This is a genomic window from Saprospiraceae bacterium (assembly GCA_016713025.1).
Classification (GTDB): domain Bacteria; phylum Bacteroidota; class Bacteroidia; order Chitinophagales; family Saprospiraceae; genus OLB9.
Map to the genome: position 1 here is coordinate 1557128 of JADJPZ010000004.1, position 461373 is coordinate 2018500.

General features: G+C 37.0%; 365 protein-coding genes, 7 tRNA genes, 1 other RNA gene, 16 pseudogenes, 1 CRISPR repeat array and 1 riboswitch (2 of these 391 only partly in view). Of the genes and pseudogenes, 172 read left to right on the forward strand and 217 right to left on the reverse strand.

Annotated elements, in window-relative coordinates; translation table 11 throughout:
* From IPK35_12925 to IPK35_13025, 21 genes and pseudogenes are all read right to left on the reverse strand, one after another.
* A protein-coding gene (locus IPK35_12925) for an ABC-F family ATP-binding cassette domain-containing protein (protein MBK8054139.1) crosses the window boundary here: on the reverse strand, positions 1 to 617 show its 5' portion. Its footprint begins 1303 nt before the window's first position; only the first 617 of its 1920 coding nucleotides appear in the window; its start codon is at positions 615 to 617; its stop codon lies beyond the left edge, outside the window.
* 432 nt (positions 618 to 1049) lie between these two features.
* Positions 1050 to 1538 (reverse strand): hypothetical protein, encoded by a 489-nt coding sequence (locus IPK35_12930; protein ID MBK8054140.1) that lies wholly within the window; start codon positions 1536 to 1538, stop codon positions 1050 to 1052.
* Positions 1522 to 2226 (reverse strand): peptide chain release factor H, encoded by a 705-nt coding sequence (locus tag IPK35_12935; protein MBK8054141.1) that lies wholly within the window; start codon positions 2224 to 2226, stop codon positions 1522 to 1524. Before IPK35_12935 ends, IPK35_12930 begins: the two co-directional genes overlap by 17 nt.
* 4 nt (positions 2227 to 2230) lie before the next feature.
* Positions 2231 to 3625: an RtcB family protein gene (locus IPK35_12940; protein MBK8054142.1), complete on the reverse strand. Its 1395-nt coding sequence runs from the start codon at positions 3623 to 3625 to the stop codon at positions 2231 to 2233.
* Between the two features lie 443 nt (positions 3626 to 4068).
* On the reverse strand, positions 4069 to 5496 hold the full coding sequence (locus tag IPK35_12945) for an outer membrane porin, OprD family (protein MBK8054143.1): 1428 nt from the start codon (positions 5494 to 5496) through the stop codon (positions 4069 to 4071).
* A 241-nt stretch (positions 5497 to 5737) separates the two neighbouring features.
* Positions 5738 to 6181, reverse strand: coding sequence for a DsrE family protein (locus tag IPK35_12950; GenBank protein MBK8054144.1), 444 nt, complete (start codon positions 6179 to 6181; stop codon positions 5738 to 5740).
* Positions 6182 to 6244: 63 nt separating this feature from the next.
* The gene (locus IPK35_12955; GenBank protein ID MBK8054145.1) at positions 6245 to 6820 is read right to left on the reverse strand and encodes a Uma2 family endonuclease; all 576 of its coding nucleotides are present in this window, start codon (positions 6818 to 6820) and stop codon (positions 6245 to 6247) included.
* Positions 6821 to 6901: 81 nt separating this feature from the next.
* The gene (locus IPK35_12960) at positions 6902 to 8581 is read right to left on the reverse strand and encodes a 5'-nucleotidase C-terminal domain-containing protein (GenBank protein ID MBK8054146.1); all 1680 of its coding nucleotides are present in this window, start codon (positions 8579 to 8581) and stop codon (positions 6902 to 6904) included.
* A 216-nt stretch (positions 8582 to 8797) separates the two neighbouring features.
* Positions 8798 to 9865 (reverse strand): annotated as a pseudogene (locus IPK35_12965) (c-type cytochrome).
* A gap of 28 nt (positions 9866 to 9893) precedes the next feature.
* Entirely contained in the window at positions 9894 to 10388 is a 495-nt protein-coding gene (locus IPK35_12970; GenBank protein ID MBK8054147.1) for a YeeE/YedE family protein, read from the reverse strand.
* 12 nt (positions 10389 to 10400) lie between these two features.
* A complete protein-coding gene (locus IPK35_12975; GenBank protein ID MBK8054148.1) occupies positions 10401 to 10967 on the reverse strand; it encodes a YeeE/YedE family protein in 567 nt (188 codons plus the stop codon).
* A 143-nt stretch (positions 10968 to 11110) separates the two neighbouring features.
* Positions 11111 to 11425 carry a rhodanese-like domain-containing protein gene (locus tag IPK35_12980; GenBank protein MBK8054149.1) on the reverse strand — a complete coding sequence of 105 codons (315 nt, stop codon included), beginning with the start codon at positions 11423 to 11425 and terminating at the stop codon, positions 11111 to 11113.
* A gap of 58 nt (positions 11426 to 11483) precedes the next feature.
* A complete protein-coding gene (locus tag IPK35_12985) occupies positions 11484 to 11897 on the reverse strand; it encodes a YeeE/YedE family protein (GenBank protein MBK8054150.1) in 414 nt (137 codons plus the stop codon).
* A gap of 11 nt (positions 11898 to 11908) precedes the next feature.
* On the reverse strand, positions 11909 to 12403 hold the full coding sequence (locus IPK35_12990) for a YeeE/YedE family protein (GenBank protein ID MBK8054151.1): 495 nt from the start codon (positions 12401 to 12403) through the stop codon (positions 11909 to 11911).
* Positions 12404 to 12474: 71 nt separating this feature from the next.
* Positions 12475 to 13545 (reverse strand): universal stress protein, encoded by a 1071-nt coding sequence (locus IPK35_12995; protein MBK8054152.1) that lies wholly within the window; start codon positions 13543 to 13545, stop codon positions 12475 to 12477.
* A complete protein-coding gene (locus tag IPK35_13000) occupies positions 13542 to 13691 on the reverse strand; it encodes a hypothetical protein (protein MBK8054153.1) in 150 nt (49 codons plus the stop codon). The genes IPK35_12995 and IPK35_13000 overlap by 4 nt, the downstream gene beginning before the upstream one ends.
* A gap of 18 nt (positions 13692 to 13709) precedes the next feature.
* Positions 13710 to 15101, reverse strand: a complete 1392-nt coding sequence (locus tag IPK35_13005; protein ID MBK8054154.1) for an MBL fold metallo-hydrolase — start codon at positions 15099 to 15101, stop codon at positions 13710 to 13712.
* A 140-nt stretch (positions 15102 to 15241) separates the two neighbouring features.
* Positions 15242 to 15604 carry a hypothetical protein gene (locus tag IPK35_13010; GenBank protein MBK8054155.1) on the reverse strand — a complete coding sequence of 121 codons (363 nt, stop codon included), beginning with the start codon at positions 15602 to 15604 and terminating at the stop codon, positions 15242 to 15244.
* A gap of 91 nt (positions 15605 to 15695) precedes the next feature.
* Positions 15696 to 16460: an alpha/beta hydrolase gene (locus IPK35_13015; GenBank protein MBK8054156.1), complete on the reverse strand. Its 765-nt coding sequence runs from the start codon at positions 16458 to 16460 to the stop codon at positions 15696 to 15698.
* 45 nt (positions 16461 to 16505) lie between these two features.
* On the reverse strand, positions 16506 to 17117 hold the full coding sequence (locus IPK35_13020) for a transposase (GenBank protein ID MBK8054157.1): 612 nt from the start codon (positions 17115 to 17117) through the stop codon (positions 16506 to 16508).
* A gap of 5 nt (positions 17118 to 17122) precedes the next feature.
* Positions 17123 to 18184, reverse strand: a complete 1062-nt coding sequence (locus tag IPK35_13025) for a transposase (GenBank protein MBK8054158.1) — start codon at positions 18182 to 18184, stop codon at positions 17123 to 17125.
* 380 nt (positions 18185 to 18564) lie between these two features.
* On the opposite strand from IPK35_13025, the gene IPK35_13030 reads away from it, so the two are divergent.
* From IPK35_13030 to IPK35_13070, 9 genes and pseudogenes are all read left to right on the forward strand, one after another.
* Positions 18565 to 19023: a hypothetical protein gene (locus IPK35_13030; protein ID MBK8054159.1), complete on the forward strand. Its 459-nt coding sequence runs from the start codon at positions 18565 to 18567 to the stop codon at positions 19021 to 19023.
* 3 nt (positions 19024 to 19026) lie between these two features.
* A complete protein-coding gene (locus IPK35_13035; GenBank protein ID MBK8054160.1) occupies positions 19027 to 19959 on the forward strand; it encodes a DUF1800 family protein in 933 nt (310 codons plus the stop codon).
* Positions 19944 to 20816: pseudogene (locus tag IPK35_13040) on the forward strand (DUF1800 family protein). The gene IPK35_13035 and the pseudogene IPK35_13040 overlap by 16 nt, the downstream one beginning before the upstream one ends.
* A 3-nt stretch (positions 20817 to 20819) precedes the next feature.
* Complete coding sequence (locus IPK35_13045; GenBank protein MBK8054161.1) at positions 20820 to 22277, forward strand: DUF1501 domain-containing protein; 1458 nt, start codon at positions 20820 to 20822, stop codon at positions 22275 to 22277.
* 22 nt (positions 22278 to 22299) lie between these two features.
* A complete protein-coding gene (locus tag IPK35_13050; GenBank protein MBK8054162.1) occupies positions 22300 to 22536 on the forward strand; it encodes a hypothetical protein in 237 nt (78 codons plus the stop codon).
* A gap of 12 nt (positions 22537 to 22548) precedes the next feature.
* Positions 22549 to 24660: a hypothetical protein gene (locus IPK35_13055; protein ID MBK8054163.1), complete on the forward strand. Its 2112-nt coding sequence runs from the start codon at positions 22549 to 22551 to the stop codon at positions 24658 to 24660.
* A gap of 83 nt (positions 24661 to 24743) precedes the next feature.
* A complete protein-coding gene (locus IPK35_13060) occupies positions 24744 to 25250 on the forward strand; it encodes an ABC transporter ATPase (protein MBK8054164.1) in 507 nt (168 codons plus the stop codon).
* Between the two features lie 74 nt (positions 25251 to 25324).
* On the forward strand, positions 25325 to 25792 hold the full coding sequence (locus IPK35_13065) for a sporulation protein (protein ID MBK8054165.1): 468 nt from the start codon (positions 25325 to 25327) through the stop codon (positions 25790 to 25792).
* A complete protein-coding gene (locus IPK35_13070; GenBank protein MBK8054166.1) occupies positions 25789 to 26151 on the forward strand; it encodes an arsenate reductase in 363 nt (120 codons plus the stop codon). The genes IPK35_13065 and IPK35_13070 overlap by 4 nt, the downstream gene beginning before the upstream one ends.
* Before the next feature lie 40 nt (positions 26152 to 26191).
* Here IPK35_13070 and IPK35_13075 read toward each other — a convergent pair whose 3' ends face one another.
* Positions 26192 to 26632 carry a hypothetical protein gene (locus IPK35_13075; protein MBK8054167.1) on the reverse strand — a complete coding sequence of 147 codons (441 nt, stop codon included), beginning with the start codon at positions 26630 to 26632 and terminating at the stop codon, positions 26192 to 26194.
* Positions 26633 to 26803: 171 nt separating this feature from the next.
* Between IPK35_13075 and IPK35_13080 the strand changes: the two genes are divergently transcribed.
* From IPK35_13080 to IPK35_13170, 19 genes are all read left to right on the forward strand, one after another.
* A complete protein-coding gene (locus IPK35_13080) occupies positions 26804 to 27769 on the forward strand; it encodes an acyl transferase (GenBank protein MBK8054168.1) in 966 nt (321 codons plus the stop codon).
* Between the two features lie 32 nt (positions 27770 to 27801).
* Positions 27802 to 28920 carry a P1 family peptidase gene (locus IPK35_13085; GenBank protein MBK8054169.1) on the forward strand — a complete coding sequence of 373 codons (1119 nt, stop codon included), beginning with the start codon at positions 27802 to 27804 and terminating at the stop codon, positions 28918 to 28920.
* Positions 28921 to 29153: 233 nt separating this feature from the next.
* Complete coding sequence (locus tag IPK35_13090; GenBank protein MBK8054170.1) at positions 29154 to 31727, forward strand: T9SS type A sorting domain-containing protein; 2574 nt, start codon at positions 29154 to 29156, stop codon at positions 31725 to 31727.
* A gap of 102 nt (positions 31728 to 31829) precedes the next feature.
* Positions 31830 to 32203: a transfer-messenger RNA gene (gene ssrA, locus IPK35_13095) on the forward strand.
* 161 nt (positions 32204 to 32364) lie between these two features.
* Positions 32365 to 33129 carry a 5'/3'-nucleotidase SurE gene (gene surE, locus IPK35_13100; protein ID MBK8054171.1) on the forward strand — a complete coding sequence of 255 codons (765 nt, stop codon included), beginning with the start codon at positions 32365 to 32367 and terminating at the stop codon, positions 33127 to 33129.
* Between the two features lie 4 nt (positions 33130 to 33133).
* A complete protein-coding gene (locus IPK35_13105; GenBank protein MBK8054172.1) occupies positions 33134 to 33436 on the forward strand; it encodes a hypothetical protein in 303 nt (100 codons plus the stop codon).
* A 2-nt stretch (positions 33437 to 33438) separates the two neighbouring features.
* Complete coding sequence (lpxB, locus tag IPK35_13110) at positions 33439 to 34548, forward strand: lipid-A-disaccharide synthase (protein ID MBK8054173.1); 1110 nt, start codon at positions 33439 to 33441, stop codon at positions 34546 to 34548.
* Positions 34549 to 34971: 423 nt separating this feature from the next.
* Entirely contained in the window at positions 34972 to 36759 is a 1788-nt protein-coding gene (locus IPK35_13115; GenBank protein MBK8054174.1) for a hypothetical protein, read from the forward strand.
* A gap of 10 nt (positions 36760 to 36769) precedes the next feature.
* Positions 36770 to 37297, forward strand: a complete 528-nt coding sequence (locus tag IPK35_13120) for a TrkA family potassium uptake protein (GenBank protein MBK8054175.1) — start codon at positions 36770 to 36772, stop codon at positions 37295 to 37297.
* Positions 37297 to 37464 carry a hypothetical protein gene (locus IPK35_13125; GenBank protein MBK8054176.1) on the forward strand — a complete coding sequence of 56 codons (168 nt, stop codon included), beginning with the start codon at positions 37297 to 37299 and terminating at the stop codon, positions 37462 to 37464. Before IPK35_13120 ends, IPK35_13125 begins: the two co-directional genes overlap by 1 nt.
* A gap of 102 nt (positions 37465 to 37566) precedes the next feature.
* The gene (locus IPK35_13130; GenBank protein MBK8054177.1) at positions 37567 to 37956 is read left to right on the forward strand and encodes a hypothetical protein; all 390 of its coding nucleotides are present in this window, start codon (positions 37567 to 37569) and stop codon (positions 37954 to 37956) included.
* 171 nt (positions 37957 to 38127) lie between these two features.
* The gene (locus tag IPK35_13135; GenBank protein MBK8054178.1) at positions 38128 to 38601 is read left to right on the forward strand and encodes a hypothetical protein; all 474 of its coding nucleotides are present in this window, start codon (positions 38128 to 38130) and stop codon (positions 38599 to 38601) included.
* Between the two features lie 24 nt (positions 38602 to 38625).
* A complete protein-coding gene (locus tag IPK35_13140; GenBank protein ID MBK8054179.1) occupies positions 38626 to 39594 on the forward strand; it encodes a TerC family protein in 969 nt (322 codons plus the stop codon).
* A 129-nt stretch (positions 39595 to 39723) separates the two neighbouring features.
* Positions 39724 to 40080, forward strand: coding sequence for a hypothetical protein (locus IPK35_13145; GenBank protein ID MBK8054180.1), 357 nt, complete (start codon positions 39724 to 39726; stop codon positions 40078 to 40080).
* Positions 40081 to 40299: 219 nt separating this feature from the next.
* Entirely contained in the window at positions 40300 to 41889 is a 1590-nt protein-coding gene (locus IPK35_13150; protein MBK8054181.1) for a SulP family inorganic anion transporter, read from the forward strand.
* Between the two features lie 3 nt (positions 41890 to 41892).
* Entirely contained in the window at positions 41893 to 44388 is a 2496-nt protein-coding gene (locus tag IPK35_13155) for a DUF2309 domain-containing protein (protein ID MBK8054182.1), read from the forward strand.
* Positions 44389 to 44392: 4 nt separating this feature from the next.
* The gene (locus tag IPK35_13160) at positions 44393 to 46261 is read left to right on the forward strand and encodes a hypothetical protein (GenBank protein ID MBK8054183.1); all 1869 of its coding nucleotides are present in this window, start codon (positions 44393 to 44395) and stop codon (positions 46259 to 46261) included.
* 53 nt (positions 46262 to 46314) lie between these two features.
* Positions 46315 to 47118 (forward strand): DUF2490 domain-containing protein, encoded by an 804-nt coding sequence (locus IPK35_13165; GenBank protein ID MBK8054184.1) that lies wholly within the window; start codon positions 46315 to 46317, stop codon positions 47116 to 47118.
* A gap of 160 nt (positions 47119 to 47278) precedes the next feature.
* Positions 47279 to 47932 carry a YigZ family protein gene (locus tag IPK35_13170; protein MBK8054185.1) on the forward strand — a complete coding sequence of 218 codons (654 nt, stop codon included), beginning with the start codon at positions 47279 to 47281 and terminating at the stop codon, positions 47930 to 47932.
* A 215-nt stretch (positions 47933 to 48147) separates the two neighbouring features.
* Here IPK35_13170 and IPK35_13175 read toward each other — a convergent pair whose 3' ends face one another.
* The 3 genes from IPK35_13175 to IPK35_13185 all read right to left on the reverse strand — a co-directional run bounded on the left by IPK35_13175 (position 48148) and on the right by IPK35_13185 (position 52480).
* Positions 48148 to 50787, reverse strand: coding sequence for a TonB-dependent receptor plug domain-containing protein (locus IPK35_13175; GenBank protein MBK8054186.1), 2640 nt, complete (start codon positions 50785 to 50787; stop codon positions 48148 to 48150).
* 62 nt (positions 50788 to 50849) lie between these two features.
* Complete coding sequence (locus tag IPK35_13180) at positions 50850 to 51839, reverse strand: FecR domain-containing protein (protein MBK8054187.1); 990 nt, start codon at positions 51837 to 51839, stop codon at positions 50850 to 50852.
* Between the two features lie 74 nt (positions 51840 to 51913).
* Positions 51914 to 52480 (reverse strand): sigma-70 family RNA polymerase sigma factor, encoded by a 567-nt coding sequence (locus tag IPK35_13185; GenBank protein ID MBK8054188.1) that lies wholly within the window; start codon positions 52478 to 52480, stop codon positions 51914 to 51916.
* A 120-nt stretch (positions 52481 to 52600) separates the two neighbouring features.
* Here IPK35_13185 and yajC point away from each other — a divergent pair, with 120 nt between their 5' ends.
* Positions 52601 to 52912 (forward strand): preprotein translocase subunit YajC, encoded by a 312-nt coding sequence (gene yajC / locus IPK35_13190; GenBank protein MBK8054189.1) that lies wholly within the window; start codon positions 52601 to 52603, stop codon positions 52910 to 52912.
* A gap of 39 nt (positions 52913 to 52951) precedes the next feature.
* Here yajC and IPK35_13195 read toward each other — a convergent pair whose 3' ends face one another.
* A complete protein-coding gene (locus tag IPK35_13195) occupies positions 52952 to 54139 on the reverse strand; it encodes a phosphoribosylformylglycinamidine cyclo-ligase (protein ID MBK8054190.1) in 1188 nt (395 codons plus the stop codon).
* 386 nt (positions 54140 to 54525) lie between these two features.
* Between IPK35_13195 and IPK35_13200 the strand changes: the two genes are divergently transcribed.
* Both IPK35_13200 and IPK35_13205 read left to right on the forward strand, forming a co-directional pair.
* The gene (locus IPK35_13200; protein ID MBK8054191.1) at positions 54526 to 54969 is read left to right on the forward strand and encodes a CBS domain-containing protein; all 444 of its coding nucleotides are present in this window, start codon (positions 54526 to 54528) and stop codon (positions 54967 to 54969) included.
* Positions 54970 to 55244: 275 nt separating this feature from the next.
* Entirely contained in the window at positions 55245 to 55745 is a 501-nt protein-coding gene (locus IPK35_13205; protein MBK8054192.1) for an asparaginase, read from the forward strand.
* A gap of 25 nt (positions 55746 to 55770) precedes the next feature.
* On the opposite strand, the gene IPK35_13210 is transcribed toward IPK35_13205, so the two are convergent.
* From IPK35_13210 to recR, 3 genes are read right to left on the reverse strand one after another with little or no spacing between them, the layout of a single operon-like run.
* The gene (locus IPK35_13210) at positions 55771 to 57528 is read right to left on the reverse strand and encodes a glycosyltransferase (GenBank protein MBK8054193.1); all 1758 of its coding nucleotides are present in this window, start codon (positions 57526 to 57528) and stop codon (positions 55771 to 55773) included.
* A gap of 23 nt (positions 57529 to 57551) precedes the next feature.
* Complete coding sequence (locus tag IPK35_13215; protein ID MBK8054194.1) at positions 57552 to 57773, reverse strand: glycosyltransferase; 222 nt, start codon at positions 57771 to 57773, stop codon at positions 57552 to 57554.
* Complete coding sequence (recR, locus tag IPK35_13220; GenBank protein MBK8054195.1) at positions 57773 to 58384, reverse strand: recombination protein RecR; 612 nt, start codon at positions 58382 to 58384, stop codon at positions 57773 to 57775. The genes IPK35_13215 and recR overlap by 1 nt, the downstream gene beginning before the upstream one ends.
* A gap of 227 nt (positions 58385 to 58611) precedes the next feature.
* Between recR and tatC the strand changes: the two genes are divergently transcribed.
* Together tatC and IPK35_13230 are read left to right on the forward strand one after the other, a co-directional pair.
* The gene (gene tatC / locus IPK35_13225) at positions 58612 to 59466 is read left to right on the forward strand and encodes a twin-arginine translocase subunit TatC (GenBank protein MBK8054196.1); all 855 of its coding nucleotides are present in this window, start codon (positions 58612 to 58614) and stop codon (positions 59464 to 59466) included.
* 190 nt (positions 59467 to 59656) lie between these two features.
* Positions 59657 to 59914 carry a hypothetical protein gene (locus tag IPK35_13230; protein MBK8054197.1) on the forward strand — a complete coding sequence of 86 codons (258 nt, stop codon included), beginning with the start codon at positions 59657 to 59659 and terminating at the stop codon, positions 59912 to 59914.
* An 18-nt stretch (positions 59915 to 59932) separates the two neighbouring features.
* Here IPK35_13230 and hscA read toward each other — a convergent pair whose 3' ends face one another.
* Complete coding sequence (gene hscA, locus IPK35_13235) at positions 59933 to 61792, reverse strand: Fe-S protein assembly chaperone HscA (GenBank protein ID MBK8054198.1); 1860 nt, start codon at positions 61790 to 61792, stop codon at positions 59933 to 59935.
* Positions 61793 to 62084: 292 nt separating this feature from the next.
* On the opposite strand from hscA, the gene IPK35_13240 reads away from it, so the two are divergent.
* Together IPK35_13240 and IPK35_13245 are read left to right on the forward strand one after the other, a co-directional pair.
* Positions 62085 to 63005: an OmpA family protein gene (locus IPK35_13240; GenBank protein ID MBK8054199.1), complete on the forward strand. Its 921-nt coding sequence runs from the start codon at positions 62085 to 62087 to the stop codon at positions 63003 to 63005.
* Between the two features lie 474 nt (positions 63006 to 63479).
* A complete protein-coding gene (locus IPK35_13245) occupies positions 63480 to 64913 on the forward strand; it encodes an AAA family ATPase (protein ID MBK8054200.1) in 1434 nt (477 codons plus the stop codon).
* A 440-nt stretch (positions 64914 to 65353) separates the two neighbouring features.
* On the opposite strand, the gene creD is transcribed toward IPK35_13245, so the two are convergent.
* The 7 genes from creD to IPK35_13280 all read right to left on the reverse strand — a co-directional run bounded on the left by creD (position 65354) and on the right by IPK35_13280 (position 70677).
* Complete coding sequence (gene creD / locus IPK35_13250; GenBank protein MBK8054201.1) at positions 65354 to 66763, reverse strand: cell envelope integrity protein CreD; 1410 nt, start codon at positions 66761 to 66763, stop codon at positions 65354 to 65356.
* A gap of 164 nt (positions 66764 to 66927) precedes the next feature.
* Positions 66928 to 67164 carry a transcriptional regulator gene (locus IPK35_13255; GenBank protein ID MBK8054202.1) on the reverse strand — a complete coding sequence of 79 codons (237 nt, stop codon included), beginning with the start codon at positions 67162 to 67164 and terminating at the stop codon, positions 66928 to 66930.
* Between the two features lie 71 nt (positions 67165 to 67235).
* Positions 67236 to 67847 carry a hypothetical protein gene (locus IPK35_13260; GenBank protein ID MBK8054203.1) on the reverse strand — a complete coding sequence of 204 codons (612 nt, stop codon included), beginning with the start codon at positions 67845 to 67847 and terminating at the stop codon, positions 67236 to 67238.
* Positions 67844 to 68227, reverse strand: coding sequence for a diacylglycerol kinase family protein (locus IPK35_13265; protein ID MBK8054204.1), 384 nt, complete (start codon positions 68225 to 68227; stop codon positions 67844 to 67846). The genes IPK35_13260 and IPK35_13265 overlap by 4 nt, the downstream gene beginning before the upstream one ends.
* 869 nt (positions 68228 to 69096) lie before the next feature.
* Positions 69097 to 69513 carry a cytochrome c gene (locus IPK35_13270; protein MBK8054205.1) on the reverse strand — a complete coding sequence of 139 codons (417 nt, stop codon included), beginning with the start codon at positions 69511 to 69513 and terminating at the stop codon, positions 69097 to 69099.
* 4 nt (positions 69514 to 69517) lie between these two features.
* Positions 69518 to 70186: an SCO family protein gene (locus IPK35_13275; GenBank protein ID MBK8054206.1), complete on the reverse strand. Its 669-nt coding sequence runs from the start codon at positions 70184 to 70186 to the stop codon at positions 69518 to 69520.
* An 89-nt stretch (positions 70187 to 70275) separates the two neighbouring features.
* On the reverse strand, positions 70276 to 70677 hold the full coding sequence (locus IPK35_13280; GenBank protein ID MBK8054207.1) for a hypothetical protein: 402 nt from the start codon (positions 70675 to 70677) through the stop codon (positions 70276 to 70278).
* Positions 70678 to 70848: 171 nt separating this feature from the next.
* On the opposite strand from IPK35_13280, the gene IPK35_13285 reads away from it, so the two are divergent.
* Positions 70849 to 71904: a hypothetical protein gene (locus IPK35_13285; protein MBK8054208.1), complete on the forward strand. Its 1056-nt coding sequence runs from the start codon at positions 70849 to 70851 to the stop codon at positions 71902 to 71904.
* Positions 71905 to 71931: 27 nt separating this feature from the next.
* On the opposite strand, the pseudogene IPK35_13290 reads toward IPK35_13285, so the two are convergent.
* Positions 71932 to 73546 (reverse strand): annotated as a pseudogene (locus IPK35_13290) (ATP-binding cassette domain-containing protein).
* Between the two features lie 325 nt (positions 73547 to 73871).
* Here IPK35_13290 and IPK35_13295 point away from each other — a divergent pair.
* The gene (locus IPK35_13295) at positions 73872 to 75539 is read left to right on the forward strand and encodes a solute carrier family 26 protein (GenBank protein MBK8054209.1); all 1668 of its coding nucleotides are present in this window, start codon (positions 73872 to 73874) and stop codon (positions 75537 to 75539) included.
* A 215-nt stretch (positions 75540 to 75754) separates the two neighbouring features.
* Here the strand turns inward: IPK35_13295 and IPK35_13300 are convergent, their stop codons facing one another.
* From IPK35_13300 to IPK35_13315, 4 genes are all read right to left on the reverse strand, one after another.
* Positions 75755 to 76525, reverse strand: a complete 771-nt coding sequence (locus tag IPK35_13300) for a nitrilase family protein (protein MBK8054210.1) — start codon at positions 76523 to 76525, stop codon at positions 75755 to 75757.
* 59 nt (positions 76526 to 76584) lie between these two features.
* Complete coding sequence (locus IPK35_13305) at positions 76585 to 77763, reverse strand: MFS transporter (protein MBK8054211.1); 1179 nt, start codon at positions 77761 to 77763, stop codon at positions 76585 to 76587.
* A gap of 226 nt (positions 77764 to 77989) precedes the next feature.
* Positions 77990 to 78508 carry an ATP-binding protein gene (locus tag IPK35_13310; GenBank protein ID MBK8054212.1) on the reverse strand — a complete coding sequence of 173 codons (519 nt, stop codon included), beginning with the start codon at positions 78506 to 78508 and terminating at the stop codon, positions 77990 to 77992.
* A gap of 4 nt (positions 78509 to 78512) precedes the next feature.
* A complete protein-coding gene (locus tag IPK35_13315; protein MBK8054213.1) occupies positions 78513 to 78686 on the reverse strand; it encodes a Lacal_2735 family protein in 174 nt (57 codons plus the stop codon).
* Positions 78687 to 78886: 200 nt separating this feature from the next.
* Here IPK35_13315 and IPK35_13320 point away from each other — a divergent pair, with 200 nt between their 5' ends.
* The 11 genes from IPK35_13320 to IPK35_13370 all read left to right on the forward strand — a co-directional run bounded on the left by IPK35_13320 (position 78887) and on the right by IPK35_13370 (position 96397).
* Positions 78887 to 79465 carry a bifunctional nuclease family protein gene (locus IPK35_13320; protein ID MBK8054214.1) on the forward strand — a complete coding sequence of 193 codons (579 nt, stop codon included), beginning with the start codon at positions 78887 to 78889 and terminating at the stop codon, positions 79463 to 79465.
* Positions 79466 to 79513: 48 nt separating this feature from the next.
* On the forward strand, positions 79514 to 80227 hold the full coding sequence (locus IPK35_13325; protein MBK8054215.1) for a pyridoxine 5'-phosphate synthase: 714 nt from the start codon (positions 79514 to 79516) through the stop codon (positions 80225 to 80227).
* 441 nt (positions 80228 to 80668) lie between these two features.
* Positions 80669 to 83113, forward strand: coding sequence for a S9 family peptidase (locus IPK35_13330; protein ID MBK8054216.1), 2445 nt, complete (start codon positions 80669 to 80671; stop codon positions 83111 to 83113).
* Positions 83114 to 83135: 22 nt separating this feature from the next.
* Entirely contained in the window at positions 83136 to 84440 is a 1305-nt protein-coding gene (locus tag IPK35_13335) for an alkaline phosphatase family protein (GenBank protein ID MBK8054217.1), read from the forward strand.
* Between the two features lie 559 nt (positions 84441 to 84999).
* Entirely contained in the window at positions 85000 to 85914 is a 915-nt protein-coding gene (locus IPK35_13340; GenBank protein MBK8054218.1) for a histone deacetylase, read from the forward strand.
* Positions 85915 to 86171: 257 nt separating this feature from the next.
* Complete coding sequence (locus IPK35_13345) at positions 86172 to 86390, forward strand: hypothetical protein (protein MBK8054219.1); 219 nt, start codon at positions 86172 to 86174, stop codon at positions 86388 to 86390.
* Between the two features lie 100 nt (positions 86391 to 86490).
* Positions 86491 to 90657: a hypothetical protein gene (locus IPK35_13350; GenBank protein MBK8054220.1), complete on the forward strand. Its 4167-nt coding sequence runs from the start codon at positions 86491 to 86493 to the stop codon at positions 90655 to 90657.
* A gap of 53 nt (positions 90658 to 90710) precedes the next feature.
* Complete coding sequence (cas1, locus tag IPK35_13355) at positions 90711 to 91616, forward strand: type II CRISPR-associated endonuclease Cas1 (GenBank protein ID MBK8054221.1); 906 nt, start codon at positions 90711 to 90713, stop codon at positions 91614 to 91616.
* A complete protein-coding gene (gene cas2, locus IPK35_13360) occupies positions 91610 to 91945 on the forward strand; it encodes a CRISPR-associated endonuclease Cas2 (GenBank protein ID MBK8054222.1) in 336 nt (111 codons plus the stop codon). The genes cas1 and cas2 overlap by 7 nt, the downstream gene beginning before the upstream one ends.
* Before the next feature lie 428 nt (positions 91946 to 92373).
* Positions 92374 to 93935: a CRISPR direct-repeat array (repeat unit 46 nt; unit sequence GTTGTGGCAAATATCATAAATTCAAAGAACGAAAGCAAATCACAAC).
* Between the two features lie 33 nt (positions 93936 to 93968).
* Complete coding sequence (locus IPK35_13365; GenBank protein MBK8054223.1) at positions 93969 to 94394, forward strand: hypothetical protein; 426 nt, start codon at positions 93969 to 93971, stop codon at positions 94392 to 94394.
* 581 nt (positions 94395 to 94975) lie between these two features.
* Entirely contained in the window at positions 94976 to 96397 is a 1422-nt protein-coding gene (locus IPK35_13370; GenBank protein ID MBK8054224.1) for an SDR family oxidoreductase, read from the forward strand.
* Between the two features lie 124 nt (positions 96398 to 96521).
* On the opposite strand, the gene pdxH is transcribed toward IPK35_13370, so the two are convergent.
* Positions 96522 to 97157, reverse strand: coding sequence for a pyridoxamine 5'-phosphate oxidase (gene pdxH, locus IPK35_13375; GenBank protein MBK8054225.1), 636 nt, complete (start codon positions 97155 to 97157; stop codon positions 96522 to 96524).
* A gap of 541 nt (positions 97158 to 97698) precedes the next feature.
* On the opposite strand from pdxH, the gene IPK35_13380 reads away from it, so the two are divergent.
* Complete coding sequence (locus tag IPK35_13380) at positions 97699 to 99027, forward strand: deoxyribodipyrimidine photo-lyase (protein MBK8054226.1); 1329 nt, start codon at positions 97699 to 97701, stop codon at positions 99025 to 99027.
* A gap of 861 nt (positions 99028 to 99888) precedes the next feature.
* On the opposite strand, the gene IPK35_13385 is transcribed toward IPK35_13380, so the two are convergent.
* A complete protein-coding gene (locus IPK35_13385) occupies positions 99889 to 101946 on the reverse strand; it encodes a T9SS type A sorting domain-containing protein (protein MBK8054227.1) in 2058 nt (685 codons plus the stop codon).
* A gap of 365 nt (positions 101947 to 102311) precedes the next feature.
* Positions 102312 to 102449, reverse strand: a complete 138-nt coding sequence (locus IPK35_13390) for a hypothetical protein (protein MBK8054228.1) — start codon at positions 102447 to 102449, stop codon at positions 102312 to 102314.
* Between the two features lie 447 nt (positions 102450 to 102896).
* Between IPK35_13390 and IPK35_13395 the strand changes: the two genes are divergently transcribed.
* Both IPK35_13395 and IPK35_13400 read left to right on the forward strand, forming a co-directional pair.
* Complete coding sequence (locus IPK35_13395) at positions 102897 to 105158, forward strand: T9SS type A sorting domain-containing protein (protein ID MBK8054229.1); 2262 nt, start codon at positions 102897 to 102899, stop codon at positions 105156 to 105158.
* Positions 105159 to 105401: 243 nt separating this feature from the next.
* Positions 105402 to 106028 carry a hypothetical protein gene (locus tag IPK35_13400; GenBank protein ID MBK8054230.1) on the forward strand — a complete coding sequence of 209 codons (627 nt, stop codon included), beginning with the start codon at positions 105402 to 105404 and terminating at the stop codon, positions 106026 to 106028.
* Between the two features lie 37 nt (positions 106029 to 106065).
* Here the strand turns inward: IPK35_13400 and IPK35_13405 are convergent, their stop codons facing one another.
* Complete coding sequence (locus tag IPK35_13405) at positions 106066 to 106623, reverse strand: DUF1572 family protein (protein MBK8054231.1); 558 nt, start codon at positions 106621 to 106623, stop codon at positions 106066 to 106068.
* Positions 106624 to 106773: 150 nt separating this feature from the next.
* Between IPK35_13405 and IPK35_13410 the strand changes: the two genes are divergently transcribed.
* Together IPK35_13410 and IPK35_13415 are read left to right on the forward strand one after the other, a co-directional pair.
* The gene (locus tag IPK35_13410; protein MBK8054232.1) at positions 106774 to 107520 is read left to right on the forward strand and encodes an ABC transporter permease; all 747 of its coding nucleotides are present in this window, start codon (positions 106774 to 106776) and stop codon (positions 107518 to 107520) included.
* Between the two features lie 4 nt (positions 107521 to 107524).
* Positions 107525 to 108283, forward strand: a complete 759-nt coding sequence (locus tag IPK35_13415; GenBank protein ID MBK8054233.1) for an ATP-binding cassette domain-containing protein — start codon at positions 107525 to 107527, stop codon at positions 108281 to 108283.
* Positions 108284 to 108546: 263 nt separating this feature from the next.
* Here the strand turns inward: IPK35_13415 and IPK35_13420 are convergent, their stop codons facing one another.
* Positions 108547 to 110307, reverse strand: a complete 1761-nt coding sequence (locus IPK35_13420) for an ABC transporter ATP-binding protein (protein ID MBK8054234.1) — start codon at positions 110305 to 110307, stop codon at positions 108547 to 108549.
* Positions 110308 to 110615: 308 nt separating this feature from the next.
* Between IPK35_13420 and IPK35_13425 the strand changes: the two genes are divergently transcribed.
* Both IPK35_13425 and IPK35_13430 read left to right on the forward strand, forming a co-directional pair.
* A complete protein-coding gene (locus tag IPK35_13425; GenBank protein MBK8054235.1) occupies positions 110616 to 112115 on the forward strand; it encodes a carboxypeptidase in 1500 nt (499 codons plus the stop codon).
* 725 nt (positions 112116 to 112840) lie between these two features.
* Positions 112841 to 113095 carry a hypothetical protein gene (locus IPK35_13430; protein MBK8054236.1) on the forward strand — a complete coding sequence of 85 codons (255 nt, stop codon included), beginning with the start codon at positions 112841 to 112843 and terminating at the stop codon, positions 113093 to 113095.
* A 345-nt stretch (positions 113096 to 113440) separates the two neighbouring features.
* On the opposite strand, the gene ettA is transcribed toward IPK35_13430, so the two are convergent.
* Complete coding sequence (gene ettA, locus IPK35_13435) at positions 113441 to 115111, reverse strand: energy-dependent translational throttle protein EttA (GenBank protein ID MBK8054237.1); 1671 nt, start codon at positions 115109 to 115111, stop codon at positions 113441 to 113443.
* Positions 115112 to 115219: 108 nt separating this feature from the next.
* Between ettA and IPK35_13440 the strand changes: the two genes are divergently transcribed.
* The 3 genes from IPK35_13440 (at position 115220) to IPK35_13450 (ending at position 117444) form a co-directional block, all read left to right on the forward strand.
* Positions 115220 to 116212 (forward strand): hypothetical protein, encoded by a 993-nt coding sequence (locus IPK35_13440; protein ID MBK8054238.1) that lies wholly within the window; start codon positions 115220 to 115222, stop codon positions 116210 to 116212.
* Positions 116209 to 116781, forward strand: coding sequence for a hypothetical protein (locus tag IPK35_13445; protein MBK8054239.1), 573 nt, complete (start codon positions 116209 to 116211; stop codon positions 116779 to 116781). Before IPK35_13440 ends, IPK35_13445 begins: the two co-directional genes overlap by 4 nt.
* A gap of 111 nt (positions 116782 to 116892) precedes the next feature.
* Positions 116893 to 117444: a CHAP domain-containing protein gene (locus IPK35_13450; protein MBK8054240.1), complete on the forward strand. Its 552-nt coding sequence runs from the start codon at positions 116893 to 116895 to the stop codon at positions 117442 to 117444.
* A gap of 5 nt (positions 117445 to 117449) precedes the next feature.
* Here the strand turns inward: IPK35_13450 and IPK35_13455 are convergent.
* A pseudogene (locus IPK35_13455) lies at positions 117450 to 118768 on the reverse strand (peptidoglycan synthetase).
* A 321-nt stretch (positions 118769 to 119089) separates the two neighbouring features.
* On the opposite strand from IPK35_13455, the gene ytxJ reads away from it, so the two are divergent.
* The gene (gene ytxJ / locus IPK35_13460; protein ID MBK8054241.1) at positions 119090 to 119440 is read left to right on the forward strand and encodes a bacillithiol system redox-active protein YtxJ; all 351 of its coding nucleotides are present in this window, start codon (positions 119090 to 119092) and stop codon (positions 119438 to 119440) included.
* Positions 119437 to 120093, forward strand: a complete 657-nt coding sequence (gene mnmD / locus IPK35_13465; GenBank protein ID MBK8054242.1) for a tRNA (5-methylaminomethyl-2-thiouridine)(34)-methyltransferase MnmD — start codon at positions 119437 to 119439, stop codon at positions 120091 to 120093. The genes ytxJ and mnmD overlap by 4 nt, the downstream gene beginning before the upstream one ends.
* A gap of 91 nt (positions 120094 to 120184) precedes the next feature.
* On the opposite strand, the gene raiA is transcribed toward mnmD, so the two are convergent.
* The 3 genes from raiA to mqnE form a co-directional block, all read right to left on the reverse strand.
* The gene (gene raiA / locus IPK35_13470) at positions 120185 to 120487 is read right to left on the reverse strand and encodes a ribosome-associated translation inhibitor RaiA (GenBank protein ID MBK8054243.1); all 303 of its coding nucleotides are present in this window, start codon (positions 120485 to 120487) and stop codon (positions 120185 to 120187) included.
* A 277-nt stretch (positions 120488 to 120764) separates the two neighbouring features.
* The gene (locus IPK35_13475) at positions 120765 to 121676 is read right to left on the reverse strand and encodes a tyrosine-type recombinase/integrase (protein MBK8054244.1); all 912 of its coding nucleotides are present in this window, start codon (positions 121674 to 121676) and stop codon (positions 120765 to 120767) included.
* Positions 121677 to 121776: 100 nt separating this feature from the next.
* Positions 121777 to 122982 carry an aminofutalosine synthase MqnE gene (gene mqnE, locus IPK35_13480; GenBank protein ID MBK8054245.1) on the reverse strand — a complete coding sequence of 402 codons (1206 nt, stop codon included), beginning with the start codon at positions 122980 to 122982 and terminating at the stop codon, positions 121777 to 121779.
* A 274-nt stretch (positions 122983 to 123256) separates the two neighbouring features.
* Between mqnE and IPK35_13485 the strand changes: the two genes are divergently transcribed.
* Both IPK35_13485 and IPK35_13490 read left to right on the forward strand, forming a co-directional pair.
* Complete coding sequence (locus IPK35_13485) at positions 123257 to 124171, forward strand: glycosyltransferase family 2 protein (GenBank protein MBK8054246.1); 915 nt, start codon at positions 123257 to 123259, stop codon at positions 124169 to 124171.
* 28 nt (positions 124172 to 124199) lie between these two features.
* Positions 124200 to 125222 carry an SMP-30/gluconolactonase/LRE family protein gene (locus tag IPK35_13490; GenBank protein MBK8054247.1) on the forward strand — a complete coding sequence of 341 codons (1023 nt, stop codon included), beginning with the start codon at positions 124200 to 124202 and terminating at the stop codon, positions 125220 to 125222.
* Positions 125223 to 125653: 431 nt separating this feature from the next.
* Here IPK35_13490 and IPK35_13495 read toward each other — a convergent pair whose 3' ends face one another.
* The 5 genes and pseudogenes from IPK35_13495 to ggt all read right to left on the reverse strand — a co-directional run bounded on the left by IPK35_13495 (position 125654) and on the right by ggt (position 131384).
* Complete coding sequence (locus tag IPK35_13495) at positions 125654 to 127156, reverse strand: NAD(P)H-hydrate dehydratase (GenBank protein MBK8054248.1); 1503 nt, start codon at positions 127154 to 127156, stop codon at positions 125654 to 125656.
* A gap of 210 nt (positions 127157 to 127366) precedes the next feature.
* Complete coding sequence (locus tag IPK35_13500) at positions 127367 to 127783, reverse strand: RNA-binding S4 domain-containing protein (protein MBK8054249.1); 417 nt, start codon at positions 127781 to 127783, stop codon at positions 127367 to 127369.
* Positions 127776 to 128525: a polyphosphate kinase gene (locus IPK35_13505; protein ID MBK8054250.1), complete on the reverse strand. Its 750-nt coding sequence runs from the start codon at positions 128523 to 128525 to the stop codon at positions 127776 to 127778. The genes IPK35_13500 and IPK35_13505 overlap by 8 nt, the downstream gene beginning before the upstream one ends.
* 17 nt (positions 128526 to 128542) lie before the next feature.
* Positions 128543 to 129463, reverse strand: a complete 921-nt coding sequence (locus tag IPK35_13510) for a DUF58 domain-containing protein (GenBank protein ID MBK8054251.1) — start codon at positions 129461 to 129463, stop codon at positions 128543 to 128545.
* A 203-nt stretch (positions 129464 to 129666) separates the two neighbouring features.
* Positions 129667 to 131384 (reverse strand): annotated as a pseudogene (ggt, locus tag IPK35_13515) (gamma-glutamyltransferase).
* Between the two features lie 245 nt (positions 131385 to 131629).
* Between ggt and IPK35_13520 the strand changes: the two are divergent.
* Positions 131630 to 132658, forward strand: coding sequence for a PorV/PorQ family protein (locus IPK35_13520; protein MBK8054252.1), 1029 nt, complete (start codon positions 131630 to 131632; stop codon positions 132656 to 132658).
* Positions 132659 to 132661: 3 nt separating this feature from the next.
* On the opposite strand, the gene IPK35_13525 is transcribed toward IPK35_13520, so the two are convergent.
* Positions 132662 to 133078 (reverse strand): hotdog fold thioesterase, encoded by a 417-nt coding sequence (locus IPK35_13525; protein MBK8054253.1) that lies wholly within the window; start codon positions 133076 to 133078, stop codon positions 132662 to 132664.
* A gap of 54 nt (positions 133079 to 133132) precedes the next feature.
* On the opposite strand from IPK35_13525, the gene IPK35_13530 reads away from it, so the two are divergent.
* From IPK35_13530 to IPK35_13545, 4 genes are all read left to right on the forward strand, one after another.
* On the forward strand, positions 133133 to 134131 hold the full coding sequence (locus IPK35_13530) for a cation transporter (GenBank protein ID MBK8054254.1): 999 nt from the start codon (positions 133133 to 133135) through the stop codon (positions 134129 to 134131).
* A gap of 12 nt (positions 134132 to 134143) precedes the next feature.
* Entirely contained in the window at positions 134144 to 134725 is a 582-nt protein-coding gene (locus tag IPK35_13535; GenBank protein MBK8054255.1) for a hypothetical protein, read from the forward strand.
* A 129-nt stretch (positions 134726 to 134854) separates the two neighbouring features.
* Complete coding sequence (gene era, locus IPK35_13540; GenBank protein ID MBK8054256.1) at positions 134855 to 135754, forward strand: GTPase Era; 900 nt, start codon at positions 134855 to 134857, stop codon at positions 135752 to 135754.
* A gap of 119 nt (positions 135755 to 135873) precedes the next feature.
* Positions 135874 to 136020, forward strand: a complete 147-nt coding sequence (locus IPK35_13545) for a hypothetical protein (GenBank protein ID MBK8054257.1) — start codon at positions 135874 to 135876, stop codon at positions 136018 to 136020.
* Between the two features lie 127 nt (positions 136021 to 136147).
* Here IPK35_13545 and IPK35_13550 read toward each other — a convergent pair whose 3' ends face one another.
* Complete coding sequence (locus IPK35_13550; GenBank protein ID MBK8054258.1) at positions 136148 to 136957, reverse strand: RNA methyltransferase; 810 nt, start codon at positions 136955 to 136957, stop codon at positions 136148 to 136150.
* Between the two features lie 545 nt (positions 136958 to 137502).
* Between IPK35_13550 and IPK35_13555 the strand changes: the two genes are divergently transcribed.
* The 3 genes from IPK35_13555 to IPK35_13565 all read left to right on the forward strand — a co-directional run bounded on the left by IPK35_13555 (position 137503) and on the right by IPK35_13565 (position 142323).
* Entirely contained in the window at positions 137503 to 138672 is a 1170-nt protein-coding gene (locus tag IPK35_13555) for an aminotransferase class I/II-fold pyridoxal phosphate-dependent enzyme (protein MBK8054259.1), read from the forward strand.
* A 558-nt stretch (positions 138673 to 139230) separates the two neighbouring features.
* Positions 139231 to 141366 carry a DNA helicase RecQ gene (recQ, locus tag IPK35_13560; protein MBK8054260.1) on the forward strand — a complete coding sequence of 712 codons (2136 nt, stop codon included), beginning with the start codon at positions 139231 to 139233 and terminating at the stop codon, positions 141364 to 141366.
* Positions 141367 to 141378: 12 nt separating this feature from the next.
* A complete protein-coding gene (locus IPK35_13565; GenBank protein MBK8054261.1) occupies positions 141379 to 142323 on the forward strand; it encodes a glycoside hydrolase family 16 protein in 945 nt (314 codons plus the stop codon).
* A 37-nt stretch (positions 142324 to 142360) separates the two neighbouring features.
* On the opposite strand, the pseudogene IPK35_13570 reads toward IPK35_13565, so the two are convergent.
* The 16 genes and pseudogenes from IPK35_13570 to IPK35_13645 all read right to left on the reverse strand — a co-directional run bounded on the left by IPK35_13570 (position 142361) and on the right by IPK35_13645 (position 157807).
* A pseudogene (locus IPK35_13570) lies at positions 142361 to 143656 on the reverse strand (AAA family ATPase).
* 42 nt (positions 143657 to 143698) lie between these two features.
* Positions 143699 to 144427, reverse strand: a complete 729-nt coding sequence (locus tag IPK35_13575) for a hypothetical protein (protein MBK8054262.1) — start codon at positions 144425 to 144427, stop codon at positions 143699 to 143701.
* Between the two features lie 149 nt (positions 144428 to 144576).
* Positions 144577 to 148836 carry a DNA-directed RNA polymerase subunit beta' gene (rpoC, locus tag IPK35_13580; protein MBK8054263.1) on the reverse strand — a complete coding sequence of 1420 codons (4260 nt, stop codon included), beginning with the start codon at positions 148834 to 148836 and terminating at the stop codon, positions 144577 to 144579.
* A gap of 37 nt (positions 148837 to 148873) precedes the next feature.
* Positions 148874 to 152695, reverse strand: coding sequence for a DNA-directed RNA polymerase subunit beta (gene rpoB / locus IPK35_13585; protein MBK8054264.1), 3822 nt, complete (start codon positions 152693 to 152695; stop codon positions 148874 to 148876).
* 178 nt (positions 152696 to 152873) lie between these two features.
* On the reverse strand, positions 152874 to 153257 hold the full coding sequence (rplL, locus tag IPK35_13590; GenBank protein MBK8054265.1) for a 50S ribosomal protein L7/L12: 384 nt from the start codon (positions 153255 to 153257) through the stop codon (positions 152874 to 152876).
* Positions 153258 to 153360: 103 nt separating this feature from the next.
* Positions 153361 to 153885, reverse strand: a complete 525-nt coding sequence (locus IPK35_13595; GenBank protein MBK8054266.1) for a 50S ribosomal protein L10 — start codon at positions 153883 to 153885, stop codon at positions 153361 to 153363.
* Between the two features lie 20 nt (positions 153886 to 153905).
* Positions 153906 to 154598, reverse strand: coding sequence for a 50S ribosomal protein L1 (locus IPK35_13600; protein ID MBK8054267.1), 693 nt, complete (start codon positions 154596 to 154598; stop codon positions 153906 to 153908).
* A gap of 64 nt (positions 154599 to 154662) precedes the next feature.
* Positions 154663 to 155130 (reverse strand): 50S ribosomal protein L11, encoded by a 468-nt coding sequence (gene rplK / locus IPK35_13605; GenBank protein MBK8054268.1) that lies wholly within the window; start codon positions 155128 to 155130, stop codon positions 154663 to 154665.
* Positions 155131 to 155213: 83 nt separating this feature from the next.
* Positions 155214 to 155762: a transcription termination/antitermination factor NusG gene (gene nusG, locus IPK35_13610; protein MBK8054269.1), complete on the reverse strand. Its 549-nt coding sequence runs from the start codon at positions 155760 to 155762 to the stop codon at positions 155214 to 155216.
* 21 nt (positions 155763 to 155783) lie between these two features.
* Positions 155784 to 155972, reverse strand: coding sequence for a preprotein translocase subunit SecE (gene secE / locus IPK35_13615; protein ID MBK8054270.1), 189 nt, complete (start codon positions 155970 to 155972; stop codon positions 155784 to 155786).
* Positions 155973 to 156011: 39 nt separating this feature from the next.
* Positions 156012 to 156084 (reverse strand) — tRNA-Trp (locus IPK35_13620).
* A gap of 89 nt (positions 156085 to 156173) precedes the next feature.
* Positions 156174 to 157370 (reverse strand): elongation factor Tu, encoded by a 1197-nt coding sequence (tuf, locus tag IPK35_13625; GenBank protein ID MBK8054271.1) that lies wholly within the window; start codon positions 157368 to 157370, stop codon positions 156174 to 156176.
* Between the two features lie 56 nt (positions 157371 to 157426).
* A tRNA-Thr gene (locus tag IPK35_13630) sits at positions 157427 to 157498 on the reverse strand.
* 40 nt (positions 157499 to 157538) lie between these two features.
* Positions 157539 to 157614, reverse strand: a tRNA-Gly gene (locus IPK35_13635).
* Between the two features lie 24 nt (positions 157615 to 157638).
* Positions 157639 to 157721, reverse strand: a tRNA-Tyr gene (locus tag IPK35_13640).
* Positions 157722 to 157733: 12 nt separating this feature from the next.
* Positions 157734 to 157807 (reverse strand) — tRNA-Thr (locus IPK35_13645).
* Between the two features lie 232 nt (positions 157808 to 158039).
* Here IPK35_13645 and iscX point away from each other — a divergent pair.
* The 5 genes from iscX (at position 158040) to IPK35_13670 (ending at position 161270) form a co-directional block, all read left to right on the forward strand.
* Complete coding sequence (gene iscX, locus IPK35_13650; protein ID MBK8054272.1) at positions 158040 to 158285, forward strand: Fe-S cluster assembly protein IscX; 246 nt, start codon at positions 158040 to 158042, stop codon at positions 158283 to 158285.
* A gap of 142 nt (positions 158286 to 158427) precedes the next feature.
* Positions 158428 to 158925 carry a 3-deoxy-D-manno-octulosonate 8-phosphate phosphatase gene (locus IPK35_13655; protein MBK8054273.1) on the forward strand — a complete coding sequence of 166 codons (498 nt, stop codon included), beginning with the start codon at positions 158428 to 158430 and terminating at the stop codon, positions 158923 to 158925.
* The gene (locus tag IPK35_13660; protein MBK8054274.1) at positions 158913 to 159848 is read left to right on the forward strand and encodes a geranylgeranylglycerol-phosphate geranylgeranyltransferase; all 936 of its coding nucleotides are present in this window, start codon (positions 158913 to 158915) and stop codon (positions 159846 to 159848) included. The genes IPK35_13655 and IPK35_13660 overlap by 13 nt, the downstream gene beginning before the upstream one ends.
* A 4-nt stretch (positions 159849 to 159852) precedes the next feature.
* Positions 159853 to 160443 carry a septum formation protein Maf gene (gene maf / locus IPK35_13665; GenBank protein ID MBK8054275.1) on the forward strand — a complete coding sequence of 197 codons (591 nt, stop codon included), beginning with the start codon at positions 159853 to 159855 and terminating at the stop codon, positions 160441 to 160443.
* Complete coding sequence (locus IPK35_13670; protein MBK8054276.1) at positions 160440 to 161270, forward strand: MBL fold metallo-hydrolase; 831 nt, start codon at positions 160440 to 160442, stop codon at positions 161268 to 161270. Before maf ends, IPK35_13670 begins: the two co-directional genes overlap by 4 nt.
* A gap of 243 nt (positions 161271 to 161513) precedes the next feature.
* Here IPK35_13670 and IPK35_13675 read toward each other — a convergent pair whose 3' ends face one another.
* Positions 161514 to 161852 (reverse strand): hypothetical protein, encoded by a 339-nt coding sequence (locus IPK35_13675; protein ID MBK8054277.1) that lies wholly within the window; start codon positions 161850 to 161852, stop codon positions 161514 to 161516.
* Positions 161853 to 162382: 530 nt separating this feature from the next.
* Between IPK35_13675 and IPK35_13680 the strand changes: the two are divergent.
* The 9 genes and pseudogenes from IPK35_13680 to IPK35_13720 all read left to right on the forward strand — a co-directional run bounded on the left by IPK35_13680 (position 162383) and on the right by IPK35_13720 (position 169514).
* Positions 162383 to 162732, forward strand: a pseudogene (locus IPK35_13680) (c-type cytochrome).
* Positions 162733 to 163103: 371 nt separating this feature from the next.
* Complete coding sequence (locus tag IPK35_13685; protein ID MBK8054278.1) at positions 163104 to 163583, forward strand: hypothetical protein; 480 nt, start codon at positions 163104 to 163106, stop codon at positions 163581 to 163583.
* Between the two features lie 469 nt (positions 163584 to 164052).
* Positions 164053 to 164916, forward strand: a pseudogene (locus IPK35_13690) (UDP-2,3-diacylglucosamine diphosphatase).
* Positions 164882 to 165909: pseudogene (locus IPK35_13695) on the forward strand (glycosyl transferase). Before IPK35_13690 ends, IPK35_13695 begins: the two co-directional pseudogenes overlap by 35 nt.
* Positions 165910 to 165971: 62 nt before the next feature.
* Positions 165972 to 166934: an endonuclease/exonuclease/phosphatase family protein gene (locus IPK35_13700; protein MBK8054279.1), complete on the forward strand. Its 963-nt coding sequence runs from the start codon at positions 165972 to 165974 to the stop codon at positions 166932 to 166934.
* 118 nt (positions 166935 to 167052) lie between these two features.
* Positions 167053 to 167574: a hypothetical protein gene (locus IPK35_13705; GenBank protein MBK8054280.1), complete on the forward strand. Its 522-nt coding sequence runs from the start codon at positions 167053 to 167055 to the stop codon at positions 167572 to 167574.
* Between the two features lie 92 nt (positions 167575 to 167666).
* A complete protein-coding gene (locus tag IPK35_13710) occupies positions 167667 to 167852 on the forward strand; it encodes a hypothetical protein (GenBank protein ID MBK8054281.1) in 186 nt (61 codons plus the stop codon).
* 186 nt (positions 167853 to 168038) lie between these two features.
* Positions 168039 to 168671 (forward strand): type IV toxin-antitoxin system AbiEi family antitoxin domain-containing protein, encoded by a 633-nt coding sequence (locus tag IPK35_13715; protein MBK8054282.1) that lies wholly within the window; start codon positions 168039 to 168041, stop codon positions 168669 to 168671.
* A 9-nt stretch (positions 168672 to 168680) separates the two neighbouring features.
* The gene (locus IPK35_13720; protein MBK8054283.1) at positions 168681 to 169514 is read left to right on the forward strand and encodes a nucleotidyl transferase AbiEii/AbiGii toxin family protein; all 834 of its coding nucleotides are present in this window, start codon (positions 168681 to 168683) and stop codon (positions 169512 to 169514) included.
* A gap of 254 nt (positions 169515 to 169768) precedes the next feature.
* On the opposite strand, the gene IPK35_13725 is transcribed toward IPK35_13720, so the two are convergent.
* The 5 genes from IPK35_13725 to IPK35_13745 all read right to left on the reverse strand — a co-directional run bounded on the left by IPK35_13725 (position 169769) and on the right by IPK35_13745 (position 172389).
* The gene (locus tag IPK35_13725) at positions 169769 to 169948 is read right to left on the reverse strand and encodes a hypothetical protein (protein ID MBK8054284.1); all 180 of its coding nucleotides are present in this window, start codon (positions 169946 to 169948) and stop codon (positions 169769 to 169771) included.
* Positions 169949 to 169986: 38 nt separating this feature from the next.
* Complete coding sequence (locus IPK35_13730; protein ID MBK8054285.1) at positions 169987 to 170982, reverse strand: BtrH N-terminal domain-containing protein; 996 nt, start codon at positions 170980 to 170982, stop codon at positions 169987 to 169989.
* Positions 170983 to 170997: 15 nt separating this feature from the next.
* On the reverse strand, positions 170998 to 171369 hold the full coding sequence (locus IPK35_13735) for a glyoxalase (protein MBK8054286.1): 372 nt from the start codon (positions 171367 to 171369) through the stop codon (positions 170998 to 171000).
* A gap of 36 nt (positions 171370 to 171405) precedes the next feature.
* Positions 171406 to 171858 (reverse strand): GNAT family N-acetyltransferase, encoded by a 453-nt coding sequence (locus tag IPK35_13740; GenBank protein MBK8054287.1) that lies wholly within the window; start codon positions 171856 to 171858, stop codon positions 171406 to 171408.
* A 192-nt stretch (positions 171859 to 172050) separates the two neighbouring features.
* Positions 172051 to 172389, reverse strand: a complete 339-nt coding sequence (locus IPK35_13745; GenBank protein ID MBK8054288.1) for a DUF1801 domain-containing protein — start codon at positions 172387 to 172389, stop codon at positions 172051 to 172053.
* Between the two features lie 260 nt (positions 172390 to 172649).
* Between IPK35_13745 and IPK35_13750 the strand changes: the two genes are divergently transcribed.
* Positions 172650 to 173561: a transposase gene (locus IPK35_13750; protein MBK8054289.1), complete on the forward strand. Its 912-nt coding sequence runs from the start codon at positions 172650 to 172652 to the stop codon at positions 173559 to 173561.
* An 11-nt stretch (positions 173562 to 173572) separates the two neighbouring features.
* The gene (locus IPK35_13755; protein MBK8054290.1) at positions 173573 to 174328 is read left to right on the forward strand and encodes a transposase; all 756 of its coding nucleotides are present in this window, start codon (positions 173573 to 173575) and stop codon (positions 174326 to 174328) included.
* 143 nt (positions 174329 to 174471) lie between these two features.
* On the opposite strand, the gene IPK35_13760 is transcribed toward IPK35_13755, so the two are convergent.
* Both IPK35_13760 and IPK35_13765 read right to left on the reverse strand, forming a co-directional pair.
* Positions 174472 to 175881, reverse strand: a complete 1410-nt coding sequence (locus IPK35_13760) for an HlyD family secretion protein (GenBank protein MBK8054291.1) — start codon at positions 175879 to 175881, stop codon at positions 174472 to 174474.
* A gap of 59 nt (positions 175882 to 175940) precedes the next feature.
* Positions 175941 to 177365 (reverse strand): TolC family protein, encoded by a 1425-nt coding sequence (locus IPK35_13765; protein MBK8054292.1) that lies wholly within the window; start codon positions 177363 to 177365, stop codon positions 175941 to 175943.
* 360 nt (positions 177366 to 177725) lie between these two features.
* Here IPK35_13765 and IPK35_13770 point away from each other — a divergent pair, with 360 nt between their 5' ends.
* The 6 genes from IPK35_13770 (at position 177726) to IPK35_13795 (ending at position 188967) form a co-directional block, all read left to right on the forward strand.
* Positions 177726 to 180437 (forward strand): gliding motility-associated C-terminal domain-containing protein, encoded by a 2712-nt coding sequence (locus IPK35_13770; protein MBK8054293.1) that lies wholly within the window; start codon positions 177726 to 177728, stop codon positions 180435 to 180437.
* A 3-nt stretch (positions 180438 to 180440) separates the two neighbouring features.
* Positions 180441 to 181037, forward strand: a complete 597-nt coding sequence (locus IPK35_13775; protein ID MBK8054294.1) for a riboflavin synthase — start codon at positions 180441 to 180443, stop codon at positions 181035 to 181037.
* 40 nt (positions 181038 to 181077) lie between these two features.
* Positions 181078 to 184914, forward strand: a complete 3837-nt coding sequence (locus tag IPK35_13780) for a T9SS type A sorting domain-containing protein (GenBank protein MBK8054295.1) — start codon at positions 181078 to 181080, stop codon at positions 184912 to 184914.
* 151 nt (positions 184915 to 185065) lie between these two features.
* Complete coding sequence (locus IPK35_13785) at positions 185066 to 187378, forward strand: TonB-dependent receptor (GenBank protein ID MBK8054296.1); 2313 nt, start codon at positions 185066 to 185068, stop codon at positions 187376 to 187378.
* Positions 187378 to 188481, forward strand: coding sequence for a lactonase family protein (locus IPK35_13790; protein ID MBK8054297.1), 1104 nt, complete (start codon positions 187378 to 187380; stop codon positions 188479 to 188481). The genes IPK35_13785 and IPK35_13790 overlap by 1 nt, the downstream gene beginning before the upstream one ends.
* Before the next feature lie 57 nt (positions 188482 to 188538).
* Positions 188539 to 188967 carry a hypothetical protein gene (locus tag IPK35_13795; protein ID MBK8054298.1) on the forward strand — a complete coding sequence of 143 codons (429 nt, stop codon included), beginning with the start codon at positions 188539 to 188541 and terminating at the stop codon, positions 188965 to 188967.
* A gap of 813 nt (positions 188968 to 189780) precedes the next feature.
* Here the strand turns inward: IPK35_13795 and IPK35_13800 are convergent.
* Positions 189781 to 192063, reverse strand: coding sequence for a TonB-dependent receptor (locus IPK35_13800; GenBank protein MBK8054299.1), 2283 nt, complete (start codon positions 192061 to 192063; stop codon positions 189781 to 189783).
* Between the two features lie 238 nt (positions 192064 to 192301).
* Between IPK35_13800 and IPK35_13805 the strand changes: the two genes are divergently transcribed.
* A complete protein-coding gene (locus IPK35_13805; GenBank protein MBK8054300.1) occupies positions 192302 to 194692 on the forward strand; it encodes an aldehyde dehydrogenase family protein in 2391 nt (796 codons plus the stop codon).
* Entirely contained in the window at positions 194682 to 195068 is a 387-nt protein-coding gene (locus IPK35_13810) for a DUF423 domain-containing protein (GenBank protein MBK8054301.1), read from the forward strand. Before IPK35_13805 ends, IPK35_13810 begins: the two co-directional genes overlap by 11 nt.
* Before the next feature lie 108 nt (positions 195069 to 195176).
* Here IPK35_13810 and IPK35_13815 read toward each other — a convergent pair whose 3' ends face one another.
* From IPK35_13815 to IPK35_13835, 5 genes are all read right to left on the reverse strand, one after another.
* The gene (locus tag IPK35_13815; GenBank protein ID MBK8054302.1) at positions 195177 to 196460 is read right to left on the reverse strand and encodes a DEAD/DEAH box helicase; all 1284 of its coding nucleotides are present in this window, start codon (positions 196458 to 196460) and stop codon (positions 195177 to 195179) included.
* 863 nt (positions 196461 to 197323) lie between these two features.
* Complete coding sequence (locus tag IPK35_13820; GenBank protein ID MBK8054303.1) at positions 197324 to 197419, reverse strand: hypothetical protein; 96 nt, start codon at positions 197417 to 197419, stop codon at positions 197324 to 197326.
* Positions 197420 to 197424: 5 nt separating this feature from the next.
* Positions 197425 to 198276, reverse strand: coding sequence for an IS4 family transposase (locus IPK35_13825; protein ID MBK8054304.1), 852 nt, complete (start codon positions 198274 to 198276; stop codon positions 197425 to 197427).
* A gap of 476 nt (positions 198277 to 198752) precedes the next feature.
* Positions 198753 to 199790, reverse strand: coding sequence for a T9SS type A sorting domain-containing protein (locus IPK35_13830; protein ID MBK8054305.1), 1038 nt, complete (start codon positions 199788 to 199790; stop codon positions 198753 to 198755).
* Positions 199791 to 199924: 134 nt separating this feature from the next.
* Complete coding sequence (locus tag IPK35_13835; protein ID MBK8054306.1) at positions 199925 to 201406, reverse strand: cysteine--tRNA ligase; 1482 nt, start codon at positions 201404 to 201406, stop codon at positions 199925 to 199927.
* A 206-nt stretch (positions 201407 to 201612) separates the two neighbouring features.
* On the opposite strand from IPK35_13835, the gene IPK35_13840 reads away from it, so the two are divergent.
* Positions 201613 to 202416 (forward strand): SDR family oxidoreductase, encoded by an 804-nt coding sequence (locus tag IPK35_13840; protein ID MBK8054307.1) that lies wholly within the window; start codon positions 201613 to 201615, stop codon positions 202414 to 202416.
* Between the two features lie 5 nt (positions 202417 to 202421).
* On the opposite strand, the gene ung is transcribed toward IPK35_13840, so the two are convergent.
* Genes ung through IPK35_13855 form a run of 3 tightly spaced genes read right to left on the reverse strand, consistent with a single transcriptional unit; the run spans position 202422 to position 205067 of the window.
* Positions 202422 to 203102: a uracil-DNA glycosylase gene (ung, locus tag IPK35_13845; protein MBK8054308.1), complete on the reverse strand. Its 681-nt coding sequence runs from the start codon at positions 203100 to 203102 to the stop codon at positions 202422 to 202424.
* A gap of 1 nt (position 203103) precedes the next feature.
* Positions 203104 to 203763, reverse strand: coding sequence for a hypothetical protein (locus tag IPK35_13850; protein ID MBK8054309.1), 660 nt, complete (start codon positions 203761 to 203763; stop codon positions 203104 to 203106).
* Between the two features lie 2 nt (positions 203764 to 203765).
* Positions 203766 to 205067: an ABC transporter permease gene (locus IPK35_13855; protein MBK8054310.1), complete on the reverse strand. Its 1302-nt coding sequence runs from the start codon at positions 205065 to 205067 to the stop codon at positions 203766 to 203768.
* Between the two features lie 111 nt (positions 205068 to 205178).
* Between IPK35_13855 and IPK35_13860 the strand changes: the two genes are divergently transcribed.
* A complete protein-coding gene (locus IPK35_13860; GenBank protein ID MBK8054311.1) occupies positions 205179 to 206453 on the forward strand; it encodes a tyrosine--tRNA ligase in 1275 nt (424 codons plus the stop codon).
* Positions 206454 to 206487: 34 nt separating this feature from the next.
* The gene (locus IPK35_13865; protein ID MBK8054312.1) at positions 206488 to 207279 is read left to right on the forward strand and encodes a glycerophosphodiester phosphodiesterase; all 792 of its coding nucleotides are present in this window, start codon (positions 206488 to 206490) and stop codon (positions 207277 to 207279) included.
* A 48-nt stretch (positions 207280 to 207327) separates the two neighbouring features.
* Here IPK35_13865 and IPK35_13870 read toward each other — a convergent pair whose 3' ends face one another.
* From IPK35_13870 to IPK35_13905, 8 genes and pseudogenes are all read right to left on the reverse strand, one after another.
* Positions 207328 to 208770, reverse strand: coding sequence for a glycoside hydrolase family 30 protein (locus tag IPK35_13870; protein MBK8054313.1), 1443 nt, complete (start codon positions 208768 to 208770; stop codon positions 207328 to 207330).
* A 109-nt stretch (positions 208771 to 208879) separates the two neighbouring features.
* Positions 208880 to 210323: pseudogene (locus tag IPK35_13875) on the reverse strand (glucosylceramidase).
* Between the two features lie 14 nt (positions 210324 to 210337).
* Entirely contained in the window at positions 210338 to 211537 is a 1200-nt protein-coding gene (locus IPK35_13880; GenBank protein ID MBK8054314.1) for a glycoside hydrolase family 16 protein, read from the reverse strand.
* Positions 211538 to 212204: 667 nt separating this feature from the next.
* Positions 212205 to 213134 carry a hypothetical protein gene (locus IPK35_13885; protein ID MBK8054315.1) on the reverse strand — a complete coding sequence of 310 codons (930 nt, stop codon included), beginning with the start codon at positions 213132 to 213134 and terminating at the stop codon, positions 212205 to 212207.
* A gap of 12 nt (positions 213135 to 213146) precedes the next feature.
* Complete coding sequence (locus IPK35_13890) at positions 213147 to 213938, reverse strand: hypothetical protein (GenBank protein ID MBK8054316.1); 792 nt, start codon at positions 213936 to 213938, stop codon at positions 213147 to 213149.
* Positions 213914 to 214234 carry a hypothetical protein gene (locus IPK35_13895; protein MBK8054317.1) on the reverse strand — a complete coding sequence of 107 codons (321 nt, stop codon included), beginning with the start codon at positions 214232 to 214234 and terminating at the stop codon, positions 213914 to 213916. The genes IPK35_13890 and IPK35_13895 overlap by 25 nt, the downstream gene beginning before the upstream one ends.
* A gap of 36 nt (positions 214235 to 214270) precedes the next feature.
* Complete coding sequence (locus IPK35_13900; protein MBK8054318.1) at positions 214271 to 215782, reverse strand: RagB/SusD family nutrient uptake outer membrane protein; 1512 nt, start codon at positions 215780 to 215782, stop codon at positions 214271 to 214273.
* Between the two features lie 32 nt (positions 215783 to 215814).
* Positions 215815 to 218929: pseudogene (locus IPK35_13905) on the reverse strand (TonB-dependent receptor).
* Between the two features lie 162 nt (positions 218930 to 219091).
* Between IPK35_13905 and IPK35_13910 the strand changes: the two are divergent.
* The 6 genes from IPK35_13910 to IPK35_13935 all read left to right on the forward strand — a co-directional run bounded on the left by IPK35_13910 (position 219092) and on the right by IPK35_13935 (position 226209).
* Positions 219092 to 221983, forward strand: coding sequence for a hypothetical protein (locus tag IPK35_13910; GenBank protein MBK8054319.1), 2892 nt, complete (start codon positions 219092 to 219094; stop codon positions 221981 to 221983).
* Between the two features lie 447 nt (positions 221984 to 222430).
* Positions 222431 to 222778: a hypothetical protein gene (locus IPK35_13915; protein MBK8054320.1), complete on the forward strand. Its 348-nt coding sequence runs from the start codon at positions 222431 to 222433 to the stop codon at positions 222776 to 222778.
* A gap of 250 nt (positions 222779 to 223028) precedes the next feature.
* Positions 223029 to 223952 (forward strand): hypothetical protein, encoded by a 924-nt coding sequence (locus IPK35_13920; protein MBK8054321.1) that lies wholly within the window; start codon positions 223029 to 223031, stop codon positions 223950 to 223952.
* A gap of 42 nt (positions 223953 to 223994) precedes the next feature.
* Entirely contained in the window at positions 223995 to 224756 is a 762-nt protein-coding gene (locus tag IPK35_13925; GenBank protein ID MBK8054322.1) for a hypothetical protein, read from the forward strand.
* A 42-nt stretch (positions 224757 to 224798) separates the two neighbouring features.
* On the forward strand, positions 224799 to 225791 hold the full coding sequence (locus IPK35_13930; GenBank protein ID MBK8054323.1) for a cytochrome-c peroxidase: 993 nt from the start codon (positions 224799 to 224801) through the stop codon (positions 225789 to 225791).
* Between the two features lies 1 nt (position 225792).
* A complete protein-coding gene (locus tag IPK35_13935; GenBank protein MBK8054324.1) occupies positions 225793 to 226209 on the forward strand; it encodes a hypothetical protein in 417 nt (138 codons plus the stop codon).
* A gap of 72 nt (positions 226210 to 226281) precedes the next feature.
* Here the strand turns inward: IPK35_13935 and IPK35_13940 are convergent, their stop codons facing one another.
* The gene (locus tag IPK35_13940) at positions 226282 to 226845 is read right to left on the reverse strand and encodes a TonB-dependent receptor (GenBank protein MBK8054325.1); all 564 of its coding nucleotides are present in this window, start codon (positions 226843 to 226845) and stop codon (positions 226282 to 226284) included.
* Positions 226781 to 228952, reverse strand: coding sequence for a TonB-dependent receptor plug domain-containing protein (locus IPK35_13945; GenBank protein ID MBK8054326.1), 2172 nt, complete (start codon positions 228950 to 228952; stop codon positions 226781 to 226783). Before IPK35_13945 ends, IPK35_13940 begins: the two co-directional genes overlap by 65 nt.
* 311 nt (positions 228953 to 229263) lie before the next feature.
* Here IPK35_13945 and IPK35_13950 point away from each other — a divergent pair, with 311 nt between their 5' ends.
* The 3 genes from IPK35_13950 to IPK35_13960 are packed head-to-tail and all read left to right on the forward strand — an operon-like array spanning position 229264 to position 231569.
* Positions 229264 to 230082, forward strand: a complete 819-nt coding sequence (locus IPK35_13950; GenBank protein MBK8054327.1) for a CPBP family intramembrane metalloprotease — start codon at positions 229264 to 229266, stop codon at positions 230080 to 230082.
* A complete protein-coding gene (locus IPK35_13955; protein ID MBK8054328.1) occupies positions 230069 to 230908 on the forward strand; it encodes a phosphatidate cytidylyltransferase in 840 nt (279 codons plus the stop codon). The genes IPK35_13950 and IPK35_13955 overlap by 14 nt, the downstream gene beginning before the upstream one ends.
* A gap of 10 nt (positions 230909 to 230918) precedes the next feature.
* A complete protein-coding gene (locus IPK35_13960; protein ID MBK8054329.1) occupies positions 230919 to 231569 on the forward strand; it encodes a phosphatidylserine decarboxylase family protein in 651 nt (216 codons plus the stop codon).
* A gap of 192 nt (positions 231570 to 231761) precedes the next feature.
* Here the strand turns inward: IPK35_13960 and IPK35_13965 are convergent, their stop codons facing one another.
* The 6 genes from IPK35_13965 to IPK35_13990 form a co-directional block, all read right to left on the reverse strand.
* Positions 231762 to 233003: a T9SS type A sorting domain-containing protein gene (locus IPK35_13965; GenBank protein MBK8054330.1), complete on the reverse strand. Its 1242-nt coding sequence runs from the start codon at positions 233001 to 233003 to the stop codon at positions 231762 to 231764.
* 616 nt (positions 233004 to 233619) lie between these two features.
* A tRNA-Leu gene (locus IPK35_13970) sits at positions 233620 to 233704 on the reverse strand.
* Positions 233705 to 233722: 18 nt separating this feature from the next.
* Positions 233723 to 233798, reverse strand: a tRNA-Gly gene (locus IPK35_13975).
* Between the two features lie 107 nt (positions 233799 to 233905).
* Positions 233906 to 235360, reverse strand: a complete 1455-nt coding sequence (locus IPK35_13980; protein MBK8054331.1) for a M48 family metalloprotease — start codon at positions 235358 to 235360, stop codon at positions 233906 to 233908.
* Positions 235361 to 235671: 311 nt separating this feature from the next.
* A complete protein-coding gene (locus IPK35_13985; GenBank protein ID MBK8054332.1) occupies positions 235672 to 240990 on the reverse strand; it encodes a T9SS type A sorting domain-containing protein in 5319 nt (1772 codons plus the stop codon).
* A gap of 897 nt (positions 240991 to 241887) precedes the next feature.
* Positions 241888 to 242043 (reverse strand): hypothetical protein, encoded by a 156-nt coding sequence (locus IPK35_13990; protein MBK8054333.1) that lies wholly within the window; start codon positions 242041 to 242043, stop codon positions 241888 to 241890.
* Between the two features lie 181 nt (positions 242044 to 242224).
* Between IPK35_13990 and IPK35_13995 the strand changes: the two genes are divergently transcribed.
* The 7 genes from IPK35_13995 to IPK35_14025 all read left to right on the forward strand — a co-directional run bounded on the left by IPK35_13995 (position 242225) and on the right by IPK35_14025 (position 249797).
* Positions 242225 to 243331 carry a DUF3667 domain-containing protein gene (locus tag IPK35_13995; GenBank protein ID MBK8054334.1) on the forward strand — a complete coding sequence of 369 codons (1107 nt, stop codon included), beginning with the start codon at positions 242225 to 242227 and terminating at the stop codon, positions 243329 to 243331.
* 184 nt (positions 243332 to 243515) lie between these two features.
* Positions 243516 to 243713: a hypothetical protein gene (locus tag IPK35_14000; protein ID MBK8054335.1), complete on the forward strand. Its 198-nt coding sequence runs from the start codon at positions 243516 to 243518 to the stop codon at positions 243711 to 243713.
* A gap of 224 nt (positions 243714 to 243937) precedes the next feature.
* A complete protein-coding gene (ruvC, locus tag IPK35_14005; GenBank protein MBK8054336.1) occupies positions 243938 to 244513 on the forward strand; it encodes a crossover junction endodeoxyribonuclease RuvC in 576 nt (191 codons plus the stop codon).
* A 119-nt stretch (positions 244514 to 244632) separates the two neighbouring features.
* The gene (locus tag IPK35_14010) at positions 244633 to 245871 is read left to right on the forward strand and encodes a pyridoxal phosphate-dependent aminotransferase (GenBank protein ID MBK8054337.1); all 1239 of its coding nucleotides are present in this window, start codon (positions 244633 to 244635) and stop codon (positions 245869 to 245871) included.
* A 21-nt stretch (positions 245872 to 245892) separates the two neighbouring features.
* Positions 245893 to 247293, forward strand: a complete 1401-nt coding sequence (locus IPK35_14015; GenBank protein MBK8054338.1) for a sodium:solute symporter family protein — start codon at positions 245893 to 245895, stop codon at positions 247291 to 247293.
* A 111-nt stretch (positions 247294 to 247404) separates the two neighbouring features.
* Entirely contained in the window at positions 247405 to 249153 is a 1749-nt protein-coding gene (locus IPK35_14020; protein ID MBK8054339.1) for a heavy metal translocating P-type ATPase metal-binding domain-containing protein, read from the forward strand.
* Positions 249102 to 249797: an HAD-IC family P-type ATPase gene (locus IPK35_14025; protein MBK8054340.1), complete on the forward strand. Its 696-nt coding sequence runs from the start codon at positions 249102 to 249104 to the stop codon at positions 249795 to 249797. The genes IPK35_14020 and IPK35_14025 overlap by 52 nt, the downstream gene beginning before the upstream one ends.
* Before the next feature lie 61 nt (positions 249798 to 249858).
* Here the strand turns inward: IPK35_14025 and IPK35_14030 are convergent, their stop codons facing one another.
* The 18 genes and pseudogenes from IPK35_14030 to IPK35_14115 form a co-directional block, all read right to left on the reverse strand.
* Entirely contained in the window at positions 249859 to 250764 is a 906-nt protein-coding gene (locus IPK35_14030) for a hypothetical protein (protein ID MBK8054341.1), read from the reverse strand.
* A 352-nt stretch (positions 250765 to 251116) separates the two neighbouring features.
* The gene (locus tag IPK35_14035) at positions 251117 to 251491 is read right to left on the reverse strand and encodes a DUF1801 domain-containing protein (protein ID MBK8054342.1); all 375 of its coding nucleotides are present in this window, start codon (positions 251489 to 251491) and stop codon (positions 251117 to 251119) included.
* Between the two features lie 25 nt (positions 251492 to 251516).
* Positions 251517 to 251837: a hypothetical protein gene (locus IPK35_14040; GenBank protein ID MBK8054343.1), complete on the reverse strand. Its 321-nt coding sequence runs from the start codon at positions 251835 to 251837 to the stop codon at positions 251517 to 251519.
* Between the two features lie 50 nt (positions 251838 to 251887).
* A complete protein-coding gene (locus IPK35_14045; protein MBK8054344.1) occupies positions 251888 to 252817 on the reverse strand; it encodes an ATP-dependent DNA ligase in 930 nt (309 codons plus the stop codon).
* A 1-nt stretch (position 252818) separates the two neighbouring features.
* Positions 252819 to 253358, reverse strand: a complete 540-nt coding sequence (locus tag IPK35_14050) for a hypothetical protein (GenBank protein ID MBK8054345.1) — start codon at positions 253356 to 253358, stop codon at positions 252819 to 252821.
* A 58-nt stretch (positions 253359 to 253416) separates the two neighbouring features.
* Positions 253417 to 253650, reverse strand: a pseudogene (locus IPK35_14055) (transposase).
* A complete protein-coding gene (locus tag IPK35_14060) occupies positions 253638 to 254081 on the reverse strand; it encodes a transposase (GenBank protein MBK8054346.1) in 444 nt (147 codons plus the stop codon). The pseudogene IPK35_14055 and the gene IPK35_14060 overlap by 13 nt, the downstream one beginning before the upstream one ends.
* The gene (locus tag IPK35_14065) at positions 254051 to 254419 is read right to left on the reverse strand and encodes a hypothetical protein (protein MBK8054347.1); all 369 of its coding nucleotides are present in this window, start codon (positions 254417 to 254419) and stop codon (positions 254051 to 254053) included. Before IPK35_14065 ends, IPK35_14060 begins: the two co-directional genes overlap by 31 nt.
* A 457-nt stretch (positions 254420 to 254876) precedes the next feature.
* The gene (locus IPK35_14070) at positions 254877 to 255023 is read right to left on the reverse strand and encodes a hypothetical protein (GenBank protein ID MBK8054348.1); all 147 of its coding nucleotides are present in this window, start codon (positions 255021 to 255023) and stop codon (positions 254877 to 254879) included.
* An 18-nt stretch (positions 255024 to 255041) separates the two neighbouring features.
* Entirely contained in the window at positions 255042 to 255644 is a 603-nt protein-coding gene (locus tag IPK35_14075; GenBank protein ID MBK8054349.1) for a hypothetical protein, read from the reverse strand.
* A gap of 24 nt (positions 255645 to 255668) precedes the next feature.
* Positions 255669 to 256226 (reverse strand): hypothetical protein, encoded by a 558-nt coding sequence (locus IPK35_14080; GenBank protein MBK8054350.1) that lies wholly within the window; start codon positions 256224 to 256226, stop codon positions 255669 to 255671.
* 96 nt (positions 256227 to 256322) lie between these two features.
* Positions 256323 to 257411: a VWA domain-containing protein gene (locus IPK35_14085; protein ID MBK8054351.1), complete on the reverse strand. Its 1089-nt coding sequence runs from the start codon at positions 257409 to 257411 to the stop codon at positions 256323 to 256325.
* 63 nt (positions 257412 to 257474) lie between these two features.
* Positions 257475 to 257858, reverse strand: a complete 384-nt coding sequence (locus tag IPK35_14090; GenBank protein MBK8054352.1) for a transposase — start codon at positions 257856 to 257858, stop codon at positions 257475 to 257477.
* 3 nt (positions 257859 to 257861) lie between these two features.
* Positions 257862 to 258029 carry a transposase gene (locus tag IPK35_14095; GenBank protein ID MBK8054353.1) on the reverse strand — a complete coding sequence of 56 codons (168 nt, stop codon included), beginning with the start codon at positions 258027 to 258029 and terminating at the stop codon, positions 257862 to 257864.
* A gap of 33 nt (positions 258030 to 258062) precedes the next feature.
* Positions 258063 to 258251, reverse strand: a complete 189-nt coding sequence (locus IPK35_14100; protein MBK8054354.1) for a transposase — start codon at positions 258249 to 258251, stop codon at positions 258063 to 258065.
* Between the two features lie 122 nt (positions 258252 to 258373).
* Positions 258374 to 259177, reverse strand: a complete 804-nt coding sequence (pyrF, locus tag IPK35_14105; GenBank protein ID MBK8054355.1) for an orotidine-5'-phosphate decarboxylase — start codon at positions 259175 to 259177, stop codon at positions 258374 to 258376.
* Positions 259174 to 259437: a NifU family protein gene (locus tag IPK35_14110; protein ID MBK8054356.1), complete on the reverse strand. Its 264-nt coding sequence runs from the start codon at positions 259435 to 259437 to the stop codon at positions 259174 to 259176. The genes pyrF and IPK35_14110 overlap by 4 nt, the downstream gene beginning before the upstream one ends.
* 244 nt (positions 259438 to 259681) lie before the next feature.
* Complete coding sequence (locus IPK35_14115; protein ID MBK8054357.1) at positions 259682 to 260773, reverse strand: Mrp/NBP35 family ATP-binding protein; 1092 nt, start codon at positions 260771 to 260773, stop codon at positions 259682 to 259684.
* 120 nt (positions 260774 to 260893) lie between these two features.
* Between IPK35_14115 and IPK35_14120 the strand changes: the two genes are divergently transcribed.
* The 11 genes from IPK35_14120 to IPK35_14170 all read left to right on the forward strand — a co-directional run bounded on the left by IPK35_14120 (position 260894) and on the right by IPK35_14170 (position 274994).
* The gene (locus IPK35_14120) at positions 260894 to 262882 is read left to right on the forward strand and encodes a bifunctional riboflavin kinase/FAD synthetase (protein ID MBK8054358.1); all 1989 of its coding nucleotides are present in this window, start codon (positions 260894 to 260896) and stop codon (positions 262880 to 262882) included.
* Between the two features lie 6 nt (positions 262883 to 262888).
* Entirely contained in the window at positions 262889 to 263620 is a 732-nt protein-coding gene (locus IPK35_14125) for an RluA family pseudouridine synthase (GenBank protein MBK8054359.1), read from the forward strand.
* A 207-nt stretch (positions 263621 to 263827) separates the two neighbouring features.
* A complete protein-coding gene (locus IPK35_14130; GenBank protein MBK8054360.1) occupies positions 263828 to 264466 on the forward strand; it encodes an SPOR domain-containing protein in 639 nt (212 codons plus the stop codon).
* A 111-nt stretch (positions 264467 to 264577) separates the two neighbouring features.
* The gene (locus IPK35_14135) at positions 264578 to 265897 is read left to right on the forward strand and encodes a Fic family protein (protein MBK8054361.1); all 1320 of its coding nucleotides are present in this window, start codon (positions 264578 to 264580) and stop codon (positions 265895 to 265897) included.
* 128 nt (positions 265898 to 266025) lie between these two features.
* Positions 266026 to 266742, forward strand: coding sequence for an SOS response-associated peptidase (locus IPK35_14140; GenBank protein MBK8054362.1), 717 nt, complete (start codon positions 266026 to 266028; stop codon positions 266740 to 266742).
* Between the two features lie 314 nt (positions 266743 to 267056).
* Positions 267057 to 267791 (forward strand): outer membrane lipoprotein-sorting protein, encoded by a 735-nt coding sequence (locus IPK35_14145; GenBank protein ID MBK8054363.1) that lies wholly within the window; start codon positions 267057 to 267059, stop codon positions 267789 to 267791.
* 92 nt (positions 267792 to 267883) lie between these two features.
* The gene (locus tag IPK35_14150) at positions 267884 to 268561 is read left to right on the forward strand and encodes a hypothetical protein (GenBank protein MBK8054364.1); all 678 of its coding nucleotides are present in this window, start codon (positions 267884 to 267886) and stop codon (positions 268559 to 268561) included.
* The gene (locus IPK35_14155) at positions 268518 to 270974 is read left to right on the forward strand and encodes a hypothetical protein (GenBank protein ID MBK8054365.1); all 2457 of its coding nucleotides are present in this window, start codon (positions 268518 to 268520) and stop codon (positions 270972 to 270974) included. The genes IPK35_14150 and IPK35_14155 overlap by 44 nt, the downstream gene beginning before the upstream one ends.
* A gap of 198 nt (positions 270975 to 271172) precedes the next feature.
* A complete protein-coding gene (locus IPK35_14160; GenBank protein ID MBK8054366.1) occupies positions 271173 to 273512 on the forward strand; it encodes a CotH kinase family protein in 2340 nt (779 codons plus the stop codon).
* Between the two features lie 80 nt (positions 273513 to 273592).
* Complete coding sequence (locus tag IPK35_14165; protein ID MBK8054367.1) at positions 273593 to 274477, forward strand: hypothetical protein; 885 nt, start codon at positions 273593 to 273595, stop codon at positions 274475 to 274477.
* A gap of 46 nt (positions 274478 to 274523) precedes the next feature.
* Positions 274524 to 274994: a hypothetical protein gene (locus tag IPK35_14170; GenBank protein ID MBK8054368.1), complete on the forward strand. Its 471-nt coding sequence runs from the start codon at positions 274524 to 274526 to the stop codon at positions 274992 to 274994.
* 5 nt (positions 274995 to 274999) lie between these two features.
* Here IPK35_14170 and IPK35_14175 read toward each other — a convergent pair whose 3' ends face one another.
* On the reverse strand, positions 275000 to 275293 hold the full coding sequence (locus tag IPK35_14175; GenBank protein MBK8054369.1) for a DUF721 domain-containing protein: 294 nt from the start codon (positions 275291 to 275293) through the stop codon (positions 275000 to 275002).
* An 89-nt stretch (positions 275294 to 275382) separates the two neighbouring features.
* On the opposite strand from IPK35_14175, the gene IPK35_14180 reads away from it, so the two are divergent.
* The 3 genes from IPK35_14180 (at position 275383) to IPK35_14190 (ending at position 278675) form a co-directional block, all read left to right on the forward strand.
* The gene (locus IPK35_14180; GenBank protein ID MBK8054370.1) at positions 275383 to 275976 is read left to right on the forward strand and encodes a glutathione peroxidase; all 594 of its coding nucleotides are present in this window, start codon (positions 275383 to 275385) and stop codon (positions 275974 to 275976) included.
* Positions 275977 to 276159: 183 nt separating this feature from the next.
* Entirely contained in the window at positions 276160 to 277425 is a 1266-nt protein-coding gene (locus tag IPK35_14185; protein MBK8054371.1) for a hypothetical protein, read from the forward strand.
* Positions 277426 to 277613: 188 nt separating this feature from the next.
* On the forward strand, positions 277614 to 278675 hold the full coding sequence (locus tag IPK35_14190; protein ID MBK8054372.1) for an SMP-30/gluconolactonase/LRE family protein: 1062 nt from the start codon (positions 277614 to 277616) through the stop codon (positions 278673 to 278675).
* A gap of 75 nt (positions 278676 to 278750) precedes the next feature.
* Here IPK35_14190 and IPK35_14195 read toward each other — a convergent pair whose 3' ends face one another.
* Together IPK35_14195 and IPK35_14200 are read right to left on the reverse strand one after the other, a co-directional pair.
* Positions 278751 to 279491 carry a methyltransferase gene (locus tag IPK35_14195; GenBank protein ID MBK8054373.1) on the reverse strand — a complete coding sequence of 247 codons (741 nt, stop codon included), beginning with the start codon at positions 279489 to 279491 and terminating at the stop codon, positions 278751 to 278753.
* 8 nt (positions 279492 to 279499) lie between these two features.
* Positions 279500 to 283159, reverse strand: a complete 3660-nt coding sequence (locus IPK35_14200; protein MBK8054374.1) for an SBBP repeat-containing protein — start codon at positions 283157 to 283159, stop codon at positions 279500 to 279502.
* A gap of 772 nt (positions 283160 to 283931) precedes the next feature.
* Here IPK35_14200 and IPK35_14205 point away from each other — a divergent pair.
* Positions 283932 to 284426: a hypothetical protein gene (locus tag IPK35_14205; GenBank protein ID MBK8054375.1), complete on the forward strand. Its 495-nt coding sequence runs from the start codon at positions 283932 to 283934 to the stop codon at positions 284424 to 284426.
* Positions 284427 to 284449: 23 nt separating this feature from the next.
* Here the strand turns inward: IPK35_14205 and IPK35_14210 are convergent, their stop codons facing one another.
* Both IPK35_14210 and rocD read right to left on the reverse strand, forming a co-directional pair.
* Positions 284450 to 284893 (reverse strand): hypothetical protein, encoded by a 444-nt coding sequence (locus IPK35_14210; protein ID MBK8054376.1) that lies wholly within the window; start codon positions 284891 to 284893, stop codon positions 284450 to 284452.
* Positions 284894 to 284983: 90 nt separating this feature from the next.
* Complete coding sequence (gene rocD / locus IPK35_14215) at positions 284984 to 286270, reverse strand: ornithine--oxo-acid transaminase (protein ID MBK8054377.1); 1287 nt, start codon at positions 286268 to 286270, stop codon at positions 284984 to 284986.
* A 137-nt stretch (positions 286271 to 286407) separates the two neighbouring features.
* Between rocD and IPK35_14220 the strand changes: the two genes are divergently transcribed.
* From IPK35_14220 to IPK35_14245, 6 genes are all read left to right on the forward strand, one after another.
* Positions 286408 to 286869: an Lrp/AsnC family transcriptional regulator gene (locus IPK35_14220; GenBank protein MBK8054378.1), complete on the forward strand. Its 462-nt coding sequence runs from the start codon at positions 286408 to 286410 to the stop codon at positions 286867 to 286869.
* 90 nt (positions 286870 to 286959) lie between these two features.
* Positions 286960 to 287571, forward strand: coding sequence for a hypothetical protein (locus tag IPK35_14225; GenBank protein MBK8054379.1), 612 nt, complete (start codon positions 286960 to 286962; stop codon positions 287569 to 287571).
* Positions 287572 to 287579: 8 nt separating this feature from the next.
* Entirely contained in the window at positions 287580 to 288224 is a 645-nt protein-coding gene (locus IPK35_14230) for a hypothetical protein (protein MBK8054380.1), read from the forward strand.
* The gene (locus IPK35_14235; GenBank protein ID MBK8054381.1) at positions 288200 to 289015 is read left to right on the forward strand and encodes a hypothetical protein; all 816 of its coding nucleotides are present in this window, start codon (positions 288200 to 288202) and stop codon (positions 289013 to 289015) included. The genes IPK35_14230 and IPK35_14235 overlap by 25 nt, the downstream gene beginning before the upstream one ends.
* 17 nt (positions 289016 to 289032) lie before the next feature.
* Complete coding sequence (locus tag IPK35_14240; GenBank protein MBK8054382.1) at positions 289033 to 289665, forward strand: response regulator transcription factor; 633 nt, start codon at positions 289033 to 289035, stop codon at positions 289663 to 289665.
* A gap of 106 nt (positions 289666 to 289771) precedes the next feature.
* Positions 289772 to 291997 (forward strand): radical SAM protein, encoded by a 2226-nt coding sequence (locus IPK35_14245; GenBank protein MBK8054383.1) that lies wholly within the window; start codon positions 289772 to 289774, stop codon positions 291995 to 291997.
* Between the two features lie 62 nt (positions 291998 to 292059).
* On the opposite strand, the gene IPK35_14250 is transcribed toward IPK35_14245, so the two are convergent.
* Both IPK35_14250 and IPK35_14255 read right to left on the reverse strand, forming a co-directional pair.
* A complete protein-coding gene (locus IPK35_14250) occupies positions 292060 to 296904 on the reverse strand; it encodes a gliding motility-associated C-terminal domain-containing protein (GenBank protein ID MBK8054384.1) in 4845 nt (1614 codons plus the stop codon).
* A gap of 45 nt (positions 296905 to 296949) precedes the next feature.
* Positions 296950 to 297471 carry a proprotein convertase P-domain-containing protein gene (locus IPK35_14255; GenBank protein MBK8054385.1) on the reverse strand — a complete coding sequence of 174 codons (522 nt, stop codon included), beginning with the start codon at positions 297469 to 297471 and terminating at the stop codon, positions 296950 to 296952.
* A gap of 211 nt (positions 297472 to 297682) precedes the next feature.
* Between IPK35_14255 and IPK35_14260 the strand changes: the two genes are divergently transcribed.
* On the forward strand, positions 297683 to 299125 hold the full coding sequence (locus IPK35_14260) for an acetyl-CoA carboxylase biotin carboxylase subunit (protein ID MBK8054386.1): 1443 nt from the start codon (positions 297683 to 297685) through the stop codon (positions 299123 to 299125).
* 734 nt (positions 299126 to 299859) lie between these two features.
* Here IPK35_14260 and IPK35_14265 read toward each other — a convergent pair.
* The gene (locus tag IPK35_14265; GenBank protein ID MBK8054387.1) at positions 299860 to 300330 is read right to left on the reverse strand and encodes a C40 family peptidase; all 471 of its coding nucleotides are present in this window, start codon (positions 300328 to 300330) and stop codon (positions 299860 to 299862) included.
* 463 nt (positions 300331 to 300793) lie between these two features.
* On the opposite strand from IPK35_14265, the gene IPK35_14270 reads away from it, so the two are divergent.
* From IPK35_14270 to IPK35_14280, 3 genes are all read left to right on the forward strand, one after another.
* Complete coding sequence (locus IPK35_14270) at positions 300794 to 302467, forward strand: alanine:cation symporter family protein (GenBank protein ID MBK8054388.1); 1674 nt, start codon at positions 300794 to 300796, stop codon at positions 302465 to 302467.
* Positions 302468 to 302558: 91 nt separating this feature from the next.
* Complete coding sequence (gene folK / locus IPK35_14275) at positions 302559 to 303044, forward strand: 2-amino-4-hydroxy-6-hydroxymethyldihydropteridine diphosphokinase (GenBank protein ID MBK8054389.1); 486 nt, start codon at positions 302559 to 302561, stop codon at positions 303042 to 303044.
* A gap of 99 nt (positions 303045 to 303143) precedes the next feature.
* On the forward strand, positions 303144 to 303794 hold the full coding sequence (locus tag IPK35_14280) for a deoxynucleoside kinase (protein ID MBK8054390.1): 651 nt from the start codon (positions 303144 to 303146) through the stop codon (positions 303792 to 303794).
* 142 nt (positions 303795 to 303936) lie between these two features.
* Here IPK35_14280 and IPK35_14285 read toward each other — a convergent pair whose 3' ends face one another.
* From IPK35_14285 to trxB, 4 genes are all read right to left on the reverse strand, one after another.
* Positions 303937 to 304653 carry an energy transducer TonB gene (locus tag IPK35_14285; protein ID MBK8054391.1) on the reverse strand — a complete coding sequence of 239 codons (717 nt, stop codon included), beginning with the start codon at positions 304651 to 304653 and terminating at the stop codon, positions 303937 to 303939.
* Between the two features lie 41 nt (positions 304654 to 304694).
* On the reverse strand, positions 304695 to 305657 hold the full coding sequence (locus IPK35_14290; protein ID MBK8054392.1) for a hypothetical protein: 963 nt from the start codon (positions 305655 to 305657) through the stop codon (positions 304695 to 304697).
* 263 nt (positions 305658 to 305920) lie between these two features.
* Positions 305921 to 307000 carry a class II fructose-bisphosphate aldolase gene (gene fbaA, locus IPK35_14295; GenBank protein ID MBK8054393.1) on the reverse strand — a complete coding sequence of 360 codons (1080 nt, stop codon included), beginning with the start codon at positions 306998 to 307000 and terminating at the stop codon, positions 305921 to 305923.
* 203 nt (positions 307001 to 307203) lie between these two features.
* A complete protein-coding gene (trxB, locus tag IPK35_14300; GenBank protein ID MBK8054394.1) occupies positions 307204 to 308151 on the reverse strand; it encodes a thioredoxin-disulfide reductase in 948 nt (315 codons plus the stop codon).
* Between the two features lie 282 nt (positions 308152 to 308433).
* On the opposite strand from trxB, the gene IPK35_14305 reads away from it, so the two are divergent.
* Complete coding sequence (locus tag IPK35_14305) at positions 308434 to 309387, forward strand: cytochrome-c peroxidase (protein ID MBK8054395.1); 954 nt, start codon at positions 308434 to 308436, stop codon at positions 309385 to 309387.
* Between the two features lie 140 nt (positions 309388 to 309527).
* Here the strand turns inward: IPK35_14305 and ybeY are convergent, their stop codons facing one another.
* The 7 genes and pseudogenes from ybeY to IPK35_14340 all read right to left on the reverse strand — a co-directional run bounded on the left by ybeY (position 309528) and on the right by IPK35_14340 (position 319477).
* Positions 309528 to 309959 carry an rRNA maturation RNase YbeY gene (gene ybeY, locus IPK35_14310; protein ID MBK8054396.1) on the reverse strand — a complete coding sequence of 144 codons (432 nt, stop codon included), beginning with the start codon at positions 309957 to 309959 and terminating at the stop codon, positions 309528 to 309530.
* Between the two features lie 10 nt (positions 309960 to 309969).
* A complete protein-coding gene (locus IPK35_14315) occupies positions 309970 to 310371 on the reverse strand; it encodes an ATP-binding protein (protein MBK8054397.1) in 402 nt (133 codons plus the stop codon).
* 198 nt (positions 310372 to 310569) lie between these two features.
* Positions 310570 to 313965: a DUF4175 domain-containing protein gene (locus tag IPK35_14320; GenBank protein MBK8054398.1), complete on the reverse strand. Its 3396-nt coding sequence runs from the start codon at positions 313963 to 313965 to the stop codon at positions 310570 to 310572.
* A gap of 788 nt (positions 313966 to 314753) precedes the next feature.
* Entirely contained in the window at positions 314754 to 316073 is a 1320-nt protein-coding gene (gene rimO / locus IPK35_14325) for a 30S ribosomal protein S12 methylthiotransferase RimO (protein ID MBK8054399.1), read from the reverse strand.
* A 173-nt stretch (positions 316074 to 316246) separates the two neighbouring features.
* Positions 316247 to 316672, reverse strand: coding sequence for a CBS domain-containing protein (locus IPK35_14330; protein ID MBK8054400.1), 426 nt, complete (start codon positions 316670 to 316672; stop codon positions 316247 to 316249).
* A gap of 391 nt (positions 316673 to 317063) precedes the next feature.
* Positions 317064 to 318110 (reverse strand): response regulator, encoded by a 1047-nt coding sequence (locus IPK35_14335; protein ID MBK8054401.1) that lies wholly within the window; start codon positions 318108 to 318110, stop codon positions 317064 to 317066.
* Positions 318111 to 318185: 75 nt separating this feature from the next.
* Positions 318186 to 319477: pseudogene (locus IPK35_14340) on the reverse strand (PAS domain-containing sensor histidine kinase).
* A gap of 222 nt (positions 319478 to 319699) precedes the next feature.
* Between IPK35_14340 and IPK35_14345 the strand changes: the two are divergent.
* The 4 genes from IPK35_14345 (at position 319700) to IPK35_14360 (ending at position 323426) form a co-directional block, all read left to right on the forward strand.
* On the forward strand, positions 319700 to 320137 hold the full coding sequence (locus IPK35_14345) for a CBS domain-containing protein (GenBank protein MBK8054402.1): 438 nt from the start codon (positions 319700 to 319702) through the stop codon (positions 320135 to 320137).
* 49 nt (positions 320138 to 320186) lie between these two features.
* Positions 320187 to 321299, forward strand: a complete 1113-nt coding sequence (locus IPK35_14350; GenBank protein ID MBK8054403.1) for a universal stress protein — start codon at positions 320187 to 320189, stop codon at positions 321297 to 321299.
* 455 nt (positions 321300 to 321754) lie between these two features.
* Complete coding sequence (locus IPK35_14355; GenBank protein MBK8054404.1) at positions 321755 to 322621, forward strand: hypothetical protein; 867 nt, start codon at positions 321755 to 321757, stop codon at positions 322619 to 322621.
* Between the two features lie 88 nt (positions 322622 to 322709).
* Positions 322710 to 323426 (forward strand): TIGR00730 family Rossman fold protein, encoded by a 717-nt coding sequence (locus IPK35_14360; GenBank protein MBK8054405.1) that lies wholly within the window; start codon positions 322710 to 322712, stop codon positions 323424 to 323426.
* Between the two features lie 491 nt (positions 323427 to 323917).
* On the opposite strand, the gene IPK35_14365 is transcribed toward IPK35_14360, so the two are convergent.
* The 10 genes from IPK35_14365 to IPK35_14410 form a co-directional block, all read right to left on the reverse strand.
* The gene (locus tag IPK35_14365; GenBank protein ID MBK8054406.1) at positions 323918 to 325252 is read right to left on the reverse strand and encodes an APC family permease; all 1335 of its coding nucleotides are present in this window, start codon (positions 325250 to 325252) and stop codon (positions 323918 to 323920) included.
* 82 nt (positions 325253 to 325334) lie between these two features.
* On the reverse strand, positions 325335 to 326342 hold the full coding sequence (locus IPK35_14370) for a hypothetical protein (protein MBK8054407.1): 1008 nt from the start codon (positions 326340 to 326342) through the stop codon (positions 325335 to 325337).
* Positions 326343 to 326578: 236 nt separating this feature from the next.
* Complete coding sequence (locus IPK35_14375) at positions 326579 to 327130, reverse strand: hypothetical protein (GenBank protein ID MBK8054408.1); 552 nt, start codon at positions 327128 to 327130, stop codon at positions 326579 to 326581.
* Between the two features lie 207 nt (positions 327131 to 327337).
* Positions 327338 to 327985 carry an RNA methyltransferase gene (locus IPK35_14380; protein ID MBK8054409.1) on the reverse strand — a complete coding sequence of 216 codons (648 nt, stop codon included), beginning with the start codon at positions 327983 to 327985 and terminating at the stop codon, positions 327338 to 327340.
* Positions 327967 to 329391 carry an amino acid ABC transporter substrate-binding protein gene (locus tag IPK35_14385; protein ID MBK8054410.1) on the reverse strand — a complete coding sequence of 475 codons (1425 nt, stop codon included), beginning with the start codon at positions 329389 to 329391 and terminating at the stop codon, positions 327967 to 327969. Before IPK35_14385 ends, IPK35_14380 begins: the two co-directional genes overlap by 19 nt.
* Entirely contained in the window at positions 329348 to 330880 is a 1533-nt protein-coding gene (gene guaA / locus IPK35_14390; protein ID MBK8054411.1) for a glutamine-hydrolyzing GMP synthase, read from the reverse strand. The genes IPK35_14385 and guaA overlap by 44 nt, the downstream gene beginning before the upstream one ends.
* A 225-nt stretch (positions 330881 to 331105) precedes the next feature.
* Positions 331106 to 331666 carry a hypothetical protein gene (locus IPK35_14395; GenBank protein MBK8054412.1) on the reverse strand — a complete coding sequence of 187 codons (561 nt, stop codon included), beginning with the start codon at positions 331664 to 331666 and terminating at the stop codon, positions 331106 to 331108.
* Between the two features lie 30 nt (positions 331667 to 331696).
* Positions 331697 to 332635, reverse strand: a complete 939-nt coding sequence (locus IPK35_14400; protein ID MBK8054413.1) for a transcription antitermination protein NusB — start codon at positions 332633 to 332635, stop codon at positions 331697 to 331699.
* A gap of 180 nt (positions 332636 to 332815) precedes the next feature.
* Positions 332816 to 334891, reverse strand: a complete 2076-nt coding sequence (locus IPK35_14405) for a TonB-dependent receptor (GenBank protein ID MBK8054414.1) — start codon at positions 334889 to 334891, stop codon at positions 332816 to 332818.
* Between the two features lie 87 nt (positions 334892 to 334978).
* Positions 334979 to 335272: a carboxypeptidase-like regulatory domain-containing protein gene (locus IPK35_14410; GenBank protein ID MBK8054415.1), complete on the reverse strand. Its 294-nt coding sequence runs from the start codon at positions 335270 to 335272 to the stop codon at positions 334979 to 334981.
* A 45-nt stretch (positions 335273 to 335317) separates the two neighbouring features.
* Positions 335318 to 335413, reverse strand: a riboswitch (TPP riboswitch).
* A gap of 879 nt (positions 335414 to 336292) precedes the next feature.
* On the opposite strand from IPK35_14410, the gene IPK35_14415 reads away from it, so the two are divergent.
* A complete protein-coding gene (locus IPK35_14415; protein MBK8054416.1) occupies positions 336293 to 337546 on the forward strand; it encodes an ABC transporter permease in 1254 nt (417 codons plus the stop codon).
* A 259-nt stretch (positions 337547 to 337805) separates the two neighbouring features.
* Positions 337806 to 338579, forward strand: coding sequence for a hypothetical protein (locus IPK35_14420; protein ID MBK8054417.1), 774 nt, complete (start codon positions 337806 to 337808; stop codon positions 338577 to 338579).
* 306 nt (positions 338580 to 338885) lie between these two features.
* Here the strand turns inward: IPK35_14420 and IPK35_14425 are convergent, their stop codons facing one another.
* From IPK35_14425 to IPK35_14475, 11 genes are all read right to left on the reverse strand, one after another.
* Positions 338886 to 339611: a hypothetical protein gene (locus IPK35_14425; protein MBK8054418.1), complete on the reverse strand. Its 726-nt coding sequence runs from the start codon at positions 339609 to 339611 to the stop codon at positions 338886 to 338888.
* A 424-nt stretch (positions 339612 to 340035) separates the two neighbouring features.
* The gene (locus IPK35_14430) at positions 340036 to 340809 is read right to left on the reverse strand and encodes an SDR family oxidoreductase (protein MBK8054419.1); all 774 of its coding nucleotides are present in this window, start codon (positions 340807 to 340809) and stop codon (positions 340036 to 340038) included.
* Positions 340810 to 340827: 18 nt separating this feature from the next.
* Positions 340828 to 341157, reverse strand: a complete 330-nt coding sequence (locus IPK35_14435) for a hypothetical protein (GenBank protein ID MBK8054420.1) — start codon at positions 341155 to 341157, stop codon at positions 340828 to 340830.
* A 13-nt stretch (positions 341158 to 341170) separates the two neighbouring features.
* Positions 341171 to 341515 (reverse strand): hypothetical protein, encoded by a 345-nt coding sequence (locus IPK35_14440; protein MBK8054421.1) that lies wholly within the window; start codon positions 341513 to 341515, stop codon positions 341171 to 341173.
* A gap of 12 nt (positions 341516 to 341527) precedes the next feature.
* The gene (gene alaS / locus IPK35_14445; protein ID MBK8054422.1) at positions 341528 to 344140 is read right to left on the reverse strand and encodes an alanine--tRNA ligase; all 2613 of its coding nucleotides are present in this window, start codon (positions 344138 to 344140) and stop codon (positions 341528 to 341530) included.
* Between the two features lie 189 nt (positions 344141 to 344329).
* Positions 344330 to 344875 carry a GNAT family N-acetyltransferase gene (locus IPK35_14450; protein ID MBK8054423.1) on the reverse strand — a complete coding sequence of 182 codons (546 nt, stop codon included), beginning with the start codon at positions 344873 to 344875 and terminating at the stop codon, positions 344330 to 344332.
* Between the two features lie 28 nt (positions 344876 to 344903).
* Positions 344904 to 345533 carry a hypothetical protein gene (locus IPK35_14455; GenBank protein MBK8054424.1) on the reverse strand — a complete coding sequence of 210 codons (630 nt, stop codon included), beginning with the start codon at positions 345531 to 345533 and terminating at the stop codon, positions 344904 to 344906.
* 147 nt (positions 345534 to 345680) lie between these two features.
* Entirely contained in the window at positions 345681 to 346247 is a 567-nt protein-coding gene (locus IPK35_14460; protein ID MBK8054425.1) for a hypothetical protein, read from the reverse strand.
* Positions 346248 to 346256: 9 nt separating this feature from the next.
* Positions 346257 to 351059, reverse strand: coding sequence for a translocation/assembly module TamB domain-containing protein (locus IPK35_14465; GenBank protein ID MBK8054426.1), 4803 nt, complete (start codon positions 351057 to 351059; stop codon positions 346257 to 346259).
* An 892-nt stretch (positions 351060 to 351951) separates the two neighbouring features.
* Positions 351952 to 353022 carry a porin gene (locus IPK35_14470; protein ID MBK8054427.1) on the reverse strand — a complete coding sequence of 357 codons (1071 nt, stop codon included), beginning with the start codon at positions 353020 to 353022 and terminating at the stop codon, positions 351952 to 351954.
* Between the two features lie 83 nt (positions 353023 to 353105).
* Complete coding sequence (locus tag IPK35_14475; protein MBK8054428.1) at positions 353106 to 355379, reverse strand: aconitate hydratase; 2274 nt, start codon at positions 355377 to 355379, stop codon at positions 353106 to 353108.
* A 218-nt stretch (positions 355380 to 355597) separates the two neighbouring features.
* Here IPK35_14475 and IPK35_14480 point away from each other — a divergent pair, with 218 nt between their 5' ends.
* From IPK35_14480 to IPK35_14505, 6 genes are all read left to right on the forward strand, one after another.
* Positions 355598 to 356173 (forward strand): HupE/UreJ family protein, encoded by a 576-nt coding sequence (locus tag IPK35_14480; GenBank protein MBK8054429.1) that lies wholly within the window; start codon positions 355598 to 355600, stop codon positions 356171 to 356173.
* Between the two features lie 6 nt (positions 356174 to 356179).
* The gene (locus tag IPK35_14485; GenBank protein ID MBK8054430.1) at positions 356180 to 358195 is read left to right on the forward strand and encodes an NADPH-dependent 2,4-dienoyl-CoA reductase; all 2016 of its coding nucleotides are present in this window, start codon (positions 356180 to 356182) and stop codon (positions 358193 to 358195) included.
* 34 nt (positions 358196 to 358229) lie between these two features.
* On the forward strand, positions 358230 to 359924 hold the full coding sequence (locus IPK35_14490) for an amidohydrolase (protein MBK8054431.1): 1695 nt from the start codon (positions 358230 to 358232) through the stop codon (positions 359922 to 359924).
* A gap of 36 nt (positions 359925 to 359960) precedes the next feature.
* Entirely contained in the window at positions 359961 to 361355 is a 1395-nt protein-coding gene (locus IPK35_14495; GenBank protein ID MBK8054432.1) for a YfcC family protein, read from the forward strand.
* A gap of 12 nt (positions 361356 to 361367) precedes the next feature.
* On the forward strand, positions 361368 to 362105 hold the full coding sequence (locus tag IPK35_14500) for an EI24 domain-containing protein (GenBank protein MBK8054433.1): 738 nt from the start codon (positions 361368 to 361370) through the stop codon (positions 362103 to 362105).
* Between the two features lie 61 nt (positions 362106 to 362166).
* Positions 362167 to 363453, forward strand: a complete 1287-nt coding sequence (locus IPK35_14505) for a sterol desaturase family protein (GenBank protein ID MBK8054434.1) — start codon at positions 362167 to 362169, stop codon at positions 363451 to 363453.
* A 147-nt stretch (positions 363454 to 363600) separates the two neighbouring features.
* Here IPK35_14505 and xylA read toward each other — a convergent pair whose 3' ends face one another.
* Both xylA and IPK35_14515 read right to left on the reverse strand, forming a co-directional pair.
* Positions 363601 to 364914 carry a xylose isomerase gene (gene xylA, locus IPK35_14510; protein MBK8054435.1) on the reverse strand — a complete coding sequence of 438 codons (1314 nt, stop codon included), beginning with the start codon at positions 364912 to 364914 and terminating at the stop codon, positions 363601 to 363603.
* A gap of 16 nt (positions 364915 to 364930) precedes the next feature.
* A complete protein-coding gene (locus IPK35_14515) occupies positions 364931 to 366415 on the reverse strand; it encodes a carbohydrate kinase (GenBank protein MBK8054436.1) in 1485 nt (494 codons plus the stop codon).
* 338 nt (positions 366416 to 366753) lie between these two features.
* On the opposite strand from IPK35_14515, the gene IPK35_14520 reads away from it, so the two are divergent.
* The gene (locus tag IPK35_14520) at positions 366754 to 367014 is read left to right on the forward strand and encodes an AraC family transcriptional regulator (protein ID MBK8054437.1); all 261 of its coding nucleotides are present in this window, start codon (positions 366754 to 366756) and stop codon (positions 367012 to 367014) included.
* 233 nt (positions 367015 to 367247) lie between these two features.
* Here the strand turns inward: IPK35_14520 and IPK35_14525 are convergent, their stop codons facing one another.
* The 9 genes from IPK35_14525 to IPK35_14565 all read right to left on the reverse strand — a co-directional run bounded on the left by IPK35_14525 (position 367248) and on the right by IPK35_14565 (position 381227).
* Positions 367248 to 370100: a hypothetical protein gene (locus IPK35_14525; protein ID MBK8054438.1), complete on the reverse strand. Its 2853-nt coding sequence runs from the start codon at positions 370098 to 370100 to the stop codon at positions 367248 to 367250.
* 13 nt (positions 370101 to 370113) lie between these two features.
* On the reverse strand, positions 370114 to 371523 hold the full coding sequence (locus tag IPK35_14530; protein ID MBK8054439.1) for a SusD/RagB family nutrient-binding outer membrane lipoprotein: 1410 nt from the start codon (positions 371521 to 371523) through the stop codon (positions 370114 to 370116).
* A gap of 19 nt (positions 371524 to 371542) precedes the next feature.
* The gene (locus IPK35_14535) at positions 371543 to 374752 is read right to left on the reverse strand and encodes a SusC/RagA family TonB-linked outer membrane protein (GenBank protein MBK8054440.1); all 3210 of its coding nucleotides are present in this window, start codon (positions 374750 to 374752) and stop codon (positions 371543 to 371545) included.
* 172 nt (positions 374753 to 374924) lie between these two features.
* The gene (locus tag IPK35_14540; GenBank protein ID MBK8054441.1) at positions 374925 to 375668 is read right to left on the reverse strand and encodes a hypothetical protein; all 744 of its coding nucleotides are present in this window, start codon (positions 375666 to 375668) and stop codon (positions 374925 to 374927) included.
* A gap of 61 nt (positions 375669 to 375729) precedes the next feature.
* Complete coding sequence (locus tag IPK35_14545; GenBank protein ID MBK8054442.1) at positions 375730 to 377721, reverse strand: sulfatase-like hydrolase/transferase; 1992 nt, start codon at positions 377719 to 377721, stop codon at positions 375730 to 375732.
* A 579-nt stretch (positions 377722 to 378300) separates the two neighbouring features.
* On the reverse strand, positions 378301 to 378828 hold the full coding sequence (locus IPK35_14550; GenBank protein ID MBK8054443.1) for a RidA family protein: 528 nt from the start codon (positions 378826 to 378828) through the stop codon (positions 378301 to 378303).
* A gap of 134 nt (positions 378829 to 378962) precedes the next feature.
* Positions 378963 to 379634: a DNA alkylation repair protein gene (locus IPK35_14555; GenBank protein MBK8054444.1), complete on the reverse strand. Its 672-nt coding sequence runs from the start codon at positions 379632 to 379634 to the stop codon at positions 378963 to 378965.
* 3 nt (positions 379635 to 379637) lie between these two features.
* Positions 379638 to 380309, reverse strand: coding sequence for a hypothetical protein (locus tag IPK35_14560; protein ID MBK8054445.1), 672 nt, complete (start codon positions 380307 to 380309; stop codon positions 379638 to 379640).
* 96 nt (positions 380310 to 380405) lie between these two features.
* Positions 380406 to 381227, reverse strand: coding sequence for a hypothetical protein (locus IPK35_14565; protein MBK8054446.1), 822 nt, complete (start codon positions 381225 to 381227; stop codon positions 380406 to 380408).
* A gap of 115 nt (positions 381228 to 381342) precedes the next feature.
* Between IPK35_14565 and IPK35_14570 the strand changes: the two genes are divergently transcribed.
* A complete protein-coding gene (locus IPK35_14570) occupies positions 381343 to 382815 on the forward strand; it encodes an amidohydrolase (protein MBK8054447.1) in 1473 nt (490 codons plus the stop codon).
* 138 nt (positions 382816 to 382953) lie between these two features.
* Here the strand turns inward: IPK35_14570 and IPK35_14575 are convergent, their stop codons facing one another.
* From IPK35_14575 to IPK35_14590, 4 genes are all read right to left on the reverse strand, one after another.
* Positions 382954 to 383415, reverse strand: a complete 462-nt coding sequence (locus IPK35_14575; GenBank protein ID MBK8054448.1) for a hypothetical protein — start codon at positions 383413 to 383415, stop codon at positions 382954 to 382956.
* A gap of 221 nt (positions 383416 to 383636) precedes the next feature.
* The gene (locus tag IPK35_14580) at positions 383637 to 384473 is read right to left on the reverse strand and encodes an Omp28-related outer membrane protein (GenBank protein MBK8054449.1); all 837 of its coding nucleotides are present in this window, start codon (positions 384471 to 384473) and stop codon (positions 383637 to 383639) included.
* An 11-nt stretch (positions 384474 to 384484) separates the two neighbouring features.
* Positions 384485 to 386119, reverse strand: coding sequence for a hypothetical protein (locus IPK35_14585; protein ID MBK8054450.1), 1635 nt, complete (start codon positions 386117 to 386119; stop codon positions 384485 to 384487).
* A 128-nt stretch (positions 386120 to 386247) separates the two neighbouring features.
* Positions 386248 to 387609 (reverse strand): TrpB-like pyridoxal phosphate-dependent enzyme, encoded by a 1362-nt coding sequence (locus tag IPK35_14590; GenBank protein ID MBK8054451.1) that lies wholly within the window; start codon positions 387607 to 387609, stop codon positions 386248 to 386250.
* A 268-nt stretch (positions 387610 to 387877) separates the two neighbouring features.
* Here IPK35_14590 and IPK35_14595 point away from each other — a divergent pair, with 268 nt between their 5' ends.
* Together IPK35_14595 and IPK35_14600 are read left to right on the forward strand one after the other, a co-directional pair.
* Positions 387878 to 388783: an Rpn family recombination-promoting nuclease/putative transposase gene (locus IPK35_14595; GenBank protein ID MBK8054452.1), complete on the forward strand. Its 906-nt coding sequence runs from the start codon at positions 387878 to 387880 to the stop codon at positions 388781 to 388783.
* A 127-nt stretch (positions 388784 to 388910) separates the two neighbouring features.
* On the forward strand, positions 388911 to 389384 hold the full coding sequence (locus IPK35_14600) for a hypothetical protein (protein MBK8054453.1): 474 nt from the start codon (positions 388911 to 388913) through the stop codon (positions 389382 to 389384).
* A 418-nt stretch (positions 389385 to 389802) separates the two neighbouring features.
* Here the strand turns inward: IPK35_14600 and IPK35_14605 are convergent, their stop codons facing one another.
* Genes IPK35_14605 through IPK35_14630 form a run of 6 tightly spaced genes read right to left on the reverse strand, consistent with a single transcriptional unit; the run spans position 389803 to position 392624 of the window.
* A complete protein-coding gene (locus IPK35_14605; GenBank protein MBK8054454.1) occupies positions 389803 to 389979 on the reverse strand; it encodes a hypothetical protein in 177 nt (58 codons plus the stop codon).
* A gap of 39 nt (positions 389980 to 390018) precedes the next feature.
* Positions 390019 to 390324, reverse strand: coding sequence for a DUF4252 domain-containing protein (locus IPK35_14610; protein ID MBK8054455.1), 306 nt, complete (start codon positions 390322 to 390324; stop codon positions 390019 to 390021).
* A gap of 23 nt (positions 390325 to 390347) precedes the next feature.
* Positions 390348 to 390890: a DUF4252 domain-containing protein gene (locus IPK35_14615; protein MBK8054456.1), complete on the reverse strand. Its 543-nt coding sequence runs from the start codon at positions 390888 to 390890 to the stop codon at positions 390348 to 390350.
* A gap of 25 nt (positions 390891 to 390915) precedes the next feature.
* Positions 390916 to 391425, reverse strand: coding sequence for a DUF4252 domain-containing protein (locus IPK35_14620; protein ID MBK8054457.1), 510 nt, complete (start codon positions 391423 to 391425; stop codon positions 390916 to 390918).
* Between the two features lie 37 nt (positions 391426 to 391462).
* On the reverse strand, positions 391463 to 392119 hold the full coding sequence (locus tag IPK35_14625) for a hypothetical protein (GenBank protein MBK8054458.1): 657 nt from the start codon (positions 392117 to 392119) through the stop codon (positions 391463 to 391465).
* Positions 392109 to 392624: an RNA polymerase sigma factor gene (locus IPK35_14630; GenBank protein MBK8054459.1), complete on the reverse strand. Its 516-nt coding sequence runs from the start codon at positions 392622 to 392624 to the stop codon at positions 392109 to 392111. The genes IPK35_14625 and IPK35_14630 overlap by 11 nt, the downstream gene beginning before the upstream one ends.
* 206 nt (positions 392625 to 392830) lie before the next feature.
* On the opposite strand from IPK35_14630, the gene IPK35_14635 reads away from it, so the two are divergent.
* Positions 392831 to 394066 carry an N-acetylmuramoyl-L-alanine amidase gene (locus tag IPK35_14635; protein MBK8054460.1) on the forward strand — a complete coding sequence of 412 codons (1236 nt, stop codon included), beginning with the start codon at positions 392831 to 392833 and terminating at the stop codon, positions 394064 to 394066.
* A gap of 73 nt (positions 394067 to 394139) precedes the next feature.
* On the opposite strand, the gene IPK35_14640 is transcribed toward IPK35_14635, so the two are convergent.
* Positions 394140 to 395228, reverse strand: a complete 1089-nt coding sequence (locus IPK35_14640; GenBank protein ID MBK8054461.1) for an aminotransferase class I/II-fold pyridoxal phosphate-dependent enzyme — start codon at positions 395226 to 395228, stop codon at positions 394140 to 394142.
* Between the two features lie 344 nt (positions 395229 to 395572).
* On the opposite strand from IPK35_14640, the gene IPK35_14645 reads away from it, so the two are divergent.
* Positions 395573 to 396754: a cytochrome-c peroxidase gene (locus IPK35_14645; protein MBK8054462.1), complete on the forward strand. Its 1182-nt coding sequence runs from the start codon at positions 395573 to 395575 to the stop codon at positions 396752 to 396754.
* 72 nt (positions 396755 to 396826) lie between these two features.
* Here IPK35_14645 and IPK35_14650 read toward each other — a convergent pair.
* The 3 genes and pseudogenes from IPK35_14650 to IPK35_14660 all read right to left on the reverse strand — a co-directional run bounded on the left by IPK35_14650 (position 396827) and on the right by IPK35_14660 (position 400643).
* Positions 396827 to 398736, reverse strand: a pseudogene (locus IPK35_14650) (peptidase).
* Between the two features lie 108 nt (positions 398737 to 398844).
* On the reverse strand, positions 398845 to 400149 hold the full coding sequence (locus IPK35_14655; protein MBK8054463.1) for an alpha/beta hydrolase: 1305 nt from the start codon (positions 400147 to 400149) through the stop codon (positions 398845 to 398847).
* Positions 400150 to 400163: 14 nt separating this feature from the next.
* On the reverse strand, positions 400164 to 400643 hold the full coding sequence (locus tag IPK35_14660) for a reverse transcriptase-like protein (GenBank protein MBK8054464.1): 480 nt from the start codon (positions 400641 to 400643) through the stop codon (positions 400164 to 400166).
* Positions 400644 to 400766: 123 nt separating this feature from the next.
* Here IPK35_14660 and IPK35_14665 point away from each other — a divergent pair, with 123 nt between their 5' ends.
* Positions 400767 to 401705, forward strand: coding sequence for a methionyl-tRNA formyltransferase (locus IPK35_14665; GenBank protein MBK8054465.1), 939 nt, complete (start codon positions 400767 to 400769; stop codon positions 401703 to 401705).
* 211 nt (positions 401706 to 401916) lie between these two features.
* Here IPK35_14665 and IPK35_14670 read toward each other — a convergent pair whose 3' ends face one another.
* The gene (locus IPK35_14670) at positions 401917 to 402459 is read right to left on the reverse strand and encodes a DUF3575 domain-containing protein (GenBank protein MBK8054466.1); all 543 of its coding nucleotides are present in this window, start codon (positions 402457 to 402459) and stop codon (positions 401917 to 401919) included.
* Between the two features lie 90 nt (positions 402460 to 402549).
* Between IPK35_14670 and IPK35_14675 the strand changes: the two genes are divergently transcribed.
* The 3 genes and pseudogenes from IPK35_14675 (at position 402550) to IPK35_14685 (ending at position 405781) form a co-directional block, all read left to right on the forward strand.
* On the forward strand, positions 402550 to 403485 hold the full coding sequence (locus IPK35_14675; GenBank protein MBK8054467.1) for an NAD-dependent epimerase/dehydratase family protein: 936 nt from the start codon (positions 402550 to 402552) through the stop codon (positions 403483 to 403485).
* A 71-nt stretch (positions 403486 to 403556) separates the two neighbouring features.
* A pseudogene (kbl, locus tag IPK35_14680) lies at positions 403557 to 404758 on the forward strand (glycine C-acetyltransferase).
* 336 nt (positions 404759 to 405094) lie between these two features.
* The gene (locus tag IPK35_14685) at positions 405095 to 405781 is read left to right on the forward strand and encodes a lipoprotein signal peptidase (GenBank protein MBK8054468.1); all 687 of its coding nucleotides are present in this window, start codon (positions 405095 to 405097) and stop codon (positions 405779 to 405781) included.
* 22 nt (positions 405782 to 405803) lie between these two features.
* On the opposite strand, the gene IPK35_14690 is transcribed toward IPK35_14685, so the two are convergent.
* The 11 genes and pseudogenes from IPK35_14690 to IPK35_14740 form a co-directional block, all read right to left on the reverse strand.
* Positions 405804 to 406067, reverse strand: coding sequence for a hypothetical protein (locus tag IPK35_14690; protein MBK8054469.1), 264 nt, complete (start codon positions 406065 to 406067; stop codon positions 405804 to 405806).
* A 203-nt stretch (positions 406068 to 406270) separates the two neighbouring features.
* Complete coding sequence (locus IPK35_14695; protein MBK8054470.1) at positions 406271 to 407269, reverse strand: multidrug DMT transporter permease; 999 nt, start codon at positions 407267 to 407269, stop codon at positions 406271 to 406273.
* Between the two features lie 10 nt (positions 407270 to 407279).
* Positions 407280 to 408200: a ribokinase gene (gene rbsK / locus IPK35_14700; protein MBK8054471.1), complete on the reverse strand. Its 921-nt coding sequence runs from the start codon at positions 408198 to 408200 to the stop codon at positions 407280 to 407282.
* 10 nt (positions 408201 to 408210) lie between these two features.
* Complete coding sequence (locus tag IPK35_14705; protein ID MBK8054472.1) at positions 408211 to 409830, reverse strand: ADP-ribosylglycohydrolase family protein; 1620 nt, start codon at positions 409828 to 409830, stop codon at positions 408211 to 408213.
* Positions 409831 to 409865: 35 nt separating this feature from the next.
* The gene (locus IPK35_14710; GenBank protein ID MBK8054473.1) at positions 409866 to 411506 is read right to left on the reverse strand and encodes a cellulase family glycosylhydrolase; all 1641 of its coding nucleotides are present in this window, start codon (positions 411504 to 411506) and stop codon (positions 409866 to 409868) included.
* Positions 411507 to 411509: 3 nt separating this feature from the next.
* Positions 411510 to 414125, reverse strand: a complete 2616-nt coding sequence (locus IPK35_14715) for a glycoside hydrolase family 127 protein (GenBank protein MBK8054474.1) — start codon at positions 414123 to 414125, stop codon at positions 411510 to 411512.
* Between the two features lie 116 nt (positions 414126 to 414241).
* Positions 414242 to 415428, reverse strand: a pseudogene (locus IPK35_14720) (glycoside hydrolase family 27 protein).
* The gene (locus IPK35_14725; protein MBK8054475.1) at positions 415425 to 417386 is read right to left on the reverse strand and encodes a hypothetical protein; all 1962 of its coding nucleotides are present in this window, start codon (positions 417384 to 417386) and stop codon (positions 415425 to 415427) included. The pseudogene IPK35_14720 and the gene IPK35_14725 overlap by 4 nt, the downstream one beginning before the upstream one ends.
* 5 nt (positions 417387 to 417391) lie before the next feature.
* The gene (bglX, locus tag IPK35_14730) at positions 417392 to 419626 is read right to left on the reverse strand and encodes a beta-glucosidase BglX (protein MBK8054476.1); all 2235 of its coding nucleotides are present in this window, start codon (positions 419624 to 419626) and stop codon (positions 417392 to 417394) included.
* Between the two features lie 1140 nt (positions 419627 to 420766).
* Complete coding sequence (locus IPK35_14735; protein ID MBK8054477.1) at positions 420767 to 422299, reverse strand: SusD/RagB family nutrient-binding outer membrane lipoprotein; 1533 nt, start codon at positions 422297 to 422299, stop codon at positions 420767 to 420769.
* A gap of 12 nt (positions 422300 to 422311) precedes the next feature.
* Positions 422312 to 425461 carry a SusC/RagA family TonB-linked outer membrane protein gene (locus IPK35_14740; protein MBK8054478.1) on the reverse strand — a complete coding sequence of 1050 codons (3150 nt, stop codon included), beginning with the start codon at positions 425459 to 425461 and terminating at the stop codon, positions 422312 to 422314.
* 464 nt (positions 425462 to 425925) lie between these two features.
* Here IPK35_14740 and IPK35_14745 point away from each other — a divergent pair, with 464 nt between their 5' ends.
* The gene (locus IPK35_14745) at positions 425926 to 426963 is read left to right on the forward strand and encodes a LacI family DNA-binding transcriptional regulator (protein MBK8054479.1); all 1038 of its coding nucleotides are present in this window, start codon (positions 425926 to 425928) and stop codon (positions 426961 to 426963) included.
* 203 nt (positions 426964 to 427166) lie between these two features.
* On the opposite strand, the gene IPK35_14750 is transcribed toward IPK35_14745, so the two are convergent.
* From IPK35_14750 to IPK35_14795, 10 genes are all read right to left on the reverse strand, one after another.
* Complete coding sequence (locus IPK35_14750) at positions 427167 to 429761, reverse strand: family 20 glycosylhydrolase (GenBank protein MBK8054480.1); 2595 nt, start codon at positions 429759 to 429761, stop codon at positions 427167 to 427169.
* A 9-nt stretch (positions 429762 to 429770) separates the two neighbouring features.
* On the reverse strand, positions 429771 to 431186 hold the full coding sequence (locus IPK35_14755) for a sialate O-acetylesterase (GenBank protein MBK8054481.1): 1416 nt from the start codon (positions 431184 to 431186) through the stop codon (positions 429771 to 429773).
* 144 nt (positions 431187 to 431330) lie between these two features.
* Positions 431331 to 432578 (reverse strand): MFS transporter, encoded by a 1248-nt coding sequence (locus IPK35_14760; GenBank protein ID MBK8054482.1) that lies wholly within the window; start codon positions 432576 to 432578, stop codon positions 431331 to 431333.
* A 23-nt stretch (positions 432579 to 432601) separates the two neighbouring features.
* Entirely contained in the window at positions 432602 to 433771 is a 1170-nt protein-coding gene (locus tag IPK35_14765; GenBank protein ID MBK8054483.1) for a hypothetical protein, read from the reverse strand.
* A gap of 18 nt (positions 433772 to 433789) precedes the next feature.
* Complete coding sequence (locus IPK35_14770) at positions 433790 to 434704, reverse strand: dihydrodipicolinate synthase family protein (protein MBK8054484.1); 915 nt, start codon at positions 434702 to 434704, stop codon at positions 433790 to 433792.
* A 35-nt stretch (positions 434705 to 434739) separates the two neighbouring features.
* A complete protein-coding gene (locus tag IPK35_14775; GenBank protein ID MBK8054485.1) occupies positions 434740 to 436368 on the reverse strand; it encodes an exo-alpha-sialidase in 1629 nt (542 codons plus the stop codon).
* Positions 436369 to 436622: 254 nt separating this feature from the next.
* A complete protein-coding gene (locus tag IPK35_14780; protein MBK8054486.1) occupies positions 436623 to 438194 on the reverse strand; it encodes a RagB/SusD family nutrient uptake outer membrane protein in 1572 nt (523 codons plus the stop codon).
* A 35-nt stretch (positions 438195 to 438229) separates the two neighbouring features.
* Positions 438230 to 441613 carry a SusC/RagA family TonB-linked outer membrane protein gene (locus tag IPK35_14785; protein MBK8054487.1) on the reverse strand — a complete coding sequence of 1128 codons (3384 nt, stop codon included), beginning with the start codon at positions 441611 to 441613 and terminating at the stop codon, positions 438230 to 438232.
* A gap of 203 nt (positions 441614 to 441816) precedes the next feature.
* On the reverse strand, positions 441817 to 443859 hold the full coding sequence (locus IPK35_14790; GenBank protein ID MBK8054488.1) for a beta-galactosidase: 2043 nt from the start codon (positions 443857 to 443859) through the stop codon (positions 441817 to 441819).
* A gap of 153 nt (positions 443860 to 444012) precedes the next feature.
* Positions 444013 to 444438: a hypothetical protein gene (locus IPK35_14795; GenBank protein MBK8054489.1), complete on the reverse strand. Its 426-nt coding sequence runs from the start codon at positions 444436 to 444438 to the stop codon at positions 444013 to 444015.
* A 100-nt stretch (positions 444439 to 444538) separates the two neighbouring features.
* Here IPK35_14795 and IPK35_14800 point away from each other — a divergent pair, with 100 nt between their 5' ends.
* The 4 genes from IPK35_14800 to IPK35_14815 all read left to right on the forward strand — a co-directional run bounded on the left by IPK35_14800 (position 444539) and on the right by IPK35_14815 (position 449141).
* Positions 444539 to 445243, forward strand: a complete 705-nt coding sequence (locus IPK35_14800) for a FadR family transcriptional regulator (protein MBK8054490.1) — start codon at positions 444539 to 444541, stop codon at positions 445241 to 445243.
* Between the two features lie 401 nt (positions 445244 to 445644).
* The gene (gene lysS, locus IPK35_14805; protein MBK8054491.1) at positions 445645 to 447156 is read left to right on the forward strand and encodes a lysine--tRNA ligase; all 1512 of its coding nucleotides are present in this window, start codon (positions 445645 to 445647) and stop codon (positions 447154 to 447156) included.
* An 88-nt stretch (positions 447157 to 447244) separates the two neighbouring features.
* Positions 447245 to 448381, forward strand: a complete 1137-nt coding sequence (locus IPK35_14810) for a histidinol-phosphate aminotransferase family protein (protein ID MBK8054492.1) — start codon at positions 447245 to 447247, stop codon at positions 448379 to 448381.
* 10 nt (positions 448382 to 448391) lie between these two features.
* Positions 448392 to 449141: a 1-acyl-sn-glycerol-3-phosphate acyltransferase gene (locus tag IPK35_14815; protein MBK8054493.1), complete on the forward strand. Its 750-nt coding sequence runs from the start codon at positions 448392 to 448394 to the stop codon at positions 449139 to 449141.
* A 363-nt stretch (positions 449142 to 449504) separates the two neighbouring features.
* Here the strand turns inward: IPK35_14815 and IPK35_14820 are convergent, their stop codons facing one another.
* The gene (locus IPK35_14820; GenBank protein ID MBK8054494.1) at positions 449505 to 450212 is read right to left on the reverse strand and encodes a hypothetical protein; all 708 of its coding nucleotides are present in this window, start codon (positions 450210 to 450212) and stop codon (positions 449505 to 449507) included.
* Positions 450213 to 450733: 521 nt separating this feature from the next.
* Between IPK35_14820 and smc the strand changes: the two genes are divergently transcribed.
* Genes smc through porQ form a run of 6 tightly spaced genes read left to right on the forward strand, consistent with a single transcriptional unit; the run spans position 450734 to position 458555 of the window.
* Positions 450734 to 454285: a chromosome segregation protein SMC gene (smc, locus tag IPK35_14825; GenBank protein MBK8054495.1), complete on the forward strand. Its 3552-nt coding sequence runs from the start codon at positions 450734 to 450736 to the stop codon at positions 454283 to 454285.
* 3 nt (positions 454286 to 454288) lie between these two features.
* Positions 454289 to 454873 carry a DUF479 domain-containing protein gene (locus IPK35_14830; GenBank protein ID MBK8054496.1) on the forward strand — a complete coding sequence of 195 codons (585 nt, stop codon included), beginning with the start codon at positions 454289 to 454291 and terminating at the stop codon, positions 454871 to 454873.
* Between the two features lie 7 nt (positions 454874 to 454880).
* Positions 454881 to 455612, forward strand: coding sequence for a shikimate dehydrogenase (locus IPK35_14835; GenBank protein MBK8054497.1), 732 nt, complete (start codon positions 454881 to 454883; stop codon positions 455610 to 455612).
* 12 nt (positions 455613 to 455624) lie between these two features.
* A complete protein-coding gene (locus tag IPK35_14840; GenBank protein MBK8054498.1) occupies positions 455625 to 456818 on the forward strand; it encodes a proline dehydrogenase family protein in 1194 nt (397 codons plus the stop codon).
* Between the two features lie 41 nt (positions 456819 to 456859).
* Positions 456860 to 457504 carry a toxin-antitoxin system YwqK family antitoxin gene (locus IPK35_14845; protein ID MBK8054499.1) on the forward strand — a complete coding sequence of 215 codons (645 nt, stop codon included), beginning with the start codon at positions 456860 to 456862 and terminating at the stop codon, positions 457502 to 457504.
* Positions 457497 to 458555 carry a type IX secretion system protein PorQ gene (gene porQ, locus IPK35_14850; protein MBK8054500.1) on the forward strand — a complete coding sequence of 353 codons (1059 nt, stop codon included), beginning with the start codon at positions 457497 to 457499 and terminating at the stop codon, positions 458553 to 458555. The genes IPK35_14845 and porQ overlap by 8 nt, the downstream gene beginning before the upstream one ends.
* Before the next feature lie 160 nt (positions 458556 to 458715).
* Here porQ and IPK35_14855 read toward each other — a convergent pair whose 3' ends face one another.
* The 3 genes from IPK35_14855 to IPK35_14865 form a co-directional block, all read right to left on the reverse strand.
* Positions 458716 to 459357: an OmpH family outer membrane protein gene (locus IPK35_14855; GenBank protein ID MBK8054501.1), complete on the reverse strand. Its 642-nt coding sequence runs from the start codon at positions 459355 to 459357 to the stop codon at positions 458716 to 458718.
* Between the two features lie 588 nt (positions 459358 to 459945).
* Positions 459946 to 460725, reverse strand: coding sequence for a (Fe-S)-binding protein (locus IPK35_14860; protein ID MBK8054502.1), 780 nt, complete (start codon positions 460723 to 460725; stop codon positions 459946 to 459948).
* Between the two features lie 91 nt (positions 460726 to 460816).
* Positions 460817 to 461373, reverse strand: partial view of a 4Fe-4S dicluster domain-containing protein gene (locus IPK35_14865; GenBank protein ID MBK8054503.1) — the end only. Its footprint extends 808 nt past the window's final position; only the last 557 of its 1365 coding nucleotides appear in the window; the start codon falls outside the window, past its right edge — the gene reads right to left on this strand; the stop codon is at positions 460817 to 460819.

The following is a 461373-nucleotide window of genomic DNA, read 5'->3' on the forward strand; positions in this document are numbered from 1 at the left end:
AGGTAGTTTTCTAGCCAGATGATAGATTCAATATCAAGATGATTGGTAGGTTCGTCGAGCATCAAAACATCAGGAATTCTGAGTAGTAATTTGGCTAGCTCTATCCGCATTTTCCATCCGCCGCTGAATTCTGTTACTTTTCTGGAAAAATCTTCGTCTGTAAATCCAAGCCCTTTCAAAATTTTAGCTGTTTCAATTTCAAGGGTTGTGAGATTAAAATGTTCCAGTCTTCCGGTAAGCGCTGCAAGGTCTTCCAAAAGTCTGTGATACGAATCGCTCTCAAAATCCGTTCTTTCTGCAATCTGATGATTCAGTTCATCTAGTTGTTTTTCTATGTTTTGGGCTTCGTCATGACATGTCATGGCTTCTTCCATAACTGTAATGGTTTCATTTAGCGAAAACTCCTGCTTCAGATACCCGACTGATGTTCCATTGGGGAATTCAAGCACTCCTTCATCTGGTCTGGATAATCCGGCAATGATTTTTAAAAGTGTAGATTTTCCGGCACCGTTCATTCCTATCAAACCAATTCTTTCTTTGGGGCTGATCATAAAACTGATCGCATCAAGTAATACTCTTTCTCCAAATTTGACTGAAATATCTCTGACGTAATACATTAATCTTATACTTTTTTCAAAAAACATCACAAAAATATACTTTTTGAGCGTAGTGGTGTTGTTTCTGAATGAGTAAAACAAAAAATGAAGAAATCACTTACAGAAACAAGACAGATTATCTTGCAATGCTCATGGACAAATGATGGATGCAAGTAGCTTCATTTAATTTCCTATTTCTGCCATAAGTCATATAAATATAGAGTTATGGTAAAAATAGAAATTAACTTATTTGTTCGGCAAAGAAGATTTTGAAGATCAAATTTTAGGCATTTAAACCCAATGTCGTATAGATAAGCAATTTTCCATTGTTTTTACCCTATCTAAATCTTTCCCTTACAAGAAGGGAAAGACTTCATAAAGATGCCTTAATTAAACGACATCGCATTTATACCTTATCCATTATTTCATTAAAATATTTTGAGTTTCTTTGCTTTATTTGCTTTTCATTTTCTTCTTCACCTTAATCCTCGTTTCTGTTTTATCCATAAATACCTGATAATCCTCATTCAATACAATAGATTTTAGTTTGGTGATGACTCGCTTCACTTCTTTGTATTGGCAAAGTTTTTCTTTCAGTATGATCAACTTAGAAAAGATCAATGCTTTATCAATACCTTTGATAGTTAAGGCAAAGTCTATCAACTTTTCTGCTTCCACATCTTCATCAAAATCGATCAACAATTGTATGAAGTACGGGTACACAAAAACAGCCCCTATATCTGCCACCAATGCATCTTGAAAATACATTTTTGCAGTGGCATAGTCCTGCAACTGTTCTGCATACACTCTACCATATAGACAGAGTGTCGCAGCGTTGTTGTTGTCACCTGATAAGGCGTAATCCAAGGATTCTATGGCTTCTTCCAAATAATATGGGTAAGCATCCAAAGCTTTACATAAATATTTATCTATTGAACTCATTATTTAAATCATTTTTTAAATTGTTTTTTAAACTTAACCTTTGGGATTTATATCCCTTTTCTACTTTCATTTTTTTAAAATCGGAGCCACGAAATACCCTCACAGGATTACCACGTTCTATTTGCATTTGGTTTTTCCATTGAGACAACTCATTGGTTTTTAAAGCTTCCAGATGTTTTTCACGGATTTTCACAAGAAGACGCTCATAAGCCAGTTTTTTGTTCTGATGCTGTGAGCGACTATCCATGGCTACTACTTGTATGCCCGTAGGTAGATGTGTGGCTCGCATCGCAGAACTGACCTTATTGACATGTTGTCCACCGGCTCCCGAACTGCGCATCGCCTGATACGAAATATCGCTGTCTTTGATCTCCATGTCAGTGGCATTTCCCACTTCAAAGATACCAATGTACCAGTTTTTGCGTTTGTGGTCTTTGCGTATCTCACTTTCTCCTATCCATTGTATCGTACCAATCCAAGAATCCACAAAACTCAATGCTTGGGCACCTTCAACAGACAATAATGCCGTATCTATAGAGCCATTTTCGTCCCCTGCTACTTTCTGCAATACTTGTACATCTAGTCCAAGACTCCTTGCATCATCCATTAAAATCTGAAGTACCCGAGCGACAACCCGGGTACATTCAGCCGGTCCACGACCTGATGTGATTTGAATTAACTTTTGCATGATGTTATCCTTTATCCATTTTTACAATTTTGGGCGTGAATGTGCCCATGATGTCCACCAACTCTGTTTGCAACGACATGACTTTCGTGATATCTTTGTATGCCATCGGCGACTCATCGATGCTACCACCGATCAAAGTCACACTAGCATCCTTGAGTCGTTTTTTGATCTCATGCTGAGTAAACTGAGACTTACATTGTGCTCTAGAAAACAATCTTCCTGCTCCATGTGAAGCAGATTGTATGCTGTTATCATCGCCTTTGCCCACCACAATATACCCAGGTGCAGTCATAGATCCCGGTATGATGCCCGCGACGCCTTTTGCTGCTGGTGTCGCTCCTTTTCGGTGTACGATACACTCCTTGCCATCTACGATTTCGCGCCAAGCAAGATTATGGCTGTTACTGATATTGACTAAGACTCGTTTGCCTAGTGCTTTGCTGAGCCGTCGGTGTATGTCTTCGTGGCAAGCCGCTGCATAATCACATGCCAAGTTCATAGCCAACCAATATTCCATACCATCATGTGTGTTCAGGTCCAACCACGCCAGATGCTGCACCTGACGTGGCAAAGGACACTGCTTCATAGCGAGGGTCGTATAATGTTTGGCAATATTGGCACCCAATCCGCGTGATCCACTGTGCGACAAGACTGCAAAATAACTTCCAGGCTTAAGTTTCCACTCTGGCAATGTCTGTTCGATATCTACGATACCAAACTCTACAAAATGATTGCCGCCACCAGAAGTGCCGAGTTGTTTGTACGCTTTGTCGATCATACCTTTGAGCAATGGAATTTCTCGGAACTCCTTTCTGTCCAATACGGCATGATCGGCCTTGATTTTGTGTGTCTCCGTCATCCCAAATTTGGTGTGATCGTTAAGGATGTTTTTCAGCTCATCTTCCCGACCAGTCATGTAGGTGCCTGGCAAATCAAAGATAGACAAACTCATCCTACAGCCGATATCTACACCGACACCGTAAGGAATGACCGCATTGTCCGTAGCCAATACACCACCTATCGGAAGTCCATAGCCAGCATGACCATCAGGCATAAGCGCACCCTTGACCGCAATGGGAAGCTTTAGAGATTCATACAATTGATACTTTGCAGCATCTTCAATTTCGTTTTCCCCGTAGATCTGAAAAGGCACGCGTTCTGACTTTAGTTTATGCATTTTGAGTTCTACAGGTTTGACGAGACTCTCTGCGATCTTTCCCCAAGTTGGGTCGCCCATAAAAGTATCAGGTTGTAGCAAAACTTCTTTTGCTTGTGCCAGAACACTTTCTTTTTTCTCGCGCTTTTTGTATCTATTGATATATCCGAGCGCAATGTTTATTGAATTATTTTGAGGAAAGCCCAACTTAATTAAGTCTTTCCCTGAGATTTTACTTCCCATGAATGATTGATTTTGAATTAATAAAATATAAATAAATGTGCAATATGAATTGCAAGACGGTAGGTTTGCCTGAAATATAATTTCAAGCTTCAAAGTGATACCAAACGGGAAATTTTAGTTAACTCATCCTAAATCCTTCTCTTAAAAAAGAAGGACTTGAATAAAAACAAAAAAGCCCGTTGAAATGTACTTCTTCGGGCTTCATATATCTATGGGAAAGTAAATTCTTAAGAGTAATGTAAGCCACGAAGAACGCTGTCAGCAGGTGCTGCGCTATTCTGAAAAGTTGTGAAACAAGACATAATCTTCGTGTTAAAATGGTTTGTAATAAATATCGGTGCAAATGTATGCAATATTGAAATACAAGATTGGTTGCAAGACTAAAAAAACTTATTATTAAGAGATATTAAGACAGAATTAACAGAAGAGTGCCAAAAGACGCTCTAAAACCTGAAATTCAAGACTACATTAACAAGGTTCATGTCCACTTTATGGATGACATATCGGGAATTACCATAGGTTTCGCCCTGATTCCACTTACGAACATAAAGGAGTTGCGCTTCTAAACCCTGAAGCCAGCCACCAAACTTGTGTCGCACATCCATATTCATCTGAGTATAGGAAGGCATACCATATTTATTGAGATAGAAGTCTTTTACATCGGGAAGGTGTACATTGCCCAACATAATAGTGGAAGTCGTGCTTTGAGAAACCTTATACGTCGATTTCAGAACCAAAGCAGTGGCATCACCGTATCCTTCATTCCTTTCTCTTGGCATAAAAGTATAAAAGTAGTCCCTTCCCCACTCTCTCGGCATCAGGTATCTGCCACTATCAGTGATATGATTAAAGTTGACACTGTGATCCCATTTTGAATTTTTCCATCCCACCCGACCTCCGAAAATCCAAACATTATTAGTATTGGTGTTATAGGCAAGATTGGGATTAGAGTTGCCTCCATTTCCCACTTTTACCTGGATTGCCGATTGAGTTCCCAGATAATATTTACCGTTAGCCAAAGGTTTTTCCAATTCCAATTGTATTAAGGATGTATTAAATATATTGTCCAAATAAATATTCCAAAACTGAAGATTGAAAGATTGTTTGTGCTGCCACTGATAATTAAATAATAGAGCACCTTTGGTATTTACATTACCAGCATATAAAGACCTATTGCCGCTGGCATCCACTCCAGCTGGAAAAACACCTATAGATTGATCTGTGTCGTACCATTTAGATGTACTGCGAGGTGCTACTCCCATGATCAAACCTGACTGAATAAGATGCTGTGATTTTGTGCGGAATTCCAACCATAGGCCAGATGCAGCAGTGGGCCTCATACGACCATCCTGAAGATTGATAAAAGGGGTATTGAGCAATTGACGGCCAAACGTAGCTTTGAAGTACCTGTGCTGATACTTTATAAAAAATTCTTCCACCCGGTTGATCTCACCTACTTTAGTTGGATTATCCATGTCAAATAAGCCCAATTCATATCTATTGGACTGTCCGGTAGATTCATCTTTTTTTAGTAAATCTGATGAGCCTGCATTAAAAATATAAAATCCACTGACACCCATGGCAAACCCTTTAAAATTGGCTGTTTCAAATCGAATTCCTCCACCAACTGCATTGGCACAATAATCAGATAAATCTCCTGTATTATCAGTGCCGGAAAAAAAATAACGGAAATGACCATGTACGGTACCTTTGGTAAATGCACCGAGGATTGTCATAGAATCAGAAATAGTTTTGTTAGTTTCCGATTGCCAGATCTTGGGTTTCTCTTGCAACTCCTGATGTTGGCCTCTTGCAGCATACGGCAATATAATAGACAAAATAAAGACAAGTGAAACAATATGTAATTTCAAAATATTAAAAATTTTAAATAATGTATAAATATTTAATAATCTGTGCAGTACAGAATATACTAACAATATGGCAGACCGTAAATGTAGCTGATGATAATTTGAATATCCATGTCTTTTAGATAAGGAATTTTTCTTTGTTTTTACCCTATCTAAATCTTTCCTTTACAAGGGAAAGACCTCATAAAGAGGTCTTAACTAAACGACATTAATTTGAATATTGTATTTAAGCTTTGGTGAAAAATCAATAACCTGCTTTTATATAGCTCCATCCCTTTTCCTGCTTTTGCACTATTTCAAGAATACCGCCTGGTACTGTCCTGCATTCGCCGAGGAGTTGTTCGCGTTTGATATTTTTTTGTTGCATTGTGAACTCACAACCGACAAAATCGACCTTATATTTTTCCGCCAAATCTTTCAGGTCTGTGAGTACCAAAGATTTATCTTTATGAATAAAGCTCATACCAGGGCCATGACAAACCACTTCCAGCTTGGTACCCGGAGCCAATCTTTGCAAATTATTTAACTGCCGTACCATAGCATTATGATCGGCCGTATCTTTTGATACCATCTGGAAAATTATTTTATGCGTTTTTGCTTTTTTGGATTCTGCTTTGCCTTTGGATTGAGCTGATAAACTTCCTGCAGTCATCAAAAATGAAAGAAAAATTAGAATTAAATGTTTCATATATTATTTTTATTTGATCTTAAAATATGGTTTTGGGGTGTTTAAAAGGTATTATTCCTATAGTCATTCATTTTCAAATACATCAGTATAAACATCTGATAGAAGTAACTCTTCAGCAATTGTTTCAATGGTAAATTTGTCTTCGATACTCCTGTAATCTTTTAAAGTCCAACTACCATCTCCATTTTTACAGTAATACTCCACTCTAACAGACATAGAATCTATCAGTATGTACTCTCTCAAGCTTTCAATGTCTCTATAAAGTGTAAATTTTTGACCTTTGTCATAATCGTAAGTACTTTTACTAAGTATCTCTATGATCACAGATGGATTGGTTATTGTGTCATTGGCAGAGTCGGTCATCTCAGGCTTACCACATATGATAGATATATCAGGATACGTATAAAGCGTATTTTTGGGTATATGAATTCTCAAATCACTACCATATGGCTGACATGATTTACCTTTTAATTTATTGTAAAGTGTACCATATGTATTCTTGAATATCTGATTGTGCCGAAAAGATGCTCCGCTCATAGCAAAGATTTCACCCAGATAAAATTCATGTTTATCTAAGGCAAGTCGTTCACTTTCAAGATATTGTTCTTGCGTTATGTATTGCTGCTCTGGAAGTCCCATATCTCTGGATTTATCTGCAAATATATGCAAATTTAGTGATAAATGATTGATCTAAAACTGATTAAATAGCATAAAATAAACTTAGTGAAACTGATAATCTACACCATAAACCTGTGACAACAATGTCTCAGGTGCATCCAATACTACAGCATTATGTTTTGGAAATGGTTTTACAGGAGATGCTTTTTTCAGATATTCTCTCATATTTTCGTGCAATGTATAGGGCAGATTTTTCGGCTCCATAACATTTCTGATTCTGCAAATCATATCTGCCGGATCACCATCTCGCTCACAAGCTGCAATACTATAAACCTTATCCGGTTCTAAAAATTTTCCGGCAATGGTCACAGACTCTCCTCTTTGTCCTTCTTCCTTAAAAGCATAAAATTTGACAATCATGCCATTAAACTTGGTGACCCAACCTCCAAATCGTTTGCCAGCGTCTTTTGCAAAAACATTGTTTAACTCCTTTTCGAGCCATTCTTTAAGTTGTTTGCCTGTGACTTTACCTACACGGATATAACTATCAACAGGAAGCATATCATAAATGAAGCCATTGGTGATCGGAATGTTGCCCGTAGCATCCGGTGTGGATCTTGGCGGACAAAATCTAAATCCATTGGAAAGGACTATGTCAATATCTGGCAATTTCCATCTGAGTGCATCCAGTATCATGGTGTCAATGGTATTTTCGATAACAAAGTAACGATACAATGGTACTGAACTGTAACCTACAATTCGGTTGATGTCTTCCCAATATGGACTCTCCAGATTTTTGATCAATCCATTAATTTCCTTATCTTCTTTGTATTTATCAACCGTAATTTCATCCAGGAAATATGCATCTTTTACAATTTTACCATCTTTTACAGTCAGTTCCAATCTGCCGCAAAATGAACCAAAAGCACCAGGCTCGACGACCTGAGCATATTTTCCATGAATAGGTTTGCGCACCCTTTCGTGTGTATCTCCACCAAATATATAGTCAACTCCTTTGCAAAGCTCAAGATTGGACAAATGAATCTGCTGAGAGAGCCCCATATGTGCTACAATGATTACAAAATCACACTGTTCCTGATAGCGCAGTACATCTATGTATTGTGCCACATTTTCTTCCGGTTTGGTGTACAGGATACCTTTACTGTAATTGGGTGATTGTCTGATTGGTACGAGATGATCTGTATAACCCAAAAAACCTATTTTTATTCCATTCACTGTCCAGGTATAATATGGAGGAAAAATATGATCACCACGCTTTCCTTCCCCCAGATCATGATACATATTGGCACATACTTTGGGCCCATGCAATCCTCCCAACAAACGTTGCATCTCCTTTTTACCATAGATGACTTCCCAATTTCCCGGCAGGTAGAGATCATATTTTAAAGCATTGAGAATAGGAGATATTGCTTTACCTGTTGTTTTTACAGAAAGTTCACTGCCTTGAAACATATCTCCTGTATCCATCAGAAATATATGTTTATTTGCTTTCCTTTGTTTCTTCAGATAAGTAGCAAAATGGGCATATCCACCCGTTTTCCTGAAAACCGCTTTTCCGTTTTCCCAGAACAACTCATCATGAGGATGAATCTGACAATGCACATCAGTAGTCTGCAGGATGGTCAGTTTAAATTCCGTGGACTTGCCATCTATATCTTCAACCATTTCACTTGATTGATGCAATGTCTGTGGGCTGATGAATCCAACACCGGCGCTCACAGCTCCAACAGTTTTTAAAAATGATCTTCGATTGTGGCTCATTGTAACTTGTTGATTTGTTTACTTACTAAATTGTTATATTGCAAAAGTACTGATCCCGACTATTTCTAGACTTCACTTCGATTGTTCAAGAGTTCGGTTGCTCGTTTGTTCGGTTGCTCGTTTGTTCGGTTGCTCGTTTGTTCGGTTGCTCGTTTGTTCGGTTGCTCGTTTGTTCGTTTGCTCTGTTGTTCGATTGCTCGGTTGTTAAGTTGAATGTCATTTTGACACGTTCCTTGCTTCCGCAATTGGTTTAAAAGGTCCGTATTTATGTTGTTTTTCGTCAAAACCATCGCTATAAGGTCCAAAAGGATGATCAATAGGTTTTTTGCTGATATTCGGCCAATCTTCAGGTGTATCTTTATGAGGACGTGGTTGACTATTTATGAATGCTGCAAGATCTCAGGCCTCTTCATCAGAAAGTTGAGGTGATGCATGAGATGCTCCCAGAGGCATATTGTACTTGATATATTTAGCAAAATTGGATAACCTGTAAAGACCTGCTGCATCATTGTAAGAGTGCCTCCCCCATAGCGGAGGATAGGTATAGACAATACCGTCAGTCGCCATAATACCTTGTCCATCAGCCAAGTGGCAGGATGCACATTTTACATCATAAATAGTTTTGCCTTTTACAGGATCAGCTGATCTGTCCAAAAACGGAAGATCTTTCAAACCTGACCCCTTGACTACAACACCTTTCTCTACATCTTGTCCTAAAAACAACATGTACGCTTTGATCGCTTGCATTTCCGAACTCATAGTGTCAAGTGGTTGTCCATTGAGACTCCTTTCAAAACAATCATTGACACGTTTGTAAATATTCTCTTCAGTTCCACTTCTGGCTCTAAACTTCGGAAAAGTTGAAGCCACTGATCCGTAATTGTTACCAAATGCTTTTGTACCAGCATCGAGATGACAATTCTGGCAATTCATACCATTAGAAATCTGTGCCACTGAACCTTTTGGTCCAAGGTATTTTGCGGTATTGGCGATCAAGTCCTTACCATAGAGAATCTGACTTTCCAATGCTGACCCTTTTAATGATTCCAACTCAGGAGCTGTCCAATATTTATTTGAATCCTTGGTATATTTATCATTTTTAGCCATCAGAGATGAGTCTATAACCATCGCAGAAAATTTTGGCAGCGGTAAGATGTCACCTGAATCATTAAAAACCTGAAAAATAAAAAATACCACAGCAATCACCGCAATGATAACAAAGTACACCAAAGACTGAATATGAAGAAATGTACTTTCTGTTGTTTTTAAATTTTCAGGTTTCATTGTAAAGTATCAGATTTTTATTGGTTGATCAATGTGGCAGTTTATCTCTCAACAAACCATAAATCCAAGTACCTGCAATAGCACTCAATACAGTGATTAAAACAACCGATGCTCCTGTACCCACCTGAGCAAACAATGGTCCCGGACATGCGCCGGTAATGGCCCATCCGATGCCAAACATCAATCCACCAATGATGATACCTTTATTGAATGGTTTGGTTACTATGACTATGTCTTCTCCATAGATCGTTTTGATTTTGAATTTTCGAATCAACCAGACTGATAAAGCCCCAACGGCTATTGCACTCCCTATGATGCCATACATGTGGAAAGACTGAAAGCGAAACATCTCTTGTATTCTGAACCAGGAAACAATCTCCGCTTTGACAAAAACAATTCCAAACAGAATGCCTATGATAAGATATTTTATATTGTAATACCATGGGTGGGTCAGTTGGCTCTCATTGACGCACATGGCATCCAGTTCGCGTTTTTGAAGATCTTCTTTTTGTGACGTATTCATGATGGAAGTGTTTTAAAGTGATAGAATTAATGGAAGTAATACATTGGCAGCAAAGAAACCACCGAGCATAAAACAAACGGTTGCCAAAAGCGAAACCCAACTCATCGCTGATATCCCCATGATGGAATGCCCACTGGTACATCCTCCGGCATACCGTGTTCCGAATCCTACAAAAAATCCACCTAACACTATCATCAGCAATCCTTTTATGGCTAATATTCCGTCCCAGTTGACCACATCAGAAGGGATCAATGCATTAGAATAATCTGTAATGCCGTATCCTGCCAATTCTTGCTTCAGATTTTCATGAATAACTATTTGCTCACCACTATCTAAGTATTTAGCAGCTAAAAGCCCACCAATAATTATCCCCAGAACAAAAATAAGATTCCAAATCTCCTTCTTCCAGTCATATTTAAAATAGTCAATTCCAGCCGGGATACAAGCAGCGCAGATATGACGCAATGAAGATGAGATACCAAAATTTTTATTGCCAAGTATGAGCAATGCCGGCACAGTCAGACCTATCAAAGGCCCTGCAATGTACCATGGCCAAGGTTGTGTAATAGATAAAAACATGATATTTTGATTTTTAATGAGAAAAAACGATGTCGGCAGCAAAATTAATAGAAAATAATACTGATTTGCTATTTTATTGAATATGATTCACCAATCACCATTTTATTGCATCCATTATATTTCTTAAAAACATTGTAGTGTTCCTATCCCGTATATCCTGCTACATTTTGCCAAGGACCTGCATCTGTTACATTACTGACACCACTACTTTCGAGAATTGATTTCGCTTGACTGCTTCGGTTTCCGCTACGACAAAAAACAACAATGTCTTTTTTCCCTTTAAATTTTGAAAGATTGGCAGCTACTTTGTCCAGTGGAATGTTGACTGATCCTTTAGGATGTCCTGACGCAAACTCACCCGGTGTGCGAACATCTACTAAAAACGGTTTTCTGGCGATCACTTCTGATAAATCTACTGAAGGACCCGGACTGAATAATGATTTTAAAAAATTGAACATATTTTTATTTATTAAGAATTATTTAATTTTAATTACAAATTACTAAAGTTATTCAGGATCAATGCGGCAGGTAATTTTTAAGTACCCCATATAAGTAAGTGCCCAAAATGGCAAAAAGGAAAACTATGCCCATAGCAAAAAATCCATATCCTATGTTGACTACCATAGGTCCGGGGCATGCACCGCTCAGTGCCCAGCCCATACCAAAGACAGTCCCACCAATCAAATATCGGGTTATAGACTTGTCTTTGGGGTAAAACACTATCGGATTGCCGTGATAATCCCTGATTTTATATTTTTTGATTGCCCACACTCCTATCACTCCTGTGACTACTGCCACGCCTATGATACCATACATATGGAATGCCTGAAATCGGAACATTTCCTGTATCCTATACCATGAAATAGCTTCAGATTTTGCCATCACGATTCCGAAAACAATACCAGCTATTAAGAATTTTATTAATTTCATTTATTTATGGTTTAAAATATGATGGGAAATAATAGATGGGTCATCAAAAGTCCGCCCATAAAAAACCCTATAACTGCAATTAAAGAAGGAAGTTGCAAGTCAGATAATCCGCTGATAGCATGACCTGAAGTGCAGCCACCGGCATACCTGCTACCAAATCCGACCATAAGTCCTCCGAGAGCAAGGATTAAAAATCCCTTTATAGACAAAACTGCATCCATACTGAACAGCTCTGCCGGCTGTATATCTGCAGGAGCACTAAATCCCAATTCCTGCAGATCAGTTTTGGTAGCCTCAGATAGTTGGATCGGAGCATCTTTTTTAAGTAAAGTACCTGAAATAAATCCACCAATAATCGCACCTGTGAGAAACACCAGATTCCACATTTGATTTTTCCAATTAAAATTCAAAAAACTCACCTTTTTACCTGCACCTGCAGCCGCACATATCGTCCTGAGATTGGCCGAAAAGCCAAAAGATTGACCAAAAAATAAAAGTACAAACATGATCCCAGAAATGACCAATCCGGAAAACCACCATGACCAACTCTGCGTTATAAATTCACCCATAATTTATTCTAATTTGTTTTGAGATGGAAAGAAATAATAGGTTTAAAAAGGTGTTTGATGAGTGTTTCAGCAGCACTTTTATGGAAAAAACCTCCTTGTCCGTGTGTGCCTATAAATACAATGTCAGCATCTTGAATTTTCAAAAATTCCTTTACTCCTGATTCTACATCAGCGGACTCTATGATGTGATTTTGATGTTTGCCTATCTGATGAGATGCGGCGTATTTGTCCATGTTGTCAAACAAAACGGACTTATCCAATTTTGAAGCATCATTATGAATATAAAGTTGATGGTAGGTTGCGTTAAAATACTTCGAAAACTTATGCATAAGGGGCATTTTCGTATCATCATTATCCATAAAATCATGAACAAAAAGTACATCTTTAATTACCAGGTCAGAACGATCACACATTAATGAAAGTAACGGAATTTCTGATCTTCTGGCGATCATTTGAGCCTGAGATGATGAAACTTTCTCCTTTATACCCCAAGACCCTTTTGTACCCATCACAATCAGATCAAAATGCTGACCCTCAGCAAACTGCAGAATAGTATCTGTAATTTTTCCCAACCGAAAATGGACTGTGATATGATGACCATACTGATCCTTAAGTTGCTGAAGTTTGGCCTCTGCAATTCTTTTCTGATCTTTAATGTAGTTGACATCTATCTCACCACATGTCTCCACTTGTCCTGTTTCGCTCATGGTGACTGTATCGGGTACATCCATCACATGCAGAAAATGTACATCCACCGACAAATGCTCTTCCAACTTCCTTGCCATGAGGTAAGAATAATCAGCTTGTACTGAAAAGTCGGTAGGAATCAGGATTTTAAGCACATTTTCGTCTTTTAGTCCTGAAATTTGCAACGACATTTCCGGAAGAGATTCTTTAATGATGTTGTCATTATGGACACCCGATGCCTTCATCAATTCCTGAGCCTGAGCTAAGGAACCTCCATCAATGACATTATTAATGCCATAATCTGACAGGATTTTTTTTGCGTGGGCGCTTCTGTTACCGCTCCTGCAGTACACTACAATCTGCGGGTAAGTGCGTAAGGTGTCAGCTTTCATTTCCACCAATTCCAAAGGAATATTGATGGCTCCTCCAGGTGACCCGAAGCAAATTCACTTTTGCTTCGTACGTCCAGGATAAGGGCTTCTTTTTCGACTACCTTATCATCAGAAGCATTAAAAAGATTTTTAAATTTAGAGAACATAGGATATTTTTATGAAAACTAGGAAATCACTTCTTCTCCTTTGGCTACCCATTCATTCATACCTGGTGAGTAATTGGTCACATTTGTAAAACCTTCTTTGACCAATATAGAATATGCAATGGATGATCTGTCTCCTCCCTGGCAATGAATGACCACATCTTTGTCCTTACTGATTTTGTCGGTATTCTGAAGGATGGTTCCAACAAATATATTATCGGCACCTTTTACATGTCCGGCATTATACTCGGCTACACCTCTAAGATCGATGATTTGTGTATTATCATCATTAAGTTTGGTCTTAAAGTCGTCATATCCAATCATATTGGCAGTCTGTAATGCTCCTTGATATACAGATACTGAAGGTATGTAACCCATAATGTTGTCCAAACCAATTCTCATAAGCTTTCTTGTGAGATCATCCAATTGAGAAGGATCAGCAACCAAAATAAAAGGCTCATCGTAGGTCAAAAACCAGCCTGCCCAGGTAGCAAAAGAATTATTTCCCTGGATATTGATACTTCCAGGAATAAAACCAGCTGCAAAATCAGCTTTATTTCTTGCATCTATCAATTTGATTCCTTTGTCCATAGCATCTTTCAAAGCTGTTGAAGACAACTCCTTTAATTTGGGTACATAGGTCAATAATGGTCTGTCAACCTTATTGAGTTTTTTCATCATGGCAAAATACTTAGGTGGTTCCGGCTGATCAGCCAACAAGTAATCTACAAAACCGCCCTTATTTTCTTTATATTGAAGTGCCCAGTTTCTGATTTTTTCATAACCTACAGTGGTACTCGGCACTGCTCCCAAAGCTTTACCACATGCGGATCCCGCACCATGCCCAGGCCATACTTGAATATAGTCAGGCAATGCATCAAATTTTTTAATGGATTCATACATCTGTAGAGCACCTGATTCCTGCGTACCTTTAATACCTGCTGCTTTTTCAAGCAAATCAGGTCTGCCTATGTCACCTACGAAAACAAAGTCTCCCGTAAACAGCATCACTGGCTCTTTGCTGGCTGGCGTATCTGTAAGCATGATACTGATACTCTCTGGTGTATGCCCCGGAGTGTGGATGATTTCAAACACGAGATTTCCCATTTTGATCTTGTCTCCATCCTTAAGACCCTGATGTGCAAACTGATATTGCCAGTCAGGTCCACCCTCATCTGAAAGATACATATCTGCACCCGTAAGTGCAGCCAATTCGCGCGATCCGGATAGAAAATCAGCATGAATATGCGTTTCAAATATATGAGTGATCTTCATATTGTTTTGATTTGCGATATCAATATAGGTATCCACATCTCTTTTTGGGTCAATAACCGCAGCTACACCAGCCTTCTGGCAACCTATCAAATAACTGGCTTGAGCCAAACTTTTGTCATAAATGTGTTGAAATAACATGTTTTGAATATTTTGATGGTGCAAAGATAAGATCAACAAAAGGTGAAAGGATGTAACCTATGTTACCAAAAGATGATTTAGATCATCTTTTTATTAATAAATAGTTTTTCATATATTTTTGGGGCATAGACCCCTTCGTTTTACTTCTTTTCAAAGTACTTCACAGGTAAAATAACAGAAACAGCTAATAAAGTTAAAAACATCATGACTCCAATAAATAGTAATTGTGTTCCATTTTTATCTTCGGCCGGAAATTCATGAAATTCTGACAATAGGGCAAACAACATGTAAAAACTACCCAACCCAAGGATTAAACCTACGCATAATGCTAAGTATTTGTTCTTCCACACTACAAGAATAGAGAGTAACAGTCCACAGACGATCATCCCATAATTAACACAGGATGTATTTATTAAATCCATTATAATGACAACCAATATTCCTGAGAATAAAAAAATCTCTGGCAGGTATTTCAGATACCTGGTGTTTGGATTTAATGTCATATTTTCTTTATGATCTACTTGAGTAAAACTACTTTTTAAAATTTAGTATTGTCTTGAAACATTTATATAGGGTAGTCATTTTTTAAAGCACCTACGAGCAATATTTTTTCTGCAAAAATTGCAAAATCAAATTTTCACAGGACTCAGGCGCTTCAAGATGCCCCATGTGCCCTATAGGTAATTCTTTAAAAGAAATATGAGGGTATCCGCTCAAGGTTTTGCGTAACAATTCAGTATTTACTGCTGAATCAAAGGTGCCGCAGATGACCTGGACGGGAATAGTCGTATTTAATAAAATGTCTGTTCTGTCAGGTCGTTCGCGCATACCTAAAATAGCAGCAGTAATCCCTTGTAAAGTGGCTTCTTTTGCCCAGGATTTTGCTATAAATATTTCGTCTTTGAGATCTTGAATCAGATTGGCGTTGAACAGATTAGGTACTCCTGCATTAATAAAAGCATCAAGATCATTTTGAGCCGACTCTACTGCACGTAATCTCTGCATTTTTTTATCATCTGTATCCGCAAACGAAGATGAAAAAAACAAAGTCAGTCCTTTGACAACATCAGGATATCGTTGCATCAATGCAAGGATCACGTAACCACCCATAGAATGGGCAACGAAAAATGTCTCAGCAATGCCCGTTTTATTTAAAACTTCCATGATTTCATCTGCCATGAATTCCATAGAGTGAAGGACAAACTCACTATCCGACAAGCCATGACCCGGCAAATCGACTAAAATGGATTGATATTCTGATTCATCCAAGGGAAGAAAATCCCACATTTTATGATTTTCCATAAAACCGTGTACCAAAACTACCGGCTTTCCACTTCCTTTAACCTTGTAATACAACACTTGATAAAAGTTATAAAATTGAGTCCGCTCCGAAAAGCTCTATTTTTAAAAATCGCATAAAATAGTACTCTTGGGCTGACGGGATAAAAAATTGACATCTTGAAATAAGGTTTTTATAATCTGACGCCTCGTATAGACCATCACAATTGTTTTGATGAAATTTAGGGCAATATTTGGCAAGTTTTGGCCATTTTCTGTCACAAAATTTACGATTCGGACAAAGTTCACCCATAAACATCTCATGTTGGCCCACATTTGATGTTTGCTTAATCCCCTATACCTACTCTTTGCATTGGGGTAGTGATAACTTACCTGAAATATGGTGGCTTCAACATTGTTTCTTCTCTGTATTTCTTCTTTTGGTGTAGATTCTATTTTCTTCCTGATCTGGTAGGTATCTATTTCTTTTTGCGTGATATATCTGTATGATTCGCCTGTCTTTATTCGCCATTTTTCAGTACCATCTTTACTGATTACTTTTATACTTTCTACTTCTTCACCAGTTTGTGTATCTTTTACTTGCAATGTTTGGTCTTCCGTCATTTCCAACTCGTATCTTCCTTTGGCTCCTTGTATTGCTTGTAGGTTTAAGTCTATATCGTTGTCTTTACAATAGTTTTGATTTTCGGGACTATGGTAGGCACCATCTGCATACACTGATTCTATCTTATCTGATATGATTTCCTGTGTTTTTCGGTATCTTCTTTTAAGAAGTCAGTGTCAGGAGTACTTACTACTTTAACATTGACATTCGTAATTAAATTTAGATTTTCATCATCGCATGTCTCCGTTACATTCACACTGTAGCCTTTTACTTCTTGTTTTTTTTGTCCATCGTTACCTCCTTTGCTACGGTAGGTACTGTCGGTATCGTGTGGCGATTGTACAGACTGCGCCGATATGGATTCTTTTTCTTTGGCTACTATCATTTTATCTTCGGTGATCTCGTACTGTTCGGTGAATACTCTTTGTAATGTTTTGTAACTGTCTGTTTGTGAGCCTTCGGTTAGCTCTAATACTTTCGATATCAGGGTACCTAACTCTTTTAATTTACTCTTAACTTCCTGGCTCGTATGGGTGTACACTACTTTGTCTCCTTGCATTTTTAGTGCGTCTTCCAGCTTCTCTTTAAGTGTAGCTTCTAAGTGAGCATTGTCTTTTATTTCCTTGTAATAAAGCTCTAACGTTTTATGTATCAATTCGTAACGGCTCAACCATGCTATATTACTTCCCAATAACTTACTGTCCATTCTTATTTTCTTGCCGCTTACTCCAAATTCAATACATTGATCCTTTGTCGTCTGGGCAAATACTTCTGCAAATAGATTTTTTCCGTTTTCCTTGTCATAAGCTGCTACATTGTGCCGAAATAGATAGTAAGTGGATTCTGTAGGTATGGTGTCGCTTAAATTTAATAACCCTAATGCACTTCGATATAACAAGTTGAATCTACAGTTTTCAAATATCTTCTCATCACTCAAACCATCTGCTTCCTTCAATATCATCATCCCTATCATTACTCGTATGGATGCATTTGGTCTGCCTTGACTATCACTATATAAAGGACTGAACAACTCCTCGTCTATGCGCATAATCACTTCTTTGCGAAATAGATTATGCCAGGCATCAGGATTTTCATACACTGTTTGTACCTTGCCACTAAATAATGAAACAGGGCTTGAAAACATATCCAACTGTAGGTGCTTTGATGATTTTTTTAGCATCCGGATTAAAGTTATTTTGATATCACAAATTTAAAACATATGTTCTTTTTTATACTATATTTGTGAATCAATTATTAAATACTTTTCGGAGTGGACTCAAAATTATAAAATACAACAAAGATAAAATACTAAATCAATGAATCAGACATTTCAAAATTTCCAAATAAAATACTTAGTAAACAATGTCCCTTTAAAAACCAATTCAACTCAAAAATATTTCTCAACATACTGTATAGAGAGTAAATTATTTTTGATAAACATCATTGCATACATTAAAACACCGTATTTACCCTTAAAATTTACCTTTTAAAAATGGATGAATTCACTTATAAATAAAGTTTAATATATCAATACCTTTGTCACATTAAAAATATCATAATATGAAGCCATTAGCATCAGCCCTTTTAATTTTGTTTTCAATCACTTATGCACATACTCAAAATATGCTTTTACTGAAATCTACAGGAAAGGTTGTAATAGGTGATACATCGCAAATGTCAACTCCGGGAAATTATAGTTTGTATGTTCAAAATGGTGTTTTGACCGAAAAGGTCAAAGTATCTCTGAAAAGTACTGCAGAATGGTCAGATCATGCTTTTGAAAAATGTCCCACAATTGAACAGGTTTCCGAAACCATCGCAAATCAAAGTCACCTATATGACATGCCATCAGCAAAAACACTGGTCAAAGATGGATATGAACTGAAGTCAATGGATGCAAAATTGCTCGAACAGATAGAATGGTTGTGGCAACATGCGATCAAACTTGACAAAGAGAACAAATCACTGCAGGAAGAGATAACCAAACTTAAAATTGCTCAATCTACTTCAAATAAGTAAAAAATGGTTTCAAGGATATTATATTTATGGATTGCCATGCTTGTAATAGTCTGTGCGCCTCTTTTCGGCCAACCGGATACACTGATACTTGGATATGGTGGTTCAGGTATAGCAGTAACATCGAGCAGCAGTTCTATATCTGGATCTGAAAACAATACTATATCCCAGACAGGATTCCTTCCAAATGAAAATGCGGCATCCCGATTCTTATCTCATGCTACTTTGGGGCACAACCAACAAAATATCCAGCAAGTGATTTCCATGGGGATCGAAGACTGGTTTTCAAATCAAATCACTTTGCCAAGAGCTTTCACCCTCGAAAGCAAGATCAGGTCTTTACACAAAATGGTGATGGACTCAACAAATAGTCCAACGGCAGGAGCCTCAAACCGCCTTTGGGATTATGCCTGGTGGCAATATTTGATGACATCGAATGATGCTCTGAGACAGAGAGTTGCACTGGCATTGAGTGAGATGCTCGTGATTTCAGAAAACTCCGCTTTTTCAAATAATGCGTATGCCATGGGATTATTTTATGACAAGCTACTTCACGGAGCCTTTGGCAATTACAGAGATTTGCTCACTTCCATAACTTACAGTCCGGCTATGGGTACTTATCTGACATATCTCAACAATCCAAAAGCCAACCCCGCTGCCAATCAATTTCCTGATGAAAACTACGCAAGGGAAGTCATGCAGCTGTTCACCATCGGTACTGTGATGCTCAATAATGATGGCAGTGTCATCAAAGACGCAAACAATCTGCCGGTGCCAACGTATGACAATGAAGATATTATCGAATTTTCAAAAATATTTACCGGGTTGACCTGGGCAGACAGGACACAATGGAACAGAAGTGCTCAAAATGACACATCATATATCCCGAATATGGCGATGTGGGATACGTGGCATGAACCAGGCCAAAAACCCTTTTAAATGGATTTGTAGTACCGAACAGAAATCCAGTCAATGGAAATGCAGATATCAAAGATGCTTTGGACAATTTGTTTAATCATCAGAATACTCCGCCCTTTGTGTCAAGATTTTTGATTCAAAGATTAGTGTCATCCAATCCAAGTCGTCAATATATCAACAGAGTAGCCAATGTTTTCAAAAATAACGGCCAAGGTGTCAGAGGAGATATGGCAGCAGTGATTAAAGCGATACTGCTTGATTCAGAAGCCACAGACTGCAGCAAAGGAGACGACATCCAATTCGGAATGTTAAGAGAACCTTTTATAAGGTATGTTCAGATACATAAGGCTTTTAATGCCTCCACTCAGAGTGGTAACTATCGAAATGATATGAATTATATTTACCAGTACACGGGTCAGCGGCCATTGGCATCTCCAAGTGTTTTTAATTTTTTTCAACAGGATTATCAACCCATCGGACCGGTGGAAGAAGCAGGACTTGTAGCACCTGAATTTCAGATTACTGATGCACAGACCATTGCAGGGTTTGTCAATGGCTTGTACAGATGGCTGTTTGACAATGATTTAGCTGATGAATACGATCTTTTCACGAATGAAGTTGATGCTCACTATGCGGATGAAATATCGAGTATAGACCTATCCGGCGAAATTATAAATACTACAGACGATAAGTTACATATTTTATTGGACAGATTAAATATGGTACTTGCCCATGGAAGAATCTCTGCTCCGAGTCTAAATACTATCACCAAAGTCATCAAAGAATTTCCTTCAGTTTCCACCACAGAAAAAACAGACAGGATAAAACTAGCAATATATCTCGTCATGACTTGTCCTGAATACCTTATCAATCGCTAAAATATGAAGAAAAGAAATATTAACAGAAGACAGTTTCTCGGAGAAGCCAGTTGTTCAGCCGTAGGTTCAATGGCTTTTTTATCGTCTGTCCTGAATTTGGGTGCTATCAATACACTTGCAGCGCGACCGCATATTCTGGATGACTCCAATGATTATAAAGCCATGGTCTGTATTCTTCTTGCCGGAGGTTGTGATACGCATAATGTGCTAGTACCCACACAGACTACTGAATATAGCAATTACGTTGCAACAAGAGGATCTCTGGCTTTGAGTTTAAGTGCAAATCCAGCTCAGTTATTACCACTTAATTTCAACAATGCCGGAAAGACTTATGCGGTGCATGCGGGCATGAACAGAGTCAGAGACATGTTTAATGCAGGAGACCTTTCATTTATGGCCAATATCGGTACTTTGATAGAACCGATTGCCAACGCCACAGAGTACAATTCAGGTTTAAAAAAAATACCACTTGGTCTCTATTCACATTCTGACCAGATCATGCAATGGCAAACATCTGTTCCTCAAAGCCGCTCTGCAGTTGGCGTTGCTGGAAGGATAGCAGATATGCTCCAGGATATGAATACCATTCCACAAATTTCAATGAACATTTCCTTGAGTGGAAAAAACCGTTTTCAATCAGGAAATACCTATAATGAATACTCTATCACAAGATCTACAACGGCTTCTAATATTGGATTTACATCATTTCCTTCATGGTGGAGCGATGCAGGATATAAAACTATGACCAGAAACGGAGCCATCAGTAACATGATGGAACAGGCGTATACCAACATATTTCAGAAAACATTCGGTAGTTTGGGTAAATCTACTATAGATGCTGTAGATAAATTCAGAATAGCACTTGAAAATGTGGTGCCTTTAAACTCTGCTTTTTCTGCGTCATCCTTGGCACAGGATATGAAAAAAATAGCTGAAATCATCAGTGTCAAAAGTTTTTTAGGAGCCAAAAGACAAATCTTCTATATCACTTATGGTGGCTGGGATCACCATGACAATGTTTTGGGAAGTCAGGCTGCAATGTTACCTGTCTTGAGTAATGCTATGGCTGAGTTTAATGATGCCATGACAGAAATAGGTATGAAAGATAAAGTTGTAACCTTTACCATATCGGATTTCGCAAGGACATTAACTTCCAATGGAAATGGATCTGACCACGCCTGGGGAGGAAATCAGATGATCATGGGTGGGCCGATTACAGGTGGAAAAGTTTTTGGCACCTACCCTTCTCTGGCTTTGAACAACAATAACTATAATCTATCTTCCCGAGGCAGAATATTGCCAACTACGTCCGTGGATGAATTTTATGCTGAACTTGCACTATGGTATGGTGTATCACCTAATGATCTGAATTATGTTTTGCCGAATTTGTGTAATTTTTATACTCCAACCTGTCCCGCTTCAGTGCCTGGAAATTATATGCCAATAGGTATGTTTTCGTAATCCAATCACCTAGAGAAACATAATGAAAAATATCATCTTAATATCGGTTTTAATCTTAATCAGGAATATCTTGCCGGCACAGATATGTGTAGGAGAGCCCGGTAAAGTCCAATGGGAAGTCTGGCGCGGACTTTACTCAGATCAGTTTTCAGAATTGATGGCACTCGAGTTTTTTCCTTCAAGACCGGACCTGACACAAACTTTATATAGTCTCAATGCACCTATCAATTACGACAATAATTTTGGAGCAAAAATTTGAGGATTCATCAAAGTGCCTGTTTCTGATAGCATAACCTTCAATATTACGGGAAATTCAAAAGCTGAATTTTACTTGAGTCCTTCTCAACTGCCGTCTCAAATGGTTTTGAGAGCATTTGCCAATGATTGGACAAATGAATTTGAACACACCAAATTTGTTTCCCAAACATCTCAAAAACTATGGTTAGTGCAGGGCCAATATTACTATTTTGAAATCAGATATGTAGAAAGTACAGGAGGAGATCATTGTAAAGTTTTCTGGAAAAACAGTTTTGTTTCCAATAGTACGTGGAATATTATATCTGCGGCATATATTCACGACATAGGTTGTAAATCTGCACCATGTCCGGTCAGAGGCACACCTTGCAATGACAGCAATCCCAATACTATTGACGACCTCTCAGATGGCCATTGTAACTGTGTAGGAAAGCCAAATACAGCCAATAACTGCGTCGGAGCAAGAAATACCATACAGCGCTACAGATATGACAATAGCTCCGGAAGTACGATCAATGATTTGTATCTTAATCCTAACTTTCCTGCCATCCCAACCACAAGTGCTCAATTGCCTTTGTTAGGAGTCAAATCAGAATCTCAGATTAATAATTCAGGAGACTTAGTTCAGGGGTATCTTAGTGTTCCTGTCTCGGGCAATTACAAATTTAATGTAACCGGTGATGATATGACCATTCTATTCATCAGTTCTGATCACTCCCCTGAAAACAAACAGGCGCATCAGGTACTTGTCAGCGATTGGACCAATCCGACAGAACATAATAAGTTTATTTATCAATCCACTTCTAATATTTATCTCCAGGCCGGCAGATTTTATTACGTAGAATTAAACCATAAAGAAGGCTCGGGGAGCGAGCATTTTGGTGCATTCTGGCAGACTCCGTTTACTGCTCCGGGCACATGGAAACGTATTCCCTCCTTTTACTTTTATGATTACGGTTGTGATATAGCTTGTATACCAGCCGGCACTCCATGCGACGATGGCAATCCATTCACCAAGTCTGATATCTATAATTCCAACTGTACATGTGTGGGTATTCCCTGCAGTGGACCGGACTGTGACAGTCCTTTGGCGAGTTATGTACCATATGAAAAATGTGGGTTGACAGATCAGATTGATAACCAGCCTGCGAATAACTGGCTATCCTGTCAACCATCCAATAGCCCCAATCCTGCACTGACTCGAAACCATTGGATAAAATATGACCTGGGACAACGACACAAAAGACTCACCTCTCAGGTATGGAATTACAATGTGATGAATCAGGCTCAGCAGGGTTTTCAAAACGTAAGAATTGATTACTCAGAAAACAATACAAGCTGGCAGCATTTGGGCAATTATACCTGGCCATTGGCAAATGGCAATTCCGGATACGGAGGGTTTGTGGGGCCAAATTTCAGTGGAATTTATGCCCGCTATATCCTCATTTCATCCAATGGAGATACCACATCCTGCAAAGGTTTAGGCAAAGTAGCTTTTAAAGCCATACTTTGCCCAACAGCAGGAACACCGTGCAATGACAGTAATTCCTTGACCATCAATGATGCGTATGATGGAAATTGTAATTGTGCAGGCCAGAGTCTTTTGGCCAACGAATGTGACAACTCCAATCTGAATCTTGGAAATATTGCTTTAAATTCAAATGTTTACTCTGCCATAAACCATGTCACATCTATCAGCCATATCAATCCACAGGATACCGTGGGTATAGTCGGTGGTAAATCAGTCATATTGAATCCCGGTTTTGAGACTATCGGCGATGTAATTTTTATAGCATCAATAGATACATGTGCTACCGGAGGTCAACAAATTTTAGCAAGAGCCAACGCTCAAAGCCAGCAAATAAAACAAGACGTAGAATCACTTACCGTCATACCCGAGGAAAATTCTGATTTTGTTGATATACATTATGTCATTACAAAGCCCGGCAAAGTATTGCTTAAGATTGTTGATAATGACCAAAAACATATTTTGGCAGACTATGAACATCTAAATAATGGACACTATATCAAAAGAATTCGCACAAAAAAGATCTCAAATTCCTCAGCATATGTAATGATGGTGACCTCAGAAAATTCAATCCGGGAGATGTTAAAGAGCGATTATTGACATTCATTAAATAAGAGCATGTAAAAATTTTGTTGTTTTATTTATGCAATTTTCCATTATCTTTGTCACAAATAAGACCGTTTATGTTAGTTCCTATTCATCAGCTGGATGACCAATCAAAAATTTGGATTTATCAATCCACAACAATGCTTTCTGACGATCAGTCAACCGCGTTAAGAAAAGAATTGCTAAGTTTTCTGGAAGAGTGGACGTCACATAATGTACAGCTTCATACTTCGGGAGATATATTTTACAACAGGTTTATAGTCATGATGGTTGATGAAAGATACAATGCTACAGGTGGTTGTTCTATAGACAAGTCTATTCATTTTATTGAATATCTGGAGCAAAAGTATGGCATTTCATTATTGGACAGGATGCATTTTTCATATATACCAGATCCGGACACCTTTGAAGTTTACTCAGCTTCTTTACACGATCTGGATAATTTGTTCAATTCGGGCAAAATTAAAGCAGATACCATAGTATTCAATAACCTTGTTAAATCCAAAGCCGAATTTGAATCGAGGTGGCAAATACCCTTAAACCAAAGTTGGCATATAAGATTCCTGAAATCATCTGTAGTCTGATGCCGTTGGTCGTTTATCAGAAACTTTCCGTAATGGCCTGCTGTTAATAGTTTTGTACATAAAAAAATGCGCAGATGTTTGGAAAAGTTAAAAAAATTTTGGGTATCGAAGGTGTCAAACTCGAACTCATCATACCAGAGAAAGTAAATAAAGAAACAGGCATCGTCACTGGCATAATGAAATTTACTTCTTTGAGTGACGATAATAAAATTGAAAGCATCCATTTGAAAATGGTAGAAAAATATACTCGTGGTCGGGGGAATAGCAAACTCATCAACGAATATGTCATGGGAGAATTGGTAATGAGAGAAAACATAAGAATTTCAAAAAATGACATTGTGGAAATACCATTTCAGTTAGATTTTACATATGCTAAATCAGAGATGGACAAACTGCAGGACAATAATTTCATCACATCAGGACTGGTAAAACTTGCCAAAAAACTGCGAGGAGTGCATTCAGAATTTTCCTTAAGGGCTGAAGCATCGATAAAAGGTACAACTCTGAACCCATTTGATATAAAACCTGTGCAGCTTGTATGAGTCAAAAAAAGATTTATCACCTTTCAACATGCGATACCTGCAGGAAAATATTGTCTCAACTGAACCTGGACAATGTGGAACTTATCAACCTCAGGGAGCAAAATATTTCAAAGGAAGATCTGGATTTTATGAAAAAACAGACAAAGAGTTATGAGGCTCTTTTCAACAAACGGGCTCAAAAACTGAAAGAAATGCCTGACTCTAAAAAACCAGTCAAAGATTTGGATTATAAAAAACTGATTTTGAAAGAATACACGTTTTTGAAAAGACCGGCTGCGATCATTGATGGCAAAGTGATAGCAGGAAATGATAAAAATACTGTTGAAGCTTTCATCAAAGCCTTCGGAAAAGCCCTTTAAATTCTACTTACATACTTATCATATTACTGAAACCCTAAAATCAGTTACAATTTAACGTAATCGGAGGTGTGGTTACTATATTGGAGCTATTGCCCGCACGGTCTTTTATATAAATCTCCATAGAAAGATCATTTTTGGGGTATTGAGGCACCTTTGAGCAAGGTGTGATGCCTGTAGCAGGAGGAAATACACAACAGGTCGTCAAAAAGACAATGTTTATTTTTCCTGAAACCCCGTTTTTGGTGCCTTCCAAAGGAATAAAAGGAGCCTTGTATTGTCTCAAAGTTTGATTGGTTCGAAGATCTTTTACAAAAATATTCGGTTCCGTTTTTCTGTCTTCAGTTCCGAAATCACCATCTCCGTCAGTAAATTTCAATGTCATCAATAGTGTATCACCGCCAATATCACTCTGATTTAAAGTGTTTTTTGAAAATCCTACAAACTCAAGTGAAGGTATATCGGGATACTCTGCCGGTTTCACACATGTGATTATTGAGCTTACAATAATTATAAGGACAGCATATCTCATTTGTAGTAAATTATAAAAAAAAGAGTTTATTTTGTGTTTTCATAAAAGTTTTCTAACTCTATGATTTATGAATTTGAACAATACAGGGAATATTTATTCCAACAATATAATCACATTCCCTGCATGTCCAACATTGAATATCAACAATTTATCTTAGAACTTTTCAGATTCCAACACAAATATAATCCTATTTATGAGCAATTCTGTACAAATATAGGATTTTTTAATGTAAAAAATGCAACTCCTGATACTATTCCCAATCTGCCTATTTCCGCTTTCAAATATCATGAAGTGAAAACAGGCTTATATGATGCTCAACAGGTTTTTACCAGTAGCGGAACCACATCTGCACAACCTTCATGCCACCATGTCAGAGATATCCGCCACTACCTGTCCAACACTGAAAAAATATGGAACATCCATTTTAATCAAGTGGAAAATTATTGCTTTCTGGCCCTTTTACCAGGCTACTTAGAACGAACAGGCTCATCTTTAATCAGTATGACAGAATACTTGATTAGCAAATCAAAATACCCTCAAAGTGGATTTTACCTCAGAGAATTTGACAGACTTTACACGTCACTGCTTCATTGCAAAACCAATAATATACCCACAGTCCTGATAGGTGTATCACATGCCCTGATTGATTTTGCAGGTGCTCATCGTATGCATTTTAATGATTTAATCATCATCGAAACCGGAGGCATGAAAGGAACTCGCAAAGAGATCACCAAAGAAGCATTACATTCTATCATTACGCAACAATTCGGAACAGAAAATGTGTATTCTGAATATGGAATGACAGAATTGCTGTCACAGGCTTATACTTTTCAAAATACAAAATTCAGACCGAATCCTTACCTGAATCTGACCATAAAACAACTAAACGATCCATTAGTGGATGAAAAATTAGGTAAACCAGGTATTATTTGTATTCGGGATTTGGCAAATATTGATAGTTGCGCTTTCATTGAGACTGAAGATATGGGAATAAAATATGCCGATGGAAGTTTTGAAATTACAGGTAGGATAGATGCCGCTGAATGGAGAGGCTGCAATCTGCTGCTACAAGAACTTGGAATAGATTGATCAAGATACATGATTTAAAAACGAATGTCAATATGTCCAGAATTATTATTTTTCTTTACCTTTCTTTATTTACAAATATGATAATGGGTCAAAAATTAAGAGCCAGGGACTACAATATCCCTTTCGGCATATTACCAATGGGAAAACTCAATGCCATCACTGATGTCTCAGGTGTAAAAGTAGGCCATGTGACAATAATAGAAGGTGAAAATATCAGAACAGGCATCACGGCTATTCTACCACATGACGGCAATTTATTTCAAAACAAGGTTCCCGCAGCCGTATTCGTGGGAAATGGTTTTGGCAAGCTTGCCGGAAGTACACAGATAAAGGAATTGGGAACACTGGAGAGTCCCGTTATTCTGACCAACACCTTAAGCGTTGCTGCGGGAATGGAGGGAATCATTCAATACACTTTGAGCCTTCCGGGTAATGAAAAAGTAAAATCAGTCAATGCAGTGGTGGGAGAAACCAACGATAGTTATCTCAATGACATAAGAGGCATGCATATAAAATCTGCTGATGTCATACAGGCTATTAAGAATGCAACAATGGGTCCCATAGAAGAAGGAAATGTAGGTGCCGGAACCGGTACCGTTTGTTTTGGTTGGAAAGGTGGAATCGGTTCAGCATCCCGAAAACTACCGGAAAGTTTAGGTGGCTATACGGTCGGTGTATTGGTTCAAACAAATTTTGGTGGTAACCTTCAGATAGCAGGAATGCCGGCTGGAAAAATTTTGGGTAAATACAGTTTTCAGGATGATCTGAAAAATGCAGATGGATCGTGCATGATTGTTGTGGCTACTGATGCCCCTCTACTGGAAAGAAACCTGGAGAGAATGGCTCAAAGGGCCATGATGGGCCTTGCAAAAGCAGGCGGAATAGCCTCCAATGGTTCAGGGGACTACGTCATAGCATTCAGTACTGCCGAAAAGCTGCGACAGGATCACCAATCTAAAAAACTGGCTTTGGATACCTTTGCAGTATTGAATAATAATGATATGAGCCCGTTATTTCTTGCCACCATTGAAGCTACTGAAGAAGCCATTATCAATTCTCTTTTTGCAGCGGAGAACATGAAAGGTGTGGATGGAAATATGGTTGAAAAAATTCCTGTTGATAGAGTTACTTCGTGGTTTAGTAAAAAATGAGCAGCATGTAGTTACTTCATTAATTATCTGTTAATAAATTAATTACAAATTATCATTGTACTTTATATGTTAATTATCAAAAAAATATATGAATTTCGAATTGCAAATCCACATTATTATCGTTACTTTTGTATCAGGGAAATAATGTTTCTCATTTAAGTGCTGTTTAGTTGATTGAGTCCGACCCCAAAAAACGTCGGACTTTTTTTTTGCATAGCTTCAAATTCTACGTTATGAAAGCTCGGATATTTACTATACTTTTCACTACTTCTTTATTTTTTTCTTCCTCAGGCCAATCATGGTTAAGAAATGACGAACATGAGGATTTTGAAGAACAGATCATTCATTTTAACGATTACTGGAAAGACAAACCTCCCGGTAAAGGCGAAGGTTACAATCAATTCAAAAGATTTGAATACTTCTATGAATCTCGACTCGCCGAAGATGGTCACCTTCCTTCCGCTGATATCAATTTTAAAACATGGGAAACTTACTTAAAAAATTATAAATACTCGGGATCAAGAAACAGTCAATCTAATTGGTTGCCTTCAGGTCCAAGTGCCCCATCCAATTCTGCACCTTATCAGAATATAGGAAGGGTAAATTGTATGGCATTTCATCCTACCAATCCTAATATCCTATGGGTTGGAACTCCTGCAGGAGGTATTTGGAAGACTACCAATCATGGAGACTCGTGGATTCCAATGACAGACAATATGCCCAATTTGGGTGTGTCATCTATTGTCATTGACCCAACAAACCCGGATATTATCTACTGGGCTACAGGTGATGGAGACGGACGAAATACTTTCACCATAGGGGTATTAAAATCTGTCAACGGCGGTGCTGCCTGGTATACGACAGGATTTACTTCTCTCCTATCCACTCAGCACAGGATATTTAAGATGGTGATGCATCCTACTGACCGAAATACACTGCTCATAGCTACTACCAATGGTATCTGGAAAACTACTAATGGTGGTGCCAACTGGACACAGTCATCGTCCAGCTGGTGGCCGGATATAGAGTATCACCCAACAAATTCCTCCATCATGTACTCAGCAAATTGGGTTTCGGGAGCTTCCAAAATATACCTCTCGACCAACGGAGGAACTTCTTGGGTGGCAAAAGCAAATATTTCGACCAATCTTGGACGAATAGCTATAGCCGTACATCCGGCAAATCCTGACAAAGTAATAGCCATCTGCACAAGAAATGACAATGGAGGGCTGGAAGGAATATATGAAAGTAATGATTTAGCGGAGTCATTTCAAAAAATTTATGCTGTGGATAATGCTGAACAAAATATTCATGGGTCTTATTTCACAGGTAGTAATGTAAGTACCAAAGGTCAGGGTGGTTATAACAACGCTTTTATTATCAATCCAAAAAATCCACAGGAACTCTTTGTAGGAGGTGTAAACACATGGAAGAGTCTTGATGGTGGTAAAACATGGAAGATCAATACTTATTGGGTCGGAAATTCTTCAGGAGTTCAGGTAGTTCATGCAGATAAACATAATTTTTATTACCATCCATTACTCCCCAATCGACTGTATGATTGCAATGATGGAGGTCTCAATTACACCGACAACAATGGAAATAACTGGGAAGATATCTCCACTGGACTCAACATCAGCCAGATATACAGGATAGGCATTACTGAACAAAATAATAAGACAGTTATGGCTGGACTTCAGGATAATGGATCAAAAAACTTTTCGTTAGGTAGTTGGACTGATGTTTGGGGAGGAGACGGCATGCAATGCCATATCGATCCTGCAAACGAAAATATAAAATATGCTATGTCTCAAAATGCCGGCAGTATGGTACGAACATCAAATAATTGGGCTACCAGAAGCAGTATTTTAGGTTCACACCCAGAAAAAGAAAAAGGTGCGTGGATTACTCCTTACATCCTGGCTCCTCATAATCCAAAAAGAATTTACATAGGAATGAAAGGATTTTACAAAACGGATAATAATGGTGGCACTTGGGTGAAACTTTGTGACTCATTACCATCAGGACTTCAATTTCGGCATATTGTAACACACCCTCAAGATACCATGACATTTTTTGCATCTACCAGCTTTGTGATATTTAAGTCTTCTGATGGCGGCCAAACATGGAATCAATTGATCAATACAAGTCCAAGAGTGATCACTTCACTAAAAATACATGAAAAAGATCCGTCAAAAATGTACATGACCCAAGGCAATTATACCAACGGTCAGCATGTGTTTCAATCGATCGATGGTGGCAATACATGGTCCAATATCACATTCAATTTACCCAATATTCCAGCCAACTCCATTGCCGTGCATAAGGAAAACGATGCCATTTTCGTTGGAACAGACCTTGGTGTCTATCTAAAAACGGACAAATCCAATGATTGGATTTTGTATAGTAATAATCTCCCAAATACCATTGTCAATGACCTTAAAATAAATTACACAGCCAACACATTGTGGGCAGGCACTTATGGAAGAGGCCTTTGGAGCACGATCATGCAGTTCAGCTCAGGTAATGAAGATAAACAAATCGTGGATGGTCATCTCAAAGTTTATCCAAATCCAGGTATAGGAGATCTGCAAATGGAGTATAATTTAAAACAAAAAGCAGAAATAATCATATCGATTATCGATATCCAGGGAAAAACATTATCGGTAAATACCTTAGACCATCAAAATTCCGGAGCTCACGTTTATAAATTGCCTACTGAAAATTTAAAAGATGGATTGTATTTTGTAAAATTGTCTGCAGGGAATGATCAGTCAGTTATAAAAGTGATGGTTTCCGGTCTTTGATGAATTGCACTATAATGTTAAATAATGCCATTTTTATAAAATATTAGCATTCAAGGGAACAAATGGTTGCAAATATTCGTTCTATATATCACAAACTAAAATGGGGATGACTGGTATCGACAGGAGAGAAAATCGGTTTGTAAGCATGTCGGAGCACGATTGTTCACTCCGTTATCAAATGATGATCAAAACACAAATGGCGATAATAACTTCGCATTAGCTGCGTAATCCAGGATTACAACGCTTTTAGTGCCGCCCGGATGACGTCCGATATATGCCGGTAGCCGCACTTCAACAGACCCGCGGACTAGGTGAGTGAGATGCTTCGATCATGATCCGAAAACACAGAAGATAAGTTGAAGGCGTCGTGGGCTTCTGTACCTGCCTGATATCGAAAACCCGATCAGAAGATAAACATGTAGAAAGCATTCAGATGCTTTGTCTGGACCAGGGTTCGAGTCCCTGCATCTCCACAAAAGGCTTGTAATCAATTGTATTACAAGCCTTTTTAAATTATAAATTTTCATTATTTATTATATTCAATTTTTTTGACATTTTTTAATTTTAACCAAAAAGACAACCTTTCGCTGCCAATTCACAATTACTTTATGTTACTTTGCGCTTCAATTGATATAAAATGATTCTTATCACCAATGATGATGGTATAGTTGCTCCCGGTATCAAAGCCCTGGTAGAAGTAGCTTCAAAATTTGGCGAAGTGGTCGTTGTTGCACCGGATTCACCACAATCAGGTCAAGGCCATGCCATCACTATCAATCAACCACTAAAACTCAGGAAAGTTAATATTTTCCAGGGCATAGACTCTTATGAATGCTCCGGAACTCCTGTAGATTGTGTCAAACTGGCAAAAAACGTTTTACTAAAAGATAAAAAAATAGACCTTTGTCTTTCAGGTATCAATCACGGGGCCAATGCATCTATCAACATCATTTATTCGGGCACTATGTCAGCGGCTATGGAAGCCAGTCTTGAAAAAATAGACTCTATTGGTTTTTCGTTATTAGATATGAGTTTTGATGCAGATTTTACAGCTGCCAAACATTATGCAGAAAAAATCATCAAATCTGTCATGGAAAATCCTATGAATGGATGCAAATTGCTGAATGTCAATATACCATCAGGCAAACTTGAAGACATAAACGGTATCAAAGTATGCCGTCAGGGAGATGGCACCTGGGTCGAAGAATTTCAGGAAGGAACTGATCCAAGGGGCGAAAAATACTATTGGCTCACCGGAAAGTTTGTATCATTCGAACCGGAACATATGGATGATCACGATATTATCGCACTGAAAAGCAAATATGTATCAGTGGTTCCTTCAAACCACGATCTGACACACCATACTGCTATTAAGGATTTTAAATATATGGAAAAATTATAATGCAATGGAAAAAAATTCTTTATTGATGGGATTGGTGCTGGGTTGTATTACACCTGTGTTGGGTTTTGTAGTTGTAGAGTTTTTGTTTGAGCAGATGACTGTCTGGGGTATCATGGATGAAGTCACATCTAGTTCTGCTTCCAAAAGATTCAGAACCACTGCTTTGATCGCGATATGTACTGTCCTTATACCTTTCAATGTCGCTGTTTCCAAAAAATGGGACCAGACAGTAAGAGGTATGGTCTTCCCTACCCTGATTTATGCAGGTGCCTGGATGTATAAATTTTATATGGAGTTAATCAACTGATTGTGAAATATTATCTGATTGCAGGCGAAGCATCCGGAGATCTTCATGGATCAAATCTGATAAAACAACTCAAAATACTTGACTCTAATAGTCAGATTCGGTGCTGGGGTGGAGATAAAATGGCTGACGCAGGTGGTGATCTGGTCAAACACTTCAAAAAACTGGCTTTTATGGGATTTGTTGAAGTGATTAAAAATCTAAAAACCATACTATCCCTGCTCAGTTTTTGCAAAAAAGACATTCTAAGCTTTCATCCGGATGTATTGGTACTTATAGACTATCCCGGTTTTAATCTTCGAATTGCCAAATGGGCTAAACAACAAGGAATAAAGGTCGTTTATTATATCACTCCTCAAGTCTGGGCATGGCATAAAAGCAGAGTTCATGACTTGGGAAAATACACTGAACTACTTATCGTCATCCTGCCATTCGAGCCCAAATTTTTTAATCACTTTGGTTATAAAGCTCTTTATGTCGGCCACCCACTGTTAGACGCTATTCACAACTTTTCTCCTGACGATCAGGCACTTAAGCTGATCTCAGGTAACAAAGAAATATTGGCTTTACTGCCAGGTAGCAGAAAACAGGAAATAAAAACTATGCTTCCTGTCATGTTGCAGGCTTGCAAAAACCAGCCTTATCACATCGTCATCGCCGCAGCACCATCCATTGATGATGTCATTTATGAACAAATCATAGCTGACTCTGGCCTTGCTGAAAAACCTACACTGCTAAAAAATCAAACGTATACCTTACTCAGTAAAGCAAGATATGCATTTGTCAGTTCGGGTACTGCCACTTTGGAGACTGCGCTTTTTGGTGTTCCCCAGGTGGTTTGTTACAAAGGCAATATAATATCTTATCACATCGCTAAATGGCTCATTGACCTTAAATATATTTCATTGGTCAACCTGATCGCAGATAAAGAAGTTGTCAAAGAGTTGATACAAAATGATTTAACTGCAGATAATTTGGTCAATGAACTTGAAAATCTGAAGATACGACATGTAGATATTCAAACAGAATATAAAGTTATCAAAACACTGCTTGGAGAAAAAGGAGCATCTGAAAAGGCGGCAAGGGCGATTTTTGAATTGAATTCCAAAGGTTAAGGTTTTCAGATTTGTTTGAAAAGTGTTAAAGTTGAATAACCATACAAGAAAGTTCATAAGGTTATGACCCGTGTAAAACCAACCCAAAGGATATATTAAAATCATCAAAAAAATAGGGTGTATTTCATTTTTTCGCCACACATTAAAAATCATCAATTTTTTTGCGATTTAGTCAAGATGCCTTAATTTATTGCATCGTAGCTAAAAGCTACGACGATCAAACGATGCTTGATAAGAAATCGAGCACAGTGCGAAAAAATAAAATGCACCTAAAAAATATCTTTCGCCATTAAATTGTGTTTGATACATTACCTTTGCAGTCCAAATGTAATGAATTCCAAAATGCAATATAGAAATTCTAAAGTCCCTTCATCCAAATTTATTTGGACCAAGTACATAAGAATCTGTAACCATTGAAAGCTTATGATTATCCCTTCTTTTATAAAATTTGGAGACAGGAACTTTAGATCCTTTACTAATCTGATCTTTTTTTTTGCAATAATTATCGTTTTCGGTCACCTTTTCGAAACAGGAACCGGATATTTTAATCTTGCAGATTTTGAGATGGTCTACAAGCCACTTAATGTTGTTTTTGCGATCATGACTGTGTTGATGAGTGTTTATTTGTATCTCATCACGACAAATTGGTATTTGAAAGTGGCCAGAATCTCATTTATAATAATCTCAGGATTTTATCTTTTTATTTCTTTAATTTGGTGGTTAGACTTATTTTATCACGAATTTGATGTAAGTGGGTTCAGACTTTTTTTAGCTATATTCATCGGGTTTTTAGCAATATCCTTCAAAATAGCCAATCTTGGTAATTATAATATTCATCCGGCCGTATTATTCATAATCAGCTTTGTATTTCTGATTTTGTTTGGTGCAATTTGTCTTATGCTGCCGGCAGCAACAACAAAAAGCATCACATTCATGCAGGCACTTTTTACATCTACGAGTGCAGTTACTGTCACCGGCCTTGCCGTCTTGGATACAGGCAAAGATTTTACGTTTTTTGGTCAAATTATCATTCTTATACTCATACAGCTTGGAGGTTTGGGCGTATTGACGGTGACCAATATATTTGCTTTGATCTTTCAATCATCAACAAGTTTTCGAAACCGAGCAATGATGGGTGACCTCATAAAAGAAATGGGAAATAAAAATACCTTCAAGAGTTTATTTAAAGTTATATCCATCACAGTATTAGTTGAGCTTATTGGGGCAATTTTGATTTATGTGAGCATTTCATCAGAAGCAGTATTTGATGGAAAATCTATATTTTTTTCAATATTTCACTCCATATCTGCTTTTTGCAATGCTGGTTTTTCTACACTTTCAAGCTCGATTTATGAAGAATCCGTAAAGTATAATTACTTTCTGCAATTGACTATATGTTGGTTAATAATTACTGGTGGAATAGGTTATTCAGTTATGATCAATCATTATTATATAATGAAGAATGCATTCATGAAATTTGTATATAAATTAATGCCTTTGAACCTGGATTATAAAATTGTACCCGTCCGAAGCACGATTAATAGTAGAATAGTCATAAGAACTACTGTCATTCTTTTGATTATTGGAACAATTCTATTTATGATTGCGGAATTCCAAAGTACATTACGTGAACACAACTTATTCGGAAAGGTGGTTGTATCATTTTTTAATTCTACAACTGCTCGCACAGCAGGATTCAATAATGTAAATATGGCTCAACTTGGAATTCCTGCTTTAATGCTCATCATGGCACTCATGTGGGTCGGTGCTTCCCCGGCATCTACGGGCGGTGGTATCAAAACTACAACTTTTGCAGTTGCTTTGCTTAATCTCTGGAATCAAATCACAGGAAAAGAAAAACTCATCCTGAGAAACAGAGAAATTCCTCCTTCAACCATCAACCAGGTAAATGCAGTGATTCTGCTTTCTATATTTGCAATAAGCTTTGGTACATTTCTGATAGCATTTTCACATCCTGACATTTTATTTAAATATATATTGTTTGAGTGCATTTCTGCATACTCCACAGTAGGATTAAGTGTTGGTATCACTTCGGGCCTTGACAATTCATCCTGCCTGATTCTTATCTTTTTGATGTTTTTGGGTAGAGTGAGTTTCCTTACTTTTCTCATCGGCATATTCAATAGTTTTTCCAAACACAAATCAGGTATTACACCATATTACCCAAAAGAAAATGTTTTTATAAATTAGCATCAGAATCATGAAGAAAAAAATAATTGTTATTGGATTAGGCAATTTTGGTGGCAATCTTGCTATAAAATTGACTGAAGATGGTCATGAAGTTTTTGGCGTGGACAGTAATCCATCCAGAGTTGACATGATCCAGAATAAGATCAATCATGCCATGGGCCTAGATGCAAGCGAAGATGCTTGTATCAACTACCTTCCGATCGACGACTGTGATTTGGTTGTCATTGCCATTGGCGAAAATATAGGTGCATCAGTCACATCCACTGCATTGATCAAAAAACATTACAAAGGCAGGATTATTGTTCGTTCACTCTCACCGTTGCATAAAACAATTCTGGAGGCGATGCAGATAACAGAAATCATCGAACCTGAAGCTGAATATGCGCATGAATTATCAAATCGGATTATGGTAAAAGGCGCCATCAAGTCAATGGAACTTCACGGAGAATATGAAATTGTTGAGGTCAACATTCCAAAAAAAATAATAGGATTAACCCTTGCAGATGTCGATGTAAAAAGAAATATAAGGTACATATAGTGACTGTCATTAAACAAACTGAAAGAAAAAACTACTTAGGAAGTACCTATTACGAAAAAGAAGTGCATGGTATCCTGCACTCGGTCTATCAATTTGAAGAAGATGATCTTTTACTGGTTTTTGGTAAAAAAGAAAATATCGACCTCTTTATTGAAGAGAGTTCATAATATTTTTTCAGACAACACAGTTGCATTTTTGTAAAAAAAATGGGGTATCCTATTAAATGACCGAAAAACTATTTTATTTCCTCTTTGTTTAAAATGAATAAAATGTCTGCAACAAATACATATTACCCTTTATCAACTCTGCAACTCCTGCAGGTTTGGGTATTGATATTTTTTACTTTTTCATTATCTTTTATTTCTGCACTGCATTATGATTTTTGTACTCAGACTCAGTATAAAACTGCATCAATTTCTGAAAATAATGGATTAAGACTATCTACCATCTTTAAAAATGATATTGCTCCATTTAGTGCAGATCTAGCTACCAAATCTCAGCAGCAGTTGCCTTCTTACTTTTTTCGGGCTTCAAGTTATGAGTGTGCAATTCTCATAAAGAGAGTAAAACCCCTATTGCCTTTCAATTACTTTGAAATTATATCCTGGACCAACATAGCTTCTAGAAAACTTATCTTTCCCCATCATACTTTTTGGTAAGATTACTTCATCATTTTTTTTCATTTACTATGGTCATTTAATTTTTGTTTAATAGTCACAATACTATTAACAATTTCTGTTTGCACCAATTGTGAAACCCATTAAGAAATCAGAAAACAAATAAACTTTGATGCCTGATTTCTAATTTTTTATCATTTAAAAACAAAAATCATGTCAACTATTTTAATAAACAGTATAATCATACTTATAATCCTGATACCTATGATCTATTTCTTTATTGGAGGTAAAAAAAGCAGTAAAGAAATAACCAAATTAAAAACTTTGGCCAATCAAAACAACCTGTCACCGAAAAAAACGGGGCAATGGCAAGCTGGTGCAATAGGCTTAGACAAAGAACAAAATAAACTTTTCTTTATAAACAACTCAGATAAAGATGATTTACTTATTGTGGATATCTCAGAAATAATCCATTGTAATGTTTCAAAACAGTATAATACAGAACAAGTGCATGAAACAGGATTAAGTATATTAAAAAAGGTATCTTTGCACCTTAAATTAAAACACAATAAAGAAGTTAATATTCCGGTGTATGATGCTGATGTACAACCGACTCCCGGGAGTGACCTTTTGGAAGCAATTGAATGGGAAAAGATCATCAATGACCAAATAAGGCAAACAAAATAATTTCAAAAAAACAAACAACAATCTATGATTATCTGGTCACTTTTTTTATTGATGATAGGTATTTTTCTTGCATTGGACCTTGGTGTTTTTAACAGGCACGCTCATGAAATTTCCTACAAGGAAGCCAGCAGATGGACTTTGGTTTGGACCACCTTAGGTATGAGTTTTTCCATCCTGGTGTATTTCATATATCAAAACGGATGGTTGGGAGAAATGGCAAAAACAGCTGTTCCATTTGATGCATCGATAGAGTATCTGACCGGATACATCATAGAGTTGACCTTAAGTATTGACAATATTTTTGTGATTGCCATGATATTCAGATCTTTTAAAATTCCTAAGAAATATCAGCATCGTGTTTTGTTTTGGGGAATTATCGGGGCATTGGTATTCAGAGGATTGATGATACTATTCGGTGTAGTCCTGATAGAACAATTTAAATGGACAACGTATGTATTTGGTGCATTTTTGATATTTACAGCGATCAAAATGGCTTTAAGTGATGAAGAAAAGGAATTCGACCCAAAACAATCCTGGGTATACAGGACCATCAGACGATTTATGCCGGTCACAGGAAGAATAGACGGACAGAAATTTTTTATCAATAAAAGAGGACTTACTATTGCTACACCTTTACTGTTGGCCTTAATACTTATCGAATTTACTGATATCATGTTCGCTTTGGATAGTATTCCTGCCATACTCGCTATCACCAGAGATCCTTTTATCGTATTTACATCCAATATTTTCGCTATACTGGGATTGAGATCTATGTACTTTTTTGTAGCCAATATGCTGGATTCGTTTCATTACCTTAAATATAGCCTTACTGTAATCTTGATATATGTAGGTATAAAATTGATTTTAGCCAATCATTTTCATTTGCCATTGGGAATATCACTCGGTATCATCGCTGTGTCTATTTTCGCAGGTGTTTACTTCTCAATAAAGTATAAAAAAGAGCACCCTCATGGACATGTGGAAAGCAATTAATAGTGCCTTGCTGAAGATTTTTATTCTGAAATACAATAAATTTTTCGATATTCGCATTACTTTTACGCAGTTTTTTGTTCAATTTAAATTTTTGATTCTGTAGTGTTAGCTTTTGTAAGATTTTTTTTATTGGCATTTCTATTGGAAGTTGGGGTAATTTACAACCTCCAGGGTTTAAATACTTTAACCAATTCTACTACAGGATTCCATGTCGAAGATGAAGATTCTTGCTCCATCAAGAATTCAACTAATAGCAATTCCAATAACTTTTCCCCTTTTGAAATTTTAGAAACAGATGCAGAAGTAGAAATAGATGAAGATGAATATGAAAAAAGCTTCAAATATTTTTCAGTTGTAAAGGTTCATCCATATTTTAATTCCAACTTCAGCGGGAAAGTATCAGCAGAAGAATTTAATGTTTCTTCATTTCAAACAGACACCCCACTCTTTATTTTGTTCCATAGCTGGAAGTTTCATCTGGCATAATCTAATTATAAATACTCCTTGATTGGATATTTTGTATAGTACCCGGCTAGCGTTTAATTAAGCTGGCAGGGCTTAATAGTTATATGGATCAATAATCAAAATTAATATCGTGATATCCACAAAAAAATAAGCATGGTTTATTTCGCAAACCACCATGATTATTTTTTAATCGTTGAGGCGAATTCCATCTGGTATTAATTTTAAAATAAATTTAAACAAATGAAAAATAAAAATAAACACCTTCCGAAAGAAGGCTTTGCAGGTCTTAGGGAGAACTTCAGTTCTGATGCCATTTCTGGCTTTATAGTCTTTTTACTGGCTTTGCCACTGAGTATGGGCATAGCCAAAGCTTCAGATTTTCCCCCTATTATGGGATTGATCACTGCCATCGTAGGTGGTATGATTGTTAGTTTTTTCATGGGAAGCAGACTTACTATAAAAGGTCCTGCTGCCGGTTTGATTGTGATAGTTGCCGGTTCGGTAGCAGATTTTGGTGGTGGTGAGACAGGATGGCATCTGGCATTGGGGGCTATGTTTGTTGCAGCATTAGTACAAATCCTGTTTGGAGTTCTAAAATTTGGAAAGATGACAGACTTTTTCCCACTTTCGGCCATTCATGGTATGCTTGCAGCTATTGGCATTATCATCATAGCAAAACAGCTGCCAGTGTTACTAAACGTCAATCCACAACTTATGGCAGGAAAAGGACCCATCGATATTTTAAGTTCCTTACCCACCGTTTTTAGTAATCTGGATCCCAGAGGTGCTTTGATTGGAGTCCTTAGCTTAGCGATAATGTTGGGTTGGCCATATTTAAAAAAATATTCAATAGGAAAAATCCCATCTCCTTTGATTGTACTTATGATTGCTGTACCAGGTGAACTTCTGATGGATTTTCAACATACAGAACCATCATACGCTTTGGTACATATTGGCAATCTTATGGAAAATCTGCATCTGAATATCAATTTTGGTGGTATCGCAACACCAGGTATTTTTATAAAATATGTCATCATGTTTGCTCTGGTAGGAACTCTGGAATCTTTATTGACCGTAAAAGCCATTGATTTATTAGACCCACACAAAAGAAAATCAGACAATAACAAAGATCTGATAGCTGTAGGCATTGGAAATGTCATTACCTCCATTTTGGGTGGATTGCCAATGATCGCTGAAGTAGCAAGAAGTTCGGCCAATGTAAATAATGGCGCAAAAACAAGGTGGGCAAACTTTTTTCATGGTTTTTTTATTTTGTTATTTGTATTGACAGCGTCCAAGTATATAGAAATGACTCCCAATGCTGCTTTGGCTGCCATGTTTATTGCAGTAGGTATAAAACTGGCACATCCTAAAGAATTTATTCATACTTTCAATATAGGAAAAGAGCAGTTGGCCATTTTTCTGGTTACCATCATTTTTACTCTATTTGAAGACTTATTGATAGGAATAGCAGCAGGTATGCTCTTAAAAATCATTATTCATCTGTTTCATGGGGTTCCACTCAGGTCTCTTTTCAAAGTTCCGGTTGAAATATCTTTTGAAGGAGATGATTATTTAGTAGTGGTGGACAAAGCCGCACTATTTACCAATTTTATTGGGATTAAAAACAAACTGGAAAGTATTCCCAGCGGATTTAATGTTACGATTGATCTGAACAATACAAAAGTAACAGACCACTCGGTCATGAAAAACCTGGATCACTTCAAACACGATTATGAAGCAACAGGAGGTCACGTGACCATCATTGGACTCGATGATCACAAATCCTTATCTAAACACCATTTAGCAGCGAGAAAAAAAACTAGTTAAGTTATGCAGAAACATGAGTTCATCTTCAAAGAAGAAAACGTCATTCATCACCTGAAACATTATCTTCCGGCACAGGCAGCGTTAAAAGATTTCATTCATCATAACACGTTACACGCTTTTCAGGACAGAAAATTTTATGATGCGATCACACAGGCAAGTCAGATATTTGGATACAAAACCAGTCTTTCTCTTGTAGAATACAGAGATCTGTTTAGTCAAAAAAAGATTTCTGAAGCCACACTGGAAAAAGTTATCTTGGATAAAAAAGGTCAATCAAATGCAGACAATTGGAAAGACAAAATGATTTCCGGAAATTATTCAGATCATTTTGGTGGCAGAAGGAGTCATTTGCGCAATCATTGGAAAGATTTATACTCAGTAGATCTCGATCTGGCGATTCAGCCGTTTTTATTCAGGTTTTTATGCAGTTATCTCGATCAGGGGATTGCTATTTGGGGGTTTCCGGTATGGAATAAGGGCTTCCTGACAACCATCAGAGAGATGGAACGCAATACTTATACCAGCTTTTTTAAAACTCCAAGAGCAAAACGGCTACTTATGGACCGAAAATGCGAAATCAGCGACTTGCTGAAAATCCTGGTGGGTGATGAAAAATTGTATGAACATTACTTGTTTGATCAGCAATTTGCGCATCCAGGTTGGTCAGGTATCGTTTCTGTAATAGAAGATATGCCACAAACCTTGCTGGATACCAGACGGATCTCGCTTCAGGATCTGATTATATTTGAACTATTGCTGGAAATTGACACATTAGACCATAAATTTGGTGAAAACTGGTTACCACTGAGTATGAGGATCACCAAAAAAGTGCAACCCCTTTTTGATAAAGTTGAAAAGACAGAATATCATGAGGTTCTTCATCTATGGCAAGATGCTTTTGAGTGGTCTTTTTATGATCAGGTACTTGGAGGATTACAAAATAATCATGCCAAAGAAGTCCAGCCGGAATCACCAGCATTTCAGGCATTATTTTGTATCGATGACAGAGAATGTTCACTCAGGCGATATGTAGAAGACATAGAACCACGTGCTCAAACATACGGTACCCCCGGATTTTTTGGAGTTGCGTTTTACTATAAACCCAAGGATGGGAAATTTTCTATGAAAGTATGTCCTGCTCCCATGAATCCGCCATATCTCATCAAGGAAGAAGTCGATAACAAGAAGAACAAAAAAGATTTTCACTTTGCAGACTATACCCATTCTCTCTTTTTTGGTTGGTTGATCACTCATACGATTGGTTTTTGGTCCGCCATCAGACTATTTATCAACATTTTTACACCCAGATTGAGCCCGGCCACCACCCTATCTTTCAGACACATGGATAAATTTTCGAAGCTCACCATCGAAAATCACAATACTAAAATCAAAGAAGATGGTATGCAGATCGGATTTACCATACCCGAAATGGCAGACAGAGTGGAAGGATTGCTCAAAAGTATCGGATTGGTCAAAGATTTTGCACCCATTATATATGCTGTAGGTCATGGCGCCAGTAGTGTCAATAATACCCACTATGCAGGATATGACTGTGGAGCTTGTTCTGGCAGACCTGGTTCAGTCAATGCCAGAGTGATAAGTTATATGGCCAATCATCCGGAAGTACGCAGCATGCTTCGTGAGAGAGGAATAGATATTCCTGCCAAAACTACATTCCTGGGAGCATTACACGACACTACAAGGGATGAAATCGAATTTTATGACGATAATTTTCCAGATCTCGCAAAAACTGATTTGCATAAACATACTAAACAAGTTTTTAATCAGGCTTTGGAAAGGAATGCAAGGGAAAGAGCCCGCAGATTTGCCACGACGAGCTCAAAATCAGATCTCAAAAAGCTCCATCAAGCAGTCAAGAAGCGATCAGTATCCTTATTTGAACCAAGACCTGAGCTCAATCATGCCACCAATGCACTTTGCATTATAGGACGTAGGGAGCTGACCAAAGATCTGTTTCTGGATCGAAGAGCTTTTATGAATTCGTATGATTATGCCATAGATCCGGAAGGAAACTATCTGTTTAATATCCTTTCAGCTGCTGCCCCGGTTTGTGGTGGAATCAATCTGGAATACTATTTTTCGAGAGTGGACAATCTTAAATTGGGAGCGGGGACTAAGTTGCCGCATAATGTGATGGGATTGATTGGTGTAGCCAATGGAATAGACGGAGATTTGCGCCCTGGACTTCCCAATCAAATGGTAGAAGTCCACGATCCCCTGAGATTGCTGATCATTGTAGAACATTTTGATGATATCGCATTGAAAACCATACAACGCACTCCACAACTGTATGAATGGTTCATCAATGAATGGGTACATTTGGTGGTTATCCATCCTGATACAAAAAAAATCACCCGATTCAAAGATGGGTCATTTTTTGATTACACACCGGATTTTGTGCCATCAACGGTGACAGATGTTGAATCCCTCTTCAAAACAGAAAGTGACAACCTTCCTGTATTAATCATAAAAGAATAGAATCATGGAAAGAATATTGGAATTATTGATTGCTTGGCCATTTGCAGCTTTTCTGATCTCATTACTTATTCCCAAAGCAAATGAAAAATTAATATCCGGGTTTACTTTCGGAATGATTGGGATGCATTTTTTTGCTATTTTGGGTCTTTTGATATTTTGGGGTATCGAAGGGTTTCCAACGGTAAACCTAAAGGAATTTTCCATATATGAAAGTCATGATATGAACTTTTTTATCGACTTTTATTTTGATCTAGTTACAGCTGTTTATTGTGTGGTAGGTGCCATGCTGACATTTCTGGTCACCACATACAGCAGAATATATTTGCACAGAGAATCAGGATACAAAAGATTTTTTTATACCATTTTGTTTTTCTATGCCGGCTATACGCTTGCAGTATTTGCAGGTAATCTGGAGACACTATTTATCGGTTGGGAAATATTGGGCTTGACATCATTCCTTTTGGTGGCTTTCTATCGGGAAAGATATCTTCCGGTCAAAAACGCTTTTAAGGTATTCTCTATCTATCGTATAGGAGATGTGGGTATCATACTTGCGATGTGGGCAAGCCACCATTTATGGCACGAAAATATTACTTTCGAAAAGATACAAAATTATGAGTTGGTGCACCATCATCTCGAAGGTCACACTATGTTTGGACTATTCATTTCAGTCATGATCTTACTTGCGGCTTGCGCCAAATCTGCCCAGTTTCCGTTTTCGTCCTGGCTCCCCAGGGCTATGGAAGGGCCGACTCCTTCAAGCGCCATCTTTTATGGTTCCTTATCTGTTCACCTGGGATTGTTTTTATTAATCAGGACCATGCCATTTTGGGAACATCAGCTGATTGCCAGAATTTTGATTGGTGGAGTAGGTATATTTACTGCTGCTATCGGTGCATCAATAGGTAGAGTACAATCTTCAGTAAAAAGCCAGATCGCCTATGCTTCAGTAGCGCAAATTGGGTTAATGTTTTTAGAATTAGCATTGGGTTTTGAGACAATGGCGCTTTTTCATTTTGCAGGAAATGCTTTTTTGAGAACATATCAGTTGCTTGTGTCGCCTTCTGCTGTGAGTTATCTGATCAGAGAACAATTTTATCATTTCGAACCTAAACATGAACATATTGGTACCCATTTGTATAAAAAACTGGAATATTCATTATTTTTATTGAGTATCAAGGAGTACAATATGGATGAGCTATTGGATAGATTATTGTGGAAGCCATTTAAAAATTTGGGGAATTTATTGAAATTTATAAATATCCGCAATCTGTATTTTATTACAATACCTACTTTTTTTCTAGGTGTAATATTGCAAATTACCAGATTTAATTTACCGGAAGTCATTGTTGAATTTTTGCCAGAGATCTTTGCTTTGATTGGATTGTTTTTAGTATTCAGAGCTTATGCTGGTCGGATAAATGTATTTGTGGTCTGGACACTTTTGATAATGAATCATTTTTGGGTCACGTTGGCCATATCTTTTAATGATGCGCTAACCATGTATGAAATTATTTTTCATTTAGCAGGTGTAATATTGTCCGGAATTCTTGGATATATCATCCTTTGGAAAATGACCAAAGCCGAACCGGATGTAGATTTGAACAGGTTTCAGGGGCATGTCTATGAGTACCCAAAGATGGCATCTCTATTTTTAGTTGCTTGTCTGGGTTTGGCAGGATTTCCTATTACATCAACATTTATAGGAGAAGATATACTTTTTTCTCATGTAGCATACGATCAAATCTTTTTAGCTTTTTATCTTGCGCTCGGTTTTGTCATATCCGGCATTGCGTTGATCAGAATGTATGCCAGAATATTTTTGGGACCACACCTGAAGCGATATCACGAAATAGCGCAGAGATCATCTTAAGTGATTGACTATAAGCATGATATTATTTTATTACAAACTTTAACATTATCAAAATGTTGACTAAAAAATATTTATATCCTATTGTATTTGTCTTTGTCTTTGTATTAATAGTAAATCATACACTTCAGGCCCAAAATAGCAGGCTAAGTGATAATAGTACAATTGGATGGTTTAGTGTAAACAGTACATTTAAAATTTCTTCCAAAATAGGGTTTACTACAGAATTCCATTGGAGAAGAGTGGAACTGGTAAACAAACCTATGGCAGGATTATGGAGAAGCAGTTTAAATTACCAAATACACCCAAAAGTTCAATTCAGGATTGGTTATGCATTAATAGAAAACTTTCCTTATGGAGTTTATCCCCTCAATGGTTTTGGTAAAGAGTTTACTGAACACAGGATGTTTCAGGCATTATTATTGACAGATAAGATATCCCGATTGGAGCTGTCTCATCGATTTATGCTCGAACAAAGATGGATAGGCAGATACTCAAATGGAGCTCTTGAAAAAGAAGATTCATATGTCTATGGCCATAGGTGGAGATACATGCTTCGTATGCAAATCCCATTATTTAAGCAGTCGATGGATGACAATACAGTATTTCTGGCAGCATCTAATGAAGCGATGATAGGATTTGGAAAAAATGTGAATGAAAATATATTTGACCAAAACAGATTGGCGTTTTTATTGGGTTACAGATTTGATAGCCGGATAAGAATGGAGGCAGGATACCTCAATCATATTTTTCAGCTGGCAAGAGAAATTGACGGCCGAAATGTTTTTCAGCATAACAACGGACTGATTTTCAATTTATTACTATCATTCGATTGGAGCAAAAAACAAAACAAGAATTAAACATTTATACTTACAGCTTTATAAAACCATAAATAATAGCGAGATTTAAGACTTTGGCTTTTAATTAGTTAAAGAAAATGATATTAAATCAAGATCTTTTGCGTTTTGTATACAACCTTGATTGGATTATCTTTGGTAAATTTAATTTTTCTAGCTTTTTATGTTAAATGATCAATATTTTACCATCCATTCAACCACATTTGGTGAGTACAAAGAAAAAGGAAGTAAATTTTTAGCTTACTGCCACCCATTCAGCCGCGAAGACGACCTCCAGGTTATTTTGGCTTTGATAAAATCAGAACATCCGAAAGCCAGTCACTATTGTTTTGCTTATAAGATAGGTCTGGATAATAACCGCTTCAGGTCAAATGATGACGGAGAGCCATCCGGTACAGCAGGAAAACCTATACTTGGACAAATCCTAAGTAACAATCTCACAGATATCCTTATTGTGGTGGTGAGATATTTTGGAGGTACCAAGCTTGGAGCTTCAGGTTTGATTCATGCTTATCGTCAGGCTGCCATAGAAGGTTTGTCAAATGCATCAGTCATTGAAAAATTTAAGACTACCAAGTATGTGCTTACATTTACTTATGAGCACATGGGCTCCATCCTGGCATCTCTAAAAACAAACCAAATTAATATCTTGGAGAAGTCCTTTGATAATCAATGTTTTGTAAAAATTGAAATCAGAAATTCAGAAGCGACAAAAAAAATAATCCTTTTAAAAAGTCACTTACTTGGTGTCAGCTTGGATCAGGTATCTGAAGATACAGTTGTTGAGTTTTGCAGGATTAAAAAGCTTCTTGAATAAATGAGATAATTCCTATAAAATCTTACTATGATGAAGCTTGTGTTCAAAGATAGGTTTCAAAAAGGATAGTATCCTTAAGTGGCTTCGACTCCGTTAGCACTGCGCTCAGCCACCACCGATATTCAAGTCAAAAACGGTGGTTGAGCGTATCCGCCGCGGCGGAGAATCCGAAACCACTCTTTACAGTGGTAGGTTTCAATCTATGATACCTATTTTTACTTTTCAATAGCTATATTAAAACTGACATTAAAGGTCCTTTCCAACTGGGCTACGTCAGATCCTAAAATGGTATTGACAAGATTTTGCTGTCCTTGCAGTGGAGGAAGCTGATAAACAAACTGACGGTATTTGACATTCACCCGATTCATCAGGTTAAATACAGAAAAGCCAATTCTGGAATCATATCCTGCAAGTTTAAATTTAAAATATGCTCCGACATCAAGTCTGTGATATGCAGGCAGTTTTTGAATGTAGTGCTCCACAACGAGATTTGCCCGTTCTATCGGTGTGCGAATGGATGAGAGGTCAAGATAAGGTCTGCCTGTGGCACCAATGTACGTTCCGGAGAAGTCAAATTTGCCAATAGAAATGGTGTTGACCCACTTCAGCTGATGCCTGCTATCTTCTGATGATGGAAATAGTTGATTTTTAAAGAGTTGAGCAAATCGATTGTCCGACTTACTCAAAGTATATGTGAGCATAGAAAAATATTTATCATGCTCATAAGAAAAAGATATATCAATCCCCTTGGTTTGACTTTCTCCTTTAAAAAGTAAAAAACCATTTGAAATGACTCCCGGATCAGGAGGGCGTAATCCCGGCATTTGGGTGGCATGTATGACAGCACCGTCCAGCGTCCTGTAATAGGCCTCTATATCAAGATTCAGACGTCCAAATGACTTCCAGATGCCGAGCATGATGTTATTGCTTATGCCTACAGGGACGCTGCTATTATTGCTCAATGCAAAAAACTGTTGCTTCTGACCCAGGGCATTTTCATGCTCAAACAGCCTTACCAACTGAGCTTGCCTTCCTGCAGAAGCTTTGATGAGCATATCTTTCTGTAATGATTTGCTGATATATATCTGTGGCAATAAATAAAAGGTCTTTAAACTATGGAAAACCGAAGTCCTGATACCAGGTTCTATGTACAAATCACTTTTGTCCCCAAAGGAGATTTGAGTAAAGATGCTTGATTCAGAGGCTCTTCTGTTGATTTCAAAAACGGGATTTTTATCATTTTCAATGTACAATTCATTGTCGTGTATGATATGTTCCAATCCGAATAACAGACCTTTCATCTGATTCATTTTATAACTCAATTTTAGTCCTGTATCTTTGATATCATTGCGATTGAGTATTTTAACAGTGTCTCTGATAATTCTGTTTTTATCTCTTCGTACTATATTGCTGGTAATGTCGTAATTATTAAAATGACTGGTAAAATATCCTGAGAATTTCAGTTCTGAGTCTTTTCCTTTGTAGGAGTAGTTCAGTCCGGTCGTGAGATTTTGCCATTGACTCACTTGATTAAAGAGTTCATCGTTGACTTCAGTATTTCTGACTTTAAAGGTGATATCATATTTGTCATTGAATCGGTCTTTGCTATTGAATATATTGGCTTCTACTCTGTGATTTCCTTTGCTGAATAGCACCTTTCCGTTGATGTCGTAAAAATCAAAAGATGGATTGGATGTTATCTGACTTGTCCCACTTTTTGATGCATTGGGATTTTCAATATTTTGCCTTTGGCTCAGGTCATAAAATCCTGATTTTGTCAATTCTGTATAGGTAGTCCTTCCTGAAAAAGAAAAAGCCAAATGATTTCCTACCGGAATATTCAGAAACGCACCTGAATTCAGAAGATTCAAGTCAAGATTTAGCTGAAATGGTTTGATCGCTTTTTCACTTTCCATTTTTACCAGTCCGCTTGTTCGACCACCAAAATCGACAGGTATATTATTTTTGAAGAGAGAAATATCTTTTACATACCAAGAATTAAAAGCACCGAAAATGCCAAAAAAATGATCAGCCTTATATACCGGCATCTCATCCAATATCAGGAGCGTTGCCTCTTCATTAGCACCTCTTATCCTTATCCCTGCTTTGGAGTCATTGATGGCGCTCACTCCGGGCAAAATCTGCAATGCTCTCATCACATCCTTTTGAAATACAGAACTTTGAAGGACTTGTTCGAGAATTTTTTGATCAGAAGAAACCGCCTGGCCTTTTGTAAAACTTAGTTTTTTCTTCAGGGTATTGATAGTGACTGGCACTACTTTTACAGGGTCAGGATACAGTTTGACTTCAAAAAAAAGGTTTTCTGTGTTGATATTTATTGTTTTGTCCTGATGTGCCAAAGAATGGATGTTGAGTTTTTCCACCCTTTTGTTTTTTGGTATTTTGATAAAACAATCTCCGTCCTCATCTGTAAAACCATAATAATGTCTACTGTCGTCGTATATCGCAGCATATGTCACAGGTGTTTTATCCTGACTATCTTCAAGCCGGATATGCAGGATGACATCTTCCGCTTGTTCGATATCTTTTGCTTCAGACCTTACCAAAAAAGAGTTTTGACCACTACTGGCAAATTCCAACTGATAGACACTGCATATTTTTCCAAAAAGATGTTCTATTGAAGATGCCGTCAATATTCTGTCAGCCGTAGCATGATAAGCTGATAATGTTGGAGAATAAGCTATCAGGGCATTATACTTATTTTTAAATGACACCAGAACATCTGTACAGGTATTTCCTTTTTTTATGACAATGGAGAAGTGTTCACTATCCTGACACGATAACGACACGATATTTCCAAATGAAAATACGATAATGAGAATGACCTTACACAATAAATTAACGTTTTCGATAATTTGGATATTTTAACTAAAACTGCACCAAAAATACAATTATTCTATTTAGAAATGGTCACAGTTCCATTTTTTTCAATTGTATATGTAAGACCAAGTGGCCAGGTCACTGAATATAACGCTTCATTTAAATCATTTTTTCTAAAGAAGCCGGTATAAGGTAATTTTGACAATCCATCGCTTATATTTACAGAAACATTGAATTGTCTTTGTAGCTCGCTTACAACTTCTGAAAGTGGCTGTGATTCAAATGTATATATGCCGTCAAGCCAGGAGACAGTATTAGGTCTTTCATCTGATCCGTCATCAAATGCAAGTGAATCCGACTTCAAAACAACCATATCTCCCGGAAGAAGGATTGATTCCTTCCCATCCTTTTTATTGAGTTTGACTGCAACTTTTCCGGTTTTACAAATTACTTCAAATGTTTTATTTCTTGAAGTCACACTAAAGCTTGTACCAAGAACTGTAACATTTCCCTGAGATGTATTAACTGTAAACGTAGATCCTTTTTTCACTTCAAAAAACGCAGTTCCTTCAAGCTCAATTGCTCTGACTTTGTTCCATGCTTTGGCATTATAGCTGATTTTTGAATCAGGACTAAGTATGACACTTGACCCATCAGGTAATGATTCCGTAAGCTGCTGCGCATACTCGGTTTTTACTTCCGTTTCAGTATGAATACCAATTCTGTATACCAATACTAAAAGCATGCATGCTGCCGCAAGTAGTGATATAATTTTAAACTTGTTTCCAAATAATGGTTTTATAGTTGCTTCGGACGAAGTACTTAAATTCGTTGAAGATGCTATTCTATCCCAAACATCCTTTTGCCTGAATGCCAGGTCGTCTTTAAACTCAAGGTTTCTGACAAAAGTAATAGCCTTATTGATTTCGTTTTCCTCTTCGGGGTGTTCATCAATAAAGGCAGACCATTTATCGTCATCCTCTTCAAACTCTGATTTGACCCATCTTATAAATGAATCATTTTCAATAAGTTCATTTTGAAAATTATGTAAATCTTTATTACTCATATGCCTTATTTGTGATGTTACAATGATATAAGTATTTCACTTAATTTTTGTACTCTTTAATATTATTTTATTTTTTATAAATTTAAAGATAACAGAATGATAATCAACCCGATGATCCTTTTCAACTCAATGATCCCTTTCGAAATCAAATTTCTTACAGACTGATAATTGATATCCATGACTTCACAAATCTGTTCGTAAGACATTTCCTGATAGTATTTCAGAAATATCGCTTCTCTTTGTCGGCTGCTCAATTCCTTGAATGCTTCCTGAAGTCTTTCCTTCTTGTCTTTATCTACTTCATCATGGATCATCATATCTTCAACAGACAATGCAAAATCGATCTCTTTATTTTCTGCATAATCAAAAGATGACACCTGATTAGACTTAGAAATGCGACGTATGATTTCCCTCCTCAGAGCCACACACATATACCGGATGATAGAATCAGTATCACTCAGCCCTTCCCTCTTTTGCCATATAGATACAAATAAATCATGGATACTATCTTCAATCAGCTCAACATTATCTGTAAACTTTCTGGCATATGTAGCAAGCCCACGTGCATGTGTGTCATAAATGATTTTGAAGGCTGCCTGATCACCGGATCTGAGTTTTTGCCACAATTGCAAGTCATTCATGCATAAAAATATTTCAGTTTTTTATAAAATTCGATTTCTCAATGACCTAAACTATCAAATATTGAGCAAAAATACATTACTTATCTATATATTTGCGCCATCATTTTAAAAACGACAAATATGACACTTTATTTTGTTCTTCAGGCTGCAGGTGCTAGTGCTTTCAGCTGGATCTTCCCAGTCTTAATGCTCGCATTTTTTTATTTCTTCTTTATTGCTCCCCAAATGAAAAAGCAAAAAGAACAAACTAAATTTTCTTCAGAACTCAAAAAAGGAGATGAAGTAGTCACTGCCAGCGGGATAATAGGACAGATCAACAAGATTGAAGACAATTCAATAACTCTGGAACTGGATAGCAAAACATTCATCAGAGTAGTCCCAAGTGCGATATCAAAGGAAATGACAGATCAGTACAAAGGGAAAGCAAAATAGTCAATTACTGACCAATAATTAGGAATTTCTAATTCCTAACTAATACTCATATCTGATCAATTCTCCCTGATGATGGATATCAATAGTAGGTCTTGATGATGGCTCTACCCTACCGATGATTTGGGCATCTACTCCAAGTGATGACGCTATTTGGATCATTTCCATTGCGACACTCTTTTCTGATACATAACACTCCATACGATGACCCATATTAAACACCTGATACATCTCATGAAGGCTCAAGCCTGCTTCTTCTCTGATCAGATTAAATAATGGTGGTAAGTCAAACATATTGTCTTTTATGATTCTTACATTTTTATTTATAAACTTACTTACTTTTGTTTGTCCACCACCTGAACAATGTATGATACCATTGATTTGCTTACGGTAGGTATCGACTATAGGCTTTAAGACGGGTAAATAGGTACGCGTAGGAGACAATACCAGTTTCCCAATATTGAGTGGTATATTATTTATAGTAATACTATCTGTCAACAATTTACTGCCTGTGTATACCACATCATCCGGAATGAACTGATTGTATGATTCTGGGTATTTTTCAGCATACACCTTACTGAAAACATCATGGCGAGCAGACGTCAATCCATTGGATCCCATACCTCCATTGTACTCATCTTCATAAGCTGTCTGACCAAAAGAACTGAATCCCACTATAAAATCTCCGGGTTTTATGTCTATGTCAATGACATCTTTTCGACGCATTCTGGCAAAAGTCGTATAACCCACATCTATGGTTTGGACTATATCACCCACATCTGCTGTTTCACCGCCGGACAGTGTGATATTGATTCCATATTTGGAAAGTTTATCCAGGTAATTTTGGGTATGGTTTATCAGAATACTCAGGACTTCACCCGGTATGATACTCTTATTTCTGCCAATGGTAGATGAAATCACTATATTGTCCAAACATCCTATACATGCCATGTCGTCCAGATTCATCACGATAGCATCTTCGACGATACCTTTCCAAACTGATATATCTCCGGTCTCACGCCAATATATATATGCAAGACTCGTTTTTGTACCCGCTGTATCAGCATGCATGATATTACAGTAATCAGGATTGCCTCCTGTGACATCAGGAATTATTTTACAAAATGCATTGGGAAACAATCCTTTATCAAGTTTTTTGATAGCATCATGTACTTCATGCTTGGACGCCGAAACACCCCTTTTGTCATATTTTAAGTTGTGAACACTCATTAATTCTTATATCGATGAAAAATAAGGTACAAAGTTACTATTTGTGTGTATAACAAACTGCACGAATTCAAATTTTCTTCATCGCTACCCTCATTCCCAAGCTTAGCTTGGCAGGCTCTGAAGAGCCTGTCAAGCTAAGCTTGAGACATCCCACCCAATTCAACCACGTTTCTACCATTTATTAAAAAGAACACTGAAAAAGTGGAATTTGTTATACACACTTACTATTTTGGATTCTATTTACCAGCTTGTGTCTCCAATAGTTTATTTTTCACAACATTTTGTAATTGTAATGGTGTGCCAATAAAAAATTAATACACAAACCTTCTGGAAATGAAAAAAAGATAATATCTTGCTTCGAATTTTACAACCAATACCTGATTGCCATGATGAATGAAAGTGTAGAAAGCATAATGATCACAGATCTGATCACTTTGGGACCGGAGAGTACTGTCGAAGAAGTCAGTGATATTTTCAAGTCAAAAAACATTCATCACATACCCGTTATCGACAAAGGAATACTCGTAGGTATGGTCACCACGTTTGATATGTGGAAAATTAAATCCACTATGTCTGAATACAGCAAAATTCTTGTAAAAGATATCATGACTAAAAAACTGGCAAAACTTGAGCCTGATGATAAAATAGGTACAGCTGCTGAATTGTTTTTAGTAAATCGGTTTCATGCTATTCCTGTGGTAAGAGATGGTTTATTAGTAGGCTTAGTAACCACCTTTGATATCCTGAGGTACGAATTCCGAAAAGAATACCCTGATCCTATTTTATTTAAAGATGTCCTTGATAAAGGTCTTGATGCTGCGCATCAATAGGTAATTGTTTGATAACATTTGGAGATAACTTTTGTACTATATGTTCGCAAAACTTAGTAATTCGATATCAATATCGTTTAGATAAGACAAAGTTATGAAATCCATCCCTTTCAAGGGAAGGATTTAGGATGGGTAAAACAATTAAAAATACCTTAACTAAACGACATTGAACTCAAAATGCATCATTCGCCATTCAGATCAATGACATTATTTGCAACCTCAAAATTTACATTTTTAGATATAATTTTTACCACTGAACCCAAAACCTACCTTACATGACTGAAACCAGTAAAATCCAGATCTTTGTCACGGGAGGTACATTTGACAAGGAGTACAACTACATCACCGGTCAATTATATTTTAAAGATACTCATCTTCATCAGATGTTTGACCGTGGCAGAAGCACCCTTGACGTAGATATAAAGACACTGATGATGATAGATAGTCTCCAGATGACCGATGCTGACAGAGAAATCATCATATACTCCTGCAAAAAAAGTGAATATGAAAAAATTGTACTAACTCATGGTACTGACACCATGGTCCAGACAGCATCAGCCATTGCCAAGCACAAAATAGCTAAAACTATTATCATTACAGGTGCGATGATTCCGTATGCATTTGGGACCTCATCTGATGGTTTTTTTAACCTTGGCGCAGCATTGGCTTTTGTGCAAACACTGCCTCATGGTGTTTATATAGCCATGAACGGGAGATATTATCTATGGGACAAAGTCAAAAAAAATACCAAAACAGGATATTTTGAGTATCTATAATTTGTTTCACTCTGAGACAACTCAGTTAAAACATATTCCCGGATGATAATTCCTTTCTTTCCACCTTGTCTCCCAGTTTGTAAAGGTTGGCCCAAATGACATTAATATCTGTAAGAAAACTACAATTTTTAGCGTATTCTATATTTTTAAGTCTAAAAAAATCAGGAGTGTAGTTCAAAACTTTTTGCGTCATAGGATACTTAATAATTCCTCTTTTCAAAGATGGTAAAAAATTATAATCTTCATTTTTGCCACCATAACCTACCAAAGTATATTTACCAAAAAAGGTTTTAAAAAGATTTGATATCAGAGCGATACGAAAACCACAACTAACAATTAAAAACGGTATAAAGGGTATCAATACAAAAGAAACTATGATATCCGTCATTCTTTTGTACCTCTTATTTTGCTCCTGTCCTATCACATAAGGCAGGTCAAAGCTATATAATTGTCCCTGTTGATTTTTATCATCACTACCTAAGATGCTCAATGAATTATCACCTCCGATCTTAAATCTCACTTTGCTGTTGCACTGAGACATACTCTGAATGATTTCTTTAAAACTTACGTCATCACTACTAAAAATCACATCAGTTATATGAAGTGACTGTATCATAAAATGAAGATTTGATAGTGAATTGTGATAAAAAGATGCATCCGAATTTTGGTCAGGAGCAACATAATATATATTTTCAATATCTGAAAAACTGTTATTCAATATCTTCTCCAAATATAAGGCGTTGATCTTGGAAGCCACTATAATCATATTTTTTCGGTCAGTCATCTTCTCTGTCTTCGCTGTTACTCTTTTGATGACAAATTTTATCAACACGGTAATTAATAATGTCCAGAATATGCCAAAAACAATTAGTGCCCTACTAGCCCTCAAATACTCCGGCAATAATGCATAAACCGAAAGTGAAACTACACTACCCCAAAATATACCGTTCAATGTGTTTTTGGTGGAATATTTTTTATCATAATGACCAAAAAACCACAAAAAAAAGACCCAAATGAAAGAGCATGTGAAAAGTAAAAGATATATAGGTGCATCATCATAATATCCGGGTGCTCGAAAGTAATAGGTCGCCCATAATGTTTTTGTGAGACTCAAACCTCCCAGAATCAGCAAAAAATCGAGTATCTGCCTAAATCCGATTTTAGTGAACCTTCCGATGCCTGAGAGCAGGGCCCTTGCTCCGATAGCCCAATGTATAAATCGGGTAAACTTTCGTGATGTACCTGTATTAAAATGTTTGCTTACATAAATGGACATGGCACCATAAAATGATTTTATATAGTTCAAACTGCTCTTCTTTGTACTTTCCCCTTTAAAATGGACAATACTAGTTTCCGGAAAGTAAACAATTTTGTACCCTGCTTTGAGAATTCTGTGGGAAAGATCTATATCTTCTCCATACATAAAAAAGGCTTCATCCAGTAAGCCGGTTTCATCCAAAACTGATGATCTGATAAACATAAACGCACCACAAAGTACTTCTACTTCATTGATCTCATTCTCCGGCAGATACCCTAGATTGTACCCACTGAAAATTCTGGATTTCGGAAATAAGTCGGAAAGATAAAATAGCTTGCAAAATGAGTTCCACATCCCTGGAATCTGCCTTTTAGATTCAGGTAAAAACTTACCACTTCCATCAATCAAGTGAACTCCAAGTGCTCCTGCTTGTGGGTGGTCCTTCATATAAGCATGACACATCTTTAAAGTATCTTCTTGCAATATGGTGTCGGGATTGAGTAAAAGTATGAATTTTGATGACATCAATCTGATAGCCTGATTATTAGCTACAGAGAATCCTTTATTTTCAGTATTTTCGATGATGTGGACCTCAGGATATTGACTGTGTAAAAGGCACAACTACCATCGACAGAGGCATTATCAACCACCCAAATTTCGATTTTCATTCCTTCAAGAGAAGAAGTCTTTATAGATTGCAGACACTGCACCAAAAAATGTCTGACATTATAATTGACTATAACTATGCCCAGGTCATTTTGGTACTTCATCAGATTTGAAAAGAGTATGGTATTCTGGAAGCAATCGATCTGCCTAATGTCAGCTCATCTGCATACTCAAGATCGCCGCCAAATGCTACACCCCTTGCAATTACAGAAATCCTGATATCAGTATCTTTAAGTAATTTGGAAATGTAGTATATTGTAGTTTCGCCTTCGATAGTAGGGCTGATAGCCATGATAAGTTCACTTATATTTTCTACCTGAATCCGGTTGATGAGTTGATCTATGCTTAAGTCTCCGGGACCTATACCGTCCAATGGAGAAATCACACCTCCCAAAACATGGTATCTGCCACTAAATTGATTGGTATCTTCGATGGCCATGACGTCTCTTGCGTTTTCTACGACACATAAAATCCCTGATTTTCTGGATGCGTTGGTGCATATATTGCAAAGGTCGTGATCCGATATGTTGTTACAAACCCTGCACTTTCTGATGTCTGTGTTCAGTCTGGTGAGGGATGTGGATATTCTCTGCGCTTTATTTGTATTGTCCTGCACAAGGTGCAATGCCAGCCGCAATGCCGTTTTTCTTCCTATCCCAGGAAGAGATGCGAGTGCTTCTACAGAGTCTTCAAGTATTTTAGACGAAAAATTCATGGGGCAAATTTAATATATTGTAATACATTGCATATATATAATAGTGTATATTTTTGCTTTAGAGACAATTTGTGATCTTGGTATCTTGTAAATAAATCTTTGAACAGCTTACAAAGGATTGTTTTCATTATTTTTTTGCTGAGAAAGTGTATCTTTGTCCCAACAAAGATTTATTCATGGGGTTATTGAATCTATCTGAATTTTACGTTTGACTTTTTTTAAGAATTATGTCAGAAATCATCAGAAATTTTTTTCCAAAAAAGCATAAAAGCGAAGATGAATCCAAGGAAATGGGCTTTCTGGATCATTTGGAAGAGCTCAGATGGCATGTCATCAGGGCAGGTATTGCTGTGATTGTGATTGCTATAATAGCATTAGTATTTCAAAATGAAGTATTTGAATATATCATATATGCTCCAAAAAAACCGTCCTTTATCACCTACAAAGTTTTTTGTGCTATATCTGAAGCTACATGTTTTAGTCCTCCGGAACTCCCTCTGATCACTCGCGAGCTGGGAGAACAATTTTTTATGGGGATTACCGTTTCGCTTTATTTAGGAGTGGTAGTAGCCTTTCCGATTATTTTTTATGAATTCTGGAAATTTATCAAACCAGGATTATATGATCAGGAAATCAAAATAGCCAACAGACTTATAGGCGTCACATCATTGCTTTTTTTACTGGGAGTGAGTTTCGGATATTTTGTGATAGCCCCGTTTGCTATTACTTTTTTGGGCAGTTACTCAGTAGGAACCGAAGCCATCAACAGCCCCACACTTGCATCTTATGTCAGCTATCTCACCATGTTTACCATACCTGTAGGATTGGCTTTTGAATTACCAATAGTGGTTTATTTTCTTGCCAAAATCGGGATTATTGGTCCGGAGATTATGAAAAAATTCAGGAAGGAAGCATTTCTTGTTATTTTTATCATAGCAGCAGTGATCACTCCACCGGATGCACTGACTCAGATCCTGGTAGGAATACCAATGTACATTTTGTACGAAATATCCATTACCGTTGCCGCCAGAGTTGTAAAAGACAATGAAACCACAAATACCCCACAGCCCAATGACGCATAGGGTTTCTTCCAATTTAACTTTGTTTTTCAAACTGTTTCTGCCGACGGCGTGGATAGTTTTTTTTTCTTCTTTTACACTTTCCCTTTTCATTATTAGTGAACAATCTTTGCCCTTTCTTACGGCACCTGTATTTAAGTACCCTTTTTTATTGGCTTTTTTATTCTTTTTGGGGTTGATTTATTTTTCCATCATGCAGCTGAAAAGAGTCGAAATGGCAGGTGATTTTTATGTAGTATCCAATTACTTTAAGACGGTAAAACTTTATTATCAGGATATCCAATCTATAAAAATTATCTCTATCGGAAGATTGCAAATCATGACTTTCAAATTAAAAGGAAAAGGGAGTTTCGGTGATAAGGTTGTATTCCTTGCAAGCAAACAATTGTGGAATTTATTTTGTAACAGCCACCCTGAAGCGAAGTCGACTCTAGACCAGCTTATCCAATAAGGTTATCATAGCTTTATCTTAGACTTTTACACCTTTGAGTGCTTTTGATATATTGGCATCCAGTGATCTTTGTGCCAATGGTAAAGAATAGTCATTGAGCTTTGTGATCGCTGTATGAATAGTGTCTTTTTCTCCTGAATGCACGGCTTTTTCGAGTTTTTCAGTCAAATTCCTCAACTTCTCTATCTCAGCATCTGAAAGAATATCTTCATTTTGTTGGATAAACTTATCTGAAGCCTGAAGAATATTATTAGCTTCATTAATCGCTTCCAAAATACCTCTTTGCTGTACATCATCTTCTGCATTTTTTATTGAATCAAGTAACATGAGCGCCATCTGTTCTTCCGAAATACCATAGGTAGATCTGATGTCAATGGAGGATTCCATTCCTGATCTTAGCTCACGCGCCTTTACAGTAAGTATACCATCAGCATCTATGATAAATTGCACTTCTATTTTGGGCATTCCCGCTACCATTGGAGGTATATTTTTCAGAATAAACTCTCCAAGTTTTCTGTTATGCTGTACAAGATCCCGCTCACCCTGATAAACAGAAATCCTTAGATTGGTCTGCCCATCCACTGATGTAGTATATTGTCTTCCGGCTTTTGCAGGTACTTTGGAGTTGCGCGGAATAATGGTATCCATCAGGCCACCTACTGTCTCTATACCCAATGACAAAGGCGATACATCCAGCAATAATATGTCTTTTCTGTTTCCCGCAAGGATATCAGCCTGAATCGCAGCACCGAGTGCAACTACTTCATCAGGATTTACAGTATCATCAGGAGTAATTCCAAAAAATTCTTTGAGGTGGTTCTTGATTAGAGGAATCCTGCTCGAGCCTCCTACTAAGATCACTTTGTCAATTTCTACAGTTTTGAGACCGGAATCTTTCACAGCCAGTCTTACACTTTCCATTGTCTTTTCTATCACAGGTAAAATCAAAGACTCAAAAGTAACTTTGTCTATTTCGAGAGAAAGGTCTCCTATCTTCGTTTGGAAGTGATCATGAGAAGAAAGAAATATTTTAGCTTCCTCTGCGGCCAGTCTTATTTCCTGTCCGAAATTCAAACTTTTGGCTTCATTCCCGTGAAGAGATATATTCTTATTTTCCCAATACTCGATAATAAGCCTGTCGATATCATCTCCACCTAAAAACGTATCTCCATGAGTGGAAAGTACATCAAAAACACCATCTTCCAGATGAAGAATAGAAATGTCAAATGTACCTCCACCTAAGTCATAAACTGCAATATTGGAAACAACATCACGACTCAGACCTATTCCATAAGCCAGACTTGCTGCTGTGGGTTCGTTGACTATCCTCAAAACATCAAGACCTGCAAGTTTGCCTGCATCTCTTGTGGCCTGCCGTTGGGCATCATTAAAATAAGCTGGAACAGTAATGACTGCCTTGGTGATCGGACGTTTTAGATGATTCTCTGCATCTCTTTTGAGTGACTTTAGGATTTCAGAAGAAAGCTCTACAGGTGTATAATATTTATTTTTCACTCTTATTTTGACCAATGCTTCCTTATCTTCATCAATGATTTCATAACCTATACTGGACTTCAACTTACTGACATCATTAAAAGATTTGCCCATGAGTCTTTTTACTGAAAAAACTGTGTTTTGAGGATCTGATACCAAAAACTTTTTCGCTTCAGCACCAACAATAATGGTCTCGTCTTTACTAAAATGTAAAACCGAAGGAGTGAGCGCATTTTGTCCGCAATTTGATTTGATAGTTACAGGATTTTCTCCTGCAATATAAGCAACAAGACTATTGGTAGTACCCAGGTCGATGCCAACAATCACATCTTTCTCTTCTTCTGCATTTATACTCCCTGTCTTGAGATCTATTGGAATTTTCATTTTGTATGTCTTGTGTCAAGTGTTTGTTTATAAATGCTCAGGTTGATATTTTTTTTTTGTAAACCTGAAAAGATATAAAGATTATATCTTATAGTTCATAATAATTTGTTATAAACATGTAAAATATCATATGGTTTATTAATAGAAGGCTTTATAAAAAGATATGGTTAAGTCATTTAATAATTCCGGCAAATAATTTCATTTTTTTTCTTTAAGTTTTGACCTACTAATTTGCAATTTAATAAATTAAAACTTTACTTTGCAGAAATTTTTTAACCACCTAAATTTCAATATGAAGACTTTAAATACATTTTTATTGGCAATGTCAATTTTGCTTTTAATTCCATCTTGTGTCAGCAAGAAAAAACTGAACGAAGCAAATACAGCTCTTGAAGCTCACAAGTCACTTTTGACAAGATGTGAGGATAGAAGTAAAGATCTTGAAGCACAACTTCTTGAAGCTAACAGAAAACTGGAAATGGCTAATGCCAATCTGAAAAAATCAAACGATGAGTTAGTAGGAAACAATGCAAGAGTAAAAGCTCTTGAAGATCAGATCGTGGTGCTAAAATCATCACAAGGCAATCTTTTGGAACAGTTAAACACTGCTTCAGTCCTGAATAAAGCCGGTGCAGAAAGCATTAAAAAATCGCTCGAAGCTATCAACATGCAGAGTGGATACATTCAGGAGCTTACTAAGTCTATGCAGTACAAAGACTCTGTAAACCTAGCACTTGCTCTCAATCTTAAAAAATCACTTAGTGACTTTAATGACAAAGATATCACGATCGAAGTTAAGAAGGGAGTGGTGTACATCTCGTTGTCAGACAATATGCTTTTTAGATCAGGTTCTGCCATAATCAATCCGGCAGCTGAAAGTGTCCTGGCAAAAATTGCATCCATAGTCAATGATCAGGCACAATTGGACATCCTCGTCGAAGGCCACACAGACAATGTTCCTATCAGTACAGATTGTTATACAGATAATTGGGACTTAAGCGCAAAGCGAGCTACTTCTGTCGTAAGAACCCTTCAAACTAAGTTTAAAGTAGATCCTTCCCGGATGACTGCAGGTGGTCGTTCAGAATTCACTCCTAAAACTTCCAACTCTAATGCTTCCGGCAGAGCAGAAAACAGAAGAACAGAAATCATCGTATTACCTAAACTGGATCAGTTCTTCAAATTATTAGAAGCTCCAAATGCTCCAAAATAGCAGACAATAAAACGCAATAAAAAAGGGGGCAATTTAGCCCCCTTTTTTATTTTAATGAGATTGAATTACGATTTTTACATCTTTAATTCTTCTTTTTCAAACCGCCATATCTTCCAGTGCGCCATACATTTAAATATTAATCGGCTACCCTTTTACCCACTCTCCTTTCATCAGTACAGCAGACAATGTCAGTAAAATTAAAACTAAATTGGCTTCTTTCGTTCAGTCACCTTACGAAAAGTAGAAAAACGCTTTTTGGCACTTTCATCACCGGAAAATGGTCTTTAGTCAACCAAATATTCAAACGAATTCGTTCTTAATAAAATACACTTAAATGACTTATTAATTGGGCAATATATTACTTTAGTTTCGCCATTTTATATATAAATTACACCATAATGGCGAAACAAAAACATTTTAGTTTCGCCATTTTGATAAATATGTTGTACCTTTGGAGCGTAAAATATGGATTATATGGAATTGGTAGGACGAAAAAAGGAAAAAAAAGCCTTGCTTGATTTGCTAAAAACAGATAAGTCAGAGCTTGTGGCAGTCTTAGGTCGTAGGCGTGTGGGAAAGACATTTTTGGTAAAGTCTACATATAAAGGGAATGTCCTTTTCCAAATGACTGGTTTGTACAAAAGTACATTATCGGAGCATATGGAGCGATTTGCAAAACGTCTCGGTGAAGCCTATGGACTAGATATGGCTACATTGCCGCCTAGAGATTGGTTTCATGCATTTGATATGTTGCAGACGTTGATAGGACGACAAAAAGGTAAATCAAAAAAGGTAATATTCCTAGATGAGTTCCCTTGGATGGCTACCAATAAATCCAGGTTTTTGACAGCATTTACGGACTTTTGGAATTCTTTTGCTGTAGATAGAACTGACTTGGTCATTGTGATCTGTGGTTCGTCCGCTTCTTGGATGATCAAAAAAGTCCTAAAGAATAAAGGTGGACTACACAATAGGGTGACATCAAGGATAGCATTGTTGCCATTTACACTGTCAGAAACAGAACTGTTTTTACAGAAAAAAGGTATCATCGCTACACGGCCAGATATCGTACAGCTTTACATGGCATTGGGTGGTATTCCGTATTATTTGGATATGCTACAGAAGGGAGAGAGCATCGTACAAGCAATGGATAGAATATGTTTTGAAAAGGATGCACCCTTATATTTGGAGTACGACGAGTTGTTTAGCTCATTGTTTAATAAGAGTATCCGACATCAAAAAATAATACAACTTCTAGCAAATCATCCGAGTGGTATGACGAGGGAGAGCTTACTTGAAGCAACAGACTTTCTATCAGGTGGTGGATTTTCAGATTTATTGGACGAGTTGACGTATTCTGGCTTTATAGCGACTGAGATACCTTACGGAAAAACAAGTAATGAAAGCATCATCAAACTGAAAGACTGCTACACGCTATTTTACTTGAAATACATCAAAATTTATCATGGTAAATCTTTCGGAATATGGGCGAAATTATCAGCAATGCCAAGCTGGAAAAGTTGGAGTGGCTTGGCTTTTGAAAATGTGTGTTTCAAGCATATACATAATATAGTCAACGCATTAAAAATAGGAGGTATATTGAATACTTATCACAGTTGGGTGCATCGCGGCAAAGACGAAATGAAAGGCGCACAAATAGATTTATTGATAGACCGAGCAGATAATGTGATCAATATCTGCGAAATAAAATTCAATCAAGCACCCTTTGTAATTACTTCAGACTACGTGAGTAAAATTAAAACCAAACTAGCTTCTTTCAGTCACTTTACCAAGAGCAGAAAAGCCCTTTTTGTTACATTTATCACGGCTTCAGGCTTGCAGTCAAATAAATATTCCAATGAACTCGTTCAGAATGAAATACACCTAGATGACTTATTTAAAGAGTAAAAAGTAAATTTTGTTTCGCCATTTTCTATATAAAATGCAATAATATGGCGAAACAAAAATATTTATGTTTCGCCATTTTGACTTTATTTTCTATTTCATCAAAATAATTTTTTACAACTCACCTGTGCTTTGACTAGATAAACATTTAGTAATGGTTAAACACAATCGCTGTATAACATATAGCTATTGGAATATTTAATAGTAAGATTCCCAATGTTTTTAAAAGATGCATTTTATATTCTGGCCTTATAAACATATCGCCTATTAATGCTAAAGCAAATATTAGATTTATGGCAACTGCTATAATTAAGTAAATAAAGCCAAACACCAAAAGTGCGCCTGGGTCAAATAATAATACTTGGGATAGAAATATAACTGTACCTAATATAAATGAAGTTATAGCTACTATCCTTGATGCCTTAATAAGATGATCGTTAATTTTACTGCAAATTAGTGTTTTCATTTAAATCTCCTTCCTCAAACCACTTAATCTTCCGGGTCACATACATCGTCAATGCAACGATGACAAAGAGTCCAATCGATCCAGCGAGTAAAGCTGTTTTTTTCAGTTGAATAATGATATATATGTAAGCAAATAATGCTACCATTAAGCCAAAAAGTAAACCTGAGCTTTTCTTGTTCTTAAACATACCTAAACTATACAAAAATATCAGTCCAATAGTAGCAGCAGCAGCCCCAAAATACGCCAAATCAAACCCCCAAAACTCGGAAATGGAAAGAAGTAAGGTGAAAAATATCGCTAATGCTAGGCCAATCAAGGTGTATTGGAAGATATGGATGTGTATCCGATGCACAATTTCCGTAAGGAAAACAACCATAAATGTCAGAATCACAAATAGGATCATATATTTGCCGGCACGATGCGTTTTAGCATAGTTATCGACAAGCACGCGGATTTCAACACCAAAAAGGTTGTCTCCAAGCGATATATTCGTATTTTGTTTTACAAATGCAGGGGTAGATTTATTATACTCTAAAATATTCCATGTCGCATCAAAACCTTGAGTGTTGGTAGTATGGTCTGGCAAAAATCCTCCGAAATAGACAGGATCCGCAAAAGATGATTGGATATTGACTTTTGTAGACTTTGCTAAAGGAGCAAATAAAAGTGCTTTTGATCCTCTTAATTTCAAACTGTATGAAAAAACATAATTTTGCTTCGTGTCACCCAAGTCGATTTTTCCTTGTAATCCAGTAGTTATATTGTACGTTTGATAATCATTTGCAGGCAAAGCATAAGCGTTTTCCTGTTTGGATATTGGCAAACTAGAAAAACTAATATCCGACATACCAGGGTTTAGTGAGACAGTTTTTCCATTACATTGTAGGGCTATTTCATCATTGATGCCTTTCAAATCCGAAATGCCCATAATTACCGATGCCTCATTCCACAATATATCTGCTGAGTTGATGTTGGTTATTGAAGATTCGGGTAGTTTGAAGCTTCCTTTGACAGTAAGGGCTGAGTTGTAGAGTAGCACTTTGTAAAGGCTTCTGTACTTTTCTTCAGTATTCAATTTGCCATCTATCGATAATTGCTCAGGAAAGATGACTATCTGAGTTTTTGTTTTTACAGCCGGTTTAGTTTTATCTTCACCCTGTATGTATTGGAAATAAGGTATAACTACTGCAGGTCCAGTGTGAATTTGTTTGCTGCCCCAGCCTTTGGACACTTCATCGATAACGGTTTCGCTGAGTTTTTGACGTTCTTGTACCAAATCCAAAATCATAAACTTTGGGATCAATAGAAATAAAGTGAGCATAAAAATTAGGGCTAGTTTAAGAGTAATTTTGGTTCCTTGATTCTGAAAAAAAGATGTTGTTGTCATGTTTAAAAATATTTAGTGATTTAGTGAATGATTAAATAAGTGAATTTGTAAATGAGTGAATTTGTAAATGAGTAAATGATTTAGTGTCATTGCGCCATAGTGGCAATAAGTATAAAGTACTTTGTTTTTCAAAGTTTAAATACAAAAAAATATAACAATACAATCTAGCCTTTGCCAATCAGAGTTGCTAATGCTTCTATGTGTTTTTGGAAAGATTGTTTTCCTATCGCTGTCGCCCGATATGATGTCTCTGGTTTTCGCCCTACAAACGCCTTGCGTACTTCTATATAATTTTTACTTTCCAGCGCAATCGTATGACTTGCCAGGTTGCCATCAGACAGCTCAAGCATTTGCTTCATATCGTTGAAGTTTACCCATTCATTGACCATGAGGATAGACATGATGCCCAGCCTGACGCGACTTTCGAAGTCCTTGTTTATATTGTTGATATTGATATCTTTCACAGCTGATCTTATTTGTATTTTTGGTACATCCAGACACCATAAATTATGTGAAGGATTCCAAAACCAATACCCCAAAATACCAAACCATATCCTACGAAAACAGATGCTAAAATCCCAAGAGTCAATTGAAAGATGCCAAGCCAAAAAATATCAGATTGCGTATATTTGGACGCACTCACCAAGGCCAATCCATAAAATATCAACATACAAGGTGCCACCAAGTAAAAGAGATGATGCCACGTGATAATGATACAAAACAATCCACCAATCACGAGTGGAATAGCTGCTGCTTTGATCGTATTTCTGGTCGCTGCTGACCATAATGGATGCCTCAGTTTTTTAGACTTCTTCACTGTAAAGTAGATACCAGATGCGATTGCCAATACTAAGGTCGTTATCGCTACGATGGCCAGTTGAATGATGACTTCATAGGAATAATAATTGGGTTTCCCATCAAAATAATCAATCTGATATTGAGCCAAGATATAAAATGTCAAAGCACAACTAGCCAAAGCCACCAATCCTGCCCCTACGCCGGACAAGCCACTAAGCGAGATGAAGGTAGATGAGCGCTCCATCATCTGCCGGATATGTGTTAAATCGTTTTCGTATTTGTTCATATGGAAAATATGTTCTGATATATTTTAGGTAAAAAAATGATTATGCCAATTAAAATCGAAATTGTTGCTAATATCAAAACGCCACCTGCGCTTGTATCTTTTATGAATTTTATTTCTGAATTTATATTCGGACTGATGAAATTACAAATTTGTTCTATTGCAGTATTAAATGTTTCGGCAGCCAAAACCAAGTCAATACAAAGTAAAACAGCAACAAATTCTAAACTACTTAAATCTAAAACTATTCCTGCAAACAAAACTATTAGAGCAATAACCAAATGAATTCTGAAATTGATTTCTGATAACCACATCACCTTGAAACCATTGAAGGCGTGAGTGATGCACTGAATAAGTGAATATTTATGTTCTTTTACTTTCAATGGTTTATAATTAATATTTCGGCAAAGGGAAATTAACTTTCATGAACTCTATCTTATCAAATAACTCCCCTACTCCCAAACTCGCCCATATGATTAATACAATTAGGATTACTTTGACAATTAAAAGGAAATTCGGTTTTAAATACTCAGAAATCAGATTGAACAAAGGCACATAAAACACGAAGGATATTAAAGTAATCAAATATTCCAAAAAAGGATCATTGCCCCAAAAGCAGTTGACAAAGCCAATAAAAGTACATAAGAGACCAAAAACCAAATTTATAGAAGAAGATTTAACTTTATTATTCATTGCATATATTAAATTATTTTAAAGTACTTTGTAATACAAAGTTACTTATAAACTTCATATCTGCAAGAATTATTGTGAAAAATTATAAAAAAAATTCAATCCAACAAATCAAACACATTTTTCTGGTTGATTTACCTTATTTCCGAGCCTTTGCAAAGTCTTATAATATAGATTGAAAATATGTGTTTTCTACCAGTTATACCCGACAGAAAATGATTTGCAAAATTTCAAAATCACAATTATTAGAAAATTAATAACTTGTGATTTAAATTTTTCCCACAATATTTTCTGTTCACTACAATATATTTAGCTAAATACGTCCGTTATAATTAATAATTTTTGCTAAATTTATAAACTACACTTCATTATTTTAGCTAATTTTGTTAAGTTACAATACAAAGAGCTATAAATCTACTGTTTACATTCAACCCTACCTACACAAACACCCCTAAATACCCACCGTCTCCTGCTATCCAGTCGGAATTGGAACTAATAATTTTAGAACATTACTTACTTAATAAAAACGGTCGCACGTTTCGGATATACAATGATATCAACCCTACTGATTTTTTAGTTGGCAAGTGTCCAGAACAGCCTGCACTTCAAGGATGGTAATCTCTTTAAACTCCTGATACCAACTGTGATTGATGTAATTGATGATATTGGTGACCTCAGTGGTACTTAATGATGCAAATGAAGGCATCTCTCTGACTAAAAATGTACTGTCTTTAAATATGGTATCTCTAATGCCATTTTTCAATATACAAGCCACCGCCGGACTTCCTAACAAACGCGAGCTGTTGAGAGGAGGAATAAGGGCTGCCAGTCCACTACCGTCTTCCATATGACAGTTTTGGCATTTTGCTGTATAAAGTCTCTGCCCTTGCATATAAGGTGTTGAATTACAAGAATATATAAAAATACTAAGTGTAAAAAAGACAGCATAAACAAAATGCTTATTTATTCTTCTGGACATTTCTCTACTTTTGATAACTTTCAGATAGTTTTTTGATATCAGCGATGATCTTTGGTGTATTTTCGGGGTCTGTCCCCTCACTAAAAGATCTGATATGTCCTTGCTTGTCTACAAGCAATATTTTTCCTGAGTGATCAAAACCACCTGGTGCAGTGGCATCTTCAAATGCTGCGACAAAATATGTATTGGCCAATTCAAGCGTTGCGTCTTTGTCACCTGTCAGAAAATACCATTTTTTATGGTCTATGCCCAGATTGTCAGCATACAGTTTTAATTTACCTACATTATCTCTTTTGGGATCAATTGTAAATGATACCAGTTTGACTTGCGGGTCATCTTTGACGGCTTCATATATACGCATCATTTGCTTCATGACCTTGTGACAGATTGACGGACATGATGTAAAGAAAAAATCAGCCACATAGATGTAATCTTTAAGCTCGGTATTGGTCATCAACACACTGTCCTGGTTGTAATGGTTGAATTGACCGACTTGGTGGTGGACTTCTTTTCCGTTTAGCATTTGGGTCTGACCGAGAAATGGCAATTCTTCTTCTGATTTGCATCCGGCTATAATTATAACACTTATAATAATTAGATAATGTATTTTGTACATGATATTCAATGGATTGTTGTAGTTAACTGGTAAATTTAAAAGGTATATAGTTGTCATTTTTTATAAATCATTTACACAACTCTCGTGCTTTTGTCTCATTTTACCATCCCTTTATGTTCAAAAAAGACAGTTGATTCGATCAGAATTTATTTCATGGTTTTTAATGAATCCAGGAGTTTTTGTGCCTGATGAATAGACCCATACATCTGATCACTTACGCTTTGTATCACTTCTTTTTCTTTATTGAGATACTCAGCTTCTTTAGATTTATCTTCAGGAACTTTAAAATCAGCCATCCAGCTCATCATAGCTTCATCAGCATTGTCAAGTGCTATGATGTTTTTGATGATAATTTCTTTACTGGCAGGTTTTTCTATTGCCTTAAGATCTCTTTTGAGCGCGTGAATAGTACTCATTTCCGGCATCACTTTATCATGAATGGCCATTACTTCATCGTACAATGGGCTGGTTTTTTTTTCTTCTGCTACCTGCTTCTCTTTACAGGCAAATACAAAGATGGTAAAAATAAAAACTGTAAGTAATCTCATGAAATTGTAAATTTAAACATTCATTCAATATCTGAAATTGCAAAATTAATGATATTGCACACAATTACAATGATCAATTCAGTTGTATTTGTCACTAAAATTTACTTTAGAACTATTCTATACAACAAATGGCTTGATAATTGATTTAAAATTTAATCATAATACATTCCAATGGCCGGCAATAAACCTTCTAAAAAAAAAGTTGCTTTTCCTGTTTCTGTACCACTAAAAAAGTATCTCGAGAAGCATAACAGAATGACTATTTTGCCGATTCAGTATGAAGATTTGATTCATTATATTGGTAGCACTCCATTGTTCAATATGAAAGGAAAAGATACATTTTGGGAAACTGTATTTTTTAGCGAGTATGATCAGAAATGGATTCATGATTCATTATGCCACATGTATGCATTGCTTAAGACTGATGGTGACCTTCAGGTCATCGACCATCTTACGGTCAGTAGAGTAGATTACTGTATTTTTGGTAATACAAAACCATTCAGAATCCGCATCATCAATAAACTCAATGACAATTATGATCATTTTTATATCAAAAAGACAGACGCGTCGCGTATTTATGGACTTGAGCTTGAAGAATTGTTATCGCCCAATAGTGTGTCCTACCTTGTAGAAAAAAATACTTTGATAGAGGAGCATATTGCGGGTCTTCCCGGAGATGACTTCATCAGCCACCATCTGGATGTTGATGTTTTCAACCAGATCCGAATTGCTAAAGAATTTGTAAAATTTAATGAGAGGTGTTTTGTTCAGTTACTCGGGGATATGAGGGCATACAATTATATCGTGGATATTACGCCCGATATTGAAGGGTTTCAATATCGAATCAGACCCATAGATTTTGACCAGCAGTCATATGAAGGTAGAAAACAATTTTACTTACCGCAATATTTCAAAGAAAATAATGGAATATTAAGACTCGGATTTCGGCATTTGACCCCAGACTCTGTCAAGCAATATCAGCACGAAGAGCGGTCGCTAATAGCCAGACGTGCCAAGATATCCAGTGAAAGATTAAATCTGCTCCTGGAGAGTATGGTTCAGGATGTCATATCAACTCCTGCTAAGGTCGAACAACTTCGTTATGAACTATATGAACACCATCACAATGCCGTATATCTCCAATGCAATACCATGGGTGAAATTGTATTGCAAAATATAAAACTTGTAGTCCAAAAAGAGTTTACACAAAGTATCATCGGCAATTGATCACTACTACGTGCCGGGGTAAGATGATCAATATATCTTATTCCTTTGTTGTTCTATTTCCTTGTCTTCGATATATTCGTCAAATGATTTGAGCTTGTCCAAAAAGCCCTTAGGTCCTATCTCAATGACCCGGTTTGCTATAGTTTGAGTAAAAGTATGGTCTCTGGATGTAAAAAATATATTGCCGGGAAAATTAAGAAGTGAGTTGTTCAATGTTGTAATCGTCTCCAGATCGAGATGGTTGGTAGGCTCGTCCAGCATCAGTACATTGGCTTCAGTAAGCATCATTCTTGAAAGCATACATCTTACCTTCTCTCCACCTGAGAGGACATTGGACATTTTGAATGTTTCCTCACCGCTAAACAACATTTTGCCCAAAAATCCCCTGATATATGATTCATCCTTTTCTGTAGAATATTGTCGCAACCAATCTATGAGATTCAATGGTTCATCAGAAAAATACTGCTCATTTTCGTTGGGCAGATATGATTTGGTGATGGTCTGACCCCATTCCATAGTACCGGAATCAGGTTTGATTTCACCGGCCAGAATTTTATAGAAAGCAGTCGTCGCCATGCTGTTTTTTGATATAAATGTGATTTTGTCATCATGATCGACATTAAAACTAAGGTCGTTGATGAGTGTTTCACCATTGAAAGTATAATGAAGATGTCTGACTGAAAGTATTTCTTTACCTGCATCACGAGCTTGTTTGAATATAATACCCGGATATTTTCGGGATGAGGGTTTGATATCTTCAATATTTATTTTCTCCAGCATCTTTTTTACGGGAAGTTGCCTGTTTTGATTTTGATGCATTGGCGCTAAACCGGTCGATAAAAGCCTGAAGTTCTTTCACTTTTTCTTCTGCTTTTTTATTGGCTTGTTGTTTTTGCCTCAAGGCCAACTGGCTGGATTCATACCAGAAGGTATAGTTACCGGTGTAGAGACTGATTTTACTGTAATCAATATCTGCAATATGTGTACATACGGTATCTAAAAAGTGTCTGTCGTGTGATACAATAAGTACTGTATTTTTGAAGTCAAGTAAAAAATCTTCCAGCCAGGAAATGGTATGCAAATCAAGGTCATTGGTAGGCTCGTCGAGGATCAGGACATCCGGATTACCAAAAAGTGCCTGTGCCAGCAAAACGCGAACTTTTTGGTTCCCATCAAGTTCTTGCATTTCCTTGTAATGGTCTGATTCTGAAATACCTATACCACTCAAAAGATTGGCAGCTGAAGACTCGGCATTCCACCCATCCATTTCCGCAAATTCTGCTTCGAGTTCCGATGCTTTGATACCATCTTCTTCAGAAAAATCTTCTTTCATGTAGATAGCATCCTTCTCCTGCATGATTTTCCAAAGTTTTTGATGCCCCATGAGAACGGTATTAAGGACTGTAACTTCATCAAATTCAAAGTGATTTTGTTTCAGCACCGCCATTCTTTTGCCAGTCTCAAGGTGGACACTTCCTTTGTTAGCTTCCAACGCACCCGAGAGTATTTTCAAAAATGTAGATTTACCGGCACCATTTGCACCAATGATACCATAACAATTGCCTTCTTTAAATGTCACGTTGACTTCATCAAAGAGTACACGTTTACCATATTGAAGAGAAATATTTTGAGTCGATAACATTATTAAATTTTAAAAATTGGCCGCAAAAGTAAGGAAATTATACTCCTAAGCCAAAAATTCCACTATTATCATTCCAAAAATTAATAAACAGCATAACTTAACTATGTAACCCGGGTTGCATACCACCTGATCCTTATTCGCTTATCTTTGCGTACTCGTTGGCTTTACAAAGTGAGCACAACGCAATTTAAACTAATGCCGTTTAGATAAGGAATTTTTCTTTGTTTTTACCCTATCTAAATCTTTCCCTTAGAAGGGAAAGACTTCATAAAGAGGTCTTAACTAAACGACATTGCAATTAAATATAAAAAAACAATCAGAAAGCATGCAATTTATACCTTCGCTGGAGTGGATCAAAAAATATAAAAAGGAATGGCTGAATGGTGATATCTCAGCTGGTCTTACCGTTGGGGTGATGCTCATTCCTCAGGGTATGGCCTACTCCATGTTGGCAGGATTACCGCCTATCTACGGATTGTATGCCGTCACCATTCCGCTCATTGTATATGCATTATTGGGAACATCAAGACAGCTTGCTGTTGGGCCTGTAGCGATGGTAAGTCTTCTGATATCTGCCGGTGTTGGTCAATTGGCTCAGTCAGGAACTGAACAGTATATAGCCCTCGCCATTTTACTGGCTTTTATGGTAGGAGTGATTCAGTTGTCGATGGGCGTATTCAGGCTTGGGTTTCTGGTCAATTTCCTCTCGCATCCGGTTATCGCCGGTTTTACATCTGCAGCGGCTTTGATTATTGGTTTTAGTCAGTTCAAACATTTATTGGGTATCAAAGTCAATGGAGAAAAGTTTCTGGACATAATGTCACAGATTTTGGAAAATATATCCAATACCCATTTGATTACACTCATGATTGGATTGACAGCGATTATTCTACTTTTTTTGGTAAAAAAAATCCACAAGCTTGTACCCGGACCACTGTTAGTGGTGCTGCTCGGGATTTTGGCAGTGTATTTTGGCGGTTTGTATGATTCGGGAGTAAAGATTGTAGGCCAAATTCCGGGTGGTTTGCCATCTTTCAGTATGTTTTCTATGGATATTGCATCTTTGAGTTCGTTGTTACCGACTGCACTGACGATAGCATTTGTAGGATTTATGGAGTCTATCGCTGTTGCTAAAGCCATCCAAGCCAGGCATAAAGACTATTCCCTAAGTGCCAATCAGGAGCTCATTGCCTTGGGTGCTGCCAATATTGCCGGTAGTGTATTCAAGTCTTTCCCAGTGACAGGTGGTTTTTCGCGAACAGCTGTCAACGATCAGGCCGGAGCAAAAACAGGGCTTGCATCACTTATCAGTGCTACTTTAATCATCCTTACACTTTTATTTTTTACGACTTATTTTTACTATCTGCCAAATTCTGTCCTTGCCGCCATTATTATTGTCGCTGTTTATGGGCTTATCGACTTCAAAGAAGCAAAACATCTGTTTCAAACTGATAAGATGGATTTTGGTTTGTTTTTAGCCACTGCTTTAGGAACACTCATATTGGGTATCGAAGAAGGTATCCTTGTAGGAGTGATATTGTCTATGGCAGTTTTGATTTACAGAGTATCTTATCCTCATTTTGCCGAAATGGGTCTGGTCAAGGATGGTCAGATTTTCAGGAATGTACTCCGATTTAAAGATGCCATAGTAAAAGATGAAATCATCGTTATGAGATTTGATGCTCAGATGTATTTTGCCAATACTTCCTATTTCAATGACAAAGTCAATGCATTGATTGAAAAAAGAAAAAATCCAAAGTATTTCATATTGGATGCATCTCCGATAAGTGCCATAGACTCTACAGCTGCACATGCTTTGCACGCTCTGATTGATGAAATGAAAAATGAAGGTATCGAATTTTTACTGGCCAATGCTATCGGACCGGTAAGAGATGCTATTGTAAAAAGTGGTTTGGAATCACAAATAGGACAGGACCATAGTTTTATGTCAGTCAAAGATGCATATGACTTTGCCATGAGAGGTTTAGGATAGAATTATTTTTTTTCAAAAAATGAGAGCAAGTTTGGAAGATTGTGAGTGGGCGGCCCTTTCAGGATGGAGGGTAGAGGACAGAAAAATTTATCTTTCAAACCTCTACTTGCCTGACCCCTAAGGTGGTGAATTGCATTTTGATTATAAATTGGAAGTTCTTTAGGGGTAGGTCAAAAACGGTTGATTGTCCTCAAATGTTAGTTTGCGGAGTAGCCTCATCCTTTGAAAAAACTTTCAATTCTGTCCTTGGCAAAAGGTAGTCTTTTCCTAAACTCGTACATGTCATCTTTCTCCAATGATATGGTGATGACACCAGGTTGATGATCCATTTCTGACAAAATCTGTCCATTGTAGTCTATTACCATGGAGACTCCTGGATATTCATAACCATTTTCGTCGGTACCAGTCCTGTTGATCCCAACTATATAACACTGATTTTCAATGGCTCTGGCAATGAGCAAACTCCGCCAATGATGTACCCGAGCTATGGGCCAATTGGCAGAATAGATCAATAAATCCTGACTTTCATATTGAAAACTAAGATAAGGAAACCGCAAATCATAGCAAACCAGTGGCTGAATCTTCCAGTTTAAAAAATTAAAATTATTGATACGCTCTCCGGTACTGTAGAAAGTTTTTTCTCCTGCAGGTGCAAAAAGCTGAATTTTATCATAACTGTGGACAACTCCAGTATGATCTACAAAAACAAATCTGTTGTACCAATCTCCGTCTTTTGTGTAAGGAATACTGCCGCCTATGACTATATGATAAGTAGCAGCCAATACCTGCAGTCTGGTCAAAGTATCAACTTGAATGTCTTCCGAGAGTTTCGAAGTATCAAGCACATATCCTGTATTGAACATTTCCGGCAATAAAAGCAGATCAGTGGTGCCTTTCAATTTTCTGCAAATGTCCTCGATTTCAGCAAGATTTCTTTTATGATCCAACCAAAAAGTACTAAACTGAAAAATGCTGACTCTTAACATGAAAAAAAGTTTAAAAAGATGACTAATTTTACTCCAAACTCCCGGATATAAAATGATAATTATGGTAAAATAGTTTTTGCACCTTTGAACATCCAAATACAAGCCAAAACACCGATCATCCCAAACGCTGCCGGAAGACTCGTGGCCTCGGAAATTAATCCAATGATCACCGGACCACACAAAAAACCAGCCATAGCATAAAAATTCATGGTTGCCAGGCCGTTCTCTCCAGTCAAACCAGATATACGTGTAGCACTGGAATAAAGGATGGGTGCACCACAAGATACGCCCAAACCTATCATACCAAATCCCAAAATTGAAGAAATCGTATAGGGAAAAATTATAACTGTCAATACTCCAGCAAAGGACAGAATAGCTCCGTAGGCCAATACTTTATTCCTCCCAAAAACTGGTATAATACCATCTCCAAAAAACCTGCCCAGAGCCATAAAAAATGAATACCCAAACAAACCCCATCCAACAAAATAGGGACTGGTTTTCACAATTTCATTCATATACACTGATGTCCAGTCACTCATACTTCCTTCCGTAAAATTGATACAAATACTAATAATGATAATAGAAAGCAAGACTCCGGATGGCAAAGAAAAATTCTTAGATTTTGAAGTTTTGTCCTGTGATATTGTTTCATTTTCCTGGTTTAAATGCATTTGTGAAATTTTCATTGCTGCCCAAAGGCCAATGACAATAGATATTCCCATCATACACAACATATGAACAACTTCATTCAATTCCAAAAGTAGTGTCAAACTCCTCATGAGAGATCCAATCATCAGGCCGGCACTAAACATACCGTGACAAGTGGACATGATAAACTGTGAGTGCAGTCTCTCCAGTATGGATGCCTGCATATTGATAGCTATATTCAGAAGGGTCATACCAACTCCCACCATCACAAGTGTAATCGGAAGGAAAAAAAGATTATTTGCCAGAAATGGCATCAGATAAACTAAAGATATAAAAAATATAGCGAAGATGGTCACTCGTTTTTGACCAAAACGCTGAATCAATCTGGCAGCAATAGGATTGAAAGACATGGCACCAAAAGGGAGGCAAAGCAACAACAAACCCAAAGTAGCATCGTTTAGTGAAAAAGTAGCTTTGATATACGGGATTAATGATGCCCAATTTCCGAACAGAAATCCTAATAAAAAAAATCCTGCAGCTGTAGCCAGATAGTCAGATTTTGAGAAGAAAATTTTGAGATGCTTCGGCACTTTTGAAAAAAATAAATTTAATAAAGTGCGAAGGTATACTTTATTTGTCCATATTATTTTAGAGTATATTTAAAATTTTTCTTAGTTGTAAATCAAGAGATTATGGTTCTGGCAATAAAATAATTAACGCATTTAGTGAACTAAATAAGGCGATTTTTTTGAAGTCAGGTTCATAATACATTGATTTTAAGGCAATAAAAATTTAAACTCTTAACTTATCATGAGTTTAAGCCAAAATCTTACCCGTAAGGTTTGAAATGGTTTTACACACAAATTCCTGACGATCCTGAATGCTGCCGGAAAGTAGAACAAATGGCTTTTTGTGTTGAATTAAATAATTTTGATATACAGTGAAAAGCTCATCCCTGTTGTGTGGGTTTTCTCTGAGCGGATCAGCTTCCCATGGAATATCAGGCAAACAGAGGAAGTACAAATCCTGGGTCGAGTTAACCCACATATCCAGCAAATGTTGGTCCATGAAATTGTATTTCACTTGCAGCCAAATGATAATAGTCAGCAAGTCTGTATCACAAATGATATCCCGATGTTGAATTAGTCTAAGGTTTTCATCAAACTGCTGCAGGAGACCGATTTCTCTGACATGGGATGCTTCATATGGAATTTCTAAACTTTCCATATACTCACGAGCCACCTCTTTGACAAGATATATACCGGATAATTGACTCAGCCAAGTGGCTATTGTCGATTTACCCGTTGACTCAGGACCTGTAAATACTATTTTCAATCTTTTAGGACTCTAGTGGAAGACTTTCTATTCTTTGCATCAGTGCCTCAGCTTCTGCATTTTTTGCATCAGATGCAGTTCTGTTTGTTTTTGACAAATGAAAAGCTTCTTCCTGAAGTTGTGAATATTGCTTTAAAAGAATTTCTCTTTCGCTTTTTTTCCTGAATAGACCAAACATAATAATGATTTTTGCAGTAAACAGACCAAATCATATTAAGTTCTTAATACTTGCCATAAAGTTATCAGCTTCAAAAGGAAAAACATCCCGCAAGATAAAAATGATCTAAAACAAGGCAAAAATATTACTGTTATATATGATAGATCAAACAATATAAAGGTTTTTCATATATTTGCGCTTTAATTAGTTAAAAAAAGACAATGAAAAAGTTAAGATTGGACATTATGGCATTATCTCATAGTGTGACCCAGTCACATAATTATGCTGTGGTTCTGGGAGAAGAAAATGGTAAGCGAAGACTACCAATAGTAATTGGCGGTTTTGAAGCACAAGCTATAGCGGTTGCATTGGAGAACATGACTCCCAACAGACCTTTGACCCACGATCTGTTTAAAAACACCCTTGATTCCTTTCAGATAGAACTGAAGGAAGTGATCATCAACAATCTGCTTGATGGGATATTTTATGCCCAACTTGTATGTGTTCAGGATGGTAATGTCATGCAAATTGATGCCCGGACTTCAGATGCCATTGCAATGGCTGTCAGATTTTCTTGTCCGATTTATACCTTTGAGTTCATCATGGAAAGCGCAGGTGTTATCCTAGACGAAGAAGAGAAGCCAACCAAAACACCGGTTCGCCCTAAAACAACTTCCATAGAAGATATGAATGTGCAAAGTCTTGAAAAACTTCTTGAAGAAGCACTTCAGAAGGAAGATTATGAAAAAGCAGCACAGATCAGAGATATCATAAGTAGCAAAAAGAGCATTGATTCCTGATATTTGTTGGCTATCAATACTTTACATCCCTAAACCCAAATCCTCACAATGACAAAACTTAGTGTCAACATCAACAAAGTCGCTTTGATCAGAAATTCCAGAGGTGCCAATTATCCTGATCTAGTAAAAATAGCCCGGGATTGTGAAGAATTTGGGGCAGAAGGTATCACTGTTCATCCCAGACCTGACCAAAGACATGTCAGATACGACGATATTGCTCCGTTAAAGGAGGTTGTCACCACTGAATTTAATATTGAAGGATATCCAAGTCCGGATTTTATGGAATTGGTCATAAAAAACAAACCACATCAGTGTACACTTGTACCTGATCTTCCTGGTGCCTTGACATCTGACAATGGTTGGGATACCATAACTCATAAAAATTATCTTCGTGATATTGTTGCCAGACTTCAGGATGCAGGAATCAGGGTGAGTCTCTTTATTGATCCTGTGGAAGATAGATTGTATGCAGCAAAGGAAACGGGCACAGACAGAATAGAGTTTTACACCGGACCGTTTGCTCATCAATTCAATAAGTCTCCTGAGAAAGCAGTGGCTTCTTTTACTGAAGCAGCCGTCATTTGCAATAATATAGGCCTCGGCATCAACGCCGGACACGATTTAAATCTTGAGAATTTAAAATATTTTAAAAATCAAATACCAGGTTTATTGGAAGTCTCCATTGGCCATGCCCTGATTTGTGATTCTCTTTATTTTGGGCTAAAAAATACGATTCAGATGTATCTGAAGCAACTTGATTAGGTGAGTATTTTTACTATCTATATTCTTTATAATCAACATATTACATTCTTCATATTCATTCCATCTGACTATATAGAATTACATATGCCGGCCACGGTAAGCTAAAAATCGGGTTAATTTTCCAATTAGTAATTTTTGGATTTACTAACTTGGTTACAAATTTTATAAACCTTATGGATTATTGGAGCGTTGTTACAATTATATTTTATAATGTGTTATAACAAACTGCACGAATTCAAATTTTCTTCATCGCTACCCTCAATCCCTGAAGGGACGACCTGCCCAATTCAACAATGTTTTTACCGTTTATTAAAAAAAACACTGAAAAAGTTCAATTTGTTACACACACTTTTAGAATAAATTACTCACCATTAATGCAAATAATTGTAAATTTGATCTTTTAACAAATTTGTTTCATAAACAACAAAAACCTGTTCAAACATGAAAACATTTAGATTTATCAGGATTCTGATCACCATTCCACTTGTTATGACCATGATGTACACCTACTCTCAATCAGATTTTCCATATAAAAAACCAACGGATGATGTTTTAGCTTTGGCAGATGCCAAACCGGCACCTACCATTCGGATGAATCATGATGCATCTGTGGCAATCCTCTTGTACAGAAATGCATTTAAGAGTATTGAAGAGCTTTCGGCTTCGGAAATCAAACTTGCCGGGATCAGAGTCAATCCCCTTACCAACTCTTCCAACAGGACAGGATATTTTATCAATGCAGGCCTTCTTGATGTAAAATCAGGAAAAGAAAATGCGATTTTGGGATTGCCCAAAGAAGCCAAAATGACTAACTTCATCTGGTCCAATGATCAGTCAAAGATTGCTTTTACCAATACCACTCCTTCAGGGCTCGAGCTTTGGTTTATAGATCTGAAGACATCAAAAGCATCCAAACTTACCGGTCCTGTCATCAATGATAATATTGGTAATTCTATTATCTGGAGCAAAGATAATTCCAGCATCATGGCCACTACTCTGGTCAAAAACAGAAGACCACTGATTGATACCAAAGTTGCCGTACCGACAGGTCCAGTCATCTCCGAAAATGTCGGTCAGAAAGCCCAAAACAGAACGTATCAGGATCTCCTGAAAAATCCTGTAGATGAACAGAACTTTGAAACACTGGTCACTTCAGAAATATCAAAAATAGACCTTACCGGCAAAATTTTATTATTCCGACCGGCATCTATGTACGTTGGGATGTCGTTTTCTCCTGATGGCAACTATCTTTTGGTGTATGAGCTTAAAAAACCTTTTTCGTACATAGTGACCTGGGATAGATTTCCTTATGATATACAAGTATTGGACAAAACTGGAAAATACATCAAAACTGTGTTGAGTTCGCCGCTGATTGAAGAATTGCCAAAAGGGTTTATGGCAGTAAAAAAAGGACCTCGCAGTCTTGGGTGGAGATCTGACAAACCTGCCACCATCTCTTGGGTAGAAGCACTGGATGAAGGTGATCCTGAAATAAAAGTGGATGAAAGAGATGCGGTATATGTTCTGAATGCCCCATTTGCAGACAAGCCAACACTCATTGCCAAGACCAAGGAAAGATATGCGGGTATCATTTGGGGCAATGATCAGGTAGCTGTCCTGATGGAGAGATGGTACAATACCCGAAATATGAGAACACTCGTTTTCAATCCTTCGGACATCACTCAACCACAACGACTGTTTAATGAAAGAAATTTTCAGGACAATTACAGCTCTCAGGGAAGTGTTGTCACCTCAAGGAATCAATTTCAGCTCAACACTCTCGAAGTAGCTGATAATCATGTTTTTTTGATTGGAGACGGTTTTTCTCCCGAAGGTAAACATCCTTTTATTGATAAATATGATCTGAAAGACTTTAAAAAAACACGAATCTACCACAATAAGGACAATACAAAACTTGAAGAGATCATGTCGGCCATAGATGTCAAAAAAGGCATTTACCTGTCAAGATTGGAATCTAAATCAGAATTCCCCAATTTTTACATCAGGAATATCACAACTGGTACAATAAAACAAATCACAAAAAATGAAAATCCATTCAAGATTCTGGACAATGCCCATAAAGAAGTCATCAAATACAAACGCCCGGATGGTGTAGATCTATCAGCGACTCTGTATTTACCGGTAGGATATGACAAAGCGAAAAAAGAAAAGTTACCTATGATCATGTGGGCCTACCCTACTGAGTTTAAGGATAAAGCCAGTGCCGGTCAGGTCACTGCCAATGTTAATGAGTTTACAGCTCCCAATTATGGCTCTCCGTTATATTGGCTTACCAAGGGCTATGCAGTACTTGATGACGCAGCCTTTCCTATAATCGGAGAAGGTACTACAGAACCTAACGATACGTACATACCCCAGTTGGTAGCCAATGCAAAAGCAGCTATCGATGTAGTGGATGCTATGGGATATATCGACAGGTCCAAAGTAGCGGTTGGCGGACATTCATACGGAGCATTTATGACGGCCAATCTATTGACACATTCAGACCTCTTTGCAGCAGGTATAGCCAGAAGCGGAGCTTACAACAGGACGCTGACACCTTTTGGATTCCAATCAGAGCAAAGAAATTACTGGGAAGCCCCTGAAGTATACGACGCCATGTCTCCGTTTCAGAATGCTGACAAAATGAAAAGCCCGCTTTTGATGATACATGGTGAAGAAGATAATAATGCCGGTACTCATACCATGCAAAGTGAAAGATACTTCAATGCATTGAAAGGGCTTGGTGCCACTGCCAGACTGGTACTATTGCCGAAAGAAAGTCATGGATATTCAGCAAGAGAATCTATCCTGCACATGTTGTGGGAACAGGATCAATGGCTTGAAAAATATGTAAAAAACAGAAAAAAGGATATCAAACCATAAGTTACGTTTGAAATGAATCAATATGTATAGTTTAAAAAAAATTGTAGCCCTTCTGATAATAATTATTGGCCTTCAAACCGGTATCAGTCAGAAATCAATGCTCCAAAGCGGACCGATGTTAGGTCCTGTAACCTTGAGAGATGTGACTCTGTGGGTACAAACAAAATCTGAAGCAAAAGTGCACTTTACCTATCAGGAAAAAGGACTGAAGTCTATACCTTTGAAAACGCCAATCATCACCACAAAACCAGACAATGCATTTACTGCCACCGTTCACCTTCCAAATCTGAAAACAGGCACCACTTACGAATATAAAGTATTTATCAATAATCTTCCTGTAAGTTTTGAGTATCCTTTACAATTTACCACACAGGAGCACTGGCAATTCAGAAATGATCCCAAAGATTTCACTTTTGTGGCTGTGTCATGTTTCTATGTCAATGATCCCGACTATGACAGACCCGGTACGCCCTATGGTGGTGAATTCGAAATCCTGGAACATATCGAAAAAGCCAATCCCGACCTCATGGTATGGCTCGGTGACAATATCTACCTGAGAGAAGGAGATTATGAAAGCCGGTCTGGCATCTACTACCGCAATACTCATACAAGATCGTACAAGGGGCTACAGCCACTGCTTGCCAGATTTCCACATTATGCCATCTGGGACGATCATGATTTTGGTCCCAATGATTCGGACTGGACTTATCCACTTAAACCTTACACCAAAGAAGCATTTCAGGCATTCTGGCCTTCAGAGTCTTATGGAGCAGGTGGTACAGAAGGCATCAACAGCAGCTTTATGTGGAATGACTGCCAGTTTTTTATGATGGATGGCCGATGGTACAGGACGGTAGAGACCGAAAATGGAACCATCCTCGGCGAACAACAAAAATACTGGCTCAAAGAGTCATTACTGTACTCCAAGTCTCCATTTAAATTTGTTTGCATAGGTGGTCAGGTGCTCAATACCGCCAAAGTATATGAAAATCATGCCAACTACGAGGCTGAACGCAATGAAATCCTGCAGTTTATTGATGACTACAATATCAAGGGTGTTGTCTTTATCACAGGTGACAGGCATCACTCAGAAATCAGCAAATTGGTCACTGACAAAGGCAATATCATCTATGATGTCACCAGCTCTGCGATCACATCAGGTACAGGTCCACATGAAGAACCCAATACACTCAGGGTACCCGGATCAATGATAGGTGTCAGAAATTTTGCCAAATTTAAGGTATCCGGCGAAAGAAAAAACAGAAAACTCAGCGTCGAATTTAAAAACTCAAAAGGTGAAAAGTTGTTTGAATATGAGTTGAAATAGGATTAATTTGTATCATGTTTCAGTGTTTTTTAAAATCATATACAATAAATTACATATTAAACAATAATTAATATAAAAGCTTACATTGCTGATTTCCGATTGTGTTAAATAGCATTTACAAGGATATTTAATCTTAAAAACTAAACTTATTGTCATTTGATATCTACAATACCAAATTCTTCCTTTGATTGGCCTTTTCATTTTTAGACAAAACTTTACAAAATTGCGTTAAGAACATAAAACTGTATGAGCCAAAACGAATGAATATGGCGAGAACAAAATAACGAAGTGACTCAAAAAGTTAAAAACGGAGATTAAATTCCAAAGGCGAGTTTTTTATGTTTAGCCATTTTGTGATGTTTTGACGTTAAGAAAATGAAAAAGCCTTGACTTTTTGTTTCTTTTGTGTCAAGACAAAAGAAAAAGATGCTAAAATCAATCTAATAAGAATAATTTCATATATTAATTTTTGAATGAAGAACGAAATTTGTAATTTGCCTTTGAAGGATTTAATCCGAGACTTAAGTGAAATTTTATCAACCATCAAACAGAAATCTCCTTGTTTAAAATAGCGTGGTCACCCGTTTACCGGTATGAGCTGCCTGAAGGCCACAGGTTTCCTATGGCCAAATACGATCTCCTTCCGGAGCAACTGGTGTATGAAGGTACGGCTGACGAATCAGACTTTTTCATTCCTGAGCAGATGTCTGAAGCTGATATTCTGCTGACACATACTGTGGCATATCTCACTAAACTTCATACTCAGACACTCTCCGCCAAAGAAATCAGGAATATCGGATTTCCCATGACGCCGGCACTGGTGACTCGTGGCAAACATATCGCCAATGGAACCTGGATGTGCGCACAATATGCGATGCAACATGGCGTATCACTCAATATCGCTGGTGGAACCCACCACGCGTATGCCGACAGGGGCGAAGGTTTCTGTATCTTCAATGATATCGCTATCGCTGCCAATAAAATGAAAAGCACCTACCCTGCCGCCAGAATCTTGATTATAGACCTGGATGTACACCAGGGTAATGGCACTGCCAAAATATTTGAAGACCAAAGGGATATTTTCACACTTTCTGTCCATGGAGCAAAAAACTATCCAATCAGAAAAGAAAAATCAGATCTTGACATCGACCTGCCCGATGGCACTACCGATGCAGTATACATGGATGCCATCAAAAAGCATATCCCTGATACCATCCGTCAATTTAAGCCCGACTTTATCTTTTACCTTGCCGGAGTGGATGTATTGGCCACGGATAAACTGGGAAGGCTGCATCTGTCCAAGCAAGGATGCAAAGAGAGTGACAAGTACGTACTTTCCTTGGCACGAAACCATCAGATTCCTGTTGCTGTAACGATGGGTGGTGGGTACTCGCCTCGTATCTCTGATATCCTGGATGCCCACGCCAACACCTTCAGAGCGGCGAGAGAAGTGTTTTTTTGTTGTAAAGGATAGAAGATGTAAAACCTGAAATGCAAAATAAAGTCGGGATAAAACTTTATAAAAAAAGCGAGTTGCCCCGCTTTAAATGTTTTCACAACGGAATAATCCTTATTGTGATTTGCTTTCGTAACGTAAAAATAAAATATTTTACCAACATCGAATACACATTTCAATAAAATAATTTATTTTTATTCTGAAATTCCTTATCGCAACTACATCTTAATGTCCGGCAAGAGGAACTATATTATCTAATGTAAATCATTCACCACATGAAAAAACGAATTTTAGGATTGAAAAAGGATAAAAATATTCAACCCTGTATTCCACCACCGATCACAAACGAGGGAATCCTGAATAATGAAGAAGTAATTGCACGCTTACAAAAAGCAATGGAAATGAATATTCAAAAATATGGCCATCATGATCCCAATAAACCTATGGAACGAAAACTAATATTTTACAAAGGTTGGCCAAAAGATGATAAATAAATAAAAAAATCCCACGGAGTACGCAGGATTAAGAAATTCTTCGGCTTATAGCCTTGTTGTGATTTGTATTTCGTATCGCAAAAATATAAAAATTATTTAAATGGAAAAAATTTTAGGGATAGATTTAGGAACAAATTCAATTGGACTTACACTAAACGAAAATAATGAATTCACTTGGTATGGTGTTTACACATTTACTAAAGGTGTCGGCGTAGGCAAGTCCGGTGAATTTTCTTTTGCTGCAGAAAGAACCAAACATCGTGCAAGTAGAAGATTATACAATGCTCGTAGATATAGAAAATGGGAAACGCTAAAAGTATTGATTGAAAATGATTATTGTCCTATGACAATTAAAAGTCTTGACAATTGGAAGTATTATAAAAAGGGAATTGGTAGGGTTTTCCCTATCTCTGATAATGCATTTCAGCAATGGATAAAATTAGATTTTGACAGTGATGGAAAGCCTGACTTTTCCAGTCCATATCAGTTAAGAAGATTGTTAATTTCAGAGAAACTTAATCTTAGTATTCCTGAAAACAGGTATAAAGTCGGAAGGGCATTATATCATATTGCACAAAGACGTGGTTTTAAAAGCAGTAGAAAGCAAGGTTCAAATGAAAAAACAGCCGTATTTAAAGGAAGCAACGAAACAAAAACAATCGGAATAAATGAGTATGAAAACCTTATCATTGAAAACGGGACACTAGGTGCTGCATTTGCATCTTTAGCAGATTGTGGCATCAGGATAAGAAATAGATATACATTGAGGTCTGATTATAGAAATGAAGTTGAAAAAATTTTAGATGTTCAAGAAATCGGTGAAGAAAAACTCCGGCAAAAATTATTGTTAGAAACTTCCAACGGTTCCATTTTTTATCAACGTCCCTTGAGGTCACAAAAAGGTTTGGTCGGCAAATGCACTTTAGAACCCCATAAAGCGAGATGCCCTATCAGCCATCCCAAATTTGAAGAATACAGAGCTTGGTCGTTTATTAATAACATTAAATACAGAACAGATCATGAAGCTCAATTTGCGCCTATTCCCTTGGACTTGAAAGAAAAATTGTATCAGGATAAGTTTTTTTTCAAAAGCAAAAGAGAGTTTGATTTTAGCGATATACGAAAATTTATCCAAAGCAATGGTGGAAAAGATTGGGAACTGAATTATAGCCAAAAAATGGATAAAGTTTCTGTACCCAGTTGTTATGTTTCTGCCAGATTAAAGTCGGTATTTGGAGAAGATTGGGAATCTATATGTATAAAGTCTGAAAAAACTACCGTAAACAAAAAAACAGGGGAAGTACGTTTTATTACATATCGTCTTGAAGACATTTGGCACATTCTTTATTCTTTTGAAGATGAAGAATATTTTGAAGAGTTTTTGTTAAAAAGGATAAAAATAAATGAAGAGCAGGTTAAAGAACTTAAATCAATTTTCAACTCTTTTCCTGTTGGGTATGCCAATTTGAGTTTGAAAGCCATCAACAACATTTTGCCATTTTTAAGGCAAGGATTGATATATTCTGATGCTGTTATTCTTGCTAAGGTTCCTGAAATTTTAGGAAGTGAAGTTTTCAAAGATAACAAAAATATTATTATTAAAGCAATCACAGATGAAGTAGAAGCCAACAGACATCAAAAGAAAATTATAACAATCACAAATAATTTGATTTTCAAATACTATTCTTTAGATTTTCAAGTTAGATTTGGTTGGAAAGATATAAATTACATACTTGATAATTCAGATTTAATTGATGTTGAAATAACAGCAAAAGAACATTTTGGTGATAAAACCTGGCTCAAATTAAAAAATGATTACAAACAAAAAATACTGGCTGAAGTAGCTGATAAATACCAGGAATTCTTTAGATCTTATACAAGAGAGCACCTAAAACCTCCTCATCTAGTGACTCAAATAAAACAGTTTTTAAAAGATAATTTTACAATAGAAGAAAAAATCTTAGACAAAATTTACCATCCATCACAAATAGATATTTATCCCAAAAAAGAAGGACAGGAATTTTTATTAAGCCCAAAAACTGCAGCTTTTAAAAATCCAATGGCATACAAAACACTTTACCGTTTGCGGGATGTTATTAATTACTTAATTAAAACAAGTAGAATAGATGAAGATACTCGAATTGTGGTTGAGATTGCAAGGGAATTAAATGATAGCAATAAACGCTGGGCAATAGAAACCTATCAAAGACAACGAGAATCAGAAAACAGAGAATTTGCAGTTGCAATTGCAGAATTAATAAAAGACCCAGATTTTTCAGGAGAAGCAAATCCGGGAAGTGACGTTGATGCAGACAAATTCAGATTATGGACAGAGCAGATGGCTAACTATGAAGAAATATTGAAAACGGTTAAAGCAACTAAAACAGATATTGAAAAATACCGACTTTGGAAAGAACAAAACAGCATATGCATGTACACTGGCAAGTTAATTAAAATTTCTGATTTGTTTAATACCAATAAAGTTGATTTTGAGCACACCATTCCAAGAAGTATATCTTTTGATAATTCATTAACTAACTTAACTGTTTGTTATGCAGATTACAACAGAAGTATCAAGAACAATAAAATGCCTTACGAATTACCCAATTATGAAACCGAATCTCATGGATATTCTGCAATTAAGCCTAGGCTGGAAATGTGGGAGAAAAAGGTTGAACATTCCTTTATCCAAATTGAATTTTGGAAAGCAAAATCTAAGAGAGCCATGGATAAAGCTGAGAAAGACAATGCTATACGTACAAAACATTTATGGCAATTTGAATATGACTACTGGAAAAATAAATTGGACCGCTTTACCAGAACAGAAGTTCCCCAAGGTTTTGTGAACAGTCAATTGGTTGATACCCAAATCATTTCCAAATATGCCTTCCATTATTTAAAAACAGTTTTTCATAATGTCGATGTAATCAAAGGGACTCAAACTTCAGAGTTTAGAAAAATATTTGAAATACAACCTAAGGAAGTATCCAAAGACCGCGGCAAACATCATCACCACGCTGTAGATGCTGCTGTTTTAACCATGATACCTTCGGCAAAAAAAAGAGAAGAAATTTTGAAAAAATCTTATGAATACGAAGAAGCTAACAGAGGAAAACAGTATCATGAAAAACCTTTTTCTGGATTCAAATTTGGGATGATAGAAGAAATTCAGAAAACCATTTTAATTAATAATATTTCTAACAAGGATCAAACTCTGACTCCTGGGAAAAAAACAGTAAGAAAAAGAGGTAAAGTTGTTTGGCTGAGAGAAAAAAATGGTAAAATTCGGCTTGATGAAAATGGCAATAAAATTCCAAAAATTGCACAAGGGGATTCCATAAGAGGTGAATTACATCAACAGACGTATTATGGGAAAATTAAAATAGCTGCTAAAGATGAAAATAATCTTTTAAAGAGAGATGCTGAAGGGAAAATTATTTACAATAAAGTAGATGGAAAGGATGAATTATGGATGGTTTTAAGAAAACCAATTGATGCGGTTAATTTTAATTCAGATATTATAATAGATGAAAATTTAGCGGCGCTTTTAAAAAAACAATTAACTGAAGGTGTTAAACAAAATGAGCTTAAGGATTTTCAAGGAAAAAACTTACGACATTTACGATGTAGGGTCAAATCGGGTAGAGGTTTTATGGACCCTGAGAATGTAACAAAAGTTAAGGAACAGGTTTATAAATCATCTAAAAAATATAAAAATTTTATATGGGCCGATTCTGGAGATAACTTTATTTTTGGACTATATGAAAATGATAATCGTGAAAGAGATATAATTTCAATAAATAAATTTGAAGCGGCACAATTTCTTAAAGAATTAGGGATACCAGAAAATAAAAACGACTTATTCAAGATGAAAGAACCTGTTCTTATTAAGAAAAAAGAAGCAAAATTGGTTCATATTTTTGAAGTTGGCCATAGAGTCATTTTTTATAAATCAATCGGAGAATTGAAAGAAATTGAGAACGATTCACAAGAGATTTCAAAAAGGTTATATTTTATAAAAAGATTGCATCAGGCATCTGTTGGCAATATGGTATTTCAACATCATCTTGAAGCAAGAAATGATGATGAGCTTACTAGGGCATTTCCTAAAGAAAAATATAAGTCAGCGGGAAAAGATGGTTTTTCAAAGTATCAAGATGAATTTATCGCTCCAAGATTATTATTTAAACCCACTACACCTAATTTTATTGTCGAAGTTATAGACTTTGATATGAAATTGGATGGCAGAATAAAATTTAAGTTTTAAATATTTTTTAATTCGGCAAAGTATTTGATATATCACTATTAAATACTTCTCCTATGATCAAGCGCACCATTTATTTTGGAAATCCGGCTTATTTGTCGATCAAAAACAGGCAGCTATGTATCAAAAAAAACGGAGATTCTCAAAATACAGAACACACCATACCGGTAGAAGACATCGGTGTGGTAGTGGCAGATCACACACAACTGACTTTCACTCATTCTGTCATCACATCACTACAGGAAAACAATGCCGTCATCATCTGGTGTGGGTCAAACCACATTCCGGTATCCATGAGTCTGCCCATCGTTGCGAACGATACCTATACAGAAAGGGTAAGGTATCAGATCGAAGCCAGTGAACCACTTAAAAAACAACTCTGGAAACAAACGGTAGCAGCAAAAATTCAAAATCAGGCTTATCTGCTTCGACATTTGGGATGTAAAACCATGCATCTGGACAAAATGATATCCAGGATCAACAGTGGTGATCCGGAAAATTATGAAGGGCAGGCCGCAGCCATTTATTGGAATTATTTACTGAAAGATTATGGTGTCACCCGTGGACGGGATATGGGCAGCCCCAATCATTTGTTCAATTATGGCTATGCTATACTCCGTGCGGTGATAGCCAGAAATCTGGTGGGAAGTGGATGTCTTCCTGTCCTGGGTATCCACCATACCAACAAATACAATGCCTATTGTCTTGCGGATGATATCATGGAACCATTCAGACCCATCGTGGATAAAATGGTAGTTGAATATTTGGAATTTAATAAAAATATTGGCGATGATCTCACAAAGGAAGACAAAGCCTATCTGTTGCAAATACCGGCTACAGACATATGTATAGAAGGAAAAATGAGTCCGCTCATGGTGGGTGCCCAACGCACTACGGCCAGTCTGGTCAAATGTTATCAAGGAACCGCCAGAAAAATTATCTATCCCGATTTAATATGTTAACCCGACTCAATAAATATCAGATCATGTGGGTATTTGTACATTTTGATTTACCAACGGAAACCAAAAAGGACCGTAAAAATTATGCCAAATTCCGCAAATACCTGCTGGGAGATGGATTCAATATGATTCAATACAGTATGTATGCCCGTCACTGCAGCAGTCGCGAAAATGCCGATGTACATAAAAAAAGAGTTAAGACTCATTTGCCTCCTATGGGGCAGGTGATCGTATTTGAAATTACAGATGCCCAGTTTGGCAGACTGGAATTTTTTTATGGTCAAAAGCCAAAGGAACAAATAAACCTTCCAAAACAATTGGAATTATTTTGAATAGCCTTTTAGGTCAGAAATAAAAAAAGCCGTCGAAACGGCTTTTTTATTTATGATATTTGCCGTAAAACGAATCCTACATCAACTTGTAAATTATTGAATATCTGATGATTAGACACGGGTATGTTGTGGCAAATATCATAAATTCAAAGAACGAAAGCAAATCACAACTGAACAGCCTTATGAAGATTGCGACACGAAGTTGTGGCAAATATCATAAATTCAAAGAACGAAAGCAAATCACAACTATGCCAAGAAACATGATAATGAATTGACTGTTGTGGCAAATATCATAAATTCAAAGAACGAAAGCAAATCACAACGCATGGCAACATACTGTTTAAGAGACTGGCGTTGTGGCAAATATCATAAATTCAAAGAACGAAAGCAAATCACAACTTTTGGCTGTTAATATCCTTGCGCAAACAGTTGTGGCAAATATCATAAATTCAAAGAACGAAAGCAAATCACAACGGTGGCACATTGACCACTACACCAATATTCGTTGTGGCAAATATCATAAATTCAAAGAACGAAAGCAAATCACAACTTTACGCAAAGGTATATTTTAATCTACATAGTTGTGGCAAATATCATAAATTCAAAGAACGAAAGCAAATCACAACTGTCATTTATGGAATACACATTTGTTTCTGTTGTGGCAAATATCATAAATTCAAAGAACGAAAGCAAATCACAACTAGTATAAGTGAACTTATATGCTGTTTTAGGTTGTGGCAAATATCATAAATTCAAAGAACGAAAGCAAATCACAACGAATTATGCTGTGACCCGAAAACAGAAACAGTTGTGGCAAATATCATAAATTCAAAGAACGAAAGCAAATCACAACCCTTCATTGACTGCCTTACCTATCTTTGTGTTGTGGCAAATATCATAAATTCAAAGAACGAAAGCAAATCACAACAGTCAGGATACGTTACCGAACTTTTTTTGAGTTGTGGCAAATATCATAAATTCAAAGAACGAAAGCAAATCACAACTACAAGTACAAGTGTCGAAACTAGAGGAATGTTGTGGCAAATATCATAAATTCAAAGAACGAAAGCAAATCACAACCATTGATATATCGCACTGCCCAGTTTTGCCGTTGTGGCAAATATCATAAATTCAAAGAACGAAAGCAAATCACAACGAATGGGTAAGGATAAAATAGGTGGATATAGTTGTGGCAAATATCATAAATTCAAAGAACGAAAGCAAATCACAACCTGGCATAATTAAATAAAAAAAGCCCGGCGGTTGTGGCAAATATCATAAATTCAAAGAACGAAAGCAAATCACAACACTACCTTACCTTTATATAATATTTCACCCGTTGTGGCAAATATCATAAATTCAAAGAACGAAAGCAAATCACAACGGTGCATTGAAGTTGGTGTATAATGCAATAGTTGTGGCAAATATCATAAATTCAAAGAACGAAAGCAAATCACAACTGACACTGACAAGCCAAGGTCACAAAGGTGGTTGTGGCAAATATCATAAATTCAAAGAACGAAAGCAAATCACAACAGTACTATGACCTGGATGATGACGATCTCAGTTGTGGCAAATATCATAAATTCAAAGAACGAAAGCAAATCACAACGGTGCATTGAAGTTGGTGTATAATGCAATAGTTGTGGCAAATATCATAATTTCAAAGAACGAAAGCAAATCACAACCGATTATAGGTATTTAAAAACAAACATAAGTTGTGGCAAATATCATAAATTCAAAGAACGAAAGCAAATCACAACCCTGATGCCTTAGAGAATTTAGTACATGGAGTTGTGGCAAATATCATAAATTCAAAGAACGAAAGCAAATCACAACTCGCTAACGTCTAACCACTCTGTCATCGTTGTTGTGGCAAATATCATAAATTCAAAGAACGAAAGCAAATCACAACACTTCCGACTTACTTAAACCCTAAATTAAGTTGTGGCAAATATCATAAATTCAAAGAACGAAAGCAAATCACAACAATGTAGATGTCGACGATACAACAAATTCAGTTGTGGCAAATATCATAAATTCAAAGAACGAAAATGACCAAACGGTTTTCTTTGCAAAGCTAAAGAAAAAAATTGACGAGCAAGTCAATTTAGTGCGGGAACCCGAAGCACACCTTCGGGATGGGCGGCTTTACAACCGCTGCACGGTGGATCCTGTATTTGCCGATCAAGGTTTTGATCGGTTCCTTCATTATGAAGCAAATTCGTTTGCTTCATTTTTTCTTCCAGAAAAACCATTCAGTCATATGGCAAATATCATAAATTCAAAGAACGAAAGCAAATCACAACCTGAATTTAAGACACTTTACAATACTAGTAGTTGTGGCAAATATCATAAATTATTCGCATTATCTCCATCTTTGGCGCTCATGAATGCTATAGCATTTCAAAGAACGAAAATGACCAAACGGTTTTCTTTGCAAAGCTAATGAAAAAAATTGACGAGCAAGTCAATTTAGTGCGGGAACCCGAAGCACACCTTCGGGATGGGCGGCTTTACAACTGCTGCGTGGTGGATCCTGTATTTGCCGATCAAGGTTTTGATCGGTTCCTTCATTATGAAGCAAAATCGTTTGCTTCATTTTTTCTTCCAGAAAAACCATTCAGTCATATGGCAAATATCATAAATTATTCGCATTATCTCCATCTCTGGCGCTCATGAATGCTATAGCATTTCAAAGAACGAAAATGACCAAACGGTTTTCTTTGCAAAGCTAATGAAAAAAATTGACGAGCAAGTCAATGCCCTTGGCAAGAAACATGGGATGCCCTGTTTTGGAGATTTATGCATGTACATCGGGATTTCTTTCTACAAAATCCACGTTTAGGTATGTTGGTCCGAAGTTTTGACAAAATGCTTATAGAAAAACAAAAAGGACTATTAATCAAGGCAGACAATTTTTTAAATCAGCTGTAAAATATAAAATGACCCACAAATGAAATTAAATGTGGACTTAATTGTTATGAGTAATAAGATCAACACATTTTTCAGTCCAAAAATATTGATGCAATGAACATATTACTTACAGGAGTAACAGGATACATCGGTCAGCGTCTTTTGCCGGTTTTACTGGATCAGGGCCATCATGTGGTTTGTTGCGTGAGAGATGCCCGAAGATTTAATTACCACAATTACAACAAAAATGATATCACCGTCATAGAAGTTGATTTTTTGAATCCCGAAACGCTAAAAGCTATTCCGGAAAATATCTCCGTGGCATATTATCTCATTCATTCCATGTCCACATTATCAGGTGATTTCGAAAACATGGAAGAGCAATGTGCCCAAAATTTTAAAGATATACTAGATCAAACACAAATAAAACAAGTTATTTACCTCAGTGGCATTGTCAATGAGGTAGAGCTATCGCGCCACTTAACATCGAGAAAAAATGTGGAAGATATCCTGTCAGATGCAGCTTTTGCTTTAACTACCTTACGTGCAGGCATCATCGTGGGTTCGGGCAGTGCATCTTTTGAGATCATCCGTGATTTGGTAGAAAAATTGCCTGCCATGATCACCCCAAAATGGCTCAAAACGAGATGTCAACCCATAGGAATACGGAATGTCATTCAGTTTTTGGATGGTGTCAAAGACAAGGCAGAAACCTATGGACAGACCTATGATATCGGTGGTCCAGATATCCTTACTTACAAGGAAATGTTACTCAGATTTGCCAAAATCAGGAATCTGAAACGATACATCTGGGTGGTACCTGTGATGACACCCAGAATATCATCATATTGGTTGTATTTTGTCACTTCCACTTCTTATGCTCTGGCCAAAAACCTTGTCAATAGTATGAAAGTTGAAGTCGTCTGTAAACCCAACAATCTGGCAGAATTGCTGGGTATAACGCTTTTGGATTATGAAACTTCCATTCAACTCGCCTTCGATAGGATAGAACAAAATCAAGTCATCTCCAGCTGGAAAGACGCGCTGACAAGCGAAACACTCCATAAAGGTATATCGCAGTACATCGAAGTCCCTACTAATGGTTGTTTTACAGATGTACACACAAGAAAAGTAGATAACGTATCCAAAACCCTGGAAAATATTTGGTCCATAGGCGGACAGAATGGTTGGTATGGCAATATCCTATGGGAACTCCGTGGATTTATAGACCAGCTTTTTGGTGGTGTAGGTATGCGCAGAGGTCGCAAGAGTCCTACCGAAATTTATTCAGGAGACACACTGGATTTTTGGCGCGTACTTTTGGCAGATATGGAAGAAAAAAGGCTTCTGTTGTATGCAGAAATGAAACTACCCGGCGAAGCATGGTTAGAATTCAAAATTGATAAAAAAAACACCTTAACACAAACAGCTACTTTCAGGCCTTTGGGAGTTTTGGGCAGGCTTTATTGGTATGCAGTGCTTCCATTCCATGGAATTATTTTCAAAGGTATGATCACAAAAATGGCGAAGGCATAAATGGCTTCTAATGGAATTTCGGAAATGGATTATGCAGAAATCTTTTAACCATACTAAAACGTAGTCATCAGCTATAACTTTCGATTGCCAAATCTCCATTATCGTGTCTATAACTGCAAAGCATTTACGGAGCTAATCTCTTGATATCCCAATGATCTTGTTGCCTTTCATAAAGGAACCTGTCGTGCAGCCTGTCTTCCCCACCCTGCCAAAACTCAATCCGTTGTGGTATAATCCTGTAGCCGCCCCAGAAATCAGGAAGTGGAATTTTTCCGTCTTTAAATTTATTTTTGATTTCTTCAAGTTTGGAGAGTAAAATGGATTTGGATGAAATGATACTGCTTTGATTGGATACCCATGCACCGAGTTGACTTCCGACCGGCCTTGAAGCAAAGTATTTCAGAGATTCAGTTTTCGATATCTTTTCAGCCCTTCCTTCTATGATGATCTGCCTTTCAAGAGGCAACCATAAAAACATACACGAAACGTTTTGATTTGATTGTAGTTGGTTAGCTTTTCTGCTGCTGTAGTTTGTAAAAAATACAAATCCTGATTTGTCATAGTACTTACACAATACAGTCCTCAGGCTTGGAACTCCCTCAGGACTGACGGTCGCCAGAGCCATTGCATTCGGATCGAGGGCTATTTCATCCAGTGCGTCTTTGAACCAGTCATCAAACTGTTCAAATGGATCCGGTTTCAGGTCGTTCAGTTCTAATTTTTGCTTTTTGAATTCCCTTCTGATATGATGTATATCCATTATTTACGATTTTTGGTTGAGTAAAAGATAACGAAGCTTGGTCATATGGCTTCAAAGATGACCATTGAAAACCTCCTGCTCTAAAATTGAATACAAAAATAATAAAAATCATTAGGTATCACCCGTTTATATATACATTATGTGGATAACAAACTGCCAAAGTTCAAATTTTCTTTCTCACTACCCCTGCCTATGTAGTGTGGCAGGCTCATTCCTGAAGGGACGTCCCACCCAATTTTCCTAATAAAAGCGCTGCATTCCCCTTGATGGGCAGGGGTAAGAAAAGCCAAATTACCTCCCCAATAACCCTCATTCTGAAGAGCTTGTCAATCTACGCTTGAGACGACCCACCCAATTCAATCACTTTTTTATCGTTTATTAAAAATAGGACTGAAAAAGTGCAATTTATTATACACACAAATACATTCATACAAAAAATTTTCAAAGGCTTATTGTACAGTACCTAAAAATAATCCTGAAGAAAAACTCTGAACCTTTGCAGGTGTGTTGTGTTATGGGCATCAGATTAATTAAGTAAAGTATGAGTGTCTGTATTTTTTGGTTCAGAAGAGATTTAAGACTTAATGATAATGCCGGACTTTATCACGCACTGACGTCGGGATACAAAGTTGTGCCGATATTTATCTTTGATACCCACATTCTGGATCGGTTGGATGATAGAGATGATGCTCGTGTAACTTATATTTATGATGCAATTTCTGAAATCAAGCAAAGTTTATCTTTATTCGGCAGTGATTTACACGTATTTCATGGTACACCTGAAAGTGCATGGCCCGACATTGTAAAGCTCTTCAACCCAAAAAAAATAATCTTTAATCATGATTATGAGTCTTATGCTCAACATAGGGACACTTTGCTAACAAACTCCTTGAAATCTGAGGGCATAAGTGTTGAAAGTTTTAAGGATCATGTGATTTTTGAAAAACAGGAAGTGCTCAAAGACGATGGCAAACCGTATACAGTATTTACACCATACAAGCGAAAATGGTTGTCTAAATTAGTTATTGAAGATGGAGATCCGTCAGATTCATTTTATCTGAGATCATATCCTTGTGACAAATATTACCACCAATTTGAAAAATTTGACAAGGCATCCACTATGACTTCTTTGAAAGATATGGGCTTTGAAAGGACTCAAAAAGTAATTCCACCACTTACAGTGCCTCAAACTGTCATTAGGCATTACGATGAGCGGAGAAATTTCCCGGCCATCCAAGGTACGAGCAGATTGGGTGTTCACTTCAGGTTTGGAACCATCTCTATAAGACAAAAAGCCAAAGCTGCCATTACCATTAGTCCTACATATCTAAGTGAACTTATTTGGCGGGATTTCTATAGTCAGATATTATATCATTTTCCTCATGTAGAACAGAGATCCTTCAGGCCTGAGTACGACCGACTCGAATGGCGCAATGATCCCGATGAATACGATGCGTGGTGCCAAGGCATGACAGGGTATCCGATCGTAGATGCAGGTATGCGCGAACTATTGATGACAGGTCATATGCATAATCGGGTCAGAATGATCACTGCGAGTTTCCTGACAAAACACTTGTTGATAGACTGGCGTTGGGGCGAGGCTTGGTTTGCAAGGCATCTACTTGATTTTGATCTGGCATCCAACAATGGTGGCTGGCAGTGGGCAGCTGGCAGTGGCACAGATGCTGCGCCTTACTTTCGTATATTCAGCCCTGATGCTCAGACAGATCGTTTTGACAAAGACAGAAAATATATCCGACATTGGGTTCCGGAATTTGGAACTCCTGCTTATCCAGACCCCATTGTAGATCACAAATTAGCCCGGGAACGATGTCTGGCTACCTACAAAATGGCTTTAGAGCAAGTTTAGAGTTCGTTCAAAATTCCGCGATTGTTTTTAAGCGGTATTTAAACCTAAATATACTCATTTTAAATAGGTTTGCGAAAAATCCCTTATTCAACTTACTGATTTTGATATAAGACGAAGCGAAGTTTGTGCTTAAAGTGATTCATTGTCAGGACATTGTTCGTTATGAACATTTATCGTTTTAATTTTATAATGAGATGTCATACTTCGTCTTTAAAATGAAAATGAAGTGGTATTTTTCCTTAAAGAAATTTATCGTACTTAAATAGTTACCAAAAATATTAATAAAAATGGAAACTTTTAAAAAATATTTCAGTGGAATCCTACCCTATTACACATAAAAAATCACATTTTAACAATCTACATACTGATAAATCACTGTATATGTGATAATAACATAAAATTATTTTATTACATATATATATTGCATTATTTATATTGTACTTAAATACAATGCATTACATATAATATTAAAAAAATATATTAATTTTGTAAAAATAATTTCAATTATATATACCAATTAGTAATAATATGTTATATCTTTGCATTGTGTAAGTTTTGGTTATTAAATTGTAAAATTCGTAGTTGCTCGTGAAAAGTCACGAGCACTTTTTTTTTAAAAAGTCCAACAGATCTTTGAAAGAGATCTTTCGAAAATATAAAATCAATTACATATAGTCATATTAAACAATGTAAAAATGTTTGGCACGGTATTTGATTTATAAAGAGTATATGAGTTTTGGTTATTAAATTGAGTAATGCCCGTGTTTTCGTCTTACACGGGCTTTTTTATTTTATGCCATTTCCTTCATGCCCTATCACTGTCCTCAGTAAAAGGAAATTAAAAAAGGTATTCGTCACAATTTACTTGATATATATCTTCTTATTGTAGACCCGCTGATTTAAAGATATACGACATACATATAGCCCGTTAGTCCACCGGTCGGTTGCGACTTCTTGTTGACCAAAAAATGTAGTTCTGTATAACATTTTACCTGTGATATCAAATATTTGCATTTCGCCTTTGGCAGAAATATCAGCCAAATCAACTTTTAGTTTTACTCCATCAAATATGATGGCAGGGCTAACATCAATATAGTCAACTGAAGAAGGACAATCTTTCATAATTGTACCCAATGACAATGCACAGGATTGACTTAAAGAATCTCTTATTTTGATCAGATATAGGCTGCCTCTATCAAAATCTTTCAGAATGACAGGCAAATCAGCATATCGAATGATGGTATCCGGTTTGCCCGAAATGGTCATGATAAAAAACGGGTGATTGTGATTGTATTCAAAGTTCAGCTTCACTCCATACTTTGCATTCGCACATGGGAGATATGTTATTTCAGGGTTGGACACGGTACATATCCTACAACAAATGGTATCAGGAAAAGAAAATGTAGCTGAACATAAAGAATCTTTGATATCCCTCAGATAAAAACGATATTTAGTGACACAATCTCCATTGAGCAATTTTGTGGAATACTGAGGTTGTCCGTAAGCAAATGTGTCAGGATGGAGACCATTGATGCTCATTGTAAAATGTGATGATGTGGCATTGTCAACATCAAATAAAAAATTTGCCCCAAAACTACCTTTACTATCGCATCCTGAAGCTTTTACTGAGAAGTTGTTGATTTTACACGGTGGTTTTTTTACACATTGGGTCTTGTAAAGAGTCTGTGCAGCACATTCATTGTTTTGTATATCCCGAATGCTAACCTTAATTTCTTGATTGTCAAGATTCCTGAGATACAATTTGACAGGCAAAAACTTGTAGGATTCACGGATGAGCAAAGTATCATTGACAGATACTGAAAAAGAGTCAGAAGTGCCCTTATGTTCAAATGATAAATTGAGATATTGTAAACCATCATCGTTACATTTTTCTGAAAACTTAATATCAGAAATGCTGCAAGGAATCACACAGCATGTATCCGATTTAAAGAATAGAGAAGTAGCACATAGACTCTTAAGATTATCCACCATCTTAATGGCAAATTGTTGGCCACATAGCTTTTTAGGAAGGTTTAATAAATATTCTTTTTCGCCATACTGGAATTGGCCAACCGGTTTGCCGTCCACATCCACTTTAAAACCGGAAACCCCTGGAAAAAAAGCTTTTAAACCTAAGCCGACGATGACCGAACTATCATTACAAAACAATGGAGCAATCTTGACATTCGAAATTTCGCAATTATACTTACATGTATCAACGACACCCAAAACATTTGAACCAAAGCAAAATGGATCTGCTTTATCAATAATAAGAAATTCATAATTTCTGTTATGGTGCATCTGGAGGTTCCTGACTGTCACCGGCAAGTCTCTGTAGGCAAATGTTCCATAATTTGTAGAGTTACCTCCTATCCTAAAGCTATCAGACGCAGCTTTGTGGTCAAAATTGATCATCACATTAAATGATTTCTTTTGGGTATCACAATCTATGACATCAGTCCTGACTTTGGTGATATTGCAAATACAAGGATTGGAAATAGTAACAGTATCGCAACATTTCTGATCATTGGCTGCGCAAACACTCACTGTATGAAAAGTATTGATGAAAGATGTTTTTAGCTGTTTTACTTGTTGTGTCAAACCCGATTTGGTAAAAGAACTGACTTTTTTATCATCATAGTAAAGATCAAATAAGTTGCCTGAAGCCACAGATAGCAAATCAAATTTGATGTCGTACTGAAAATCGTTGCAAGAACTGACATCAGTTTTATTAATTCTGATCTTACAAAAATCAGTACAGCAGGATTTACCTATATTTTTGTACAGAACACAGGATGTAGCTGTAGAATCTGTAACTGCAAATTCGTAAGGAGTATTACAATCAGCTTTTAGTGGTCCGATAGTCAGTGGAAGTGATCCATACTCAAAGTAACCATAGTTCCTGCCATTACCAGTCAAAAGGAATTTTTTTGAAGTTGCAGTATACTCAAAATCAAGCTTAACATAGAAGGTCCCACGCTGATCACAAGGCAAATTTATTACATTAAAATTTTTTAATATACATTGTCCTATTGAATCAGAGCAAATTAACAACAAACAACAAACAACAATAACTCTCATTATTATTCCCGGAAATTTCAGCTGCAAATTAACCAATTTATAATCAAATACCATTTATAATATCATAAAAGAATTTTAGTTTATACTCACCATCTTAAGAGATCATTGCTCACCTTCAAAACTTTCACATACACTTGGCTAAGACAAAGAAAAGCAGAAAATCTAAGGTTTTATTATAATGTCGTTTAGTTAAACCTAAAAATCTAAAATGATAATCTATTACTACTTCCAAATACTGTATTCTGACCTATGAAACAACATGACCATGCCGTCAGGTGTGCTGACGGTTCCTTCACTAAATTGAGCTCCCACTCAATTTTGCTGTCGCACCGTTCAGTCATGCACCATACTGTGTGCATCTATGCTGTAGTGGTGACTAATCGCTCTACCTTTATGCGGTTCTCAAGTGCTGATTTTCTTGTATTTGAAGCTCTCACTACGAATCTCATTATAGATATTTAGGTTAAAGTATTTTTACTTGTTTTTATCCATCCTAAATCCTTCCCTTAGAAGGGAAGGACTTCATAATATGACCTTAACCAAACGACATTGGGTTTTAATATGTAAACTTTGCCGCTATTCTTCAAATGATGACATTTCAAAGATGCACTTAGTTGATTTTTAGGTTTATGTACACTAACATAGAAGGAAGCTCTTTCCAAAACCAATTTTATTATGGTTGTAAAATGTGAAATTACTATTTTATTGCTTAATTTTGCTGAACCAAACCTTATGTTATTCCAATGGAATCCTGCAGAATCATAATATCACTTTGTTTTTGTTTAATTGTGGCAAGGACTCTGGAAGCGAGTATTTATTGTCCACCCGCCAAAACATTGACATGTCATGATGATGTCAAAAACCTTTCAGTGACCGGAAAAGCCACTACATCTGGATATCCTGCTACTTTAATAAGATATACAGATATTCATGCTACAAACAAATGTAATGTTGGGACCATCACACGAATCTGGTATATAGACACCAACCAGGACTACCTTTATCAGAGTTCTGAACCAAATTGCAGTCAGACAATCACTATATTTAGCTATGTTACCCCTATTACTGTCACTTTTCCTGATGATAAAATATATACTTGCAAAGAATCCATCACAAATGAAAAACCAAGCTGGATTGCCGGACCTTGTGATGTGATGGGCATACAGGTGTCTGATACAAAATTTGAAATCAACGGCGAATCATGTTACAAAATAGCACGTAAGTTCACTGTCATCAACTGGTGTGACTATACCGGAAATCCTGGTAGTCAGGGTATCTGGACTCATACTCAAAAAATCACCGTTCAGGAAAAGAATCCGCCAAAAATTCTGGATTGTGCCCACAAAGTGTTTGAACTGGAGAGTGATTGCCTGGCCAATGTTGTCTTGACCAATGCTGCTACAGATGATCCTGTATGTAAGTCTACTCATTTGAGTTGGATTGCAGAAGTTGATTTGTGGGCCAACGGCACTATAGATTACAAATTTGGATTTACTGAAACCGGAATTTATAAGATCGATCCTGTGGCTGATGGCTCTAACATTTCTATAATAATTCCTGAAAAACTCAGGGCAGGCAAACACAAGGTAAAATGGAGCGTAAAAGATCAGTGCGGAAATTTTTCTTCATGCAGTACTACTTTTGAGACCAAAGATAAAAAACCACCTGTACCATATATTCAGGATTTTATAACATCAGCATTTCAGGCATCAGGCATGCCTTTGATGGTACCAGCCAGGCTTTTTGACTCAGGATCTTTTGATAATTGCACCCAACAAAAATATCTCAGGTTTTCTTTTTCGGAAGATACAAAGGATACAATCAGAATAGTGGATTGCACCAATTCAGGTTTTCAGTTTTTCAATGTGTTCATATGGGATGAAGCCGGCAATTTTGAAATTGTAGATGTGTTTATGCTGGTGTTTGACAATGGATCTTGTCAAAGTGGTCGAACATTGGACGGAAGTGTCATTGAGTCAAACCATTCGCCCGTTAAAGATGCAAAAATCACACTTTCCAGACCTGACGCAACACAAATATCTGTCTTCTCTGATGCAAAAGGGAATTTCCGCTGGGATAATATTTCCATTTATGATGATTATAGTATTTCTGCTCAAAGTGACATCATAGAAGACTATCGAGTTGATATTGCCGATCTGCGCATGCTGCAGGATCATATTTTCGGCATCAGAGAACTTAAAAGTCATGAATGGCTTGCAGCAGATACTGACGATAATAATGCTGTAGGTGTCAATGATCTTACAGTCATCAAAGAACTGATAATAGATCCGTCTAAAGTAAAAGACTCAAGATGGAAATTCGGCTGGCATACGGATACTTTAATGACCAGAGATGAAATATTCAGTGCTGTACAACCAAGTATAAATATAAAACAAGTTAAAAGTAAATTACAATTTAAAGCCGTATACAAAGGAGATATTTCAGATGCTAACGAATTAAAAAGCACTGTCAGAAATAAGATTGACATGACTTCTGTGATCGATGGAAATCAGGTACACTATTTTATCTCAGAAGAAGCAAAAGTTTCAGGTATACAAATAACTTTTACACTTCCTGATGGCTTAACACATGAATCTTTATCATCTGCATATTCTGAAATAAAACAAAATAATTTTCATATCAATCATCAAACGAATGAAATTCTGATCCTTAATACATCAGATTTGGTTTTGACACCTGATAAGCCAATTTTTACTATCACATTTCCGGATGAAGCAAAAATGAAACCTGTCATGATTGCGCCAAATTCAAAACTGCTGGTAGATGGCTACCAAACAAGGACTATTTCTGAAAAATATGTGAATAAAAACATCAAAAATCTCTCTGTTTTTCCGAATCCAGGGCATCAATTATTCAGTATAAGCGGTGCTAAAAATGTTACCATCACCGGTATCTACGACATTACTGGCAAAAGCCTGGCTTTCCAGTATGAGGAAGATGCTTTCTATTTCTCAGGAGAACCAGGTCTATATTTTGTAAAAGTATTTGCAGGAAATGATTTTTACACTTTAAAACTTCTGAAGTTGTAAGTCAGTATTACACCAAACAGAATATTAATTGCGAAATTTGTAATCATAATTAATAAATTTACAATACATTATAATTTTTATTTCGCTTAAAAAATTTTCTATTCACTATAAGTGCCTGACAGTTGATAGAGTGGGAAGTTTATTTATTCCTGACAGAAAGATTTTCATAACTGTCTTTGAGCTTGAATTTTGTATACTTGACAACCTTGACCAATCAATAAAAAAAACAAAAAAAATAAATTCATGAAAGCCAGAATTCTTTTATTCGTATCAATTTTGTTGGTGATATTTTCCTGCAAAGACAGTGGTCCACACCCATCTGACATGGTTGGAATATACGATGTAAAAGCCAGACTAAAAGAAGGGACAATAGACAAAAAATCAGTGAAGGAAGAAATAAAATCTGCTATGGAAAAAGCCGGAGCCGATCTGAAAACAGCTAAAGATGATATAAAAAATGACTTTGATTTATCTTCTATTGACACTTCTACCATTGAAGGAAAACTTGAGTACGCCGCAAAAAACTTTGGTAAGTTAATGACTGAAACAGGTTTAGAATTGGGGGATATTACTGAAGAATTGGGTGCAGCCTTAGGTGGAATAGCCGAAAGTGGTATCGATTTTTCAGAAACTATGCTTAAAATGGTCCACTTACAGGTAGAACTACAGGCAGATGGTGATATCAAGGCTAAAAATTCCATTTTTAATATGGGACTATCTGATGCCAGATGGGAAATAAAAGGCAAAGATTTCGTGGTAATAAAACATGATAGTCAGCAAACGGAATCAATGAAAATATTGAAGAGAGATGATTCAGGATTTTCACTCGAAAAAGACAACCTTATTCTGGAATTTGTTAAAAAGAAGTAATAAATTTTTTCTCAAATCATTCGTAAATCAGATCAGATCATTCTGTATCGAGTAGTTCGTCCAAGAAATGTTTTGATTGTTTTTCTGCACTAAATTTTTTTAGATTGTATTCTTTGGATTGATTTCGAGGGATAGAAAGATATTCCCAAGTGCTACCTTTAAGTTGTTTACATTTTGAGACTATCTGCCCGCAATGGTAGCTGTAATGGCAAAGTTGTCTGATAATGGCGTCTGAAACCAATAGGCCTTCATTTCTGATGAAAACAGTTTTATCAAGATCGGTATCCTTTAGGGTTTGAAGGGTATCAAATAGTATTTTCCAACCTTCCTGCCATTTTTCAATCAATTCCTTAGTATCTTTGATGCCTGGTTCAAATTCCGCATCTCTGTTTCTCCATGGTTTTTCGCCGTCTTCAGTAAAAATATTGGTCCATCTGGATTTCATGTTCCTCACCATATGCTGGATGATGACAGCTATACTATTATCCTCAGCATTTTGCTGATGAAAGTACATATCATGGTCGCCCAACTGAGCCATAGCTTTGTCGGCAAGTTGTTTGTAATACTTAAATTGTTTAATGGATGATGACAACATATCAACGGTTTTCTTTGGAGATTAAACCACCCTTGAGATATATTGTTTATGAAAGCAAGATAATGAAATCTTACAAAATTGTAATATCTATTGTCACTTATCATTTTATAATCATACCTTGTGCTTGTATTTGCGAGATCTTAAGTATATATGTTTAAAGATTTATTTTTTCATTTCGGGAATTTTATACTATGGCAAGGCCAGATATATAAAAAACCAGAAAATCACATGATGTATTATAAAGAAACCATCCGCCAAATGTATGACATTGGAGTCGGTTCTTTACCAATTGTTTTTTTGATATCCATTTTTATAGGTGCGGTGACTTCTGTTCAGTTTTATTACCAAATGGCCGGCACATTGATTCCTGCTTACTATATTGGTTATATAGTGAGAGATATGACCATCATTGAATTAGCTCCGACCATCACTTGTTTGGTTTTGGCGGGAAAAGTAGGTAGCAATATGGCAGCTGAGCTGGGAGGAATGCGACAAAAGGAGCACATAGATGCTATGGAAATCATGGGTGTCAACACATCAGCATATCTTATTTTACCAAAAATTATTGCATCTGTACTAATGGTACCGGTTCTGGTTTGTGCCGCTGCTATGATATGTATCATGGGTGCTTATCTTTCAAGTGTTCCTACAGGCCTTTTTACGTCAGCAGAATTTATTAAAGGAGTCAGATCATTTTTTGTACCATACAATGTCTTTATGATGATGGTTAAAGCAGTAGTGTTCGGATATATTCTTACCAATGTATCTTGTTATCAGGGATATTTTGTAAAAGGTGGTAGTATCGAACTCGGAGAGGCCAGTACGCGAGCTGTGGTGTACAGCAATATATTGATACTACTTGCAGATTATGTAATAGCAATAGTACTTACAGCCTGAAAATATGATAAGAGCAGAAAAGATTTTTAAAAATTTTGGAGAACAGCAAGTACTCAAGGGTATTGACTTTACATTTGAAGCAGGAAAAACAAATCTCGTGATAGGTAAGAGCGGCTCAGGCAAAACAGTGTTGCTAAAGATCCTCGTTGGCTTATTTAAACCTACTTCAGGAAGCGTCTGGTACTCTGACACTAACTTGGTAACAGCAGACAAAAATGCTTTGAGAAGCCTTAGGATGCAGGTAGGCATGTTGTTTCAGGGAAATGCACTTTTTGATTCATTAACAATAGAAGAAAATATTAGGTTTCCTTTAGATATGTTCACCAGCAAATCACTCAAGGAAAAAACCGACCGTGTTAACTATTGTCTCGAAAGGGTAAGTCTTAGTGGCAACAATAAAAAATTTCCTTCCGAAATTTCAGGAGGCATGCAAAAAAGAGTGGGAATAGCAAGAGCAATTGTCCTCAATCCCAAGTACCTCTTTTGTGATGAACCAAATTCAGGCCTTGATCCACAGACATCAATCACCATTGATGAATTAATTCAGGATATTACAAAAGATTTTAATATGACCACGGTCATAAATACCCACGATATGAACTCTGTCATGGAGATCGGCGAGAATATATGTCTCATCGAAAAAGGACACCTCGCCTGGTCAGGAAGTAAGGATCAGGTTCTGGCTGATGAAAATGAAACTTTGCATGATTTCATATTTGCATCCCCATTTCTACAAAAACTTGTAGAAAGTATCAAAAAGTAGCATGCACTCCATTGTTTCTGACATTTGTCATCATCGGGTTTAACTCAGTTAGCAATTATTTTAAAATTACAAGACTGAGTCTACTTCAATTTATAGTAAGAGTTTTTAAATTTTTATTGCTTTACAATCTATATATTATGAACCTGACTTCAAAACAATCCTTATTTAGTGCACCTGCCCGGCTATTGCCATAGTTGGCAGGCAACTTTTGATCATCGAATGATAAACCAAAATTGGTGTATTATCATCTAATGTATATCTATTTACACTAACGTCAATTCATTTTTTCGCTCTCCGATTTGCTGACGCCACATAGCATAGTACAAACCTTTTTCTACCAGAAGTTCTTCATGTGTACCAGTCTCTATCACATGTCCTTTTTCAAGAACGTAAATTAAATCAGCGTGCATTATAGTTGAAAGACGATGTGCAATTAAAACCATAATGTGTTTTTTAGTTGATGCAATTTCTTTGATAGTATGGGTAATTTCTGTTTCAGTGATTGAATCCAAAGCAGAAGTAGCTTCATCAAAGACGATGAGTTTAGGGTTCCTGAGCAGTGCGCGCGCTATGGACAATCTTTGTTTTTCTCCACCCGAAATTTTGATACCACCCTCTCCTATTATGGAGTTTATACCGTTTTCACTTCTTGCCAAAAGATTTTGACAGGCTGTTTTTTGGAGCACATCCGAGATTTGATCATCTGTTGCACCAGGATTTACAAAGAGTAAGTTTTCTTTGATTGTACCCGAAAATAGCTGGGTATCCTGCGTAACAAAACCAATCTGTTTTCTAACTTCCTCAATATCCAGAACGGTTGAATCTAAACTGTTATAAAGTATATGTCCTTTTTCAGCGGAATATAAACCGACCAAAAGTTTTACCAATGTTGTTTTGCCAGAACCTGATGGTCCTACAAAAGCAATAGTTTGTCCCTTTTGAACATCGAAACTTATATCATTCAAAGCATAAGTGGCTCCTGACTTATGTTTGAATGATACCTTGTCAAAGGTAAAAGTTTCCAGCTCATTGATTTTTACTGGGTTTTCCGGTCGTTTTTCAATTGGAGTATTGAGGATGGTTTTAAAATTATTCAAAGATACTTCTGCTTCTCTATAGGACAAAATGACATTTCCCATTTCCTGCAATGGCCCAAAAATGAAAAAACTATAAAACTGCAAGGTCATTAATTGCCCAACACTGAGCTGGTCTTTAAAAATGAGAACAAGGAGAAAAAACATAATAGATTGGCGGAGAAAATTGACAAAAGTGCCTTGGACAAAGCTAATACTCCTGATACCTCTCACTTTTTTTAATTCCAATTGGAGGATTTTCATTGTGGATACATTGAGTCTTTTGATCTCCTGATTTGTCAAACCCAAACTCTTGACCAACTCAATATTTCTTAAACTTTCAGTAGTGGCACCGGCCAGGATATTGGTTTCTTTGACGATACTTTTTTGTATTATTTTGATCTTCTTGCTTAAAAAACTAGTCAGAAAAAAAAGTAAAAAAGATGCTGCAAAATATACAAATATGAGCCTGGGTTCAACGGAAAAGGCATAAATCATCACAAAAATGATCCCCACCAATGATGTAAAAAGAATATTGATACAATTGGAAATAAATTTTTCAGAATCTGATCTCACCTTTTGTAGTATGTTGAGTGTTTCTCCACTCCTTTGATCTTCAAACTGTTGAAAAGGAAGCTGTAATGAATGTTTTAACCCATCAGTATATACTCGGGCCCCAAATTGCTGAATGATAAGGTTGGTCACATAGTCCTGAAAAGCCTTGGCGATGCGACTGACCATAGCTACTCCTATACCAGCTAATATTAGTAATCCTACTCCGGAAATAAATGCATCCTGAGAATAAGAATGTGGCTTTGAAGCAAATTTATCGATGATTTTGCCAAAAATATAAGGGTCAAGAAGAGAAAAGACCTGATTAATTCCTGCCAGCAACAAAGCAAGAAGAATAAGTAGTTTATAATTTTTCAGATATTGGAAAAACAAAGCCATAGGGTCATTTTTATTATTGGATATTGTTTGATACCCAAACAATCAGATCAAGATATATCATTTGAAAGCAAAAAGTGTTGCCAATAGTATAATATAAGAGATTTTTAACTAAATTGTTTATTTCAAAATTTTAAAGAGATGAGTGTACCATAGTTTGCCGGAGATGTATAATACATGTTCAGATTATCCTTTAGTTTAATTTTCCTTTGTACTGCAAATGTATTTTCTTCAAAAAAAAAATTTGAATATTGCTAAGAATACATACTTTTGTCACTATATGCTTTTATTATAAAAATAAAATTCCAATCATGAAACAATCCATATTTTCAAAGTTAATCCTAAGTGCGGTCTTTTTAATACCATTTTACGTGTTCAGCCAAGAGAGGGTGATGAGCTACAATATGGAGGTCACTACACAGAATCAGGTTACCATCAAGGGAAATTTGATACAATATACAGCAACTACCGGTACTCAGCCGGTTTGGGGTGAAGATGGCAAAGAAATAGCGTATTGCCATTATACATATTACAAACGTAATGGGGTGAAATCATATGATGAACGACCATTGCTGATCTCTTTCAATGGTGGACCTGGATCAGCTTCAGTATGGATGCATCTGGCTTACACTGGTCCGAGAATTCTTAAAATAGATGACGAAGGATATCCTGTACAACCTTATGGATTTAAGGAAAACCCACATTCTTTGTTAGATGTCTGCGACATTGTTTATGTAAACCCTGTAAATACCGGCTACTCCAGGACAATCCCCCTCACAGGCAAAGATGTGGACAAAAGCAAATTTTTCGGAATTAATGCTGATATAAAATATCTTGCGGACTGGATCACAACCTTTATAAGCAGAAACAACAGATGGCCATCACCAAAATATCTCATAGGCGAAAGTTATGGCGGTACAAGAGTTGCGGGACTTGCTCTTGAATTGCAAAACAGACAATGGATGTATCTCAATGGTGTCATTATGGTCTCTCCTGCAGACTACAAAGTATTGAGAGTGGACAATCCTGTGAGTGATGCCCTAAATATACCTTATTTTGCTGCAACTGCATGGCACCATAAGATGCTGCCATCTGAGCTTCAAGCCAAAGATCTTGATGATTTTCTACCTGAAGTAGAAAAATTTGCAATTGATGAGTTAGTACCTGTTTTGGTGAGAGGTGGATTTGTAGATCAACAAAAAATAGCAGAAATGGCTAAAAAAATGGCTAGATATACTGGTCTTTCGGAATCGGACTATCTTGAAAACAACCTGACAGTGTCAACTTCATATTTCTGGAAACATCTCCTAAAAGATAATCAAGGTTTTAATGTGGGCCGACTCGACTCCAGGTATCTTGGTATAGACAGAAAACTCAGTGGTGATGCTCCCGACTACAGCGCAGAATTGACATCATGGCTTCACTCATTTACTCCCGCCATCAACCACTATTTCAGGACGGAACTCAATCTTAAAACCGATGTCAAATACATGATGTTTGGAGATGTTCACCCCTGGAATAATGAAAATGATAATACGCGTGACAATCTAAGGCAGGCAATGGCTCAGAATCCTTATCTCAAAGTGATGTTTCAATCTGGATATTATGATGGAGCTACTACATATTTTAATGCTAAATATACTATGTGGCAACTTGATCCAAGCGGCAAGCTTAAAGAAAGATTATCATTCAAGGGGTACCGCAGCGGTCACATGATGTATCTGAGAAAAGAAGATCTTGCAAAATCAACAGATGATATAAGGGAATTTATCAAAAATAGCATTTCCAATGGCAAGTCAGCTAAATACTGAAATCCCTGTATGACGGAAATATCCTTACACATGTGACCAAAAGAAGAATAACGGTGAATAAAAAAACCTGTTCATCTTGAAGAGCATTTTTTTATTTCCAAGATAAATGAATGTATCCCAAAATTACACTTTATCTATTGGGTATTGTATCTAAGGCCAAGGAAATGATCAAAATATACAGATGAGAATTTATTTTTCTAAAGGCGATGGTACTCATGTCTTTAAAATAAAAATATTTCTCTCGTCATAATAAAGACGATAAATGTTAATGATGATAAATTTCCTGATTTTAAATCACTTTAAAGACAAGTTTCGTGTTACCGCTTTGGGTATACATAAACTTCGTCCTTACGAAAAAATGAATGCAATAGTAGATGAGTTTTTATTCTTCGGAAACCAATAAATTTAGAGTATAAAAAGGTGAAATATTGAATTGTTGAAGGCATCCTGATTTAACACTTATCAAACATCCTGTGGTGAGATAATAAATTAAATTATACACCGCATATCCACGACGAAAAATCAAAGGATAATCATAATCTCACCCTTTGCTGTAAAAGTAAACAAACCCAAATTTGGGTAAAATCAATATCCAAAGTTGTAAAATTACTTTATCTTATATACTCATACTCACCCAATGACCGAATATATCCATTTACTGTCCTTTACGTATCTCTTTTAAAGCTTACCTTTGCGGTGTAAATAGTAAGATATGTCTACAAAATATGTCTTTTTACTTTTGGCACATCCATATCCTCGATTTGGCGGGACCAGATCATGCATTGCATGAAGCGATAAACTTTGGGACCGAATTTGTCATCGAATATTGTACAGTGGGTCAGCAAGTGACTACCACGAGTGGTCTTCCTTTAGGTCAAATGACTCATTATTCAAAAGTAAGTCTAGACAAAGGAGATTATCTGATGATTCCGGGTTCAGACTATGATTTTTTTTTGCAAAATCGATCTAATTCCGATTGATAAGAATTTTTAAGAAGCATAAGAAGCACCACTAACTTCTTGACAGTGAAGAACTTAACCCTACTGAAGGCTTTTTTAATACCGTCCTTAGAACGGAATTCAAATTGCTCGTCGTCGAACTCATGGGCTATATGTTTTAAAAATGTTAACCGATAATCAAAAATTTGTTGTACTTTTGGTAGGAAATACTCCTTTATATATTGCAAATACAAATGTATTATCCTTTATATCATAATATTTTAGCACATTTTTTTTCTTATCTAAACAACATTGTCTTTAAAATACATATAAATTACTACTCCATAAAACCTACTAATCTCCGGCATAACTTTATTTTTTTTACCCTTACAACAAACTCTTAAACCTCGGCCTCCTCGGTGTCACATTGCCCAATCTCTCTATCTTGGCTGCTTCATAATCACTAAAGTTGCCCTCAAAAAATACCACTTGCGAATCATCTTCAAATGCCAGGATATGGGTCGCCAATCTGTCTATGAACCATCTGTCGTGAGATATGACCAATACACAACCCGCAAAACTTTCAATGGCTTCTTCGAGCGCACGCAAGGTATTGACATCGATATCGTTGGTGGGTTCATCCAGAAGCAATACGTTACCACCTTCTTTGAGCGTCATAGCCAGATGCACCCTGTTGCGCTCACCGCCTGACAACACACCTACTTTTTTCTGCTGATCTGATCCTGAGATATTAAATTTACTCAAATAGGCCCTGACATTTACCTGTGTTTTGCCTACCATGATCAGTTCCTGTCCTTTTCCTACCGCTTCCATGACTGTCAGATCCGGCTTGAGATCGGCATGTGATTGATCCACATAACTTAGTTGCACGGTATCACCGATGGTAATAGTTCCACTATCCGGTTTTTCTACACCCATGATCATCCTGAAAAGTGTGGACTTACCTACTCCGTTGGGACCAATGATGCCTACGATGGCATTTTTAGGTATAGAACAATTGAAATTATCTATTAGAACCCTTTTCCCGTATGCTTTGGATACACCAGTGATATCGATCACTTTGTCCCCAAGGCGGTCGCCCGGTGGTATAAAGAGTTCGAGTTTAGCTTCTTTTTCTTTGGCTTCTTCATTCTGTAGTTTATCGTACGCATTCAGACGGGCTTTTCCTTTGGCCTGCCGCCCTTTAGCACCCATTCTTACCCAATCCAATTCGCGTTCCAAAGTCCTGCGTCTTTTTGATTCTGTCTTTTCTTCCTGAGCTAATCTCTTAGCTTTCTGATCCAGCCATGATGAATAATTGCCTTCCCAAGGTATGCCTTCACCCCTATCCAACTCCAGAATCCATCCTGCCACATTATCCAAAAAATATCTGTCGTGGGTAACAGCGATCACTGTACCCGGAAAGTTTTTGAGATACTGCTCGAGCCAGTGTACTGACTCAGCATCGAGGTGGTTGGTAGGTTCATCCAGTAACAAGATATCAGGTTGACTAAGCAACAGCCGGCACAAAGCCACCCTGCGTTTTTCACCGCCGGAACAGACACTGATTTTAACATCTCCTTCGGGACAGCGAAGTGATTCCATGGCTGTCTCCAGTTTATGATCTATATTCCATGCGTCGTAATGATCCATTTTTTCCATGAGTTCACCCTGAACTTCAATAGCTTTCATCATTTCGTCATCATCCAGTGGCTCACAAAGTTTATTGTTGACATCTTCGTACGCCTTAATTGTATCCATAATGTGCTGTACACCTTCTCCTACCACTTCCCGTACCGTTTTGCTATCATCAAGCTGAGGTTCCTGCTCCAGATAACCAATTTTATAATCCTTGTCAAAAGTTACTTTACCTTGAATATTGGTATCCAGTCCGGCTATGATTTTGAGCAAACTGGATTTACCGGAACCATTGAGACCCAAGACCCCTATTTTTGCTCCATAATAAAAGGAAAGCCAGATATTTTTTAATACTGTCTTTTGTGGTGGAAAGGTCTTCGTAACACCTTCCATAGAAAAAATCACCTTATTGTCTGCCATAATTTTACTTCATTTTAAAAAGCAGGCAAAGGTAAGGTTTATTGTAAATAATTTGAATCAAAATACAAAATATCTCCTTACCTTCGCTATCATTTTGACACACACAAATTGGAAAATAACGATCTTCGCAAAGATATCAATCCCAATGGCCTGATTTTGTTATGGGCATTTGCCGAATCGGGAATCGGAGGCATTTTACATGCACTCAAATTGCCTTTTACAGGTATTTTTGTAGGTGGTATTGCCATTATCTGCATAGCATTGTTGTCATATTTCACCAATAACAGACTGACCATATTAAAAGCATTGGGTGTGGTGGTGTTGGTAAAGTTTACTGTCAGTCCGCACTCTCCTTGGCAGGCATATGTGGCGGTGGTATTTCAGGCATATCTCGGGTATTTTCTATTTAAAACCAACAACCACTTTAAGATAAAATGTTTTTTGCTGAGTGTCATCTGTATGCTTGAGTCAGCTGTACAACGTATACTGATTATGATGCTGATATATGGGACAAATTTTATGAAAGCCATTGACAAAGCGGCCCTTGCTTTGGCACAATCTCTGGGATTGAGCGATCTTCCTTCATTGGTAATCAGTGTATTTGGATTGTATATTGTTGTCCATATAGCTGTTGGCATTGCCATAGGATGGTGGCTGCCGTCTATTCCTGATCGATTGTGGCTACCGGAACTAAAAGTTCCTGACAGTCCGAATCTATCACCGCATGTGGTCAGAAAAAAAGGATTATTAGCCATTTTGTCGGGATATATTATACTGGCGGTTATACTTTTTATCATCAAGTTGCTGGTGCCGGAAATGCCGGCTTCATCTATATTCTTCATTTTTGTCAGATCATTGTTTGTGAGTTTTGGACTTATTTTTATTGTCGGTCCGATCATCAAATCTTTCATTTTGAAATATTCCACTGACAAAACACTTAAGAATCAGGCACTATTTAAAGAGATTGTCAATGATATTCCGGATTTTACCTCCAAAGCCATCTCACTCGTCAATTTTGTAAATAGGGAATACAGCGGATTTCAAAAATTTAAGATATATATTTTGGGCTTGCTGCAATTGTCCCTAAGGTATAAAAAATGAATCATGCTGATCAAATGACCACATCCAACATTATTATATTCACAGGCCCGGTAAAAAGTGGTAAAACAACTTTTTTAGTGAACCAACTGAAAAATCGAAATGATTGCGGTGGTTTTTTGACACCTGACATCAATGGAAGAAGGCATTTTTTCAGATTGGACACCAAAGAATGTTTGCCTTTCGAACTTGAAAAGCCATCTGATGGAAAACAAATTGTTGAAGTGGGACCTTATCAATTTGACAAGAATATTTTTGACCTGGGCAATCACCTGATTTCAAATTTCTACAATAACAAGCATAACTTTTTCGTCATAGATGAAGTGGGCAAACTGGAATTAAAAGGGGAAGGATTTGATCCGGTTCTTATGAAAATATTTCCATTAACCAATCAAGATCAAAATATAACTTTCATACTTGTCGTAAGGGATTATCTCGTAAGAGATGTAATAAAAAGATATAAAATTCAGGCAACCATCATTGAAATAGAAATATCTGAAGCCCTGGCTTCAAGAATTAATTTACAAGGTCAGGGACACACTCAGACGGCGGCACCCGACCATAATCAATAGAAAATGTGCTGCTGAACAACATAAATATCAATAACATACAAAATAATATATTAATTTTTTAATTAATACAAACCGTATTCCTACCTTTGCTCAAAAATTTATACATTTCTGATGAAGTTATATATTTTTTGTATTTCAATATTTTTATTTTCAAGTTTTGATGTATCAAATTCTATTGGAAATAAAATAGATGCTTTTAATGGTGTGGCTGTTTATTTCAATGGTCCGGACTTCACTCATGTGTCCGGACGGAATGTGACCCCTGATGGATATAACCTTGGATTAAAGTTCCAGTGTGTCGAATTTGCAAAAAGATATTATTACCAGGTTTTTGACCATAAAATGCCAAATGCTTTTGGTCATGCCAAAGATTTTTTTGACAAATCGCTTCCTGACAAAGCTTTCAACAAAAAAAGGGGATTGATGCAATACAGAAATGTCCGCGAATACAAACCTCAGGTCCATGACCTCCTGGTATATGATGGTTATCCCGGAAATAATTTTGGCCATGTAGCCATTATTTCTAAAGTAAGTGAAAATGAAATCGAATTGATTCAGCAAAATATGGGGTACAAAACCAGGCTTAAAATTCCGCTTGTCAATTTCTATCAGTATTGGACCATAGCAGACTACAACATACTCGGATGGTTGAGAAAAGAATAATCCAGTCAACTGAAATCCATATCCATCTTATTAAAATTGCCGGAGGTCATCAATAAAATATTGTGGTACTCAAACTCTTTATCTGTAATACGGTTTTTTAGTTTTTTTTCATCAGTAAATACTTCCAGGTGTGAATGACCAAATGATGTCATCAAAAATGACTCATCCAATGGTGGCATGTTTTTCATTTTCAGCGTATGTTCATTGAAAAACACAATGGCTTTGTCAGCACTTTTCAGGGAATCGGCATATTTTGGAATAAAATCTTTATTCAGACTCGAAAATGTATGCAATTCCAGTACCGCAAGTAGTTTCTTAGTGCCAAACCACTCTTTAAATGCATCTGTGGTAGCTTTGACTTTACTGGGAGCATGGGCAAAATCAAGATATACTACCCTTTTATCATTTCCTGTGACTTTTTGCAGCCTTTTACTCGCTCCTTTAAAATCCATGATGGCAGTCATAAATTCGCTGCCATGTATACCTAGACTCCGACATACCAACATTGCTGCTTGCATATTGCGCAAGTTATGCTCACCAATCGTAGATATCGAATAGGTTTTATCTTCAAATACAACTTCCGATTGATTTTCAAACTGTTATAGGGCAAGGCTTCAGGATGTTTTGATTGTTCCACTATGTCACAGAGCACCGCATCAGGTTCAAAATAAAAAAGTTGGCTGTTGTGTTCCATTGATTTGATAAAAATCAGAAACTGTTCTTTATAATTATCAAAAGTAGGAAATACATTCATATGATCCCAAGCAATACCGGTAATCACAGCAATATGGGGTTTGTAATGATGGATCTTGGGTACTCTGTCAATAGGACTGCTCAAATATTCATCTCCTTCGATGATGATGATCGGTGCATCTGTGAGTTTGACCATCCGCTCAAAGCCCTCCAATTGAGCGCCGACAAGATAATCAAAATCAAGCCTATGCTTTTGGAGCACGTGCAATATCATAGCTGTGGTAGTAGTTTTACCATGACTTCCGGCTACTACTACCCTTTTTTTGTCAAAAGCATGCCGGTATATGAACTCAGGGTAAGAATACACTGGAATGCCATAAGATTGAGCTGCGATCAGTTCCGGATTATCAGCTTTTGCGTGCATGCCTAGGATAACAAAGTCAATTTCTTGTGAAATTTTTTCAGGATTCCAGCCAAAATTTTGGGGAAGAATCCCGGCGTTTCTGAGGCGGGTCAATGATGGTTCATATATTTCATCATCTGACCCTGATATATCATGTCCTGTGGCTTTCAGTTCAAGTGCTATATTATGCATCGCTGCACCTCCTATAGCTATAAGATGTATTCTCACGGATTAATTTTGAAGATCAAAGGTAAAAAAGGCACTTAAAATGACCCAATAATTGTTAAACTTTAGATAAACATTTGACATTTGGTGATAATATTTACTTTTATATGGTCATATTGCAATATTTTTGTATTCAATTACGTTGTTTCATTCAAAGATTCAAAATATTATGTTTAATAGAAATAGGAAATTTGCAATTTTGGCCATAGGCTTATTTGTTTTATCCGTTACATTTTCTTCATGTAACAGAGGAGGATATGGTTGTCCTTACGAGCTAAAATCTCCAATCAAAATCAACCTCTCTTTAGTAAAATAATAAAATTTATGGTTTGGAAAACACTAGACTCTCTGCAGGGTTTAGATACGCTGTTGCATGAGTCGATGTCCAAAAACATTGTAATCTTCAAACACAGTACAACTTGTTCTATCAGTCACATGGCAAAGATGAGATTGGAAGAAAACTGGGATTTGGATGATTTGGATATCTACTATCTTGACCTAAAAAAGTATAGAAATGTATCCGATGCTATTGCTGAAAAGTTAAGTGTCCACCACGAATCACCTCAAATATTGCTCATTAGAAATAAAGAATGTATTTATGATGCTTCGCATTTTGATATTTCTGTCAATGAACTGAAAGAAAGTTTACTCTGGGGCACCACACCATCTTTATGATCAAAACTTCCGACGACGGGTCTCATACTGTTGTTTCAGAAAAATTCCAGGTTACATACCATTCCATACATGGTGCCATCACTGAAAGTAAAGTGGTATTCATAGAAGCCGGGCTTGAATATTTATATCAAAGTAAAAAGAACAATATTTCAGTTTTAGAAATGGGTTTCGGTACTGGCTTGAATGCATTTATGACTGCTCTATGGGCCGAAGAAAAAGATGTGAATCTTTCTTACACCGGAATAGAAGCTTACCCGATTTCGGAAGATAATTTTACACAATTAAATTTTGCCGATTTTTTGGGCTCCAAAGACTTATTTCTAAAAATACACCATGCACCCTGGAATCAAAAAGTAACTTTGTCGCCCCATTTCAATGTGCAAAAAATTGAAACAAAGTTGCAGGATTATAAGAATGATGACTTGTATGATGTCATTTTTTATGACGCTTTTGGTCCCGGAGCACAGCAAGAACTTTGGGAAGCTGTAATGATGGACAAAATGTTTAAAATCCTATCTCCGGGTGGATTGTTGGTTACCTATTGCGCTCAAGGACAGTTCAGAAGAAACTTAAAACAAGCAGGATTCACAGTAGAAAAGATACCAGGACCACCAGGTAAAAGAGAAATGACTCGTGCATTAAAGCCAGAATGAAGAGAAAAAAATAAAGGGTTGAAATTCAACCCTTTATTTTTTTTACAGAATTATTTTTTAAGTACGTCCCGAATCGGATATACTCTCCATACTATCTGACAGCCTGAGCTTTATCATTGAGCTTTTTAAGTTGTCTTTTAATATTTTCCAAAGCTTCATCAAATGAAGCCTCGAATGTTTTCTCTGTATTGGATGCCATCAAAGTACTGCCGGGAACAGTTAATTTGATATCTATCACTTTGTCTTTCACCTGACCGGAATTCTCAAGCTTAAGGTACACTGTGGATTGAATAATTTTTGGATAAAACTTATCCAGTTTTTGAAGCTTATCACTTATATAATCCTTCAATTTTTGATCGGCGGTGAAATGCACCGTCTGAAATGTAACTGTCATACTTCAAAAAAATTTTATTGTTAAAAAATAAATTCCAAATTTAGTGTTGTACTCTCACCTCTGATTTACTGATATTCAAAACATAGTCTTCATGACATTTTGTATGAATAAAGATATGTAAAATAAATCAAATAAACAAGCTTAAGTTCTAAAATTAACATTTTTAATTGTACTTAATAAATGCAGGAATCTTTAACATATTGATTTAGATTTAATTACTTCATAACAACCTCTCATTGATTTATATCATATATCATTATGATTAAAAACATCTGCCTCAATTTTTTCTTGGATGCGCTCTACCATATGCTTCTTTCAACTTTGAAATACTATTGTGTGTATATACCTGAGTGGCTGCAAGATTGGCATGTCCCAAAAGCTCTTTGATGGCATTTAGCTCAGCTCCGCGATCCAGCATATGTGTTGCGAATGAATGTCTCAATACATGAGGACTTTTTTTCTCCAGAGTAGTCACCCCTGAAAGCTTCATGTGCACAATCGTATGTACCAACCTGGGATAAATACGGTTCCCTTTCTGTGTCAGAAAAAGTGCATTCTCCGGATTTTCAGTAAACGAATGGTTCATCACAGTCAAATAATGTTGTACTGAGTCAGTCAAGTCATTTGTCATAGGTATACTGCGCACTTTATTTCCTTTTCCTGTCACTCTGATTTCACCACGGGCAAAATTAATATCTTGGACATTCATACCCACAAGTTCTGCACGCCTTATGCCTGTAGAGTACAGTAGCTCTACTATAAATTTATTTCTCACTTCAGAGTAAACGTCCTGCTTAGTATCTGAAGTAAGGTTATCTTCGAGCAGCCTTTCAATATTGGCATCATTTACTATTACCGGCAGTCGTTTTGCTTTTTTGGGTGCCATTACCTTTTGCATGGGATTATTTGTAGTATACTTTTTTTTTATCAACCATTTAAAAAATGTCCTTAATGCTGAGATTTTTCTATTGACAGTCGCTGTATTGATTTTTTCAGTCATCATACTTACCATCCAGCTCCTGATCATAAGATGACTGACATCAGGCACTCTTTGAGTTTCAAAAGTACGAAAACAAAAATCAGTAAACTGCTCAAGATCAGTGGTATATGCCGCTGTACTATGACTGCTGTATTTTTTTTCAACTGTCAAATATGCTGTAAATTCAGAGATGCGTTCTTTTAAGATCAAAATAGTAAATATTTTGGCACAAATTATAAATAAATATAATATGTAAGCCAATTAACTTTAATATTTTGAAAAAAAACATTGAATCCACATGAAATTGTGATCAGGTAGTCTCATTTAATACCGGCAATGCAACATAACCCTTGTAAGCGTCATCATCAGGAAAAACTACATTGGTATAATCCTCTACTACATTGTACAGAGTATCTCTCTCCACCGGATTTCGTCCTACCCTTTTTATCATTTTGACGAGCTGCTCAGTGGTGAGTGCCGGATTTTGTTCTTCACTTCCAGCCATAGAGTATATTTTTGTGGTATCATCAATAGTACCATCTATATCGTCAACTCCAAAAGCCAATGACAATTGGGCCATATCCCTGCCTATCATAGGCCAATATGACTTTATGTGATCAAAATTGTCAAGATAGATCCTTGAAATGGCGTAATTGCGCAGGTCTTCAACAGATGATACTACTGGAATGTGAGACAACTGATTATTTTCATTTCTGAATTTCAAAGGGATAAATGTTTGAAAACCATTTGTCTTATCCTGCAATTGCCTCAGTTGATCAAGATGATCTACTCTATGCCAATATTTTTCGATATGTCCATAAAGCATAGTGGCGTTAGATTTTCTTCCTAATCCATGCCATATCTCATGAATCCTTAACCATTGCTCACCACTGCACTTGCCTCCTGCTATCTGATCCCGGATTTCAGGATGAAATATTTCAGCACCACCACCCGGCATAGAATCCAGCCCTGCATCTCTCATCAGTTGCATACCTTCTTCATAAGATATTTTTTCTTTTTTAAACATATAATGATATTCTACCGGAGTCAATGCTTTGATATGAAGCTCCGGTCTATGCTGTTTGATCGCTTTAAACAAATTTGTATAAAACTTCACATCGTATTGTGGCAAAACTCCACCAACTATATGCACTTCGGTCACAGGCCGATCATCATATTTCCTGATCATTTCCATCATTTCGTCATGGGTATACTCCCATCCGTCTTCTCTTTTTTTGATCAATCTGGAATATGAACAAAAAGTACAGGTATAGAGACATACATTGGTAGGCTCTAAATGAAAATTCCTGTTAAAATAGGTATTGTTGCCGTGTTTTTTTTCACGTATGTAGTTTGCAAGACTTCCTGTGAATGAAATATTTCCTTCATTAAAAAGCAGTAATGCATCTTCATTGGAAATTCTTTCGCCATGAAAGACTTTTTCAGCTATGGTCCTGAGTTCAATGGAGATGCCTGGTGCTTTAAGCAGAAAATCAGGATCTGAATTTGTCAGCATAAAAATAGGTTTTTAATGAAACACAAAAAAACAAAGGTTGTTTGGGTGTATCCCATTTTTGCACTGTAATTGTTTCAACTGCCCGCTACCCTCATTCCCTAAAGAGCCTGTCAAGCTACGCTTGAGACGACCCATCCTTTAACTATTAACTATTAGGATAATCCACTAAATTGGAAACTTAAAAATTATATAATATAGTGGAATTTTGGGATACACCCGGTTGTTTAAGGTTAAAAAATCATAACTTTACGCATCAATTTGCAGGTACTATAAGATGCTTTCTATCCTTATCCCTATATACAATCAAGATGTCAGACCTTTGGTTTATACCTTGTCCAAACAATGCAACAAGCTGAAAATCAGGCATCAAATCCTTTGTTTTGATGATTTTTCAGATCAGAAATATAAGGATATTAATCAGGAACTTGCATTTAAAATTGATATCAATTACACTGAAATACCTGAAAACCTGGGACGAAGCCGAATCAGAAACTGGTTGGGCAAAGCAGCTTATTTTGAGTATTTATTATTTTTGGATGGTGATACAGTGATCAAATCCAAAGATTTTATTAAACAATACATCGATCATGCCAAAGAAGATTTTGTCATCTATGGTGGCAGAAATTACCAGCAAAATAAACCTAAATCAAAAAAGAAAATTCTTCATTGGAAATACGGAACAAAAAAAGAAGCATTGTCTGCTAAAAAAAGACAAAAAAATGCCTGGCTCAATTTTCAGTCCAATAATTTTTTGATACCGCAGAAAATATTCGCAAAACAAATGTTTGATGAGTCAGTAGAAGGTTATGGTTATGAAGATTTGTTGTACGCCAGAAAATTACAGCAGGATGGAATCAAAATAGAACATATCAATAATCCCACGCTACATGATGGGCTTGAAATCAATACCGTTTTTATCAAAAAAACAGAAAATGCTATAGATAATCTTGTTAAGATCTATCTCAAATTTCCAGACATAAACACTAGATTGACAAAAGGGTATGAATATATAAAAAACTATGGTTTGCTAAGCTCTTTTGAATGGACTTATTCAAAAATGAAAGATAAGATTCAGAAAAATATGCTGTCTGACAATCCATCTGTTTCGTTATTTAATATGTGGAAACTACATCTGTTTGATGAAAAGCTTAAGGCTTTAAATCTTGAAAGTTTAAAAGATAAAAAATGAGTATTAACCATTAAAATTTCATGAAATAATGTGTACAAAAATCATACACGGATTACTGTTGCTTTTTATCCTGAGTTCGTGCAAATCAAATAAAAACACTCATGTAAGGTCAATCCAAAAAATAGAAGTATTTGATCATGAAATGTTGAGCGTTGTCGACACATCATCCATTATTGAAGTCTTAGCTGATGGATTTACCTGGTCAGAAGGACCATTATGGTTAAAGTCAGAAAATATGCTCATTTTTACAGATGTGCCTGAAAATAAAATCTATTCGTGGGATGAAAAAAATGGGAAGAGACTTTACTTATATCCTTCAGGATTTACAATAAATGATACCCGAGGTGGCAAAGAAGGTGCCAATGGCCTTGCCCTGAATGCCAATAATGAGCTCATACTTTGTCAACATGGAAATCGTACGGTAGCGAAAATGTTAACTCCATTATCTTCACCAAAAGACAGTTTTCAGTTCCTCACACAGAAATTTAACGATAAGAGATATAATAGTCCAAATGATCTGCATATAGCAAAAAATGGCGATATGGTTTTTACTGATCCACCTTATGGATTGCCTGGTCAAGATCAGGACAGTATTAAAGAACTGAAATTCAATGGTGTATACAAGCTTAGTTCAGATGGAGTAGTAACGCTCTTGGATAGTACTTTGACTCGTCCGAATGGCATAGCCTTAAGTCTGGACGAAAAGATATTGTATGTCGCAAATTCAGACCCTGAAAAAGCCATATGGAAGAAGTACTTATTGGATGATAACAAAAAGATTATTTCCAATTCGTTATTTGCAGACAAAACATGGATGGTAGCTAAGCATAAAGGATTGCCTGATGGTCTGAAAATCAGCTGTAAGGGTTATGTTTTTGCTACAGGACCTGGTGGCGTTTTAGTATTTAGTCCTAATGGAAGTCATTTAGGCACCTTTAATACCGGCTATGCTACTGCCAATTGTGCATTGGATCATGATGAATCTTATCTTTACATGACAGCACATAACTATTTGATGAGGGTTAAACTGCGTAGATTTACAGGTAATTAGTGTATAATGAATATGTCTCAAGATCATCCGATTGCCTGAACGATCTTGGACCGCCCAGTGTAAAACGGTAATAAAAATTGATTTGTCTGTAAGTTACAATATTGCTTCAAAGCACTTAATATGTTTTGTATCAGGCAATAAAACTTGTCAATTTTGGCATATCATAAGACCTTAAATCTAGAGGATATTTAAACTTTTATCATTTGGCTCCAAGCGGCAAATTTAATTTTATCCAGAGTTATATTTTTCGCTTTAGCTTCCAACTTATATTCAATATTCGCTGCGAGCAGCTGCTCGCAGTTCCTTCATAATTGAGTAAAGTATTTTACTCAATTCTCGTCACAGACGAGACAATTCAGTCATCTTGACCAAAATTAAATCTCCTCGCATTCGCTTAAAAATAAAAATTTAAACATACTCTTTCTTACAACTTATGGTCTGGCTACGACTAGCTTGAAGGCCTTGCCAATATGATCGATTATGTCTGAAGCAATCAGACTTTCATGACTTTGTTTTTTTAATGCCAGATCACCGGCAAGGCCATGGATAAAAACTCCCAGTATTGCAGCATTATCTGAACTGTATTTTTGAGCAAGCAAAGATGTAAGGATGCCTGTAAGCACATCTCCACTTCCGGCAGTTGCCATCCCGGGATTGCCGGTACTGTTGATATATTCTGTGCCGTCTTTTGTAAAAACCCTGGTATACGCTCCTTTCAGTATGATATAAATACCATGCTTTTTGGCCTTAATTCGGGCTAAAGTATGTCTTGAAGTATCATCTTCTGAGATTCCAAATAGTCTGTCAAACTCCTTGGGATGTGGTGTAATGATGCTATTTTTGGGCACGGACCTCCACAAAGCATCATCAGTAGCCAGAATATTAAGTGCATCCGCATCCAAGATCAACGGTTGAGTCTGCCTGGATAAAAGTTGGGCTAATGCTTTTATTGATTTTGGGTGGGTGCCTAAACCGGGGCCTATGCCAAGAGTAAATCCAACGCTATCAGCGGAAAAAGAACTGAAGCATAGGTATCCACTGCATACTACCATAGCTTCCGGAATAGTTTCATGTATGATTTCTCTGCCGATCTCCGGTACACATGCTGTGACCAAGCCGGCACCCGATTTCAGGCATGCTTTTGTAGCGAGAATGGCCGCACCTATTTTACCCTCGCTACCGGCGATAATCAATGCATGGCCAAAATCACCCTTATGCTGGTATCTGGTTCTTTTTTTGTAAATTTCGTTAGCAAATTGAAGGTCTATCAAAAAGAGGTGAGTGGCTGCACTTTCCGGAAATTTTGGATGCAATCCTATGTCACCAACTGTCCAACCAGAACAAAAATTCTCATTTTCTCTGATAAAAAAACTCCGTTTGGGTATTTGAAAGGTGAATATATGATCAGCTCGAACCGCCACTCCGGGGCATACACCATCAGCCGGCAATCCTGAAGGAATATCAATAGAAAGGATGGTGTTGTTTTGTTTATTGATATGAATAGCCAATTCTTTCAGCATTCCGTCAAGTGGCTTATTGGCTCCTGTGCCAAGCAATGAATCAATGATGATGGCTTGGGATTTAAATACCGGTAACTGATCATGAATAAACTCAATACTCACATCTCCGCATTTCATCAATCGCCCCAAATTAATATCAAAATCTACGCTGTCTTCTTTACCAATACGATAAATATATACACGAACCTCATAAAATCTGTCTCTCAGTAATCGGGCAACCGCCAAGCCATCACCACCATTATTGCCATTACCACAGACTATAATTATTGGTACTTCTGCGTCGGGATAGTTAAGTTCAAACCAATGGGCGAAGCAAAGAGATGCCCTTTCCATAAGGTCGATGGAAGAAATGGGTTCATGTGTGATGGTGTATTGATCCCATTCTCTTATTTGTGCAGATGTAAGGATTTTCATACAAAATGGGTTTATAATTAGTTCTACTTTGTCAAATAATACAGACTTTCAGGTTGATTGGAAACTGTTGGGTTAACCCAACAGTTGTGATTCTTGTCTTTACATTTATCTATCTTTAACTATGACAAAATATCAGGTTTCCTGTTGATTACAATTTGATGAAAGTGTAATTGACTTAGATTTTTGAAGGCGACAAAGTAAAATTGGTCATTAAAAACTATCATCTTCATCTTCAAGATACATATCCTTATAATCATCAATATCCCTTCTCTCCTTTTTTGTAGGGCGGCCTTCGCCTTTTTCTCTGTACTCTGTTCCGGACTTTCCGACAAACCAATCCTTATATTTATTGAGTTCATCCTGCGGAGTCAAGTCGTCAAAACATGGCGCCGCCAAAGTAGCTGATACTCTTTTTTCAATCAGATGATTCACTTTGAAATTTAAATTGAATCCATTTTTTTTTACTTCCAATATTTCTCCGACGACGACCATATAGGATGGTTTGAGTGATACTCCACTCAATTTTATTTTTCCGGCTCTGCAAGCATCCGTCGCCATAGTTCTGGATTTGAACAGACGTACAGCCCAAAGCCATTTATCAATCCTGACTTTTTTAAGATCAGTCATCAGATTTATCTAATGTAGGCAATTGAGGATTCATAGCTTCAAGCGTTTCAAGGACTTTGGTTGCTATAAAATAATTGCGATAATATCTTTTGTCGCATGGTGCTATATGCCATTCGATATTACTTTTGTTGATGGCGTATTCATAACATTTCATATATTCCTCCCAATGGTCATTTTCATCCCAGTCTGCCTGATTATGCTTCCAATTTTTTGTTGGATCATCAATACGTTCCTGCAGTTTTTCTTGTTGTCTTTCTTTCGAAATATGCATGTAAAACTTCAAGACTTTAGTGTTATTGTCAAATTCAATTAGTTCTTCAAATGCATTAATGGCAGTCATTCTTTTTTCTACCCTCTCTTCTGTGATCCATTTGTGGACCCTCTGAATAAGAATATCTTCATAATGTGACCTGTTAAAAATCATAATATTACCTTTTTGAGGTGCTAATTTATGCACTCTCCATAAGAAGTCATGTGCAAATTCTACTTCCGTAGGCTTCTTGAATGCATATGCATCAATCCCTGATGGATTACAATCCGCAAATACGGTTTTTACGGTACCATCTTTACCACTCGCATCCATCCCTTGTAATACAACTAAAAGGCTTTGTTTGCCTTCAGCATAAAGTTTATGTTGCATTTCCCCGATTTTATTTACCAATTCTGCCGTTTTAGCTTCTATCTTTTTTTTATTGGCTGATTCCGGTGCATCTGTGGGTATAGTTGATAATTTTATAGACATAACTTTTTATTTAATGGTTATTTCATTTTATTTCTTTTTACTAAATAATTTTGCAGAATCGGTGCAAATCCTTCATTGATATCTGCTTCTATGAATTCAATTTTATATTGCAGACATTTCATTTTTAAGGCGTTTTTATAATTATTGACTTTTTCGACATACATATCCTTGACTTGATGATGTTGCAATTTGATTTCTTCTCCAGACTCCATATCGATAAATAAGTATGGTCTATTTTCAAATTCGAACTCAAGTTCCCGTTTTTTATCTACTACGTGAAATAAAAGTACTTCATGTTTTGCATACTTTAAGTGCTGGAGTGCAGAAAATAAATCTTCACTTGTTTCATCACTATCAAACATGTCGCTGAAGATCACTACCAAAGACCGTCGATGAATACTATCTGCAAGCTGGTGCAATGCTTTTGCAGTTGCTGTATGTTTTCCTTGTTTGTTATCTTTAATCAATCCGTCCAGATAAGTCAGCAACAAACGGTAATGTGTAGTAGCTGACCGGCATTTGGTATGAATTTTTACTTCATCATCAAAAATACTCAATCCAAAAGCATCCCTTTGTTTACGAAGGAGATTCATCAGGGATGCGGCAGCTAATGCTGAAAATTGCAATTTATTAAGTGACTTTTCAGATGCGTCTTCAGGAAAATACATGGAAGAAGATGAATCTATTATGATCTGGCATCGGAGATTGGTTTCTTCTTCAAATCTCTTGGAAAACATTTTATCTGACCTTGCAAATACTTTCCAATCTATGTCCTTTGTAGATTCGCCGGCATTATATATTCTATGTTCTGCAAATTCAACAGAAAAACCATGAAAAGGACTTTTATGCAGACCTATTATAAAACCTTCTACCACTTGTTTGGCAAGCAACTCAATGTTTTCAATTTGCCTGACATCAAAATTATCAAAAAAACTCATATTTTATTATTCCAGGGTTTGTAATGATATAATCTATACATTTTGACTTGTTATATTGTTTTACTTCTTCACTAAAATTTTAACCCAGTAGACAAGACTATGGTTGAAAATTTTGCCTTGATAAAAACCAAAAATCCAACATCAATTTTGTACATTTTAGATCTTTACCATAGCTTTCAGCCCTGCCTGAATTACTTAATACTTTAATACCCTTTTGCATCCTCCTCACCTCTCCTGTATGCAGCACTATGCAGCTTTCCGACATCCCTCTTCACCATTGCCTCTACCCTTCCTATGGCACCTCTATCTTTTAATGTATGACCAATAGCTTCCAATGCCTTTCTGTCAGATACAGAGATGGCATCTTTTTCTACAAATATCTGATCAGGCAACCACTGATGATGAAATCTCGGAGACTGTACAGCCTTATCAGCATCCATTCCAAAGTCAATGACATTTGTAATCGTCTGAAATACAGAAGTGATTATTGTTGAACCACCTGGTGTACCTACCACCATTTTTAGTTTACCATCTTTCTCTATGATGGTTGGTGTCATGGAAGACAGCATACGTTTACCCGGCTCGATTTTGTTAGCTTCTCCTCCGACGAGACCATACATATTCGGAGCACCTGGTTTTACAGAAAAATCATCCATTTCATTGTTCAGTAAAAATCCTGCTCCTCGTACTACAGTATAAGATCCATAGCCACCATTAAGCGTGGTGGTCACAGCAACTGCGTTTCCTTCAGCATCGACAATACTGATGTGAGTGGTTTCTGCACTTTCAATCATTCCAGGTGTAATACTGTCGCTTTTACTGGCTTTTCTAGGATCAAAATCTTTCATTCTGGATAAGATATATTGACTATCAGAAAGTTTGCCGGCAGGTACTTTATAAAAATCCGGATCACCCATGTATTTTGCCCTATCAGCATATGCCCTTCTCTCTGCTTCTGCTATGAGATGAACTGCAGCCGGGCTGTGAAACTTCATTGCACTCAGGTCATAAGGTTCTACCATTTTCAGCAATTGTACCAATAATAAGCCGCCACTGGAAGGAGGTGGCATAGAAATGACTTTGTGTCCGCGATAATTAGTGACCACTGGTTCACGCCATGCAGCGTTATAATCCCTGAGATCCTGGTGAGAAATAATACCTCCCCGTCTTTCATCTCCTGAACGATAAAGTCAGCCACTTTGCCTTCATAAAATCCTGCCCTGCCCATGTCCCTGATGGCGGTTAGTGTGGTTGCCAATTCGGGTTGAATCAACAAGTCTCCGGCCTCCCATTTAGATTTCTGAAAAGCAGTGGATGCAAGATTGTATTTTTTGAATTTTTCCTGATCTTCATTCAGATTATCAGCTTCTCTTTGGGTAATTTTAAAACCATTTTGCGCAATATCAATGGCAGGTTGGACAAGTTTTTTCCAATCTTTCAGTTTACTGTATTTTTCGTAAGCCTTGACCATTCCGTCCACAGAACCCGGTACACCTGCAGCAAGATGCCCAAACAAACTCTTTTCCACTATAGGATTTCCAATACTGTCGAGATACATATTTGTTGTCGCTGCTGATGCTGCTTTTTCACGATAATCCAATGCACTGATTTCGCCGTTACTGCCACGGAAGACCATAAATCCTCCCCCACCAATATTGCCGGCATTGGGATAGCATACGGCCAAAGCCAGTTGAACTGCTATAACGGCATCAACAGCATTTCCTCCGCTTTTCAAAATATCAACTCCCACTTTTGCAGCTACAGGATGAGCACAAACTACAGCAGCACTATCGCTGATAACTGATTTTGTAATTTCATATTGGTGCAAACCAGGATTAGCCTGTTTACATGATGAAAAAACAAATATTACATTAAATAGTAATACATAAAACAATCTGAATGAAAATGAGTATCTTTGCATTTGTTTATATTTGAAGGCGAAAGTTATAATAAAATAGAAAAACAGTCGTTATTGTTGTGCAGTTTTATTTTAGAGCATGTTAAAACTTTTAATTACAGAACAAGTATTATTGGCATCCTTTATGATTCGTCGTGTCAAAACAAAATGAAAACCACTTCCAAGTTATGTTTTTAATTCCAAATAGTATTCTTAAAGCAGTTAAAATAATTTTGTTATTATTTGTCTATTTGACAATAACACTTCCTTTGAGCGGTCAAAAATTTGTCAACGAATTTTTAAACATTGGAGTTTCAGCCAGAGCACACGGTATGTCAGGTGCAGTGGTTACAAGTACTAAAGACGGAACTGCGGGATATTGGAATCCTGCTGGTCTGACAGGCCAAACCAATCCTTTGGAACTCAATGCCATGCATGCCAAATGGTTTGGTGGAATTGCAAACTATGATTACTTTGCCATAACTAAAAAACTTGGTACCCGCGAACCCTCCGTAGCAGGATTTTCATTTATAAGAATGGGTGTGGACAACATACCCAATACACTCAATCTGATTGGTCCGGACGGTACTGTAGACTATGACAGAGTAACAGAATTTTCAGCTTCTGACTTCGCAGGTATATTTTCGTATGCAAGGACTATCGGACGAAATGAAAATTTGTCAGTTGGTGGAAACATCAAAATTATACACAGATCTATTGGTTCCTTTGGAAAAGCGTGGGGATTTGGTGCTGACATAGGTGCCGTATGGAGAGGAGAAAAAATCTCTTATGGTATAATGGCAAAAGATATCACTACCACATTTAATGCATGGTCTTTCAACCTTAAAGATGAGGAAAAAAGAGTATTTCAAAGCACTGACAATGAAATACCGGTAAGCAGTACAGAACTTACTATACCACGCCTGATTCCCGGAATATCATACCATGATACTAGGGGAAATTTCAGTTATCTTGCAGAAGTTAACCTGACTATATCAACAGATGGAGTAAAATCAGGATTGCTATCCGGTAAAAATCTGAATATCGATCCAAGCCTTGGTTTTGAAGCCGGATACATCCAGAAAGTATTCGTGAGGGCTGGAATAGGAAATATCCAAAGGGTCATCAATCCTGTCAATACAGGTGAACGTACACTGGAACTGCAACCCAATGTAGGATTAGGTTTAAAATTGGGAAGACTCAAAGTTGACTATGCGCTTACCAATATTGGTAATGTCAGCGGCGTATTGGCTTCTCACATCTTTTCTTTAGGGTTGGAATTCAGCCCGCGAAGATAAATATTATGCAATAATCATCACAGTAAGTCTGGAGATACACAAAAGCTCTCCCTTTTCATCAAAAATCTCCGTATTCAAAACATGTAGTGTTTTGCCGAGTCTTACAGGTTTGGTAATTGACGTCACAAATCCCTTACTGACCGTTTTGAGATGATTGGCATTGACTTCAATACCCACAACCTTGACATTCTGATCTCCCAAAGTCAACCAACTCGCCATACTTCCTACTGACTCTGACAGTACTACTGATGCCCCACCATGAAGCAATCCCATGGGTTGTCTCGTCCTGTGATCTACCGGCATTCGTGCTTTTACATAATCCGGTCCAAATTCCGTAATTTCAATTCCAAGATGAGAGACAAGTGTATAATTATTAAAATTGTTAATTGCCACCACATCAGGAAAGATTTTCCATATCATATAATTTCACTACTTTTGTTTTCTGAATGCAAATAAAGCACAATATTTCATAATTTGGCACAAGCTAATCACATAAGTCAAAAAAAAATCAATATACAGTGGTACATTTTTATAGCCGGTGTAGTGCTGTTTTTTGTAAAAATTACTGCTTTTTTTCTCACGAATTCAGTAGGAATATTGTCCGATGCCCTTGAAAGTACCGTAAATGTGATCACAGGGTTTATGACACTTAAGAGTCTCCAATGGGCCATTAAACCACGTGATGACGACCACCCATACGGACATGGCAAGATCGAGTTGATTACCGCGTCAGTCGAAGGAATTCTCATAGGTATAGCAGGAGCAATGATCATCATTGAAGCTATCAAAAGATTAGGTACAAAACCGGTAATCAATGACCTGAATATAGGGATCGGACTTTTATTTTGCACTTCGGTTGTCAACTTACTTATGGGAAGATATTCAATTGCAAAAGGGAAAAAATATAATTCCATTAGTCTTATAGCAGGAGGAAAACACCTTATATCAGATACCTATACGACCATTGCATTGATTGGTGGATTAATTGTTTTTTATTTTACAGGATTGATTTGGATAGATAGTCTCATTGCCATAGTGTTTGGTCTTTTTATTATTTATACAGCCTATACTGTTTTGCGTGAAACAGTCACAGGACTGATGGATGAAGCAGATGGTAAGACGATCGATCTTCTTACTAATCAACTCATTGAAAACAAAAAAGAATGCTGGGTCAATGTTCATAAACTTACGTATCTCAAATTTGGTCACTTGTCTCATGTTGATTTGCATCTGACATTACCATGGTACTTCAATGTGAGACAATCCACCATTGAAATAATTTTTATCAAAAATATGATCAAAAAAATCCTGCCGGAAGAAATTGTGGATATTTCGATCCAGAGTGAACCTTGTATGGATAATATGTGTCATCAATGTATTATGGAATGTACATACAGAAAAGTCTCATTTGAAAGTTTCAATCAATGGGATCGCGAATCCGTTACAGGTAAAAATCAGTTTGTTAATTCGTAAAAGCATAGTGAAGTGCATGATATAGAACCATGGTGGGGCTGGCGAGATGAATACGCTGCTGAAAATGACCATAAATCTCCTTTCTATGGAAGAGAATACAATGAATTTCTGTTTACCAACAAGATCTACAACTATTATATCCATCCGCAATGGGATTTTTTTGGATCTGAAACACTGTATGCAAAAATATTATACTCAGACTATATAGGCCATTATGCTTTGATTGAACTCATAGGCGAGTGGAATGATTGTATAGGTAATGATATCATGTTTTTGAAAAGGGATTTAGTAGACCACCTTATCAAAAAAAGAATAAATAAATTTGTACTTTTGTGTGATAACGTTCTCAATTATCATGGTGACGATGATTGTTACTATGAAGAATGGTATGATGACGTAAAAGAAGATGGCGGGTGGATTTGTGTTATTAATAGTTATGATCATGTTCTTAAAGAAATGGAAAAGTATCGTTTATATTATTATATGAACATGGGAGAACAATACAACGAAATGAACTGGCGAGCTCAAAAACCTGATTTCATTGTACAAGCCATTGAAGAACTGATGTATAGAAAACAAAAATCAATTTTATAGTATTATCATATATAACAAAGTTGGATTTTGGAGAGTGGCTGAATTCCGTACTGCAATCTGATGAAGTATCTATATGAAAAGTGTCAAGGATAGAAGGTTACAAATATTTTAATATAATAAAAGCAAAGAATGATCAATCATAAATCGGGTTTTGTAAATATCATTGGAAATCCTAATGTAGGAAAATCTACTCTTATGAATACCCTCAGCGGAGAAAAAATGTCTGTAGTCACATCCAAACCACAGACGACCAGACATCGCATCCTGGGGCTACTAAGTGAAGATGACTATCAGATAATTTTTTCAGATACTCCTGGTATGATTGAAAATCCGCAATATGGCATGCAGAACTCCATGAATAAGTTTGCATGGGCTTCTTTCGAAGATGCAGACATATTGCTGATGGTTACTGACATATTTGAAAAATATTCCGGTGAAGAAAAAGTCATAAAAGCATTAGCTGAAACAACAGTACCTAAGTTTCTCATCATCAACAAAACAGATCTCGACAAAAGTAATGTGGCCGATGAAGTGGCATCGTTTTGGGAACAACATGTAAAATTTGACGAAGTGTTCTTCATTTCTGCGCAAGAAAAAATCAATACGGAATATTTGTTTGAAAAAATTCTGACTTTACTTCCCGAAGCACCACCATACTACCCTAAAGATGAAATTTCTGATAAGTCAGAACGATTTTTTGCTTCAGAAATGATCAGAGAAAAAATATTGCTGCTTTACAAACAGGAAGTTCCTTACTCTTGTGAGGTGTTGGTCACAAGATTTAAAGAAGAAGAAAAAAATGGTCAGCCACTCCTGATGATTTATGCTGATATATATGTTGACAGAAAATCACAAAAGCCCATCATCATAGGCAAAAACGGAGAAGCTATCAAAAAACTCGGTATTGCTGCAAGAACCGATATTGAAAAATTTTTCGGAAAACATGTTTATTTAGATCTTAATGTCAAGATTAAGGAGAACTGGCGCAACGATGAAAGAATGTTAAAACATTTCGGGTACAGTGAGTAATTTTTTGGTATTAATCAACGACTCAAGGTATAAAAATTAAATTTTCCACATTTTGAATACACATATCTTTGCAGAATTGAAAAAACGGTTTACCTTAGTGACTTTAAAATATCAATATCATGTCAAAATATAGAATAAAGTCAACACCAAAAAAACAAGCCCTTTCTGCTCAGGATGTAAAGGATGAAAAACAGTTTATGAAAGTTGCCATTATCGTGACAGTAGTAGCGGTTATACTTATATATTTGTTATTCAACTATTTATAACAAACTAAAAATAAAATTATCTAGGTTAGAGTAAGCCTAATTTTTGTTCTATCCGAGATGATTTGAAGCATTTTGTTTGTACTTCTCCTTGGGTCAACGCATATTTGTCTGGTTGAATAACCTTTTTTTAATGGTTCCTTTGCCGCACTGCTTCAAAAAGTAAAATAGCCGCACTTACAGACACATTCATCGAATCCACCTGCCCTTGCATAGGTATGACCACATTATAATCAGCTGCTTTGATCCACGTTTCACTCAAGCCTGATGATTCTGTGCCTACTACTATAGCAGTAGGTTGATTAAAATTCATTTTATAGCATGACACGGCACTGTCAGTCAAAGTGGCACATATTGTTTGTAACTTCTTACTTTTCAAAAAATGGATGACTTCATCTGTAGTCCCAGTAGCAATTTGCAATGTAAATAGTGTTCCGACACTTGATCTGATGATATTGGGGTTAAAAATATCGGTCGTGGGATTTGCAATAATTACAGCATCCACACCTGCGGCATCAGCTGTTCGAAGCAAAGCGCCGATATTCCCTGGCTTTTCAGGAGATTCAGCCACGATCAGCAACGGCGTATCTGATGTCCAAGTCAGATCTTGTAAATCAGTATTTCGCTGTTTAAAAATCGCCATGACACCTTCGGTAGTCTCCCGATATGCCAGTTTATTATATACCAGGTTGGTTACTTCAATCATTTCGGTACTAAAAAGTATCTCTCCATAAAGGTCAAAAAGTTGATTATATCTGACAATAACAGGATTGAAGAGCATGACAGAAGGCTTGTACCCTCCACGTATCGCCATCATTATTTCTTTTTTTCCTTCAATCACAAAAGATTGGGTTTCCTTTCTTAGTTTTGACTTATCATTGAGAGATGCGATCTTTTTAATCAAGGGATTGGAAGGACTTGTAATGGATTTTACCATCATATTATTCAGCACTTTTTCAATAAAAAATGTAAAAATAGCTTTTGTGTGTATAACAAATTGCACGTTTTCAGTATTATTCTTATAAGACGGTAAAAAAGTGGTTGGATTGGGTGGCTCGTCCCTATAGGGAATGAGGGTAGCGGGGTAGAAAATATGAATAGTGCAATTTATTTTATACACATAGCTCTTAAACTTTAAATGTTTGTTTAAAATCTGATTAAGAGACATTAACTTAGCAACCATATTCTTTTTTCACTAAAATTTTCAGCTGAATTACCCACATTCGATATCAAAATTATCCTTTTTATCAACTCAATTTGATAGGTTTCATATAAACCGAAATACTTAATCATACTCTTCTTACCCTTTTTATTTCTAAATCTTTGGCAAATAATTTAATATTGCAGTCTATTAAGTATCTATTGTGAACAGAAAATATTGTGTGAAAAATTTAAATCATAATTATTGTAAATTAAATAATTATGAACATAAATTTTCACAATCAATTTTCTGTTTAGTATACATCGAAATCAAAAGTTAAACAAATGGATATCAATGACATATTAACACATTTGGGAGAAGACCGAGCTAATTATTTTAATGCCGTAGCACCACCGGTTATTCAAAGCTCCAATTTTGTATTTAATTCTGTGGAACATATGAGGTCATCCTTTGCTGATGAATTCAACCAACACATATACACGAGAGGTAATAATCCAACTGTAGCCATTCTTAGAAAAAAACTTGCAGCACTCGAGCATACAGAAGATGCGCTAGTCACCGGAAGTGGTGCTGCATCTGTCGCTGCCGCAGTAATGGCCAATGTCAAAGCCGGTGATCATATAGTATGCGTACAAAAACCATATAGTTGGACTTATAAGTTGATTTCTAAGTTGCTACCACGATTTGGAGTCGATTTTACTTTTATTGATGGTAAAAATAATACAGAAATTATAGACGCCATCAAACCAAATACTCGGGTTTTATATCTTGAAAGCCCAAATACCTTAACATTTGACATTCAGGATTTGACCTTTTGTGCTCAAATAGCAAAAAGAAACCAGATCGTCACTATTATTGATAACAGCCATGCTTCACCAATATTTCAAAATCCTGCAGATTTTGGAATTGACATTATCGTTCATTCAGGCACCAAATATATCAATGGACATAGTGATGTTGTCAATGGAATCATTTGCTCAAGCCATGTCATGATTAGAAAAATTTTTGATTCAGAGTTGATGACTTTGGGTCTTACTATATCACCGCATGATGCCGCATTGATCATCAGAGGATTACGCACCCTGGATTTAAGAGTCAGACGAAGCGATGAGACTGCTCATAAGGTAGCAGCTTATCTTTACAGTCACCCTGGTGTTGAAAAGCTCTATTTCCCATTACATCCCCAATCCGAACAATATACATTAGCAAAGAAACAGATGTCTGGGTGTGGTGGATTGATCACAATAAAGCTAAAAGCCGATACAAAAGACAAAGTACTTCGATTTGTTCACACTTTGGAAAGATTTTTGATAGCTGTGTCTTGGGGCGGGTACGAATCATTGATGATGCCAAGCATAGGATTTCATGAGATTCCCGGCATGCAAGACTCCCCGGTACACTGGACGATGGTACGATTTTATATAGGACTTGAGAGTGCAGACTATCTCATTTCCGATCTGGATCAGGCATTCAGAGCTATGCATAAAATATGATTCCGCTAGTATATTTCTTTGCTTTAATCCAGCCTCGTCATGGACTAATTTCTTTTTGAGTTATGATTTTATTTAATATATAACTTATACATCTTGACTTAATATTTTGCTCTTTAAGTATGTAAAATTTCAAATTGTAATAAGCTATGCTTGAAAATTTTTCCTCTATAAAAACCAAAATTTCTGAATCAATTTTGTACATCCTATATCATTTGTATAACAAACTGCACTTTTTCAGTGTTCTTTTTAATAAATGGTAAAAACGTGGTTGAATTGGGCGGGTCGTCCTTCCAGGAATGAGGGTTATGTGAAGGTAATTTGGCTTTTTCTTACCCCTGCTCCTTAAAGGGGAATGCAGCGCTTTTATTAGGAGAATTGGGAGGTGGGCTCAAGTATAACTTGGCAGGCTCTTCAGAGCCTGCCAAGCTATGCTTGGGATTGAGGGTAGCGAGGAAGAAAATTTGAATTTATGCAGTTTGTTATACACACTCCTATATCTTATCAATCCCTTAGATAAATGATTTAGTTATATTTGCATTTCAATTTAATCAATTGTACATGGACAAGGTGCTCGCAGACAAATATAAATTATTAAAAGAGGTATGGGGCTATACTACTTTTCGTGAAGGTCAGGAAAATGTAATAGACAGGGTCTTGGCAAAAAAAGATTCCTTAGTTATCATGCCAACAGGTGGCGGAAAATCTCTTTGTTACCAACTACCTGCTTTGATGATGGATGGCATGACGATAGTGATTTCTCCACTTATCGCACTGATGAATGATCAGGTTGCAGCTCTAAAATCTGCGGGTGTGCAAGTAGCTGCTTTGCACTCCAATATGACAAAATCAGAGCAAATCGACGTAGATACACAACTACAAAAATCTCAGATTAAATTGTTGTACATTTCACCTGAACGCATCAATTCTTCCGGTTTCACTGACTACCTGGCAAAGTTTCAGATCAGCCTGATAGCTATAGATGAGGCACATTGTGTCTCTGTATGGGGCAATGATTTCAGACCTGATTATGTCATGCTCAATAAAGTCAGAGACAGGTTTGCTTCTGTGCCTTTTATCGCACTCACAGCAACTGCGGATGCTGCCACACAACTTGATATAACTAAACAACTGCACCTTCAGGAGCCTGAGATATTCATTTCCAGCTTCGAGCGTAAAAATATCACTACTGAATCCCGCCCTGCCGAACAAACATACAGGCAAACTGTGGAATTCCTCCAAAAAACCGAAAACCAAAGCGGTATCATTTATTGCCTTTCCCGAAATGAAACAGAAAAACTATCTGCCAAGCTTGTGTCAGCAGGATTTAATTGTGCGTATTATCATGCCGGAATGAGTCCTGCCGAAAGATTAAAAGTGCAGAAGGAGTTTCAGGAAGACAAGGTGCGGTTTATATGCGCCACTATTGCTTTTGGAATGGGAATCGATAAAAGCAATATAAGATGGGTCATCCATTACGCCATGCCAAAAAATCTGGAAGGCTACTATCAGGAGATTGGTCGGGCTGGAAGAGACGGTAGCCCTGCACGCGCATTGTTGTTCTATAGCTGGGGCGACTATATCATGCTCAAAAGATTTATAGATGACAGTCAGGCGACAGAAGAGTACAAAACTGTGCAATATGCCAAACTGGACCGCATGTGGGAATATGCCTCTGCCAATGAATGCAGAACAAATCTAGTACTCAATTATTTTGGCGAATACCGTACGAAACCATGCCGGCATTGTGATAACTGTATTCATCCACCAAAGAGCAAAGATGCCACAGTAACAGCCCAAAAAGCCCTCTCAGCCATTATCCGATGTAATGAAAACGTGGGTATCAATACTCTTATAGACGTATTGCGCGGTTCATATCGGGCTGAAATCAGAGATGCTGGTCTGGACAGAATCAAGACATTTGGTGCAGGAAAAGACATTTCTTATATCAACTGGAAAATTTACATCACCCAACTCATCAATCAAGGATATATAAGGATAGATTATATGGATGGATTTAAACTTAAAGCCACACCACTCACTAAACTTGTTTTGTTCGAAGGTGTCTCAGTCCAGCTTGTAGATATCTCGTCGAATGACCTGGAAATAGAAAGACCAAAAGCTCAAAGGAAAAAACAGAAATTGCATGAAGGACTGATGCTCAAACTCAGAGAATGGCGCTCAGAGATGGCTACAAAACAACAGGTGCCGGCATATGTTATTTTTAGCGATCAGGTTTTTGAAAATATTGTTGCAAAAAAACCATTGATCAAAACTGATCTATTGAATATAGAAGGGATAGGAAAAGTCAAGTATGAAAAATATGGAGATACCTTGCTGGCTATCATCAGAGGATATATAAGTGAACAGGTCGAAGTTAAAAATGTAAAAGGACAAACCTATATTGGTACATTCAATTTATTACAAAAAGGCCTGAATCCTAAACAAATTGCTCAACAAAGAGAGATAACTGAAGCTACTGTATATGGCCATATTGCATACCTTTACTCCAATGATGAAGATGTAGATATGCTCGCCCATGTAACTCATGAAGAAATCACAGCCGTGCATAAGGCCTGGATAAAATCCGACAAACAAATGGCGCTCGCACCTATTGCTGAATATATGGATGCACCACTAGAATTTCACAAGATAAGACTTGCATTAGCATATATTGTGAAAAATTTAAATACGTAAAGATTTTATCACATGCGTAACATACTGATTATAATATTATTGCATTCAATTATTTGTCATGCTTCAGCACAAGCCAAAAAAGTAAAGACTATTGTGCCCGATGTACAGGAATGTATTATGTCACCTTATAAGTTGGTTTTTTCTGATGATTTTGATGGAGCAACTCTGGATACTTCAAAGTGGTTCACTTACTACCCTTATGGTCCATCGACTGCCCCTGATTCCTGTTCATTTTGCAGAACTCATGTCACAGCCAATATATATAAAGACGAAAATGTATCCATAAAAAATGGGCTACTTCTTTTAAAATCTGATAAAATTGTCTCCTCTTGGTTTGGACAGGAATATCAATATACGTCAGGTCTGGTATACTCCAAACAAAAATTTACCACATACGGTAAATATGAAATGAGATGTAAACTTCCTAAAGGGAAACAGCAATGGCCTGCCTTTTGGGTTTTTGGGTGGAATACTGAGATCGATTTTTTTGAATTCATCTGCAAAGGCACTAAAAAAATCGAGTTTTCACTCCATAAATGGTCATCACAAAACTGTCCCAATAATAACCCTGCCAAAGGTTCTCCATGCTACAGCAGCGTTTCAGGAATAGTGGATTTTGGTATTGATTTTTCTGAAGATTTCCATACTTTTACAGTAGAATATGAGCCTCATATGATCAAATATTACATAGACGGTGTCATGGTCCGATACATTCCGAAATATTACGATCTGAAAGGTAACCCTCTCAATACGTGCAGGATAAAACCAGGGGAATACCTTATGGAACCGGCATTTCCATTTCTTGGCGAACCAGTACATGTGATTGCTAATCAGTCTGTGTGTCGCAAACACAAAGAAAAAAAACCTATATTTCCCAATTTGATGGAAATAGACTATATCCGGGTGTTTCAGAAGGAAATTCAGGAAGATTTGAAGTCATCAGATCATATAAAATAAAAAGAGTTTCTCCTGCCGGTTGATGATTATTTAGGAGTCAGCTAAGATATCTGATTTGTTCGTAATACTCCGTCACACGTTCATCTACGATTATATCCCTGTTTCGGAGTGGTTGTTTCAGGATGATACCATCCAGAGTTCTGCATCTGCTCAATGCCACATAAGTCTGACCACTCTCAAAAGCACCACTTCCCATATCAATGATCACTTTATCAAATGTTTTTCCCTGGCTCTTATGGATCGTAATTGCCCATGCCAGCTTAAGCGGATATTGTTTAAAAGTGCCAATCACTTTAGTACTTATATTACCAGGTTTTTGATGATCCATCTCGTATTTCAGTATTTCCCATTCATGTTGATCCACTTCTATGACTTTTTCGCTTTCAGCACCCTCCTGAATTCTGACTTTGATAGTATCTCCTGTCAACTCATCTATGATACCAATAGTGCCATTAACAAACTGTTTCTGGAGGTCATTTTTGACAAACATCACTTGGGCACCTGTTTTCAGATTTAATTTGTACTCAGTAGGAAATAGTTGCGGATTGAATTCCCCTACTACTGATGCCTGAAATTCAAAAACAGCTGATTGGATAGCTTTGAGTTCATTTTCGTTGATTTTGTTGGCGATATCATTACGACTACACAGAGTGATATAATAATCGTCATCTTCAGGGGTTGCTTGATGGCGTTGATTGATAAAGATAAAATCTTCATAATCAAGGCTATTGGTCCTGATACTATCCAACAAATTGATAAAGTAACGCTCCTCCTGTCTGTACACATGAATGAGTTCTACCATTTTCATACTTATCTCAGAAAGGACCCTGGCAGAAAAAAAAATAAGGCGTATCGTAAGTTGTTCTGAAATATTCTCTTTCTACTATCGAAGAAATAATAGGCGGCAGCTGAAACAAATCTCCAAAAAAATCATCTGCACGCCTCCAAACGGAGCGTTGATACTTCTGTTGATCCTCAGGAAATAATCGATATTATCTATCATATCGGCCCTGACCATAGATATTTCATCAATGATGATCATATCCAGGTTTTTGTATATCTTGTTAAATTTACGTATTTCAATTTCAGATTTATTGATCAGACGTGGCGGAAACCCAAAAAATGAATGTATCGTCTGTCCTTTTACATTTAAAGCAGCGATTCCTGTGGGTGCAAGCACCACTACCCTCTTTTTGGTAGTATTTCTGAATATCTGCAATAGTGTAGATTTACCAGTACCTGCTTTACCTGTTACAAAAAGGTGGTCAGTAGTATATTCCAACTGATCAAGAATACCCGAAAACTCATGGCTTAATGTAGCGGGGTGGTTCATTATTAGATTTAAGAATTCAGGCTAAAATTAGCAAAAGTCCCGCTACCTGCGAAATCTTTTTTGTCGTTTGTTGTAATCCAGCCTAAAACTAAACCTCAGTGAAAATTGTGCATGACGAAGATTGTTATCAACAGTTATCACTTCATTAGTTCTTTGGATCATGTTATCCCAAGTCATTTTACTATAAAAATAATATGAAGCGATCGGTGTAATAGTCAATAGATCATTGATGCCTATGTCCAGACCTAATCCTGCCCCAATGCTGGCTGCAAGTCCTCGGTTGATCCCATTTGGCAATGGAAGAGAAGATAATATCGGATTTGGAAACCCTTTGGCATCAATATAAGCTATGCCCGGAGTAATATGAAAGAACAAACCTTTGTTGATGGTATTACCCTGTTTGGAAAAAGTAGGGCAATCACAATCTTCAGCCATATCGAGGGCATAAATCTGTGTATGTAAATTGAAACTAAAGGTATTGATAGTGAATTTTTCAATTGAAGGATTTTCAAATTGAGTCTGAGATCTTGCATATCCGATTTCCGGCAAAAACTCTATCCTTTTCTTTTTCAATCTAAACCAATGATTGACACCTATACCATAGGAAGATGGATATAGTGCTTCTGTAGTTGAAAATCTTTCTTTAAGAGCGTTGTTCCAATTACTGTATTGATTGAGATCATACTTGAGCCTTACACCAAATTGAGCAGAAACATTGCTCGTAAATATAAGCCAAAGAGAAATTGTAACCAAAAGCGATATGACCTTCATTATACAGATTTTTTATACATCTGAACTGTATAACGTTAAAAAGCACAATAAAGTATATTTAATGAAAATAGAAGGTTTAAGCAAAAAAAAGAGGAGCTCATTTTAATTTGAAACTCCTCTTTGAAATCTTAAATGAAATCAAAATCGAATTAAATCACATTATATTCATCAACGGACTCTACTTCGAGTCTATTAAAATGTCTTAATCCTGTACCTGCCGGTATATTTTTTCCAACGATTACATTTTCTTTAAGTCCTGAAAGCGAATCCCGTTTTGCAGAAATAGCCGCAGTACTCAGTACTTTGGTTGTCTCCTGGAATGAAGCTGCTGAAATCCAGCTTTCCACACCTAAAGAAGCCCTGGTAATACCCTGCAAAATCACACTTGACGTGGCTGGGACGGCATCTCTCATTACAACGATTTTTTTATCATTTCGCTTCAGAGATGAATTTTCTTCTCTGAATTGTCTGATGGATACGATTTGTCCGGCTTTGAAATTCTGAGAATCTCCGGGATCCGTGACAACTTTTTTGTCAAATATCCAGTCATTTTGTTCATTGAACTCGTGACGATCTACAGCTTCTCCTTCCAAGAATGTCGTATCTCCTGGATCCACAATTTCTACCCTTCTCATCATCTGCCTAACTATAACTTCGATGTGTTTGTCATTGATGGCAATACCCTGAGAACGATAAACTTCCTGAACTCCATTCACAAGATAAGATTGTACTGCAAACGGACCTTTGATATTTAGAATGTCAAGTGGAGCTACAGCACCATCTGACAACTGCATACCAGCTCTCACGAAATCACCCTCCTGAACGAGTAAGTGTTTTGATAATCCGACCAGATACTTACGTCTTTGACCTGTCTTCTCATCATCAATAAATATCTCTCTGTTACCTCTCTTGATTTTACCATAAGTGATGATACCATCGATTTCAGCTGTGATGGCCGGATTGGAAGGGTTTCTTGCTTCAAACAATTCAGTAACCCTCGGAAGACCACCCGTGATATCCTGGATTTTACCAAGGTTCCTAGGTATTTTTACTATCTTTTGTCCAGGTACTATTTCAGCATTATCTTCTATAGAGATGTATGATCCAACAGGCAAGTTGTAATTTTTCAACTCATCGCCTGAAGGAGAAACAATCTTGATGACCGGTATTTTTTTCTTATTCTTAGATTCAATGATGACTTTTTCAGCATATCCTGTCTGATCATCTCTTTCTACACGAAAAGTCACACCTTCTTCGATATCTTCAAACTGTGCAATACCTCCAAATTCTGAGATAATCAGGTTGTTGAAAGGATCCCATTCGCATAAAGTTCCTCCTTTGCTAACTTTTTGTTTATCATCTACTAAAAGAGTAGAACCATAAGGTATAAAATATGAATTATAGACTTTCTTAGTTTCAGTATCTACAACTCTGATTTCACCGGACCTTGACAATACAACCTTGGATTTCGCACCACCTTCCACTTGTTCAGTGACCTTAATATTGTCAAATTCAATTACGCCTTCATATTTTGTTGTAATTTCAGATTCTGTTTTGGATACTGAGGCGATACCACCTACGTGAAATGTACGTAGCGTCAACTGTGTGCCTGGTTCGCCGATAGACTGAGCAGCGATGATACCCACGGCATCGCCCATTTCTACTCTTCTGCCAGTTGCAAGGTTTTTACCATAACATTTAGCACAAACTCCTACTTTTGTTTCGCAAGTGAGTACTGATCTGATGGTTACCATTTCAATCCCTGCTTTTTCGATGTTATCAGCAATGTCCGGAGAAATATATCCTGCAGCCTCCACTAATAAAGCATCAGTCACCGGATCAGTCACATCATATAATGAATATCGGCCTACAATCCGTGATGCCAATGTTTCGATAATATTTTCGTTGTCTTTAAGCGCTTCAGTATCAATCCCTCTGAGTGTAGCACAATCTTCTTCTGTGATAATTACATCTTGTGCTACATCTACAAGCCTTCTTGTAAGATATCCCGCATCAGCAGTCTTAAGCGCTGTATCAGCAAGACCCTTTCTCGCACCGTGTGTCGAAATAAAATATTCAAGTACAGACAATCCTTCAAGGAAGTTGGCAAGGATGGGGTTTTCGATGATCGCACCACCTGTATCTCCTGATTTTCTCGGTTTTGCCATCAGTCCTCTCAATCCGCACAACTGTTTGATCTGTTGCTTCGAACCCCTTGCACCTGAATCAAGCATCATAAACACTGAGTTGAATCCTTGCTTGTGCTGAGCAATTTCTTTCATCAGGTTGTCAGTGATCTTATTATCTGCAAATGTCCACTTATCAATGACCTGATTGTATCGTTCATTTGGCGTGATAAGACCCATATTATAGTTTTCCCATACTTCATCCACTTCTTCCTGTGCTTCCAAAAGGGTTTTCTCCTTGATGGAAGGAGTGATCAAGTCACCAAGATTGAATGAAAGTCCACCTTTATATGCCCAGAAGAAGCCAAGATTTTTTATTTCATCAAGGAATTTTGCAGTTGATGTAAAATCTGTCCTTGTGATGATATCAGCAATGATCTTCTTAAGGTTCTTTTTGGTGAGTAGCTGATTGATAAATGGTACCGTCGGTGGAGTGGCCTGATTGAAGATCACTCTTCCTACTGTAGTCTCAATGATACTTGTTACCATATCAGCATTATTATTCTCTATTCTAGCCCTTACCTTTATTGGGGCATGAAGGTCTATCATACCCTCATTAAAGGCAATCACGACTTCTTCGGCACTGTAGAAAGTTTTTCCTTCACCTTTCACTTTAATATCTCCTACTGACTTTCTTGGTTTTGTAAGGTAATACAGGCCTAAAATCATATCCTGAGACGGAAGTGTCACCGGAGAGCCATCCTGAGGGTTCAGCATATTGTGTGCCGAAAGCATCAACATTTGAGCCTCAAGTATTGCAGCATGCCCTAGTGGAACATGCACAGCCATCTGGTCACCATCAAAATCCGCATTGAACGCACCACAAACTAAAGGGTGCAATTGGATTGCCTTTCCCTCTACCAATTTAGGTTGAAATGCCTGGATAGACAATCGGTGAAGTGTAGGGGCCCGGTTTAATAAAACGGGGTGTCCTTTTAGTATATTTTCAAGAATTTCCCAGATTACCGGGTCTTTTTTATCAACGAGCTTCTTAGCAGATTTTACTGTTTTTACAACGCCTCTCTCTATCAGTTTTTTGATGACAAATGGCTTAAATAATTCTGCAGCCATACCTTTTGGTATTCCACACTCGTGTAATAGAAGTGTAGGCCCGACCACAATAACCGATCGTCCGGAATAATCCACCCTTTTACCGAGTAGGTTTTGGCGGAAACGACCTTGCTTTCCTTTTAAAACATCACTCAATGATTTCAAAGAACGTCCGCCTTCAGCTTTTACTGCATTGGATTTCCTTGAGTTGTCAAATAGCGAATCTACAGCTTCCTGCAACATTCTCTTCTCGTTTCTGAGAATGACTTCAGGAGCTTTGATCTCGAGCAATCTCTTAAGACGGTTGTTTCTGATGATGACCCTTCTGTACAAGTCATTCAGGTCAGAACTTGCAAATCTACCGCCATCCAAAGGTACTAAAGGCCTCAGCTCAGGAGGTGTGACCGGTAAGTATTGGATTATGGTCCATTCAGGTCTGTTTTCTGTCGATCTCATACCATCTCTGAATGCTTCTACCACACGCAGACGCTTCAAAGCTTCTGATTTTCTTTGCTGAGATGTTTCATTTGCTGCCTGATGTCTCAATTCAAAAGATAGCTCATCAAGATTGATTCTTTCCAAAAGATCTTTGACAGCTTCAGCTCCCATTCTTGCTATAAACTTATTGGGATCAGAATCATCAAGTAGCTGATTGTCTTTTGGAAGCGTATCCAGGATATCAAAGTATTCTTCTTCTGTCAGCAATTCATGCTTTGAAATGTCATTTTCTTTAACACCTGCCTGAACAACTACATATCTTTCATAATAGATGATAGACTCCAGTTTTTTTGAAGAGTATCCTAAGAGATACCCTATTTTGTTTGGCAATGATTTGAAAAACCAAATATGGACTACAGGAACTACCAACTTTATATGGCCCATCCTCTCTCTTCTCACTTTCTTTTCGGTCACTTCCACTCCACATCTGTCGCAGACGATTCCTTTATATCTGATTCGCTTATATTTTCCGCAATAACATTCGTAATCCTTTACAGGACCAAATATTCTTTCACAAAAAAGTCCATCTCTTTCAGGTTTATAAGACCTGTAATTGATGGTTTCCGGTTTTAATACCTCACCATAAGACCTCTCAAGTATTTCATCAGGTGAACTGAGACTAATCGTGATAGATTCAAATCCTTTAGTGGGTTTTACACTTTTCTTTTTTAACATAATAAAGATTTATTATTGATTTAAAGAATTTCAAAAATTAATCAAACTTAATATCCAGAGCAAGGCCTCGTAATTCATGAACCAATACATTGAATGATTCAGGAATATTTGGTTCAGGTATGTTTTCTCCTTTCACAATCGCTTCGTAGGCTTTGGCTCTACCGATGATATCATCAGATTTTATGGTGAGTAATTCTCTGAGGATATTGGCAGCACCATAAGCTTCAAGTGCCCAAACCTCCATCTCTCCAAATCTCTGACCACCAAACTGTGCTTTACCACCAAGTGGTTGCTGAGTGATAAGAGAGTAAGGCCCAATGGATCTTGCATGCATTTTATCATCAACCATGTGAGAAAGTTTCAACATGTATATGACTCCTACAGTTGCCTGCTGATGGAATCTATCGCCTGTCTCACCATCATAAAGATAAGTTTGACCATAAGCCGGTAAGCCTGCTTTTTCTATATATCCTTCGATCTCTTCCAGACTGGCTCCATCAAAGATAGGTGTTGCAAACTTGATATTCATTTTTTTACCGGCCCATCCGAGTACGGTTTCGAATATCTGACCTAAGTTCATCCTTGATGGTACCCCAAGCGGGTTCAACACGATGTCCACAGGAGTTCCATCTTCGAGAAACGGCATATCCTCTTCCCTTACGATTCTGGAAACGATACCCTTGTTACCGTGTCGCCCTGCAAGTTTGTCTCCCACTTTCAACTTACGTTTTTTTGCAAGATACACTTTTGCTAGCTTTAATACACCTGCAGGTAACTCATCCCCTATACTGATATTGAATTTCTCTCTCTTGTATCTGCCAAGCTCCTCATTAACTTTAATTGAGTAATTGTGCAATAGTCTGGCTATCATTTCGTTGGTAGCTCCATCTTTTGTCCACCCGCTATAATCAACCTGAGAATATTCTAATTCCTTAAATGATTTAGGCGCAAATTTAGCTCCTTTGGGTATCAATTCTTCATTGTAAATACTTCTGACACCTTCTGAAATTTTACCATCCAGCAGTGTCATCAACTTATCTACAAGGATGGTTTTTAATTCATTAAGGTTGATAGCATGTGTGTCTTCAAGCTTTGACAACAATTCTTTTTCCTGAACTTTTTGGAACTTATCCTTTTTAGCTCTTGCAAATAGTTGTTTACTTATCACCACACCATTAGTAGAAGGAGAAGCCTTGAGGGAAGCATCTTTAACATCACCTGCTTTATCACCAAAAATGGCCCTTAAAAGCTTTTCTTCAGGTGTAGGATCAGATTCTCCCTTCGGTGTAATCTTTCCGATCAGGATATCACCTTCTTTCACCCATGCTCCTATACGAATGATACCATTTTCATCCAGATCTTTTGTAGCTTCCTCACTTACATTTGGTATATCATTAGTCAGTTCTTCTTCACCAAGTTTTGTATCTCTAACATCGATTTCATAACTCTCTATGTGCAAAGAAGTAAACACATCCTCCTTAACTACCCTTTCTGAAAGAACGATGGCATCTTCAAAGTTATAACCTTTCCATGGCATGAATGCCACCTGGAGATTCTGACCAAGTGCCAACTCACCATTTTCAGTAGCATATCCCTCACAAAGAAGACTTCCTTTTTTCACTCTCTGGCCTTTTTTAACAATTGGCTTGAGATTGATACAGGAACCCTGATTCGTCCTTATGAATTTAATGAGATTATACTTTTTTATATTATCATCAAAAGAAACCAACATCTCTTCTTCTGATTTGTCATATTTAATGATAATCTCATTAGCGTCTACATATTCGACTATACCTTCTCCTTCTGCATTGATCAGCATGTTGGAATCTTCTGCTACTTTTGCTTCCAGACCTGTTCCAACTATAGGTGATTTAGGTCTCACCAATGGAAGTGCCTGACGTTGCATGTTAGAACCCATCAAGGCCCTGTTGGCATCATCATTTTCAAGGAAAGGAATCAAAGACGCTGAAACACCAACGATTTGATTGGGTGCAATATCCATGTATTCAACTTCTGAAGGTGTCAATACTGGAAATTCGCCATGTTCTCTTGATTTGATTCTGTCTTTCACAAATGCCCCGGATTCAGCAATCTGAGCATTAGCTTGAGCTATCCGCCTGTAATCTTCAGCTTCTGCAGAAAGATATTGTATTTCACCGGACACATCCACCTTTCCTTCCAGTACTTTCCTGTAAGGAGTTTCCAGAAATCCCATTTTGTTGACCTTTGCGTGTACACAAAGTGTGGAGATAAGGCCGATATTCGGTCCTTCCGGTGTCTCAATAGTACAAAGTCTGCCATAGTGAGAATAATGAACGTCACGTACTTCAAAACCCGCACGCTCCCGTGACAAACCACCAGGACCCAAAGCAGATATCCTCCTTTTGTGTGTAATTTCTGATAGTGGATTGGTCTGATCCAAAAACTGTGACAACTGGCTTGTTCCAAAAAATGAATTGATGACAGAAGACAGCGTTCGGGCATTGATCAGATCAATTGGTGTAAAAACTTCATTGTCTCTGACATTCATACGCTCTCTTATTGTCCTTGTCATACGAGCCAAACCTACGCCAAACTGAGCATAAAGCTGCTCCCCTACTGTTCTTACTCTACGATTAGCAAGGTGATCTATATCATCCAATTCTGCTTTTTGGTTGACAAGACTTACCAGATACTTGACTATGGATATGATATCTTCCTTTGTTAATACAAGTACATCCTTACCTAATTCCAGCTTAAGCTTTCTGTTTATTTTATATCTACCAACTTCTCCGAGATTATATCTCTTATCTGAGAAGAATAATTTTTCTATGATACCTCTAGCAGTTTCTTCATCGGGTGGATCAGTACCTCTTAATTGTCGATAAATTTGAGTGACAGCTTCCACTTCAGAAGAAGACGGATCTTTCTGTAAAGTATTATAAATGATGGTATAATCTTCGTCGAGGTTCTCTTTCTGAAGGATGATTTGATCTGTTTCAGCATCTGCTATCATCTCTATGTTTTCCTCATCAAGGATTACATCTCTTTCAAGAATGATTTCGTTCCTTTCGATGGTGACAACCTCTCCGGTATCTTCATCCACAAAGTCTTCTGTCCATTTTCTCAAAACCCTAGCAGCTAGTTTTCTACCAATTGCTGCCTTTAACGACTGCTTATCAGTAGAAATCTCTTCAGCTAAGCCAAAAAGATTAAGAATATCTTTGTCTGAATCAAAACCAATCGCTCGGAGTAAGGTCGTAACTGGAAATTTCTTTTTCCTGTCTATATATGCATACATGACAGAGTTGATGTCTGTAGCAAATTCCATCCATGCCCCTTTGAACGGGATAACTCTGGCAGAAAATATTTTAGTTCCATTAGGGTGAAAAGTCTGACTGAAAAATACACCAGGTGATCTGTGAAGTTGAGAAACAACGACTCTTTCAGCTCCATTGATCACAAATGTACCTTTGTTGGTCATGTAAGGGATATTACCCAAAAACACATCCTGAACAATAGTTTGAAAATCTACGTGTTCTTCATCGTTACATGAAAGTCTTAGTTTTGCCTTTAGGGGAACACTGTAGGTCAATCCTCTTTGCATACATTCCTCAATGGTATACCTAGGAGGGTCAATGAAATAGTCAAGAAACTCCAGTACGAAAATATTTCTAGCATCTGAAATTGGAAAATTTTCCTGAAAAACACGGTAGAGTCCCTCGTTTCCTCTATTTTCGGGTGTAGTTTCAAGTTGAAAAAATTCCTGAAAAGATTTGATTTGAATTTCAAGTAAGTCAGGATATTGGTTTGCTAATTTAATTTTGCCGAAGTTGACTCTTTGATTTCCGGCTGCGGCAGCTATTCCGTTTGATGTCATACTTTTATAATATTTTTAGCGTAATTCGTAATAAAAAACAATTGAATGTTATAAATCAATTGTATAAAAGTGTTTTTAATGACAACAGGCTTAACCAACCAAGAGGTCAGTTAAGCCAGATATCATTGATTTCAGACTTAATTTCTGCTATCAAGTCTTAAGGTTTCATTTTATAAAATTACTTTAATTCTACAGAAGCACCTGCACCTTCAAGGGTAGCCTTCATAGACTCAGCTTCAGCTTTTGAAGCACCAGCTTTGAGAACTGATGGAGCTGCATCTACAAGGTCTTTAGCCTCTTTCAATCCAAGATTTAGTAAGGTTTTCACCTCTTTCACGATCGCAAGCTTGTTAGCACCTGCTGATGTAAGATGTACATCAAACTCTGTCTTTTCAACCGGAGCATCTGCTGCTGCGCCTCCGCCTGCTGCTGGTGCTGCTACTGCAACAGCTGCTGCTGCTGGTTCGATACCGTATTCGTCTTTTAAAATCTGAGCCAATTCACTTACTTCTTTAACTGTTAAGTTTACTAATTGCTCTGCGAATGCTTTTAAATCTGCCATGATATAATGGTTTTTATGTTTTAAAATTAATAAATAATGTTTGTTAATGTTGGAAGCTATAACGTAACATTTATATTTCTTAAATACAAGAAATCTTTTTTGTTTACCCTCTTTCCTCAAGAGTTTTTAGTACACCCGCAATGGTTGCCCCTCCGGATTTTAATGCACTTATTACATTTTGAGCCGGTGACTGTAATGTAAAGATAATCTCACCGATAAGCTCATTTTTAGTTTTGAGTTTTGTGAGAATATCTAACTGGTCGTCACCAAAGAATACATCAGAATCAATATATGCTGCTTTCAGTACAGGTCTGGTGTCCTTACCTCTGAATTCTTTGATTAAAGATGCCGGCAATTTGCCATCATTTGAAAACAACACGGTACTCTGACCTTTAAATGCGCTGAATATTGCCTTAAAATTTTTACTTTCAGCATGATCGTCCATTGCCTTGATAGCCAAGGTGTTCTTCACAGTCTTGATATCTATACCTTTTTCAAAGCATGTTCTTCTTAACTGATTGATTTTAGCTACTGTAAGACTTGAAGCGTCTGTGACATAAAAAAATGAAGCATTTTCAAACTTTTCTCTTAACTCCTGTATTAATAAACCTTTATCTGTCTTTGTCATTTTATATTATTTTTAATGGTTTATTTAATAGATTTTGTGTCAACAGCAATACCAGGACTCATAGTGCTCGCAATACTGATAGATTTCATGTAGGTACCTTTCGCAGTTGAAGGTTTCATTTTTTCTAAGGTTGATATCAACTCCTGAGCGTTTTCAGAAATCTTTTCAGGTGCGAATGACACTCTTCCGATAGGTGAATGTATGATACCATACTTATCTACTCTGAATGAAATCTTACCTGCTTTTACTTCTTCAACTGCAGCTCCAACATTGAGTGTAACTGTACCGGTCTTAGGGTTTGGCATCAAACCTCGAGGTCCAAGGATACGACCGATTTGACCAACTTTTGCCATGACATTGGGCATCGCGATGATCACATCAACATCTGTCCAACCTTGTCCGATTTTTGTGATGTACTCATCTAAACCTACGTGATCAGCCCCAGCAGCTTTTGCTTCAGCTTCTTTGTCAGGTGTACAAAGTACTAATACTCTTTTAACTTTTCCAGTTCCATGTGGTAGTGTAACTGTACCCCTAATGGCCTGATCTGCTTTTCTAGGATCCACACCCAATCGGATATGAATATCAACAGAAGCATCAAACTTGGTAGTATTGACTTCTTTGACTAAAGCAGCGGCATCTTTTAAGGCGTAAAACTTTGTAGGATCAACTTTAGAGTTGACAACTTGTCTTTTTTTACTAACTTTTGCCATTTTGATAAAATTTTAAGGTGATAGCGTCATTTATAGAAACGACTCCCTTACCGATTAAAAAATATTAATTCTCTTCAGATGCTGCGGATTGGTTGCCCCAAGGTGCATCTCCAGAAACTGTAATACCCATACTCCTTGCTGTACCCGCAACCATTCTCATAGCGGACTCTACTGTAAAGGCATTTAGGTCTTTCATTTTACTTTCTGCGATTCCATGAATCTGATCCCAGGTTACAGTACCTACTTTGTTACGGTTAGGAACTGAAGAACCACTTTTGATCTTAGCGAGCTCCATCAATTGTATTGCTGCCGGAGGTGTCTTTATAACAAAATCGAAAGATTTATCTTTGTAAACAGTAATCAATACAGGTAAAATTTTACCAGTCTGATCTTGTGTCTCTGCATTAAATCTCTTACAGAATTCCATTATGTTCAAACCTTTAGAACCCAAAGCAGGACCTACTGGTGGTGCAGGGTTAGCCTGACCGCCTTTTACCTGAAGTTTTACATATGTTTGAATTTCTTTTGCCATTTTTAAAATCTGATTTATAAAATTATTAATACAAAGACTTTAGGGAAGCATCAACATTGATCTAAAGTCAATTTGCTTTTTGTTTATGATTGTTTTTCAACCTGCATATAGTTGAGTTCCACTTCTGTACCTCTACCAAATATTTTTACAATGACCTTTAACTTCTTTTTATCTTCATTCACTTCTTTGACATCCCCGATGAAATCATTGAATGGCCCATCAATAATTTTGATGGTTTCGCCTACAATAAATGGTTCAATCATTGCAGCTGTAACCTCCTGAGAATCATCTACTTTGCCGAGCATCCTATTGGCTTCGGTCTGAGTCATAGGCACCGGATTGTTTTTTCCCAAGAAATGTATCACATTGGCAACATTAGAAATCGTTTGTACCACTTCACCCGAAAATTTTGTTGGGTCAGCCTCCACCAAAATATAGCCCGGAAGTATATTTCTTTCGAGAATGACTTTTTTCCCGTTTCTTATTTTATACACTTTTTCCGAAGGAACAAGTACCTGAGTGACTACATTCTCCCAGTTACTTCTTTTGATTTCAAGCTCAATTCTTTCTTTGATACTTTTTTCTTTACCACTTACTACTCGAAGGGAGTACCACTTTTTATCTTCGGACATTGTTAATTTGTTTGATAAAAATTATAGTTCGTAAATAAATTTAAGAGAACTATTTGCGATAAAGTCAAAAATGAATACTATCAGTGATAATATAATTGTTGAAACTAAGACAAGTTTGGCACTACTCATAAGTTCATCCCAAGATGGCCATGTTACATGATTCATCAATTCATCATAACTTTCCTTGAGATATAATCTAATATTTTCCATATGCTACTTTCGAAATAAGTAAATTAAGATGTTACTTTGCAGGGGAGACAGGGCTCGAACCTGCGACCTACGGTTTTGGAGACCGCCACTCTACCAATTGAGCTACTCCCCTATATCAAACAAAACTTTCTGATACAAAATGAAAAATTAAGCACTTCGAAAAGTACTTAATTTTTCATATATATTACTTAATGGTAAAAATTAAGAAATGATTTCAGTTACCTGACCTGCTCCTACTGTTCTACCACCTTCTCTGATCGCAAAACGAAGACCTTTCTCCATTGCAATCGGGCTTATCAATTTTACTTCAAGGGAAACGTTATCACCCGGCATTACCATTTCCACACCTGCTGGAAGAGAAACATCACCCGTAACGTCAGTTGTTCTGAAGTAGAACTGAGGTCTGTACCCATTAAAGAATGGTGTATGTCTTCCTCCTTCGTCCTTACCAAGAACATAGATTTCGCACTTGAAGTGAGCGTGAGGCTTCACAGATGCAGGTTTGATGATAACCATACCTCTTCTGATAGCTTCCTTGTCAATACCTCTCAAAAGGATACCGGCATTGTCTCCAGCTTCGCCTCTTTCAAGGATTTTTCTGAACATCTCAACTCCAGTAACTGTAGAAGTCAAAGGTTTGTCTCCAGCTTTCATCATACCAATGATTTCAACCGGATCACCAGTGTTGATAACACCTCTTTCAATTCTACCAGTTGCAACTGTACCTCTACCAGTGATAGAGAATACGTCTTCGATAGGCATAAGGAAAGGCTTATCTACATCTCTTACAGGCTCAGGAATCTGAGCATCAACTGCAGCCATCAAGTCAAGGATTTGTTGTTTTGCATTAGCATCTCCTTCGAGAGCTTTCAATGCAGAACCTTGAATAATAGCAGCATTGTCACCGTCAAACTGGTAAGAGCTCAATAGTTCTCTTAATTCCATTTCAACAAGTTCCAACATTTCAGGATCGTCTACAAGATCGACCTTGTTCATAAATACAACTACTGCAGGTACACCTACTTGTCTTGCAAGCAAGATATGCTCTCTTGTTTGAGGCATAGGTCCATCAGTAGCAGCACATACTAAGATAGCACCGTCCATTTGAGCAGCACCAGTTACCATGTTTTTCACATAATCGGCGTGACCTGGACAATCTACGTGAGCATAGTGTCTGTTTTCTGTTTCATACTCTACGTGTGCAGTGTTGATAGTGATACCTCTTTCTTTTTCTTCCGGTGCAGCATCGATTGAGTCATAATCTTTTTTCTCAGCGAAGCCTTTCTCAGAAAGCACGTAAGTAATTGCGGCAGTAAGGGTAGTCTTACCGTGGTCAACGTGACCAATCGTTCCGATATTTACGTGTGGTTTGGTTCTTACAAATGTTGATTTAGCCATCAGTTAAAATTTTTCTGAACTTTAAATATTTAATAATAATGATATACATAAAAATGAGCCAATGAAGGGATTTGAACCCTTGACCCCTTCCTTACCATGGAAGTGCTCTACCCCTGAGCTACATCGGCCAAAAATTAATCATCTAATAGCTCCGGGTGTCTGAAAAAATGGAGCGGAAGACGAGACTCGAACTCGCGACCCTCAGCTTGGAAGGCTGATGCTCTACCAACTGAGCTACTTCCGCATCTAAAGTAAAAAAGAGACCTTGTGGGGATGATAGGATTCGAACCTATTCAGGCATAGCCAACAGATTTACAGTCTGCCCCGTCTCTCCAACTTCGGCGCATCCCCGTCTCTCTTTAGAGCCAGTGGAGGGATTCGAACCCCCGACCCGCTGATTACAAATCAGCTGCTCTGGCCAACTGAGCTACACTGGCATGCTACTTTTTTAGTCAATTTTTCAAACGACAAATGGATCTTTTTCCAAAAGCGATGCAAAGGTAAGACTTTCTGTATTATAAAAAAAATTTAGACGTAAAAAATATTAAAATATTTGTTAAAGGCATTATCTGTAAAATACTCTACCTTTGCAGCTCGATATAAAACCCCCAGCACTCAAAAACAAAAGGTGTTAATTCAAGTTTTAAAATAACAGAAAACATTATATTTATGGCATTTGAAGATATTGACAACCTTCCTATCGGCTGGGAAGATCATGAAGATATAGGTATGAAACTTTATGAAAAATTCGGTGATGAATTTGATGAAGGAAAAATATACAGGATCAGGTTTACTGAACTGTTGGATTGGATTCTCGAAATTTCAAATTTTGAAGGCAAAAGAGAAGATTGTACCGAAGGTCACCTTGAGCAGATTCAGGCAAAATGGGTGTATGAGTGGAGAGATAATCAATAGACCTATGGCTTGGGCTTGGTGATTTGGTCTTTTGCCCTTTGATTAAGGGCTGGAGTCTTTGTTTTTTCGAATTCATTGAACTAAAGGAAATCATTGAACTCATGTCTTTGAACCTTTAAAATAATCTTAAATATCATAAAAAATGGATTTCTCACTTCTAAATCACATATCAACTTTTATATTCGATGTAGATGGTGTTTTCACCAACAGTGAGGTGATTGTTATGGAAAATGGTGATTATGTCCGTATCATGAGTACCCGGGATGGTCAGGCAGTCAAAATTGCTATGGAAGCAGGCTATAATGTAGCCATCATCACTAAAGGATTTTCAGCAGGAGTGAGAAAGCGTTTTGAGTTTTTGGGTGTACCACATATTTATGATAGTTTGCCAGAAAAGACGCAGGCATTTGAGGATTATGTCAAAAAGCTGCAACTAAAAAGAGAAGAAATCCTCTTCATGGGTGATGACATGCCAGATCTTCCCCTTTATGATAGAGTTGCAGTCAGTGCATGTCCTTCAGATGGAGCTACTGAGAATCTCAATCGGGCGATGTTTATTTCTTCAAAAAAAGGAGGACATGGATGTGTCAGAGAAGTGATTGAAAAAGTTATGAGATTACAAGGAAAATGGAATTTCTAAAAAATTGGACTCCATATATATACATCACCAGACCAAAAAACCTTTTGATTGTCGGTTTTACACAATATATCATCTACCACTATTTGTTTTACTCGGTCAATAATGACTTGGCTTTGTCTGATCACCTTTTGTACCTGTTCATTTTTGATACCATCCTCATAGCAGCAAGTGGTTACATTATAAATGATATTTTTGACTTCCAAACGGACGTTGTCAATAAGCCGGAAAAAACATATATACCTATAGCTATTACTCTAAAGAACGCATACATTTATTATTACCTGATTTTGTCAACAGGATTCTTTATAGCCTTATATATCGCAATCACGACAGACAATATTCCTTTGTTGGTTTTATATCCGGTAGTTTGTGGTATGCTGTATTTATATTCAAAAAAATTTAAAAATACAGTTCTTACAGGCAATATCATTGTAAGTTTATTTGTATCATTTGTCCCTGGTGTCATTTTAATTGCGGAAAGAGAGTTGGTATTTATGAATTCTACTCCTGAATTTCATAACGTTGCAGTTCAATTATTCATTTTTTATATTGTATTTTCATTTATAGTCAATCTCATCAGGGAAATCATCAAAGACATTGAAGATGAAAACGGTGACAGAATAAATGGATATTTGACATTACCAATAAAATATGGCATACCGATAGCAAAAATGTGCTGTATTTCTTTGTCATTAGTCACTATCACCTCGTTGGTCGCATGGATGTCATTAACTACCATTCCTTTGGATTTCAGAGTAAAGATGTATATACTATTATTGATAGCAGCTCCAATGATGATCATTGTCCAGATACTGACAGGAACCACCCATAAAAGAGATTTCAGTAAGGTAAGTACCATCCTGAAATGGATAATGCTGGCAGGACTAGGTGCCCTTATTTTAATAACAAAAACAATACCTTAATAATATGACTGACGCATCACGATATCCAAGAATCGTTTTAGGGTCTAAATCACCGAGAAGGTACCAATTGCTATCAGACTCGGGGTTCGATGTCGAAGTCAGAACTCAGGAAGATGAGGAAGATTTTGATATCAATATGCCTGTAAATGAAGTGGCTGAGATGCTGGCTGTACGAAAAGCTGATGCCATCAAAGGCACACTCAAACCCAACGAAATACTTATCACTGCTGACAGTGTCGTCATCCTTGGGGAAAAAATCTATAACAAGCCCGCTGATTATGATGAAGCGGTAAAAATTCTTACTGCTCTTGGAGGAAAACAGCATACTGTCATAACTGGTGTATGTGTCATGTCTATGGAAAGTATGAATTCGTTTTCTGTATCCACTCTTGTGACTTTTGATCAGATGACATCCGAAGAGATAGATTATTATATCACAAATTACAAACCTTATGATAAAGCTGGGGCTTATGGTATACAGGATTGGATTGGACTGTGTAAAGTGAAGGAAATTAATGGCAGCTATTCCAACATCATGGGGCTACCCATGAGAGAGTTGTATCAGGCTTTAATAAAATTTGGTGTAACATTATGAAAATATCCTGGCAAACACCTAAAGTGACCGTTTTTGAAAGTAGTTTGTATCGCACAACGACAACAGTAATAGAGTTGGGCGATTCAGTTATGATCGTGGACCCAAACTGGTTGCCTTCAGAAATCGATCATATATTTGAATTTGTACACACCGAACACAGAAATAAAAAGCAATTCCTGTTATTTACGCATTCAGACTACGATCATATCATAGGTTATGGTAAATTTAAGGATGCAGTAGTGATTTCATCTGATACTTTCGGACAAAGTCAAAAAAAAGAAGCAGTGCTGCAACAAATCATTGAATTTGACAATGAGTTTTATATATCAAGGTCCTACCCTATTGTTTATCCCGTTACGGATATTATAATAGAAAAAGATATGGAACGATTGGAAATTGGTGGTCTGGACATGATATTTTTTAAGTCACCTGGACATACAAAAGATGGAATCTTTACCATCATTCCGCAATTACAATTATGGATAGCCGGTGATTATCACAGTAATATTGAGATGCCATTTATTGATCATAGTTTTGAAGCATATAAAAAGACTGTTTTAAAATCTGAAGAAATTTTGAAAACTTTTACTGAGGTCCAATTTCTGATACCCGGACATGGAGATGTAGCAAAATCAAGGGTTGAAATTCAGGCCAGAATAAAAAATGATACAACTTACCTTGAACTTTTGGAGCTTTCAACGGTGCATCATGACAAAGATGCTGAGATTCAAATACATCATCTGAACAGTCAATATTCTACAAACCCCACATTGCTGAAAGCCCATCATAAAAATATGGAGATGGTATCCGGAATGGCATACCTTTAAAAAGTCAACTTGGGTTTTTCGAGTGGGCTACAGCCAATTATTACTAAATTCAATGTCGTTTAGATAAGGAATTTTTCTTTGTTTTACCCTATCTAAATCTTTCCCTTACAAGGGAAAGACTTCATAAAGATGTCTTAACTAAACGACATTGTTAATAAATTAATTTGATTAAATTCTCTCAAGTTTTAGAATCATAATAATGTCATTTTACCGAAAGTAGTTTGCTATTCCTCCTATGAAAACTTACTTTTTCCAGACTATTTTGATTAGTTTTGCATTTGTATAAAAGTCCAAACCGCTTATTTTAGTCAAGCCTGCAAAACCACCCAGGTTTCCTATAAGGTTGCAATCAACATCCATTACTTCTGAGAAATGATCACAACAGCATTCCTGATTGTCAAATACAAAAACTGTTTGACCTTGAAAAAGATATTGTTTGACCAAGGCTTTATCGCAAATCAAATTATCTTTGAAAGTGATGATTCGTGTATCAATACAATCCTGAACATCATTCCCTATGTCTGATTTACTACAATTCATGGTCAATAATAAAGCAGTAAAAAGTAATATCGAGTATTTCATAAAATGTCCACATGATTAGTTCATTCATTTAAGACACCAAATAAACAGCATTGGTTGGTGTTTTGTTAAATTTATTTAGTTTCTATCAGCTTTGGTAGGGGCAAAATATTAGTAAGGAAGGGTAAAACCCGTTGTAAAATAATGGAATGATCGATTTTTGGTCTGCCTGCAATAGGAGGCCCCTTTTTTTACGTGAAAACAGAAAAAATGGTGACTAAAACTATTCATTAGACTTAATACCTAAATAAATAGTAAAAAAACTTTAAATTAACTATCTTCACATCATATTTTGCTGGTCGATGTACACTCATATTATTTTCAAGTGCAAGGCTTAACATTTTGTACATATTCCAAATAGAAAATGAATGAAAATTTTATATTCATAATTATTTAATTTACAATACATTATGATATATTTTTTTTTTGCAGAACATTTTCTGTCCACTATAAATATCGTTATGGACTATAAATTCAACTCAATATCAATAAGCTTTTTTATACTAGTTGTGTCTATTTTGGTCGCTTGTCAAATACCACAAGATGAGAAAAAATTCAACAGGGAAAGGGATTACATCAAACCTATACAAGGAAAAAATGAAACTATTCCGCTTGAATTTGCAAAAAAGGGGAAAGCTTTGATCAGCTATTCAGATTGCTATATCTGTCATAAAGAAGATAAAGAATCTGTTGGACCGGCTTTTGCCGATATAGCAAAAGATACCCTGCTAAAAAAGTCTATCTTGATTTGCTTGCCAACAAAATTATCATCGGCGGTCGTGGTACCTGGGGCACTCCTCTAATGGATCCACATCCAGAATTATCTTTTGATGATGCAAAACTGATGGTGTACTATATTATGTCATTAAAAAACCAGAAATAGACACATTTTTATTTTGACTAATTGGTGCCAAATGTTAAAGTTTTAAATACACTCTTGAGTCCACTCTGAAAAAGTCTTTTATAAAAAAAAAAAAAAATGAAAAAGTATCTATTTTTAACACTATGATAATCAAGCGTTTCACTTTAGGCCTGCCTGGCGATTAGGAATGGGATTGGGTTAAAAATGGTTGATTATTATTGTAATATTTGTTTTCAAAATCCACACAGTCTTATATCTTAATAAGTGAATGGAAGACATTGGTAGTAATCCTTAACTATATGCTAACCTTCTGATAGGTATTTTTTATGAATTGAATTCGTTTTTTAATAAGACCTAAAAATCTATTATTGAACTTTTAAATCTAAAAAATCATGCTCTCAAATCACAGATTATTGCTAATAGTCTCTATAATATGGGGATATTTTTCCGTGCAAGCTCAGGAATTTATGTTCAAACGTCATGAAGTTGACATCATTCCTGAATTCACTTATAATAATCATAAAAAATTTACACTATCGCCAACCTTGAGATACAGATATTTTTTCAGCAGTAAATTTGCCCTGCAAGCCAGATATACTTTTGAAAACTCCAAACATGATTTCGGTCTGTCTGGTTTATACTTTTTAAGAGATGAACAAAAAGGGCTTTTTACAGGTTTTGGTGGACATTATGATGGATTTTATGGACTTCAGCTCACAGCAACACTAGGCTTCAGACAGCAGATCAATAATAGATTTTTTATTAATACAGAATTGGATCTCAATTATACAAAAACTGGTATTCAGTTATCGGAAAACAGAAGTAATATTTTATATTTACAACCAAAGGTAGGTATTGGAGTAAGGTTTTAGAGTCTGTTTAAACTTTTATGTTTGAGTGAAGTGCAATCGGTAATCCAGATTCAGAGATATACCTAGGAGCCATCCTATCTCACTGGTAATGGGCTGAGTCATACTAATTTTACTTATTTTGCACCATGGCATTTTTATCAACCTATTAAAAAATGGAAGTCGTTCAATGAGTGTCAGAGTAACAAATAGTAGAAGTATTTTAGTTTGCCTTTTTTTTGTAGAGATAAAATGATTTAAAATTAAAAAAGATGAATTGCTATTGATTGTTTTTTTATAAAAAAATAATCACACCGAGTTCATTATTCCAGGTATTACAATAGTCGGATATGAATTTTTTAAATATGAAAGGATTTTTTAAAATATACTTTGCATTACACTTACTTTATATATTTAACAAGTTGATATTATAAAATTTACATTAAGTTAATATTAAGTCTTCAATTTTGCGGTCATAATTTTTGTGTTTTTGATGTCAAAAAGAAAAGTCGAAGTATTAATAATTAGCGATATACACCTTGGTACATATGGGTGTCACGCCAAAGAACTGCTTACATACCTAAAAAGCGTAGATCCGGATATTTTGGTCTTGAACGGAGACATCATCGATATATGGAATTTTTCAAAAAGCTATTTTCCTAAATCTCATATGCATGTTTTGCGTCAAATTTTGAAAATGGCCGAAAACGGTACCAAAACATACTACATCACCGGAAATCATGATGAAGCCTTAAGGAAATACTCTGGAACTAAACTAGGCAATTTCATATTGGATGACAAACTGATTCTTGATCTCGAATATCAAAAGATATGAATATTTCATGGTGATGTATTTGATGCTACGACCAAAGGTTGGGCACGGATTATAGCTAAGTTAGGTGGAAAGGGATATGACATTTTAATCTTGATGAACAGACTGATAAATGATGTTCTGAGATATTTTGGGAAGGAGAAAATCAGTTTTTCAAAAAGAGTTAAAAAAAGTGTCAAAAAAGCTGTCAGTTGGATCAATAATTTTGAAGAGACAGCTTCCATACTGGCAATAGATCAAAAATACAATGTGGTCATCTGCGGGCATATCCACCAGCCTCAGGATAAAACCATAGAAACTCCTGAAGGCAATGTGAGATATCTCAATAGTGGAGATTGGGTGGAAAATTGTACAGCTCTGGAATATGAAAACGGTCAATGGAGCATCTATAAACATCCGGAAAGACTACCCGATCTGGTACACAATGAGATGATTTTTGACGAAATAGATGAAGTTTTTGACCTTAAAACCTTTAATATCCATTCTATATATGAAAATACTTTATTCAGTACAAGCCACAGGTAATGGCCATATCAGTCGTGCACATCAGTTGTATCCATATCTGTGCGAACTGGGAAGTGTTGACATTTTACTGAGTGGCTCTAATGCGACTTTAAAAATGGATATTCCTGTGAAGTACACCGCACATGGAATCAGCCTGTTTTACAGTCAGTGTGGTGGTCTTGATTATTTGCAAACATGGAAAAATTTTAAATTTTCCAGAGTGATAAAAGAAGCCAAAGATCTCCCTGTGGAAAACTACGATCTGGTCATCAACGATTTTGATCATATCACTGCAAGAGCCTGCAATGATAAAAAAATACTATCGGTACAGTTTGGACATCAGGGCAGTTTTATGTCTGCAAGTACTCCACGACCAAAAACAAAAAGCTTTATGGGAGAGTGGATTTTAAAAAATTATGCCCCAGCAACGCACTATGTTGGGTTACATTTTGACAGATATGATGAGTTTATCTTTCCTCCTGTCATTAAAGACATCTTTTGAATGCAGTACCTCAGGATCATGGACACATCACTGTATATCTACCTTCATATGATAAAGTGTGTCTTGAAACAACTTTCAAAAAGGTCGCACCGTTAGAAATTCATTGGTTTGTGAAAGATATTACTGAGCCTTTTACAGACGGCAACATCCGATATTTTCCGGTGAATCAAAAATACTTTAATGAAAGCCTGATACATTGCCATGGCTTGATTACAGGAGGTGGCTTTGAAACCCCTGCTGAAGCATTATATTTAGGTAAAAAACTTATGACTATCCCAATTAAAGGTCAATATGAACAGGAGTGTAATGCAGCTGCTTTGGAAAAGATGGGAGTAACAAAAATTAACAAGCTGGATCAGTCCGCTGAATCAACTTTCTTTCATTGGCTGCAAGAGCCTGGTAATAATATTAAAATAGTAGCTAACAATATCAAGGAGACCCTAAACTATATTTTAGGACTACAGCCATCAGAAACAGATACTAAAACAAGCAAACAATTAATAATATATTAATAATTAATAAACAATCAATTAATACAGTTTTATGACCTTTGACATAAGAAACAACTGTAATTATGACAAGGTTTTTATACTTAGCGTTCATCTTTTTATGCATTCCAGGCATCTTAGTCCAATCCGAAAAACTTCCATATTCTAATCCTGGAAAATTTAAATCGTTGGCAGAAGACATCATCATTTCAGAAAAAATCGAATATGGTGCTTTAACATTGATCAGCTACAATACATGGGGCTTGCCAATAAGCCTTAACGGTCACGATCAGGAGAGAAGGTTTGCCGATGTATCCGAAAACTTGCTTAAAGAAGAGCCGGATATTCTGATGCTGCAGGAAACATTTCATACTTCAATAAGACAAAAAATCACATCTTCGTTATCAGGCAAATACTACAGTTACACTGATTATAGAAAAAATCGTCAAATTATACCCTTTATCAACATAGACTGCCACGGAGGACTGATGACTTTGAGTAAATATCCGATTGTTGAAGAAAAATTCTTTCCTTTTCCAATATCTAAAGAAACATCATTTATCGAAAAAACAGGAGCAAAAGGATTTCTTATATCCAAAATAAAATTTGGTAAAGAAAATATCTATGTTTTGAATACGCACCTTTATGCGGGTCATAATGATAAGGCTGAAATGCAAAGAAAACTACAAATGGAAATTATCCATAAAACGTTGCATGAACTGGATCTCGAAAGTGAAACATTGATATTAGCAGGTGACTTTAATGTACATCATCCTTGCGTGGCACCCTCTATAGTGTATGACTATATTACCAAAGAATTGAATTATACCGACTCAAAACCTGAAATTACAGAAGAAGACTATACAATGGATCATGTAAGTAATCCATTCGTATCAGATAAAGAGCCCAGGACAAAATTGGACTATATATTTACTTCCAAAGCTTTTTCAGACAACTATGCAGTTGTCAGACAAGCCAGAACAATGACTCACCATAAACCATTTTCAGACCATTTTGGATGGAAGGTGGAAGTGAGGAGGAAAGGTTAAAGTTTATAATAGTTCAGCAGATTTAATATTAATTAATATGTAAATAATCGCATCATGAGTTAAACTTTCAGATTACGCTCAATTTATTATTGTATTTTTGCATTCAAAATAATTTCAAATGGATAAAAAATATCCTAAAACGCTATCATCAGGTGCAAACAATACAGTAATTGCTTTGTCAGAAACTGAAGCTGGAAAATTATTTTTTGAGAATACAAGATCGGAGATAGGTTCGGAAGCAGAAAAAATGAAATTTGCAAACAAAATCAACAACCTTGTAGTAAAGTTTGTCCGCTTAGACTTATTAGCAGATGATACGGAAGTATTAGTGATGGAAAGGTTATATCCGATAGATTTTAGAGCATTTGAATTTGAAAGGAGGCAATTGATATTCGAAGTATTTGAAGATGAATTGACGCAACTTCACCAAAATGGTTTCGTACATCGTGATATACGAAGACCGTCAGATATGCCAGGTTTTTCATTTGACAATGTATTTATGACTGATCAAGGTATCAGATTGATTGATGTGGGCATATCAGCACTCAGAAATCAGGTTGGTGATAAGTTGTTTGACAAATTTGTCACACAGGAAATCAATGAATTAAAAGCTTTTGAAACTTTTTTTATAAATCGGTAAGTTGAATCATTTACTTCTTCATGCCATTGGGTGCCAAAAAAAGATCTTTACCAGCTATGTCTTCCCACTTGTAAAACTGGAAAGTCCCATCGGTGCTCATAGCCACAAAAAGGCCATTTTTAAATTTCACTCCGAAGTGGAGATTTTATGTAGAAGCCAATAACCTTACCAATCAACCACTCAGATATTATCAGGGCATCTCAGAAAGAACATATCAGGAAGAATACTACAACGTGCGTATAAATGCAGGTATAAAGTTTGACTTTTTCGGGAAGTGATTTAAAAATCATTCGAAATTCGTCATTCGAAATTCGTCGTTAATTATATTGTGGCTTTAATAAAAATCTGATTATCGTAATGATGGTCAGGTTTATTTTTTATTTTTAATGTATCATCAAGTAATTTTAGCGAATATTTGAAACTATAATCGGAATTTTTACGTTTATCTATGCAAATATCTATAAATGGAGTTAAATCCTGAAACAACTTTTAATGTTGCGGACATTCCGATAACACATGCTATCTTAGCTTCATCTTTATCAGATTATGCACGGGTCAATGACAAAATTGCTTACATGGTAGAAAAAGGTGAATTGACAAAGGTACAGCGTGGTTTATATGTATTTACTAACTCGAAAAATAAAAACAACTATATAAATTATAACATAGCTAATATTATTTATGGTCCTTCCTATGTCAGTCGTTTTTCAGCACTCAGTTACTATGGTCTCTTATCTGAGCATACCGTTGCTATCGAGTCTATGGCTTTGAGCCGTTATAGAGAATACCATACTTCGGTCGGCAATTTTACCTATTTTCACTCAGCAAGAGATACATTTTCTATAGGTATTAATTCATTTAATAAAGACCAATATACTTCTTTCCTCATGGCTACACCTGAGAAAGCCCTTTGTGATCTTATTTGGTCAGAAAAATCACTACCCATAAGATCTTTGGATGATATCGTCTTTTATTTGGAAGAAGATCTGAGGTTGGATATGTCTTTTTTCAAAGAAGCGGATACTTCTATTTTTACACAATGTCAGATGATGGGAAATAAAAAAAATGAAATAGGTTTACTATTAAAATTAAAATAATTCTTTATCATGATAAAAGAATGGTTTGACTCATATAATGCAAAGACACAAGACGAAATCTCTAAAGCAAAAAGAGAAATTATTCAATACATTACATTGGCTGGGCTTTCACGAAGTGATTTTTTTTCAAAAGCATCATATTACGGTGGCACTGCTTTGAGAATGCTGTATGGTTTGCCTCGATTCTCAGAAGATATCGACTTTTCCTTAAATTATTCTGATCCTAATTTTACGCTTCAGGATTACTTCCCATATATTGAGAAAGAATGTATTCTGCATGGTCTCGAAGTTGATTTGTCCATCAAAGAAAAAGTAGAGCCAAATGATGTCGAATCAGCCTTTTTAAAAGACAATACAGAATGGAATATTTTGACAGTAAACCAAAAGTTTGCACCTACTATCAAAATAAAAGTAGAAATTGACCGAAACCCGCCATTATCGTTCGAGACTGAACCAAAACTCATCATCAGACCCTTTTCATTTTATGTCAAAACTTTTAAAGAGCCCTATTTATTTGCCGGTAAAATGCATGCTTTGCTATTTAGAGAATGGAAAACCAGAGTTAAGGGAAGAGATTGGTATGATTTTGAATGGTATATAAAAAGAGGAACAACTTTATCTCTGAGTCACTTACAATCAAGAGCAATACAAAGTAATCATTTACCTAAAGATACAATATTGGATAAAGAAATTTTATCGCAACTGCTTGTGGAGAAGATTTCAAGAACTGATATAGAAAACGCTTTGTACGACATCAAAAGATTCATCCAAAACCCAAAAGAACTCGATATCTGGTCAAAACAATACTTCCTGGATTTAGTCAGCATGATGAAGGTGGTGTAGTGCTTTTGCTTTGTTTGTCAAAAACAGTGAATGCAATCTGCCTACTTCTAAGAGACAAAAACTTCAGACAAACCCTTAAACCCGCATTATGCATTAGAAAATCTATTACATGCCGAAATACCTGCAAAATAAGGCTCCGCCGCGGCGGATAATTTTCACTCACTCACCATAGTGGTGACTATGATTCCCTCATGAAAATCCTTATTTTATTGGTCTTTCGACATTCATTACGAAGTTCTAACGCATAATGCGGGTTAAATAAACATCATTTCCTGAAGTGAGTATGATTTACTTAGCTGAATTTGTAAATATTGGTGATTTTTTATCAATCTTTGGATCAAATCGAAAATTGCACCATAAGCTGCTCCAAATGAAACGCCAAGAGCTGCACCAATACCAATACCATTTCCAACATTTTTTTGTTTTACTGTCATTATTTTGTATTTTTATATTTGATTATTTTTAGGATTTCTTAGATAGTATTGGCTATATTTTTTAATAATTTTTCCATTGCTTTTTTCTCATTTATTGAAAGTTGTTTTAAGATATCAGAAGCCTGTTCAACATATTCTCGGTCCTTTGATTCACTTACCTGTACAAACAGTGAGGAAACTTCAGACCACATATTTGCAATATCCATAAATTCTGTATGAACTTGTTTTAAAACATTAAGTTTCACGAGATCATAACTCTCTTTTAAAAAATCTCTGTACAGATTTCTGAATAATGCACCGCCCGTGCCTGCTTTTTCCATCATCATTGCAGACGCCTTGAATTCATTTTCAATATCTTTGCTATTATCAAACCATTTGATTATTTCTTTGCTTGTTTTTTGGATGCCTTTGTATCCAATGTTTGTAATAGGTGGATTCAGATAATCCTTTGCATTATTGCGAATAGATGTAAGAATTGCTGTTTTTAAGTCAAACTTTTTGCCAGTTTTGGTCAGCGTGTAGTATAAGTTTTTGGATGACATAGGTCCTTTCTCTGCTCTGGCCAATGCCAAACTTTTTAAACTTGTTTTTACCTGTCCACCTTGTTGTTTGGTGTCCACCAAAAAAGCGTAGTCTTTGTCGTAGCCATATATTGCAACATAATGTCCCGCAAAATGAAAAGGTCGGGAAAAATACTCCAAATGATAACAGTCTAATTTAAGTCCAACTGCCTGACCCCGATCTATCAAATGTTTTACAGCGTCCCAAGCCTTTTGAGTTGAAGCTGTTTCATTTACTGTCAATTCCAGGTTTAGATTTTTGGCAATATTATGAGTCAACAGATCTGTCTTGATTCTACCACCAATAAATGGGAAGTCCATTGTTTTCATATTCCAAAAAACAAAACCAAGCCCTTCTCCGAGCCCAAAAAGCATGGGTTCGGAAAGTTCTATATCAAGCTGTCGCAGTAGGGTGCCTGTTGCAGTCGTTTCACAATGTTGTCCTTCAAATGGTTTTATGTTTTCAAAATTCATTTTCTGTCAGTGTTTTTACTCTGAGATTATTAGGTAATAATTATCAATATCTTTAAGAATGAATTGCTGTTGCCCTGAATTTGTGTTCAAATGAAGTTTTTGTTCAATGACAAGGTTTAAATTAACTGCCTTATTCCAAATATTCTTTAAATCCGAAACCCTAAAATATAAAATTAGTCCATTACCGATGGTAATGTTGGGGTCTCTCATTGTTGGGTGGTCATGTTCTTCCCAACGGTGAAGACATAATATTACAGTCCCGTTTTTATCTGCTAACATTTCAAAATTGCCGCCACCGTGAGTGCTTTTTAGGTTCAATAAGTCTTGATACCATTTTGAACTTTTGTCAACGTCTTTTACAGCAATTATTGTTTCTAATCTTGTCATTCAAATGGTTTAAAGTTATTATTGAATTTAGCCATTTTATTTTTTGAGAATATACGTGTAGCCGATAAATTTCTGAATCTCAGAAGGTTTAATGGAAGTGTATAGTGCATTGGCAGGCACATTGTCAACTTCAGTGCCAAGCCATACTTCATCACAATTGGACTCTTGAGCAAAGCTGAATAAGTAATTCATCAATGCCTTACCAATGCCTTGTTTTTGGAAGTTTTCACATACATCTACTTCGTCAATATAGAGCCAAATATCACCATTGGGTTTGTTTAAAATTTTTGCAGAAGCCATACCTGCTAATTGTTCATCACAATAAGCAACTATAAACACACTTTCTGTTCTCACCAAAAACGCTTTCAAATCTCGTACCGAATAGTCTTCCGGAGATATTTCGGAGGCTGGAACCCATTGTGCCTTTCGAATATCTAAAACTAATTTTTTCAGATCATCTTTTGCTGTAACTCTTTTGATATCTAACATTTTACTTTTTTGAAAATAATAAAAATAAGTACCTGGCCACCAAAATATTTCATGTTATTTTTTCCAAAGCTATTTTACCATTCTTTCGGATGGTTTTGGTCTGCCCACCAAGGAAATCCTGCTATTCCAATTGCTTTCAATCGCAAAATAATTTGAGTGGTATAATGTTGGATCTGGCGGAGGTTTTAATCATTAATTCGCAATTTGCTTCAGCCATTCACAGATCACATTTTTTCGAATTTCATCCTTATTTTTAATCTTAATATGTTTCAATGTATTCCCTTCTCCTTCCAATATATTGTCAGGGTCCTGAATTTTGTCAATGTTGTAGAAACCAAGAGTTATGTGCTTTTTTGCAAATCTCAGATAAGCAAAATCTTTACCATTGTTAAATACCGGCATATTCCACTTTATTTCTTCGGACACATTGGCAACTGTGTCGTGAATGAGTATGCGCAATTCTTCAAGAATTTCAATTTGTTCTGTATTTGCATTGCCAATATAATCCGATACTTTTTGATTATAATTCATACACTGTTATTTTGAATTTGATTTTAAAAAGAAACTCAACAATAAAGTAAAAGATATTCCTGTAATTAGATTGCCTATAAACGAATAGAAACTTTGCATTGATGTGCTGTAATATTCTTTCTTTTCTGCCAATTTCTCTTCGATTATTATTGAGTCCACATTTGAGTCCACTCCGAAAAGTATTTAATAATTGATTCACAAATATAGTATAAAAAGAACATATGTTTTAAATTTGTGATATCAAAATAACTTTAATCCGGATGCTAAAAAAATCATCAAAGCACCTACAGTTGGATATGTTTTCAAGCCCTGTTTCATTATTTAGTGGCAAGGTACAAACAGTGTATGAAAATCCTGATGCCTGGCATAATCTATTTCGCAAAGAAGTGATTATGCGCATAGACGAGGAGTTGTTCAGTCCTTTATATAGTGATAGTCAAGGCAGACCAAATGCATCCATACGAGTAATGATAGGGATGATGATATTGAAGGAAGCAGATGGTTTGAGTGATGAGAAGATATTTGAAAACTGTAGATTCAACTTGTTATATCGAAGTGCATTAGGGTTATTAAATTTAAGCGACACCATACCTACAGAATCCACTTACTATCTATTTCGGCACAATGTAGCAGCTTATGACAAGGAAAACGGAAAAAATCTATTTGCAGAAGTATTTGCCCAGACGACAAAGGATCAATGTATTGAATTTGGAGTAAGCGGCAAGAAAATAAGAATGGACAGTAAGTTATTGGGAAGTAATATAGCATGGTTGAGCCGTTACGAATTGATACATAAAACGTTAGAGCTTTATTACAAGGAAATAAAAGACAATGCTCACTTAGAAGCTACACTTAAAGAGAAGCTGGAAGACGCACTAAAAATGCAAGGAGACAAAGTAGTGTACACCCATACGAGCCAGGAAGTTAAGAGTAAATTAAAAGAGTTAGGTACCCTGATATCGAAAGTATTAGAGCTAACCGAAGGCTCACAAACAGACAGTTACAAAACATTACAAAGAGTATTCACCGAACAGTACGAGATCACCGAAGATAAAATGATAGTAGCCAAAGAAAAAGAATCCATATCGGCGCAGTCTGTACAATCGCCACACGATACCGACAGTACCTACCGTAGCAAAGGAGGTAACGATGGACAAAAAAACAAGAAGTAAAAGGCTACAGTGTGAATGTAACGGAGACATGCGATGATGAAAATCTAAATTTAATTACGAATGTCAATGTTAAAGTAGTAAGTACTCCTGACACTGACTTCTTAAAAGAAGATACCGAAAAAACACAGGAAATCATATCAGATAAGATAGAATCAGTGTATGCAGATGGTGCCTACCATAGTCCCGAAAATCAAAACTATTGTAAAGACAACGATATAGACTTAAACCTACAAGCAATACAAGGAGCCAAAGGAAGATACGAGTTGGAAATGACGGAAGACCAAACATTGCAAGTAAAAGATACACAAACTGGTGAAGAAGTAGAAAGTATAAAAGTAATCAGTAAAGATGGTACTGAAAAATGGCGAATAAAGACAGGCGAATCATACAGATATATCACGCAAAAAGAAATAGATACCTACCAGATCAGGAAGAAAATAGAATCTACACCAAAAGAAGAAATACAGAGAAGAAACAATGTTGAAGCCACCATATTTCAGGTAAGTTATCACTACCCCAATGCAAAGAGTAGGTATAGGGGATTAAGCAAACATCAAATGTGGGCCAACATGAGATGTTTATGGGTGAACTTTGTCCGAATCGTAAATTTTGTGACAGAAAATGGCCAAAACTTGCCAAATATTGCCCTAAATTTCATCAAAACAATTGTGATGGTCTATACGAGGCGTCAGATTATAAAAACCTTATTTCAAGATGTCAATTTTTTATCCCGTCAGCCCAAGAGTACTATTTTATGCGATTTTTAAAAATAGAGCTTTTCGGAGCGGACTCATGATTTAAATTTTCGCAGAATATTTTATGTCCACTCTAAATAACTGATTACTTGTGAAATTGGCCATTTCCATCCAAACCATTCAGATTGTTTCATGTCCACTTCACTAAAATCCATTTATTTTTTCTCTTCCTTCTTTTCTGTTTTTTCCTTCTTGATCCGAATCTTTTCACCTTGTTTCAGATTCTTGCTGACCTCATTATAAGGTCCTGAAATCAATTTGTCTCCTTGTTTTATCCCGGATTTTATCATGATATACTCATCATCCTGTATTCCGGTCACCACCTTTACCATTTTGGATGTATCGGCATCCATAAGGAATACCACTTCATCATATTCTACTTCAGGTACCACCGCAGACTGATCTTCACCTTCTGATGATGATATTTTCTTTTTGGGCTTTTGTCCATCTTTTTCTCTTACTGTGACACACTGGATTGGAACTGGAGTAACATCCTTTGCTTCTTCTGTGTAAACATCCACAGAAGCTGACATACCTGGTCTGAGCGGGTACTTGACAGATGCAGATTTTATATCCAAATATGATGATTCGTCGACTTTGATTTTGACAATAAAGTTGGTGACTTGATCAGTATTGAGCGATTGTGCATTAGCGGCTCCGACGTTAGATGCAGAATTGGCAATTTGGGTCACCGTGCCTTTGAATTTTTTTCCAAGATATGCGTCTACTTCTATATCAGCCATATCTCCTACCATAACCTTAAGGATATCATTTTCGCTGACATCTACCTGTACTTCCATCGCATTGAGATTGGAAATGCGCATCATCTCTGTACCAGTCATTTGGATGGTTCCCACTACCCTTTCACCTTTTTCCACAGAAAGTTTTGATACTATTCCGCTTGTAGGTGATTTTATAGTCGTCCTGCTAAGACTGGTTTTAAGTTCATTGAGACTGGCATTAGCTCCCTTGATGCTAAACTCAGAAGCTTGTGCATTTTGCTGCGCACTTTTGATACTTGCATCTGCTGATCTGAGATTGGCTTCTAATTGTCTCAATGTAGCCAGAGACTGATCCAGTTCAGCTTGTGAGATGACACCATCTTTTTTCAATTGCTCATTGCGCTTATGTATAGTTTTTGCATTTTCCAATTGAGCTACAATTTGCTCCCTTTGGGCTTTGTTGCCTTCTATTTGAGATCTACTGATGGCCAATTGTGCTTTGGAGCTATTCAAACTTGCCTCTCCTCTTTCGACAGCTGACATGTAAGTATCCGGATTGATTTTGGCCAATATCTGACCAACTACCACAGAGTCTCCTTCTTTGACATATAGTTGAACAATTTCACCTGATACATCCGATGAAATTTTTACTTCTGTTTCAGGAAATATTTTTCCACTTGCAGAAACGGTTTCTCTGATAGTTCTGGAGGTCGCTTCTTCAATGGTGACTTCTTTGCCTTTAGGTTTTGAGCTTCCTTTGTAAATGGCTATGGCTGCTACAATGACAAGTGCAAGCAGTAAGCCTATAAGTAACCAATTTCTCTTTTTTGGTTTAACAGTCATGGAAATTTAATTATTTTGGTTTTTCAATAAAATTTTTGCTTTAAAGTTTGTTAAAACTTTTATTTTGTAAGTATTATGGGTTTTCCGAGATAAAAATCAAGTATTTTTGTCCGGAATAGATAGTCATATTTTGCTATTATGTGATTGATGACCGAAGATTCCATCTGAGTTTTCAATCTCGTCAGTTCGAATGCATTTAAATTACCAATTTCAAATCTTTTTAATGCGTTATTGTACAGATTGGATTGGGCGGTTTTTGTTTTTTCTGTGGCCATAAATCTTGCCTTTGCAGCTTTGGCATCTGAAAGTGCCTGACCGATAGTAATTTTCAGAGTCTCTTTTGACTGATCTAGTGTCAGTTTTGCCCTTTCAGAATTAAGTTTTGCCCTTTGTAATCCTGCTTTGGCTGAATAATTACTATAGATAGGTATGGACACGGATGCTCCGATACCATATGAAATATTGTCTTTAAACTGGTTAAAATATGGTGTTTCAGAAAATATCGGCACCTGACTTGGGAAACCTATACTTACGTTTTGACCTCCAATGACCACATCCAAAGGCCTCACCACATTCTCTATTCTATCTATGGATCTACCTTGGTTGGAATAATTTGTTCTGAGACTTCCACCAGCACCGACAGTAGGCAAAAAGTCTGCTTTGGCAATTTTTTCACCCAGATGTGCCACCTTTACTCTCATTTCATTAGCAGCGACCGATGGTTGAGTATTGAGTGCCGAATTATACAACTCTCCAAAAGTAACAATATCCGGATCCGTTTCCAATGGAACATCACCAGGGTTCAGGATATCCATGTTGTAGTCAGGATCAAGGCGAAGAAATTGTTTTAAATTCAGTAGATTGATCATCAGGTTATTTCTTGCTTCGATGATGGCTTGTTCATTGGTGGCAATCTGTGCTTGCAGATCAAGTATATCATTTTCAGGCCTGTTGCCGACAGCAATTTGTTTGTTAAGTTGATTCAGTTGATCATTGGTTAGTTTGAGTTGGTTTTCTGCATTTAAGAGATTTTCTTTAGCAAATAAAAGATTCAGATACAAAGAAGCTACATTTAGGGATATGTCTCTTTTTGTTTGTTCCATATCTTTCATTGTTGCTCTACTACTCTGTATACTTTGCTGGATCGAGTTGCCTATTCTCCCGCCATTGTAAATCAATACATTGGAATTGAAAGAAAATCCATTATTAAAAAATGTTTCTGTCACAAACTGATTACTGGTAGGATCGATAGTTCGACCAAAATTCCACCCTACATTTGTATTGCCTGAAAGATTGGGATATCTGGCATGTCGTGCCTGGGTAATGTCAATCTCTGTACCACTTAAAGTCAACTTGCTGTTTTCTATCTGCAAGCTTTTCTCAATGGCGTGGTTGACGCATTTTTCAAGCGACCAAATCTCCTGACCAAATAAACCTATGTGAAAGATTGACCAGAAAAACAGGCTTAATGATATTGTTTTCATTCAGTAAAATATTTACAATGCAAATGTAGATAATTAAAAAATTATACCACTCATTTTTATATGAATGATGATTTACTATAGATAAATAGCATAAAAATGAAGTGTAAAGATGAACAAACATTAAAAAAAAGCTTAAATTTAAAATTGCAAGAGCAGGGACTAAATATCAAGTATCAAGATATCGGCAATGACAATTACGCTTGCATGAGTATAAAATGAAGGACAAAATAAATTATGGTAAATTTGAGTATTTAAACTTACGCTAAAATAAATCAGGCAACTTCTTAAAAAACATAACTTTAACATGATTGTTATGATGTAATCAATAATTATTCGACAGAATATCGTAAGTTTGTATTTGTGAAAATCCGGATATCAAAATACTTATATTTAATCATAATTATACTGGCGCCATGGGTCATATCAGCGACGCATAACCGTGCCGGAGAAATCACCTATAGACAACTCAGTCCCTTGACGATAGAAATGACGATCACTACTTACACCAAAGCCAGTAGTGTAGCTGCTGATAGAGACAGTCTGGAAGTTTTGTGGGGAGACGGCTCCAAAGAATGGGTGAAAAGAAACAACGACCTGACCAGATTTGAACCCAATGATATCAAAATCAACAAATATATAGCTAACCACACTTATCCTGGTAGTGCTACATATACTGTTTCTTTTGTTGACCCCAACAGGATCGGCAATATTCTGAACGTCAATTATCCTAACTCCATAGATATTGCATTTTTCTTGAGTACTACGTTTACACTGCTTGATCAGCAATTTCAGGGATTTAACAATTCAGCCGTTTTACTGCAAGCCCCTATTGATAATGGTTGCGTCAACAAGGTATTTATACACAACCCCAACGCCTATGATCCGGATCAGGACAGTTTGGCATACGAGCTGGCAATACCTCTGATGGACATTAATTTACCTGTACCAAATTACAAACTGCCAAATCTGATTGGTGAGTTGGCAGGCAACAATCTGACTATCAACCCGGTAACAGGTGAAATAAGGTGGAATTCGCCAAAACTTCAAGGCCAATACAATATTGCTATCAAAATAAAAGAATACAGGAAAGGAAAGCTCATCAACGTCATTTTGCGCGATATGCAAATCCTGATCCGAGCATGTGATAATGAGCCACCTGCCATCAAGTCGATAGCAGAAATATGTGTTGTAGCCGGTGAAAAATTGTCCATTGATATTGAAGTTTCAGACCCAAATACAAACCAAAAGGTAAAACTGACAGCCACAGGAGGCCCTTTTGTTGAAGTGTCTCCGGCCGTATTGACAGGACCGGCCAACTTCACAAATGTAAATTTTAACGCAAAATTAGAGTGGCAAACTAATTGTAACCACATTTCAGGTCAGTATTACCAGATTGTTTTAAAAGCAATCGACAATTATTTTCCGGATTCCACAGGCTTAGTTACATTAAAAACAATCAGAATTAAAGTAGTAGGACCCCCACCTAAAAATCTGATTTCTAAAAGCGAAAATGGAGCGATAAGATTGGAATGGGATAACCCATACTCATGTGATATGGCAAGGGACAACTATTTTTATGGATTTTCTGTCTGGAGAAAAATCGCAAGTTCAAACTACCAACCAGACACTTGCAATCCCGGGCTTACCAAATCACCTTTTCAGAAAATATCATTCAGAACAACTGCAAAATCCGGTGATAAATATTTTTTCATCGATGACCAAACTGAAGCCGGCAATACTTATTGCTACAGGGTTCAGGCAGAATTTGCAAAACTCACCAGTACTTCCAACCCATTCAATATTGTGGAGAGCCTTCCATCTAATGAATCGTGTGTTATCCTGAAAAGAGATATTCCTCTCATCACAAAAGTTTCTGTGACTGAGACATCTTCCGGTAATGGAATGATACATGTGAAATGGGCAAAACCTCTGGCTGACCAATTAGATACTATAAAAAATCCGGGACCGTATCGATTTGACATATTCAGAGCAGTAGTTGGGGGTGCCCCTGTTTTGGTGAGTTCGATATCTTCAGTTCATTTTAAAACTATACCTGACAGCAACTATTTTGATAAAAACCTGAACACAATCGATAACCAATACTCTTATTTCATATCATTTTTCAGCAATTCTAAAAAGATCGGAGACTCGCCAAGAGCTACATCTGTGTTTCTGACGGTATCCCCTTCTGATAAAAAAAATATCTTATCATGGAATAGCAATACCCCATGGAGCAATCAATTATATACTATTTTTATTAAAAGAACCACCGGTCAGTTTGTGTTTTTGGCTGAAACAGCAGGAAATAACTTTGAACACGGAAATCTTTCTAACGACAGCATCTATTGTTATCGGATAGAATCCAAAGGATCTTATTCTATTCCGGGTATAGAAGATCCTTTATTAAATTTCTCTCAGGAAGTCTGCAAAAGACCTGTGGACAATGTAGCTTCATGTCCACCTGATCTGAAAGTAACCAATGTTTGCGAACGTCTTAATGGTATCACCACTCCCGATGAACTATACAATAGTCTTTCATGGAGTAATCCTTTCAATAAGTGTCCGAATATCTCTAATGATATTGCCACATATGTTATTTATTATGCCGAAACAATTCAGGATTCACTTCAAAAAATCAAAGAGCAAAATGTATCAGATGGTTTGTTGTATTCGCACTATCCATTAAATGGGTTGTCAGGATGTTATGCAGTGACCACTATCGATTTTAATGGCAACGAGAGCGCAAGAAGCAATAAGCTGTGTGTAGATAATTGCCCGTTTTATGAATTGCCAAATACTTTTACACCAAATGGTGACGGAAAAAATGATATTTTTAAACCCAGAATTAATCTCTTTATCGCAGAAGTTCGATTTTTAGTGTATAACCAATGGGGCAACCTTGTTTTTGAGACCACAGACCCTGAGATTAACTGGGATGGAACAACTAATAAAGGAAATGAACTTTCTGACGGAACTTATCACTATATTTGCCGCGTTTTTGAAAAAAGGGTTGCAGGCATTACAGAAAGGAAAAATACCCTTAACGGATTTATTCATTTAATAAGAAATTAGAACATGTTCAGCGGAATTGTTGAGGCAACAGGTGTGATCAAGGCTATCGAAAGAGAAGGTTCCAATGTACACTTTACCATTCATTCATCTTTAAGCGGTGAGAGTTATATTGATCAGAGTATCGCTCATAATGGCGTATGTCTTACTGTTGTAAAAAAAACTACTGATGCACATATTGTGACTGCTATCGAAGAAACACTCAATAAAAGTAATCTTAACGACCTGAAAATCAACAGTCTCGTTAATCTTGAACGTTCTGTGCTCGCCACGAGTCGTATGGATGGTCATTTTGTTCAGGGGCATGTGGACACTACGGTTGTCTGTCGAGATGTGTTGGCAGCAGATGGAAGTTGGTATTATACATTTGAGTTACCAAAAGAATACAATAAATTGGTCGTCCCAAAAGGGTCAGTATGTATTAATGGCGTCAGTCTCACCATTGCTGATCTTAATGCTGACACTTTTTCAGTAGCTATTATTCCTTATACATACGAAAATACAAACTTCAAAACATTACAAAAAGGAAACAAAGTAAATATTGAGTTTGACATACTTGGAAAGTATATAGTCAACTATCTTGATAAGATAAATTTTAATTAGGGGACAGTCCCTTTTGATCGTTTTAATTAAAAAGGTGCTGATGCAAATAAAGAGTGTTTTTTATTTTGGTTTTTTGATACTTATAATGATAGTTGGTCTTGCCAACTCAGGAATGCAGCCGGTTTCTTCTGGTTCAGGGTACACAGGAGCGCCCGGTGACTCACATTGTGCATCATGCCACACCGGTACCAATAATGCTATTGATGGCAATATTGTAATCAGTGGCTTGCCGGATACCATTAATACTAATACTACCTACAAAATAACAGTAACGGTCTCTAATCCAAACAGTATGGCAAAAAAAGCCGGTTTTCAACTATTGGCCCTTACCGGTACTAATACAAATGCAGGATCTATGACGAACAACTCCACCGGATCTGACTTAAGAACTGTATTTGGTGGAAAGACGTATTTCGGTCACGCTCCTGCAGACACTTTTCCCGCTTCACGGACCCTTACTTATACGGTTGACTGGACTTCACCAAGTGCTCAGGGAATAAATCCTGTCATAAAATTTTATTCAGCCGGCTTAATAGCAAATGGTGACAACAGCACAAGTGGTGATAAAGTCGTGGCATCATCTATTCAAATCCCTATTAGAAATCCTTCATCGCCATTATCTGTCAATATTTTTGATGTAACAGCTGCAAAGTGTGCTGATTCGTCAGACGGCGCCGCAAAGGCAGTGCCAAGCGGTGGTTCAGGAGTATATAGATATCTTTGGAGTAATGGAGTTACGACCGGAGAAAATATCACTATGAGTTCCGGACTGAATTCTGTAACCGTCACAGATAATGCAGGTGCTTCAGTTTCTGTTAATGTTACAATACCTGCACCACCGCCCATCACTATTTCATTCAACTCCTCGCCTGCATGCGATAGTAGTGCAAAAGGAAACATGACTGCCCTACCTGCTGGTGGCGTTGGAAATTTCTCTTATCTTTGGTCAACGGGGAGTACTGTCGGTGTTTTAGAAAGTGCCAAGGCTGGAATCTACACTATAACGGTGACTGATCAGAATAATTGCAAAAAGGTATCCCAAACATCAATAGAAGTCTTACCACCATTACAAATATCGAAAATTACTTCCACACCATCCTGCAAGGGTCTTAGTAATGGTTCTATTTCATTGTCTGTCACAGGAGGAGCATCAGGGTACAAATACTTATGGTCAAATCAACATACCACTGCAAAAATACAAAACTTACATCCGGGCACTTACTCCGTCACAGTCTCAGACAATACGGGGTGTAGCATATCAGACAGCTTTGTTTTACTTGAGCCGGACACCATAGTAGGTATCATAGATGAATTAATAGACCCTAAATGTTTTGGAGCAAAAGATGGCAGAATAAAAATAAAAGTGGCAGGAGGTACTCCTGATTACCAATTCGCATGGTCAGACGGATCAGCTAATACTGGCAATTCAAGTAATATCAGCAACTTAAGTGCCGGTTTTTACTCAGTAACAATTACTGATTTACAGGATTGTTCGGTTATTAAAGTAATTGAACTGAAGCAACCTGAAATTCTATCTATATCTGAAATTATCAAAAATGTAAATTGCCACGGGGGCTCAGACGGTAGTATCAATATCAGTATTTCGGGCACACAGAATCCCGTCATTTATAAATGGTCTACAAAAGATTCTCTAAAAAACATAAACAACCTTAAAGTCGGTAAATACTTTGTCACTGTCACTGATACTTTAAAAAAATGTACTGCTCTGGATTCTTTTCAAATCAGTCAGCCTGAACCATTGTCGGTAATATCAGACTCTATCCTGAATAATGTGTGCAAAGGCGATGCAAAAGGACAAGCTAGCATTAAAATTCAGGGAGGCACTAAAAACTATAAGTACTTGTGGTCAAATAATGATTCAACGTCATTGATCACCAATCTATCTGCAGGTATTTATCATTATTCAGTAACTGATGCAAATCAATGTACTCTCGCCGGTAGTATAAGTGTAAAAGAACCAACAGGTATCAAAATCCGTGTGGACTCAACAAAGAACCCGAGATGTAAGGAAGTGGGTGATGGTTTTATTTCGATTAAAGTCCGGGATAATCAGGGGCCCTTTACAGTAAAATGGTCGAATGGGATGGTTGGTTTGAAAAATGATAGTTTGTTTTCAGGAAGTTATATTGTCAATATTACTGACAGCTTGTTGTGCACTGTTTCAGACTCAATTACATTAAACTCAAATCCTGGATTTCAGCTTCCTGAGATAGAACTTAAGAACGTAAAATGTTTTGGTGACAGTACAGGACAGGCGTCTGTCAAGATTGATACTTTGATAAAATACCTTTGGTCAACGGGTGACACCTCAAATATTGTTACTAAACTTCCTTCAGGAAAATATACTCTTACAGCCAAAGATAAAAATGGTTGTAAGAGTATCACTGACACCATCAGTATTGCCCAACCTCCACGCATTAAAGCAGAACTCCTGACATCAGACACACTTATCTGCCCGGGCTTTAGTAATGGTAGTTTGAGTATCAAAGCCAGTGGTGGAAAAGACTCCTTAACTTTCAAATGGAATACAGGAGATACCATATCAAAAATAATGTCACTGCTACCAGGAATGTACACCATCACTATCACAGATAAAAATCTATGTAAAACCACTCAATCTTATACGATTAATACAACAGATACATTACGAATTTCAGACAAAAAGGTGACAGACATTTTTTGCTATGACACAAAAAGCGGGGGCATTGAATTTAAAGTGAAAGGAGGTTTGGGCTCATTAAAATACTCTTGGCCAGATACATCCCTTACCGGATCAGTTTTATCAGGACTGGCTCATGGATTATACACTGTAACTGTCACCGATCAACAAGGATGTATGGTTTCCGATACATTCAGAGTCAACCAGGTAGATTCTATTATGGTAACAGCAAAAATTAAAAATGAGACCATAGCCGGAAAATCAGATGGAAAAGTGGAATTGAATATCAATGGCGGTACTGGACCATTTCTCGTAGTTTGGAGTAACGGAAGGACTGGAGTGGTCTTAGATAACATGCCCCCTGGCTTGTTCTATTATTCTATTGAAGATAAAAATAAGTGCCTGCAAACAGGATCGATAGTTATCGATGGAGGTATTTGTCTACTTTCAGCCACGGTTAAAAGTATAAAACCCGCCACCTGTTTCAACAGTTCTGATGGGAAAGTTGAATTGGACATAAAAGGAAATTTTCAGAAATACAATATTGAAATATATAACAATTCAGGACAATATAAATTACCCATTGACTCTTTGAAACCTGGTAATTACTTATTCATCATCAGTGATTCAGTCAACTGTTCTGCAATTATATTCAATGCAAGTGTCACTTCCATCACTGCACCTTTAGTTTTGGACAAGATTATAAAATTTGGACCTGGATCAACATCACTAAAAAATGGCAGAATGGAAGCCATTATGAAAGGAGGAACCCGACCATTAAAATTCACTTGGTTTAAAGAAAATAAAAAGGTGGGGGATTCATCATTGGTGGAAGGCCTAACGACAGGAGTCTACCAACTTTTAGTAATAGACTCAGCAGGATGCGAACTGATAATAAATAATATTCAGCTTGATGTCATGACCTCTGCTGACGATATCTTATTTGAAAAGTTGAAATTATATCCTAATCCGGTGTCAGAAAAGCTTTATCTCTCAAATAACACTGGTCTTAAAATTAGATGGATAGAAATACACAACAGTGCAGGACAATTAGTATCAACTTCATCTTATTTTTCAGATATTGACACTCAACTCATTGATTTACAAGACGCATCAGGTCTGATGCCTGGAATTTACTTTCTGAAGATACTCATTGATAATACAGTGTTGACAAAACGATTTATAGTGATCAATTAATTGAAATGTATACCAAAAATATCCGGGGATCTCAGTAATCATTTCCTGTAGAGCACCAGTGCAATTTTCGAAAATTAAATTCTACTACACAACTATATTGACCCAAGTGATGTTTTTGACAAGTTAACAGTTCAATTTTATATACTTACTTATGTTCAAAAAGTCATTACTCCTCGCTATTTTTGTATATAGTTGTTATTTTTCAATTGCCCAAAAAGGAACAGTTTTTGGCTCAGTCTATGTCCAGGGTAAGCCGGCAGAGTTTGTAACCATTCAGATCAAAGGAACAAGTACTGGTACGGCCACAGACATGAACGGTTCCTATGTTCTGGAAAACATTCCATATGGAATCCATACACTCAAAGCAGATATGGTAGGTATGGAATCAAAAGAGCAGGAAATTAATATCAACGCCAGCCAATCCAGGATCAAACTTGATTTTGAACTGCAGGAATTAGCTATCTCGATCAATGAAATCGTAGTAACTGGTACAAAAACATTCAAAAGAAAATCAGAGACGGCCACTATTGTAAACATCCTGGACAGCAAAACATTGAACAACCTGCAGGTTTGTAACTTATCAGAAGGTTTGAAATTCCAACCAGGATTACGAGTCGAAACGGATTGTCAGACATGTGGTTACTCACAGCTCAGGATGAATGGTTTAGCGGGTGGATATTCTCAGATTTTAATAAATGGCCGCCCTATTTTCAGTCCATTGATGAGCTTGTATGGTATGGAGCAATTGCCGGTCAATATGATAGACCGGATCGAAGTCGTAAGAGGTGGTGGTTCAAGTTTGTATGGGTCAAGTGCTATTGCCGGCACTGTCAACGTGATTACAAAAATTCCGAAAAAAAGCTTTTATGAAATCAGTTCTACTTATCAGAACACAGATGGAGCCAATGATTTAATATTGAATGGCAATACCACTTGGGTCAATGATGCCAAAAATGCAGGTATATCCCTTTTTATGAATCATAGAGACCGAGATTTTTACGATGCCAATGGTGACAACTTTTCAGAATTACCCAAGCTCAAAAGTACATCGATAGGAGCCAACTTCTTTGTTAAACCAGCTGAAAATCAAAAGCTTGAACTTAGTATCAGCAAACTCGACGAATACAGATTTGGTGGTGAAATGACAGAAAAACCTGCCTATCTGACTCTTCAATCAGAAGAAAGAAATCATGACATTTGGTTGGGTAGTGCAGATTATCAGATCAATTTTAATGACGACAATTCTTCGTTCATTACATATGCTGCATTTCAAAACACACTACGAAAACACTATACAGGCGTTTTTCCGGACGAACCCGCGGATATTCAGTCTCACATAGAAAATCCACCTTATGGCACATCAGAAAATGTTACCATTCAGGGAGGAATTCAGTTCAATCATCGGTTGGATGACTTTATGGGAGGTAAAAATGTGCTTACGATGGGAACTGAATATATTTCAGATGATATCCTGGACAAAATTCCGGCATACAGATATCTGATAGACCAGACGAGCAAAGATTGGGGCACATTTTTTCAGAGTGACTGGGAAATCCTGCCTTCACTCAACCTTCTTTCAGGTATCAGGGCTGATAAACACAATCTGGTAAACGGTCTTCTTTTTAGTCCCAGAGCTTCTGTGTTGTACAAACTCAAAGGGACAACACAATTCAGGTTAGGCTATGGAACAGGGTTCAGAGCTCCACAGGCTTTTGATACAGATCTCCATATAGCGTTTGCAGGTGGTGGCGTTTCGCGTGTCCAATTAGACAAAAATCTCAGGCAAGAGAGGTCACAAAGCTGGTCAGCTTCTGTAAATTATGACAAAACCAGTGAAAAATACATTGCAGGCTTTACTATTGAAAGTTTTTATACCCGATTGAAAGATGCATTTGTCCTTGAAAACACCGGTCAAGACGACTTTGGAGAGATTTTTACAAAAAGAAATGGTTCAGCAGCTACAGTACAGGGAGTGACACTGGAGGGAAGGTTGAATTACAATAAAGTGATTCAAATCGAATCGGGTTTTACATTACAATCGAGCAGTTTTGGAGAAGCCGTCAAGTATATTGATGAAGCTCCGGCCATAAATGAGTTTGTAAGAACTCCAAATACATATGGTTTTGCCAATGTGAACCTAAATCCTAATAAAAAGTGGGCTATCAACCTAAATTATATCTACACAGGTGCTATGAAAGTTGTGCATTTTGGCGGAGCTGAAAATTTTTCTGACAATGTCATCATCACCAGCAATCCATTTTCAGAAGTCAGCGCCCGTGCAGCCTACACCATTCATCTTCATAATAAATATGGATCCGATGTAGAGATTTTCGGAGGCGTAAAAAATGTATTCAATGCTTATCAAAATGATTTTGACAAAGGTAAAAACCGAGACAGTAACTATGTCTATGGCCCGGGATTGCCAAGGACATTTTTCGTAGGCATAAAAATTAAAGCCGAGTGATGAAGTCGCCTATTGGTATAAGTATTTGCGCCATATTATTATTTTTCAACACATTAGTCTCTGGCCAGAAAAGATTTTTGTATGCAGGATCTTACTCTGATAAAGACAGTACTGGTATCTATGTGTTTGAATTTGACATGAAAAAAGGAACTATTTCAAAAGTCATACATAGCTACAAAATATCCAATCCCAGCTTTCTGAGTATTTCAAACAATAAAAAATATCTGTTTGCCATTGGCGAAAATCAGGAAGGAAGTGTCACTTCTTATAAAATAGATGCGCGGTCCGGAAGTTTGTCTTATCTGAATACACAGCGTTCCGGTGGCTCAGGGCCCTGTCATGTGGTGACTGATAAGAACGATAATTGGTGCATCATTGGCCATTATGGCAGTGGTGACGGGAGTGTCTTACCTATTCTTTCCGATGGCAAGATGGGTTTACCGACTCAAACATTCAGACATGTGACTGATACCACACAAAAGTCTATAAATCCTCGCGTTCATTCCATCAATATTACACCAAACAACAAAGATGTTTTTGTACCTGATCTTGGATTGGATAAGATTTTACATTTTACTCTCGATAGTAAGAGTGGATTTTTGAAACCGGCACCCAATCCTTACACTACCCTTCCAAAAGGATCAGGCCCAAGACACTTTGCCTTCCATCCACAAGGAAAATATGTTTATTGCATTTTGGAATATACTTCAAAAATTAATGTTTACAAATATCAGAAAGAAGCCTTGGAAGAAACATCCTCAGTTTCTACCCTTCCTGAGAACTACAGTGGAAAAAACTATTGTGCTGATATCCATGTTTCTCCGGACGGAAGATTTGTCTATGGTTCTAACAGAGGACATAATTCTATAGCCATTTTTTCTGTAAACAAAATCTCCGGTGCTCTGACTTTCGCAGGTCACCAATCCACTTTTGGAGATTTTCCCCGCAATTTTGTCATTGATCCATCAGGTAATTTTCTGCTGGTAGCCAATCAAAAAAGTAACAATATCCAAATATTCAGACGGAATCTCCATACCGGTGTATTAACACATATTCAGGAAGTTAAGGATATCCACAAGCCCGTTTGTCTTAAATTTCTTTAAACTTTTACACCACACCTTACAGATTTTTTATACATTTGAGACTTAAACCACAATAGCATGTACAACTTTCTAAAGTCATCACATTCATATTTTGCTTACGTGGCATTTGCTGCCATTATTATAGCTTTGTTGATAGCTATCCTTAGCATGGTCAATAAAAAACCCTACTCCGGATCTAACTTAAAAACGGCTATGTTTGGGATGATTGCTTGTCATATACAATTGCTTTTCGGTTTGGTGCTGTATTTTGTATCCCCATATGGTTTTCAGAACCTCTCGGGAGAAACTATGAAGGATTCGTTTTCCAGGTTACTGGCTGTGGAGCATCCTTTTATCAATATTCTGGCTATCATCATCATCACCATAGGTTTCAACAAAGCCAAAAAGGCCATGGCATCCGGCAGCGGAAATAAGGCTATACTTATATATTATGGCATAGGCTTGTTATTACTACTCAGCAGAGTGCCCTGGAGTCAGTGGTTATAGTTTAGGGTGCATCCCCAGCTCGGCGTAGTATTCACTACGTCGCAGTGTTGCTATGGTTTTGCCATAACTGATACTCCAGATGACACACATAAATTATCTTCAAGTTGAAAACTTGCGCCAGCAAAGGGGGTATTTTTAACGAAGAGATTTGGAAAAAGAGCGACATTTAATTAACTACTTTATCTTGACAGAGCACTAGAAGGATATGTGTGGTTGTATTTCATTTTTTCGCATCACATTAAAAATCATCATTTTTTTTTGCGATTTAGTCAAGATGCCTTAATATATTGCATCGTAGCTAAAAACTACGACGAACAAACGATGCTTAAGAGACATGATCCTGCAGATAAATTACACCCGCCTAACGAGGCAGGAGCGTAGCTCTGTCATCTTTGTAGAAAACATTAGCACCTGAAACATAAGGGGCGTAGCCCTGACATCTTATATTTACCACATCTCTTAAGATCACAGGGCTACGCCCCTATGTGATGGTGTGTGGATATTTTTGCTACAAAGATCACAGGACTACGTCCCTATATTAATCTCGGACATAAAGATTGGAGATAATAGAAGGGTGTATTTCATTTTTTCGCCTCACATTAAAAATAATCAATTTTTTTTGCGATTCTGGCAAGATGCCTTAATATATTGCATCGTAGCTAAAAACTACGACGAACAAACGATGCTTGATAAGAAATCGAGCAAAGTGCGAAAAAATGAAATGCACCTATATGTGTTTAGTGGATAGTAGTAAAGGCACAAGTTGCAAACTTGCGCCAGCAGTGAAATATAACAACTCCGATACTTCAGTAATTAATTCATTTTATAATCCAACCTCAGTCCGAAATTTCTTGGAGCTTCTATCAATGCAGGTCTTAGGGTGTACTCACTATTCAGGATGTTATTTGCCAAAGCTGTGATGGTCAACTTACCCACCTGGTAAGAAATTCTGGTATCTACTAAGGTATAACCATTATTGTTAAAATCACGATATTGGCCTATACCAAAAAGATCGATACTTACGGGCGGAACAGCTTCAAATGCCTTATCAATATTAATCACATGACTTACCCGTTGCACAGATATACCCCATTTAAACTGGCAGTATTTAGCTTCTGCATCTATTTTTGCCTGGTGTTTTGACCTGTATTTCAGTACATTTATTGGTTCTGACACTGAGTTTCTTATCGCTTCTGAAGTATCATAATTTTTATAAACTGGGTCTATGTAAGTATATCCTCCGAGTACCGTAATGGGAATTCCTAAAAGGTTTACCTGTCCAGACACACTGACTTCATAACCCGATATTCGTGTATTTCCGATATTCTGAGGCTGAAATCCGAATTTATTGGGCTCAAAAACAAAAGTAAATTCTATCATATCATTGTACTCCGATATAAAACCTGCAAAATCCACATATCCTTTAAATCCACCCAAAGAAAATCCTTGCTTATAACCCAATTCTGACGACCATCCGGTCTCCGGCTGAAGAAAAGGATTGGCAAAAATTGAAAAATTGCCAAAAGATGTGGTCACGAATCGTTCCGTTAAAGTTGGGTATCGGTAACCCTGACCTAAGGAAAGCCTCAATGAAGAATATTCGCTCACGCTGTAGTTGGCAGTCACCCTGGATATCCATCTGTCATCTGATACACTTCCGCCGGGGATCACGTCACCTTTGAAATTTTCAGGGCTCCGCTGCCCGATATATTCATACCGGATACCGGCGGCAAGGGTGAGTTTGTCAATTGTTTTGTCCAATTGCAGGTAAGAAGCATAATTATGTGCCGTAAACAGAGTATCTCCCAGTATTTCAGAGTCCACACTTGTCCAAGCGCCTACCACACCTGTCGTAAGGATCAACTTTGCTTTTGTAAAATTGCGTTGAAACTGATATTCCGTGTATTGATTGGTCGATTTATTGGATTGGTTGGTGTTGTTGCGATTATCCACAAGAATCGTTCGTGTCATGAACCTGTGCTTATTATTTTTTTTGTCAAGATAGGTCAATGAAGGGTCAAGGTAAATGCGTCTTGATGTTCTGTCAGACACAGTGCCGGTATATGGCCTCATCGCTCCTGATGCCGGGTTTGCCCATAGGAAAAAACTATTACTTTTCGAAAAATTACCTAAAAGTCCCATTTGCGCAGTCAATCGGTCAGTGATCCTGTACCGGAAATTCAAATTGCCACGTCCCCGACTCTCATTTGTAAATTGATTGAATCCCTCTGATTTATTATACAATCCGCTTGCAATCACATCCAGCTTACCTAATTTCTGTTTATGTACAAAGGTGAAATTGCTTTCGTATCGCAACGTATCATTCCACCATTTTTTAGTGTCATCTTTTGGAGATGCAAACACTGTGGCCGCAGCTGAAAATCGGGTTTCAGGTTTTGATGTGGCATACGACGACCTGAAATTGACAATACCGTTCAATGCGGCAGATCCGTAAAGGGTCGATGCAGCACCTTTGAGCACTTCTATCTGAGATAGATTTTCTATGGGTATATCATTCCAGTTGGGAAAACCGGCATCCGGTTGTAAAGCAGGGACATCATCCACAAGTAGCATCACCCTGCTTCCGGCACCATAGGAATACCCTGATCCACCTCTTATATTAGCCTGTCCGTCCAGCACTTGCACCCCTGGAATTTTATTTAATATTTCATCTGAAGTGGTTGCATTGACAGATCGAAGGAGATCCGACTTCAGGATGTCAATAGATATTGTGCTTTTAGCAATATTCTGTTCATATTTTGAACCCGTCACAGTGATTTGATCCAGCATAAGGTCCAATGCTTCCATGTACACTTCTGAAGGAACCGATGTTGCATCTTTATACTCTACAATCATAGTTTTATACCCTACATAACTCAAAGTTAGGATGACAGGCATCTTACTTATATCGAGTAAAAAATTTCCGTCTAAGTCAGTATAGTACCCCTTATCATCATGAGCTATGTTAACTCCATAAAGAGGATTCTTGTCCAGTTTATCTTTTATGGTGACACTTACGGTCTGAGCTATAGACATCGATAAACACATCAAAGTACATATCAGGCTACTGGCTAATGACTTCATATTCTTGCTCATGTCTTGATTTTTGTGATAAAAGTAAGTAAAAGATGGGAATAATGTGTTGATGTGTCTTTCATATTTAATTTTGATATTCAAAATTGTAAAATGCATTTTTAACTATAATATTCTATTTTCACAATGATTCTCCGTATTTTCTTATTTTTGTGATTAATATAACTAAAATCATTTGATTTTATTTTTTGGCAATAGATTTGTAATACAGATCACTCACAAGTTATAAAAAATGATGCCCATGAAGGTAAAAGAAATATTTGAGTCCATGGAATACGGACCGGCTCCTGAAAGCAATAAAGAAAGCTTAGCATTTCTGGAAAGTCACAAGAGAAAATTTGGCCTTTTCATCAATGGCAAATGGACAAAACCTTCCTCCGGTGAGTATTTTGAAAGTATCAATCCCTCTACAAAAGAAAAACTGGCGGACGTCTCTGAAGGTAATAACAAAGACGTGGACTCGGCGGTCAATGCAGCAGAAAAAGCACTAAAGCCGTGGGTCAACCTTGGCGGACACGGCAGGGCAAGGTATCTGTATGCCCTCGCAAGACAGATTCAAAAGCACTCAAGACTATTTGCGGTTTTGGAGTCTATGGACAATGGTAAGCCCATTAGGGAGACCAGAGATATTGATATTCCATTGGTGGCACGACATTTTTACCATCATGCAGGATGGGCCCAACTAATGGATACTGAGATGAAGGATTATAAGGAAATTGGAGTCATTGGCCAGATCATTCCGTGGAATTTTCCTTTACTGATGTTATCATGGAAGATAGCCCCGGCACTTGCCATGGGAAACACCGTGATCCTTAAGCCTGCCGAATTCACTTCATTGACCGCATTGCTTTTTGCTGATATTTGTAAGAAGATAGGTTTGCCTGACGGCGTGGTCAATGTCGTCACCGGACACGGTGATACTGGAGCCGCTATAGTCAATCATCCTGCTGTTAAAAAAATAGCCTTTACAGGTTCTACCGAAGTAGGTAAAATCATCAGAAAAGCCACAGCCGGTTCAGGCAAAAAGATCTCTCTGGAATTGGGTGGAAAATCTCCGTTTATTGTGTTTGAAGATGCTGATCTGGATAGCGTGGTCGAAGGTGTAGTGGATGCGATTTGGTTTAACCAAGGTCAGGTATGTTGTGCGGGATCTAGGCTTCTTGTACAGGAAAGCATTGCCGAAAAACTCTATAAAAAAATACGGGCTCGTATGGAAACTCTTCGCGTTGGCAATTCTTTAGATAAATGTATTGATATAGGCGCTATAGTTGCTCCTGTTCAATTGAAAGTCATCGAGGATTTGGTCCAGAAAGGAGTAGAAGAAGGAAATGATATCTGGCAGCCTTCCTGGGCATGCCCGACAGAAGGTTTCTTTTATCCGCCTACCCTATTTACTGAAGTATCACCTTCGTCTACAATAGCCTTGGTTGAAATTTTTGGTCCCGTCCTTGTTGCGATGAGTTTCAGATCACATAGTGAAGCTGTAAAACTGGCCAACCATACCCGATTTGGTTTGGCAGCCAGTATATGGACTGAAAATATCAATCTTGCTCTGGACATCGCCCCACAGATAAAGGCCGGTACAGTTTGGATCAATTGTACCAATGTATTTGATGCTGCATCGGGTTTTGGTGGATACAGAGAATCCGGATTTGGCAGAGAAGGTGGTAAGGAAGGCTTGTATGAATATGTAAAACATAAGACTGAAAATGATTTTTCTGATACCCCAAAAAAGCTAAAGGCTGTTGAAGCTTCAAAAAAGAACGGTAGTTCAGGTACACTACCCACCATCGACAGAACTCCCAAAATTTTTGTTGGCGGCAAACAAGTCAGACCGGACGGAGGTAATAGTATTGGAGTTAAAGATGCGTTCGGCATACACATCGCAGAAGTGCCAAAAGGAAGAAGAAAAGATATCCGAAACGCAGTAGAATCCGCACATGCCTGCACTTCATGGGGGACAATGACAGGACATGCCAAAGCTCAGGTATTATATTACATAGCTGAAAATCTATATACACGAGCTTCTGAATTTGCTGCAAGAATCATGTTGCAAACCAATCAGAACCAGTCTGATGCAGATAAAGAAGTAGCTGCAAGTATTGACCGTATATATACCTATGCAGCATGGGCGGACAAATATGATGGCCATGTACATCATACTACAAGCAGGAATGTCACATTGGCTATGCCTGAAAAAGTAGGTGTCATCGGCATAGTATGTCCTGATGAAGCTCCGCTTTTGGGCTTTATTTCTACTGTGATTCCTGCCTTGACAATGGGTAATACAGTGGTGGTGATTCCGTCTGAAACTTCACCATTATCAGTTACTGACTTTTATCAGATATTAGAGACTTCAGATGTTCCTGCCGGAGCTGTAAATATTGTCACAGGAGGTAAAGATGAGTTGTCCAAAGAACTGGCAAAACACGATGATGTGGATGGACTATGGTATTTTGGTACCGCTCAGGGAAGCAAGGATATCGAACTACTGTCAGCTGACAACCTCAAACGCACATGGGTAAATGATGGAAAATACAGGGATTGGATGGACAAATCTCAGAGCGAAGGTTATGAATTTTTAAGACATGCCACTGAGATAAAAAACATTTGGATACCATATGGAGCATAATCCAAATCGCCTTATAAAAATAACCGGCATGGTTGGGGCATTAGCTGTAATATTGGGAGCTTTTGCGGCTCATGGCTTGAAACAGCACTTGAATGACGCTCAAATAGACACATTCAAAACAGGTTCTTTGTATCAGTTTGTGCATGTACTTGCTATGTTTATCATAGCCTTACATATTAAAGAAAGTCCACTGTTACAACGTAGTTTTTATCTTTTCCTGACAGGTATCATTCTATTCAGTGGCTCTTTATATATATTGAGCACAAAGCATTTATATGGTGGAGATAGTTGGAATTTTGTTGGTCCTGTGACTCCCATAGGTGGTGTCTTTTTTATTTTGGGATGGCTCAATCTTGTATTTACAACTAAAAAATAGCCATTCAGGTTCGGACAATTTCCTTTCACTAACTGATGGTCGTGGTCTGTGACTTCGATCCCATAAATCAATAATTTGCCATTTGTTAACTCGATTTGAAAACATATTTTACGGCTTATGTGGACCTGCCTTTTTACTTCCGAATCTATTTTTATTATTTGATTTCTGGTGGGGTTTATTGGAACTTCCTGATGAAGGCCTTCCGCTGGATGATCTGCCACGCTGAAAACTACTTTTTGGTCTGGATAAAGACCATTCAGGACTTTGGCCAATATAGGCAGGAATGGGAAGTTTTACGATGGTAGTATCTATGAGCTTTTCGATAGCAGCAAATTTGTACATTTCGTCTTCATTGACCAAAGTGATGGCCACTCCTGTAGCATCAGCTCGTGCTGTTCGCCCTATTCTGTGGACATAATCCTCACCATCTCCCGGGACATGGTAGTTGACTACCAAATGAACATCTTTAATATCAATACCACGCGCAAATACATCCGTAGCAACAAGGACGCGAATCTGTTTGGCCCTGAATCTGTTGACAACTTCTTCCCGTTGGGTTTGCTCAAGATCGGATGAAATACCTTCTACCGCATAACCTTTTCCAGACAAGCTTCTTACGATTTCATTGACTGATTTCTTTGTGGACGAAAACACAATTATGCTTTCCAGATTGGGCTTATCTTTGATTAAATCATTAATGAGAGTAGACTTATGGATATCATTAACTAAGTAAGCAGTTTGTAGAACTCTTTCTGATGGTTTGGAGACCGCAAGTGTTATTTCATATGGATCGATCAGGTTTTGTTTGGCCAAAACTCTCATTTTGGGCGGCATGGTGGCACTAAACATCAAAGTCTGCCTCTTTTTTGGCAATGAAGCTATAATTTTCTGTATGTCATCATAAAAACCCATATCCAGCATTCGGTCTGCTTCATCGAGAATCAGATATTTTAGCTTATTGAATTTCACATTGCCCATATTGATATGGCTTATAAGTTTCCCGGGAGTGGCGATGATGATGTCAGCATTGGCTAATGCTTTCTTTTGTGTTTCCCATTCTGCGCCCGAACCACCTCCATAAATTGCCATGGATGATGCATGAACAAAATAGGCAAAAGCCTGAATCTGCTGATCAATCTGAACAGCCAATTCGCGCGTCGGAACTATGACCAAAGTGCTTGTGCCATCATGCGGATCAGAGGCCATGTTGTGGATCAATGGTAGCATAAATGCAGCAGTTTTCCCTGTTCCTGTCTGAGCGCATGCAATCAGATCCTTTCCTTTAAGTATTTGAGGAATCGCTTTTTCCTGTATAGGTGTAGCCTGATCAAACCCCATGTAAGATATAGCTTCAAGTATCTTTTCATCCAGGCCAAGTTCTGCAAAAGTCATTGTAATGTTGAGTTTAATGTCAAAGTCCAAATATTAAAAAAAGTACCGAACTTCGAACTTTGTATTATAAAAATGCAAATATACAAAATATTGTGCATAAGGTATTAATTCACCTTAGAGTATGTTTAAATTTTGTTTTTGGATAATAAAATGAACTTATTTAGAGAGAAAAGAAGCAAATTTTGCAGTCCGCCGCGGCGGATAGGCAATTCGATGAAAAATTTAATAAATTTGCAGCCAAAATAAGACATTTTATTGCTAAAGGATTAATTTTAAACATACTCTTATTTAGGGTGAATAATGAACTGCACTTTTTCAGTGTTACTATTAATAAGGTATTTTACAGTACTAAATACTAGGGGCATAGCCCTATAATCTTTGTATTCAAGAGCTCCAAAACATATAATCAGGGGCGTTAGCCCTATAATCTTAAAACAATTTCAGCATCATTAATGATATCAGGGCTACGCCCCTTATTATCAATTAGTTAGTTATTTTTACAAAGATATCAGAGCTAACGCTCCTTCTTTCAATAAAATTTTCACTATTAACCGACTTAAATTATAATTCATCAAATTTCACCTATAAACAACTGACTGTCAATGACCATTGTTTAAGACTTCCTTTAGTACCCCCATATTTTAAAAGATCGATAATTGAGGACAGGGTGATTTATTTTTTTGTCTTTGTGGCTTTTACATAAGTTCTGCGGCTGTTTTCAACCATCCAGATTACATCTATGAGGCTTATCATATGGATCCTCACCAATGCTGCCACTGTAGAGAAGGCTTTTTTTGTTTCGGATTTTACTTTTAGTATCAGGAGTAGTAATTGTGCTATCAATGTGCACCATATTTGTGTCTTTATCCCGTTTTCTGTTTCTGAATAGAAAAGTGCAATTGAAAATTTTGTTTCAATTTCTTGAACAGGAGCTCTATATTCCACCTGAGTTTATATATATAAGCTACTTCTTCTTTTTTATTTCAAAGTTATTGGTGATAAACTCATATACCCTTCCTTTTTCGTCTTTGTACGTGACTTTCCTCAAACACAACGCTTTTTCTTCTCCGTTGTCCTTGTATTTAAGGTGTATGTGTTCTTCTTTCAAGACACCATATTCTGTGTCGTTCAGTTCTTTACAATATGTTTGTTCTATGATGTCATACACTGCATTTTTCTTCAATCTACATACAAAATTGATCTTCTTGCCTGTAAATTTAGCAAATTGGAGGTAATGGTTATAAGCCCTGTCAAACACCACCATACTATGCTCGGGAAGGTTTAGGTATTGAATAAAAGTTTTATCATGACATTTGGCTTCGCTGATCTTTACAAACGCAGGGGTATCAGCGTGTGCATCAATGAGCATATGGACTTTGAGCCCACCTTTCTTCCTGCCGTCATCCTTTGGATTGCGCCCCACACCTTTCATAATATCAGAAAATAGTCTAATGGTACTCGAATCAAAGATAAATAGGTCGCTGAATGATACATTATTAATGCGGCTGACCGACAAAATTGGCTTAAAATGTTGCGGAAGTTCAAAGTACAGCTTTTCAAAAAACACGTTGTCTCGTTCTCTCAATCCATCACCAGCAGTACTTCTGGCAGGTGACGATTTAAGTCCAAGATGATTTAATTTACCTTGCATTCCCATCATTCCATCACATATTTCACCCATAGAATCACATCTGCTAAATATTCCGAAAAGCATAGTGATCAGTTGCGTCCAAGCAGGGAATGACCTATAATGCTTATCTGTTTTGTGGGTTAGTGCTAATACTGCAAACTTATCTTTTGGTATAAAATCAATCAATTGTTTGAAAATTGGCTGACCGACTAATTTTTTTTGAGTTATCTTTGACTGTCATACTTAGTGTGTTTGGTAGCCAAAAGGTATGACAAAAGGGTTAATCTTTGAGGTTAACCCGCTTTTTTATTTTTTAAGTCGGTTAGTAGTGTTAAATTTTATAATATCAATCTATCTATACAAATTCAAATTTTCTTCCTCGCTACCCTTATTCCCTTAAGAGCTTGTCAATCTACGCTTGAGACGACCCGCCCAATTCAACCATGTTTTTACATTCACGTAAAATTGGGGTCACAACTGTTGGGTTAACCCAACAGTTTCCAATCAATTGGGAATTCTGTATAATTTAACAAAGTAGAACTAAATCTAGTTGCACCAATGATTCACTTCACAAAATCAAACAGGGAAAACCCATTTTCATGAATTTTCCCTGTTTAAAAAATTGTTTATATCTGATGTGAACTTACATAATATTGAAACTTTTAGTGCAGCACAATTTTTTTAGAAATTCTTTTCTTATCGCTTATAAGTGTAATTATGTGTACTCCCTGATTAAAATCTCCTTTAAGGATCAAAATCTGGTTTGAATTGTTTTTGATAACTTGTTGACTAGCTAATAGTCTTCCGCTTATATCCGCTATACTCAATACTGCATCCTGATCTAAAACAATATTTTTTATATCAACAATAACTGAATTGGATTCATTTTGTGTGACGATCATATCGTTATTAATGTCTGCTTCAAAATCTGTGGAAGCCGGAATCCCAACATTAACTACATTAGCATTGAAGAATATGTATTTTGAGCCAACTTTATTCCAGATGATGGCTACCACTTTGATTTTATCCCTTGTGGCATTTACATTGGCTAGTGAAGCATCCACATTAAAAACGGCACCTTTAGCAACAGCTCCGGTTTTTAGTGTTTTACCAAATGTAGTGGGTAACAATGATTGTCTCAATACATTTCTGTGAAGAGGTGTACCGGTCCTGCTGGACTGAAAATTCAAAACATCTTCGACCAAATACAGACCAAGATAATAGTCGCCACCCTCTACTGCCTCAAGAAATTCCACTTTTGCTTTAGCCGTCAAGGTCTTGGTGCTACTATTTAGAGTAGCATCCACTCCGACACCTGCAAAAACTGATTGTGTGGCTTTAAAATCCATGGCAATTTTTATATCTCTTATTCTTTCTGCTATATTGGAACTGTTTACATTGAGATTGGAACCATCCATATAAAAAATGGGTTGACCAGTACCAGAAAAATTATCTCCGAATTCGGTAGCCGTTTGATTCAGAAGATCACCGCTATGATGCACCGCCATAAAAATCAGGTTTTGATCTGCATAGGTGCTAAATATCTCATCTTTCATATTCCATCCCCATGTGCCGCAGAAAGGGCACCACGAAGCAGTTCTCTCATGAACAAGGGTCCAGTTTTTCTTGCTCACCTGTTGGCTGTTAATGCCGGATGCAAATAAAATCGTCAATGTAAATGTAAAAAACCAGGTTTTCATATTTTAATTATTTAGTTTGTTTATTTGTTAAAAATTCCACTTTTGGAGATGAACATCAGATTCTGTAAACATCAATCATTCTCCAATTCTCTCATTTTATCATTTTCTAATTTCATCATTCTCTCATCCACTCATTATTTATATCCCCAGGAAGTTCCTTCTTTTCCGTCTTTGATTTGAATGTTTATTCCACCCAGTGCATCTCTAATTTTATCAGATGTGCCCCAGTCCTTATTATTCCTTGCCTGATGACGTAAATCAATGACCAAATCCATCAATCCTTCCACCGGACCTGCATTGCTTTCTGATTCATCTTTCAACCCAAAAACATCAAAAATTATTGCCTTCATGGTGCTTTTTATTTTCTCAATCGTGGCATGCGAAATTTCGGAAACAGCTATTTGTCCTTCTTTAACACTATTAATCATTGTCACGAGTTCAAACAATCCGGCAATGGCTTTGGGAGTATTAAAATCATCATTCATATCTTCAAAAATGCCGTCAATGATACCTTCCGCTTTTTTATCAAGCTCAGTATGACCTGTTGATGAAGCTGATAAATTCGATAGATTTTTATACGCATCCATCAGCCTCTTAAAACCTTTTTCAGATGCTGATAGCGCTTCGTTCGTCAAGTCATTGGGTGACCTGTAGTGGGATTGCAGCATAAAAAATCGTACCACCATCGGACTGTATCCCTTACTTACATGCACACTGTCACCTGCAAATAGTTCAACCGGCGAAATGGTATTGCCATCACTTTTGGACATTTTTTTACCATTCATCAGCAACATATTGGTATGAAGCCAATAGTTTGCAGGCTGGCAACCACAAGCCCCAACATTCTGAGCGATTTCATTTTCATGATGAGGAAATTTCAAATCATTTCCACCACCGTGTATATCAAACTGAAGTCCGAGATACTTTGTACTCATGGCACTACACTCCAGATGCCAACCAGGAAAACCCACCGACCAAGGTGAATTCCATTTCATAAGGTGTTCATCTGAAGCTTTCATCCAAATGGCAAAGTCGGATGGATGGTTTTTTTCGTCCTGATTTTTAAGATTATCTCTTGATTCAGAAATGAGCTCTTCAATCACCCTGCCAGATAGTTTCCCGTATTCGCCGGTTTTCTCTGCAAATTTTATTGTGTCAAAATAAACCGAACCATTTCTCGTATAAGCAAATCCACGATCGATGATGCTTTGTACCATCTCTATCTGCTCAAGGATGTGGCCTGTAGCCCTGGGCTCAATACTCGGTGGTAAAGTATTAAAAATCCGCATCATATCATGAAAACCAACAGTGTATTTCTGTGCAACTTCCATGGGCTCCAGATTATCAGCCTTTGACCCCTTGGACATTCTGTCTTCTCCGTCATCAAGCAAGTGACCGACATCCGTAATGTTTCTCACATACCTGACTTTATAGCCTAAGTGAAGCAAATATCTGTATATCATGTCAAAGCTCATAAATGTCCGGCAGTTGCCCAAATGTACATCACTATATACTGTAGGACCGCAGACATACATCCCTACGAAACCTTGATGAATAGGCTTAAAAACTTCTTTTTGCCTTGTGAGGCTATTATATACAGTCAATATTGAATTCATGAAAAATGAGTTTAAAAGATAAAGATCTGAATACAGCTTCGTTTATCCTGACGTAAAGAAGGACAAAGATATTATAACTAATGCATATATATTGTTAATTTCTTGTAAAATGAAAAAAGAAAATTGATGCAGAATCTTTTATCAATTATATGATGCTATCCAATTGTTATTATCTTTGTGCCACATTTCATAATCAAAAAATCAAAATGGGACACGGACTATTAAAAGGTAAAAAAGGAATCATTTTCGGAGCTTTAGACAGCAAATCCATAGCGTGGAAAGTAGCAGAAAGATGTGTAGAAGAAGGAGCACAGATCGTATTGACAAATGCTCCTGTAGCCATGAGACTGGGAGAGATCAATGAGCTGGCAACAAAACTCAATTGTCAGATCATACCTGCAGACGCCACAAGCATCGAAGATCTTGAAAACCTGATATCGAAATCAATGGAAATCCTTGGGGGAAAGCTTGATTTTGTATTACACTCTATTGGTATGTCCATCAATGTTCGTAAAAAGAAAGACTATACTGATCTCAATTATGAATGGATGAAAACCACATTTGATGTGTCAGCCATCTCATTTCATAAAGTGATGCAAACAGCGATGAAAATGGAAGCTATGAATGAGTGGGGATCTATTCTGGCACTTACCTATATTGCTGCACAAAGAACGTTCCCTGATTACAGCGAAATGGCAGAATCCAAAGCTCTTTTAGAAAGTTTTGCACGAAGTTTTGGATATCATTGGGCTAAAAAAGCTAAGGTGCGAGTCAATACCATTTCACAATCTCCGACAGTGACTACAGCTGGCTCAGGAGTAAAAGGTTTTGGTGATTTCTTCGGATATGCAGACAAGATGTCGCCTTTGGGCAATGCGAGTGCTGATGCATGTGCGGACTATTGTGTGACAATGTTTTCCGATATGACCCGAATGGTGACCATGCAAAATCTATTCCATGACGGAGGATTCAGCAGCATGGGTATGGCTCCTGAGATTTTGGAAGACTAAATAATTTATATTTGCCAGTCAATGGGTGATTTCCCAACAGAGATCAGATATTGATTTGCTTTACTGAAATGTTTACAGCCCTGAAATGCATTGCCCGCGAGTGGAGAAGGGTGAGCAGCTTCCAGCACCTTATGTTTGGCGTCATCGATCAGTGATTTTTTGTTTTTTGCAAAATTGCCCCAAAGCATAAATACAATGTTTTTATATTGGGTGGAAAGTTGTTGTATTGTATGATCCGTAAAGGACTGCCAACCATAGTCTCTGTGCGATGCAGGCTTGTTCTTCTCAACAGTCAAAACAGCATTGAGCAGAAATACTCCTTGTTGAGTCCATGATGTGAGGTCACCATGAACAGGAATTTTAAAACCGGTGTCATTGGCTAGTTCTTTGTAAATATTTCTTAATGACGGTGGAACTGTGACGCCTTTAGGTACTGAAAAGCTCAATCCCATAGCTTCTCCGGGATTATGATATGGGTCTTGTCCTATGATGACAACTTTTACATCTGATGGTGACACACTATTATAAGCATTGAAAATCAAATGTCCCGGAGGGAAAACCGTTTTACCATTCAATTTATCGGACTTTAGCCGCTCGGCCAGCTGATCAAAATAGGGTGATAAAAACTCATCTTTTAATGCATCTCGCCAGGATGGAGCAATTTGGACTGATTCTGGATTCATCATTTCACTTTATATCATCAACAAAATATCTGTACACACTCTGCAGCATCGGATGTGCAATGGCTGGGTTTTTGATCATCCTGTAATAGTCTTCAACAATTTCTGCCTGTTGCTCAAAATTAAAATCCATCAGCCTGCCTTTGTTGAGCATCACTTTGTATAGGTTTTCTATGCCACCATAATCATATCCTTCCTTGCTTTTTTGTGCTTTGAATGCTCGACCAATATAGACACTCCCATATATCTGATATTGCCATATATGGACTAACTCGTGAACAAGGATTTCTTTTTTTATTTTTTGATAATAATTGATAGTATTAAAACTGACATACGCCAATGCAACGGTCTCAATACCAATTTTTGCCTTATCATCAATTCGTATTTTCGAATAATCGATCGCATTGCCGAAAATCCTTCTGGCCAATGTTAGTTCGTCGTTATTCAACCCTCGAATATTCCACTTGGCCAAGCGAGTCACAAATTGTTGAATTTCAGCAATTCCAGCAATATCAAGTATATAAAAAATCAAATCAAACAACCACTCTTTGATACCATCAGGTTTGCATGGGTGTTGATAAGCGCCTTCATAAATAAAATATACCAAATGTTTTAAGATACGTTTGAATCTTGTTGGAAAAAGTAAAATGATATCCAATAACTCCATGACTACTCAAACCTTAATGCTTTTACCGGGCTGATTTTAGTCACAAGCATTGTAGGAATGATCAATGCAAAAACTGTGATTATTAACGTAGACACGTTTAAAATAATAATGGTTACGGGATCGATCTGAATCGGTGCGGTGTCCATGTAATAATTGGCTTCATCCAGTTTTATAAATTTAAAATACTTTTGGGAAATAGCGATTCCCAGGCCTATAAAATTTCCAATCAACAATCCATACCCAATAATATAAGCCGCATGATACAAAAATATCTTTCTGATACCCCAGTTATTCATGCCTAAAGACTTGAGTGTACCTATCATTTGTGTTCTTTCAAGGATCAGAATCAGTAATACTGTGATCATATTGATGATGGCAACCACGATCATCAGCTGAAGGATTATTTTTTCGTTGATATCCTGAAGATCGAGCCACTCAAATATGGATGGCCACTTAGATCTTACCGATTCAGCATAGTATTTTTGCGAAACCACTTCGTAGTAAACATAATCCGAAATAATGTCCATGTCCTTGTAGTTTTCTAACGTTACCTCCATGCCTTGAACATCTACTTTATCCCATCCAAGAATTTCCTGCAATTTCCGTATATCCACTACCCCGAATCTCTTATCATATTCTTCCATTCCCGTATTGTAAATGCCGGAAATTTCAAACCTCCTTTTTATCTGCTGATTGTCTCTCAAGAAGCTTAAGACCACTTTCTGACCAGTCTTCAACATCATTTTGGATGCAATGTTTTTTGATATCAAAATTTCAGAAGAAGACGTATCTTTTTGATATTGAATGGGTAATCCGTCAATGATGAAAGATTTCAGGGTATTCCATTCATAATCAGCATCTACTCCTTTGAGAAACATGCCATGAAATTGTTCCTTTGTACTGAGTAGACATGGTACCATGATGTAAGGATGTACGCCTTTCACTCCTCCTTGGGTACGTTTGTCTACAGCCTTATTTTTGATTTTAATACCGGCAATTTCCAAAGGTTCCTGATATTCAACATATTTGATTTCCCTGATATCATCATATTGTTTTTCATTTTTATCAATAGGTACAAGTTCAAACTCTCTGTTGATATTGTTGTCTGTAATATGAATGTGTCCCCAGAATCCAAAGATTTTATTTGTGATCTCACTCTTAAACCCTGAAATCACAGAAGTAGTCAGTATCATCACCGAAAGGCTGATAGCGATGGCAACAATGGCTATTCTTATAATAACCCTTGTAAATGTATTGGAATTAGTGGTCGCTATCCTTTTAGCTATAAAATGTTCAATATTCATTCAATCTTTCCGAATAATTCGCTTAAATAACCTACTTTTGCAGCTCAAAATTGCAAAAATACGAAGATTTCAATCGTATTCATTCATCAAACAGAAGGTAATTAGTTTTATATGTTAAATTTTATCGAAGAGCTGGAGTGGAGAGGTATGCTTCATGATATGACACCTGGAGTATCAGAAGTACTTAAAGCCAATAAAATCACCGGATACATTGGATTTGATCCAACAGCACCAAGTATGACCATAGGCAATTATGTCCAGATTATGCTGTTGAAACTTTTCCAACTATCTGGCCACACACCTATAGTACTCATGGGTGGAGCAACAGGTCGTATAGGAGATCCTTCAGGCAAGGACAAAGAGCGGGAACTGAAATCGTATGATGAGCTGGACAGCAACCTGTCTTTCCAGAAAGAACAAATAAAAAAATTTCTGAACTTTGAAGGTCCAAATGCAGCGGTCATAGTCAATAATCACGATTTTTATAGAAACATGAATGTCCTTGACTTCTTGCGGGAAGTCGGCAAGACCCTGACAGTGAGCTATATGATGTCCAAAGACTCGGTAAAAAACAGACTCGAATCGGGGCTTTCATTTACTGAATTCAGTTATCAGTTATTGCAATCTTTTGACTTTCAGGTGCTATATTCTGACTATAAATGTGTCCTGCAGATGGGAGGTTCAGATCAGTGGGGAAATATCACATCCGGTACAGAGTTTATCAGAAGAAATATCGATGGTAAAGCATACGCCGTCACAACCCCACTCCTCACAAAAGCGGATGGTACAAAATTTGGTAAATCAGAACAAGGAAATATATGGCTTGACCCGAAACTGACTTCTGCTTATAGATTTTATCAGTTTTGGATCAATTGTGATGACCGGGACTTACCGAAGTTTATGAGGTATTTTACGCTAAAGTCAAAAGCTGAAGTGGAAGCCCTTGAACTTCAATACAAAGACGATCCACGCGCATTGAAGGCCATTTTGGCAGAGGAACTCACCAGACGGGTTCATTCAGATAGTGATTATGAATCTGTCATGGCTGTGAGTAACGTTTTATTTAGCAAAGATGCGGATGCAGTCACCTTACATTCCATGTCGATACTGGAATTAATGACCATTTCAGAAGAAATACCGTCTTCCGTTATCCCAAAAGCTGATATCGCACAAGAGATACAAATTGACGAATTGTTGGTAAAAACGGGTATCTTATCATCTAAGTCTGAAGTGAGAAAAGCCATCCAAAACAATGCAATCTCCATTAATAAAAATAAGGTGACTACCCATGAACAAAGACTCTCGATGGATGATTTATTGCAAAACAAATACATCATGATCGAAAATGGTAAAAAAAATAAACACATGTTGATCTCAGAATCATGATAAATGATGATATTTGCTTGAAATTAAATGTTTTATGTTAACCTTTTTCTTTTTATCATTGCTGCAACTCATTACAGACCTTCCTGCTCAAAGCTTTCTAAAAACAAGATACAATCCTGTAGTAGCCCACCGTGGTGCATGGAAATCCAAAGGTCTTCCCGAAAACTCCATCGCTTCCCTGAAATACGCCATACAATTGGGTTGTTCCGGGTCAGAATTTGATGTAAGAATGACTGCAGACAATATAGCAGTGGTCAACCACGACCCTACTTATTTCGGACTTGAAATTGAAAAAGTCGCATATAAAGAATTGTTATTACATAAATTATCAAATGGCGAAAAAATACCCACGCTGGAAGAATATATCAAAGCCGGGCTTAAAAAAAATAAAAAAACAAGGCTCGTCCTTGAAATAAAACCAACAGCTTTGGGTAATGAAAGGGCAATCGAAATAGCACAAATCATATATCGTCAGGTCAATGCCCTGAAGGCACAAAAAATGGTGGACTATATCAGTTTTGATATAGAAATGCTCAAGGCTTTGGTTAAAATAAATTCAAAAATTACCACACAATACCTTAACGGTGACATCTCTCCTGCTGAAATAAAATCTCTCGGTATCAGAGGATTGGATTATCACCACTCGGTCTTTAAAGGCAAACCAGAGTGGGTCAGACAAAGCAAAGAACTCGGCCTTATCCTCAATGTATGGACTGTCAATAATGAAGCCGATATCGACTATTTCCTTAAAGAAAAATTTGATTTTATCACCACCAATGAGCCCGAATTGACAAGTCAAAGACTCAAGTTTTTAAAGTTGAAATGATGACGATATCTTGATGAGTCATTTTGACTTTGTTATTCTGGAGATGCTTTATAATACCAACGTCTGAATAGCATGCGGCAATATACTCACTTCCGCACCTTGGGTACCTACACATACATTGTAAGTCACTTTTTTATCACTCTGATTCATCACTATTACTGCGATTTTACCATCCGGATTTTTGAAGGCGGTGGTAAGTAAGTTACTTCTGCTTGCCGCGCTACTGATTTTCTTTGCGCCAGGGCGGATAAACTTGGAAAAATGTCCAATATAATAATACGATGGAGTGTAAATAATTTCTCCCGTTTGGGTATCTCCGTGTACAGGAGCAAAACAAAAATTACCTACATGATTGGGACCACCGGTTTCATCAAGAAGAATATTCCAATCGGTCCACCCCACTGTTCCATTATTAAAATCATTGATCATCGCACGACCATATCTCTCACCATTTGACCATCTTTGATAAGCTTCACGATGGAAGCTTTCATTACACCCTTCTGTAAACAATAAGTTTTTTGTTGGGTAGTTTTTATGAACTATACCGACATTTTCAAACATTGGCTGGCCACCACTCCAGTTTTCATACCAATGAAATCCCATACCCCAGGCATATTTAGCAGCTTGAGGATCATCAAATATGACATTAGCCCGATGTGGCATCAAATCGCGATTGTGGTCCCACACGATAATTTTTTTATTGGCTAATCCATTTTTCACCATAGTCGGTCCCAGATGATTTTTCAAAAAATCTCTCTCTTCTTCTGCTGTAAAGATGCAACTTTCCCATCTTTGGGTAGCCATAGGTTCGTTCTGGATAGTGATACCCCAAACAGGGATACCTTCCTTTTCATAAGCTTTTATAAATTTTACAAAATAGTTAGCCCAACTTTGTGCATATTCACTTTTCAGCTTTCCACCACGGAGCATATCACCATTTGTTTTCATAAAAGCCGGTGGACTCCAGGGACTCGCATAAAAAGTGATTTTTCCTCCTGCAGTATTTATAGCTTGCTTTATAAAGGGAATTCGAAATTTTTTATCATGACCAATATTAAAAGAATTCAACAAACCGTCTCCTTCATCAACGTAGGTGTAACTACCACTGCTAAAATCACAACTATGAATATTTGTGCGTATTAAACTGTATCCTATTCCCTTTTCCTTATCAAAATATGCTTTTAAAAATTCCTGTTGCTTTTCAATTGATAATTTTGCAAAGGTCTCTGCACTTGCATCAGTCAACGCCGCCCCTATACCAAGGAATGTTTGAGCTGTTTTTCCAGGATCGACAAAGATGCTGACTTCACCCTCAATAGTTTGCGGCATTGGTTTAAAGTTGATTCTATCTGTTTCTGTCAACCTTAGTTGAGTACTATCAGCTGTGGTATACACTGTCATTGTTTGAGGCACAAAAGATTTCTTTTTTGACGGTTGGCAAAAGGAAATTAATGTCACAATATTAAATAAAATGAAAAATATAGGTTTCATATTTTGTTTATTTGCTAAATTTTAATTCAATTAATAAATTATGCGCTGTGGCTATATAATCATATACTTGCAGACAATTATACCATCTTACACGAGTTTGTTCCCAAAATTACTTCCACAAATACGTAACTGTAGATTCAGGCGGAATCGAAGCCAAAGCTTTTTTACCATAAAATGAGATATTAAATATTTCTTCTTGTTTTGACTCATTTACAGCTATCAGTACTTTTTGATTATCTGGAGTGAGCAATGTGACGGAGTGAATATTACCTAATTCAGTGCTCGCTATTCTTTTTGATCCTGGAGGTATAAATGCCGATGCGTGAGCTATGATATAATAGGAAACATTTTTTGTGGTGACATTACCGGCAATAGTGAGTGCACCTTTGCATTGGGTACAACCACCGGGCGTATGGGGCCTAAATCCAGGATCATTAGCAAGATTCCATTCCAATACCACCTTACCCCAATGGCGTAAACTACCAATGACTACGTTTTTAGTATGCCAAAGCAGATCACCGGAAAATGTGCCATTTGATCCTGTCCACTGTTCTGTGAAGTATAGCGATTTGTCCGGGTGAGCATTATGTACCGTAGACAAGGCACTTATATTACCAGCGTAAAGATGAAATGCACTCCCATCCACATAAGGTTTTGTTTCAGAATCATTTAGAATAGAAATAGGATATTGGGGATTGTCACAATTATGGTCCCAAATCACTATTTTAGTATTTAAATTCGCTTTTTTTAAATGCCGGTCCTAAATGTTTTTTGACAAATTCATTTTGTTCACTTGCTTTCATGAGCATACTTGGATTGTTACCTCCATGCTCAGGTTCATTTTGTACTGTGACTGCATCAATTACGATCCCGTGTTTTTGCATTTCCTGAATATATTTCACAAAATATCTGGCATAAACATCATAGTATTTGGGTAACAATGCACCACCCACAGAATTTTTATTAGATTTCATCCAGAGTGGCGCGCTCCATGGAGATGCCATTATCTTGATTGAAGGATTGATTTTGAGGATTTCTTTCAACACGGGTATGAGTGCCATCGTATCTTTTGATAAAGAAAAGGAAGATAAGGCTGTATCTTCGCTGTGCACATCTATATCGTTATAACTAAATACTGTTTCGTCAAGATCAGATGCCCCAAGACTTATCCGTAAATAGGATATACACAATTTATTGTTGCCACACAAAAACAGATCATTCAGCAGGGAGTTTTTTTGAAATGTTCCCATCTTGTGGATCAGTCCTGCACTACCACCTGTCAGGGTGTAACCAAAACCATCAATAGACTGAAAAGTAGAAACCGTATCAATTTCTATGGTTGGATAATTATTGGTCGACCCGGTATAAAAGTCCATTGGCTTTTGCTTCTCAAATAATATACTCTGATCACCTTTTGTAAGCCAAAAATCCAACTGACCTACCTTTACTACTTTGATAGGATTAGTATCGGGTATTTGATTATTTTTAACGCACGAAATATTGGTCAATACCAATATCAGACTCAATCCCAATGTCATCAGCTTAATTGTCAGGTATTTTGTATTTTTCATTGAAAAACTCTAATATAATCTACTATCATGCGCTGCGGAAATACGGTAGAATTATCAGGACTACCAGGCCAATTGCCACCGACGGCTACATTAAATAAAAAGAATTCAGGATCGTTAAAAGGATATGCATTGCCAGCCATGGTCTTCGTAAATTTATAAAACTCCTTATCATCCATAAGCCACCTGATGGCATCCTTTTCCCACACAATGCTAAACACATGGAATTCCTGAGAAAAATCACCGCCGCTGACTGATACTTCTCCACCTTGAAAAGTGTGATTTCCGGCAGATGATTTCCAGTGGACGGTCCCGTGTACTTTACCGGGAACTGAGCCTATCAATTCCATAATATCAATTTCACCACAAGCTGGCCAACTGACTGATGAAATATTGGCCCCTAGCATCCATAATGCAGGCCAGATCCCCTTTCCTTTTGGTAGTTTGGCCCTGATATCTATTCTGCCGAAAGTAAATTCTCTTTTTCCTTTTGTGGTGAGTCTGGCTGATGAATATTTATATGTATCGATATTTTCAGCCCGGGCTTCTATAATCAAATTGCCCCCTGAAAGAAATACGTTTTTTTTATTATTGGTGTAATATTGCAATTCATTGTTACCCCAACCACCGGTACCATTTCCTATTTCATAATTCCATGATTGTGTATTCAAGTCTTTAGCATCAAACTCATCACTCCAGATTAATTTATAGCCTTGGTAAGAATTCGGAGTCGAATAACCCTTGCTATCTGTGAAGTAATTTGCACCATCCTGAGTGATAATAATGCCTTTTACAGCGTTATTGACAAGTTTACATCCTTTAGGATTTGAAAACTCTACCGTAAATTCCAGGTTGCTTTGCCTCATTTCCAAACTATCGCCAACTATCGTAACTTCAAAATTTGCTGATTGTTTACCTGGTTCAATTTTCAAAACACCTGAATTCTTTTTTATATGTTTGTCAAATAAGGCTGTGCCCTCTTTTACGACATATTCAAAGGATATTTCTTTGGTTGTGGTGACGTTGAGAGAGACAAAAAATGTAAATGGTACATTTGATTTACTCCTTTCAATTTTAGCATCCCATACTGACACTTCAGGTGTTACCACATCTGGCGTAATAACTTCCTCAGGATTCTTACTGCAATTATTTGAAGCAAAGAATACTACATATAACAGAAAGATTTTTAACATTTTCATGCGCATGATAAGTTTATTTTATCGAACATCAGACCAGAGTTGCCTGCTTTATTTTGCAAAATCTTAAAGGATTACATTAAGATTGGGTGTATCCCATTTTTACACTAAAATTGTTTAAACAGCCCGCTACCCCTGCTTGACTACGTAGGCCGGCTCATTCCCAAGAATAGCTTGGCAGCTCTGAAGAGCTTGTCAAGCAACGCTTGAGACGTCCCACCCTTTAACTCTTAGCTACTAGGCTAATCCACTAAATTGGTAACTTAAAAAATATATATTATACTGTAATTTCGGGATACATCCATAAGATTCATGTATTGTGTATTCACCCAGACTATCTAGATGTTGCTTCTTTGAATATCCACTTAATCAGTTATCGCGACAATACAAATTTTGTAACTTATTTTACTTTGTCAAATTATACGGACTTTCCGATTGATTGACAACTGTTGGGTTAACCCAACAGTTGTCACCCTAATTTACAATACATTTATCTTTAACTATGAAAAAATATCAGGTATCCGGTTGATAACATTTTGATGAAAGTGTAATCACTTAGATTTTTGAAGGAAACAAAGCAGAACTATTTAGGTACAAACTTTCAAATCAAAAAAATCTCCTGATTTTTATACCTGAAACTGCTCATACCTAAATAGTTACTGATTTTAATTTATTGTGCCTTAAGTCTCACATACCACGCATTACCTGTTTCAGTTCCTTGAGCCCGCAGATACATAGCTTTACTGTCTAAAGTCAGGATTTCATACTCCTTCTGTAAAGCACCATAACCTATAAAAGTATTGTTTCCTGCTAACAAAATAGATGTTTTGGTAGAAGGTGTTGATGCAGGAATGCCAGAACTGGATGGAACAAAACTAAAACCATTTGAAGCACCGGGATAAGAATAGCACCCCTCATCACCACTGCCGGGAATACCTGGTAAGCCTCCCGCCAGACTGCCGGTTTTAGTAAATGCACCATCAGGAGATGCTACGTCAATGGTATATCCTGTGGCAGTTTTTGTAAATTTAAATGTTGTGGAATAAAAACAATTGCAACATGCGACTTTTTCATTGATAGAAGCTGCCCACCATTCCGGTGATCTGCTATTATCATTCCAAGGTCCAACCCCAAAATGCCCACCTATACTTTTATCTACAACCCATGTTTTGGATGAACCACCAGTCAGATCAGTAATGATAGCAGCCGGTGGTGTAAAATTACTCTGAACGGTGATTTCCTTTGTTGCAGTAGATGATGCTCCACCTTTTCCATATACTACTGCAGTTACTAGATATTTATTGACTCCTAGTTTTGTATATTTTCTGGACGTCTTACCCGTGGGCAGGTTGACTGGAGTAATACCGTCTGCAGCATCAAAGTCTATACGATAATTAAGGGCATTGTCTGCTTTGATTGTAAATTCTACATCGCCGGATCCGTCACCATTGGGAGTTGCTGTGGTTGTGCCTTTGACATCAGCATTGATCACAATATTTGATGGCGGTGTAAGGTCTCCTAAAGTATAATCTGTCTTTTCGCAGGATATGACAATGACTGCACAAAAAGCAGTGATGAATATTTTAAATATATTGTTCATAATCTTAAAATTTTAAAAGGTTAATCTAAAATTGTCCACATAAATCACATCACCAGCTCCATCCTTCGAATCATTAAATCTCAATACCAACTGAGTGTATTTTGTATCAGCAGGTATTTTTGTGATTGTACTAAAATCAAAAACCAATTCTTCCCATTCTCCTGATTTTGTAAATGGCACTTTGAGTATTCCATCACCATTTTTAGGTCCATTTATCGACCCTTCCAACTCAAGGTTGACGGTTTTACCAATATTTTCAGGTTTTGGATTGTATGCAAAAACTTTAATCTTATTACCATTCTTAAAGTTGATAGGAATATTGAGAGGTGAATAAGTTCCGCTCCATCCTTCATGTCCCCTGGTAAATTTACCCACAGTGGCTGATGTATTGAGTCCTTTGGCATCAGGATTGGCTACTTTTTCAAATTTTTGTCCGCCTCCAAATGTGCCGAAAAAATAATCAATAGAAGCATGCTCAAAATCAATAGGTAATGCAAATAGAGTTTTTGTAAAAGTAGTGGTTGCTTTGCCACCACTCAGAGCATCCACTCTAAGTGTAAAGGGACCACCTGTAGCCGGATATGTATAAGGCGCGGTTTCCTTATCCAAAGCGAGAGGCGTACCCGTTTCATTGGTCTTATCGCCATAATAGACTAAAAATGATTTTGCATACAATGCAGTTGCTTTCACCTTTGTCTCTCCGGATAAAGTCACCTTAAGATTTTCAGGAGCCCTGTATGTAACTTTAAGCGGATGTGATACTGAAGTCTTTTTGCCTGCTATATCAAAGTAATCAATGACCACTGTATAATCTCCTCGGGATAAGAATATTTCGCACTAACTCCGGGGTTGACTTTGGCTGATGACGCCGTACCTGTGCCATGTCCAAAATTGACTGTAGCAGAAGAAAAACCATCTCCTAGTGGGGTAATTTTTACATCCCCTGAATTATCATTGCTGATGTCAAACAATTTTGAGAAGTTTCCTGAAGTCACATTATTGACAAATGAAGTATCAGTATCAATCCCATCCTGTTCAGTACACCGCATCATAAAAAGCAGTAAAAAAATACCGAAAATGAATGCTGTTATATTTTTCATTTTTTAAATTTTTATTTGATTTAATATTTTCAAAAATTAATCGAAACCTGGATTTTGTTTTAAGTTAGGATTAGCAAGAATTTCTCTTTCCGGAATTGGAAAAATCTCGTTTTTATTGGCTTTAAATCCTCTTGGAGATAATACAGTTGCTGCATCTCCCCATCTCACCAAATCAAAAAAACGATGTCCTTCTCCGGCAAGTTCCAACCTTCTTTCTGCTTTTATGGCAGCCAGAGATACCGGAACTGAAGGTAATCCAACTCTAGCTCTTACAGCATCTAGCAGTGCTTGTGCTCTTGCACCCGTACCACCTAATGCCTCAGCTTCCATTAAATATGTGTCAGCGAGACGGATGATAGGTGAATTTTGTCTGTAATTGAGTTCCAATGCTCCACCACCTGTCCGCACATCAGATTGACGAGGTACAAATTTATTGAGAAAATATCCCGTATTTTGATAGCCGCCGATATATGATATTTGTTTTGCCGCTTCTAATGCTTTCAAATCCAAAACAGTGGCTCCAAATCTAGGGTCAGATTTGATAACATCATAAAATTCCTGCGTAAAGACATTAAAACTCCAACCACTGGGTAGCTCCGGAGCTGTAGACCCTGCCAATCTGGAATAAGATCTTGGTCCTACCATGACATTCAGGGTATTTCCTTCATCTCTTGCACTACCCCACCAACCCCAATCGGAATTTCCAGCGCTTGTGTGCGAGCATTCAAGTATATTTTCAGAATTAAATTTATTAGCAGTCACCCAAAGATCACCAAAATTTTGCAGCAGACGGTAACCATACTGGCTTGCAGTACCTGGAGTACCATTGACTTCTGCAAATTGAGCAGCGGCTAGTGCTCCCTTATTTTGGTACAAAAGCACTTTTCCTAAAGTTGCTTGTGCTGCCCCTTTGGTCATCCTTCCTGCCTCTGTTGTCACAGGCACTGTCGGCGGTAATGCTGCTATCGCTTCAGTGAGGTCCTTTTCTATTTGAGCATATACAGCAGTGGGTGCCGCTTGTACTACAGTATACATATTGGACGCAGTCAAAGGCTCAAGGATCAAAGGAATATTTTTGAATAAACGGACTAAATTAAAGTAATAAATAGCCCTCAAAGCTTTGGTTTCAGCCACAAACCTGGCTTTTTCAGTATCTGACATGGTAGTGGCAGGCAATTTCGCTAAGAGCGTATTGGCTCTGAATATGCCTTGAAAATGATCATTCCAAAAACTGGCAGGTACTATGGTCTTATTTAATGTATAATTGGAAAAGCCCTGAATTCCTGCTCCGTCAGTAGCACCACCACCACCTGCGAAGTGATCGTCAGAGCCTGCGTTCATCATGGACACTATGTTTTCAAATCCACCGGTATTTTTCCGTAAGACGTCATACACTCCCACAAGGGCCGAAAAAGCTTGCTCTCTGTCAGCAAAATAGTTTTCTGAAAGAAATTGTCCTTTTGGGGAAACTTCAATAAAGTCTTTTGAACATGCCGAAAAAAGTAATGTCAATACAAATATTGAAAATATTTTATTTATTGTTTTCATCTCAATTGAATTTTAATTTTGATATTATAGAATTAAAAATTGACTTGAACGCCTCCAATGAAGGATCTTGCCTGATGGTAAAATCCCTTATCTATTCCAAAAACACCACCACCTATTTCAGGATCATAACCGGTATATTTGGTCAGTGTTAAAAGGTTTTCACCTGTAAGATAAAGTCGGATTCTTGAAGACCCAATCTTTGATGACACATTACCAGGTAAAGTATATCCGAGTTGAACTAATTTCAAACGGGCATAATCCCCATCTTCAAGATAAAAATCTGACATACGACCAAAATTTCCATTGGGGTCATTACTTACCAATCTTGGAAAGGAATTGGATGTACCTTCACCTGTCCATCTGCTCAAAGCTTTAGTTTGGAAATTGGAGTTTCCTATATCCAGCCTGCGCAATCCCTGAAATATTTTATTACCAGTAGCACCTTGAGTAAATAACATCAGGTCAAATCCCTGATAGTCAAGGTTCAGTGTGAAACCGAAAGTATATTTTGGCAGGTTATTTCCTAAAAATGTCTTGTCATTATCATTTATTTTTCCATCCCCATCGATATCGGCCCATTTGAAGTCACCGGGACGAGCATTGGGTTGAATAAGGCTTCCATCAGCATTTTTGTATGCCGCTATTTCAGCTTCATTCTGGAAAATACCATTTGTCTTAAATCCATAAAATGTGTTGTAAGATTGTCCAACCGCAGTCCTAGTGATGGTACCCATAGATTGAAAGGAAGCATCGCCAGGAATAAAGTTTGCATCTGAAGCCACAAGAGTTACCTCATTCTTGAGGTAAGCCATACTACCATTAGCACTGATATTAAGGTCTCCAATTTTATTTTTATAACCTAGTTCTATTTCTATACCAGTATTATCCATGTCCGCAATATTTCCAACAGGAGCTGAAGATACGCCTACATAGCCAGGTATAGTAATAGGCCTGAGTATTCCTGATGTGGACTTTTGAAATACATCAACATTTAAATTAAAATTACTAAAAAGCTCAGCGTCAAATCCGATATTCTTTTGTGATGATTCTTCCCATCTTAAATCCGGATTGTCCAATGAAGTCGGAGAGTAACCTGTCGTAATTACACCTGAATTACCCAAGGTATAATTGAATCCGCCGGCAACTGTGGAAAGATAACCAAAATCTCTTATCGCATCATTCCCTACTACACCTATACCTCCTTTGATTTTAAGATTGGTAATAATCTTGGGGCTGACACCATTTTTCCAGAAGCTTTCGTTTGATACTACCCATCCGACAGAAACTGAAGGGAACACTCCAAATTTATTATTACCTCCAAATCTTGAAGACCCATCACGTCTGAGTATCCCTGTAAAGAGATATTTTTCTTTGAAGTTATAGTTCAAACGAGAGAATAAAGATGTCACTTTATGTTGGATCATATCATATGATGATGTAGTTCTGCTACTCGCAGGTATATCAAATCCGAAGGAAGCTTCCTTATAAGTGTTGACTGGAAGGTTGAATAAGGAAGTACCCAGACTCTCCACCTATATTTTCTACATATGCTCCCTGACCAAGTAAAACTGTAAGTTGATGATCTCCAAATGTATTATTATATGTCACCGTATTCTCCACGTTCCAGTTAAAAACTTTGTTCTCACTCTTTCCATAATTATTCTGAGAAGTTCTGCTGGTGGCACTTAGGTAAAACACGGGTGTAAATCCTTCCCCACCCCAGTATGCTCTTTTAGCCCCAAGCGTGGATTTGACAGTAATGTTTTTATGGACAGCTGCTTCAAGATAGGCATTTCCTACAATGTCATCACCCCAATCAAATGCACCTAAACGGGTTTGAATAAAGGCTGTGGGATTTCTCATTTCCTGTCCTACCAGTGTGGATATACCGTATGGATTACCTTTTTCATCACGGATTACAGGATTTGAGTTATAAGGTGCACCAGCTGCAAGCGCAGCGTCAGTCACAACCACAGGTGTGGTGGGATCAAGATTTATAGCTGAACTCAAAACACCTCCAAACTCATCTGTGGCTCCAATTCCGACAGACTTTTGATTAGAATATCCTAATGTTTGTCCAAAAGTGAAAATCTTGGAAATTTTATGTGTAGAGTTCAATCTGATACTCTTTCTGTTATAATTTGAAATATCAGTTGCTACTATTCCCTCCTGATCCTGAATACCAACTGATGCATAATAAGTAGATGTGCTACTACCACCACTCACACTTAATTCATGTGAATTACGTAATGCTCCGTAATTAAAAATTTGTTTTTGCCAATCGGTTCCTGTTCCGAGATCAACAGATGGGAAAATCAGGTTTCCACCTCCCGCAACCGATCTTTCATTAAGTAATGTGGCATATTGTGAAGCATTCAGTAGCTTTAATACCTTAGATGGAGCAGATGAACCGAAAAATCCATTGTAAGAAACATTTAGTTTTCCTTCTTTACCCTTTTTGGTAGTCACGAGGATAACTCCTGTAGCCGCTCTGGTGCCATAAATAGCTGCTGAAGCAGCATCTTTCAATACTTCGATGGATTCGATATCGGACTGATTTAAGTAACCAATACCACCGGCATCAACTACCACACCATCCACTACCCAGAGCGGATTATTTCCTGCATTGCCAAAAGTAGTAATACCTCTCACCCGGATAGTGGAAGGCGAACCTGGCTGACCTGAATTTTGAGCTATGGTTACACCAGCAACTCTACCTTGCAATGATTGTTCTACCCGCGCACTGGGTACTTTTTCCAAATCCTTTGTCTTTAAACTGGAAATAGAACCAGTTACCACACTTTTCTTTTGAATTCCGTATCCGACAACTACAATCTCATCGAGCAAAGATCCCTCTGAGAGTGTGATGTTAATAACATTTTCAGTTCCGATTTTTATCTCCTGCTCCTTATATCCTGTATAAGAAAAAATAAGAAAATCAGCACCTGAAGGACATGTTAGTGAGTAGGATCCATCTAAATCTGTGATGGTTCCTTCATTTGTCCCTTTGACAAGGATATTAGCTCCTATCAAAGGGTCATTGGTTTTTGCATCTGTGACGATACCAGTGATAACTCGTTGAGACGACATCATGGTCCCTACAAACAACAAAATCACAAAAATGACTTTTCTTTTAAATGTAAGCATAATGATTTGAATAAGATTGATTAATGAATGATCACAAAGGTATTCCAAATAGCTATATAACAATACGGATAGCACTACGTCATTACTACTACAATATTCATCCAATACTACTACATATCTACATATTTTGTATTTTTGTGGGGAGTACAACCCCATACATTGATGAAATTTACATATATCATAAGAGACAGTTTCGTGTTGCTGCTATACTTCAATACTTTTGTTTGCAGCCAACCTTCAAATATTGGTCATCCACCAGTTTTTAACTTTGCAAAAAAAGATACTAAAGCAGGTACGCAAACTTGGGCAATAGCCGAAGATAACCTTGGAAACACCTGGTTTGGAAATAACGCTGGTTTGATTAAATTTGATGGGTACCGATGGGAAATATTTCCACTTCCCGTTAATACACTGGTAAGATCACTGACTTGTGATACCATTAATCAAAGAGTATATGTAGGGAGTCAGGGAGAATTCGGGTATTTTGGTTTTGCTGAAAATGGCAAATTTCTATATAAAAGTTTATCTCAGTCACTACCATCAAGTCACCGACTTTTTGGTGAAGTTTGGCACACAATAAATACTAAATATGGTATATTTTTCAGGACAGACCATCAGGTTTTCAGATTTTTTAATGGCTCGATCAGGCCTTTATTTGATGAATATGTATCCTTAAATTTTATTGCTGAGTGGGGCTCAGAAATTGTCTTACAAGATAGCGACAACAAATTGTACTATTTTGATGGAGAAAGATTTCAAATAAGAACCACAAATAACTCTTTTAACAAAGGTAAAATTTCATCTGTCATCAATTTGAATAACCAAACTACGATCATCACCACCTTGCATAATGGAATTTTTCAGGAAATTAAAAATGGATTTATACCATGGCACACTTCAAATGATCAATTTCTCAAGAAAAATGTGATATATTGTGCTACCGGATTGGATGATGAAAAAATTGCATTGGGTACATCATATGAGGGAGTGATCATTCTGAATAAAAATCGGGAGATCGAAAACCATATCAACAAGTCAATTCAACTCCAAAACAATACTGTCTTAAGTATTTTTAATACTAACTCAGGAAACATATGGGCAGGCTTGGATAATGGCATTGATCTGGTACAAAGAGATTCATATTTCAGGATATTTTACCCTGATGATGATTTGCAAGGTACCGGATATACAGCTGAAATATTTGAGAATGAATTATACCTTGGCACCAATACCGGACTTTACAAAATCCCCTGGCAAACATTCTATTCTCATGGTCAGAATAATAAATTCAAATATATTGAAAACTCTAAAGGTCAGGTTTGGAAGTTGCAAAAAATCGGCAAACGACTGTGGATGGCGCATCATGAAGGTGCTTTTACCATTGCAGGAAAAGTTGCACAAAAAGTTAAAGGAACGACCGGTGTCTGGAAATTTATTGAAAAAGGTGAAAATGAAATCATTGCCGGATTTTATGAAGGATTGATACAACTAAAATACCAAAATAATTTATGGCAAGCAAAAAATATAGAAGGTTTTGAAGAAAGTTCCCGATTTCTGATCAATGACAAAGATGATAATATTTGGGTTTCTCATCCCTATAGGGGTATATATAAAATATTGAAAGAAGAATTACAATTACAAAAAACAAAAGCATTTAAGTTAAATTCAAATTATAGTAATGGAATCAAAATTAACAATTTCATTTTCCCCATTGATAAAAGTATTGTTGTATCCAGTGCTGACAATTTATACAAATTGAACCCTAATTCTTATCATATAAAAAAATATTCTGAAGTCCAGGATCATATCGACGTTCAAAAAGGCTTAAAATTTCTTGAAGAAGACAGTTATAAAAATATTTGGTATGCCACCACAGAAGAAACGGGAATTTTGGTACCACAAAGGCAATTTAATACAAAATATCAAAAATATATCGTAAATGAATTGAATAACAGACTACCGGAAACATTTCAGTCCATATTGACAATCGATAAATATAATGCCATCATTCCGACTGAAAGAGGTTTTTTACACTTCAATCCAGAAGGATATATGAATGGAACAAAGCCATTAAACTTATACGTATCAAAAATAGTACTAAAATCTCATCTTGACAGCACCATATATTGTAAAACAAACCCAAATGTACTGCAACCAGAAGATATAATTCTAACTCATGATCAGAATAAAATTGAGATCAATCTTTCAGTCAGCAATCATCCTAATAAGCAGCTTGTCGAATACTGTTACAAAATCAATGATGGAGAGTTTAGTTTGTGGCAAAAAAATCCTGATATTGGTTTCAACCAATTATCATCAGGTAAGTATGTCATTGAGATCAAAGCAAAAAATCAGGGAGGAGTTGAAAGTAACGTTCTAAAACTGAATTTTGTCATCAAACCACCATGGTTCAGATCAAAAATGGCTTTTATAATGTATGGAGGATTATTGCTATTGTTTTGGTATTTGCTGGCTCGCAAACAGAAAAAAAAGTTTTTTGCAGAAAAAAAATCCATCATTGAAGAAAGCCAAATCAGAGAACAAGAACACTTAGTAGCTGTTCAGGAGAGTCAGGAAGAAATCATAAGACTGCAAAATGAAAAATTGCAAGCCGAAATTGCTTTTAAAAATCAGGAACTTACTTCATATACTTATCACTTAGTATCCAAAAATGAATTGATATCAGAAATAAAGAAGGCTATCCAAAAATTAGGCCCCAAATTTGAAAATGATAAGGAATTAAAAAGAGAATTTAAAACTATTATGCAACTTACAGATCAAAATGCCGGTATTGATGCCGACTGGGACAATTTTGTTAAGAGTTTTGATCAGGTACACTCAGAGTTCTTCAAACGACTGACTGAAAAGTATAACAATCTAAGTTCTAATGACTATAAAATGTGTACATATCTAAGATTGAACCTCACAACAAAGGAGATCGCTACTTTGATGAATATTTCTATAAGGAGCGTCGAAACTAACAGATACCGACTAAGAAAAAAACTGGGTTTGCACCCTGAAGCCAACCTTACTCAATATCTTTTAAGGTATTAATGGTGATTCTGTTACCAAGTTTATGTATCTTATGTCAGGGATTGATTAAATTAAGCCGTAATGATACAAATCCCTGGCTGTCGAATAAACCTGCTTTATGCGGTAGCACTTTGTCGTGAAAATTGAACGAATAACCTTATATTGCAGGTATTTCATGCTGTAATACCTGGCAGATTGACATTTTAGCGCCAGGCAAGGATTTTCTACTACATAATGCAGGTCACCCTCAATCAGCCTGGTATTGTGACCTAACGTGCTGAAGATCAAAAGCTACACCAGCTTATCTTCTAAAAATGTAATGGAAGCAGTCATTCGAATACAGAAGTAAGGATCAAAAAAAATAAATGAGAAATTTTGCCAAATATGATCCAAATCATATCAAAGAGTAAAAAAGAAGCGTAATTTTGCCCTGTGAAAAATTTGTTGATTTATTTCATGGTGGTTCTGATGAGCATTCCTGTGTTTACAGGTATGACCACCTATATTTCGTGGAGAATCAATCAAGTATACATAGCGAAATATCTTTGTGTCAACAGAGAAAAAAAGGAGCTCAAGTGCAATGGAAAGTGTCATCTCATGAAAAACCTGAAAGAGCAGGAGCAGCAGGACAATACCCCTATTCCGCACAAAGTTAAAGAAATCAAACTAGACTTATTTATCTGTTCTCTAGTGGCACCGTTACATTCCGGCAACCGCCATCTTTTAGTTTCCAAGTCAGAAATTTCTTATCAAAATCATATAAAAGCTTCATCATACTGCAAAATTATATTTACTCCTCCTGATTTATTAGTTTAAGAGTAGAATTTAAATTTTTATGTTTGAGAGAAAGTGAGTAAATTCAATTTTGGACAAGGTGCGCCACTGTGCACAGCCAGATCAAGATGCTAAAGTTAAAAATATAGCACTGGTTAAAATTAATTTTACGGCTTTGAGACTATTCATTAATATTTAAACATACTCTCTACCTACCTATTCCTGATTATATCCACAGGTATTATCACTTGTAAATTATTACCTATTTTTCAATAATAAAATCCTTGATCACATGAACGGTAGATGGATATTAGTATTGGGTACATTTATTTTTATTTCTGCATTATCAAGTCTTAAAGCTTGCGATGTTTGTGGTTGTGTTGTGTCTGGCCATCAATTTGGTATTCTGCCACAGTTCCAAAAACATTTTGCAGGTATAAGATATGGCTACAGAAGTTTTAAATCTGTGCATCCGCCTGTATTTTCTACAGATACTGAAAAAGTAAGTCGCGAATATTTTCACACCGTTGACCTGTGGGGAAGATATGTAATAGGAAATCGCGTGCAGTTGTTTGGATTTGTGCCTTACCATCATATCACCAAAACTGAAAATGGGACATCAATCATACAAAAAGGTATGGGAGATGTGACCTTGATAGGACTCTATGCCATCATCAATCAGCTTAAATCGGAAAATGGGCTCTGGACACACCACCTTCAAGCTGGTGGTGGTATCAAGCTCCCCACCGGTGCATCGGATTATGTCACAATCGAAAATGAATGGATCCCGGGCATACAACAAGGTACAGGCACAACTGATATTATGTTTAATGTCAATTATTTTTTGAGATACAGCAATGCCGGTCTATCTACCGAAACAAGTTGGAGAATCAATAGTCGTAATACCAAGTATGATTTTCAGTATGGCCGCAGATCGACATCTACTATCAGGGGATTTTATGTGATTCATATAGGCGAAAAAAGCTTAATGCCATCTATCGGTACTTCTCTGGAGCACTCCGCATTAGATTATCATGATGGTGCAGATGTGGCTTTATCAGGAGGGTATGGGCTATATGGTCAGGTAGGTATTGATTTTTTCAGTAGCGGATTTACTGCAGGTATTTCTGCACAACCTGTTATATCTCAAAATATTGCAAATGGCAATCTTATTTCTGGCAGCAGAGTAAATGCACAATTTGCTATTCTTTTTTAAAAAGAAATCTATATTTTACAACAAATTAAATAAATAAAAAAAATGAAAAATTTTAAATATATAATCATCACAGCCTTTTTATCAATTCTAATGATTTCATCATGTAAAGAAGATGAAGAAACACAACTCCAGCAGGGTAAAGTTACGATAGAATTTGATCATGTTTTCGGATCTACCGAAGCAGCTTTTTCTGTCAACAAAGAATTGACTCATCCCATGTTAGGTGAAAAAATGACTTTTACCATGTGTAGGTATTATGTATCCAATGTCAGATTAAAAGCAAAAGACGGAAGCTGGTTTGCCATGCCTGAGAGCTATTTTATAGTGGATGCAGACCCTGCCACCGGAAGTAATATACTCACCATACCAAATGTGCCCGGTAATGAATATACTGATGTAGAAATGATGTTAGGTGTGGATAGTCTCAGAAGTGGTTCCGGTGCTCAGACCGGAGCATTGGATCCTGCAAAAGGCATGTTCTGGAGCTGGAATTCAGGTTATATCATGGTAAAAGTTGAGGGAAAAGCTCCTACAGCCGCTGATGGTAGCTTTGCTTTTCACTTGGGTGGTTACAAAGGAGTAGATAAGGTACAAATTACAAAATCCTACAATTTTGGCACCGCGCCGTTAGTGGTCAATGGAACAAGGGCAGCTGAAATCCATATGATAGCCAATCCTGCCCGATTGTGGCATGGTGCACAAAAGTTGTCTGAAAAATCCAAGCAGCATATGCCGGGCCCTTTGGCTAAGTCTATGACTACTAATTTCTATGATGCCATAAGATTTGATCATATTCATAATTAAGTCAATTCCATGTCACAAAAGCTAAAGTTTAATGTATTATTCGTGTTGATTATTTTTTGGCTGGTGTCATGTTTTGATGATCAGGGTAAGTCGGGCTTTGGTCTGACTTTCCCTGATTATTTTCCTGCTCCTCATTACCAATCAGACAAAAATCCCATAACCAGGGAGGGATTTGAATTAGGGAGAGCCTTGTTTTTTGACCCAATCTTATCAATTGACAGTACAATAAGTTGTGAAACTTGCCACAGTCAAGGGCATGCGTTTGCAGACCACAACACCAAGCTGAGCGTAGGTATCGAAGGTTTACGAGGCATCAGGAATAGTCCTGCCATGTTTAATCTGGCCTGGCAAACCAGCTTCATGTGGGATGGAGGTATCAATCATATAGAAGTGATGCCCTTGGCACCTATCACCAATGAAGTTGAGATGGGTGAATCTTTAGAAAATGTAATACAAAAACTCAACCATAGTCCTAAATATAAATTAAGATTTCAAAAAATATATGGCGAAAAGCCGATTGATTCTCAGAAACTGTTTTACGTATTAGCGCAGTATATGTCAATGCTTGTCAGTGCAGATGCAAAATACGATAAGTATCGTCAGGGAAAAACTTCATTATCATCAGAAGAATTGCAAGGACTGACTATATTTAAACAAAAGTGTGCTTCTTGTCATCCTGAACCACTCTTTACGGATTTCAGTTACAGAAACAATGGGCTGGAAATCCTAAATGATGATATTGGCCATGGCAGAATATCTTTAAGGAAAGAAGATGACTACAAATTTAAGGTGCCGTCATTGCGCAACATCGCACTTACCTATCCTTATATGCACGACGGGAGATTCAGGTCACTCCAGGAGGTATTGGATCACTATAGTGACCACTCTGAGATGCATCCCAATATTGATCCCTTGCTAATATCACAAGGAAAGCCTGGCATCCGACTCACCGAATCAGAAAAGATCAATATAATAGCTTTTTTGCATACACTAACTGATATTGCTTTTATATCCAACCCATTATATTCGGAATAAAATGAAAATTATTTTAAAAAAACCATACATCTCTTCAATGTTGATTGTAATCTGCATCATGATTTTTCATGTCTCATGCAAAAAAGATGAAGTGGAAGATACTGACTTGCACAACACAAAAATTACTATCAGCAAACCGATGAGCAATGCTACACTAAAACATGATGATTTATTAGTAATCGATGCCATTATTACGTCAGATGTGTCCATGCATGGCTATGAAATATTACTGCATGACAACACTAACAATACAAGCATCTCAATCTTAAATAAGCATACACACGGAATGAAAATAATTGTTGAGCATGTCCATAAAATCCTTTGCGCAAAACCTACTGCATACACTCTTGAAATTATTGCCATTATCAATCATGACAGTCTGAAACTCTCAGAAAAAATCAAATTCACTTGTACCTAACTATTAGCCATCAGGTTTAAGTTTTTAACCATTAGATTTTCACAAAATTTAAAGCCGTCCAGTATAGACATTTTAGAGTAAAATATTCACTCCTGCATTGATCTGTCTGAATCCACCGGGCATGATACCTGATTGCCCCCTATTCAGCCTGGAAGCTACAAATAGCTGATTACCAATATTTTTCCCAACTACAAAGAAGCTACAACGCATATTTTTCACCTTAAAGTCATAATTAACATTCACATCCAATGTACTGAAAGATTTGACTTTTCCGAGTCCACCATCTCCTGATTCATTTTCAAAATTAGCGAATTCTGCATATTGATCTCCTACCCTGTTGTATCCGAGTCCGACAGCCATATTTTTGTAAGAATATTGAATATTTACATTCATTGTCAAATTTGGTGCATAAGGAGTTTCAGTATCTTTGATTCCATCATCTCCATAGATATATACTGTTTTAGTGATAAAATCCAGATCAGAAATACTGATCGGTGCAGCAAGCAACTGTTCATTTCCGCTGGCATTCTTACTGTAAACTCTATAACCACCGGGGTTTGCATTGACCTTATCAATAAATTCCTTTTTTTGTGGCGGATGTGTGTCTGATTTGAGTAAAGAGATGTCTGTCCACAAGTTCTCCGGAAATTACACGAGTATTCAGTAAGGTTAAATTGGTCTGCAGGCTTAATTTATGTTTTATGCTTTGAGGCAACAATTCCCATTGAAATGTCGCTTCAAAACCTCTGATATTTATAACTCCAAGTTTATCGAAAAACTCATTCCAACCTGCGAGATAAAAATTGCTTATTCTGTTATTAAAAATTGCCAACTGCCCGGAAAGTTGATTTTCAATGATATTGCCTCTTAAACCTAATTCGGCGTTTATACTTTTTTCAGGCTGTACATTGCTTAATTCCTGTACACTGAGCGGATTTACCAGGACACCATCTCTTTCTACCAAAAATGCAAAGTACTTGGACGGGGCAATAAATCCTTTGTAAACACTGCTGAACAGATTCATTTTACCCAACTTATAATTAATGGAAAGTCCCGGTTGAAAAATAAAGTATTGATTTATTCTGGACTGATCTTTATCCGAAGTAATGTTGGGGTCTCTTGATAATGTGAGTCTGTCTTCTCTGTTCATCCAAACCTTCTCCAATCTGATTATTGGTGTTATGCTTAAATTTTTAATAATCATTTGATTTCTAATGTACCCCGAGATGGATTGTAAGCCATAAGCCAGATCCGTGGTGAATCGACCACTTCTTGCCCATCTCGATGAGTCGGCTGCCAATATCTGATCATAATAGGTTTCTCTGTAAAGCTTAATTTGGGCTTCGAAGTTGTTGATTAAATTGCCATGATGCCATTTTTTGGAGAAGGTTTCTTCCAGAGAAGTCACTGAAAAATGCCATTTACTATCTGTTGTGGATTCTCTGCCGTTTCTGAGACTCCCTACCCTTACAAAATCATCCTCACCAAACTCTTTATTCCCGAGATATTCAAATTTTTGTGAAAACAGCTCTTCTCCAAGATAAGTTTTTACATCTCTGGCTTTTAAAACAGTATTATTCTGTCGCCACCAGTCTCTTGCAAAATCAGATGCAAAAACTCTGGTGGTCAGCTTGGTGCTAGCATCAGGTACCCATTTATGTATAATATCAACTCCATACCTATGCATAGTAAAGCGGTCTGCATCAAAAGGGCTTTCTGTAGGATCTATGCTAAACGTGTATGGTGTTATGGAACTCAATGATGCCAGATTATCTTCAAATTGTCCACTAATTTTAAAATACAAGGATTGATTTTCTGCCAATTCGGCAAATATTTTAGCATTTACATTGATCATCTCAACGGAAGAAAATTTAGTAAAACCATCGAATCGTTTATACACTGCTTCAATTTGGCTTCCAACTTTATTCCATGTTCCACCATAAGATAATAGACTGGTAAACAAACCTCGCTGACCTCCGGAAATTTTCGCGCGAACCGCAGGTTGTTGGGGCGGTTTTGGAGTGACATAATTGATTATACCAAACATATTATTTGGTCCATACCGCAATACATCTGCACCTGTGTACACTTCTATAGCATCAATCCTTTCACTTATCGGGTTATAATATATTCCTGGGGCGGTGTATGGTGCCGGAGAAATAGGCGAACCATCTTCCAGAATCAATACTTTCTCAGACCTTCTGCCCCAGGATCCCCGAATGCTGACATTCATTCTGTTAGATATGCCCATATCACCCAATACGTTCACTCCCGGCAACATTTTTAATGCTTCTTCAGCGGAGATAGGTTGGATTTTTTTGAGTTGAAGTGGGCTGATATAATAATTAGTACCTTCCACACTTGTTTTATAGGGTAAAGGTGTCGTACTGATATTGATTTCTTTCAGAATGATTGCTTTTTCCTGCAATTGAATTTTACCCAAATCTACGTCTATGTTTTCAACATTTACCTGAAGATTTATCTCCTCACACCCCAAATACTGAAATGATATAGCAATACTGCCGGGAGTAGCCGTGATTTTAAACCGTCCTTCCATATCTGTATATTGAGGTTCTGCTTTATCTGTAGTCACTAACACACCGGGAAGTACATCTAAGTTATCTGAAACAACAATACCTGAAATAATGTGACTCTTTTGACCATACAAAGCCAGATTGTTTGTAGTTATGATTGCAAAAATTATGACAACACAAGTTATTTTCTTCAAATCTTCTCTTTTCATCGTATTCAAATTATCAACCTGCAAAATTAATAGTTTTGATATTAGAATCACTTTTTAAAAAAATGATTCATATCATGCAATGAACTCAAATTATCTTGGCAATACTGTATTGCACTCATGCAGGCCTCCGTGGAGTATGTATAAATCAGATTTATACTCATAAAATAGATGATGGTCTGACTGAATGATGTGTATAAATTAAAAACTTTGGATTTAATAATTATATTTGCCATCAATTTTATACATCTTCCGTGAAAACCGTTACTTACAAGCTGTTTATCCTTCTCTGTTTATTTGTTTTAGGAGCTATAATGGCACAAGGTTTTCTGTATTTGATATCTTGGTATTACAATATCGAATTAAAAACATCGGAAAATATCTTTGACTTTCTTAGTAATGATGCCTATTCAGGTAAAATCAAAGTATATATTGCGCTCAATCACATTCTGAGTTTTCTCATTTTTCCATATGTCTTTCTACTAATTTTTTATAAGAAAAACGTCCTTAGATATTTATCTTTAAAAATATTTAATCTTTGGTTTATTCCATGGTTTATCTTGCTGTTATTTAGTTTGTACCCATTGATGGGTTATATCGCCATGTGGATGAATAAAATTGATTGGCCACCTTTTATCAGTGGTTTGGACAGTATGGCTTTGGAATCCCTTACTGAATTGTTAAAAATGGACAATTTTTCAGATTTATTAATCAATATTGCGCTTATAGGAATTATTCCGGGAATAACGGAAGAGTTTCTCTTTCGTGGTATTATACAGAAGGAATTAAAAAATGTGGTCAACAACTATCATATACCTGTTTGGCTGACAGCTATAGTCTTTGGTGTTATGCACTTCCAAATCAGCGGATTATTTCCAAAAATAATCATTGGGGCTGTTTTAGGATATGCCTATCATTATTCAGGAAGTTTATTACTTCCCATGCTCATCCATATTTTCAATAATAGTTTTGCTACGGTAGTATATTATTTTAATCCAATGAGTACTATTGAAAACGGCACCTATCAGGAAGAAGTTTCATTTCTGCCTGTGTTTCTTTTTACAATTATGGCTTTGATCATTTTCAATTATATCCATAAACAATCCAAAAACCCACAGCATGCAAATGAATAAAAATCAGGTGTTGCGACAACGCACCATCACTGCTATATTTTTTGCTGTTGGAGTGGTTTTACTCTTATTCTCTGGTAAAACAGGAGCTATTGCTTTTGGATGTTTTATAGCTGGATTTTCGTGCTATGAATACATAAGAATGGTATTTCATAAAAACAAAAAAAAATTAGTTTCATCCATCTTATTGGTTGCCATAACCATCATTTTATTATCTAATTATCCTCCGGAAAGCATCACTTATAAAATCATTTGTTTCATTTCAATGCTTTGTTTTATAGCAGGCATCATTCATTTATTCAGGCCATTCGTCCAACACAAACTTTATTATTGGTTGATCTCGATCATTTATTTTGGAGTACCATTAGGACTTTTTGTGTCCTATGTGTATCACACAGAGCATTACTATCCTGCTTTCTGGATGGCTATTATTATTTTTATTTGGATAGCTGATTCAGGTGCCTATCTCATCGGCTCCAGAATGGGTAAAAGGTTGCTTTTTGAAAAAATTTCACCTAAAAAAACATGGGAAGGGTTTCTTGGTGCCGGAGTTGTTTCTCTTCTTGCAGCCTGGGTATTTAGTGCATATTTCAAGCATTGGCATGAAGCTACTTCTACCGGTAACTTATTGTTTTGGATTATTATTGCTGCCACAGCATGGTTTATAGGGACGCTGGGAGATCTTGTTGAATCATCAATAAAAAGAACTTTTAATGTAAAAGACTCCGGTAAATTATTGCCTGGCCATGGTGGTGTTTTTGACAGATTTGACAGTTTCATTTACATTTTACCATTTATCTTAACTTTGACCATATTTTTCAAATTTTAATGAAGTTTATATGACTATTCATAAAGAAGGTTACCCTACCCTGTTTTTTTCGTTTGTGCTACTTGCTATCTTATGTTCTGCTTGTTATTACTTCTTCCCAAAGATGTTTACTCTCATTTTCATCATCAGTGCGATATTCTATGGGTTTTTAATATCTTTTTTCAGAAAACCTGACAGAAGTGTGTTAAATCCTGATAATACAGCTTTATTATCTCCCTGTGATGGAAAAGTTGTAGTCATTGAGAAAGTATTTGAACCTGAAATATTGAATCGAGAGTGCACTCAGGTTTCGATTTTTATGTCACCTCTAAATGTACATATTAATTGGTTTCCTTCCTATGCAGAAGTGACACATTCTATTTACCATCCGGGAAAATATCTTGCTGCATGGAATCCTAAGGCATCAACGGAAAATGAAAGAACCACAGTTTGCTATTCCATCAAAGGTAAAAGTGTGCTGTTAAGGCAGGTGGCCGGTGCTTTGGCCAGGAGAATCGTATGCTATGCAAAAGTGAACAAAACTTATCAACAGGGTGAAGAACTGGGATTTATTAAGTTCGGGTCAAGAGTAGACCTTTATCTACCTTCGGACACAAAGCTTTTAGTAAATATCGGCGATAAAGTGTCTGGAAATGTAACCAAAATCGCCACACTCGTCTAAAAGTCTTTGTCCACCGCCAGTGATAAATGTAAAAGACACAAATTCAGCGATATAAAGCTAAATTTGCGTCTCATTTATTTGAAAATGCTTTGCGAAGTTTTTACTAAAGTCTTTTGTGCTCTGTCTATAATATAAAAAAAGGTTTTTAAAACTTTCCATCATATAATTTGACTAATCTTACAAGAAACTGTCCTAGTATTTCATGAACTTAAATGATTCTGAAGCATAAGGTGTAGATACTTTCAAAATATAGGAACCTGAATTAAGGGTTTGGGTATTAATATCTTTGTCACCTGATGTAAAAGAACCAACGGTAATAGATCTACCTTGCATATCATAAATTTCCCATCTGACAAAATCTTCCACAGCATCAGAAACATTGATGTATAAGTGGTTTGTGACGACGGTTGATTTCAAAGTGGCCAGTTTTTCTGAACTTCTACTTTTTACATCTACAATCCCCAACACTTGAGTCGTCCCATCAAAGTCAGTTTGTTCTAATTTGACATATAAATGCTGATTTAATATTTGTCCCAAGTCATAGGAATATCTGTGATTTGAAAGATTTAAGCTCTTTAGCACTCCAAATTTGGTAAAATTGATACCATCAGAAGATGTAGAAATAGTATAAATATCATTGTTAATTTCAGAATTTGCAGTCCATGCCAGCCAATAGCTTTCATTTGTGCCTTTTTCGATATTCAAATCAGAGATTTTCACAGGTAATGGAGATTGAAACACTTCAAAATCAAAACCGGGAATTTTTAAAGCTTGACTATTGCTGATACCGTCATCTTCATATCCATTTGAAAAATAAATTGTAAATTCTGTCAAAGGGTCAGCTGAACTAACAGATATCGCGCCCTTTAAATCATTGTAATCCAGATCATTATTTACCCCAGCAATAAAATCAGCTTTCACTGCTTGACCATATATTGTGTAAATATGACTCTCAGACATATGATCTATTCTTAATGGAATATCTACACCATTTCTTTTTGCTACAAGCATAACACTATCCTGAAAAGAACTGGGCAGATAAGAAATATTTTGCTTCATATCAATGTCATAAATTTTAAAGTCCCTAAGGTAAATAGCTTTATCAAACTCAAATTTCAAACATACAGGCTGACCTGATGCTTCCGAAGTAATTTGAAAAGCGAAATTCCCACTACCATAGAAGGTATTTGTCTTAGTACAATCACCAAATTCACTCAAATTTCCAGTATTTGTATTTTTTTTAAATGGGTCTATGATGGATACTTTTACCTTTATACCCAATTCAGGTATTACATAAGTATTTGTAGTATCATCTTCAGCCCAAACTGCTTTAATGCCAGTAAGTGCTCCTTCCCATGTAAATTTGTAGTTTTGGGCACATATAAATAATGATTGTAAGCAGAACAAAAATGTTCCTATATAAATTTTCAACATAACAAACGGGTTTAATATATTAAATAAATAGCTAATATCATGCCAAAGGGCTCCTTAAGTGAATGAAATTATCATCTTAATATTTTTACTTTAATTTTGTATAGTGCGACTGAAAAATGGAGTAAAATATTTTACTTGATGAAGAGGAAACTTCAAGAAACAGCTCTAAGAATACCAAAAAATGTTGGTTCAAGACTTCGGATTGAATCTCCACTTATAAACAATTGAGAGATTTTAAACACTCATCATTTGGCTCCAAGTGCTAAACCTGATAAGGAGATTCATTTTTATAAAATCGTCTTGACCAGCTATATTCACTATCTGCTGAGAGACATAGTTAGCAGTTCCAAAACACTTCGGCTACGCTCAGTACAGCGAGCTTTGGCTACCCTCAGTGCAATGCATTATTGAATAATGTATTTTACTCAGTTCTAGTCAAAGACGAGACCATTCAGTCATCTTGTCTATAAATAAATTTCCTCACTTTCGTTTAAACATAAAAATTTAAACATACTCCATGAAAATAATACATATTTAAGGAAAGAGTAAGGATAGACTAAGATAAGAGTAAAAACCTCTGCCAGGAAAAAATTCTAAAAAGAAAAGCGTAGTTTTGTACCCGGAGCCGGAATCGAACCGGCACGACCGTAATGGTCACAGGATTTTAAGTCCTGCGTGTCTACCAGTTCCACCACCCGGGCATAGACATTGTAAAAATCTGGAGCGGAAGACGGGACTCGAACCCGCGACCCCGACCTTGGCAAGGTCGTGCTCTACCAACTGAGCTACTTCCGCATATGTGCTTCAGATATGAACTTTTTCAAAAGCGTCGCAAAGATAAGCACTCCCCTATCAATTATACAAGTTTTCAAGGGCTAAAATTTATATTTTTTTTTCTATTCTTAAAATTGGCCTCCCAAAATTTTTAACAGAGTGCCACTTTCTACGATGGAATTCAACTCCATACCATTAAGTATAGCTAATTCATTGTGCTTTGCCGAAGGCATATTGTATTCACTCAATACCTGCTGCAAAGATGCGTTTCTTTTTGACTCCACAATTTTGATCAAGGTGGGTTGTTTATTGATTTTTGCCTGATCCGTCAATGGTTTAAAGCTTTTCATAGTGGATTGAAACTGATTAAAATAGTTGTTAAAATCAGCTGTGGTACTTAAGCCATGAAACTTATAAATAAGATTGTTGTATAAAATCAGATATGTCAATACTTTGAGTGGTTGCCCTTGTTGTTGCTGACCTTGTTGCTGTGGTGGCACTACATCAGACAGCAAAGCTATAGCGGAAAGTCCGTTGACTGTTACATTTGCTGATTCAAGTACAGAAAGTTGATTATCCTGAATAACTTTATTTTTTGCAGCGTTTAGATCACTTCCCTCTGCCAGGTCCATGACCATGAGGGCTTTCCCATCTGCTGGTGCCATTTGTACTTGCGTAGGGCTATTTATTGTCTTCCATGCAGCAGGTACACTATATTGAAATTTCAACTCCGGGTGATAAAAAACGTTATTTTCAACATACCCTTGTTTTGGATCTTCTCCATAGATCAAGCCATCAATCATTCTCAGATAATTATTCCTGTTGGTTTTTAACGTTGCCGGATCAAGCGTTTTTTGTGCTTCTGCCGCCAGATTATTCACATTATTATACCTGTCTCCAGGATCAGGGTGTGTAGATAGAAATGAAGGAATACGACCGTCCTCACCTCCAAGTTTTTTAAGTGTCTTAAAAAATCCAGCCATTTGACGGGCATCATATCCTATCTTTGTACTATAATCCACACCAAGCTTATCTGATTCAGTCTCATGATCACGACTAAACTTTAAAAAAAGTAATCCTAAACCTTGCTGCGCTACATCAGCAAAATTTCTTAAATCCTTGGATACAATCAATCCACCTATCAACAAAATCTGCCCTAAAAGCTGGTCTCGTTGCTGTCTTGCGCCATGTTTGGCAGTAATATGCCCAATCTCATGCCCCAGAACTCCTGCAAACTCAGCCTCATTATTAAAATGACACATGATACCTCTGGTAAAATAAACATAACCACCAGGAACTGCAAATGCATTCACCACCGGTGAGTCTAAAATTTTGAACTCATATGGTAAATTTGGTCGGTGGGAGATGGCTGCCATTTCCTTTCCCTTCTGATTGATAAAATCTTGCATAGTTGGGTTATTGTATAACCCGAATTGCGCAATAATAGCAGGATCTGACTCCTTTCCCAAGGCTAGTTCCTGGCTTTCAGACATCAACGATAATTCTTTTTTACCTGTAACAGGATTTCTGGCACATGAAGAAAAAAGTAAAATACTTAATATCGTGAATTGAAGAATTTTCATGATAATTCAATTTAATTTTTAAGATAAATCAGCCTTATATTTAGACAATAAAATGGACATAAAGTTACAATATAATATGCAATAATTTTAGCTTTATTATTTCGAAAAAAATGGTGAGCCTGCTTTTTTTAGGTAATTCAAACAAAAAAGCTCAATAAAATTGGAGGATGGACTCCTTTTATTTGATGGTTGTATCTTCAGATTTTATCAAAAAAGGCAGTGTAATTGCAAGAAACTCTTGAAAAAAAAAGCTGCTGCAAATATTTAAATCCGCAGCAGCCACAATTCTATTTCAATCTAAACACAATTTTTTACTCTAAAAGTATCATCTTCTTCGTATCTGTAAAGCTTCCGCTTTCAAGCTTGTAAATCAATATTCCGGTAGCTCCCAACTCGGCTTTATTTATCAAAACATGGTTTTCTCCTTTATCAAAAGCTTTTTCAATAACCTTGATCACTTTACCTGCCACATCTGTAATTGTTAATTTTGCAAATGCAGATTCCGGCAATAGGAAACTTATTTGTGAACTCTCATTGAAAGGATTTGGCACGTTTTGCTTCAATTCATATGTGGTCGCCACATTATCTTTAGTTCTTTGAGATAATTTGACCGGCATTTTACGAAAATCAACATCATATGCCTCAGCCGCAGTGACAGTTGAGCTTAATGCCAGATCATTGACAATAAGTAGCTTTCCTTTATTTCTGAATTTGAGTGTGAATAATGGCTCAGATGTATTGATTTTCACAGGGAGTCCGCTATTCCAGCTTGTAGGTATCATGCCTTTATCAAGCATCTGGAATCCAAAATTCTGATCGGTTACATTCACCGCACCCGGGATGACTTCAAGGAAGTCGAGGTTTTTATAATCAAAGTGCATTGTAAACTGATAGCCAAGCAAATCTCCAAACGATCCTGAGTATACTGGGATCAATATCTCATCTGAACCGCTTACTTTCTTGACTTCAGTTTCCAAAGTAAGTATTTTGTTACTCCTTGGTTCTGTTTGAGTTTCGTTTACATTAACTTTTGCAGAATGATTGATATCCCCAATCTTTATTGCAAAGAAATTCTGATTGGTTTTTACTTCAGTCAAATTCTTAAATTCATATTTTTCATTATATGGAAACGGACTGATATTTCCTGCTGGTATGAAATCTGATGTTACGAATCGCCAAGACTTCTGACTATTGGGAAAACTATTGGTAATTCCTAATATCACTTTACGCATTGCCACAAGATCTGCAGCTGTAATCTTCTGACTATTATCAATATCGGCGGCAATTGTCTTTTTGGCATCATTAAATTCTTCAATTCCAAGAATATGTCTTTGTATCATTACAAGATCTAAAGTAGTGACACCATTCAATATATCCCTATCGTCTTCTATTCTTACTGTGTAATTATAATTGACCGGTAATGCATTAAATGAATACTGACCTCCTGCATCTGTACGAATAGTTTTGCTTGCCTCAGGAGCATTACTTTCGATAATGACGTCCGTCCCGATCTTTCCTAAGGTATTTATTGTAACCCGTCCACTGATACCGGCAACAATCTGGTCTGAGTCAGGACAAACACCTGAGTTATCCTGCAGTACCAAATGAATAGTACAGTAATCCTGATTGCCTGCCCGATCTGTAAGGGTAACATTCAACGATAATTGCTGTGATTTGCCATTTGGAATGTCGCTACAATCAAAAAACATACCTGAAGATTTTTGAAGAGGCTTCCATATCTGCGCATTACCAGCTTCATATTCTGCCTTTGTTGCTCTTTTTCCTTTTTCTTTAAAATAATGCTCTCTGTACAGCATGGTATCTACAGGCAATGCATCAAAGAAGGTAAAGAGTATGCTATCCTGATGAGTACAATTGTCATAACCACCCCTGTCATAGTCTTTTGCCCATATTTCTACTGAACCGTTATTATTCATTACAGCTGTTGTAAGTGATGTATGACAGTATGGTGTTGGTTTTTTGCTCTCCACCAGGGTCAATTTATGCTCACATATAGCTTGATTGCCACATTTATCTTCTATTATCCATTTGACCCTATAGATACCATTGGTGAGTGTTCGTTCAAAAAATCTCGAATTGACTATTGCAATAGGTACAATACCGTTTTCTGTATATAATTCATACCTCCATCTTATACTATCATTTCCTTCAGGACAATCATCTATGGCTGTCATATTAAATTTGACTGTCTCACTACACTCTCCATATGAAGGAATAATTCTGTCAATACATGCAAACTCAAATTGTGGAGGTACGTCATTATTGAGTTTAATTATCTGAATGTATTCATATTTTCCAGGAATATAATCATGCTCGTTATGATGATTTTCATAAGCTTCCTTGTAGGTACACCAATCAATCACTGTCCATGTCCTTAAAATCTTTTCGCAGGCACCATCAGCAAATTTAAACACCTGATCTTTGTAATGTGCCGCGACGAGGCTACAAGAATCATCAGTTATTTTAGGGTATGCGGAGCTATCAGGCAGATTTTTTGGATCCAATTGGGCAAGACACTTCGATGTAAAATAGTTTTTAGGCCATACGATATCATCACTTGGATCAAATGGATCGTTTCGATTTACATCGAATGGGTCAGAATCAATCAGAGTAATTACCTGAGGAGGACAGGAATGGCGCAAATTCTGTTTGTCTTTTACTGTCCAAAGCCTGAAAACTACACCCGTGCCACATTGTGAGATGGAATCTGTATCTTTGTACCAAACTGAATCCACTGCACAGTTGTCAACATACTCGGGCCACCCTGTGATTTTTGTATCTTTATAATCTGCCTGACACTCCAGAGTAATATCTGCCGGACACTTTGTGATATACGGCGGCAACTTGTCTTGAACTTTTACTTCCACCATACATGTATTACTATTGCCATTTACATCTGTAACCCGCATCTCCACCATCACAGAAGTATTGACCTCAGCACAGCAAAACTCTACTATAGGTGTAAAGTCTACAGTCCCAAATCCACATGAGTCACTCATTTTACGCGCCTCAAACTTCAGGATACCACAATTGTCTGTACTACCATCATCAAATGTCTCAGCAAGGACTATAGCTTTGCCACCACCTGTGATAGAGGCTACTGTAAAAATATCGCACACAGCACTTGGTCTGTCATCATCCCTTACCAGGACTTTAAATGAGCACGTATCAGCGTTACCACATGAATCTGTGACGATCCATCTGATGGTATTTGATCCCAACGGAAGACCAGTAATAGTCCGGGTAAGCTGGTTGACGCCTACCTCTCCAAATTCAGCAAAAGGGACCTCATCAAACAAATGCTCCAATTTATAACTCATCGCCCCCGAACACTCTTTGGTTATCTTAGGCCTGGGTACTGTGTATGTAGAAGAACAGGTATAGTTATCTGTAGAAATAGTGTCATTTGGCGGACATTCCAATTGTGGCCCTTTGTTGTCCATCACCTTAATGATCTGATTGTGCACTATGACTGTACCAGTACACCAATCAACTACTTTGAAGGTCCTAAGAAGCTTATAAGACTTAGGGCAAATATCTATTTTGACATCAACAGGGCTAAATACCTGAACTTTACCACAAAAATCGCCCTCCGGCAACCCTGTAGTATCAACTGAAGGAATAGAATCTCCGAATACCTCACAAGATAAAGGAGGACGATTACCGGGAGTCCCATCATAATTTGGTGGAAAAACCAAAGCTGACAAACTATTTCTATATACATAAATTCTTTGGCAACATCTACTTATATTGCCGGCTGCATCTCTGGCTGTCCAACATCTGTCTATGACTTGCGCATATGTGTCAGTACAAGACTCTGTTACCAAGGTATCTTCGTATGTCAGATGTACCGTACTGCATGAATCCAAACCTAACACTCTAAAAGCTCTGTCACCCAAGGATGTAACCTGACTTGTAGCCGCAAAGGGGAAACTTACTTTTCCTCCTGATTGTCCGAAGATAAGGTGGACATCTTCAACAGTGCCAACTATGCCCCCTACAAGATCATATACCCTAACTCTCCAGATTCCACCTAACGGTTTGCCATTGAATAAAGATAAAGAACCTGCAGATTTTATTCTACCTGAAATGGCCGGTTGATTTGTATTGCTGCAAGAAATATCCCCTGCAGCCTGCTGATCAAAACTTGCACTCAAGTCCTTGCCAGAACATCCTGTCACCCTTAAAAAAAGTGGTACCACAATACCATCCGGAGAAACGATCTCTGCTGCTATATCAGATATTCTATCATGCTTTATATTAAGATACACATCCAGATCATTGATAGTACTTCCAGGTATATTTCCTACAGGAATGTCAATTACCTTCATTTCGGTATTCAGTGATTTATTGGCGATATTCGCAATAACGGGTATTTTTGATGGTAAGTTGGTTCCTGGCTCCAGACTTTCTGCGCAGGTGGCGTAGATGTCACCACACTGCAAGACAGGTCCTAATTTGTCCTGCACAAAGATCTCACCCCAGCAACTATTGCCATTGGGAGCTGTGATTCTGGTTTTCAGTGTTTGCCCTAGATTTGCCTTTGTCACTTTGTTACCGAGGTTTTGCCCGTTGAGACCCGTGATTTGCACTTTATATTTGTCATAACAACCATAATGATTTCCTTCCAGCAGCATATCAGGAGTGACTATCATTTCGCACTTGTCATCTAGAGATACCTGAACCAGGTCATTGCAAGCAAGTGATGTGTTATTTGATACAAATTCATAAAGAATTATCTGAAAATTACATGGTGTAGGTGTACTTACTGTCGGTTCGTATATCGCATAGCTCATATCTGAAGTTCCAACAGGAAAACTACTTCCAGAATTGAGTAGATTGAGTGGTGGTGTAGATGTATTGACAATACGATAATCATCAGGTGTTGCAGTACAAATAAAATAGAAGGAATTTGCACTGCTATTGAATTCATTAAAGCCAACACAACTTGAAATTACAGCTTCTAAGGGTGAAGCTTGGAAAGTTCTTCCTAACATAAATGCCGAAACACCTGGCTGGCTGCATATAATTTCCATAATATAAGTAGATCTTGCAGGAATTTTAATAGTGCTTGAAGGGACAATATCATGTGTTTCCAAACTGAGATCAGGAATGGTATATTGATCTGACCCATAAACTAGAGTCCCGTCCGTATTGGTAAATCGAATAGTGATTATCGGCCTGTTCACACTGCTATACACTCCAACTGTGATCTGATTTATTCTGATATCTGTATATTTACCATTATAAAATGTCCTTTTATAAGATGTAGTTCCGTTTGGACAATATTTTGCTCCAACGATATTATCATTGGCATTTTGGGTAAAAACAGTGTCTAAAGGCGAAGGTACTAATGGATTTTGGATCAAATTATAATTGACCACCCTTGAACACTCTCCAGGGCCTAAATTAATTGGAGAAATGACAGGACAAGTTGGCATCATGATAGCTAACTCCTGATGATTCTGATATATCCAGGGGATCAGTTTAGTAGATAATCTGTCTGGGTTTTCGACAAAATTTCTAGTACCAACTCCCGAATAGTGAGTCGCATTAGTATTTACAAGGCATGTAAAAATTAGGATAAAAAAAGCGAAATAATTTTTCATTTTTTTGTGTTTAAGGAATGAAAAAGGTTGAAATTTACTCACAATATAATTTATTTAAAATAATTATTAAAAGAAATAGAATTCATACTTATCTGATATACATACTTTTATAAATAAAAAATGATTCATATTTTAAAATTATTACATCTGTATTTGTATAGTGCAAACATTATACCAAATACTCATATGTATTTTACACCATTTATGGTAGAGTCATTTTCATAGGTGCATGTCATTTTTTCGCACTGTGTCATATTTCTTATCAGGCATCGTTTGTTCGTCGTAGCTTTTAACTTCGGAGCAATATATTAATGCATCTTGCCTGAATTGCAAAAAAAATTGATGATTTTTAATGTGAGGCGAAAAAATGAAATACCCCCTTCTATTATCTCTAATCTTTATGTCCGAGATTGATATAGGGACGTAGTCCTGGAATCTTTGTAGCAAAAATATCCACACACCATCACGTAGGGGCGTAGCCCTGTGATATTAAAAGACGTGGAAAATATAAGATGTCAGGGCTACACCCCTTATGTTTCAGGTGCTAATGTTTTCTACAAAGATGACAGAGCTACGCTCCTGCCCTGAAGATGGGAGTAATATATCTGCAGGATCGTGTCTCTAAAGCATCGTTGGTTCGTCGTAGCTTTTAACTTCGATGCAATATATTAATGCATCTTGCCTGAATTGCAAAAAAAATTGATGATTTTTAATGTGAGGCGAAAAAATGAAATACACCCTTCTATTATCTCTAATCTTTATGTCCGAGATTGATATAGGGACGTAGTCCTGGAATCTTTGTAGCAAAAATATCCACACACCATCACGTAGGGGCGTAGCCCTGTGATATTAAAAGACGTGGTAAATATAAGATGTCAGGGCTACGCCCCTTATGTTTCAGGTGCTAATGTTTTCTACAAAGATGACAGAGCTACGCTCCTGCCCTGAAGATGGGAGTAATTTTTCTTCAGGATCATGTCTCAAAAGCATCGTTTGTTCGTCGTAGCTTTTAACTTCGATGCAATATATTAATGCATCTTGCCTGAATTGCAAAAAAAAAATGATGATTTTTAATGTGAGGCGAAAAAATGAAATACACCCTTTTCAATATGCTTTCAGATGACACTTTATTGGCAGACATTTGAAATTGAAAGTCACTCCTCACTCAACGGCTCCTAGTCATCTATTTTGGTGCGCAGGATGATAGTTTGTGTCTTGGTTTGTAAATTATACTATGTTTGTCTATAATGTAGTGGCAATCGGTGTAAAAGGAAATTTTATTCCTACTTTTACATCTTACTTATCTAACGGATATATGTTCAATTGTAAAAATTGCAATAGTGCCATCGACGAGTCAGCACTTTATTGTAGCCAATGCGGTCAAAAAAGAAATGCACACCTACTCACCATAAAAGAGCTATTTAGCAACTTTTGGAGTTCATTATTTAATTTAGACAACACGTTATTCAAAACATTGAAGTACATCTGGGCCCCGTGGAAACTAACAGAGTATTATGTTGCTGGCAAAAGACAATCTTTCTTTAATCCTATGCGATTGTTTCTGGTAACCTTACTGTTCCATTTTGGATATCTTGTGTCATTGACATCTATTGACAATAATAAAATCAAATCGAATGATGAATACCGCATACTGGAGCGCTCAGAACTTTACAAAAAATTTAAAGATGAAAAAATTGAGTTTGGTGATAAGAGTCAAATCCAACCATTTGCTGATTCATTAGAAAACCGACTCTTCGATGGTGTATTACTACCTGAACAGGACACTCTGATGCAAGAAGAAATTTTTGGAAAAATATATCCGGTTACCAGAAAAGATGCTATTGATTTACCTATTGATTCAATCTACAAAAAGTACAATATCTCAACATTTCCAGAAAAAATAGCCATCAAACAATACATTAAAATCAACTTGGACCGGGCCGGAACCTTAAAGTATGCTCTTGGAAATGCAGCCTGGGGTTTATTGGTTGCAGTTTTGTTGTTAGGATGGTTGTATAAGCTGATATACATCCGGCACAAGAAGTATTATGTAGAACATCTGGTTTTTTGGATGAATGTACACTCTCTGCTTTTTATAATCGTCACATTGATCGTTTTTCTTTCACGGAATTATTTCTCAGACGAAGACAAGATGTCTGAGTTTATTTCAGTATCATTAACCATTTTGTTACCTTTGCTGCTCTATGTATCAATATATAAATATTATAAACAGGGGATTTTCAAAACATTTGTGAAATTTTGTATTACATCAGGATTTTACATTATGATAGGATTAACAGTTGTGTCGATCGTAAGTCTTATGAGCCTTATATTTTTCTGATGGTCGATTCAAACCATCATTGACGTTTCAGAATGGTTTCAACATTAATTTGTAAAAAGAATGTGACTGGATATTTTTGGCAAAATTGACTTATCTTTGACCATTTATTGGCCTCTACAAAATATTAAGACATGCGGATCAACTATTTCATAAATATGTATGTTAACCATTCTTAACAATTTAAATGAAGTTTTTAATTAAAGCATTTCTTGCACTTTATATTGCAACTATTAGTTGTCCGTGCGGACTCACAGGTCATCAATTTTGTGAGCATCAGGATCATGTTTTAATTCAAGACAGGGACGGCATTCGTACACTAAGATTGAAGGAAGATCCAACAAAGATAAGTATTGACACTGTAAAAGTGACCCAAAAAATATAAACAAACCGTTACAGGGCAAATCCTGAATAGAGACATTTACTCAAGCTTTCTGAATGCCTTAAGACGATAAAAATTACGTCGTTACAAAAAACATAAAGTAACAATCTGTCTCAAATGATAAAATTTGAAAACTACTCTGACATTGACTTGGCAAACATATTATTAAAAACTACCATCTGATTTAAAAAAAATGAGCATCTTTGCTGAATGAACCATTATGGAAAATGAAATTGGTCAAACAACAAGTTGATTCTTATAAAATTCTGGGTGTAGATCCAGGTACCAATATCCTGGGTTATGCGGTGCTTGAAGTTCATGGTTCAAACTTAAAAGTGCTGAATTTCGGGGTATTCCATCTAGATAAATATGAAGATCATCATGAAAAATTAAAGGAAATTTTTCTCCAACTTCAAGAAATTATAGAATCTTACTTACCCAAACAATTAGCAATAGAAGCACCTTTTTATGGTAAAAATGTACAATCCATGCTTAAACTGGGACGAGCACAAGGTGTAGCTATGGCTGCTGCTATGACCATGGGATTGGAAATTCAGGAATATGCTCCCAAAAAAATCAAACAATCCATCACCGGTAACGGAAATGCTTCAAAAGAGCAAGTGGCTGCTATGTTGGAGAGTATATTGAAAATCAAAATAACATCCAAACATTTTGACGCGACTGATGCGCTTGGAGTAGCGGTAACCCACTTCAATCAGACAGGAAGTATCACTGGCGGAAGTAAAAAGCATTCCGGTTGGGCATCCTTCATCAAAGAAAATCCTGATAAAGTGAAAAAGTGAGTGATTATAGATATTCCATGATTGATACGATCACCTGCGAATCTCATTCCGGAATTTTAGGCATATTGTTAAGTTTTAATTAAATTTGCAGCTTCAAAAGCGACTTTATAATCACAAAAATGCAATATAATAAAAGTAATAGGCTCGACCAACTTAGTTATGCTATACGCGGGCCAATTTTTGACAAGGCCCAGCAGTTGGAAGCAACAGGACAGAAAATCATACAGCTCAATATAGGAAACCCGGCACCTTTTGGTTTTGATGTACCTGATGAGATAGTACATGATATGATTTTGAACCTTAGAAATGCTCAGGGATATTCGCATCATATGGGTATTTTTTCTGCCAGAAAGGCGGTGATGCATTATACGCAGCAACAAGGAATAAAAGGTGTCACCATAGATGATATCTATATCGGTAATGGAGTGAGCGAACTTATCATCATGAGTATGCAGGCAGTCGTCAATGACGGTGATGAGATATTGGTGCCATCGCCTGATTATCCACTCTGGACCACAGCTATTGCACTGGCAGGTGGTAAACCTGTACATTATATATGTGACGAAGATTCGGATTGGAATCCGGATATTCAGGATATCACTTCAAAAATCTCCTCAAAAACAAAAGGTATAGTACTGATCAATCCCAATAATCCTACTGGTGCCGTGTACGAAAAAGATGTCATCACTGAGATCATAAAAATTGCACAGGAAAAAAAATTGATCCTTTTTTCGGATGAAATATATGACAAAGTGCTTTTTGACAATCATAAGCATCACCCCACTGCAGCCTTGAGTGACGATGTCCTGGTATTTACTTATGGTGGTCTATCCAAAAATTACCGGGCAGCAGGATTCAGAGGAGGCTGGCTGATTTTGAGTGGCCCTGTCCATAGAGCAAAATCTATAGCAGAAGGACTCAATTTACTGGCAAGCATGAGATTGTGCGCCAATGTTCCAACACAATTTGGTATACAGACAGCTTTGGGAGGATATCAGAGTATTGATGATCTTGTGTCTCCTGAAGGCAGACTCACTCAACAAAGGGATTTGATACATTACTTGATTACTGATATCCCTGGTGTGACTTGCGTAAAACCAAAAGGAGCCCTGTACTTGTTTCCGAAAATAGATATGAAAAAATTTAATTTTATTGATGATGAAGATTTTGCTTACAGACTATTGGAAGAGAAACATGTACTTATCGTTCCGGGTTCAGGCTTCAATCATCAGGACAAATCACATTTCAGAATTGTTTTTCTACCACCTACTGAAGAATTGAAGCAAGCCGGAAAATTAATATCTCAATTTTTTGATCTTTCATTGTTACCTCAGAAAACTGTAAAAACAGTAAAATAAATAAGATTTACCAAAAGTAAAATGCTGCATCTTTCCATTGTTATTTATTTTCTTGTGACTTTGGGTGTGGGTTTTTACGCATCCCGAAGAGTAAAAAATGCAGGCGACTTCATCAACGCCGGTAGAAATCTGCACCCTGCACTAAATACCGCGGCATTGTTTGCTTTATGGTTTGGCAGTGAAACTGTATTTGGAGCGAGTTCAGAATTTGCCAGCCACGGATTCATTGGAGTGATCGAAGATCCGTTAGGCGGTGTGTTATGCCTTCTTTTGGTGGGTTTATTTTTTTCCAGACGACTCTATGCATTGAATGTATATACTATTGGAGATTTATTCAGAAAGAATTATGGCCCTAAAATAGAGATGTTCAGTTCGGCACTCATGATAGTAAGTTTTGTAGGATATGCTGCTGCACAGGTAGTAGCATTAGGGCTGATTTCTCAATCCTTATTGGGTCTAAGCCTCCAAACCGGCATGCTGATCAGTGTCTCAGTTGTAGTACTGTATACTTTTACTGGTGGGATGTGGGCCGTGTCTGTCACAGACTTTATTCAAAGCATCTTGATAGTAGTAGGATTGATGGCGGTGGCGTGGTATGTTACAGACATAACAGGTGGTGTCTTGCCAATTGCTAACAGTTTAACTCCGGAACAAACAAGATTTTTTCCGGAAAATAATTCTGTGAGCTGGCTTAACTGGCTCTCAGCCTGGATGGTGCTTGGATTTGGCAGCATAGCATCTCAGGACATTTTCCAAAGGATCAATTCTGCCAGAAGTAATTCCGCAGCTTTCTATTCAACCATATTCGGGGCTATTTTTTATTTGATTTTTTCGATGCTGCCGTTATATTTGATCACTGCGACAAAACTCATAGATCCTTCTCTCATGCAAGGAGACATCCAACTTGCCTTACCTCGGTTAGTACTTATGAATATGCCTTTGTGGGTGCAAATATTATTTTTTGGCTCCTTGCTCAGTGCCATTATGAGTACCTGCAGCGGTGCACTACTAGCACCGGCTAGTCTGCTTTCTGAAAACATCATTAAACCACTTCAGCAAAAAACAATCAATGATAAAAGGTTTTTATTATATACGCGGCTCTCAGTTATAATAATAGGATTGAGTGCTTATGTTCTTGCTCTAAGTAGCCAAAACATATTTGATCTGGTGGGCGAATCAAGTGTGATAGGGCTTGTTACTATTTTTATACCATTTGTAGCTACCTTGTTTTTTGGTCATACAAACAAAATGGCAGCCATTTCATCTATGTTACTCGGTACAATAGTCTATATTATTTTCAGAATATTCCTAATTTCAGAGATCAACCCATTGTTTCCAGGCTTTATTGCAAGTATTGCCGGCTTGGGACTAGGGCAAGCTATCAGTGTTTTTATTAAGAAAAAAGATTCGAACAATTATTAAATTTTATCTTTTGACTATTTATATGAGTAAAATCATAATACCGATTGACAAAAATCAAATGAATGGCTTTATACAGAATCTATTTTTGCCATGTCAAAACAATTGAAGGATATGTTTAAACTTAAATCGTCAGAGAGCAACATTACTGTGGAGTGTACACACTGCGGAGATGAGTGCCCAAATGATCATCCCGTCCATGATGGTAAGGATTTTTGTTGCAATGGCTGCAAGGTGGTGTATTCTGTCCTCAAAGACCACGACTTGGGTGATTATTATGCATTTCAGGAAAAGCCCGGCATAAGCCAAAGATCGATTCTTTCGAAAGATTATAAGTTTTTGGATGATGCGGATGTCATCAATAATTTGTTGGAATTCAGGGACGATCACATCTGCAAAATAAGTTTTACTCTTCCACAGGTACATTGTGCATCCTGTATATGGTTATTAGAAAATCTCAACAAACTAGATCAGGGAATAATGGGTTCAAGGGTGAATTTTTTACGAAAATCAGCCACCATCAGTTACGATCCTTCAAAAATCACTTTAAGACAGGTGGTGGAAAAACTGGCCCAGATAGGCTATCCTCCTGAACTCAATCTCCAAAAACTATCCAATTCCAAAACTGGTATCCATGACCGTAGTCTTTACTATAAACTCGGGTTAGCGGGTTTTTCTTTTGGTAATATCATGTTATTGAGTTTTCCGGAGTACCTTGGTTTTGAGCATGCTTCAGTAAAATTTTATATAGGGTACATCAACATCATACTTGCCCTTCCTGTATTGCTATATAGTGGATTTGATTACCTCAGATCTGCCTACTGGACCTTTAGAATGAAGCAAATCAATATTGACATCCCTATAGCAGTAGGAATGTTGACTTTATTTTTCAGAAGTGTGTTTGAGATTGTCACAGATACCGGCGAAGGGTATTTGGACAGTCTGGCAGGATTTGTTTTTTTCCTGTTGATTGGTAAGTGGTTTCAGCATTACACTTTTTACTCTATAGCTTTTGACAGAAATTATAAATCATATTTTCCCATTTCATCTTTGGTCAAAGAAAATGGTGAGTGGGTATCCAGAAGCCTTGACAAGTTGGATGCAGGTGACATCTTATTAGTCAAAAACGAAGAGATCATCGCCGGTGATGCACTGCTGTTGAAAGGTGAAGCGACAGTAGATTATAGTTTTGTCACCGGAGAATCGGATCTGATAAAGAAAAAAGAAGGAGATAAACTTTTTGCCGGCGGAAAGATAGTAGGCTCTAATATTCAACTTCAATTAATCAAAAAGGTGGATCAATCCTACCTCACCAAACTATGGGATGAAGATTCATTCAAAATAGATAAGGAGGCCAAAACACAAACCTTAATAGCGCAAATTGGTAAATATTTTACCATTACGATTATGTTCATCGCTTTACTTACTTTGATTTATTGGCTCGTTATTGATAAGTCAGTGGCATTCAATGCATTTACAGCGGTACTTATTGTAGCATGTCCCTGTGCTTTGGCTTTGGCACTTCCTTTCAGTTATGGCAATATCTTACGATTACTTGGGAAAAGATTTTTTTATCTCAAAAATGTACAAGTGATTGATAGAATTCAGCAAATCGATGACATCATTTTTGACAAAACAGGTACCATCACAGACCATAAAAACATCGAAGCTGCGATATCAGGACCACAGCTCACCACCAGAGAATGTTATCTTATAAAAAGTGCCGTCTACCAATCAAACCACCCGCTATCCAAGGCGATTTTTAGTATACTGCCAGGAGACTACAACAAAGAACCGAAAAATTTAAAGAAATCACAGGTCAGGGTATCACTTCAGTATTTGCGGATGACCAGGTCAGAGTAGGATCTCCACTATTTATAGAAGGTTCTGCCAAAAATGAACATAAAAGCGTCGTAGCGGAAGTCAATGGACATGTAATCACATGGTTTTCTATTGAGCATAAGCTGCGTGAAGGCGTCGAAGAGCTTGTAGAAACATTGGGCAAAAATTATAGTGTGACCATTCTGTCAGGCGACAACGATAAAGAAGAAGCCCGATTAAAATCATTTTTCCCGCAAAAGGCTACAATGACATTTCATCAATCCCCATTGGATAAATTGAATCATGTAAAACAAATGCAAGCTCAAGGCCGAAATGTGATGATGATAGGTGATGGTCTAAATGATGCTGGTGCATTGATGCAGAGTAATGTAGGAATAGTGATATCTGAAGATTCCAATAATTTCACACCAGCATGTGATGCCATATTGGGAGCCAAAGCATTTCCTTCATTGTTAAGTTATCTCACATTTCTGAAAAAAGCAAGATGGATTATTATTGGCGCATTTGTGCTTGCGTTTTTATACAATGTTTTAGGTCTTTATTTTGCTGTGAGAGGCGAGCTCGCTCCTGTAGTTGCCGCCATTTTGATGCCAATCAGTTCTATCACTGTGATGGTATACGGACTGTTGTCAAGTACGCTTGTCTTCAGAAAAATGTGTAGATAACAAATTAGTTAATGGCTCAGGGATATCGCTTTTTTTCGAAAAAGTCGCAATATTATCCATTTCACACATTGTCTAGATAAAGTCTCTTTTCATTCACCAATGATTCGATTTGCTTACTTGCTTCTTGTTTCAACGAATCAAGGTGCATCATCATGCGGTTTGTATTATCTAAATTTTCATTTATACATTCTTTACTTCTTCTCAGGTGAGTATTGCTCACCCACCCGAAAACTGCAGCAGTATGCATATTTTCAAAAAAGCTGATATATGGAGTGTATAGGTTTTTTGATTTAAGACCAGAAAGTATATCTTCCAGCTCTTTATTCAGTTTTTGCTCAAGACTGTCTATTATAGATACTACCTGTCTTATATTTTTTATTTGCTGAATCTGATCGTAGAATAAGAGAGTCAACCCATTTTCATGTACTTTGTCGAAAGCTGAAAGATTCTTGCCAACCAGAATTAAATAATTTTTAAGCTCTTTAGCAGCTGCAGTCGCTTCATATATTTCCAACAAAAGTTGTTCCTTATTTTTAATTTGAGTTTCAAAATTTTGAAGAGCTTCTGCAAGAGGATGCTTTTCTGTAGTGCCATTCATCGTTTCCAATATCATTTTTTGGAGATCTGTGTAGATTTGTTCTTTGAGCATTATCTTTTTTTCCAAAATTTCTCTTTCGTACTCAAGTATCTTAATTTTATTAGACGTATCATCATATTTTAATACAGCAAAAAGATATTCTTCACGCTCCTTTTCCAATTTTTTACCTGAATCACCCAAAATCTTATTAAATAAAACCATAGATGCTATTCGTTCTAACTTAGTGACATCCAGATATTCCTTGTCTACCACTTTTGAAAGTAAATGAATATCTTTTTTAAATACTGCTAATTCTTGTTGAAGTACAACCAACCTTTTCTCAGCTTTAAAAACAGAATAGAGTTGATTTTTAAGATTTTCGATAGTCATATTTCGAATAAGTTTAAATAGCTTCCATTAAAATTTTTGAGTATGTTTAAATTTTATCCTTTAGCAATAAAGTGTATTATTTTGGTTGAAAATTCGTTCATTTTTTCGCCTGTTTGCCAAATTTTTATCTCAAATTTTATTTTTTAAGCTCGGAAGTCATGCAGGTTGAATTGCACATCCGCCGCCGCGGACTACAAAATCCGCCTCTTTTCGTTCAGAATATCTCCATTTTATTATCCAAAAAACAAAATTTAACCATACCTAAAGTTGATTTTATCAAACAAGTATATAAAATTTATATTTGTCAAATGTACTTTTTTTATCATTAAGCGAAAATACCAATAAAGGCCATTCACTTTTTCTTAACTTGCTGGTTAACTTCTGCTACCCTGAAAGTGGTTATCTTTTTGATCAACTCAAAAGGTATATCCTCGTCCAGTGGAAACTGTATAGATCCCTTGCCTGTTTTATATCTTGACAATTCTTGTTGAAATGCGACGTTGCCTGTAGGCAGTGCATAAAAACCTAGGTGATTTCTGAATGCAGCAAAATATACCAATGGCTTTTTGTGGAGTTTGAAAGCAGGCATATTGTATGCAATACATTCGATGGCTTCCGGTGCTGACTCAGCAATGACACTTTTGATTTTCGCAAGTATCTCCACCATCTCAGGAGAAAAGTCTCCGAAATATTCTTCAATTGTAATATATTTTTTTTTGACTTCCATTTTGTTTTATATTTGGCTCCATTGTTCAACCAACCTTTTCCCATCCTTTTTTGATATTCTCTTCTATAGCGGTTGCCAGCATTTCGCGGAGTGTACCATCTGATGATGCTATTTTGATCTCGGTCTGAAGTGGCTCTTTTCGTCCCGCACTGAAATCCGTATAATACAATACAAAAGGTGGAAAAGATTGCGCCATTGTTTTGTTGGTTTTCAGACCTACAAACTTGCGAATGGCTGTACCAGTTTTGCTTTCCTTGATATAAACTTCCCGAAAGATGACTTCTGATTTTTGCAAATCTTCTGTGTCTATATTGGTATCTTTGGTCCATTCTACACGGGAGGTCACCTGATTGATGCCCGTGTCATCATAATTGGCCTTTTTGTCTTCTCTAATACCTAGAAATACTGGACTGATGAGACTGACAGCGTTGGTCTTGCGGATACTTTGATATTGGCTACCATCATAAGAGAGTTTATCTTTTTGATTGTACCTGAACCATCTTCATTGATGATTTCGATACATTTGATTTGTATGACGATAGAAGGCAGTACCCATTTATATGCCAATCGATTATTGGCTACCAATACGATATCTGCTTCACACTCTAAGGGTTGCAATTTTTGAAGCCATTGCACTCTTGTTTCATCTGTAAATCCTCCACCTACAGATGCTACCACCATCCAGCCTTCACCATCGTGTAGTCCTACCAAAAGCGCCCTGATGCCACTACCATCTTCTTTCATACTATAACCAATGACAGCTACATCGAGCTCAACCATTGGCTTTAGCTTGTAAGTATAACCAAGCGTATTGATGACTACTAGTCCTTCCTTACCACTCTCTATGGCATCTGCATAAAACTGTGTCAACTCCTTTCTAGAAGCCGTTTTGTGCCACTTCATCGGGTGGACGATGTCCCCTTCTGGTATGGATTTTTGTACAGTGACGACCCGGTCATCATTGGGTTTGTCGAGTTCGTGTACAGCATCAAAGACACAAAATCTAAGACTTGTTTTATCATTTGCTAAGGCAGAAGATACCATAAAGTTTCGTGACCTATCCAGAGGCAAATACAATTCTCCTGCCCAAATTCCTTCTTGATCCTTTGGAAACGCTGCAGTAATATGTGGTAAATCTAACAATACACCACTTCTGTTATATATAGTCACTATCCCGTTATTAACCACTGCAATACCCAGCTGTCCGTCTATTTTTTCTGAATAAATGTATTCATCTGATTCTGGCAAGTCCTTCTGCGCATTGGCTCCTTCTATTGGGATAAATCTTGACGCTATTTTTTTCTTATAATTGATTACTGTTTCCATATCAAAGGATAGATTTTAGTTCGAGATTAGAAATATGCATGAGTAAAAGATAAGAGTCGCCTTTGACCCTACCTTCAAGAAACGCACGGTAAGGTCTTCCGTTTTCTTGAAAAATCAAGGGTTCGTTGCCTTTTGGTCCACCTGCAAGTAACATCAATACTTGTTTTTCGTGCAATTCCTTGGCCATGTCATACAGAAAGTCAAAGGTCAGTCCATTGGTATGTGTCAATTGGTATTTTTTGGCAAATATAAATCTGTTGTATGCTTCTGCGATTGGCAGTTGTTTGCCCGTCCACGATATGGGAAAATCGCTGATGATATTTTGATTTTTGGTAGCGAATGCCTTTTCTTCTTTAACGGTTCCATCAGGCAAATAAACGATTTCTGTGGCCTTAACCTTATAGACTGGTTTTAAGTCTGGATTGACCAATACTTTTTGTCCACCTGATATGATCATACCTGTTTTGTAAAGGTCTATTTCAGGATCTGCATTGATTAGGTCTTGTGCCAACTCTTCATCTTCACCATATTTAGCAAGCAAAGCTTCGTACTGATGTTGGATATCTGATTTTAATAATTGTAACTACTCAGGTACAAAGTTAAGCATTAGCTAATACTTGGAGAACGTTTAGATTTCTTTTTATAGCAGTATCAATAACTGATCTTAGGACTGCATAATATGAAGCACCTTGGTCTGACCTAAACTGACCGCTAACCTTGAGTTTTACCTTTACGTTTCTGATGGCTTGTTCGCTAAAGTTGTTGTCTGGTGGTACTTCCATTACTTTTAGAAAAGTAAGTAGATATTGTTGGTGTTTGTTTAGTCTTTTTGTAAAGTATGTAGTTTTTTATCTTTGGAATGTATCTCTTTATTCAGTATGTGGTTTAGTGTTTTTTCAATTTGGTTGATTTGTGTTTCATAGTTGGCTTCAGCATTTGTAAGCATTATTTTTTTTAGAGCCAAGGCTTTCCATATTAATTTAGTCAACTCGTAAGCCCATTTATTTCTCTTTTCAATAAAGTATTGTAATTCTCTAAGTATATGGCTTAGGCATATCTGACGTCCTTTTGCCCCTATGATGAAGTGTGCCTTCCAGCAATCATGGACCAATATAGTATTAACAAATCCTTCGCCAAAGTACTTCTCAATAGTTTCAAAGCCTCTATTTGATGAAACTACTATAAAGGTGACTAATCTTGTTTGCCATGCCCACAACCATCGCAACTTACCGTTTACCTGGCCTCCTGTTTCATCTGTTCCCACACAGCTACTTTGTTGTACCTCTTTTGTATTTCTTCATACTGTGGCATACATCTTTGTGCCAAAGACTTTATTTTATTGACAATTGTTCCTTCGCTGATGTTTAGATTGAATACGTCTGCAAACATCTCTCGTATTCTGGATACGCTCACATACTGTCTGGCTGAAAAGTATCCACATAATGTCTCAATGTTTCGACCATAACTTATCGGACTCTTTACATGGTCAGGAAAAGAACTGACACAACAAGCTCCACAACTACAACGTCTTTCGTACACCCTATGCTCATATGTTTGTATGGCAATGGGCGGTATGTCTAAGACTTGTCGCCTTTCTTTCAATGTTGGAACATCGATATAAATTGTTCCGCATACTGGACACGTCTGGTCAATGTGATCAATTACCTCGGGTTCAGAGTGAAATTCTAATGTAGTTCCTTCGTGACCAGTTTGGCCTCCTGTTTTCTTGCCACTTTTTTGTCTGAGACTTTTTGTTGTTCTTTGTATATCCGTTGAGGAGGAAGTGAACTGTTTGAGCTATTCTTTTTATGACTCAATTCTATTATCCTTGCCTTTAATTTTCGTTATCTTCTTTGGTAAGACGTAATTCTTCTTTGGTAAGACGTAATTCTTCTTTTACCTCGACCAATTCTTGGCGAAGCTGCTCAACTAAAACTAATATGGAAGATAAATTTTCGATATTTTCTTGATTTTAAATCAAGTTCTATATCAATACTTTAAGGTTGGTCGTACAAAGTTATAACTCTTTTTGTATTTTTACAACTTTATTTTTATGCTTTTATACCTGAGTAGTTACTAATAATTTTATATTGCGGGCATTAGAGCCATCGGGCAAGGTGTAATGAATGGTCGGTTTTCGCACCAATCCACCAAATACTATTTCGGCATCTCTTTTCTGACTATTGGCTATTTTTATTTTGCGCATCTTCTTTAGTTTTTAAGGTTAAAACATATTGAAATCCAAGTCGTCTCCAGCGTCATCACCATCATCATCCAATACTGTAGGCAACTCCAATGTCGAATAATTAAAAGTGGTCAAAGTGCCAATTACAGCAAAAATACTGTCACCCTGTGACACCAAAAAAGCATCATCCGCATCGTAGGAAGCTCGATAATTGAAGGTAAAATATAACACTTTATACTCTTGTAACAGTGATAGAAGAGCCGCCGATGATTCTGCAAATTTCAGCTGATAGACCGCTTTGACATCCATATCGAGATAATCCTGAACGGTCTTCGTATGGTCCAAAATGGTCTCTCCATCAAAAACTGAAGGAAGCAGTGTGGCTTCACTGCCATCGTCATATCGCGCTACGAGTGTGCTTTTGTCTATTTCGTTGCCCTGACTATCAATGCTTTTGAGTGCCAACCCACCTGTACCTAGCATCGTGCGTCCATCGTCAAGCATGGTGATGAAACTACAAGGTCTCCCTTCTGCATCCGTATATTTGGTTTCGGTCCATCCATAGACCTTATTCCGCTCGAGTTTGACCAATGCTGCTGTGAAGGTCTGGTCTTTGAATACAAATTGTGGTTCTCTAGCCATGGTAAGAATGAATGATTTTTAGATTTATGATATTAGTTTTAATAATTTGGTACCTGATGAGCTTCTTTTGTAACGTTGGTCTGGATGGGTGGGAGATTGAGGATATTCCATACTTATCCACCCATTTTTCAATAATGGTTCCAGGTATTTTTTACGATTGGTAGAATGATTTGAAAGCCCCATGTTCTCAAACAAATCTTCACTCTTCGTCCAAGTGTCAAGTTGTACTAATATGACTTCAACTTTGTTCTGGAGAGCTGTTTTGACAATAGTTCTAGCTTGGTCACTAGCTTGGTCACAAAATGCAACAATATCACCTAATGTATTGAATATAAACTTATTAACTTGGTCACTAACTTGAACATTTTGATGAACAGGGAGCGTGACTAAGACAAATGTATTTTCGTCCGTTTCGAAGATTGGATCAGGATTATAACCTCCTCCCCAATTATGTAAATCGTTGGCAAATGCACACATAGAATGTATCACATCTTCAGGGTTCCAGCCTTTTTTAAATTCTAACCGTCCCCATTCGACAGTATTGCCGTGCACTAAACTATCTATGTTTATGGGCAATGCCATATTAGTATTTTAATAATGTTGCTAATAGGGTCAAATTTATAACATTTTACATGGATTTTAACTTTTTACTTGGCTTATAATAAGACAATTACAGTTTTAAACGGTATTCTTCCCCAATCCCTTCAACACAATATCATGTTGTCCGGCCCAAAGAAACAGGTCCTGCTTTTGTATCGCTGCTACCATCAAATCGGGAAACATATCGGGTGTACACGCAAATACAGGTACTCCTTCGGCACTAAATTTGGCGGCATTTTCGCGGTCGTAGGACGGACTTCCATCATCATTGAGCGCAAGCAGGCAGATGGCTTGTACTCCCGATTCTACTATTTTTTTCATTCGCACATGCATCTCGTTGACATTGCCACCTTCGTATAGATCAGTGATGAGTAAGAGTATGGTATCATCAGGTTTGGTGATGACTTCCTGGCAAAAGGACAAGGCTAGATTGATATCTGTACCGCCACCTAGCTGCACACCAAACAATATGTCCACAGGGTCTTTCAAGTCTTCAGTCAGGTCAGCTACTTGGGTATCAAAGACGATCATCTTGGTTTTTACAGATGGAATCGAAGCCATCACGGCTCCAAAAATGCCTGAATAAACCACCGAAGTACCCATAGACCCACTCTGATCGATGCAGATGACGATGTCTTTGAGCGATGCTTTAGATTTGCGGCCATAGCCAATTCTTGTCTCGGGAATGATGGTTTTATAATCGGGCTGATAGTGTTTCAGATTTTTTTTAATGGTGGTATTCCAGTCTATTTCGTTGTATTTGGGATTGCGTTTTTGTGATGATTTATTGATGGCACCGCGGATGGCCGAGATGGTGCGTTGTTCGAGTTTTTGCATGAGTTCGTCCACTACTTTTTGGACCACCATACGGGCTGTACTTTTGGTTTTTTCGGGTATTAATTCGCCCAAAGCCATTAAAGTAGCGACTACGTGTACATCTGGAGTCGTTTGCTCTAAGATTTCGGGCTCAAGCATGAGTTTTTGTTGCAGTGCAGGCTGTTTCATGGCATCTTTTTGGAGTACCTGTACTACGGATTCAGGGAAAAACTTGCGAATATCACCCAACCATCGTGCTACGTTTGGACTGGAAGCTTGTCCACCGCCTTTGCCTTTTTGCTCACCATAGTCAAAAGATCTTTTACGTTCAAACTCATACAATGCCGTCAAGGATTGATCTACAGACGCATCTTCGCCTGAGAGTTTGAATCCGTATCCGTCCGAGCAAGCACATTAAGGATTTTGTTTAAGTGGGAGCAGCACTTTCAGATTCTTTAATTTAGTTTCATTGATTTTCTCCAATGTGTTTTCCAACCAGGACATGGGGTTTATATCATTGGCGGCACAGGAGCCCAAGAATGAATACATCATGGCTATACGCTGTGCGCCTTCGTGTGATCCAGCAAACAAATAATTCTTTCTGCCCAAAGCCAACGGTCTGATTTTGTTTTCGATCAGATTATTAACCAGTTCATACCGGCCATCATTGAATAGCTCCATGATTTTGGGCCACTGGGTGTGGAAGTATGCCATAGCTTTGCCGATCGGGCTTTGCGGAAGCACATATACGCTTTGCTCTTCTACCCAGCTTTTGAGACTGACGAGCAGATGTTTCATATGTTATTCTCTTTGCTCCTTGCGTTGCTGTGGTGAAAGCGCTTTAAAATTTGTTTCATCTTCGTAGATTTTGCTAAATACATTCAATGGGTACTCGGCTCTTGTTTTATCATTGTCTTTGGCCTTGTAAAAGTATCTCCTGACATGAACCAGGCATACTGCAATGACCATTGACTTTTGCTTGGCTAAGGTGTCATAGACACTTTATCCATCACTTTGCAATAGTCCCGTATATCGTTCCAATATTGTTTTGGGCCCTTCGATATCCCGTCCCTTATGATAATCAAAAAACAGTAATCTCTCCTCAGGGCTATGATACACCCATTGGTATCCGCCATCGCCCAGATGATCATCTTTGTAATTGAGTTCATGATTGATACTGATCCAGCCCAATGAATGCCCGAATGAGTCGGTTGTAAATCCGATAAAATCATTGCCTTCTTTGGCTACGGCACGTCCTTTGGGGTTTTTGTAAGTACTATTGATATAGATCTATTTAACTAAAGGGCATTGAATTAAAAATACTTTGACATTTCACCCTGTATTGTTAGTGCTTTTTCTCTTATGGCATTTTGAAAATCCGGCGTATCACCGGCATATATTATTTCTCGGGATGAATTGATCAGTAAACCCAAATCTTTATTCTTGCCATTTTGAACGACAGAATGCAAATCTCCACCCTGCGCTCCCACACCAGGGACGAGAAAAAAATATTCTTTAGCAAGTTGTCTCACTTCTGAGAAAAGTTGAGGATGTGTGGCCCCTATTACGTACATCAGATTGTCGGGATTACCCCATTTCTGAGATTGCGCTATTACCCGTTCATATAAAGGTGTTCCTCCTTCGGTTTTTAACATCTGAAAATCAGAGCTTCCCGCATTACTTGTCAAGCCAAGCAAAATCACCCATTTTTGATCAAATTCCAGAAAAGGTGCCACTGAGTCTTCTCCCATGTAAGGTGCCACTGTCACAGCATCAAAATCAAAATACTCAAAAAAAGTCTTGGCATACATTTTACTAGTATTGCCTATATCTCCCCTTTTGGCATCCGCAATGGTAAAAATGTCAGACGGGATATAATCCATAGTTTTTTCAAGAGATATCCAACCTTTTGGTCCAAGGGATTCATAAAATGCCAAATTAGGCTTGTATGCCACACACAAGTCTCTGGTAGCGTCAATTACCATTTTATTAAACTCAAAAACAGGATCATCGGAACTCAAAATATGAGCCGGAACCTTTGAAAGATCAGTATCAAGGCCCACACAAAGGAATGATGATTTGGACTTGATATGTGAAATGAGTTCTTGCCTTGTCATGCTACAAAATAACCATTAACAGCCTCAACTGCCTTGATCTCAGGCAGTCGGGACTTAATAGCCTGCTCAACACCTGCTCGCATCGTCATTGCTGAAAACGAACAATGCTCGCAATTACCAAGCCATTTTATTTTTACGACCAGGTCTTCGGTGACTTCCACCAATTCAATATTACCTCCATCCACAGCAAGATGTGGTCTGATTTCGTCAAGAGCCAGATTTACCCGACTGAAAATATCTGTAGAATTTGCTACTATCATGATACAAAAGTAATCATATTTTTTTAAAAATCATTGTCATATGCATGAACCTGTGTTTAACAAAGCGCACGAATTCAAATTTTCTTCAGCGCTACCCTCATTCCCAAGCATAGCTTGGCAGGCTCTGAAGAGCCTGTCAAGCTTCGCTTGAGACGACCCGTCCAATTCAACCACGTTTTTACCATTTATTAAAAAGAACACTGAAAAAGTGCAATTTGTTATAACCACTGCATGAACTTGATTGTCAGTGTTCTACTTTTACTATTCTGGTAGGCTCATAAAGTTGATTTCTCATTTCTACCTGCTTTACCAAATTACCTGCAAGATGTCTAAATACCGGATAGAGATAGCCTTTAGTATCAGCAGCAGCGGGGATTCCGGTATCCCCGGCTTCTCTCACACTCTGAATGATAGGTATCTGAGCCAACATTTCAGACTGTGACATAGATGCAAGTCTGGTTCCTCCTCCCTTTCCAAAAATGTAATATTTATTTTCAGGTAACTCTTCAGGTGTAAACCAACTCATGTTTTCCACTACTCCAAGGATCGGAACATTGACATTCTGGAGTAAAAACATATTCATCGCTTTTACTGCATCTATGACAGATACTTCTTGAGGTGTGGTCACGATCAAAGCTCCTGTAACCGGCACCGTCTGTACTAATGTCAACTGGATGTCACCTGTTCCCGGCGGTAAATCAATGATGAGAAAATCAAGCTCTGGCCAAAGACAATCGTTTATAAACTGCCTTAATAAACCTCCTAATCTTGGTCCTCTTAACACTACTGCTTGTTCAGGCTCAACTATAAATCCTATAGAAATGACGTGCACTCCATGCGCCATCAAAGGAATGATCTTGTGTTTGCCATATAATAATTCTACTTTGGGTCTTTGGCCGACAAGGCCCATCATAGTAGGTATCGATGGTCCATACAAATCTGCATCAATTAGGCCTACCCTATATCCTTCGTTGGCAAGTGCCACTGCAAGGTTGACGGACACAGTGGATTTTCCCACTCCACCTTTACCTGATGCCACGGCAATCACATTTTTTACCTGCGGCAATACCGTATCCGTAGTTTCTGTGCCTTCAGATTTTATTTTGAGGTGGATATGCACCTGTGCATCAGGATATATGTGTTGTATCTGCTCCATACAGGCGAAATTCAGTGCTGATTTCAATTCAGAATCGTTGGATTTTAAAACTATAGAAAAAGCCACACTTTGTCCATCCACCCTAAAGTCCTCCACCATTTTGGCGGAGATGATATCATTGCCTGTTTTAGGGTCTTTGACGTTTCGCAGAGCTAGCAGTATTGCGTTATGGTCTATCATACATCATTTTTTGCACATGTATAAGGTTAATAACTTGTCAATTGTTCACAAACAGACTAAGAAATATAAGCAAAATTTATAATTTTGTCTCCTGAATTTCTATTTAGATACCCGATCTACATGAACATATATAAAAATATCAACGATCTCCCCGCATTTAAAAACCCGGTCATTACGATTGGTTCTTTCGATGGAGTACATGCCGGACATCAGAAGATATTGTTGAGAGTGAAAACTCTGGCCGACGAAATCAATGGCGAAAGTGTGGTGATCACTTTTTTTCCACACCCGAGAAAAATCATTGACCCAAGAGAACAAGGACTATCAGTACTCAATACACTCGATGAAAAAATTGAACAGATATCGTCATTGGGTATTGGAAATATTGTTATAGTACCTTTTACATTTGAATTTTCAAGACTTTCTCCAAGAGAATATATTGAAAAATTCATCATAGGATGTTTTCATCCTAAATATATCGTGATAGGTTATGATCATAAATTCGGACTCAACAGGGCAGGTGATATCCACCTTTTTAAAGACTACGAGAATAAAGGACATTTTCATGTTATAGAAATTCCCAGACAAGAAGTGGATGAAGTCACCGTCAGCAGTACTAAAATCAGAAGTGCCATCCTTACAGGAAAGATTGAAGATGCATCGTTACTTCTGAATCATCCGTATGTGCTTACCGGCAAGGTCATTCATGGAGATAAATTAGGTACAAAATTAGGTTACCCGACAGCCAATCTTTACATCTCAGAAAAAGAAAAACTCATACCAATGGAGGGAGTTTATGCTGTCAAAACCGAAATAGAAGGTGAAGAATTTAATGGAATGATGTACATCGGAAAAAAACCTACAGTATCAGAACAAGCCGGTATCAATATCGAAATCAACATCTTTGACTTCAATCAAAATATCTATGATAAGACAATCAAGATCAATATTATAAAATATCTTCGCAACGATATTAAGTTTGATACTTTGGATCAGTTGAAAGAACAATTGGCCATTGATGAAAAAAATGCCCTCATAGCACTGGACTCTCTAAAAACTTTTGAAAAAAAATATCCGATAGTCACAGTTGCCATACTCAACTATAATGGGTCAGAGCTACTGGAATCATACCTTCCAATGATTGAATTTTCATCAGAAAAATATGAATTTGACATTTTGGTTATTGACAACAAATCTGAAGACCTGTCCATTGATTTTGTAAAAGAGTGGTATCCTGAAATCAGAGTTGCTGAACTATCAAAAAACTATGGGTTTGCTGATGGATATAATAAAGGACTCAAAGATGTCCAAACTGATTATGTGGTGATCATTAATTCAGATGTTTTAGTTACAGAAAATTGGCTAGACCCCATCATTGAAGCATTTGAGACTGACAAAGAATTAGGTATAGTGCAACCCATGATATTATCTATCGAGGATAAAACCAAATTTGAATATGCAGGTGCCGCCGGCGGTTATATTGACGTATTTGGTTACCCATTTTGCAGAGGGCGTATTTTCAACCATATAGAGTCAAACGAAAATCAATATGATGATGATGCAGAAATATTTTGGGCCAGTGGTGCAGCATTAGTTTGCAGAACAAAAGTTTTTAAATCCTTAGGTGGATTTGATGGAAGTTTTTTTGCACATCAGGAAGAGATTGATCTTTGCTGGAGATTCAGGCAAGCTGGCTACAACATCAAATGTATTAGCGCAAGTAAGGTCTATCATTTAGGCGGAGGAACCTTAGATTATAATAATCCCAAAAAAGACTTTTTGAACTTCAGAAACAACCTTTATCTTTTAACTAAAAACGAACACCTCATCAATCTCTTGTGGCTTATTCCTGCTAAGCTAATATTGGATGGGGTAGCTGGCATGAAATTTTTATTAGACGGAAAATTTAGGTCAACCATAGCTATCATAAAGGCTCACATGTCGTATTACAAACACTTGCCATTGGTCTTTGAACGTCGAAATCTGGAACAGAATCTTATATTTCGTAATAAAATTAACAAACCCGATCTGAACGGGATTTTTTTTGGATCCATAGTCTGGAAATACTATATCGAAAGAATAAAAAAATTTACTGACCTAAATTTCTGATTTGTTTTGAATTATAAGGACCTTAAAATTATTTTCGAGGATGATGATTTGCTTGTTGTTGACAAGCCTGCTGGCGTATTGACCATCCAGGATAGGTTCAATCCGCAGATACCCAATCTTTCCGGAATCTTAAAAAAGTTATATCCTGAAATTATTCCTGTTCATAGATTGGATAAGTTTACGAGTGGTGTGAACGTATTTGCAAAAAATGCAGAAAGTCATAAAATCCTTTCGGTAGCATTTCAGTCCCGGGAAGTTGAAAAATACTATTATGCCTTAACGGATGGTGTACCATCACCGGAAAGTGGCAGAATCGATGTTCCTCTGGCAGAATCAACCGTCACAAGAGGTAAAATGCTGGCACATCCAAGAGGTAAAGAATCCGTCACAGATTATAAAATTGTCAAAAATTTTAAATCCTATTCTCTGCTATACATCAGGATTTATACAGGCAGGACGCATCAGATACGTGTACACATGCAATACTTGGGCAATCCATTGATTGTGGATCCACTATATGGTAACAGAGAAGCTTTCTTCCTATCTGAAATCAAACAAAAAAAATTCAACCTTGGTAAATTTGAAGAAGAAAAACCGCTGATAACAAGACAACCGCTACACGCTGAAAAAATAGTCCTGATCCATCCTGTGAACAAAAAAAAGCTTGAGTTCGTATCACCCTTGCCTAAAGACATTCAGGCTGTAATCAACCAAATGGAAAAATGGATTAAAATGTAGCCTTAATCTTCCTTTACTATTTTTATCAAAGATTTGTGCTTCTATTTTGAAAAATTCTATAACTTTGACTTATAGTTTGGATTTTTGTGCTTTTAATAACATGTGACGTACAATTAATATCATTTTATATCAGCACCTGAATTCAAATTAATTCACCTTGTCGGACTCAATCTAATATCTTTTGAATATAACTTACATAAATGCAGCATGGGTAGATTATTAAGAATTTCAATACATGCATTTTTCATCCTTGTCTTATATTTCTGGATTACTGCCATTCTAAAATCAGAATCAGAAAACAAAAATAGTCTAAACTCTAAAGATACTATTCAAAATAATACAGGAGATTTGCAAGTTTCTGATTCTACTGCATCAGGATTGGCAACAGACAGTGTTTCATTAATAAATGATGATGATCTGGATGGTGAAAATATCGATTACAATGATATTGACAAAAAAGTAGACGCCCTAAAAGGGCATAAAAAAACTACTAGTCCATCTGATACAAAGAATGAAAATATCGATACTAAGGCACTTGAAAAAAAACCTAATGTAAATGCAGACACCAGACCAAAACCTAAGATTTCTACTGGAAATACACAAGCAAACATAGGTGACGGAGGTAGTTTTATGGTCATTTGCGGCAGTTATCTTCTTAAAGAAAATGCAGACAAAATGGTGCAAAAGTTAAAAAAAATGGGGTATACCAATGCAAAAGTTCTGATATTTGACGGGGCTGGTTATCATTCAGCTATTGCAGCACAGTTCTCCTCACAAGCAGAAGCACAAAAGGAATCTGCATCATTGAAGAAAAATGGAATTGATTGTTTTGTGAAGACCAGATGAGTATTGATTTGAAATGAATTAGTCAGTTGCTCTGCTATGATTACTGTGCCTGTGCCTTCATTTTGTTAGCTTACTACAAGGGCAAACTATCGAATATGTGATAAATAGATTATGAACAAATTTGATAAAATAAACACACTAAAAAAAGAATTTGAGACACTCAACATCTCTGACCACGATCGACGGAGATTGGATGAGAAATTCCGCCTGGAATTTAGTTATAATTCTAATCATCTTGAAGGAAATACTATCACCTACTTAGATACAAAAGCCCTTTTGCTCAAGGATATTGTGGCCAATAGCTATACATTTAGGGAAATGGAAGAAATGAAAGCTCATGATACAGCTTTCGCATTGGTAAAGGAATGGGCAGTAAGCCGAGATCGTGACATCAGTCAAGTAGATATTAAGGAATTAAACAAACTCATACTTGTCAAAGACTTTTGGAAGGATGCACAAACACCTGATGGTCTGCCTGTAAGGAGAATAATAAAGGTAGGCGAATATAAAGAAATGCCAAATTCAGTTAGATTGGCAAATGGTGAAATTTTCCATTATGCTGAACCTTTTGAAGTACCCGCCAAAATGCAGGAACTATTGGATTGGTACAATGATAAAAAATCGGGTTTACATCCGATAGCTTTATCAGCTATTTTTCATCATAAGTTTGTGCTTATCCATCCATTTGATGATGGTAATGGCAGGATTTCCAGGCTTATGATGAACTTTATTTTACTTCGGTTCGGCTATCCACCTTTAGTAATCAGATCAGTGGACAAAACCAAGTATTTAAATGCATTGAGATTGGCAGATGTGGGAGATCGTGAAGCATTCATTGACTATATAGCTGACCAAGTGATATGGAGCCTTGAAATATCTATCAAGGCCGCAAAAGGCGAAAGTATAGAAGAACCAAATGATTGGGAAAAAGAATTGAGTATTTTGGCAAAATCAAATGATACCATTCCAGAAAGGAAAACGTTAGAAGTTACAGTTTTGAGATTTATGGATAGTTTTTTTCCGTTATTTCGGGCCATAAAAGAAAAAGCTGAAGGACAATTAAATCACCTTTTTGAACAAGTTCAAATTAATATCTTATTAGACAATAGAGAACTAAATGCTTTCCTCCAAAATGAACATGCCAATTTTGACAATTTGAAAATAAATGTTCTTAAAGAAGATCATGTTCAAATATTGAGTTTGAAGATATCTTTGCTAAGATATAAAAAAAATAAGTTAGACATATTTGATATAAATAATCATATTCAAATCAAAATAAACACTTATCAATATGAGATTACTTTTGCAGGAAATAAAGAATTGAAACTAAATAAACTATACAGTGAAAAACTTTCAGATCAAGAAATCGAAACAATCGTGAATGAATGGGGCAAACAAGTGGTTGATGAAATCAAAAAGAATATAAAATAAAAAACCTGTTCAACTTAGCTTCCAGAATACAATGAAATATCGGGAGATATTTGTCCTCAGTTATTCGAAATTTAGCGAAATTTGCACACTATTATTTACTTTTATGTTTATTGCTTAATATAAGAAAAATGTGCGGAAGATCTTCCCTTACTAAGACCGAAAAAGAAATCGAAGAGCGATTTAAAGCGACTTTTTACAGCGAAGAGCTGGAAAGGTACAATCCTCTGCCCAATTTTAACGTCGCTCCCACGCAAATGCATCCGATCATAACATCCGAAGACCCAAGCCACCTCCACTTATTCAAATGGGGACTCGTACCTTTTTGGTCAAAAGACAGTAAATCTGGTGCTAAGATGATCAATGCCAGGTTAGAAACACTTGATGAAAAGGCTGCCTTCAAATCGCTATTGAACGCAAAAAGATGTATTGTCCCTATGGATGGATTTTATGAATGGAAGACAGATGGAAAACATAAAGCACCTTTCAGGATCGTCACCAAAGACCAGGCCATATTTGCCGTAGCAGGTTTGTGGGATTGCTGGAAATCGCCCGATACAGGGGAACTCATATACACTTATACTGTGATTACTGGCCCTCCCAATAGCTTGATGGAACAAGTACATAACAGAATGCCGGCAATTCTGCTTCCAGAAAATGAAAAACTCTGGCTGGACCCGGTTATTAAACCACATGAAGCACTCCAATTACTAATACCCTACCCTTCGGAAAGTATGGAAGTATATCCGGTATCCGATAAAGTAAATAGTGTCAGAATAAATGAGCCTTCTCTTATAGTACCCGTAAAAAATGAGCCTAAACCAATTCAGACAAGTTTATTCTTTTGACAAAAGTGCATTATCCTTACATCACAGCTGATTTGAACTCGTATTGACGATAAAAAGGCAGTATATTGAACTTTATTAACACTATTAAAAAGGTCGTATGTATAAAGAATCTTTTTAATCCTGTTTAGCAACCCAAAGTATCTTAAAACGTCTGTAAATCCTTTGTAATCGACTGTTTGTCGATTTTTATATCTGGAATGATGACATTTCACCACTTTTGAGAACTAATTTGCATGACCGCATGTTAAAGGTCGAGTTTAAATCACATTATTTATCATCTTCTAAAAACAATTAAAAAAATGAATTTCAAAAAAATGCTATTTTTCGGATCTTTTATGATCATAGGTCATTGTATATTTGCTCAGACTGCAGATGAAATCATCAATAAATATTTTGAAAGTACCGGAGGTCGTGATGCCTGGTCTAAAATCACTACAATGAAATCAACAGTCCTGGTTAAAACCCAAGGTATGGAATTGCCCGCAGTTATACTTTCAAAACCTATGAAACAAAAAGTTGAAATAACCTTCCAGGGACTTTCAATAGTTCAACCTGCTTTTGATGGTGAAACCGGTTGGCAGACTAACTTTATGACCATGAAAGCCGAAAAAATGGAAGCTGAAGACAATGCCATATCAAAAGCAGAATTTGGTGACTTTCCTGATCCGTTCTTAAAATATAATGAAAAAGGATATAAAGCAGAACTTCAGGGTTCTGAAACTGTAGAAGGAACAGATTGTTTCAAAATCAAATTAACAAAAAAACCAGTCATGATTGACGGCAAAGAAGAGGAAAACGCTTCCATTTACTTTTTTGACAAGGAAAACTTTGTACCCATCATGGTACGAAATGTGGTAAAAAAAGGTCCGGCTAAAGGTAAATCATCTGAAACAGTGATGTCAGATTATCAGGAAGTCAATGGTTTAATGATGCCCTTCACAATGGATCAAAAATTTGAAGGTACTACCCAAGCCAGCATTGCTATAAAGACTATTGAGCTGAATGTGGCCATAGATGACAGTGTATTTAAGTTTCCGGAAGGAAATTAATTAAAATATCCTACTATCAGAAAGATAACTACCATGTAATAAGGTAGTTATCTTTTTATTTTAACAATTCTCAATTCCAAAATACAATTTTTATGAAGCCAATTTATTATACTTTTATATTCTTATTTATATATTCAAATGTGCTGATTTCACAAAAAGCCATTCCACTGAAAAGTGATGAAATTTTTGGAGCAGTCAAAGCCAGACAGATTGGACCAGCAGTGATGAGTGGAAGAGTTGTTGACCTTGAAGCCCACCCAAAAGACTCGAAAATATTTTATGTAGCTGCAGCCGGCGGAGGCGTTTGGCAGACAAATAATGCCGGAATTACATTCAATCCAATATTTGACAAACATACTCAATGTATCGGTGCTATAGCCCTTGATCCGAGTGACCCTGATAAAACCATTTGGGTAGGATCCGGAGAGACATGGACAAGAAACAGTGTGAGTGTGGGAGATGGCATTTACAAATCCAAGGACGGCGGCCAGAATTGGACCAATATGGGATTGGCCAAATCAGAGAGAATTTCCAATATCATAGTCCACCCAAAAAATTCCAATGAAGTGTATGTAGGAGTTTTGGGAGCTTTGTGGGGCGATAGTGAAGATCGTGGAGTTTATAAAACCAATGATGGTGGAAAAACATGGAATAAAATATTTTTCATCAACAATACCACAGGCTGCTCTGAGTTAGTCATGGATCCTACCAATCCTGATATCATGTATGCTGCTTTTTTGGGAATTCAGAAGAACAGGATATTCGTTTAATTCCGGTGGTACCAACTCTGCTTTATACAAGACTCTTGATGGTGGTAAAACATGGAATAAAATCCACAATGGATTTCCGTCCGGAAAGCTTGGTAGAATCACTGTTGCCATTGCACCATCAAAACCATCCGTAGTTTATGCCGTCCTTGAAACCGAAAAACCTGCGGATAAAGGTCTTTACAAATCGGAAGATGCAGGTGCATCATGGAAAAAGCTGAATGGTGATTTTGAATTGGTTATCAGGCCATTCTATTTTTCAAGAATTGTGATTGATCCAAAAAATCCCGACGTAATACTCAAGGCGGGACTTCAAGGCTACATAAGTAAGGATGGCGGGAAAACCTTCAGGAGCATAGGAGGTGGCATTCATTCTGATTTTCACGATTTTATATTTGACCCGCATGATTCCAATAAAATTGTGGTTGGCACAGATGGTGGTGTCTACAGATCGTGGGATGGCGGCTCCGTTTGGGAAATGGTCAAAGGACTTCCACTATCACAATATTATCATGTGTCTACAGACAACCGTAAGCCTTATTGGGTATATGGTGGCTTGCAGGACAACGGATCGTGGGTCGGCCCAAGTAAAAGACCGGGAGGAATTAAAAATAGTGACTGGATTTCTGTCGGATACGGCGATGGTTTCAGAGTATATCCACACCCATCAGATCCCAATATTGTATATTCTGAAATGCAGGGAGCTGAAAATATCTGGCGGGTGGATGTAGCAAAAAGTCAGGCTAAAACAATAAAACCTTATGCTGAAGATGGAGACCCTAAACTAAGATTCAACTGGAATGCACCCTTGACGACTAGCCTGCATTTTCCTGACAGGGTGTACGTAGGCAGCCAGTTTATCCACGTATCGGACGATAGAGGTGAGACATGGCGTAAACTATCACCGGATCTTACAACAAACGACCCTGCAAAACAAATGCAGGAAGAATCTGGTGGATTGAGTGCAGATAATTCAGGTGCCGAAAATCATTGTACTGTTTTTACAATCAATGAATCGCCAATAGATAAAAATGTCATATGGGCGGGTACTGACGACGGCAATGTTCAAGTCACTACTGATGGAGGCAAATCATGGACAAATGTAACCTCAAATATCAAAGGAGTACCGAAAAACACATGGGCATATTTTATCGAACCTTCCAATTTTGATGTAAACACAGCTTATGCGGTCTTTCATGGTCATACACAAAATGATATGAAGCCTTACGTCATGAAAACCACAGATTTAGGAAAGTCCTGGTCATCGGTGGTCAATGGTCAGATTCCCATTTTTGCAAGATGTATCAAAGAAGACCCAAAAAACAAAAATTTGTTATACTTAGGTACTGAATTTGGCTTGTATGTTACTGTGGACGGAGGGCAAAACTGGGCAAAATTTGAAAACAATATGCCACCTGTTGCAGTACATTACTTAGCAATTCAACAGACTGAAAATGCCCTTGTTATGGCTACTCACGGCCGTGGTATTATTATCATAGATGATGTCACACCACTTAGGGCAATTACTGAAGAAGCACTTGAAAAAGAGTTGGATTTCATATCAGTAAAACCTGCAACCATCAATGAAAGTGCATCATTCCAAAACTTTCCAAACGTAGGTGAATATGTAGGAGACAATCCTACTTCAGCAGCAAGAATTGTGTATTTTATGAATAAAAGGCACACTTTCGGCAAGATGACAATGGAAATTTTTGATAATGAAGGAAAAAAAGTTGCAGATCTCGTCCCCGGTAAAAGCAAAGGAATCAATGAAGTTCTCTGGAACTACGTCCTGCCTCCTCCTAAAACTGCCAAGGGAAAAACTTTTACGTTTGGGGCATTTTCTGGACTGACAGTACCTGCTGGTAAATATAATGTTAAGATCACAAAAGGCAATAAAGAGTTTAATCAGGAGATTGAAATCAAATACGATGAAAACTCCATTCATTCCGAAGCTGACAGAAAACTGAAAGATGAAAAAGGCATGGAGCTATACCAAATGAACGAAATTTTAGCCTTTGAAGTGGATAGACTTGATATGTTGCAAAAAACAGCAGAGGAGATAAAACCATTGATCAAAGATAAAAAACTTTCAAAACAACTTAATTTGGATGGCTATATAAAAGAAATCGAAGCTTTAAGAAGTACTCTTGTGGTGACAAAAGGCGACAACTATGTGGGCGCAGCAGAACCTGAACTTAGAGAAAAAATAGCAGCTTTGTATGGAGAAGTGGCGTCGTATGCCGGTAAACCTTCAGGTGCACAACTTGCCAATTTGAGTTTGCTGAACAAAAAGCTTACCGAAGCAAAAACAAAGGTGGAAGTGTCTGTGAAAAAGTCCGAAGACCTGAACAAAGTGCTCGAAAAAGCAAAAATAACTAAAAAGATTATGGCTCGCGAAGTCACGGGAGCCTAAAAAATACTCAGGGATTTCAAAAGTCATTTCAAAAAAAATATGATCAAAAAGCCATGCTTAAAAAAAGTGTGGCTTTTTTTTTTGCAATAATGTGAGTACATTTGATATATTTTATACTTATTAACCGGATACCAAAGTGTCTTTACTCATCAAGTTACATAAATTTACACATTCAACTCATTTCACAAATAAACACAAATGAAATATCTATATCTAATTATTCTACTTATTTCAACTCATTTGATATCCATATGCCAAAAAATTCCCGCACAGTGGCGCATCTCGAATGATGGTAAGTATTTGATAGCAGGAGATCAATCATCCAAGGGTCTTTACGACGAATCTAAGGTAGAAGATATCCGATTGTATTTTTCTCAAGCAGATTATTGGAACAAACTCACTCAAAATTACAACAGCAAAATCGATATCCCTTGCAGGCTCAAATACAAAGGCATAGACTACGATAGTGTAGGCATCAGATTTAAAGGACAAACGTCATATTTTTCCAACAATACCCCAAAAAAATCCTTCAATATCTCAATGGATGCTTTTAAGGATGATCAAAAACTGGCAGGCTACAAAACCCTAAACTTAAATAACTCTTTTCAGGATCCTTCTTTTATGAGAGAGGTGCTTTATTACAGACTTATCAGAAATCATAGTCAATCTGCAAGGGCAAATTTTGTGCGGGTATATATCAATGATGAAGACTGGGGAATCTATCTAAATGTCCAGCAGTTGAACAAAGATTTTATCGAAGAGTGGTATGAAAGCAATGATGGTATCAACATCAGAGCAGACAGGCCTGATGGTACTTCCACTGGTCCGGGCGGGCCTGGTGGTCAATGGGGTGATGGTACTGCCGGTTTTAATTATCTGGGAGCAGACACTGCATTGTATCAAAAATATTATACTCTCAAAAGCACAGACATGGCACAGCCCTGGCAAGAACTGGTGAAAGCATGTAATGTACTGAACAACAGCGGCACAAATCTGGAGATAGAAGCACCCAAGGTATTGGACATTGACAAAATTCTCTGGCATCTGGCATGTGAAATCGCATTTACAGATGATGACAGTTATGTATTTAAAGGTAAAATGGATTATTATCTGTACATGGACGCTGAAACAAAACGATGGACTTCATATGATTATGATGCCAACAGTACTTTTTCAACACAAAAGATCACCCAATGGTCTCCTTTTTATAATGAATCTAAACCAAACTATCCGCTTCTCAACAAACTACTTGCTGTTCCGGCATTCAGACAAAGATATCTTGCCCACATGCGCACTATCATATCTGAACTGATGGATGAATCAAAATCCAACCCAATCATTGAAAATTATGTCAACCTCATTAGAAGTGCCGTCATAGCTGATACGAAGAAAGTAACATCAGAATCTGCTTTTAACAGTGCAATCATCGCGCTGAAGGATTTCATAACAAGAAGAAAAAATTATTTACTATCTAATAGTGAAGTTAAAGCAGCTGCACCGGTCATCAGTGAAGCAAAATATAGAGTCAATAATGAAGATTGGGCTAAAGTGTATCCTGAAAGTGATGTTGTAGTAACAGCTTCGGTAAATTTCACCTCAGGTATCAACAAAGTAGTTCTTCATTATGGTACAGGACTGTCAGGCACATTTAATACTATCAATATGCTGGACAATGGTCAAGGCCATGATGCAAAAAGTAACGATGGAATTTTTACAGCCTCTTTACCCAGGGCACAGGCTGGTTCTTTGGTAAAGTTTTATATTGAAGCCACCGGAAATGACAATGCCCGAACTAAAACATTTTTCCCTTCAGGTGCAGAACATCAACTGTTCATATATCAGGTTGGAACACTTCAAAACACTCAAAAAACCGTTGTAATCAATGAATTTATGGCTTCTAATGATAACACTGTGAAAGATGAAGTTGGTGAAATAGAAGATTGGATAGAGCTCTATAACCTCACGGATAAAGATATCAACATGAGTGGTTATTACATCACAGACAACCCACTTAACCTTAAAAAATTTCAATTTCCGACCAATACAATTATTAAGGCTAAAAGCTATGCTATTGTTTGGGCAGATGAAGATCAGGAACAGGGCCCATTACATGCCAATTTCAAACTTTCAGCTAGTGGTGAAGTTATTTACCTTTTGGACAATAATCTTGTCATGCTCGATAGTATCAGTTTCGGTGCTCAGACTACCAATAAGTCCGCTGCAAGAATACCCAACGGAACAGGAAATTTTGTAATCGGCAACCATACCTTTGGTGTAAATAATGATGGAACTTCTTCAGTACAGGATATTGTACAATCATATTTAAAAGTATACCCAAATCCAGCTTCACCGGGATTAGTAACCATCTCCAATCATGCTGATTACTCGCAAAACATATCTCTTTACCACATGAGTGGCACAAAGATAACCGATCAGACAGTTGGTCCGCATGTAGATTTGAATATTGAAATAAGCACTCCGGGAATTTACATTATCAAGTCCAATCATGAAGTTAAAAAACTCATCATCACAAAATGATCAGGAGTATAAAAGTGGATACAAAATGAAAAAAAATCAACATATTTTGTAGACATTTCGAAAAAATGTGATATTTTCACATGATGTCGCAGGAAGAAGTAATTATATTCAAAAATATAGACGCACAGGAATATCAAATCTTTGCAAATCAAGCTATTAAGTATGCTTTGATTTCTGTCGCATTTACCTACAACAGGATGGACAAATCAAAGCTGACTGCAAGAATCAATAACATAACTAAGGGCAAAATAGCAGAATTCTTATTTTACGAATTCTGCAGACAAAACAGGTTGCTCATAGATCCTGAAGCATGCAGCTCACCATTCTGGAAACCTGATAACAGAGATTTTCTCTGGATAGGTTGTGAGTGGGATATCAAAAACAATTATTTCTATTGTTCAGATTTGGATTTTAAGAATTTTGACTGTACCATGCTACCAGCTTTGATACCCAATAAAACCCCTTATGATCAATGGTCAAAAAGAAATCACCACCTCATAGCTGACAGTAGATATAATGCTTTTGTATTTACATTTATGAGACTGAGACCCAATGATAAAAACTTTTTTTCCTTGTTTCTCAGCGAAGATCAACTTAGTTTAATCACTGCCATTGTTGATCAGTATAATAAGTCAAATCAACAGGATATGCCTTTTATGGATTCATGGTTTTTTCAAAAGCTTAATGAAAAAGGCCCAACAGAGTACATTGCATTAAACTATCATCCGGAAATCATTATCACTGGTTGTGCCAACCCAAGATATTGGGATATGTTTCAAGATATTCCGGCCAATGATGATTCCCTTCCTTACATTACACACACTCCTAACAGCAAGTGGTATCAGCAAAAAGATGGTTGGGTTTCATTTCTAAACGGAACTTTGGTAACAAAAATCAAAAACAAAACATGCCCCGTTTCTCTCCTGCCATCTTTCAGTTCAGTCATGAAAAATCACATGGGGTAAATGGCACAATTATTGCGTTTTAAATATTAAATAATTGCTGCATATAATGAATTTCAGTAAATGGGCTAATATCCTTAAATTGATATTGTTAAAAATAGTTGAAGAAATTGAAAGACGTATCAATGAAAAAAATGGTGTGGATACTTCTGATACATTCAGTCATTCTCTATATACATCGCTAAAATTTATCATTCTGGAACAGGTTGATGGACTCGTAGATGAAGTAGTTTCATATTCTAAGAGTCAGGTAAATTCATTGTCAGATTTGATAGCACAAAAAATGTCGATCATTCTGGCATCATTGGTTTATGTGCTGATACTCTTTGCGTTAGTGTTTTTGGTGTTTATTTTTTTGACAGTATCTTTGGCTTTATACCTTGGACATGTATTAGGACAAACATATTATGGATTTTTAATCACTGGAGGTACTATACTATTTATAACACTCATTATACTTTTTGTTGGTCATAAGTCAATTGCCTCATCCATCAAAAACCAAATAATAAAACTCATTTAAAATCATCAGTAAATTTCAACGGAAGTTACTAATTCCTCACCGACCTCAGAATTGATAATATTTATTATTTTCTCTTTTCCCATCAGCAGTTCTTTTTTTAACGGAGCAGATGTCAGATACACCTTCAGTAAGCCATCTTTAAAATATAACTTACTCGTATAGCCAGCTATAGTAAGTCCCATCTGATTTTTCCAAATTTCTTCTATCCTGACAGTAGCATATCCTTTTCCGACTCTGGAGTTGGACTGCAGAAATTCATGAAGAACATCTCTTATCGGCTTGTCATTGTGTCTTCCCATTAGTATCTAACATAATAAATTATATCATTGTTTTGAACAATTTTGGCAGGACTATGTTAGTTGGCATTCATTCAATAATATTACAAATCATGTTTTCAAAAATTCTAATCATCATGCTTTTATCAGTTACAAGTTTAATTGGCAATTTTTTCAATTCAGAAAATGTACTTACTGCACCAAAACATATTTTAAAAAAGAATGCAAAAGACACAATTTCTTTTCATTCATTAACTGCAATTGACATCGATGGAAATGAATTAAAAATGAAAAAATATAAAGGTAAAAAAATCATCATTCTGAATGTAGCTTCAAAATGTGGTTACACACCTCAATATGCTGACTGGCAGGCCTTTTACGAAAAAAACAACTCAAAATTTGAAGTTTTGGGATTTCCTTGCAATCAGTTCTTAGGGCAGGAACCCGGCACTGCAGAAGAAATAGAATCCTTTTGTCAGAAAAACTATGGCGTCACTTTCCAGATGTTTGATAAAATTGATGTGAAAGGCGACGATCAAAGCCCAATTTATAAATGGCTTACCGATCCTGCGCAAAATGGTTGGAACAACACAGTACCTAGTTGGAATTTCTCCAAGTACCTTGTGGATGAAAATGGCAAATTATTAAATTATTTTGGCCCCAAGATCAAACCTGACAGCCCGGAGTTTTTGGCTGCTATCAAGTAAAAGTTTTATATCATAAATAATTGTTAAACCAGATATTACATATGTGACATTTGGATCCTTTTTCGTCTATAGTTTTATAAATTTAAGAAATTGGTTTGATGAAATATTGATTTTTAATTTTATTATCAATAGCTTTTCAAACCAATTTTTATTTATTTTAAATAATCAAAATTTAACTTTATTATGAGGAACTTTTTTAAAATTTCATTTAGTTTACTAATTATTTCGCTTTTTTTAGTTTCATGTGGTGAGGAAGGTATCATCAACCCTACCGTCAATCCTCCCGTGGTAAATCTGGCTTCCGGAACAGGAATTACATCAGGAGATGCCACACTCAACATTGGGGAATCATTTACAGTACAGATTACTGCATCCAAAGGTACAAACCCTATGAAATCACTTACGATAGAAGAAGCCGGAAACAGAATTGATATCGGCAGATTAACCTTCTCAACAGGTGGCGGTGCAAATCCACTTTTGCTTACAGGAGCTACGAGTTCAACACTAGATATTAAAGTTACCATCAAGGTCCACACTGATGTATCAACAAAAGCCTACAAATTTACTATAGCAGATGATGCTGGAAATCAATCAGGTAAAACAATCAATATCACTACCAAAGGAACACCTCCAATCATTTCTGAACCAACAGTAGACCATAAAGTTGATGTCAATGTAAATGCACTTTTTTCAACAAAATTTAAAGTTGCAAAAGGAACTGCCCCACTGCAATCTATAGAAGTATTGATAGATGATGTCAGGGCTAAAGATTCTTCAAGGTTTTTTTATCAGGAACTTACGAAACCTTTTAATGCCAACCCATATGCCATTCCAACAGCAGACAAGGATAACTTAGAGAAAGATATTATCATCAGAGCTCCATTAACACCTGGTATTTATAAGTACACTATTAAATTTATTGACGCTACTGGTCTTTCATCAAGTAAAAACATCACTGCTACAGTAGGTAAAAAAGTAACTATGCTTCAGAGCATACTGCTCAATCAGTCTGGACCGGACGGCCAGGGTGGCTTGGACCTTGATACTGGTAAAAGCACAGGAACTGTAACTTCTGATCCAACAACAGCTACAGCGGAAATAAGAGATGAAGGTATTGTAAATCTCACCAATGACCCGACATGGAAGCAGCAGATATCAGGAATGAATGGATCCGTAATAAAATATATCATCAAAGGAAAAAATGGAATCCCTGAAACTTTCAAGTTTGAAGATGTGGCATTTAGTGAGCAGATTGCATCCCTATTCGGTAACGGAACAAATTTCACTCTAAAAAGCACCACAGGAAATCGGGATGTATCAGACAAAGTTGCTGTAGGTGATGTGTTTGTTGTAAAAAATGGTGACAAACACTTTTTGCTCATCGTGAAAAATGTCAAAATAACCACTACAGATAATCTGGACAGTTATACATTTGATGTAAAATTCTAAGTTTGATTTACATTATCATTTCAGATTTTAAAGATATATCTTCGGGTATTTTAAATTTAAATTCTTTTAAAAAAGATTTTCTGATGCCATTCCTTATTGATTTAGGGAGTGGCATCAACATTTTATTTTGATATTGTTTATAAAATATCACATATTGCTTTATCTTTGAGTTTTGACCTTTCATGTTTGTGAAATCTTTATTAAAAAAAATCCTGCTAATATTTCTATTGGTCATAGTGATGCTGACCCTAAGATCTCTATGGTATGCAGGCTTTTTCAGTACCATCAAAATGAATGGCCAATATAATGAGAAAATAATCAAAGGTCTGATCGGTGCCGAAGACATCACTATTGACCAAAAAAGTGGAAAAGCTTTTGTTTCTACTTGTGACAGAAGAGGAATAGCCGCTGGAAAAGACATAAAAGGAGCCATCTATTTACTTGACTTAAATAAAATGGATATTGAAGCGAGAAATCTGACAGGCGCATTCAAGCAGGAAGATTTCAGGCCGCATGGTATTTCTTTATATGTTGATCCCACAGACACAACAAAGTGGCTTCATGTGATCAATCATAGGAAAGAAGGGCATTTTGTAGAGGTGTTTCGTTATACAGATACTTCCCTTATCCATGTCCAGACGATAAAAAGTAATCTATTCATAAGTCCTAATGACATTGTGGCTACGGGAACCAATACTTTTTATTTCACCAATGATCATAGTGAAGAAATAGGAGCACTAAGAACAATAAAAGACTTTTTGTTAATTGGGACAGGGAGTGTGGGTCATTATGATGGAAATACTGTAAAAATTCTCGCTAATGACATACGCTATGCAAATGGGATAACAATAGATCGGGACGGTAAAAAATTATTTGTGGCTGCATGTACTGACGGAAGTATTCATGTCTATGACATAGAACCTTTCCAAATGACCGGCAAAATCAAATGTAATACTGGTGTGGATAATCTGGAATGGGATGAAGAAGGCCATCTTTGGGTTGGTGCCCACCCTAAATTATTGAAATTTCTCAGTCATGCCGCCGATGCCAATAAGAAAAGTCCGTCACATGTAATTAAAATAGAACTGAATAATTTGGAAAATCCTACTATAAAAAACTATTATATAAACGATGGAGTTCTTTTTTCAGGCTCATCAGTTGCCGCTGCCTACAAAAATAAAATATTGGTAGGAAGTGTCTTTGAAGACGGTATATTGATTTTGGATAATTCAAAGAGTGCTATTAAATAGTGTCTACCACAGTGATATAGGTATTTTCACAACCTCCAAGTGAATAAAATAGTCTGCTGAATTTTCAATATTATCTTACGCCATAAAAAGATAAAACTCTTTAGTTAGATTTTGAAATTCAGGAGTATAGTCATTGGGTTGTGTACTGTTATGTATGATCAATGTTTCGGATTTATATACATGATTGTATTTCATTGCAAATCTTATCAACAAACGTTCGATGCCCTTGTCTTCCCGAGGCATTACTTCTGTAAGTTTCACTACTCCAAAATCGTACTTTGTTGCCAATTCAATGAACCTAAGTCCTTCTATGTAAGGCAATATCACATCAAAATGACCATCATGAGACAATAAATTTCTCACTGTGTTAAGCAAGTCGACATGAGAAAGTTTGATTGTATGCCTTACATTTGCTTTATTTTCATTGAGTGAAAATGTACCACCTGAAAAAAATGGCGGATTGCTCACTATAAGGTCATATTTTTCGGACGTGGATGACATATAGTCCTGAACTGACTGGTAAATGGATGTAAGCCTAGCATGGAAAGGACTATTTTCCATATTAATTTTAGCCTGAATACTTGCGTTTTCATCTATTTCGATACCATGAGATATTATCTTCAGACTTTTTTGGGCTATCATGATAGCAATAAGCCCAGTGCCTGTACCAATATCCAGGGACTTCTTTTTGTTACTTAAATCAGTCCATGCACCAAGTAAAACCCCATCTGTGTTCACCTTCATTGTGCAGCGATCCTGGCGAATTTCAAATTGCTTGAATCTAAAACCATCAGGGTCGTTTTTGCTCCTTTGCATGTTGCATACTATAGTTTTAGTGTTTTTACAAACAGTTTTCCAGTTGAATCATATAATTCAAAAATATAAATTCCTGGCGCAAACTGATTCACATTGATCTCGTTCTTGCCAATCAAAATCTCATATACTCCTTTGATCCTTCCCTGAATATCAGTTATTTTCAATTTCAGATCCTTTTCAGCTGAAATCAGCACAATATCAATAAACGGATTGGGATATATACTAACAATACTTTCAGGCAATTGGTCAATCGAAGTCCTGATATAGTCCAGACAATCACTAAAGTAGGTACAATTTCTGAAAGTTATACCCAAAGAATATTTTCCTGATTTAAAAAGCGGGAAAATGGATGACGTTGCTCCTAAAAACGGTACTCTGGTATTGTTATTAGTACACTCATACCACTGATATTTAGCTCCGTCAATAACAAATGCCGATAGAGTGTCGCGTACTACAAATACTGCAGGAATAAAGTTGGTAATTCTTAATTCAAATCTGATAATGCTGTCACAACCCTTTGTTGTTTTTAGATTTTCAACAAATTTACCTGGATTCAAATATGTGGAAGTACCGACTGTGACACTTTCACCTTTGCATCTGTCAAACAGCGTATCAATGATATATGAAGGGTTCACGTTTACAACTATTTGTAGAATACTATCACAACCATCTGATTTTTTTAAGGTCTCTGTATAGATTCCTTTTTCTTTATACGTTTTACCATTCAATACAAAGACATTGCCATTGCATAGGGTGATATTTTGTGTTGTTGTCACATGTTTATGTTTGACTTGATGAGTTTCAATGCTATCGCAGCCATTTTGAGCTGGATATTTGAAGGCAAGCGTTTGAGGAGTTTTATAATAAACACCTTTTACCAGGGCTGAATCACCAGGGCAAATGAAGTAATCAAATGTTTTATTGGCTTTTTGCTTTACTGTCAGGACGATCGTAACGATGCTGTCACAACCAAAAAAATTCTTGAAAGGTATATTGTAACTGCCGGATGCTGTCAACCTTGAGCTTCCTGCTATCAAAGTATCACCATCGCAGATACTTACAGAAATGGTATTATTTCTTAAAAATACTTTCAGATTTGTAGTGATGATACTGTCACATCCTTTTGATGATCGCAGAGTATCTTGATACAATCCCTGAACTTTGTAGACTTTTGAGCTCACTTTGACACTATCTCCCTCACATATTGAATACATTTTTAAAGTCGGAACCACTTTAGGCACAACAACTACGCCTGAAAATACAGTGCTGTCACAACCTGCTGCATTTTTGAAAAGATCAATATAATTTCCAGATGTTTTGTAAATTTTGCTACCAACTGCCACACTGTCTCCTTCACAAATTTGATAAAATCTGGTAGAAGATGAAAGTGATTTAACTTCCAACATTGTTGTAATAACACTGTCACAACCTAATGATGAGACCAAGGTATCTTTAAAAGTCCCTGACACAGTATAGTCTTTGTTACCCACTTTCAAACTATCGCCAAAACAAATATTTTTTTGGAGTAGAACATCTCTTTTTGCTATTTTTATATTGACAATTTTCAGGTCTTTGCACCCATTAACATTAGCAGACTCCTGAATAAATGTTCCGCTTGAATTGTACACTACATTTCCAATGGTTATTGATGTACCTTCGCAAAGAGTGTGATTGATGGTTTCAATGCTGGTTGGTTTGACAGAAACATTTGATATGATGATACTGTCACACCCTTTCTTTGTTTTAAATACATTGGTGTAGACACCAGCAAAAGTGTATCTGGAACTACCTACTTTAACAGTATCCCCGGGACAAATTTGATAGTTATCATTAAACTTATAACTCTTATTTAAAACAATTTCAGTTACTAAGACACTGTCACATCCGGCAATTGATGTCAGAGAGTCTGTAAAAACACCAGCAGAGGTATATCTGCTATTTCCAATTTTGATGGTATCACCTTCACATAATTCCAGAATTTGATATTTTAGTGAATCTTTAAATACTTGTATATCAATCTTTCTACATTGATCATTTACGACACAACCTCCCCACCCTTTTACAAAAAAACTGGTATTATCCAATACGGGAATATTCAAAAATGGACCAGCAGCAAAAGTGAGATTGTCACATTTTTCTCTTTGCCATGACCATTGGGTTGCACTATTCAGGTGTCCTTCCACAATTTGTATGAAAACATTTTCTCCATAACATAAGTTGGGTCTCACCACTCTGAGTTCCTTAATATAAGGATTTACACATACGAAAACATTAATCATAAAGGCATCTAATCCACCATTTGAAAATATATTGAGTTCAGAAAGCCGCCCCGGATCAAAATCCACGATGGCGCCAAATCCTCCACCCACTATAATCTCACCATTTGCCTTCAAAGCAATTTTATGTACTTGCTCATTACTTATACCTCCAAAACTAAAATGATCATTGTACGATCCATCCTGATTGTATAATGCCACAAACCCATCAGCTCCACCATTTGAATCACTAAAATTGGCTACGGATGAAGGGTCAAAATCCACCTTATTTCTGTATGTACCTGCAAGGTAGATTATGCCATTACTATTTACAATAACATGTCCAGGTACATCATTATTGGTATCTCCATATCCATTCACCCATTGAGTTATACCATCTCTATTGAGTTTCAATAAAAAAATATCTTGTGCCCCCTTGGACTGAAGTGTTTGAGTAGTACTACCAAACCCTACCGTTTCGGAAAATCTACCTGTGAGTATGATGTTTTTATCCTTATCAATTGCAATAGAATGACCGTAGTCTACATTAATGCCTCCATATGCTTTTGCCCATAAAAAGTTGCCTGATTCAGATAGTTTCAATAAAAATATATCCGTTAATCCTTTACTCAATTGTGTATGTTCGCCATTGTTTGGGTCAAAATCAACGCTAGCTCTAAAATCACCAGTGATATAGATATTGTTTTCATTATCTACAGTATGATGAGTGCCAAAATCCTGATCAATGCCACCAACTTGTTTTAAAAAAATGGTTGCACCTGTAATTCTATTGATCTTCAAAATAAAAATATCATTTCCACCATTAGTTATAAGATTTCGATTGTCCGGAAAGCTAGCCAAACCATCAAAATTCCCGGAAACAACTATATCTTCAATCGGTCCCGCCGAAACAGTTTTTGCAACAACAGGAAGATCAGAAACTATCTTTTGTGCCCATTGAAAGGTGCCTTCACTATTCAATTTAATAATAAAAGCACCAAATGAATTTGATGGAGTAGAAAGTATAAGTGTCGAGTCCAAAAATAATGAGTCTCTGAAACTACCAACAATATAAACATTATTCTGATTGTCTGCGACTATATCCTGAGCAATATCCTGTGATTTACTTCCGACTTGCCGGACCCATTGCTGAATTCCAGCCGGCGAACTTTTCCTTATGAGAATATCTTCCTGCCCGCGTGTGGACTTAAATACATTAAAGGCAATTGAAACATTTCCCGTAAAATTGGTAATATCATAAACATTCTGATTGATGTCCAAAGAAATTCCGGCACAATAGTCAGTAGTAATACCACCGATTTTGTATATCCATTTTAATTCCTGAGAATAAGAATTAAAAGGAAGTAAAAAAATCCCAAATACGATGAAATATCGAAAAAAACTATTTTTCATTTTTCAAACCGGTTTTAGTGTGTACATATGTATGAAATAGAGTACCAAAATTGTGCCGTTTTCTACGTTTTGGTCATGATTTGATATAATTACACATTAAAATGAAATTTGAGCTACGAATAAGTTTTAATCTCAAATTTTACAAAGACTTCCCAATTCAAAATTATTATCCACTTGTTTAAAAAATCGTATTATTTTTAAAATCTGCATAGTCAACTCCAATAACTTTTAGAATTCACTATTTTATACGTTTTTTTTCAATTTTCTTCTTCAAAGTCTCATTGGAGTAGATTCGATAATGGTGGTTACAATTTATGTTTTGATGATTCTCAAAAAGATAAAAACATAAATGGTCGCCCCCCAGCGACCATTTATAAAATTATAATCCCATAAACATATCCATAATGATGTCGAAATGAAGGTATTCTGATCTGATCATACTTTTTTATATGATACTCAAAATTTTCACTAATTCAATAACTGCTTCAAAATTGATGATACAAAGGTAATATGCAGAGTATCACAATAAAAATACAAAATCTATAGGAAATAACATTTAAATAAAATAAATATAATTATTTTATATGTTTTGTGTTGTTGAGCTATTTGCACAGCTGGTTAATGCTAAAGAAATTTCAGTTGCATATATTTAAGCAAGATGATCATTTGCAACTTAATATTTTTGAAGGAAATATTGTTTTGGTACACCAATTTCATGAAGTTCATTACATTTGCACATACGAGTTTAGTACAAATAATAAATAAATACATTATGACCTTAAATTTAATTAAAATCCTTTGGGTAATTGTATTGCCAATAATAATACTTTTTGCGTGTAAACATACGGACCAAGGTACAAAAAACGGTAGAACGGATCTTATGAAATATGGTGTACCCTACTCTATCAAAGCTCCTGCAGACATTCAAGTCACAAAAATCGGCCAAGGAGATCTGACAGACGTCTCTGTCAAAAATAACTCTGGATATGATGTTCAGATTTTTATGGGAAGCGCCCGATCTTCTGACATAAGTAAGCTAAAAGAAAATAAAAAAGTCATATTTGCATCCAATCCATTTTTTAGCAAAATTGTAGAGGAATATGAAGATGGATATCTTTTTGAAAAAACAAATCAGGAAGGAAAGAAAAGTTATGATTTTATCATTATCAAAGTGATAGGTTCCAATGAAATCAATTTTCAATGCGGAAACAGTAAAGAGTTTAGTGAAAAGGAGGTCAAAGAAATGGTGAAATCAATCAGAGACTGAAATATTACCCATTTTTATGTTTTTCAATTTTGCTTCAAGGTTGAAAGCACTTGTTCAATCCTGATTTTCCATTCTTCCTGTACTTTTTTGTTTTCAGCAGGGCTTAATTGTGCCCCTATATCCTGATTGCCATGATCATGAGTATGATCGTGACCTTCATGCGCATGGGCATGATCGTGGCCTTCATGTTCACTATGATCATGATCGTGATGAATTCCAGGAACACCCACCATCTCTATTTTCCAATTGGCCACTTCTGATTTTAGCAACTTGAGAGAATCAATATTCCATGCATTTTTCCCTTGCGCCAACCGAGCGTCAAGTATGCTGTCGGCCATTTCGCCTAATGCAATGGCTTCATGCTGTACCCTGTCAGCCTCAACCAACAATGGATCAACATCATGTGTATGTTTACATGAATAAAAAATAAATAAAATAAAGGCGCAGGACAAAGTTTTCCAAAGCATTGATAATTTTTTTTTTAAAGAATGACAAATTTACAAAATGTCATTAAAATTTCATTCTGGTTTGATAAAAAAAATCAGCTGCCGAAATATTTACAGAAAAGAATGCAATGATTTTTCTATAATTGTTAATGCAACATTTATCTGTGTTTCGTTTATTACCAATGGAGGAGCGAGTCTGATTTTATTACCATGCGTAGGTTTTGCTAAGAGTCCGTTATCTTTAAATTCCATACAAATATTCCAGGCCAGATATGAGTCTTCTTCAGAATCTATCACAATGGCATTGAGCAATCCACGGCCTCTTACAGCGGTTACTAACCGGTTACCGGAAGCGATCAGTTCAAGTCCTTCCCTGAACAACTTGCCCATTCTATCCGCATTTTCAGGTAGTTTTTCATCTATTATCACTTTCAAAGCTTCCATAGCGACAGCGCTTGCCAGCGGGTTTCCTCCGAAAGTGGAACCATGCTCCCCGGGTTTGATAGTAAGCATCACTTCATCATTGGCAAGTACTGCAGATACAGGCATGACACCTCCTGATAGTGCTTTGCCCAGTATAACGATGTCGGGTTTGACACTTTGACTTTGGTGGCATTTCCCTGTTGGACAATGACAGTCACCGCAAGTTGCCAGTAGCCTTCCGGTCCTTCCCATACCAGTTTGTATTTCATCGGCTATAAATAAAACATTGTATTTTCGGCACATCAGGGCTACTTCTTTAAGATAATTGTCATCAGGTACAATCACACCGGCTTCACCCTGAATGGGTTCTACAATAAAAGCAGCATAATCCGGAGAACTTTTAAATGCATCTTCGAGTGCATTTAAATCATTAAAGGCAATAGTATCGATATTTGGAGTAAAAGGGCTAAAACCCTGTCTCGCACCTGTATCGGTAGAAGCTGATACCACTGAAAGCGTCCTGCCATGAAAATTATTTTTTGCAAATAAAAGTCTGGCTTTGTCTTTTTCAACACCTTTCACTTTATAGGCCCATTTTCTGGCTAGTTTCATGGCCGTTTCTACACCTTCCACACCGGAATTCATCATCAGAACTTTATCAAATCCAAATAATCCAGCCATAAATTCTTCACACTCACCCAAAAGATTGTTGTGAAAAGCCCTCGAAGTAAGTGTCAGCTTTTGAGCTTGTTCAATCATCACATTAACAATCCTTGGATGACAATGACCTTGATTTACGGCCGAATAGGCAGATAAAAAGTCAAGATACTGCTTACCATCTACATCCCAGACATAAACACCTTCACCTCTTTCTATTACGACCGGTACAGGATGGTAATTGTGAGCTCCAAACCTGAGTTCTCTATCTATGTAAGATTGTGTTTTTACTGATGTATTGGATGTAACAGTGGCCATATTTTAATTTTTTATAATGATATACTTTAAAAATACCAGTGCAAAGATAGATAAAAATCTTTAATTAAAAACATATTTAATTTTTAAAGTGTATTTTTGTGTCATATTTTATTTATTAATTGATAAATACACATAAAATGACACAATTTGCTGATCAATATGATTTGGAAATTTTAACCCGTCTAGAGCAGGATGGCAGGATTCCATTTTCAACTATTGCCACAGAGATGGGTATATCCAACACAATGGTGCATCAGAGGATTGCTAAAATGATGGATCTGGGGATTCTTAAGGGAGTGAAGCCAGTGTTGGATGAAAAAAAACTTGGCTTTGACTGGGCATCTTTCACAGGTATTACCTTGGATAAAGACCACAATTCTGAGAGAATTATTGAATCTCTAAAATCAATACCTGAAGTAACTGAGTGCTACTATGTCACCGGTGCATTTACACTCTTTGTGAGAATAAGTGCAAAAAACCATGAACACATGAGAAAAATTTTATACGAAAAAATTGATAATATACAGGGAGTATCAAAAACTGACTCTTTTATGGAGCTGGGATGCGCATTTAGAAGAAATATCGGTCTTAATATATAACAAAAGTTATATAGCGACACAGAAGTTTTGTGCTTATCTTTGTCCTTAAAAATAATTTTCACTATTTAACCATTTTTAATCAAATCCAACATGAGAACAAATCAACCAACAGCACCTTTTCGCTATTTAAAATTGACTCTTTTAGGTATTATTTTTCTGTCTCTTTTTGCATGCAATAATGATCCATACAAAGATGCCTTAGCCCTCATCCCTCAGGATACGCCAGATAAAAAACAGTATCTGATCAACAGCATAAATTATTTCAATGACGTCAATAATGCTCTCAATGTAAATCAAATGGATCAAAGGGGCAGGTCAATATCACCGACGCTAGCTCAAATACTTCATGACAACTACAAAGCATATCCAACTATGAAAGGTGATAGTATCAGAGCGATAACATTCAGTTACAGTAAAATTCTGCAATCATTAAAAAAGGCAGAATTTATTGATTTTGACAAAGTAGACGTCACTGTTATATTTGGAAGATATCCCCAAACATTGGCAGAAAACTACCTCAAAGAAATGAATGTCGACGCCAATACTTATGGTAGCCAATATTCAAACAACCTAACATGCGTACTCACTTACAGGACTCCGGATGTTGCATCAAAACAGGGATTTTATTGGTTTCCTGCGGGTCAATATGACAATGTCGGATCACCTTGTCCTACTTATTGTCCACACGAAGACAACAATTAATGTCGTCGTTGGAATTCATATTATTAAATTTGCCTGCTTACCAGCTCATCAATATTTTAGCTTTTATCCTGGGTATTATAAACTTCTCAAGGGGTAAGATTGGCTTACCCTTTTTTACCCTATATTTAGCTTTTTTAATAATACTTGAAGCTCTAAAGCTATATTGGGGACATCATTACAAAACCAATCACCTGATACTGAACATATCAGGAGCTTATGGGGTCCTATACTATTTATATGTCTATTATGATCATTTTAAAGAAAGGAAGTTAAAAAAGTTAATTCCTGTGGTTGCATTCCTTATTTTTTTATCATTTGTCTTTAGAGTAGAATTTGATGCCGAATCCATAAAACTAGAAAAATTAACTTATTTGGCGGGCATCACATTTGTTATTATACTGATTATCAAATATTTTTATGATATTTTGTATAGAGATCATTACAGGAGTATAACAAAAGATTCATTATTCTACTTTTCCTTAGGAATTTTCTTATTTTATGTATCATGTTTTCCAACTTTATTTAGTTTTGAAAAAATAAGCCAAACTGATTTTTTTTCAAAATTACTGGTTAAACTGCTACATATCGGAAATATATTTTTATCTTTAGGTTATTTAGGTGCTGTACTATGTATGACAAAACAGAACAAATAGAACTCATATATCTGGCAACTTTTATAATGCCTATCTTACTTGTGGTACTATTAGTATGGTTTTTGCTTGCCTACCAAAGAAAAAAAAATCAGTATGAAATTGAAAAAAAAGATGCATTACTGAGGGAGCAATCACTCATCATTGACAACCAAAAAGCAATTGAAAATGAAAGAAACAGAATTGCAGCAGAAATGCATGATGATCTCGGGTCAGGCCTTACAGTAATGAAATTTTTAAGTGAAAAAATAGTCAAAAGTACCCAGGATGAAAAAATAAAAGACGATGTAAATAAAATAGCCAAATACTCATCCAGCATGGTCGAAAATATGTCTGAAATCATTTGGGCGATGAATAGTAGATATGACAATATTGAAGGTCTGATTGGGTATTTACGTAGGTTTTCTACCGAATTTTTGGAGGACCGCAGCATAGAACATAGTTTTTGCTATGAAGGAAATGGTTTGCAAATGCCCATAAGTGGTGAAAAAAGAAGAAACATTTTTCTGGTAGTAAAAGAAATTCTCAATAACACAGTCAAATACTCCAATGCACAAAAAATCTGTATTCAAATTAAAATAAATAACAATCTTGAGATATTGATTAGTGAGGTAGGAGGTAAAGGTTTTGAATTAGAACATAAACTTCAGGAAGGTAATGGGTTGTTTAATATTCAGAAAAGAATCTCCACCATCGGTGCTAACATCACTTACAATAATACACCTGAAGGTATGAAAACAAAAATCCTTATGCCAATGAACATCAAAAATCAGGAAGTACATCTCAAAATTTAAATTGAATGGACCAAAATATTATACATATTACAATCATCGAGGATCTGACAGATGTAGCACTATTTGTCAAAGAAACCATCAATGCACAAGATGACATGAGGTGCGAGCATGTATATTTCAATGCAGAAGACGCCATGCAGTTTGTACCCAAACAAAAAACAGATGTCATCATAGTAGATATAGGTTTGCCTAGAGCCAGTGGAATTGATGCCATTACCTATTTAAAAAATGTATGCCCGAATATTCAATTTTGTATGTTTACAGTGTATGAAGATGATGACAAAATATTCAAGTCACTCCAAGCCGGGGCAAAAGGGTATATTTTAAAAAATGCAACTTCTGCAAAAATGCTCACTGCTATCAGAGAACTTTATGAAGGAGGATCCCCCATGTCCCCTACGATCGCAAGAAGAGTGATAGATTCATTTACCAACGTTAATCAACAAAATAACATAAAACTGCCGCTTACTGCAAGAGAAATGGAATTATTGACATTGCTGGCAAAAGGGCTGCTCTACAAGGAAATTGCAGAAAAATTATATATCACCACAGGCACAGTCAAACAGCACATCCATAAAATATATGAAAAACTGCAAGTCACAAACAAAACTGAGGCTATTTCAAAACTCAATTTCAATGGAAATCACTAAGCAACCGGCATATATGGTTATTGCAAATCACAAAGCAGATTTATTATTCCAAGCCGTTTCTTTGCACATCCAATTCTGAATAAGTTTCATTGATAAGCAAAAATCTATTAGCTTTGCATCAAAATATGTCGAGTTGAAAATCCTGCTGCTTATACCTCCCTTTACACAACTCAACACTTCGTACCCTTCCATTTCGTATATAAAGGGTTTCCTGAATACTCTCAACATTTCTTCATTTCAGGCTGACCTGAGTTTGGAAGTGATTCTGTCTATTTTTTCAAAAGCAGGGTTAAAAAATATTTTTGACCTGATCGAATCTACCGAACCTGAACTTTCAGAAAATGCGCACCGTATATTCACTCAGAGAAAAAAATACCATAACACAATTGATGCGGTGATGGCATTTTTACAAAACAAAAACCCAACCCTTGCACACATCATCAACAAAGGAGGCTTCCTTCCTGAAGCATCAAGGTTTCAAAATAATGAACATTATCTGCATGAATTTGGATCATTGGGCTTGCAGGATTTTGCCAGGCATTTATGTACTTTATATCTCGAAGACTTGGGTGATTTTATCTCAGAAGCTATTGATCCAAATTTTGGTTTTAGCAGGTATGCAGAGCGTATTTCACGCACAGCAACTCATTTTACCCCTATAGATCAGGCATTAAAATCGAAAAATTCTCTTGTCAGTGAGAGCATGTTAAAAATACTTAAAGGTCTTATCAATACACATAGACCCGACATGGTATGCATCTCCATACCGTTTCCTGGTAATGTTTTTGGTGCTTTCAAATGTGGCCAATTTCTTAAAAAATACTATCCTGAAATCACCGTTGTCATGGGAGGAGGATATGTCAATACAGAACTTAGAAATATTTATGATCCTCATGTATTTGATTATACTGATTACATTACACTTGATGATGGTGAGGCACCCATCCAGCATCTGATAGAACACCTTCAAAATACAAGACCTAAAAACCTGCTTAAAAGGACTTTTTGTATAGAAAATGGAGAAGTGATTTTCATCAATGGTTCAAAGGATTTTGATGTACCCCAAAGAGATACCGGCACTCCTGATTACTCTGATCTCCTGCTGGATAGTTACATTTCTGTTTTGGAAGTATTGAATCCCATGCATAGATTATGGAGTGACGGAAGATGGAACAAACTTACTTTAGCTCATGGCTGTTATTGGGGCAAATGTTCATTTTGTGATATCACGCTGGACTATATAAAAAGATATGAACCTTTGGCCGCATCACAATTATGTGACCGAATTGAAACTATCATTGGTCAAACCGGGCAAAATGGGTTTCACTTTGTAGACGAAGCTGCACCTCCTGCCCTATTGAGAGATTTATCTATCGAAATTCTAAAGCGCAACCTTAACATTGCTTGGTGGACGAATATCAGGTTTGAAAAAAGCTTTTCTCCAGACCTGTGTAAGCTCATGAGTGCCGCGGGTTGTATAGCTGTGTCAGGAGGACTTGAAGTAGCATCTGACAGACTCCTTGCTATGATGAAAAAAGGTGTCACAGTAGCGCAGGTTGCTCAAGTGTCACACGCTTTTCACAAAGCCGGAATAATGGTACACGCTTACCTGATGTATGGGTTCCCCACGCAGACTGCTCTGGAAACGATCGATAGCCTTGAAATGGTGCGGCAAATGTTTAAAACCGGAATTATTGAATCAGGATTTTGGCATCAGTTTGCTATGACGGCCCATAGTCCTGTCGGCACTGAACCGGATGCTTTTAAAGTCATACACATAGGTCCTGAATATGGCGGATTTGCGGAAAATGATTTTTTTCATAATGACCCATCCGGGACCAACCATGAGTTGTTTTCTGATGGGCTTAAAAATTCCTTGCACCAATTTATGCAGGGTTATGGTCTTGATGACAACCTACAGTCCTGGTTTGATTTTGCTATACCTGAGACCACAGTGCCAGATGATTTTATCCACTCAAAAATCAGTGAGCCATATCCAGGAATTGCTTCCGGAAAAATAATCTTATGGCTGGGAGGTGATGCCATTGAGATGATTTATCCTGAAAAAAGAAACAGAAAATCTAAAATATCTTCAGACTATGTTGAAATCATTTTTTCAGGAATTAAGGAAAACTATTCTTTACATTTACCCTTAATTATAGCCGAGTGGTTGATTCCTGAACTGGAAAAATTATCGCCATCATCTGCACAATCTTACAGTATTCATGAAATGGCACATAGTTATGAAAGTCACACAGGATTGTCATTTGAAGAATATTTTTCTTCTGACATTTTCAAACTTTTGCAGTCAAAGGGCTTACTCTTATTTTGATAAAGGAAATTCCAGCGAAGATACAGTTCTGAGCAAAATACCTATTTCATCAAAAATGTTTATCATCGTATCACGGTAACATCTCCTTTATATTTCCAGATCGTCCCATCTGAAAGTACAAGCTCAGCTAAAACTACAAATACTCCCGGTTGTACTTGCTTTCCGTTAAATAAACCATTCCATCCGGTGGAAATATCACCCGGAACAAGATCGTAGCCTGAATAAACATTTTCTGCCCAACGGTTAAAGATCTTTATGTAATTTATCTTTTCTATACCCCTTGTTTGTGGTATGTAGAAAAATTGATTTGAACCCAAAGAAAAAGGAGCAAAGACATTGGGTATTGCAGCTTCAATATCATTTTCAACTCTCACCAAAATAGCAGCATTCAATTTGCAAAAACCATCCAAAGAATACTCAACGTTGTATACAGTATTGACTAATGGATTTACCATAAGCTCCTTACAATTATTACAAATAGTTTTATCTCCTTGCTTCCATTTCACCACAGCTTTTCCCAATGGATCTGGACCAAGTTCAGGTTTGAGCAAGATTGAATCACCAAACTTTATTATTTTTTCTTTATCTATTTTGAAGGACACAACAGGACCTTGGGGTATGACGACTTGTTTTTCGATATTGCAGCCAAAGCTATCAGTTACCATGATTTTATAATCCCCTGGGTCCAAATTGAAAAATTGAGTTTGGCTTCCTTTTTTTACTCCATTCACTTGTACGGCATAAGGAGCACTGCCATTGAAAGCTGAAAGTATTAAAATTCCATTATCGATTTCACTGCATGTAGGTGTAACGACATCCACATTTAAATTTGTAAACTCCTGTGGCACTTCTTTAACTTCAACCTGACTAATTGAAATGCACTTATTAACACTATTTTTCAGTTCATAAAAATATAATCCGGATTTATTGACCCTAACGGATGAAGAGTTAGGAGATGAAAGAAAGTTTCCATTAGATGTGGACCATTTCGGTGTGACATTATTGGCCGGTTTTGTTCCTTCAAGATTCAATGATTTAATCTCACATTGTAATCTCCCTTTCACTGCAATACTATTGAAAGGCACTAAGGTATCCCTTATAATATTTACTTTAGCAGTATCTGTACATTTTTCCTGATTAGTGACCATTAAGGTAAATTCACCTGCCTCAGAAGTGTTGATAGTACCGGCGCTAAACACCATTTTAGATGGACTGACCCAAACACTTTTAAATCCTGGCTCGGTACTCAAAACCTTCAAGGTAGCATAATTTTTGGCGCAGTTGATAGTATCCATAGTGATTGTATATTTCGGTGGAATATCATTAACTTTCACATTAAACTTCTTCAATACACTTGTGCATCCATTTTTTGAAGTAGCCTGAACTAAATAATTACCTGGAATGTTAGTTTGAGGCGACTTTATATTTAAAATTTCACCATCAGGATAAACCCATTTGTATTTTTCAATTGTTGATGATGTACTGAAGGTAAGCAAGATAGGCGATGTATCACAAGGCAATATCACGGTATCCTGCATAAATATTTGTGGTTTTGTGATATTCTGGGTAACTTTTATTTCTGCTTTATCCTTGCAGCCGTTGACTCCTGTCACTGTCACTGAGTAAGTACCGGGGATAAATACTTTTGGCTGACCAAATTCACTCAAAAAAGCATCAGGACCATCCCATTCATATTTAGCTATATTTGATACTGGATGTACACCAATATTGATTTTTGCATTATCACAGGTAAGAGTATCCGTAAATGTTGAAAATTTAGGTAAGTCTACGTTTTTGAGTACATTAAATTGAGTATTTGTTACACATTGATTTCTTCCTGTAATCTTGAGAAAATACCAACCACCTTGATTGACCCTCAGAACACTGTCCGATTTTACATCGATAACTCCGGGGCCATTCCATTGATATTCGATCGCCTTTTCAGACAATACTACTCCGATATCAGTAACCAAATTCTTACAGGTCAAAGAGTCTGAAAAATGTTGAACGATTTTAGGCCGTATTGTGTCTGATAAAATGACAAGTAAACCTTCGGTCTCGCACCCTTCAGGATTGGTCAAGTAGAAAGTATACTCACCTCCAAAAGAAGTATTAAAAGAAAATGTTCCATTTGAAATGTCAATGGGGTTTGTCACATTTTTCCATATTATCTCATTGTTTGGGGTTTTGGGGATTACCTTTACTGATGACAACAAATTTTTACATGTGATTATGGATGATTCTACATCGTAACCCGGAAAATTTGTTTTTTCGGCTACTAATACTGTATCAGTTGATGTACAATTATTTTCAGAGGTATACTCTGCATAATAGCGTCCCGGTTCTTTTACGTTAAAATTAAAAAATGAGGAGTCTCTGTTGTTCCACCTTAATTTTCCTTTAGGTTGGACAAGATTTGTTAGTAAAGTGATTTCTTTTCTGGTACAAGTGATAGTATCAGGTTTCAATATCTTAAATGGCAAAGGCAATGTATCATACCCTATAGTAAAGTCAACTTTGGATTTACATCCATTTGGTGCTGTCCCTTCGACAGAGTAAGTACCACCTTTATAGGTAAAGACTTCCTGTCCTATTGCGCGATACCCGGCATCATTTCTCCAACTAAATTGAGTTCCTGTAATGGTTGAAGAGCCTGTAATACGTACCGAGTCCTGTTTACATATGAAAAAGCTAAAATTTGCCTGTATATTCGGTATTGTATCATTTCTCAGTACTTCAAAACTACCTTTGGTTTCACAATTGTTTACATTTACCAAAGAATACTCATACACACCAGTTTTTTTTGTAAAAAAGAGCTTTGATGTGGATTCAAAATTTTCTCCTTTTATTATTAGGGATTTAATATCATCATTTGTGAATAAAATTCTGGCACTATCTGTTTTGCAATTAATGGTATCTATTAATATCTTTGGACTTGGCTTCGCTCTTCGATCCATTACAAAATGATAATTTGTCTCTTCACAATCAGTAGTTGGATTTTTAATAGTCACTGCATATTGACCCTCATTCCAGACAAGAGGTTCGGCAGTCACTGAAGAAAAGCCATTCGGTCCTGTCCATGTGTAAGTAAATGAATTGACTTCACTCATGGGGTTAAATGCAACAAATTTAATAGTATCTTTTCCACATGTCAAAGAGTCAACAATATACTGGATATTGGGAATATCAGTGGAATCACTCAGGATAATCGATTCAACACCAAAACAACCATTTATACCCTCATATTCTATCGTATATTTACCTTTTCCGCTTACTACAGGCTCTAAAAATTTTGACTTAAAGCCACCCGGACCAGTCCATGTCAATTGTTTTAGTTCTTTATTCGTCTGTACCCTTATCGTAACAGAGTCAACTTTACAAGAGAATTTGTTTGCTGAAATTTTAAGAATCGGCACATCGACATCTCTGGTGACATTAAAATCACTTGAAGCAAGGCAACCATTGACGCCTGAAGTAATTGTCACTTGATATCGACCAGTTTCTTTTATTTCCGGCATAGCTGACGTAGATGTAAAACCATTGCCGCTCCATTTATATTTATTTATCGAGTGATTTGATTGGACTATTGGTGTTGTAAAGCTTTTATCGCAATCAATATTTAACCCGGTAAGTGATAAAGTTGGTGTTTTCTTATCGGTTTCAATCAGAATGTCGAAGTCCTTATTACATCCATTGGTTCGGTTCAAGACTCTTAACTGATAATTACCACCTGTCAGAAAAAATGGTTCTTTTACATTTGTATATTGAGGGGCAACTCCAGTCCAGGTATATTGGTATTCAGTAGCTGATACATTGTGTACATTCTTGACATATGCTGTATCAGCAATACAAGTAATTTTATTCACTTCGATCATAGGATCAGTGAATCCAATGTTCTGACCAATGAATACTGAATCCACAGAGATACAACCATTCAGCCCCTTGACCGTAAATACGTACCAGTCGCTTTCAGTAACATTGATTCCATTACTGAGAATAGTAAATGGGTGGTTGTTTCTGGATGTCCATTGTTGCTCAATTACCGGCCTGGATAGAGTAAATCGAATAGTCACATTTTTCTTTTGGCACGTTAATGTGTCTTTCGTAAAGGTCATATTTATAAAACTATTATCTCTGAATATCGTCTTTGAAATGGAGTCTGTACACCCAGATTGTTGGCTAGTAATGACAAGGTTATAATTTCCTTCTTTGCCAATTATTAGATTTGGCTGAGTACTGTCACCTAAAATAGTCCCATTAATTGTTTTCCAAAGATACTTTACATCAGGAAGAATAGTTCCAGAATTGATACCTTGAAGAACCATCGTGGGGTTGGCACAGTTCAAAGAATCCATTGGAGCTATGATTTGTGCCTTTGGTCTTATGATCTCTAGATCCAAAACGACAGTAGTATCACATATTGGGCCTTTAACTTTTATAGAGTAGTTTCCTTGCTGACTGAATTTTTGCCCTCCGATTTCAAATACTTGTCCATCACAGATGGATACTCTTTTTATTACAATAGATGGCGGAACTGAAATAGTTACAGTCATACAATTCTTTGACAATCCCGCACAAGCTCCCCTTTCAAACAGAAGTTGCCTCAAACCATCAGGCGAAATAGATGCGCCCTGCAGTGGCAATACAGATGATTGTGACCTTGCGTACTGAATCCCACAAATAGTATACGTGCCGGGGGCCAGCATTCTTAAATCAGGACTCTTCTCATATTTAATGATTGACGATTCGTTGAAAATAACATTTGTATATTCGTAAACATTATTATTCTGGACAGGAGATGTGTATGTTTTGTTGATATTGATTAATAATGCAGGGTCTTTCTCACATACAGCTATATTCGGATTGTTAATCGTTCCTGGATCAATATTGCAATCATTGCATTGCAAACCTTCAGTTTGACAATAAATCAGTTGGGCACCTAATAATGCACCTTAAAACCCATCATCATCTGTATCTATACATCTTAAGGTCCAGACTCCATTGACAGTTCCCAAATCAAATTTTTCGAGACAATCAATATGTGGATGATATTGCCCGGTATAGATTTGTGGGATTTCCCATTGCTGATCACTTTCCCATTGAGGCAAGATACCAGGATCCGGTGAAGGTGTGGACTGGCATGGTACAAAAGTGACATCCCAAGTGATTAAGCTTGTGGCCTGTTGCGCATAAGTGCCACCAACAAGGGTAATTTTTTGTCCACCTGGCGAAATAAGTTCTATCCGCAAGTCCTTCATAAAAGGGTGCCGAAATTTAAGTTTTACACCACAAAGGCCTTGTTGAGGTGTCGCAAGATTATTGTAGGTCGCTCCTGATATGAGTATAGGGATGTTGGTAGTATCTGCTTTTTCATTTGAGAAGTCAGCGATAGTATAAGAAGTCTTGCTCAGACCACACTGAGAAGTTCCATATAAAGAAAAACACCACACAAATATCAAACAAAAATATTTCATTTGCTAAGTCAATAAATCACCAATAATATGTAAATGAATATGGAAATCCTGATGCAAAGGCAAAAATATGATATTAATTAATATTTGATGATATTTTAACTATTATAATGTGATATTTGTCATCTTGCTTACATTGTTATCTGTTATCTTTGTAATTTCGCTTCTTTAAAATTCAAAATTTATTATTCTTAAATCCTTATTAAAATATAAAATGAAAAAAGTATTAGTTGCCAATAGAGGAGAAATAGCTTGCAGAGTCATAAGAACCTTAAAAAAGCTGGGAATTACGAGTGTGGCAGTGTATTCAGATGCAGATCGGGATGCTCTACACGTCAAAATGGCCGATGAGTCTTATCATCTGGGAGGTTCAGCAAGCGCGGATTCGTACTTGAGACAAGATAAGATCATAGAAATATGTGTACAAAACGAAGTAGACGGTGTACATCCCGGCTATGGTTTTTTAAGTGAAAATTCAGGCTTTGCTTTAAAACTACAGGAACACAACATAAAATTGATAGGACCATCTGCCTATTCAATGGACATCATGGGTGATAAACTTTCTGCAAAAGATGCAGTCAAGGACTTCGGAATTCCGATGGTTCCCGGCACGGACTATTCGATCACAGATATACCAAAAGCAAAAAAAATCGCCGATGAAATCGGATACCCTGTCCTGGTCAAGGCATCTGCAGGAGGTGGTGGCAAAGGGATGAAATTGGTCACTCACCCTGATGAATTTGAAGATCAGATGCAACTGGCTATCAGTGAGGCTACATCTTCATTTGGCAATGGTGCGGTTTTTATCGAAAAGTTTGTCACATGCCCAAGACATATAGAAATTCAGGTTTTGGCGGATTCATACGGTAATACTGTTTATCTTTTTGAACGGGAATGCAGCATACAACGAAGACACCAGAAAGTCATAGAAGAGGCGCCAAGTGCTATTCTAACTCCTGAACTCAGAAAAGCCATGGGCGAAGCTGCTGTAAAAGTAGCGATTGCTGCAAAATATGAAGGAGCAGGTACCGTTGAGTTCTTAATGGATGATAAACTCAATTTTTATTTCCTTGAAATGAATACCAGACTACAAGTAGAGCATCCAGTGACAGAAATGATAACGGGACTTGACCTTGTAGAACAACAAATCAAAGTAGCCCGCGGTGAAAAACTTACATTTACTCAAGATGACCTGAAGATTGACGGCCATGCCATAGAGCTGAGAGTTTATGCAGAAGATCCTTATGACAATTTTGTGCCAAGTATCAACACATTGTATAAATACAGGATGCCAAAAGGTGAAGGTATTAGGGTTGACAATGGATATGAAGAAGGTGCACCCGTACCTATTTATTATGACCCGATGCTTGCAAAGCTTACAGTACACGGACCAACCAGAAAAGCAGCCATAGAAAAAATGATCCAGGCTATACAACATTATGAGATAGAAGGTATCGCTTCGACACTTGATTTTGGAGCTTTTGTAATGAAACACCCTGATTTTGTAAGTGGGCAGTTTGACACAAACTTTGTCAAGAAAAATTGGCACCCTGAAGGAATCAAAGCCATGACTGCAAATGATGCATTGCTGGGAGCATGGTTATCAAAACATTTGCTGGCAGAATCTGATTCAAAAGTACAAACTTTCGTTTATTAATTACTTAAGCCAAAGATGAGTGTGTGTGTGTGTGTGTGTATGTATAACTAATTGCACGTTTGCAGTATTATTCCTAATAGACAGTAAAAATATGTTTGGATTGGGGGGCTCGTCTCAAGCAAAGCTTGACAGGCTCTTTTGGGAATAAGGGTAGCAGGGAAGAAAATATGAATTAGTGCAATTCCATCTAACTCACCATAACACCTTGATTATCAATTATGCCCCCCCGATATTGGGGCGTATCCCAAAATTGCACTATATTATATAATTTTTAAGTTTCTAATTCTACTTTGTTAAATTATCCGGACTTTCTGGTTGATTGGAAACTGTTGGGTTAACCCAACAGTTATGACCCAAAATAACCAATACATTTACCGGGTCCATTACATTTTGATGAAAGTGTATATGACTTTGATTTTTGAAGGTGACAAAGTAGAACTAATTTAGTGTATTATCTTAGTAGTTAAGTTAAAGGGTGGGTTGTCTCAAGCGTAGCTTGACAGGCTCTTCAGGAATGAGGGTAGCGGGCAGTTTAAACAATTTTGGTGCAAAAATGGGAAACCCCAGCTATTGTAATATATTTTTGATATATAGGCTTCTTTCTTACCAAGGACAAGTTACCAACAAATTTCTTTATTAGAGAAAATAACTTCTATTTTGTTATACACACAAGATGAGTTTAAAGTTTGATCTTAACACTCATCTTTGGCTTAATCATGTCAAACTACCTATCGTTACTGATCGATCACATCTCGTACCTGCAAAAATCTGTTGGCATAGTATGGATCGTATATATGATCTATCCTGATACCCTTCGATGTGGATGAATGTATGAAATATAAGGTATCATTACTCCAATGATGAACAATCCCTACATGACCCGGTCTGTTATTCCTCGAGTTTCTTCCCTTAAAAACCACAATATCTCCGGGTTGGGCATTTTTTACATCTGTGACTCTTGTGCCGTCATGTACCTGCGAAACAGAACTCCTTGTCACATTTTTCCCTATTGTTGACATGAGATATTTGACAAAACCTGAACAATCAAAAATTGAATTGCTTACTTTTGATCGATACCGGTAACCTAAAAAACCCTCCGCAATTCTCACTATAGCTTCTCTCTTACTGATTATAACATCACCATTCTGGTTAAATCCTGAAGCAGGAGAAATCAACACCACTACCAATAAAATCCATTTTATCATATATTGCTGTTTTGCAATAACATTGCGTATAAGAGTATGTTTAAATTTTTATGTTTGAGTGAAAGTGAGAAAATTTAATTTTGGACAAGATGACTGAATGATAAAAGTTTAAACATACTCTAAGTTGTAAAACTAAAGTTTATTTGTCAATTGACCAATTTATATTCATGGTTTTGATAAATATTTATTATTATAATTTGTTCTGAAAACAATAAATATCAGAATTCGCAAAAATAAAAATAACATAATTAAATTTTATACCGTCATTAAATAACATCCATGAACAGTATTTTATTTCAACAATATCAATAATAACTAATTAAGATATCGCTGACATGCACTTCAATAGCTCCAAAATTTACCATGCAAAAAGAAAAAAATGTAAACATTATGTTAATAATTAAATATTAATTCTAATTTTGAACCCGTCTTTAAAAATGATTAACAATCTAAACAATTTTACATGCATTTTTCTAAATCGGTTTTACTAATTTTCTTTTTATTTTTCTTAAATCACATCTCAGCACAAACAGATTCTTTAACTGATGTTCAAGATACTCCTGTCCTAATTGATGCACCACCTGCTGCTGCAATGGGTCTGGATGAAAGAATAAACCAGGCTTTCACTCCTGTTGCCAATGCAATAGAATCCATAGTTTTATACTCAATTCCCGCAGGAGGTACCCAAATCCCATTAATTGTCATCATTCTGAGTTTAGGAGGATTGTTTTTTTCTTTTTATTTTGGGTTTCCCGCTTTGACCAAATTTGGATTGGCACTTAGAGTAGTTCAGGGAAAATACGATGAAATCGAAACCAAAGGAGCTAGAATAACCAATCCTGAAGAAACTGTTTTTACAGTAGATGGAGATATAGTAGGGACTCTAAAAGACGAAAACAGAGAGCATCATGGTGAAGTAAGTCACTTTCAAGCTTTAGCAACTGCGGTCTCTGGCACAGTTGGACTTGGGAATATTGCAGGAGTAACCATAGCCATCACCCTTGGCGGTCCTGGTGCTACTTTCTGGATGATTGTGAGCGGTTTATTGGGCATGACCCTGAAATTTGTAGAATGTACATTAGGAGTACAGTACAGAGACATCAACCAAAACGGTGTAGTATTTGGCGGGCCTATGTATTATCTATCCAAAGGCCTAAAAGAAAAGGGCTATACCGGACTTGGTAAATTTCTTGCCGCCTTTTTTGCAGTTTTATGTATTGGAGGATCGTTTGGAGGTGGTAACGCAGCCCAATCCAACCAGGCAGCAGCACAAATTGCTTCACTTTTTAAAATGACCGGCGGTTCATCAGGGTTTATCATAGGATTAGGTATTGCCGTTTTAGTAGGTATTGTCATCATAGGTGGTATAAAAAGAATTGCAACAGTCACAGAAAAGCTGGTACCTCTTATGGCCGTGATTTACATAGTGGCTTGCCTGATAGTTATAGGTACCCACTATCAGTTTGTTGGCACAGCGATTTCTCAGATATTCACTCAAGCATTCAACCCACAAGCTGGTTTAGGTGGATTGATTGGAGTTTTGGTAATCGGATTCAGAAGAGCTGCATTTTCTAATGAAGCCGGTGCCGGATCTGCATCAATCGCGCACTCTGCCGTACGTACCAAATATTCTGCATCTGAAGGACTAGTAGCACTATTAGAACCATTTATCGATACGGTAGTGGTATGTACTATGACAGCCTTGGTGATCATCATTTTTAACGGTAACGGAGCATTTTCTTATGGTACTCAGGCAGTAGAAATCAATGGTGCCACTTATCAGGGTGCAACGCTGACATCTTTGGCTTTTGCTGACAGCATCTCATGGTTTCCGACAGTTTTAACCATTGCTATATTTTTATTTGCAGTGAGTACTATGATTTCCTGGTCTTACTATGGTCAACAGGCATGGATGTACCTTTTTGGTAAGAGTAAAACAATGGAGTACACGTATAAAATTTTGTTTCTTATATTTATTATTATCGGTGCATCGGCCAATATGAGTGCAGTTTGGGGATTTTCAGACGCCATGATTCTGGCTATGGTCTTTCCAAATATGATTGGCCTTTTATTCTTATTTCCTATAGTTAAAAAACAACTGGATAGATATGAGAATGCGATAAAGGATTCAAAATAAAAAAATATTCAATAGCCACATTTTTTATTAGAATGCCTGCATCTTAAAAAGTGCAGGCATTTTTTTTAGCTTTGCACAAAAATATCCTCTTATGCACACTTATTATCTTCTATTAGGCTCCAATCAGGGAGACAGAGAAAATAACTTCAAAAATGCACATAATCAAATCGAAAAAATAATTGGTAAAATCGACAAAAAGTCGTCAGTATATGAAACGGAACCGTGGGGACTGGAGAATCAGGATAATTTTCTCAATATGGTCATTGCTGTTAAGAGCGACTTAAATCCACTTCAGCTATTAGACCACTTAAAAAAAATTGAAGCAATGGCAGGTCCTTCTAAGACTACTGTTTGGGGACCGCGACTACTGGATATTGATATATTGTACTGTGATGATTTGATTCTTGAATCAGACCAGTTAAATATCCCGCACAAACAGATTTACAACAGAAATTTCACATTGATACCCCTAATAGAAATAGCTGGTGACAAGATCGATCCTGTAAAACAAATCACTATAGATGAAATCTACGACCAATGTACCGATGACAAAGAAGTATTCCTTTATGAAAACTAGACTATTTTTTCTTCATATTGAGAAAAATTATAATTTAAATGTACTTTCATTTCAACTTTTGATAATTAATCATAATTTTGCTCTGGTAAATTCCCTATCATTACAACTCAATTTCCATATAACTATATCTGTATAGAAGGCAATATCGGTGCCGGGAAGACGACTTTCTGCAACTTGCTCAGAGATGAATACAACTGTCGCCTGATTTTAGAAGAGTTTGCCGACAATCCCTTCTTACCCTTGTTTTATAAAGAGCCGGATCGTTTTGCATTTACTGTGGAACTTTTTTTTATGACAGAGAGGCACAAACAATTGCAAAGGTCGCTGCTCAATCAGGATTTGTTCAGAGAGTTTACAGTAGCAGATTATGCTTTCATCAAAACGTTGCTATTTGCCAGAAAAAATCTTCCCGAAGATGAGTTCAGACTCTTTCAAAAGATGTTTCAGGTGCTGAATCAGTCATTTCCTAAGCCTGATATTTTGGTATATTTTCATAGAAATGTAGATATCCTGCTGGAAAACATAGGTAAACGGGGACGTGAATATGAAAAAGACATCACTCCGGCATACCTGACACAGATTCAAAACTCCTATTTTGAGTATTTCAGAAATATACTTTCTTTTCCCATCCTTATCATTGACCTCAACAGGGTAGATTTCAAAACCAATAAGGATCACTACGAGCATGTCAAATATCTGATCTCCAAGTCATACCAGCCGGGTGTGCACAGGATAAGTCTTGTGGTTTAAATTCTTACTGTAATTTATTTTATTCATAATTCATAACTCATAATTCGTAATTCAAACGAAATAACTTCATTTTCAACGCATTACAAATAGTTTTTTTTTCAACCACTTGATTTAGATGGTCGCATAGAGTTGCTCAACACTTCTACTTATTTTTTATTGAATTGTCCAATTTAAAAGATAACTTTCCGCATTGCTCTTTAGGAGCTTTTAGATCAGGTTGAAATTTATAACCTCTGGCGGCTTTCAAATAAAGCTTCAAGGTTTTATTGTCCGCTATTGTAGTTTCAGAAGGTATCAGTTCAACAAAAGTGACATTCCCATCTCTGTTTATACATATTTTGGTCACCACCTTTCCACTGACAGAAATGGCTGCTTTTGTGTCACTCAAGTCACGATATACGATTTTCCGACCGTAAACTCCGTCTCCACTACCATCATATTCTCCGGTACCTTCACTTACATTTCTTGATTTGGAATCGTCTTTAGCCATATTTAATGTAGTTCCACCTTTAAATGACAATTTGCCGCATTGCTCTTTAGGAGCTTTTAGATCAGGTTCAAATTTATAACCTCTGGCAGCTTTCAAATAAAGTTTCAAGGTTTTATTGTCCGTTATTGTAGTTTCAGAAGGAATTAACTCTACATAAGTTACATCTCCTGCTCTGTTGATACATATTTTAATGACCACCCGTCCACTTTCAGAAATATCTACTTTGGCAGCACTTACATCACGGTAAATAACACGTCTACCAAAAATGTCATACATACTGGTATCTATCTCAGATGGACCAAAAGATTCCTTATCAAAATGGTGTATTGGTTTTTGAGCAATCCCACTAGCTGGAAGGTATGAAATCATCAATGTTATTAGTAATATTCTAGTAATGAAGGATTTTATCATCACCTCAACTTATTATTTATTGAATTGTCCACTTTAAAAGATAACTTGCCGCATTGCTCTTTAGGGGATGTAAGATCAGGTTGAAACTTATATCCTCTTGCTGCTTTCAAATAGAGTTTGAGGGTATTTTTATCCCTTATTGTGGTTTCTGTGGGAATAAGTTCAACAAATGTGACATTTCCTGCCCTATTGATACATATTTTGGTCACCACTTTCCCACTCACTGAAATAGCAGCTTTTGTTGCACTCAAGTCACGATATGTAACTTTCCTTCCGAAAACACCATCTCCGCTACCATCATACTCGCCTGTTCCTTCACTCACATTTCCTGCTCCTGCATTGCCATCATTGCCTTTATCGCGGCCAGCTCCTGTGCCGGCATCTCCTTTTCCCGGACCACCCGAACCATCGACGGTACTGGGTTTTGTTGACGTGCCTGTAGTAGAGCCGGATCCTGAGTTTGTAGAAGTAGGTGCAGGTGTGGTTTTAACAGGTGCAGGAGCTGAAGGTCTTGCCGGCTCTGATACTTTTACCGGAGCTTCTTCCACAGGCTTTGATGTCACTATGGGTTCATCATATGTTGGTATGAGTACCGGATTTGGCACTTTGATGTCCGGTCTCGGTACATCGATGACCTGCGGTTTTGTCACTTCAATTTCTTCAGGTTTGACGACTTCCTCTTTTATTGGTGTTTCTTCCTGCGGTTTTTCTTCGGCAGTTGGTGCACTTTCAGCCTTGGCTCTCTTAGCTCCGGCATCGTCATGTGCCAGTTTGCTCAGCGAACTCTCTTCAAATGTAAAATCTACCTTGACTGCATAAGGTGGTTTATCTTCCAATTCTGTCAGATCTGCTTTGGGCAAATAATAAAAAAATATAAGCAGTAAAAGTAAAGCATGAATTACAAATGAAACTCTTGCCCCTTTATTTCTGTCGTTTCTATTGACTTCAAGCGTATTGTACATGTCTGATGATTTCTTAATTGGGTTGATACTTATAAAAACGTAATATAAACGATATAAATCCTTAAAATAATATTAATATTTCTGCAAAAATAATAAATTGTAGAAATCTACATATATATGATAATAAAATATTATATATAAAACAATGTTTTATAACATAAATATGATCGTTGATTTCCAAATTTTATGATGATATTAAATAAAAAAAAAGGTGTACATGCACAAAACATATACACCTTCAGTTATCTTGAATAATGCTCAAATCAGGCGTTTCTGTTGATACAATTTAAGTCATCAAAGGCTGTCTTCATTCTGTTGACAAATGTGGTTTCACCGCTTCTCAACCACATCCTTGGATCGTAATACTTTTTATTGGGCTTATCTGCGCCTTCAGGATTGCCTATCTGTCCTTGCAGGTAGTCTTTTTTAGATTCATAAAAATCTTTGACACCTTCCCAAAATGCCCACTGCATATCGGTATCAATATTCATCTTGACAGCACCGTAATGAATGGCTTCTCTGATTTCTTCTCTTGAGCTACCTGAACCACCATGAAATACAAAATTGACAGGGTTTGGACCTGTGCCATACTTCTTCTGAATATATTCCTGTGAATTTTTAAGAATTACAGGCTTTAAGGAAACATTTCCGGGTTTGTATACCCCATGTACATTCCCAAAAGCTGCAGCAACAGTAAATCTATTGCTGATTTTCAATAAATTTTCATAAGCATAAGCTACTTCTTCAGGCTGTGTATATAGTCTGCTGCTATCTACATCACTATTGTCTACGCCATCTTCTTCTCCACCGGTGACGCCGAGTTCTATTTCAAGTGTCATACCCATTTCGGCCATTCTGCTAAGGTAGTTCATAGATACTTCGATATTTTCATGGATAGGCTCCTCAGACAAATCCAGCATATGACTGCTATACAGAGGATGCCCGTATCTTTCGTAATGACGTTCACTCGCATCAAGCAGGCCGTCCACCCAAGGCAATAGTTTTTTTGCACAGTGATCAGTGTGTAAAATAACGGGAACTCCATAAGCTTCTGCCACCTGATGAACATGTAAAGCGCCGGATACACCACCTACGATTGCAGCATTTTGACCATCATTGTTCAGGCTCTTACCTGCAAAAAAATGGGCTCCACCGTTACTAAACTGAATTATGATCGGCGAATTGACAGCTTTTGCTGTTTCTATCGCTGCATTTACTGTATTTGTACCTATGACATTGACCGCCGGAATGGCAAAATCATGTTCATTGGCGTAATTGAATAATTCAGTGACTTCATCACCAAACAATACACCAGGTCGGAATTTACTAGAAGACATATCGATAATTTTAAGTGTTAAAAATTGTATTTCGGGTAGAAAAATTTCACCCGTATATTTTTATATTTTGCATTTTCTGAATGTCCGTTTTAAAATGGCTTCAGGAATTGATAACTCATCTCTTTCTTGGTGATATTAAAATTACATTTCGCATTGAAAACCATTATCACGTGATGTGTCCATGAAGTTGCTTGTCTATGCTCATTTTACTAAATGATTTCTTTTTCAGCAAGATATCGCTCAGCATCCAGTGCTGCCATGCAACCTGAACCAGCAGCTGTTACTGCTTGTCTGTAAATATGATCCTGGGCATCACCACTGGCAAATACTCCTTCACGATTGGTCAGCGTTCTGCCGGGTATCGCTTTCAGGTATTTGTTTTCGTCCATATCTATCCAACCTTCAAATAATTCTGTATTGGGTTTGTGACCTATTGCAACAAAAAATCCTGTGACCGTCAATGTTGACTTTTCTCCGGTTTTATTATTGATCACTCTGACACCTTCTACTCCATCTTCTCCAAGAATTTCTTCTGTTTCAGTATTCCAATGAACTTCAAGATTGGGAGTTTTCAATACCCGCTCTTGCATAATTTTTGATGCCCTCATTTCATCGCGACGCACTAACAGGTGTACTTTTTTGCACAATTTTGCAAGATATGTAGCTTCCTCAGCAGCTGTATCACCTGCACCTACAATGGCAACTTCCTGTCCCCTGAAAAAGAAACCATCACAAACAGCACATGCAGAAACTCCCTTGCTCATTAATCTATGTTCGGATTCTAATCCCAACCACTTAGCACTTGCCCCGGTAGCTATGATAACGGAATCTGCCTGTATCTCATGACCTGTTTCAGACCATATTTTATGCACCGGGCCGGAAAAATCTACTCTGGCTATCATCTCATACCTGATATCGGTTCCAAATCTCAAGGCTTGGTTTTTAAAATCTTCCATCATTTGAGGGCCCATCACACCTTGAGGATAACCCGGATAGTTTTCAACATCATTGGTTATGGTCAGTTGACCCCCAGGCTCCTTACCTGTATAGAGTACGGGAGACAGATTTGCTCTGGATGCATAGATCGCTGCAGTATATCCTGCAGGTCCCGAACCTATGATCACACATTTTTGCCTTTCGGCAGCAGAAGCAGACATTTAATTAATGTTTTGAATTGTGAAGCAAAAATAAGAATATAATTTGTTATTTTAAAATAAAAATATTGATAAGCCAAATTTTAATGAATATAATCTTTACAATGAAAAATTATTTATTTCAGACGTTTTCATTTTTGACCTTTCAATATACAACCTGTTGGTCTTTAATATTGTTTATTATAATGGAATTAAATTCATGTTAATGTAACTATGGTTACAATAGTGCTTGATTTAATTGCAGATATTTGCATTGAGATATTTTATATAAAGGTATGTTTAATCATGAAGCATCTAATTATTTTTTTTGTGTTGACATCATTTTTTGCTTTTGTACCACATGCAAAATACAACAATGATGAAATAAATACTAAAGTACAACTTGGAGAAAAGTTGTTTTTTGATCCGATACTATCCAAAGACAGCACTCTAAGTTGCGGTAGTTGTCACAAACCCGAATACGCATTTGCGGATAATGTGGCCATAAGTCCTGGTGTCGGGGGCAAAAAAGGTACACGAAATGCGCCATCTGTCATGAACATGGCTTTCAGAAGTGCATTCTTTTATGATGGCAGGGCAGAAAGTCTTAGAGATCAGGTACATTTCCCTATTGAAGATCCATTGGAAATGGACCTTCCTTACCATGATGCCGTCCAAAGACTCCAAAACCATAAAATATACTCCGGATTGTTTAATAAAATTTATACTGCTAAACCAAACGCAGAAAACCTAGCTGATGCCATAGCCGCTTTTGAAGAATCCCTTGAGACATCCAATACAGAATTTGACGCATGGATGACTGACAAACCTAATACAATGTCAGCTTCAGCTATACGGGGCCGGGAGTTATTTCTCAGTGACAAAGCTAAATGTTTTGATTGTCACTTTAGTCCTGATTTTACAGTGGACGAATTTAAAAATATTGGTCTTTATGATGAAAAAAAATATAAAGATAAAGGCAGATTTATGATAACAAAAAACTCATCCGATCTGGGCAAGTTTAAGGTTCCGGGACTCAGAAATGTTGCTGTGACTGCCCCATACATGCATGATGGTAGCTTTGCGACTTTGGAAGATGTGGTAGATTATTATAGTGATCCTTTCAAATTTGTATCTACACCGATCAACATGGATTCCACATTATTGAAACCCATCAATTTTACACAACAAGAGAAAGATGATCTGGTAGCATTCCTTAAAAGTCTTACTGACAAGCGGTTCTATCAGAATAAAATGTGATTTGGAAAATGACTAAATTACATATCACTTTGTAACTATTTGTACTTTGGTAGAATTACATTTGGCCAGATCTTTCTGTTGGGTTAACCCAACAGATGCATTTATTTTTTCGTTCCGTTGGGAAAACCAATATCTATCTGCTACACCTTAAACATGCTGAGATATTGGTTTTCTTTTGCTGTCATTTCATTTTTTTCGGCTTCGGATCCATCAGTATATCCTATCAGATGTAACAAACCATGCACCATTACGCGTCTGAGTTCTTCATCAAATGAAATATTGTATTGTGCTGCATTTTCTTTGACCCGATCCAGACTTATGAACATGTCTCCTTTGAGCAGCTCGAGTTCATTGTAAGGAAATGTAATAATATCTGTGTAGTAATCATGGGAAAGGAATTTGATGTTTATCTTTAACAGATATTCATCATTGCAAAAAATGTAGTCCAAACTCTTTACTTTTTTTTTTTCTTCAGTGGCAACATCTATGAGCCACTGCCTTATTTTATATTGTTGAGTTGGAAAAGGATGTGTCACTTCACTTTCAAGATGGAAGGTAATGCTAGTTTTCATTGCAAGAATGTCACGCTGGCTGATTTTTGAGATCAAAGTACATTTCTACACTTCTGCCGTTATCAGCAAAAGTAATGCTGTCTGCAAGGGCCTTCATAATAAAAACGCCTCTTCCGCCGCAACACTCGATGTTGTCATGGCAAGTAGGATCAGGAACTTTCTTATGATTGAACCCCTTACCTTCATCAGTGACACAGAAAACAATACCTTTAGGTTTTTCATGAACATAAATATGCACCATCTTTGATTCATCATTTTGATTACCATGAATGATGGCATTATTTACAGCTTCTGTCAGGCTTATCAGGATGTCTGCATATTTATCTGATTCAAATGAAAAATCAAAGTCGAGTCTTTTTAAGTAAGATTCAACTTCAAGTATGTTATTGGGGTTGGATGTAATTGAAAGCATACGATATTTCATAATAATGAGTCAATTAATTTAACCAAATACCATGCCGCACTAATTCAAAACGAGAATAATTTACCTTTTCTTTAACCAAAATATTTCATACAATTATGAATTAAAAAATGTTGGTAATAAAAATGCATAATGCCACCAAAATAAATAATCCTGAGTTTGATATAATATTCTAACTAGTCAAAAATATCATTTAACAGTTTTTAATGATCTGTAATACTCGTCTACCAATGTTTTATAATATGGTTTTAGAGAAGGTGAAACTGATTTATACATGTCTACTTCTGCCTGTCGCTTTTTCAGGTAATCCTGCAAAGCGGGTGGCAATTGTTTTCTTATTTCCTGAGCTGTTTCGGATTTTCTCTTATTGTCGAGTTCACGTTGTCTTTCTGCTTTTTCAGCTTCCAAAAGTCTGGTTTCAATGTCTTTCATCCTTTTCAGTGTTTCATTATTGAGACGTTTATTCACCAAATCGGTCTCAATTTTATCCATATTATTCATTATTTCTTCAAGTTCCTTCGATCCTTTACCCTGCTCCTTTTTATCATTTTGCAATTCTTCAAGTGCTTTTCTCAATGCAGCTTGTCGGGCAGCAGCCTGTGCAAAGTCTTTTGCAGAAAGTCCATCTTTTCCATCCTTACCTTCCTTCCCATCTTTACCTTCCTTTCCTTCTTTACCAGGCTTTTTGCCTTTGTCCATTTTATCTTTCATTTTCTGCATCTCCTCCGATAATCCCTGTTGTCCTTCTGTTATTTTGTCCAATGGCTGCCCTCCCCCACTTTTTGAGCCTTTCCCACCAGGTTTGTTACATGAACCACTTCCGGGCGCACCGCCTGCTTGTTGTGCTTTGGCCAGTGACTCATTCATCATCAGTGCAAGATCGTTCAGATTTTTCATAGTACGTCTCTGTTTTTCCTGACTCTCCCCTATCAATCGCTCTTCCATTTCTGCCAGACCTTCTTTCATATTGTGCTTAATTTCAGCCACTTTATCCATTACAAAGGACTCAATATCAGCATTTCTGTTACTTAATGCCACCAGAGAGTCTTCGATTATCTTAAAGTCATTCTTAAGTTTAAACTGCTTTCTGATAGCTTCCGGATAAGCCGGTGTATTGACCATATAAGCATTGACTTCTTTAAAAAGTGCCTCCTGATCAAATGAAACTGTCACAAGATTTTCAAGTAGCTGTCTGATAGTCTTGACATCTTCACCAGCCTGATCTGAATCGCCGCCTTCCATAGCGTCTCCCATATCTTTGGCTTGTTGCTTCATTTTCTGGGCAGCTTTTTTCTGAGCTTTTGCTGCACCTGCATTATCTTTTTTATCAAGCTTATCTTTGCTTTGCTCCATATCTTTTTTGGCATCATCCATTTTCTCTTTGTTCTCTTTGCCCATATCTTTAGGAGGCGTAAGCTCTTTATTTTTTTTCTCCAGTTCTTCCTGCTTCTTTTTAAGTTCTTCGAGTGCCTTATTGAGTGCTTCCTGTTCTTTTTTCAATTCTTCAGGTGTCTTTTCCTTCTTTTCGGTCTGTTCTGCAAGTTTTTCCTGTTGCTCTGCAAGTTTTACGAGGTCTTTTATCTGGTCTTTGACCTGTTTTTCCATCTCCAATTGTTTGTACAATTCGAGCATACGTTTCATTTCCTTTTCTTTAGTCTCACTATTCATTTCGAATTGTTCCAGCATTTGGACAGCATCTTCTTTTTCCAGTTCCTGAAGCAATTCCTGAATTTTATCCATCAACTCTTTTGTTTCAGGATCCAAAGCTTTTTCAAACAATTCCTGCAGTTTTTCTTGTTTTTGCTGAATTTCTTCTGGCTGTGTCTGGAATTCCTGTTGATTCTTTATATTCTCATCAAGCTTTTCCTTAGCTTTTTCCATTTTTTCGATGAGTTTCTTTTGCTCATTGAGCAATTTTTCCATTTCCTTTTTATCCTGCCATTTCAGGTCTTTGTCCTGAAGCAGCTTTTCTCTGAGTTTCTTCATATTTTCCTGAAGTTTATCCAGGTCTTTGAGAGCATCTTTCAACTGATCCTTGATAGCTTCATCATTTTGTTCGTCTTTAATCCTTATCTCCTCCAGTGTCGGCTTTTCATAGGTCATCATGCTGGTTTTTGCAGATTTTGAGCCATTGACACCGTCATTATCAAAGACTTCGAAATAAAATGAAAGTTTTTCTCCAGCCAAAAGATTTAGTTTTTTAATGTCAAATACATGATCAAACTGTATCTCTCTGCCTTCACTCTTTGTGAGTTTCAGGGATTGCAAAGGCATTTGAGTGCCGTCTTCTTTGGTTCTTACATAATTGAAAGAAAGGGTATTTAAACCGTAATCATCAGATGCGTTTCCAATAAAATACACCAGGCTATTATCCAGACTATCTACAATCTTTTCTGATGATATAGTGGGATACTGATCCTTGATGACGGAAATATTATATACAAGACTATCTGTTTCTGAGATATACCTGTTGGACATAAAAAGTTTGTACACCTCATCGGAAATCGCTCTTTTTGTATACCTGAATCTGGTATCATCTCTTCTTTCAGTATTGATGGTTTTGGAGTTTTCTCCAAACGTCATGGAGATATTCTCAGTATGTAAGGCATCAAAAAGCCAGGTTAATTTTGTGCCTTCAGGCACCACCATATCACCGCTGTTTTGGATGATTTCATTTTTTCTGCCCAAATACGGAGGAAATACCATCTCCACACTAAAGTCAGTCAAATTGGGTTTTTCCAATACTTCCAAGGAATAGGGAGTGGAGATCACTGTCCCTGACTGCAGAAAAAACTTTATATCTTTTTGCACATTTCTGAAAGTATATGAAAATTCATCTGCACTTTCTTTTTCCATTTTATACTGAAAGTCATCCATTGTTACAAAGACTTCATTGGGAATCACACTACCTTCCACCTTCATTCTTAAAGTATAATCCTGATACTGAACTACTTTCAACTCATTTTCATCGATGTTGTAAGAAAAAGGTGCTGCCTTAGCATAATGTTTATTATTGTTTATAAGCCTTTCAGTGCTGTCTTTGATGATGCTTGGCGCAGCAAAAAGTATAAAAGTCAGGATCAGGAATGGAGGTACAGCGTATCGCAAATATCTGCGGTTGGTATTCAGATCAATGGCTGATTTGAAGGGTACGAGTTTGATTGCATTGGTCTTTTGAGCTATGCTCGCTTCAATAAGTGCCATATTTTGCTCTGTAGACTCTTGTTTTTTGAGCTGCAATATATTGAGCAACTTATCTTTGACGTCAGTAAAATGGTCTCCAATGATCAAAGCTGCATCTTCATGAGATATCGTTTTGCCAAGATTAAAGTACTTTGTCAATGGGTCAATAACCCACAATCCAAAGCCACCAATAGTAGCTCCAAGAAAAGAATAAAACAAGAACTTTCGCACACCTGTACTAAAATAGAAAAAATATTCGAGCAATGTGAATGAAAGAAATATAGCCAATACAATAGCTATTGTAATCAGACTACCTTTGATAAGTTTATTTACATAGTATTTTCTTATGAATTGATCCAGTTTTTCTATCAACTGGTTATAACTGCTATTGTTAATACTCATGCTTCAATTTTACCCTTTGCACAATAAAATACTTCACTTTGTTTCATTAGTTTTATACACCAATAAGGGTTTTCAAAAACTAAAAAAACTTAACATCAAAACCTTATAAATCGTTCATTATACAGAACTTTGATATAAAAAAAGCCAGATTTCTTTTACCAAACTTTCAAAATCGTCGTAAGTTATGGTATTTTTTACAATATGTCAAGACCCACACTAAAATTTCTAGATATTAGAATTTGGTTTTGAGAAAAAAATTGGTCTCTAAATCTGAAAATAATGATCTACAACACTAAGGTCTTTCAATGTAACTCAGGGTACATATCTTTAATTAATATCACTTACTTTTGCCGAAAATTCAGCTCAAAAAACTTTTGAGTTGAACAAATATGATCAAACGTAGTGGTAAGTCCTGACGTAATATCTAAGTGCCTTCTTATCCATAACTTTATCAAATTCAACAACTTAACAAAATTTAAAAAATGAGCGAAAAAAAATTCTGGAATGACTTGCCCTTACTGATAATTGCAAGCCTTACATTGGGTTTGGCACCATTTTTCCGGAGCCACATATATGGGGAAAACTCAAATGGATAGCAGGTGGGGCTAATGGTATGCAACTTATGGATTGGTTTGATTTTTGCCATGTATGGTATCCCATGGGTACTATTGATCAGAGTTTTAACTCTGAAAGCAATCGATTATTTCAAAAGCAACAATCAAGTTTAACAAATAGGTCGTGTTTGTTTAAAATTTTCATCATCTCGCTCAGACCAAAAAATCAAACGATCATAACATCTGATCGACTACCCTACCGTACAAATCATATTCTTCTGCATCGGTGATCTCCACAAAAGCAAAATCTCCCAAACGAACAAAATTATCTTGAGCATTGACCAGTACTTCATTGTCCACTTCCGGCGAATCATATTCTGTACGACCGATGAAATATTCTCCTTCCTTTCTGTCAAATAGTACCCTAAATATTTTACCGACCTTTGCCTGATTATGATCCCATGAGATCGATTGTTGTAGCTCCATTATCCTATTGGCCCTTTCGGCTTTTTCTTCAGCGGAAAGGTCATCTGCCAGCAGAAATCCACTGGTATCCTCTTCGTGAGAATACTGAAATACACCGACCCTATCAAATCGCATTTCCCGGACAAAATCACACATTTCCTGAAACTCTGATTCTGTTTCGCCAGGAAATCCGACCAAAAATGTGGTACGTATAGCAATATCGGGTACGACAGATTTGGCATACTCAATCAACTCTTTTTGCTCCTGTCTGGTGGTCTGTCTTTTCATACGCTCCAGCACGCTATCCGCAGCATGCTGAAGAGGGATGTCGAGATAGTTGCATACTTTGGGCTGAGCGGCCATAGTGTCAAAAATCTCTATTGGAAATTTGCTCGGATAGGCATAGTGCAGTCGTATCCATTCGATACCTTCTACCTCACAAAGAGCATCCAACAACTCAGGAAGTGCTCTTTTTTTGTACAGATCCAGTCCATAGTAGGTAAGTTCCTGAGCTATGAGTACCAGCTCTTTGACCCCAATGGAAGCAAAATGTTTAGCCTCGGTAACCAGTGATTCTATGGTACGCGATATATGTTTGCCCCGCATCAGTGGGATGGCACAAAATGAACAAGTCCTGTTGCACCCTTCGGATATTTTCATATACGCAAAATGCTGTGGCGTAGTAAGTGTTCGCTCTCCTATGAGTTCGTGTTTGTAATCTGCATTGAGTTTGGCCAATAAACCAGGTAGCTCCAAAGTGCCAAAATAAGCGTCAACTTCGGGTATTTCTTTTTCAAGGTCGTCTTTATATCTCTGTGAGAGGCAACCTGTCACATATAATTTATCAATTCTACCCTGTGATTTGATATCGGCATATTGCACTATGGTATTGATAGACTCTTCTTTGGCCAGGTCTATAAATCCACAGGTATTAATGATAATGATATTGGCATCATCATTGCTTTCATGCATTACTTCGAAATCATTGGCTTTGAGCTGAGTGATGAGGTTTTCAGAGTCTACGAGATTTTTGGAGCACCCTAATGTGATGACGTTGACTTTATCTTGTCTGAGAGTTTTTGTCTTCATTTATCTTATTGAGCCGCAAAAATAGGATTTATAAACTCAAAAAGGTAATCACCTAAAATAAAAAAAGAGGCTTCACCTTTTATGACGCCTCTTTAAAATCAAAACAATTAGATCAACAATCTATACTTCTAAACTTTTAGTATGATTAAAGCCAAAAAGCTGAAATACCTTTCCTATACGTTGTACAATTTTAACAAATATAGCAGTAAATCTGTCGTCGTTACGATTCCGACTATATCGTCTCCATCCATCACTGGCAAAGCATGATAGGATCCTAAACTCAAAATCTCTGCTGCTTCTTTAATGGTGTCATCATGCTGTATCGTGTTAACACTTTTTGTCATCACATGACCTACTGTAAGTACATCAAAAAAATCTGCGCTAACAAATTCACCGGCACCTGCCTCCATGTATTTTATCCTGTCCATATCTGCCTTTGAAATAATCCCGACAAGGTTTTTACCTTTTTTGACGGGAATATGCCTGACTGCGTATTTGGACATAATTTCTCTTGCTTCTTTCAGTACCTGACTCTGCTCTAAACATATAGGGTTATCTGTCATTATCAAAGAAATTCTGTCTTCAACTCTTGGCTTCATGCTCTGTGTTTACGGTAGCAAAATTAAGAAACCTCTTAATAATGGCCAATGACAGACGTCAGGCAAGACTATGATCTAAATCATCTAATTGTAAACTCAAAATCAAAAAAATGCAAATAGGACACCTATATCATTGATTATCTATCTATTAATATATATCAGTGTCGTTTATAAGTATGTATGAAACCTTAAAAATATACTGCTACTAAATGAGCCTGCTCCGAAAACAATTATTTTTTGATAATCAACCATTTTTTACCAAATCCCATACCTGATCGGCAGTCAGGCCTAATGCCTAAAGGGATACGTTTGATTATCAATGTCGTAGAAATAAATATTTTCTATCAAAGACTCTTCAGATTGAACCCATAATTGTAGTATTTTTATGAGGTCATTGTGGCAAATTTTTCAATTTATCAATTTTCAATAATTCGATCCTGTTGTCGTCTATTGATATGAGTCCTTCACTCTTAAAATCCGACAGGGTCCTGATTGTAGTTTCTTTGGCTGTGCCGGCAAGGCTGGCGATATCATCGCGCAGCACAGACATGTTGGTCGAATGTTTGGACTCGCTGAATTTCAAAAGAGCATTAGCAACTCTTTTTCTAACTGATGAGTAAGCCATCTCGATCAATAGCCTTTCGGTTTCTTCTGATTGATTGGCCAGCATTTTTATAAATTTGGCAGAAAACTCCCTGTTATTAAACAGTAGAAGGGTAAAATCTTCGATGGGTATGAGCCGGAGTTCGCATTCGTCCAATGCAGCCACTGTATCATGATATTTTTCACCTTTCAGCAAAGGCAGATAGCCAAAAAAATCTCCCTGCGAATAAATATTAGTAGTAAATTCTTTTCCAAAGTCATTGACCTGATAAGACTTCAGGCTCCCCGAAGATACGAAATATAACCATTTTGGGTATTGACCTACTTCATATATAAGATCCTTTTTGTGATATTTTCTGGCCTCCCTGTTTTCAGACAGTTTGTCAAATTCTTTTTGAGCTTTGGCTTCATACATAAATCTCTGTAGACCGGCTCCGGATTTTTCAAAAGAAATTTTTATTCTTGCACTCTTTTTGAGTCTGATTTCTAAAGTATCGAGGAGCTGAACATCATCATAAGGTTTGGTGATGTAATCATCAGCTCCTAATCCCATCCCTCTCCTGAAATCTTCTTTTTCTGTTTTTGCTGTCAAAAAAATAAAAGGTATATCCATAGTTGAAGGCTGATTTGACAAGATCCTCAATACACCAAAACCGTCCAACTCCGGCATCATAATATCACATAAGATCAAATCAGGTATAATTTCCATGGCTTTTGTAGCGCCAATTTTTCCATTTTCGGCAGTCACCACCTGATAGCCGGAAAGTTCAAGTAATTCAGCAATATTTTCTCTTACATCTTTATTATCTTCAATTACTAATATTTTTACTTCCATGTATTATTAATTCGATTTTGTTATAAGTCCAATTTTAAGCAAAAAAATGTCGGAATATTATTATCCACTTACATTCTATTCAATGGGTTTTTGATAATTGTTTTTTATTTTTACGGTAAAAGTGGAACCAAGATACATTTTACTTTCAAAAGTAATCATTCCTTCCAGAATTTCTGCATATTTTTTTACAATATTTAATCCTAGTCCTGTTCCTTCTATATTGACGGCGTTTGAAGCCCTAAAAAAGCGATCACAAAGATGTTTTTGATCTTCATCCGGTATACCAATGCCATTATCCTTTACTTTAAAAATGACATAATCCGGTGACACTTCCAAATTGCATACTATGACACCATCATCATGAGTGTATTTTATGGCATTGGAAATCAGGTTTATCATGATGTTTTTAAGGATTTTTCTATCGGACTTCACTTTATCATTGTCGATATCATTTTCTTTTCCTTTATCAATGCTTATAATTTGATGGGGTTTGTAAATTGGTTTAAGCTCGTCAAGGACTTCTTCACATAGCACCATGGGATTAAAAATTTCCTGAGAAGTATTGATTTTGCCTTCTTCGAGTTTGTTCAGTGACAGAAAATCATTGAGTATTCCCGTAAGGTGTGTGACAGAGGACTTTATTTTTGTGATATGTTTTTCTCTTTGTTGTTGTTGATCCTTGTCGGAATATCTTCCAATGAGTGATACTGAAGATAAAATAGTGGCAAGAGGGGTTCTGAATTCATGTGAAGCCATAGACACAAACCTTGATTTTAATTCACCGAGTTCTCTTTCTTTTGCCAGGCTTTTTTCAAGTTCGATTTCCCTTATCTGTAGCAGGTTTTGAGCTTTAATTTTATCATTTATTTCGGCTTCAAGTTTTTTATTGAGAGAAAGCAGTTGATTTACAGCACCTTCCAATTCGTTGGTTCTGTCAATCACTTTATTTTCCAAAATTTCATTCATAGCTCTTAGTTGGTTTTCTGCGTTTTTTATCTCAGATAGATCATGGATAAAACCGGTATAAATTTTCCTTTCTTCCAGATCAATTTCTATTACTGCCAACCAAAAAGGAAAAAGTTCTCCATCTTTTTCTTGCCCTCAACTTCTCTGCCTATACCAATAATTCTGGCTTCCTTAGTATATTGATATCTTTCCATGTACTGGTCATGATGGCGACTATGATGGAAAGGCATAAGCATGTTTACATTTTTCCCTATTATATCTTCTTTAGAATAACCGAATAATTTACATGCTGCGCGATTGACTTCTTCGATAATACCTTTTTGATTGATGGTGATAATACCGTCCACAGCAGCATCAAATATAGCCTTAAGTTTAATCTCACTCTCTCTACCGCGTTCCATATTATGTTATTTTGTCAAACTTATTATTCGTAAAAGTGTAAACAATTATGTTTTATGAAGGGAGTAAAATATAATTGCAGGAATATTGAAATCATAGAAATATAATACTTTCTATTACTGCGTAGAACCCGAAAAAAATCATAATCATGAAGACTAATGACATAGGTCATATGCAAGTAAATTTAAATAATTGATCTTTGGCACAAATTTAAACAATTTAATATGAATCTACTTAACTCTGTTTCAAGTATTATGACACCAAATCCTATTTGTGTAAACAGCAAGGATACTTTGACTGTGGTAGACAAGTTGTTGAAGGAGCACCGAATACATCATTTACCGGTGATTTCTGATGGCAAATTAGTAGGAATGGTAAGTAAATCCGATTTTCTTTTTTTCCGAAGAGGCTTTTCTGATGAAAATTCCAAACTGGAAGATGAGGTAAGGATGAATAATTTTACAGTAAAAGACATCATGACCAGGAGGTTGGCTAAACTTGAGCCAACTGATAAGATCAATGTAGCGCTGGAAGTATTTAAAGAGAATCTCTTTCATGCCCTTCCTGTGGTTGAAGGCGACAAAATAGTTGGAATTGTATCTACATTTGATATAATAAAAAGACTTGCTATAGACGCTGAAGCCACCGCTGCATACGAATAATCAGTCAGGATGTGCAGGCTTTTGGTTATTGAGTTTAAAATTATGTGCGATGATAGACATTAAAATTTATGGTACTGGTAGTTCCGGGCATCAGTTGGCCAAAGAAAAACTTTCAAAATGTTTGGATGTAGCTGGTATAGAGTATCATTTAAAGGACATCACTAATATCCAGGAGATCATGGAGGACCAGATAGACTATGTTCCTTCTGTAAGAGTAAATGAAAGCCGTCTTTTTGAATTAAAGCAAAACGGTAATTATTCTCGGTCATTACGTGAAGCAATTCAAAAGATTCTTCAAATCGAAAATTATGGTAAAATGACAAAGATAATAGTTCCTACAGATTTTTCAGAAGCATCCAATAATGCTTATAACTTTGCACACCATCTGTCCAAAGACCTGCAAGGTATATTGAAAATTACACATATATACTATCCAACATCAACAGATGTCAATCAGTTTGTCGTCATCAATGAAGAAGCTGAAAAGATTCACAGAACCAAATTGGATGAATTTGTGCAAACTGTCAATCAGGATTGGATAAGCACATTTGTGAAAGAACCTTTTGTTGAAGGCGTGTTTAAGGTTGGATTTCCTCGGGCTGAGCTCACCGAAATGTCAAAACAGCCCGGCACTATCATGGTCATGGGAACTACGGGAGCAGGTGACACCTTCAAAAAAATATTCGGATCACTTTCGCTGGACATGACTGATCATTGTTACTGTCCTTTATTCTTGGTACCTCCTGGTGCTGCATATTCCAATATCGACGAAATCGTATACTTATCTGAAGATTTGAAAAACGATGCATTGCATCTCCTGTATACAGGAAGACTATGTCTGAAAGTCAATGCAGACTTAAGAATCGTGCACTACAGGACGAATGGAGAAGACACATACGATGTCAGCGATACTATAAAAGTCATGGAGTCTTACTTCCCTGAGCTGAGGTATCATATTGATATCTCTGATACTAAAGATATTTTTGATAGTATAAAATCACTCATCAAGGAAGATACCAATCATCTGGTAGTAGTATCAACAAAACATAGAAATATCTTTCAGAACTTGTTTCACAAGAGTATCTCTGAGTTTACAGCACTTAATAGTGATTGCCCTGTTCTGATTCTGTCGGACAAAACATCTGAAGCAAGTTTGACTTGATGGAAATAACTCTTAGGCAGTAGAATAAAAAGGTATGGAATACTTCTGAATCAGGTATTATGGTTGGTATATTTTTAAATATAAAGTTGTGTATATAACATATTGCACTTTTTTTTTGATCTAACCTTGAAATGAAAGGCATTGCAAGGTGATTCATGTGCTTCCATTAGAAAAATTGGGTATTGCGTCCAAGGAATGCGCCAAAATGCTCACCTTGCAAGCCAAGGTAGAAAAAGGAAACATGGTCCCTTCTTACCCCCTGGCCATGAAGGGGAGTCCTGCGCTTTGATTTTCAGAATTGGGCGGGTCGTTTCAAGTCTGGCTTGGAATGCAGGGATAGTGAAGAGCATTAACAATTTTTGTACAATAAGTTTTACACACCATAAAATCATCATACAGTAATATACTGAGTTGAACATTCGCTTTTTATGTGAACTGAATTAAACATAACAAGTATGAAAATATTTCTGATACCAATCCTAATAATATGTTGGTTTGCTGATATTTATGCTCAAAAAAATGTGCCATTAACTATCAATGAGAAGTACACTTTCCTTCACATCAACGGCTTGGAATATACTGGTGAATTCATTGAATCCAATGATAAATCCTATGTAATCAATAATGATGGGAAAAGGTATATTCTTGCTAAAGATGACATCAGAAAAATAAAACCATTCATAAATAAAAGTGACACAACTTTTGTGGAATTGAATAAAATAAGTCCTTACAAACTAAGGATAGATTTTAATATGGGAACAGGCGGTATGAAATCTCGTTTTGTGTCATCATATTATAAAAATAAGAGTTCAGAAACCAATGAATTTAGTACGATGAGCTTATCTTTTTATAATCAGATGAATAAAAATATTCAGGCTGGTCTTGAAATCGGTACTTCCAGCATGTTTCATCGAGTACATTATTCGATCGATGACCAAACAACAAGTGGTACAGTATTTCATGATCAAAGATATATATCATTATCTGCATACTGGTCTGGAGATCGACGTAGTTTATTCCATTTTGGAATAGGGATGGCTTATCTAAGGAATATAAACCCTACGTTTTTTGGAGGCTACACAATATCAACACCTAACAAACCAGATATTAACGGAATTATAGACTATAAACGATATTCAATGACAAAATCAAGCTATGCAGCATACATTGGTATGAAATTTTCGCCAAGAATATTTAAAAATATAGGTATTGTTGCAGATCTTAAGTACCAATTCAACAATTTACTCTCATTAGATGGATCGCAAAGCGGCGTTTCTTACAGAGGGATCATTGCCCAGTTAGGTGGTAGTTTGTATTTATGAGAATGCAGAATGCATAAAGTAAATTAATCGTTCATCAGAAATTTTAACATATTTAAATAACTTTGCCTTTCAATAACAAAATAGGCAAATGGATCATAAAAAGAGAATCATCAACTCTGAAGAACAGTTTCTTTCAGGACCCAATAGTCGGGGTAAAGAGTTGGTTTTTTTATTTAAAGTTTTTTTTCAGTTCATAAAGGGATTTAGAAAACTTCATTTTATAGGTCCTTGTATTACTGTTTTTGGGTCGGCAAGATTTGATGAGAACAATATTTTCTACAAACAAGCAAGAGAATTAGGTGGTTTGCTATCGGAGATGGGTTTTGCCGTGATGACGGGAGGAGGACCGGGAATCATGGAAGCTGCCAATCGAGGTGCATTTGAAAAGGGAGGACAATCCGTGGGTTGCACGATAAAATTGCCTAAAGAACAGGAATCCAATCCATATATGACAAGAGTGGTTGATTTCGATCATTTTTTTATCAGAAAGGTTTTGCTCACCAAGTATTCTTATGCATTTGTGGTGATGCCGGGAGGTTTCGGCACATTGGATGAGTTGTTTGAAACACTTACCTTGATTCAGACTGGCATAGTCCATCAGTTTCCTGTGGTGATCATGGGTAAAGATTACTATCAGGACATATATGAAATGATTCAAAAGATGATTTCAGAAAAAACTATTTCGCCCACCGATCAGCACCTGATAAAATTTACTGATGATCTGACTGAAGCTACTGATCACATACGTCAATATATCGGAAAAAATTATAAGATACTAAAGAAAGCATGGTGGTTGGGAGAATAGGATATGAATCACCATGCCGATATAAAACTATTAAAACTATTGTATTCCAATTATGGGTGTATCGTGTGTATAATATATTGCACAAATTCATATTTTCTTCCCCGCCAACCTAGTTCCCTTAAGGGACGCCCCACCCTTTACCACTCTTCAGACATCTGATCTTGCACTTTAATTCTACTTTGTCACCTTCAAAAATCTAAGTCAATTACACTTTCATCAAAATGTAATCAACCGGAAACCTGATATTTTTTGATAGTTAAAGATAAATGTATGGGTAAATTAGGGTCACAACTGTTGGGTTAACCCAACAGTTTCCAATCAATCGGAAAGTCCGTATAATTTGACAAAGTAGAATTAATTAAAATTTCTTTTGTTTTACCCTATAACTAAAGGGTGAGAAAAAAGATTTTTTTTTTGTTTTACCCCAGCCCTTAAAGGGAGAGAAAAAGAATTTTATAATGATCGAATGAAAAAATGGGATATACTCTTAATTATTGGGCCGCGGTATTAAGTCTCAAAACCAGCCTATACAATGGATAACTCAACAAAAGAAATATCAGTGCAAATTTACTGCTGTGTATATCAGAATACACTGCTCCTGCTAAAAACAAAATAGAAAGAACAATCAGCAGGTATGGTAAATACGGAAACCAGGGAGCTTTGTAAGGTCTCGAAAGTTCTGGCTCTGAATATCTTAATTTCACCAATGCCGCAAAACCGGCCGCATAACTCAATACAAAAAAGAATGTTGCAATATCGGAGAGTTTTCCGCATGTGTCTTTTCCACTTAGTATTAGCAAAACAGACAACAACGCCGTCAGTGGCATAGCAACAGATGGAGTTCCGGCTGCATTGACTCGAGTAGCTGCTTTGAAAAAAAGCTGATCCCTGCTCATTGAAAATATAACTCTCGGAGCAAACATAATCTGTGCATTGACAATACCTAAAATGGAAATCATCAAAAACAATGTAATGATCTTGGAATATCCATCGCCAAAAATATAACTGATGGTATCGGCTGCTGCCAGTTTTGAGTTCATCAGCATCGACTCCGGAAGGGCATAAAGGATTGCTCCATTGACCAAAAGGTAAATGAAAATGATCAAAAGTACACCTGTAATCATGGATTTAGGCATCGTTTTGGCAGGATCAGTATTCTCTTCTGTAAAGTATGTGGCGGTGTGCCATCCATCGTATGTGTAAAATATAGCTTGCAAAGCAGCTATGACACTGATAAATGTCAATGGAGCCATTGTTGCATTAACTGTTTCAGTCAACTGAGACCCCTGTGGGTCATTTCCAAAAATAAAACATACTGCTACAAATAATAAAAGTCCTACAGCTTTGATGACTGCCAGTATTTCCTGTGATTTTCCAGCTGATTTTGTTCCCAACCAATGAAACCCCGTCAGAATTGCCAATAATACCACAGACATAAGTTGAATATATGATTCTGTATCCGGTATAAGTAAGGCTATATATTCGCTCATGGTATACGCGCCAAAACCCAAGGCTGACACCGTCCCAAGCCAACTGGTAATCCCAGTGACAAATCCAAAGTAATTACCAAAAGCCCTTCTGGCATATACATACCAGGCACCTGCTTGTGGCATGGAAATGGCCAGTTCTATAGCACAAAGCACTCCGAGCAATGCATAAATTCCGACTGCTGTCCAGAGCAAAAGTATGATCCATGGTTCTCCGATTTGAGCCGCAATTGGTCCCGGTTTGCGCAATATTCCTGTCCCAATAGTACCACCTACAGTCACTGCGATGCCAAAACCGACACCAAGTAGTTTTAAGAGTTGATTGTTTTGATTGGACATAGATACGCAGATATTACTGTTTTAATGGGTCGTCAAGACGGTAATTAAGACGGTTATCACAAAGAAAAATTTATATCTAATATCAGGAATTAAACAAACCGTCGTACTCCGATCCCTTACCACGGGTCTGAATATCAGGTTGCTTCAACTCCAGAATTTCATCATCTGCCCTTTCTTTGCCTCCGAGAAGGAGTAAAGTCGAATTCTTCTCATAATCTTCCAGCATTTTTAAGCCCTGCTCTTCAAAGACACCATTTTGCAAATCTATGGAATTCATAAAGTTGGAAGACATCTCCATGAAACGCTCCATCTCACCTACTTTGTTGGCAACATCATCAGCTATCACTTCCATGGCCTGATCAAACATGGCTCTTTTGTCCGCATCTCCTTTGATGATACTCATGGCTGATCTCATAGCAGAGTGACTTGCTCTGATGGCTTTTCTTTCCTGCTCTTTTACTTTGACCTGATCTGTGGTATCTTCTATGAGAATTTCCGAGTTGGAGTACATTTTAGTCAATACCCTATACAGGATGGACATTTTAGTATGTAATGCAGTATACTTTTCATTGCTTTCCTGGAGTCTTGCTGCTTTTCTGCTTGCCAGTAACATAGCACTTTCATTGGATTGTTCTTTGGCTTTTTTTGCGATAAGCATATTGTTTTGAATCTCTTTGTTATTTTCTTCCACTATAGTGACGAGTTTTCTCATCTGGCCTTTCAGGTTGCCGATCTGAGTACCCATCTTCTGAAGATTGTCCTGAAGGTCACTGATATAGTTTTTGAGTATACCGATCGGATCGATAGTTACAAAAACCCCCGTAATCCATCTCATCACACTCTTGTACATGTATGAAACGAGCGTCCGCCATTTGGGATCCAAAACCATGTAAATAATTAAACCCAAAACAGCTAATAAGGCAACTATACCTATTGTATTGGACAACATAGCAAGGATCGCCGCACTAAACTTAAAAAGTAAAAAACCCAAACCACCAATGATAGCTGCAAGAAATAAAGCCCCTGTAGTACCCTCAGGTTTTTGCCAAAATGACTTGGGTTTAAATTCTGTATTAGGAAAATTTGCCATAAGTTGGTAATTATTTTATTAGATTAAGAGTATGTTTAAAATTTATCCTTTAGCAATAAAATGTTTTATTTGGGCTATAAATTCGTTAAATTTTTCGCCGAATTGCCCATCCGCCGTGGCGGACTAAAAAATTTGCCTTTTTTCGCTCAAAATAAGTTCATCTTGTTATCCAAAAACAAAATTTAAACATACTCTAAACTGAATTCAAGAACAAAGATATTAATCTAAACTAATTTTTATAAAATTTTATCATAAAGTAAGCCATCTTCCTCAATTTCTGTGTATAAAATATCAAAAGTGTTCTTAAACTGGTTTCTTGTATCTTCAATTTTGGATTGGGAAGCATCCAGAGATTGTTTTATGTTTTCAATCTCCTGACCAATAATGACTTGCTCTTTGTGCAATTGTTCTATTTTACGTTGATTTTCTTCAATTTTATCCTGAAGTCTTTTTACATCGAGAGTTTTAGCGTCAATATTGGTGGAAATCTGATTTTTAAGTGCTACTGCAAATTGCTCCTTTTCCTTATTCAGGATATTTTTGTAATGCTGCACTGTCAATAGTAGCTTTTCTTTTGTCAGACCCATAGTGGAGGCTGTCATGTAAGCACTCTTTGACGCCGTTGCTTCATCCATACCCATGGCGCAAAGAGATTTGTAAGATTGTTTGAATTTAAGATAATCAAAATATTTTTGTTGCCCATCTTTAATGGCTGTCAGTAATTTCATCAACACCTTTTCATTCATCTGGTCAGAAACTAAAAACAGTTCTTTTAAATTTATTGTCATAATACTATTCAAATAGGTTTAATAATATACAATTATCAGGGATTTGGTCATTTTGGTCAAAAATTCAACTTTTATCCCAGGCTCATTTACCTGATATAACAAATATTTATTGTTTTAGAAAGCACAAATATAACTGAATTGTTCTTTATTCTTTTCAATAATTCGATAAACTCAAGCAGCTATCCTACCAAGGCTATCGATAAAAGCTTACCTTTCTTTTTTTCTGATAGATTCTAAATGTCTTTGAGCAAACCACTCAAACATCGTGAGATGTGATGGGTTACCATCGTCAAATGACTGACTGTACAGTCCCTTAGTACTGCGTTGGCGGGAAGCTTCAAACAGAGAAACAGCGCATGCGACACTCACATTGAGGCTTTGGACCATACCATACTGCGGGATAATAAAATTGCCATCCAAAAGACTTATTGCTTCTTCAGAAATCCCTGCATGTTCATTTCCAAACATCAATGCCACTGAATCTGTGAGATCGAGATCGTACAGGGAGAGTGCGTCAGTGCTGAGATGTGTACCATAAATTTTGTTGTATTTTTTTCTTACATCAACTATACAAGCTGCTATATTGTCATAGTAATAAGTATTGATCCATTTCCTGGCACCTGAAGAAGCGTTTTTACCCACTTTTTTTGCAGCATGACCAAAAGTACCTTCTGTGTATACCACATATATTTCTGATACACCTATGGCATCGCAGCTTCGCACTATTGCACCGATATTGTGCGGATCATGCACATTTTCCAGAATTACAGATATTTTTTGTCGTTTAGCAACAACATTTTTAAACTTCAGAGCACGGTCTTCATTGATTGCGGCATTCAATACTTTATTTGCCATGTGTTGTCTTTAAAATTCAAAATATGGAGATATTTATTCTCAAAATAATCAAATTTATCTTCAACACTGTTCACCTTTGAATCATCAGTCCATGATTTTACAACGTTAAACCTTGTCAAAAGAAACTTTTCATCTTCCTGCCAAAGAAAATTCTGAAAAGTCTTGCCATGTTTCCACAAATTCCTGCCTACATAGTTTATCAAATCATAAGCTCTTATAGCTTCATCACCCGGAATTTCACCATATTTCTGCAAGTAATCTTTTTTAAATTTTAATATACCGTTTATATCCTGACCGCCATCTTCAGACATGACTACATTGATATTGAGAGTATGATAGTATTCATAATCAATTTTATCTGATTCATATATCAAAGGCATACCATACACATCTATGCTGCGACTTCCTTTGTCGACTCCTAGTCTTTTCAAAGCTGCAATAATATAATCTTCATCATCGTAAGAATAGGAAGGCAAGATCACCGCTTTCAATCCTGAACCCATCAACTTGCTGAATACAGCTTTGCCCTTTCTGAGTGTATCCAGGTCGATATATAGAGGAATATAAAAATTTTCAATTCCTGAAAACTTAACTGCGTTCTCCTGAAAATGATCTACCCAAGCAGATGATTCTTTGTTATTTTTGACAATGATAGCTACTTCTCCAGGTTTATATTGTGAGACAGTACTTTCTGCAAGTTTTTTAAAATGGTCTTTCAAATTGGGTTTTATCTGGATATAATATGGGTTTTCAGATGTGATTTTTGTACTCGTCTGCCATGGAGATACTATCGGTATTCCTGCTTCTTTACATTTTTCAGCCATTATTTTAATATCTTCACGCTCATATGGACCTATGATGAGATCTGTTTCATTTTTCAAAATGGTCTCTACCCTATCAATAAAACTTTGATTTCCTTCGTTGGTATCAATCACTTTTGTTTTAAGTTGAATTCCTTCTTTCTCAAGTAGTTCGAGTCCCATAAGCATGCCTGCATAAAATTGTAAAAATCTGGTATCTGACGGCAAGTTGCTTTGATCAGAATCCAATGGTAACAGCAAAGTTATATTATATTCATCTTTAAAAACCTGATTATTATTTTTATTATAATTATCAGCCTTTTTAGCTTTACCTGTTTGGATGGGTTTGTATGAAGGTGATACATCTTTCCATTTCAAAGTGTCTGTTTTTACTACATTCTTTTCTGCAGCAGGCGATGTTTTTTTGTTCTCTTTATTTTCAGCGGGCAGTTTCTTTTTGGCGGTATCTGCCTTTATTATCTGTACATTAGAATCACCTGTACTTTTTTTGGAAACTGCACAAGACGAAAAAATAGAAGCTATTATTACAGCTATCAAAAAATTACTCCCATTCAATAGTGGACGGTGGTTTTGTACTGATATCATACACTACTCTATTTATTCCTTTTACCTGATTGATAATATCGCTTGAAATTTTTGCCAGCAAATCATACGGCAAATGGCTCCACTCAGCTGTCATTCCATCTACAGAATTGACACATCGCAGCGCTATGGTATACTCATAAGTCCGTTCGTCACCCATGACACCTACTGACTGGACAGGAAGTAAAATAGCTCCCGCCTGCCATACTTTGTCATACCATCCCGAAGCCTTCAGATGATCAGTATATATCTTGTCAGCCTCCTGACATAATATTACTTTTTCACGACTGATTGCTCCCAAAACTCTGATCCCCAAACCAGGTCCTGGAAAAGGATGTCGTTTCAACAATAGGTCCGGTACTCCTAGTTCCTTTCCTGCTTTTCTGACTTCATCTTTAAAAAGCATCCGAAGAGGTTCGACAAGTTTCAGCTTTAGTTTTTCCGGGAGGCCGCCTACATTGTGATGAGATTTAATAGTGACAGAAGGTCCATGTACCGACACTGATTCTATAACATCAGGATAAATAGTTCCCTGACCAAGCCACTTTACTTCAGGATGTTTATGAGATTCGTCCTCAAATACATTTATGAATGATTTTCCAATAATTTTGCGTTTGTGTTCCGGATCAGCTATACCATCCAAAGCATCCAAAAACCTATCTGCAGCTTTCACTCCTGAGATATTGAGTCCCATTCCTTCATAAGATTTCAATACTTCATCAAATTCATTTTTTCGCAGCAATCCATTGTCTATAAATACACAATGTAATCTGTTGCCGATAGCTCTGTGGATCAGGCATGCAGCCACGGTAGAGTCTACCCCTCCGGAAAGCCCCATCATCACGTGTTCATCACCCAACTCAGTTTTGAGTCTAGCTACGGTTTCATTTACCATGGATGCGGGTGTCCATTCGCATTTACATCCTGCTATATGATGAACAAAGTTGGACAATATTTCCTTTCCATTCAGGCTGTGAGTCACCTCAGGATGAAACTGAAGGCAGTAAACAGGAAATCTGTAATGACCAGGATTGCTTCTGTAAGCAGCCACAATATCTGATGTTTTTGCAATAATTTCAAACCCTTCGGGAACTTCTGCTATGGAATCACCATGTGACATCCATACTTGGGTTGCTGGGTCTATTTCGTCAAAGATTTCATCGGGTTCGACTACTGTCATGATAGCCTTACCGTATTCTCTTTTATCAGATTTGAGTACTTTCCCGCTGAGTTTGTGAGATATTAACTGTGCCCCATAACAAATTCCTAGTACCGGATACTTATCGATAACTTTGGTTAAGTCCAAGTCGAGTGCACTTTCATCCAAAACAGAAAATGGACTGCCGGATAAAATCACAGCTTTTATATCGTTGCGTTGAGGAAATTTGTTGAAAGGGTAAATTTCGCAATACACATTGAGTTCTCTCAATCTTCTGGCTATCAACTGAGTATATTGAGAACCAAAATCCAAAATCAATACTAATTCATTCATAAAGGCAAAGATACATACTTACAATCACCCAAACAAAAAGTTGAGCATCAATGTGAATATATCATACCGTACAATTAATGAAACATCTTCTTTTATGTCCTTGTCTTCTTACATTGGCAGTCCACAAATGTAAGAAATGAAATTAATTCCTTAACAATTATTCATAAAGGAAAAACATGATGCGGTATGATATCAAAACATCCAACAGAATGGCTTAAGTAGTCCTTAGTTAAGTGATAATGTTATCTTCACTTCGTCAAGATTGGTACTGCCTTTCATGGCTTCATATCTAATCACATCAGGATTGAGACCTCTAATGTTAAAATATGACTTTATGGAATTAATTCTGTTTTGATCCAAAGAAGTAGGATCAGATATTGACAAGGTCCTTAATATTAGCTTTCCTTTTGGATTACCTTTCATCAATCTGATGGCATTGTCCAATTGATTGATAGCATCTTCTGTAAGCACAGCAAATCCGCGATCAAACGATACCGTAAGTAGTTGGGCATTAGATTCAACAATTGAAACAGCATTATCACCTTTGGTCTTTTTTAGCTCTTCCATATGCTTTACATAGTCAGGTACTTCAAGCGTAAATCCTTTCAAAAAATCAGGTTCGTCTCTCACTATTTGCAATACTGATCCACCTTTGGTAATTTCTGCAAGTACCGGTTTAGTATTGTAAAGAATTACTGCTTCTTTAGATTCCTGACTATAAATATTGTAACCGATCGACATAGCGATCCAAAAAAACACAAACCGGGGGAAATTTGTGAGCCTCATGATATAAGATTTAAGGGTTAAAAATACTTATTATTCCTCCAACAATCCTCTTCCTTCCTTGACTACTTTGCCTTTCGCATTTAAATCATTCAATAATCGATCCAAAATTCCATTTACAAACTCTTTACTCTTGGATGTACTGTAATTTTTTGCAAGTTCCACATATTCATTCAATGTCACTTTTGTAGGAATAGATGGACACATTGTAAACTCACAGATGGCCATTTTTATCATAATCATATCCAAAATGGCTACTCTTTCAGAATCCCAGTTTTGTAAGACAGGTTCTATATATGATAATAACAATTTCTGATCCTTAATAGTTTCCAGGAGTAAAAACTCTCCGTAATCCTTTATAGTCTCTTCATCTGGAAAATGATCCATTATAAAGTTCTCGTTTTCAGAAGGTAAATCCTTGAGAACTTTCTTAATGGTTCCAATAATGATGGATTTATCATCTTCCCAATTGGCATACTGGTCTTCGATAATTTCATTAAAAATCTCATTTCTCCTGCAAAATCTAAATAGTTCAAGCAGAATTTCGAGATCATCATCCTTTGTTGAAGATTTAAGGATATATTGACTGTATATTTCTTCTTTTGAAAATTCATAATATATCGTCCTGAAATGGTCTTTGTCCACTTTGGATGCAAAACCCAATTTTAGAAATTTCCCCTGAATGGTTTTATTTTTTTCCAGAGCTTGAATCATTGAATTTGACCAGAGTTTTGGTTCAAATTTTTTATCTAATTCTGATGGTAGGTGTTTTGAACGTCTTTTTTCATTATCATCGCTAGCGATTTTTGCAATCTGAACGATATTATACAAGGAGAATAATAGTAATTCAAAACTATCTTCAATTTTCTTCCAATACAATTGTACAACCTGTTTATCACTCAAGGACTCATCACGCGATTGGGCATACAACACTTGCATCACCTTTACTCTTACATTTCTCCTGCTCAGCATCTTTTAATTACTTTTAATCGAAGATTATAACTTTTAACAACGCAAATATACAATTTCACATTATATTAAAAAAAAATATACATCTATTTGTCTTTTATTAACTTAATTGAGCACTCTTTTATTTTGTTTTAATTAGTGTTTTTAAATGATAGAATAATTTTGCATTAAACATATTTGCAATCAAAACCCAAACTGGATTCCGGATAAAAAATGGACACCAGCTTGCGGAAAATAAAAATTTTCAGTGACCAGCTTTTCATAAATGTATGAATATGTGTACCCATTGGACACAAATTGATTATTTAAGATATTATTGATCATAATAGTGGCAGTACACCTATGCCATAACTTAGAGTGAAATTCTTTGGCGATTCTTACATTCTGAAAATGGTAAGCAGGAATTTGTCTTCCCTGGTTGGAAGTATTGTCCAAATACTGGGCACTTACAAATTTTGACGAAAACTCTGCTTCAAGGCCCCAATCCGTCTTGTACAAGATCTGAAAAGCTCCGGTGAATGATGGTGAAAACGATATATCAGTTTGTCCGTGATGTATGACTTTTCTTTCAAAATCAATGGTGTAGTCGGGTATGACTTCGTCAAAAGACCCAATCTTGTTTCTACTTAAAGTAAAATTTGTGTGCATAGCCATCTTTTTTGACAGTGCATACGTAATACTACTCTCCCACCCCAGACGATAACTGTCGGGTACATTTATGCGGATAGGTGCTCCAACATCATTGATTTCACCAGTCAGTACGAGCTGATTATTATATCGCATATAATAGATATTGTACTCCATCTCCAGCTTTGATGATTTTGACCTGAACCCTGACTCCAAATTATGCAGTTTTTCCGGTTTTGGAAGTACAAGAAAAATCTGATCAACAAAATCACTGCGGGATGGTTCTCTTTGACCATAAGCATATGAAGTGTAGAGCATACTTTTAGGATTGAGTTGATAACTCAGACCTAGTTTTGGATTGATAAAGACATCAGAATACATCGCATCTATTTTTCTTAAATCATTATCAATACCTGAAATTCTATAGTTTATATTTCTCCATTGTACATCAGCATGTATCTGAAACTTTAAATCTGGAGAAAAAATCAATTTAAAATAGGAAGTTATATCGGACTTTTGACCTTGATTATCATAATAGTGATTTGTTTTTTGATGGTCAGGGTGTGTTGTGGATGTATGGACCACATTTCCATAATGGAGTCCATTGTAGTTTGATAGGTTGATACCTGAATTTAACATCCACTTAGCAGAATAAAAATACTCCACATCCGCATTCAAACCATAAAAATCATTATCCAACCACCTTCGTCTGACTATATCTGATTTTGTGATTTCCATACCATCAAGCTGCAGAGGCTTAAGTCCATAATTTTCAAATTTGTCCTGTGATTTGAATTCTTCGAAAAATCCCTTGCCTTTGGTATAAAAAAGTGTGGTTTTCAGTTTCAAAGCATTAGAAAGAGCCCTTGACCATATAAGTTGATTATGGGTTTGCCGATAATTGTCCACCTGATCAGGATATGTGTAGTAATTGTATCGTCTGTCAGCATTGAATAGATTCAGCGAGTCTAAGGTGGTTTTATAAACAGATCCAGCATTGGTTATATAGTGATTAGTCAAAGATTCAACTGTTCCAAACAATTTGGCTTCAGGAGTGCCGTACCATGCCTGATAAGTAACTTCTTTTCCGCTCATTACATTCCATCGTAAGGACGATTTGTTAGTGACTTTTCCGGCTGAAAAATACAATGAACTAAGGTCAGCAGAAGCCCTGTCAATGTATCCTTCTGAATTAATATAACTGAGTCTGCCTTCTGCAAAATATTTGCCATTGAGCAATCCTGTACCGGCACTCATCTGCAATTTTTTAGTATGGAAAGAACCAAGCCCTGCAGAAATATCGAGATATGGGTTGACTCTATGGTCATGGGTGGAAATACTTACTGTTCCACCGAAAGCTCCGGTTCCATTGGAGGATGTGCCAACACCTCTTTGTATCTGTATGTTTTTGACCGAACCCATAAGGTCAGGTAAATCAACCCAAAATACATTTTGTGATTCTGCATCATTGAGAGGTACTCCGTTGATGGTCACATTGATTCTGGTTTGATCTGATCCTCTCAGACGCATGCTTGTGTATCCGATGCCTGTCCCTGCATCAGACGTCACCACCACAGATGGAATCCATTGAAGTAAAAAAGGAACGTCTTGCCCGAGGTTTTCTTTAGCCAAGTATGCTTTTCCAAGATTTGTTTTGGCAAACGGACCTGATTCATCAGTTCTGTTAGCTTGAATTTCTATCTGATCAAGATTATATATTTATCCAATTAGTGTCACGTTCAGTGCTACATTTTCAAAGATAGAAACTTTATAGATCAATGGTGTATAACCTATAAATGATATCTTACATTCATAGTCACCTGAGGGAATATTGTTTATTCTATAATAGCCTCTATCATCGGTAGCTGTGGCAAAGTTGGTCTCTAAAAGAAATACAGAAGCAAATGACAATTTTTCTCCTTTTTCATTTTTAATCACCCCCTCCAGAGAATGTTGCGTAAAACCCTGACTCCAGATAGCCCAAATGACGATGAATACAAACAATCCCCTCATTAATTTTAGATTTGATAAATGAAAAATTTCCTAATGAGATGCTTTTTGAAGCGGGGAAATTTTCCCTTTTCAGCATTACCTGAACAGGTTCAATGGGTATGATCTCAGCCCAACGAAAGTCAAGCACCCCAATAGGAAACGCAAAGATACATGATTTTAAGAATAATGTAGCGAACAAAAACTTAAAATATAAAGCTATAAGTGTATTTTACTTAAAAATCTAAAATGAATTTCCTATTCCAGACCAAAATTACTGTATTCTGACCTATGAAACAACATGACCATCCCGTCAGGTGTGCTGACGGTTCCTTCACTAAATTGAGCTCCCACTCAATTTTGCTGTTGCACCGTTCAGTCATGCACCATACCGTGTGCCGCTATGCTGTAGCGATGACTACAGCATAGCTGCACACAGTATGATTTGTCGTCAAAAATGCTTATTTTATTATACTTTTGATCTTCATTACGGAACTCATTTTAGATATTTAGGTTTAAATTACTGCTCAAAAATGTTTATTGTCGTGTCAACCTTCACCTTCCAAGGCATGTGGTCAGACCAGATTGACAACCCAGAGTGGTTCATTTCTTAGTGTCTTACAGCACATAATCTGACCGTATCAGCAATACTATCAACACTTATTTATAGTTTCTGAATCAATTAGACGAATATTTTTGTGGTTTCATCTATTGCTGATATAAAAAATTCTATTTCATCAGTTGGACGACTTATCTTTACACCACATATCATGTTAGAGTATGTTTAAATTTTTATGTTTGAGCGAAAGTGAGAAAATTTATTTTTGGCCAAGGCATATTTTGCAGTCGTAGCCGGTCAAGACGATTTTTAGAAAAATGTCTTGATCGGGACAGAAGCGTCCCGAAAGCTCAAGCATAGCTTGACACGGTACGGCGAAAAATATAACTCTGGACAAAATTAAATTTGCCACTTGGAGCCAAATGATAAAAGTTTAAACAAACTCTTATAAGTAAATATTGCTGTTTATAGTTTTAAAAAATATAATGAAGATTTTTACAAAAATATTTTGGGAAAGTTTGCTTCAGGCCACAGGATCTCTGAGGGGTAATAAACTGAGAACCTTTTTATCTCTCTTAGGCATAACCATAGGTATCTTTTGTATCATCACGGTGAAGTCTGCCGTAGATTCATTACAAAAAAACATTGTAGATGGATTCAATGAATTAGGTAGTGACGTAATATATCTGGATAAAATGCCATGGAACGAAGACCCCGGAGATAACTACTGGAAATATGCAAAAAGACCAGAGCCTTCATTTGAAGATTATGAAGCTATAAAAAGAAGATCTAAGTTTGCCGAAAATGTGGCCTACACTGTCTTTACAGGTGGGAGAACTATAAAATTCCAATCAAGTTCTGTATCCAATGCTTTTATCATGGGGTCTTCCCATGAGTACGCCAGTATTCAAAACCTTAAACTTCAGGAAGGCAGATTCTTATCAGCCAATGAATATGAAACCGGAGCCAACAAAGTGATTCTGGGGAATAAAGTCTACAACGAGCTGTTTAAAAGTATCAATGGTATCGGAAAAGAAGTTAAAATTTTTGGTCAGGATTTTCAGGTCATAGGCTACTTAGAATCTGAAGGCGACAATGTATTCAATTTTCTTAATTTTGACGAAGTCATCTGGATAGGATTTAAAACAGCCAAAAAATATGTCAGCGTAAGAGACGAATCTACTGTAGGACGTATGCTTAATATCAAAGCTAAACCAGGAGTATCTATGGATGATTTTAAAGGAGAAATGGCCAGCATTATAAGGGCAGTACGTCGATTGAGGCCGCTTGAAAAAGATAACTTTGCTCTGAATGAACTCTCCATGCTATCTCAGGTATTGGATAGTATCTTTGGTGTCATCAATATAGCAGGATTTATCATAGGTCTATTTGCATTGGTAGTGGGTATGTTTAGTGTCGCAAATATTATGTTTGTTTCTGTAAAAGAGCGAACCAGTATCATTGGAATCAAAAAAGCATTGGGCGCTAAAAGGTATATCATATTGATGGAATTTTTGATCGAAGCCATCATACTTTGTGTCATAGGTGGTATCATTGGGCTTTGCCTTGTCGCAATCACTTTGAAAGTCATATCTATGGTGATACCATTTAGTATGAGTATGTCTATGACAAATATGATCATGGGCGTGGGTGCATCCATCATAGTGGGTATCATATCGGGTATTTTACCTGCTTTGCAGGCATCAGGGATGGACCCGGTTGAAGCCATCAGAGCATAGGTTGTATATAAAAATACAATGTCCTTTAGTTAAGGTATCTTTATGAAGTCTTTCCCTTGTAAGGGAAAGATTTAGATAGAGTAAAAACAAAGAAAAATTTCTTATCTAAACGACATTGTATAAAAATAGGAAAATTGATACAGGTTTTTCGACTTTTTGAGCATAAGTTTGGTAGTTGCTCAGGTTTTTAAATTAAACATCAGTCAAAATGTATACGGGCTTCTGTTAAACACATATAGTAAGTTATATATAAAAAAATATGGGAGTAGATCTGATAGACGTAAAAAATCAAGCTGTGAAAATGACCGGTGTTCTGTTGAAGACAACATCGTTTATTGTATATGCCCGACTGTGGGACGGCTTTTTCCGGCAAAGGCTTGTCATTATGGTTTCACTTCTTGCGGCTATCATTATCCCCTATTCAGTCTTTGAATTGGTCAAATCCAAAATATCATATGCAGGAGCAGCCGACTCTTCCGGTCAGGCACTCGCATCCATGCACAATGCCGTAAGCTGGAGTTCACTTTTTGATGGCACCAATAAATATCTGGTCCTGATCCTCATTCAAATGCTTGTTGTCTACTTTTCAAACCGTACCATAGAATATCTATCAGGAGTCAGGATCAGCATGACAGCCCACGAGTTGTTCAGCTCACAAATAAGAGTAATTGTTGTTTCAGTGAGAAACTGGGTGATTGAACTGGGGATAGGAGTTGTCATTGCGATAATCATAGGTATATTCGGGCCTTCATGGCTGGAAGATGTCATGAAATTTATTGTTGGGTGCTTTTTTGTAGGTTACTTGTTTATTGACAATTACAATTTTACATTTGGATTGACGGTAAAAGATAGCTTCACCATCGTAAAAAAGCATTCCGGTGCAGCTCTCATCGTAGGATTTGTGGCAAAAATCCTTTTATTGCTTCCTGTCATAGGCTCACTCTTTGTTTCTGTTATTTGTTCTGTAGCAGCCACATGGTACATGCATACAAGTGAAGACAAACATGCTGGAATTGAAGCATTTCCAGAATAGGTATTTTTTAATCAAACCTTATAGGTTTTGAAAACCTATAAGATTTAAACTTCTTCCAGGCCAGATTCATTTCTGTTTGATGAGCGATTTGATAACATAGCAGATTACATAATACCTAAAAATCTATGGGTGCATCCCATTTTTACACACGTGGATAGGCGAGCTCAATCCTAAAAGGGAGGTCCCACCCTTAAACTTCTAACTATTAGGATAATCCAACAAATTTGAAACTTAAAAATTATATACTAAAGTACATTTTTGAGATACACCCAATTCTATTCATTTTCTGAATAACAAGAAAGTGGATTATTCAATTCTATATTCTTTAAGACGAAGGTCTGAAACGATTGTCAATGCTTGTTCCCTGATTTCCTTAGCAGATTTCAAGTCATTTACAGCAATGGAAAATTCAATTAATTCTAAGCACTTTATCGCAAAATTGTTGTCAGAATGTAGTTTTAATTCAGGGCTTTCCATATTTCGACTCTTATGTAATGAGTTCATTAAGTCGTATTGACTTTTTAGAACTGCAAATTCATTTATCGGGTTTCCAATATAATTTTTTAATATATCATATCTCTTTGCATTAAACAATACATCCCTTGCAAAGAACCAACATTGCAGTGCTTTGTCAGGATGCTGTTGTCTTATACTTTCAAAAAGCTCAATGGTTTTATTTTCTTCTCCCAATGTCCTATTCAGTCCCACTACATCTGCAAATAGTTTTATTGATGCATTACTATCCAAAATTGTTTTTGTCTTGATATCGCGAATCTCAATTAATGCTGTCATTGCAGGTGGATAAACATCTGCAAGATCTTTCCAGTATTTTAAAGCAAAAGACAAACGAACACCAGACATTGCTTTGTCATATTCAATAGCATGATTATGAAACCAAACATAACGTTCAAGAGCTTCCTTATATTTTTTCTGCATTACCATCTCTTTGGTTTCAGAAAGATACTTCTTCATATCTTGACCAAAAGATGTGATTGAGATGGCTATCAAAGCTGATATTAGTATTGCTTTCATGGTAATCATAGTAAAAAGAAAATATTCTGAAAAAATTTAAACCATAATGTATTATAAATTAAATAATTATAATATTAAATTTTCTCATTCAATTTTCTGTTTAGTTTATTTTAAATTTTGAAATTATTTTCGACTATTTGATTAGTTTGCCCATTTGGTATACTCTCTAATACTTACCGACATCCCCACACAAAAGTAGGTAAAAAAGACCGATTTAGAGATGGCTATAGTGGACAGAAAATATTTTTATTTGGGTTTATAAATATATGATGTATACCACAAAGACAATTGAATACTGAAATTCAAGACCCTATTAATTCAGAGATACTATAAATATTTTGTAGTCATAAAAGCCCATCTGTGGCTCTTTTAATTTTTTTTCACTTTTATCCTCTGATTGATCAACATATAAGTGACATCACCATCACATACTTCCTTTGATCAGACCTCCGTCCACACTGATAGTTTGCCCGGTGATAAACCTTGAGTGGGGTGACAAAAGCCAAACAGCGAGGCTCGCAAAATTTTCAGGATCGCCCAAAAAGCCGACTTTAGTCTCCTTTTCAAATTCTTTTCTTGCATCCTCCGGAGAGATACCCAGCAGCATGGATTTATTGGCAAACAGGCGCTCCATGGCAGGAGTGGCATGATAGCCCGGTGCAAGAATATTGAGCGTGATACCTTGATGTGCCACTTCCTGAGAAAGCGTTTTGACGAATCCAACCACTGCCATCCTCAGAGAATTGCTCAATATCAGATTTTCTATTGGTTGCTTGACGGCGGCACTTTCGATGTACAGGATACGACCATAATGCTGTTCTTTAAATTTTTCCAATAGCTCCTGAGTAAGTTTCACTTTCCATCTGAGGAGTTTTTCATATGCATTATCCCAGTCAGTGATTTCAGTATTGATAAATGCTTTTGCTGGCGGACCACCAGCGTTGACTACTATCCCATGAAGTTTTTTACCATGAATCATCCTGACCAAATCCGCAATAACAGCATCTGTAGTAATATCTCCTGCAAGAATCTGAGTTTGGTTTGGATATAGTTGATGGAGTTCTTCCAGCTTTTCTTCACCACGTGCATTGATGATCACATGAGCGCCTTCAGAAATAAGAAGTTTTGCAATGGCTCTTCCAAATCCGCTTGAAGACCCTGTGACTACAAATAGTGCGTTTTTTAAACCTAGTTCCATATTGTTTGCTCTTATAGGTTACATCATTCTATCCATAAAGTGGATAATTTCTTTTTCCATGACATTTAAAGCGTCATCTACATTACAAACCTCCAGCATTTTCTCCATGATGCTTTGTTTTTCAGTTGGTGTTGGAAAGTACACACTTTTGTAACTTAATATAGTTTCATAAGCTTTGTAGTCGCTCATATTTTCAAATTCAATCAACATTTTATCAAAAGTCGCTTCACCGGTACAGTTTCTGATCAATGCTTTTTCATCCTCGGTAAATTCTATATCAACATTTGCAATATAGATAAGTAAAAAAGCCAAAAACTCATTGTAACTCCATCTTTCATCGACCACCATATTCGTCTATTTTTTACTTATTGATTTCCTGAATTTCTGTAAGATATCCGGGTGTGCCTATCAGTCTCTCATAAGGCAAAATCTCTTTGGTCTGGACTGAAAATATGACTTCGATCCTTCTCTTTTTATAAGTATCCGGCAAATTGCAAACAAAATATCTGGAATCACCACCATCTGCGACAAGGACTAACTGATCTGCAACAGACTCAATTTTGCCTTTGATGTCGGATATGAGTGTCATATTTTTTCTTTCCGGCATACAATCACCAGCAGAAAGACCATCATGACCTGATTTTCCTGGAATGGTACATCCATGCCAAAATAAAAAGAGTACTATCAGATAAGAATACTTTTCCATTACTTACGTTTATCAAATAAATTCATTCAATCTGTTCAATGCCTTGTCCAAACCATCGACATCAGTACCACCGGCGGTTGCAAAGAATGCTTGACCACCACCACCGCCATTGATTTCTGTGGCTAAAGACTTGACTATGTTGCCGGCATGCCAGGATTTGGATTTGGTCAATGTCTCAGAAATGGTGAGCATGATGGTTGCTTTGTCTTGATCTTCCAGGCCAAACAAGATCACAGATTCGCCCAACGCCTGCTGTAGGTTATGTGCCAAAGTTTTTGCTGATTTACTGTCAATGTCTTTGAGTTTTGCGGCCAAAACTTTGATGCCACCTTGATCCTTTGCAGCTGAGATCAGTGTATCCTTTAGTGATGCTGCCTGGATCACTCTTAGCTTTTCGATCTCGCGCAGCAGGTTTTTGTTTTCATCATAGAGATCTGAAATGTTTTTGACCGTATTGACATTATTTTTGAAAAATGACTTTACGGCAGTCAATTCTTTCACCTGTTTATTGATATATTCTTCGGCTTTATCGGCAGTGACTGCTTCTATCCTTCTGACTCCGGCTGCAATACCTGCTTCTGAAGTGATCTTAAAAAATCCAAGCTGACCTGTAGCCCTTACATGGCATCCACCACAAAGTTCCCTTGAATAAGACGGATCAAAAGTGATCATACGCACTGTGTCACCATATTTTTCTCCAAAAAGCATCATGGCTCCTGCCTCCTTCGCAGCTTCCAATGGGATAGATCTCGCTTCTTCAAGGGCAATATTCTGACGGATCTTCTGGTTGACTATTTTTTCGACCTGTGCGAGCTCATAATCAGTGATTTTCTGGAAATGAGAAACATCAAATCTTAAATAATCATCTTTGACCAATGAACCTTTTTGATGCACATGAGTACCCAGAACTTGTCTCAAAGCAGCATGAAGCAGGTGCGTCGCTGAGTGATTATTTTCAGTTAAAGTACGTTTAATTGCATCTATTTCTGCGTAAATTGGACTTGCAATATTATCAGGAATTCTGTCGATAATGTGTATGATCAGGTCATTTTCCTTTTTGGTATCCAGTACCATAACTACTTCACCGTCAAACATCAAAAATCCGGTATCCCCTACTTGTCCTCCTCCTTCAGGGTAGAAAGGAGTTTTGTCCAACACTATCTGATATAGCTCGAGATCTTTTTGCTTCAATACCCTGTAGTTGATTGCCCGGCTATCATTGACTACCAGATTGTCATAACCCAAAAATTCGGATTGCCCATCTTTATTGATGATGACCCAATCTCCTGTTTCTCTTTTGGCATCAGCCCGTGAACGTTCTTTTTGCTCATTGAGTGCCAGGCTAAATCCCGCTTCATCTACCTTCCAGCCTTTTTCGTCCGCTATCAGCCTTGTCAGGTCTACAGGGAAGCCATAAGTGTCATAGAGCTCAAAAACATCTCTTCCATCCACTACATTATCAGTGACCTTCAGATCATCTATTCTCTTCAGACCTCCTTCCAGGGTCTTGAGAAATGATCGTTCTTCTTCTCTGATGACTTTTTCAACAAAAGACTTCTGCAGATAAAGCTCAGGAAACACATTTTCAAACTGTCGGGATAGCACGTCTATCAACTGATGCAATAGCGGCTGTCTGTAATCCAGATAAGTATAATAATATCTGACAGCGCGTCTCAGTATCCTGCGGATGACATAACCAGCACCATTATTGGATGGTAGCTGACCATCTGCTATAGTAAATGATATCGCTCTGATATGGTCTGCGAGCACTCTGAAAGCTACATCCTGCTTAGTATCACTAAAGTGGTAGGATTTGCAAGTGATTTTTTCCACTTCTGCTATGGTACCCGTAAACACGTCAGTATCATAATTGCTCGATTTATTCTGAATGGCGCGCACCAGACGCTCGAAACCCATGCCTGTGTCTACATGCATAGCAGGAAGCGGTTCGAGTGTGCCATCTGCTTTTCTATTGTATTGGATGAATACGTTATTCCAAATTTCGATCACCTGCGGATGATCATTATTGACAAGTTGATGGCCCGGAGTGATCGCTCTCTCTTCATCAGACCGAAGATCGATATGAATCTCACTACATGGCCCACAAGGACCTGTATCACCCATTTCCCAGAAATTATCTTTTTTATTGCCAAAGATGATATGATCCTGAGGTACCAATTTGGACCACTCCTTGAGTGCAATTTGAGAAGGTGGAAGGTTTTCTTTCGGATCACCTTCAAATACTGAAACATATAATCTATCCTTAGGTAGTTTATAAACTTCTGTAAGTAATTCCCAACTCCAGGCTATGGCTTCAGCTTTGAAATAGTCACCAATACTCCAGTTGCCCAGCATCTCAAACATCGTATGATGATAAGTATCGACACCCACTTCCTCAAGATCATTGTGTTTTCCGCTGACCCTCAGGCATTTTTGGGTATCGGCTATCCTGGGAATATCCGGCTTTTTATTACCAAGGAAAAAGTCTTTAAACTGGTTCATTCCCGCATTTGTAAACATCAATGTTGGGTCATTTTTGATCACAATAGGGGCCGAAGCGACTATTTTATGGTTTTTGGATGCAAAAAAGTCAAGAAATTTTTGCCTGATTTCGTTGGATGTCATCATTGGTTTGTCATTAAAGTATATATCTTTTGAAAAACGCCGCAAATATACGCACAATAAATGAGTGGTTAAAGTTAAAAACTTAACATTTTGTGGTACAAGTCAATATTATGGGATAGTCCTATTCAGGCCAAATAAATCGTTTACAAGCATATCTTTTCAAAATGAGATATAAATACTCAAAAAGGATCACTTCCTTTTCCGCTCCATCCAAACACAGGGAATCGGCACTCCACTTAGTATAAAATCATAGGAAGATGTGATCTCAAAACCAGACTTTTTCAATACACGCTGTGAGCCTTGATTTTCCACATTGGCTGTTGCGTACAAAAATTCGATATTCAAGGTCTCATCTGCTATCTTTGTCCATGCTTTGGCACTCTCTGTGGCGTACCCAAGCCCCCAAAATTGCGGTCGCAATCTATATCCCAAATCATAAAAATCCTCGTGCCCATTAGTTTCTTCTCTGATCAGTTTGATGCCTGACCATCCGATGAGTTTACCGCTTTTATTCTCTATTACAGTCCATCTGCCTATTCCATTTTCTTCATATTGGAGTATGATATTTTCGAGATATTGATACACTTGAGCTATATCTGTAAGTACTTGATTGCCTAAGTATTGCATGACCCGGTTATCAGAATCGAGTGCAAACAATGAAGGCGCATCTTCTACTTGTAAGGGCCTTAATATGAGATTTTCTGTATTAATTTCAGATGGTAAAAATATGTTCATCCGCCAAATGATAAAATTATGAAATATTCTAATCAGAAACTATAATTTCTAGTTGAGCAGGACTTCGGTTTACTCCACGATAGCTATTTTGAACCAGAATATTGGAAACAATGATTTTCGATCCTTTATTTAGTTTTTTTATCATGGTCATGGCAGAATCATCCGGGATATTGCCACGCATGGTACTGCCATAAATCGTTATACCCGATTCGTTTAGTATAATCAAATGAAAAGAATATATCTCGGACTTCATATCTTCCGGAAAATCATCTGGATAGGTCTGATAGAGCTTTCCGATTTTATCAAGTTCATTTTTTTTGATAACTCCTTGTCTCTCAGCCTCAAATCTGGGAACAATTTCAGGAAGTTTTTTTGATGTTACAGTTTTCACCTCACAAATGACCTTTTTATAATATAGTTTTAGCTTCAGTTCTTCGCCTTCAGTTTGAGGAAAAAAAGTGAAAGTACTGTCATTCCTTCTGTTGATATAGCCGGCACTTATTTTTATATTGATGTCTTCAGGATTGCACCCGTTCATCTGTATATATACAAAACCTTCAGTACCTATAAAAAATGATGAAGGCGTCATCCTACTGAATTGAGGCACATTACCGGTAAAATTTGAAAAAAGAACACCTATAAGAAATATTAGATTCATTATATTTTGATATTTACTAAGTGTATGTTTAGTGCATGTTTAGTGGATGTATAGAGTGTGTTTGAACGAAAATACGATTATTTTTGAGAATAAATTGTCATGAGGTATCTTCATATTCTTTATGACCATATATTCACCTTTTTATCCTTATTTAACAGCGTATCCTGATCCCATAATGACTGGTGATGCAATAGAGATATGTAAAACACTTGACAGATTGGATTGTTGGAATATATCTCCCACCTTTGCTGCATTCATTTTTTTAATTGTAAATGTGAAATGATGATCTTCTGTTGAAATGTTACATATCCCGGCATTTTCTTCTAAGTATTCTTTAGGCATGAGAAAATTTTTGGATCTGTGATAACTTATACCTGATTTCATCAACATAGTAAATATTGAAAAATTAAAAGGCCGGACGACATCAGAACGTTTTTCGATCGATATACTTCTGATTTCCTGATTTGTCAGTAGTACAAGCCTATTATTTTCTAAATTTCTGAAGTAGATTCCCAATCCATTTTTAAACAATGAAATTGATGCATTATGTGTAGGACCTGCAATATTATAGCCAGGGTCACAATATTGTAATCCGATGATATGGTTATCAAAAAATCCTAAAAATTTATTTCTATCAACCTTACCACCGCAATAGTCATCAATTTGCTTTTGAGCAGAAGCTCCGGCATATTTTTTAAGATCGATTATTTTCATGAATAAAAATTATTGTAAAATAGTATCTTTTTGAATTCTTTTTACAGCTCTTTCCAGATCGGTCATGGCACCAAATTCTGTTCTGTAAGCCATACCAAGACCATATTTTTCTCTCAACTCTGTAAAATTGACAGGATCTAAATCATTTTTGCCATATAGTCTTATTTTTAGTCTCCGGTCTTCTGTCAACCGAAACTCCACAGCAAAATCCAAAAGTATCTGATTGATATCTCTACCTTGATTTTGAAGAACATAATTACCACCCAAATCCAAAGAAATCCTGTCATTTTTAAGAAAAACGGTATTCCGAAATCCTATTTCGTCGGGTATCAAGTCATTATCAACAAATCCAAAATTAATATTACGTACATTCATACCGAAATCAACACCAGAAATAAATCCATTTTCAGATATTCTGGAATTGATGATATTTGTGATATACACCGACAATTGTGATGTCAAAAATTCACTCAAAGTATTGACAGAAGCGGATTGAATTCCTGCAGTTCCAAATGCGTCTGAAACTCTATTGGATGGTAAAAATGAATTAAATACTATCAGACCCATGGCCTGACCATTCAACTCAAGTTCATTGCTCCGGATAGAACGTAATTTAGATTCAGCAAAATTGGCCACATCTCCGGTAAGATTGGGGAAGGCGAGGTCAAATTTTATTTCCGGTTTGTAAAGTGTACCACCCAGCTTGAGTTTAAGGTCGACTTCTGTATTTTGCCTGGCAAGATTGAGGTCCGCCGCGCTTGCCAAAGTCAAATACTCGTTAATAAATTGTTCGATCGGTGTTCTTGCACGATAGTTGGCAGTCATATCCAAGGTTGCATTTACTGGATCACCCGTCCATCGGATCGAACCGCCTCTTTGTACCACAAATGGTTTTGCCACTGGCAGTAATGCCACTGTGAAGAGATATTGTCCTTGTTCGATTTCGTAGTTTCCGAAAATTTCAAAATCACCTTCTCTGGTGATGTCGATTTTCATATTTCCCCTGCCGGTACCTCGTATTATATCACCTTTTGCTTCATTAAATATAAGACTAAGTTCGGCATCCGGAGTGATGGTTAGCGTCATTTCTATATTGATACCTTCTATGGAAGTATTTTTTTTCAGTTCTTCCGATTGATTGCCTTTTTTGACAAACCTGATAAAATTCTGATCGATAGTAGATTGAGTATTACCTACAGGAATAAAAAGTTTTGTTCCCGGTCCCGAAGTAGCATTGATTTTCATATTTACTTTCGAAAATGGTCCTTTAAATTCCGCAACAACAGGGCCAATACCATATCCATAATAAGCGGGATTGTCAGCCTTAGTTGTATTCAGAGCCACCACATTATTTCCTGTGATGGTAGCATTGACTCCCATATTTTTAAATAAATCATGCGTCAAACCTCCTCTTATTATACCGATGGATCCGTTTTGGTCTGAAATTCTCGCTCCATCGAGATCTATCAACTTATTGCTTACTCGGATTTTTTGCTGATCAAATGAATATGAAGCACCGGTATATTTTAAGGTTGTTTTACCTTTTTGTACTATACCTTCACCAGACAGGTTGAATTGGTTTGCTGCCGACGTAAACACCAGATCTGCGTTGATGTGACCTGAAGTATTCTTGATACCATCTTTCAGCAGATATTCAAGAAGTTTCAATGGTGCCTGCCTTAATTTTATTTTGCTATCGAGGTTTTTCGATTTTTCATCATATGTACCTTTTATGGCCAGAAAGTCGCCTATTGAAATATTTGCCTTAAGAGGAACATTTTTAAGTTTTGTGGCATCAATATATACAGACCCATAAGGATCCCCATTGATCGTAAATTGAGGAATATTGACATAACCTGAAAGTTGTTTGTCTCCTGCATAAAGATCTTCGATTCGAGCAGAAACATTGGTTATTCCGGCAAATTTCATTTTATCATACTTTATGATTCCATTGAGTATATTCAGATCAAAATTTGAAATGTCCAAAGTGAGCCCTTTGTTATTGTTAATATCGTTCAATTCAAAAGATCTGCTCCCATCTGAAATAATCATGTTTTCCAGGCTGATATAACCTTTTCCAAAAGTTGCATTGTTTTTGCGGTCAATTTTCCATGTGGTACCCAGCAAAACCATCAGATTGTCTGTAAATGAAAGATCATATCCTTTCAGATGGGGTACCAAAGTACCTTTGATGTCAAATGTTTCCAAAGTGTCGATGATCTTGTCCGTAGAAAATGCAAAACTGATCGTATCGCCTTTCATCTTGGTTTGCAGGTCGATAGGATTAAATTTTCTGCCGATCACATAAGTGGAATCAATATGTATAAGTATGTCTCCTTCTTTTTTGTCAGAAGACACCAGAAGCTGAATATTTTGGAGAGAATCATTGTTAATTCTTATCAAGGGGATTTCAGAAGCAATTGATATTTCACTTTTATATGTATCTATCCTACCTTTGAGACTGAGATTATTGAAATAGCTGTTATTAAGCCCGGCGAGCGATAGAAAGTTACGGCTATCATTTATTTGAAAATTGAAATCAAATTTCTGGTGATCCTGAAGATTTTCAGCCACTACTTTCCAGTCTTTTGTAAGTAACGGATAGTTAGTCAATATGATTTTTTTTGCTGCTTTAACCACGTTTGGCAGATCATACTTTCCATCCATGGTCATCTTACCAAGATCGCTTTCCAACATGAGCAATCTGGTTTTGTTGACTGTGTTTTTTGACTCTATTTTGAGTTTTTCTAAATTATAAAAAGTGTCATTAGCCATGATATTCAATGCAGAAAAATCAATATTTCCGGTGAAATCATTGATATTGGTACCTGAAACATCCAACTCCATATTACCCTTGAATGCCAATGGATTTTTCGAGAGATTTAATGCAAATAAGTCAAGTTTATACACTTCAGATTTAAAATTAAGAAAGGCACGTTTATTAAGATATTCCACATTCCCTTTGAAAATAAAATCTACATTTTCATCTGAGATCCTAAAACCTCCTTTAAAAGTATTCTTGTTGATTTTTCCGTTTAAGACAAAGTCTTTGTAATCGTATTTTTTAAAGATCAGCGAATTTACTGTAGCATTAAGATCTGCTTTTACTGTATTTAATGTCAATCCTCGTCCATCATTCACCTTAGACCGGAAACTTACCAAACCTATATCTTTGTTATCTGCCCAGATTCCGAGATTGAAATTATTGACATTCAGGGTTCCTGAATAGTTGGCCTTTTCTTCACCTGATGTAATGTCGAGCCTCATATCCAATTCTGCGTTACCAATATCAGACCTTAATTTACCATAAGCTACAAAGTCTTCAAGGTAGCCATCAAATCTTCCGGTAAAGTTGATCGAACCGAGTTTATAAAAGTTGTCCGGCGGATTAAAATTTGGTATGACCATCTTGAGTCTTCGCATTGAAGTTTCAAATTTGTCAAGCTTTATATTCAATACAGTATTCTCAGGGTCGAGCAACTCACGGGTATTGAATGTACCTTTCAGATTCATTTTATCACCAAGCCTTATGGACACGTCTCTGCCGCCGAGATTATTGATCTTTCCATAATATCTGCCACTGATATCAATGACCTCATCCATATTTTTTTTGATGACCGGTACACTTTCCAGCCCTTTTACAAAATGCGCTAAATCTCTCAGGTGGACCTTAGATGATTTAAGCTCTGCATTAAGGATCACCTCATTGGAAAAATCTGAAAAGGCTGTAAAATCTGCAAAATTCATTCTAAACCTGTCAGTGATCTTTGTTTTGCCCATATCGACGGTGAGACCATTGAGTTGGATAGTCTCATTTGTAACATAGACCGTATCACTCTTGATATTTCTGATCTGATACCCTGTATTGTCTTCAGCATTGATTCCTTCAATTTTGGATGTCAACTGCCCATCTCTCAAAACCGTGTTGGTAACAATCAGATTTAAATCCCGGAAAAAGAAGTTTTTATAATCGAGCTGATCTTTTAAATCCGTATCCTGATTTACGAGTTTGTTTTGGATGCCAAAAAAACCATTTTTAATGCTCAGGTCTTTAAGCAAAAAAACTAACGGAGTTTGATCCGTAGATACAGATGTGTTTTGAGTTTCATCTGAGTTGTTTATATCTTCGCTGTAGCATGCATAGTCATAGGTAACAGATTGAAAATGCGGACTATCCAGCAAAATATATGAAATATCATATTCATTGCATGCCAAATCAAGATAATTGATATCAATGTGTCCTGATTTTAATTTTATCTGCTGGTATTTACCTTTATTTTTATCATCAATGAGTATGTCAATTTTGCTTAAATCTATCTCCTTGATAGCCAAAAGTAGTGGGCTACTGCCGGTTTTCTTTTTATCAGATGATGATAACCTTTCCAAGAATTGACTAAAGTTGCTTTTCTTTTGACCTAATTCAGTAAGGATGTGCATCCTGACATCTTTGATACCTATGTAAGATAAGTCCAATTGATTTTTAAATAGAAAAAAGAGATTTTTTCGCAGTGAAATATTGAGCGCTCCCAAATGAAGTATAGTATCTTTCTGATCATCTACTATATCCACTTGCTGTAGAATGATACCATCTAATGGATTGATTTTGACCCTTTGGGCATTGATTTGGGTATTTGTAGCTTGAGAAATATAGGCGGTTACTTTTTGACCCAACCATGTCTGAACTAGAGAAAACTGCAGTAAAAGTAGAATCACCAGCATCAATACCAGAATCGCAGAGAATACTCTCCTGAACCATTTGACGACAGAAGGTCTTTCAGTATTCCAAAACTGTGGAGTTTTCTTTTCTTCCAAAACTAATAAGGTATATGTCTATCATTACAACGACGGTAAAGATACGGCATTTAACCCAAATTTGGATGGTTTTAACAGATTATTAAATATAGGTGCATTTCATTTTTTCGCATTGTGCTCGATTTCTTATCAAGTTTCGTTTGTTCATTGTAGCTTTTAACTACGATGCAATATATTAAAGCATCTTGCCGGAATCGCAAAAAAAATTGATGATTTTTAATGTGAGGCGAAAAAATGAAATACAACCTTCTCTTATATCTAATCTTTATGTCCGAGATTAATATAGGGACGTAGTCCTGTGATCTTTTTAGCAAAAATATCCAAGTACCATTACGGAGGGGCGTAGCCCTGTGATCTTAAAAGATGTGGTAAATATAAGATGTAAGGGCTACGCCCCTTATGTTGCAGGTGCTAATGTTTTCTACAAAGATGACAGAGCTACGCTCCTGCCCTGATAGGCAGGAGTAATTTATCTTCAGGATCATGTATCTAAAGCTTCGTTTGTTCGTCGCAGCTTTTAGATACGATGCAATATATTAAGAGTATGTTTAAACTTTTATCATTTGGCTCCAAGTGGAAAATTTAATTTTAGCCAGCGTTATATTTTTCGACGTAGCTTCCGGCTACGACTACAAAATATGCCTTGTCAAAAATTAAATTTTATCACTTTCACTCAAACATAAAAATTTAAACATACTCTAAGGCATCTTGACTAAATCGCAAAAAAAATTGATGATTTTTAATGTGAGGCGAAAAAATGAAATACAACCTAAAATATTGGCTAATGGTCATTTAGTCCCGTGAATTGAAGAAATTTTGTCTTTTAACTACTGATAAGCTATTTGGGCACAGCAATTAATAAGCATTGGAAATGTTATTATTTTAACCTAATCTAAAATCTGACAGCTAAAACGGTTATAAAATTCAAGTTGCTGTCGGTGAATCTATTTCCCTCTGCGAATATGTCATATTTTGACAAAAATGTTTTTATTTCATTTCTCCATACTGCATTTGTGTTTAAATGTATGTCGAGATTTAGAGAAAATCCCATAGTCTCAAAATACTTGGAGTTGATTGTTGATATTATAATATTATGAGGATCTGTATAATTTTCAGATCTTAATGCCATCTTGTAGCGTTCACTAAAGGTATATCTTCCAATAAATATCGGTGCATACCAAATACCGTAAGACTTTTTGTCGTATCTGTCCCTACCGATATCAAAGCCTGCAATGAAAGAAAGTCTATCGTTCGGAGTAAAAATTGTATAGAAATTATGAAATATTCTGGTTCCATCTTTAACAATTTCAGTCAATACTTTTCCAATAAAATTGCTATAATTGATCGTCCATCTTGATGAAGGCTTGTACTGGACTTGTATTCCAAAAGAAGGACTCTGGTGACCAACTTGACGAAATACTCTCTGCCAACCGTTTAATACTAAAAAGGATGTACTCCATTTTTGGTTTTTAGATTCATATCCTAACTTTATGCCAGTCTCGTAATATGGCGAATTTTCGGCCATAATACTCCTGGTTAATGTCCAGCAATCAGCTCCGATGGCGCTTTCGAATCCTATGTGAGATGGCATGATTCCAACATCAAGCCACCAACTATTATCTTTTGAAAGCCTGATGCCTGCATTGGCTTCAAAAATAAACTGGGCCCAGATTGGCTCTGAACTTAAATTACTTTGCGCATAGGTTCCTATCATCCCTGATAAATTGGTCCGAAGGTTTTGTGTTTTATATTTTGCTGAAATGAAAGCCAGATTGATATTGACTTCATTATGTCGGTTATGATTGTATATAAACTCAGGCAATAAGTGGTCATCAGGCTGTGCAAAATTATATGTGTAATAAAACTCTGCATAACCATTGATTTTAAGTCCGTTTAAGGTATCAGATTGTGCCATTGTGATACCAGTCAAACTGCAGAAATAGTATAGGAGCAAATACTTCATTTTAAAAAAAAAGTTTACAACGACCCGTTTTAGGAAACGCTGTAAACTTTTGGTATAATAAGCTTTAAAATTTTACATCAACATCATTTATTCAATTCTGCCCTAATCTGGTTTAAGGCAGAACCCCATTTTACCCAATCTATCTGTGCCTGATTGTAAGTGTGTGCTGCTTCAATGTATTCATCAGTACCATCTACATGATGCAGTTGAACAAGAAGATTTTTACCAGGAGACATTTCATTAAATCCCATAATAAACACTTCATCATCCTGTCTGATTTTGTCATAATCGGCTGGGTTGGCAAATGTCAGGGCCAACATACCTTGCTTTTTGAGGTTGGTTTCGTGGATTCTGGCAAAAGACTTTACCATTACTGCCTTCACTCCGAGGAACCTTGGCTGCATGGCGGCATGCTCCCTTGATGATCCTTCTCCATAATTTTCCTCACCGAAAACAATGGTGCCTATACCGGCAGACTGATAAGCTCTGGCTGAATCCGGGACAGGCATATAATCACCCTTGACATAATTGATAACCTTGTTGGTGTCATCATTGAATGAGTTTACTGCACCTATCAGTGTATTGTTAGATATATTGGACAAATGTCCCCTGTAGGTCAACCATGGACCCGCCATAGAAATATGGTCTGTGGTGCATTTGCCTTTTGCTTTGATTAGAATGCGCATACCTCCTAATTGATCAGCTTTTATAGGAACAAATGGCTCTAATAATTGCAGTCTGTCTGATGTTGGCGCTACTTTTACCACCACACCACTTCCATCTTCTGCAGGGGCGATAAATCCGGCATCTTCTACCGCAAAACCCAGCGGTGGCAGTTCCATTCCTATAGGCTCATCCAGCATGACAGATTCGCCATTTTCATTGACGAGACTGTCAGTGATCGGATTGAAATCCAGCCTTCCTGCCAGTGCTATTGCAGTAACAATCTCCGGTGATGCTACAAAAGCGTGCGTATTTGGATTGCCATCTGCTCTTTTTGAGAAATTCCTGTTGAAGGAGTGGATGATGGTGTTTTTCTCTTTTTTATCAGCTCCAAATCTGTCCCACTGTCCTATACATGGCCCACAGGCATTGGCAAAAACGGCGGCTCCTATCTTGTCAAAAGTATCAATAAAACCATCACGCTCTATAGTAAATCTTACCTGCTCAGAACCAGGAGTGATGGTAAATTCTGATTTGGTTTTTAGATTTTTATTCAGTGCCTGAGTAGCTATCGATGCCGCTCTGGAAATATCTTCATATGATGAATTAGTGCATGAACCAATCAATCCTACTTTAACTTCTACAGGCCAGTCTTTGCCTTTATCAGCCAAAACTGCTTTCATTTGTGAGATCGGTGTAGCCAAATCCGGTGTGAATGGTCCGTTTATATGTGGTTCCAATTCTGAAAGATTGATCTCAATCACCTGATCAAAATATTTAGCAGGATCTGTATAGCAGTCAGGATCAGCTGTCAAATGTTCGGCAATGGCATCAGCATACTTTGCTACATCTTCTCTGCCGGTAGATACAAGATATCTGGACATAGATGCATCATATCCGAATGTGGACGTTGTGGCCCCAATTTCAGCTCCCATATTGCATATAGTACCTTTCCCTGTACAGGACATAGAGTTTGCTCCTTCACCAAAATATTCCACTATGGCTCCGGTACCACCTTTTACAGTAAGAATGCCTGCTACTTTTAAGATAACATCTTTTGGAGATGTCCAGCCATTGAGTTTACCGGTCAATTTCACACCGATCAATTTGGGCATCTTCAATTCCCATGCCATACCCGCCATTACATCTACTGCATCTGCACCTCCTACACCTATAGCCACCATGCCCAGGCCACCAGCATTTACTGTGTGTGAGTCAGTACCAATCATCATGCCACCAGGAAAGGCATAGTTTTCCAATACTACCTGATGAATGATACCTGCCCCTGGTTTCCAGAATCCGATGCCATATTTATTCGATATGGACTGTAAGAAATCAAATACTTCTGAGTTAGTATCCAAAGCACCTTTTAAGTCTACATCAGCATTGATTTTAGCCTGAATTAGGTGATCACAATGGACGGTACTGGGTACTGCCACCTTAGATCTTCCGGCTGTCATAAACTGTAGCAGGGCCATCTGGGCCGTAGCATCCTGCATAGCCACTCTGTCAGGTGAAAAAAATACATAATCTTTTCCCCTTTTATATTCCTGAAGTGGAGAATCAGGATGTAAATGAGCATATAATATCTTTTCTGACAGTGTCAATGGTCTGCCCAATACCTTTCTTGCTGCTTCCACCTTAGCCGGGAACCCTTCGTAGGTAGCTTTAATTCTTTCTATATCAAAAGCCATAATCTTATTATTTATTTAAATTAAGAGCACAAAATTATAGATAAATACACAGTTTAAGAACAAATTGTTTTAAAATAAGAGAAAATAAAATCTCAAACATGTATATTTATTACAGGATAGCAAAATGTATAACTAATCTTAAAATTTGAAATAAAAACTTCAAAAGATGTGGTGATCTTGATATAGTTACTTTTATTTGTGTGAAAATGTGAAGTCTTATGTTTACTGACTATCTAAAATTAGGAATGGATCACATTTTGGATCCAAACGGATATGACCATATTTTGTTTGTGACGGTCCTTTGTTCTCTTTACAGTCCTGAAGAATGGAAAAAACTTGTCATTCTGGTGACCGCTTTCACTTTAGGACATAGCCTGACGCTTGGTCTGGCAGCTTTTGATGTGGTGAGTTTTTCGCCTGAACTGGTAGAAATTCTGATACCGGTCACTATTATCCTTACAGGAGTATACAATATCCTGATAGTTCGAAGACAAAATGAAGCATTGAGAAGTTTTCATTTAAATTATCTTTTGGCTACGGGATTTGGCTTGATTCATGGATTGGGTTTTTCCAATTTTTTTAAAGCAATGATGGGACGAACAGAAGAGATCATCAAGCCATTGTTTGCTTTTAATCTGGGTGTGGAAGTGGGGCAACTTTTGGTAGTGGGTATTCTATTAGTTTTGGGTTACTTCATAATTAAAATTTTTAAACTTAAAAAATCATATTGGACAATTTTGATATCGATTACAGCAATTGTTGTTGCATTTAATTTACTTTTGGAAAAAATTTAAAAAAATATGCCTTATTCACATTTATTAGCACCACTTGATCTTGGATGGACCACCATAAAAAACAGGGTTTTGATGGGCTCTATGCACACCAATCTTGAAGAGATCCCCGGAGGATTTGAAAGAGCTGCGGTTTATTTTGCTGAAAGGGCCAAAGGAGAAGTGGGCTTGATTGTTACCGGTGGTATTTCGCCCAATGAAGAAGGCTGTGTCGCTGCCATGGCTGCAAAACTATCAACATCTGAAGAAGTGGAGCACCATAAGTTGATTACTGACGCTGTCCATGCTGAAGATGGTAAAATTTGTATGCAAATCCTTCATACAGGCAGATATGGTTATCATCCCAAGCTGGTAGCTCCCTCAGCTATTCAGGCGCCCATCAATTTTTTTAAACCACGTGAACTTAGCCATGATGATATTTTGTGTACTATAGATGACTATGTCAATTGCGCAGTTTTAGCTAAAGAAGCAGGATATGACGGTGTAGAAATCATGGGATCTGAAGGGTACCTGATCAATCAATTCATTGCTCGCCGTACCAACCATCGTACTGATGACTGGGGTGGAAGTTATGCCAATAGAATAAAATTCCCCATAGAAATAGTTAAAAGGACTAGAGAAGCAGTAGGAGATGATTTTATCATTATATACAGACTCTCGATGCTGGATTTAGTGGAAGATGGTAGCTCATGGGATGAGGTAGTGATATTGGCCAAAGAAATTGAAAATGCAGGTGCGACGCTCATCAATACCGGTATCGGCTGGCATGAGGCACGTGTACCGACTATTGCCACTATGGTGCCCCGCAAAGCATTTGCCTGGGTCACAAAAAAACTAAAGTCAGAAGTAAAAATACCTCTGATCGCGGTCAACAGAATCAATACACCGGAAGTAGGAGATGAAGTAATCAGTGACGGTTGTGCTGATATGGTATCTATGGCCAGGCCATTCCTGGCTGATCCTGAGTTGGTGCTCAAAGCTATGGAAAATCGAAGTGATGAAATAAATACCTGTATAGCTTGTAATCAGGCCTGTCTGGATCATACTTTTCAGATGAAAATTTCTTCCTGTCTGGTAAACCCAAGAGCTTGCCATGAAACAGAATTGAATTATCTCTCAACAGAAAATTCAAAAAATATTGCAGTAGTTGGGGCTGGACCTGCCGGACTTGCTTTCGCCCATGTGGCAGCATTGCGAGGTCACAAGGTGACACTTTATGAAGCATCCGATAAGTTAGGAGGACAATTCAACCTTGCAAAAGTAATCCCGGGTAAAGAAGAATACGGAGAAACCATCCGATATTTCCAGAGAATGATGGAAAAATATCAGGTAAATGTACAGCTAAATCATAGAGTAACTGCTGAACAATTGAAGTCGGCGCATTATGATGAAATTATTCTTGCCAATGGAATCATCCCGAGGAATCTGGAAATCCCCGGAGCTGATCATCCCAAAGTAGTGAGCTATATAGATGTATTGAATGGGAAAGCCGATGTAGGCAAAAAAGTAGCCATCGTTGGAGCCGGTGGTATCGGTTTTGATGTAGCAGAATATCTGAGTCACCAGCATCATGATGAAGATACCATCCTGGCATTCCTGAAAGAATGGGGTGTAGATCAAGAATATAAAATTGCAGGTGCTATCCGGCGGCCTGATCCATCTCCATCTGCAAGAGAAATATTCCTGCTCAAACGCTCTGCCGGCAAACACGGAGCAAGCCTAGGTAAGACCACGGGATGGATACATAAAGCAAGCCTTGCAGCAAAACAGGTAAAAATGCTTTCAGATGTCCAATATGAAAAAATAGATAATGCTGGTTTCCATATTGATATCAAAGGTGAAAAACATATCCTTGATGTAGATCATGTTGTCGTTTGTGCGGGCCAATTATCTTCAAGGTCACTATATGAAGAACTTACTCAAGCAGGAGTTCAGGCTCATCTCATAGGTGGTGCGCATGAAGCTGCAGAACTTGATGCCAAAAGTGCCATTCATCAGGCTTGTACCTTGGCAGCCAAATTGTAATTATTTTAAATGTATAATATGTAATTAATTATAAATGAAATATATAAGTAGCTTTTTTCTTGTCTTTTTTTTAATGAGCTGCAAGGATGACACCGCAGATATGATCATCAAAAATGCCAATATATACGCTGTTGATACCACATATACCAATGCCAACGCCATAGCCATCAAAAATGGACTTATCGTACATATAGGCTCTGAGGCTGAAATGGAATCATATGCAGGGGAACAAACTGAAATGATCGATGCAGGAGGAAATTTTGTGATGCCGGGATTTATCGAAGGTCACGGGCACTATTCCGGTTTGGGCTATAGCCTCATAAACCTCAATTTTCTTACTTCAAAAAGTTGGGAAGAAATCGTTTCGGCCGTGGGTAAAAAAGCTAAAGAAAGTAAACCCGGAGAATGGATCATAGGCAGAGGATGGCATCAGGAAAAATGGGATAGCATACCCAAACAAAATATGTACAATTATCCTTACCACTATACTCTGAGTGAAGTGTCTCCTGACAACCCTGTCCTGCTATACCATGCATCGGGCCATTCAGTATATGCCAATCAAAAAGCAATGGAACTTGCAGGAGTCAATAAAGAAACCCCAAATCCTGTCGGAGGCGAGATTGTCAGAAATGATCAGGGTGAAGCCATCGGAGTGTTTGAAGAAAGAGCGATGGGAATTTTGGGGAGTAAATTTGGTGAATATCAAGCTTCTTTGGATCAAGCAAAATTAGATTCCATCTGGTATCAGGCAGTATTTGCAGCTGAAGCAGAATGTCTCAAAAAAGGAGTCACTTCATTTCAGGATGCCGGGAGCCGTTTTGATGAGTTGGAAAAATATGAAAAACTGGCAAAGGATGGAAAAATGAAAGTTAGGTTGTGGGCTATGGCACGGCACCCAGCAAAAGTACTTGATGGAAAAGTGGCGAACTATAAAAGAGTAAATGTGGGCAATAATTTTTATACGTGCAATGCCATCAAATCAGAAGTGGATGGTGCTTTAGGGGCTTTTGGAGCATGGTTGCTGGAGTCATATTCAGACAAACCTGGATTTAAGGGTCAAAATACCACAGATATATATGATGTGAAAAAAATTGCTGACATGGCCATGGCTTCCGACATGCAGTTTTGTGTACACGCGATCGGTGACCGTGCAAATAGAGTGGTGCTGGATATTTATGAAGGAGTAATGGGTCAGAATCCTGACAAAAAGGACCTTAGATGGAGAATCGAACATGCACAGCATCTCAACCCAAGCGATATTCCCAGATTCAGAAAAAATGGGATCATTGCTTCCATGCAAGGCATTCATTGTACTTCTGATGCTCCTTTTGTAGTCAAACGGCTCGGAACAGAAAGAGCAAAAAATGGTGCTTATCCATGGAGATCACTCCTTGACAATGGTGTTGTGATTGCCAATGGTACTGATGCGCCTGTTGAAGATGTGGATCCTATCAAGAGTTTTTATGCGTCTGTCACCAGAAAGCGTGAGGATTCCGGACTGGTATTTTTTGCAGAACAAAGTATGAGCAGAAAAGAGGCTATTTATTCTTATACCTTGGGGAATGCATTTGCAGCTTTTGAGGAGAAATTCAAAGGATCTTTGAGAACTGGAAAAGTGGCTGATATCGTCATTTTAAGTCATGATCTTGCGAAATGTACTGATGATGACATACTGAAAACAAAAATCCTTTACACTATCACTGACGGGAAAGTCAGACATAAATTATAATATAAGGATTTACAATAATCCCCATAACATAAAAGAATGAATAAAAAACAATGGTATGATTATATACCGCATCCGGTAGTGATGCTTTTTGGTATGCTGGTGATGGCGACGCTTCTCAGCTATATCATACCTGCAGGTAGTTTTGATAGAGTGGAGATAGATGGCCGGATGAGTGTCGTACCCGGATCATACAAAGCGATCGCTCAGACCCCATTGTCATTGATGGACATGTTTATGGCTTTGCCTTTAGGTTTTAAAACTGCTGTAGATATTATCTTTATAGTCATGGCAAGCGGTATCATGTTTGGGTTTATGGAAAAATCAGGTGCTATCGAAAATGCAATAGGCACCCTTGTCAAAAAACTGGGGATAGAAAGAAAATATCTGATAGTATTTATCATGACTTTTGTATTTGGGGCTTTAGGTGTATTTGTAGGTTATGAAAATAATATTGCTATGGTTCCAATAGCTTGTCTATTGAGCCTTGCTTTGGGTGGAGATCTGATGTTGGCAGCAGGAATGTCAGTAGGTGCTATCACAGTTGGATTTGGATTATCACCTGTCAACCCTTACACAATAGGTACCGGCCAAAAAATAGCCCAACTCCCGCTTTTTTCAGGATGGGAATTGAGAACATCGTTATGTATAACCGCTATGAGTATCATGGCATTTTTCAATATACGATATTTTAAAAAGATTACCTCACGACCTGAGGAAAGTCTGGCACTCGGTATTGACAGCCATGGATTTACTTTGTCAAAACCATTGGACCAATACGGTATGAGCAAAAAAGATTTGTCGATTTTTCTGACTTTTGTGTTAGGTATCGTCATTATACTATATGGAGTCTTCGTGCACCACTGGTTTATCAATCAGATCTCTGCCATCTTTTGTATTATCACTCTGATCATAGGGATCATCGACAGAAATTCTGACGCAGATTTTGGAAATACTGTCCTAAGGTCTGTTGGCCATGTTGCCCCGGGGGCATTTATGGTAGGGCTTGCTACATCTATCAAAGTAGCACTGGAAATGGGCAATATCAGTGATACTATTTCTCATTATCTTGCACAATCACTGACACACTTACCACTGGCTTTTTCTGCTGTTGGTATGGCTGTGGCTCAAACTGCAATGAACTTTGTTATCCCATCAGGAAGTGGTCAGGCTTTAGCAACTTTGCCCGTCATGGTACCCGCTGGTGAAATTTTGGGTATGACAAGACAATCTACCGTACTGGCTTTTCAAATCGGTGATGGAGTTTCTAATCTGATCAATCCATCGCTTGGTGGTATAGTGGCTATGCTGAGCATGTGCAGGATACCTTTTGACCGATGGTTGAGATTTATTTTTCCATTATTTATCATTATATTTCTGATAGCCCTTATTTTTGTAGGAATCAGTGTTCCATTTAAATATGGTCCTTTTTAACTTATAAGTCATATGTTCGGACAAATTCAAAATATCTTATCTTCATTTTATTATTCTATAGCATCCTTAAGATCCGGAGCTATAAAATACGTTCTTATTACAGGCTTCATAGCATTATTGATATTTGGAGTAATGATATGGGGAGCCTGGATGCTTGCAGGGTATGGTGCGTCTATTGTTGCAGTTTTAACACCATGGCAATGGGCTAATGAATCCACACTCTTAAGCCTTATTATTGGGTTGGGGCTGATCATTGGCTTTATCCTCATTCTGAAATACATTTTGCTGATAGCCTTGTCTCCATTATTAAGTTATGTATCTGAAAAAGCAGAAAAATCACTCAATACTGAATACAATATAAGAGGATTTTCAGCGGTGTCTTCAGCAGCAAGAAGTGTGAGAATCAACATGAGAAATATGGTCAAAGAGATTTTTATAACTGTACTTTTACTTATTGCAGGATTCATTCCCGGATTAAATCTTATAGCTATTCCTCTCTTAGTGATTGTGCAGGCCTATTTTACAGGATTCGGTATCATGGATTTTTATCTTGAACGACATATGACATTTAAGGAGACACTGAGTGAAGTGTACAGGCACAAATTTGCAGCTGTTATATTGGGCGGTATTTTTATGATTTTATTTGCCATTCCTGTGTTAGGAGCGATCTTTGCCCCCTATCTGACTACTGTTGCCGGCACTCAGTATTTTATAAAAAATCAGAGAGCTGAATTATCTTTACCCTTATAAAAATTTGGACAGCAAATACGATTCATCGATCCAATGATTCAACACATAAACCTAACCATCAATGGAACAATACGCTCAAATCCTTAATTATGCCATTCCTTTTTTCCTTGTGCTGATTGCCATCGAATATGGAGCAAGTTGCTATATGCACATAGGTGTCAACAGGTTGTTTGATACTATCTCCAGTCTGAGCAGTGGACTGACAAATGTGATCAAAGACGTACTTGGATTAGTGATTGTCATAGTAAGCTACAAATGGTTTTATAATCATTTTGCTGTTTTCAATATCCAATCGACATGGTTGCTTTATGTACTGGCATTTATTGGCATTGATTTTGCCGGCTATTGGGTCCACAGATGGAGCCATGAGATCAATGTTTTCTGGAACAGACATATCATCCACCATAGCAGTGAAGAGTACAATCTTTCATGTGCACTCAGACAATCGGTTTCAGAAATCTTTGCATTGTTCACATTTACGTATCTTCCTATGGCCATCATAGGCATCCCTGTGGAGATCATTGCCGTAGTAGGACCCATCCAACTTTTTGCTCAGTTTTGGTACCATACCAGACTTATTGGGAAGATGGGCTGGTTGGAGCATATTATAGTAACCCCTTCTCACCATAGAGTCCATCATTCCATCAATCCTGAGTACATGGACAAAAATTACAGCCAGATTTTTATCATCTGGGATAAACTTTTTGGCACTTTTCAGCCCGAGTTGAAGAATGTACCTCCGGTATATGGAGTCACCAGAGCAGTCAAAACCTGGAATCCATGGATCATCAACTATCAGCATATCTGGCTACTATTTAAAGATGCTTGGAGAACAAATTCATGGTGGGATAAAATCAGGATTTGGGTCATGCCTACAGGATGGAGACCTGCTGATGTGGCAGCAAAGCATCCTGTACCTTACACAAAAGACATCTATCACAGACCAAAGTACGATGTAAAGGCATCCGGATTTCTCAAAATATGGTCTTCTTTACAATTGATTTTGACATTGTTGCTGATGATGTATTTATTCAACAATATTGGTGATATAAGACCATCCCATATACTCTATTATGGTATATTCTTATTCATTTCAGTATTTTCATATACCAGTTTGATGGATGGCAGTGGACTATCAGTCTTGGCAGAATCTGTAAAACTTTTTTTGGGCATTTATTTATATCTATCCAATGGAAATTCATGGTTTGGATTAGAAAAAACCATAAGTTTTGGGAATACATTAATGATAGCATACCTCATACTATCTATGGTGTTTACTATTTATTTTTATCTGGCAGATCGACCTGTGGAAGAAGACGTGATGGATGATGTGATGGTCATGGGATGATATTTTTACTATGCGTAAGGCAAAGTAAAATAAAATCGTAAAATAAAATCCATTTGCCCTCCAGCCATAAGCGTTCACAAGTTGAATGTGTTTTTAATTTTGACGGTGAAATAAACTTTTTTACTGAATCTTGATTCAATCTATTTGCTAAATATACATATTAATCAATTGCTCATAAAGTTCTTGTTTACCGCTTTTCGATGTGGGTTCACCATTGGCTTTTCCTAACGCTACCAGCTCTTCAAGGGACATTTTACCACTTGCAAATAGTGCTCCGTTACCAGAATCAAAACTGCTGTATCTTTCCTTTTTCATATTACTGTAAGGAGAGTCTTTGATGATATTGTCGGCAATGATCAATGCTCTGGCAAATGCGTCCATTCCACTTATGTGCGCAATAAAAAGATCCTCAAGATCTGTGGAATTTCTTCTGATTTTTGCATCAAAATTGATACCACCTGTTTTAAAACCTCCGCTATCTAAGAATACCAGCATCATTTGCGTCAATTCATAAATATCTATTGGGAACTGGTCTGTATCCCAGCCATTCTGATAATCACCTCTATTGGCGTCCATACTACCTAACATACCGGCATTGGCAGCTACGGTCATTTCGTGCTCCATAGTATGACCTGCCAATGTTGCATGATTCACTTCAAGATTTAATGCAAAATCATCCATGAGATCATACTCCCTTAAGAAACCGATTACAGTTGCTGCGTCAAAGTCATACTGATGTTTGGATGGCTCCATAGGCTTAGGTTCTATAAGAAATGTACCTGTAAAACCATTCTTACGACCATAATCTCTTGCCATCGTCAGAAATCTGGCAAGGTGATCCAATTCTTTTTTGACATCAGTATTGATCAATGAAATATATCCTTCACGACCACCCCAAAACACATAATTCTGACCACCCAATTTGATGGTTGCGTCAATGGCATTTTTGATTTGAACGCTTGCTCTGGCTACGACATTAAAATCAGGATTGGTCGATGCACCATTCATGTATCTTGGATGTGAAAACAGGTTGGCTGTACCCCAAAGCAGCTGGACACCGGTTTCTTTTTGCTTTTCCTGGGCATAATCAGTGATGATCTGCATTCTCTTTTCGTATTCTGCTACAGAATCTCCTTCATCTATCAGGTCGATATCATGAAAACAATAGTACGGCACGCCCAACTTAGAGATGAATTCAAATGCCCCATCCATTTTATCTTTTGCCTGTTGGATCGGATCTTTGGATGAAAACCATGGCATAGGCCGTGTCGGGCTGCCGAAAGGATCTCCACCACCACCACACAAACTATGCCAGTAAGACACAGCAAACCTGAAGTGATTTTTTAAACTTTTACCATTGATGATCTGATTTTCATCATACCATCTGAAAGCCAAGGGGTTTTTGGATTCACGGCCTTCGAATTTTATTTTTTGAATGTAGTTAAAGTAAGTGCTCACTATTTAAATTAATTTTAAGTTATTTTAGCAAATTTTGAAGTTGGTTTGACCAATGACCAAAAGCTTCAAGATAATGGTCATTGTCAGTATTGTATTCTGTAACTTTTATGGGTTTCATATCGGCTATGGCTTCATCAATGCCGGCGTACATACCTATTGCTACAGTACTGGCTTTGGCAGCACCTACAGCACCTGTAGTATCATACATTTCGATGTTGCATTGCAGCAGATTGGCAAGTGATGATGTAAATGTATCTGACAAAAATAAATTATCATTGCCGACTTTGATCGTAGCAGGGTGTATACCAATTGATTTTAGTATTTCCATACCATAAGCAAAAGAAAAGGCAATTCCTTCAAGAGCTGCTCTGAAAAGATGAGCTTGAGTGTGCATATTAAACTGCAGATTATCTATACGAGCGCCCATCATTCTATCATTGAGGATGCGCTCACTCCCATTGCCAAATGGTAAAATCACCAATCCATCAGATCCAACCGGAATGACTGATAATTGCTTCTCCATGGTTTCATAGGTTTGTCCAAGTGCTGCAACTTGTTTTCGCATCCAGGCATACAATATGCCACATCCATTGATGCATAATAATTGACCTATACGATTTATTTCAGCGCTGTGATTTATATGGGCAAAACCATTGACCCGGGATTGGATATCATAATTCAACTTATCTGTAACGGCATACACAACTCCTGATGTACCGCCTGTGGCCGCCACATCTCCGGGATGTAAAACTTTCAAAGACATGGCATTATTGGGTTGATCTCCTGCCCGATAAGTTACAGGTGTACCAGCTACCAATCCGCTCAATTCCGCAGCTTGAGTTGTAACACGACCATGGATAGAAAATGTATCAACCAGATCAGGCATCATTTCTGAAGGAATGCCATAATAATTAAGCAAAGCATCGGCAGTGCCGGATTTATTGAAATCCCAAAACATACCTTCCGAATATCCTGAAACTGTGCTATTGATTTTACCGGTAAATTTCATGGCTATAAAATCTCCAGGTAGCATCCATTTATGTACTTTGGAAAAAAGTTCGGGTTCGTTTTCCTTGACCCATTTGAGCTTAGAAGCAGTAAAGTTACCTGGAGAATTGAGCAAATGCCCAAGACAATAAGAAGCACCTAAATTTTGTAATGCTCGATCACCAATTTGGGATGCGCGACTATCACACCATATTATAGAAGGTCTGAGTACTCTATGATTTTTATCGACAAGTACTAAACCATGCATCTGATATCCTATGCCTATGGATAAGATTTGTTTGGCATCAATATGGTTATCTGCCAACAATGTTTTGGTCAAAATACATACAGACTCCCACCACATTTCAGGATCCTGTTCAGCCCATCCAGGCTGTTTTGCTTCAATTAACATTTCAGAATCAGGATATTTGCCTATGGCAATAACATTTCCTGAATCTATTTTTACGATAGATGCTTTTACAGATGAACTTCCTATATCATAACCAATGGAGTACATGTTACTAACATTAATATTGCCCAAATAATTTAAGTCACAAGATATACATTCAATTTCTTACTGGCTATTATGCCATTGTAAAATATTTATTTGAACTAAATATATGGATGTTAGAAGCAAAAAAGCAAAAAATCTGGACATCATAACATAGAAAAATGAATCGTAAGAAAAACTAAGCGGCCATCGGAATAATTCCGATGACCGCTTAGATGATTACAGCCACATTTTTTTAAGTCAGTAAAACCACCATAAATTACGTTGTAAACTCGTGTTCAAAATACTTATCACCTACCTTTACCGATACAAAATATCTGCCAGAAGGCAATGCACTGACAAATATGGCCGTCCCGTCATTTTGCAGATATTTCATAAAAGTGACCAACAAAACATTTACGGAGTTTGTCAACGAATTCAGAATAGTACACGCCTGCAAACTCCTGAGTGAAGAAAAGCATACCATTTCAGAAGTTTGTTTTGAAAGCGGTTTTAATAATTTTTCTCATTTCAACAGAGTTTTTAAATTAAAAACTGGTAAAAGCGCCAACGAATACAGAAAAGCGGTGGAAAAAGTAGTATATGATGAATATTATATTGGATAGGACTTCAAATCCATAAAATTGAACTAGAATCAATGAGCGGCTAAGACCCATCTGATTTCACCTTTGATGTGATTTAGAAAGATGTCTTTACTAAATGTCTCCGGATGAAGCCTTCAGGCTGTGTAAAAAAACCTTACCTAAATCATATGTTGAGACCACGAAATCGGATGAAAATCAGGCATTTTTCCACCTTAATAAGATTTTTCTTTATGCTATTTCTGAACCAATTAATTCTATTCATTATCAGTATATGGGTCTTTTTGGATTTTAAAAGACTGTGTCAACTGATCATTATTATGTTCAATTTTTACAAGATAATTTCCCGTTTTTGCACGATAAGTAAGCAAAAAATCAGGTAACATACCTCCAAAAACAGTCTCATTCAGGTTAGTCAGAATCCTTCTTTTATCAGCCATTGTTTTTGCCTGCAAGAATTGATTTCTTCCGTTTTCTACCCTTGATTTAGGTGAAACTGAAGAAGCTTTTGTAAAAAACGATTCGATCTCATACAATTCTTTTTCAGTATAATCTGTATTATCAAATATACGATTCCAATACCATCTGTTGATACCTGGTTTAGTTTTTATAATTTTTATTGATTTATTTTCACCATTTAATGAAGAAATGGTGACCTTGACTTCGCCAACATTATTATCATTAACCACAAAAGTGATTGGAACATCCACCTCAAAATCAGCTCTTGGAACATTGGAAGTATTACGTATGTTTTTAGGATTTTCACCAGCAAAAAGGAAATGGCCCCTTTGACCGCCCCTGCTTATATTTAGCCAGTCTATGGTAGGCTTTTGTGGAGGGAAGACAATTTTTTCAATATTTTGTTTGCGAGCAGATGCCTGAAGTGCTGAGATATCATCCATGATATATATACCTCTCCCATGTGTACCCACAATGAGATCCTGATCTCTTTCATGTATTTTTATATCGTAAACTGACACTGTTGGCAAACCTTTGCCAGTCATTTTGTTCCAATTTTGGCCTTTGTCCATAGTATAGTAAACACCGGTCTCTGTGCCGAGAAATAAAAGATTGGGAGTTGTGCCATCTTCTCTAATCACTCTTACCACTTCATCATTTTTCAAGCCATGTATTTTAAGTTCCCAGGTTTGACCTGCGTTTTCAGTTATAAGTACATATGGCTTATTGATATCCGACCGATGTGCATCTATGGTCAGATATGCTTTGTTTTTATCAAATGCGGATGCCTCAACGCTGCTACACCAAAAGGTATTTTTCTTTCCTTCTATAGATGGTGTCACATTTTTCCAATTTACACCACCATCATACGTCACATGCACAAGCCCGTCGTCGGTACATACCCAAATGATGTTTTCATCAATTTTAGAAATGCTCAGCCTGTATATGGTACAGTGATATTCAGCTCCTGAATTATCTAACGTCAACCCACCACTTTTGCCTGTTTGAGATTTAACAGGATTCTTGGTACTGAGATCAGGACTGATAATTTGCCATGTGCTTCCTTTGTCTGTAGATTTAAACAAATAATTTCCTCCTGCAAAAATATGGTGTGGGTTGTGTGAAGACATAGCCAAAGGGGCTGACCAGTTAAACCTTAAATTCAATTTATCATTAGTACCTAAAACGGTTGCGATATTAGTGACATTAAAAGCAGTGGGTGCTATACTGTACAGTTCTCTTGTGGAAGGATTGTACTTAAGGTAAGTCCCATTTTCATAAGAAGTGTAAGCATCGTTTTTGTCAAATGGGTTTACTAATGCATCCATGCCGTCGCCCCATTGCATTTTCCAGTTGTGATCATTTAATATACCTCTGGCATCCCTGGCAAAACTCGCTGTGGCATAAGACCCATTATCCTGTAATCCGCCATAAATCCGGTAAGGAATATCCATATCATATTGTATTCTGTAGAATTGCGCTATACTCAGGTTGTCCAACATCTGGAATTTTTGTCCCTTGTCATATGTAACTGCTAAACCCTTATCAGAACCAATATAATAATGTGCCGGATTATTGGGATTGATCCATTGCGCATGATAATCACCATGAATTTCGTAATCAGCACTTCCGTTTGCAAAGGTTTTACCTGCATCCTTTGACACCATAAAAGAAGTGGTATGTATGTAAACAATTGAGTCATTTTTAGGATCCAACCTGATCTGGCTGTAATAAAAAGGCCTGTTATTATACGTATTGACGTATTTCCATGATTTTCCGGAATCAATACTCCTATAGATACCACTTCCTAAAGTATCTAAGTTTTTTGAGCCTTTTGCTTCAACAATCGCCATTAAAACATTGGGCTTTGATGCAGAAACAGCTAATCCAATCCTACCTGTTGGCGAAGGCAGACCGAAAGTAAGTTTTGTCCAGGACATACCACCATCGTCACTCTTGAATATTCCACCTTGTTCGCCACCACTATAAAAATTCCATGGTTGTCTGAGTCTGTGATAAAATGCAGCGTACAAAACATTGGGATTTTTTGGGTCACGTATCAGGTCAGTACATCCTGTTTTCCCATCATTGGGCAAACCTTTGGTGATTTTTTGCCATGTGGAGCCATCATCTTTTGTAATAAACAATCCTCTGTCACCTGAGTATCCCCATAAGTGCCCGATTGCACATACACAGACTTCACGACTGTTTTTGGGGTGGACTAAAACTCTGGCAATCTGATGTGTATTTTCCAATCCTTTATTTACAAAAGCACGACCACCGTCAGTACTCTTATAAACACCATTTCCCCATGAAACGCTGTTTCTGTTATTAGCCTCGCCGGTTCCTACCCAGATAGCATTGTGATTTTGTGGATCAAGGGCAATATCACCGATAGAAGCAGTCTCATATTTGTCAAATACGGGAATCCAGGTAGTACCTGCATTTTCAGATTTAAATACACCACCGGAACCAGTGGCTACGTATACAATTTCGGGTCTTAATACAGATGCTTCAATATCGACAATCCTTCCGCCTTGATTGGCAGGACCAATATTTCTAAAATACAAATCACCTAAAATATCATACTGGCAAAAAATTTCATTTGAAATGATGAATGTGATTAATAACAATATGGTCCTGCCTATCATACAAAATGCGGATTTATTTATTTACTTCAGTTTCTGCAAATATACCGGGATCACGAGGTGCATTCGGATTGGCACTAAGTTCCGACTGAGCAACAATGAATCGTTGAGGATACTTCGTCGCTGTGGTGATATTGAAAGGAGGTAAAACTGCGATATCTCTTTCTTTGGCACTCAATCGTCTTAAGTCTTCAAATGGTACGTGAGTTAAAAATGTGGCAACATATCTTTCCTCAATGATTTCTCTGAGTAATGCTGTTTTTACAGGCTTACTATCCTTATTTTCTATTCCGCCTGCTTCAAAATCCTGCATGGTAAAAGCGGTATATCTCAAGGAGTCTGTAGCGACAAGTTTTTCAAATCCTGTTCCAGCCTGAAGGTGTGCTCTTAATGTGTTAAGGTTTTTTAATGCCTCTGCATCCGTGCCTACTCTTGCTTCAGCTTCTGCGATATACAGCAGATTTTCTTCATAACCGACAAGTATTTGAGGTCTGTTTCGCGCAGCGATACCCAAATTGCTGTTGGCAGTATTTCCGTTAAACGCGACATATCTGAGTCTGGATGCTTCGTTGGTTTTGGTATGATTGCGACTGGCGGTACCAGGTTTAAGCATATTGTCCAGATGTGATCCTGTAAAACCCCAATACCCTGCCCGTTGGTCTATCACTTTAAAATAGGTATTGGTACTTCCAATACCCAGATTGGGTGGTGTAAAAACCATGGCATCAGCTTTGGCCAAAATCCCTTTTTTGGCGCTGGCCAGAGCCTTATCATATTCACGTGTCAACATAAAAAATCTTGCTTTGATCGTATTGGCCGCCCGAATCCATCTGGTTTTATTTCCTGCATAAAACAAGTCTTCAGCTATAGTCGCTGTTGGCGCAGCTTCCAGATCTGCAATAGCCTGGTCCAGCAAGGTCTGTACATTGTTTAACACTTGTCTCTGGGACTCAAACTTTGGATTGGCCACATCTGTAGCTGCCTCAGTAAACGGAACATCACCAAATAAGCTTGCTAAGGTACCAAAAGCATGGGCTTCCATCACCTTGGTGATACCTGAATACAACTTAGCCACAGGACTTGACGCCGTTTGATCTCTTAGGACTTTAGATTGTTTGATGACACCCTGATAAGCGTTTTGCCAAATACCGTTTGTTTCTTCTGCCGAAATATTATAACTTCCTATACTTAAGTACAGTAGTATAAGGCCTCTTGACTGCCCACTCCACATGCTGCCTATTCTCGCCTGATGGCCGACCTGAATACTTATATTGGCAAGTTGAATGCCTTTAAGTAATAGTACACCGGCATCAAAACTATCTGCTGTTATAGCATTAGGGTTGTCATTAATACCATCCACCAGTCCTTCACAGCTGACCAGAGACAGGATGAATGTAAATATAAATATATTTCTAAATCTTTTCATTATTCTAAATTTTATAAGATTAAAAGTTAAGTTTAACGGATGCCACCCATGATTTTGTACTTGGATTGGTGAAGTACTCTATACCGAATCCATTGTCCACTCCGGATTGATTCACTTCAGGATCAATGCCCAGAATGTCAGTCCAAATGGCAAGATTTCTGCCGGATATGGACACATCTATGGAGGATAGTTTAGCAATCTTGCTCAGCGCTTTTCCTGAAAAACTGTATTCCAGAGAGACCTCTCTCAGCCTTGTCCAGCTTCCGTCAGCTACCGCGAATTCATTGATGGCAGAACCACACAAGCCACCACCTAAAGTAGTATACCAGGATTCATCCAATAAAACATCTCCTGCTCCAAAGTTCTCAATATTTCCACGGACAGTAGTACCTGCGGTAAACATTTTTCCGGTACTATTGATCACGTCTTTGGTCAATGTGACTTCACGTCCTACATTTTCATATGTGCCGAAAGCATGTAATACAAATTTTGTTCTTTCTGCAAAATCTGCACCCTGATACGTTTCAAACAAAACATTAAAGTTGAGTTTACCATATCGACCTCTGATACCTGCTCCCCCTCTCCAGTCCGGATTTGGATCACCGACTATTCCTTGTTCAGGTGCCAGAGTTGGGAATCCTCTTTCATTCAGGGCTAAGCTGCCGTCTGCTTTTCTGGCAGCTTTGGATGCAAATAATATACCCAATGGCTGACCAACGATCGCATTAGAAGTAATAGATTGATCAGTCAATGCTAATCTTTCTACCCCTGCCAAATCTAGTATTTTGTTTCTATTGTTGTTGAAGTTACCATAAATTTCCAGGCCAAACTTTTGTTCGTCAAGTACTTTTATACCAAGGTCTATTTCAAATCCTTTATTTTCCATCTTCGCTGCATTTCCATATTTGGACAAGAAGCCTGAACTAGGAGCTAAATTAATGGCTAGTAAGATGTCATTGATGGTATTTTTATAGTACGTCAACCCAAGTGTCACTTTATCTTTCAAAAATCTAAGGTCTGTACCGATTTCAAACTCTGTTTTGATTTCCGGTTTTAGATTTGGGTTACCTTGGTCATCATTCAATCTGAATCCCCCTCCAAACTCGTTGATATCTAATGCATCATCATAAGTGCTATAAGCAAATTGTTCATATGTGGTACCAAAACGATAAGCTGCCGGTTGCACACCCACCTGTCCATAAGATAATCTTACTTTACCAAAGGACAAGATATCATTGGCCGGTATTATGGATTTGGTAAATTGCCAGGCGATGTCTGCTGAAGGATAGAAATATGTACCTGCCACGGATGAAGCTGCTTCCTGGGTACCTGACAAATTGACAAAAATCTGATCATCATAGTCCAATGTCAATATTCCATATAATCTATTAGACCTGATGTGATTTTTACTATTAGAAACCTCATATGGGGCAGCTGTGTTATTGAAGTTTTGAAGGTCAGCGGGTGCTAAAAAGACCTGGGCACCGGTAAAATTTGTTTTACGCAATCTATCGTTAATGTTAAAACCAAGCGTACCATTCACACCAATCATATCGTTCATAATTTTTCCAAACTCAGTTCTTGCGATCAAATCTACATTGGTCTCTGAATTTCTTATCAGATCAGTCTCAAGTCTTCCTGCATTAAATGCTGCTGACCCTACCGGTGAAAAGTATGTTCTTTCATCCGTGTATCCATCCAGACCTCCTCTTAAGTCCAGTTGCAACCATTTGACGGGAGAATAATTCAGGTTGGTTGAAAATGCAAATCTATTGACTGTGGTAGGAGCTTTTTGTTCGTTTGTAGTCCAGAGTGGGTTATTCCACGTTGGGTTGATATTATCACCTAAATATCTTCTGTAACTTCTTTGTCGGTCAGAAGTTGCAACTCCTGTTGCACTGATGTGAGTTCCTCTGTAAATAGAATTGTCAAAATCAGCAGGAGTTCTTAACAGGCCCAAATAAAGACCCGCAGTATTGGAGTTTTGCTGTATCCTGTTGGCACTAGAGTAGATGTAATTTGCTTTAGTAGAAAGGACAAACTTGTCAGACATAAACGTCTGGTTATTAAATCGGACTGTTGCTCTTGTATATTCACTGTTTTTGACTATACCTTCCTGAGCTAAGTAGCCCACTGAAAAATAATTGTTTGTTTTGGCTCCCCCACCGGAAAAGGTGATGTTGTTGTCCGTAACAAATCCGTTTTGGAATACTGAATTAAAGTTTTCATCCACAAATGTTTCTTTAGAATTCTTTTTTGTTATAGGGTATACAATTCTGCCGTCATCTCCTACAAATCTTTGACCTGTTGTATTAACTTCATCAGCTGCGCCGGATCTGGTGTCAATCTTATCGCCCCATGAGTTGGCACCTGCAGCACTAAACACACCAGCCGCACCTTGTCCAAATGTAGATTGAAGCGGATGTCTTCTATTGATCTCGTCTATTGAATAGGATGAAGAAACGCTGATTTTCATCTTCTGATTAAGCTTTCCTGATTTAGTAGTGATCATCAATACCCCGTTTGCTGCCCTTGAACCCCACAATGCAGCGGCGGATGCGCCTTTCAGAATCTGTATAGACTCCACATCTTCGGGATTGATATCATTGATACGGGATGACTGTGATACTCCACCTGACCTGGAAGATCCCGAACCATAAAGATTATCATTGGACATAGGAACTCCATCCACGATTACCAGGGGCTGAGAACTTCCACCTATGGTGTTTGCGCCTCTAATCTGAATGTTTGTACCTGCTCCGGGGTCACCGTTGGCTCTTGTGATTTTTACACCGGAAGCTTTTCCTGCAAGACTATTGAGCAGTGAAGGCTCTCCTGATGACTTGATTGCCGACTTGTTGACGCTGGATGCAGTCGAACCTGATCTGTCTTTTTTAGTAGTAAAGCCCAGGGCAGTAACAACGACTTCTTCCAGGAGCTTACCTTCATCCATGATGACATCTATGACATCTGATGCTCCGATCTCCACTTCTTTTGTTTCAAATCCTGTATAGCTGAAGACCAGCACTTTACCATCCTGAGGAACGGTGATTTCATATTTTCCATCAAAATCGGTAATAGAACCTGATGCCGGAGCGTTTTTAACCGCTATATTGGCACCAATTTGGGGCTCTCCTGCGGCATTGGTGACCAAACCTGTGATTTTTCGTTGCCCGAAGACAGTCAAGGTCACCATCAAAAATAAAAATGTAAATACTAATTGTTTCATGTGTGATACTTTGGTTAATAAATGAATGAGAAAACAAAAGTATCAAAACAAATGGAAGAACCAAATTTTTTTAATATAAAATAAATTTGAATATGTTGTAGATATAGCAAGATTCTTGCTCCCGATTTGATGATTTGGTTCTAATAAATTTAATCAACGTAATCAAATTTAACTATTTTGATTTCAGTAATTCCTGCACCACTTCCTGCATAAATTTAGAATCATTATCTGATTGTATATTCAGATAGAGTTTTTCATCATTTCTGTCTTTAGTGATGATTCTGCCTGGCAAACCTACCGGACTTTTGCCTGTAAGCACTGCATAAAATACGCATGCAGAAAGATATGTTCCCGACGGAGAAGGATGGCTGCCGTCCTTATCAAATAACTGAATATCAGGACGAAGCGCACGTACTTTTTCCCAGGCCTGACCAACAGGAACAACAGTTGCCCCAATTTCCGCAGCCAATTTTTGGTATCCATCAGTAATGATTTGTTGCTTTTGCGGATCATTTTCTCTTGCCCAGGTGGTGTACAGATATACTTTCGCGCCGTAATTTCTTATGAAGTCGTTCCATAATTTTCCATAATACAACAAACTGTCTGGCTTATTGATGGCTTGCAAACTAAAATCTTGCAGGATGATGATGTCAAACTTGTTTTTTTCTATTATGTCTTTGGTTTTCAAATTGTTTTCATGATTCCAATGTTGTCTGAGACTCATACCTCCACCGGTGGATTGTCTTGTTTCCAGGATCATTGAATCTTTTTCAGACATGACCTGAACTGTCAGTGGCAAATTCCAAAAGTAAGTATAGCTGTTTCCGACAAACAAAACTTTTTTCGAACCAGCTGTTTGCCCCCAAATGGTATGGGTAAGAAGTAAAAGGAAAAATATATTAAAATATTTACACATATGTATGATTTAAATTATGTTTTAAAAAATATCTAAAATCAGTCTGTGATTGTTTTTGCCATTATCTATACCCTTTGGAATAGACTGTTTGATTTACCACCAGAATCCCATTATCGGTAGGAAGTCTTTTAGTTTCAATAGTCAGCCTTGGTTCCCATGGAGCACTTGTAGCTTTTTCCAACCAAAGCGAATATATGACGGTGCTAATTTTTGTTTTGTTTTCATTCCTGTCCAAATAAGGCACTTTAGTAGTGATAACCAGTGTATTTCCGTCCCAATGCGTTGTTGAAACATTAGGATTATTGTTCCTACCAATAGTATTTTGGTTAAGAGAAGGTGAGCCATTCAAAAAGTATTCATATGATATTATGGGTAATCCCTCTCTAGGATTGAAAAAAACTTTTTCCACTTTAAGATCATCTTTTGTATGAATGATGGTGAGTTTATCTCCCCAGCCACTTCCCAATGATGGATGTTTTGATTTTTCAAGCTGATTTATGACCGAAACTGTACTCAATTCTGCAGTGGACCAACTGCCTGAAAAATCAGGATTGTCCAGAGATGTTTTAGGTTTATATTCTGCATTCCTGTCTGCCCTTGAAAAATATGGCTGCCATTTTCCTGTGCCTTTAGGCGGTGGATAGTAAGGTTCATTTTTGTTAGCGGATGCTGATACTAACGGATGTTTCACCAATGACAATTCGTAATCTTTTACAATGGAATCCATTACCCCTATCACCCAAGGGTATTCATCAGTTACGTCAATTTCTTCATGAGGATCCACATGCAAATCAAAAAGCCTTACTAAGTTATCCGGGTCAGGATCGGGGATTTCTGTCTTAAAGTTGTACCAAAATTTCCAGTTTTGCCATTTGACCGCCATTACTTGCCCTTTTCTGTTCAGAAAAATACAACTTTCCCTGTTGGATGTATTCTGTTTTCCCTGAAGAAAAGGCAATTGGTTGACACCATCAATTATACGTTCGCTTTGCCCATAATCTGTAATCCCTGCTATACTTGCAAATGTAGTAAAAAAATCTGTCTCATGAAATATTTCATCTGATACCCTTCCTGCCGGAAATTGGCCGGGCCATCTGATGACACAAGGACTCCTTACTCCTCCTTCCATAGCAGAATTATAGTACCCTCTCCATGGACCCGGATTTCCTCTCCATGGTCTTCGTAGTTCAGCACCATTGTCTCCACACCATATGACAATAGTATTATTACTAATTCCACTTTGATCAAGTTCAGCCAGTATCAGTCCTACATTATAATCAATATCGGCCATTGCATCAGCCATATCTCCTGCTCCTGTAGTGCCTTGTTTGTCCGGATGCGGCAATGCAGGAAAATGTAGTTGTGTCATTGGAAAACATAAAAAAAACGGTTTTTTCTGTTGTACATTTTTTCTAATGAAGGCCACACTTTTTTCACTGCATTCTCTGTCGATGATCCTTCGGGCAGGAATATCAAATGGTTTCACTTTTTTAGATGCTTCACCTTTTACGCCTGAATAAACATAGGGCACTTCATCCTCTTTTGGAAAACCCTGCATGGATGAAAACATAGAAACATGGGTCGTTCCGGGAATCCCGTACCACTCGTCAAAGCCTTGCTGTGTGGGTTCTCTTTTACCTAGCCAGTCATCACCACTGACATCCCATTTTCCATAGACAGCTGTTTTGTAGCCTTTAGATTTAAGGATTTCGGCTATAGTATTTTCCCAAAGGGTGATACCGGAAAAATAATCTTCACCGGTCCTCATGGCATACCTTCCGGTCATGATGGAAATTCTGGAAGGCGTACAAGTATATTCCACATTAAAATTTGTCAGTCGGATGCCTTCCTTGCCTATTTTGTCTATATTGGGTGTAGGTACTCCCCGCACACCACCATATGAATGGACTTCTCCGATACCGATATTATCACCAAATATCAAAACTATATTCGGCTGATTTTGAGCTGATAACCTATTGATGCTTTTCAAAAATGCAGCGAATATCAGCGTGCAAACCACTATTTTACTTTTCCATCTTGATGTTATAAACATTAAAGTAAATTGACTAATTGAATTAATTGAACTACATTGAAATCCATTGAACCATATTGAACTCGTTGAAATCCATTGAACAATATTGAACCACACTGAACTACAATGTACATATTGAAATCCATTGAACTCTATTGAATATATTGAACTACATTGAATTATATTGAACAATATTGAACCACATTGAACTACAATGTACATATTGAAATCCATTGAACCATATTGAACTCATTGAAATCCATTGAACTTATTGAAATCCATAGAACTCTATTGAATATATTGAACTACATTGAATTATATTGAACTACATTGAATTATATTGAACAATATTGAACCACATTGAACTACACTGTACAAATTGAACTCCATTGAACTCTATTGAACTCATTGAAATCCATTGAACTTAATGAAATCCATAGAACTCTATTGAATATATTGAACTACATTGAATTATATTGAACTACATTGAATTATATTGAACAATATTGAACCACATTGAACTACACTGTACATATTGAAATCCATTGAACTCCATTGAACTCCATTGAACTCCATTGAACTCTATTGAACTCTATTGACCTACTTTTCCACTTCGACAATGACTTCAATCTCCACCGCCATATTGAAAGGAAGCGATCCTACACCAACAGCGCTTCTCGCATGTTTTCCCTTTTCCCCAAATACTTCGATCATCAGGTCTGAAAAACCATTGATTACTTTTGGGTGGTTTTCAAAATCCGTTGTGGCGTTGACCATACCAAGGACTTTGACGATGCGCTTGACTTTTTTGAGTGAACCCAATTGTTGTTTCAATTCCGCTAGTATAATCATGCCTGTTAATCTGGCTGCTTCCTGCCCTTGCTCAATAGTCAAGTCACCTCCCAGTTTGCCTTTGATGTATGTTCCATCTGCCTTTTTCGGGCCTTTTCCTGAAAGGTAAAGAAGGTTACCTGTTTGCACACTATTGACGTAAGATGCTACAGGTGCCGTTACTGTGGGCAATACTATTTTAAGTTCTGCAAGTCGTTTATCAGGATCCTGTGCATAGAGAGTAGATGATGTTAATATGAGATATAATAAAGTTGAAAAAATAATTACTGGTTTCATAATGCACGTATTTAGTTTAGAAATGGTAAATGTACTTAACAGTATGATTAAAATTTATCCTTCAGCAATAAAATGTCTTATTTTCGCTAAAAATAATATCAATTTATAATCCAAAAACAAAATTTGAACATGCTCTAAGTTTTTATTTTCCGAAGTGCTTCTTTTTTTGTCAGACCAGATAACTGAGGATTGTTTTCAACAAAACTCCTGACAGCTTGTGGTTGAATACTGCTATAATTCCTCAATGCCCATCCCTGAGCTTTTCTGACAAAAAATTCCGTACTCCTGTCATGCCTGAGTATGGTTTCGCAAAGCAAATCCCAGTCAGTAAGCATTTTATATTTCAGTTGGAAAATGATGGATGATCTTTGCAACCATATATTTGTACTATCCATCCATTGGTATACATAAAAATCCCGGCATTTTTTGTCATGTCTGAATATTTCGCCAACGATATTTGGAGCCAATCCATCGACAGTGTCCCACCATGACTTACTCAAAATCAAACTTTCGAGCACCGGTAAATGACTGCAATTCATCTTTCCGGCCAGTGGAGCCATCAGGTCTATGGCCATATATTGATGCTCTCTGAATGGACTATTCCATAATTTTAAAATAAATTTCCAAAAATCTTCATCCGGAGATATTTTTTTACCTTCTTTGAATTCCTTAACCAAATTTTTCCTGTCGGGACTTGAAATACCCAGAAATTCAAACTGGTTTTTCATGTACGCCTTCATACCTATGGCCTTTTCAGGATTTGCAAAAGGCAAACATATATTTTCTATCTCGATAAACCAATCCATTAGTTAATCGGTATATACATCTTCATAATGGCTCTTATCGCTGGATATAATTACAACAAATAAAATGATGCAGCCAAAGATTGTAAACGCAGCCCCTAAGCTATTGCCAATAGAAAGCAAGGGTCCGCCTTCGCCTGATAACATCGCCCAACGTATCAGGCTAAACAGCACATTAGCACCCAAAACACCATAAGCCAACTTAATGGAAAAGCTTTTTTTAATGAGTAAAAACAATCCTCCAAGTAGAAATAAAAATGAAAAAAACAAACCTATATACCCAAACACAATGATTTTTTTAATCGTTTTCTCAGGAATATCAAGCATAGCTCCAAACATATCTTTCACCATTTTTTTGTCACTGTCTGACTTATTATTAAAAGTAGAAACAGTATCAGAAGCCTTAACATCATCATCTTCAATATAAGGTTCTTTCAAAGTATCAAAGGCATCGGAAGAATCACTTTTTTCGCTGTCAACTTCAATCTGCGTTTCTATTAATGAATCAGGTTCAGAATGGCCATTATCATCTCCAATATTTTCCATTATTTTGTCCTTCATGTCAAGAATCGACCTGATTTTGATGAATTGAACATCATTTTTAATGCCACATCCTCCGATCAACATCATCAGGATAGCTACTACAATTGCCCACGTCGGTGTTTGAGATTTCATCATGTTATAATTTGCTTCAAATAAAATTCATTTTTGTTCTTTCAGAAAAGTATTTCATAAACTAAATATTATAATGAATTTTTCAACCTCATTATATAATTAAGGAAGATCAACTCCTGCCAAAACAAACGGAACATTCTTGACAGCTTTTGGACTATCTACATTTAATAAAAGCTTGATGCCTGGTTCCAAATTATCACTAAAGAAGTATGTATGAACATTGTTGGAAACTGAAGATGAAATGTTGGCAATCTTTTTCCCTTTAGCATCTTCAAATTCAAGAGACATTACTGAAGATGCATCTCCTTTAAAAACTAAAAAGATCGCTTTTTCTATGTCTTCCTCAGAATAGTAAGAAAGATTTGTAACCAGACTACCTACGTTGTAAGCAAAGTCCTTTTCACCCTCGGGCAATTTCTCTATTTCCTTATATCTGGTTTCAAGGTCAGTTTTATTAAGCTTTTGCAAAGCAGCCTTATCGTAATAGAAAAGACCATAAGGTGCATTTTTGGGAGCCAAGTTTACTTCAGCTTTTTTTCTGAAATCAGAGATTTTAACTATCCCGCCATTAGCTTCTGTTGGTTTAAAAAAACTTACAACACCGTCCAGAGAAATGGTAGATGCAGATCTGGAAGCTTTTTGCAATTGGATAATTATACTTTCGTTGACAGGTTTGTATTTAGAAGGTTCCTGAGTTTCAGAAAGCAGATTGATTCCTTTATTGTCAGCAGCTTTTTTCACTTCAGTAATTTTGTAAAAGGAAAAATTTCGCACTTCATCCCCGATAGGCTTTACCTCCACTTTACAGTAATCCCAACTGCCACTTTGTGACCTGTTTTCTTCAATACCCACAAGAGTCAATTTTTGAGCTGATAAACAAAATAAGACTAAAGAAAAAATTATGGTTAAAAATTGTTTCATTTTTTGAATTTTTTAAGGTTAAATAAACAATACAAAATTATACAAAATCTATCAATAATTTGCACAACCAACAAAAGAAAATATCTTTGCAATTCATTATCAAAACAAATAAGACATGGGTACTTCTTTCAAATGCAGAATTATAATTGCATTCTTATTTTCATTGCCATTGTGCCAAATGAATGCGCAATTCAGCTCAGATAAAACTTACATTCTCCAGCAATTAGACAAAAAGTATGATAATTATTGCAATATTGCAAAGCAGATATGGGATTTTGCCGAGCTTGGATACCTCGAAAACAGAAGTTCTGCTTTACTCCAGCGAACCCTTGAAAAAGAAGGATTTAATGTTGAGGCTGGTGTCGCAGAAATGCCAACATCATTTGTAGCCACCTATGGCAGTGGAAAACCTGTGATAGGGATACTGGCTGAATTTGATGCATTACCAGGATTGTCTCAGGATACCACTCCTTATAAAAAACCACTGGTTGAAGGAGGTACCGGACATGGATGTGGTCACAACTTGTTCGGTACGGCATCTATGGCTGCCGGAATAGCATTGAAAGACTGGCTTATAAAAAATAAAAGATCAGGTACCGTAAAGGTCTATGGTACACCAGCAGAAGAAGGCGGCGGTGGTAAAGTGTATATGGTCAGAGCTGGTTTGTTCAAGGACGTGGATGCTGTGATACACTGGCACCCTGGTGATGGAAATCATGCAAGTCCACAAACATGTCTGGCAGCAACCAGCCTTACTTTTAAGTTTTATGGAAAAACAGCACACTCTGCTGCGGCACCTCAAAGAGGAAGGTCGGCGCTGGACGGTGTTGAAGCACTTAACTATATGGTCAACCTGATGAGAGAGCACGTGGATGAAAAATCAAGAATCCATTACATCATTTCAAATGGTGGTCTCGCATCCAATGTCGTGCCTGATTTTGCATCAGCGGAGTACACTGTACGGCACCCTGATGTAAAAGAGGTTCAATCCATGTTGGACAGAGTCATCAAAGCGGCTCAGGGAGCTGCCATGGGTACAGGTACCACTGTTGAATATGAAATCATCAATGGATTATATGGACTTCTACCCAACGAAACTCTTGCCAAAGCCATGAATGACAATCTGGAAAAGTTGGGTGGTGTCAAATACAATGCTCAGGAAACCGCGTGGGCCACTAAGCTAAGAGAATCTTTCAACGGACCAAATGTTCCTCCGCTTTCCAAAGCCTCTGAAATACAACCCTACAAAATGGGCTACTTTCCCGCATCCACGGATGTGGGAGATGTAAGTTATGTTGTCCCTACTGTAGGACTTGGTACGGCAACCTGGGTTCCTGGTACAGCCGCACACACCTGGCAAGCCGTTGCAGCTGATGGCATGAGTATAGGATTTAAAGGAATGATGCTGGCTGCCCAGACACTGGGCACCATGGGGGTTGATTTATTTTCCAATCCGGAACTGGTCAGTAAAGCAAAAGAAGAATTCAAAACCAAATTGGGTGATCTGGACTATAAACCATTGATAGGAGACAGAAAACCGCCTTTGGATTTCAGAAAGGGTTTGAGTAAGCCGGAAGTGATGCCTTAATACGACTGCCTGTGGCATTTTCTGAAGGTGTGAGATTGTATAGGATGATCGTCAATGTTTTATAAAATTCGTAAAACTGAATCGCAGTTACATAATGCGACTTTAAGTGGATAAGCGTAAACGTTCAAAGAGTTTATTTCAAAACTTGAACTTTGTAATTTTTTCACTAATCTTGATATATTCTCCTAAAGCAGCTGAACCATACCAAGGTAAAAGGTCAACTTCAAATATACCGGCTTTTATGGCGGGATCTGTATCACAAAGTGATTTAGCTTCCTCTAATGTTTTAACATTCAAAATAAATAAGCCCCTGTAAGTCAATTCGTTTTTACCAAATGGGCCCGCTACAATCAAAAGTCCTTCTTTGACCAATCGATTGATGTTATCCATATGTCCTTTGAATAATTCTGCCTGTTTTTGCTTGTCTTCTATCTTAACTGGACCGGTTTTCAAGATTACAAATACATAGCTTTTCATGCCATACTCATCAGCTTCAAGTTTTTTAGCAAGTGTGGCATCGTAATCAGCATTCACCGTCTGGGCTTGGACATTATTATTGATCAAAAGTGCAACAAAGACAACATATAATGTGTGTTTCATATTTCAATATAATTTTCCAACGTTTGAATTCATAAAAATATAGAAGTGATTTGATAACGTATGTTTAAACGACATGTAAGTACTTGGTATTCTAATCGTAATAATATTTCATTTTCATAGCCAAAGCTATTTGAATCATTTTTTATGATGAGATGAATTTCATTGACTTAAATAGGATTTAATAATATGTTTGTAAATCACTTTATAAATAAAACATGGCTTCATTTCACCAATTTACTATAATAAGCCTGAGCTACACTTTTGTCTTTTGCATCCACCCTGTGTATTGATATCACAACCTCCAATCTTTCAGGTACCCAGAGACCATCTGTTGTGGTCGGCAATGTATAGGAATATGATTTTCTGAGTATGTCATTTTTTTTAAGAGCTGATCCAAATACATCGCCATCAAATTTAGTGATCATATCTCTCAATACATGCTTGTGGTTATAATCCTCTATAATTACTGCCCCGTTTGTCTGAGCATCAATGATATTGGATTCGGTGATGAATATACTGACATTATAATTACCATCAAGATTTTGTAATGGAATAGCTGCAACTTCAAGATCTATTTTTCTGGTGTTTTTATCGTATTTGATCTCGGGAATGATATTAAGGACATGAGGTTTTTGGAGTTCTTTTTCAACCGCAGACTGCCATAGATCAGGTATACTCACCATGATGATATCATTTTCGTCGGGTACCCTGTTGATAGATGCTGATGGTTTTCCAAACCAGGGTTTGAACCAGTTTTCAAGGTCTTTGGCTTTTGGATTTCTGAAGTCATATTTACTCTTGGCAGTGGGTCTGGACAAAAACTCACCATGGATAGCTACTGCCGCTACTCTTCCTGGAAACTTTTTAAGGATATTGTCGATTGCAGTACTTCCCTTTGGGCAGTTGGGGCAGCTTGCGCCTGACAATTCTTCGATGATCACTACCCTATCAGACTTGGGTATGATGGGATCTGACAAAGTGATGGGTACTTCTGTACATCCAGAAACCATAAATATACACACAAAAGTTGCGCACAATTTTAGGAAATCTTTGATCATTGTATTGATATTTAAAAAGTTGTATTCATACTGAATCTGAATCCGCTGAAGGCCGGCTCCAACCGGCAGATGCCACCGCTGCATACTACGCCTTCTACTTGTTTTACATATCTAAGACTATATCTCTGTGCATCATGCAAATATACCACACCTGCCGTGGGGTAAAGGATTTTTTCAATTTCTCCTTTAGGATTTTCTTTTTTGGGCTTTGAGTTAAACATGCCTGAAATTTCAAAATTCCATTTTGGAGCTATGCTGTATTCTGCCAATCCAAAAAGCCAGCTACCAAAGTCCTGCTCTGTCTTCATGTATTGAAACTCTGTCCGAAGTGATCTGGATGGTGAAAATTTGTACAGAAAATCTACATATGGTACTATGGTTTTGACTAATGGTACTTCTGATTTCATTTCATACACTTCCTGATTATATGTTAACAACTGGATTCCTGACATGAGCTGCCATTTTCTTTTGTGTTTATATACCAACTCTGTATAAATCTCTTGAAATAGTCTGTCCCCTTCTATAGTTCTGATGTCTGATACATTGACTGCTGCGCTAAATGCTTTTGAAAATTTGTATCTGATATCTGCCGCATACGCCATCTCAGACAAATCTTGTGCAGCAGGACTATATCTTGCTGTCAGCCTGTAAGTATTTTGTCTGTTGAGAGGAAGTAAAAAATTGACAAGACCTCTGAGTAGTCTTTGGTTGGGATCAATTCTGAAATTAAAATTTTCAGTTCTTTTGGCTTCCACATTGATACCGAGATTTCCTTTGGAGTAAGAAATGCTGGTATAAAGTACCGAACCGGTCTTTTGCTCCAGCTTGCCTATGGAAGAACCAATGATCTCTCTCTTTTCGGCAAAAGGATTGTAAAAAATATCATCAGACTTCAAGGTAACCTCAGTGTACAGGCTGAATCCTTTGTATTGTGTAGTATTGTAAAAAGTTCCGCCAAATACATTGTGATTGGGAATAAACCGATCTTCTTCGAGATAGGTCCGAAGTGCATCTGCCACTCCGGCCATATTTTCATCAGAAATAGTTCTGTTGACAAATCCTATACCGGGAGCTAATGTGACAGGTGACTCTTCACTGCCCAGACTTAAAAAACCTTCCAACCTTACACCTTTGAGATTACCAGAGTAGGTGTCAAAAGCATTTTTTTGTTTACCGGCGAATCCAGTGATATTCCATGAGTCATTAAAATTGTATTTGATCCTTGCACCATAGAGCGCATTATCAATAAATAGTGGTCTGTTTTCAAATGCCCTGAACAACAATCCCGACCCAATCTGATCATACAGATATCCGGCACTGATTTCAACCTTGTCTAATCTTTTTTGAACATACCATCTGCCAATACCTATGCCTGAGTAGGAATCTGTGGGATTTCTCAGGTTTGAATTATTAAACATATCAAACCGTACTCCCAAAGTAAAATCTTTGATAGAATAATTAAGGTTAAGCCACGCTTCTCCTCCAAAAAACTGACGGTCATATTGAGGAGTATTGATAGCATTGATCGCAGAATCGCGTAAAAAAACATTGGCATTGGTCTCAAATGCACCGGAAATTACTCCCTTTTCCTGTCCCGACATCACTAATGGATATAACAGCAATGCAGAAAACAGATACTTTATCATCTTGAAAAAATTATATCTATAATAACTTAAAAAATAACTGCTTTGTTGCCATAATGGATAGCAATTAAATAAAATAAGCGGACAATTTCTTATCCGCTTTTTTTTATGTCCAATAGGTTACTTTTTTATCAGGCCGGTTGTAAAGCTTCAATTTCGGCCAGATTAGCATGCAACTGAGCATCTGACATGTGGTGATTGTGCAGTTTGCCTGCAAAGTAATCGTCATATGCCTGAAGATCAAAAAACCCATGTCCGCATAAATTGAATAGTATTGTTTCTGATTTTCCTTCAATTTTGCATCTTTCAGCCTCCTTGATCACCTGATAAATCGCGTGAGTGGCTTCCGGTGCCGGTAAGATGCCTTCAGCTTTTGCAAAAGTAAGCCCGGCGGCAAAACACTCCAATTGCTGAGCAGCAACAGCTTCGATCAATCCATCTTTAAGTAGTTGACTGCACAGTACACTGGCACCATGATATCTCAAACCTCCTGCGTGTATCGCCTCAGGCATAAAGTTGTGTCCGAGGGTATACATAGGCAATAATGGAGTATAACCCGCGGTATCACCAAAGTCATATTTGAAAACCCCTTTTGTCAGCTTCGGACAGGATGCCGGTTCCACTGCAATGCATCGTATCTTTTTTCCTTCGGCAAAGTTGTATCTCAGGAATGGAAAACTTATACCTGCAAAGTTACTTCCGCCGCCCAGTGGTGCGATGACAATATCAGGAAAATCTCCCGCCATTTCCAACTGGGCAATACACTCCTGTCCTATGATGGTCTGATGCATCAGTACATGGTTCAATACACTACCCAAAGCGTATTTGGTATCACCACTTTGTGCTGCAATTTCGATAGCTTCTGATATGGCTATTCCAAGGCTTCCGTTTGAATTTGGATCTGCCTGAAGGATAGCTTTTCCTGCATTGGTATTTTGAGATGGTGACGAAAATATATTGGCTCCAAATGCCTTCATAATCATCTTGCGATAAGGTTTCTGATCAAAACTGATTTTAACCATATACACATCGCATTCTAAGCCAAACTGCTGGCATGCAAAACTCAAAGCAGTTCCCCATTGACCGGCACCTGTTTCGGTAGATATTTTTTTAACGCCTTCCTGTTTGCTGTAATAAGCTTGTGGCACGGCAGTATTGGGTTTGTGTGACCCACTCGGGCTTGTACCTTCATATTTGTAATAAATTTTAGCCGGCGTATCCAGCACTTTTTCAAGTGCCGTTGCTCTGACCAAAGGTGTCGGCCTCCACAACTTATATATATCCTGAACCTGATCAGGAATCTCATGATATCTCTCAGGACTTACCTCTTGTTTGATGAGTTCCATAGGAAACAAAGGTGCAAGATCCTCGGGACCGACAGGTTGTTTTGTACCCGGATGTAGTGGTGGCAGAGGTTTATTGGGCATATCAGCAATGATATTGTACCAATGTGAAGGCATCTGAGATTCAGATAAATATATTTTTTTGTCCATAAAACTTTTGATTGAAAATTTTTATAAAAATAGAGTAAAATAAACGATACTGATAGTGCCTGCAAAAAATATACCATTCCTTACAAAGCACATTTCTAAAATGATAATCTGTTACCACTTTTAACTATCAGCATCAAATTTAGTTATGTTCTGAATAGAAAACATTAAGAATGGATTGTATAAAATTTATTTTTAGGTTTTACAGCATTATCTTTGCATTGGAAACCTTTATTTGTAAGTATGATTTGGAAATGAAAAATAATCAAATATGAGATATTTAGATCCAAAAAATGATTTGGTGTTTAAAAAGGTGTTTGGTGGTCATGCCCATATACTTTTGAGTTTTTTGAATGCAACGTTGCCATTGGAAGAAGGCCAAATCATAAAGAGTATAAAATATCTTCCCCCTGAATTAGTTCCGGAAATACCTGTAATCAAAAATTCTATTGTGGATGTTCGATGTGTGGACAATCAAGGGAGGCAGTTTATCGTGGAAATGCAGATGTTGTGGACAGATAGTTTCAAGAGTAGGGTATTATTTAATGCATCAAAAGCTTATGTAAGACAATTGGACAAAGGTGTAGAGTATCAAGGATTAAAACCAGTTTATGCCTTGAGTTTGGTCAATGAAATATTTGATAAAGACTCTCCGTCTTACTATCATCATTACAGATTAGTACACACTGAAGATCAGAATAAAATTATTGATGGCCTACAGCTAATTTTTATTGAAATACCCAAATTCAAACTTAAAAACATTACAGTCATGAAACTCTTCGTACTGTGGATGCGTTATATGTCTGAGATAGAAAATGGACAAGAAATGATAGACCAACAATTGCTCAAGGAATTAAAAACCGTACCTGAAATAGCAGAAGCACTCGAACTTACTAAAGAAAGTGCTTATACCAAATCGGAGTTGGAAGCTTATGATAAATATTGGGATAGTATACGCACTGAAAGGACGCTTATAGCAGATGCAGAAGCCAAAGGTATAGCACAAGGAAGACAAGAAGGAAGACAAGAAGGAAGACAGGAAGGAGAGCTTAAAAAGCAAATCGAAATTGTAATTAATTGTTTTGAAAATAAAATTTCCATTCCTGTCATAGCAAATATCACACATTTGACTGAGGACGAAGTTATAAAAATCTTGAAAGAAAATGCGAAAGCTTAATATCAAATGGATATATGTTTTCTTTAAAATGTAAATCATCTTTAAATTTAGTTTTTATCCATATTTTGTAATTTTAACGGCATTTAAATAAAACAAACAATTCAAACAATTTTAAATTTACTTTAAAATGGAAGGAATAGACAATATTGGACGTACAACTCCGTCAGAATTACAATTGGATAGTACTGCTGTTTCACACTTGAAGGAAACCGCAAAATGGGCGAAATTTTTATCAATTGTTGGCATGGTGATGATGGGTATTATAGTGCTGATTGGGATTATTATGATGGTGTCAATAGGAAGTATTAGTTCTCTTTCTCCCGAGTTGGGCAACTTGGGAGGAATGGGTGCGGGTCTCGGATTTGTTTATCTTATTTTAGCTGGAATCTATGCTTATCCTATTTGGAAATTGTATGGATTTTCTAATCTTACTAAAAAAGCACTTGGCACAAATGATTCAACTTTACTTACCCAAGCCTTTGGTGCTCAAAAATCCATGTTTAAATTTATGGGTTTTTTTACAGCGATCCTTTTAGGCATTTATGCGCTTATCATTGTATTAGGTTTTTTGGGTTTTCTTTTTATGGATTTAAGGCAGTAAAGCTAACTTAACATTTTATAGCTTTCATAAAGTACTTCCGTGGATCAAAGACAGACCACTGACTTTGATATGATTTCCTGACGGGATCAACAGTACGGAGTTTTATTTAAAAAATGCATCTGATTTTATCCCTTATTGGTTGCCCACTTGCCAAATCGATGATATCAGATACATTTTTGCTGAAAGAAAGCTGACTTAGTCCACCATACAAATTAATAAAGCAAACACTTCATATTCCAAAGCCTACCAAAGATGTAGAAGTAGGAGAATATTTGATTTCTTGGTCTCACCTCTGCGGAATAGCTAAGTACAATATGCATCAATTACTCCAAATGGCACCTTGCGGGAGCCGGTGTTTATAAGAAAGAATAAATATAGATGAATAGGGTTCAATTGTCTACATATTTGTATACCAAGATCATTTTTTAGTATTTCTTCTTTCACTTTTTGACTTACCTCGATCAAGAATCTTTAAAGCATCGCCACTCTGAAAGTCCATGCCAAGTTTTGCCAACTCATTAAAGATGATTTTTCCCGATAGGATAAAGTAGGCATTCATATCAGGTGAATGTATCTGAGCATATATTTTGTTCAAATATGTACCGGAGTCCAGAGCATAAAGTTTTACTTTCTGTTATTTGTTTTTTACGTCAACCAAAAGATCAAATTTATCTCTTGTCAATACAGTTTGTATGGCTTTTTTATCATCATTGTCGATATCTTCAGTATTCTTAAAGACAATAATATCTACAAGATCAACAGTACTTTGTATCTTTTTGTCTGATGCATTGATCATTTTAAGTATTTCTCCGGTAAAATTCATATTGACCACACCTTCGTCATTTTTGTATTTTCTTAGTACCTGGTCAATGTTTTTTTGTCCGTAAATGACAACAGAAAAAACAAAACATAAGATTGTTGAAAAGATTTTTGAATTCATGTTATGGATAAATTTTGTTGAATTTAAATTGATTTTTCGGATGATTTGAGTTTGCTGCTTTCGTCTTTCAATTGCCTGAAGGAGATTTTTTTAAGATCATCCACACTCAGATCCGTTTTTAAATGAATGAAAGAAATTTCTCCCTGATCCTCGCTCATGATGAGCAGATTGGTGATCACATCGTCATGTTCCTTCACCAGAATATTGAGGTTAGTGTCTTCTGACCGCACGCTGACATACTCTTCAAACCTGTCCTTGTTTTTAATCTTACTGGCAAAGCCTTTAACGATAGCCGCAGTATTGTACTTGGTTAAGTCGAGTTTTGTTGTGGCGACTCTGATGTGTCTTATACCTTTGGCAATGTCCAGCAGTCCTATTGTTTTCTGATCTAAATCCTTTTTAGGTATCAATTTTATCCCCATTCTGATCACCCATCCGGGTACATAGAATCCTTCGTACCCATCTGTTTTTTTAAGTTGATTGACTACTGACTTAACTGATGATTGCCCATTTGATATCGCAGGAATCATCAACAACAACATAATGAATAGAATTATGTGTTTCATTTTTGTACGCTTTGTGAGTTTGAAATTATTTCTTCTTGACTTTATCAAGATGCTCAGCTCCATCTATATCCAATTTTTTCGCAAGTTTTGCAATTTTGTTCAGGTCGATGTTTCCTACAAAACTCATCATCACAAACTCAGTTTTACCGCCTACAAGGAGTAACAACTCATTGATAGTACCATTAGCTTCTTTAGTTACAAATCTTACATTCGAACCTTTGTCTCTCACAGTCACCAGTTCCTCGTATTCTTTGATATTCAGTCGTTTGTTGGCATCAGCATAGACTTTTTCCGGATTGACCTTGGAAGTAAGGATTCTCAAACCTTTTAAGTCCTTGACTATTTCAGAAAGCTCTTTGTCATCACTGCCATCAGTCACTTTGCTGACCATCTGAAACATTTTAGGGCTGACGTATACGATTGTGAAGTTTTCGTCATCCTGATAATCTTTAAAAAATCGCTCTATGGCATCTGTTTGCGCAAAGCCTGCCAGAGTAAAAAACATAGCTATCGCTAATGAAAAAATGCTTTTCATGTGTCATTAAAATTTAAAATGGTTAATTAATATGATTTTATTTAAAAATGGCCGCTTTTTCCAACGGTTCCATATTTTTCCTAACGGTTTCCTGACTCTCTCTGAACTTGGTTGAAACAAGTGCCAAGGCTTCTCTGGTCACTCTTAGTGCTTCATCAGGATCTTCTATCTCGATGATCTCTGCTGTTTGTTGCTTGTGACTATTATCATTGATGATCTGAAATACATTGACGGCACTAAAAACCAATACTGATACAGCAGCCACTGCCAAAAGAATCTTTCTGATTGAAAATATTTTTGTCTCTTTTACATCCGTATTTATTGCTTCTTTTGCCGGTAGATTATGATTTACAGGGAAAGTCACATTTTTTTGTTCATCAAAATAGTGAAATAAATCACTATACTCCGTATGATTTTCAGCCACATTTCCACTTTTGAAATATGCCTTGATCATTTCTTCTTCTCTCAATGTGGTCTCTCCCTCCCAATACCTGTTTAACACTTCATCCATATCAAGGGTATAATCCATTTTGACCGAAGCCCGATCATCCATCCAGCTGAATAAATCTACGAAAGGAAGGTGTTCGTCACTGATATCACCGGCTCTGAAATATGATTTTAATTCATATTCTTCGTCGATGGAAGTATTGCATTCCCAGTATTTCTCTAACAATAAATTTATATCAGGCCTCATACCCTTTTATGTTTCTTTTTAACAATTGTTCTTTGAGTGTCTTGCGTGCTCTGTGGAGGCTAACCTTCACAAAATCAAGCGTGGTCTCCGTCATTTCAGCAATCTCATGATAGGTGTATCCTTCCACATCTCTGAGATGGACGATTTCCCTTTGTTTTTCAGGCAATTGATTGACCAGATTCATGATATTTCCAAAACGCTCTTCTATTTCAATTTTGCGATCCTGTGTCATATCGTCATCTCGCAGATGCTGATAATCAGAAATATCATTAGTCTTTACTTTTTTATTTCTGGTTTTATCTATGGCCAGATTTCTGGTTACAGTCATACACCAAGCTTCTTTATTGTCTATGGCATTGTATTGCTCCATCCTGTTCCATATTTTTATCATCAATTCCTGCATGATATCTTCAGCATCAAATGTATTACCCACAATGTTTAAAGCAAATCGATACAATTTATCTTTAAATGGCAAATTAAGGGCATTCATTTTATTTTCGTTCATTGACATGGGGATGACGGCTTTGTATTATAAAATGTTACAAAAATCATAATATTTTTTGAAATTGGTTGTATTTTGCCTCCTGAAGTGTGCTAAAATACTATAAATTTTCATTTATTCGTTACATTGAATTAAAAATTTCACTTTATACATATTAAATTAAATTATAATATGTATATTTGTGGCATTGAATTCAAAAACCGATTTTTATGTTACGATATTTTGTATATATCACAGCTTTCCTATTATTACTTCCTGGTGTTCTTTCGGCTTCAAATCATGCAGTAGCCCGAGTCAAAAAAGGAGAAAATATTGAAAAACTTCTCAAAAGACATTTACTCACACCTCACCTTTGTAATATTGATGCATTCAAGAATATCAATAAATTAAAAAACCCAAATAAAATATCAGCAGGTAAAGTATATAAACTTCCTCTTAAGATAGTAGAGTACAATGGTAAAAACATCCGTACCTCCGCAGGTATCCATGATCTGAATATTGCTAAAAAGATAGAAAAGCTCAACAGTGATCTTCTTAAAGTGGGAATTAGGGACAAAAACTATAAAGAAAATGGAAAACTTTGGGTGCCTTTTGCTGAATACAATTGCGAACAAGACAAAGATCTTGTTGAATCTGAAGGTGCCACAAATAAAGACCTAATAGTAGCTGATAAAAAATCGGAATCAAACGCTATCATACCCACGGCAACTGAAATGAAAAGAACAGGAATAAGAGAGATTTTTGTTCCACTCATGGGTCCTGGATATGACATTGTTCATGTAGAAGATTTAACTCTATCCGGTCAGGTATATTATATCATCAGCGGACATGGAGGTCCTGATCCCGGAGCTGTATGCACTGACTGTCCTTCCAAAATGTGTGAAGATGAGTATGCTTATGATGTAGCGTTAAGGCTGGCAAGAGATCTGATGCAGCACGGAGCAACTGTTCATATGATAGTGCAGGATAAAAACGATGGTATCAGAGACGAACAATACCTTGCTTGTGATAATGATGAAAAACTAATGGGCGAAGATTTGATACCGTTATCACAAAAGAGAAGACTTCAGGACAGAGTAGATGAAGTCAATCATCTTTATAAAAAATACAAGAAAAATGGAGTAAAAGTGCAGAAAGCAATAGAAATACATGTGGACTCAAGAAGCAAAGGAACAAGGCAAGATGTTTTTTTCTACTATAATAAAAATAATCCGGGAAGTAAAAAAATGGCAGAAAATACTCAGGACGTATTCGCTTCAAAATATGACCAACATCAAAAAGACAGAGGATATAAAGGATTTGTTGAGGATAGAGGTATATACATGGTCAGAAACCTGAAACCGGATTTGTTGTTTGTTGAATTGGCCAATATCCGCAATACTTCTGATCAAAAAAGACTCATCATCAACACCAATAGACAAGCTTTGGCCAATTGGCTTTTTTGAAGGAGTCAGAAAGCCTGTGAATGATTAAATAGGGCTTTGATCATTTGATATTTCCGACTACGTACTGGGAATCTTACGTACATCTTTTCAAACTCTCATTCAGGGCTTTTATATCTTCTTCAGTATGTAGAGCACTGATGACTATGCGCGTGATGGGTGGTGCCTCCGGATCGGGATATGCAAAACTGGAGATCAAAATCTTTTCATCCATTAGTTTGGGATACAGTTCATTCCTTGTTGTATAAAATACAGGATAATAGCTGATGTATCTGAATTGATTCAGGATGCCACTATTGTATTCCATAAAAAAGCCGATATTAAGCATCAACCACTGGTGTGCCTGATCGTACATTGACTTAGTATGTAAAAAAGCATAAAGATATGCCGGTACAATCGGAGTAGCGCCTGAAAACAATGGCATTGATTTGATGGCCCGGATCGTGGTGTTGTCAGAAAAAATGATACCTCCCGGTATACCTGACGCTTTTGCCATAGAAGAGATAACTATCAATTTTATATGAGCAGGAACCAATGACCTCAGAAAACTGTACGATCCTTTGCCATGAAAGGATCCGGAAAAGGCCTGTTCATATGACTTGATACCAAATGCATGGGAATCATCAAAAACGAGAGTAATATCTTGATTATCCGACAATTCTTTTACCCAATCAAATGAGATAGGTTGGCACGTTAATGGATCGATGGTATTGGCACAAATCAACACCTTTCCAGGAATTTCAGCAGCACGATCAGCAATACTATTGCTAAAATCGACAGAATCCAGAAAATCATAATGAATAGCGGCATGCTCCCACAAAGCGGGATGTACACCCGGAGCATAAATCACTTTGGACCCTTCCAACATGCTCATCACCAATTGGCCCGCAAGCAATCCTGATGAAACAGTGACTGCGCCCTCAGCCTGGTTGATATAAGCAAAATAGTCTTCTGCTTCATCATAAATAGCCAGTTGCACATTATTATGACGAGAAGCGGAGTAGATCGTCCCATACTTTTCAAACCCTTCGAGCAACATAGTTTGAAATGCTGGCTGACGTCCTATGCCAAGATATGACGTGCCACTGAAATACAGGTATTTCTGCTGATCCATCTGGATGGTTCTTCCCGGTAAAGATGATGTAAATGTTTTTTGGTTGGTCAAACTTTATGCAATCGGATTTTAATGACTCAAAGGTAAAATAAGTTTACATAAACAGATTTTTTGAACACATCAAACTCAGAAAATTTTAAAAATTGTTAGCAAACAGTTTGATTACCCATAAGAATAGGTGTATCATTGTTTAAAATAATCTCCATCAATGATGAAAAAACTTGAACCACATTTGTTCTATACTTACGGCAAATTGTATTAATACAAAATATTTGAGATGACATTTTCAAGAGTTCCCAAATAATTATTTTGTTAATCCGACTTTTTTACATCACAAATTCACAATAATTGCGTTACTTTTGTAAACAGATTAATAATTTTAAAAATCTATATCAATGACTAGACTTATTTTTATTATTTGCCTTATGGTTGGCCTGCTTTACTCTTGTGCTGATAATACCACTGTATCCGGAGAAGAGCTTAAACCAATTTTGCCTGCAGAACCATTTGCTTATGATGGACTAAGGCTCCCAAAAGGTACAAACCCTTCAGGGGCTACCAACAGAAATATAAAATTTAGCAACGGTCAACCTGTGATGATAGATGGTCAATTTGTTTTTGAACCTGTGAGCACAATGACTATAAAACCATGGGTAGCTACACTTGGAAGAGTACTCTTTTATGATACAAAATTATCATTGAACAACACGATTTCATGTGGAAGTTGTCACCATCAGGACAAAGGTTTCGCAGACGGACTTCAGTTTAGCACTGGTTTTGAAGGAAGAATCACAGAAAGAAATAGCATGGGGATCACCAATCCAATTGTCCAAAACAATTTGTTCTGGGATTCAAGATCAAAAACACTTCATGATTTATCACTCCAACCAGTTCAAAACCATATAGAAATGGGTATGGAAAATATAAACCGACTGATTGAAAAATTGGAAAATACAGCCTATTACAAACCGCTTTTCAATAAAGCTTTTGGCAACGAAAAAGTGACTCCGGAAAGAATATCTACAGCACTATCCCAATTTGTGGGTTCCATCACTTCCAACAGATCAAGATTTGACCAGGGATTGAATAATAACTTTGCTAATCTTTCCGAACTTGAAAGACTTGGTAATGACATCTTCCATAGTGATCGGGCAAAGTGCTCAACTTGTCATGGCGGAAATAACTTCAGTGCCTTAGATGGTCCGGGAGATCCTTATGGCGGAGGTTTTTCAGGTCAGGATCTTCGCGGGGCAACCAATATAGGTTTGGATCTGGAATATAAAGATAAAGGTTTAAATAATGGTAAATTTAAAATTCCAAGTCTCAGAAATATAGATCTTACCAAACCCTATATGCATGATGGCAGATTCAAAACCCTCGAAGAAGTAGTAGAACATTACAGCTCAGGTGTAAAGCAGCACAGGGATCTGGATTCAAAATTTACTGACGGAAAAGGAAATGTAAAACAACTTAATCTAACTCATCTGGAGAAAAAAGCTTTAGTTGCATTTCTTAAGACATTGACTGATTCGGAGATGATTTCAGATCCAAAATGGAGCAACCCTTTCAAACAATAGTAAGTGTATTTTAAACTTTTATCATTTGTTTCAAAGTGGCATGTTTAAACATACTCTAAGGCATTAGAACCATCAATCGAACACAATTTCCTTTTCAATATATCCGCCGCGAGTGGATAGTAATTTTAGTTTGCCTTTCACTGGTTCTTTTTTATTGACTTTCACTCTAAAAATGGCAGATTTCGATTGGCCCGGTTCCGTATATCCTGCAAAAATGGTTTTATCGTGAGTTGATGGTACTTTTATGGTCACACTTGCTTTATCAAATCCTTTGAGCAAGTCTTTTTCAAAATCGAGTACTACCCTATCCTCCTGAACGATTTTCACCCTCTTGGCCTGATCAAGTGCAACGGGAAGTTTTCCTGTATTTGTCCAGGAAACATAGACTTCATAGATACTATCTTTTTTACTTACTTTTGTTTCTTTTAGTTCTATCTGGGGCAGATCCATTGCCATTCTGAGATTAAACAAAGATTGCTTCTTAATCCATCGTTCCAACTGCCAGGTTGGTCCGTTTTGTGAGAAAAACTTTGGATGAAAACCTCCTATTTCCACTTCACCGAGTTGGGGATGATTGAATTTTGACCATGGCTTAAATCCTTTGGAACTATTAGCTTCATCATCCCACATGATAGCATCATAATCATCGTAATCTCCGTCACCATTGTAATCTTTCATCGCCCCATTATTCCACAATTCATCACCGTACCAAATGGCGCCATAATAAAAATACCCAAAATCCGGACCGTGGCCAAAAAGTGGTGTTGGTTTATTAGGATCACCTGTGACATTGTTGAATTTTCTGCGGGTATGATAGACATTATACACATCGCCTGCCCAAGGGTAGCCGGTAATGGATAACCCCAAAGAATCATAATATTCATATATCTTCCTGTCTTTGGGAAACATAGATTCTTCAGATGATGATGTGGACGGTGGTCTGAGATGCATCGGCACTCTGGTGTCCAGAGAGTTGACTACTGAAATATTGGGGTGCGAAATAAACCACAAGAAGGCAGATTTGGTTTCAATTTCACTAAGCGGATACTCACCAGACCCAAACTGAACATAGCCCCTTTCAGTTTCGTCACCGCCAGTGTCAGGTCGCCAGTTTTCAGGATAATTTCTATGAAGGTCCAATCCCCCGATACCGTCTTCGTTATACTTCTCATCACCATCATTATCAATCCCTCTGAATAAAGAATATAATCACCTTTACCTTCCAATACCTGCTTCATGAGTCGGTCTCCTGAAATCCTTTTATCTATGATATAATTGGCTTTTTCTTTCTCCTTCGGCGTTATCGCTTTTTTTCTCATCATGTGGATAATGCCATCATCGTTCAGATCTTCACTCGTATCTTCGTCCAGCAATCCATCCCTGTCCGTATCATGAGGTCTCACAGTACTTCTGTTGCTTTGTGCTGAAAACAAATACATATTGGTGCCATCCGGATTATTCTGGGGCCTGACATAGATAGTTTTGGTGTCAATCAGTTTGGTTATCTCAGTATCTTTTCCATAGTTTTCTAATATGTGTTTGGTCAGCCACAACACTGATTCTGAAGACGTCACTTCGCCACCATGCCTTCCTCCCTCAAAATAGGCTGCCGGTTTATCTGTATGTTTTCCGGTCTTTTTATTGGTTATGGTCATCTGTAAAATCGGGCGCCCTTCATACGATCTTGCTACTTCATAAAGATCAGTAATATCAGGATACTCTTTTGCCCATTTTCTATACCAGTGATACATCACATCCGGCGTATGATAGATATCAAAAGTCAGTTTTTCTGTTGGTTTATATTCTACTTCCGGAAAACTATCTTTTTTGAAAAAAGATGGCCCATGCCTTTCACCTTTGATAGTATAAAATTTTGTCTTGCTGTTTTGTTCCGGAAACAAAGGTGCTTTATAGTACAAAGGATCCTGAGCAAAACCGGAATAACAAAACATGACCGAGAAAAGAAATACAAGTAATTTCATTTTAATCTTAAATTTGAAAAGCTCAAATATAATGAAAAGAAGAAATATTCACTTAAGATGGCATAATAACTTAAAGCAGAACCGATCATTAGTATTATAAAATCAAAATTATGTTACTAATTTCTTTAATGAACGCAACATCTTGGCGGTCAATTGTACCTGAGTGTTCTCAATTTCTTTACTGAATATATTGACTAATGGTATGTGATTCAGTATTTTATATGTAATTCTGCTTTCGTTTAGTTCTTCGAGCTTAGAAATGCTATGTTTGAATGTGTCTGCGGACAATGTCTTGATACCGCTCAGTTTTGATTTTTTACTTTCTGATACTTTTGGAAAGTGAGATGATTTTCTTTGGTTTATATTTGATGTGGTATCCGCGGGTGAAAATCCGGCTGTTTTCCTTTTTTTTGAAATCCAAGATCTGATCTGATCATATACTTCCGGATGATTGACCAGTTTTTGGTGTGCCACGCCGGCAAATTCCTTATGGTTTTTTAAATTAAAATTCAGATGATGTTTATTTCGTGAATGGCCAGTTGCACTGCTTTTAAGGACCATCGCATCACCAAACCATTGACTTGCAAGGCTTTCAGGGTCTTTGCTTAAAGTTCCTGTTACCAAAAAATACTCAGCATGATCCAGAAGGGGCACTATTGTTTTATTGTTTTTGAGTAATTGATCCGGATGATGGCCTTCCCAATCTTCATCAGTCAGATAACCATATCTTAAGTCCTTGATACCAGCACTTCGCAAGTTGATAATGTCTCCTGTCAGTTTAGTATAAGATACTGGTACTTTTTTCAGGAGATATGTGACAGCATTCCCAAATTTTTCCAGTGGTGCCCCAAGATGTGGGGTACCCATAAATATCAATTTGCTGACTTGCAAATGCCAGTCAGCGCTCTGCAAAGGTGCATAATGACAGGCACTTCTTACCACGAGCCCACCCATACTATGTGCAATCATGACAATCTCTTTTACCCGAACAGGATATACTGCGATCAAAGATGCTATCAATTGTGAAAGTAATTTGCCATTTTCAGAAATATGTATGCCAGTATTGTATCGTATATAAAAAGGTGTGTACTTCAAATCATTCTGCAGTAAGCTTCCATAATTTATCTCATCCGATTCTTTATAATTCCAGGTGGTTTCGTTATTAATTAGTCCATGTACCAATATACAAATTTTTGGATTCAGTGGTGTATCATACTTTTCATGAAAATCCTTGTCCAATACTACGGGCTTTCCATGTCTGAAAAACTGCATGTCTATTGAAAGTCCATTTGATGTTCCACTCAAATAGTCCCCAACAATACCATTAAGAATGCTTTCGCCTACTTGTATTCCTTTACTTAATGTCACAACCACTTTAGATTTATTTTTTTGTTTGTTCTGATCTGTTTCCATAATTTCTAGTTTGATTAAACTTGACATAGCTGTTTAACAGCTTCTCTGATCAGTTTTCGGGATAATTTATCGACATCAACATTATATTTTGATGCATTTGACAGTTTCTGATGTGCTTTTATTTTTGAGTATGTAATGCAAAAGTGCTGGCTGATAAGAAAATATTCTTTAACCAAATCCTGATTAGCAATTTTATTTCCTTTAACATTTAAGTACAAGTTAGACACAATTTTTTCCTCTCTTGACTTTAACCCAATCACGTATTGACTGTCTGAATTTATATGAATAATATCTTTTAAATCCGAGCTCTGCTGCTGAACAAATTCAAGACTTTTAATGATGGCGGTCAATTCCATACGCTGATGTGTAGTTTTGTAGACTATCCCTGACAAAACTGTTTTTCCCTTATCAGTGAGAATTATCGCAGCCCAAGCGCCTAAACCATGTTGTGGATGGCAACTTCCATCTGTATAAATGCTGATATGAGTATTCAATCTATCAATAATAATTCAAAGTTACGCATAAAATTGAGATTCACGTTCCATAAGCCAAAAATTAAATTCCGTTGCTCCATCACATACCTATTCACTATCTTTGCAAAACTTTAAAAAGAGCACATGAAAATCATTTTTATGGGTACGCCTGAGTTTGCAGTACCATCACTTGATATCCTTGTCACAAATGGTTACCAAATCGCTGCCGTTGTAACTGCACCTGACAGTATGGGTGGACGTGGGGGCAAACAGCTCATAGAGTCTGCTGTAAAAAAATATGCCGTTGAAAAACAAATACCTGTTTTACAGCCCGAAAAACTAAAATCACCAGCATTTATTGAAGCGCTAAAGAACATTAATGCTGATATACAGATAGTGGTAGCTTTCAGAATGTTGCCCGAAATAGTGTGGAATATGCCACCTTTGGGAACATTTAACTTACATGGTAGCCTGCTGCCAAAATACAGGGGCGCTGCGCCTATCAACCACGCCATCATCAATGGGGAAAAGGAAACCGGTGTAACGAGCTTCAAATTAAAACACGAAATAGACACAGGAGATATATTGATTCAGAGAATGATTCCTATCTCTGATGATGAAAACGCCGGCCACCTTCATGACAAAATGAAAAATATAGGCGCTGAAGTAGTGCTGGAAAGTGTAAAAATGATAGAAAATGGCCATTACACATTTATCCGTCAGAAAGATGAACTTGCTTCACATGCCCCAAAAATATTTCACGAAACATGTCGAATAAATTTTAATAGTCCCGCACGAAAGATTCACAATTTTATACGAGGTCTGAGTCCATATCCCGGAGCATGGATACGGGTAGACGATAGGGAAATGAAAATTCTGTCGGCTACTATTGTGAATAATACTGACACATCGGAAAGCGGAACGATAATAACTGATTATAAAAAGAATTTGAAAATAAAATGTGCAGATGGTTATATCCATGTACTTCAACTCAAGCCTGAAGGTAAAAAATTGATGTCCACATCAGAATATCTCAACGGATGTAAGGTATTGTCTGAAAAAGTGGATCAAGAGTATGTTTAAATCAGGATGGGTGTATCCCATTTTTCACAAAAATTGTTTAAACTGCTTGCTCCTCATTCCCAAGCATAGCTTGGCAGGCACTGAAGAGACTGTCAAGCTATGCTTGAGACGAGCCACCCTATAACTCTTAACTACTATGATAATATACTAAATTGGTAACTTAAAAATTATATAATATAGTGCAATTTTGGGGTACACCCATCAGGTTTGCCTATCTAAATCGGTAACCAATACCACACATTGCCCGATATTCTCCTTCTGCAGGATTGCGTTTGTAACTGTGTGTCTCCAGGAGTGCCGCAAGTCCAATACCCAAATCCATTGTGAAAGCATCACTAAGTCCAAACTGGTAACCGCATCTTACTATTGGTCCGATGCGACTTAATCCATTTTTGACTATATTATCCAAATCATCCAGAATCACATCATTATAATCATACTTATACGCAAAACCTGCTGAAATATACCAACCCGTCATTGCATCAATCCTTTGTCCAGGGAAATATTTCCTGAAATCCAGTGATGCATTCAACCAGTCATGTTCAGAAATAAATGTAATATGACCGCGATGAAAATTGAATTGTAATGATGAACTCCGGGCAATCCTGTATTCAAAGTGAATAGATGGAATCATAATTAAGTTAAGAGCATTTGTTTTTATGTTGGCTTTAGAGCCACGACCTTCAGATGAACTAACCTGAGCATTGACGGAGCTGTAAATAAAAAATAAACATATAATTAAAATTCTCTTCATGAAAATAAATTTTCAACAAATGTATTTATTTATTTTTGATTACCAAATGAAGAAATCATCTTACATTTGACCAACCAACCAAATCATATCGTGAAGCCCGAGCCCAAAATCTTAGTCACAGGTGCCAATGGTCAAATCGGAAGAGTATTGACCGAAGAGCTTAGAATCAAATATGGAACGAATGCAGTTCTTGCCACAGACATTACCAAACTATCAGTCACTGTCGAGCCATTTGAGTTTCTTGATATCCTCAATATTCAGAGACTCAGAGAAATTATCATAGATCATGGAATCAATCAAATCTATCATCTTGCAGCCATACTATCTGCAAATGGAGAATGGAATCCATTAAAAACATGGAATATCAATCTAAATGGTCTACGATCTGTGTTGGATCTTGCACGTGAGTTCAATATGCAGAAAGTTTTTTTCGCAAGTGCCATTGCAGTTTTTGGTACTACTACTCCCAGAATCAAAACCGCCCAGGATGTACCATTGCTACCTTCCACAGTATATGGGATAAGCAAAGCTACTGGTGAACTATGGTGCAATTATTATTTTAAAAGGTATGGACTTGATGTAAGGTCTTTACGGTATCCAGGTATCATCGGCTGGCAATCCTTACCTGCAGGTGGCACCACAGATTACGCAGTAGAAATTTTTCATGCTGCGCTCAAGGATAAACAATACACTTGTTTCCTTAAAGAAGATACAAGGCTACCAATGATGTACATGGATGATGCCATTAAAGCCACCATTGACCTTATGGAAGCTCCGTCAGAAACCATTTCTGTAAGATATAGTTACAATCTTGCAGCCATGAGTTTTACTCCTGCAGAAATTGCGTCCGAAATCCAAAAGCATATTCCAGAATTTTCAATATCTTATGAGCCGGATTTCAGACAGGATATCGCCGCAAGCTGGAGTGAAACGATTGATGATTCGGTAGCCAGAATCGATTGGAATTGGGCTCCTAATTATGACCTGACTTCCATGACAAAAGATATGTTGGACCATCTAAAATGACATGAGAAGATGAATGAATGAATGAATGAGAAAATGAGTGAATGACCTGAACCAACATAAATTAATTAGTAATGAAAAATAAAAATCAAATTATATCCGATATAACCACAGAACTCAACAATCTGCAATCATCTGGTCTGTTTAAAAAAGAACGAATTATTACAACACCACAAAGTGCTGTGATCAAGACCACTGCAACAAGCGAAGTCCTTAACTTCTGTGCAAATAATTATCTAGGCTTATCGTCGCATCCGGAAGTGATCAAGGCCGGTAAGGAAGCCATTGATTCCCATGGATTTGGAATGTCTTCTGTTCGTTTTATATGCGGTACACAGGATATTCATAAAGAATTGGAGCAAAAAATTGCTGCATTCGTCGGACAGGAAGATGCCATCCTTTATGCTGCCGCCTTTGATGCCAATGGTGGTCTTTTCGAACCATTACTCGGTGAAGAAGATGCGATCATATCAGATGCCTTAAATCATGCATCCATCATCGATGGTATCCGACTCTGTAAAGCCAAAAGATACAGATATGAGAACAACGACATGAATGATCTCGAATCAAAACTAAAAGAAGCTACAGAATCTGGCAGCAGGAGGATTTTGATCGCAACAGATGGAGTCTTTTCTATGGATGGTATTATAGCACAGATAGATAAAATCTGTGACCTTGCTGACAAATATGGGGCTATGGTCATGGTGGATGACTGCCATGCAACCGGATTTGTAGGCAAAACCGGTCGTGGGTCAGCAGAACACAATAACGCTTTTGGCAGAGTAGATATCATTACCGGAACTTTTGGGAAGGCCCTTGGAGGTGCAAGTGGTGGATTTACAGCTGCAAAAAAAGAAATCGTTGAATTACTCCGACAAAAGTCCCGTCCTTATCTTTTTCCAATACCCTCGCTCCGGCAATAGTCGGTGCATCCATTAAAGTGCTGGATTTGCTAAGTCAAAGTACAGCTCTGCGTGATAAGCTGGAGAAAAATACGGAATACTTTAGAAGTGAAATGACAAAACTTGGATTTGACATCGTTCCAGGTACCCACCCTATCACACCGGTCATGTTGTACGATGCGCGGTTGGCTCAGGAGTTTGCCTCTCAACTATTAGAAGAAGGCATATATGTTATCGGATTTTTTTTTCCGGTCGTGCCCAAAGAAAAAGCCAGAATCAGAGTTCAGATAAGTGCAGGGCATGAGATCCACCATATTAGCAAAGCAGTTGAAGGATTTTATAATGTTGGCAGAAAACTTGGAGTTGTGCGGTGAGTGTTTATAACTTATTGGACAATAATTCCTTATGCTATTCTTTTCCCAGATTTCTGAAGTGGCCAAGAAGACACCAGTATTTCCTCCCCTCGACCCTCATTCCCTTAAGGGACGGCCCGCTCTTAATCTTCGAAACCTATCTTCTCCTTTAGCTTTAATCAACATATTTGGGAAGACCCACCCAATTCTTCAAATATTAACACTTGAATCACCCATTGCAATGCTGTTCTTTTCTAGTTCCAATCAAAAAAGCGCAATATGCCATACAATCATCCACTAAAAAGGTGAAAAGTTTAATAAAATAAATCTTACTTTTGCACTCTTAAATTTTCATTTGTGAGAAAAAGCACAGCAGTATTACTGACCATCATCCTGATTTTAATTTTAGATCAGGTACTCAAAATATACATCAAAACCAATATCCACTATGGTGATGGTTTCGATATTTTAGGGTTGAGTTGGGCTAAAATCCATTTTGTCGAAAATGAAGGCATGGCCTTTGGTCTAAGTTTTGGTGGCCTGACCGGTAAATATATTTTGAGTATATTTAGGATCCTCATGGTAGGCTTTTTGTTTTACATCCTTAAAAATCTTTTGGTACATAATGAGACCTATGGTCTGATTATTAGTTTTAGTATGATTATTGCTGGCGCTATTGGAAACATCATAGACTCCATGTTTTACGGACTGATATTTTCTGAATCTTATTTTCATGGGGGTCTTGCAACTATGTTTCCACCTGAAGGCGGATACGGCAATTTTTTAACAGGTAAAGTGGTGGATATGCTCTATTTCCCACTGATTGACACCATACTACCTGAATGGGTTCCGTTTTGGGGTGGTGAAAGATTTGAGTTCTTCAGACCAGTATTCAATATTGCAGATTCAGCCATCACTACCGGTGTCGCATCGATATTGATATTTCATCGGAGATTTTTCAACACAGAAAAGCAAACCAGCAAAGAAACTGTTTCTGATCTTTCAGATGTAGACACAACCAGTGATGTTGAACCCACGACATAGGAATCAATAAAAATCATTTTAATCATTTGTTACCTGTATAAAAGTGAACATCCATTTTATCGGTTGATGCCAACTTGTACTTTTTGTAGTACCTATGGGAGCCTTTATTACAATAGTGTTCCATCCTTTTTTTTTTTAGTAGAATCATTGTCGGAACTCTGTATTCATACCCTTCGTCCATGAGTGGAATCTCTTGATTACCTTTCTGTCCTGCACGAAGCCAATTCGGGGGTAAAACTTCTGTCTTATTGCACCATATTTTACTATATTTTATTAATTTTCCCATTATTAAATCCACTCCGAAAAGACTATGATGAAGATGAATAGAAAAATATTTATATCTACTGCAATGATAATCAAACGCATACCTTTAGGGGAAGGGTAAAAAACTCTTGATCATCATAAAATATTTTGTTTTCAAAGTAGCAGCTTTATTGATTAATTGAATATTTATGTTAAAATAACCAAATCTGGTCTTAGCAACAGTTTTTATTTAGAAAGTATTATCAAAGTTAAACCTGCTATGTATAAAAGCAACATTATATTCAATATTTGTTTGGTTCCCTTTGGTGCATTATCAAACTCTTTCCATACATAAATACCCCAAAGTGCAGCAACTACTGTTGCCCCTTGCCCTAAGCCATAAGACACTGCAGGACCTGCTTTTCCGGAAGCAATAATGCTAAGTGACATTCCTATACACCATATAACACCACCCAAAATTCCAATTAAATGGTCTTTTTTTAAACCTTGGAAATAATCGGTAAACAAAACGGGTGTTCCACTAAACGGACGCTTCATTTGTATGGTATTAAAAACAAAGCTGCTGATTACAATACCCACAGCAAAAATTACTAAGGCTGTATAAGGAGTAAGTTTGCCCGCCTCGGGAATACTAAAATTTGTTACCATTGAACCCGCGACATATTTGTAAAATAATCCCATTAAACAGCCGCTTATTACTGCTAGTATCAACCCTTTTTTAGAAATAACTGATGCAGAATTTGTTTGCAATTTATGATAAGCTCTTGCGTTAAGAATTATTGCCAAGGTGATTAAAGCGACACCTCCAAAAATTAAAATCGGGTCACCCTGAGGAATTGATATATAATTAACAATTACACCTAATACCAGCGCAATTCCTATACCTACAGGAAAAGCTACTGACATACCTGCAATTCCTATTGCAGCTACTAATAGGATATTGGCTAAATTAAAAGTAACACCCCCAATAAAAGCAGAAAATAAATTACTATTATCTGCTTGGCCAAAATCATTCATAAACGACCTGCCTTCGTTTCCATAACTTCCCAATGTAAAAGCCAGAAGAAGAGTAGTGATTAAAATTCCAAAACCATAGTCCCAATAAAAGAGTTCAAAACGCCAGGTTTTAGTGGTGAGTTTGGTAGTATTTGCCCAACTACCCCAGCATAGCATGGTGATTACACAAAGCGTAATAGCTAATCCATAATTTTCTACGATATACATATTGTTTGTTTTAAATGGTTATCAATTGTAAATTTATGTCATTTTTAAATGGTATTGATGATTGCGCCCCCATTTTTGTTACTGAAATGGAAGCAGCTTCAATAGCAAATTTTACTGCGCTTTCCCAATTTTTTCCTTCAGCGAGTGCAACTACTAATGCCCCACTGAACGTATCTCCTGCAGCTGTAGAGTCTATTGCTTGCACGACCGGTGCACTTACCTTAAAATTTTGTGTATTGTTTTGAAAATAGGCACCTTGTTTTCCAAGAGTAATGATAACATTTTTTACTCCTTTTGTTAAAAATATTTCAGCAGCCCTGGAAGCAGTTATTTCATCACATACTTTTATGCCAGTCAGTAAAGTTGCTTCCGTTTCATTGGGTGTAATAAGGAATAAACCATTCAGCAACTCGTCAGATAAGTTTTGTGCTGGGGCAGGATTAATTATCACTTTCTGAAGATTAGCCTTTGCCTTTTTTGAAACTGATGCAATAGTTACCATTGGAATTTCTAATTGCATTAAAATAATTTCTGCTTCATCCATATCCTTAACCTGTTCAATATCCGCTGGCAAAAGATTTGCATTGGCACCTGGAGCAACAAGAATACAATTTTCCCCCTCTTCATTAACCATAATCAAAGCAGTTCCGGATGGATTTTTTTCGTCAATAAAAACAAAATCAGTGTTGATATTTTCTTTTTTTAAGCCATCAATACTTTGTTTTCCAAAAATATCATTCCCAACTTTTGCAACAAATATTACATCCCCGCCTAATCTGGCAGCAGCAACTGCCTGGTTTGCACCTTTTCCGCCAGCATTCATAAAAAAGTCACCTCCTAAAATGGTTTCACCCGGTAATGGAATTCGCTTTGCTTTTATTACCATATCGGTATTGGCACTGCCTATAACTATTATTTTACTTGTCCTCATTTTTATTTTTTTATTTTTCAAAAGAAAATTTATATACATCACTTTTCTTTGGTTCACTCTTATAAATAATTGCTTCAGTGATGTATACGTTTGTATTTAAAGATTCAATGTTTTTGTCCCCCTTAACGACCAGTTTTAATGTATGTTTTCCCGGGTTTAACTGAAACACATGCCACAGCGAAACATTCCGATGCTCCTGTTGACTGTAGTTATAATAAGTATCAATACTTCTATGAAATTTTCCATCCAGATAGATATCAGCCTGACCTCCATCTTTTACCCAGTTTCCCATCAATGAAATTCCAGTTCCGTTAAATTCAAATTCAAGCTCATCTCCCTTCGTATTTGAAAACATTGATTGCTCAGTTTCTTTTTCCCCATCCCATGATTTCACTTTAAACATATTCCAATTACCCTTGAACTTCCATTTTTCTTTTTCGAAAATGGAGGCTTTGCCATCAAAAACAACCTTAGGGAAAGAGTTCTCAAATGTTGCCGGCTTATAAACCTGCATAGGCCAGGAAATTGTATTACCATTAATTTTTCCACCATTCTGTAGTATTAATTTCAACGCGTAGTTATAAGTACTTTCCACAGCAGTATTAAATGAATAAGTTGTATTAATAAAAACAGAATCCCCGACGGCCTGCACACCTTTCCTCATTTCAACAGGAAGTTTTGCAAACCCTTTAATTACACCAATCACTGCCATTGCATTTGATGGGTTACAGTCTGAATCGGCTCCGCAGCGTGTAGTTATTTCAAGCGTTTTATAATCATCACCTTCTCCATATAATAGCCCCATTACAATAAAAGCACCATTTAATTTGGCATCGATATTAAATGGAGAACCGGCGCCACTAATGTCCACATCTCCCCATTTTGCATCCAGCTCTTTCCAGGCGGCTTTCCAATTATTGGGATAATAACGGTGCAGTTTGATTACGTCTCTTACAATTCTTGAATAATCGCTTTCAGCAGGAATGGATGAAAGACCGGTTTCAATTATTTTATTGATATCCTTTTCAAAAAAGGCGGCACTGTAAAGCGCACTTAAAAATATTCCGCCGTAAACTCCATCACCATAGTTCATGATATGTCCTATTTTATCAGATTCATTAATGATGTTCTGTATCATACCGGGATTCATAAATCCTATGTAATCTGCTTCAATCTGAAAGTCAATATCGTCAGCCCGAAAATTATACTCCGGATTGCCGGACATTGGAGGATAAATACCATCAAAATAATTTTTTCTTGCCTGCATATTGGCACACCAAAGATGATATCCTGCCTTTGCCAGCATTTCCTGGTATTTGACCGCCGGTGCATCCATGCCATATTTATCCATAGCCATCATGAAAGTCAGTTGCACATAAATATCATCCTGCCAAACACTGCCTTTAATATCTGCTGGTGTCCATTTAATAGAATCATTATTTATTTTTTGCTGAAACCTAAATTCTGTGGGTGCACCATAAGTGACCCCAATCATTTTCCCGGCCCAGCCTCCTGCAATTTTATCTTTCAGATTTTGCTTGCTTATTGAAAGAATTTTGCTTTGTGATTGGACCTGTATAAAACACATCGTTCCGATAATAATTAATACCAATAAATTTATTTTTTTCATTTCCTAATTATTAAATTTTATAAATGAGCTCTAACTTAATCAAACCTTAACCAATCCAGCTTCAACATACCAGACTTGATCAGAATTTTAATTTTATTATTGCCTTTGTTCAGTTTATAACTACCCACTGTCTGCTCTAAAAAATCCTCACTTAATACATTAACGATAACCTTTTTGCTATTGATCTCAATAATTAAGTTTGCAGGCACTTCAGCAACAGAGGCCCTGATGGTTAATTGATGTTTTTTCTTGTCTAAACATTCAAAATTGTATACTACCCATTCTGACTGCTGAAGTTCAATTGATTGCTCCGACCAAAATTGTTCTTTATCCTTACTGTCGAGATTAATTTTTACGGGTTCGTTTTTTCTATAATGCTGTGATTTGGTTGCAGTGTCTTTTACAAAATATGATTGATTAAACCCATCATGTCCATAATTTTCAGCCTCAATTTTTCCGGGGATTCTTGGTAATATAGCATTGCATACATCTTCAAAATAATCGCAGTTGGAAAGTTTTATATTCTCAAGAAATTCATTCAATGCTTTTTCAGCAATTACTGCATCCGGTTTTGCACCGCCTTTGGTATATTCTGAAATTAAATCCCAATTATCTGGCTTTTTAATTGAGTAAGGCGTATTTTGGGTATCTAATTTTTTCCAAGGCCAAAAAGAAAAACCAATGTTGTTCGCTTCAAATAATTGTGTTGTTGCCCAATAAATTGCATTCCCTTTTTCGCCAGTTTCTCCTACCCATATTGGCGTGTTAAGTTCATCTCTCTTTTTTAAATATTCATCTATGCTATTCAAATTATCGGGTCTGCCCCAACAGTAATAATGAAACTGGTAAAAAGTATTTCTATCGAATGGTTTATCAAAAAGTGACCAATCGTTTGACCAATCAAACCCTTCAAGTGTAATCATATGCCTCTGATCAATTTTGCGTATTTCAGAAGTGATTCGTTGATAGAGTGGGACTAGTAAATGCTTGTATTTATCTGCCGCACCAGATCCTTTTGGTAAAGGTTCATTCAGTAAATCATAAGCAGCAACAGCAGGTTCGTCTTTATATCGCTGTACAATTTTAATCCATAGATCAACCAACTGATCCTGATACTTTTTTTCAATAAAAAGTTCGGGTAAATTATTCGGGCTATCATCAATATTAGCACCTGTTTGTCCTCCCGGCGCTCCGTGCATGTCAATTATTACATATATTCCATATTTTTTGCACCATGAAATCAAGTTATCCATTAAAAGAAATCCTTCTTCAACGTAAATGGGATTTTCTCCTTCTGTTAAAAATAGTCTGGAGTTTAATGCGGGTCGTACTGAATTAAATCCCAAATCGGCAATTCGCTTTATGTCATCTTCTGTGATATAATTGTTCCTGTACACTTTCCAGAACTCTCCAGCCTTCTCTTTGCCAATCAATTCTGCAATTACTTTTTCAATTGTGCGTGGACGGTCACCAAGTTTTCCAAACTTCCACATGTATCCTTCAGGTAAAAGCCAGTTTCCCAATCCAACTCCCTTTAAGAAGACTTTCTTACCGGATTCATTCACAATATTCTGACCAGCTGTGTGTAAAAAACTTATACCCTTTCCCTGTTTTTTTTGGGTGAAAGTAATAATGCTGGTGAGCATTATTAAAAACAGGATTACTACTTTTCTCATCTCTTAATTTTTTATTTGTAGAGGTAACCAAACTCTCATTTCGCCATCTGTTTGACTGGCTTCTGCAAAGGGTACTAAAACAATTTTTTCATTACTATTTAATATATTTACTGAATAGGCTTGCTTACCTACCCAATTAGCTGGCAATAGTTTAGATTCATTTGCCAGACTGGGATTGTCAATTGATATTCCTTCTTTTAAACTCGAAAAAAGATCATTTACAACAGCAGAATTTAAACTTCCATCTAAAGCCAAAACTTGAGGTCCACGCTGAAAGGCAATCTGGTTGGGATAATTTTTTCCTCCCTGGATGGTTGTAGCCGGCATATCAAAACTGATCATCACTTTCTCACCGGGTTTCCAATTTTTTGTTATCGTTATAAATTGATTGGCTATACCCCTATAAATTTTATCTCCAGCTTTAGCAGTATAATTAGTACACCACTCAGGCACTCTCAATGCTACAGCGAAACTGGCTAGCTTTGATCCTGTAACAGATAAAACAAGGTTTCCGCTTTCAGGAAAATTTCCTTCTAACGTAAAAGCAACATCAATAATTTTTTTATCAGAAGTCAGTATCTTATCTTTATATATTGCCGGTTCATAAAATAAAACAGTTGGTACTTTATTCATATTTCCGAAAGTGAACTTGGGAACTAATGCAATGCCTCTTGGTACACTGGACTGGCAACAGGTTATGTGGCAAGTGTAGGGTTTTTTATTCATCAATGGTGTGTAGTAACTCACACAACCGGTTTGTGGATTTTCGGCAGCGAGCAAATGATTATACACTGTTCTTTCCAATTCGTTCAGATATTTAATATCACCGGTAGTTTCAAATAAATTTTGATTAAGCTGTACCCAGGTGGTTGTAACGCATCCCTCACCCATATTATCTTTAATGCCTGCAGGTAAGTATTTATCTTCCTGAAAATATTCATGGGAACTGGAAGTACCTGTGATGTATAATTGATTGGTCACAACATCCTGCCAGGCTAATTCGGTAGCTTTCAGAAATTTTTTATCACCGGTTATTTGATAGAGTTTAATCAATCCAACGTAGTTGGAGAGCATTTCGTACGACTTATTATTACCTACTTTATTAACTTTTCCCGTTGCAAGGATTGTACTGATAACTTTTGGGCCGTTATCCTGATCCCATGCATCTAAAATATAATAACAAAAATCCAGATACTTTTTATCAGCTGTGTATTTATATAAATCGACCATTGCGTCTAATACACTGGTGGCCGCCATGCCCATATGTGTCCCCGCTTCTATAATATCCATTTGGTCGGGATTATTTCCAAATGTTCTGCATAATAGATTTCCCATTTTTTGACATGACTCCAAAGCCGGCTTATAACCCGTTGCAGCATAATAAGCAAGTAATCCATGAAGGTTATATTTGTGGCTCCATACATCCCAGCTGGTCCAGTATTGATCTGGTGTGTAAGTACCTAAATAGCCATCTTCCTTTTGAGTATTGATCAATTGATACATTAACCTGTCCATTTGCTTTTTTAAATCCCGGTTACCAGTAAGTTTCCATACATTACAAGCAGTCTCCAAATACTTCCCAACATGCTCACCAGCCCAAGGGTGAATACCTGGCCGGTCCAAATATGAACCTATTAAACCAAATTCATCAACTTTTAACAACCTTTGAGTAAGATTTTTGTCAAATCTGGTTCCTAAGAAACCATTGAATCTTTCATTTTGAAAAGTAACTGTGTTGTAATTATTTTGAATTTTATTTTTTACTAACGGTTTTACTTCTTTCAGAACAGGAATTTCAATATGATTGGCAGCAATAAAAAACTGTTCCTTTTTGGTGAAGAGTGAGCTGTTGTTGTCATTAATCTGATAACCGACATTAAATACATTTTCGGTTGCAGATTTGAAATTTGCGAAAGTCACTTCTGTTTCCGCTCCTGATTTTGCCGGTAGGTTTACATTTTTTGTTTCTGTAAACAAAACTTTTTTATTTGCCTTGTCGGCTATCCAGTATTTCACTGTTCCGCTAAAAGTATTGTCGGTTTTGTTTGTAAACGTAATTTTTGCACTGAAACTGTTTTTAGCAGTTTCCATGAAACTATGGCTCACCGAAACTTCGTCAATCCAGCCCAGTGGTTCAATAGTGTAAGGACCTTCCCACATACCCATTCCACCAATCAGATTATAAATCCTAACGGCAATTACATTTTCTTTGTCCCATTTTACCATGTTTTCGGGTATGGTATAGACTCTTTGTTCTCCCCATTTGGTAACATAGTTTGGCGGCAAAGAACCTGTTTCTCCAATTAATTTCCCATTAAAATATGTTTGATCAACATCATCGATTTTACCAAGTTTTAACTTTAATCCTTTTCCGTTATTAGTTTTCATTGTTGATGGGATAGTCAATTTAATTCTATACCAACAATAAGATGAGTCGTATTTCACATCTTTAAAACTATTGGGAAATATCTGGGTTTGCCATTCACTATCGTTGAAAGTCGGGTTTGCCCATTCAGGGTTATCGCCAAATTTTAATTTACTTTCTTTGGGCAAGGAAATTGATTGCGAAAAACAATTTAAGCTAATCAATAATAAAACTGCTGTCTTTATTAATTTCATATCATTTGATTTTTAAAAGAAAATTACTACTATAAATTATCCGTTTTATCATTTTATATGGTTGTCTACATTTTAAACAAATATGCAAACTTTGAAATATAATAAATTGTCATCAACTATTTACTCAATTTTAAGGTCAAAACATCGTGTGGTAGAATGGTAACTTTCAGGTTGTTTACTGTAGTACCAATATCTTTTTAAGCCATAAATCTCTAATGATTGTCTTATCAGTTACAGCATGAGTTTTCCCATTAAGATTGGTGAAATATCGCCTCCAGTCAAAATCTATTGCCTTAGCTACATCACTTCTGTTGAAAAAACACAGTGCAATCTCACTATTTGAGAGTGGTTTTAACCATAGTTCAATATTGCTATCAAGTGTCCACCATCTGTAACCTTGTTTTCCAAGTGTATCCTGATTTAAAGCAAATATTTCTTTATTTGTAAGTATTTCTTTTATTGCAGGAGTCATTGACCGGATATCGTTGCCAGTAAAAAGGGGGGCCGCCATCATACTCCATAATGTAAAATGCGAACGGGATTCAATATCTGTTAATACTCCATTACCTACCTGAAGCATATCCGGATCATTCCATCCTCCGGGTCCTGAATATTTTCCCAATGCTTCATTTTTGTCCATTACCAGCGTCCAGCCAATTCCTCCCCAGTTCACTTTGCATTCATAACAATTCATGATATCGCCGGTAGTTCTCCATAAGTGGCCAACGTTTTTTGCCCAGGTCCATGGCTCCGTGCTACCCCATTCGCAAATGCTGAAAACAATGGGGCGTTTGGCTGCAAACAATGCATCCCGCATCACCTTATAAGATCCTTCTGCTTTTTGAGCATCGGTGTTACAAAAGTCATACTTCAAAAAGTCAACTCCCCACGATGCATACATTTTTGCATCCTGGTATTCGTGGCCACGACCTCCGGGTCTTCCTTCGCAGGTTTTGCTTCCGGCGCATGAATACAAACCAAACTTCAAACCTTTGGAATGAATATAATCGGCCAGCGCTTTCATGCCGGAAGGAAAGCGTTCAGGATCACATACAATATTTCCGTTTTCATCACGCGAAACCTGCCAGCAATCGTCAATAACAATGTATTCGTAGCCTACATTCTTCATGCCGTTTGAAGCCATAGCATCAGCTGTTTCTCGTATCAGTTTTTCATCTACGTTGCAGGCAAATTTATTCCAGCTGTTCCATCCCATGGGAGGTGTTTTGGCCAAACCTTCATACTTTTGAGCATACAGGTTTAGTGAAAATAATAACAGCAAAACAAAAAACTTGCTTCTCATAATTTCAGTTTTTCAATTTTATACTTTTCATCTTTTGTAACCGTTTTCCATTCATCTGTTCTAAAAGGAACCGCAGGAAAGCCTTCTCTATTAAACAGGTTACAGTCGCTGGCATCACCAACCCATCCGAAATGAACTGCAACAGGGTTTTCTACTTTTTCGCTGAAAAGTACTATTGTTTTTCCTTTGATGAAAGCTTTGGCATAATGAAACACACTGTCTTTACCAGCTATTTCAAATCCTTTGATGTATCCATATTTATCCGGTGTAAATAGACCAGTTCCAATATTATCAAATGAGATAATGGCCTGATTGTCACTTATTTCCATTGACTTATACATTGGTCCGCTGCAAATCATTTTTTTATTGTAAACATTATTTAATGCAATTGCGGCTAATCGTTTTCCGACATCCTGCTTATTTGTGGGATGGATATCCCAGGGAACACCAATATCCGTAGTCACACACATGCCTGTGTTGGGTATAGATAAAGTCATAGTTTGTGCTTCCCTTAACTCAGCCCAACCACACCCTTCATTGCTATTACCTGATGTATTAAAAGTTGCCAATTGCACAAAATAAAAAGGCATGTTTGGGTTATTCCATTTTTGACGCCAATCATTTATCAATAATGGAAATGCTTTTCTATATTGATAAGAACGGCCGGAATTTGATTCCCCCTGGTACCATAATACTCCTTGAAAAGCGTAAGGAATTAAGGGATTTATCATAGCATTGTAACAAAGTGAAGGAAGTGAATTTTCGTTAGTAGCTTTTTTAATAGATTCCACATGAAATTTCCAGTATCCACTTAACTTGATAACAGTTTCACCAACACTTAATTTCAGATCTGCGCTATCGCCATATATACCTCCACCACCGCCATTGTCAACTACTCTTACAGCAATGACATTTTTTCCTTCCCTTAAAATCCCCACAGGTATTGTATATTTTCTTTTTGTATCCCATCGGTTGGTGCTGCCTACTTTTATACCATTAACATAAGTGATATCATCATCATCAATTTTTGCCAATTCCAGCACTGCTTCTTTTTTTAAATCAAAAGCAGACAATACAATTGTTTTTCTTAACCAAACCACTCCGTCTAATTCTCCTATACTTTGTTGCTCCCATAATTGAGGCGCAATTAATTCAGGCCAATTTGAATCATCAAAAGAAAATTCTTTAAACAGACCAGGATTAAGGGCTGCTAATTTTGTTCCTTGCATAGCTTCAATTCTTAATTCGCTGCTCCTCACATATATTTTAGAAAGAGAATCCAAATCAAAATTCGGCATGCCTGCAATCATTTCTTTATACTCATCACTGCTTTCAAAACCTGCACGGCTTATCCATGTTTCAATATTAGTACCGCCCCAGGATGAATTAATTAATCCTATTGGGATTTTAAGGCTGTCATAAATCATTTTTGCAAAAAAATAGGCTACGCCCGAAAATTCTGAAACTGTCGTTGAATCACATATTTTCCATTCAATAGGGGTTAGCTCAGATTTGGGCAAGGAGCTAATGGTATGTGGAATCTTAACATGACGAATTTGAGGATAATCAGCGGATGCAATTTCTTTTTTTGCATTCATTGAAAGGCCAACTGTCCATTCCATATTGGATTGTCCACTACAAAGCCATACTTCACCAACCAGTACATTTTTAATTAGGATACTGTTTTTACCAATGATAGATAATTCATAAGGTCCGCCTGCAGGTTCTGCATCAAGTCTTACAATCCATTTACCATTTTTATCAGTTTTAATTGTTTTCGTTTGCCCATTAAATTTCACAACAATTTTTTCATTTACATCCGCCTTTCCCCATACGGGTATCATAATATGGCGTTGCATCACCATGTTATCCGAAAAGATTTTAGGTAGTACCACATCGGCATACAAAGATATTGTAACACAAAACATTACGATAAATAGAAAATATTTCTTTTTCATTTTTTTTATTTACTTAACACAAAATTATCTGTAAATCGTATATCTTTTGAAGAAGCTCCAATCAATATTTCAAAATCACCCGGTTCAGCTGCCCATTGCAGTTGCTGATTATAAAAAGAAAGTTTTTCCTTATCTATAATGAACCTAATGTTACTTGATGCGCCGGCTTTCAAAAAAATTTTCCTGAAATCCTTCAATTCCTTTACCGGTCTTGCAATGGAACCAACTTTATCCCGCAAATACATTTGTACAATTTCTTCGCCATCATATTTACCTGTGTTGGTAATGGTAACTGAAACCTCTACTTGCTCATTCATCTTCATTAACTTTTTACTTAGTTGGAGATTACTATATTGAAAACTTGTATAGCTTAATCCGTACCCAAATTCATACTTGGGATCAACTGATATATCAATATAGGATGTATTGGGGACTTTACTATTTGTTACAGGCCGACCTGTATTAAAATGGCAGTAATAAATGGGGATCTGACCAACATTAATGGGGAAACTCATCGCCAATTTTGCAGAAGGATTAAAATCGCCAAACAAAACATCTGCAATGGCATTGCCAGCTTCGCTACCAAGCCACCAGGTATATAAAATAGCCGGTGCATAATCAGATGTGTAATTAAACACCAACGGGCGTCCTGCATTAATTAAAACAACTACAGGTTTGCCAGTTGCCAGCAATGCTTTCAGCAATTCTTCCTGCACCCCGGGAATGGTAATATCACTTCGATTTCTGGCTTCGCCACTCATCTCTCGGCGTTCACCAATGCTGAGTATTACCACTTCCGCCTGCTTTGCCACCTCAACCGCTTCTGCAAATCCATCTTTGTTATTACCCTCAATCTCACAACCTTTAGCATACAGCAGCTTTGTATTTGGACCAACTTTATTCTGCAGTCCTTCCCATTGCGATACAATAAAGTTGGAATCTATACCAGGCACTTCCACATCCCAGGATCCCTTGTTCTGTTTTAAGGCCTTTACAAGCGGCCCTATAAAGGCGATAGATTTCAAATTGCGGGATAAAGGCAACAAGTTGTTTTGATTTTTAAGCAATACAATACTTTTGGCACCCGCTTCTCTTGCCAATTTTGCATGTTCCGGCTTTGCCAGTTCAGTTTTTTCCAGCTTTTCATTGCAATACTTAAAGGGATCGTCAAATAATCCAAGTTCAAATTTTTTATAAAGAATTCTTTTTACAGCATCATCTATTAAACTGACAGAAACTTTTCCATCTTCAACCAGTTTTGCCAGGTTGTTTTTATAACTGCGGCTTTCCATATCCATATCACAGCCGGCAGTAATGGCCGAAAGGGCTGCTTCGTAACCGTTCTTTGCAGTACCATGATTAATCATTTCACCAACGGAACCCCAGTCGCTCACCACAAACCCTTTATAATTCCATTTCCCCTTTAAAATATCTCTTTGGAGCATTTTATTACCTGTAGCCGGAACACCATTTATATCATTGAAGGAATTCATAAAAGTAGCAACACCTGCATCAACAGTGGCTTTAAACGGTGGCAGATACACTTCCCATAATAGCCGTTCGCTCATATCTACCGAATTGTAATCACGGCCACCAATAGCTGCACCATAAGCAGCAAAATGTTTGGCGCAAGCCATCACACTATTCAAGTCTCCCAATTTATTTCCCTGAAAGCCTTTAACTCTAGCTGTTGCAATTTTCGAACCCAGATAAGGGTCTTCACCTGCACCTTCCATCACCCTTCCCCAGCGTGGGTCGCGGGCAATATCCACCATTGGGGCAAATGTCCAATGGATGCCGCTTGCACTTGCTTCGGTGGCAGCAACCCTTGCTGTTTGTTCCATCGCTTCCAGGTCCCAGCTACAAGCTTCTGCCAGTGGGATGGGAAATGTTGTTTTAAAACCATGAATCACATCAAGGCCAAAAAGTAATGGAATTTTCAGGCGCGATTGTAAGGCAAGTTCCTGCCAGCTTCTTGTACGGCTGACACCTATACAGTTTAGTAAAGACCCTAACTGTCCAGACTTTACCTGTCCGATTTTATTGTTGTCAGGGGTTATTGGGCCTGTTGCCCTCCAATCGTCATTATATTGGTTGAGCTGACCGATTTTTTCATCCAGTGTCATTAAGGCTAAAATGGAATCAACTTTTTGACTGAATGTTTTTTGCTGGGCAGCAACAATATTAGTTTGTAATACTATAATAAATAAAACCGATATATTAATTACTATGTTCTTCATATTTGATTTAAGTCACCTTCGGTGTGTTGGGCTAATTTTTTAAGACAATTCTATTTGTTCCGTATAAACGAAAATTGGTGCTGTCGGCACAATTATAAACAGTAATTGTTTTTCCATAGGTAGAAAAATGACTACCAGTTGCCTTTTTTGTCTGGGCCGAAACAATGGTAACAATGAATAATATTGTTGTTATAAATATGGGCTTCATGGTATTATAATTTTTAATTCCACATGAAAATGTAAGTGGTCTGATGGATGTTTTAAATTATCTGAATCACTTATTATGAGGTATTTATTTTTCATTTTGCTTTGTTGTTTCCTGATTTTTTATAAATCCTTACAAAGTCAATCTGCATTTCACATGGGAAAATGCTGTCATCTATTTCACCTCCCCAATTGCCACCAATGGCCAAATTTAGAATGAGATAATAGGGCTTATCAAATAATCAACGCATTTAGTGAACTAAAAAAGGCGATTATTTTGAAGTCAGGTTCATAATACATTGATTTTAAGGCAATAAAAATTTAAACATACTCTTAGTTATACTGAGATTTAATCTTTTTGTAAAAACTCTGCACTATAAAAAAAGCTTTTTTCTTCACTCCTTTATCCGAAACCAATCCCTTTCTGTTAAACCCATCCTGTATTCCCGGCCGTATTGATTAAAAGACCCTGCGACAAAATTGTTATGGGTAACAATAATATACTTAAACATTGTCTTAACCTGATCATGCAATTGACTATAAAAGGAAAATCCATTTTGTGCTTTTTTGAAATACCTGTAAATAATCCATTTACATCGAATGAAATCAATATTAAGGGATTTGTGTCACCTGTACATACAATTTAGATATTCAGAATACCAAAGAAATTATGATTAAAAGTAGTGACAAATGAATTAGCCATTTTGGGATACAATTAATTGTCAACAAAAAAAATCACTTAAATCATGGCACATTCAACATTGTAGCTATCAAATACTTCTACTGATAAAAAGGAAGATTTCTGCTAAACTTGTCAAACTTCAACTCACATCTTTGAAAAAAATTGAAGAGCCAATGAGACTCCTCAATTTTCAACTAAATTTAACAAAATAAAAACATGAAATCAGTTAAAATCCGAATGCGGATTTATTTTCATTATTGTATCCACCAGGGAACTTTATTAACCCCGTCAAATCCACCATACTGTTCGTCAATCGCTTTTTTATAATTTTCGGGGTTTTTTGTCAATTCATCAGTAGGATATTTCCAGCGTTTAGGAAATACTTTCGGATCATCTGTATTTAAACTGGTAGCTGGATCCAGAACAAAATTTGGATATCCAGTTCGCAAAAAGTTTCTGTAACCAGAGCTATTACCCTGAAAGAAATCTATAAAATACCTTTGCATCCAAATTTGCTGCAAACGATCTGTCTTGGTGCCGGCTACTTTATATGCTGCTTCACCTGTAAAATAATTATTTATATAGGTTTGGTCGATTGGCATTCCATGAAGGTTTGCCGGTAGTGAACTTGGTAAGGTTCTATAATAATCGAGCATAGCCTTCACTCCATTTTCGTAGAAAGTCTGTGCATTACCAGAAACCCAACCTTCCTCTATCGCCTCTGCAATGATGAAACATTGTTCGCCATAAGTTAAGATAAGCATAGGATCGCCTGCCCTTGGTATGGTATAACGTTTATTTACTAATGAGTATTTGCCGGCAGCTCTATTGAGATCAAGTGTATTTGAAGGTAATTCTGAAGGTGCACCTTCATAAGCAGCAAAATCGTTTTCAAGCAAACCACCTGCTATTTTACTAGCTGCAGGCTCTGCAAAATAAAACAATCTGCGGTCTTTGACATTTATTAATGCATCCACCATCAGTTTTGAAACAGCTAAAGTAAGCCGCTGATTTTCACCGTTGAAAAAAGGATGGCTTGCATTAGCATTATCAATATAGCCTAACTGAAAATTATTTGCGTTATCAGCCATTAAATTTCCTGCTGCTACGATTTCGGCAAAGCGTGTTTTTTGTGCAGGTGTAACTTTTTTACTGATTGTTTGTATTACTTTTAATTGAAAAGCATTACATAGTCTGCGCCATCTTAAAGCATTTCCACCTAACATGATATCCCCGCTAAAATTAACCCCTACTGCAAATTTCAATTCAGCTGCTTTCAAATCTGCTAAAATACCATCAAATACGGCTGCCTGCTTATCATACTTAGGCTGGCTTATTCCTTCTTCTGCTTTCCCCGCCTCTGAATAAGGAATATCACCCATATCTAATGTGGTGTAATATCCCCAATATGCTTTTAGAAACAATGCCAAGCCCTCGTAAGAAGGAAGCGCCGGATTTCCATTAGCAAATTCAACCATTCTTTTGGTACTGGTTAAGTTCTGATACCATCCAAATCCTCCAAAAGGCCAAAAAGAGCCATAATATTGGTAAGGATTACCGCCGGCTGAAACATTTGTACAATGTTTGGCAAATAACTGGGCTGTGCCCCAGTCCGTTGGATTGGGATTCCAAAACCTGAAGGTGCTTCTTAATACCTGAGTAGCTAACAAATCGGGTGAAACAGATGTCGGTACATCCGGATTAGTATTTAAGGTATCAAAATTTTCACATGAACTTGCAAAGGCAAGGGTAAATGTTACAATCAGTATATAATTTATTGTTTTCATGATTTCTATTTTTTAAAAGGTGAAATTAAGTTTAGCTCCAAGATATCTTGTCGATGGATCTGTAAAATCTTCAGTGCCTCCATCGGGATCAGAATATTTAAAATCTTTTGCTTTCAACAGTACATTTTGTCCAATTAAACTAATTGAGCCTGCTTTTGCAAATTTATTGATCAGTTTACCCGGAATAGTGTAAGAAAAAGATATCTCACGCAATTTGAAAAACGTCCTTGAATATGTATCTGCTTTGCTTCCATTACCTCCCCATGCACTACTGTTATGTAAGTCGACCATATAATTTTTATACAAGGTTTTTACATTATTAGCGGCAAAAACTCGGGTATCAGATATAATATTGCCATTAACATCAAACGTGGCTGTACCTGATACTACTTTTACACCCTGCCCAAGATAATTATTGGAACCCGGCGTTGCGACATCCAGTGCCCTTTCCGGTGACAGAGAATTTGGATGAACACCTGCCTGCCACATATAGCTTTCTGTTCGTGTATTGGCCAATCCCCCATGTACTCCATCAAATGACACAAAGAAACTGAAGTCCCTATACCTTAAATTGGCATTAGTTCCCCAAACATACTTAGGATCTCTGTATCCAAATAATACATCATATCCATGAACAATAGGTCTTCCACTGTTATTATGTATCAGACTTCCTGCCAGTTCACCCGCTCCTTCAGGGACGCGTAGAAAGTCTCTGCTTATAAAATGGTCGGTACGCTCGCCCACTTGTACCCAAGGTCTTTTAGCTGAATATAAAGGATCTAACTTAGTATAATAACTGGCAAAAGTACTCCAGTTTACACCAACATTCAATTGCCAATCTCTATTTTTAATCGGGGTGCCATTAAGAATAATCTCCCAACCTCGTCGGGTAATTTCTTCCTGAGAATTAGTGACAAGCCCACCATATCCGGATGCCTGTGTTAATCCAACTGTGGTAATACGGTCGAATACTCTTAGCGAAAAGTGGGAAACATCAATCATTAAACGGTTTTTCAGGAAGATAGCCTGCAAACCTTGCTCATAAGTTTCTGAACTTGTTGGTGCGATGGTGGGTGAATATAAGTTGCCGGGAACACCTGCTCCATTAAGTGTACCCCAAGTAGCAGCAGATATAGAATAACTACTATTAATTTCGTAAATAGAAGCAGGCCTTTTTGACAAAGTCCAGGAACTTCTGAATTTTAATAAATCGAGCCAGTTTGCTGTATTTGGTAACAATTCTGAAATTACAAAACTGGCGGCAACTGATGGATAGAAATAAGACCGTTGAGCTTTTGCTAATGTTGAACTCCAGTCCTCACGACCAGTTGCTTCAACAAATAACAGTTTTTTCCAGGAAACACCTACACGGCCAAATATAGAATTCACTTGTTGCGCTAAGGTACTCTGAGCTATCTGGGCAGGACCTACTGATGCTGCCAAAGAGAAAAAACCTGGAACAGAAATACCATTATTCGTACCACCGTTTATATTATTATCCCTTCTAAAGAAGATTGTTCCTCCCGCCATATATTCAACATCAATATCTTTTGTAATTTTCCTGTCTCCGCTGAGTAAAAAATCAGAGTTTATACTGTTTCCTGTATTTTGACCTATGTTGTAACTGCCGAATAATCTGCCATTCCACACACCTCCGTTACCAGGTACAGGTACTCCACCCGTAAACAGTACAGAACCCTTGGATAGCTTAACTTCCCCAATTTCTTTGTAAAAATCAACCCCTGTTCGAAGTGTGGCTTTCAGCCAGTCAGTTAACTGATAACTCGTTGTTACATCAGCATTAAATATGTCACGCGATACCTTATTGATTTTTTCGTAACTGTCAAAATAAGGGTTGTTTTCGTCCCGTCCTGCATTTCCTCCGGCTGCATTCAGACCAAAATGGTTTTGTTGTAGAACGCCTGGAGTTATCCAATAATTGTCTTTATAATCCTCCAAATTCCAATCAGTAGGAGACCATATTAATAAAGAATACATTCGATCGTATGAAGTGTAGTTATTAGCTCCAATATTGGGTGATGATCTTCTGGCATATGAAAAATTTGTAGCTACTTTAAATTTATTTACAGTAAGGTCAGCTCCAAAAGAGTAGGTATATCTTTGCAAAACTGAATTTGGATAACGGCCTTTATTTTCAGTCCAGTTGAAAGAATTTCTGATTGAAAGATTATCCTTCTTATACCCAACATTCAAGTTATTATTAGTTACATAACCTTGCTCCAGAAAATTTTTGAAATTGTCTTTACCAACAGGCAAATATGGGCGAACTGTATTCGTCTTTGTGATCGGATCCCATTGTTGTCTTGGTGTTCCATCCATTACTGTCCCCCATGAATTGTCGCTATACTGATCATATATCATATTGTCACCACGACCGTATACAGATTGAACCTCGGGAATAGCTAAAAACCCTGCTGTATACATCGTATTTGTAGTAATATCTACAGATAATCCCGATTTATTAGCACTACCATTTTTGGTTGTAACCAAAATGGCCCCGTTTGCTCCTCGAAATCCATACAATGCCGAAGCAGTTGCCCCTTTCAAAATATCTATTGACTCAATATCTTCAGCAGAAACATCAGCTAATGTTTTATTTTGATAAGCTACCCCATCGATAACTAATAAAGCATTCTCCCCACGAACTGTAATAACAGGAACTGCAGCGAAATCCTGTGAGTTCCTAACCAGTACTCCCGCTACTTTTCCGGTAAGAGATGTTGCTACATCAAGACCCTGAACCCTTTGTAAGTTATCACCTGCTACTTTTTGTACCGAATAACCAAGTGCTTTTTCTGAGCGTTTAATACCCAAAGCTGTAATAACAACTGCATCTAATTCTTGGGCACTGGAAGTGAGATTAACGTCAATTTTAGTTCTACCGTTTATAGGTTCTTCTACGGTAGTGTATCCCAAATAACTTATAACAAGAGTTGTGGCCGAAGGAGAAACAGAAATTGTATACTCACCATTTCCATCAGTAGTGGTTCCAATATCAGTGCCCTGAACTAATATTGTGACGTAGGAGAGCGGATTCCCATTTTCCAGCACCTTACCTGAGATCGCTATATTTTGAGACCAGGCAACTGAAGTGATAAACAGCAGGAGAGTAAAAAACCCTCCTTTTAAGATTGTTTTCATGTGACTTTGTTTAAGGTAAAAAAATTATTCAACTCAAACGATTGAGCAAATAGAACAATCGTTTGAGCAAATGTATTATTTTGATGTATATCAACAAAATAAATTAGCTTTTTTTTTAAAAAAAAAGTGATTTAAATAAAAATATCTTTTGAGTCCATTGTTGAGTGGTTTAAAATAAAACCTATAATATTTATAGAAAATCAGATCTATTTTCTGAAAAACAGATAACTTTACATTAAATTTAATATTCAAATTCTCACGGCTTTATTAAACTAGTACTCTGACCAGAAATAAATGTAAATTATAATGGCAGTTATAATTTTAAAGTTAAAGGCAAAAAACACAAACTTAGCGTTAGCAGCGGTGAGTACTTTTAACACCAAGATTGGGAAAATGAACCAACAATAATTAAGTCCTTTTTTGGGCAGCTGCGCATTAGACAAACTAACAGGATTTTATTTTTCATGAAAAATAATAATGTAACTTTAAAATATATAGCACAAACCCTTGATGTATCAGTTACTACTGTCTCAAGAGTTTTAAATGGACTGGGCGAGCAATTTAGGATTAGTGCTCAAACCATAGAATTAATTTTAGCTACTGCTGATAAATTAAATTATAGATCCAACAATATTGCCAAAGGACTTCGCTTAAAAAAGTCATCTACCATTGGACTTATTGTTCCTGATATAACCAATCCATGGTTTGCCCAACTCGCATTAGAGATAGAAAAAGAAGCCAGAAAGCACCATTATAATATTTTCTTATGCAATAGTAATGATGATCTGAAAATAGAAAAAAAATGTATTACCTTACTCCAAAGCTGGATGGTAGACGGGATAGTAATAGCCCCGCTGGGCCTGGAGTCAGAACATTTAGTTAAAGCAGCAAAAAGCGGCACTCCTTTGGTTTTAATTGATCGTTATTTTGAAGGAGTAAATTTGCCTTATATTACTTCCAACGATTTTGAAGGGTCTTTGGAGGCCACTCAATATTTAATAAACAATGGGCATAAAAAAATAGCCTGCTTTCAGGGCATTGTGGGCACATCACCAAACAATCAACGTGTTAATGGTTACAGGCAAGCATTAGCAAATAATAGAATTCCGTTTGATTCGTCATTGGTGATAGGACATGATTTTGGTTTTCAGAATGGCTACAACTGCGCTTTAGAATTAATGAAAGATCTGAATAAATCTAAAATCACTGCAATTTTTTCCATGGGAAATCAAATTACACTTGGCTTATTAAAAGCATTTAAAGAAAAAGGTGTAAAAATACCCGATGAGATTTCACTTGTTTCATTTGATGAACAGGTATATTCCGATTTATTGTTTACTCCTTTGTCAACAGTTTCACATCTGAATGAAAATCTTGGTGTTTTGGCAATTAAAATGCTGCTTAACCAGTTTGACACTGACAGAAAAGTAAATCCCAAAAATGTAGTTCTTAAATCAAAGTTGATAATCAGGGATTCGGTAAAAAATTTAAATCTTGAGTGATTTAATTTTTGGTCTGAAAATGTCCAGGATTTTTCTATTTTTATCTTGGGGTGATTTTGTTTGAAAATTTGAAAGAATTTAGAAAATGGGTTCTTTCTTCAAGGTGTAACAAAAATAGTGGAATTTTTTAGTTTATAAAATTTGCATCTTTTCGTTCAAAATAAGTTCATTTTATTATCAAGAAACAAAATTCAAACATACTCTTAATCATTTGTTACCTGTATAAAAGTGAACATCCATTTTATCGGTTGATGCCAACTTGTACTTTTTGTAGTACCTATGGGAGCCTTTATTACAATCGTGTTCCATCCTTTTTTTAGTGGAATCATTGTCGGAACTCTGTATTCATACCCTTCGTCCATGAGTGGAATCTCTTGATTACCTTTTTGCCCGGCACGAAGCCAATTCGGAGGTAAAACTTCTGTATTGTTGCACCAGATTTTACTAAACTTATTATCCCATGCATTTTTTGGAGGAGAATCAGATCCCTGAGCTCTGCCTAAATTATTGAAACCAATCCAAAATTTTGACACACTATTCTCTTCACTCCATACCTGCGTAGTCGCATACCATGTAGTACTATCTTTTGGATTTGGCAATACCGCATCAATGGCCGGAGCCCAAAAATGTCGCAAAATAATGGTACCACCGATAGCTTTTACAGATGCCTGTGTTTTTTTAAAAAAACCTGGTGTCAATTCCGGATCAAACTTTTTTGACAGGTCACCTTTGTTTTCGTATGGACCGAATAGCTGCCATTTCTGATGAGTTTGTGCAAAATAAGGAAATGGCTTTTCTTTAAAATATTGTGATTTGTGATTAAGCAGCCGTTTTTCAAAATTGATCAGATGTTGATATTGATCAATTTTGTTTTCTTCTATTTTTGCCAACCATTTAGACTCACCACCTCCCTGCCAGGTTCTTTCTGCAAAAGTAAGAATGCCGGGATAAACAGGATTCATAGTCAACAAATCTTCTTCTTTTGATACTGCCCTATCATGCCATAAACATAGAATACCTCCCAGATTGAGACTGTCGCCTTTATCCGCATTGTTTATTTTTCTGTAGAAAATTGTAGGCACCGCCTCAAGTGGATCCATATGGTTGAGATATAAATGTCTGGAATCTACAAGTTTTAATTTCTTATTCGCTTTTATAAAATCCTTATTTTCCTGCCATATTTGCCTTATGGTATTATCTCCAAAATTTCCTCCAGGTTGCCACCCTATCACTTTTTTACCTTTGCTTTCTATAAGTTGAGTTACTTCTGGTATGAAGTTTTTATTTGTTATCTTTACTTCATCTGATCCTATATGAATATAAGGTATGTCATATGTGTCACAAAACTCCGAAAGAATATTTTTGACCACTAAAAGTCCTGAGTCGCTTTGCATATCAAATTTCATCGCGCGGGTAAAAGCTGCGCTGTGGCCAGGCATATCAATTTCAGGAATCAGGGTGATATGGCGTTCCTTGCAGTATTGTACCAGCTCCTTTATTTCATCAATACTATAATACATTCCTTTGTTGCGCAACATATGCTCCGGATAGGTCAGTTGAGGATACCTTGCTATTTGAATCCTCCAGGCTATATCTTCTGTGGCATGAAAGTGAAAAACGTTCATTTTATATTTTGCCAAAATATCGATTTGATCTTTTAAAGAATTTACCGTTACAAAATTACGTCCTACATCTATCATATACCCGCGCCATGCAAAAGCGGGCCAATCTTCAATATTACATCCTTCTACGCTACTTCCTGTCCTCGATAACTGGATTAATGTTTGAATTCCATTAAAGATACCATGGGAAGAGTTTGCTTTTATCAAAATATTTTTTTCACTCACTGAAAGATGATATCCTTCTTTTGGATTGTCTGTCAGTTGTTCACCGGTTAATATTAATTCTATTGAATTATTGATTTTGTTTTGTTCATTATTAGTTTTTATAGAAGTAATAATACCGTTGTTTGATAGGAATTTTTGTAACAGTTTAGCTTCATGGGATATCTCAGGTTGATTGATACAAATGTTAGTGCATTTAAATAATGGGAATATATTTCCATTCCAGCGTGTTTTTTGTGGTAAAGGGATCAAAGATGGTTTTTCTTCAAGATCGTAAACGTGGTGATAAAGCAAATGCTTCCACAATTGATATCCTTCGCCCACCAGATGCAGCCCATCATTACTGAGATCATTGCGTAATTTTCCTTCCTTATCACGAAATTTTGAATGTAAATCCACATAGGTATAACCTAGTTTAGTTGCATTTTCTGCTAAAACTTGATTCACTCGCAATATGACGGCATTGTTTTTAGTATGTCCTGAAAATTTCATATAATGATCACTTACAGGCAGAATGCTTTGGATATACAGTTTTGTGGTGGGAGCTTTCGCTTTTATATACTTTGATATCAAATTAATATTTATGATGAGGCTGTCAGGGCTAATATTTCTGGCCAAATCATTGGTACCTATCATCAAAAAGATCTTTTTTGGCTTTCTTTCAATGATATCTGGCAATCTGTTTATGATCCCAGCACTGATATCGCCGCTGATGCCCATATTACTGATTTGGATGTTATTAAAAATATCAGACCACTCGCCACTATCCGTGATACTATTACCGATGAAAACGATTTCGCCAACTTTTTTAGGTAATACTCTAAACGTGGATACTTTTTGATAATAGTACGAACCAAAAAGACTATCATGTAATGTAGGTAAAATAGTTTGAGAAAACCCTTTAATTGAAACAATCAAAAGAATGAATATCAATAACTTATACTTAGGATTCATTTTCAAAATTTATTTTACAGGTAACTTAAATGTAGAGATGGGAATTAAATCATTGTTATACAGATTTCCGGTTGAATACGGACTCCAGCCGTAATATACAAACTCTGGTTTTTGATTTGTTTTTATGATGATTTTATTATTCTCAATTTTAGCAGGCAGATCATGTTTGCCATCAATTGTAAAACCATTTAAAATTCCGCTTTGTGGATGCTGCCGCAATTTTTCTCCTTTTTTAAAAGTAATAATAACATGTCCATTTTTAAATCGGGCATAAGGAGGTATTGTTACCGTAAATGGGGTATCATAACCGTAATTTTGGCTCAAAGCCCAAAAAGATAGTCTTTCACCCACGGCTTTCTTGTTTCTTGGATGGACATCATTTCTGTCACCTGCGTCAGCAGTGACTGCCATGCCACAATGAGTTAACTTTTCAGCTATTTTCCTTTGTTCATCTCTGAAATTCGGCCACAAATGGCCTTTATATCTGATGGTGTCAATGGAAGATAATTGAGCAAAATATACCGGCAATTTCTGATTATTCCAGTGGCGTCTGTAATCGGATACCAACAATTCAAACAAATAAGCATACTCATTCACACGATCTGTTTCCTGAGCATTGCTTTCTCCCTGATAACAGATAACACCTTTAATCGGAAAATTTTTTAATGGTAAAATCCCTGCTGTGAAAGCAAATCCCGGTTTGAACGCATGATTTTTCCCATTTTGGTCAAAAGGAACTAAAGATGAGGTTCCAATATTCTGAATGGCTCTTTCACGAATCCAGACAGGTAGGTGATGGTTTTCAAGCCAATTTCCAGCCATTTTAGAAGAAAATACCATGTGATTTTTCATCGACATGGGATCAATAAACGTCTCCAATGGTGCACCTCCTATACCCAAATGTATCAGACCTATAGGGATGTCCGTTTTTTCCCAAACATTTTTACCAAAATAATAAGCAGCTGCGCTCATATCAGACATGCTAAAGCTGTCACAGGACTTCCAGTTACCATTAAAAAAATCAGATGGAATCAGCTTTCGTGCTATCGAATCACTGAATGGAGTTCCGAAGATATTTTTCCCTGCATAGGTTGGGTTGAAAAATCGAAGTAATGGTTGATCACTGTTTTTCACTTCATTGTGATAATGCATCTCTTTTGACATTGGCCATTCCATATTGGACTGACCTATGCACAACCAAATGTCTCCAATCAGGATATTACTGAAAATTACCTTTTCATTGACTGAGGAAATTTCCAATTGTCTGGCAACCTTACTGGCATCCAACTCAGGAAATGTAATCTGCCAGGATGAATCATTTTTTGTTATTGTTTGTGAATTTAATAAACCAAACTTCACATAAACCACCTTTCCCGGAATGGCTTTACCCCAAATTTTAATAGGTTGGTTTCGCTGTAAAACCATATGATCACTAAATATGCTTGCGGGTTGTAATTGAGAAAAACAAGCCAAAGTATATAACAAAAATACTGGGATCAGGAAGGCCGAATATTTTTTAATAATCATATTAGATTGAAAATCAAATAATTATTCATTATTTAACTGTAATTAGTTTAACATATTTGCTGTTTTAGGTTTCAGGGAGAACAACAGCAGAAAAGCCGCCACAGCAACTGGCAAAGCCAAAAATGCCAGATCCCGTCCCAAATGCCCTGAATCTGTAGATTTTCCCAATAAATTTGTCACAAATGCTCCTGCAAATACACCCGTCATATTCATAATGCCGTAACCTGCAGCACGGTGCTTTGGTCCTATAAACTGACATAAGATAGGCATATTATTGGCATCAAACATTCCAAATCCGACACCAAACAATACCGCACCAGCCACAATACCAATCAGATTGTCTCCGAGACCTAAAAATAACAGAGCAGGTATTGTCAGAGTCAAGCCTATCACACCTGTATAAATCCTGCCTTTCAGATTTTTCAATATCCATCTGTCTGCCATAAAACCTCCTATCAATACACCTATAAAAGATGAAACAGCAATACTTATAGTAGATAATGGCCCCGCAACAGACATATCTATTTTTAAACTTTCAGAAAAAAGTGTAGGTATCCAGTTTTTTATGGCCCATCCTGGAAAACTTGGAACCGCAAAATAAAAGAGTATCACCCAAAAACTGACTGTCCCTAAAAGTAAACCCAAACTATTTCGGATGGAATTCAAACCGGACATGACAGACGCTTTATTTTCATTAATTACCGGCTTCTCATCCTTAAAATCAATTAAAAATAACATAAGAATGAAGCTGTAAACTACTCCAATCAATCCAAAAAATTGAAATGTATTTTGCCAGGAGTAATTGGTCGCAATGGTTGCACCAAAACCACCTAATGCCTGACCGGTATAAAGTCCTGTCATGTGCAATCCTACTGCTAGAGATCTCGTTTCGCCCTGATGATAGTCAGCAATAAGTGACAAACCTGCAGGAATGTAAAGTGCCTCACTCACACCCATAAGTCCTCTTAAAATATACAGCTGATCAAAATTCTCAGCGTATCCCATTAGAAAGGTTATGGCAGACCAGACAAAAAGGCTGACGATGATAAGCCATTTTCTGTTTGTTCGGTCAGCAATCAACCCGGCAACCGGACTCATCAAAGCATAAATCCACAAAAATATGGCTAGTAATCTTCCGAAGTTTTCAGCTGTTTGAAGTTCACTGATGTCGTTCATCATGCTTACTTTCATAGTAGAAAGCATTTGCCTGTCCATATAGTTGAGCAACGCCACTACCCATAATAATACAACTACAACCCAGGGATAATATTTTTTATTTTGTAATTGCATCATAATATTAAATTTTAAAAAGTCTAATTATGTTGTAATTTTATTGACCGAATTACTGGAGTCCGAACACCTGGTTTTATTTCTCCGCTGGGAATTACAATAGATTTGCCCCAATAATATGCGGAAGTGGTCACCTGTGACAATTCAGGTATAGTGCCTATTTTTCTACATGTTTTGTTCAAGGCATTAAAAACATACACATCTCTTTCAAATCCCTTGTGGCTAGTTAAAATTTCGATTTTTTCATTATTGACCTTTTCTCTGTCTTCAAGGTCAGGCTCTGACAATTTGTTGTTAAAAGCTTCTATTTTATTGAATGTAATGCCTTTATCACCTCCCAATATGATGATTTTACTTTTTGATATCGCCACTCCTGTTCCTGCAGCGAGCTTTAACATTTCTCCATTTTCGCTTTTAAAATCAAAAGTTGACCATATATTTGATTTGGGATCATATTTCATGACTTTATCTGAAAATGTTGTAATTGTATCTCCCGTCAACTTGTATCTCCCACCCAGCAAAAATATCTTTTGACTTTCGCCGTCATGGCAAACAGCCGCTACAGCATTTTCAATAGCAAAAGGCATATCGTCAATCCTTGTCCATTTCTTATCCTTTTCAGAAAGATCCATCACAAATGCTGATTTAAGTGTTGTTTTGCCTGAGTTACCACCAGCGACATACAGTCGGTCTTTGATGCAGACAGCACTGCAAGATGTCAAACCGATTGGTAGTTCAGGTAACTCTGTTATTTTTAGATCATTATTTATATACTGAAATTGAAGTACACTTTTCAGAACCCCATTCTCATTCTCTCCTCCAACACTGATGAACCCCTGTTTGTAGGGCACATTAGCCGGGTAAGCCATTGGAAAGTCTAATTTTGCTGAGACGTCTTCAAACCATTGGTATTGGCTTTTATCTTTCTTTTTTAATATATAAATTTTGTCATGGTATTTTTTTTTACCACCTTTCCAGGGAGGATTTTCCGGGAAATTTGCTCCCCCGCCAATAATCAACATATCTCCTACAATACCTGTGACAGGACCTGCAACTCCTAAATTTGGCTTACCGCTTTGATCATTTGGTAGTGCTGTTATGGTATCCCACTTTATAGTCAAAATTTTTGGTGCTTTCTGAGCTGCTGATTCCATAATTAAATTAAATGATATCAATATAAGCCAATATTTCATATATAATGGTTCCTTACATTAAGAAGATGCTATACTATCAAAATCCAGTTTTCGAAGTTTTGACATCATTTCTGATTTTTCAGATTCAGATATTTGCTTTGATGGTAACCTTACAAATCCATTGTTAATACCTTTTTCTTTCATGATAAATTTACAGGCCGAAATAAAACCGTAAGATGCAATGATTCTGATCATTTCAATAGCCTTTAGTTGTAAATTTTTGGCTTCAATGAATTCTCCCTTGTCAAATGCATCAAACATTCTGTAATATAATGGTGCCATAAAATTATATGTACTACCAATATATCCTCGTGCCCCAAAAGCCCTGCTTGCCAAGGCAATCTCATCAATTCCGGCCATCATTTCAAATTTACCATTCGATAATGAACTCGCGACCAAATACTCTTCAAGATCATTATGGGTATATTTTACACCTTTGAGATTAGAAATCCGAGCATCAGCTTTTTTAAGCAATTCAGAAATTGGTACGCTTACATTTGTCAAAACCGGAATATGATAATAGTAAAAATGTTTTGCGGAAGCGCATGAAGCAATTTCTGCACAAACGTCCACTAATAAATCAACATTAGCTGGTTTCTGATAGAATGGCGCTGTGGCTGAAATCCCAAATACATTCTGCAAACTGCCAGCATGTTCAGCCAAATCGCATGCATCTTTGGTGGCAAGATGTCCTACAAAAACAAAAAGTTTAAAATCATCATCTTTGATGGCATCAGACCATGCTTCCAGTGACAACTTTCTTTCATTCGTAGTCAGGTGATATCCTTCAGAAGTGGATCCGTTTAAAAAGATGCCCTTTATATTATTTCTTTTGAGAAAGGTATAATATTCATTAATTACTTCAAGCTTTAGTTCTCCTTTTTCATTCATTGGTGTATGTGTAGCAGTCACCAATCCGTCTATTGTGTTCATTTACAATGCTTTAATTTTAAAAATTAAATTTCTTATTATTTAGAAATCAGCTCATCGACTGATATTTTTTGAAAATACAAATCTTTGGTGCCTTCATACAGGATTCCTACCGTTTTTTCATCAACCATGGTCAGGCATGAATAACCATAACCGGTTTCACCATTTAGTTTTATTTGGTATTTCTCTGGCCACGTCAATCCTTCATCGAGACTCATTTTAATGGTCATATCACTTCTTTTTGAGTTGTGATTTGGGTTGGAAAAGAATAGTACTTTCTGATTTTTGCCGTTGACACTAAGATCGGTACTTATCAGACTTGCCATACAGTTGGATTCAGGAAGTGCACTGTTGGATGTAGGGTGGACCATCCAGGTTTTTCCTAAATCTTTTGTTACTGAAATGGCACGACCGTTTGTACTACTTTTGTCCGTGCGGTTGCGATCATCTCTCATATTGAGCATCAGTGATCCATCAGATAGCTGAACAACCTGAGCTTCAGTAGTATTGGTTTTTGCACCTGTACCAATTTGCCAGCTTTTCCCTTTGTCTTCGCTGTAAACAATAGTGGAATGACAAGTAAACGCTCCTCCATCCAAAGCCTTAACACCGATATTGGCTTTGAATTGAGCTGGAAACACAAGCGTTCCGTCAGTCAAAGTGATACCCATACCGGGACCTTGCAATAGCAGTTGCCATTCAGGATTTTTGATCTGAGAGGTAATGTTGATTGGTGGAGACCATGTAACGCCATCATCTGTACTTTTTGTCAAAATAAACTGTCCTGTTTCTTCAGGTGACATACCGGTACCTGAAGCCCACCAAAGTCTTTTATTTGTGTCAAGGCCACTCATCCATAGTGCTGCAACCCAAATTGTCTTGGTATCAGGATCATACAAAATGCATGGATCACCAATACCATTCAGGTTCTGAGGCTTTCCTCCCCACTCTCCCATATCCATGATGACTTTCATTGGCTCCCAGGATGCACCACCATCTGTACTCCTGCTCATCCCAATATCAACATGCTCTTGCAGATCCAATGAATTATTATATCTGTTATCATAAACTGCCACAAGTGTACCTGTATTTGTTGTAATAAGTCCGGGAATTCTATATGTATCACAATTGTCCTGCCCTTTACTCCTTACTTTCAGACAATGCCGGAATGTATAAATATTCAGCTTAGGCTCTTCAAGTGATTTAGCATTTTCAAACTGCAGCTTAAGTTTTGAAATATTAAAATTTGATTTGAGGTCGATAATACCTTTTGTACGCAATGTAATGGTAAACTTATGGCCACCCTGCGCTAATTCAAGTCTTCCATTGACCACATTATCTGAACTTAAACCACTTGTTTTACCAAAAATAAAATTTTGTTCCACCTCTTTATCTTGTCCAAGATACTTAACATCAAAAGAAACCATACTCTTTTTATCACTTTGGCCAAGGATGGACAGAAATACTTCTTTCAAAATAATAGGTTTATCACCTGAATTGTGAATATTAAAATCAATAATGTTATGCTCTTCCTTATCGCTGTATAGAGGAATATAGTGAATAGATGATGATAACAAAGGCTGAACTATTTCAGTGATCTCCTCTTTTTGACATGATTGTCCTGTAAGAACAAAATATATCAGGATCAAAATACATAATCTATTCATTCTAATTAGGATTTTATTCATACAGATTTAAAGTAAATATTAGATCATTTTTCTGAGTGTTAGTAAATGTGAGATTAATCACAAAGATTGTGTCAACCTCACATTTAATCTAACAAATTTGAGTTAAATATAAACTCAACTTATATAACAATCATCAAAGCCTTGTACAATGTTTGTACTAAATGAAAAACCAATCCATTTTCACCTCAAAAGTATTAACAATAAACTGATATTCAGTATATTTCTTTTCTTAGTTATTTTGGTTTTGTTGTCTGATAACCCGGAGTCTGATCCACAAGCGGATCATTTGTCCAGACGGCCGGTTCTATTGGCCATCTGACTTCAAAAGATTTTGTGGCTTTATCCAATACCCCAAAAGGATGCAATGTACTTCTGAAAACTAAAGGATCACTTCCTGCCTTCATCCTAAGGAGGTCATACCAGGTTTTACCTTCATGAACAAATTCCTTGTATCTTTCTGTAAAGATGGCTATTTCGTTATTGTCCCTGGATGAATTCACAAATGGTTTTGGATCTGCGGCTGGAGCATATGCACGGTCACGTACAGGTTTTATGAATGGTGAAGGATCGGCACCTTCTGCATTGGCAATTTCCGCCAGCATAAGTAACCTGTCCGCTTCTCTGTAAACAGGCCAGTCATCAGAAAAATATCGTTTATTGGCATTTATCACACCCAGAAATTTAACCAGCGCTGTATTTCTGATGGTAATTGCATATGGTGGATTTCCGGTTCTGTTTACTCTGTAATAGTCGTAAAAAGTAGCATCTCTTCGTTTGTCAGCTACATCATACAATTTAAAAAGCTCAAAAGTATAAGCATACCTTTGTATTATTTGTTGAGAGTTCGAAGCTGCAATTATTAAAGGGTCAACGAGCAGTGGTCCGCTTGCTAAAGAATCTTTATAGTGCTGATTGTCAAAATTAAATGTGGAATAAGTAAAAGCACCAATATTTTGCATTTCTGACTCTCCGACAAGATTCCTGAAAGCAAATATAATCTCTTTATTATTTTTTTGATTTGATGCAAAAACACTCGGAAATGTGGATTGCAATGATGTTCCTATTACTGATTGCAAGGCAGTCTTAGCTTCAGCCAGATCAGCGTTGGTGCCATAGACTTTTGCTGACCATAGAAACACATCTCCTTTCAACATGGCTGATGCATTGGGACTCCACTGACTTTTTTCTGTAGGACTCACTGCTGCTCCAAACGAAGCCAACGATTTGGCTACATCAGCTTTTATCGTGGCCAGTACTTCTGCTTCAGAAGCACGTGCTTTTCTCAGAGCTACCGGATCGGTGTTACCGTTTAGTGCTTCAGGTTCAAGCCTGATGGGCACTCCTCCGTATGTCCTCAGCAGGTGAAAATAATAGAAAGCACGAATACCATATGCCTGGCCCAAGAAATACTTTTTGCGGGATTCACTAAGGAAGGTGATTTTCTCCACGTTTTGAATAAACAAATTGATCTGGAGAATCGGGCCATAAAATCCAGCCCAATTTGACACACCTGTTGAGTTTTCATTGAGTCTGTTCTCAATTACCGGCAGTTCGTTCAGTGAGGTGTTTTGTCTGTCTATATTGCTGTAACCGCCACCTCTCATCTCTCCAAGTCTTACAAACATAAACTGGTTGTCTCTCATCTGCTTGTGGATACCGACCATAAAGTTATTGACCTGAGCTTCGTTTTGCCAAAAGTTTCCACTACCAAAATAGTCTTCAGGAGCAAGATCAAGCGTATCTGAACAAGATGATATACCTGCAATAATTATAAATGTGTAAATACAATATTTTAAAGTTTTCATTTTATTAATTTTTAAAATTATCAGATGTATTTAAATTAGAAAGTAACATTGGCGCCAAAAATCACTTGTGTTGGTATGGTATAAGCGCTGTTCTGAGCACCTGTTCTCTCCGGTAAATTGAGCATTTTATGTGTAATATACCCAAGGTTTTGACCTGTGACACTCAGATTCAGTGCTGACATTTTAAGCTTTTTGATGAGAGACACCGGTAAAGTATAACTCAAAGTCACTTCTCTAATCGCAAGGTAATCAGATGGAACAAAAAACATACTGGATGGTCTGTCAAAATTTTTAGTATTGAGTTGATCTGCCCATACATATCTTGGTAGTGATGCGTTAGGGTTCTCTGGTGTCCATGTATCTTTTACAAGATCAGTTGGATTAAATTCCCCTTGTGCCGATGCCAATGCCCACATCTGCATGAAATCCTGCTGAATATGGCCCAAACCAAAATCAAATCTTCCTAATATAGAAAATCCTTTAAAACTGACTGTGGTATTGAAGCCACCCGTCCAGCGTGGCAATTGTCTTCCCAATGATACCATGTCACGTGTATCAATGGTATCATTGTTGTCAATATCTTTCCATTTCATGTCACCCAGTTGAGTAGTCAACCATCCGCCAGCCAAAGTCAGTTTTCTTTCTGCAATAATTTTTGGACTAGCTACTCTCCTACCTGCTGAACCATTGAACCAAACTTGTCCTGCTGCAAGATCCGTTTTATTATAATTAGCCAGATCTTCAGCAGTTCTGATGATGCCGTCACTAACAAAACCAAAAATTTCACCCCATTCCTGGCCTTCCTGGAAGCCACCTACCCAGATTAATTGACCAGTTTTGGGATCATATATTTGTTGCCCGCCTTGTCTGTTATTTTCGTTGCCATTGAAAGGTAGCTTCAGGATGGTATTCTTATTCCATGCTGCATTTGCACCCAACTGAATATTAAAATCTTTACTTTGAACCAATCTGTATGTTGCTTCCAATTCCACACCGCGGTTTCTCATACTTCCGTTATTCGTACGAATACTGGAAACACCAGAAGACGTAGGCAGCAGGACATTGGCTATTTTATCATCTGTGATTCTATTATAATATGCAACCGATGCATTCAATTTGTTATCAAACAAACCGATATCTGCTCCAACTTCGGTAGTATTGGTTTTTTCCCATTTTAGATTTGGGTTCGCTATTCCTGTTTGCAGAAAACCTATTGTACCTGCATATGCGGTTTGAGATCCGAAAGCACCCTGAAGTTCATAAGTACCTATGCCGCCTACATTACCATTTCGGCCCCAACTGCCTCTTAATTTCATAAAAGACAACCAAGGACTGAAAGACTTCATAAAATCCTCATGATGCATCAACCATCCAACAGAAAAAGCGGGAAAAACACCAAAACGATTATCACCCAATAAACGTGAATATCCATCGCGTCTGACAGTGAAAGATGCCAGATATTTTCCGGAATAATCATAATTTACCCGACCAAATGAAGACAAAATCCTTTCTCTGGCATGGTAGGAGTCAGTGCCTCTGGTTTGTTGGTCAACGTTGTTTTGTGTCAATTGCAGGTCTTGAAAGTCGTCAGTAGGTGCCAATCTTCCACTAGCGGCTAAACCTTCATTATATGCATCGAAATATTCATATCCTGCCATAGCATCTATATTGTGCTTCTGAGAGAAAGACCGGGTATAATTTACGATGGCGTTGTAGGTTTGTCTGGTGGTTCTGTCAAATGAAGATGATGAACTTCGATCACGGTTCCATCCTGTATTTGGGTTAGTTAAACTTAATATTCCGATGCGGAAATCCTGATTAAAACTTTCAGAAATGCCTTCATCATACATTAAAATACCATTGACCCTTACAAATAGATCTTTAGTCAGATTTACCTTAAAAGCCTGATTTAAAGTGATTTTATCCGTTTGGTTTTTTCTTTTGTACTTATCAATATTATAGATAGGATTACCATCGCTTGCATCTCTACCAAGCAGCAATTCACCATTTTCATTATAACCTCTCATGGTAGGTGGAGCTGAAAGCATCCTTCCCCAATAATTACCTTCTCCATTTTGCAAGGATTGATCTCTCCAGTCTGCTCGTGCAAATTGCATTCCGCTTTCGGATTTTAACCAGGAGTTGATATTATACTCTCCGTTAAAAGCAAAATTGTATCTTTTGTAAAAGGTTCTAATTGAAAGTCCACCTTCGTCATAATAGCCCAGATTTGCGTAATATTTACCTCTGTCATTTCCACCACTGAATCCCAAGTTATAATCCCCAATAGGTGCTGTCTGATTTAAACCAAAGTCACCGTAATTAAAATCTTTATATATCAAATCAGCAATACTACCATTTGGATCGTAATTGCCGGCAGCGTTGGTTTTTACTGCATCTTTCATGGTCTTCCATCCTGGTTTGCCCAAAAGCTCTTTATTGGTATCGGTCAATCTCATCACACTCCATATACCTGCTGTGTTGTAATTTCCATCCACAATGTTGCCGGAAGCATCTTTATACAAATTCCCTGTACCTCTGGGTCCAACAGCTGATAATGCTGTATTGGATGCCACTGTGCCTAAAGTTCCGTTGATCATTGCCTGTACTACTCCAAGTCGTGTCCATTTGATATAATCTTCTGCATTTAGAAAATTGTAAGGTACATTTAGATCACTGAAGCCTCTTCTTATTTTAAATGTAACGGCAGATGTACCTGCAGCGCCACGCTTGGATGTGACAAGTATCACTCCATTGCTCGCCCTTGCACCGTAAATGGCAGTAGCTGAAGCGTCCTTTAACACTTCAATACTCTCAATCTCTTCTGGATTAATATCACTCAACGAGCCTCTGATCTGTCCATCCATGATAACTAATGGACTACCGGTTCCATCGAAATTTGTACCACCTCTCAGCACAATATTGGGTAAGGCACCAGGTCTTCCTGAAGTATTGGATACACGCAACCCCGGAATTGTACCGGCTAATGCCTGTGCCGGGTTGGATCGAAGGCCTGTCTCCAAAAACTTATTATCAAGCTTTGATACTGCGGAAATTAGTTTTGACTTTCTTACCGTACCGTAGCCTACTACAACTACTTCATCCAAAGTACTGGCAGATTCTTCAAGCATAATTTCCAGATCTTTAACTAATAATACCGGAATGTTTTTTGTGGTATATCCGATCATAGAAACTGAAATCTCACCGTTCGGATTATCTACTGTAAGTGTAAATGTTCCGTCAACATCTGACACAGTGCCAATATCAGTACCTACCACTAAAATATTAACACCGGGCAATGTGATACCACTGCCGGCATCTTTTACAGTACCATTGATTTTTAGCTGTGACAAACCCAATGTCCAGGAAAAGATCAGAAAGGTGAAAATGAATAAAATTCTGGTTTTTAAATTTTTCATTATAAAATGTGTTAATGATTAAAAAGTTAAATTACGTATTATGTCATACATAACGCAAATTTATGTTATCTTCCTGAACCATCAAAATTTTTTTATAAATATTTTTAAAAAAAATGAAAGATTTGATAAAGTATTTATGATGCTTGATTCTTGCCAGCTATGGAAAACTCTAATTATATTATCTTTAACAATTCATAAGAATTTTACTTGTCTTCTTCTGTCCAATAAAAGTTCTTTTGAGTCACAATATATCCCGAAGGACGGACTATGGTCACTATCACATTACCATCATTTATTTCATCCACTTCAAAGTCCAGTTGCTGGCCTGGTACGATATCAGGCAGATTATATACTTTTCCTGATGTATAATTTTGATTTTTTTCTGAGATGTAGAGTTTATATCCTTTTACATTATGTTGAGGCAAACCTATACTGCCAAAAATTAATAAGTTCAACTTGCCTTTCTTCCATTTCCTCACTTGCTGCACTTCGACTGGTGTTGACATTTCCCTGAGTACAGTCATTGAAGGTTTAGGCTGACCATACATATCATATATGCCGTGAATCCTCCTTCTGAATTTATCATTTTCAGGTGTACCGGGATAGTGGGTCCGATAATCTGTCAGGTCAAAATAAATTGCTCCCTCTACATAGGGTTTGCTTTCGTATATTGCCATATGATAAATTAGGTCTTCAAGTCGCCTCTTGTCGCCACCTTTGAAATTTGGTTCACACAATCCAAATTCAGAAATAAAAAAAGGTTTATCCGGATAACTCATATGCACACTGTCCAGGTAGGCATGAATTTGACCCAATGGTACCGGCCACCAACTTGCCCCATATTCATTCATCATGATATAATCACCGTCACTTGCTGCGTCTGGTGCAAATGATGGATTGTTGTAAAAGCTACTTGTAAGGGTATTGCTGACATATGCTACATGACGTGATGAATCCAGTATTCTGGCTTTTGAAATTAATTCTCCAATCATTTTTTTCATATCATCATCCCTTCCCCGTAGTTCATTACCTACACCCCATGAAAAGATACTTGGATGGTTGTAAAAATTGTGAATCATCCTTTCCAGTTGCTTCATGGAAATATTACGTATGGTATCATTCGCCGGGGTTTCAGGTCCCCAAAGCGGGACTTCCTGTTGTACTAATATTCCATTTCGATCGCAAAAATCATAAAACAATTCGTCCTGTTGAAAATGCTGCCGTGTAAATATTGCATTAACTTCTTTCATCAGTTTACACTGACTCAAAATGACAGAATCTGTTTCAGCAAATCCAAAATCAGGGTTACTGCCGGATGTCCATTCTACTCCCATAAGTTTGATACGTTCCCCATTTAGATAGGTTTTACCTCTTAAAAACTTAAATTCCCTGAACCCGACTGTGGCTGAAATATGATCACTTAAATGTTTACCATTAAGTACTTTTACATCAATGTGATATAGATTTGGAAAGTCGAAATGCCATGGATTAACTTTGGACAAGTTGATGTTTAACAACGCTATTCCGTTTTGCCAAATAGGTTTTAAAGTCGCATTATATATGATGTTTTTAGTCGGCTGGTTTTCCTCTCTTATCGTAATGGCTAACTGAATATCTTTGTTTGTAGTCATTTCTTCAAAGCCCACCTTCAATTTTAAGTTTCCTGCATTGCTTTCAATGTCCAGTTTTGGCTCGGCAAGAATGTACTTTGCGGATGGTTTAACACTTATTAATAAAGCCACTTTGCGGATAATACCACCGTCATTGGGCCAATCAAATGAATTGCCATACGGTACTTTGTATTTTCCATAATCATTATTTACACCAACAGTGATGACATTTTCTTTACCATAATTTAGTTTTTTGTTGAGATTGATACTAAAACTATTGAACCCATCACCGATATTCTGTTCTACTTTTTTTCCATTGATATAGATCATGGAAGTATGGTTGATCGCACCAAACCTGATGACCACATTCTTGTTTTTCCATTCAGCAGGAATGTTAAGTTTCTTCTGATACCAGGCCCATCCATAGTGATTCTGATTTTCGTTTTCAATATTCCAGGTGTGTGGTAAATTGACCACACGGTTGCTTGGTAAATTTTGTTCAAACCATTTTTCAGAAATACCTATGGCTTTTTGATCCATTACAAAGTGCCAGCCAGAATTTAAATTTATTGTATCTCTTTGAGCAACACTTCCAAAGAATATAAATGATGCAAAAAATAAATATATATGTTTCATGTGTTTATTTTTATTTGATTTTTAATTGTCAGATGGAATTGATACCTTATCTCCATCTTTGGTGTTATCGAACTTACGTTTCGTATGAAAATAATCATCAAGGTTTGTGTACCACAAAGATGATTCATGCTCATTTCATGTGTTTTCTATTATTCAAACTTTATCCAATAACTGTATTTGTAATTTGTTGATGGTATTATTTTCTGTCCTTTGAGTCAAGATGTGTTGATAGGCTTTTTTAACTTCCAAGGCCATTGGAGTGACATTGCGATAAGTATCCACTACACCCTTGACACAAAAATTGTTATCACTCAGATATTCGTCTACAGGTCCATCCAATGGGAATTCACCGTCATTTGCTGTGATCCTCGTTCTATTATTCCTTTTAGTACCAATACTTTGATCTATCCATTCACATAAGAACCTTCCTTGCTGTTTGGGATTACAAGCTTTAAGATTAAGGATTAATGTTTTTTCCAATAAAGTTATTGATGCCGGCAAAATAAATATTTTATAATTTTTGATGGAACTTAAAGTATCTGCTTCAAATAGCACAAAATTTAAAAATAGTATATATATTTGTGCATTATGTCATACATATCGCAAAATTATTCATTTCCTTTTCTTCAAAGAAATTTTTTATGAAAATAATTTTTAAAAACTAACTTTGCTGTTTTTTATGGAAGCACTCAGATCATTTAAGACATTGACTGCTATTGACAATAGTAGTATGGTGGACAAGGTTGAACTTAGCCTACTTGATTTTTTTGCAAAAAAAGAGTTAAAAGTAGGTGACTCGATTCCGAAGGAATTGGAGCTTGCTGAAATACTGGGAGTAAGCCGAACCGTAGTCAGAGAAACTCTTACAAGGCTGCGGACTATGGGTTTGATTGAAACCCGCAAGAAGAAAGGTACAGTCATAAAAAGCCCTGATATCGGGCAAATCTTACAAAAGTCTATCATCCCGCACATTCTGGATGACAACACCCTGAAGGATATTTTTGAAATGAGACTGGCACTGGAGGTAGGTATGTCTGATTTTGTAGTAGCAAGGGCAACTGATGATGATATCAAAGAACTTTATGAGATTGTCAAGGATGAGCTTACACCTGATGCCGATTCTTTATTTGACGTGGATTATGAAATCAGATTTCATGGAAAATTGTATGAAATCACCGGAAATTCGACGCTGAAGGAGTTTCAAAAATTGCTTTTGCCAGTATATAACTACATTTATTCCAGCGGACTTCTCAGTTTAAAGACATCAAAAAAGAGATTTACGTCCCACTTACAGCTCGTAGAAATCCTTGCTACCCGTGATACTGAAAAATTCAGGGCGGGAATGCGCAACCACCTCGAAAATCATTTTTACAGGATATTGTAAAGTATACCAAAGTCAGCTTTAATACTTTAAAGTGTGTATAAAATTATTGCACAAAATTGCAAATGCCTGCCTTTACCCTCAATCCCTGAAGGGACGACCCACCCTATTTTATACCTTTTTTAGTATTTGATATTTAAAATACATAAAAGTGCAATATGATATTCACAGAATACATTAGAGTATTTAGAGTATGTTTAAATTTTTATGTTTGAGCGAAAGTGAGCAAATTTAATTTTGGACAAGGCATATTTTGCAGTCGTAGCCGGAAGTTACGGCGAAAAATATAACGCTGGCGAAAAATTAAATTTGTCGCTTGGAGCCAAATGATAAAAGTTTAAACATACTCTTTTTGCTAAGAAGCTTAATTTTACTATTTTTGCGCCTTAAAATTTTTTAGCTCTATGCATCATTTGTCAGAACAGGAACTCGTAAGACGCGAAAATCTAAACAAACTTACAGAAGCCGGTATTGAAGCCTATCCAAGTGCCACATTTGAAATCAATGCCACTGCTCACGAAATCAAATCAAATTTTAAGGAAGGTGATACTACTTATCAATCTATAAGTTTGGCCGGGAGACTCATGTCAAAACGAATCATGGGTAAGGCTTCTTTTGCTGAGCTGCAGGATAGTTCGGGACGAATACAAATCTACATCAACCGGGATGAAATCTGCCCCGGTGAAGACAAAATTCTTTATAATGATGCATTTAAAAAATGGTTTGACCTTGGAGATTTTATTGGGATCAAAGGTTTTGCTTTTTACACTCAAATGGGAGAATGTACTGTACATGTAACTGAATTAAAGATGCTTTCAAAATCTCTTAGGCCGCTTCCGGTTGTAAAAAAAGATGATGAAGGAAACATTTATGATGCATTTACAGATCCTGAGCAACGATACAGACAAAGATATGTAGACCTTGTGGTCAATGACCATATCAAAGATGTATTTGTCAAGAGAACCAAAATGTACAATTCTATGAGGGAATACCTCAACGAAAAGGGGTATCTCGAGGTTGAGACTCCGGTATTGCAACCGCTTTACGGTGGTGCAGCAGCCCGACCTTTTACGACTTTTCACAATACTCTTGACATGAAGCTTTATCTAAGGATAGCTAATGAATTGTATCTCAAGAGATTGATCGTTGGTGGTTTTGATGGAGTGTATGAATTTAGCAAGGATTTCAGAAATGAAGGTATGAGCAGGTTTCACAATCCTGAATTCACCCAGATAGAACTATATGTTGCATACAAGGACTACAAGTGGATGATGGAATTGGTGGAAGAAATGGTGGAGAAAGTGGCATTGGATATTTATGGTACAACACAGGTCCAAGTGGGAGAAAATCTGATTGACTTCAAGCGTCCATGGAAAAGGTTCACGATGTATGAAGCCATTGAACATTTTACAGGCATAGACATCAGTGATATGGATGAAGCCGCTCTCCGGGATGTTGCCCACAAATTGAAAGTACACGTGGATAATACCATGGGAAAAGGCAAACTCATAGATGAAATCTTTGGTGAAACCTGCGAAGGAAATCTTATCCAGCCTACTTTCATTACAGACTACCCTGTTGAGATGTCACCGCTTGCAAAAAAACATGCCACAAAGCCTGGATTGGTTGAAAGATTTGAAGCCATATGCAATAAAAAAGAGATCTGCAATGCTTTTTCTGAGCTAAATGACCCCATAGACCAGAGACAAAGATTTGAATCTCAGCTCGAATTGGGAAAACGAGGTGACGAAGAAGCCATGGTGCTTGACGAAGATTTTTTGCGTGCACTGGAATACGGAATGCCACCTACGGCAGGGCTAGGCATTGGTATGGACAGGCTTGCTATGATCATGACCAATCAAAATTCTATTCAGGATGTTTTATTCTTTCCACAGATGAAGCCGGAGAAGGAGTAAAGTGGAAGCCTTCTGATAATTCAATGTTTTTTCTGTAAAATTACCATAATTCGGTAGATGCTCCTATATTTGCCATAAAAGTCAAAGCATGGGATCAATCAACAGACGTCAATGGCTGCGGTCGGCAGGTCTGGCAGCAGGAACTGCCACATTTTTTACAGATAGATTATTCAGCATCAATGCTGTAAACCCTTATGTCGATACATTTGATGCTCTGGACAATGGTTCTGATGAAGTGATACGCCTGAGTTCCAACGAAAACCCTTATGGACCATCGAAGTATGTTCGTGATAAAATGACATCTGCTTTTGACAAAGTTTGCAGATATCCTTTTGGTGAGATGGATAACTTAACCAAAAAAATAGCCATCAAAGAGGGGCTTTCCCCTGAAAATATACTGCTCACTATTGGATCTACAGAAGGTCTGAAAATTGCAGCATTGGCATATATGCAAAAAGGAGGTGAACTCGTGGCCCCTGATCCGACCTTCGAAGCCATGATCAACTATGCCGAAGCTTGTGGTGCATATGTCCATAAAGTGCCGGTAAAAAAAGACCTGGGTATCGACCTCGAAACTATGGAGAAACGATGTACTCAGGATACAAAAATGGTGTTTGTCTGCAACCCCAATAATCCTACAGGCACTATTTTACCTTCCGATGAAATGTCACATTTTTGTACAAAAATGGCAAAACGTACCATGGTTTTTTCAGATGAAGCATATATTGATTATATAAATATTGCTGACTACCCTTCTATGACTACATTGGTCAAAGAAGGATTGAACGTGATAGTTTCGCGAACGTTTTCTAAGATTTTTGGCATTGCCGGGCTTCGTATTGGTTACCTGATAGCCAGACCGGACATTATCAAAAGATTAGACAAATTCAGAATTGACAGGCCCAATATTTTAGCACTGATAGCGGCATCAAATGCTATGGATGAAATGGATTTTTACAGGTTCAGTGTTTCCAAAAATAAAGAGTCAATAACGCTTCTCACAAAAGCATTTGATAAACATCAACTTACTTATACTCAAAGTCATGCAAACTTTGTATTTTTTAAAACAGGTATGAATATCAATGACTTTGCTAAAAAAATGCTGGATCAAAATATCAGAGTAGGCCGGCCTTTCCCGCCTTTAAATGAATGGTGCAGAATTTCCACCGGCACAACTGAAGAAATGGAAAAAGTGGTTTCAGCACTTAATGTCATTTACTCCTAAATTCCTACACTTGAACATTTTTTATTACATCATCGCTGCCATTAGGGCTATTCTGGTATTTGGAGGCATGATCTTATTTATGCTGTTTTATGGAATCTCCTGCATATTTTTAAAGCATACCAAAGAAAGGGCTTTTAAACTCAGAAAAATTTATCTGACTTATTGGTGTATTCCGGTTTTGAATATAAAAGTTGAACAAAAAGGACATCCATCAAACATTCCTTCATTATACGTTTCAAATCATCGGTCGTTTGCCGATCCTATCGTGTTATGCAGTTACATTGACGCATTCGTGATTGCAAAAGCTGAGGTTATGAATTATCCAATCATAAATAAAGGTGCAGAGTTGACAGGGGTGATTTGGGTCAACAGGCAAAATCAGCATTCGCGCAATCATACACGGAGTAAAATGGTAGAAACTATACAGTCAGGATACAATGTTTTGGTTTATCCTGAAGGTACTGTCGGAAAGCTTGCCCACACGCTGCCATTCAGGAAGGGTACATTTATTGAAGCCGCTGAAAATAATTTACCTGTAATGCCCGTAGCTATTGAATTTAAGCACAAACAAGACTTATGGGTTTTGGAAAAATTCCTGCCGCAGTACTTCTATCAGTTTTCAAAATGGAAGACAGAAGTCAAGTTGTCATTTGGTGAAACAATAATAGAAAAAGATGGGCTGAAAGCACATCATATAGCTTATGATTGGATCAATCATGAAATCAAAGATATGCAGGAGGACTGGTCAGAAGTATTTTAGAGTATATTTAAAAAAAAATATAGTTTTAAATCAAGAGAATATGGTTCTGTCGATAAGATAATTATTTATTTAATTTAGTGAACTAAATGAAGCGACTATTTTGAAGCCAGATTCATAATATATTGATTTTAAGGCAATAAAAATTTAAACAAACTCTTAGAGCCTATGTAATACCTAAAAATCTAAAATGATAATCTATTACGACCTCCAAATACTTCAAAATCAGTCGCTTTGCTCACTTTTAGCTTCGCACCATAGTGGTGACTACAGCATAGCTGCACACAGTATGATTTGTCGCTAAAAGTGCTGATTTTCTTGAAGTTGAAGCTCTCACTACTAATCTCATTTTAGATATTTAGGTTATTACATATCCTCATCATCATAATCCTCTGGCTCGTCATCTGCGATCATATCCAGATCCTCTTCATCATCAAATGAAGTATCTTCTTCATCATCAAGTCCCAATTCTGCTTCATCAAGCTCTTTGATGACATCCAGTTCTGAAAATATCTTATCAAGATCATCATCGTCGATTTCAGCAGCAGCTTTGGTTGTGGAAGATTTTTTGATTACCTTGGTGATGATCACAGGTTTTCTTGGTTCTGCTTTTTTTGCCGGTTTATCATCTTCAGCCTCATCGATATCATCAAATCCGCGTGACTTGTCTTTTGGAACCTGCACATCTTTCATCTCAGATTGAGTTTTAGCAACTACTGATTTAGTCGTTGTAGGTACTGCCAGTAATCTCTTTTTTTCAATCAGTTCACCAGTCACTACACAAATACCATAAGACTTGTTATTGATTCTTATTAATGCATTTTCCAGATCTTGGATATATTTACGCTGATGGTTGGCCATATTATTGAGCATCTCCAGCTCAGACTGGATAGAAGAAAAATCAGTGATATCTTTGGCAAAGTCATCATTGTTATTTTCAGTAATATCTTTCAACTGTTCCTTTAGGGAACCATATTGTTCTGAGGCTTTAGCAAGTTTCTTATCAATGATATCTTTAAATTCCTTAAGTTCATCATCGCTGTACCTAGTGGTTACGTTTACTGGTGTAGACATTTTAGCTGTTTTTTTTTAAAAAATCGCACAATATTAGGTCATAAATATCATATTACAAAAAAAAGTTTAATGTCAAATCCTGTTTTTTACTAATTATGACCATTTTTTTTACCTTGAATATCTAAAATGGCTCCGTTATGAAGCCATTCTCCCATCGGATACTACCCTAAAAAGAATGGAAGTAAATTTAAAGTTACTCAGAATATGCACAAATTTACTATTCTGTGCTTAAGTGATTTTTTTTTTGCCTGCTATTAACGAATTTATCTTCTTTCATAGTATATGTGAGCATAATTAATTGCACTTTTTCATTTTTTCAATATTCTTCTTAATATACGGTAAAATCGTGTTTGAATCGGGCGGGTCGTCTCAAGCGTAGCTTGACAAGCTCTTAAGAGCCTGCCAAGCTATGCTTGGGAATGATGGTAGCGATATAGAAAATTTGAATTCTTGCAGCTTGCTATACACACTAATGTATATGCCGACTGCGAGTAATTATAAATTATTTTTACCTTTGCACCATGAGATTGAGGAGCCTGCAGATTAAGGGTTTTAAAAGTTTTGCAAATGATACTTTACTGAACTTCAGTGAGAATGTAATCGGCGTAGTAGGACCTAACGGATCCGGCAAATCCAATATAGTAGATGCTATCCGATGGGTTTTGGGCGAACAAAAAAGTAAAGAACTCCGGCTTGACGCTATGTCTGATGTCATATTCAATGGTACAAAGACTAAAAAGGAGGCACCTACTGCTACAGTTTCACTTACATTTGACAATACAAAAAACATTCTCCCTACTGAATATCAGACAGTTACGATTTTAAGAACACTCTATAGGACAGGTGAGTCTGAATACAGACTCAATAATGTCATCTGCAGGTTGAAGGATATTAATTCTCTATTTTTGGATACGGGAATAGGTTCCAACTCTTATGCCATCATAGCCTTGGGGATGGTGGATGATATACTCGATGACAAAGAAAATGCACGCCGCAGAATGTTTGAGCAGGCTGCAGGGATTTCCAAATACAAGGTAAGAAAGAGAGAAACCCTTAATAAACTCAAAAGTGCTTCAGAAGATTTAAACCGAATTGACGACTTGCTCTATGAAATCGAAGGCAACCTTAAATCATTAGAGAAACAAGCAAAAAGGACGCAAAAATATTTGGATCTTAAAGCAGATTATAAGGAACTGAGTATCAAACATGCCGTAACTTCGATTCAAAAGCTCAAAGCACAATACAAAAACATATCAGATCAGCTGGTCAGGGATCAGGATGAGTATCGTTTGCAAGATGCAGTCTTGTACAAGCTCGAAGCACAACTTGCCAAAGATAAGAAAGAAAACACTGACAAAGAAGTGATATTGACAGATCAACAAAAAAGACTGAATGATCTGGTCTATCAGATTCGAACCCGAGAAAATGACAAAGGGCTTCTTACCCAAAAAGCAGGTTTCAAAAAGCAAAACAAAGAGCACCTGCAAAAATCCATCAGTTCCAATGAATCTGAGCTTGCAAAAATACAATCTGATAATAATGCCTTAACCATCAGAATTTCGGATGAAAACCTGCAATTGGAAAAATTAAATCAACTATTGCAATCTTCATCTGTTGCTTATGAAGCCATCAAAACAGAATATCAAACTGCCAAAATAAGCTTTGACACCCGACAAAAGGAAAAACAAAACCTTGAAAAACAGAACTTTGAGATTGAAAAACAAATAGCCATTTTCAGAAATACGGTTGAAAATCTTGAAAATGAAACCCATAGGATCAAAGAACTCGTTGATTATAAAGCAAAAGAAAAAGGTGAATACAGCAAATCACTGGAAGCTGTCAATGCTCAGCTGGAATTAAAAGACGGGGAGTTAAAGACTTTTATTGACAATGATAATAACAGAAAACAAAAAATCATTGAACTTGAACTCAAAAGAGACAACATACGCGATGAGGTCAATAAAATAAACAGGAATCTTGATTCCAAGCAAAATGAATATGACCTCCTGAAAAGTATGATTGACAATTTTGAAGGATTTCCGGAATCAATAAAATTTCTCAATGAAAACTGGAAAAAAGATATTCCATTGCTTTCTGACTTACTTGATGTAAAAGAAGAATATAAAGCACCACTGGAATTGTACCTTGACCAATACCTGAATTATTATGTTGTACAGACTCAAAAAGAAGCAATTCAGGGCATCAACCTTTTGAAGAATTCTCAAAAAGGAAAAGCGAATTTTTTTATAACAGACCAAATACTACCAAAAAAACCTGTGGTGGTCAATGATCTGGAATTGATCAAAGCAACAGATGTTGTCAGAACACATGAGAATTATAAAATGCTCATTGATGCTTTATTGGCCAACGTATATATATTTGATGGGGATGTAGAAGAATTGGAATCTTCCAATATTGAAAATATTACAATCATTTCCTCCAAAGGTACTTTTCTTAAAAAAGGTTATGCTATTTCCGGTGGTTCTGTCGGGCTCTTTGAAGGAAAAAAAATAGGACGCAGGCAGAATTTAGAAAAATTGTCCATTTTTATCGATAGCAATACAAAGTCCAGAGATCAGGAGAAGCTCCATCTGGAAAAATTGAACAAAGAAATAGAACAACTTAAATCAAATGATTTACACAAAATAATAGAGTCACTCAAAGGTGAAATCAATTCTATATCCAAAGATAAAGTCAAACTTGACCATCAAATACAAACATTTGAAAGTTTTAGAAGTGAAAATGAGCAAAAACTAAAACTCATCCGTCAACAAATGGCAGAACACGCTGAAAAAATAACAGCAGAAGAACAGAAAGTAAAAAGTATCAAAAAGAAGATAGCCGACCTCATCAAACCGGATCAAAATCAGAACACTGATATGGATCAGATGGCAGAAACGCTATCAGCCGCTTCAGAAAAATACAACACCGACAATATAAATCTTATCAGACATCAAAACCTTATTGCAAACTTTATAAAAGATAAGGAATTTAAGGAGCTAAAACTATCTGAATTGAACTTGAAACTCAATAATGAAAGGGACAGACTGCTTTCAGAAGACAGAGAGAGAATAGATATCGAAGATCAACTGATAAAATTAGATACAGAATTACAGACACTTTATACCGAAAAGAAAAATTTCCAATCGACACTTAGTCAGGCCGAACAGGACTTTTTTTCTGCAAAAAATAACATCAGTACGCTCGAAGACAGCATCAGAGACATCAGCAGACACCAGGCAAAGCTGCAGCAGACGATACAAAATCTGAAGGACAAATATTCGGAGCAGAAATTTCAGATACAATCCATTGCAGAGCGTATTCGGATAGAATTTAATGCTTCTATCAATGATTTCATCAATCAAGGCATTGATATAGAAGATGGCGAATTTGAAACTATGGCTGGTGAGCTGGAAAAAGTAAAAACGCGTATGTCATCTTACGGAGACATAAACCCGCTGGCTGTAGAGGCATATAATGAGATGAAAATCAGGTATGACAATATAGAGGTACAGAGAAAAGACATCCTCGATGCCAAAGATAGCCTGATGGATACCATGAAAGAAATAGAAACTACCGCCACGCATCAATTTATGGAAGCTTTCGGCAAAGTTCGTGAAAACTTTATCACGGTGTTCAGAAATCTATTTACTGAAGATGACACCTGCGACCTGATACTATTGGATCCATCCAATCCACTGGAGTCCGAAATAGAAATTATAGCTAAACCTAAAGGTAAGAAGCCTAAATCCCTCAGTCAGCTATCAGGCGGCGAAAAAACACTGACTGCCACTGCCCTATTGTTTGCATTGTATTTGTTAAAGCCGGCACCATTTTGTATTTTTGACGAGGTGGATGCACCATTGGACGATGCTAACATACAAAAGTTCAACAGAATCATTCAAAAATTCAGTACTGAGTCACAATTTATCATCGTGACACACAATAAATCGACTATGGCGGAAGTAGATGTATTGTATGGAGTCTATATGAATGAACCTGGTATATCAGCAGTCAGTCAGGTGGATTTCCGGTCACTCAAACATGAGCCCATTCTTGAAAACATAACCTGATTCATGAATCATCTGGCCCATATCTACCTTTCGTGTCAGGATGGCAATCTCCTGACAGGCAACTTTATGGCTGATTTTATTACCACAAAAGACATCAAATCACTACCTCCGTATCTTAAGCAGGGTATAGAATTGCATAAAAGCATCGATCATTTTACAGACCATCATCCGGAAGTAAAAAAATGTATATTGTTATTAAGGCCAACACAAGGCAAATATTCACCAGTGGTAGTAGATATTTTGTTTGATTATTTTCTGATAAAAAACTGGGACATATTTAGCTCTGAGTCCTTTGAAGTCTTTAAAAACAAAGTCTACGACCATCTCATCTCGGTATCAGACACATTTCCTGAAAAACTCAAAATGGCCTTACCTAAAATGATCAATAGTGATTTTCTCATGAGCTGCTATAATGAGGAAAGATTAAACAAAACTTTCGACCATTTAAGTAGAAGAGTTCACTTCCCGCATAATTTCGGCAGTGTTACTGCTGATTTGAAGGCCAACTCTGAAGCTTTAGAATCTCATTTTCTATCTTTTTTTCCTGATTTGATCAGTCTTGTCCAACCATTTTGTAATTGCAAATAATATTATAATGAAGCACTTTGGCATCATAGGATTTCCACTTTCTCACACCTTTTCTCCGGGATATTTTAGCGAAAAGTTCAAATCTCTCCACATTGACGCAGACTACAAAGCATTTCCAATAGAACACATAGAGTTGTTACCCGACCTGATAAAAAGTAAAAACCTTTCGGGCATAAATGTAACTCTGCCGTACAAACAGCAAGTGCTGCCGTTACTTGATGAAATCGACCCTGACGCCTTGCAAATTGGCGCAGTCAATACCATATCAGTAACCAATGGCCGAACCAAAGGTTACAATACTGACGTCATTGGTTTTGAGCTTTCATTGCTGGAATTGATTCAATCTCCGCAGCATATCACGGGTGCATACATCTTAGGAACAGGAGGCGCTGCCAAAGCGGTAGAGTATGTCTTGAAAAAAATGAAGATCAGGTATACCTACATAAGTCGGGATGATTCCAAAGGGTTAACATACGGTAACATCGATCAGAAAGATTTTTCAGGTATAAACTTAATTATCAATACGACTCCCGTAGGTATGTACCCTAACCTAGATTCTTGTCCTGATATTCCATATGATTGGATAAATGAAAATTATTTTTTATATGACTTAGTATATAATCCGGAAAAAACTTTATTTTTGAGCGAAGGAACAAAAAGAAATGCCAAAGTCAAAAATGGCTATGATATGTTGATCCTCCAGGCAGAAAAAGCATGGGAAATCTGGAATAAACCATAAACTTAATTCATAATGAGCGAACCTGACCCTAAATTAGATCTTAATTTTGATAATACAGCCATTGCATTCGCACATAAATCAGACAGAGCACTGAAAAAAACAGCATGGTTATTTAATTTGATGAATAACAGCACCTTAGTTAATGTTGGTTCAAAACTTGGTTTATATGCTGTAAAGTTCAGAGTACCCTTTTCGGAATTTGCAGTAAGACACACCATTTTTCCTCAGTTTTGTGGCGGTGAATCTCTTCTGGATTGTCAAAGTACTATAGATCAATTATATGAATCAGACATATTGACAGTATTGGATTTCGGAGCGGAAGGCAAAAGTGATGAAGACGATCTCGATGCCGTACTTGAAGAAAATCTTAAAGCCATAGAGATGGCAGCATCCAACAATTCTGTACCTGTCATAAGTACAAAAGTCACCGGTCTGGTAGATCAGACTATCCTTGAAAAGATGCAGAAAAACGAAAAACTCTCGGATGGAGAGAAAAGAAAATATCAGCATCTTTGTGAAAGATTGGATGAGATTTGCAGTAAAGCGCACCAATTGGGTATCAGTGTTTTTGTAGATGCTGAAGAAAGCTGGATACAAGACCCTATCGACGAGTTGGTCATGCAAATGTCTGAAAAATACAATAAAGAACGCCCGACAGTTTATAATACGTACCAGTTGTATTTAAAATCAAAGCTTTCCCACATTAAAAGAGATCATGCAAGATGCAGGAAAAATGGAGTCATTTTTGGTTGTAAAATGGTGCGAGGTGCTTATATGGATAAAGAACGACTAAGAGCGGAAGAAATGGAATATCCTGACCCGATACAAACTGATAAAGCAGCGACTGACCGAGATTTTAATGATGGTATAAGATATTGCGTAGAGCACTATGAAACCATCTCTTCATGCTGTGCTTCCCACAATATGGATAGTAATCTTTTGCAGGCACAACTTATCCATGATAATGGGATAGAACACAATCACGCTCATATCAACTTTTGCCAATTGTATGGTATGAGTGATAATATCACATACAATCTGGCCCATGCAGGCTATAATGCGGCTAAATATGTGGTGTACGGCCCTATACGCGATGTAGTCCCCTACCTCATCAGAAGGGCTCAGGAGAATGCATCTGTGACAGGAGATATGAGCCGGGAGTTAAAATTTATAAATAATGAACTCAAAAGAAGAGGATTGAAGTAATATCAGATTTTTGTCATAGATTTTATACAAAATTATGAGTTTTGAACGTTAAGGCATCTATGAGATTTATTCTGATATTTGTTGCAATTGCCTTATTTGCGTGTAATGATGCAAAAAAAATAACTATAAAGGACAACTCAGGTGCTATTATCGAAGAGTATCACGTGATTCACGATAGTATCAAACACGGCGCTTATACGTCTTTCCATCCATCAGGAAAGATCAAAGAATCAAGCACTTATTCAAATGGCATGCTCACCGGCAAAAGAAATATATACTTTACAAATGGAAATCCTGATGTCATTGAGTCTTATGACTCAAAAGGCAAACTAAATGGTCCATACCTGCAATACTTTGAAAATGGTATCATTCAAGTTGAAAAAACATATTCTGAAAATACCTTAGCCGGTATCATGAAGATATATTATCCTGACGGCAAAATAAAAGAAGAAGTAACCATGGTAGAAAATGCAGAAAACGGACCTTTTCAGGAATATTATCAAAATGGGAAAATCCACTGGAAAGGTAATTATAGAAACGGAGATCAGGAATTTGGAATATTACATGAATATGATTCTACAGGTGCCATTCTGAAAATTATGAAATGTGATACTATGGCCATATGTACTACAATATGGAAACCAGGTATGCCGGCAATAAATACTGATACTGTCAAATATGAATAAACTCAGACCTATTACATTATTTTTCTTTTTTGGATTGTTGATGCAGATGAATTACGCTCAAATAGGTGGAAAGAGTGCCTACGAATTCCTGAATCTTCCGGCATCACCCCGGCTTACTGCATTGGGTGGATATCTGATCAGTGTGATGGATGAAGACATAAGCTTAACACTTTCCAACCCTGCATCCTTAAATGTCAAAATGCACAATCGTATAGCGTTTACGCATAACTTCCATTTTGCAGATATACAGAATGGATATGTTGGGTATGGGCGGCATATTAACAAGTGGAATCTGAATACTCATGCCGGAGTGCAATACATCAATTACGGAGATTTTAATTACGCAGATTATTTGGGCAATAAGCAAGATCAGTTTTCAGTCCGGGAAACAGCATTCATTGTCGGAGCTTCCAGAAGGATAGCCGAAAGATTTTCAGCTGGAGCAAATTTAAAAACGATTTTTAGTCACCCCGAATCTTACTCTTCATTTGGTGTAGCAGCTGACCTCGGTATTAACTATCAAAATGATTCCTCACAATTTACCGTAGCATTAGTTATAAAAAATATAGGTTATGAGTTTACTACTTACAATGGCACAAGGTTCGGAATGCCCCTGGATGTACAAATTGGAATTTCCAAAAAACTAAAATATCTTCCTTTCAGGTTTTCAGTGATTGCCCATCAACTGCACAGAGCAAATGCAAGGTATGATGATCCGTCTCAACAGAGTGATACTGACATTTTCGGAGAGCCCATCAATAAGAGTTCTTTCTCAATAGCCGTTGACAATTTATTCCGCCACTTGATATTTAACGGGGAGTTTTTACTGGGTAAAAATCAAAATCTGCGCCTACGGGCAGGATATAATCATCTGCGCAGGAAAGAACTCTCCATCGCTAACTTCAGAAGTTTTGCTGGATTCAGCTTAGGAGTGGGTATCAAAATCAATGCATTCAAGCTGGACTATGGCGTAGGTTACCATCATCTTGCAGGTGCGACAAATCATATAGGAATCAGTACTGATCTTGGGTCTTTTTTCAGTAAAATATAAGGATCAGTGTTTTTAATTTTGATGAATGCTTCCAAGAGTTCCCAGTTAGGGATTAAGCAAACATCAATAAATATTATAATTCCCCCTACGACTATTATTCCAATAAGAGACGACCTACCCTTCCTGATTAAGTTAAAGCCGGGCTCTTCCCATGCATCAGCTATTTTTTCTCCTGCTTAGTTTTGGAGGATGTGTACTCTTCGTTGAGTCTTTTGACGGTATCATCAGTGATATCAAGGGTGTTGCGGCCATACATAACACTACCTGATGACCCCTTCATCAAGACTAAATCATACCCTTTTTCATCAGCAACTTTTGCAAGAAAGTCATCAATTTTGCTTTGCAGGTCTTTTTGGGTTTCCTGTAGTTTTTTATCCAGATCTAATGCTGCATTGTCCCTTTGTTTTAAAAGCGATTCTTCCTCTCTCATAAGGTCTTGTTGCTGACGAGCATATCGTTCTTCCATTTTTTTCAATTCTACAGGGGCAATAGTATTTGCCTTTTGCTGAATTTCAGCGATTTCCTGTTGAAACTGCCCAGCTCTTCTTCTGAAGGCTTCGAGTTTTCCGGCAAGTGATTTTTCTGCCACCTTTGACTCAGCCTCAAGCTCCGATTTTTTATCAATGTATAAATTATACTTTGTAAGAAGTGTATCTATATTTACGTATACTATTTTAGGATTTGAAGTTGAAGGAGTACTATTTTTATCTGATTCCTGAGATGCTTGTTTGTTGCTATCGCATGAAATTAAAAGCGTCAAAGACATGCTAAGCATGACAAAATTCATTGTTTTAAAATTCATTTGTTTTATTTATAAAGATGAATAAAGGGCACAAAATTAGTTATTTTTCTCACAAATCAATATGTATCAATGGTATTTTAATACAATGTCGTTTAGATAAAGTATTTTTACTTGTTTTTACCCATCCTAAATCCTTCCCTTAGAAGGGAAGGACTTCATAATATAGCCTTATCTAAACGGTTTTGTATTTTAATTCTACTTTGTCGAATTATACGGACTTTCCGTTTAATTGGAAAACTGTTGGGTTAACCCAACAGTTGTGACCCTAATTTACCCATTTATCTTTAAATATCAAAAATTATTAGGTTTCCGGTTGATTACATTGAAATGAAAGTGTAAATGACTTAGATTTTTGAAGGTGACAAAGTAGAATCAATAACTTCATTTTTAATGTCGTTTAGATAAAGTATTTTTACTTGTTTTTACCCATCCTAAATCCTTCCCTTAGAAGCTTAAAATGGAGGGAGTTAGATTCGTTCTTTGATTTTTGGCATTGTCGCTTTTTAGGAGAGATAAATTTCATCAAATGTCAAAAAAAGAAGCAACAAACTCAATTTTTATGGCTTTGTCAGAGTAATGATACGATTATTAGTTTTTGACATCTTGGAGGATCAACTCAGATATGTCCATCACCATGATAAGATCTTCTTTATCTTTGGCCTTCATACCATCAGCGAGCATAGTGATGCAGAATGGGCAGTTGCCAACCACGATTTCCGGATTCATGCTGATCGCTTCTTCTGCTCTTTCCACATTGATCTTCTTGTTGCCGGGTTCATCTTCTTTGAACATCTGAGCACCGCCGGCTCCGCAACAAAGGCCGTTGGTTTTGCTTCTTTTCATTTCTGCCAAATCAACATCCAATGCAGACAAAATCGATCGCGGAGCATCATATTCGCCATTGACCCGACCCAAATAACAAGAATCATGGTAAGTAATCTTTTTACCCTTAAAACTACCTCTTTCCACTTTTAGTTTTCCTTCGGTTATCAATTGATTAAGCAGTTGTGTGTGATGTACTACTTCATAGTTTCCCCCTAGTTCGGGATATTCATTTTTAAGAGTATTCAAACAATGGGGGCAGGCAGTCACGATCTTTTTGACTGCATACATGTTGAGGGTGTTGATATTTTGTAAAGCCAGCATCTGAAAAATAAACTCATTACCTGCTCTCCGTGCCGCATCACCGGTGCACATTTCTTCATTTCCCAGTATAGCAAAAGACATCCCTGCTTTTTCGAGCAGCTGGCACATGGTTTTAGTAACCCGTTGCGCTCTGGCATCAAAACTCCCTGCACAACCAACCCAAAACAGAATATCTACATTAATTCCTTCCGTTGTAACTTCGGACATTGTTTTTACCATCATGGCTCGGACATTTTATTATTTTTTTTTAAAAAAAATGGAATCTTCACTATTTTCAAATAAAATTAATGCCATTAATAAATGACTATAATAATTATGTTAACTCATGCCTCCACGCTTCTCTTTCAGCAGGTATCTGCCACACGCAACCACCATTTTCCATAGCATTAAAAAGTTGTACCCATTCGTGAGGGCCTGCGGATTCGGATAATATTTCATAGCGTCTTAAATTCAAAATAGGCTCTAATGGATTGATCAGTACCGGACAAACTTCCACACATGCATTGCATGAAGTACAAGCATGAATTTCCTCTCTTGAGATATAATCAAATAGAGATTTTCCATCATCGTAATTTTGAGCATCTAAAGTAACTGGGACTGAATTTTCTTTATTTTTGGCATATTTCATATCACCGGAAGCCATATTTCTACCGACTTCTTCGGTCCGGTCACGGATGTCCATCATGATTTTTCGTGGTGACAACTTTTTACCGGTAATATTGGCCGGACACACGGCTGTACACCTTCCGCATTCTGTGCATGTGTAGGCATTCATGATATTTTGCCATGAAAGGTCAAAAACATCTTTGGCACCAAAGTCCGGAATTTCAGAATATGCTTCACTATTGGTTGTGGCTTCCATACCCAGCA

Bases quoted from the DNA above. Each gene is read 5' to 3' on its own strand.
- IPK35_13920 (MBK8054321.1), top strand. From the start codon at position 223,029: ATGAACGGTAGATGGATATTAGTATTGGGTACATTTATTTTTATTTCT.
- IPK35_14705 (MBK8054472.1), bottom strand. From the start codon at position 409,830: ATGAAAAAAATAAATTTATTGGTATTAATTATTATCGGAACGATGTGT.
- IPK35_13565 (MBK8054261.1), top strand. From the start codon at position 141,379: ATGCGTAACATACTGATTATAATATTATTGCATTCAATTATTTGTCAT.
- ruvC (MBK8054336.1), top strand. From the start codon at position 243,938: ATGAAATTGGTCAAACAACAAGTTGATTCTTATAAAATTCTGGGTGTA.
- IPK35_13330 (MBK8054216.1), top strand. From the start codon at position 80,669: ATGAAAACATTTAGATTTATCAGGATTCTGATCACCATTCCACTTGTT.
- IPK35_13030 (MBK8054159.1), top strand. From the start codon at position 18,565: ATGAAGCCATTAGCATCAGCCCTTTTAATTTTGTTTTCAATCACTTAT.
- IPK35_13300 (MBK8054210.1), bottom strand. From the start codon at position 76,525: ATGTTAAGAGTCAGCATTTTTCAGTTTAGTACTTTTTGGTTGGATCAT.
- IPK35_13895 (MBK8054317.1), bottom strand. From the start codon at position 214,234: ATGAAAAATATAACAGCATTCATTTTCGGTATTTTTTTACTGCTTTTT.
- IPK35_14755 (MBK8054481.1), bottom strand. From the start codon at position 431,186: ATGGTTTTACAGCGAAACCAACCTATTAAAATTTGGGGTAAAGCCATT.
- IPK35_14770 (MBK8054484.1), bottom strand. From the start codon at position 434,704: ATGAACACAATAGACGGATTGGTGACTGCTACACATACACCAATGAAT.
- IPK35_14710 (MBK8054473.1), bottom strand. From the start codon at position 411,506: ATGAGAAAAGTAGTAATCCTGTTTTTAATAATGCTCACCAGCATTATT.
- IPK35_13245 (MBK8054200.1), top strand. From the start codon at position 63,480: ATGGAATTGGTAGGACGAAAAAAGGAAAAAAAAGCCTTGCTTGATTTG.
- IPK35_14185 (MBK8054371.1), top strand. From the start codon at position 276,160: ATGAGGAACTTTTTTAAAATTTCATTTAGTTTACTAATTATTTCGCTT.
- IPK35_13325 (MBK8054215.1), top strand. From the start codon at position 79,514: ATGACAAAACTTAGTGTCAACATCAACAAAGTCGCTTTGATCAGAAAT.
- folK (MBK8054389.1), top strand. From the start codon at position 302,559: ATGCACACTTATTATCTTCTATTAGGCTCCAATCAGGGAGACAGAGAA.
- IPK35_12980 (MBK8054149.1), bottom strand. From the start codon at position 11,425: ATGTTCAATTTTTTAAAATCATTATTCAGTCCGGGTCCTTCAGTAGAT.
- IPK35_14750 (MBK8054480.1), bottom strand. From the start codon at position 429,761: ATGAATCCTAAGTATAAGTTATTGATATTCATTCTTTTGATTGTTTCA.
- IPK35_13370 (MBK8054224.1), top strand. From the start codon at position 94,976: ATGAACATATTACTTACAGGAGTAACAGGATACATCGGTCAGCGTCTT.
- IPK35_12940 (MBK8054142.1), bottom strand. From the start codon at position 3,625: ATGGGAAGTAAAATCTCAGGGAAAGACTTAATTAAGTTGGGCTTTCCT.
- IPK35_14000 (MBK8054335.1), top strand. From the start codon at position 243,516: ATGAAGTTTTTAATTAAAGCATTTCTTGCACTTTATATTGCAACTATT.
- IPK35_14670 (MBK8054466.1), bottom strand. From the start codon at position 402,459: ATGAAGAGAATTTTAATTATATGTTTATTTTTTATTTACAGCTCCGTC.
- IPK35_14335 (MBK8054401.1), bottom strand. From the start codon at position 318,110: ATGGAAGTAAAAATATTAGTAATTGAAGATAATAAAGATGTAAGAGAA.
- IPK35_13745 (MBK8054288.1), bottom strand. From the start codon at position 172,389: ATGAATTATAATCAAAAAGTATCGGATTATATTGGCAATGCAAATACA.
- IPK35_14555 (MBK8054444.1), bottom strand. From the start codon at position 379,634: ATGGATTGGTTTATCGAGATAGAAAATATATGTTTGCCTTTTGCAAAT.
- IPK35_14860 (MBK8054502.1), bottom strand. From the start codon at position 460,725: ATGATGGTAAAAACAATGTCCGAAGTTACAACGGAAGGAATTAATGTA.
- IPK35_14175 (MBK8054369.1), bottom strand. From the start codon at position 275,293: ATGGGAAGACACAATGACAAGCCGATAAGAGATGTTCTTCATGAATTT.
- surE (MBK8054171.1), top strand. From the start codon at position 32,365: ATGATTCTTATCACCAATGATGATGGTATAGTTGCTCCCGGTATCAAA.
- tatC (MBK8054196.1), top strand. From the start codon at position 58,612: ATGTCAGAAATCATCAGAAATTTTTTTCCAAAAAAGCATAAAAGCGAA.
- IPK35_13995 (MBK8054334.1), top strand. From the start codon at position 242,225: ATGTTTGTCTATAATGTAGTGGCAATCGGTGTAAAAGGAAATTTTATT.
- IPK35_13255 (MBK8054202.1), bottom strand. From the start codon at position 67,164: ATGTCTATCCTCATGGTCAATGAATGGGTAAACTTCAACGATATGAAG.
- IPK35_14475 (MBK8054428.1), bottom strand. From the start codon at position 355,379: ATGGCTTTTGATATAGAAAGAATTAAAGCTACCTACGAAGGGTTCCCG.
- IPK35_13830 (MBK8054305.1), bottom strand. From the start codon at position 199,790: ATGAAAACCTGGTTTTTTACATTTACATTGACGATTTTATTTGCATCC.
- IPK35_12970 (MBK8054147.1), bottom strand. From the start codon at position 10,388: ATGAATACGTCACAAAAAGAAGATCTTCAAAAACGCGAACTGGATGCC.
- IPK35_14260 (MBK8054386.1), top strand. From the start codon at position 297,683: ATGAAAAAAGTATTAGTTGCCAATAGAGGAGAAATAGCTTGCAGAGTC.
- IPK35_13700 (MBK8054279.1), top strand. From the start codon at position 165,972: ATGACAAGGTTTTTATACTTAGCGTTCATCTTTTTATGCATTCCAGGC.
- IPK35_13380 (MBK8054226.1), top strand. From the start codon at position 97,699: ATGAGTGTCTGTATTTTTTGGTTCAGAAGAGATTTAAGACTTAATGAT.
- IPK35_14225 (MBK8054379.1), top strand. From the start codon at position 286,960: ATGAGAACAAATCAACCAACAGCACCTTTTCGCTATTTAAAATTGACT.
- IPK35_14840 (MBK8054498.1), top strand. From the start codon at position 455,625: ATGAGCGAACCTGACCCTAAATTAGATCTTAATTTTGATAATACAGCC.
- IPK35_13925 (MBK8054322.1), top strand. From the start codon at position 223,995: ATGAAAAATTTTAAATATATAATCATCACAGCCTTTTTATCAATTCTA.
- IPK35_13115 (MBK8054174.1), top strand. From the start codon at position 34,972: ATGATTATCCCTTCTTTTATAAAATTTGGAGACAGGAACTTTAGATCC.
- IPK35_13575 (MBK8054262.1), bottom strand. From the start codon at position 144,427: ATGAAGGTCATATCGCTTTTGGTTACAATTTCTCTTTGGCTTATATTT.
- IPK35_14525 (MBK8054438.1), bottom strand. From the start codon at position 370,100: ATGATAGGCAGGACCATATTGTTATTAATCACATTCATCATTTCAAAT.
- IPK35_13150 (MBK8054181.1), top strand. From the start codon at position 40,300: ATGAAAAATAAAAATAAACACCTTCCGAAAGAAGGCTTTGCAGGTCTT.
- alaS (MBK8054422.1), bottom strand. From the start codon at position 344,140: ATGACATCCAACGAAATCAGGCAAAAATTTCTTGACTTTTTTGCATCC.
- IPK35_13505 (MBK8054250.1), bottom strand. From the start codon at position 128,525: ATGTCTATAAAATTATCAACTATACCCACAGATGCACCGGAATCAGCC.
- IPK35_13860 (MBK8054311.1), top strand. From the start codon at position 205,179: ATGTTAAATTTTATCGAAGAGCTGGAGTGGAGAGGTATGCTTCATGAT.
- IPK35_14535 (MBK8054440.1), bottom strand. From the start codon at position 374,752: ATGAAACAATTAGTATTTACATTTTTATTTTTGATGGTGACCTTGACT.
- IPK35_14785 (MBK8054487.1), bottom strand. From the start codon at position 441,613: ATGAAAAATTTAAAAACCAGAATTTTATTCATTTTCACCTTTCTGATC.
- IPK35_13760 (MBK8054291.1), bottom strand. From the start codon at position 175,881: ATGACTGTTAAACCAAAAAAGAGAAATTGGTTACTTATAGGCTTACTG.
- IPK35_14170 (MBK8054368.1), top strand. From the start codon at position 274,524: ATGAATTTCAGTAAATGGGCTAATATCCTTAAATTGATATTGTTAAAA.
- IPK35_13500 (MBK8054249.1), bottom strand. From the start codon at position 127,783: ATGACTGATCTTAAAAAAGTCAGGATTGATAAATGGCTTTGGGCTGTA.
- rimO (MBK8054399.1), bottom strand. From the start codon at position 316,073: ATGAAGACAAAAACTCTCAGACAAGATAAAGTCAACGTCATCACATTA.
- IPK35_13085 (MBK8054169.1), top strand. From the start codon at position 27,802: ATGTCCAGAATTATTATTTTTCTTTACCTTTCTTTATTTACAAATATG.
- IPK35_14615 (MBK8054456.1), bottom strand. From the start codon at position 390,890: ATGAAACACATAATTCTATTCATTATGTTGTTGTTGATGATTCCTGCG.
- IPK35_14395 (MBK8054412.1), bottom strand. From the start codon at position 331,666: ATGAGGCTCACAAATTTCCCCCGGTTTGTGTTTTTTTGGATCGCTATG.
- IPK35_14610 (MBK8054455.1), bottom strand. From the start codon at position 390,324: ATGAATTCAAAAATCTTTTCAACAATCTTATGTTTTGTTTTTTCTGTT.
- IPK35_14410 (MBK8054415.1), bottom strand. From the start codon at position 335,272: ATGAGGGGATTGTTTGTATTCATCGTCATTTGGGCTATCTGGAGTCAG.
- IPK35_13855 (MBK8054310.1), bottom strand. From the start codon at position 205,067: ATGAATATTGAACATTTTATAGCTAAAAGGATAGCGACCACTAATTCC.
- IPK35_13410 (MBK8054232.1), top strand. From the start codon at position 106,774: ATGTTTAAAGATTTATTTTTTCATTTCGGGAATTTTATACTATGGCAA.
- IPK35_13005 (MBK8054154.1), bottom strand. From the start codon at position 15,101: ATGTTATTTCAACACATTTATGACAAAAGTTTGGCTCAAGCCAGTTAT.
- IPK35_14075 (MBK8054349.1), bottom strand. From the start codon at position 255,644: ATGGCTAGAGAACCACAATTTGTATTCAAAGACCAGACCTTCACAGCA.
- IPK35_13135 (MBK8054178.1), top strand. From the start codon at position 38,128: ATGTCAACTATTTTAATAAACAGTATAATCATACTTATAATCCTGATA.
- IPK35_14745 (MBK8054479.1), top strand. From the start codon at position 425,926: ATGAAAAATAATAATGTAACTTTAAAATATATAGCACAAACCCTTGAT.
- IPK35_13400 (MBK8054230.1), top strand. From the start codon at position 105,402: ATGAAAGCCAGAATTCTTTTATTCGTATCAATTTTGTTGGTGATATTT.
- ung (MBK8054308.1), bottom strand. From the start codon at position 203,102: ATGATGAATCCAGAATCAGTCCAAATTGCTCCATCCTGGCGAGATGCA.
- rbsK (MBK8054471.1), bottom strand. From the start codon at position 408,200: ATGAGGACAAGTAAAATAATAGTTATAGGCAGTGCCAATACCGATATG.
- IPK35_14810 (MBK8054492.1), top strand. From the start codon at position 447,245: ATGGGATCAATCAACAGACGTCAATGGCTGCGGTCGGCAGGTCTGGCA.
- IPK35_14350 (MBK8054403.1), top strand. From the start codon at position 320,187: ATGATAGACATTAAAATTTATGGTACTGGTAGTTCCGGGCATCAGTTG.
- IPK35_14635 (MBK8054460.1), top strand. From the start codon at position 392,831: ATGTTACGATATTTTGTATATATCACAGCTTTCCTATTATTACTTCCT.
- IPK35_14690 (MBK8054469.1), bottom strand. From the start codon at position 406,067: ATGGGAAAATTAATAAAATATAGTAAAATATGGTGCAATAAGACAGAA.
- IPK35_13800 (MBK8054299.1), bottom strand. From the start codon at position 192,063: ATGAGCAAGAATATGAAGTCATTAGCCAGTAGCCTGATATGTACTTTG.
- IPK35_14255 (MBK8054385.1), bottom strand. From the start codon at position 297,471: ATGAAATATTTTTGTTTGATATTTGTGTGGTGTTTTTCTTTATATGGA.
- IPK35_13730 (MBK8054285.1), bottom strand. From the start codon at position 170,982: ATGAATTTTGAAAACATAAAACCATTTGAAGGACAACATTGTGAAACG.
- IPK35_12990 (MBK8054151.1), bottom strand. From the start codon at position 12,403: ATGTTTGTACTTTTATTTTTTGGTCAATCTTTTGGCTTTTCGGCCAAT.
- IPK35_13840 (MBK8054307.1), top strand. From the start codon at position 201,613: ATGGGACACGGACTATTAAAAGGTAAAAAAGGAATCATTTTCGGAGCT.
- IPK35_14070 (MBK8054348.1), bottom strand. From the start codon at position 255,023: ATGCGCAAAATAAAAATAGCCAATAGTCAGAAAAGAGATGCCGAAATA.
- recR (MBK8054195.1), bottom strand. From the start codon at position 58,384: ATGAATTTTTCGTCTAAAATACTTGAAGACTCTGTAGAAGCACTCGCA.
- maf (MBK8054275.1), top strand. From the start codon at position 159,853: ATGACTGACGCATCACGATATCCAAGAATCGTTTTAGGGTCTAAATCA.
- IPK35_13280 (MBK8054207.1), bottom strand. From the start codon at position 70,677: ATGAGATTACTTACAGTTTTTATTTTTACCATCTTTGTATTTGCCTGT.
- porQ (MBK8054500.1), top strand. From the start codon at position 457,497: ATGAATAAACTCAGACCTATTACATTATTTTTCTTTTTTGGATTGTTG.
- IPK35_14110 (MBK8054356.1), bottom strand. From the start codon at position 259,437: ATGATAGTAGCAAATTCTACAGATATTTTCAGTCGGGTAAATCTGGCT.
- IPK35_13790 (MBK8054297.1), top strand. From the start codon at position 187,378: ATGAAGTCGCCTATTGGTATAAGTATTTGCGCCATATTATTATTTTTC.
- IPK35_13965 (MBK8054330.1), bottom strand. From the start codon at position 233,003: ATGTTGAAAATTTATATAGGAACATTTTTGTTCTGCTTACAATCATTA.
- IPK35_14130 (MBK8054360.1), top strand. From the start codon at position 263,828: ATGGGTAGATTATTAAGAATTTCAATACATGCATTTTTCATCCTTGTC.
- IPK35_14735 (MBK8054477.1), bottom strand. From the start codon at position 422,299: ATGAAAACAATAAATTATATACTGATTGTAACATTTACCCTTGCCTTT.
- IPK35_14385 (MBK8054410.1), bottom strand. From the start codon at position 329,391: ATGATATCAGTACAAAACCACCGTCCACTATTGAATGGGAGTAATTTT.
- IPK35_12995 (MBK8054152.1), bottom strand. From the start codon at position 13,545: ATGAAAGCTGACACCTTACGCACTTACCCGCAGATTGTAGTGTACTGC.
- IPK35_14180 (MBK8054370.1), top strand. From the start codon at position 275,383: ATGTTTTCAAAAATTCTAATCATCATGCTTTTATCAGTTACAAGTTTA.
- IPK35_14540 (MBK8054441.1), bottom strand. From the start codon at position 375,668: ATGTGTAAATATTTTAATATATTTTTCCTTTTACTTCTTACCCATACC.
- IPK35_14090 (MBK8054352.1), bottom strand. From the start codon at position 257,858: ATGAAACATCTGCTCGTCAGTCTCAAAAGCTGGGTAGAAGAGCAAAGC.
- IPK35_13785 (MBK8054296.1), top strand. From the start codon at position 185,066: ATGTTCAAAAAGTCATTACTCCTCGCTATTTTTGTATATAGTTGTTAT.
- IPK35_13120 (MBK8054175.1), top strand. From the start codon at position 36,770: ATGAAGAAAAAAATAATTGTTATTGGATTAGGCAATTTTGGTGGCAAT.
- IPK35_13105 (MBK8054172.1), top strand. From the start codon at position 33,134: ATGGAAAAAAATTCTTTATTGATGGGATTGGTGCTGGGTTGTATTACA.
- IPK35_13675 (MBK8054277.1), bottom strand. From the start codon at position 161,852: ATGAAATACTCGATATTACTTTTTACTGCTTTATTATTGACCATGAAT.
- IPK35_13945 (MBK8054326.1), bottom strand. From the start codon at position 228,952: ATGAAAAGAGAAGATTTGAAGAAAATAACTTGTGTTGTCATAATTTTT.
- IPK35_13915 (MBK8054320.1), top strand. From the start codon at position 222,431: ATGAGCATTCCTGTGTTTACAGGTATGACCACCTATATTTCGTGGAGA.
- IPK35_14545 (MBK8054442.1), bottom strand. From the start codon at position 377,721: ATGTTTATAACATCAAGATGGAAAAGTAAAATAGTGGTTTGCACGCTG.
- pdxH (MBK8054225.1), bottom strand. From the start codon at position 97,157: ATGGATATACATCATATCAGAAGGGAATTCAAAAAGCAAAAATTAGAA.
- IPK35_13705 (MBK8054280.1), top strand. From the start codon at position 167,053: ATGGATAAAAAATATCCTAAAACGCTATCATCAGGTGCAAACAATACA.
- IPK35_14485 (MBK8054430.1), top strand. From the start codon at position 356,180: ATGCCTTATTCACATTTATTAGCACCACTTGATCTTGGATGGACCACC.
- mnmD (MBK8054242.1), top strand. From the start codon at position 119,437: ATGATCAAAACTTCCGACGACGGGTCTCATACTGTTGTTTCAGAAAAA.
- ettA (MBK8054237.1), bottom strand. From the start codon at position 115,111: ATGGCAGACAATAAGGTGATTTTTTCTATGGAAGGTGTTACGAAGACC.
- IPK35_13425 (MBK8054235.1), top strand. From the start codon at position 110,616: ATGAAACAATCCATATTTTCAAAGTTAATCCTAAGTGCGGTCTTTTTA.
- IPK35_14320 (MBK8054398.1), bottom strand. From the start codon at position 313,965: ATGAGTATTAACAATAGCAGTTATAACCAGTTGATAGAAAAACTGGAT.
- iscX (MBK8054272.1), top strand. From the start codon at position 158,040: ATGGCATTTGAAGATATTGACAACCTTCCTATCGGCTGGGAAGATCAT.
- IPK35_14415 (MBK8054416.1), top strand. From the start codon at position 336,293: ATGAAGATTTTTACAAAAATATTTTGGGAAAGTTTGCTTCAGGCCACA.
- IPK35_13415 (MBK8054233.1), top strand. From the start codon at position 107,525: ATGATAAGAGCAGAAAAGATTTTTAAAAATTTTGGAGAACAGCAAGTA.
- IPK35_14715 (MBK8054474.1), bottom strand. From the start codon at position 414,125: ATGAAATTAATAAAGACAGCAGTTTTATTATTGATTAGCTTAAATTGT.
- IPK35_14775 (MBK8054485.1), bottom strand. From the start codon at position 436,368: ATGAATAGATTATGTATTTTGATCCTGATATATTTTGTTCTTACAGGA.
- IPK35_13205 (MBK8054192.1), top strand. From the start codon at position 55,245: ATGACTGAAACCAGTAAAATCCAGATCTTTGTCACGGGAGGTACATTT.
- IPK35_13490 (MBK8054247.1), top strand. From the start codon at position 124,200: ATGTGTACAAAAATCATACACGGATTACTGTTGCTTTTTATCCTGAGT.
- IPK35_14315 (MBK8054397.1), bottom strand. From the start codon at position 310,371: ATGCTTTCAATTACATCCAACCCCAATAACATACTTGAAGTTGAATCT.
- IPK35_13285 (MBK8054208.1), top strand. From the start codon at position 70,849: ATGGCCGGCAATAAACCTTCTAAAAAAAAAGTTGCTTTTCCTGTTTCT.
- IPK35_13050 (MBK8054162.1), top strand. From the start codon at position 22,300: ATGAAAAATATCATCTTAATATCGGTTTTAATCTTAATCAGGAATATC.
- IPK35_13950 (MBK8054327.1), top strand. From the start codon at position 229,264: ATGGCACAAGGTTTTCTGTATTTGATATCTTGGTATTACAATATCGAA.
- IPK35_14305 (MBK8054395.1), top strand. From the start codon at position 308,434: ATGAAGCATCTAATTATTTTTTTTGTGTTGACATCATTTTTTGCTTTT.
- era (MBK8054256.1), top strand. From the start codon at position 134,855: ATGATCAATCATAAATCGGGTTTTGTAAATATCATTGGAAATCCTAAT.
- IPK35_13025 (MBK8054158.1), bottom strand. From the start codon at position 18,184: ATGCTAAAAAAATCATCAAAGCACCTACAGTTGGATATGTTTTCAAGC.
- IPK35_14360 (MBK8054405.1), top strand. From the start codon at position 322,710: ATGGATCATAAAAAGAGAATCATCAACTCTGAAGAACAGTTTCTTTCA.
- IPK35_12950 (MBK8054144.1), bottom strand. From the start codon at position 6,181: ATGAAACATTTAATTCTAATTTTTCTTTCATTTTTGATGACTGCAGGA.
- IPK35_13240 (MBK8054199.1), top strand. From the start codon at position 62,085: ATGAAGACTTTAAATACATTTTTATTGGCAATGTCAATTTTGCTTTTA.
- IPK35_13420 (MBK8054234.1), bottom strand. From the start codon at position 110,307: ATGGCTTTGTTTTTCCAATATCTGAAAAATTATAAACTACTTATTCTT.
- IPK35_13485 (MBK8054246.1), top strand. From the start codon at position 123,257: ATGCTTTCTATCCTTATCCCTATATACAATCAAGATGTCAGACCTTTG.
- IPK35_14440 (MBK8054421.1), bottom strand. From the start codon at position 341,515: ATGGAAAAGTATTCTTATCTGATAGTACTCTTTTTATTTTGGCATGGA.
- IPK35_13035 (MBK8054160.1), top strand. From the start codon at position 19,027: ATGGTTTCAAGGATATTATATTTATGGATTGCCATGCTTGTAATAGTC.
- IPK35_13350 (MBK8054220.1), top strand. From the start codon at position 86,491: ATGGAAAAAATTTTAGGGATAGATTTAGGAACAAATTCAATTGGACTT.
- IPK35_14450 (MBK8054423.1), bottom strand. From the start codon at position 344,875: ATGAACATATTTTTACCATCTGAAATTAATACAGAAAATCTCATATTA.
- IPK35_13080 (MBK8054168.1), top strand. From the start codon at position 26,804: ATGTCCAACATTGAATATCAACAATTTATCTTAGAACTTTTCAGATTC.
- IPK35_13910 (MBK8054319.1), top strand. From the start codon at position 219,092: ATGAAATTTACATATATCATAAGAGACAGTTTCGTGTTGCTGCTATAC.
- IPK35_14435 (MBK8054420.1), bottom strand. From the start codon at position 341,157: ATGGTGGTCGATGAAAGATGGAGTTACAATGAGTTTTTGGCTTTTTTA.
- IPK35_14210 (MBK8054376.1), bottom strand. From the start codon at position 284,893: ATGCTTTGGAAAACTTTGTCCTGCGCCTTTATTTTATTTATTTTTTAT.
- IPK35_13865 (MBK8054312.1), top strand. From the start codon at position 206,488: ATGTTAACCTTTTTCTTTTTATCATTGCTGCAACTCATTACAGACCTT.
- ytxJ (MBK8054241.1), top strand. From the start codon at position 119,090: ATGGTTTGGAAAACACTAGACTCTCTGCAGGGTTTAGATACGCTGTTG.
- lysS (MBK8054491.1), top strand. From the start codon at position 445,645: ATGCATCATTTGTCAGAACAGGAACTCGTAAGACGCGAAAATCTAAAC.
- IPK35_14220 (MBK8054378.1), top strand. From the start codon at position 286,408: ATGACACAATTTGCTGATCAATATGATTTGGAAATTTTAACCCGTCTA.
- IPK35_13000 (MBK8054153.1), bottom strand. From the start codon at position 13,691: ATGTTCTCTAAATTTAAAAATCTTTTTAATGCTTCTGATGATAAGGTA.
- IPK35_13715 (MBK8054282.1), top strand. From the start codon at position 168,039: ATGGAGTTAAATCCTGAAACAACTTTTAATGTTGCGGACATTCCGATA.
- IPK35_14470 (MBK8054427.1), bottom strand. From the start codon at position 353,022: ATGAAGTATTTGCTCCTATACTATTTCTGCAGTTTGACTGGTATCACA.
- IPK35_14345 (MBK8054402.1), top strand. From the start codon at position 319,700: ATGAATCTACTTAACTCTGTTTCAAGTATTATGACACCAAATCCTATT.
- IPK35_14165 (MBK8054367.1), top strand. From the start codon at position 273,593: ATGATGTCGCAGGAAGAAGTAATTATATTCAAAAATATAGACGCACAG.
- IPK35_14725 (MBK8054475.1), bottom strand. From the start codon at position 417,386: ATGAAAAAGAAATATTTTCTATTTATCGTAATGTTTTGTGTTACAATA.
- IPK35_14515 (MBK8054436.1), bottom strand. From the start codon at position 366,415: ATGTACTCCATTGGTTATGATATAGGAAGTTCATCTGTAAAAGCATCT.
- IPK35_13955 (MBK8054328.1), top strand. From the start codon at position 230,069: ATGCAAATGAATAAAAATCAGGTGTTGCGACAACGCACCATCACTGCT.
- IPK35_12975 (MBK8054148.1), bottom strand. From the start codon at position 10,967: ATGTTTTTATCTATTACACAACCTTGGCCATGGTACATTGCAGGGCCT.
- IPK35_13060 (MBK8054164.1), top strand. From the start codon at position 24,744: ATGTTAGTTCCTATTCATCAGCTGGATGACCAATCAAAAATTTGGATT.
- cas2 (MBK8054222.1), top strand. From the start codon at position 91,610: ATGTTAACCCGACTCAATAAATATCAGATCATGTGGGTATTTGTACAT.
- IPK35_14115 (MBK8054357.1), bottom strand. From the start codon at position 260,773: ATGATAGACCATAACGCAATACTGCTAGCTCTGCGAAACGTCAAAGAC.
- IPK35_13195 (MBK8054190.1), bottom strand. From the start codon at position 54,139: ATGAGTGTTCACAACTTAAAATATGACAAAAGGGGTGTTTCGGCGTCC.
- IPK35_13070 (MBK8054166.1), top strand. From the start codon at position 25,789: ATGAGTCAAAAAAAGATTTATCACCTTTCAACATGCGATACCTGCAGG.
- smc (MBK8054495.1), top strand. From the start codon at position 450,734: ATGAGATTGAGGAGCCTGCAGATTAAGGGTTTTAAAAGTTTTGCAAAT.
- IPK35_13900 (MBK8054318.1), bottom strand. From the start codon at position 215,782: ATGAAAACAATAAATAAAATATTTTCAATATTTGTATTGACATTACTT.
- IPK35_14480 (MBK8054429.1), top strand. From the start codon at position 355,598: ATGTTTACTGACTATCTAAAATTAGGAATGGATCACATTTTGGATCCA.
- IPK35_13445 (MBK8054239.1), top strand. From the start codon at position 116,209: ATGAATCATGCTGATCAAATGACCACATCCAACATTATTATATTCACA.
- IPK35_14500 (MBK8054433.1), top strand. From the start codon at position 361,368: ATGTTCGGACAAATTCAAAATATCTTATCTTCATTTTATTATTCTATA.
- IPK35_13545 (MBK8054257.1), top strand. From the start codon at position 135,874: ATGTCAAAATATAGAATAAAGTCAACACCAAAAAAACAAGCCCTTTCT.
- IPK35_13835 (MBK8054306.1), bottom strand. From the start codon at position 201,406: ATGAATTCAATATTGACTGTATATAATAGCCTCACAAGGCAAAAAGAA.
- IPK35_14495 (MBK8054432.1), top strand. From the start codon at position 359,961: ATGAATAAAAAACAATGGTATGATTATATACCGCATCCGGTAGTGATG.
- IPK35_13885 (MBK8054315.1), bottom strand. From the start codon at position 213,134: ATGAACAATATATTTAAAATATTCATCACTGCTTTTTGTGCAGTCATT.
- IPK35_13065 (MBK8054165.1), top strand. From the start codon at position 25,325: ATGTTTGGAAAAGTTAAAAAAATTTTGGGTATCGAAGGTGTCAAACTC.
- IPK35_14015 (MBK8054338.1), top strand. From the start codon at position 245,893: ATGCTGCATCTTTCCATTGTTATTTATTTTCTTGTGACTTTGGGTGTG.
- IPK35_14790 (MBK8054488.1), bottom strand. From the start codon at position 443,859: ATGAAACATATATATTTATTTTTTGCATCATTTATATTCTTTGGAAGT.
- IPK35_13685 (MBK8054278.1), top strand. From the start codon at position 163,104: ATGCTCTCAAATCACAGATTATTGCTAATAGTCTCTATAATATGGGGA.
- rpoB (MBK8054264.1), bottom strand. From the start codon at position 152,695: ATGACATCAAACGGAATAGCTGCCGCAGCCGGAAATCAAAGAGTCAAC.
- IPK35_13390 (MBK8054228.1), bottom strand. From the start codon at position 102,449: ATGACTGAACGGTGCGACAGCAAAATTGAGTGGGAGCTCAATTTAGTG.
- IPK35_14365 (MBK8054406.1), bottom strand. From the start codon at position 325,252: ATGTCCAATCAAAACAATCAACTCTTAAAACTACTTGGTGTCGGTTTT.
- IPK35_14425 (MBK8054418.1), bottom strand. From the start codon at position 339,611: ATGAAAGCAATACTAATATCAGCTTTGATAGCCATCTCAATCACATCT.
- IPK35_13600 (MBK8054267.1), bottom strand. From the start codon at position 154,598: ATGGCAAAAGTTAGTAAAAAAAGACAAGTTGTCAACTCTAAAGTTGAT.
- IPK35_13430 (MBK8054236.1), top strand. From the start codon at position 112,841: ATGTCTTTTTACTTTTGGCACATCCATATCCTCGATTTGGCGGGACCA.
- IPK35_13170 (MBK8054185.1), top strand. From the start codon at position 47,279: ATGTTAAATGATCAATATTTTACCATCCATTCAACCACATTTGGTGAG.
- IPK35_13815 (MBK8054302.1), bottom strand. From the start codon at position 196,460: ATGACTTTTGCAGAACTTGGCCTGGATGAAAAGATACTTGAAGCTATA.
- IPK35_14490 (MBK8054431.1), top strand. From the start codon at position 358,230: ATGAAATATATAAGTAGCTTTTTTCTTGTCTTTTTTTTAATGAGCTGC.
- IPK35_13140 (MBK8054179.1), top strand. From the start codon at position 38,626: ATGATTATCTGGTCACTTTTTTTATTGATGATAGGTATTTTTCTTGCA.
- IPK35_13510 (MBK8054251.1), bottom strand. From the start codon at position 129,463: ATGAGTTTTTTTGATAATTTTGATGTCAGGCAAATTGAAAACATTGAG.
- IPK35_13810 (MBK8054301.1), top strand. From the start codon at position 194,682: ATGGAGCATAATCCAAATCGCCTTATAAAAATAACCGGCATGGTTGGG.
- IPK35_13960 (MBK8054329.1), top strand. From the start codon at position 230,919: ATGACTATTCATAAAGAAGGTTACCCTACCCTGTTTTTTTCGTTTGTG.
- IPK35_14030 (MBK8054341.1), bottom strand. From the start codon at position 250,764: ATGACTATCGAAAATCTTAAAAATCAACTCTATTCTGTTTTTAAAGCT.
- IPK35_13270 (MBK8054205.1), bottom strand. From the start codon at position 69,513: ATGTCCAGAAGAATAAATAAGCATTTTGTTTATGCTGTCTTTTTTACA.
- IPK35_14160 (MBK8054366.1), top strand. From the start codon at position 271,173: ATGAAATATCTATATCTAATTATTCTACTTATTTCAACTCATTTGATA.
- ybeY (MBK8054396.1), bottom strand. From the start codon at position 309,959: ATGAAAACTAGCATTACCTTCCATCTTGAAAGTGAAGTGACACATCCT.
- creD (MBK8054201.1), bottom strand. From the start codon at position 66,763: ATGACAACAACATCTTTTTTTCAGAATCAAGGAACCAAAATTACTCTT.
- IPK35_14080 (MBK8054350.1), bottom strand. From the start codon at position 256,226: ATGGCATTGCCCATAAACATAGATAGTTTAGTGCACGGCAATACTGTC.
- IPK35_13740 (MBK8054287.1), bottom strand. From the start codon at position 171,858: ATGTTAGATATCAAAAGAGTTACAGCAAAAGATGATCTGAAAAAATTA.
- IPK35_13670 (MBK8054276.1), top strand. From the start codon at position 160,440: ATGAAAATATCCTGGCAAACACCTAAAGTGACCGTTTTTGAAAGTAGT.
- IPK35_13405 (MBK8054231.1), bottom strand. From the start codon at position 106,623: ATGTTGTCATCATCCATTAAACAATTTAAGTATTACAAACAACTTGCC.
- IPK35_13805 (MBK8054300.1), top strand. From the start codon at position 192,302: ATGAAGGTAAAAGAAATATTTGAGTCCATGGAATACGGACCGGCTCCT.
- IPK35_13720 (MBK8054283.1), top strand. From the start codon at position 168,681: ATGATAAAAGAATGGTTTGACTCATATAATGCAAAGACACAAGACGAA.
- IPK35_14455 (MBK8054424.1), bottom strand. From the start codon at position 345,533: ATGAATCTAATATTTCTTATAGGTGTTCTTTTTTCAAATTTTACCGGT.
- IPK35_14370 (MBK8054407.1), bottom strand. From the start codon at position 326,342: ATGGCAAATTTTCCTAATACAGAATTTAAACCCAAGTCATTTTGGCAA.
- IPK35_13345 (MBK8054219.1), top strand. From the start codon at position 86,172: ATGAAAAAACGAATTTTAGGATTGAAAAAGGATAAAAATATTCAACCC.
- IPK35_13725 (MBK8054284.1), bottom strand. From the start codon at position 169,948: ATGACAGTAAAACAAAAAAATGTTGGAAATGGTATTGGTATTGGTGCA.
- bglX (MBK8054476.1), bottom strand. From the start codon at position 419,626: ATGAAGAACATAGTAATTAATATATCGGTTTTATTTATTATAGTATTA.
- IPK35_14575 (MBK8054448.1), bottom strand. From the start codon at position 383,415: ATGAAACACACATTATATGTTGTCTTTGTTGCACTTTTGATCAATAAT.
- IPK35_14830 (MBK8054496.1), top strand. From the start codon at position 454,289: ATGAATCATCTGGCCCATATCTACCTTTCGTGTCAGGATGGCAATCTC.
- IPK35_14780 (MBK8054486.1), bottom strand. From the start codon at position 438,194: ATGAAAACTTTAAAATATTGTATTTACACATTTATAATTATTGCAGGT.
- rplK (MBK8054268.1), bottom strand. From the start codon at position 155,130: ATGGCAAAAGAAATTCAAACATATGTAAAACTTCAGGTAAAAGGCGGT.
- IPK35_14270 (MBK8054388.1), top strand. From the start codon at position 300,794: ATGCATTTTTCTAAATCGGTTTTACTAATTTTCTTTTTATTTTTCTTA.
- IPK35_13165 (MBK8054184.1), top strand. From the start codon at position 46,315: ATGTTGACTAAAAAATATTTATATCCTATTGTATTTGTCTTTGTCTTT.
- IPK35_13295 (MBK8054209.1), top strand. From the start codon at position 73,872: ATGCAATTTATACCTTCGCTGGAGTGGATCAAAAAATATAAAAAGGAA.
- IPK35_14665 (MBK8054465.1), top strand. From the start codon at position 400,767: ATGAAAATCATTTTTATGGGTACGCCTGAGTTTGCAGTACCATCACTT.
- IPK35_14355 (MBK8054404.1), top strand. From the start codon at position 321,755: ATGAAAATATTTCTGATACCAATCCTAATAATATGTTGGTTTGCTGAT.
- IPK35_13935 (MBK8054324.1), top strand. From the start codon at position 225,793: ATGAAAATTATTTTAAAAAAACCATACATCTCTTCAATGTTGATTGTA.
- IPK35_14400 (MBK8054413.1), bottom strand. From the start codon at position 332,635: ATGCTGAGCAGGAGAAATGTAAGAGTAAAGGTGATGCAAGTGTTGTAT.
- IPK35_14585 (MBK8054450.1), bottom strand. From the start codon at position 386,119: ATGATAAAGTATCTGTTTTCTGCATTGCTGTTATATCCATTAGTGATG.
- recQ (MBK8054260.1), top strand. From the start codon at position 139,231: ATGGACAAGGTGCTCGCAGACAAATATAAATTATTAAAAGAGGTATGG.
- IPK35_13200 (MBK8054191.1), top strand. From the start codon at position 54,526: ATGATGAATGAAAGTGTAGAAAGCATAATGATCACAGATCTGATCACT.
- IPK35_14035 (MBK8054342.1), bottom strand. From the start codon at position 251,491: ATGGAAGTCAAAAAAAAATATATTACAATTGAAGAATATTTCGGAGAC.
- IPK35_14550 (MBK8054443.1), bottom strand. From the start codon at position 378,828: ATGAAACCAGTAATTATTTTTTCAACTTTATTATATCTCATATTAACA.
- IPK35_14835 (MBK8054497.1), top strand. From the start codon at position 454,881: ATGAAGCACTTTGGCATCATAGGATTTCCACTTTCTCACACCTTTTCT.
- IPK35_14645 (MBK8054462.1), top strand. From the start codon at position 395,573: ATGACTAGACTTATTTTTATTATTTGCCTTATGGTTGGCCTGCTTTAC.
- IPK35_12935 (MBK8054141.1), bottom strand. From the start codon at position 2,226: ATGCAAAAGTTAATTCAAATCACATCAGGTCGTGGACCGGCTGAATGT.
- IPK35_14530 (MBK8054439.1), bottom strand. From the start codon at position 371,523: ATGAAAAGATTTAGAAATATATTTATATTTACATTCATCCTGTCTCTG.
- hscA (MBK8054198.1), bottom strand. From the start codon at position 61,792: ATGAAAATTCCAATAGATCTCAAGACAGGGAGTATAAATGCAGAAGAA.
- IPK35_14205 (MBK8054375.1), top strand. From the start codon at position 283,932: ATGACCTTAAATTTAATTAAAATCCTTTGGGTAATTGTATTGCCAATA.
- IPK35_13655 (MBK8054273.1), top strand. From the start codon at position 158,428: ATGGATTTCTCACTTCTAAATCACATATCAACTTTTATATTCGATGTA.
- IPK35_13180 (MBK8054187.1), bottom strand. From the start codon at position 51,839: ATGAGTAATAAAGATTTACATAATTTTCAAAATGAACTTATTGAAAAT.
- rplL (MBK8054265.1), bottom strand. From the start codon at position 153,257: ATGGCAGATTTAAAAGCATTCGCAGAGCAATTAGTAAACTTAACAGTT.
- IPK35_13010 (MBK8054155.1), bottom strand. From the start codon at position 15,604: ATGACATTAAATCCAAACACCAGGTATCTGAAATACCTGCCAGAGATT.
- IPK35_14155 (MBK8054365.1), top strand. From the start codon at position 268,518: ATGCTGCTTTTTTGGGAATTCAGAAGAACAGGATATTCGTTTAATTCC.
- mqnE (MBK8054245.1), bottom strand. From the start codon at position 122,982: ATGCTGACAAATTCAGATCCTGATTTTCTGCTTAAAGCACCAGGCATC.
- IPK35_13215 (MBK8054194.1), bottom strand. From the start codon at position 57,773: ATGAAGTACCAAAATGACCTGGGCATAGTTATAGTCAATTATAATGTC.
- yajC (MBK8054189.1), top strand. From the start codon at position 52,601: ATGACACTTTATTTTGTTCTTCAGGCTGCAGGTGCTAGTGCTTTCAGC.
- guaA (MBK8054411.1), bottom strand. From the start codon at position 330,880: ATGAATGAATTAGTATTGATTTTGGATTTTGGTTCTCAATATACTCAG.
- IPK35_14800 (MBK8054490.1), top strand. From the start codon at position 444,539: ATGGAAGCACTCAGATCATTTAAGACATTGACTGCTATTGACAATAGT.
- IPK35_14580 (MBK8054449.1), bottom strand. From the start codon at position 384,473: ATGATCAAAGATTTCCTAAAATTGTGCGCAACTTTTGTGTGTATATTT.
- IPK35_13130 (MBK8054177.1), top strand. From the start codon at position 37,567: ATGTCTGCAACAAATACATATTACCCTTTATCAACTCTGCAACTCCTG.
- IPK35_13155 (MBK8054182.1), top strand. From the start codon at position 41,893: ATGCAGAAACATGAGTTCATCTTCAAAGAAGAAAACGTCATTCATCAC.
- IPK35_14520 (MBK8054437.1), top strand. From the start codon at position 366,754: ATGGCCGTCCCGTCATTTTGCAGATATTTCATAAAAGTGACCAACAAA.
- IPK35_14460 (MBK8054425.1), bottom strand. From the start codon at position 346,247: ATGAAAATAATCGATCTTAAAAAATATGCCGGAGCTTCTGCTCAAAAG.
- IPK35_14820 (MBK8054494.1), bottom strand. From the start codon at position 450,212: ATGTCTACACCAGTAAACGTAACCACTAGGTACAGCGATGATGAACTT.
- IPK35_13335 (MBK8054217.1), top strand. From the start codon at position 83,136: ATGTATAGTTTAAAAAAAATTGTAGCCCTTCTGATAATAATTATTGGC.
- IPK35_14285 (MBK8054391.1), bottom strand. From the start codon at position 304,653: ATGATTTCATACCTTCCAGCTAGTGGGATTGCTCAAAAACCAATACAC.
- IPK35_13660 (MBK8054274.1), top strand. From the start codon at position 158,913: ATGGAATTTCTAAAAAATTGGACTCCATATATATACATCACCAGACCA.
- raiA (MBK8054243.1), bottom strand. From the start codon at position 120,487: ATGACAGTTACATTTCAGACGGTGCATTTCACCGCCGATCAAAAATTG.
- IPK35_14695 (MBK8054470.1), bottom strand. From the start codon at position 407,269: ATGTATATCGTAGAAAATTATGGATTAGCTATTACGCTTTGTGTAATC.
- IPK35_14590 (MBK8054451.1), bottom strand. From the start codon at position 387,609: ATGGACAAAAAAATATATTTATCTGAATCTCAGATGCCTTCACATTGG.
- IPK35_14565 (MBK8054446.1), bottom strand. From the start codon at position 381,227: ATGAAACAATTTTTAACCATAATTTTTTCTTTAGTCTTATTTTGTTTA.
- IPK35_14045 (MBK8054344.1), bottom strand. From the start codon at position 252,817: ATGGAAACAGTAATCAATTATAAGAAAAAAATAGCGTCAAGATTTATC.
- IPK35_13210 (MBK8054193.1), bottom strand. From the start codon at position 57,528: ATGTCATCAAAATTCATACTTTTACTCAATCCCGACACCATATTGCAA.
- IPK35_13775 (MBK8054294.1), top strand. From the start codon at position 180,441: ATGTTCAGCGGAATTGTTGAGGCAACAGGTGTGATCAAGGCTATCGAA.
- IPK35_13315 (MBK8054213.1), bottom strand. From the start codon at position 78,686: ATGTTTGGTCTATTCAGGAAAAAAAGCGAAAGAGAAATTCTTTTAAAG.
- IPK35_13735 (MBK8054286.1), bottom strand. From the start codon at position 171,369: ATGACAAGATTAGAAACAATAATTGCTGTAAAAGACGTTGACAAAAGT.
- IPK35_14855 (MBK8054501.1), bottom strand. From the start codon at position 459,357: ATGAATTTTAAAACAATGAATTTTGTCATGCTTAGCATGTCTTTGACG.
- IPK35_14290 (MBK8054392.1), bottom strand. From the start codon at position 305,657: ATGTACAATACGCTTGAAGTCAATAGAAACGACAGAAATAAAGGGGCA.
- IPK35_13320 (MBK8054214.1), top strand. From the start codon at position 78,887: ATGAAAAAGTTAAGATTGGACATTATGGCATTATCTCATAGTGTGACC.
- IPK35_12985 (MBK8054150.1), bottom strand. From the start codon at position 11,897: ATGAAATTAATAAAATTCTTAATAGCTGGTATTGTTTTCGGAATCGTG.
- IPK35_14265 (MBK8054387.1), bottom strand. From the start codon at position 300,330: ATGATAAAATGGATTTTATTGGTAGTGGTGTTGATTTCTCCTGCTTCA.
- IPK35_12960 (MBK8054146.1), bottom strand. From the start codon at position 8,581: ATGAGCCACAATCGAAGATCATTTTTAAAAACTGTTGGAGCTGTGAGC.
- IPK35_12955 (MBK8054145.1), bottom strand. From the start codon at position 6,820: ATGGGACTTCCAGAGCAGCAATACATAACGCAAGAACAATATCTTGAA.
- pyrF (MBK8054355.1), bottom strand. From the start codon at position 259,177: ATGACAAGGCAAGAACTCATTTCACATATCAAGTCCAAATCATCATTC.
- IPK35_13450 (MBK8054240.1), top strand. From the start codon at position 116,893: ATGAAGTTATATATTTTTTGTATTTCAATATTTTTATTTTCAAGTTTT.
- IPK35_14145 (MBK8054363.1), top strand. From the start codon at position 267,057: ATGCTATTTTTCGGATCTTTTATGATCATAGGTCATTGTATATTTGCT.
- IPK35_14235 (MBK8054381.1), top strand. From the start codon at position 288,200: ATGTATGACAAAACAGAACAAATAGAACTCATATATCTGGCAACTTTT.
- IPK35_13765 (MBK8054292.1), bottom strand. From the start codon at position 177,365: ATGAAAACAATATCATTAAGCCTGTTTTTCTGGTCAATCTTTCACATA.
- nusG (MBK8054269.1), bottom strand. From the start codon at position 155,762: ATGTCCGAAGATAAAAAGTGGTACTCCCTTCGAGTAGTAAGTGGTAAA.
- trxB (MBK8054394.1), bottom strand. From the start codon at position 308,151: ATGTCTGCTTCTGCTGCCGAAAGGCAAAAATGTGTGATCATAGGTTCG.
- IPK35_14600 (MBK8054453.1), top strand. From the start codon at position 388,911: ATGGAAGGAATAGACAATATTGGACGTACAACTCCGTCAGAATTACAA.
- IPK35_14625 (MBK8054458.1), bottom strand. From the start codon at position 392,119: ATGAGGCCTGATATAAATTTATTGTTAGAGAAATACTGGGAATGCAAT.
- IPK35_13495 (MBK8054248.1), bottom strand. From the start codon at position 127,156: ATGAAAATCCTTACATCTGCACAAATAAGAGAATGGGATCAATACACC.
- IPK35_13870 (MBK8054313.1), bottom strand. From the start codon at position 208,770: ATGAAACCTATATTTTTCATTTTATTTAATATTGTGACATTAATTTCC.
- IPK35_14375 (MBK8054408.1), bottom strand. From the start codon at position 327,130: ATGACAATAAATTTAAAAGAACTGTTTTTAGTTTCTGACCAGATGAAT.
- IPK35_14380 (MBK8054409.1), bottom strand. From the start codon at position 327,985: ATGGCAAATAAAGTATTGAATGCCGCAATCAATGAAGACCGTGCTCTG.
- IPK35_13850 (MBK8054309.1), bottom strand. From the start codon at position 203,763: ATGGAGTTATTGGATATCATTTTACTTTTTCCAACAAGATTCAAACGT.
- IPK35_13230 (MBK8054197.1), top strand. From the start codon at position 59,657: ATGCAGCTGAAAAGAGTCGAAATGGCAGGTGATTTTTATGTAGTATCC.
- IPK35_14195 (MBK8054373.1), bottom strand. From the start codon at position 279,491: ATGCAAAGGAGCAAAAACGACCCTGATGGTTTTAGATTCAAGCAATTT.
- IPK35_14740 (MBK8054478.1), bottom strand. From the start codon at position 425,461: ATGAAAACAATCTTAAAAGGAGGGTTTTTTACTCTCCTGCTGTTTATC.
- IPK35_14560 (MBK8054445.1), bottom strand. From the start codon at position 380,309: ATGATGAAATCTCAAACACCGACGTGGGCAATTGTAGTAGCTATCCTG.
- IPK35_14330 (MBK8054400.1), bottom strand. From the start codon at position 316,672: ATGAAGCCAAGAGTTGAAGACAGAATTTCTTTGATAATGACAGATAAC.
- IPK35_14095 (MBK8054353.1), bottom strand. From the start codon at position 258,029: ATGGTCATTGCAGTATGCCTGGTTCATGTCAGGAGATACTTTTACAAG.
- IPK35_14140 (MBK8054362.1), top strand. From the start codon at position 266,026: ATGTGCGGAAGATCTTCCCTTACTAAGACCGAAAAAGAAATCGAAGAG.
- IPK35_14570 (MBK8054447.1), top strand. From the start codon at position 381,343: ATGGGTACTTCTTTCAAATGCAGAATTATAATTGCATTCTTATTTTCA.
- IPK35_13780 (MBK8054295.1), top strand. From the start codon at position 181,078: ATGCAAATAAAGAGTGTTTTTTATTTTGGTTTTTTGATACTTATAATG.
- tuf (MBK8054271.1), bottom strand. From the start codon at position 157,370: ATGGCTAAATCAACATTTGTAAGAACCAAACCACACGTAAATATCGGA.
- IPK35_13595 (MBK8054266.1), bottom strand. From the start codon at position 153,885: ATGACAAAGACAGATAAAGGTTTATTAATACAGGAGTTAAGAGAAAAG.
- IPK35_12930 (MBK8054140.1), bottom strand. From the start codon at position 1,538: ATGAGTTCAATAGATAAATATTTATGTAAAGCTTTGGATGCTTACCCA.
- IPK35_14430 (MBK8054419.1), bottom strand. From the start codon at position 340,809: ATGGAACTAGGTTTAAAAAACGCACTATTTGTAGTCACAGGGTCTTCA.
- IPK35_13160 (MBK8054183.1), top strand. From the start codon at position 44,393: ATGGAAAGAATATTGGAATTATTGATTGCTTGGCCATTTGCAGCTTTT.
- IPK35_14595 (MBK8054452.1), top strand. From the start codon at position 387,878: ATGAGATATTTAGATCCAAAAAATGATTTGGTGTTTAAAAAGGTGTTT.
- IPK35_14135 (MBK8054361.1), top strand. From the start codon at position 264,578: ATGAACAAATTTGATAAAATAAACACACTAAAAAAAGAATTTGAGACA.
- IPK35_13880 (MBK8054314.1), bottom strand. From the start codon at position 211,537: ATGAAAATGTTAAAAATCTTTCTGTTATATGTAGTATTCTTTGCTTCA.
- IPK35_13185 (MBK8054188.1), bottom strand. From the start codon at position 52,480: ATGAATGACTTGCAATTGTGGCAAAAACTCAGATCCGGTGATCAGGCA.
- IPK35_14505 (MBK8054434.1), top strand. From the start codon at position 362,167: ATGGAACAATACGCTCAAATCCTTAATTATGCCATTCCTTTTTTCCTT.
- secE (MBK8054270.1), bottom strand. From the start codon at position 155,972: ATGGAAAATATTAGATTATATCTCAAGGAAAGTTATGATGAATTGATG.
- cas1 (MBK8054221.1), top strand. From the start codon at position 90,711: ATGATCAAGCGCACCATTTATTTTGGAAATCCGGCTTATTTGTCGATC.
- IPK35_14655 (MBK8054463.1), bottom strand. From the start codon at position 400,149: ATGGAAACAGATCAGAACAAACAAAAAAATAAATCTAAAGTGGTTGTG.
- IPK35_13045 (MBK8054161.1), top strand. From the start codon at position 20,820: ATGAAGAAAAGAAATATTAACAGAAGACAGTTTCTCGGAGAAGCCAGT.
- IPK35_13260 (MBK8054203.1), bottom strand. From the start codon at position 67,847: ATGAACAAATACGAAAACGATTTAACACATATCCGGCAGATGATGGAG.
- IPK35_13275 (MBK8054206.1), bottom strand. From the start codon at position 70,186: ATGACAACTATATACCTTTTAAATTTACCAGTTAACTACAACAATCCA.
- IPK35_14760 (MBK8054482.1), bottom strand. From the start codon at position 432,578: ATGCAATTACAAAATAAAAAATATTATCCCTGGGTTGTAGTTGTATTA.
- IPK35_13090 (MBK8054170.1), top strand. From the start codon at position 29,154: ATGAAAGCTCGGATATTTACTATACTTTTCACTACTTCTTTATTTTTT.
- rocD (MBK8054377.1), bottom strand. From the start codon at position 286,270: ATGGCCACTGTTACATCCAATACATCAGTAAAAACACAATCTTACATA.
- IPK35_14020 (MBK8054339.1), top strand. From the start codon at position 247,405: ATGTTTAAACTTAAATCGTCAGAGAGCAACATTACTGTGGAGTGTACA.
- IPK35_13980 (MBK8054331.1), bottom strand. From the start codon at position 235,360: ATGAAAATTCTTCAATTCACGATATTAAGTATTTTACTTTTTTCTTCA.
- IPK35_14010 (MBK8054337.1), top strand. From the start codon at position 244,633: ATGCAATATAATAAAAGTAATAGGCTCGACCAACTTAGTTATGCTATA.
- IPK35_13795 (MBK8054298.1), top strand. From the start codon at position 188,539: ATGTACAACTTTCTAAAGTCATCACATTCATATTTTGCTTACGTGGCA.
- IPK35_14150 (MBK8054364.1), top strand. From the start codon at position 267,884: ATGAAGCCAATTTATTATACTTTTATATTCTTATTTATATATTCAAAT.
- IPK35_13550 (MBK8054258.1), bottom strand. From the start codon at position 136,957: ATGATGGTAAAATCCATTACAAGTCCTTCCAATCCCTTGATTAAAAAG.
- IPK35_14620 (MBK8054457.1), bottom strand. From the start codon at position 391,425: ATGAAAAGCATTTTTTCATTAGCGATAGCTATGTTTTTTACTCTGGCA.
- IPK35_14120 (MBK8054358.1), top strand. From the start codon at position 260,894: ATGAACATATATAAAAATATCAACGATCTCCCCGCATTTAAAAACCCG.
- IPK35_13985 (MBK8054332.1), bottom strand. From the start codon at position 240,990: ATGAAAAATTATTTCGCTTTTTTTATCCTAATTTTTACATGCCTTGTA.
- IPK35_13525 (MBK8054253.1), bottom strand. From the start codon at position 133,078: ATGATATGGAAAATCTTTCCTGATGTGGTGGCAATTAACAATTTTAAT.
- IPK35_13555 (MBK8054259.1), top strand. From the start codon at position 137,503: ATGGATATCAATGACATATTAACACATTTGGGAGAAGACCGAGCTAAT.
- IPK35_14200 (MBK8054374.1), bottom strand. From the start codon at position 283,159: ATGAAAAATAGTTTTTTTCGATATTTCATCGTATTTGGGATTTTTTTA.
- IPK35_14420 (MBK8054417.1), top strand. From the start codon at position 337,806: ATGGGAGTAGATCTGATAGACGTAAAAAATCAAGCTGTGAAAATGACC.
- IPK35_13750 (MBK8054289.1), top strand. From the start codon at position 172,650: ATGCTAAAAAAATCATCAAAGCACCTACAGTTGGATATGTTTTCAAGC.
- IPK35_14630 (MBK8054459.1), bottom strand. From the start codon at position 392,624: ATGAACGAAAATAAAATGAATGCCCTTAATTTGCCATTTAAAGATAAA.
- IPK35_14765 (MBK8054483.1), bottom strand. From the start codon at position 433,771: ATGAAATATTGGCTTATATTGATATCATTTAATTTAATTATGGAATCA.
- rpoC (MBK8054263.1), bottom strand. From the start codon at position 148,836: ATGTTAAAAAAGAAAAGTGTAAAACCCACTAAAGGATTTGAATCTATC.